This is a genomic window from Chryseobacterium soldanellicola, assembly GCF_900100115.1.
Taxonomy (GTDB): Bacteria; Bacteroidota; Bacteroidia; order Flavobacteriales; family Weeksellaceae; genus Chryseobacterium; species Chryseobacterium soldanellicola.
This window is the reverse complement of sequence record NZ_FNKL01000003.1, coordinates 346,029-807,401: the sequence shown is the minus strand read 5'-3', so window position 1 is coordinate 807,401 and position 461,373 is coordinate 346,029. Positions and strand designations below refer to the sequence as shown.

Genomic DNA, 461,373 nt, shown 5'->3' with positions numbered 1-461,373 from the left:
TTTTTTTGTCAACAAGAAGGGGAAAAAACTCTCCGAAAAATTTGTTTATGTGGTAGTTAATAAGTACCTTAGTCTTGTAACAACGAAAGAAAAAAGAAGTCCTCACATCCTTCGTCATAGCTTTGCTACGCACGTTTTGGATAATGGGGCGGAGATCTCCAAAGTAAAAAAAATATTAGGGCATTCAAGTCTTGCAAGTACTCAAGTGTATACGAATGCTAATATTGAACAATTGAAAAAAGTGTTTAATCAGGCTCATCCCAGAGCATCTAAAAAAGAAGAATTATGAAGATCACAGTACAGTCAATTGGTTTAACTCCTCATGAACCATTAGAATCACACATTGAAAAGAAAGTAAGCAAGCTTGATACTTTCTATGATAAAATCCATGAATGCAAAATATTCTTAAAAGTAGAGAATAACGCAGATAAAGCAAACAAAACGGCTGAGATTATTTTGGCGGTTCCGGGTGATGATATCGTGGTAAAAAAGACTTCAAACTCTTTTGAAGAAAGTTTAGATATGTGTGTTGATACTGCTAAAAAGCTATTAATCAAGAAAAAAGAAATGGCATAATAAAAAAACTTAAAAAAAGTCATTAAAAAATTTGAGAATTCAAAAAAACCGTTCTATATTTGCACTCGCAAAAAGGGAACAGCGTTCTTTTGAATTCTTTTTAAATATGCCTCCATAGCTCAGCTGGCCAGAGCACGTGATTTGTAATCTCGGGGTCGTGGGTTCGAATCCCTCTGGAGGCTCTATTACTATAAAACATGAGGGGAGATTCCAGAGTGGCTAAATGGGACTGACTGTAACTCAGTTGCTTCGGCTTCGTAGGTTCGAATCCTGCTCTCCCCACATTTTTAGTAATAAAAGTCTTGCAGGTTTCGGGAAGTTTTCTTAGATTTGCAGACCGTTACCAATAATTTTGGAAACAAAATTGCGGAAGTAGCTCAGTTGGTAGAGCGTCAGCCTTCCAAGCTGAATGTCGCGAGTTCGACCCTCGTCTTCCGCTCAGAGAATCACACTTTAAAAGGGTGATTTTTTTTTAAAACTACTGAAATGGTGTAGAGTAGAGTTTCTCCATAACCTTCAGTCCTAAGTATTAATATGCCTCCATAGCTCAGCTGGCCAGAGCACGTGATTTGTAATCTCGGGGTCGTGGGTTCGAATCCCTCTGGAGGCTCTATTTACTATAAAACATGAGGGGAGATTCCAGAGTGGCTAAATGGGACTGACTGTAACTCAGTTGCTTCGGCTTCGTAGGTTCGAATCCTGCTCTCCCCACATTTTATAGTATAAAAAAGACTTGCAAATATTAAAGGTTTTTCCTAAGTTTGCACAGCGTTACCAATAGTTTTGGAAACAAAATTGCGGAAGTAGCTCAGTTGGTAGAGCGTCAGCCTTCCAAGCTGAATGTCGCGAGTTCGACCCTCGTCTTCCGCTCAACAAAAATCACGCTATCCCAGTGTGATTTTTTGATTTAAGCCGACTTAGCTCAGCGGTAGAGTGCTTCCTTGGTAAGGAAGAGGTCACGGGTTCAAGTCCCGTAGTTGGCTCTCATTACATCCCGAATTTTCTTCGGGATATTTTTTTGGACACAACTTACAATTAATAATTAATATGCTTTTTCGAACCATTAAGGTTTAATTAAATGGTTAAGAATATTAAGTTTCACGTTTTTTAATTACAATATGCTGCTTTAAAAATCAGTTTTATTTTAATCTTAAATTATAGTAGAGTTATTAAACACCAGGCTCACGAAATTTTTATCTAAATAAAATTCTACCTTAAAATTTGATTAAAGATCTCTTCACTAATTTGAATTCATTCATAATCATAAAAATTTTCGTTAAATTCGTATAAAATAATCTTGATGAATATTCTTTTATTGGAAGACGACCTTATCCTTTCGGCAGAACTTTGTAAGTTTTTAGAATCCAATCATTTTACCTGTGATAAAATTTATGAAGGGGAAACTTTTCTTCGCCAGATTAAAAACAATTCTTACGACTTATACCTGCTCGATATTAATGTACCGAAGATCAATGGGCTGGATGTTTGTCAGACGATCCGTTCTTTTGATAAAAATACCCCGATTATCATCATTTCCGCCTATGGAGATTTGTCGGATAAAAAAGATGCTTTTACAAGGCTGGCAGACGATTATTTGGTGAAACCTTTTCAGTTTGAAGAATTATTATTAAGAATGAATTCTTTATTGAGAAGAAAAACACCTTCGGATACTGCAGATCAGGATATTATCAGAATTGATGATTTAATTATTAATAAAACCGAACAAAAAGTTTTCCGCGCCGGAAACGAAATAGCGCTTACCTTAAAAGAATTCCAGTTATTAGAATATCTGGCAGAAGCACAAGGAAGAACGGTTTCCAAGCAGCAGATTACAGAACATGTCTGGGAACATAATTTTAATACAAACACCAATACGGTAGAAGTTTATATCAATTTCTTAAGAAAAAAAATAGATAAAGACTTTAAAGTAAAACTCATTCATACGCGTTCCGGATTCGGATATTATTTAAGTCCATTATAGATGTCATTAAAACGGAAAATAGCCCTTAATCTCAGCATTGCCTTTTCATTGCTTTTTGGTATTGTGATGGCGGTAATTTATTTGTCTTTTAATGATTTCAGAAGAGATGAATTTAAAGAAAGATTCAGGCAAAGGCTGGAATTTACTTCCCATTTTATTTCCAAGTCCAAAGATTTTGAAGAAGAGGCTCCTGTTTTTTTTAATGAAAACTCTGATAATATTCTTTTAAACGAAACTATTTTAATTTTTAACGGGCAAAAAGAATTGATCTACAGTACGATCAAAGACAGGAATGTCACTTGGGACAGTTCTTTGCTGAAAGAACTCGATGAAAAAAAGATCGTTTATTCAGAAAAAACAGTTCCGGAAATTTATGCGGCTTTGCGAACCATAAATGGGGAAAACTACTACATTCTCACAAGCGCCCTCGATACCAACGGAAATTCAAAATTAGCCTATCTTAAATACCTTTTGATAACGGCGTATGTCATGAGCACGCTTCTTATCGGGTTTTTCAGTTACTATTTTATGGGGCAGTTCCTTCGTCCGCTGGAAGATTTAAATAAAGAAATTTCGGAGGTTACGGCTCACAAATTGACGACTCAAATTCCTGTTCAGGAATCAAATGATGAAATAAGCATTCTCGCAAAATCCTTTAATACGATGATCGGAAGATTGGATGACGTTTTCCAGTCGCAGAAAGACTTTACGGCAAGTGCTTCCCACGAAATCAGAACACCGATCACCAGAATGGCTTTTCAGCTTGAAAATTTAATTAAGCTTGAACAGCATACACCGGAAACATTAACTTCTTTAAAGCAAATGCAGAAAGATGTTTATCAATTGTCAGATTTAACGAATTCTTTACTGCTTTTAACCAAATTTGATAAAGAAAATATTCAGACTTTATATGAAGAAGTGAGAATTGATGAAGTGATTTTTGAATCTTACGAAACCGTTGAAAAAAGTTATCCGAATCTTAAAATGGATTTTCTTATTTCCGAAGACACCTCCGAAAATGGACTTTTAACAATAAAAGGAATTCAATCTTTGCTCGATATTGTTTTCATTAATTTATTTAAAAATGCTGCCGTATATTCCGATAATATGGAAGTCGATGTTTTGATTACAGAAACCAATTTAAATCTTACCGTTGATGTTGTTTCCCACGGAAATACAATTCCGGAAGAGGAACAGCCAAAATTGTTTGAAGCTTTTATGCGCGGGAATAATTCTCAAAATATTTCCGGTTCAGGGCTTGGCCTTAGAATCGTCAAAAGAATCCTTGAATACCACGGCGCCGAAATTATATATTCTTCTCCCGATGAAAAAGTGAATAAATTCAGCGTGGTTTTTGATAAATAATATGCAGGAGATTGTATCAATAGGAATGGGCTTTAGCCCATTTATTTAAATAGAAATTTCAAAATTGGTTTTAACCAAAACTTATTTCAAGGTTAATTAAATCTTAATGGTTCAAAGAACATTTCAAATCAGAATCTTCATCATTTATTTTACATTTATTAACCTAAATCCAAATTTAATTTTTTTTTAAGCCCCATTTAAGGTCGTTTTAATAGCAGAAAAGCAATTTTGTATCATAAAATTGAAAAAAATGAACAAAATTGCAGGGCTGTTCATCGTCGTTTCCTCGGTTACGGCGGCACAACAGCAAATGTCACTTTTGGATTGTGAAGAGGCTTTTCAAAAAAATAATCTCCAGCTGCTCGCCGAACAGTACAACATCAATATGGCCGATGCAGATATTTTACAGGCGAAAATCTGGGAGCTCCCACAATTGAGCGGACAAATCAATGCGTATAATCCCGAAGATAAAAAAGTTTTTGATATCGGTCACGCAAAAGGAGCGCAGGTAACTCAGCTGATTTACATGGGTGGCAAAAAGAAGAACGAAATTGCTTTTGCAAAATCAAATAAAGAGCTGGCCCAGCTTCAGTTTTCTCAATTATTGGTTGATCTGAAAACCCAGCTTCATACAACATATTATAATCTTTATTACGAAAATTTAAAACTTGAAAATACCAATAAGCAATTAGGATACATGAATGATCTTCTGGCTGCTTATCGTGTGCAATCTGCAAAAGGAAATGTTTCTCTTAAAGACGAAGTGAGACTGCAAAGTATTGTAATTCAGTTAAATAATGATAAGCTGGGAATTAATAAAAATATTCTTGAATTTGAGCAGAATTTAAAAATTTTAACGGGAATTACAGACGATATCCAACCACAGCTTTCCGATGCCGAAGCGAAAGATATTCTGGCTGCACAACCTTTTGGTGATGATGGTGAATTAAAAAAGAAAGCTTTGGAAAATAATGCAGATTATCAATATAATGTAAAATTAATCGAAAGCAGCAAATTGTACGCTCAGTGGCAAAAATCTCTGAATATTCCCGATTTAAATCTAGGAGTAGGATGGGACCAAAACGGAGGAACTTTTAAGAATGAAGCTAATCTGATGGTCGGAATTCCGCTGCCTTTATGGAAATCAAATCAGGGAAATGTTGAAAAAGCCAATTTTGCCATTCAACAAAATCAAAAAAATGCAGATTTTCAGAAATTAAATCTGGAAACAAAAGTTGAATCCGCCTACAAAACCTGGAAAACGCAATACGATCAATTAGCGGAAATTAAATCCACAGATCTTAATAATCTTGATTTAGTGTATAACGGAATGCTCAAAAATTTCAGAAACGGAAATGTAAGCCTTATCGAATTTACAGATTTCATGGAAAGCTACCGGCAGACTGCGCTTCAGATTTATGATATGAAAAACGAGATCATCCAGTCGGCGGAACAACTGAATCAATTAGTACAAACGAAAATCTTCTATTAATAATGAAAAAATATATAATCCCGGTAATGGTGGCTTTGTCAATCTTGTCATGCTCAAAAAAAGAGGAAGAGGCAAAACCACAGGCAAAAAAAGGTTTTGAGCTGAGCAATACCATGCTGCAGTCAATTTCTTTGGCGAAAGTCGAGAAAAAAAAGATAGAAGACGATTATAATTTTTACGGAAAAATATCGGCTGATAAGAACAGCTATATCGATGTTTATCCGCTGGTCGGAGGAAATGTTTTAAGTGTAAATGTGGAGTTGGGAGATCATGTGACGAAAGGTCAGGTTTTGGCAACGATCCGAAGTACGGAGTTGGCGGAAGTTCAGAAAGATGTAAGCGACGCAAAAACGGATTTGGTTGTTGCGCAAAACAATCTTCGTGTTGCAAAGGAAATGTATGAAGGAAAGCTGAATACTGAAAGAGATGTTTCGGAAGCCAAAAGCCAGCTGCAGAAAGCGCAGGACCAAATGCAGAGAGCAAATGCGGTGAGCACGGTTTATAATGTGAAAAAAGGGAATATTTACAGTGTTGTGGCTCCGATCAGCGGCTACATCGTTCAAAAGAATATCAACAAAGATATGCAGTTGAGAAGTGACAGAAGCGATAATATTTTTGATGTTGCGAATACAACAAATGTCTGGGCGATCATGAATGTCAACGAATCAGACATCGAAAAAATCAGCCTTGGAATGAAAGCGCAGGTTTCCACATTGTCTTATCCTGACAAAGTTTTTGATGGAAAAATTGATAAAATCTTTAAAATCATCGATCCGCAAACCAACGCAATGCAGGCAAGAGTGGTTTTGAACAATCAAAATGGTTTGTTAATTCCTGACAGTAAAGCGACAATAAAAGTTTCAAGCTCGGAAAATAACACGGCATTGACGGTTCCTTCCAAAGCGGTAATTTTTGATGATAACAGAAGTTTTGTAGTTATTTTTAAATCAAGAACGGATGTAAAGGTTAAAGAAATTAAGGTTTTAAAACAGGTCGGTGATATCACCTACATTTCCGGAGGTTTGTCTGAAGGTGAAGAAGTGATTACGAATAATCAACTCTTGATTTACCGCTCTTTGAATAGTTAAATTTTATTTTAGTTTTAATTTGAAACATTAAGAATTATTATTATGCAGAGTTAAGAGGTTAAGTTTTAATTAAGAAAACATCTTAGATATTTTTTAAGCTAAATACAATTCGCTTGCGAATTCTTAATATTTCAAAACTCCTTAATTAATCTTAATGGTTTAAAATATAGGATCACTTGCTGAGTGAAACGCCTTTGCGAACGTAAAATATGCAGAACAATTAAATAAAACCTTTGCGAACCTAGCGTTAAAAATAAAAAAAAGAGTAAAGAATTCTTTCAACGACCTTTTTAGGTCAAAAAAATCTATCATGAATAAATTCATTAAAAATATAATTGCTTTTTCGTTAAAAAATAAAGCATTTACCTTTATTTGGGTCGCTATTCTGGCGGTTTCAGGGTTTATAAGTTTCAAAAATATGCCTATTGAAGCCTTTCCTGATGTGACCAATACCCAGATTGTCATCATCACTCAATGGAATGGGCGTAGCGCGGAAGAAGTCGAGCGTTTTGTTACGACACCTATCGAATTGGCGATGAGTCCGGTTCAGAAAAAAACCAGTGTGAGAAGCACGACGATGTTTGGGCTTTCCATTGTTAAAATTCTTTTTGATGATGGGGTAGATGATACTTTCGCCAGAAATCAGGTCAATAACCAGTTACGCACAGTCAGCCTTCCTGATGAGGTAGATCCCGAAGTGCAGCCGCCATACGGGCCGACCGGTGAGATTTTCCGATATACATTGGAGAGCAAAACGAAAGATTCCCGGGAGTTATTAACCTTACAAAACTGGGTGGTTGACCGTGCGTTGAGAGGGGTGCCCGGAGTTGCGGATATCAATGTTTTCGGGGGTCAGGATAAAGTTTTTGAATTGAGTATTGATCCCAGAGCTTTAGATAAATACAATTTGACTCCATCTCAGGTGTATGATGCAGTGAAGAAAAGTAATTTAAATGTCGGAGGTGATGTGATCGAAAAAAACGGACAGGCTTACGTGGTAAGAGGAATAGGTTTGGTGAAATCTATTAATGATATTGGGAATATTACGATCGAAAACGATAACGGAAACCCTGTTCTGGTTAAAAATGTGGCAGACGTTCATGAAAGTTCGATGCCGAGAGTAGGACAGGCAGGCTTAAATAATCATGAAGATACGGTGGAGGGAATCGTCGTGATGAGAAAAGGCGAAAATCCGCGCGATGTTTTGGTTGGAGTTAAAGCTAAAATTAAAGAGCTGAACGAGAAAATCCTTCCGAAAGATGTAAAAATGGTCACTTTCTACGATCGGGATAATTTGATGGATTTCACAACGCATACCGTAATGCATAACCTTATCGAGGGAATTGTTTTAGTCACGGTAATCGTTTTAATTTTCATGGCGGACTGGAGAACAACGCTGATTGTTTCTATTATCATTCCGCTATCTTTATTGTTTGCTTTTTTATGTTTAAAACTGGCGGGAATGAGTGCCAATTTACTGTCACTCGGAGCAGTCGATTTTGGAATCATCATCGACGGAGCCGTCGTCATGGTGGAAGGACTCTTTGTCATGCTCGACCACAAAGCCCATCAATACGGTCCGGAAAAGTTCAATAAAATGGCAAAAGGTGGCTGGATCAAGCAAACAGGAACCGGTTTGGGAAAAGCGATTTTCTTTTCAAAATTAATTATCATTACCTCATTAATTCCGATTTTCTCGTTTCAGAAAGTAGAAGGCAAAATGTTTTCACCATTGGCTTTTACATTAGGTTTTGCATTAATTGGTGCTTTGATTTTTACCCTGACTTTAGTTCCGGTTCTTTCGCATATTCTTTTAAATAAGAATGTTAGAGAAAAAAACAATCCTTTCGTGAATTTCTGGGACAGAATTGTTTTGAAAGGCTTCAACTATACTTTTAGACATAAAAAAATGAGTCTAATTGTTGCCATTTCATTTTTGGCAGTGACCTTATTCTCAGGAAAGTTTTTGGGAACGGAATTTTTACCTCAATTAAACGAAGGCTCATTGTGGATCACCGCAGAAATGCCGATGAGCTCATCATTAAAAGAATCGCTGAAAACGGCAGATCTTTTAAAGAAAGACATCATGAGCTTTCCGGAAGTAACGGATGTTCTTGCACAAACGGGGAGAAGTAATGACGGAACAGATCCGAACGGATTTGGATTTGTACAATTTGCCGTTAATCTCAAACCTAAAGATGATTGGAAACGAAATATCAGTTATGATGAATTAATTGAAGAAATTGACAAAAAACTAAGAACCTATCAGGGAATTACCTTTAATTATTCTCAACCTATTTCAGACAATGTTGCCGAAGCGGTAGCCGGTTTTAAGGCTGAAAACGGGATTAAAATCTACGGAGATAATTTACAGACCTTAGACAAGCTAGCTGATGAGGTTTTAAAACAGATCAAAGATGTTGATGGTGTAAAAGATCCGGGAATTATTAAAAATATTGGTCAGCCCGAAGTCAGTGTGGTGTTGGATCGAGATAAAATGGCAGCGTACGGCGTAATGCCCGATGATGCACAATCTGTTCTTGAAATGGCTTTCGGAGGAAAAACAGCTTCGGAAATGTTTGACGGTGAAAGAAAATTCCCGATCAGATTACGATATTCTCAGGAATACAGAAAAGATGAAAATGATATTGCGGCACTGATGGTTCCCACACAGGACGGTTCAAAAATTCCGTTGAAAGAGATCAGTACGATCGTAAAAGATAACGGAGCTGCCTTTATATATAGAGATGATATCAAAAGGTATATCGGCGTAAAATTCTCGATTCGCGACCGTGATTTGGGAAGCACTATTGCTGATGCACAGAAAAAAGTGGCGAAAATCGACCTTCCTGATGGATATTCTATCGGCTGGACAGGGCAGTTTGAAAACCAGCAGCGGGCTTCTCACAGATTGGCGCAGGTTGTTCCGATCAGTATTTTAGGGATTTTCTTCTTGTTGTTTATCCTTTTTGGAAACATGAAAGATTCCTTATTGGTATTGGCAAATGTCCCTTTTGCACTGATCGGAGGAATTATCGCCCTTCATGTCACCCGAATGAATTTTGGAATTTCCGCCGGAGTCGGGATGATCGCTTTACTCGGGATCTGTATTCAGAACGGGGTAATTCTCATCACGGAATTCCATCAGAATGTCAAAAATGGATTGAGTCTGGATAATGCGATATTAAATGGAGTAAAATCCAGAACGCGACCTGTAATCATGACGGCATTAATGGCTTCCATCGGATTAATGCCTGCAGCCTTATCTACAGGTATTGGTTCGGAATCTCAAAAACCGTTGGCCATTGTAATTATAGGCGGATTAATAACGGCAACCGTTCTTACATTATTAATATTTCCGATCATCTTCTGGATCTTCAACAGAACGAAGAAATCTCAATCAATTTAATTATTCTTTTATATTATATTAAAATCGAAGCGCGGAAAACAAAGTTTTCCGCGCTTCACCATTATTGAAATAAAAATATTATGAGTTTAAAATCCTAATCCCACAGCAAATGCTTTTACCGTATTGGGATAATCTGCCACTGAAGTTGCAGCTCCTGTTGATGTATTGACAGTATAAATTTTTGTAGCTGAACCCACTGAAGCCATTAAATAAGCTTTCTGACTCATACTTCCGATATCAAAACCATTGGCAGAAGTAATATTGATTCCTAAAGAGCCTGTTTCTACTAAAGTTCCGTTATTAGGTGGGTTTTGCTGATATAATTTATCGGTATTATGATCGATGACAAATAAAGTTGTGCTGGTTGTTCCTGCAAAATTATTGGTATACGCTGCAGCACCTAACATGGCTCCGACAGGATTGATCGCCGAGTCTACTGCTGTAATTCCTCCTGTAACAGGGTCCAGGCGAAGATTTTGGCCCGTATTGCTTACTACGCGTATTTTATCAACCAATGGATTAAAATCAAATCCGAAATCGGTTCCTGATAATAAGGTTGCAAAAGGTGAGCTTCCAACGGCTGTTGCTGCTCCCGTTCCTAAATTGATCGTATAAATTCTGCTGGAGCTTCCCAAAGCATATAGTTGTCCGTTCAAAGGACGGAAATCTATTCCTAAAATATTTTCACCACTTTGCAATCCGGCTACTGTTTTAGAAACCGGCATCGGACTGTTCGGGTTAAAGATCTGGAGATTATTAGCATTATCAACAGCATACGCAACTGCTTCTGTAGGAATCGCCAAATCGATAATCGCCTGTTGAAGAGATCCGATGTTGGTTGCTTTTCCATTAATAAGATCCAGCAAATGAAGTTTATCGTTTAAAGCTAATAATGCTGTGCTGTTATCATGCTTAATATCAAAAGCCGCCTGTCCTGTAAAGGTGGTTCCAAGACTTCCTACTTCTACCAGAGTTCCGTTATTAGGAGGATCTTGTTTAAATAATTTTCCTGAAGCGGGATCAATATCATATAAAATAGTAGAAGAGGCACCGGCTTTACTGTTGGTGTAAGCGATTCCTGTGATGGACGGACTTCCCGGTCCTGTAATATTGGTGTCGTTACCCGCAGTAGCTCCGGTTTCCGGATGAAGACGGAGATTTTGTCCCGTATTGCTTACCAGACGAATTCTGTCAACAGTAGGGTTAAAGTCAATAGATGCAATCGTTCCTGAAACGGCGGGTACAAAGGCCGTAGAACTTACAATTCTTGCAGAAGCGTTGGTTGTATTAATAATGTATAATTTACTTGCGTTCGATAATGCATACAATTCTCCTGTAGCAGGTCTGAAATCAATGCTTAATAATTTTTCTCCTGAAACCACTCCCGTAACTGCCGTTTTAGAAGTAAAAGCCTTAGGATTATTGGAATTAAAATAGACCAGCTCATTCATGGAAGTTAATCCGTAAACCATAAGATCCGGTCCCTGAGCCATGTTTTCAGGCATAATGTAATCATCCGAATCATTGCACGAGAAAATCGTTGTAAAAGCAGCTAATGCCAGACAGAGGTGTAATAGTTTTTTCATAATATTTATTTAATAGTTGTTTTTATATGTACGAAAAAAGATTGTAGATGGTTTTATTGGCAAAAAATATGCTCTTAAAATCTTTTTTAGGCCCTATTATATTCATAATTAATAAGATAGTTTCGTTTTTTAATAAAAGGGTTTGCCGGATTTTTTAAATTGAGAAAATTGTGTAAATTTGCACTTCAATAACATTGAAATATAAGGTTTGTAATTCTTTGGATCTGAATATTGAAACTTTTTTTAATAAAAAGGTTTTGATATTTAAAAATTCATTATATTTGCACACCGAAAATTTGAATAAACAATAAATAAATAATTTAAATCATGGCAAAGGAAACGTTTAATCGTAACAAACCACACTTGAACATTGGTACTATTGGTCACGTTGACCATGGTAAAACAACTCTTACAGCTGCTATTTCTGCTGTATTAGCTAGCAAAGGTCTTGCTGAGAAAAAAGACTTCTCTGCGATTGACTCTGCTCCAGAAGAAAAAGAAAGAGGTATCACTATCAATACTGCTCACATCGAATACGAAACTGAAAATAGACACTATGCTCACGTTGACTGTCCAGGTCACGCCGACTATGTTAAAAACATGGTAACAGGTGCTGCTCAGATGGATGGAGCTATCGTAGTATGTGCTGCAACTGATGGGCCAATGCCTCAAACAAGAGAACATATCTTACTTTGCCGTCAGGTAAACGTACCTAGAATTGTTGTTTTCATGAACAAAGTTGACATGGTAGATGATGAGGAGTTATTAGAGCTTGTTGAAATGGAGCTTAGAGACTTGTTAACTACTTATGAATTTGACGGTGATAACTCTCCTGTAATTAAAGGTTCTGCATTAGGTGCACTTACTGCTGCTACTGCAACTCCTGCTAACACAGAAGATAAATGGTTCAAAAGCGTTGAAGAATTAATGGATGCTGTTGATACTTGGATCGAGCAACCAACAAGAGATATGGATAAGCCATTCTTGATGCCAATCGAAGATGTATTCTCTATTACTGGTAGAGGTACTGTAGCAACTGGTAGAATCGAGGCTGGTGTTATCAACACTGGTGATCCTGTTGATATCGTAGGTATGGGTGATGAAAAATTAACTTCTACTATTACAGGAGTTGAGATGTTCAGAAAAATCCTAGACAGAGGTGAAGCTGGAGATAACGTAGGTCTATTGTTGAGAGGTATTGAAAAAACTGACATCAAGAGAGGTATGGTTATCGCTAAGAAAGACTCTGTGAAGCCACACAAAAAATTCAAAGCATCAGTTTATATCCTTTCTAAAGAAGAAGGTGGACGTCACACTCCATTCCACAACAAATACCGTCCTCAGTTCTACGTAAGAACTACAGACGTTACAGGTGAGATCTTCTTACCAGAAGGTGTAGAAATGGTAATGCCTGGTGATAACTTAGAGATCACTGTAGAATTGTTACAGCCAATCGCTCTTAACGTAGGTCTTAGATTTGCGATCAGAGAAGGAGGTAGAACAGTTGGTTCAGGTCAGGTTACTGAAATCTTAGATTAATCATCTTAAAATAAATAAGGCTTCCGACAGGAAACTCTCGGAAGCTTTTTATCTACGGGCATCGTCCAATGGTAGGATACCGGTCTCCAAAACCGTTGATCAGGGTTCGAATCCTTGTGCCCGTGCAAACAGAAAATAATGAGCTTAGTAGAATTTTTAAAAGGTTCTTATAACGAATTCAGACATAAAGTTGAATGGCCAAAGTGGTCTGATCTGCAATCTTCTACAATTGTAGTAACTATTGCAACAGTGATCTTGGCATTATTTACATTCGGAGTTGATGAATTGTTTTCTAAAGCAATCAGCAACATAATAGGGATGCTTATCAACATGTTCAATTAATATAAAAAGTATTTTCCCATAATGAGCGAATTGAAATGGTATGTGCTGAAAGCGATCAGCGGACAGGAAAATAAAGTGAAAAACTATATTGAGACAGAAATCAAACGTTTAGGGTTTGAGCAGTACGTTACTCAGGTGGTTATTCCTATGGAAAAGGTTATTCAGGTTAGAAACGGTAAAAAAGTTCCTAAAGAAAAGCCATATTATCCTGGATACTTAATGATTGAAGCTGACTTGATGGGAGAAATTCCTCACGCTATTAAGAATATCCCGGGTGTTATTTCTTTCTTAAGTTTAACGAAAGGAGGAGATCCTGTTCCGATGAGAAAATCAGAGGTCAACAGAATGCTTGGAAGAATGGATGAGTTATCGGAATTTGCAAGCGATGTTGAAATCCCTTACATTGTGGGTGAAAACGTTAAAGTAATTGACGGGCCTTTCAACGGATTCAACGGAACTGTTGAGAAAATCCTTGAAGATAAAAAGAAAATTGAAGTTTCTGTTCTTATCTTCGGTAGAAAAACTCCAATGGAGTTAAGCTATATGCAAGTAGAAAAAGTATAATAATTACTTTATAGATAAAAATTTAAAGACTGCTGAAAAGCGGTCTTTTTTTATTTTAAACTGAAAAAAAAAATCAATTAATATGCTAAGATCATTCTAATTAGATGTAATTAAAATTGCTGTAAACCAATTGTTTAATGGATTTTTTAATGTGAATATTTACATAATTTATTATAATTTAAAAGTATCTTTGTAATCTTAAAACTTTAATAGATGAATCTGAAATTTTTACTTTTTGCTTTTATGATATTTTTCTCATCTGCAAAAGCACAAAACGAATTTATCACAATATGGAAACCAAGTAATCCTACAATTGGTAATCTAAATACAACTTCCACACAGATTAAATTTCCGGGAATAGGAACCAATTATACTATTTACTGGGAAGAAGTAGGGTATTTGTCACATAATGGAACATTAAGTAATATTACTTCAACAGCAGGGAATCCTGTATTGATTAATTTTGGAACTCCGCAAAATCCTACTGCTTCTAATGCAACATATAGAGTTAAAGTTAGCAATGGAAGTGGAATTTTTTCACAAATTAAATTTCTTCATAATAATATTGTAGTTGGTGATAGTGGCAAAATAATTGACCTCACACAGTGGGGAAATGTAGTTTGGACGAGTATGGCAAATGCATTTTATGGATGCGGTAAATTAGATATTACCGCTACAGATATTCCGAATTTGTCAGGAGTTTTGGATTTTTCACTAATGTTTGCTTCATGTGAAAGTCTTATAGGGAATTCCAGCTTTAACTTATGGAATATGAGTTCCGCAATTAATCTAGCTGGTATGTTTTCTTCTGCAAGAATTTTTAATGCTCCGATAGGAAATTGGAATATAGAGAATGTTACTAACATAAATAGCATGTTCAGCTTAACAATTAATTTTAACCAACCTATTGGAAATTGGAATACTAGTAAAATTATAACTATGCAAAATGTTTTTGATGGAGCGATAGCATTCAATCAATTTATTGGTAATTGGGATACCAGCAAAGTTACTAATATGTCTAGTATGTTTCAAGGTGCAAATTTTAATCAGCCTATTGGAAATTGGGATACCAGCAAAGTTACCAATATGTTCAGGATGTTTAATACAGCAATTAATTTTAATCAAGATATAGGTAATTGGAATACTGGAAATGTTTTAGACATGCAGCAAATGTTCCAATATGCTAGGGATTTCAACCAACCTATTGGGAATTGGGATACCAGCAAGGTTACAAATACACAATATATGTTTTACAATGCCAAAAATTTCAACCAGCCTATAGGCAATTGGAACGTAAGCAACGTTACAACTATGTATTATATGTTTAGTTATGCAATAAATTTTAATCAACCTATTGGCAACTGGAATACAAGTAATGTAACTAATATGGGAAATATGTTTGAACGTACAAATTTCAATCACCCCATTGGAAATTGGAATACAAGCAAGGTTACATGGATGGATTCTATGTTCAGTTATGCAACAAGCTTCAATCAACCGATAGGAAATTGGGATACAAGTAAGGTTATTTATATGAATAATATGTTTAATAATGCTACAAATTTCAATCAGGATATTGGTAATTGGAGTTTGATAAATCTATCTTTTTTATCTGGAATGTTTAAAAATTCGGGTGTTTCCTGTATTAATTATGATAAAATCTTAATAGGGTGGAAAAATAATACGAGTACCCCAAGTAATAAGAATCTAGGAGATGTAGCACCTTTAAAATATTCTGCTAATTCAGTGACAGCCAGAAATACCTTAGTTAATTCCAAAGGATGGACTATTACAGGTGATATTTATGATGCAACCTGTGCTCCTCCGTTAGCAACTTCCGAGACAACTGCTAAAGAAGACTTTATACTTTATCCGAATCCTGTGAAAAATGTACTTTACTTAAAGTCGGAAAAGAAAATGGATGATATCAAGATCTATACAATGGATGGCAAAATGGTAAAAGATATTAAACATGCAGATACATCCATTGATGTAAGTGATCTGGCTAAAGGAAATTATATCATTAAAATGATGATAGAAATAAGAACCGAAAAATTTATTAAAGAATAACAGATAAGCTATTTATTTTATTTTTTCCTATATATTTGATCTATTGATTATTCTATTATGAAAAAGACACTTTATTTTTTTTCTTTTTATACATTGTTGCTCTTTGGTACCCTGAAAGCTCAAACTATTGCAGTAAGTACAAGCTGCGGACCACAAAGTATTAATTTTAGTGGAATACAAAATTCAAGAAATTCATACATTGGAACTACCCCTGGAAACGGTTTCAACCTAAAGATTTTTTGGGATGCCACTACTTCAAGATGGGTTACGCAAGGTTGGCAAGGTGCTTACGACATAAATTATACCAGTTCGTTGAATACAAGCCCAAATCCTCCATCATTTTCAACTGGAAATTGGATTTCGTATGGATTTAGCGGTTTTTGTCCATTGACTGGATTAAGCGGTAATGGTACCACTTCAATAAATGTAGCAGTTGCGGTAACAGATGCTACATGCGGGACCTGTAATGATGGTACTGCATTGGCAACACCAAGTGGTAGTGTTTCTCCATATATATACTCATGGTCGCCAAATGGAGGTAATGCAGCAATAGCAACTAATCTTTCACCAGGTAATTATGTAGTTACCGTAACCGGAGCTGACAATAACTCCATTCAAAAAAATATTACTATTGGTAATGTACTTGCCACCAGTGAATCGCAACAGCAAAGTAATGTTAGTGTTTTTCCCACCAGAGCAAAGGATTTTATAACAATAAAGTCTGATATTAAGTCACCTACGAAAGCTGAGTTGTATGATTCTACAGGGAAAAAAGTAATGGATATCGTATTGAAAGACTCTGCTACCCAAGTGGATGTTTCAGGACTTTCCGCTGGCATGTATTTTTTTAAGTTACAAACAAAGGGAGGAATAAAGATTCAGAAAATAATTAAACAATAAGTGTAATTATGATTAATTTGTATTACTTCTGCCAGTGAAATTATTAAAGAAAACACAGAAACTGCTTGATGTATGCTTGTGAAAAAGAATAAAATAAGAATATATTTCTAATAATCAGTATTTTACGTTCATTGTTTCTATTTTATATTGTACCTTAGTTGTATACATATTTCTAATGGAAGCAAGATTTTTACTTTTTGCTTTTATGATATTTTTTTCATCATTAAAAGCTCAGAATGAATTTATCACTGTCTGGAAACCCGCTAATCCTACAATGGGTAGCCTGAATACAACTTCCACACAGATTAAGTTTTCAGGGAAAGGAACCGATTACAATATTTATTGGGAAGAAGTTGGCTATCCAGTACATTCAGGGAATTTGAACCATATTACTTCAACAATTGGAAATCCTGTACTGATCGATTTTGGAACACCTAATAATCCTGTTCCGGCTGATGCAACATATATTGTAAAAATAAGCAATGGTAACGGCAGCTTTTCTCAAATTAAATTTTTTGATAATGGCTATGTAGGTGATATCAAAAAAATCATTCAGGTATCTCAATGGGGCAATATCGTCTGGACAACTATGACCAGTGCATTTTTCTATTGTTCGGAATTAGATGTCACTGCCACTGATGTTCCCAATCTTACCAATGTCTCAGATTGTTCCCAAATGTTTCGGGATTGTAGTAGTCTTGTTGGTAATGCAAGTTTTAATGCATGGGATACGGGTTCAATAACAAATATGAGCCTTATGTTTTGCTTTGATCCTCTTTTTAATCAGTCTCTGTCAAACTGGGATACAAGCAATGTTACTACTATGAATAGTATGTTTACCGGAGCTGCAGCTTTTAATCAGCCCATAGGAAACTGGGATACAAGCAATGTTACCAATATGACCGGAATGTTTTATAATGCATCATCATTTAATCAGCCCATAGGAAATTGGGATGTAGGAAATGTTTTGTATATGAACGGATTATTTTTAAATGCAGTTTCTTTTAATCAACCCTTAGAAAATTGGGACTTGGGGAATGTTTATTTATTAAATGATATGTTTTCTAATGCCGCTGCATTTAATCAACCCATAGGAAACTGGAATACAAGTCATGTTACCATTATGAATCACATGTTTGCCAATGCTACATCTTTTAATCAGCCTATTGGAAACTGGAATACAGTAAATGTTACGGTTATGAGCAGCATGTTTAACAACGCCACTTCATTTAATCAACCTATAGGAAACTGGAATACAGCAAATGTTTCAAATATGAATAGTATGTTTAACAATGCTACTTCTTTTAATCAGTTTATAGGAAATTGGAATACAGGAAATGTCTTAAATATGGGGTATATGTTTTCTAATGCTACCGCTTTTAATCAATCTTTAGAAAATTGGAATTTATCAAAACTAAATTCATTTAATTCAGCTAATGACATGTTTTCTTTATCAGGGCTTTCCTGTGTCAATTATGACAATACATTAATAGGATGGGCAAATAATTCTAATACAGCTAATAATATTAATTTAGGAAATGCGGCCCCATTAAAGTATTCTTCTAATGCGGTTGCTGCCAGAAATATTTTACTAAGCAAAGGATGGACTATTACAGGTGATATTTATAATGCAACCTGTGCTCCTCCGTTAGCAACTTCCGAGACAACTGCTAAAGAAAACTTTATACTTTATCCGAATCCTGTGAAAAATGTACTTTACATAAAGTCGGAAAAGAAAATGTATGATATCAAGATCTATACAATGGATGGCAGAATGGTAAAAGATATAAAACATGCAGATACATCCATTGATGTAAGTGATCTGCTTAAAGGAAATTATATCATTAAAATGATGATAGAAAAAGAAATAAGAAGTGAAAAGTTTATTAAAGAATAGTATGGCAAAGTGTTTATTTTGCTTATAAAGTTATTTGAAGAATGGAAATTTCTGTTTATATATGGTTGAAAAACTCCAATGGATTTAAGCTATATGCAAGTAGAAAAAGTATAATAATTACTTTATAGATAAAATTTAAAGACTGCTGAAAAGCGGTATTTTTTATTTTACGCATCAGATAATTAATTTATTTTCAATTTAGAGTGAGTAATTTTTTAAGCATTTATTTTAAATTATAGAATTAATTTTTGATTTTAAAATTTCACATACAATGGAAAAATAATCTGTTTTTAAATTAAAATCTATTTCATATTTAAGTGAAAATCAGCAAATTGCTTTTTATATTTTCTGTTTTGGAATAATCATATAATTAATTTTAGGATGAATTAGATTTTCAAAATATTTTTTTGAAAAATACTTTATCATTATTTTGTTTGAATATTGCATATTTCTACATTTGTTGAAATTTAAAAAACAAAAATACATGGTGAAAAAATTATTGACGGTGACTATAGTTTGCTTTTATTGCTTATTAAACGCACAAGTAGGGATAAATACAACCAATCCACAAGGTATATTTCACATAGACGGAGGCAAAGACAATCCTAAAACCGGAGTTCCTTCTATAGTCCAGCAATCCAACGATTTTATAGTTAATGCAAGTACAGGAATAGGGCAGGGTACGATATCGGTAGGAGTTGGGACGACAAATCCTACGGAACGTCTCGATTTGGCAAACGGAAATTTAAGGATAAGAGATATAAACAGTACGATAGGCACAGGATCAGATAAATTATTAGTGGCAGATAACAACGGGGTGATAAAACTTGCAGGTGGAGAAGGATTTTCAGTTAATGACTCCGGAAACAGAATTCTGGATGCTAAAAGTGGGGCTACTCTTTCTGCAGACAATGACTGGAATGATAATGAATTTACAACCTTAAAGCTGAATGAGCAATATGATGCCATGAATTCTTATGATCCTTCAACAGGTGAATTTACAATACCTAAAGATGGTCTTTATTTTATGTATGGCGTCTGTGGCTTTATTACCCCTCAAAGTGGGTCCGGCGTTTTTGACGGGACTTCCGGAGATGCCTTTACAGCGATTGTTGTCGATGGCGGCAGGGTTTCAACCGCTCATAATGTAATATTCAGAGGTGCAAAAAATCCCGGGACAAATGCTAATTTATTCTTTTTAGTTGCCAATTCTACATTATGGCTGAAGGCCGGGCAGAAAATTACGTTGCAGTTTTTAACGTATGGTACAAGCAATATGGTCGGCTCTCTAAGCGATCTTAAGATTGATAAATCTTCTTCACGATTCGTAATAAACAAGATATTATAATATTTTTTTTTCTAAACATCTGTGTGATCCTTTCTTATCAGCTTTGATAAGAAAGGTTTTTATCTTTAATTAAAATAAAATTAATTAAATCTTCTAAAAATCAGCAGCATCCGTTTGCTAATTCAAAAATATTTCATAATTTTGCAGTCCGAAAAGTAGGTTTGCTGTATGTGAGTCGGTAAATCTGCTGAATAATAAATGCTTCCAAACTCATTAATTATTCAATTTTAAAAAACAAAAAATGGCTAAAAAAGTCTTTAAAATGGTAAAACTTCAGGTGAAAGGTGGCGCTGCCAACCCTTCTCCACCAGTAGGCCCGGCATTGGGTTCTGCAGGTGTGAACATCATGGAGTTTTGTAAACAATTTAACGGAAGAACTCAGGATAAGCCAGGGCAAGTTTTACCTGTAGTAATTACAGTGTACGAAGACAAATCTTTTGAATTCGTAATTAAAACTCCACCTGCAGCAATTCAATTAATGGATGCGGCTAAAATCAAAGGAGGATCCGGAGAACCAAACAGAAACAAAGTAGGTGCTGTATCTTGGGATCAGGTGAAAAAAATCGCTGAAGATAAAATGGCAGACCTTAACTGCTTTACAATGGATTCAGCTATTTCTATGGTTGCAGGTACTGCAAGATCTATGGGATTAAGAGTAACAGGAACTAAACCAACTAACGCTTAAAACTTATTGAAATGGCAAAATTAACTAAAAAGCAAAAAGAAGCTTTAAGCAAAGTAGAAAAAGGTAGAATTTACAACCTTGAAGAAGGTTCTGCTCTTGTAAAAGAAGTAAACACTGCAAAGTTTGACGCTTCTGTAGATATCGCTGTAAGATTAGGTGTAGATCCAAGAAAAGCAAACCAAATGGTAAGAGGTGTTGTATCTCTTCCACACGGTACTGGTAAAGATATTAAAGTTTTGGCTTTGGTAACTCCGGATAAAGAAGCTGAAGCTAAAGAAGCAGGTGCTGATTATGTAGGTCTTGACGAGTATTTACAAAAAATAAAAGACGGTTGGACAGATGTTGACGTTATCGTTACCATGCCGGCTGTTATGGGTAAACTAGGACCTTTAGGTAGAGTTTTAGGACCAAGAGGTTTAATGCCTAACCCTAAATCAGGTACTGTAACTATGGAAATTGGTAAAGCAGTAACTGAAGTGAAAGCAGGTAAAATTGATTTCAAAGTAGATAAATACGGTATTATCCACGCTGGTATTGGTAAAGTATCTTTCGATGCTGCTAAAATCAAGGAGAATGCTCAGGAATTAATTTCTACATTGATCAAAATGAAACCAACTGCTGCTAAAGGAACATATGTAAAAAGCATTTATTTGTCTTCTACAATGAGCCCGGGTATTGCAATTGATACTAAATCTGTTAACTAATATAAATCCTTAAGACAATGACAAAAGACCAAAAAGTTGTAGCAATACAAGAGATCAAAGACTTGCTTCAGGATGCAAAAGTAGTATACGTAGCAGATCTAGACGGATTGAACGCTGCTAAGTCTTCAGAATTCAGAAGACAGGCTTTCAAACAAAATATCAAAGTAAAAGTGGTAAAAAATACGCTTTTACAAAAAGCAATGGAACAAATGGAAGGAGTAGATTACTCTGAAATGTTCCAGACTTTTAAAGGAAACTCTGCATTAATGGTTTCTGAGACTGCAAACGGTCCGGCAAAATTAATCCAGGGATTCAGAAAAAAAGAAGAAAAGCCTGCTTTAAAATCAGCTTTTGTTCAGGAAACATTCTACGTTGGAGACGAAAACTTAGCTGCACTTGCGAACATCAAGTCTAGAGAAGAAATGATCGGAGAAATCATCGGATTACTTCAATCTCCAATCCAAAGAGTTGTTTCTGCTCTTCAAAACAAACCTGAAACAGTAGAAGCTAAAGCTGAAGAAGCTGCTGCGCCTGCTGTAGAAGAAACTCCTGCTGAGGCGGCTCCGGAAGCTCCTGCTGCAGAAAGCACGGAAGAAACTCCAAGTGCTGAATAATTACACTCAAAAAATTAAATAAATAATCAACAAAAACATTACAACAATGTCAGATTTAAAAAATTTAGCTGAAACGCTAGTAAACTTAACGGTAAAAGACGTAAACGAATTAGCTACTATCCTTAAGGATGAGTACGGAATTGAGCCAGCTGCTGCTGCTGTAGTAGTTGCTGCAGGTGGTGGAGAAGCTGCTGAAGAAAAGACTGAATTCGACGTAATTCTTAAGTCTGCAGGTGCTTCTAAATTAGCCATCGTTAAATTGGTAAAAGATTTAACTGGTGCTGGTCTTAAAGAAGCTAAAGATATCGTAGACGGTGCTCCTGCTCCAATCAAAACTGGTATCTCTAAAGACGAAGCTGAAGCTCTTAAGAAGCAATTAGAAGAAGCTGGTGCTGAAGTAGAATTGAAATAATTCAATTTACCTTTAAAATATGAAGCCTGAACAAATTGTTCAGGCTTTTTTATTGCATAATAGCAAGTGATTTTTTTATTCAACAATAAATGAATAGTACAACAATAGTGATTTATTTGTGAATGTGGATAAGTTTTTGTAAATTTGCAGTCTCTTTTGGCGCGAAAAATTGTTTGTAAATCTATAAAATACTAAAAGTCAACTCTTTCATGAAGATGAAAGGGCTTTCGTGTATATAGATATTGCGGCGAATTCTGCCTCAAAAGTAATAAAAATATTTTGCATTACGCTGTGAAAAGATATACCAGCGTTGCAGTTAGGAATAAGATTCTGAGAATCAAGAGAAAAAAATGAAGACATTTTCTAATAGCGCCAAACATTATTAAGTCTTTTTTCTTTTATCTGACCTCTTTTTCTTCTTTCTGATATTTTTTAATAAAATCAAAATATTTTTTAACCCTTTCTTTAAAAGTTTTATGAGTAAAACAACAGCAACAACTAGGGGAAATCAGAGAATTAATTTCTCTTCAGCGAAAGGAAAAATTATTACTCCGGACTTCTTGGATATCCAAATTGAGTCTTTTAGTGAGTTTTTCCAGCTTGATACACTTCCTGAAGACAGAAGAAGTGAAGGTTTGTATAAGACCTTCCAGGAAAATTTCCCGATTACCGACTCTAGAAACCAATTCGTTTTGGAATTCTTAGATTATTTGGTAGATTCTCCACGTTATTCAATCGATGAGTGTGTGGAAAGAGGATTGACGTATTCAGTACCTCTTAAAGCAAGACTTAAACTGTATTGTACAGACCCTGAGCACGAGGATTTCCAGACCGTGGTGCAGGATGTATATTTAGGGCCGGTTCCTTATATGACGCCTAGTGGATCTTTCATCATCAATGGTGCTGAGAGAGTTATTGTTACGCAGCTTCACCGTTCACCTGGTGTATTCTTCGGACAGACTTACCACGCAAACGGAACCAAACTTTATTATTCAAGAATTATCCCTTTCAAAGGATCTTGGATGGAATTTACTACGGATATCAACAGCGTAATGTATGCGTATATTGACCGTAAGAAAAAGTTACCATTAACTACTTTATTAAGAGCTATCGGATTTGAATCTGATAAAGACATTCTTCAGATCTTCGACCTTGCGGAAGAAGTGAAGGTTTCTAAAGCAGCCCTTAAAAAAGTGGAAGGAAGAACATTGGCTGCGAGAGTATTGAACACTTGGTTCGAGGATTTCGTAGACGAAGATACAGGAGAGGTTGTTTCTATCGAAAGAAACGAAATCATCCTAGACAGAGAAACGATTCTTGAAAAAGAACATTTAGATCTTATTCTTGATGCTGGTGTGAAGTCTATTTTGATTCACAAAGAAAACAGCAACGAGTTCTCTATCATTCAAAACACTTTACAAAAAGACCCTACCAACTCTGAAAAAGAAGCGGTAGAGTATATTTATCGTCAGTTAAGAAATGCAGATCCACCAGATGAGGAAACTGCAAGAGGAATTATTGAAAAATTATTCTTCTCTGAGCAAAGATATTCATTGGGTGAAGTTGGACGTTACAGACTAAACAAAAAGTTAGGTCTTAATATCCCTACTACAACTGAGGTTCTTACAAAAGAAGATATCATTGCGATCGTAAGACACTTGATCGAGCTTGTAAACTCTAAAGCTGAGGTTGATGATATTGACCACTTATCAAACAGAAGAATTAAAACTGTTGGTGAGCAATTGGCAGGACAGTTCGGTGTAGGTCTTTCAAGAATTGCAAGAACGATTAAGGAGAGAATGAACGTTAGAGATAACGAAATCTTTACTCCGCTAGATCTTGTTAATGCTAAAACTTTAACATCTGTAATCAACTCGTTCTTCGGTACCAACCAGCTTTCTCAGTTTATGGACCAAACCAACCCGCTATCAGAAATCACGCACAAGCGTAGACTTTCTGCACTAGGGCCTGGTGGTTTATCAAGAGAAAGAGCAGGTTTTGAGGTGCGTGACGTTCACCATACTCACTACGGAAGAATTTGCCCGATTGAAACTCCGGAAGGACCAAACATCGGTTTGATTTCATCTTTAGGTATTTATGCTAAAATCAACAGACTAGGTTTCATCGAAACTCCATATAGAAAAGTAGAAGATAGTAAAATTGATCTTACTGCTGATCCTATTTATCTGAATGCAGAAGACGAAGAAGACAAAGTAATTGCTCAGGCAAACGTTGAGTTGAATGATAACGGTGAATTCTTAACAGACAGAATTATTGCAAGACTAGATGGTGACTACCCGGTAGTTGAGCCATCTCAGGTTAACCTTATCGACGTTGCACCAAACCAGATTTCTGGTATTTCAGCTTCATTAATTCCATTCTTGGAGCATGATGATGCGAACCGTGCGTTGATGGGTTCAAACATGATGCGTCAGGCAGTTCCTCTATTGAAGCCACAAGCTCCAATCGTAGGTACAGGTCTGGAACAGCAAGTTGCGAAAGATTCTAGAATTTTGATCAATGCTGAAGGTACTGGTATCGTAGAATACGTAGATGCCGACAGAATTGTTATTAAATATGAAAGAAGCGAAGACGAAGATTTAGTACAATTCGAGTCTGCTACTAAAACATATAACTTAACTAAGTTTAGAAAAACCAACCAGAGTACAACCATTACACTTAGACCAAACGTAAGAGTAGGGGAAACAGTGCAGAAAGGACAGGTGCTTTGCGACGGTTATGCTACTGAAAACGGAGAATTGGCTCTTGGTAGAAACTTAGTGGTTGCCTTCATGCCTTGGAAAGGATACAACTTTGAGGATGCAATTGTAATCAATGAAAAAGTTGTACGTGAAGACTGGTTTACTTCAATCCACGTGGATGAGTATTCTCTGGAAGTTCGTGATACTAAATTAGGTATGGAAGAATTGACAGCAGATATTCCAAACGTTTCTGAAGAAGCTACAAAAGATCTTGACGAAAACGGGATGATCAGAATAGGTGCTGAAGTGAAGCCTGGAGATATTATGATCGGTAAGATCACTCCAAAAGGTGAATCTGACCCGACTCCTGAAGAAAAACTTTTGAGAGCGATCTTTGGTGACAAAGCCGGTGATGTAAAAGATGCTTCATTAAAAGCAGATTCTTCATTAAGAGGTGTTGTGATCAACAAAAAATTGTTCTCCAGAAATATTAAGGACAAAAAGAAAAGAACTGAAGAAAAACTTAAGCTTGAAGAGATTGAAAACACTTACAAGGCTAAGTTTGATGAATTGAGAAATACTTTAATCGAAAAATTAAACACTTTAGTTAGCGGTAAAACTTCTCAGGGAGTTACCAATGACTTAGATGAAGAAATTATCGGTAAAGGGGTAAAATTCACTCACAAATTATTGACTTCAGTTGAAGATTACGTAAATGTAAGCGGTGCAGACTGGACAGTTGATAACGATAAGAATGAATTAATCAAACAATTAATTCACAATTATAAAATCAAGTTCAATGATATTCAAGGGGTTAAAAACCGTGAGAAATTCGCAATTTCTATCGGTGATGAGCTTCCTGCAGGTATCATGAAGCTGGCTAAAGTTTATATTGCTAAAAAACGTAAGCTGAATGTAGGGGATAAAATGGCAGGACGTCACGGTAACAAAGGTATCGTTTCGAGAATCGTTCGTGAAGAAGATATGCCATTCCTTGAAGACGGAACACCGGTAGATATCGTTTTGAATCCACTTGGAGTACCTTCTCGTATGAACATCGGACAGATTTATGAAACAGTTCTTGGATGGGCTGGTCAGAAATTAGGAATGACGTTCGCTACACCAATCTTCGATGGAGCTACGCTTGATCAGATCACTGAGTACACAGAAAAAGCAGGTCTTCCTAAATTCGGTAACACTCACCTTTATGATGGTGGTACCGGGGAAAGATTTACTCAGCCGGCTACAGTAGGTGTGATCTACATGCTGAAATTAGGACACATGGTAGATGACAAAATGCACGCACGTTCTATCGGACCTTACTCATTGATTACTCAGCAGCCGTTAGGAGGTAAAGCTCAGTTCGGTGGTCAGAGATTCGGAGAGATGGAGGTTTGGGCTCTTGAAGCATTCGGAGCATCAAATATCCTGAGAGAAATTTTAACCGTGAAGTCAGATGACGTGATTGGTAGAGCAAAAACTTATGAAGCTATCGCGAAAGGTGAAGCAATGCCTGAACCAGGTATTCCGGAATCATTCAATGTATTACTTCACGAGTTACAAGGACTTGGACTTGATGTAAGACTAGAGGAATAATTTTAAATTTTGAATGTTGAATTTTGAATTAATTCAGAATTTAAATCCAAAATTTATAATCCAAAATCTAAAATCTAAAAAATGTCAAATAAAAATAAATCAAGTAGATTTAATAAAATAACCATCGGTTTAGCTTCACCGGAGTCTATTTTACAAGACTCAAGAGGGGAGGTTTTAAAGCCGGAAACTATTAACTACAGAACGCACAAGCCTGAGAGAGACGGGTTGTTCTGTGAAAAAATCTTCGGTCCTGTAAAGGATTACGAATGTGCTTGTGGTAAATACAAGAGAATTCGTTACAAGGGGATCGTTTGTGACCGTTGTGGAGTAGAAGTTACGGAGAAGAAAGTAAGAAGAGAGAGAATCGGGCACATCAATTTGGTAGTTCCTATCGCTCACATCTGGTATTTCCGTTCTTTACCAAACAAAATCGGTTACCTTTTAGGAATTCCTTCTAAGAAATTAGATATGATCATCTACTACGAAAGATATGTAGTGATCCAACAGGGTATTGCTAAAAAATTAGACGGTTCTGATTTTGAAAGCATGGAATTTTTAACTGAAGAAGAGTACCTTGATATCATGGAAACTCTTCCTGTTGAAAACCAGTATCTTGATGATTCTGATCCAAACAAATTCATCGCCAGAATGGGTGCTGAAGCTGTTGAAGATCTGTTAAAAAGAATCGATCTTGATGCCTTGTCTTTCGATTTGAGACACAAAGCTCACAACGAAGGTTCAAAACAAAGAAGAACTGAGGCTTTAAAAAGATTGAACGTTGTAGAAGCATTGAGAGGTGCTAATACAAGAATGATCAACAAGCCTGAGTGGATGATTATGCGTGTGCTTCCGGTTATACCACCAGAGCTGAGACCATTGGTTCCGTTGGATGGTGGGCGTTTCGCAACTTCCGATTTGAATGACCTTTATAGAAGAGTTATTATCAGAAACAACCGTTTGAAGAGATTATTGGAGATCAAAGCTCCTGAAGTAATCTTGAGAAACGAGAAGCGTATGCTTCAGGAATCAGTAGATTCATTATTCGATAATACAAGAAAATCTTCAGCCGTAAAATCTGAATCAAACAGACCATTGAAATCACTTTCTGATTCATTGAAAGGTAAGCAAGGTCGTTTCCGTCAGAACTTATTAGGTAAAAGGGTAGATTACTCTGCGCGTTCCGTAATTGTTGTAGGTCCAAACTTACAGCTTCACGAATGTGGTATTCCTAAAGATATGGCTGCGGAATTGTACAAACCATTTATCATTAGAAAACTAATTGAAAGAGGGATTGTAAAAACAGTAAAATCTGCAAAGAGAATTATTGATAGAAAAGAACCGGTAGTTTATGATATCCTTGAAAACGTGATGAAAGGTCACCCTGTTTTATTAAACAGAGCACCTACGCTTCACAGATTGGGTATTCAGGCTTTCCAACCTAAGATGATTGAGGGTAAAGCGATCCAACTACACCCGTTAGTAACAACAGCCTTCAACGCCGATTTCGATGGTGACCAGATGGCGGTACACTTACCGTTAGGCCCTGAAGCGATCCTTGAAGCTCAGTTATTGATGTTAGGTTCTCAAAATATTTTGAACCCTGCAAACGGTTCTCCAATTACGGTACCTTCTCAGGACATGGTTCTTGGTCTTTATTTCATGACTAAAGAATTGAGCTCTACAGAAGATATGAAAGTAAAAGGAGAAGGTCTTGCATTCTATTCTCCTGAGGAAGCGGAAATCGCTTATGCTGAAGGAAAAGTTTCTTTAAACGCTAAAGTAAGATGTAGATTACCTGTTAAAGAAAACGGAGAATTAGTAACAAGATTAATCGAAACTACAGTAGGTAGAATCTTATTCAACCAGATTGTACCTAAACAGTCAGGATATATTAATGAGCTTCTTACTAAGAAATCTTTAAGAAATATTATCGGTAGAGTACTTGATGATACAGATTTCCCTACAACAGTGAAGTTCCTGGATGCAATGAAAGATTTAGGATATTCTAATGCATTCAAGGGAGGTCTTTCATTCTCATTAGGTGACATCGTGGTTCCTGTTGAGAAAAAGAAAATGATTGCCAGCTCAATCGAAACTGTTGACGAAATTAGAGCCAACTATAACATGGGTCTAATCACAGATACAGAACGTTATAACCAGGTAATTGACGTTTGGACAAACACCAACGCAGGATTAACTGAAATGATCATGAGCAGAATGAAAGTCGACCAAGGTGGATTCAACTCTGTATATATGATGCTTGATTCCGGGGCGAGGGGTTCTAAGGAACAGATCCGTCAGTTATCAGGGATGAGAGGTTTGATGGCGAAACCGCAAAAAGCTGGTTCTACCGGTGCGGAGATCATCGAAAACCCGATTCTTGCCAACTTTAAGGAAGGTCTTTCGATCCTTGAGTATTTTATCTCTACTCACGGTGCGCGTAAAGGTCTTGCGGATACCGCCCTTAAAACTGCCGATGCCGGTTACTTAACCAGAAGATTGGTAGACGTTGCGCAGGATGTTATCGTTACAGAAGCAGACTGTGGAACTTTAAGAGGTACTGAAGTTACTGCACTGAAGAAAAATGACGAAATCGTTGAAAGAATTTCTGAAAGAATTTTAGGTAGAGTTTCATTACATAATATCTATGATCCTGAATCTGATGAGTTAATTGCTGAAGCAGATCAGATCATCAACGAAACGTTGGCTAAGAGAATTGAAGAAGCCGGATTAGAAGCCGTTGAAGTTCGTTCACCATTAACTTGTGAAGCTAAGAAAGGTATCTGTGCGAAATGCTACGGTAGAAACTTAGCAACAGGTAAAGTAATTCACATGGGTGAAGCGGTAGGTGTAATCGGTGCACAATCTATTGGTGAGCCGGGAACTCAGTTAACATTGAGAACCTTCCACCAAGGGGGTACTGCAGGTAACGTTTCTGAAAACCCTTCAATCGTGGCAAGAAGAGACGGTATCGTTGAAATGGATGAGGTAAGAACAATTACTTCTGAAGATGAAAGCGGTAACACTGCTGAGGTAGTGGTTTCCCGTTCTACGGAATTCAGATTGGTTGCTGATAACGAGTCCAGAACTCCATTAATGATCGCTAACGTACCTTACGGATCTATATTAGCTGTAAAACCAGGTGATAAAGTGAAAAAAGGAGATGTGATCTGTAAGTGGGATCCGTATAACGCGGTTATCATTGCAGAAACTGCCGGTAAGGTAGAATATGAAGATATCATCCAGGGTATTTCATTCCAATTGGAAATTGACGAACAGACAGGATTCGAAGAGAAAGTAATCTCTGAATCTAGAAATAAGAAAGCCGTACCTACCCTGAAGGTGGTAGATTCTAAAGGGGTTGAGCAGAAAGCATACAACTTACCGGTAGGAGCCCACTTAATGGTAAACGATGGTGAAAAAATTAAGGCTGGTAAAGTTTTAATTAAAATCCCGAGAAAATCTGCAAAAGCAGGGGATATCACCGGAGGTCTTCCGAGAGTTACCGAATTATTCGAAGCAAGAAACCCTTCAAACCCGGCGGTTGTTACAGAAATCGATGGGGTAGTTTCTTACGGAAAAATCAAGAGAGGTAACCGAGAATTGATCGTTGAGGCTAAAACCGGGGAAAGAAAAATTTATTTAGTTAAATTATCAAACCAGATCCTGGTTCAGGAGAATGACTTCGTAAGAGCTGGTTCTCCGCTTTCTGACGGTTCAATTACTCCGGAAGATATCTTAAGAATTAAAGGCCCAACTGCAGTTCAGGAATATTTAGTAAATGAAATTCAGGAAGTTTACCGTTTACAAGGGGTAAAAATCGACGACAAGCACTTCGAAATCATCGTAAGACAGATGATGACAAAAGTATCTATCGTTGACGGAGGTGATACTCAGTTCCTTGAAGGGGCTCTTGAACATAAATATGATTTCTTGGAGGAAAACAACAGAGTATTCGGTCTTAAAGTAGTTACAGATGCCGGTGATTCGAAAGAATTTAAGCCAGGTCAGATGATCACTGCGAGAGAATTAAGAGACGAAAATTCTAAGTTGAAGCGTGAAGATCAAGCTTTAGTAGAAGTAAGAGACGCTTTACCAGCTACAGCAACGCCTGTATTGCAAGGTATTACAAGAGCAGCTCTTCAAACTAAGTCATTCATGTCTGCAGCATCATTCCAGGAAACGACTAAGGTTCTTAACGAAGCAGCGGTTGCAGGTAAGGTAGACTACTTGAGTGGTCTTAAAGAAAATGTAATTGTAGGACACAGAATCCCTGCAGGTACAGGTCTTAAAGAATACCAAAATGTAATCGTAGGTTCTAAAAAAGAATTCGAAGACCTTAACTAAAATTAATGATTTGAAATTTGAGGTTTGAAATTATTTTTATACTTTCACAATCTCAAATTTCGAATTTTATAAAAAAATATAATTTAGACAATGGACAATCAAAATCAAAACCCACAAGACGGGAACATCAACATCGAATTAAACGAAATGGTAGCTGCAGGAGTTTACGCTAATTTAGCATTAGTAAACCACTCTCCATCTGAGTTTGTAGTAGATTTTATCCAATTAATGCCGGGGGTACAACAAGCTAAAGTAAGATCAAGAATCATTCTTGCTCCACTTCACGCTAAGAGAGTTTTATCTGCTCTTCAACAAAATATCACTAATTACGAGCAGCAATTTGGAGAAATCAAAGAAGTTGAGCCTTTCGTATTAGGTGGAAACAACGTTCAAGCATAAGATTTTTCTTATCATAAATAAAAGATGCCTCAATTTCGATTGGGGCATTTTTTTGTGAAATTCAGTAATAAAAGTTCCTTTTATGGTGAAATAATAGTGGAAATTTGATATCATTTTTTTAATATTCAGGTTAAATGTATTAAGCATTTAAGTAAGATTTAATGCTAATTTCCTCAATAATTATTAAATATTTTTAATAGTTTAAAAAAATACCACAGCAATTGTTCAATTTTATATATTTGTTTATAAATTTTGATACAATGGATGTGATAAACAATCAGTTTATTCTTAATAAATTTGGTTTCTTAGGCAGCGATTTTACGAATGAACTTCAAAAGCACGCTATCATTACCAATATAAAAGGTAAAACTGAAATTACCAGAGAAGGGCAAAAGAACAAATTTGTGCCTTTCCTAATAAGCGGTTCTATAAAAGTATATTCTCTGAACGACGGCAGGGAGTTGATCTACTATTATGTACGGCCTCATGACAGCTGCCTCATGACTTTTGCCTCAATTTTTAGTGATTATACAAGTAAGGTGTATGCAACAACTGAAGAAGATTCTGAAGTGATGTTGATCCCTGTTTCTGTGATGCATGACTGGCTCATTAAATTTCCTGAAATCAACAGAGTTTTTTATAACGAATACGACAAACGCTTTTCTGATGTAATGAATATGGTAAATGATGCCGTATTCCATAAGCTTGATAAAAGAGTTTTAAATTATATCAAACAGCAGATCTTGATTACAGGGAATAATCCCGTAAAGCTTACTCATAAAGAAATTGCCAATAATTTGGGAACTTCAAGGGAAGTTGTAAGCCGGGTTTTGAAAAAAATTGAAAATGAAGGAGAAATTTCCCAGACCAAAGAAGGAATAAAAATCCTTGAAAATGAAAATGTTAGACAGTTCTAATAAAAAATGTTTAGCTTTTTTAATAGTATGATTGATAAAAACTATATAGTAGGTGACTTTTATCACACGATTATGAATTGATAACTCTATAAGTTTGCTATACTAAATATTTTAATAAAAATGTGTATGACAAAAACTCTCTTATTTTTGTCAATGTTAGCTTCAGGTCTTGCTTTTTCTCAAGAAGACCTGCTGAAGGATATTGACACCATTAAAACAAACACCGAAAACACGCAGCCTGCATTTAAGGCACTGCAGATCGTCACGGGACAATCCACAAAGCTGGCAGCAAAAAAAGACTGGTACATTGTCGTAGCGCATCGTTTTGGGGATGTAAGCAAAGGCTTTAAGGATTTCTTCGGTCTGGATGATGCTTCAACCAAGTTGGGGGTTATTTATGGCGCGACTGACTGGCTTTCACTAAGTCTTTCCAGGGAAACCAATCTGAAAACTTTTGAAGGCGGTGCAAAATACAGGCTCGTAAAGCAAAGCGAGAATTTCCCGGTAGATATTGTCGGATATAATGTTTTGGCGCTGAATACAGATCTCAGCACAGACAATTATCCGCATCTTAAATTCGGAGATCGACTTTCTTATCTTACCCAGGCTCTGATTTCAAGAAGATTCAGTGATGATTTTTCTTTACAATTGACGCCTTCGTATGTTCATAAAAACCTTTATGATCCGAATATTGAAGATAAAAATCAATTTTTGACAGGACTTGGCGGACGCTACAAAATCTCTAAAAGAATCTCCATTAATGCAGAGTATTTTGTGAATTTTGATAATCACAGCTTTTACAAAAATCCTTTGTCTTTAGGAATGGATATAGAAACCGGAGGCCATGTTTTCCAGCTTTTATTTACCAATTCTCAGCTTAATTCCGATATCGGCTATCTCACAAATGCAACCGGAAAATGGGAAAAAGGACAGATTTTCTTTGGGTTTAACCTTTATAGAGTATTTTAAGATGAAAAAGTTTTTATGTATCATATCAGGTTTCGCTTTTCTTACTTCATGTGAAAGCAGAACCTACGAAGAGATTTCTGATAATACTCCCATTACTCAGCAGGTGAAATACAATACCGATATCAAACCTATTATTGATGCGAATTGTATCAGCTGCCATTCTCCGGGAGGGCCGGGTCCGCAGGCATGGACAAGCTATGATCAGGTAAAAAATAATATCGACAATATTATCGACAGGATCGGAAGACCAAATGGCGATCCCCTAAAAATGCCTCAGGGCGGAGCATTATCAACAACCCAGATCAATCTTTTCGTAAAATGGAAAGCCGATGGACTTATTGAAAATTAACTCAATCAGAAAAATAGAATATGAAAAATTTAGTATTAATAATGGCTTCTTTACTCTTCTGTAATTTGGCTACGGCTCAAAAATATTCGGCTAAAAACGGAAAAGTGACCTTTGAGGCGTCCGTTCCTTTATTTGAAGATGTATTTGCCCAGGATGACAACAATGTTGTTGTTTTGAATGCCGATACCGGAGATATGGCTTCTATTTCTGTCGTTAAAAATTTCCATTTTAAAACAAAATTAATGGAAGAGCATTTCAATGAAAGCTACGCAGAAACAGCAAAATACCCCAAAACGACTTTCAAAGGAAAGATTGCGAATTTTGATAAAACGAAATTAACAGCTTCCCCTCAGAAATACACCGTTCAAGGGACATTAAACTTTCATGGTGTAGATAAACCGGTGACTTCAGCAGCTACAATTTATTCCAAGGACGGAAAAATTTACATGCAGGGAAGCTTTGTGGCCAAAGCAGCAGATTATAAGGTAACGATTCCAAAAATGGTTATGAAAAAAGTTGCTGAAACCGTGAATGTAGAATATAATTATGTAATGGTAAAACAATGAAAAATTTTATCTTAATAGTAAGCTTTTTATTAAGCTTTACATCTTTTTCAGCTCAGGAAAAAGCAAAATCTGTTTTTGATATTGCAAGAGCCGGAACTGTGACAGAGCTTAAAGAATTAATGAAAAAAGATCCGAATATCATTAACCAAACCAACGAAAGTGGCTTTTCACCACTTATTCTGGCATGTTACAGAGGCAATGTGGAAGTGGCTAAGTTTTTGATTGATAATGTAAAAGACGTTAATTATAAAAGTCAGGAAGGTACGGCGCTGGCTGGTCTTTCTGTAAAATATAATAAGGACTTGGTGGAGCGTTTACTCAATAAAAACGCTGACCCAAATATTGCGGATGCAACAGGATCGACACCCTTATTCTGGGCTGTAAAATTCGGAAACAAAGAATTAATTGAACTATTGATCAAGCACAAAGCTGACAAATCTAAAAAAGACTCAATGGGAATGACGCCATTCGAGTACGCGTTACAAACAAACAATAAAGAAATAATCAACCTACTAAAAAATTAAAATATGAAAAAAGTTTTACTAACATTATGTTTAGCTCTTGCAAGCGCTGTAGGAGCACAGTTTAGCTCTGGTGTCGTGAATCTCAGCACTACTGGTATGACAATAAAGTTGGATACTACACCAACTTTAGTGACGATGACACTTACGGGAAGTGATAATTCTTTTATGGGAATCGGTTTTGGTAATAGTGGTATGGCGGCCGGAGCAGATGGGTTTATCTATAATTCTTCTGCTAATAGAGACTATACTTTTAATGGAATAGGAATTACACCTTCTGCCGATGCTTCTCAGGACTGGACTGTTACATCTAATACTACTTCTGGAGGTATAAGAACTGTTGTTGCTACAAGATCTTTAAATGGAGGCTCCGGAGATACTGCAATTCCTAATGCGGCAGGATCAATTGGTATTTTCTACGCAAAAGGAAATAATACCCTAACTTTGAGTAATCACACACCACCTAATAGAGATTATAGTACATTAACTATGACAGCTTCTTTAGGAACAAATGACTTAGCCCTAGAAAGCAAAAAAGTAATTCTTTACCCTAATCCTGCAAAAGAAACAGTTAATTTCAAAAATGCAGATAAAATAAAATCTATCGACGTTTACGAGTCAACAGGTAGAAAAGTAAAATCTGTAAAAGTAAATGGAGAAAATATCAGTGTTTCTGATCTGAAATCAGGAAGCTATTATTTTGAAATTACTTTAAAGGATGGAAGTGTATCTTATGAGAAATTGATTAAGGAATAAATTGAAATAAAAAGCTAGGTGAGATTATGTTATGACCTTTAATGTTTTAGGTAGATACTTACTATAAAGCTGCTATAATTCCGTTTCATTTATAAATGAAACGGAATCTAAATTAAAACCCATCGTATTACGATGGGTTTAACAGTTTATTTTTCTACACAAATTAAGAAAAGCCAAAAGATAAGTAATGGGATTAGAGATTGCCTACACGCCATTGACGATTATTTATCTTCATCAATTTCATAATACGATTAGTAAGCTCTTCATCATAAACATATTTTCCTACACCAACGTTGTAAACAACACCATTTTTAACTGTAAAAATCATATCTATTTTTTGATTATTGATAAAAATTGTAATATAACCATAATTATAGTTTACCATTACCTCCTCTCCTTCAGAAAATTGGTTTATTTTTTTACAGATAAATATTATATCATTTCTATTTTTAATGTTCAAATTCTTTATACCTCCATTGAATTCATACCATCGATTTTCTATCTGTAGCTCTGCAGTGTTACATTCCTTCGGTTTATTCTTACAGCAAATTATAAATGCAGAGATTAGTAATATATATATAAATTTATACATCGTTGTAATTATTTTGGTTTAATTAAATTAGTCAACTCCATTAAATACTTAGTATCTCCTGTGAATGTTGATGAGGATGCCGAAACATCTTCAGGACCAACTCCCAAGCCATAACTGTAGCCATGATAGAGCAATTGATCTTTAACAAATGTTCTTTTAGGAATATAATAATTTTCATAATTCCAAGTATATTTATATTCTCCACTATAACTTTCGAATTTTGATGCTCCAACAGGTCCTACACCAAGTTGCGCGCCTTCTCCGTAGCCTTCCAATGTTTTCAAGTTAAACTGGCTCAAAGAAATATCAGAATACATAAAACTTACCTGAATTCCAACTGATGCTTCAGCACCCTCTAGTGAATTTCCTGTAGCATATAATCCCGCTTTTCCTTGGTCTATTCCTTTCATCATCAACGCTACGCTAGCACCAGCACCAAAACCTTTTCCCAATGCGAGATTAGCTCCTAATCCCACTGAAATAGCATCTGGATTTCCATGAGCTGAAGCTAATTCATCAAATTGATATTGTCCTGAAATCCCTCTATAGTCTCCGTAAGTTTTTCTCTGAGAGTCATCTGGAGCTAAAGATATGCCTTGAACAGGATACGGAGCGGAAATATTAACATTCATATCATATTTTTCAGATTTAATTCTTGCATATTCTCTGTATTGCCCTGAAGAAACATCAAAGAAATTAAAAATAATATCATTAGGCTTTCTACCATCGGGGTCTATAAATCTCAAAGGATTATTAAATACGTAATTATATGGCGACCATCTTCTCGATTTTTCCGCCATTGGATCCACAACGCCCCATCTACCAAGATCCGGCATATAAAATCTCGCACCATAATCATACATCCCTGTTTCCTGTAACTCTTTACCATTATATTTGTAATTGTATTTAGAATTTCCGGATAGAGTGTTATATCCTTCATGTTTTAAACCAAAGGGATAATAATTGTTTTCTTCAATGATCTCTGTTCCTGAACCACTTTTTGTGTAACTCAATCGTACATTTCCTAAATGGTCAACATAATTGTAAATATACTTATTTTGTTGGAAATCATAATATCCTTCTGCAGTTGGTACAAATTGCAACTCTGTTCCTGCAAGTTGACCATCAGATATTGAATACTGAAACCCGTCTAAATACAATATCGTAGGAGCTTGTATTGAACTCGTTCTTCTTGATTTGGAAACTTTTACTCCATCAGCCCTGTAAATATATTGGTTAGTAATAGCTGTTTTTGTTCCTGGTCTTGTTTTTATAGTGGAAGGAAGGTTTAAAAAATTATAATCTATCTCATTGATTTCTTTATCCATATGACTCGTCATATTACCATTGTTATCATAAGATATAGTGTTTCCACCTAACGGATAGCTTGAGGGATTTTGTGATGTATCAGAAACAGAAGTCAATTTATTTCCTGTGTAAACATAGGTAAGATCATCAATAACTGAAGCCGTTGTTTGTGAATCGGCTTTTCCCATTCTGGTTAATTGAGTAATATTTCCATTTAAATCATAATGAGAGTATTCACTGTAATATCCTGCCCATATAATGGAGGAATTTGGTTCTAAATAAAATCCTCCAGTAAGACGATTAATAGAATCATACATATAAACATATCTTCTTTGTATTCCATCTTGAGAAGTTTTCCAGTCTATCTCAGAAATATTTCCATTATACTTTGGCATCCATAGATCTGTTAATGGATTTTGATATCTCATTTCATATCCAAACAGCTTTCCATTAGTCAGATTGGCAGGATCATTGATTTTAGTCATCCAACCTCTGATATTGTAGGCATAATCTATACTTTGAAGTGGAGTGGCGACATTTGTCCCTCCAACTTTTTTTGATTCTAGCTGAGATAGTTCATTATATTTATTTTGAGTTAAAATTTCTTCAGTATTATTATCTACCTGATGTTTATGAACTAACAATCTGTTTTGATTATCATACTCAAAGTTCTCAGTAATAACTTTTTCTGTGTCTGTATTTAACCTTTTGTGTCTTGTAATTGTTTTTTTAATTACTCCCGCAAAATCTAGTTCGGATTCATTTTTAGTGTAGCCTCCCAAATGATTGATAGAATGCGTTCCGATTACCCTTCCCTTAGTATCATAGTAAGAGTAATTCTTTGTCCAGTTGTCATCTTCAATATTCTTTACATAAGAAGCTGTGGGCAAACTCTTGGTGCTTATTGAAGAGTTTTGTGCATCCTGAGATAAAAGGGTCTGTCCTAAAATTGAAGACGGTATCGCTGGTGATCCAGCCGGGTATGTATCATAATAATTTACGGAAGTAATTTTATCTATAGAAACAGGATAGGTGGAATTACCATATTCAATGGTCATTCCGTTCATGGTTAAAGTACCACCTCTTACTTCATAATCTATAGACTGCCCGTCGACAGCACTTTGGATAGTCTGTCGTGGAGTTCCATCTCTGCAAATTCCGGTATAAACGGGTCTTCCAAATTTATCATACTTTGTAAAGGTCCAGGCTTCGTCTCCAACAAAACCATTTATTCCTATTTTAAGATTGGCATCGCGATAATACACTACCTGACCTCTCTTATTGTATATGATTTGTTCCCAGCCTTTTCCCGGAAGCTTTTTCTCGACTAAACGATTTTTCCCATCATATTTATATTGATAACATAAACCTGTTAAAATGGGATCGGTAGCAGAAATGGTAACTCCCGATCCTAAGTTTTTAAGAGCATCGGCTGCATTGGGAGGAATAACATAAGCCAGCTGATCATAATCATTGTAAATATAATAAGTATCGGCACTTTCTGTGGTATTTAGCATCTTTCTCACTAGAATCGTTTGTCCCTGCCCATTTTTGAACTCTATCGTTTGATTACCGTCTTCATCAGTAACGCTGTTTTTATAAAGCTGATTGTTACCATAAGGGGTACCAGTAACGAGATTTGATGTAAATGTTGCGTAATCGAATGTAGCTATATACTTTTTTACTTCACCATCAACATTCGTTGAATAATCAAAATTAACGGGATGTGTCTGCCATGCAGTTCCCGTCTGCGCTTGTGACAAAACTCTGTCCAGCGGCGAGTTTTCAATGTTCTGATGGGTGAAAGGTCTGTTATCGTTATGATATGTTTGGGCAGCTGCATCAACTGCCGATTGGATGCCCCCGTTTAATGTAGTCATTGGTGCCGGAAGCCAGGAGTCTACCTGTCTTCCAAATCCATCGTAAGGAATCGTGGTAACCAAGTCTTTTCCGGTAGGACTGGCTTTTACATTAACAATCTGTTTGGAATTTCCCAAGCCGTCGATGTACTGTATCGTTTCTAACTGCTTAGCCGTTGAACTTGAAATGGTTACCGGCTCTAAGTAAGTACGGCTTTGTATATAATTCTCTGTGTTGCTTGCCTGAGCATTTGCAATGCCAAAAACAAACAAGGAGTTGATTAAGATTAGTATTTTTTTCATTGTAGTAACTGAAATTTGATATTCGTATTTAGATAACAAATTTGCCATATGTTTTTCCAAAGACTGTTTAATAAAAAGGTATTTCCAGCACCCAAGTCTGTGAGCTATTGTTATCAGGAGCAGGAGTATTGTCAATATAGATGTCCCCGTTTGGTCGCACAGACCACCATACTGTTAAATTACCGCCTGCTTGATGAGTACCACCGAATATAGTGTCCGAAGGTCTGCAATTTCCATTAATAGTAGCGATTTTTACCCCAGGATCCCCATCCCAAGGTAGAGTCGTAGAATTTGGCCCTGTCGTAAATGAAAGAGTTAATACAAATTTCCCTTCAGAATTTATAGCGTAAACACTACTGGTACCTGATATATCTAAAGAAGAATTAAAAGTAACAGGACAGTTTAAGGAAACACAGGTACTGCTTGTATTTGCCAAATTTTGTCCGTTAATATTAAGATCAGTCTCTGCTTGGGAATCAGCATCAGCTTGACTTATAGTTGATGAATATTGATTAGCAGGTACTGTATATGTTATAGGTGTACCTACAGCATTGCTTCCACAATTTGTATTTCTAAATATTTTGCTTACTGCAGAATTGAAGTATAGAGAATTATTAGAAGAGCTATAATTATACTTGTACTCCTTTAGTATTTTGCCATTAATATCAATTATCTGTTTTAATCTATTGGCTGTATCGTACAAATAAGTTTCCCTGATTCCACTTGGTGGTGTGACGCTTCTTACTCCAATCAAGGGATCGTAAGTATAAGTTGTAATCTGATAATTGGATAAGCTTGATTCTTTTCTGAAATTATCTAATATTAAAAGAAAAGATGTCTCATCATTTGAAGGAGCTGCAGCATTATCTAGTGTTGAAGCATTGACAATGGCATCAATTAATGATTGCTGAATATCCGAAAGTTTTGCACCTGCTATTTTTGCAATCGGCTGCGTCTGATTGTAACCCCAGATGATTGTTGTTGATACACCATCTTTAGTTGTATACTGTTGCAGATTGCCTTTATTGTCATATTTATCATAAATCAAATCAGTATAGCCAGTACTTGGATTTTGTATGTCATAAGAAACTGTAGAGCTTGGGAAAAGTTCAGCCGGAGATGAATTTTCATATTTGGTTTCCACTTTAGAAACCGTTTTGCCATCCTTTTTAACTTCTGTTTGAAGCGGAATTCCTACCATGTTTGCAGTAATAAGCGGGCTGCCATCTGGAGCGTAGCTATAGTTAGTTTGGACTACAGAATTATTAGGTGAAATTACATTTGTTTTACTTAAATTAAGATGTCGTGGACTGTCATATATATTTTCAGAATTTGTTATAATTTGAGCATTGCCTAAGTATTCTGTTGTTGTTATTTTTTTTGTTGGTGATGAATTCATATATCTTCTATATGCCTGAGTCCAAACACCAGATGAATGATTAATTGAAACATAATTATTGTTATCCGCAGAATTATTGGGATTATATTCCATATTATCATAATATTCGTAGTCCACTTTTTTAATAGGGTTTACTAAATCTGTCTGAGAAAAATATTTTTGAGATAAGGGTCTTCCTCTTAAAATACTCTTATCTATTCCATACATATTTTTTAAATTTGCATAAAGATTTATTGGGACAATATTTGTAAATCCACCTGTGGATTGTGTATAATTGTAGGCATCTGGAGTAATCAAATCAGGATGTGTCTCATAAGTTGAAAATTCGTTTTGTATATAGCCTTTCCCATTTTCAATTTCAAAAACTTTTGAATATCCCACATTATAACTATCTAGACTACTCACTTGAACATTTGAACTTGCTCTTATAAGAAGGTCTCTAAAAACACCTCCATCCAACATTTGTATATAATAAAAGTATCTAGGCCAGGTCATTAGAATTCCAGAACTCAGAGAACCATTTAATGTGGTTGTATACTTATATTCTTTGTCTGAATAAAGTACACCGTTCTCAGTACGGCTAGATATTCTTTTTATTCTTGCACCACCAGCCAATCCTCCATTATTTGTAAGTGTCGGAAGAAAAGCAGTGGAAGCTATTCTTTCTATTCTTTTTGAATATACTTGTGGTTCATATTCAAAAGTGTTGATCCCTTTCGTTGGATAAGTAACTTTGCTTAATAATGCTACATTATATTTTTGAGCATTAGGATCTCTAAAAGTATTATTTAATGTGTAATCTCCGTAAGATGTATAAGTATCGAATGGAGATAGACTTACATTATTGTCGAGACCATTCCAATACCCCCAATGATCAATTCCTTTTGTATAATAGGCGGGTAGATTATCAGTATTATAATATTCAAATTTATAAGTTTGATTACTGTCAGCATTTTCTATCGATTTCAAAAATGGCCTCTTAAATGTCCCTCCTAAATGATCGTAGGTAAAATCCTGTTTAGAGATTCTTATATTTTTATGATACGTCTCTACACTACCTATTACCCATTCATTAAAGGACCTATTAAGGTAAAATGGACTTAATGTATAATGTATAATTGGATAACCGGTATCAAGGTAATTAATTCTAATTTCATCATCTTGGTATTTTATTGATTTCAATACCGACTTCTTTAACATTGAAAATGTGGCTTTTTTTGATGGAGAATTAGCGATTGAACCTATAACAGCGGGATTGTCGCAGCCACTAGGACATGCAGGTGGATCATTAGGTCTTTGAAGATCTTGAATGTAGCTATCCATTGAAAATAGCACACTATTGTCACGTAGATTTGTCCAGTTGTTTAGAAGGCAGAATGTATCGTGAAAAAATGTCCCTTCCTCATAGTTAAAAGTAATTTCTTTCTTATTGGCTAAAATAACTTTAGCCAAACTAAATGAGCTGATCATTGGGTGCCCAGTATAGCCATCGTTTGGATAGTCAGGTTCTATTGTATATGAATATGATATCTCATACTTGGAAAGATCTCCGCCAAATATATACTTATTACCTTTTCCATCAGTTACAGTAATTATAGACACAGGAGGCTCACAAAACCCCTGACTGCCATACAAAGCCATTTGAGAAAGATCAATCTTAATGTTAGGATCGCTTGATTCTACAACAACATTACCATCATTTCCAATCATAAATTTTCCTGAAAGCCCCATCGCATTGAAGTTAAACTCATCTGGCTCACCTTCGTAATAATTTGGTGTAGATCCCATAAGCCATTCGTGTCCATCTGTATGTCCTGTTCCCGTTCCGCTTACATTATATGCTGCCGTATTTGAAGAAGAGTTTGCTCTTACACCTGTTAAAAATCCGTGAAGATCTGTGGATTGGCCATAAGGATTCCCACTTCCAGTACCAGTGGGAGCTCCTACATATTCATCCGGAATTATATTCATTTTTCTAGTAATTCTTCCTCCTGCAATCAGCGACCAGTTAACACCTGCAGCGTCAGATTTCTTATGCGGAATAAATCCCGAAGAGTCATAGACTAAGGTAGTAGAAATGTCTGCTTCTCCACCACCAATATTAGCAACAGGGATTTTTAAATCGATCGCACCTGTGTATAAATTAACAGGAACATTACCATATTTCTCGAAGGCATATGATTGTGGTGATTTCATTTGAACAGGATCAGTAGGTCCTTGAGCTAATAGTTGCATATTTGCAATTATTGCACTTAGTAAAAATATATTTCTTAGTTTAGTAAGTTTCATTTCTTAATGAGTTTCGCGTTAGCAGTTTTGTTCGTATCAGTTTTTATGGTAATCAAATACGCTCCCTGAATCAAATTCTGGGTATTCACCTTGGTCACTTTATTCTTCGTTTTTAAACTTTGCAATTGTCTTCCTCCCATATCATACAAAATGATTTCAGCATCCTTAAAATCAAAACCGATTTCTACATACGCGTAATCTGAAACAGGATTCGGATAGATCTTAATATCCTGTTTTACGATCAGCTGATCAATTTGTTTATCGCCCAGCTTTACGATCTTCCAGTTCTCTTTTCCGAGCTCTTCTGCGCTCGTTCCCGCTAAAATGATCGAACCATCTCTGTTTAATTTAATATCAGATAATCTCTCTTCCTTCTTCCTTGATTCTCCTTTGACGTGCTTTCTCCACTGTTCATTTCCGTTTTCGTCCAAATACAACATCCAGAAAGTCTCATCGTCATTCTCTATTCTTCCTTCCGCTTGAGTGTAACCGCCTAACAAAATTCCTGTTGTAATATCTTTATTCTTATCTCTTTGTTCCTGGCTCTGATTGATAACGCTCATTCCCATCAACACATCACGATTTTTAAAATTGTAAGATTTCTGCCAGATTTCTTCGCCTCTTTCATTGAGTGAAATCAGCCATAAATCAGTTCCTTCTTCTATTCCAACGGTTTTATTTCCTGATCTTTCTGAGCGACTTTCGCCACCAATTAAAAATCCGGTTGATGTTAAAGCTAAAGTTCTTAAATGATCATCACCTTTTCCACCAAAATTCTTTTCCCATTCAACTTTTCCGTCTTTTGAAATCTTAATGATCCAGTAATCGCCTTCACCAAAGTTTTCCGTTTTCTTGGAACCATTAGCGCTGCTTCTTGAATAAACGCCGAGTAAAGCCCCGCCATCTTTTGTGGGAATCATTTTCTCAACTTCATCCAAACCTTTTCCTCCCAATACAATTTGAGAGGCTATGCCTCCGTTTTTATCTAATTTTACAATTAAAACATCCTTGGAACCATAACCTTTAGCAGAATTCTGAACATTTCCGGCTACAAAAAATCCTAGATCTGTGGTCTGAATGACAGATCTTGCTTCTTCATCTGAAGTTCCGCCGATTGTTTTCTGCCATAATTCATCTCCAAATTCATTGATTCTGATAAGCCAAATGTCTGAACCTCCTTTGGAATCCTCTTTTTTATCTAAAGATTTACACGAAAATGACGTTCCTGAGATCAAAAATCCTCCTTCCTGGGTATTTACCGTAGCAGAGAGAAAATCATGGTTTTGTCCTGAGAAATATTTCTCCCAGACTTCTTCACCCTGCTGATTGAGTTTTACCAAATGGAAATCGTAGCCATTATTCTGCTTACTGTCAGTTGATAGTTTTTTAGATTGGATTGAGCTTCCTGTGATTAAATATTGTCCGTCAATGGTGGTAGTTACCTGTGAAAGAAAATCCTGGGTACTGGATTTGATGTCTTTCTGCCAGACCACTTCCTGAGCTGATAGATTGAAGAAAGTGCATAAGAAAAATACACCTATATAGAGTTTTTGCATGGATTATTGTTTATTAATGTTTTACTTAAATTTTTGTTGCAAAAATACTTTTTTTACTTCACTAGAATAAATATTAAAAATATTTAATGTAAATTTTATCATTCTTTTAATTTTCTACAAAACTATTTAAGTAGTACGACAAAACTCGTCGTGTTAAATTAATTCTAGAAAATACATTTAAACTTTTTTTAATCCCGAAAACTTTCCTGTAAGATTTACAGGTTGTAACTTTAATAAAAATTTTATAATGAAGCAAGGATTGCAATTTGTACTGCTGATTTTTTCGTTAACGGTTTTTGCCCAAAAAGAAAATGCAGATACGGCTCAGGTTATTATTCCCAATAGATATAATAGTGTTGATGCGCAGACAAAGCCTTATGTGATCATGATTTCTACAGATGGTTTTCGTTATGATTATGCAAAAAAATATAATGCCGAAAATCTTTTGAAATTCTCAAATGAAGGCGTTCAGGCAAAGGCAATGATTCCAAGTTATCCGAGTATCACTTTTCCTAATCACTGGAGTTTGATTACAGGATTGTATCCTTCTCATCATGGTTTGATCGATAATTATTTTTACGATTATAAAAGAAAGGAAGCTTATGCGATGAGTGATAAAAAGAATGCAGAAGACGGAAGCTGGTATGGTGGAACTCCACTTTGGGATTTAGCTGAAAAACAGGGAATGATTTCGGCTTCTTTAATGTGGGTAGGCTCTGCAAGTGATGCGGGAGGAAAAAGGCCGACGTATTATTACCCTTATCATGAAAAATTTTCGCCGACTGAGAAAGTAGATAAAGCCATCAATTGGCTGAAATTACCGATGGATAAAAGACCGCATTTTATTTCATTATATTTCCCGGAAGTTGATGGAAGCGGTCACCATTTCGGGCCGGAAAGTAAAGAAACGGAAGATGCCGTTCATTTGATTGATAAAGCAATTGGAGATTTGGTTCAGAAAGTGAATAATTTAGGGTTGAAAAATGTAAATTTTGTCTTCGTTTCAGATCATGGAATGATAAAAGTTGATGGAGGAAATCCTTTGGAAATTCCTGCAATGCTTTTAGATAAGGATAAATTTGATATTTATAATTCTCAAACTTTGTTAAGAATTTATGTAAAAAATCCTACGGAAGTTAAAGCTGTTTACAAGGAATTAAAAGCCAATAAAACTGATGATTATGAAGTGTATTTGGATAAGAAGTTGCCTAAATATCTTCATTTTGCGACGAAAGATGATCAATATAACAGAATAGGACAGATTCTTTTGATTCCAAAAGCTCCAAAAGTATTTTTGCCAAAAGGAAAATCTACTTCAATCGGAAAACATGGTTACAATCCAAAATTAGTTCCTGAAATGAAAGCAACATTCTTCGCTTGGGGACCAGAATTCAAAAATAATTTAGTGATCGATGAATTTGCAAATGTGAATGTTTATCCTCTGGTTGCTGAAATTTTAGGCTTAAAAATTGATCAGCCGATTGACGGAAAATTAAAAGTATTGAAAAAAACATTGAAAAAAAAATAAACTTGGAGTCCCGAAGGGACGACTTATAAGAGGATAGGGTGAAACCCTATCTATCAATAAAATAATCAAAAGTTTCGGCGAGCCTTTGGCTCGCCGAAACTTTTGAATTGAAAAATCAAGAATTAAATTTATCCGAAAACTCCTTCGCAAAATCCTCTAATTTAACCTCACCATCAACTGGAGAACCATGTTCAATAAAATCCTTTTGAACAATGCCTTTTCTCAAACCTAATCCCATTTCGGTGTATAATTCAGCCATTTCCTGTGGAAGACCAGCCTGAAGCATTCCGTTTAGAGAATCTTCATCCTTAAATTCAATCCACGGTAATTCAGGTTTTCCAATTGCAGAACCGAAAACTTTTGCAAGATCTGAGGCCGGGCGGATATCACTTACAATATACCTTACATTTTTGGCTTCAGAATGTTTCACCAATTCTTCTGCAGCAGCTTTGGCAATATCAACGGGATGGACTAAAGGAATTTTTACATCTCCGGGATAATTTCCGCCAATAATTCCGGCATTTTTAATCATCGGAATGTCATTAAAGAAATTAATATAAAAATATCCTGCTCTAAGAAAAGTTACAGAAGTATTTTCCAGCGCATTGTAGAATTTCTCAATGAAATGAAGACCTTTGATCGGACCATTTTCAACGGGAGAATCAGCGCCGATACTGCTCAGCATGACAACTCTTTTCAATCCTGTTTGCTGGATAGCTTCTGCATAATTTTTTCCTGCATTAATGGTGTTTTCAACAACATTTTCAGGTCCCATATTCGGAGGTGTCATTAAAAATGCAACATCCGCTCCGTTAAAAGTATTAACTAAAAAATCTAAATCTGTAATCGAACCGATTGCTGCTTTTGCACCTAAAGTTTCAATTTCACTTTTTTTAGATTCGTTGCTGCTGATTACGGTAATATCATGTCCTTCGTTGATTAACTGTTGAGCTAATGGTTTTGCTACATTTCCTAATGAACCTGTGATTACAATTTTCATAATAAATATTTTTTTATTTCTGAGAACAAAGTTATATTTGTACTTACTTTTATACAAGTACTTACCCTAAAGTATGTATTATGACAGCAATTAAAGAAAGCTCTACGATTCAGCAGAATAAGAAATATGCACTGGATTCCTGTCCCGTAACTTACGTCATGGAAAAAATCGGCGGATTCTGGAAACCCATTATTTTATATCATCTTTCGAATGGTGATAAACGATACAGCGAATTGAAACGAGCTATTCCGGCGGTAACAGAAAAAATGTTAATTCAGCATTTAAAACAATTGGAAAACGACGGATTAGTCATAAGAACGGCAAAAGCGGTTGTTCCGCCACATGTAACTTATGAATTAAGCGAAGGCGGAAAAGGATTAATTCCCGTCATCCATTCAATGGCAGAATGGGCATTTAAAGATATGGAAGGAAAGTATAATTGCAAATAAAAAGCAGAAAATAAAAAAGACTCCCCAAAATGAAGAGCCTTTATTAAAAATAAACGAGAATTATAAAGATTGCATATCAATCACGAAACGGTATCTCACGTCGCTTTTCAGCATTCTTTCGTACGCTTCGTTGATATCCTGCATTTTAATTAATTCAATTTCTGAAACAATATTGTGCTCTCCACAGAAGTCCAGCATTTCCTGAGTTTCAGCGATACCACCGATTACAGAACCAGCCACAGATCTTCTTCCCATGATCATCGGAACTGTCTGTAAAATTGGTTCCAAACCTCCTAAATATCCTACGACAACTAAAGTTCCGTTGATATTTAATGTTGATACATAAGGATTTACATCATGTACATAAGGAACGGTGTCGATAATTAAATCATATTTTCCTTTTACGGATTCCATTTGAGCATCGTCTGTAGAAATAACTACGTGATCGGCACCTAACTGTTTTGCGTCTTCAGTTTTTCCCGGAGTTCTTGAGAATAAAGTTACTTCAGCCCCCAAACCTTTTGCTAATTTGATCGCCATATGTCCTAAACCTCCAAGACCTACAACCGCCACTTTAGAATTTGGACCAACGTTCCAGTGTCTCAACGGTGACCAGGTTGTAATACCTGCGCAAAGAAGTGGTGCAACTGCGGCTAAATCTAAGTTTTCAGGCACTTTTAAAACAAAACCTTCCGTTACAACTACTTTTTGAGAATAACCACCAAAAGTGTGACCTCCCAGATGCACGTCTTTTCCGTTGTAAGTTCCTGTAAATCCGTTTAAACAATATTGCTCTAAATCATGCTTACAGCTTTCACAATGTCCGCAAGAATCAACCATACAACCTACTGCCGCCAAATCACCGACTTTGAATTTTGTTACCTCGTCACCGATTTTTGTAATTCTCCCAACAATTTCGTGCCCAGGAACTGCAGGATACATTGCTCCGCCCCAGTCATTGCGTGCCGTGTGAAGATCAGAATGGCAAACTCCGCAATATAGAATTTCAATTTCTACGTCTTTGGGCGTTGTTTCTCTTCTCTCAATATTCATTTCTTTTAAGTCTGCCGTTGCCGACTCTGCTCCGAAAGCTTTTACTGTAAATGTGTTCATTTGCTTTTTAATTAAGTATTAGTTTAAATTGATAAGTTGTTATATTCTTCGTCAGTTACCGGTTCCAGCCATTCTACAATACCGTTTTGAGTATTGGGATTAATAGCAATATGGATAAACTCACTATCCGGACTTGCACCATGCCAGTGAATAATATCAGGAGGTATATTCACGACATCTCCCGCTTTCAAAATTTGAGCAGGCTTACCTTTTTCCTGATAAAATCCTGTTCCTGAAGTTACAATTAAAATCTGTCCGCCGCCATGAGAATGCCAGTTATTTCTGCAGCGTGGTTCAAAAATTACGTTCCCGATCTGGCAGTTCAGTTCATCTGCATTAGGCTTTAAAATCTGTATCCATGCAGTTCCGCCTGAAAAATATTCAGAGGGAGCTTTTTCTCCTTTTGGAAAAATGTTTGTATTAAATGTTTCCATAACAATGCAAAAGTCGATACTTTTAAATTAGCAGCACTTATATAAATTACGGAATGATTTACCAATTTTACCGACAGCATAAAAGGTACGGAAGAAAGTGGTAATTTTGAATAAGTTTAAAAAGGTATTTCATGCAAAATCAGGAGATTGAAGTTTATAATAGCGTTTCAGAATATAATAAAATGGCGAATCACGAGACATTACATCCATTGGTGAGTGTAATTGATTTTTCAAAATCTGATCCTATTTGTCAGTTTAGAAGAACTTTTGGTTTTTATACGGTTTTCCTGAAAGATGTCATGTGTGGAGATATGCAATATGGTAAAAACAGCTATGATTATCAGGAAGGTACATTGGTTTTTATTGCTCCCGGACAAACCTACGGGATTTATAATGAAGGAAAATTTATTCAGCCTGCAGGTTTTGCATTGATATTTCATCCTGATCTAATAAAAGGGACTAATCTTGGTAAAAATATAAAAGATTACAACTTTTTCTCTTATGAAGTGCATGAAGCTTTACACCTTTCAGAAAAGGAAAGAGAGATTATTTTAGAATGTTTTAAAAATATCAAACACGAACTTGGGCAAGCCATTGACAAGCACAGCAAGTCATTAATTGTTAACAATATCGAGTTGTTTTTAAATTACTGTATGCGTTTTTACGATCGACAGTTCATTACAAGAGATCATGTTAATCAGGGAGTTATCGGTAAGTTTGAAAATCTTTTGGATGAATATTTAAAATCTGAAAAGCCTAAGAATCTTGGTTTCCCGATGGTCAATTATTTTGCCGAACAACTCAATCTTTCGGCAAATTATTTTGGAGACATTATTAAAAAAGAATTGGGAATTTCAGCACAGGAATTCATTCATAATAAATTGATCGATGTCGCAAAAGAACAGATTTTTAATCCCGAAAAATCCATCAGTGAAATTTCTTATGATCTGGGCTTCAGGTATCCACAGCATTTTACGCGCCTGTTCAAAACTAAAGTCGGTGTTTCCCCAAGTGAGTATAAAGCTCTAAACTAAGTTTTTAGATTGTCTTTAAATATGAATAACACAAATATTTTCATAATATTGATATTTACTGTATTTGTGAATATTCGTGCTTAAAATTTTGAAATTTGTGTTTAATAAATTCAAAAATCACTAAATTTAATGTGAACATTTATTCTGTTTTGAATGACAACACGGCAAAATATAAGGACACATACTTTTCACACACCTTTTGGAAAAATTTTAGCATTAAAAGATAATGGCGTTATCAAAGCTAAAAGTATCCGGTATGCCAGATCTGAAAGGTTTAAAAAACCAATTCCATTAAAATCCGCAGAGTCTGAAGAAATTTTAGATAAAACACCCGTTTGTCCGCAAAATATCAGTCCGCTTTTAGAGAGATTAATCGGAAAAACTGATCTTGAAAAATTTGAGGCAGAAGAATCTACTCAATTTCTAACCGTAACACGCCCCGAAAATTATAACGAACATGAAAAATTACCCGTTGTAGTCTGGATTCACGGCGGTTCTTACGAAATTGGCTGTGGTGATCTTCCGACTTCCGATCCTTCAGTTTGGGTGAAGGAGCAAAATATTATTGTGGTCTCTGTTTCCTATCGGCTAGGGCTTTTCGGATTTCTGGGCGGAAATGAAAACAGGCCGGCCAATCTTGGTTTATTCGACATCATTGAAGCTTTACAATGGATTAAGAAAAACATAAATAGTTTTGGAGGAAACAATGAAAATATTACGCTTTTCGGACAATCTTCTGGTGGCGATGCTATCGCACATCTTATGATTTCTGAAGGAGCTGAGAATTTGTTTCACCGTGTGATTATTCAGAGTGCACCATTGGGTTTCCGACATAAAAGACAAAAAATGTCCGCTGAATTTTTTCAAAGAACGGAATTTTTAAAAGAGGAAAAAGAGGCTTTGAAAATGACAGAAAGTTATGTGAAATTTTTACCGTCATTCTTGAAATATGGTTTAAAAACTTCAATGCCTTTTTGCTTACAATATGGCCATGCTCCATTATGTAAAGAAGAAGAATCGCTTGAAAAATGGAGAGAAAATGCTTCAAAATATGATGTTTTGATTGGCTTAAATCATGATGAAACTGCTTTTTATGTAAAAACCGCAGAAACAGGTTTTTACACCTATTTAAATAATACAATTCTCGATAAGATTGTCCGAAAAACAACGGAATCCATCTATGAAAAGCCTGCCAATATTTTTGCTCAAAATTATGCAGAAGGTGGAGGCAATATTTATAGGTTTAAAATTCATTCAACCTTAAAAAATAATCCTATCGGAGCGTCTCACTGTATTGATTTACCTTTTATTTTTGAAAATAAATCAGCCTGGGAATCTTCTGAGCTGCTAAAAGATGTTCCATGGGAATATATTCAGGAAAATGGAAAAAAGCTCCGCTCAATCTGGGCAGAATTTGCGCGAACAGGAAATATTTCCGATACTTCAGAAAGACCGGAAATGCTGGAACTCCGAAAGATTTAGTTTTGATTTAAACACAAATATCACAATTTAAATTTCCACAAATAATAGTGTCATTTGTGAAAGCATTAGTGATATTTGTGTTTATATTTATTCAGCAACCCAAACACTTACATTTCCTGCAGGAACAGGGAAATTTCCCCATCCATTTTCATCGATCGTTACTTTTTCGTCAAATCTGCCAAGCAGGTCATAAAATACTTTCCCGATATATTTTTCACCTATTTCCATAGGTTTTTCGTAAGCATCTTTATTACTCAAAACGACTGCGCATCCCGAATGTTCATCATCTCCCTCACGTACCCAGCCGATACAATTTGCGTCTTCAAAATAATCTTTTTGCTCGCCGTATGCGTGATCTTTTCTGGCTTTTAGCAGTTCTTCAATACCATCAACTTTATCTAAAAATATTTCCTGGTCGTTGCCTTCTTTGTCTTTATCAACATAATGGGCACCATACAAATCGGGATAAAATACACAAGGATAGCCATCTTGCCTTAATAAAATTAATGCGTACGCTAAAGGTTTAAACCAAGTCTCAACAGGAGCTTCTAAATCCTGTAAAGGCTGGGTATCATGGTTATCTACGAGACTTACCGAATGAAGCGGATCTGCCTGCGTAAGTGTTCCGTCTAAAATTTTACTTAAGTCATAAGAACCGCCTTCTTTGGATGCATTGTGAAAATTATTTTGTAATGAACTGTCAAACAGGCTCATACAGCCTTCAGTGACTTCAATATATTTTTGAAGTAAATTTAAATATCCAGGAGCCCAATATTCGCCGACAGCAAAAATATTTTTCCCTGAATTTGAGCGAATCAGCGTAATCCATTCTTTATAGAAATCAAAGGAAATATGTTTCAAGGCATCAAGTCTTACGCCGTCAAAATCAGTCTGGTCAAAATACCATTTTGCCCAGTTATTCAGCTCTTCACGCACATGAGGATTACGGTGTTCAATATCATTATACATTAAATAATCGTAATTTCCTTTTTCGTCATCGATCATTTCTTCCCATTCGGTTCCGTATTCATTTTTGATTTTAAAAATATGAGAATCCATTCCTTCGGCGTAATCAACACCGCTGAAGCAGGTAAAATTCCATTCAAAATCAGAATATTTTTTCCCCCGGCCCGGAAATGTAAATTTGGTATAGGATTGAATTTCTATTTCGCCGGAAATTATTTTTTCACGGTTTTCTTCATCTACTTTTACGGCTTTAAAAGTTTCCAGCTCATCGCCCCCGGCTTTATGTCCTAAAACAATATCCACAATTACCTGAATATTTTCTTTTTTTAAAGCTTTAATGGCTTTTAAATAATCATCTTTAGTTCCGTATTTTGTGGGAATGCTTCCTTTTTGGTCAAACTCACCGAGATCGAACAGATCATACGCGTCATAGCCAATAGAATATCCGCCGGAAGTCCCTTTATAGGCTGGCGGAAACCAAACTGCCGTAATTCCTAATTGTGATAAATATTTTGCCTGTTTTTCTGCTTCTTGCCATAATTTTCCATCTCCTTGCGAATACCAGTGGAAAAATTGAATCATCGTTTGGTTCATAAATTTTTTAATTTGGTCTTTACAATTTAGTGAAAATTTTTCACTATTGATCATCAAATTCCTCAAACGGGATTTTTAGTTGAACGGAAATCTGTTTTTTCTCCTCCGTATTAAGTTGTGAAAGCGATAAACCCAGCAGGCGAACGGCTTTATCGAATGGTCGGAGTTCCCAGAGCTTTTTTCCGGTATTAAAGTACTGCTCGGGTGAAGAAAAATAGTCTTCTTTGGTAAGACTTCTTGTGAAAAGTGAAAAATCTTTGTATTTAATTTTTAAGGTTAAACTGCGGCCGAGAATATTATTTTTCTGAAGCCTTTGATGAAGCTCCTGGCTTAGGCTTTCTAATTTTTCGTTGATTTGCTGTTCGTCCGAAAGGTCTTCAAAAAATGTTCTTTCTACGGCAACGCTTTTTTGGATCCGGTGAGGTTTTACTTCTGAATTGTGAATTCCGCGGACGACATTATAATAATATCCCCCGGATTTTCCAAACAATCTGGTAAGATCTTCAATGGAGCGCTTTTTTAAATCTTTTCCTTTATAAATGCCTAAACTAAACATTTTGTTAGCCGTAACTTTTCCTACGCCGTAAAATTTTTCAACAGGCAATTCTTCTAAAAAACTTTCAATTTTATCGGGATGAATGGTTTTTTGTCCATTTGGTTTATTAATATCAGAAGCAACTTTTGCTAAAAATTTATTCACGGAAATTCCTGCAGAAGCCGTTAAACCTGTTTGCTCAAATATTTTTTGCCGGATTTCCTTTGCAATCTGATTGGCAGATTCTATATCTTTTTTATTTTCGGTAACATCGAGATAGGCTTCATCTAAAGACAAAGGCTCGACCAAATCTGTATATTCATAAAATATTTCCCGGATTTTTCTCGAAATTTCTTTATAACGGGCAAAATGCGGCGGAACAAATATAAGCTGCGGGCATTTTTCTTTTGCAATTTTGCTGGACATCGCAGAACGGACTCCAAATTTTCTCGCTTCATAGCTTGCCGCAGAAACAACACCTCTGTGCTCACCGCCCACTGCAATTGGCTTTCCCTTCAATGCCGGATTGTCATGCTGCTCCACGGAAGCATAAAATGCATCCATATCAACATGAATAATTTTGCGGATGGGAAAAGGAGAATCCATATCACAAAGATATGGATTCCTGTATTTTTTATTAGGGCTTAGAATTTAGATTTTAGGGATTAGTTTTAAAATCAAATTATTGCTGAATGAAAGACCATTTCTGAACGGAAAATATTCATAAAGAAAAACACCTTACAACCTTGCGTTTAAAATTTATTTCAAAAGCTTATCAATTGTAGCTTGAATTTCAGGATCTTCCGGAGTGATAGCGTAATATTTTGCAATTGCAGATTTTTGATCGATCACCATATATCTCGGGATCCAATTGAGATCGATGTAATTATTGAATTCGTTTTTCCAGCCGGAAGCGAACCAGTAATTTTCTTTATCCTTCATTTCAAATTTATCAAGACTTCTGTCAAATCCTTCCTTTGACCGGTCTAATGAAAGGAATACAAAATCAATATTTTTGTTATTTTCTTCTAATTCTTTAGCTTTTGGAAGAGCATTAAGACAATCTCTGCACCAGCCCGCCCAAAAATCAATCACTAAAACCTTGCCTTTATGCTGATCGAGAATTTGCTGTATGGTAATGCTTTTTCCTTCTTTATCTTCTAATTTTTGATCTAAAGCTTCTTTGGAAAAACTTGTTTTAACGACTTTCGGAGTTTGCTGGGAACAACCCAATCCGAATATTCCGATCATGAAGAGTAATAATAACTTTTTCATTCTTTTCAATTTCATTTTTGCAAATCTAAACAATGAAATGCAATTCAAGATTGGTTTCTTATGAATTAAGAAAAATTTAAGAGATTGAAGATTTCTATGAATGTTTAAGAATAATTCTTTACCAAACCTTTCACAAGCGTAATCACATTTGGCATTGCTTTATTCGCAGCATTCAAAACTTCTTCGTGAGAAACGGAAAAAGCAACATCAGGACCGCCAAGATCAGTAATCACTGAAATACAGAAAACATCCATTTGCATGTGCTTGGCAACAATTACCTCCGGAACGGTACTCATTCCGACCATGTCTCCGCCGATCGCTTTGATCATGCCGTATTCTGCGGGAGTTTCAAAAGTTGGACCTTGTAAGGCAACGTAAGTTCCCTGTTGGAATTTAATAGTATTTTCAGAACAGATTTTTTCAGCAAGCTCAATCATTTTTTTGCTGTAAGGCTCGCTCATATCAACGAAGCGAGGTCCCAATTCATCAATATTTTTGCCACGAAGCGGATGCTCAGGCATCATATTGATGTGATCTTTTACAACAACAATATCTGCAATTTTATAATTCATATTAATACCTCCGGAAGCGTTAGAAAGAATCAGGTTTTTAATTCCCAAGAGATGAAAAACTCTGATTGGAAAAACAACAGTTTCAATAGAATGACCTTCATAATAATGAAAACGCCCGCTCATCATCAAAACTTTTCTGCCTTCCAGAATTCCGTAAATTAATTTTCCGCCGTGACCGACAACAGTGGTCTGAGGAAAATTAGGAATATCTTTATATTCTAAAGTATAAATGGCTTCAACTTCATCCTGTAGCTTTCCTAGCCCGGAACCCAAAACAATGGCAAAATCCGGTTGATCCTGAATAATGTTTTTAATGAAATCGGCTGTTTCCTTAAGCTTTTCTAACATAATCTAAGATGATTTGGTTGAATTCTTCCTTTTTATCAATAATCACATTGATCGGCCAGTAGTAAACAATATCTCTAAGATAATCAAAAGTTTTAAGACGTACGTAATCTTTTTCTGTTGTTAAGATTAATTTATATTCGCCGAGTTTTTTATATTCAGCAATGATTTTTTTAATATCATCATCCGTGAAATTATGGTGATCCCTGAATTTTAAATGCTTGACACGCTGTGAAAATTTCGCTAGATGTGTCAATAACGGTTTTGGATTGGCAATTCCTGTAATTAAAAGAATATCATAATAATTCAGGTTGTTGTCGGGAAGCATTTTTTCTCTTCCGTACACATTTTCGTCATATCCGATGGATGAAAAGAAAACTTTCTGAGTGCGATCCGGTCTGATTCTCGAAATGTAATATTGTTTGGTTTCCTCTGTCAGTTCATCAGGGCATTTGCTGACCATGATAATGTCTGCCCGTTTTGATCCTGCTCTCGATTCTCTTAAATCTCCTGCAGGAAGAAGATGGTCTTTAAAATAAGGATCATTAAAATCTGTCATTAAAATATTGAATCCGGCTTTAATAGCTCTGTGCTGTAGCGCGTCATCCAACACCAAAACATCAAGATCCATATCGGCAATGACTTTTTTGGCGCCGGGAACTCTTTCCTCGGAAACTGCGATCACGAAACGGTTTTTGAAACGTTCAAACAGCTGCATCGCTTCATCACCCACCGTTTTGTAGTTGCTGTCGTAATTCGTTACGTTGTATCCTTTTGTCAGTCTCCCATAACCTCGGGAAAGCACTCCTGTTCTGTAATGTTTAGACAGATATTGAGCAAGATACATCACCATCGGCGATTTTCCGCTTCCGCCCACAGAAAGGTTTCCGACGTTGATTATCGGGGTCTTGAATTTCGTAGATTTAAAAATTCCCAGATCATACAATGTGTTTCGGATACCCGTTACCGTGTGATAACCTAGGGAAAAAGGATAAAGGTACCATCTTTTCATACGTTTGCAAAAATAGGAATTTTTAGAGGGATTTTATGCAAAATTAACAGTGACTTTTCAACATTTATTTTGAAAAATGAAGTCTTGATTATCATTAAATTAGATTATTTTTGTAGAGTTATTTTATTACATTGAGGTATTTTATTGAATTTTCCTACAACGGTAAGAATTATTTCGGTTATCAGATCCAGCCGAATGATATCTCCGTACAGGAAGAATTGGAAAAAGCGCTTTCCACGATTTTAAGAGAAGAAATTAAAACTACAGGAGCGGGAAGAACCGACACCGGAGTCCACGCCAAGAAAATTTTCGCCCATTTTGATACTGAAAAGGTATTGGATGAAGATTTTCCGCGCAGACTAAACAGCTTTCTTCCGCCTGACATTTCAATCAAAAGAATTTTTCAGGTGAAAGAAGATTTTCATGCAAGATTTGATGCTACTTTCAGAACGTATGAATATTATATTTCTTTGGAAAAAAATCCTTTCACAGAAGAATCTGCGTGGCAACATTGGAGAAGGTCTTTAGATGTTAATAAAATGAATGAAGCCTGTAAAATTTTATTTGAATATGAAGATTTTACAAGCTTTGCCAAACTGCATACCGACAACAAAACCAATCTCTGTAAAATCTACAGAGCGGAATGGGAGCAAAACGGGAGTGAACTGAAATTCACCGTTTCTGCAAATCGTTTTTTGCGAAATATGGTAAGAGCCATCGTCGGAACAATGGTGGAAATAGGCGCAGGAAAAATAAAACCTGAAGATTTACGAAAAGTGATTGAGAACAAAAACCGTAATTCTGCAGGAACTTCAGCACCGGCACATGGATTGTATCTTGTGGATGTCGGATATGAATTTGAGTAATTTGGCTTAAAATTAAAGCATTATTTTTGTCATTCCGTAGGAATCTAGACGAATTTATTAGATATTAAATTATAAAATCTTTGCTTAAATTCCTACGAATGACAAACGAGATGATTATTCTGAATTAATAATATAAAAAAAACATTATGATGTCAATTTTTATTTTGATAGGCGCTTATAGATATTATGCCGGACTTGCAGAAAGATTTGGAAAGATAAAATGGCATTACGGTCTTTTTGCCATCGGAGTTTATTTGGGAACTCAATTGTTTTTCGGGTTCGGATATGGTATGTATAAAGGAATTACTGATCCTGAATCCTTGGAAAATGCTGATTATATTGGTTTTTCCGGAATAAATCTTGTAAGCTGGCTTATTTCTATTGTTGCGGTTTGGGGAGTTTATAAATTTCTTGAAAATAAATTCGAGAAAGAAAGCCTGAAAAAACCGGCTTTAGAAATCGAAGAAATCGGAAATAAAGAATTATAATTAATGGTGGCTTGATGTTTCAAAGTCACCATTTTATTTAAATAAAAAACTAAAACCATGGATGAAATCGAAAAGCTAGCCTTTGCACTCAGTCATTTCGCAGGTCTTACGGAAGATGATTTTAAATTATCTGAAAACTGTTGGTTGCCCAAAAATTACAAAAAAGGAGATTTTTACAATCTTCGCGGAACGGTTTGTACCTATTTCGGATTTATTGTTGATGGTGTTTTCCGTTCTTATACGATTGATGAAAAAACAGGAGAAGAGAAAAATGTTTTCCTGTATTCTACCAATGGTTTTGTAGTTTCTTTCAAAAGTTTTATCAATCAGATTCCTTGTGATTACCATACGCAGGCTTTAACGGATGCTTCGATTATTTATATTCGTTATACAGATTTGCTGGCATTGTATCATCAGTCGCACCGTTGGGAAAAGTTCGGAAGACTTCTCGCGCAGGAAGCTTTCAACGTTACGATGAGCAGAATCGAAGGATTTATTTTAAAGTCTCCTGAAGAACGGTATTTAGATTTAATAAAACAGCATCCTGATATTTTTAATAATGTTCCGTTGTACCATATTTCCTCGTATCTGGGAATTCAGGGACCGTCTTTGAGCAGGATAAGAAAAAGAATTTCAGGGAAGTAGTACGATTTTAACCTTGGTTAAAATTATCCTCATTTTATCTTTGCAACTTTGTCTCATAATTTAAAACAATATAAAAACAAAAGGTTATGAAAACAAAAACTATCGTATTAATTCATGGATTATTTGTGAACAATACAAGCTGGAAAGAATGGAAAGCGTATTTTGAAGCTCAGGGCTACACCGTGCACACCCCCGCAAATCCGGGACATCATGGAGATCCGAAAGAGTTGAAAAAGAATATTCCATCTGATCTGAAAAATGTTGGGTTTGATGATGTGGTGAGTTATTTATCAAGATTTATAGATACCCTTCCTGAAAAACCAATTATTATAGGACATTCATTCGGTGGATTGATGGTTCAGAAATTAATTGACATGGGAAAAGCCGTTGCCGGAGTAAGCATCGATGGCGCACCTCCGAAAAACGTAATGGCTCCTTTTTCTACCGTGAAAATCGTTTGGCCTGTAGTGAATTTCTTCAAAGGAAATACCGTGTTTTTAGGCTCAAAAGAATGGTATCATAAAGCATTTTTTAACAATTATTCAAAAGAGGAAAGTGACAAGTTATATGAAATCGTTGCTGCGCCCGAAAGCAGAAAATTAGCAAAAGATCCGCTATTCAAATCTTCAGCAAAATTAGATTTACAAAAACCTCACGCACCGTTATTATTTATTGCAGGTTCTAATGACCATATTTTCCCTGCTGCATTCTCAAGAAAAATCGCAAACGCGTATAAAGATAAAAACAGCATAGTTGATTTTAAAGAATTTGAAGGCAGAAGCCATTTCATTGCCGGTGAAAAGGGTTGGGAAGAAGTAGCGGGATATGTTTTGAATTGGCTGCGTAACAGAGCTTGAATTGGCACAGTTTTAGCTGGCAATGTAAGCTAAAACAACACAAAAATGAAAAAACTGAATTACTTGATCGTAATTTTATTAGGCATGGGTATTCTTTGCCTTGGAGTGAAAATGGGTTCGGAAATGTTTGATGCGACAAAATCAACCATGACCAAAGACGGCTTTCTTCACGAGCCTCTGTTTTTCCTAATACCGATAGGGTATGTTTTTATCTTTGCAGGAATTCTGGCTGCAGGATTCAAGTTGATTATGAAAGCAAGACAACGCAACAATAGCTTGTAATTTTACCATTATTATTACCGGAAATATCTGCAGACATCATCTTAATCATATTTTTAAATGACAGTTATCTGAAATTTTCTATTACTATTTCATCAAGTTGTAAAGGCTGAGAAATTATAAAGTCTTATTTTTGCAGAGAATTTTAACTTAATTCTTTTCTTCAATTCGTACAATGAAAAAACAAGATACCTGGGGAATTATCAAGAGGCTGTTCTTTATCGGAATGAAATTCCGTTCCTGGTTCATCCTTACGCTGATAATCTCCATTATACTGGCAATAGTTTCTACCTACAGGCCTTATCTTACAATGGAAGTTGTGGATAACGATATCACAAAGCTGAAAGATAAGGCCTTGATGATGAAGCACATTTACATTTTGGTAGGTTTGGTGTTTGCAGAAACGGTTTTAAACTTTTTCCTGGTATATTTCTCCAATTATATTTCTCAAAATGTAATCAGAGATATACGGGAAAGGCTTTACAATAAGCTTATTTATTTTAAAACCTCGTTTTTTGATAAAACCCCGATCGGGCAGCTCGTAACGCGTGCTGTTGGTGATGTAGAAACCATTGCAACGGTTTATACAGACGGTTTTCTGATGGTTTTCGGGGATGTCCTGAGAATTTTATTTGTTCTCGTGATGATGTTTAATACCAATGTGCATCTGAGCTATATTACACTTGCTATTTTACCGTTAATGGTGATTATTACAAGGTTTTTCCAGAAAAGGCTGAAAACAGCTTTTGGAGATGAAAGAACCTGGACAGCAAATCAAAATTCATTTGTGCAGGAACGTTTGGCGGGAATGTCGATTATTCAGGTTTTTAACAGGCAGGAAGCTGAGTTTAAGAACTTTGACGATATTAATATTACATTGAAAGGCGCTTTATTAAGAACCGTTTTTATTTTCTCACTGTTTTTTCCGGTTGTTGAATTAATTTCTTCACTTTTCATCGGTTTTATCCTGTTTTACGGTGGATATATCACGATCAGTGCCGGAGTTGTTATTGCATTCATTCAATATATTTCGATGCTGATTCGTCCTTTGAGGCAGATTGCGGATAGATTTAACAATATTCAGCGCGGAATTGTAGGTGCAGAAAGGGTTCTTGGTGTAATGGATGAAGATTATGCGATGTCAAATACCGGAAAAGTGCAAAAAGATCACTTTGACGGAAAAATTGAGTTTAAAAATGTTCATTTTGCATACGATGAAAAGCAGGAAGTTTTAAAAGGAATTGATTTTAAGGTTAATCCTGGCGAGACGGTGGCAATCGTCGGCGCAACCGGAGCCGGCAAATCTACGATTATCAGCTTGATTACAAGGCTTTATGATATTAATTCCGGAAGTATTCTCATCGATGATGTTGATTTAAAAGATTATGAGCTATATAATTTAAGAAGCCATATCGGTGTCGTTTTGCAGGATGTTTTTCTGTTCCACGGCAGTATTTTTGAAAATCTCGCCTTTGGTGATGATGACATAACATTAGAAAAAATAAAAGCCGGCGCGCGCGAAATCGAAGTCGATGATTTTATTGAAAGCCTTCCCGGCGGTTATGAATATATTGTCAGTGAAAGAGGCTCATCAATTTCCCTGGGACAAAGACAATTATTATCATTTTTAAGAGCTTATTTATCTGATCCGAAGATCTTGATTTTAGATGAAGCAACGTCTTCTATCGATCATGAAAGTGAAAAATTAATCCAGAGAGCAACAGAAAAAATTACCAAAAACAGAACATCCATTATTATTGCACACAGGCTTTCAACCATTGAAAAAGCAGATAAAATTATCGTAATGGAGCATGGTAAAATCGTTGAAGAAGGCAAACATCTGGAGCTTTTAGACAAAAACGGATATTATTCAACACTGTATAAAGCCCAGCTGAGACATGAAGTAGAAATGGAAGAAGAGGAAAGCTCAAAATAATTGAGTATAAAATATAAAAGAGAGTGTAAAGCTCTCTTTTTTTATGACTTTTTCTTAAAACTGCAAAAAATAAAATTTTGTAATGTATTAAAAGGTGTTATATGATTTTCTGTGATACAATTTATTTGATGAAAACTTTTCTCAAACTCTTTTCTCATTAATTGCTCATCATATTGCCTGATTTCCAAGCCGCTGCATTTTGTGGGACCATTTTTAGAGAAAGTGCCTAAAATCATATATTTATGAATGCTTTTTTCTGCAATATCAACATATTTTTTAATTTGACCGGATGTTGTCAAAAAATGAAAAGAGGCTCTGTCATGCCATAAGTCATAAGATTCTTCAGGTTCAAATGCTGTAATATCTGAAACGATCCATTTTACTTTTTCAGCTTTTTTTCCTAATCTTTTTTGTGCCTTTTCCAATGCTTTTTTAGAAATATCGAGAACGGTAATATTTTCAAAACCTTCATCAAGTAAAAAATCCACGAGATTGCTGTCGCCACTACCAATGTCAATGATTTTAGCATCTTTGGGCAGTGCGAAAGAATAAATCAAATCCAGCGACGCCTGCGGTTTTTCCTGGGTCCAGCTTACCTGATCGGGATTTTTTGTTTCATACACCTTTTCCCAGTGATTTTTGATGTCCTGTGCGTTCATTATAAAAAACTTTATAGCCGTAAATTTAAGATTAAAAATAAAATTATTGATAGTTACTTATTTTACAAAATGAGAAATATGCGGATAATTTATCTATTTTAATAAATTATTTTAAAAATTTGAATAAAACAATGAAATATTAATTAAATATTATGTTTTATATGTGAAAATTCACTAACTTTAATTTGAATTTAAGCATTACCCCTTTATTTTGATAGGGTATTTGTTATAATTCAATATTTTTAACTTAATCCCAAAAAATATAAATGAACAACATTGAAGATGAATTCCAGGTCTTTAAAGACGAGTTGAGAAAATTAAATATCGAAGTGCAAAAAGTAGTAAAAGTAGGAAACGGAAGTATGGATTTTCATGAAGTTTTTTACAAATCTCCAAGATATGAAGAGGTGAAAACGGTCTATGTGCAACGCCATAATCTGGACAGTATGATTGAAAAATTCAAACAGGCTTATCATTAATAAAAACGCGCTACAAAACTTTTGTGGCGCGCGGCTTTTTTATCTAAAACAGCTATTCTTTATTCAGTGCTGAGGTTTCTTTGGTGTCTTTCATCCCGGAATAAACGACGAGTGAAAAAAAGATGCACGCCGTGATATACCAGTAAAAATAATTCTCCATTTCTATTTGTTTCAGCCAGAGCGCCAGATATTCTGCCGTTCCCCCAAAAATAGCAACCGTCAATGCATAAGGAAGTCCCACGCCGAGCGCTCTTACTTCAGCAGGGAAAAGTTCCGCTTTTACTACCGCGTTGATCGAGGTATAACCGCTGACGATTATTAATGCTGCCATAATCAGGAAAAACGCACCCCACATGGAAGTCGTCGTACTTAACGCATTCAAAAGCGGATAGGTGAAGATCGTTCCTAAAATTCCGAAGCTTAACAATAACGGGCGGCGGCCGACCTTATCCGACAATGCTCCAAAAGCAGGTTGCAGACACGCAAAAATAAATAACGAAACAAATGAGATCAGCGTAGACTGTTCTTTGGTAAGATGAACGGTATTTACTAAAAATTTCTGCATATATGTTGTGTAGGTGTAAAAAGCGAGCGTTCCTCCTAAAGTCAGTCCGACAACGGTAAGCAGGGCTTTTGGATGTTTTAAAAGCTCTTTAATTGTTCCTTTTTTCTTTTCGCTGACCTCTTTTTTATTCTCAAAAGCCTGCGTTTCATGAAGGTTTGATCTTAAATATAAGGCAATCACAGAAAGCAGAGCTCCGATTACAAAAGGAATTCTCCAACCCCAATCTTCCAGTTGTGCTTCTGTGAGTAATAATTTCTGTAAAATCAGTTGAATTCCCAATGCGATTAATTGTCCGCCAATGAGCGTCACATATTGAAAGCTTGAATAAAAACCTCTTCGTTCCGCAGTTGCCATTTCGCTGAGGTAAGTTGCTGAAACCCCATATTCTCCGCCTACGCTTAAACCTTGTAAAAGTCTTGCCATCAGCAGTAATAATGGTGCTAAAACGCCGATTGTTTTATAAGTCGGTGTCAATGCAATTAATAAAGAACCGAATGACATGAGTAAAACAGAAAGTGTCATTGCTTTTTTACGCCCGATTTTGTCGGCAATACTGCCAAAAAGCCAGCCTCCGATCGGCCGCATCAGAAAGCCTACAGCAAAAATTCCTGCTGTATTCATTAATTGTGCATTAAGATCCGATGCAGGAAAAAAAGAATTAGAAAAATAAATCGCAAAAGCTGCATAAGCATACCAGTCATACCATTCTACAAGGTTTCCTATAGATCCGCCGACAATGGCTTTTATTCTTTGGGCGGTGGTAATTTGTGATGAATTCATAAAGATAGTATGATTAAGAGTGAATTGAGAATTGCCAATAGTAGTTTAATGTGCCGAAAAAATTGCCAGTAAAATTAATTGACAATTCATCATTGATTATCCTTTTCCGAAAAGTTTTTTTATTTTTTCTAAAAAACCAGTAGATTTTTCCGGTCTTACTTCATTTTGCATTGAATTTACGACAGATTCAACTAAATTTTCAGCAACAGGATTTTCATTTACGCGGGTTCTTTTGGGCTCTTCAATTTCATGATCTGTCAGTCTTTCATAATTGATTTTTGCTTTGTTGAAAATATCAATTTCTGATTGCGGCCTGTCATCTACATAAGTCATTTCCGGAAATAATCCACTGCTTGATTTCACGGAATCACATTCAAAATCATTCATAATTCCCATATAAATTCTGATTGTCATCTCAATTTGTCCTGCTTTTTCATAACATTCGGCAAATTGAAGCATATCTTTTCCGATTTGATGTTTTTCAAGAATATTTCCGATTGAATTGCTGATCTGGGCTTTTGTTGCTGCAAGATTGGCTACGGCTTTTACTTCGTCGGGTTTATTTTTTAGAATATCAATAAATTCCTGAAGCTGAGTTCTGATTTCAGGATTTACCGGATAAATATCAGCAAGATCCGTTAAATAAACACCTTTATTCATCGCATTATCAGCCATTAATTGAATAAAGCCGCCCATTTTGAAAGTCAGTTCAACCAAAAGGTCTGAAAATTTTTTCAATTGAATTTCATCGATATCAGATTTTTCAAGAGCTTTATACATTTCAAAGCCTTCAAAAAATTCTTCCTGATATTTGTTGGCATCGAAAGTTTCTGAGTCGACTTCTATTGTATTTCCGTTTAAAATTTCTAAGAGATAATGGTAAATTTTAAAATTATTTGAATGTTGAAGAACTTCCTTTAATTCTTCAAATTTATTTTGTGTAATTAAGTCGATCATTTCTGTTAATCTAAGTCTCCGAATATACAAATTTCGAGGATATAAAAAAACCGTTCATAGAGCAGAACGGTTGGTTTTTTATCTGAATAAATTTTAAAATCTATATCCTAAAGACAATCCGCTCCGGAAGCCAATCCAGGGCCCGTCAATTTTTATGATTGCTCCATTTTCATTGGTTTCAACAGAATAATTTACATAGGGAATATCTAAATTTTCAATTTCCTGCTTAAGTTGTGCCTGCATATCCGGTGTTAGAATAATGTCACTTGTCATAGAAAAATCACCTTTTCCGCTGCCGTAATGTGCTCCTGCAATCCAAAGATCTAAGACTAAATTCTGTTTTTTGGTTAATAAAAACTGTACACCAACCATAACTCCTCCACTGTTTCCCTGGACATTTCCATATCCTTTGAGAGGAACTTGATACGTTACATTATTGGCAGCATTATAATCGTAATAAAAATCAAATTGATTAGATTCTATCCGGGAATATCTGTAGTAAGGCGCGATGTAAAATCCTTTTCCGTAGCCTTTACCCAAATAGAATCGGGGCTCGATGGTGAAATTCATGGCATTAACCTTTAAATTTTGAAACCTTTTTTCATCCTCATCACTTAAAAACGAATTGATGAACGGAACTTTTCCTTCAGGCATCACTCCAAAACCCATATTCACTGAAAACCATTGATTGATGGACCTTTCAAATGATAAATTAAGATTTCTGAATGCATAGGCAGTAACATTGGTTTTAACAATATTCATTTTTTCGGTTGAAATCTCGGGAGCTTCCTGCGCTTTTGCTTCCGAAAGAAGAAACGGAACGAGTATGATAAGAAACTTTTTCATGATATTGAATTTTGTAATTGTGTGTTATTGGAGATATATCAAAAAACGGGCAACAAATCAAATAATCATGAGTTTAATTTTAAATTATGATTAAAAATTATAATCAATTAAAGATTATGGAAGAAAAATATTTTATTTGCTGAAAAACTTATTTAAATTTTATTTAAGGAATTTAAACAGACTTGAAATAAAAAATCCGTCCAAAATAAATTGAACGGATTCTATTGAGTGTAAATTATTTGCGGTTATTTTTTGATAAACTTTGTCGCTTCCTTTTTAGAATCTTTTCCGGAAACCTCGATAAAATAAGCTGCTGCCGGAAGTTCAGAAACCTGTACTTTTCCAGCTTTCAGATCAGATGTTTTGATTAATTTTCCGTCTAAGCTGTAAATATTTACAGTAGAAAGATTGGCTGTATCACCTTTAAACTCGATAAAATCCTGAGCTGGATTTGGAAATACTTTTAAGCTCTGTTTTTTTATGTTATTATCTAAAGCTGATAAAAACAACTGGCTCAAAGCCTGCGCGCCGCTTGTCGTTTGGTTGATTCCTGCAATTGGAACGTTGATAACAGCTTGTGTCGTTGTCAATAACGGGAATTTGTGAGTGCTGTCATAGTAAGTATAAGCAGTATTGGTTACTGATCCTATCGGAACCAGGAAATTGGTATCGTTTGGCAAATGAAGGTTAAAATTCTGCACAGATTTAATCCTTACAACATTAGAAAAAGTTGATGCGCCCAGAATTAAAGTTCCTGATGCATCAGCCGTAATGTTGATTGTTCCTTTACATAATCCGCTGGCTGTTGGTGAGGTAAATGTTCCCTGCGCCTGGTCTGTCTCATTATATCCGAAAGCGGCAGGATAGCTGATAAAAGTACCGTTGTTTGCAGATAAATTTAAAGTGGCATCAGGGGTAATAAGTCCTGTAATCTCCAGTTTTGAAGCTGTTTGTTTGTAAAGAATTGTATTTCCGCTTCCAACCATTTTGATGGTAGAACCCGGGAAAGTTGTGAGTTCACCTGCAGCCGGAGCAGAATAGATGGTCGGTGACGCAGTTCCCTGTGTTAGAGCAGCGTTGTTGAATGTTGTATTAGCTCCCGTTGCGGAATTATCAACAGTTCCGGAGATCATAACATTGTTCACGGTTTCTCCAACAATAGGATCATTAAATGCTTTAGTAATAGTGGTTTGCGCTGAAAAAAGACCGGATGTCGCCAGCAAAAAAAGTAGAGTTTGTTTCATAATCAAAATTTTTTTAAAGATAAATAAAAAACAATCCTTATTTATATAATTTTAAGTATAATTAATATTTAAAAATGGGAATAATGAAAAAACCGCTCAAATTGAACGGTTATTCTGTGCATTAAATATGGAAAAAAATTTATAAATTTTTAAATACTGTATACATTATTTTTCTCTACAAGCACATTCATGATTTTCATTTATATAAGCGATTGTTGCTTTACAGAGTTTTTCTAAAATATCAACATTGATGTCAGATAGTTTTTTAATATAGATGCAGGATTTACCCATTTTAAATTTCCCGAGGTCTTCTAATAAAGGTTTACTTTCCTCGGTTGGCGAATAAACATACAGTGAAAACTCTGCTTTTCGAGGTGAAAAACCAATTAATGGCATATCGCCTTCATGTCCGCTTGTGTATTTATAATGATAGCTGCCGAATCCAATAATTGTCGGACCCCACATTTTAGGCTCAAATCCGGACCATTTGCTCATCAGCTCAATTAATTGAAAGCTGTCTGCTTTTTTTTCGTCTTTTTCTACGTATGAGTTGATGAAATCTGTGACGCTGAATGTTGTTTCGGTGGTTTTGTTTTTAGCCATGATTAATAAATTTATTCCTTAATTCTGTTTTTCAGATCCATATTTCCTCCGAGAATCCTAACAATTTCAATCTCATCATTTTGAATTGATTTGTAAAAAACGATATGTTTCTGTATCGGAAGACCTAAGAGATCAGAATTAATTTCGTGATAAACCTTTCCAATATTTGGATTTTCGCTTAACGTTTGACAGAATTCAATCAATTCAAGGTAATATTTTTCTGCTTGTATTTCAGACCAAAGCTTGTAAGTGTACTCATAAATTTCAGATAAATCCTGAATGGCTTTATTCGTAAGAAAATATTTAGCCATTATTTTTCATTTTGGCTTTTAATAATTCAAGATGTTTTGTTGGGTTAAAATCTTTATTAATTCCACTGTCAATTCCTTCTTGAATTGCAGTTTTCAAGAGCTGAATTTTACTTTCTTCTTCCTCCAGTAATCTTAATCCCGCACGAATCACTTCACTTGCATTTTTATATCTTCCTTCTGAAACCCTATTGTCAACAAAGCTTTCAAAATAATCTCCTAAAGAAACAGATGTATTACGCCCCATTTTTTTAATTTTAGATAAAGTTACCAAAAATTGGTAATTTGACACTAATTTATTTTATAAAATTACTTAGAAGCAACTTTTATACTATCCAGTTTTCGACTAATTTCAGTAGTATTTCCGCCGCCGCAGGAAGAATGAATAACTTTTCCATTAATATCAATAAGTATTTTGGCAGGACTGCAAAAAATATTGTAATTTAATTTTTCAGATTTATCATAAGATTTAGTGTTATCAATCTGTTCAAACAAAATATTGGATTGGTTGAGATGATCTTTCAGCTCTTTTTCATTTTCGATAAATCCTTCTACGATGCCTATGAAGCCTACATTATTTTTAAATTCTTTATAAAGGCTGTTAAACTCTTCCGGCATATCGTAAGTGTCACTTTTTTTAAGATAAGATTTATCATAAATAAAAATGACAAGATTTTTACCTTTATAATTTTGTGAATTGAAAGTAGTTCCGTTGATTGTTTTAGCCGAAAAATATTTTGGTTTTGCATCTAAAAACAGGTCAATTTGATTTTTTTTCATCTCTTTAGCCTGTTCCTGAATGTCTTTTAGAAACTTTTCTTTTTTTTGTTCTTTACTTTCGCAGGAAAGGATTGACAGGATAATGAAAAGGGATGAAATTTTTTTCATGGTGTAATTTTTATGAATATATTCAAATATACATTAATATTTTACACCTTAATCTGTTGAAAAATAGCTTTGAAATGTAGACTAAAACTTTTCAATATACTTCCTCAACGTATCAGAAACCGAACTGGAATTGGAAAGTCGCAAAGCTTTTTCAAAATTGTGCTTTGCCTTGGTATTATCAATATCCGTATAAAGATGCCCTAAAAGCGAGTAATAAAAAGGATTTCCAGTAAGATTTAATTTTTCGGCTTCTATAATTGCAGCAGGATTTCCTCTCACTTTCGCAAAGGCAAAAGTACGGTTGAGAGCGGCGATAGGAGAGTACTCAATCTGTAAAAGCTGGTTGTAGAGCTGCAGGATATTTTCCCATTTTTCATCGGAATCTTTTTTCTTAGTGTGCCAATAGGCAATGGCGGCTTCCAGATGAAATTTAGTTAAAAATTTTCCGGATGCGCTTTGATTTAAGTAATAAATTCCTTTTTCAATTAAATCATTATCCCATAAATTGTCATCCTGCTCTTCATACAAAATGCTTTCTCCTTTTTCATTGAATCTTGCATTAAATCTCGAAGAATGAAAATACATCAATGACAGCAAAGCATTAGCTGCCGGAGTGTTGGTTGTTTTATTTTCGATAAGAATTGAAGTAAGGCGTATTGCTTCCTGACAAAAATCCTGTCTGAGAATCGTATTTTGTGAGGTAGAAAAATAGCCTTCCGAAAATAATAAATATAAAGTGGTGAGAACGGTTTCTAAATTGGTGCTTATCTGTGAAACAGAAGGCTGTTCGATTTTAATACCCTCGGTTTTTAATTTTTCTTTGGCGCGTTTCAGTCTTTTGTAAACGACTTCTTTATTAACTAAAAAAGCATCGGCAATTTCCTGGGTTCCGAAACCGCAGAGTAAATTTAAGGCCAATGAAATCTGAGAATCTTTTGAAATAGACGGGTTACAGATCGTAAACATCATCGCCAACTGGCTGTCAGCAATGTTTTTCTGAGAAAGATCGATTTCAAATTCTTCATAACCGGATGAAGAATATTTTATTTCGGTTGAAATTTTTTGTTGAAATAAAGAATCCCGTTTAAAATAATTTTTAGACTTATTTTTTGCAACGGTGTACAGCCAGGCAGTCGGATTTTCCGGAATACCATTGATGCTCCATGTTTCGGTGGCGGTAAGAAAAGTGTCGCTTACGATATCTTCGGCGATTTCGATATGATCAATACCAAAGGTCGAACAGAGCACGGAAACAATTTTTCTGTACTCTGTCCGGAATAAATTGGGTATTAATGCCTGTCCGTGCATTTATTTAAATATAAAAATTATTCTGTTGCAGGGGGAATTGCCATTCTGACCTCTACACTTGCTCCCCATTGAAGAACAGGGCAGCCTTTTGCAATTTCTACGGCTTCGTCATAATCTTTGGCTCTGATGATGAACATTCCGCCGATAGATTCCTTGATTTCCGCATAAGGTCCGTTGGTTACCGTATCGTTTTTTACGACTCTTCCGCCAAGGTCCCATCTTTTTGGTGGAGCAACCAATTTATTTTGTGCAGCAATGCTTCCCAGCCAGTCCTGAAAAGGCTGAATAGAAGCCTGCATTTGCTCCGGTGAAGGCGATGCGTCTTTATTGATGATGTCTCTATGGATGGCGATTAAAAATTCATTCATGATATTGTTGATTTTTTAGATTAAAATAAATGTGTTTGGATATTTAAAATTAATAATAAAAACTAAGTTTTTATCTTTGATTGTCAGGATTGGAAATCCATTCGTCATAACGGATTGTTCCCAGTTTTGCTTCATCACCCGGAAGTAAAGTAGAATCATTTAAAGGGGCTCCGAAATAGGTTGCATCAGGATTTGATACCACTTCATCAGCATTTTTCATGATGGATGTGTATTTTTTGACAAGATCTGAGAGTTTAATTTTTTCCGGACCTCCGATTTCTACCGTTGTGTTTTTCGGCTCACCAATTGTTACGGCTGTCATTGCTTTTACGACATCATCTGAAGCAATAGGCTGGATCAATGCCGGAGAAACCAAAATTTTATCATCAACTGTACTTGACTTAACAATCCCGCCAACAAATTCAAAAAACTGAGTCGAATGTACGATGCTGTAAGGAATTCCCGCCGCTTTAATAATGTCTTCCTGAACCTGTTTTGCCCTGAAATAACCGCTTTCCTGCAAACGTTCTGTTCCGACAACCGATAAAGCGATGTGGTGATTGACACCTGCTTTTTTCTCTGCCTTCATTAAGTTTTCACCTGATGTTTTGAAAAAATTCATCACATCATTATCTGCAAAAGAAGGGGAGTTGGCTACATCTACCACAACGTCTGCATTTTCTAATGCCTGATCAAGACCTTCTCCTGTAAGGGTGTTCACTCCTGAGTTTGGAGAAGCTGCTACAACTTCATGTCCTAAATTTTTAAGGCTGTTAACAAGCTTACTTCCGATAAGTCCTGTTCCGCCGATTACCATGATTTTCACTATGTATAATTTTTATGGATTATACCTTAATGACAATTGGGTTTTCGGAATTGGACAAACTTTGCGAAAAATATTTAGGGATTAGGGATTTTTTAATTAAAGATCAAGTTCAATTTAATTGATAATCTCAGCATCCGGGTTTTCACGAAGGCTTGCGATTCTTTCTTTCCAGTTTTGAAGCTCTTCATCTGTCAGTTTTATCCATTCCGTTATTTCGCCAACAATTTTTACGGGTTCTGTGCTGCGGTAAGATCGGGTAGGATTTCCCGGGAATTTTTTATCTGTGACATTAGGATCATTTTCGAATTCTCCTGTTGGTTCCACGATGTAAATACGTTCATGACCATCTCCTTTTGCTAATGCAGCGGCCAATCCGGCACCATTTTTTAAGGCTGTGAAATAGATATGATTCATGATGATTTCGGGATAATAATTTGATTCAAATCCTGCAGTGAGCAGGTCTCCGATTTGCAAATCAGCTTTTGTTCCGTGATAGAATGGTCCGTTGTCCAGAATTTCTTGTTTTTTATTTTCCATTTTTGAGTGTTTATTTGGATTTTTCAGAACCTGTAAACTTAAGAATTTGTTTTTAAACAGAAAAATTGCTCAGGAAAATCTGAACAATTTTTGTTTTTTACATTACGCAAAGATTTCTGTGACAAAAGTAGTTGAAACAGAAGCGCAAATTTCATAGTTTATTTACTTAACAATCGTCTTTGTGAGATTCACGTTTATACATTATTTTACGATCTCGCTCTACATAGTCGCCTGTTATTATCGGATATGAATACTTGGGCGCCTGCATTATGCTATGGCTTTTTATTATTATTTTGTCGTTAACTTTCAGGTTGTGCAATTGCTCAAATTCATTATTAAAACTCAAAATATTTTTTTTAGGCTTTTCTGCCCCAAAAGCGAGAATATAATCTTCACCATCAATCCTGACCATCATTCCGAAACCTAATCTTGAGCCTGGCGGAAGAGAAAGAGAGGTTACAACTGCCTCCATGTTGGTGTAATTCTTAACGTTTTTGCTTATTTTCACAGCGCCGTCATATACTTTTTTACCTGCGGGAGACGCTTCCCATTTTTTGTACATTACGCCATCTGGAGTAGCCTCCCATTTTTTCAATGCGGCTTTTGTTTCAGCAGCAGAAAGGGGCTTTTGGATTGGCTTTTTAGACGCTTCATTTTTAATTTTAAGATTTGCAAATACCAGTCCGCTTCCCACAATCAGTGGTAAAATCAGCGTGTAAATTAGTTTTTTCATAATTTTGAGGATTTAATTAAAGTTTGTACAACAAAATTACTTTGATATTTTTCGGCTGGAGATATTAAAATTGTAAATAAAAATGTAAACTTTGTAAAATAAATCTTTACACGATGAATCTTAGTCGAAATCTTCTTTCAGGAAAACGCAAATACCTGTTCGGATTATTATTTCTCTCACTGATCTGTATAATCTGTGCAGCTTTTAGCAGTGAGAATAGTAAAGATTTTGACTTTGCCAGAAGGGAAGTTTTGCTCCGCAGAATCGGGCATGAAATACTTTTGCAGTCGGGCGACCGTACATCACGGGTACTTCCGATAAAAAAGATTTCTGAAAATGAATATCAGATCAGCTTTGAGAATAAGCTTAGTTTTCAGCCGGACTCGCTGGTGAATACTACGCAACGTTTGTTAGCCAAAGACCCGTTCACAAGCGATTATGTTGTTAGCGTACTTAACTGCAACAGCTCCGGTGTAGCCTATGGATACGCGATATCTAAAAATAAACAAGATGATGTTGTACCATGTAGAGGAAGAAAGCAACCCGTCGCCTGTTATATAATCAATATTAAATTCAAGCCGGCAGGAATAAATGTAGCAAAAAGTGGATATCTTCTGGGCGGGCTGTCAATTTTAGCATTCGTGGGTTTTATTTTTTTGAGATCTAAATCTATAAATCCACGGAAAGTTTTACCCGAAAATGAGCAGACTCATCAAACTCATCTGTTTGCTTTAGGCTCGGTATTATTTGATGCTAAAAATAGAAAGCTCAGCATTGATGAAAAAATGACAGACCTTACCGCAACGGAAAGCCGTGTATTGCTCATTTTCGCATTGTCTCCCAACGAAATCATTGAAAGAAGCCGGCTGCAAAAGGAAATCTGGGAAGATGACGGTGTGATTGTGGGTCGCAGCCTGGATATGTTTATCTCAAAACTCAGAAAAAAACTGGAAATCGATCCGGATATCAAAATTGTTGTTATACGCGGAAAAGGATATAGGCTTGAAATTATCGCTTAAGAAAAATAAGAATATTTATTGCTGTAAAAGCTTCCGTTAGATTTTTGTGAACAAAAAAACCGCTCAGAAAATCTGAATGGCTTTTTAAATTCATAAGCTTTATTTTAATTTTAAGCTGTTACACTTTCTTCTTTATAAATATTCCAGAAATTGTAATCTGTCATTGGAGCATCGGTGATTCCTACGTTTCGTCCCATCGTCACGATTTGCCCTCTGTGATAAATTCCATGCATGATAATATGTTGGATGTATTCATATTTTGAAAAATCACACTGAAACCATTGTGATTCTATTTTCACATTTTTTGCTAAATCTTCTTCAGACAGGCTTTCAACGTATGTCATGAGCTTTTCTGAGTTGTTTTTTATTCCGTCGAAAATTTCTTCTTTTGTTGTTTTTGATGAGATTTCTTCAAAATTAAACTCATTATTTTCTGCAATATAGCTCCACCAGTATTCCTGCGTCTGCCAAATGTGATGCAATGTTTTTAAGATCGTCGGAAAACTTGAAATAACTTCCTGATTAAGCTGTTCATCAGACTTGGTCGAAAGCCAGTCGATGTACTTGTTGACCACCCAGCTGTTGTACTGAACGGTGTGAGTGATTAAGGTTTTTAGATTCATTGTGATATATTTTTATAATTTGGTTTTATAAAATTAATGAAAAGTCTTTGATTTTGATTAAAGAAAAACCGCTCTATTAATTAAAGCGGTTTCCATATTATTTTGATGAATATCTATTTTTTAATTTGATTAGTCACGAGCCGGGAGTGCTACTTCGCTAATATCCGCAACCTGAATGCTTTTAATAGCTGATTTGGTTGAAGAAGTTGTACTTCCACCAATGATGTATAATTTATTGTTATAAATTTCCGCAGCAGCATGTCTTCGCGGGATCATATTGGAAGATAACTGATGCAGTTTATTGGTTTCTGTATCAAAATAAGCCAGAAAAGTTTGATTATTAGAACCACCTACAATAAAAATCTTATTACCGGATACCGCTAATGAATGACCGGATATTCCAACAGGCATCGTATATTGCTCAGTCCAAATATTTTTGTTGAGGTCGTAAACATTGACCAGACGTGAAGAAGTACCGTTAAAACCACCAATGACATACAACTTATCATTCACAATTTTGCCCTTTGCTTCTCTGGCTGTGGGCATATCGGGTAATGGATGCCAGGTATTGGAAGCAATATCATAGTATTGGAATCTATTAGAAAATTCAGTGGTTGCAGCATTGTTTAGTCCACTGCCGCCGAACACATATATTTTTCCGTTATGGATGGCAGAACCTGCATTTCCTGTGTAGGCACGATTAACGGCTCCCTTCGTTATTTTATGAGTTTTAAGATCCAGAATTTCAAGATGGCTGTTTCCCCAACCGTTAAAAATATAAATTTTATGATCGTAAGTCTCCGAATTGGCGAATTTTCTAGGAAGCAGAGTAGAGTTGATCATACTCCAGCGATTATCTTTAATATTGTATTTCTCAATAAAAGTGGCATTTCCATCAGTGTTTTTATACCCATTGCTCACATAGATATTGTCATCTACAATGACACTGCTTATAGCTCCTCTGCCCATAGACATATCCGCAAGATGTTTAAAATTTAGGGTTTGTGCATTGGTGAAGAATAAGCTGAAAATTGAAAGGAGGAATGATTTTTTCAATGGTGATGGGATTTGATTTTAAAGATAGGGAAAAGTGATGGATTGGAAATGTGAGATATCAAGTTTGTTTTTGAAACTGAAAAACCGCTCGGATGGAAGCGGTTTTATGTTTGTGGGTACGAGCGGGACGCTCGCACCAGCGTGGGAAGGTCAATATAGTATTATCTACAGTCTTTATTTAAACATTTTACTTATTGCAACTAATTTTGGCGCATCCATTTCAATCGTTTGAGAGTTTTCTCTAATGTATGATTTGGAACCAATAAAAGACAATGTGTTTTGCTTAGGGATTCTTAGTCTGATTATAGATAATCCTTTATAATCTATAATATCAATTTGTGATTTTATTTGACTTTTTAATGGTTCAGAAAGCTCGGATTTGTCAATTTGTGATATTATTTTATTAATATAATTATCTAAATTACATTTCATTATTTTCAATTCTCTGTCAATTCCAACTATGAAACGATTGTTAATTATTCTATAATTTACATTGTCTAAATTTTTTATTCTTTCTGCATCTTCGATTTTGTCTGCAACTCCAATAAATAAAAATCCATCTTCGTCAGGACCTATGTTTGCAATACCACAAAATGTTTCAATTATTTCTGAATATAGATTATTATTAATATTTCTATTTGCTGATAAGTCTACAAATCCTTGTTTACATTCGTATCTATTTGATTCAATTTTAGATCTTCTGATTGAGTTTTCGAAATCTAATGCTAAACCGGCTCCATGTTTTAAAACTGGAGGGTCCTTTTTTACAAAGAATTTCTGAATTAAACCATATGTTATTGCAATATTTTTTTCTCTATCTGAAGTAACAGAATAGTTTGCTGTCGAAATCATGCTTTTCTGTAAACTACTTAAGGCACTTACTATTTTATCGTTTTCTGCAGGCGATTTTTCTTCCTTCACTATCAAGTTAAACATTGCCATAAATATTGAAAAGAAAGATTCTTTAACTGGGTTTCTTGATTTTGGGTTTACAACGTTTATAATAGTTGTATTTTGTGAATCAAATACCTCTTCAATTATAGAAAAAACAACTTTGATTTCATGTATCAGTCTTTCGGCTCCATAAATCATGAGTTCTTTATTCAATTGTTGATTTTCAGCAGAATCTTCCTCATAAATTTTATTAAATAATTCTCTACTTTTTGCTAAAGGTTCATCATTCAAAATTGAAGAAACAATATCTACAACCATTTCTTCATCTTCACTATCTCTTAATTGTTTTTTCCAAATTATACCATTTTTACACCAAAAGATTTCCTCTGCAATTAGACCATACCCGATATTTTCACGATTGGAATCTATACTTATTTCGGGCATTTCAGAAAGTTCTAACAAATCATTTGAAGAATCACCTCTAATTTCACTTGCAATTTTTCGTACAATATCAGAAAAATTATCTAATGTGCCTGCTTGTCTTTTTTCTTGTGGACTTAATTGCTTTCCACCAGAATTTATTCTTCCAAATATATCTGTAATAACGGTTTCCTCCGAATTAGGATAAATTGTTACTGCTAATTGATAATCTAAAAAGTTTGCACAACTTTGTGGATCTAATAATTTATCTTCACCCGTTGCTACAAAAATACCGTTATTCGCATTTTGTTGTGCCCTAGATGATTGACTTATGTCGAAAAAAAGTCCATCTACGCTAAACCTATTTTCAATAAAAGATATTATTGCATTTAAACGTTGCAAACCATCAATGATTTCAAATTCATCACTTTCAGTTTTTGCTAAAAGAATTAAAGGTATTGGAAAGTCAGATAAGATACTGTCTATTAAAAATTCTTTCTCATCTACTGTCCATACGAGTTTTCTTTGATATTTTCTATTTACTAAAAATTTTTTTTCGGAGTATTGCCTGTATATTTCTTGAATACTCATACCTCTTGGTGTTAAACTCATGGCAATGTTTTTTTTATTGTAAATTGTTTGGTTTTTGGCTAGTTATTAGTGAAGTAATTAAATTAAATCTAAATATAGTATTTCCTTATGGATGTAAAACTATAATTTTTTAAAAAAACCGCCCTATAAAAATAGAGCGGTTTATATATTATATTGTCTCAGCGACACGCTGTTACATCATTCCCGGCATTCCACCACCCATTGGCATAGCTGGTTCTGCGCTCTTTACTTCAGTGATCACACATTCAGTTGTAAGAAGCATTCCAGAAACAGAAGCTGCGTTTTCAAGGGCAACTCTTGTTACTTTCGTAGGGTCGATGATTCCTGCTTCAAGCATGTTTACATACTCGTCAGTTTTTGCGTTGTAACCGAAATCTCCGCTACCTTCTGCAACTTTAGCAACGACTACAGAACCTTCGCCCCCTGCATTGGCAACGATTTGTCTTAATGGCTCTTCGATGGCTCTTCTTACGATTTTGATCCCTGTAGTTTCGTCGGAATTGATTCCTGTAAGATTTTCTAAAGCAGCGATGGCTCTTACAAAAGCAACACCACCACCTGCAACGATACCTTCTTCAACAGCCGCTCTTGTAGCGTGTAACGCATCGTCAACTCTGTCTTTTTTCTCCTTCATTTCAACTTCAGAAGCTGCCCCAACGTAAAGAACGGCAACACCTCCAGCTAATTTAGCCAATCTCTCCTGCAATTTTTCTTTGTCATAATCAGAAGTAGATGTTTCCATCTGAGCTTTGATCTGAGCTACTCTTCCTTTGATTTTGCTTTCTTCACCACCACCGTTCACTACAGTTGTGTTGTCTTTATCGATAGATACTTTTTCAGCAGTTCCCAACATATCCATCGTAATGTTTTCCATGGTGAAACCTTGCTCTTCAGAAATAACGGTACCTCCTGTAAGGATCGCGATATCTTCGAGCATTGCTTTTCTTCTGTCTCCGAATCCCGGAGCTTTTACAGCAGCAATTTTAAGAGAACCTCTCAATTTGTTTACCACTAAAGTTGCCAAAGCTTCACCTTCAACCTCTTCAGAGATAATTAATAAAGATTTTCCGCTTTGTGCAATTGGCTCAAGAACCGGAAGTAATTCTTTCATTGAAGAGATTTTTTTCTCAACTAAAAGGATGTATGGGTTTTCAAGCTCAACCAACATTTTTTCAGGGTTTGTCACAAAATATGGTGACTGATAACCTCTGTCAAACTGCATCCCTTCTACAACGTCAACAGTTGTGTCGATACCTTTAGCTTCTTCTACAGTAATAACTCCTTCTTTACCCACTTTTCCGAAAGCTTCAGCGATCAAAGCACCGATCGTTTCGTCATTGTTAGCAGAAACTGAAGCAACCTGCTTCACCATTTCTGTAGAATCTCCAACAGCTTTAGACTGAGATTTTAAGTTTTCAACAACTGCAGTTACTGCTTTGTCGATTCCTCTTTTCAAATCCATTGGGTTTGCACCTGCAGCTACATTTTTAAGACCTTCTCTTACGATAGCCTGTGCCAAAACAGTAGCGGTAGTCGTACCGTCTCCTGCAATATCATTAGTTTTGGAAGCCACTTCTTTTACCATCTGCGCTCCCATGTTTTCTACTCTGTCTTCAAGTTCGATCTCTTTTGCTACAGAAACACCGTCTTTAGTTACGTGAGGTGCACCAAAAGATTTTTCGATTACTACGTTTCTCCCTTTTGGTCCCAACGTTACTTTTACTGCATTAGCCAATGCATCAACCCCTCTTTTTAAAGCGTCTCTTGATTCAATATCGAATTTTATTTCTTTTGCCATTGTTTTAAGCTTTTGGCGATTTGCTTTTGGCTTCTAGCTTTAGCAATTCGCGAGTTTATTTTTAATTTTTTAATTTACTTTTAGCCTGTTCCATAATGTGACAAGCTTCTTTTTTAATATTGTTAATTCTCCTAAAAGATTGTGATAGTCCGTTTCATTAATATAACCTAAATCTTTAGAGAGAATTAATTGGTTTTCGGCTTCATTTGACGATCCTAGTGCAATATTGATAAAATTAGCGAATTCTTTATCTGAATTTCGACCACTTCCTTCTGAAATATTATATCCGATTGAAGCAAATGATCTTCTGATTTGAGAGGTCAATCCAAAAATTTCTTCTTTAGGAAAGTTTTTAGTTGAAGTATAAATTTTTAAAGTTAATTGATGACTTAGTTGCCAAACTTCAAATTTTTTAAAATCTCTCATGCTAATTTATATGCGATCGCGCCATTAGCCAAAAGCCAATAGCAAGAAGCATTTCTTACCCAATGATTCCCAATAAATCTCCTTCCTTAACGATTAAGAAATCTTTTCCTTCCAATTTTAATTCAGAACCTGAATATTTTCCATAAAGAACTTTGTCACCTACTTTCACAGTTGTAGGCTCATCTTTTTTTCCAGGGCCTACTGCTACTACTGTACCTTCTTGTGGTTTTTCTTTTGCGGTGTCCGGAATAATAATACCTGAAGCTGTTTTAGTTTCTGCAGCGATCGGCTCGATCAAAACTCTGTCTGCTAATGGTTTAAAGTTTACTGACATAATATATTTAAATTTTTAATTATTTCTGTGTTGTAAGTCTCTAAATACGTGCCAAGCCCCTGAAACGAAATTTTTGGCAGACTTTTGTTTTATGATGTGAAATTTTGGCAGAAAAAAAGTCACCCGTTTTGGATGACTGTATTTTTATTTATGACAAGAATCCTTATAATCGTCGATCAGTTTTTTATAGATATCAGTGTATATTGCTGATTTATATTTCATATTGATTTTCGATGCTTCAGCTCCTCTTTTACCTTTAAGCGCAGCCTTTCTTTCATCATCCGTTGCTTTTTTCTTTTCCTTAAAAGTTTTATTGGAAAAATAATCGTTCTGTCTTGCTTCATCTACTTTTTTCAGAAACTCCGGGCAATCTGCTCCAATCATTTCATAAGCTGTATAAAACTTTTTGTAAAGTGTTTTCAGATTAAATAAATCCAAAGGACTTAATGAAGGATAATCTACCGGTGCAATGGCAACAGTGTCGTCTGGTTTACTTAAATAAATCATGACGTAAGTTAATTGACAGTCATTTTCATTTCCGTTGGATGCCGCGGAAAAATTATTTCCAAAATCTGCTTTACACATCATGCTTCTGTATCCGTAAAGGTTGATCGGCCCTTTTTCCATTAAAGGAAGCATTAGTACTTTTCCTTCCGATTCCAGTTCCTGATCTTTGTTGATTTCCTTGACAAGGCGTTTATCCAGCTGGAATGTTTCTGATGTTTCTTCATTCGTATAAATCAGGCTTTTAATATCTGAAACAGGGATCAGATGTACTGCAGCATCGCTTTTTGATGATTTAAATTTTACCTCTTTTCGGTCTAAGTTGGCATATTTCGGTCCTTTTCCCATAATACTGAACGTGGCAACATCCGGAAGCATAAAATCCTGTGCAAATCCTTTTTTTGTACTGCCGTCTTCCATGAGTATTTCAATAGGGATAAAATCTCTTTTTCCCGTGTAAAATTGTAAAGACTGAGCAAAGAAGCTCTGGGCTGAGAGGATGAACAGCAACAAAAGGCTAAGTTTTTTCATGGATTTTAAAAGTTTTTTAATCAGGCACAAATCTAAAAAAAAAGTATCCAGATTCTGAATACTTTTTAAAATTATTTATAGAATTAATTTTTCTTTCCTGCAGCCTCCTGCATCGGATTTACTTTTCCATTAGCACCGCCTCTTACGGCACCCTGCTGTTTTTGTTTAAAGACCTGGAATTTTGAATTTTCAGAGGAAGATCCATCATTGCTCCAGAAATTATTTGAGGTGTCAATATCTGCAGTCTCTTTCATCGGATCCAGCTGAATTGATTTTAATTTTTTGTCAAAATAATAGGTTTTAGAAACTTTCTGTTCGTTCTGTCTCCAGATTTGAGCGGAGGATTTGTCGTACGATTTTGAACCGTCTTCAAATGTAAACTCAAGGATGACAGGCATTACCAATCCTCCTTTATTTTTAAAATCAATTTGATAAGCTGTAATATTTTTAAATTTATCTTTGTCTTTTTGCTCCAAAGGTTCGTTTCCATCATTTTTCAGGGTATATTCTTTGGTATTGTCAACCTTTTCCTGGCCTCTGTCATACCGGTAATAGAAATCCTGAAGCTCTTTATCTTTTTCTACAGTAAAAGTAATGTTTTTATCTGTTTTATTCCTGATTTTTGAGAGGTCTTCAAATTCATTCTGCAAAGGTTTGTCAACCGTATATTTTGTTTCACGAGACTTGGGAGAAGCCTCTAAATCAGGCGTCGCAATGGTCACTTTGTCGATTGCAATGTCTACAGGATCGGTTCCGTAAAACCATCCTCTCCAGAACCAGTCCAGATCTTCACCGCTTGCATCTTCCATTGTTCTGAAAAAATCGGCGGGCTCAGGATGTCTGAAAGCCCATCTTTTCGCATACGTTTTGAAAGCTTTATCAAAAAGTTCTCTTCCCATAATGGTTTCACGAAGAATATTAAGTCCTGTTGCCGGTTTTGAATAGGCATTCGGACCAAACTGAATGATATTTTCAGAATTGCTCATGATCGGCTCCAGCTGATCTTTAGGAAGCTTCATATAATCAACGATCGTCCATGCCGGGCCACGTTTTGAAGGGAATTTATTATCCCATTTTTCTTCGGTAAGGTATTCCGTAAAGGTATTTAACCCTTCATCCATCCAGCTCCATTGTCTTTCGTCTGAATTGATGATCATCGGGAAAAAATTATGCCCTACTTCGTGGATGACAACGCCGATCATTCCGTTTTTTGTGCCTTCAGAATAGGTTCCGTCTTTTTCTGTTCTTCCAAAATTGAAGCAGATCATCGGATATTCCATACCGTTTGCTGCCTCTACAGATTGCGCGACAGGATATGGATAAGGAATTGTGAATTCCGAATAGGTTTTAATCGTATGAGCGACTGCTTTTGTTGAATATTTTCTGTATAAGCCGTAAGCTTCTTTAGGATAAAAGCTCATTGCCATTACTTTATTGTTGTTTTCCGGAATGGTAACGCGCATTCCGTCCCAAACGAATTTTCTTGATGAGGTCCATGCAAAATCTCTTACATCGTGTGCTTCAAAATTCCAGGTTTTTCTTTGTTTTGAATGATTTTTTTCTGCTTTTTTAGCTTCATCCAAAGTCACGATTTCAATTGGCTCGCTGGCGTTTTCGGCTTGCTTATATCTTGCTAACTGATCCGATGTTAAAACCTGATCATAGTTTTTACATTCTCCGGTTCCGCCTACAATATGATCGGAAGGAACATTCATTGAAACTTTAAAATTCCCGAAAACCAAGGCAAATTCACCTCTTCCCGTAAACTGATGATTTTGCCAGCCGTGAAAATCGCTGTAAACGCACATTCGCGGGTACCATTGGGTCATCGTGTAAAGATCGTTTCCGTCTTCTGCGAAGTTTTCGTAGCCGCCGCGACCGCCCATTTTTATTCTGTTGGGAATATTGTAATTCCAGTCTATTTTAAAAACTAATTTTTCTCCTTTTTTAAGGATTTTAGGCAAATCAATACGCATCATGGTTTGATTTACTGTATATTTTAAAGGATTTCCGGTTGCATCAGTTACTTTTTCAAGATTAACTCCGTATCCGTTGTCTTTTACGGGAAGATCGGTTACTTTTAATTGCTGATCGGTTGTTGACTGAGGCAAAGAAGATGAAAATGCAAAGTCTGCTTTTTTCACCGTTGATTGTTGGTTTTCATCTAATTGCAGCCAGATATAATCTAAATCATCCGGAGAGTTATTATAATAGGTGATGGTTTCAGAGCCTTTCAGATTCCTCTTATCTTCATCAAGATACGCCGTGATATCGTAATCGGCTTTATTTTGCCAATATCCGTGGCCGGGCGCTCCGGAAGCGGTTCTGTAAGTGTTTGGGGTAGGAAGGATCATTCCTAATTGTTCGAATCTGTTTCCGTGATTGCTTCCCGGATTGTTCTGAATATTTTGAGCGAAGGCGCCTACATATAAAAATACTGAAACTGCAGCTATTTTTAATCTCATGAGCAAATGATTTTAAAGAATGATCAAATATAATAATAAGTAGTTGAAAAGTTGGAAATGTTTCAGCGCTAAAAAGGAATTCTTTCTAAAGCCATTTTTAACGATAATGCAAAAACACCCGACGAGACAAACAATATCCAATCTTTTTTATTGACCTTAAAGATTTTAAGCAAGATGAAAAGTAGAATTAAAATAGCAGAAACAATCACAATCTGCCCCAATTCCAGCCCAATATTAAAGCCTAAAAGCGGAATAAAGATGCTTTGGCTTTTCGCGATCATTACTCTTGCCGTATTCGCAAAACCCATCCCGTGGATCAATCCGAAGATTAAGGCCAAATAATAATTCACCTTCATTAATCCCTGCTTTTTATTTTTCATTACAATATTTCCTAATGATGTTAAAACGATGGTGACAGGAATTAAAAATTCTACCCATTTTGAAGAAATCCTTACAATATCCAGAATGCTTAACGCTAAAGTAACGGAATGCCCGATGGTAAAAGCGGTCACCAAAACCAGGATTTTTTTCCAGTTGGTGTAAGAATAAACGGCTATTAAAGCCAATACAAAAAGCTGATGATCAAGAGCATCCAAAGAAATAATATGTTCCCAGCCAAGTTTCAGATAAAATAAAAAGTCCTGCATGATCTAGTAATAAATAAAAAGGCTTACGAAAATAATGATTAATTTCGGAACAAATTTTAAACGATAAGGTTTATGAAGAATTTCTCGCTTTTTTTAGTTCCGGTCTTTTTTTTGTTCTCTTTTACAAAGGTGAAGCATCCTTACCATGTTGGTTCTATGGAAATTAGCTATAACTCGAAATCAAAAACATTCGAGATTACAGGCCGTTTTTTTCTTGATGATCTCGAAAGTGCTTTGAGTAAAAAATATGGGCAATCTTTTCATTTTAATGATCCGAAATATAAAAATCAGCTTAATGTAGCGCTGAAAAATTACTGTTCGGAATATATAAGATTAAAAACCAATAATAAATTCTTGAAGGTGGAATTTATAGGCTTTCAGGAAGATAATGAATCTGTGGATATTTTCCTGGAAACGGAAGCTGTTAATAATCCGCAAAAAGTAGAAGTAGCATTGAGTTTTTTGTATAATTTATTTGATGATCAGATCAATATTGTTCATATAATTGTCAATAATCAAAGGAAAAGTGAAAAATTAACGTATCCCAACCGGTATGTTTATCAGAATTTTTAACTTAAAATTTGATCTTGTTGTGTTAATTATTAAGCATTTATAGGAGATAAATGTTTTTTTTTGTTAAATTAATTTTCCAGCTGTAAAAGAGCATTCACACCTTTTGCATGATGTAAAAGATCAGAAAAAAAATCATCATAACATTGCTGAAGAATATCTTTGTTGTTTAAAAAAGCTTCATAAACCGGAATATTTGTTTGTAAATATTTTGCCTTATTGAGGACATTTCTCATACTGTGGCCAATATTCTCATCTTTACGGTAATTATAAAGCCAGTCGCCTTCTTCCATTTTTTTAAACATCATTTTAAAATTCTCAGGAAGCCATTGGCTGTTTTCATGAAGAACTTTATAGACGTGCAGAGAATGTGCTTTCCATTCGGATAATGAATTCAGGCTGAGGTCATTCGCTACAAAATAATCCATAGAAACATCTACAAAAGCTCCAGCATACAATCTCACTAAAGGCGCAAAAACCTTTTTGGCTTCGTGTATTGCGGGATGAGAATCTGTATAAGTGTCAATCGCTCTGTGCATTGTAATGCCATCCTGAATATTTTTAGGAAAAGAAAAACGATCTTTATTTCTAATAAAATCTTCCAAAAACTGTCCTACGATTTGCCCGTCTGTGAAACTAAGAAAGGAATGTGCCAGATAATTCATAGATTAAAGTTATGAATTATGAGCCATAAATTATGTGATGATCGCAGTAATTAATACAAACTATCACGAAAGACTTAAAATTCATAATTTATAACTCGTAATTCTTTAAAAAAGCCTTTCGTGAAAATCTTCAATTTTGCTCACTTCTTCAATCTTGATACCGAATTTTTTCTTTGGAAGCTTATTTAAATTGGAGATAAAAATCTTCTCATAGCCTAATTTTTCTGCCTCGGTAATTCGCTGTTCTGCCTGTGCAATCGGCCGGATTTCTCCGCTCAGACCAATTTCTCCTGCAAAACAATAGTGCTCGGAAATCGCAATATCTTCATTTGAGGAAAGAATAGAAGCAACGACCGCGAGATCCAAAGCAGGATCATCGGTTTTAATTCCTCCTGTTATATTCAGGAAAACGTCTTTTGCGCCCAGCTGAAAACCTGCTCTTTTTTCGAGAACGGCAAGAAGCATATTCAATCTTTTGGCATCAAAACCAGTCGAGCTTCTTTGGGGAGTTCCATAAACAGCGGTACTTACCAAGGCCTGAATTTCCAGAAGCATCGGGCGGTTTCCTTCTAAAGTCACGGCTACAGAATTTCCGGAAAGTTCCTCGAATTTTTTGGTGATTAAAATTTCTGAAGGATTTTTAATTTCCTTTAAACCTTGAGAAACCATTTCATAAATCCCAATCTCGGAAGTCGATCCGAAACGGTTTTTATTCGCTCTCAACAACCTGAACAGATGATTTCTGTCGCCGTCGAAATTTAAAACGACGTCCACCATGTGTTCCAAGACTTTGGGACCTGCAATTTGACCGTCTTTTGTAATATGGCCTACCAAAAAAACAGGAATGCTGTTTTCTTTAGCATATTTAATGATCTCGTTTGAGCATTCCCGTATCTGGGAAACCGTTCCGGGCGAGCTTTCAATTAATTGAGATTGTAGCGTCTGAATCGAATCAATAATCACAAAATCAGGCTCCAGTTTTTTCGCTTCGTGAAGGATTTTTTCTAATGAAGTTTCGGTATACAGAAAACAGTTCGGATTTTGAATATCAGTTAATCTATCGGCTCTCATTTTGATCTGAGACGCACTTTCTTCTCCTGAAACATAGAACACTTTTTTCTTCATTTTCAGGGCAAGCTGTAGAAGAAGAGTAGATTTTCCGATTCCTGGCTCACCACCGATTAAAGTAACAGATCCCAGCACAATTCCGCCGCCTAAAACGCGGTTGAGCTCTTCGGAAGGAGTTTTTATTCTGGGTTCTTCATTGGTTTCAACTTCTACAATATTGATAACATGTTGTTTCGATTTTGAAAAAGGCGGCGTTTTGTGTGAAGACGTCTTTTCCACGACTTCTTCCACCAAAGTATTCCATTCGCCGCAGTTTTTGCACTGCCCCATCCATTGGGAGTACTGTGTTCCGCAGTTTTGACAGAAATATGCTGTTCTTAATTTTGCCATGACGTAAAATTATGAAAAAACTTTAGACTCTGTTTAGATTGCAATTTGAGAATTATAGTTGTTTAAGATTTCTTTTAATATAAAAATTAATGTTGAGATCCTTCGACTGCTTCGCGCTCAGGATGACACCGCTAATACTAACTGTTAATAGCCTGAATAATTTGCCAGTGTCATCCTGAGCGCGAAGCAGTCGAAGGATTTTTTTAATTAGATAAAAATAATTTTCAACAAACCTGAAAAACTATCATAGATCAACGTCTCGCTATTTTTTGGGCTATACCTTTGCTGTAAGATTAATCTAAAAAATATGACAATGAAAAAGGTATTTTTAACTTTCGCATTTACACTTTTAAGTATTATAAGCTTTGCACAGAATGTCTGGACAGTAGATCCGATGCACTCTTCTGTGAATTTTAATATCAAACACATGGGAATCAGCTTTGTACAAGGGAGATTTGATAAGTTTGACGGTAAAGTAACAACCAAGGGAACTACTCTTGATAATGCAGAATTTTCTTTTGTGGTGCAGACAGGTTCCGTAAATACGGGTGTTGAAATGAGAGACAAGCATTTGCAAAGCGCAGATTTTTTCAATGTTGAAAAATTCCCGACAATGACGTTTGAAAGTATTTCTATCACGAAAGATAAAAACAACAATTATACGCTTAAAGGGAAATTGACAATTAAAGATGTTTTTAAAGAAATCAGTGTTCCGGTAACTTTCGGTGGAATAACAAAAAATCAACAGGGAAAAGAGGTTCTGGGTTTCCAGACAACATTTAAAGTAAACCGTTTAGATTATAATATTAAATATGATCCAACGGGAGCAGGCGTGGCTAAAGACGTTGACGTTAACTTATATTTTGAGTTAATTAAGCAATAGTTTTCATATATAATTTGGTTTAGGAAAGGTTTTCAATTTTTGGAGACCTTTTTTGTTGATTAAAGCAGTATAGAATTAACGTTATTATTAAAATTAAATGCAAAGCTTGTCACTCCGTAAAAATCTCAATAAGGATAAATCATTTAAAAAATCAGTCTGGATTTCTACGGAGTGACAAACTAGGTGATTTATTAATCTAAAATTCACTATCTAAAATTTAAAATTCAAAAATGAAATTGCTTTGTATTTGTTTTTCCCCTAACTTTGCACAAACCTAATCTAATGAGTAAAAAGAATACAAAGTACATCTTTGTGACAGGAGGTGTAACTTCATCTTTGGGGAAAGGAATCGTTTCTGCTTCTCTGGGACTTCTACTAAAATCACGCGGCTTTAATGTAACGATCCAAAAATTAGATCCTTATATCAATATCGACCCAGGAACACTGAATCCTTATGAACACGGAGAATGCTATGTAACCGAAGATGGTGCGGAGACGGATCTGGATTTAGGTCACTATGAGCGTTATTTAGATGCTCCAACTTCCCAAAACAACAACGTAACGACAGGAAAAATCTACCAGACTGTCATCGAAAAAGAAAGAAAAGGAGATTTCCTTGGAAAAACAGTGCAGGTAATTCCTCATATTACGAACGAAATCAAACGCAGAATTAAAATTTTATCAAAACAGAACTACGATATTATCATTACTGAGATCGGTGGGACTGTCGGAGATATTGAATCTTTGCCTTACATCGAAACTGTTCGTCAGTTAAAATGGGAATTGGGTGAGAAAAATTCTATGGTAATTCACCTAACTTTATTGCCGTATTTGGCTTCAAGTGGAGAATTAAAAACAAAACCCTCTCAGCACTCTGTTCGTCAGTTAATGGAAAGCGGAATTATGGCTGACGTTTTGGTGTGCAGAACAGAACATAAAATTCCAAAAGATCAGAGAGCGAAGCTGGCTCAATTCTGTAACGTGCCTTTAGATAACGTTATTGAATGTAAAGATCTGGAAACAATCTATGAAGTGCCGATGTATCTTCAAAAGCAAAATTTTGATGATGTAGTTTTAAAAGGATTAGATCTTAAAAGTGATAAAGAAGCTGATCTTAAAGACTGGAAAAGTTTCCTTAAAAAGTTCCAGAACCCTAAGAAAACGATCGAAATTGCTTTAGTCGGGAAATATATTTCTCTTCAGGATTCATATATTTCAATTGCTGAAGCTTTCAAGCATGCAGGTGCAGACGTTGAAACTGAAGTGAAGATCAGATGGGTTTATAGTGGAGAAATTACTGCCGAAAATATTAAAGATACGTTAAAAGGAGTAGACGGAATCCTTGTTGCTCCAGGTTTTGGCGACAGAGGAATTGAAGGAAAAGTGCTTACCGCTCAATATGCAAGAGAAAATAAAATTCCGATGTTGGGAATTTGTTTAGGAATGCAGATTATGACCATCGAATTTGCAAGAAACGTTCTTGGACATTCAAAAGCAAATTCAATGGAATTTGACACTTCAACACCGGATCCTGTAATTTCAATTATGGAAGAACAGAAAAATGTAGTGGATAAAGGAGGTACAATGCGTCTTGGAGCCTGGAAATGTTCCGTGAAAAACGGTTCTAAATTATCTGACATCTACGGAAGCAAAAATATTTCAGAAAGACACCGTCACAGATATGAGTTCAACAGTGATTATTTACATGAGTTCGAGAAAAACGGTTTCCTTGCTACAGGTACAAACCCGGAAACAGGATTGGTGGAAGCATTAGAAATGCCTGATCACCCGTTCTACGTTGGGGTACAGTATCATCCTGAGTATAAGAGTACAGTGGCGACACCGCATCCTTTGTTCAGAGCTTTTATCAAGGCTTGTGAGAAGAAATAAAGTAATTATTTAATTACAAACGTCATATAATAAACTCAGGTTGACTTTTATCAGCCTGAGTTTATTATATAGTAATATATTATAGCATAGAGTTTTGATAAAAAAACAGTATTTTTGTCGACTCGAAATACAGAATGATACTCTGTAAATTACAGAATATTGTTTTATATATAAATAGGTAAAAAATTTTAATTAAAATAAAATGCAACAGAACAACGGACTCGATAAAAGTCAAATGATTAGTTTTGCGGTTTTATGTTTGGTTCTTTTTGGTTTCATGTTTTATTTTCAAAACAAGCAATCGAAGGAAGAAGAGGTAAAAACTCAGCAACAAAAGACTGAACAGGTAAAAAATGCTGTAAAACAAACTCAGGCAAGCAATATCAATCCAAATGTAACTCCTAATGCAATTCAGACTGCAAATTTGGCAAACAAAGAATTGAAAATTGAGTTCTCAAGTTTAGGAGGGCAGGTTTCTAAAGTGGAGCTTGCAGAATACAAAGCATACGACCATAAATCGGATAAGGCAGATCTTCCGCTTTATCTGATCACTAAAAATAATTCAAACTACGGTTTCCAGTTTAAAGATAAGACCGGAAAGATTATCAATACTAAAGATTTGGTTTTCTCTCCGACTGTTAATGGAAACGCTGCAACAATGACGGCCAATTATAATGGTGCGGTTATTCAGTTTATTTATACTTTATTGGATAAATATACCTTAGATTTTAAGGTAAGAACTCAAGGTTTAGCAAAAGTTACTTCCGATAACAAAGCAGATTTCATCTGGAATTACAATGTAAGAAACTTAGAAAAGGGTAGAGCTCAGGAACAGTCTCACTCAGAATTTTCTTATGCTTTCGATAATTATAAGAAATATGATTATGACGGAAGAACAACAATGGAAGAAGAAAAAGAAACGCTTAACTGGATCGGTGTAAAACAGCAGTTTTTCTCTTCTGTGATTGAATCTAAGACAGGATTTACACAAAGCAAAGGAAATCAGGAAAACGTAGAAGAAGGTGAATATTTGAAAAAACTTAATTTTGAAGGTTTTGTTCAAATGCAGGGAAGCGAATTAAATCAGGATTTTACCTGGTATTTTATGCCTTTAGATCTGAAATTATTAAAATCTTACAATAAAAACTTTGACGAAATTCTGCCTTTAGGCTGGGCTTTCATCGGAGGAATGAACCGTTATTTCTTCATGCCGATGTACAATATCATTGCAGGATGGGGATTAACAGCCGGTTGGGTAATTTTCTTAATGACAATTATCGTTAAATTAATCTTATCACCGATTATGTATAAGCAACATAAATTGAGTGCGATGATGAGAGTGATCCGCCCGGAAATTGATGAAGCAAATGCTAAATTAAAGGATGCAGATCCAATGAAAAAGCAACAGGCCACCATGGAAATTTACCGAAAGGCGGGCGTAAATCAAATGGCGGGATGTCTTCCGGCATTGGTACAGATCCCGATTTTCTATGCGTTGTTCCGTTTCTTCCCGAACTTTATTGATTTGAGAGGTAAAGGTTTCTGGTTTGCAAAAGATTTAACGGCTTATGATGATTTGATTAAACTGCCATTTAAAGTTCCTTTCTTAGGAGATCATTTAAGTGTTTTTGCGCTTGCATGTACGATTGTAATCTTGATTTATACGATCATGACCTCAGGAAATATGCAGCAGCCACAACAGGAAGGAATGCCAAACATGAAAGTATTAATGTATATTTTCCCTGTGACATTCTTATTCTTTTTGAACACTTCAGCATCCGGTCTTTCATGGTATTATTTTGTATCGAACGCAATTAATATCTTAATTATTTTAGTCATAAAATATGTGATTTTGGATGAAAAGAAGATTCATGCGCAGATTCAGGCGAATAAAGAAAAGCCGAAAACGGAAGGTAAATTCCAGAAACGTATGAGAGAGATGATGGAAAAAGCTCAGGAACAACAGAAAACGGTTGAGCAGCAAAAGAAAAAAAAGTAATTAACTTACTATAACATAAAAGAGAAGCAAATATTGCTTCTCTTTTTTATTTAGATGAAATTTAAATTACACTTTAGCATTTTATTGATTTTATAATTCACTCATTGTGGATTTTAATCGTATTTTAATCTGAAAGACCGTCTGTGGTATTTCGTTGGACCATGCTTTATCAGGGCTTCCTGGTGCTTTTTGGTGGCATAGCCGAAATTGGTGTCCCAGCCATACTCCGGATGCTCATCATGCAGCTGAATCATCAGCTTATCCCTATAATTTTTCGCTAAAATAGATGCTGCAGCGATTGACAAAACTTTAGAATCCCCCTGAATGATACATTGGTGTGGGATGTAATTATAAGGATGGAATTTATTCCCGTCAACTAAAATAAGCTCGGGTCTTATTGTTAATTTATCCAACGCACGATGCATCGCATGAATGCTGGCATTCAATATGTTATGTTCGTCTATAAATTCTGCGGGAAGTTCTGCAATAGCATATTCCTTAACATTATTTTTTATATACTCATCAAGACTCATTCTGGTCTTAAAACTTAATTTTTTAGAGTCATTAACTAAATTTTGGTTAAAATTTTTATCCAAAATGACCGTTGCGGCTACAACTGGTCCGCTTAAACACCCTCTTCCCACCTCATCACATCCTGCTTCGATGTAAAATTTTGTCCATTTTTTTAATAATTCCATAAAATTTAACACTTTTGAGTCCGTAAAATTAATAAAATTCTAAGAACTATGGTAAAAATAACAATTTTTTAAGTTTTTGCTTTGTCTTCTTAAGAAAGTTTTACAAATTTGTACTAGCAAAATTAATTTGATATGAAGAAACTAACAACAGGTGTGCTTATCTTGGTACTATCTTCATCCATAGTTGTGGCAAATGCCCAGCAGACGAAGACTGATACAGTAAGAACACAAGACATTGAAGGCGTTGTAGTAACGGCTTTAGGTATCAAAAGAGAAAAAAAATCTCTTGGATACGCTACCCAGGAAGTAAAAGGTGAGGATGTGAATAAAAATCCCACTCCCAATTTCCTAAACAATCTATCCGGCCAGGTTGCCGGTATGGATATTAAACAAAGTACCAACTTCGGTGGATCTATTAACGTAGTTTTAAGAGGATTCAAATCTTTCTCAGGGACTAACCAGCCACTATTCGTTGTAGACGGGGTCCCAATTATCAATAATAATATCAACACATCCAGCCAGACTACAGGGCGTTATGGGGTCGACTACGGAAATGCAGCGTCGGATATCAATCCAAATGATGTAGAAACAATTAACGTACTAAAAGGAGCGGCAGCGGCAGCTTTGTATGGTTCCCGTGCAGCAAACGGAGCTATTATTATCACAACTAAAAAGGGTAAAAAGAACCAAAAAGGGATTGGCTTAGAATATTCCAGTTCAATCACGATTTCCTCAATTGATAAAGAGACTTTTCCAAAATACCAGACCGAATATGGGGAAGGATATGTAGGTGAAGATGAATGGGGAAGTTATAATGGTGGGCTTGCAGCCGGTTTCGGAAGTGATGCTTCTTACGGACCGAGATATGACCCCAACTTATTGGTGTATCAATATGATGCGTTTATACCGGGATCTCCTAATTTCGGAAAAGCTACTCCATGGACGATGGCTAAAAACGGGCCGTTATCATTTTTTAAAAACGGAACGAATTTCACAAATAGTCTTTCCCTTAGTGGAGGAAGTGATGTAGCAACCTACAGAATAAATTATACCAATCTGGATGCTACAGACATTATGCCAAACAGTTCATTGGTTAAAAATAACTTCGGAGGTAATGCTTCTTATAAAATCACAGATAAATTAACCGCTTCATTATATGCGAATTATATTACGCAAAAAACAAGAGGCCGTAACGATACAGGGTACAATGGAAACATAATGTCCGGTTTTAGACAATGGTGGCCGACAAATGTTGATATAAGACAGCAGGACGAGTTTTATAATATGTCCCATCAGAATTATACTTGGAATATTACCAGCCCTACTGAGCTTGCACCTCAGTATTGGGATAATATCTACTTCCAGCGTTACCAAAATTACCAAAATGACAAAAGAGACAGATTTAGTGGAAATGTATCTTTAAGCTATGATGTTTCAAAAGAATTAAATTTCTTGGTAAGATTAAGTAACGATAGCTATAGCATGACCACTGAAGAGCGAAAAGCCAATGGCTCTGTTCCTAATATTTTTGGTCTTAACATCAATACACCACAGCCTTCCGGATATAATTTAGGAAATTACAGGCTGTCTGAAAGAAACTATGATTTCATAGGGACTTATAAAAAAGATCTTACAGAAGATCTGAATCTGAACGGAGTTTTGGGAGCCAATATTCGTACTAATTCTGCTTATTCAGACATACATTCTACTGTAGGGGGATTAAGTGTACCAAACTATTTTGACATTTCAAATTCTAAAGAAAGACCTCTTAATCAAACGAGTGATACAAGTAAGAATGTTGTAGGAATTTTTGCTCAGGCCAGTTTGGGTTATAAAAGTACGTATTATTTAGAAGGAACTATCAGAAGAGATCAGACTACGGCATTATCACCAGGCCATGATGTGTATTGGTATCCTTCGGTTTCGGGGAGTGTTGTGTTTTCCAATTTAATTAAAGCGCCTTGGTTGAGCTTTGCTAAAGCTCGTGCCAATTATTCAATTGTAGGAAATGATACAGATCCTAATCAATTGATTGATACTTATTTGGCAGGTTCGCCATTTGGCAATTTACCAACTTACCAGTTTAATACTATTTTGAAAAATCCGGATTTAGTGGCTGAAAAGTTAAAAAGTATGGAATTCGGGTTAGAAACATCTTTCTTAAAAAACAGAATTGGTTTTGATGCCACATGGTACAAGAATGATTCGGAAAATTTAATTTCAAATGTACTTGTTTCTTATGCATCAGGTACGACCTTGCAGAAACAAAATATTGGTAATTTAAGAACTGAAGCATTTGAGCTTTCATTACGATTAACGCCAATCAAATCTCAAGACTTTTCCTGGAATTTAGTTGCTAACTGGTCCAATCCAAAAACAACTGTTACAGCACTGAAAGGCGGAGTGGATAACCTGGCTTTACAGACCAATACTTCACAAGGTGGGGTTACATTAAATGCTCCTTTGGGAGGATTATACGGAACGATTTACGGTTCTGATTTCATATATGCACCAGACGGACAAAAAGTTATTGATCCTGATACAGGGGCTTATATGAAAACAACCAGTACCAACAATAATTTAGGAAGCTATCAGGCTAAATGGTTCGGAGGATTACGAAACACTTTCAATTATAAAAACCTTTCTTTAAGCTTCTTAATTGATGTGAAACAAGGTGGTAAAGTATTCTCATTAGACCAGTCATATGGGTACGGAACAGGTATTTATGCTGATTCAGTAGGCTTAAATGACCTGGGAAATCCGATCAGAAATACTTTAGCTGACGGAGGAGGGATTATTCAGCAGGGAGTTATCCCAGATCCAAATAATCCGGGACATTTTATTACAAATAATGTAAGATTAGATAAATCATGGTCTAGTCAGGTACTGAATACAGATCCGCCTGCCGCTGCATTTGTTTATGATGCAAGTTATGTGAAATTAAGAGAAGCATCTATCACTTATACCTTGTCAAAAGAGACTTTAGGCTCTAAATTTATACAGGGAATGTCATTTAGTGTTATAGGTAGCAATCTTTGGATTATTCATAAAAATTTACCATATGCTGATCCGGAAGCCGGATTGTCTTCAGGTAACTTACAGGGATATCAGTCAGGAGTTATGCCTACAACGAGGAATTTCTCATTCAATGTAAAAGTTAATTTTTAAAAAAAGAAAAATGAAAAAAATTATAGCATCCATATTACTGGGAACACTATTTGTCGGCTGTACAACAGATGATATTAATTTGGACCCACATTCGGCATATACAACGATTCCATCGACCTTGGTAACAAATGCTCAGAAAGAATTAAGTGATTATGTTAACACACCAAGTGTTAATGAAAATAATTTCAGACTGACCATGCAGTATTGGCAGGAAACTACCTATGTTGAAGAAAGTAATTACAATTTTACCAACAGAAATGTTTCCAATCAGATCTATATTGATAATTATGTCAATGTATTGAATAGCTTGGTAAAAGCAAAAGAATTAATAAATGCATATCAGCCTGTGCCTTCTGAAGTCAATACATGGCCGGGAATTAAGAAAAACCAACTGGCTGTGATCGACATTATGCAGGTATATACTTATCAGATGTTGGTTGATACTTTCGGAAATATTCCATATTCACAATCCAACCAGCTTGGTGGGAATGTAGCTCCTGCATATGATGACGGAGCAACAGTGTATGCTAATTTGATCACAAGATTGCAGCAGGATATAACTAATATTGATGTAAGCAGTGAACTGAACTCGGCTTCTGATAATTTCTCTGATGCTGATTTATTTTATTCAGGAAACCTTGGAGCATGGAAAACATTTGGTAATTCTCTAATGCTTAAATTAGGGGTTACCATTGCAGATTCTAATCCATCACTGGCTCAGCAGACCGCTACTACAGCAATCAATAATGGAGTAATGTCTTCATCTGCAGATGACTGTAAAGTTCAATATTTATCTGGTTCACCAAACTGGAGCCCTATTTATGAAAATGTAAAAGCGAGTAACAGAAATGACTTTGTAGGAGGAAAAACATTAGTAGATTACATGAATACTAATAGTGATACAAGAATATCCAAATATTTCAAGCCGGTAGGAGGCGTGTATGTTGGGCAGGTAATTGGCCAGCCTGCTGCATTTGCTAATTTCTCTGCACCGGGGAATTTCGCCTATACTGCTACAACTCCGGGAATCCTGATGAATTATACTGAAGTAGCATTCTATCTTACGGAAGCTGGTGCTCGTTGGGGAATAGGAGGTGCTGCTGCTACCAACTATGCTAATGCGATTACTTCATCATTTACAGATTGGGGAGCAACAGCAGATGCGGCAGCTTATATTGCTGCTCATCCATATAATCCTGCAAACTGGAAGCAGTCAGTCGGAACCCAAGCATGGGTAGCCATGTATAACCAGCCTTTAACTTCATGGAATTTCTGGAGAAGACTAGATTATCCAGTTCTTCAACCGGCAAGTGCGGCAACAATTAATAGTGTTCCTGTACGTATGGCTTATCCTGCAAGTGAATATCAAACCAATGCAGCAAATGTAAATGCGGCTGCTTCAGCAATTGGAGGAGATTTATTAACTACAAAAATATTCTGGGATAAAAATTAACAGCAAAAATTTTTAATATATTTTAACCGCCTTAGGGCGGTTTTTTTATTTTTAAGACTTTTCTATGTTTAAAATTTTTTGTTAAAAATGCAATAATTAACATTATTTTTTAATGTAAAATGGTTTTAAAATGCCTTTTAGTTAATATTTGTTAATTTGTCTCCGTTATTTTTTGTGTTTTTTATGAGAGTTTTTCAATTTTGTCTATACACAAAAAAAGTATAGAATGAAAAAAATAACTTCAGGGGTTCTTGTTTTAGTATTGTCTTCGTCATTAGTTATTGCCAATGCACAACAGAAGAAAGATACGGTAAGAACACAAGATATTGAGGGGGTTGTAGTTACAGCGCTGGGGATTAAAAGGGAGAAAAAATCTTTGGGATATTCTTCTCAGGAAGTAAAAGGAGAAGATATTAATAAAGCTCCAACAGCGAATTTTCTAAATAACTTGTCTGGTAAAGTTGCAGGGCTAGATATTAAGCAAGGGACAAATTTTGGAGGATCTACGAATGTTGTACTCCGAGGATTTAAATCAATTGATGGAAATAATCAGGCTTTATTTGTCGTAGATGGTGTTCCTATTATAAATAGTAATATAAATTCTACTGATCAAAAAACTGCAAGAGGTGGGTATGATTATGGTAATACTGCTTCAGATATTAATCCTAATGACATTGAAAGTATTAACGTTTTAAAAGGAGCGGCTGCAACAGCCTTATATGGTTCAAGAGCTCAAAACGGTGCTATTATTATTACGACAAAAAAAGGTAGTAAAAGAAATAAAGGTATAGGTGTTGAGTATAGTTCATCTTTTACTATTTCTTCTGTAGATAAATCTACTTTTCCTAAATATCAAACAGAGTATGGACAAGGGTATTTAGGGCAGACATTTGGCACTTATTTAGGAGGGCCAAGAGCAATATTTGGGCATGATGCTTCTTATGGGCCTAGGTACGATGGAAGCCTTGTCTGGCAGTATGATGCTTTTATTCCAGGATCTTCTACTTTCGGACAAAAAACGCCATGGGAAATGGCTGAAAATGGACCAATTTCTTTTTTTGATGTTGGAACAAATGCCGTAAATAATATATCATTAAATGGAGGAAATGATGTTGCAACCTATAGATTTTCATATGGTAATACATATGCAACAGACATAATGCCTAATAGTAAGATAAATAAAAATAATTTTGCAGGTAATGCAAGTTATAAATTTACGGATAAGTTAACGGCTAATTTGTATGCTAATTTTGTAACTCAAAGAACGCAAGGTAGAAGTAGTACGGGTTATGGAGACAATGTTATGTCAAATTTTAGACAATGGTGGGCAACGAATGTTGATTTAAAAGAGCAAGAAGCTTTATATAATTTATCACATCAAAATTATACATGGAATATCAAAAGTGTTTCAGATATTAGACCTCAATATTGGGATAATCCATATTTCAAAGTGTATGAAAACTATCAAACTGATGCAAGGGATAGGTTGGCAATTAATGCAAGTTTAAATTATGATCTTACACCTGATATAAATTTATTAGGAAGAGTTGGCAGAGATGGATATACAATGAAAACAGAAGAAAGAAGAGCTAAAGGCTCTGTTGCGGCTCCATTTGGGTTAAATGATGTTGACCAGCCTTCTGGATATGCATTATCTAGTTATAATGTTTCTGAGACTAACTATGATTTCATTGCTACATATAAGAAAACACTTAATGATTTTAATATTAATGCATTATTAGGAACAAATTTAAATGTTCAAACATTTGAATCAAATCAACAATCTACTTCAGGAGGATTAGTAATTCCAGGATTATATACAATTAGTAATTCTGCATCATCACCTGCATTACCTGTTATTGGATCTACAGAGAAAAGAATATTTGGTGCATTTGCTCAAGCTTCATTCGGTTATAAAGGGACTTATTATTTAGAAGGGACGGTAAGAAGAGATCAGTCAACTGCTTTACCTAAAAATAATAATGTTTATTGGTATCCTTCCATATCAGGAAGTGTGGTGTTTTCAAACCTAATTAAACAGAATTGGCTATCTTTTGGTAAATTGAGAGCTGCTTATGCTCAGGTTGGATCAGATACTGGTGCAGATAATATTTTGAATAGATATTTGGCGCAATATCCTTTTTCATCACCAATGTATTCATATAGTACGCTTGCAAGAAATCCAGATATTAAACCACAAAGATTGAATAATGTTGAACTTGGAGTAAATATGGATTTTTTTAAAAATAGAATTGGATTTGATGTGGCCTGGTTTAAAAATAGTGCATTTGACCAAATTATAAACTTACCTGTTACTACAAGTAGTGGTTTTGTTAATAGAGTTACGAATGCAGGAACATTGGAGACCAAAGGCTTTGAAATTTCGGGACATATAATTCCTGTTAAAACGACTAATTTTACTTGGAATATTGATGTAAATTGGTCTAATCCAAATACTAAAGTAGTAAAATTAGCGCCAGGCATTGAAAACGTTCAATTAGGAAGTTTACAGGGTGGAGTATCTATCAATGCGCCTTTAAATCAGGACTATGGAACTATTTGGGGTGCAGATTTTGTTTACTCACCTGATGGACAAAAAGTTATAGGGAAGAATGGGGCATATTTATCTACAGCATCTTCTGATAATAACCTAGGGTCTTTTCAATCGAAATGGATGGGCGGATTAAGAAATAGCTTAACTTATAAAAACCTTTCTCTCAGCTTTTTAATTGATGTTAAACAAGGCGGGAAAGTATTTTCTTTAGATCAATATTATGGATATGGAACAGGTCTTTATCCTGATTCAGTAGGATTTAATGATTTAGGTAATCCTATTAGAAATACGATAGCGAATGGAGGGGGAATAATACTTCCAGGGGTAATGGTTGATCCAACTAGCCCTAATAATTATGTACCAAATACCATAAGATTAGATAAATCACAATCAAGCCAAGTGTTAGGTACAGATCCACCACCAGCTGCGTTTGTATATGATGCTAGTTTTGTGAAATTAAGAGAAGTTGCTATAAGCTATAAATTGCCTAATAGTTTATTAGCATCAACATTTTTGAGAGATTTAACTCTTGGATTAGTTGGAACCAATTTATGGATAATACATAAAAACTTGCCATACGCAGATCCGGAAGCAGGACTTTCTTCAGGTAATATTCAAGGATATCAATCTGGACCAATGCCTGCAACACGTAACATCGCATTTACCTTAAAAGCTAACTTCTAAAAAAAAATAATGAAAAAAATAATAATAGGGACACTATTTTCGGCATTACTATTTAATAGCTGTAATATAGATGACAGTATTAATACTGATCCGAATGTAGCGTATACAACGACTGCTGAATCTGTGATTTCATCAGCTCAAAAATCTTTATCAGACTATGTTAATACGCCGAGTGTAAACGAAAATAATTTTAGATTAACAATGCAGTATTGGCAGGAAACCACATATGTTAACGAAAGTAATTATGATTTTGTTAATAGAAATGTTTCTAATACCATTTGGTCAGATAATTATGTAGCGGTTCTTAATAATTTAAATCAAGCAAAAGGATTAGTAGAAAACTATATACCTTCTGCCTCTGAAATATCTACTTGGTCAGTAACTAAGAAAAATAAATTAGCTATTATTGATTTATTAATGGTGTATACTTATCAAAACCTAGTTGATACTTTTGGTAATATTCCTTATAGCCAGGCATTACAATTAGATGCTCACCCTCTTCCTGTATATGATGATGGTGCAACAATATATACTTCTTTAATACAAAAAGCTAAAGCTGATGTTCAGTCACTGACTACTGGGAGTTCTTTTGGCGTCGCAGATTATTACTATCAAGGAGATATCAGTAAATGGAAAAAATTCGGGAATTCTTTATTATTAAAATTAGGTGTTGCCATAGCGGATTCTAATCCTACGTTAGCACAAGCTACTGTAATAGATGCTATTGCAACGGGAGTTATGACTTCTACTGCAGATAATTGTCAATTACCATATCAGAAAACCTCTCCAAACTATAATCCTTTATATGATGCATTAGTTGCAAGTGGAAGGGATGATTATATTGCAGCAGCACCATTTGTTAACTTTTTGATAGTTAATTCAGATCCTAGAATATCATCATACTATCAATTGAATGAAGATGATGAATATGTAGGACAAACTGTAGGCGCTCCGGGTGAGGTTGATGTATATTCAAGAATTGGAGAATTTGCACATAAACCAGACTATCCAGGTACTATTATGAATTATACTGAAGTGGCATTCTACCTTGCTGAAGCTGCTGCTAGATGGAATACTTCGACTCCTGCAACTGCTTATGCAACCGCAGTTCAGGCATCAATGAATGAGTGGGGAGTTTCAAATGCAAATATTACGACATATTTAGCAGTACACCCTTATAATTCGGCTAACTGGAAGCAATCTATTGGATTGCAAGCTTGGGCGGCTTTTTTTAATCAAGGACAAACATCATGGAATTTCTATAGGAGATTAGATTATCCTGTTTTGCAAGCTCCAACCACCGCAGCCCAGGAAGCGGGGGGGAAGGTTCCTGTAAGAATGACTTACCCTGTTAGAGAGCAATCTGTTAATGGAACAAATTGGGCAGCCGCTTCATCTGCAATTGGAGGTGACAAATTAACTACAAAACTTTTCTGGGACAAGTTCTAGAACATATTTTTACATTCATATGAAACCGCCTTCGGGCGGTTTTTTTATTTCCGTATATTTGTAATTGAAATTTTTGAGACGAACCGAGGCTGTCCAATGTGGCCTTTGAAAAATGAATATAGACCCATGAATATTAAAAATATAATAGAAGAGAAACTTTCGGAGGTTATTTTAAATGTATATCAGTTAAAAGAAATCAATCTTGAAGTTCAGGAAAATAAAACCGAATTTGAAGGAGATTTTACAATCGTGACTTTCCCATTGGTGAAGCAATTGAAAAAAAATCCTGAAAGTATCGGTGTTGAATTAGGTGAAGCGCTGACAGAACAAACTGATCTTTTGGAAAGCTTTAATGTCGTTAAAGGTTTTCTTAATGTTAAAGTTAAAAATCAATTTTTTATAGATAATTTCAAGTCTGTTACGAATGATTTCGATACAATAGAAAAGAAAAATTCTACGGTTATGGTAGAATATTCTTCTCCGAATACCAATAAACCATTGCATTTGGGGCATGTCAGAAATAATTTATTAGGTTTTTCTGTCGCTCAGATTCTTAGAGAAGCAGGATATGATGTGATTAAATCTCAGATTATCAATGACAGAGGAATTCATATTTGTAAGTCAATGCTGGCTTGGGAGAAATTCGGAAAAGGAGAAACGCCTGAGACTACCAATACAAAAGGGGATAAATTTGTTGGAAATTATTATGTGAAATTCGATCAGGAATATAAAAAAGAAATTTCTGAGCTTATTGCACAAGGATCAACCGAAGAGCAGGCCAAAAAAGAAGCTCCGTTAATGAAAGAAGCACAACAGATGTTGCTGGATTGGGAAAATGGGGACGAAAAAGTAAGAAACCTTTGGAACGAAATGAATTCCTGGGTTTATAAAGGCTTTAACGAAACGTATAAAAGATTAGGCGTAAATTTTGACCAGGTTCAATACGAAAGCAATACTTACATTTTAGGAAAAGACCTTATTCAGGAAGGATTGGAGAAAGGCGTTTTATATCAAAAAGAAGACGGTTCTGTTTGGTGCGATTTAACGGATGAAGGCCTTGATCAGAAATTATTATTACGTTCAGACGGAACTTCGGTATATATGACACAGGATTTGGGAACGGCCGTAGAACGTTTTAAACAAAATGATATTAAAAAGTTAATATATACTGTTGGAAACGAACAGGATTATCACTTCCAGGTGTTATTTAAAATTTTAGGGAAGCTTGGATATTCGTGGGCAAATCAATTATACCATTTATCTTATGGAATGGTTGAGCTTCCTAACGGAAAAATGAAATCCCGGGAAGGGACAGTAGTGGATGCTGATGAATTGATGCAGGAAATGCACGATATTGCAAAATCCAAATCTGAGGAACTAGGGAAATTAGAAAGCTTTACGGAGGAAGAAAAAAATGAAAATTATGAGAGCATAGGACTTGGAGCCTTAAAATATTTCATGCTAAAGGTTGATCCAAAGAAAAAAATGCTTTTCAATCCTGAAGAAAGTATTGACTTTAATGGAAATACAGGGCCATTTATTCAATATACTTTTGCCCGTATTCAGTCTTTGCTCGCAAAAGCTGATTTTAAATACAAGGAAGTCGAAAATATTGAAGTCAGCCAGTCCGAAAAAGAATTAATTATGCAGTTGTCAAACTACAAAACAGTAGTTACAAAAGCTGCTGAAGCGCTAAGCCCGGCATTAGTAGCGAATTATCTTTATGATTTGGTTAAATCTTACAATTCATTTTATCAAAGCAATCCGATTTTGAAGCTTGAAGATAAAAATATAACGCAGTTCCGTTTAAATTTATCAGACATAACGGCAAAAACGATTAAAAAATCTTTAGAGTTGCTGGGAATAGGCACTGTAAACAGAATGTAAAAAATAAGCCTCTTGAATTTCAGGAGGCTTTTATTTTATTATTTAGATTGAAAAGGATTAAACCTCATACGGTTCATTTTGTTTCCTGAGACTTTCTTCATATAGCTTTGAATTGCTCCATTTTGCATGTTTTGAAGGACTTATTTTATATCCTTTTTTATAGGCGTAAACTTTTGTAAATTCTGCCCCGAAGAAAACCAGCATACACGAATAATTGATCCACATCATAATCAAAATTACCGTTCCTGCCGTTCCAAAAGCAGAGGTAGGTTTTGCCGTTCCGAAATAAAGACTTAACAAAAATTTTCCGAGCGTAAATAAAAGTGCAGTAAGAAATGCTCCTTTCCAAACGGGCTTCCAACTGATTTCCACATCAGGAAGTACTTTAAACATCATCGCAAAAAGCAACATGACAAATCCGAAACCGATTCCAAAATTCACCAATTCGACCAATAAATACGTTTCAAAACCGAAATATTGGGTAATTAGTTTATTAAAAACACTTATTAATGAAGATAAAATCATCGTAATCATTAATAAAAAGCCTAAAATAAGGATCATTCCTAATGAATTGGCCCTGTCCAGAAGAAATTTTGTAAATGCTTTTTTAGGGGCAGACTGTACATCCCAAAGGCTGTTTAATGAATGCTGAAGCTGGAAAAAAAGAGTGGTGGAACCAAAAACCAATGAACCGATCCCAACGGCTTTCATAAAAATATTCTGCTTGTCAATTAAGGCTCCGGCAATCATATTTTCAATGCTTTTGGAGACTTCAGAACCCATAATTCCGCTAATCTGTTTGCTGATTTCTCCGCGAATGGCTTCTTCACCAAAGAAATATCCTGCGATCCAAATGATAATGATCAACAGCCCGGGAATCGAAAATATGGCATAATACGCCAGACTCGCCGAATCTTTTGATGCAGAAGAGCTATTCCATTCAGAGAAAGTCTCTTTTAAAACTTCCCAGAAAAATTTCAAATTTTTTACCATAATTAAAAAGGATATCCGATTGCAATATTCAAAACAAGATTGTCTTTTCTCCAGTCCGGGTTTCCAAAATCAATCCGGTCAAACGCCCATCGATCTCCTTTTTCATAATAAGGAACTCTCAACGGCATGGCCAGATCTAATCTTAATATCAGAATAGAGAAATCAAGTCTTAGACCAACTCCGGCTCCGACAGCAATTTCGCTTACAAAATCTTTCGAAAATTTGGCGCCAGGTCTGTCAATATCATCATGAAGTAACCAGATATTTCCTGCATCAACAAAAGCAGCAACATTTAGGAATTTATAAAGATTGGCGCGGTATTCTGCATTTAATTCTAATTTAATGTCGCCTGACTGATCTAGTAAGGTTCCTTTTGGAATCGTTCGTGGATCAAAGCTTCCCGGTCCTAGAGTTCTCGCACGGAAAGCACGGATACTGTTGCTTCCTCCTGAGAAAAACTGTTTCGAGAAGGGTACAAACTCTGAATTTCCGTACGGATAGGCAATTCCTCCGATAAATCTCGTAGCAAATGAGCTTTTTTCCGTAAACTTATGGTAGAACCTGAAATCATTTTCAATTTTTGCATATTGACTGAAAGGGATCCCGAAAATTTCTTTCTGCTTATCTTTTTTTACATTGGCTCCTGTTACCAAACCTGTAATGTTTCCCGCTAAATCCAACGTACCTTTATAATAGATCGTATTGGTTTTTGGAAGCATTGTGTTTGTATATGTATAAGTGTATGTCGGTCCAAAAATAAGCTGTTTAGCAACTACTCTTTGCATTGCATTACTATTTCGGGATATCGAGTCATATAATTTTGTAACGTTTGCAGGAGAAACAAGGGTAATATCAATTACTTTTAAATCATGTTCTTTTCTCGCATTTTCTTTCCAGACATATCCGAATGATGCATTGAAATTATTCAGCTTATAAAATTCTGTACGGTTCAGTAATTCATAGCCTAATGTTATATTGGTCCGCGGAACAAAAGCACTCGAAGAATTGAAACGGAAAGGCGCCACAATTCTTGGAATAGAAAGCTGCACATTCGCTCCGGCACGGAAAATATTTTTTGCATTTTCCTGGCCTCCCATCTGTACATCAAAAGCTCCGTAAACAGCTGCTTTGAACTGCTCCGCTCCTCTGAAGAAGTTTCTGTGCGTCCAGTTTAAATTTAATTCGCTGCCGGCATAATTCGCTGAATTTGTTCTTCCTAATGCTTCTAATCGAAGTGACTGAATTTGTCTTGGCGTCAATAAATAATACGCATCAAATTTATGCTGTAAAGAATCTGAAACGATAAATTCATTTTTCACAAATTTAAAAACTCCCAGACTGATCAGGCGGTTCAGCGTAAGGTTGTGATTGGAACGGTTATACAGATCTCCTTTTTTAAAGTAAAGTGCTCTGTCGAAAATTTTTGGTTTAAATTTATGCTGAGGATCAATTACATAAATGTCACCATAGGCATATTTTGCAAGAGAATCCCGGTTCATCGGGACGGAATATTTCCCTCGCTTTACATCCTGAATATTATAGTTTGGAAAAACAATCACATTATCGATGCTGAACTGCTCGGTTGCCAGATCAGGAGTGTCTTCTTTTAATTTTACATTAAGCTCTACTTTATGCGTTTTGCTCACGGTACTGTCTGCCTGAACAAGGATATTATCCGGACTGAAATAATAAAATCCTCTTTCCTTTAAAGCGTTATCAATACGGCTTCTTTCACTTTTAATGACATCAAGGTCAAAAGGTTTTCCTGGTTTTAATAATGTCTTATCCGTTAAAGTCTGAATTTCTTTATTAACTAATGTAGAATCTTTCTGGAATTTAACATTACTGATTAAATATCTTGCTCCCGGCCTCAGTGTATAAATGACCCGCGCCTTCTTATTTTTAGAAACCGTGTCGTAAGTGGCTTTTGCATTGAAATATCCTTTATTTTCAGAATAATTCTCAATAATATCTTTATTAAATTCACGATCTACATCTCCCAGTAAAACGGGTTTTTCGCCTACTTTATATTTTAGCCAGTAATTAAAGCCTTTTTCTTTTTTCGGTTCTTTGGCGATATTGTAAAAATATAGTTTCGGTCGCAATCCTAATATCGTGGAATTAGGTTTCGGAACTAAATTTTCTTCCAAAGCCGCCTGAAGTTCATTTTTTTCTTTCTTCGAAATGGTATCATTTTCGATTTTTACTTCACCGCCGGTGTAAAGCATTTGTCCTTCTTTCAAATATTTGGTATTGCTGCATGAAAGCGTAACCGCAGCAAATCCCGAAGCGAACAAATATTTACAATATATATGGATTTTTTTCTTCATTTTAAATTTTAACAATGTGATCATGTAATCTAATATCTGGCATCTACTTAAATTCCACCACCTGATTCTTTTTGTTTTCTTTTTTGCGTCTGTCTCTTTTTGATTTCTGGAAAATCTCACGGAATTTATCGTAATCTAACGTAATGATAAATCCAACTCCCGTTTCAATGATCTGCCCTTGAAGAGCCACCTGATATTCATCTTTACGATAAGCCCGAAGCATATATCTTCCGTCTTTTGAAAGGCTGTAATCTACCGTTACATCTCCTGCAATATTGGTGGTGCTTTCATTCTGGCGGGCATCGCCTTCGAGGGCAAAATTACTTCCCACCGAAACTTTCAGGCGGTCATTCAGTAATTTTTTGCTGATGCCTACATTCAGATCGGTTCTTGTATTCTTCTGTCCGGTTGAATAGTCTTCCGAAGAGTCCAGACCGAGATCCAGATCAACACCTTTGATTAAGCCGGATGCAAGATTATTCAGCTGTTGGGAAAGGATTTTACTCACACTCTGTCTTGCCATCGCTTCCGCAGACATTCCCGCGCCGGATTCAAACGGATTTTCCCCAATGAAACGATTTAATAACAATAAAGCGAAAACCTGCTTATTCATTTCCGATTCCTCGGTTCTGAGCTGTGTAAGTTTTTGATCCACAACATCCGTTACGGTTGAAGAAACGGCATTGTTTTTTTCATCGGTTGTAATATCAAAGGTGATTTCAGGTTTTAGCAATTCGCCTTTCATTTTTAATAAAGTATTGAAAGGAATTCTTTGTTTAAACTGATTCATTACAGAAGCATCTTCGCCGCTTACCTGTTGCTCGACAAGGTCAATTGGTGCCGCCTCGGTTTTATAAACGGCGGTAATATCTAAAGTGGCGGCCGTCGGCTCGCCAGTCCAGGTAATTGTGCTGCCTTTTTGGATATCAAATTTACGTTTCAGAAGACTGACAGACATTTCGTAGGCTCCTTTTTCTACTTCATAAACACCGACAAGCGTGGTTTTTCCCGATGGATCGACTCCGCCTGTCAATTGCGCTTCACCCTGAAGCTTTACAAAATCTCCGTTGGCTTTGTCAATAACGATTGACATTTTTGCTTCTTTGCTTACTTCGATATTCACGTTCACGTCCATTCCCTTAATGCGGCTTTGCGCTTTTAAAGAATCGGCTTTAATGGTTTTGTTTAAAACGACCTGATCCTGATCGATAAACTCAACGATTCCATCTCTTTCCTGCAATGACGGACTGCTTTGAGGAAGCACAAAAGTGAAGTCCGTATTATCGGAAACAGCCAGTCTTCCGTCAACTTTTGGCAAGTCTAAATTTCCGCGAACCTGCAATGCGGCATCGATCGCCAGAATTCCGTACATGATGGCATCATCAGACTTTTCTGAGTTCACAACTTTGAAATCTTTTGCATTCACATCAAGGTTAAAGGCAAAATCCCGGTACGTTTGGGTTAAAACCTGTCCGTTGACCTTTAAAGAATTTCCGTCCTTATCATTGATTTTAAAATTATCAAACTCGATTCCGCGGTTTGTAAAATCTATTTCATCATTCAGTTTTCTGAAATCACTTCCTGTCTGTGTGATTTCCAGTCCAACGTCATTGAATTTTACTTTTCCTAAAATATTAGGTTTGTCAGTACTTCCTGTAATTTTCAAGTTTCCGGAAAGATAACCTTCCGTATTCGTGATCGCGTTCATAGAAAATCCTTGTACGGATTTCATCTGAAGTTGACTGATCGCCATATTCAGGTCAAATGTGTTGGAAGAAGTATTGTAATCGCCCAGAATTTTCACATCATTGTTATTTCCCGAAAGGGCAACATCAGCATTTATAACGTTGGCTGAAGTATTATTTACCTTCGCCTTAAGGTTTCCAACCGGACTTCCGTAAACAATTAAATCTGAAATATTTAAGTCAGAATTAAATGTCATATTTTTCGTCACATCGCGCAACTGTGCCGTTCCGTTGATGGTTCCTTTTGCTAAAACGGTGTCTTTTTTAATAAGTTCGGTGATCGTTTCAATTTTAAAATCTTTCAACGAAATATTTAAAGGAGAATTGGGAGACTGGTTTTCCGATTGTAATAAAATCTCACTTCCTGCATTTGAAAGCCTGAAATTATCAGCGAAAATTCCTTTACTGCTGATCTGGATTTTGTTGTTTTCGGCAACGGTCCAGTCATTATAATTTAATTTTAAGCCATTCGGATTTAACGAAATTTCCGTAATGTCATTCAGTGATTTTGCATTTCCTGCGATCAGGAATTGCGTGGCATCCTTTTCGTCCTTCGTTGTAATATTATAATTGATGATATTATTGGAAACATCACCGCCGATATTGATTTTATTTAAAGCTAAACTTGAACTTTTTAATGCGGCGACATTCAGATTATACTGTAAAGCCTGATTTTCGTTGGTAACTTTTAAAGTCGCATTCTCAATGGAATTCTCACCATAAAGAAGCTGCGGAATCTGTCCGTCAATTTCGATTTTCTGTGAATCTGCATCATAATTTCCAACTAAATTTATAGTTTCAAAACTTTTCAGATCCGGAACAAATTTTCTGATCAGATCATCATTTTTAATTCTTGCATTAAAGGTAAAAAACTGTCCGGCCTGAATTTTCTCAGCTTTTCCGGGTTTCTGGAACTGATAATATTGATTGATGGTTTGTGCTAAAGAACCGAAGATCTGTGTCAGCTTATATTTTCCTTTTAATTCTACATCCGCGATCTGCGAATTGAAAACAATATTGGTAGAATCATTGGTTGAAGATGCCTTCAAATTGATTTCCTGAACAGGATAAACTTCTTTAGTATCAGAAAAAGCAAAGTCTTTTAAATTCAGATAACCGTTTAGATTATCAGGGTCTAAGCTTGTGAAATTACCGTCGATTTTCCCGGCGACGATCATTGGTTTTTCGTAGAAGCCAAGCTTGTTGACATCTAATTTGATGACTTCACCATTGATTTTTACGCTAGGATTTTTTTCGTTATAAACTCCGGAAGCGGTTAAAAATAAATTAGCATTCGGATCTTTTGAGTTTAAAACAATATTGTAAGCTCCACGGTTAATTTTTCCCGTAAGATTCATGTTCTGATAACGGTATCGTTTGTAAACGGCCGATGCAACGTGACCTTTCAAGTCGGCTTTTGCATTTTTAAAATCAAAGCTTTCTCCTTTCGCGGAAATTTGTGCCGAGATTGGCCCGATATCTTTATTTTGAATGATTTTTCCAATTTGTAAGCCTTGAAGGTTGGCTTTTACATCATATAGCTCGTGATTTTTTTTCCTCATGTCCACTTGGGCAACCACCGCTGCATTTCCAAGGGTAGAGTAGAGGTTGATGTTGGTATTGACAACTTTTGTGGTTCCTTTTGCTGTTCCTTTGATGCTCATGTGCGAAGGCAGAGAAATAGTAGAAGGAATTGTATTTTTCGGAACTAAATTAAAAATCGTTTTTGCCGAAGAAGATAATTCTGTAATTCTCAGATCATAATACAACTGATCAGGATTCATGGCATTTTTGATTCTTCCTGATGCCGCCACTCTCAATTGGTCTAATCCTGAAACTTTAAGATTGTCGATCAGTACATCATTCACATATCCTTTTACATTGGCATTTACATTTAAAATTGCATTTGCATATTTATTAAACGGAGCGGTATTTCTTAAAGTGGGAACCAGATTCAAAATATCAGAGAAACCAATTCTGGAATCTTTAATATTAGCCGAAATTTTTACAGCACCCGGATTTGAGCTTAATTGCTGGATCGAATTATAATTTAAAACAACCTCATCACGCAGCAAAGTTTTCGGAGTCTGCAAATAAAGATCTTTTAAATAAGCTTCCTTTTCATTATATACAAAATCCGTATTGAATTTTTGGATATTTAAGCCCCTCGCTTCCTGAATTTCCGCCGAATTTACCGTTCCGGCGAACGTACTATTTTCCATTTTAAAATTGCGGACTTCCACATTCATTTTTGAGAAATTCAGGTGGTTGAAATCCATTCCCTGCTTTGTGGGGGCTATGGCGGTGTTGTTGTAGGCTACTTTTACATCATTTAAAACCAATTTTCCTAAAAGAAGCTTCATCGCTTTTTCTTTATCGGAATTTGTTGAAACCTCAGGTTCTTCTGTATTCTTCGGATTGGCATTCTGAGCCGGGAGATAAAGGTTTGCATTAATATCTGCTCCTGAAAGAACAACGTTTCCGACATCGTAGGCATTGTTTTCAAGATCGAGCTTGTTGACTTTGGTGCTTAATTCTTTAAATAAAACCTTTGCGAAAGTTTTGGTATTGTCATCACCGTAATCAATGTCGAAATTCGTTAGTTTAATGCCTCTTAAACCAATCTGCATTGGTTTTTTATTGTTCAAAGAATCAACTTTTTTCTCAACTTTCCTGGAAACTTCTTCGATGAGGTCCTGTTTGAGCTTTAATTTTAATCCGTCAAGATTAATATCATTAACGGCGTATTTATTATTATTTAAATCAAAAGTTTTTACCCTTGTATCAAACGATTTGAAATATAATTTGATGTCATTTCTGGATTGCTGATCATTAAAAGTAACCCCGATATCTTTTAAATTAATTTTATCAAGAGAAATAATAAACGGTTTTGACGGGCTCTCTTCTTTGTCCGAAGTCGCAAATGCATCAATAATATAATCAAAATTGAATTTTCCGTCCTTTTTTCTTACCACATTGGCGCGGGCTCCTTCCAGGTCTACCGATGTAATATCTGCCGTGGAATTCACGAGCTTAAGCATATTTAAGCCTACATCAAGCTTTTTTACAGCCAAAAGAGTATCAATATCCTGCCCTTTCAGATAAAGATTTTCCATGATAAGACTGTTGGGAAACCCTATATAAACCCTTTCGAGACTTACTTTTGTTTTGATTTTTTTTTCAAGATAGACGACGAGCTTGTCTTTTACATAATTCTGAACCGCGGGAAGTCTTAAACTGAGGATAAGCAGGATCAATAAAACCACTATTGAGATAATGGTTATTCCTGTCCATTTCAGAATTTTTTTAGGTTTAAATTTCAGTTTCAAATGTGATTGGGTTTAAAACAAAGATAATCATTTAATAGTTCTTTGTGATGATACCCTTTTGAATACAAAAATCCTGCCTTGACTGCCAATTTATGGAATTTAGTTTAGTCGAAGTTAAGTGAACAGCTGAAACAGCAGCCAAAGCGCGGATTTTGTTTGTTTTAAAAGCCTCCTTTTATATTGTTATTGAAGGATGAACATGAAAAACTCAAATGTTAGGTTGGTTTTTCCAAAAGGAGGCGTGGCATATGTTAGATCATAAATTTTAATTGTTTCCGTTTTCCCATTTTACTTCTTTTCCCTGTGGCGCTGCACCGCCCTGAGATTGAGTGATAGAAGGGGTTTCCTGATTGATGTGATAAATATAGGCTGCAATTTTTTCGGCATCTCTTCCCGTAATTGTTCCTTCTTTGATAAAAGGTCGCATCGCGGGATTGTTTGGGGAGCCGTTTTCGAGCATCCAGATTACATTTTTAAATAAACTTTTTTGTTTGATATTAATCCAGTGATTGTCTGTGAGATTAGGTCCGATTCCTCCTTTTCCTCCGTCTCCGTGGCAGGTTATGCAATTGGTTTTAAATAATTCCTGGCCTTCAGCAATATGATCTGCATTGTATTTTGCAGTTTCAAGATTAATTTGTGGTGCATTCTTTTCAAATTCTTCGATGGAAGCGAGCATTATTTTGGTTTCCTGATTTAATTCTGCTTCCGGATGAGCATAATCTGTGAACGCAAAGGCAGTCAAATACACGACACAGAAAATGCACCCGAAATAAAACAGACCGATCCACCATTTTGGTAAAGAATTATCGAGCTCGGTAATTCCGTCGAAACCGTGATCGATCAGAATGTCTTTTTCATCAGTTGCGGATTGTTTTTTGAATGCTGAATTCCAGAGTTTTTGAAAATAAGGGATACTTTTTTCAGTTAAATATTGCTTTTTCTCTTCTTCGGATAATCTGCTGAAATTTTCATTTTCCACTAAATCTCCAATAGAATTCATGATTAAAAGGAGAATAATTGCAATTAAAATCAATGCCCAGAAAAAAGGAGAGGAGAAATATCCTGATTCGCCGGCGAACATTTCAAATGCCATGATCGTTACACCAATCGTTCCGGCAATGATTATTGAAATTGGGGTTCTCGTTTTCATTTTTAATACATTTTAAAAATTATTCTGCACTTGCGGTCTGAATCTGATTGGTTTTTATGTCTGTTCCTAATCTTTGCAGATAAGCGATCATGGCTACGATTTCTCTTTTCTCAAGCGGAACAAATGATGCTCCTTTTGTGGCTCTTTCTTTTTCCATCTGATCTTTTATGTCGGTTGCTTCGGCGTAAATTCTTTTTACAATAGCTTTCGACTGATTGTCAGCCCATTGACCGGCGGAATCTATTTCTGGTTTTGTATAGGGCACTTCAAAATAACTTTTCATTAATTTTATTTTATCAACCATTTTAGAACGGTCCAGCTTGTTGGTAATCAGCCAGGGAAAGCGTGGCATAATCGATCCAGCTGATGTGATTCTCGGATTGTACATGTGTTTAAAATGCCATGAATCCGGGTTTCTGCCGCCTTCTCTGTGAAGATCCGGTCCGGTTCTTTTTGATCCCCAAAGAAATGGTCTGTCATAAATAAACTCTCCGGCTTTTGAATATTGCCCGTTTTTACCGTTAAATCTCACGATTTCATCTCTGAAAGGCCTTATCATTTGGGAATGGCACGCATTGCAACCTTCCCGGATGTATAAATCCCGTCCTTCTAATTCTAATGGAGAATAAGGTTTTACTGCCGTAATAGTTGGAACACTTTGCTTTAAAGCTAAGGTTGGAATTATTTCCACCAAGCCTCCGATAGCAATGGTAATGAAGGCTAAAATTGATAATAACTTCGGAGTTCTTTCCAGCCAGAGGTGCACGCCTTCGCCTTCTTTTCTTGTTGTTCCGATATTGGCTAAAGCGGGTGCTTCTGCGGGAACATCTTTTTGAAATGAGCCTTGCTTAATGGTTTTAACAGCATTTATTACCATTAAAACAGCTCCCGAAAGATAAAATAGACCACCTAAAAATCTCATTTTATAGTAAGGAATAATTGCAGTCACCGTATCCAGCCAGTTTTTCCATAATAAGGTTCCGTCCGGATTGAATTGTTTCCACATCAAACCTTGCGTGAAACCTGAAATGTACATTGGAACAGCGTAGAAGATAATTCCTAAGGTTCCCAGCCAGAAATGCCAATTGGCTAATTTTTTAGACCAAAGCTGCGTTCTCCACATAATCGGAATGAGATAGTAGATAATTCCGAATGCCATAAAACCATTCCATCCAAGCGCGCCGATATGTACGTGACCAATTACCCAGTCTGTGTAATGACCAATTTTATTTAAAGATTTTGTGGCTAATAAAGGTCCTTCAAAGGTTGCCATTCCGTAACAGGTTACTGCAACTACGAAGAATTTCAGGATAGGATTTTCCCTTACTTTATCCCAGGCTCCTCTTAACGTTAAAAGTCCGTTCAGCATTCCTCCCCAGGATGGTGCGATCAACATGATGGAGAAACCTGTTCCCACCGCCTGAGCCCATGCCGGAAGCGCAGTGTACTGTAAATGGTGTGGTCCCGCCCAAAGGTAAACGAAGATCAGTGACCAAAAGTGAATAATTGATAATTTATAGGAAAATACAGGCCTGTCAGCCGCTTTTGGTAAAAAATAATACATCAAACCTAAGACTGGAGTGGTCAGCACAAATGCCACTGCATTATGACCGTACCACCATTGTACCAGCGCATCTTTTGCTCCGGCGTAAATGGAATAGGATTTCCAGCCTGTAAATGATAAAGGAATTTCTAAATTATTAAAAATATGAAGCATTGCAACAGCGATCCATGTTCCGATAAAAAACCAAATGGCTACGTAAAGATGTCTCACTCTTCTTTTGGCGATCGTTCCGAACATATTAATCCCAAAAACGACCCAGGAAATTGTAATTAAAATATCAATAGGCCATTCGTGCTCAGCATATTCTTTTGAAGTATTGATTCCCAGTAAGAAAGTGATGACAACACTTATGATCATGATTTGCCAGGTCCAGAAATGGATCCATGAAAGCGTATCGCTGTACATTCTTGTTTTTAATAAGCGCTGCATGCTGTAATAAGCCCCGCAGAAGAAGGAATTACACACAAAAGCAAAAATCACGGCACTTGTATGCAGCATTCTGATTCTTCCGAATCCTAAAGCGCCCTGCGTATTGATCAGTCCTTGGATATTTCCGCTTCTTAAGCTCTGAATCGTTGTGTCATCTGTTCCGAATAAAAACTCAGGAAGCTCAGGATAGAAAAGCATCAAAGCAGCTGTAAGGCCTAAAAGAAAACCTACAAGACCGAATGTAATCGTAGCATAAAGGAATGCTCTGACAATATTATTGTCATAATTAAATTTTTGCGTCTCCATAATCCAAAAGTGTTGTATGAACTGATATTAATTCCTTTTTTTAGAGTAAATTTTTAATCAAATATGTATTTGAAATAAATATCATATACTGTTGTAATGTTTTGCCAAAGGTATTCACTAACTTTGTCTAAGTCTAATAGATATGCTTCTAAAGTATACCGAAAACTACTAAAACAGGCACAATGAAAATATGTGGACAAAATATCAGGAAAATCAGGAGAAGTAAAGATCTCACACAGGAATATATGGCTTTTGAGATGGGAATTTCACAGAAAGCTTATTCTGATATTGAAAATGCCAAAGTGAAGATTAATTTCGAAATATTAAACAAAATTTCGGATATTTTAGACATAAAACCTTCCGATATTTGCGGCATTTCTCATAAATGCGATACGCATGATTTTGAAGATAAGTACAATGATCTTTTGGAATATATGAAACAGCATGATATTTCAGTGCCAAAAGAGTTTCTGTAATTTTGAATTGGAAAAAAATAAAAAAAGGCTGTCTCACTCGGGACAGCCTTTAATTTTAATAAATTTAAAGTTATTTAGTTTTATTTAATAATCCGGGATAGAGAATTCCGTCTGTTTTTAGATTGATATTTAATAAATATGCAATTAATGGTGCAATATCTTCCTGTCCCATTAAAGGAAGTACAGTTCCCTGCTTAATATTCTTTCCAAAAGCTACAAATCCTGTTTGAATTTCTTTGAAATCTGTCGGCAGATAGCCGTGTGTTCCTCCGTCTGCGGCTTTTAGCAGGTCTCCGGTGGCGGTTGCTCCGAAGCTTATTCCCTGATAAGCCGCTAAAGCTAATGAAGCAGTCGGATCTCCCTGAGCTTCTGCAACCCGTTCTTTATTCAGAACATGGAACATTTTTTTGTATCCGGCCGGTAAATTAGTAAGAAGCTCATTTACTTTGCTTAAAGTTGCTTTGTCATTAGGATTTTTTAAATGTAAAAATGCAGAACCTCCGCTTGCCTGAAAATACGCTTTCCAGTCTTCTTTTTTGTCGTTATTGTATAACCCGGCTTTTGCAAGCATGACATTAGGATTAAACTGCGTATGAATGTCTACAAAACCATGATCTCCCGTGATAATGAAAGTTGTATTTTCATCAATTCCTGCTGCAGCTGCGGCGTCAATTAATGTTTTAATAGCCACATCAGCTCCTGCAACTGCGGAACGCACTTTATCGCCGTCTCTTCCTTGCTCGTGCTCAAAATGATCGACAGCCGCAATATGAAGCGCTAAAAATGCAGGCTTATATCTCTTCAAAATATAAGCAGCCATTCTTGCCTTATTCTGATCAGTCACGGTATGATCGAGGCTTGCCCCATATTCCCCGAATTTGCCCACGGCATAATCCTGAACTTCCTGGAAAAGCTCTTTTGGTGTTGATTCTAAGCTCATTGCCTTTACCTCATCTTTTTTCTCTCCTTTATTTTTCGGAAGATAAACATATTCCGGTAGGTTGTAAGTAATTGGTGCTCCAACTGTTACCGGCCAGCTTACACAGGCAGTCGTAAGGCCGGCTTCTTTTGCCGCGCTCCAGATTGTCGGGACTTTAATATCCTTATAAAACCAAAACCATTCACCGGTAATTCCCAGAGGCTGGACCGGCGTATTATAATAAATACCGTGCTTGGCAGGTAAAACGCCACTCACTATCGTGGTATGGGAAGGATACGTTACAGTGGGAAAAGAGCCGCGAACTCCGTTAGCGTACGCTCCTTTTTTCATCATTTGTCTGAGATTCACCATAGACCATTCCGGGTTTGTATAAAACTCGGGTCTTAGGCCGTCAATACTTATTAAAACTACATGGTCCGAATTATTCTGAGCCTTTGCCAATCCCATTGCAAGAGCAAAAAAAAGGAAGATTTTTTTCATTGTAAAAATTTTTGCAAGATTAGGATATTAGTATTAACCCTGCATGAATGGACTGTTAAGTTTAAATTTCATTTACTTAAAATAAAAATAACCACATCCAAAAGATGCGGTTATCAACCATACAAATATTTTATAATTAAAGAATTATAATTTTTGGAAAAATAAATTTTGTTCATGTTGCTTTCTGAAAAGACAGAATATTTTTGATTGCCTTAAATTTGTATTGAAAAATAATTCTATAAAAAAGACAGCTTTTCCTGTGTTGCATAAGAAAATGCTGCCTTTCTGATTTTAAATAAAATTTGTGTTCATAGTTATTACGCCTGACTGATCAATAAAGGGCTGGGAACAAATATTTTTATTATTGCTAAGATATTACAATGAAATTTTTATTAATAATTTATTATGTAGAAATAATTCTACATATTGTGGAAAAAAATTTACAAAAAATCTAATTTTCTATAATATATTTGTGTGTAAACTAATGCTGGGCTTTTTTGATGAAGTATTTTTACCTTATTATATTATTTATTTTTTCGGGTGCTCAAGGACAGAACTATACTTCAAAATCGTATAGTATGGATAATGGTTTGCCCCAAAACAGCATTAAAGATATTTTTAAAGATAAATACGGTTTTATCTGGCTTTCTACAGAAGGCGGAATATTGAGATATGACGGAACAAAATTCATTCAGTATCGAAATTTTAAATTTAAAAATCTAAGTTTTAGTGATTTCAACGGAAATAAAAAAAAAGACAGCGTCATCATCTGTAATGATCTGGAAAGAGATGCCGCGCTTATTTCAAAAAGAGTGCCTAAGGCGACTTCTGTCAATACTCCCTATAAAACGGAATGGTCTGTTGATAACAAAAGATATAAAAGATTTATTAAAAATAATATTATTGTAAGATTTGGGTCTTACATTCATTGTTATTTTATTGAATTACAGGATGGGATTTATTATTTTGAAAATAATTCGGTTACCTATTTAGATAAAAAAAGTAAAAAAAGAACCCTTTTACCGCTTGATTTTCCTCATTACAGGCTGAAAAAAGTATTTGTACATGATGACCATATTTTTATAAGTGATGGTAAAAACCGAAAGCTTCTCCAGATATACAAAGGAAATTTATCTTCCATAAACGCAGCATCGATTTACAACGATCCGGAGACGAAAATATACTGGCAACAGCTTACCAATCAGGTTTTCATGATCAATCACGGAAATATTTACAGAAGTTATTTTTCGAAGGGAAAACTCAGCCTTACATTTTTAGCAGAATATAAAAATATTGATAAAGATCTTGCCGGCGCTATGTTTTATGATGATGATTCGGGTAAATTATTCATCGGAAGCCCCATTAACGGGCTCAAAATAGTGAGCTCTTCTAAATTCTATGTTTCTACCAAAAACCTGCCCTATGAAGATGAAGTAAAGTACGGATCCATTCCGTTCGGTGATTCTTCCGTTATTACCTCAGAAGGGATACGGTATTATAAAAACAAAGCTGAAAAGGTATTTTATACCCGAGAATCTTATGATAGACGCTACATTTTTTCAGACGATTCCGGAAATTTGATTTACCGGGAAAACAATTCTATTCACAGAAGGTACAAAAAAGATCAGTTTAAAAAGCATGATTCTGTTTTCTTTGAAAATAAAAAAATTGATGCATTGCTCAAGGCCGGCAACATGTATTTGGCTTCCGTTTCTGATACTAAACTTTGGTATCTCTATATTTTTGACCATGATAATTTTAAGAAAATAAACACAATTATTCCGTTTAAAGAAAGTATAAATGCGGCCTTACAGTATGATAAAGACCAAATTTATCTCGGAAGCAGCAATGGGTTATACGTTTTTTCTGTTTCAAAGAATAAATTGATTAAAAAGATCGGAAAAGATATTCCGGTAAAGCATATTTTAAGGACAAAAGACGGAAATATCTGGTTTACAACATTCAACAGAGGTTTTTATTTGTTGAAAAACAACGAAATTATTAAAATGCCCGGCGATAAAAACGATTATATTTCGAGTGCGCATTATATTTTGGAAGACAAAAATTCTGATTTCTGGATTTCTTCCAACAACGGATTATTCAGGGTAAATAAAAAAAGCCTGCTCAATTATGCGCAAACCGGGAAGGGTTTGGTTACCTATTATCGCTACACAACCGAAAATGGTTTTTTAAATAATGAGTTTAACGGAACCGGAACATTTCCCTGCGCCAATAATTTAAATGACGGTGAATTTGTTTTTTCTTCCATGCAGGGTTTTGTGTTTTTTAAGCCTCATGAGATCAGAAAATATTATCCAAATCCTCGAAATATTTTTATTGAAAGAGTAAAGATCGATGGGAAAAAGATTCATTTTAAAGATAAGCTTTTCCTTGAAAAAGAATATAAAATAGCAGATGTTTATATTGACATTCCTTATTTCTCAAATCTTGAAAATATTTATTTACAGGCAAAGCTCGAAAACAGCGAATATAATCAATGGGTAGATATTAAAAATGACAAACAATTTCGTTTAACAAATCTCAAACCCGGCGAATATAAACTGACGGTAAGGTTTTTATCGGATGGCGGGAAATTTATCTATAAAAGCCTTCCCATTGAGATTGAAGCTTACTTTTATCAGACTGCCTTATTTAAAATCTTTATTTTCCTGTTGAGTATAACCGTTTTATTAGCCATAATCCTTGGAATAACGAAGCTTTTATGGATAAAAAACAAAGCCTTAAAAAATACCCTTCACACCAAAAATAAACAGCTTCGCGAAAGCAATACCAATCTCGAAATCACAAAAAATCAATTAAAAAACGAATCTGATTATCAGAAAAAGCTGATAGAAAGCATAAGCCATGATATTACGACTCCGGTGAGGTTTATTGCGCTTCTTTCACAGGAATTGCATGAGTCTGATGATGCCAAAACACAGAAAAAATATTTTGACAGCATTTACAAAACCTCCGAGCAGCTGTATAAATTCACGCTTGGCCTAAAGGAATATACAGAATTGTACAAGGAAGAAAATACCACAAAAGAGGTGTTTAAGCTTTATGATCTGATCGAAGAGAAAAAAATGCTTTTTGATGAAATTGCTAAACATAAAAACACTTTTTTATACAATTTTTGTGATCATGATGTGAGCATTAATATCAACAGAAATATTCTTTTGGTGATCTTTCATAATATTATTGATAATGCGGTAAAAAATACTTCTGATGGTAAAATTATCATTACAACTGCCATTAAAAATGCCCAGGTGGAAATTTGTATTCAGGATTCCGGAAGCGGAATGTCTCATGAGCAAATGGAATATTATTCGAATCTTTTTAAGCCTGCAAATTATAAAAGTCCGGTGTTTAAAAACTATGGCCTGGGTCTGCATATGGTGATTCAGCTGATTACGAAAATTAATGCTGAAATATCTTTTCAGAAAAATATACCCCAAGGAACAATTGTGAAAATTATTATGGATATGCAATAACACTTTTTATATATATATGACTAAGAAAATATTAATTGCTGACGATCATCATGTGGTGAGAGTCGGGACCGCCATGATTCTGGAAAAGAAACTTGGCGATATTTCCATTGATTTTGCAGAAACTTATGATGAAATAAAGCATAAGGTACAAACAGAAAGGTATGATCTTCTCATGCTTGATCTCGAGCTGCCCGGCAGCATATTTAAAGCTATGATTAAAGAAATAAAAGCATTAAGCAAAGAGATTTTGATACTGATTTTTTCTTCCCACAAAGAAAATATTGCTTTACCGTATTTTGAGGAAGGTGCAAACGGATTTCTAAATAAACTAAGCGATCCCGAAACACTCGTAAAGGCCGTAGAAACCGTCTTGGAAGAAGGATACTATTATTCACAGAATATGGTGAATATAGTTTCCGAAGAGCTTAAAAGAAAGAAACCCACAGAAATCTTATCAGAAAGAGAACTGCAGGTTTTTAATCTTTTGGCTAAAGGAAACGGAAACCTTGAAATTGCAAATGTGCTTGATATCCAAGAGTCTACCGTTGGTACCTATAAAAGGCGCGTATATAATAAATTAAAAATAACCAATCTTATTGAGCTGTTAGACATTTATAAAGGAATGTCTTAATGATATTAAAACTATTGGCCCAAATACACAAAATAATTGGCATTTAGGGCACTTGGCCTGATATCAACCGGATCAGAATTTCCTCCGGATGATGCTGTATAAGTGTGGGAATGAAATCCGGTGGTGCTCTGCGGATAATTTCCTCCACCTACAAAAGCTCCGGATAACCAATAGGCATGGATGTTATTTCCGCCTCCGTTGGCTGTATTGGTTCTGATTGTTTGGTAAGTAAATGTATGACTGTGCGCACCCGCCAAGTTTGTAGTATAGGTGAAATTAAATGCCGGAAGATTGCTTCGGGTAAGTGTTATCGTATTATTTCCTGTAATACCTCCCGGTGTTGCCGTTGTTCCTATGGAATATCTGCCGGAAGCATCAGGTAAGGATGTCGTTATCCCTAATATGTTGGCCGCATTGTTCTGAGCAGTTTGAGGTAGTGAAGTGATGGCTCTTCCGTTAAGAAGATACCAGCCGTCATGATCCGCTGTATTATATGAAGGTTTTATATCACCAATATCAAAAAATTCTGCAGTATCATGAAGTAAAACACCCTGTGCGTCGGCTACAACATTTCCTACACTGTTTAAAGTCTGAATTCTTACTTCTCCGTTTACATCTAATGCCTGGGTAGGAGCGTTTGTTAATAATCCGATTCGTGAAGTGGTACCGTCAATATAGAATAATCCCGGACCGATATCTAAAAAATTTCCATTTTGGGTAATGATACGGTTTGAATTGACAATGCCGTCTGTCGTATAGAAGCTATTCGTATTTGCAGTATTGTCTAATAGAGGATGCCATGCTCCTGACCGGAAAAACCAAAACCCTTTCTGATTAACTGTCACGCCATCACCCGTAAGCGAATACACCAGTTCAGCTTCCTGAGGATTTTGAATATTGGTGATCTGTGAAGCAGTCTGGCGGGGAATTAAAATTCCATTTTTATTGGAAACGACATCCAGTACTGTTTGAGGAGAGTTTGTTCCAACTCCGACTACGGCTCTCTGTGCTTTTAAAGGGGTAAATAATGCCGATAAAAACAGAGAAGTTATAATTATTTTTTTCATGATTTCCAATTTATTGTCCCAGATAAATAAAATAAGTATATGTAACGCTTTCCGGTGTAATATTAAGAGCGACTCCTGTTCCTCCGGATGCCGCATTTCCTGTATGCAAATGATCGGCAGCTGTAGTTAGTGCTACTGCAGTGTTGGTGCTCACGGTTCCTCGTCCTGCTCTTACAATAAATGCATTTCCTGCAGCTACTGAATTCATGTTTTGACCTCCGCTTAATACGGAATGAGTATGATCGGCAGCTGTAGTGGTTGTACCTGTCATATTATAATTAGGTAAGTTTGCTCTCAGAAGTGAAACATTTGAAGAGCCTCCGGTTGCTAAGGTAGCACCTTGCTTCATCAAAAGGTTATTAGCATTAATTAAAGTTCCGCTGATTCCCAATGTAGTTGCGTTGGTTTGTGCAGTGGCAGGTAAAGTGTTTAATGCGCGGCCATCCAGCTTATACCAACCGTTATGATCCGTAGAACGGAGGGATTCTTTTACGGTTCCATAAGGTACTTTAGGGCCAATAGCCAAGGTTCCATCTGCTAAGGCTACGACATTTCCGTTTGATAAATTTCTTACGCGGGCATTTCCGTTGATGTCTAAAGTGTGCCCTGGGGTATTATTTCCAAGCCCTACTTTTTGACCTGTGGAAAGTATTGCTAATTTATCTGAATCAAAAGAAAGGTTGTTTCCACCTGTGGTCACTGTTCTGTTGGCAGCTAAGGTTCCGTCACCATTATAAAGGTCTACATTTATTTGTAAAGCGGCTCCGAAAGGTTTCCATACAGAACCGTCATAATACCAGAATCCGGTTTTATTAATGGTAGTTCCTGTATTGGTTGTTGCATATACCAATTCGCCAAGCTTAGGATTGCTGATTGCTTCTGCTTCGGCTGCAGTTACCCTGGGAATTAATAATCCGTGGGTTGTAGACGTGATATCTAGCGCAGCCTTTGGATTCGGGGTTCCTATTCCCACTTGGGCTTTTGCATCAGTCAATAAGAAAAGATACAAAAAAGATATAATTTTTATTGTAGTTCTGGTTAGCATATAGTTTTTTTATTAATTAATTACCCAAATAAATAAAATAATTCAGCTGAATATAATTAGGATTTAACGTAATAGGTGTTGCCGTTCCTCCGGTTGGTATGGTTACAGTATGAGAGTGTGCTCCAGCTGCGGAGGATATATAAGTCTGGTTGGCTCCTATAGAACCAGGTGCTGCTCCACCGGCTAATTGCCACACATTGGAGTCACCGGCAGGATCCTGAAGGATATCCGTACCTCTTACCACTGTATTTCCGGGGCTTATCAGATTATGGCTGTGGCTTACAGTTGTTGTGTTACCACTCAGTGTAAAGTTAGGTACATTTCCTTGAGTAAGTGTTACGCTGGCTGCTCCGGTTGTTGTTCCTGGTGTACCTTGTTTCATATATTTCCCTGCAGCATTGGGAAGTGTTCCCGTAATACCTAAGCTTGCAGCTCGTGTCTGGGCGCTTGCCGGTAATGCTGATAATGCTCTTCCATCCAGTAAATACCAGCCTTCATGATCTGTGGTCACTGAAGAATATCTCATATCTCCATAATGATAAACTAAAGCTGCATCGGTTGTTAAAACACCAGTGGCAGTAGTCAATACATTTCCTTTAGGTAAGGTACGGATTCTCATTCCGCCATTGATATCTAATTTTTGTGAGGGTGTTGCAGTCATTACACCTACATTACCGGCTGTATTTCCTGATATGAATAATTTATCAGGGCCGATATTCAGGTCATGACTGTCCAGACTAACAATTCTATTGCTGTTAAGCGTTCCGTTTGAGCTGTAAATATTAATACCTGCAGAACTTGTTGCGACAAGAGGTTTCCAGCTTGTTCCGTCATGAAACCAGAAACCTATCAGATTAACCGTGGTTCCTGTATTTGTCGTGCTAAAAACCAATTCGCCATCAGTAGGAACGGTGATTTGCTCTATTTGAGCGGCTGTCATTCTGGGAATCAGAATTCCGCTTTGGCTGGAAACAACATCCAGTGCAGCTTTAGGATCTGATGTATTTATCCCAACCTGAGAGAATGCTTTAATACTCAATAGTAAGCATAAAAGAGGAATTTTTTTTCTCATTGTAAAGAGTGAAATTAAGTTGTATTTTATTTTGTTAAGCGTTTGTGAACGGTGCAGAATTATTTAATATATTTTCATATAAATAATTAATAAGTATCGTGATGTAAGTGTTTTCTTTTCGAACGTAAAATTATTATAATAAAATCTTTCCTGTCAAAATCGACTGTAATAATTTCTTTACATCCTTGTGGAAAAAAGCGTACAATTTATAGTATTGTGGTATGTCTGATTTAATGTATATTAAAGATTTTCAGAATAGAAAAGGCTTAAAACAAAAAAAACCATCCAATTTGGATGGTTTGTAGACCCACAGGGATTCGAACCCCGACTGACGGTACCAAAAACCGGAGTGCTACCGTTACACTATAGGTCTGTTTTATTTTGGTGATGCAAATTTACAGCTTTTTTCTTTATTTCCAAAAAAAATAAAAGTTTTTTTTACATTTACATAAGTTTTTAGAGACGGCAAATATGGTGATAGACTACAATAATCTCAAAATTAATAATTTACATTCAAAGACAGAATTTGAAAAAAAAGTGATCTTTTTTACAGAAGAATGGTTTTCAGATTCAGAAACGGTAAAAGTTCAGAGCTCGGGTTCTACGGGAGTTCCGAAAGTTTTTAAAATTGAAAAAAAGAAAATGGTCAATTCTGCGGTGATGACCTGTAATTTCTTAGGATTAAAACAGGGAAATTCAGCTTTGATCTGCCTTCCTATAGAATATATCTCCGGAAAAATGATGGTTGTACGCTCTGTTGAAAGAAAATTAAAATTAATTGTTGCTGATCCATCCTTAAAACCTCTTGAAAACATCAATGATGAGGTCGATTTTTGTGCAATGACGCCTTTGCAGGTTGAAAATTCACTTGATAAATTACATTTAATTAAAAATCTGATTATCGGCGGAGCAGCAGTTTCCGAATCTTTAAAATCAAAAATTACCCAAACTCTTAAATCCTCAAACCCTCAAACCAAAATCTACGAGACCTACGGAATGTCGGAAACCCTTTCTCACATTGCTTTAAAACAAATTTCGTCGCAATCCGAAGAATATTTTACAGTTTTTGAAAATGTTACAATTTCTACTGATGAAAGAGGGTGCCTGAAAATTTTTGCGCCGAACGTAAATTCCGAAATTTTGCAAACTAATGATTTAGTTGAAATTAAAAATAAAAAGCAATTTAAGTTTTTAGGAAGAATAGATAACGTAATTAATTCCGGAGGAGCGAAAATTTTTCCTGAACAGCTGGAAGCTTTAGTAAAAAAAGAAATTCCGAATGAAGTTGTTTTTTTAGGAATTAATGATGAAAGTTTGGGACAAAAATTGATGCTAATAATTGAAGGAGAAAAATCAGAAGATTTAATTAAGAAAATAAATGAAATTCCGTTTGAGAAAAATTTTCATAAGCCAAAAGATATTGTTTTTATGGATAAAATCCCAAGAACTCCAAATGGAAAGGTAAACCGCCTTGAATTAACTAAAATTATAGGTAAATAAAAGCGAATTAAAATGAAAGACTTTTCAAAAGAGCTCAGCTTCAAAACTTCCCGCAGCAGTGGCGCAGGCGGGCAAAACGTGAATAAAGTTGAAACCTCGGTTACCGTGCTTTGGAAAGTCGATGAGTCCGAATTTTTTAATGAAAGGCAGAAAACTTTAATTCAAGAAAAATTAAAAAACAGAATCAATGCAGAAGGTTTTTTATTCTTAACCGTTTCCGAAAGCCGAACACAATTAATGAATAAAAACAAATCGATTGAAAAAATTCTTGAAATCGTTGATAAAGCTTTAATTGTTCCAAAAACAAGGATCGCTACAAAGCCTTCCAGGGCAAAAAAAGAAAAAAGGCTCGATACCAAAAAGAAAATTTCTGAGAAAAAAGAAAACAGACGTTTCAAATTTTAAATAGCGGCTGCTACATTCCGTTTTTAAGTTTTATCTTTGCAAAAATTAAAAAAATGAACAAACCGATTACCGAATTCATAGAAAAATATTATCTGCACTTCAATGCAGCGGCGCTAGTAGACGCTTCTAAAGGCTATGTTGCACACCTTAAAGAGGGTGGAAAGATGATGATCACTTTGGCGGGAGCAATGTCTACTGCTGAGTTGGGGAAAATCCTTGCTGAGATGATCCGTCAGGATAAAGTAGATTTTATTTCTTGTACCGGGGCAAATCTTGAAGAAGATCTGATGAATCTTGTGGCGCATTCTCACTACGAAAGAGTGCCTCATTACAGAGATTTGACAGCCCAGGATGAGTGGGATCTTTTGGAAAGGGGACTTAACAGAGTGACAGATACTTGCATCCCTGAAGAAGAGGCTTTCAGAAGATTGCAAAAACACATTGTTGAGATCTGGAAGGATGCAGAGGCGAAGGGGGAGAGATATTTCCCGCACGAATTTATGTATAAAATGATCCTTTCGGGAGTTTTGGAGCAGTATTACGAGATTCCCAGAGAAAACTCTTGGATGATCGCTGCGGCAGAGAAAAACTTACCGATCGTGGTTCCGGGATGGGAAGATTCTACTATGGGGAACATCTTTGCTTCTTACTGTATTAAAGGTGAACTGAAGGCTACAACAATGAAATCAGGTATCGAATATATGACCTATCTGGCAGATTGGTACACGAAAAACTCAAGTGGAAAAGGCGTTGGATTCTTCCAGATCGGTGGAGGTATCGCAGGAGATTTCCCGATTTGTGTGGTTCCGATGTTGTATCAGGATATGGAAATGCATGACATTCCATTCTGGTCGTATTTCTGTCAGATTTCGGATTCTACGACTTCTTACGGTTCGTATTCAGGAGCGGTTCCGAACGAGAAAATCACTTGGGGAAAGCTTGATATCACTACACCGAAATTTATCGTTGAAAGTGATGCTACGATCTGTGCGCCATTGATGTTCTCATACATTTTAGAGAATTAATAAAGTGGAAAGACAAAAGTCTGAAGCTTAAAGTTATATAAACGTCCAATTTTGTTGGGCGTTTTTTATTGCCCACAGATCATAGATTTGCACAGATGATTGTGTTTATTTATGTAAATATGAGTGCTATAAGCGATTAAAAATAATATCAAATAAAAATTTTCCCACCAGAAAATGTAACGCGGACATCTGTGCAAATCTGTGCGATCTGTGGGAAATATGGGCGTGCCCCTCTCCAAAGCAATCCCAAAGCTCGGGTCGGGCTTCTCCGGGCTCCACTTCGTTCCGGTACTTTGTACCACTCGCTTCGCTCGCGCCCTCCATATCCCTCACGCAAAACGGTCAGTCCAGAGAATTTACCAGCACGAAATATCGGTATGCCAGAATTCCTTTTTGAAATTTTGTCAGTTTCATAGGATCTTTATCACTTAATTTCGGTAAAATCGCTTTATTGATTTTATTGATGAATCTAAAAAATGATTTTTTCATAACTTTATATTTTTAGTGATTGGATTTAGAAAAGAGATTCAAAAATAATGCAAAACAAAAAATGGACGAAATATTTAAACAACAAGTCTGGGAAATTACAAAACTCGTTCCCAAAGGAAGAGTAACCAGCTACGGAGCCATCGCAAAAGCTGTGGGCTATCCCAATCATTCACGCCATGTCGGAAAAGCGATGGGAGGCTGCCCGAAAGATGTTCCTGCACATCGTGTAATTTCCAGTTCGGGAACTTTGTCTGTTCCGGAATTTCAAAAAAAACTGGAAGCAGAAGGAATTGAAGTTGAGAATTTTAGAATTAAAAATTTTAAAAAACTGTTTTGGGATCCAATGACTGAGTTGTAAGTTATTAGTTATGAGTTGTAAGTTATTAGTGATGAGTTACAAGTTAAGGCTTCGACTTCGCTCAGCCTGATATTTCTGAGACTAATTTTTTGCGTAATGATATTAACGTGTCAGGCTGATCGGCCACAAAGTGACGACTTATCCAGCGTTGGGTGAAGCCCAACGAAAAACATCAACGAAATAAAAAGTTTCGGGGCGGCTTTGCCGCCCCGAAACCTAAATGAAATTCCGGCGGAGCAAAGCTCCGCCGGAATTCAATATAAAATAGTTAAATTACTTATTAAGATTCTGATAACTTCTCTGAATAAAATCCGTCAGGTCTTTTCCTTTCAATAAATTCTGGGAAAGTTTAGCCAGATCCAAAGCATATTTTATTAATCCTTCTTTTTCCTCTGCATTTTCTGTTTTCAAAATCTGATTGGCAAATTCACTGTTAGAATTTACAACCAAATTATACATTTCAGGGAAACCGCCCATTCCAAACATTCCGCCACCGCCGGTTGCCTGCATATCTTTCATTCTTCTCATAAATTCGGGCTGCGTGATTGTAAACGGGGCATCAGTGCTGTCTAAATCTTCAAGCTGAACCGTAAATTTCTTATCATTGATCGTTTCTTCAACGTTTTTCTTTAAAGATTCCTTTTCAGCTTCATTTAATTTAGAAATAATAGGCTCGTCTTTTTTGATCAGATTATTCACGTGATCGGCATCCACTCTTACAAATGATACTTTATCTTTTGAAGTTTCCAGCTTTTGAATTACGTGGGCAATAACAGGAGAATCCAAAACAAGAACTTCATACCCTTTATCCTTTGCAGATTGAATATAGCTGTGTTGTTCATCAGCGTTTGAAGTGTAAAGAACAACTAGATTTCCGTCTTTGTCGGTTTGGTTCGGCTTAATTTTCTCTTCTAATTCATTCCATAGGAAATATTTTCCGTCTGTTGTTGGATATAACGTGAATTTGTCTGATTTTTCGGCGAATTTATCTTCCGTTACAATTCCGTATTCGATGACCACTTTAATGTCGTTCCATTTTTGTTCGTAATCTTCACGGTTTTCATTGATCAAGGAAGCCATTTTATCGGCAACTTTTTTAGTAATGTAAGAAGAAATTTTCTTCACCGCACCATCAGCCTGCAAATAAGAACGGGAAACGTTCAGCGGAATGTCCGGAGAATCAATAACGCCACGAAGAAGCATAAGGAAATCAGGAACAATACCTTTCACTTCATCCGTTACAAAAACCTGGTTCTGATAGAGTTGGATTTTATCTTTTTCAATATTTAAATTGTTGCTTAACTTCGGGAAGAATAAAATTCCTGTCAGATTAAAAGGATAATCAACATTCAAATGAATATTAAACAAAGGCTCCTCAAACTGCATTGGATACAATTCATGATAAAATTTCATGTAATCCTCATTCGTCAATTCACTTGGAGCAATCGTCCATGCCGGAGTAGGGTTGTTGATGATATTGTCAACTTCTTCCGTTTCTGCAACGGTACCTTCGGGAGCGTCCTCCGGTAAAGGTAAGGTGTGGGTTTTAGTTCCAAATTTAATCGGAACGGGCATGAATTTGTTATATTTCAACAATAATTCACGGATTTTCCCTTCTTCCAGAAATTCTGTCGAATCTTCTGCAATATGAAGAATAATTTCCGTTCCTCTGTCAGTTTTGTCAGTTGTTTCTTCTAAAGTAAATTCCGGGCTTCCATCGCAGATCCAACGAACTGCAGCTTCATCTTTATAAGATTTAGTTATAATTTCAACTTTTTCAGCAACCATAAATGCAGAATAAAATCCAAGCCCGAAATGACCGATAATTCCTGAATCTTTCGCAGAATCTTTATATTTTTCCAGGAACTCTTCAGCACCGGAAAACGCCACCTGATTGATGTATTTTTCAACTTCTTCAGCGGTCATCCCGATTCCCTGATCGATGATTCGAAGTGTTTTTTGTTCTTTATCAATTTTCACTTCAAGCTTCGGATTTCCGTACTCAACTTTTGCTTCACCGATACTCGTTAAGTGTTTCAGCTTTAAAGTTGCATCCGTTGCGTTTGAGATCAGTTCTCTCAGGAATATTTCGTGATCACTGTAAAGAAATTTTTTAATAAGCGGAAAAATATTTTCCACAGATACATTAATATTTCCTTTAGTCATAATAATTTAGTTTTGATTTGTTTTATTGTTCGCAAAAAAAATACCATGCATCAGAAAGTGACATATTGACATTTTTTTTTAATTATGAATTATGAATTATGAATTATGAATTATGAATTATGAATTATGAATTATGAATTATGAATTATGAATTATGAATTAAATTTTTAATAAGGCGCTTCGTAATTCCCATCCCTTGGAGGGGTGGCGAAAATTCAGAGAATTTTTGACGGGGTGGTTTAAAAAAGACATTTATTAAACACAAATTTCACAAATGATTTTCACGAATAAACACAAATATTTATGAAAAGTGTAATTAGTAGTCATTAATAAAAACAAAAAGACAGCCCGAAAGCTGCCTTAATATTGTAAATTGATAAAACTTAGTTAGCCTTGTTTTTCAGTTCTTCTTTAATTTTATTTTCCAATTCCTCAGAAAGCTCAGGATTGTCTTTTAATAAATCTCTTACCGCATCACGGCCCTGTCCTAATTTAGTTTCACCGTAGCTGAACCAAGAACCGCTTTTCTTCACAATTCCCATATCGACTGCAGCATCAAGAATTTCTCCTGTTTTAGAAACACCTTCACCATACATAATATCGAATTCTGCCATTTTGAAAGGTGGGGCTACTTTGTTTTTCACAATTTTCACTTTTACACGGCTTCCGACCGCTTCATCTCCGTTTTTGATCGGCGCACTTGCTTTTCTGATGTCAACTCTTACAGAAGCATAGAATTTTAAGGCATTACCACCGGTTGTCGTTTCAGGATTTCCGAACATAACACCGATTTTCTCTCTCAACTGGTTGATAAAGATTACCGTACATTTTGTTCTTGAAATCGTAGCGGTCAATTTTCTCAAAGCCTGAGACATCAATCTTGCATGAAGACCCATTTTAGAATCTCCCATTTCACCCTCAATCTCCGCTTTTGGAGTTAAAGCTGCTACAGAGTCAATAACTACGATATCAATTGCTCCTGAACGAATCAGGTTATCAGCAATTTCCAAAGCCTGTTCGCCGTTGTCCGGCTGAGAAATGATTAGGTTTTCAAGATCAATTCCCAGTTTTCCTGCATAACCTCTGTCAAAAGCGTGCTCTGCATCAATAAATGCAGCAATTCCGCCTGCTTTTTGAGCTTCTGCAATAGCGTGAAGTGTTAAAGTTGTTTTACCTGAAGATTCAGGTCCGTAGATTTCGATAATTCTTCCTCTCGGATAGCCACCTACGCCAAGAGCAATGTCTAATCCCAAAGATCCGGAAGGGATAACTTCGATTGTAGTGTCGATTGCACTATCTCCCAAAGTCATTACAGTTCCTTTTCCGTATGTTTTATCTAGTTTGTCAAGCACCAATGCAAGTGCTTTTTTCTTATCATCAATGTTACTCATCTGTTGTTAAAATAATTTCTCAAAAATACGGAAATTTACTGTCAAAAACTAATATTATTTGTTCCTGAAGCCTGTTTTTATAGTTAAAAAAAATATAAAATTTGATAGGTTATATTGTTAAAAACGAATTCAATGCAGGATTGAATAAATTACTTTAAATACTGTAAAAAAATATCCATAAAGTTTGTCATTCCGTAGTGAGCTCAACTGTTAAAAGCTAAAAAAATTGTTTCGGTTTCTGTCAAATATCTTTAAAGGATTAATGAAAATTGGAATTTTTAGTTACTCCCAAATAATCTTCCAGGACTTTCATCTGGCTTTTATTTCCTTTTTTAATTCTGGCTTCGCGGCTTACAAAAGTGTCGTAAATTTTATTAATTAATATTTTAGTTTTAGGAAATAATTTTCTGTTTGCGACCTCGGGAATTTGTAATCTTTTACAAACTTCATCATCCAGTAAAAACCAAGTACAGCAAATGTGCAAATAGCGTAAATTTTTTCTTTGAAAATTAAATTTTAAAATAGGATTTTCCAGAGATTCATTCAATAAAGAATGAGCCAGCAAAACAGAATCTTTATCCGAAGGTGGTTGCACGGAAGTCCATAAATGAAAATATTCGGTGGCTTGTTTTTTATCATTTGGAAGAAGGTTTTCAGGAATTCCCAGCAAATATCCAACGTATTTCCAGAGATGGAAAAGCCCTTGTTCTTCTTCGATAGAGAACGTGTTTCCTAATTTTTGAAGACTGTGAAGAAAGACAAGGCTAAAACCTATATAAGTCGCCATCATATCCCAGGAATTGATGGGTTCACCCCAATTTTCCGTGTCCCAGTCTTTATAATGCTTTTTAATGGAAAGCCTTGCGTATGAATGAATTAATCTTGTTTTTATGGCAAATTCATATCCTTTTGCATGAATTTTCAATGCATCATATCTTGTAACGTTTACCCAGAAATCCAATGTCTCGGAAAGACGCTTTACGGCTCCTTTTTTTAAGGCTTCTGTTGCAATCAGAGGTTTGTTGAGATAAGCGTAATCGTAACCGCCGATCAGGCAATAATCTCTTAACGAAATCAAGGAATCGAGGTTGCTTCTCATGCAAAGTTCGGCGCCGCTTCTGATCAGATTGTAATCCAGCCAGTCAGGAATTTTCTGAGTTTGGGTGAAAAGTTTTTTTACACTTTCCGGAACAATATCATTTTCTGAAACCCCATTCCGAATATAATTTTCTATTTCTCTTGACGCTTCATGAAATTTTTTCTTAAAGTAAACATCTTTTACAACTTCATCGCCAATTTCGTCTACATGATAAAAATAAGACGCAAATTTTTCAAAATCATTAAAACTGACCTCCGCACCGGAAAAATCTATCAGCTGTTTTCCGTTGCCTTTTTGCCAGAAATCTTTAAAATGCTTTGCGTTTTTGAAATGTGGTTGTACGCTTATTCTTTCCATTGAAGATAAAAGTACAAGTTTTACGCCGAATTCATGGTGAGATTTATCAGCTTATATTAAATTAAACCTGATTCAAAGGCTTTTTTCAACAGTTCTTTGCTGTTTCGTGAATTTGTTTTCCGTAAAATATTTTTCCGGTGAGTGCGCACCGTATGCTCGGACAGGATCAACATGCGGGCAATTTCAGGGCCGGAATAGCCTTTTGCAATTAAGGATAAAATTTCGGTTTCTCTTTTAGTAAGATTTTCTAAAAATTCGTTATAAGTAGAAAAATTTTTAAGTTTTATCTGCTGGAAATCATTTCTTGGAGAAATCCCTGAAATTAAAACGGTGTAAGGATTTTCCTGCGTAATATGATTGATATTGGTATGTATATTTATAGCTTGTACAAGCTGTCCGTTTTCATCTTCCAGCGTCGGAATTGCCTGGTGATGGAACAATTCATAATTCCCGGCAGCCGTTTTCATTCTGAAACAATAGCTGAATTTAAGGAAAAGCTGTTGACTGATGCCGATCTCTAATATTTTTTCAACAATAGTCTGCTCAGCTTTAATAACAAAGGGAATATCATCAGGATGGGTAAGATCGATGATTTCCTTTAAATTTTTCGGAAAATCCGGTAACCCATGAATTATTGAAATATTTTCATGATGATGAGAAAGAGTGCTGTTGGTAAGATTCAAAACATAATAATAGAATTGCCCGATAGCAAACATTTCGCCGATAATCCGTCTGATTGGAGGTTTGGATAATGCTTTTTTACTGTCTTTTCGTACACCCGGATACGTGTTCCAGACTTCGATTAACGGATGTTTTTTCTCTGAATTTTCCATATGAATTAGCTTCGAATTAAAAATAGGTAAAGTTTTCTTTAAAATACCACAAAAGGGGGATTTTTTTACAGGAATAAAATTCCAAAATTTGTCCTAACTAATAACCCTGGAGACTCACATTCTAAAACTGTTTTATTTTGCAGTACGTTTTCATATTATATTGTATTTTTAATTCATAAAATCCGTAACAATTTGACCCTTATTAATTTTAGATAATCTAAAAAAGTTTGTAGTTTTCTTATTAGCTGTTTGAAAATGATAAACTAGCCCCTTGCATTACGTGAGGGGTTTTAATTTTTCTCTTACAATTAAAAATCACACAAACGGGTACTTTTTCCGTGCTGTTAAATTTCCAACATTTGTTTTAAAATTAATAGCCATGAAAACAAAAATTTTATTAATGCTTGTATTTTGTACAGAAATAATGTTTGCACAAAATACTGATACGCAGTTCAAAAAAGTAACTGATGTTACTATGTCTAATGATACTTTATTCGTTAAAGGCTTTAAAACAGATGGGACTTTCGGAAAGTATATTAAGAAAATGGCGTTGAGTGATGTTTATACCAATCGGATCATAACATACCGTCCACAAGTTTCACTTCTTACCTTACCAATCAAAATAAGACCGAAAACGGATGATTATTCCTCGAGTGCATATTCCGGCTTAGATAATATTGGTATTAATGTAGATTTTATTTCTTTTCAATGGAACAGGTATTTTTCTACCGGAAGAAATTCTTCTCACAGAATAGGTGCTGGTCTTCTTATTGCGCCTGCCGTTGAAGAAATGACCGCTGAAAATACTAAAAATCAGGTAGCTAATAACAAACAGTTTTTTGTTACCACGGGATTAGCCTTTAATTATTCGTATAATAAATTAACATTTACGGTTGTTCCTGTCGGTTTTGACATTGCAACAAATAGTGCGGGAAAAGAATGGATTTATAATAAAAAATACTGGTGGGGATTTGGAATTGGTGTAGACCTGAAGATTTTGGAAACATTATTTGAGAAATCTTAGTTTGTATGAAAGATCTTATTTTCCTCAAAAACCTTAGCAGCTTTTGTTTGTTTGTTTTAATTGATAAAGAACGTTTTTAATAATTAATTTATATTGCAAAAAACAAAAAAACCTTCTCACCGAGAAGGTTTTTATATTACTTATTGCTAATTATTTATTACCAATTACAAAGAAGCAGCATGAATTAACATATCAACTAATTTGTTTGAATACCCCATTTCGTTGTCATACCAAGAAACAAGTTTTACAAAATTAGGAGAAAGCATGATACCAGCGTCTTTATCGAAGATTGAAGTTCTCTTATCTCCTACGAAATCCTGAGAAACAACAGCATCTTCAGTGTATCCTAAAATACCTTTCAATTCACCTTCAGAAGCAGCTTTGATTGCAGCACAGATCTCATCGTAAGAAGTAGCTTTTTCTAATCTTACCGTTAAATCTACTACAGAAACGTCAACAGTCGGTACTCTGAAAGACATTCCTGTTAATTTTCCGTTTAATGAAGGGATTACTTTTCCTACTGCTTTTGCGGCACCTGTAGAAGAAGGAATAATATTGTTTAAAGCAGCTCTTCCTCCTCTCCAGTCTTTCATTGAAGGACCGTCAACAGTTTTCTGAGTTGCCGTTGTAGCGTGTACCGTTGTCATCAAACCTTCTACGATTCCGAAGTTATCGTGAATTACTTTAGCTAAAGGTGCTAAACAGTTTGTCGTACAAGATGCGTTTGATAAGATTTTGATATCGTCAGTAAGCTCTTTGTGGTTTACACCCATTACGAACATCGGCGTATCATCTTTAGAAGGCGCCGAAAGGATTACTTTCTTTGCACCGGCGTTGATATGTTTGGCAGCGCTTTCTTTATCTAAAAATAAACCTGTAGATTCTACGATATAATCAGCTCCGATTTCGTTCCACTTTAGGTTGTTCGGGTCTCTTTCTGCTGTTACTCTGATTCTTTTTCCGTTCACCACAAGATCATTTCCTTCTACAGAAACCTCACCCGGGAAAATACCGTGTACAGAATCATATTTAAGCATATAAGCCATGTATGTAGCATCGATAAGGTCATTGATTCCTACTACTTCGATGTTATCTCTTTCAGTCATTGCTCTGAAAACAAGACGTCCAATTCTACCAAACCCGTTGATACCTACTTTGATTGTTGACATAATAGTTTGTTTTAAATTATATAAAAATATTAGATTGCTAAAATTTCTGAAATCAGTAAAAGGTCTTTGTTGATTTCGTTATGTTTTTTAATGGCTTCTTCGATCGGTGTATAAACCATATCATTGGAACGCATTCCGGCCATTACGTTTGTTTGTCCTTCCATTAATCCTACCACGGCTCCGTAACCCAGTCTGCTCGCCAAAACCCTGTCGGCACAGCTTGGTGATCCTCCTCTTTGCATATGTCCCAAAATTGCCACACGAATGTCATAATCAGGGAATGCCTGCTTTGTTTTTTCTGCCAGCTCATACACATTGGCTAATTTCTCACCTTCTGCAACAACTACAATACTTGAAGTTTTTCCTGTTTTTTCAGCATTTCTGAAGGTGGCAAAAAGCTCATCAATACTGTCTTTTTTCTCAGGGATCAAAATATCCAGAGCACCGGTTGCCAATCCGCTGTTTAAAGCAATAAAACCTGCATCACGACCCATTACTTCAATAAAGAAAATTCTGTTGTGAGAAGTTGCCGTATCACGGATCTTATCGATCGCTTCCATTGCGGTATTTAAAGCCGTATCATAACCGATCGTATTGTCAGTCCCGAAAATATCATTATCAATAGTTCCCGGCACACCGATTACTTTGATTCCGAATTCTTCGTTAAATATTTTTGCTCCCGTAAAAGTTCCGTCCCCACCAATACAAACCAACGCGTCAACACCATGTTTTACGCAGTTTTCATAGGCTTTTTGACGTCCTTCTTTGGTTCTAAATTCCTGTGATCTGGCAGATTTCAGAATAGTTCCGCCCTGGTTGATTATATTTTTTACGGAACGAGGCCCCATTTTCAGGAATTCATCGTTGATAAGGCCGTTGTAGCCTTCTCTTACTCCGTAACATTCTATATTATAATAATTTGCGGTCCTTACTACCGCTCTTAATGCTGCATTCATACCCGGAGAATCGCCTCCTGAAGTAAGAACTGCAATTTTTTTTACAGCACTTTCTTTCATCTAGTAAAAAATTTCGAACACAAATTTACAAAAACAAGTTCAGATAACGGCAGTAACTTTATAAGAGTTTTGAATATAAATTATTAGAAATGTCTAAAATTTGCAGGTTTAAAATATATCTCGCACTTTTGGTTTCGGAAGCATTTGAATCTAAGAAGAAGTATTTTTCACTAAAAGGATTGGATAACAGGTGAATCGATTGAGCAGGAAGTAGAATCTTAATTGCTTAAAAAAAATATTTTCAAACATCTGTGTAAATTCGTGTGATCTGTGGTCGAAAGAAAAAAATATTCTAATTTTTCTCCGTTAAATACTTCCAATACCTTCTCGGAACATGCTGAATATGCAATTTTAAATTTTTCCTTTCCACAATATTGGTTTTCGTAAAATACCGCTGCCAAAGCGTCTGATATTGGGTTTCTTCATCATGAAACTTCTGCTGATACTGATGTAAGTCTAATTTTTCATCAGGATAAAAAAAATCACAGTTTTCCAGGTCGTAAAGAATTCCGTAGTTTCTTTTTAGGTCATAAATCATCCACTTTTGGTCTTGATAACGGTCCTTAAAATGTTTTAAAATTAATGGCGTTACATTGAAATCAGGATCAATTTTAGCAAAAAAAACATCATCTTTCATTTTTTCAAAGCGTACAAAAGCAGTCATTCTGTGTCTTTCTCTGTCAACGGATTTGCAGATTTTTGAAATCTTTAAAATGTCATTATCGGCATAATTTTGCAGGATATTTTCTTCAGGATGCTTTATGGATTGCTTTATGGCAGACAAAATGAGCTGTTCCAGTTCAGGATCTTCCGACAAGAAAACTTTTAATAGCTGATGAATGCCGGACCTGCCAATATTTTGCTCTAATTTGTTTAAAACCCTTTCCGATTTATCATTTTGAGTAATCACCTCATGAATTTCCGCGAAGATATTTTCCTGATGAAACCTCTCTTTGCTGACGATTTCCACATCCTGATAACGATATTCAAAAACTTCAAATACCGCTGTAAAAAGTCCGTCGAAACTTCCGTCGTAGAGTAGGGTGGTCATGTTGAGTTGGAGAGTTATAAGGTTTTAGAGTTGAAAAGTATATTGGTTTTTAAGTAAGAATTATTAATGAAATTGTGAAAAATATTCGTGCAATTTGTATTTAAAATTAAAAAAGTGTCAACTGCTGCGAAAATTGATTTTGAAACTTTGAAGAGCTCCCGCCAATCAACAGCTTTCTTAGATTAATATCCGTTAAATACTTTAAATAAGCATTTCCGGCATTAAAATCGATAAAATAGCGGGCACGATTTACAGCGGCACCCAATTTTTTTAAGTGATCAATATTTAACACCTGAAAGCGTCTTGCACTCACAATTTTCTTTGCCGTTTTTACACCAATTCCGGGAATTCTTAAGATCATCTGATAATCCGCAGTTTGAAGATTAACAGGGAATTGATGCAGATTTCTCAATGCCCAGCTTAATTTCGGATCAACTTCCAGGTCCAAGAAAGGCATATTCGGATCAAGGATTTCATCAGCTTTAAAACCATAAAAACGCATCAGCCAATCCGATTGATACAGGCGGTTTTCACGAAGCATCGGAACTTCAGTGGTCAAAGAAGGCAGTCTTTTATCCTCCAAAACAGGCACATAGCCGGAATAATATACTCTTTTAAGGTTAAAATTCTTATAAAAATGATCGGCAACTTTAATAATCTGTAAATCATTTTCATTCGTAGCGCCCACGATCATTTGAGTCGATTGTCCTGCAGGCGCAAACTTCGGAACTTTCCTGAAGGTCTTTTTATCATCTTTATTTTGAGCGATCCCATTTTGAATATATTTCATCGGATTAAGCATATCCTGTCGATTTTTTTCAGGCGCCAGTAATTTTAATCCGCTTTCTGTAGGAATTTCAAGATTGATTGATAATCTGTCTGCATATAAAGCTGCTTCTTCCATTAAAATGTCACTTGCCCCGGGAATGGATTTTAAATGAATATATCCGTTAAAATTCTCTTCCAGGCGTAATTTTTTCGCAACCCGCACCAAACGTTCCATCGTTGTATCTGCGTTTTTGAAAATTCCCGAACTTAAAAATAAGCCTTCAATATAATTTCTCCGGTAAAAATTTATGGTCAGATCAACAACTTCTTCAACCGTAAAAGCGGCCCTTTTAATGTCATTAGAACTTCTGGAAACGCAATAAGCACAGTCATAAATGCAGTGATTGGTCAAAAGAATTTTGAGAAGCGAAACACACCGCCCGTCTTCGGTATAGGTATGACAAATCCCGCTCGCGGAACTGTCTCCCAAAGCGCCTTTTTTGTTCTTTCTCGTTCCTCCGCTTGATGAGCATGAAACATCATATTTCGCTGCGTCAGCAAGGATCTCGAGCTTTTCTTTCAGGCGGTCAAAATTCATTTTTATTTTATTTTTTATCACAAAAGCTACAAAAGTTTTTAGCTTAAATAATTAAAGATGAAAAGTTACATGAAGAGAAATTTAAAATTTTCAAAAAGACTTAAGTGTACAGTTTTAAGATAACTTTTATAATAACTCAATGATAATAACTTTTGTGACTTTTGTGGTTTTAATTTAATTTTTTCTATTCAAATGTAGTTCCAAAATTGATAAATGTCAACCTTTTTTAATAGAAGTTACTAACAAATGAAAGAGACAAAATTACTATATTTACGGTCATTAATTTATGCGTGAAATCGCAAACTGGCGATTACATAATAAAAAATAAACCTATGAATCATAAACCGGTAGAAGGTTTTTCCAAAATCACAAAACAAGGGAAAATCGATTGGCTCGTAAGCGAATACCTTGACGGAAACGAAGAATATCAGGCTATATTAAAACAATATTGGAACGAAAATGGCGATCTTCAGAAGCTTCATGAAGAGTTTTCTGAAAACACGATCTCCAATTTTTATATGCCTTATGGAATTGCACCGAATTTCTTAATAGACGGAAAATTATTCGCTCTTCCGATGGCTGTAGAAGAAAGCTCTGTGGTTGCGGCGGCCTCTAAAGCTGCCAAATTCTGGATCGATAAAGGTGGGTTTAAAACCACCATTATCAATAATGAAAAATTAGGGCATACACACTTTATATTTAACGTTGAATCTCATAAGCTGCAGCATTTTTTTAATTTTAACTTAAAGAAAAAATTATTTGAAGCTACGGAAGATATCACCGCCAATATGAGAAAACGAGGCGGCGGGATTTTAGATATTAAACTGATCGATAAAACTTCCGAAATGCCGGATTATTATCAGCTTAAAGCAAGCTTTGATACGGTAGATTCAATGGGGGCCAATTTTATTAATTCTTGCCTTGAACAGTTCGGGAAAACATTGAAGCAGGAAGTTGCCATCAGCGAAGATTTTACAGAAGATGAAAGAAATTCTTTACAGATTGTAATGAATATCCTTTCCAATTTCACGCCGGATTGTCTTGTAAGAGCCGAAGTTTCCTGTAAAATTGATGATCTTAAAGATGACAGCGGAATTTCAAACGAAGAGTTTGCAAGAAAATTCAAGCAGGCGGTAACTATTGCAGAAATCGAACCTTTTCGTGCAACAACGCATAATAAAGGAATTATGAACGGAGTAGATGCCGTAGTAATCGCAACCGGAAACGACTTTCGTGCGACCGAAGCCTGTGCTCATGCATACGCCGCAAGGGATGGTAAATACCGTTCTTTAACCCATTGTACAACCGATAACGGGATTTTCAGATTCTGGATCGATCTTCCGATTTCTGTAGGGGTTGTAGGCGGACTGACAAATCTGCATCCTTTGGTGAAATTCTCTTTAGCATTGCTTGGGAAGCCTTCTGCGCAGGAATTAATGAGTATTTTGGCGGTTTCTGGGCTGGCTCAGAATTTTGGAGCTTTGCGTTCTCTGGTGACAACAGGGATTCAAAAAGGACACATGAAAATGCACCTGCTGAATATTTTAAACCAAATGGGCGCTACAGAAGAAGAAAAGCAACATTTTGTAACCTATTTCAAAGATAAAACGGTAACTCATCATGAGGTTATCAATGAGTTTAACAGATTAAGAGGTCAGTAATGTTTGGAATTATTGTCGCAGCTTTTATGCTGGCTTTCGGAATTTTCCTGAAACTGACTAAAAACCCGGGCTTTGCCCAAAGTAAAAAAATGGCCTGGATTTTTATAGCAATCGGAGCCGTATCATTAATATTTAAGATCGTAAATTATAAATGAAAACAATAACTTTAGTTTTTGGAGCCGTTTACGGAATGTTATCCGTGATTTTAGGGGCATTCGGGGCACATGCCTTAAAGAAAATTTTATCTGTGGAAAGGCTCGAAAGCTTCGAAACAGGCGTAAGATATCAAATGTATGCTGCATTCTTTTTATTGATTATCGGCTACATTTTAAAATTCGATACTTCATCACAAAAGTGGATTTCAATATTGATGATTGCAGGGACAATGCTGTTTTCTTTCAGTATCTACGGTCTAAGCCTGCAGGATTATTTGGGTGCAAACCTGAAATTTCTCGGCCCAATTACTCCGCTCGGAGGATTGCTGATGATCTTAAGCTGGGGAATGCTGATCCTTTATTTTGCTAAAAATAAAATATAGGAATAATGGCGCGAGCGAAGCGAGCGTCAAAACAGTTCGTATAATCAGAACTACAATAAGTATGATCATTTTTAGGGACTTTAACAGGCTTTACCTATTTCGTTCCGATACTTTTTGCGAGTCTCACAGGATATTTTCTTGCTCCGAGAATTCCCTTTATCGGTTCGTAATCTGAAAAATTAGCAGAACATTAGTTTTTTTTGCTGATTTAATATTATTTTGTATGATTTGTTGTAAATAAAATAGTATTTAATGACAAATACTATTGTTGGAAATAAAAACATTTTGTATTTGATTACAAACACTGTTGTTTTAGACAAAAGTAATTTGTATTTGATGACAAACAATAGTGTTTTAAACCTTTGTTAATTGTATTTAAGTTACAAACAGGTCTGCACAGGCGTCATATGATTTATTCTTTCCGCGCAGTTTTCTCTATTTTAAATCTTTGCTTAATTTGTAGACAGCGGAAAAAATACGAGGACATCCTTAAATTTTAAGTCAATAAACTTGAACTTCCATGTCTTTTTAGTAAATTTGTCAACCTTTAAATTTTAAAATAAAATAATAAAAATAATATGAATCTTCACGAGTATCAATCAAAAGAGATTTTATCAAAGTACGGAGTAGCAATCCAACGTGGTTTTGTGGCTAATAATGTAGACGAAGCTGTAGCTGCTGCAGAAAAACTGACTGCCGAGACCGGAGCGCAGGCTTGGGTTGTAAAGGCACAAATTCACGCAGGAGGTCGTGGTAAAGGTGGCGGTGTAAAGTTTTCTCCAAACATGGATAAGCTTAAAGAAAACGCTCAGAACATTATCGGAATGCAGTTGGTAACTCCTCAAACTTCTGCTGAAGGTAAAAAAGTAAACTCTGTTTTGGTTGCAGAAGATGTTTATTATCCGGGAGAATCTGAAACTAAAGAATTTTATGTTTCTATTCTTTTAGACAGAGCTGAAGGTAAAAATACAATCGTATATTCTACTGAAGGGGGTATGGATATTGAGCACGTTGCAGAAGTAACTCCTCATTTGATTCACAACGAATTGATCGATCCTGCTTTGGGTCTTCAGGGATTCCAGGCTAGAAAAATTGCTTTCAACCTAGGTCTTGAAGGGAATGCTTTTAAAGAATTTACAAAATTCATCACGTCTTTATATAATGCGTATGTGGGAATTGATGCTTCTCTTTTTGAGATCAACCCTGTGTTAAAAACTTCTGATAACAAAATTATCGCTGTAGATGCTAAAGTAACTTTGGATGGTAACTCATTGTTCCGTCACAAAGATCTTGAAGCATTGAGAGATACAAGAGAAGAAGATCCTATCGATGTTGAAGCTGGTGAAGCTGGTCTTAACTTTGTGAAACTAGACGGTAACGTTGCTTGTATGGTAAACGGAGCAGGTCTTGCAATGGCAACGATGGATATCATTAAATTATCCGGTGGTAATCCTGCCAACTTCCTTGACGTTGGTGGAACTGCTGATGCTCAGAGAGTGCAGACTGCTTTCGGAATCATCTTGAGAGATCCAAACGTAAAAGCTATTTTGATTAACATTTTCGGAGGTATCGTAAGATGCGACAGAGTTGCTCAGGGTGTTGTTGATGCTTACAAAGCAATGGGCAGCCTTCCGGTTCCATTGATCGTAAGATTACAAGGAACTAACGCTGTTGAAGCTAAAAAATTAATTGATGAGTCAGGTCTTCCTGTACATTCTGCAATTACTTTAGAAGAAGCTGCAAATAAAGTAAAAGAAGTTTTAGCGTAATACTAAAATTTTTATATAAATTAAAAAACCGTTTCATTATTGGAACGGTTTTTTTTTTTATTATTTGGAAAAATTTAAACTGATATCTAAAGTCTAATTTCTAATATCTGGTTTATTTTAATCGTGATTTTCGTTAATTAAACTCTCACCATTGGTAATATTAATGCTAGTCGGTGTTACCAATTGAATATTGTCTGAATCTAAACGCTGTTTGATTTTCATTAATGCTTCACTTTTTACGACCACCATATTGGCGCCGACTTTCATCCAGAATTTTGCCTGCAGATTAAATACACCCTGTTTTAAATCGGTAAAAATAACTTCAGCAGCATCTAATTTATCTACACTTTCTAAATCTTTTATCACCTGTAAAATCCCCAACTGGGCTTTATTGATATCTTCATCTGCAGGAATTTCAAAATTTAAAATAATTCTTCGCTGAGGTGAAGCCGTAATATTATAAAACGGAGCATTAAAGACAACCTGGTTCGGAATGTAGGCCTTTTTTCCGTCGTCTGTGATGAGTTTTGTAGTGAGGAAACCAATTTCCTGTACGGTCCCGGAATGTGTTCCGATCGTGATATAATCTCCCACTTTAAAGGCTTTATCAATCCCGATCAGCATTCCTGAAAATATGCTTGAAACCAAATCTTTCAACGCTACTCCGGCAATTACCCCGGCAACTCCCAGACTTCCGATGAATTTCCAAAGAAAACCACTGAAACCCATGATTTCTAAAGCAATGAATGTTCCCATCAGCATGATTAAAAATCTGAAAATACTGATTAACGTAACAAGCGAGCTTTCTTTTTTGCTTTTAGGAAAGAGCTTATGAAAGATTTTAACTGAAAATTGACTTAAATATTTACTTGTTATAAGAAAAAAGGAGAAAATTAGAACGCCGACAATTAATTTCGGGGTAAGTTCTGCAAATTTTAAATACCAGTTTTCTAACACATTGTATACAACATCAATATAACTTAACCCATTTTTCTGCATGAACTGAAATTTTTTTAATAAATATATAAAATTTTTAAACAAATATTTTGCCAGTCTCAAAAAGTCTACTAAATTTGTGGACTAATAAAACAGAATATTATGTCAATTAAACTAGGAGATACCGCGCCCAACTTTCAGGCTGAATCATCTTTAGGGGATATCGATTTTTATAATTATTTAGGAGATTCGTGGGGAATTTTATTTTCACACCCGGCAGATTATACCCCGGTTTGTACTACAGAATTGGGATATACTTCAAAGCTGAAGGATGAGTTTGAAAAAAGAGGGACAAAAGTAATTGCACTGAGTGTAGATGCTGTAGAAGATCATCAAAACTGGATTAAAGATATTAATGAAACTCAAAATACAGATGTACAATTTCCTATCATTGCTGATAAAGATAGAAAAGTTTCAGAACTGTATGATTTTATTCATCCGAATGCTTCTGTAACAGCAACGGTGCGTTCTCTTTTGATTATTGACCCCGAGAAAAAAGTAAGATTAATTATCACTTATCCCGCTTCAACAGGAAGAAATTTCAATGAGATATTGAGAGTTCTGGATTCTCTTCAATTGGTAGATTCTCATAAAGTTGCCACTCCCGTAAACTGGGAAAATGGGCAGGATGTCATTGTTCCGCCGTCAGTTTCTACGGAAGATGCCAGAAAAATATTTCCGAAAGGGGTAACTGAAATAAAACCTTATTTAAGATATACGCCTCAACCGAATACATGATTTATTTGATTTTTTATAGTTTAGTTTTAATTTGTACGAGAATCGCCCCGAAATAAATTCCGGGGCGATTTCATTTTATGAATATATATGTAAATGTGATTATTTAACCTCGTTTACCATTTGCTTAGCCTTTGAAGTAGGAATATAAATACTGAATCCTACATTAAATGTAAGGCTTGAGTTTAGGCCTTCACTACCGAATCCTGCTTGTCCTTGGTATTTTAATAATCCTTCAATACCAATATTTGGAGTAATGAAATAAGAATAACCAGGGCCAACACCGAAATCTAAACCAGTTGTAGAATCCCCGTTTTCAACAGATCTTCCTCCGATTCCAACATTACCTTCAAAAAACCATCTTCCGTGATTTAATAAATTATCAACTCCTTTTTCTCCCGGAGACAGATAATAACGTCCTAAACCACCTACACCGTAATCAAATTCTGTCGGGCTTCCGTTTGTCACTTTGCTGATCCCTAAGTTTACATAACCACCAACTGCCACGTTATCTTTGATAAAGTAAGCACCTTTTGGCTGTAGTGCGATATCATATCCACCACCGGTATTTAAACCAAAATTACTTGATAAAAGGCTGCTTCCTACCATCCAGTTACCTTGTTGAATTTGGGCGTTTGCAGTTGTTGTTAATCCGGCTACTGCAAATATTCCTGTTAAAATTAATTTTTTCATAATTTATTATTTTAATAGTTAATGCTTTATCATTTGTTAAAACTATTGGAAAACAAGAAATGTGCCACAATGCTTTACACAAGCCGATTTTTCTTTTTTGACTTAGCTGTAATATTGATTTTTATTCGTTAATTTTAACATTTTAACAAAAATTTTAAAGCATTACATTAATAATAAAATAACAGAAACTATAATACCCACCGCGGTGAATATCAATCCTCTTTTGAAAACTTTTGATTTGGGATTAAACATCCAAAAGCTGGAGATGACAAAAAAGAATAAAGCCACACCAAAAAACGTATTGAGCGGTGATAGGGCGTCTTTTGACTGGGCTTTATGAAGCTTTGTCATTTTATCTAAAACAAATGGAAGCTCTTTTTTTGTATATTTTGCCTCGCCTGTAGCAGAATTATAGGTTCCTTGCTTAAATTTCAAAATAGTACCTTCCGTTTTTTCAATTTCAAGGTTTTTAATTTTTAATTCTTTTCCTAATTCCTTTTCTGAAAGATTTTTAGAGAAGGTTTTTTCATATTTTTTTTCATTTTTCAGGAAATCGGTATCTCTGTAAATCAGCAAAATCCCGCTAATTGAATAAACACCCATAATTCCTGCCAGAAAATAGCCCAAATAACGGTGCATAATTCTCATAAAACTTCTCGTATCCTTAATCTTATCCATAAAATTATTGTTTTTGTATTAAATTTTAAAAGTGGAAACTGCAAAAATGCAATTTCCACTTTGTATGAAGAAATGATTACTATTATTAAATTTTTAAAGTTTATATGTCAACGTGAAATAATAATTTCTAGGTGTAATAGGGTTTACAGAATAATTTTCGTGAACATTGTAATTGACAACATCAAATAAATTTCCGACTTTCCCTTGAATCATGAATTTTTTCCATTCGTAGCCAACACTGAAATCTACGGTTGTATAGCCTTCCACATCGATCATTCTTGTAACCTGCGTTTGGCCTTTTGTATCATTCCAGCCCGCTTTTCTGTCTCCTGTGTAGAATGCTGTAGCTCCGATTCTAAGGCCTTTAGCAAAAGTTGTAAAGGTGTAAAAAGCGGAGGCATTTGCCGTTACGGCTGGCGTTCTTACCAGTCTTTGATCCTCTACAAAACCGTTATCCGGAGTTTTTGTATAAACTGCATTATTGTAAGAAACTCCACCAATTAAAGATAAATTAGTTAACGGATTTCCTGTAATATCCAATTCTACACCGCGGCTTCGTACCGCACCGGCATAAACCTTCAAAGTTGTATCGCTTGTACCTATTGGAGTTGTGTAAGTATTATTATTGTTGATTTGATAAACCGTTAAATTAACAGCAATTGCATTATTCCAAAGATTCTTTTTTACACCTACTTCATATTGATCTACCGTAGAAGGTTTTAGAGCAGCTCGGGTATCAAACTCGAAACCTGCATTTGGGATAAAAGAGTTCGTATAAGTTGCGAAAACTGATAAATTTTCATTTGGATTATAAATTAAACCAACTTTTGGAGACAACGCATTATCTTCTGTTTTTGCACTTGCTGCAGGAGCCTTGAAATCCGGTATAAATAGCTTATCCGAAGACTGCCCGTTTGTTAAATAAGAATAACGAAGACCTGCCAGTAATTTTACTGATTTTGTCAATTCTACGAGATCCTGAACATATACTCCTAATCTTCTTGTTGATATTCTTCTTCTATAGGTTGCATCAGCGGTAGGCATTTGTACATCATTTGTCCATGTTGACGGATCATTTAATTGTAAAATACCTGTGGCTGCAGGAGTTACTTTATAAGAAATTGCATCTGCCTGTCCGTAATCCCCGTCTGTTCCGATTAAAATTTTATGGTTGATATTGCCGGTCTTAAATTCACCATTTAAATTCACTTGTAAAGAAGTGTAATTTTGCTCGTTATAAGTTCTTCCTACAGGTCTGTTCCAGGTTGGATTAAAGTTATTTTTTGACGAATCATAAGTCCACTGAACTCTCTCTGTAGAAAAATAGTCTTTCGTATAGTTTTGATAAGATGCTACGGCATTCAAAGACCAGTTACTGTTAATTTTATGATTTAAAATAACATCTGTTGTCGCTTGCTGATTGGTTTGATATTGCCATTTGGCTCCTAAGAATTGATTTCTGCCGATTTCTGTAGCTAATCTTGAAATTCCTGTTGCGTTGTCTGTCACACTTCCGATCCCGAAATCAGGCGTAAAAGTATGGTGCAAATAATCACCTTCTACGATCAGCTGAGTATTTTCACTAAGATTGAAAAGAAAAGAAGGGTTAAAATAATTCTTTTTTGATTCCACCAAATCTCTGAAGCTTTCTGCATATTCATAAGCTCCATTTACTCTGAAAGCAATATTTTTACTTAAAGGGCCGTAAATATCAACGGTCGGTTTGTAAGAATTCCAGCTTCCAGCACTGAAGCCTACAGCTCCTCCAAAGTCAAACTTCGGTTTTTTTGTAATTAAATTTACAATTCCCCCGGGGCCAACGTTACCGTACAGCATTGCATTTGAACCTTTTAAAACTTCAACTCTTTCCAAACCAGTTACTTCCGGGAAAACTCCACTGTTGACCTTTGCCCCGTTTTTGAAAATGTTATCATTTCCGAAGGTAAAACCACGCCCTCCGAAACTATCCTGTGAGCCGCCTCTTGCAGAAGTAAGATAGATACCATTTACATTTTTAATAACATCACTCAACTGTTTTGCCTGTTGCTGCTCGATGATTTCGTGAGTAACGATCGCGATAGGCTGAGGAATTTCCATTACAGAAAGATTAGACTTTGCAGATAATGGTTTTGCCTTGTTTGGATTTCCTGTTTTGTGAAGATTCACGTCCTCAATGGTCTGAATTCTGATCGTATCAGCTTCAGAATTTTTCATCTGTGCAGAGAAAGATATTGCAGTGAACAATAATCCTAAAGTAACTAGTTGCTTTTTCATTTTTATTTGATATTATTTAGAGTGGTTTTAAATAATGCGGCAAAAGTAAGTATTTGTTTGCTTTTATTTAGAATTATTAAAAATAAATATTGTGATTTTTATCATTTTTTAGATTAAATTTTAATTTTATATAAAGTCTGGAGATTATTGATGAAACATTTTATGGATATATTTGCTAAAAAAATAATATGCAATTGGTAAAAGTTGGGCTTTGTGCCTTCGGAATGAGCGGGAAAATTTTCCATGCTCCGTTTTTAAAAGAACATCCGGGATTTTTCCTTTCTGCGATCGTGGAAAGAAGTAAGGAAGAGTCAAAAGAAAAATATTCTGATGCAACAATTTACCGGTCGGTAGAGGAGATGCTTCAAAACGCGGATATTGAATTGGTTGTGGTCAATACACCGGTTCAGACTCATTTTGAGTATGTAAAAATGGCTCTGGAAGCAGGGAAAAATGTTATCGTAGAAAAACCTTTTACCGTGAATGTTTCTCAGGCTGAAGAACTTGTAAAGCTGGCCGAGCAAAAAGGATTATTTTTAAGCGTTTATCAGAACAGAAGATTCGACAGAGATTACCTGCAGGTTCAGAAAATTATTAATGAAGGTAAATTAGGCAATATAAAAGAAGCGGAAATCCGATTTGACCGTTTTCGGACCACAGCAAGCGGAAAAGCTCACAAAGAAGATCCACAGGCTGTCGGCTCCGGTTCTCTACATGATTTAGGTTCGCATTTGGTGGATCAGGCGGTACAGTATTTTGGTTTTCCCGACAAGCTTTTTGCTGATGTATTTTCAATGAAAGGTGCAGAATTTGCCAACGATTATTTCGAAATTCTTCTCTATTATAAAAATGACTTAAGGGTAAGGTTAAAATCATCAGTTTTTACTAAAGAAGCACATTTTGCGTATAGTATTCACGGTGAAAAAGGAAGCTTTTTACAGGAAAGAACAGATAATCAGGAAAATGAATTAGCTGCCGGTGCGATTCCAACATACAGACAAGACTGGACACAGCCTTTAAAAGAAGCCGACGGAATTCTGAATTATTTAAACGAAAATTCCGAAACAGAAAGAATTCTTACATCAAGCGAACCCGGAAATTATATGAATTATTATCAGAATATTTACGAGCACATCGTTTTCGGATATTATTTGCCATCTCCCGCGGAAGAAGTGATTCAGAATATGAAGATCATTGATGCGGCCTGGGAAAGCTCTAATAACGGGAATGTTGTTAGTTTATGAGTTTTAGAGTTTTAGGGTCTTAGAGTAAGAGAGTTTGAGGGTCTTAGAGTAAGAGGGTTTAGTGTGAAAATGTTTGATAATTTCTGTCATCAGCATTAAGCTTTTTAAACCTAAATGCAACACATTAACACTCCAACCCTCAAACTCTCTTACTCTAAAACTCTAAAACTCTCTTACGCTCAAACACTCAAACTCATTATTCCTCCTGAAGCTCCAGCCATCTCATTTCGTGATTTTCCAGTTTCCCGGAAATCGCTTCCAGATCGGCAGAAAGCTTTGATATTTTTTCGTAATCTGCTTCATTATTAAGCTGATCTAAAATTTTTGCGCGCTGTATTTCAAGTTCGGGCATTTCTTTTTCAATCGTTTCCAGTTCGCGCTGCTCTTTGAAAGAAAGTTTTCTTTTTGAAGTCTGCGGTTTTGAAACCGGAGCAGGAGTGGGTGTTTCAACTTTTTGTTCAATAACAGCAGCTTTTGGATTTTTTTCTTCAAGCTTTTGATTTTCTCTGTATTCTGAGAAATTTCCGATAAAATCCCTTATTTTTCCTTCGCCTTCAAAAGCTAAAATATGGTCAACAATTCTGTCCATAAAATACCTGTCGTGAGAAACGATGATTAATGAACCCTGGAACATCTGTAAAAAAATTTCAAGAACGGTTAAAGTCGGTAGGTCAAGGTCATTTGTAGGCTCATCAAAAATTAAGAAATTCGGATTCTGATATAAAATATACATCAAATGCAGTCTTCTTTTTTCACCTCCCGAAAGTTTTGAGATCGGAGAATACTGCGTCTGATCGTCAAATAAAAACAATCTTAAAAACTGAGAAGCAGAAAGACTTTTTCCGTTGGCTAAAGGATAATATTCAGCAATTTCTTTAATAAAATCAATAACTCTTTCGTCTTCTTTATAGGTTAGCCCTTTTTGGGAAAAATAACCGAAAGAGATAGTTTCTCCTGTTTCAATCTCGCCATTATCAGCTTTTTCTAAACCTTGAATGATATTTAAAAGAGTAGATTTTCCGGCTCCGTTTTTTCCTACGATTCCTACTTTTTCACCACGTTGAAACTGATAGCTGAAATCTTTCAGTAAAAGCTTATTTCCAAAACTCTTATCAATATGTTTAAGCTCAAGAATTTTATTTCCTAACCTTTTCATTTCAAAATCCAGCTCAAGACCTTGCTTTCGGGTGTCGGTTTTGGCTACTTTTTCGGTTTCGTAGAAAGAATCGATTCTTGATTTGGATTTTGTAGTTCGCGCTTTCGGCTGTCTTCTCATCCATTCCAATTCCTTTCTGTAAAGGTTATTGGCCTTGTCGATGGTTGAGTTCATATTATCCTCACGGATCATTTTATTTTCAAGATAGGTCGCGTAGCTTCCATTATGAAAATAAAGATTCTGATCTTCCATTTCCCATATAATATCGCAAACGGCATCCAGGAAATAACGGTCGTGAGTCACCAGTAATAAGGTGATTTTTGCTTTGCTTAAATAGTTTTCAAGCCATTCCACCATTTCCACATCAAGATGGTTGGTCGGCTCATCCATAATTAATAATGTATGGCGATGCTCGGCTCTGGTTTCAGTCAGTAATTTTGCTAAGGCTACCCGTTTGATCTGCCCACCGGAAAGAGTCCCCATTTTGGCTTCCAGATCTGTTATTTTCAGCTGTGACAGGATTTGTTTCATGTCATTTTCCAGATCCCAAGCTTTATGAATTTCCATTTCTGCCAACGCTTTTTCAATGAAATCATAATCTGTGGAAAGGAGTGATTTATGATAGTTTTTCAAGGCCTGAATCGGTGCAGAATCCAAAGTCATCATAAACTCGTCAATCGTAAGATCAGAATCAAAATCAATCTCCTGGTCAAATAAAACCACCTGGATATCTTTATTAATCACTACAGTTCCGCTGTCTGCAATTTCTTTACCCATCAGAATTTTCAGAAGAGTAGATTTTCCACTGCCATTTTTGGCAACGATGGCAATTTTGTCGCCTTCATTTACATGAAAGGAGATATTTTTAAACAAAACTTTGATGCCGTAGGATTTGGTGAGATTTTCGACTGAAACGTAATTCATTGGAATATAGTAGTTTGAATTTTATTTTTGAATTGAACCACAAAAATACGAAAATGAAACTACAAAGCTTTTAAAATAAACTTACATCGATATTTAGCGGGGGTTATATTTTTAGTTTATAATAAACTTTAAAATTTAATTAATATTGAATTTTTATAATTGAAATAAGTATTTTTATTAATGTTTGTTAATTGAATTGGGCGAATTTTTATATTAAATGTATTTTATATTGTTTTTTAATGTAGATTTGATATACTTATTTTAAAAATTAAAACTATGGTGCAAATCAATTTTTGGGCTATTCTTGTAGCCGCTTTAGTTCCTTTAATTATGGGATTTATATGGTATAATCCGAAAGTTTTTGGAATTGTCTGGATGAAAGAAGCCGGATTGACAGAAGAGAAAATGCAGGGCGGAAATATGGGTTTTGTATTCGTTTTTGCCTTTATTTTGTCTCTTTTTGTTGCTTTTTTTCTTCAAATGGTTACGATACATCAGTACGGGGCCATGGGAATGATGGGAGGTGATGAGATGAACGCAAAACCATCCTATTTTGCTTTTATGAAAGATTACGGAATGGCCTACCGATCTTTTGGTCATGGGGCTTTGCACTCTTTTATCATGGGAATTTTCTTTGTGTTTCCACTGACGGCAATCAATGCTATGTTTGAAAGGAAATCCTGGAAATATACGTTTATTAATACAGCTTACTGGACGCTTACCATTACGATTATGGGCGGAATTGTTTGTGGTTGGTATGCAATTGACGGCTTTAATCTGGTGACCCCGAAATAATTAATTAAAAATCAAATGTAAAGGCTACATTTGTGGCCTTTTTATGTCTCATACATTTAAAATATATAAAACTTCCGACGGGCTTCCCGCAGGCTGGAATGAGGTGATCGGAAAACATAATATTATGTTGTCCAAAGAGTATTTTTGCGTTCTGGAGAAATCCAAACCAAACAATATGGAATGTTATTTTGCGGGATTTTTTCAGCACGATCAGTTAATTGGCGGTGCTTTATTTCAATATTTAAATTTCAAGCATCATTCTACTTTTCAAAAAGGCCGGGTTTGGTGCGGTATTCGTAATTTTTTGGCCAGAACATTCAGTAAAGACGTGATGATTCTCGGTAATAATATGCTGACCGGGCAAAACGGATTTTATTTTGATCCTTCAAAGGTCAATCCAGAGCAGGTCGTCCTCATTTTGCATGAAGCTGTAAAAGAAATTCAGAAAAAGCTGCGAAAAACATCATTAATTATTTATAAAGATTATCAAATCGGTTTTATAAAATTTTTTCAGCAAAAAAATCATCAGTCTTATTATCAGTTTTCCGTTCAACCGAATATGATGTTGGGAATAAGAGAAAATTGGAAAAGTTTTGAAGATTATTTACAGGATTTTTCAACAAAATACAGAACAAGAGCGCTTTCGGCAAGGAAAAAATTCACAGGAATCGAAAAAAGGGAATTAGATTTAAATTCCGTGAAAAAATATCAGGACGAAATGAATCTTCTCTATCAGAATGTAGCTGAAAATGCACCTTTCAATACTTTTTTTCTTACTGAAAATCATTTTGAAAGTTTAAAGGAAAATTTAAATCAAAACTTTAAGGTCTTTGGATATTTTTTAGATGAAAAATTAATTGGTTTTTATACGTTGATTGTCAATAATGAAGATATTGATACGTATTTTCTGGGGTATGATAAAAGCCTTCAGAAAGAAAAGCAATTATACTTAAATATGCTTTTGGATATGGTAGAATTTGGGATTAATCATCAGTTCAGAAGAATCATTTTCGGACGGACAGCCCTTGAAATAAAATCTACAATTGGCGCTGAGCCTGTTGAAATTTTTGGACTGATAAAGCACAATAATACATTGTTGAATCAATTTATAAATCAAATTTTTTTATCCTTAACTCCAAAAACAGAGTGGGTGCAAAGAAGGCCTTTTAAATGATTTCAAAAACGAATAACATAAATTTAATTCACAAATAATCACAAATGAAATCCACAAAAAAACCATACGCAAACATCTGTGCAAATCTTGCAATCTGTGATTAAAAACAAAAATCAATCTATCGTTAATCTTCTTAATGACCATGAACTTCCATTGTAAATATCCAGATCAACTTTGGTATTAATTCCGTAAACGATTCCTTTCTCTGTAAACTGCCAGAAATTCCAATCCGCATCAGGAGATGGAGTAGGAACATCGTTGTAATTCGCCAGCCAAAGCGGATAATCATCAAATTCACCTTTCAGAAAGTCTTTATAATAATGATAATAGGTATAAATAATTGGCTTTTCACCATAAGTTTCTTCCACGATTTTGCACCAGACTTTTAAATCTTCGATCAGTTTTTTGTTGGTTTTACGCTTCGGAATTTTTTCAATATCTAAAATTGGCGGAAGATCGCCGCTTTCTAATTTTACATTTTCCAGGAAGTTATTTGCCTGAATAACAGGATCTTCATCAGCTCTGTAAAAATGATAAGCACCGCGGATCAGGTTATGCTTTTTTGACTGTTCCCAAAATTCATCAAAATGTTTGTCGGCATTGCGGTTTCCCATTGTTGCACGCATTACGACAAATTCCAACGGAATAGTTTTATTCCCGATGCTTAAGCTGTCCCATTTTATATCTTCCCGGTTTTGATAATGAGAAATATCAAATCCGTAGGTTTTATCAAGATTATTAGACAGGATTTTTTGAATTCTCAATGTCTCCGTTTCGGAATTATGAAGTTTTTTATGAATAAATTTATTGAAGTACAAAGCATAATAATAGCTGATGGATTGTTTTAAATACAAACCTGTACCTATCAGTGCAATAACCAAAATTGCCAGCACGATTTTACGGCGGAAAAAGTAATTTTTACGTCTGTTGCTGTGGACCTTTCTGGCAGTTTTTTTGGTGTACTTCTTTTGTGGCATAAAGTTTTGCAAAACTAACTTTTTAAGGACTAAAATGCTAAATAAAATCAGTAAATTTGTATATTATGGAAACACGCGAAAAGATCATCATTATTGGAGGAGGATTTGCGGGGCTGCAGCTTGCAAAATCGTTGAATAATAAAAATAAAAAGGTAATTGTTCTCGATAGAGTAAATCACCATATGTTTCAGCCTCTTTTTTATCAGGTAGCGTGCGGGAGGATCGAGCCTTCCAATATTTCTTTTCCATTCAGGAAAATTTTTCAGCAATCGAGAAATACGCAATTCCGTTTGACGGAGGTAAAAGAAATTGATGCAGCCAATAATAAAGTCATTACCGATGAAGCGGAATTTACTTATGATAAATTGGTAATCGCGACTGGATGTAAAACTAATTTTTTCGGTAATAAAGATTTGGCAGGCAGAGCTTTCGGAATGAAAAATACCCAGGAAGCGATCGGTATCAGAAATCATGTTTTGATGACTTTTGAGAAATTAATTCTTGAAAAAAGCCGCAGCGACGACGGAAACTGGAATATCGTCATTGTAGGAAGCGGCCCCACAGGGGTAGAATTGGCAGGTGCTTTTGCAGAAATGAAAAAAGAAATTCTTCCGAGAGATTATCCTTACATGAATTTTGATCATCTTAAAATTATTCTGATAAGTTCTACAGAAAAGCCTCTTGCCGTGATGAGTCCGGAAGCTCAGCAAAAGTCTGAGCAGTATCTTAAAGATCTTGGAGTTACATTCATGAGCCAGGAATATGTGACGGAGTACGACGGTGATAAAGTTTATATGAAAAGCGGAAAAAGCATTCCTTCCAACAACGTAATCTGGGCAGCTGGAGTTACAGGAAATGTGGTTGAAGGTTTCCCCGCTGAAAAACTGAACAAAAACAGGTATATAGTAGACCGGTTTAATAAAATAAAAGGGTATGACAACATTTATGCGATCGGAGATATCGCCTATATGGAAACCCCAAAATATCCGCAGGGGCATCCTCAGGTGGCCAATGTAGCGATTAACCAGGCAAAAAATTTAGGAAAGAATTTAATTAAGAAGAATATCAACGAATGGGTGGAATATGAATACGACGACAAAGGTTCGCTCGCAACAATCGGAAAGCACAGAGCGGTTGTAGATTTACCATTCATCAAATTCCAGGGATTTCTGGCTTGGTATTTCTGGATGTTTTTACATTTAATGCTTATCTTGAGCGTAAGAAATAAACTTGCCGTGTTCTTCAACTGGATGTGGAGCTATTTTAATAAAGATTCCTCTTTACGATTAATTATTTCCCCAACTAAGAAAAACGAAACAGTACAATGAGAATTGACATTATAAGCGTGCTTCCTGAATTAATGGAAAGTCCGTTCACAACTTCTATTTTGAAAAGAGCAATGGATAAAGGCCTTGTAGAAGTACATTTTCACCAATTGAGAGATTGGGCAATCAATAAGCACAGGCAGATAGACGATGAGCCTTACGGCGGCGGTGCTGGAATGGTTATGATGGTAGAACCGTTGGACAAATGCATTTCTGAGCTTAAATCTCAAAGGGAATATGATGAAGTTATTTATCTGACACCAGACGGGATTACTTTAAATCAAAAAATCGCCAATACACTTTCTATCAAAAATAATCTGATCTTTTTATGCGGTCATTATAAAGGTATCGATCAGCGTGTGAGAGACTTACATATTACAAAAGAGATATCGATCGGCGATTACGTTCTTACCGGAGGTGAATTGGCGGCTTGCGTTTTGGCCGATTCCATCATTCGGTTGCTTCCCGGAGTTTTAAATGATGAGCAAAGTGCGCTGACAGACAGTTTTCAGGACGATCTTTTATCGCCGCCAATTTATACAAGACCAGAAGTTTATAAAGGACTTGAAGTTCCGAAAATCCTGTTAAGTGGCAATTTTGCGAAAATTGAAGACTGGCGTCATGATGAGGCGGTAAGAATAACCAAAGAAAAACGTCCCGATTTATTATAGATTTAGCGATTAAATTAATTAAATAAGAAAATTTTTTTCACATTTTGATTTACTTATTCAAAAAATGGAATAATAATTGCTATTAAAATACTTTTAATTAAAAAAATAAAAGAACAATTCCCATAAATGGGTGTTTTATACAGGTTTATTGATAAATTATATGTTATTTTAATTTTCAATTAATGAATGATATATCGGAATAGTTGAAATATTTAATCATAAATTTGTATTTTATTATTAATTTTTCTAATACTTATTGATTTTAAGAATAAAATTATATTTAATAAATCGTAAAAAAATTAATGGTATTTAAAAAAAAATAATAAATTTACACTGTGAAAGGAAAGTGTAAAATACTACAAATTGAAATGCGTGTAGATGGAGCTGTTCAGTTTTTATAATGTAGAAAATTTATTTTTGCCGGATCCTAAGCCAATTCATCAACTTGATCCTACAAAATCAGGACTGAGAAATTGGGACGAAAAGAAATATAAAAATAAGCTTTTTAAAATTTCGCACGTATTTGAGCTGATGAAGGAGCAAAATGGAGTATTACCATTTATGATAGGGCTCTCGGAAGTTTCCGGAAGGAAAGTTTTGGAAGAGTTGGTGCAGATGGAGCCTTTTAATTCGGAATACGGAATTGTACATTACAATTCTATGGATGAAAGAAAGGTAGATGTAGCAATGTTATATGATAAAAGCAAAGTAGAGGTGATAGATTCAGAAACTATTACATTTTTCTTTGAGATTATAGATAAAAACACAGAAAATTATGACACAACTAGGGATGTACTGTATTCAAAAGTAAAATATAAAGAGGAAATTATTAATGTCTTTATCGCTCACCTTCCCTCCAAGCGAGAAAAAGATGTTAATAAGCCAAAAAGAGACTTTATATTAAACGAAATTCGGGGCAGAATTTTGAAGCTTGTGAATGATAGTAAGGAACATGTGATTTTGTGTGGTGATTTTAACGAAAACCCAGATGATGAAAATTTGATTAAAATTCTCTACGACAACGACCAAATAAAGGTTTTGGAAAACCCTTTTCTGGACTTGTTTTCTGCAAGAAAATATTCTACTTTTCATTATAAGTCTGGCCTGCTTTTCGATCAGATCATATTGTCAAAATCATTATTTGACAATGATGCCAAAGCCCTGTCATTTCAGGATGCAAAGGTATTCAGCTCTGAAAAAATCAGCAGCCGGAACAGGAATTTTGAAGGCCGTCCCTTCCGAACTTATGCAGGTACACGGTATTTGGGAGGATACAGCGATCATTTTCCGGTTTTTGTGAAATTCAAAAGTGTTAATAAAAACAAAACATAAATAATAAAAAAAAGTAGAAAATGAAAAATTCAAGCAGCACAAGCTACCACTTAGACTCTATCGACAAAGAAATCATCTACATGTTGATGGATAACGCTAAAACTTCTTTAGCTCATATTTCGAAAAATGTTGGAATTTCAACAACAGCCGTTCACCAAAGAATTAAAAAACTGGAACATGCAGGCGTAATTGAGAATTCAATCTCTTTCTTAAACCCTAAAAAAATCGGTTATAAGGTAGTTTCCTACATCGGTGTATTTTTAGATCAGCCTAGTCATTATCCTGATATGGTAAAAGCATTGAAAGATATTAATGAAGTGGTTGAAGCCCATTATACAACAGGAAATTATACGATTTTCCTTAAGGTTCTTTGTAAAGATAACGACCATTTAATGCAGATTCTCAGCAAACTTCAAAAGCTAAAAGGGGTTACAAGAACGGAAACTTTCATATCTTTGGAACAAGGTATTTACAGACAACTGAAAGTATAATGATATGAACATTGCTCAATATTTGGATTCGACTTATTTGAAAACACCGCAACAAGCAGGTATTTCGGAAGAAGAAACTTTACAGAAAGATAAAGATCTTGCACAGGAAGCTATAGAGAATAATATTTTCGCGGTCATGATCCGGCCGGATTATGTGTCTGAGATCAAAAAATATCTTAAAGAAAAGAATTCAGATGTTGTTGTAGGAACTGTAATCGGTTTTCATGAAGGAACGTATTCCATTGATGAAAAGCTGGCAGAAGCCTCAAAAGCAATTCATGACGGAGCTGACGAATTAGATTTTGTTATTAATTATAATGCCTATCTGAAAGGAGAAATTAATCTGGTAAAAGAAGAATTTGTAAAGTGCACACAATTGTGTTTAGAACATCATAAAGTTGCAAAATGGATCATCGAGATCGCAGCTTTAACTGATACGCAAATTGCCGATCTTACCAAAAAAATTTCCAATTGGGCAGAAGAACATTTTTCAGAAACATATTTATCAAATATTTTTGTGAAATCTTCAACAGGCTTTTATGAAACTACCGGTGGAAAGCCTAACGGAGCAACATTTGAAGGCATAAAAATTATGCTTGATAATGCCGGAAAACTTCCTGTAAAAGCTGCAGGTGGTGTAAGAACTCCAGAAGATGCCAGGAAAATGATTAATTTAGGAGTAAAGAGAATAGGAACTTCTTCAGCATTACAATTAATAAAAGATCAATCCGTTTCGGAAGGATATTAATTATCAATAAAAATAAATAAAAAACCATCAAAGAAATTTGATGGTTTTTGCTTTATGCCTGTTGTGCTAAAAATTCTGTATAAAATTCTTGTGTTTCTTTAATTAAAGCATCCATTTCCTGTAAAGTAAATACCTCAAGGAATTTTTTTCTGAAATCTTTGAAATGAGGAACTCCACGGAAATAATTGCTGTAATGTTGTCTCATTTCGATTAACCCTAATTTTTCGCCTTTCCATTCTGCACTCCATTCTGCGTGTTGGCGAACAGCTAATAATCTGTCTTCAATGGTTGGTGCCGGAAGATGCTCTCCTGTTTTAAAGAAATGTTTGATTTCGTTAAAAATCCAGGGATAACCAATTGCTGCACGACCGATCATGATGCCGTCACAAGCGTATTTTTGCTTATAGGCTAAGGCTTTTTCGGGAGAATCAATATCACCGTTCCCGAAAATTGGAATCTCAATATTCGGATTCTGTTTAATTCTTGAAATATGTTCCCAATCCGCTTCCCCTTTGTACATCTGGCCACGGGTTCTCGCATGGATTGTTAATGCTTTAATTCCTGTTTCCTGCAGGCGTTCCGCCACTTCATCAATATTAATGGAATTGCTGTCCCAACCCAAACGGGTTTTCACGGTTACCGGCAAATGAGTGGATGTTACAACAGCTTTTGTAAGGCGAACCATCAAATCGATGTCTTTTAAAACGCCGGCGCCGGCTCCTTTACAAACCACTTTTTTTACGGGACAACCAAAATTGATATCCACCAAATCCGGCATTACGGTTTCTACAATTCTGGCAGACATGGCCATCGCTTCTTCGTCACCTCCGAAAATCTGGATTCCCACAGGTCTTTCGTAATCGAAAATATCCAGCTTTTTTCTGCTTTTTATTGCATCACGAATTAACCCTTCGGAAGAGATAAACTCCGAATACATGAGATCTGCACCATGCATTTTGCATAACCTTCTGAATGGCGGATCACTTACATCCTCCATCGGTGCAAGTAAAAGCGGGAATTCCGGCAGTTCTATGTTGCCTATTTTTATCATGGCGCAAATTTACAAAATTCTAAATTATGTATTGATAGAGATTATAATTAGTTGTTATTAGAATTTATCAATTTATATGAAAAGCTTTATTTTATTAATGTTTTGATAATTTTTAAAAGTTTAATTTGTTAATTTTTTAAGTTTTTTATGAATTGTTTAAATATTATGTATATATTTATAATTGAAAAATTAATAATATGAGAAAACTTCTATTTTGTTTTGTAATAGGATTAGCAGCTGCGAATCTTAATGCACAAGTAAACATTGCTGCTACTTCAGGCACAACTACAGGAACTTATACGACATTGAAAGGCGCTTTTGATGCAATCAATGCGGGAACTCACCAGGGAGCTATTAATATCAGCATTACGGCGAGCACGACAGAAACTGCGACGGCAGTCCTGAATGCAAGCGGAGGAACAGCAAGCTATACGTCTGTTGCTATAAAACCTGCAACCGGAGCAACCCCGACTATTTCAGGAAGCTTGGCAAGTTCAACGCTTGTGAGAATTCTTGGAAGTAATATTACCTTAGACGGAAGCAATGCACCATCAGGGACAACTCGCGACCTTACCTTCACAAATACTTCTACAACAGCACCACAGGTGATTAACTTTGTGGCTACAACTCCTGCAGCTGCAAATACGAATATTGTTGTTAAGAATTTAAATATCATAAATGGGATCAATACTTCCACAGCTTTTATTATGTTTGATGGGAATGCAACGCCTACAGGAGGATATTTTAATAATGTAACTATTCAAAATAACGCTATAAAAAAATCATATATAGGGATTTACTTGTTTACAGCAATAGCTGCCGGTAACGGAGCCAATACATTGGTTACAGGTAATGACTTTACTGCAACCGGAACTGATGCTAACCGGCTGGTAGGGGTATATTTACAAGGGCTGGACGGAGCAACTGTCAGTAACAATACAATAGGAAATTTTGAAACCGCCAATGCCGAAATCAAAAGAGGCATCTGGTTTGCAACAGGAACGGTAAACTCATCAATAACATCAAATACCATTACTAATCTTAACTATACAGGGACTGGTGGCGGAGGAGCAACGGGAATTACAGTTACATCGGGAAATACAGGAGCTTCAGCAGCTGCGAATGTTATCATAAGAAGTAATAATATTAATAATTTTACGTCAAGCGGAACAGGTACTATTTTTAGCGGGATTTATGTAGCAGGTACAGGAACAAATGGTGTCATTATCGATAAAAATAAAGTAAGTGCAATTAAGAATACAAATGTAAACGGCTACGGCGCACAGGGAATTTATGTAGCTTCTACAAGCGCAGCTGCCAATACTTTAGTATCGAATAATATCGTCAACGGTGTTTCCGGATACGGATATGCTTCAGGTGGCGGAGTAAACGATAACGGAAGCGGAATCGTAGTCGGTGCAGGCGGAGGATATAAAATCTATTACAATACTGTTGTGATGGATGTGAATCAGATGGTGTCGGGAAGACCGGCCGCGTTCAATGCTTTGTCAACTGTTACTGCTGCCGGAGCAATAGATTTAAGAAATAACATCTTTGTAAACAGCCAGACGCAGGTAGGTGAAAAATATGTGCTTTATTCAGGTTCAGCAAATACAATTTTCTCTAATATTAATTATAATGATTATTATTCTTCAGGAACAAATCTTGGATTTATAGGTTTTGCAAGAGCAGGTTTAGCAGATATACAAGCAGGTTTTGGAGGAAATGTAAATTCTATAAATGTACTTCCGGCATTCGTTTCTGCCACAGATTTCCATTTGGCGACAATGGGCAACACTGCTCTTGATAACAAAGGGACTCCGGTAGCTGAAGTTACCGTGGATGCAGATGGTAATGCAAGAAGTGCTACAACTCCGGATTTAGGTGGTTTCGAATTTACAGCAACAGTATTGGCTGTTCAGGATGCTGCTAAAAAGAATATCAGCTATTATCCAAACCCTGTAACAGACTATATTTACATTAATTACGACAGTAAAATCAAAAATGTAGAAGTCTACAATATGGCAGGACAGAAAATTATCAATGGAAATATAAACGCCGAAAAAGGCGCTGTAGATATGAGAAATGCAGCTCCCGGAGCTTATATTTTAAAAGTGAATTCAGATAAAAACACACAATCAATTAAAATTATTAAAAGGTAAAAACTAGGTGATTGAATAATTATTAAACCCGATTGAAAGATCGGGTTTTTTGTTTTATGTAGTAAACATTATAACGCAAAGTTTGCCTTTAATCAAACCAATTTTGTAGAGATGAGATGTTTATTATCAACTTTAACCAAACCAGTAACCAAAAACCAGCAGCTAAAATTAGAAACTCGCCTTCACCTGCATGCTTCCGATATGGATTGTTCTTTCCCCGGAATTTCTTCCTTCATAATTTAAATTTAATTGTAAAAAAGAATTAATCGCCTGTTGGATAAAAACGCTCCAAACCTGATTTTTTCCAGGCTTTAAGCCATCTAGCATCTGGTTTCCGACGATGCTGAAATTATTTCCCGTAAAATTATTATTAATAAAAGAGAAATTTCCTCTGATAGAAGTTTTCTTACGTTCCCACTGGATCGTTCCGGTGATATCAAAAGCTTTCAAAAGCTCTTCGCCGTCTATTCTTTGCTTTTGGCGGTAAGCGGAAGACAATTCTGCCTGAATGGCATCCGTAAATTTATAAGTTGCCTTTGGTTTTGTTTCAAAATTATTAAGACGATAATCTCTTGTCGCAAACAATTGAGAAGAGTTTTTAATATCATGAACGGAGTTTTCCCAGTCAACCCTGAATTCTTTATTAAACCAGTATCCAATGTTCAGGAAATGAGAGGTTTGCTCCCGTTCTTCATTACTGAAATTGGCATTGACCAGATTATCATTAGAAATAAAACGGTAATTCCCGTTCCAGCCCGATTTTTCTGTCGGACTAAACTGAACTGAGCCTAGAATATTTTGATTTTTAAGAATCTGATCGTCGCTTTTCTCAAATGGATTTAATACCAAAACTTTATCCTTTTTATAAAATGAGTTTTGAGAATTTAAGGAAATATTAAAATTCCAGCGTTTTAAAAATTTATTTTCAGAATTAAAAACCACGGATGGATTGACGAATAAAGCCAGCTGAAGCTTATTTTTATTGGAAGGAAGATACCTTACAGAATTTGTGTAAACCCTGATGTATTGTGCTAAATCAGAATATTCAGCAATTTCAAATTCATCCAGTTGTTGGACGCCGTCGCCGTTGTAATCGGTCCATTTATAAATACCCTGTCCGTCCGTAACTTTAATATATTGGAATTCCCGTTGTGCTTCCTGGCCGTTTCCAAGTTCATAAAAAGCCTGCAAACGCATACCATTTCGGAAAAGCTGTTGATTATAAAGGATATTTCCGACCACGAAATCATTATTTCTGGTCATATCGGCATTTTCCTGATTTTGGTAAAAGAATTTTCTATAGTGAATTAACGCATTTAACGTAGTTTTTTCAGTTTTAATAAGCTGGCTTTCGACCATAATTCCTAAAATATTGTTCATATTCTGAAGCCTGTTGTCGCGTACAGAGTCATTATCCCTCATGTAAAGCTTGGTTAAAAGCTTTGTTCTTGTACTGTCGCCGATTTTTTTCTGAACGAAAATTTCTTTCCAGCTAAAGCTCGTAACATCCATTAGCTGAGTGTCGTTGTATTTTTTCTCGTTGTGTTCCATGCTTCCACCCATTGCCCAGCTTCCTTTCTTTCCGGTGTATTCGGTAGAAACTCCACCACGAATAAATTTGGTATCCTGAAGGGTAGCATTTGTACTTAAATAAGATAAATTTCCTTTAGTGAAAAATTTACCTTTAATCCATCCAAAATCAAGATCATTTTTAATCCCTTTGTAAGAATCCTGCTCATCGAGATAATTGACACGGTAATTTAAGGTGGATTTGTTATTCCATTTGTTTAAAAAGCTGAAAATGAATCTGTTTTGAGTTCTTCCGCTGAATTCCTGAGCTAAGTTAAAGTCTCTTGAGAATTCCACATCATTGATACGGTCCAGAATATGGAATTGTTTGTCAATGTATTGATATTCAAAGCTTGGTGTACCTTTCCATGTATTTTTTGTGAAAGATTTGTTCCCAAAAACTCGGTATGCGTATCCAAAATTCTGTTTTGCATCTTTTGAGGAAAATAAATTGACATCATAATTGCTTAAAGAAATATCTGCGCCTATTTTTCCGTCTTTTAATACATATTCAGAATTAAAAGAGTAAACCTGAGATTTTTCCGGTGAAGGGAGCTTTCTCACGGCTCTGTAATCTCCCAAATTAGGGCCTACATATTCAAAAACACGCCCGTTATTGGTGGTCTGTGTGATTTTATAATCCCCGAGATTGGCTCCGAAAAAAGTATAGGAAACTGTATAAAGCGTTTCGTTTGGATCTGTTGAAAACTGGTAAAAATTACCGTTCGGATTTTGAACCAACCGATATAAAATCTTATTCACATCATATTCCGTAACCACTCCGGAAGGCGCATACATCAGGTTTGGATCGTTTCCGGCATTGGCTAAAATCTGTTCATCTTCCTGAGAAAGATTTAATGAAAGAGGAGCATTTTTGTTGTCATTTTCCATGAACCAATTGAGGCCCAGCTTTAATTTTTCTCTTTTATGTTCAACTTTTCCTGTGAATAAATATCTCGAATAATTTCTGTTGGCATAATTATATGAAATCGTGATAAAGTTTTGCTGGAAAATAGGACGGAAACTGGTAAAAGTAACCTCTCCTGTATTATAATTAATGATATAATCTTGGTTTTCACCACGTTTCATTAAAATACCATCAATGAAAACCTGTTCCGAACCGGAAATCAAGGTAATAAACTGCTCACCGTTTTTCCCGGTCAGACGATAAGGTCCCTGATTGCCTTCAACTCCCTGAAAACGAACTCTATAAAACTCACTTCGCGCAACTCCCATGGAAACATCGACAAGCGTTTTATTTTCTTTTCCAAATTCAGTCTGGAATTCAAGTCCCATGCTTCTCCTCTGGTATTTTGCAAAATAATTTTTTGTTTCGACCAAATCCAAATGTCCCGCTCTAAGAATTGATTTATCCTTAATATTAAGCTGCATATAAATTTTATCAAACTCTTCCAACGTCTGGGTATATCCATCTGCCTGAATCGGTAAATTATGATCTGAAATACTGGCTAAAATCGTGACATCCTTAGAAAGTCTCCCGGAAATCTGCAAATCCATCGAGCTTTGTACAGACTGCCCCTGATTATTCCCAAAAGTGATCCCGCGAATGATGGAACCTTTAGAATTTAATTCTCCTAAAAATCTTTTTTTATCATTCTTTGCCAATACGGCTTCATCGACGATAATTTTATTGTTTGTCCTTACAAAATCTAAAGTATCCTTTGCAAAAATATCCTGCTCAAGCCTTGCGGCCAAAATACTGTCTTTCTTTATGGTATCTTCGGGAAGGTTGGGATTTTTCCATGAAAAAATCTGAGCATTACCAGAGAATATGCCCATCAAAAACAACACGAATACTAAAATGTAATTCCGCAAAGCTTTGAAAATAATTGGTAAAAATAACTAAAAAATGTTAATGGAAAGGGTTTTAGTATTATTAACAATAAATTAACCCAAATATTGTCTTGTTTTGAAAAAAACCTGTAATTTTGCCATGTAAATTATTAATAATTAAAATTTCAGTCATGAAAAAACTTTATTCTTTATTAGCGATAGTTGTATTATCAACAACTGCTTTCGCTCAAACAGTCTTATTAAATGAAACCTTTTCTGCCTACGCACTTGGAGGTAATACTACAAGTACGGGTGCTACAGCTCCTGATGGGACAGATGTTTATACTGCCGGTACCAATGTGGCAAATTTCCCTACAGGAACAAAAGTTTACCAAGCAGGTGGAATGGCTAAATTGGGAACAGGTTCTTTAACAGGTTCAATGACATCTATTCCTTTAAATCTTTCAACAGGTGGAGGATCATTTACTGTAGCTTTTGATGTTAAAGGATGGACAACTGTTGAAGGTGATGTTACAGTTGCAGTTACTAATTTAGCTACACAGACTGTAACTTACACAGCTGTAATGTCAGGTACTACTGAACATAAAACAATCACATTCACTGGAGGTGCTGCTAACTCTACGATCACATTTACAACTACTGCAAAAAGAGCATATATTGATAATGTCGTAGTAACTACAACAGCAACATTAGGAACTAGTGATGTAGTGAGATTACAAAACTCCTTTGTAAAAAACACTTTCGTGAAAAATGAAGGGATCACTTTCGGAGCCCAGGCTAAAGATGTGAAAATTTATAACATGTTTGGACAAGTTGTGAAAACTGCTTCTGTTAAAGAAAACGAAACTTTAAACGTTTCTGATCTTGCAAAAGGAAATTATATCGTTACAGGTAGCGTAAATAACCAACAGGTTTCTCAAAAAATCTTAAAAGACTAATTTTTTAGTTTAGATAAATTTGAAAGAGCCGCTTCACTGAAGCGGCTCTTTTATTATATATAGATAGTTACGTTTGACCGAAATCATCGATAAAAACCTTTCACGGTTTTTCGTCTGTGTCAATTTACTGGATAATATTGTGTGAAGAGGGTCGAAGAATTTAGCTAAAGACCTGAGCTCAATTAATTATGACTTCAAAAGCTCTGTTAGCGAAAATGATGGGACTAATAGCATGAAGGGTTTGAAGTATTTGTAATTTATAAAAATATCATTTCAATGTGAAATAAATTTTTGGTTAAAAATTGTTTTTTTTATGTACTATTTACATACTACTTAACATTAATTTAAGAAAATTTGTTGGCTAAATAAGTTGTAAAATATAATTGATGTCTATGTTATATTATTGTAATTCAAGTATTTATATTATAGTGGTATATCAATGGTAAACCACTTTTTGTGTATTTTATCATTTTCATCATCATATTTGCAAACTAATTTAAACAAGCATTTAAGGATGAAAAAAATTATGATAGCATTTTTATTAATGCTACTTTCGAATGTGATATATTCACAAGTGGGTATAGGAACTCCCACACCAAGAGGAGCACTGGACATTAACAAACCAACAACAAATAATATGGGATTGGTTTTACCTACAAACTCAAGCCCAAATAACATTATCAATCCCTTAGGAGGAAAAGTAATTCCTGGAACTATGATTTATGACAGTACATTAGACTGTGTAAGGATTTATAAAGGGAATAACACATGGAGCAACTGTTTTTGTGAATGCCCTGCCGGAGGAACCGTAACGACTTTAAGCTGTGGAAGTGCCACCAATACAGGCACTCTTGCTAGCGGAACAGCTGCCAGTGGCGTTACCTCTTCAATCCCTTATACAGGGGGTAATGGCGGTCCTTATGCAGCACAAAGTGTTTCTTCTACAGGAGTAACAGGATTAACAGCTACTTTAAGTGCAGGAAACTTTGCCACAGGAAATGGAAATCTTACCTATACAATTACCGGAACACCAACGGGTTCAGGAACAGCCAGTTTTGCCATTGTTATTGGCGGACAATCTTGTACATTCACAAGAACGGTAGCAGGCGATGGAACCATAACAACTTTAAAATGTGGATATGAAACCAATAGCGGTACTCTTGTTAGCGGAACACCTGCCAGTGGTGTTACCTCTTCAGTTCCTTATACAGGGGGTAATGGTGGTCCTTATGCAGCACAAAGTGTCTCTTCTACGGGATTAACAGGACTAACAGCTACTTTAAGTGCAGGAAACTTTGCTAATGGAAATGGTAATCTTATCTATACGATTACCGGAACACCAACCAGGTCAGGAGCAGCCAATTTTACCATTGTTATTGGCGGCAAATCTTGTACAATTACAGTATTTGTAGGTGGTAGTGCTTGTATGACAGATGTATCTGGTCAGTCTTTTAGCAGTACAAACGGAACTCCGATTACATTCAACCAACCCGGCACGGATGGTGGTTTTACACTTGATCTTTACACATTAGATGATTCTTTTGATATGAGTATTAATGGAACATGGATATCTAATAAACAAATTTATACTTATTCTTATAATAGTAATCAACCAGCAACTGTGCGTTTTGCAGATGGTACAAATTACGCCGGACCACTTGATGCAAATCCAAATGGTGTGAGAGTTTATTCTATGACTGGGACTGCATCAAATCCTGTGATGAGAATAATTATTAGTGCTACAGGAAGTATTACAATGTTTGGGAGTAAGACTTCAGGAGGTCCGTTATTTCCTTTAGAATTAATAAATGGTAATTATTTTGATACTGTTGTTTGGAATACTTCAACCGCTAATACTGTAACGGTAACACAATCGACAGTGAACCCACCAACATATATTTCAGGATATGGTTCAGGTAAAAAATCTGTGCCTTGTCCGTAATAGTATCATACTTTTCAGGATCAATAGTCGAAAGTTTTGATGCCAAAAACGGATTGCTTATGGATGGCAATGAGTAATAAGAATAATTTTAGTGCTAAAATTTTAAATTTTAACCTACTGTTTGTAAGTTTAATATTCGGAATCTAAATTCTAATATTTACTACATCAACTTTAATAGTCAAAGGACTTTATCCTTTTTAATTAGTGTTTAGTAAGTCTCTGCTCATTGAGCCGGGGCTTACGTTTTTATATATTGGGCATAAGAGTAGAAGCAGGAAAAGAAATCTTAGAACAGATAACTTAAGCTTTTACCGAAAGTTTTAGGTTTAGATAAGTCTAAATGGCCGCTTCAACAAAGCGGCCGTTTTTTTATGATCCATATAAAAATGTTGCTGCTGACATTTGATTATATTAAAAATATACACGTTATTTTAAGATTAATATAATTTTGTGGTATCATTTTTGCATTTTTCATGATAACACCACACAAAATTATATTTATCATGAAAAAAATATTTACTGTTATCGGAGTAATTTCAGCAGTTGCATTTTTGGATGCACAGATTGTTATTAGTGAGATTTATGGAGGTGGAGGAAATTCAGGAGCCACATTAAAAAATGACTTTATTGAATTAAAAAACATTGGCCCGGCCACAGCCTCCCTTACAGGTGCAACAATACAATATGCTCCCGCTTCAGGGGCTTTCACACAGTATCATACTTTACCGGATATCAGTTTAAATCCCGGACAGACGTATTTAATACAGGAAGCGACCGGCGGTGGCGGAACAGTTAATTTACCAAGTCCGAATTTTATTGCAACAACCGTTATTAATTTTAATGGAACCCCAAATCCATCTATAGGAATCGGAATTGCGGTGACTTCGGGAAAAGTGGTTTTAGCAAGTAATGCAGCGCAGGTTACAGGCCCCACAGCAACCAATGTCCTGGATTTTGTTGGTTACGGAGCCGCAGATCAATATGAAGGCCCGGGACCGGCACCATCACCAGCCACAACAACTTCTATTACAAGAATTTCCGGAGATACGAATAATAATACCGTCGATTTTACGATCGCAACAGCATCGCCAGGAACAGCAACATTGGCTGTTTCAGATATCAATGATATTGGAGCTAAATTTAATTTCATTCAAAATGCTTTTGTAAAAGAAAATGAATTGCTTTTCGGAACTGAGGTGAAAAATATTAAGATTTATAATACAGCAGGCGGAATCATAAAAAGAACATCAACAAAAAATATTTTAAGTTTAGATGTGTCAGATTTGCCAAAAGGAAATTATATCGTTATAGGAACGATTAATAACGAACCCGTCTCGCAGAAAATTTTAAAAGATTAGTTTAAGATAATTTTATCCAGTAAACAGTTACATTTTTTTGTAGCTGTTTTCTTTATTTAGTACCAGCCTCTTCTTGCAGCATTGATGATAGAACCAAGATTTAAAACCAAAGTATATCTGATTCTTTTTGCATAATCTTTAAAAGAAGGCTCAAAACCTAAAGAAGACTGAATCGGGAAATACACTTCCAGAAAATCAGGAATTACACGCACTTTGATCCCGGTATCCCAAATAAACTGCGTTGGCTGGTTTTTGTTTTTATAAACTCCCGCGTCAGCATACACATGAAAAATTTTCCAGACACTCGAATCTACGTTGAAAGAGGTAATCCATTGATTGACACTTCCCGGAAGAAAAGATTTGAAACCTCCGTCAGCCAAGATATACTGCTGTGACAAAAGCCCGCTATTGGCACTTTGACCTAAAAGATTATAGGAAAAAGAATAGTCAGAGACTCTTGAAATACCGTAATTGAAAGTATTATTTCGGGTATCATTTCTCATGAAATATCCGGTAAATAGTCTTAAACTTAATTTTTGTTTTGGCGCAAATTCCCATCTGTAAAAAGCTTCTGCATTGATTTTGTTAAAATCTTCCATCCCTTGAGTGCTTATGCTTATACTTTTTTCATGAATCATCTGATTATCGGTATATCCATAACCTAAACTCCAAAGATTGTATTTCCCGTAATCCTGTTTGGCAATCATTGCAGGGCTCAAATCTCTTTCAAAATAATTGTAAGAAAAGGCAATTCCGCGGCTTACCGTGCTCCTTGGGTTTTTTCTGAAGTTTAAACTAGAGAAAAACGATGCTTTTCTGTATGCCAAATCATAATCATAATGAAAATACGAACCTGAAACTCCAAAAGTCAAGCTTCGCACAATGCTTTCAGCGGGTAAAAAAGAATAGGAAACGGCTCCTGAACCCACAAGTTTGTTGGTTCCCGTACTGTAAGTTGGCGTTACGGAATACAGGAATTTCTGCTCAAATAACGATTGATTTTTAAAATTGATTCCCAAAGTAAATTTATCATACGTATTATTAAAACGTACTTTCGGACTTATATAAATTTCACTGAATTCAGGATTTGGAATGTCTTTTATTAGCTTAAATTTAATTTTTCGCGTATTTGAAAACAATCCTTTTGTATAGAGAAAATTATCCTTATAATTTGATTCCGGGAAAATATAATCGTTATTGAGCGTTATTTTGTAAATATCAAGGGAGGGAATCGAAACAACTTTTGTTTTTTCATTTTCCTCAGTTTCAACCCAATACGTTTTTTTATCGCCGTCTTTCGTTTGCGTTTCCAGTTTTACAGGAATTGCCGCATCGGTATTTTTTGTCAGTTTAATATGCAAAGAATCACCTTCTCTTCTGAAATTTTTTAGTTTAAAATTAACTCTGTTTTTTTGCTCTAAAAAATTAGATAAATACTGAGTTCTTTTGTCTTTTTCAGCCAGCTCTTTCAGAAAATCTTTTGGGTCAGCTTCTTTGTCGGTATTTTTTGCAATATAATCTTTTAACAGGTTATTGAAGTTTTCATAACCCATTTTCTCAGCAGAATAGCTGAACAGGCTTCCTGTTTCAAAGCTGCTGATTGCCATGTCATTAAAATTACTTAAAACAGAAAATTTTTCGTCGATTTTCTGATCGAGATTTTGCGACATAATATATTGATAAGCCAGCCCATAACGATCGATAAGCTTTACATTTGATGCATGAAATAATTTTAATGGCTTTACTCCTAATATTTTAGTTTCAGGAAGATTTCCCAATAATTTTGTTTCGCTGTAAAACTTTTTGATATATTGAATTTCCAGATAAGATTTTAAACCATTTTTAAACCAATGATTATCCTGTTTATCTGTAATAATACTTTCGTCTAATATTTTTTTTGCGATGATTCCGAAATAGTCGAGATCTGTTTTTTCTGCATCTGTAAATAACTGGAATTTAAAAGTCAAAAATTTAATGTCATTATTCCCGAAAAAATCTTCTTTACCCCTGAATTTATCAGAAATAAACAATCTTTCAGGAACAAAACCAATTCTTTCTTTCAGGAATTTTAAGTGCAAAGGAAGGTAAAATTCCAAACTTTGTTTTTCCTGTGGTTTTATATTATACCCGAATTTTATTTCGGTATTAATATCTTCTGTGTTAATTTTTATCGAAGGATATTCGTTTTGGGAAATTAAAAACTCAGGATCCGTATCCAGATAACCTTTAAAAGAATTCATCTGAATTTGTGAAAGATTACTTTCAATAAAATAATTGACAGGAAGGTCAAAATTGACCGTCCAGTACGTGTTGAAGCTTACGGATTCTTCAATATCGTGATAATTTCTCGTAGAAATATTGTCCGGATCAAAACGATCCGGAACAATAAAGAAATATTTTAAAGCTATATTTTGATCAGATGTTCCGTAGCCTGTAAATTTCTTATCAGGAAGCTGCATCTGATATTGCAGTTGTAATTTGACGCTTTCTCCGGGCTCTAAACTTTCATTTAAGGGAAGAAAAATATTTTCGTCAGAAACAGAACTTACAGGAATTGATTGATCTCCGTTTTTAATATTTAGGTTTAAAATTTTACCTAATTCTTCATTTTTAGCAAAATGAAGATCGTTATTTCTGTCTTCCAGCTTTCTGTATACCAAAGAAGTACCTCTTTTATTGTAAGCAGAAACCCAGTTGAGAAGTTTTATTCTACTTAAATCTTTCCCGGAATTGTTATAATAAACCACTTCCTGATTGATTTCCAGCACTTTTTTATCCGAAGACAATTTTGCTTCAACATAAATGCTGTCCTTTTGTGCAGAAACCTCCACAACACCCAACAAAATAAGACAAATACTAATAACTTTTCTCAACACTTTTCGATAAAGTATCAAATATAACTTATTTTGAATATAAGTAAGGAAAGAAAAATTAATTCTGAGTTACTTTTTTCTCTAAAGAATTCAAATAGGCGTTCCAGCCTTCATTTTTATAAGTTATAGCTGCCTGTTCAGGGTTTTCAGACTTATAAATTCCTCTTCCAACGATAATGAAATCTGTGTGAAGTGTTTTAAAAACATGATCAGGTGTATTGTACTGCTGACCTTTTCCGTCTCCTGAATCCGCAAGATTTACTCCCGGAGTGAACAGTAAAAGGTCTTCCGGAATTTCGTTTTGAGAAACTCCACCAATTACGTTTGGATGAGATAAAGCTACTTTTAAGGCTTCTTCTCTGTAAGAATTTGTCGTTAAAGTACCTTTTGAAGACATTCCGATAATCGCCACAACACCTACATTTTTGAAGCAGTCTAGCGATTCAAAACCGCCAATCACCTGAGAAGTAACGAAATCTGCCCAATCAGTAATTTTAAAAACTCCACTTGTAAACTGAAGTTCCTGAGTGTTTCCGATATCGGCAAATTTTCTGTCTTCCATTAATAAAAACTGGTATTTTGTAGCCAATTGTTTCAACGGGATGATTGTTTTTTCGTAATCAAAATCAGAAATGATATCGATGTGAGTCTTTAATGCAATAATATGTGGGCCTACTTTTTCCGCCAATTCCAACAGCTCCTGAGTTGTCGTAACGTCAGCAGAAGCAATAAGGTTGGATTGCTTTGCTAGAGCTGTTTCTAATAATTTTTTTGAAACCGAATGTTGCGAGCATTCTAATTTTTTCTCGTAAGAAGATCTTGTTTTTTCTTCAAACTGAATATGGTTTCCCTGTAAGAAATCGTGAATTCTTTTTACTTCTTCATCTGTCAGTTCTCCATTTTCCTGAAGAATATTGCAGACTTCCGAAATATTGAAAAGTGTGTGAACTCTGTATCCTTTGCTTTCCAAAAGCTGTTTTCCGCCCTGCTCTCTGTCTAAAACAACAACGATATCAGCAACTTTCAGATCTTCCTGCTCAACTTCGGCGATGGTTTCTATCAAAGATTTTCCGGAAGTAATTACGTCTTCTACCAAAAGACAGTTTTGCCCTTTTTGATAAATTCCTTCAATTAATTTTTTTGTGCCGTAATTTTTAGCTTCTTTTCTCTTGATAATCAACGGAATGTAGCTTTCCAAAGACATTGCTGTTGCCATCGGAAGTGCAGCGTAAGGAACCCCGCAGATCAGATCGAAATTATCCAAAGGGAGCATTTCCAGTAAATAATTCGCAAGATTTTTTAAAATTTTAGGATCTGAAGCCAAAGGTCTTAAGTCTACATAAAACGGACTTTCAATACCACTTTTTAAAGTGAATCTTCCGAATTTTATGATACCTAGCTTGTAGCACTCCAAAAAGAATTCTTTTTTACTTTCCATTATTTTTTATTAGATGTTGCAAATTTAAGGAAATGATGTTAAAAGTCAATTGTGAATTTTGCTTCGCAAGTGAAAAAGTGAATTGTGAGTTTTACTTCGTAAGTTAATGGTCAATTTTTTAATTAAAATTTTTTCAGTGCGATTTTAAAATTCACTGAGAAGCAGATTAACAATTGACAATTCACTTTAAAATAATAAAAAACCATCTTTAAAGATGATTTTTTATTATTTTATAATTTCGGCATCGATTACTTTTGCATCGCTGTCTTTATATTTTTGTTCGGCTTCCCAAAGCAAGAATTTGTCGACTTCCCGGATCAGCTTCGGAATTGTTAATGACAACACTGCCAGATCATCCATAACGCCTATTACCGGAAGTGCAAAATCAGGAAGCAGATCAATTGGGGAGATCACATATAATAATCCTAATAGCGGCAGAATAATATCCAGTGATTTTGTAGGATACGATCCTTTTCTCCACATTTTTACCATTCTGAAAATATCAGGTATTTTTTTAACGAAGCCTTTATGGCTGATTGCTTCTTTTGCTAAATTTAATTTAGAATACTTCATTTTGTGTTTAGTTTTTAAATAATTTCTTAACAATACAGATTTCGCAAATTTTGTACCAACTAATTATAAAATTTAGTTAAAAATTATTTAATAATATTGTCAATGAATTGATGTACAGATTCTGTGTTCCAATCTCTGTACGCATCTTCTTTAATTAAAATCCTTCCATTTTTGTCTAAAAGAAAAGTTGTAGGGAATACTTTTGGTAACAATTTTTCAGAAATCGGGCTTTGAGCGATATAAACGGGAACGTTGTATTTATTTTCTGCTAAAAATTTTCTTACGGCAGGTTCCTGATCATTCATCGCGATTAATACAAAATCTACATTTCCTTTTCTAGTGTCATATAATTTTTGAATGGTAGGCCATTCTTTTCTGCACGGTGGGCACCAGGTCCCCCAAAAATTCAGAAAAACAGGTTTTTTGCCTTTAAAATTTTTCAGATTCGTGCTCGGAACATTTATTCCCTGTAAATCGATATCGTAATCTTCATCACTGATGTGAACGGCATTTTCAATGGTTGCGATCGGGAAAAACAGCTCTTTCAATTTGTCTTTCACCCCCGGAACAAAAGCGATGACTCCGATAATGGCTATTAATATGATATAAATTAAATTTTTCTTCATTTTTACTTTTTTAATAAAAATTATTTTAAATCTGTAAATTTTGAATTGCAAAAAGTTGATTCTGTTGAGATCCTTCGACTGCTTTGCGCTCAGGATGACGTCGCTAATACTAATTGTCTTTTATAAGCGGTATAATTTACCGGTGTCATCCTGAGCGCAAAGCAGTCGAAGGATCTTTTAAATGTTAATTTAATTACAACAATTCCAATATTTCCTGCACGGCATCTTTGCCTCTGTTTTTTGCATAATACATTTGAAGATCATTATAAAAATGATCTTTTGTATAATTTTCGGGATCTGCTTTGTATTTCATCAACAATTCTTTTCCGTATTTTGGACGTGGTCCCCAGGAATTTTTTACGTTAAAATCTTTATCCAGAATAATAACTTTCGGAATAGACTCTGTTCCGTTTGTCAAAAATTGGTTGATTAAGCTTTTATCATTATCTCTAAGGAAAATTCTTACGTCGTTTTTACCTTCAAAAAATTTAACTAAAACAGGCACTGTTGCGCTTGCATCGCCACACCAAACCTCGGAAATGATTAAAATTTTCCCGTCAAAGTTTTTTGAGGTTAATTCTTTTAATTGTTCTTCATCCGGGATGTACTTTTTTAAGGTCCTGTCCATTCTCTGAAGTCCCAATTCGTAATAGTGTTTGTAATCAATTTCTTGTTGATTAGATGGATTTTCAAGCCTTTCTCTTCCTATGTGTACATATTCTTCGAAAGAAATCCCTTTTTCCCAGTAATTTTCCATTACTAAAAATTTATATTTAAAAATTATTGATATTTCTGGTTTTGTTGATCAAAAATAGGTCAGCCAGCACAAAAGCGGCTAAGCTTTCTACAACGGGAACAGCTCTCGGAACTACGCAGGGATCATGTCTTCCTTTTCCTTCTACGATGGCTGGATTTCCGTATTTGTCGACACTTTCCTGAGGTCTTAAAATCGTAGCTACAGGTTTGAAAGCCACCCGGAAATAAATATCCATTCCATTAGAAATTCCACCCTGGATTCCTCCTGAAAGATTGGATTTTGTTGTAAAATCTTCATTGAAAAGATCGTTGTGTTCTTTTCCTGTCATTTTTGCACCGCAGAATCCGCTTCCGTATTCAAAACCTTTTGCGGCATTGATATTTAACATGGCCTTTCCTAATTCTGCCTGAAGCTTTGAAAAAACCGGTTCACCAATTCCTACAGGAACATTTTTAATGACACAGGTAATTGTTCCGCCGATCGTGTTGCCTTCTTTTTTGATCTCTTTAATTTTTGAAATCATTTTTTCTGCAGTTTCCGCATCAGGGCAACGGACTTCATTGCTTTCGGTTTTTGAAAAATCTAAAGCCTGATAGGGTTTTTCACAGAAAATTTCTCCGACTGATGAAACATAAGCGTTAATCTCAATATTTGATAACAATTGTTTTGCTAAAGCTCCGGCAACCACCCAATTGATGGTTTCCCTGGCAGAAGATTTTCCTCCGCCACGATAATCTCTTACTCCAAATTTCTGATCGTACGTAAAATCTGCATGACTCGGACGATACGAATCGGCGATGTGATCGTAGTCGTTTGATCTTTGATTTTCGTTTTCGATGATAAAACCAATGGGAGTTCCGGTTGTTTTTCCGTCAAAGATTCCTGACATGAATTTTACGGTGTCGCTTTCTTTTCGCTGAGTAACAATAGCCGACTGGCCGGGCTTTCTGCGATCCAATTCGTATTGAATTTTATCGAAATCAACCGTTAAACCTGCCGGAAAATTATTGATTATCCCACCATAAGCCAGACCGTGGCTTTCCCCAAATGTTGTAAGACTGAGAAGATTACCTAGAGTATTTAACATGACACAAATTTACGGCTTTTTCTTCACATAAAATTACCCGGAAATTTGTTCTATTTATACGAATTGTTGATAGAATTGATAATGTTTTGAGCTTCTTTTTTGTCTTCAGGATTTAATTTTTTCCACATAAATCCTTTTTTGATATTGTTTTTATCAATTAATTGAGGGGAAATTCCTGCTTTTTCATAATCAAAAATATAACTTGATGAAATTGCCGGAGTTGGAGTTTCATAATTATAAGGATATTTTCTTGAAACATTGAATTTCAGATTTCCGACCTTAAAAGTATCAAACGGTGTAGGTTCGTACACTGAAGGTTTGTAAAGTTGCTCAACTTTGAATTTCCCTATGAAATTTCCTAATCTGAAGCTCGGTAAATAAGTTTGTAGAATATTTGGTAAAATAAGCAATCCAACGGAAATAATACTTAAAAAAGAAAATGCAGCAATTGATTTTTTTTTGTCAAAATAAGTAAAGAAAATAACGAAAAAGATCACGAAAAATACATCAATAAAAAATCTGTATTGCGCTGAAAATAACAAAACCAAAATGCTTTTTATAATTAATGAAATACAGATCAATAAAATGATTTTTTTCTTTTTAACGAAAGCAAAAACTGAGAATATTATTAAGCTTATGATAAAAAGAATATTAATTTTTGATTTAATTCCGTTTAAAAAAAGCCAGTTTTTAATATAATTAAATGAAGAGAATTTTTGAATTTCCTCATAAGAATATTGCATATCGTAGGTTTTCTGAATAGCATATTGTGAAGAAATCTTTAAAACTTCAGGATTTGGTTTCCAGTAAACTCCAATATCTATAATTGAAACAGGGAAAATCGGATGTCCGAACGTCCATATATTTTTAATGAAAAACAGGAAAATGATTAAAATTCCCGGAAGCAGATTTTTAAAATCAGATTTAACAATTAATATAGTGTAGAAAAAGCTCAAAATCGGCAGCCAGATCATCGTTGGTTTTATGGCAAAAACAAAAACGGAAAAAGCAAATAGGAGGGAAGTATTTTTATTTTTAAGTAAAATTTCATTTAAAATAATTAATGAAAAAATAATGACTGGCAAATCCGGGCTTGGCGACTGTGAAAATAAAAGCAGAACCGGAATGAAACACAGCTGGATCCAGCTTTTCTTTTCAATACTATAAATTACGTAAATAATCAATAGAACAGCATTCATTCTCAAAAATGGATCCGAAAAATTTGAAAATCCTGCCTGAAAAATATGCCATACCGACATTTGTCCCAAAGTAAGATCAAGATTTGAAATTCCTTTGACTAAACCATATTCTGTGAGCCATTTTATCGTCGGAACATAATATCCGAAATGATCCAATATATAAGGATAGTAAGAACTGCAGAATAAAATAATTAATGAAATACTTAATAATAAAAAATAATCTTTCTTTAAAAACTGAAATTCCTGATATAATTTATCTTTAAAAAAGAAAAAAATACCGATCAGAACTGTAAAAATTTCTACATATATATTTAAAGGAAGAAAAAATGCAAGAATCGTCCAAAAAATGCTGACTCCAAAAATTCCCAATAAAATTTTTCCTGAAATTCCTGAAAAAGACGTTCTGATAATACTTTCAACGGCCTTTCCTAGACCTAAAAGAGCCGGAATAATGAGAATTGTTGAAAAAAGAATTAAAAGCATAAAAAAAAGATTGCCTAAAAATAAGCAATCTTTCTATGTTATCGTGAAAATAATTAATTACGTGGCTGTACTCTTCCGTCTTTTCTGTCACCCGCTCTACCGATCGTATAACCAGTTGCACCCCCTACAACACCGCCGATTACGGCACCAAGTCCTCTGTTTTTCTTAGCAATAATTGCACCTGCAGCAGCACCACCTACAGTACCGATAATTGTACCTTTTGCGGCTTTACTCATCCCTTTTTTCTGGGTTGCAGTTGTCCCCTGTGATGCATTGCTGCCGTTATTGGCATAATTTCCGTTGCTGGAAGAGCTCGGATTGTCTCTATATATGGTGTGTGTTTCTCTGATTACCTGTGGTTTTGAGTTGGCAGCCGCTGTTTTTGCTTTTTGAGCTTCTACGGTGCTGTCGGCTTTTTTCTGCGCTTCGTAAGCCATTTTTTCTTTCTCAATGGCTAATTTTTGCTTTTCTATCTCAAGTTGTCTCATCTGGAATTCCATTTTTTGCTGATCCAGTGATTTCTCTGCTACCTGATCGTCTTTTTTACAGGCTGTCAATAAAAAAACTGACAATAAACCTGTTATTACTATATTTTTCATAATCCAAATTTTAAACTCATTTAAGTCAAATCGACTTTGATGTTATATTTCCAATTATGAAGCCAAGTTTAAGTTAAGTAATGTTAAAAATTCAGAAAATATCTTAAAATACTGAATGTCAGTTGGTTTTTTATTTTAATGTTGATTCATTATTGTCTTGCTTTTTTAATTCCCTAATATGATTACGCTCATATTTTTTTTATTGATTTGTTTATATATTTGAATTAATTCTTTCTTAAGCATACTTTTTTAGACCTATATTTTTCAGGCTCCTTTTACTAGGGGTCTTTTTTTTGAATTAAGTAATATGATTGTAATCATAAATTAAACCAACATTATAAATTAAATTTGTTATAATTTATATTCCGATATAAAAAATTTTTTTTCATCATTTGTGTTTTTTGCCTCCTTTTTAGGGGGCTTTTTTTATTTGGAAACCAAAAATCCTTTCAATTTGAAAGGATTTGATATAAAGTTGTTTTTTTAAAGCAACCTTAATTTTGAAATATAGATTTTGCTTTGGCCTGTATTCTGTACAATATTTTGGTCTGATATTCCAAAAGCTTGTAAATTTCCTCAGAATTTGTGTACTCTTTTGGGACAGGTCTGTTATTTATGGTCTCGATTCCTCTTCTTTTCATGGATTCGTGAATCACTTTTGCAAAAGAATCTTTTGCTCCCTGCTTAGAGCTTTGCTGGGAAATTCCACTTGAGTGCAGCCTGTATTTATACAATACTTCTTGGATAAATTTTGGATTTCCGTGCTCCAATAATTTTAAATAAAGATCCTGATCTACTGCACTTCTTAAATTCGGGTTTATTCCGGAAGTTTTTAAATAAATATCTCTTTTAAAAACAAAAAATGCAGATATTTGAATAGGACAGTTAAAAAAATACTTATCGTTTTGTACCTGCTTGATCTTATCAAAGGTCTTTTGCGGACTCATATTTTCATCACAAAACTGGAGTTGTGAATAGGTTGCGATTATTTCGTTATTTAACTCAAATTCTTCCAAAGAGCGTTCTACAGCATAAGGAAATAAGGCGTCATCCGGATCCAGATATGCACAAAAATGTCCTGTTGCCAACTCAGCACACCTTCTTTTTGTATAACCGCAACCTTTGTTGGTTTCGTTGGATATTAAAATAAAACGGTTATCATTTTTAATAATTTCCCTGATGATTTCCAAAGAATTGTCTGTGGAACAGTCATCCACGATAATAGCTTCCCAATTTTCATGGGTTTGGTTCACTAAAGAGTGATAGCAGTCTTCAAAATACTTTCCGTTATTATAATTTGCGATTAAGATTGAAACTTTTTTCACTTTTTAATGAATTAAAATTATTTACCAAAAATAAAGAATAAAATAAATTAAAAACATGACTGTAATCAGCTTATTTTTAAAATATTTTCCTTATTTTATATTATTTTGAAGTAAAAAATTCTAATAAACAATTATTTATGTAGATTATGTAATGTGCTGTAGGTTAATTGTTTAAGTTGATGATTAAATTTAATTTGAGACATCAAGCAATCCAGTCCTAAAGAACATATTAATGAATATTTAATGAAAAGTTTAAATGTAATACATAAATCAGACTCAATTTTATTAAGCTAAAATAAGTTTTTGTAAATTAATTTTTGAGCTTAATTGAATAATATTTTAATGTGAAAATTAATAATTATTTATCTCTTTCGCTGATCTTGTAATTATGTGTAAAAATATGATTGATTTTATTAGAAATAATGTGTTAAATTATTCATAAACACTAAGTTATTGCTAAATCATTGTTTAAATAAAATTTGCGCAAAAAAAAGAAAATATATACTAAATATGTTCAAAAAACGATTTAGATTTGTACGATTAATATAAAATAATGATAACTGATTGACTTATGAAGAAATTTTCTACTTTTTTAGTACTTCTTCTGTGTTTGATAAACGTAGGTTTCATTTCGAATCTCTACGGTCAGGCACCAGCAACATTACCGTATTTTCAGGACTTCAATACAGCGAATGATCTTACGATTGTAAACGGTACACAGGTCAACAAATGGGCTTATGGCCCTGTAGTTGGTAACAGTGGCAGTTCTATTTACATTTCGAATGATAATGGAGCGACAAACGGGTATGATGTGAATACAACAAGTACGGTACAGGCTTACAGAGATCTTACGATTCCTGCAGGATCTACAACGGCTTATCTTTCATTTGACTGGAAAGCCGGGGGAGAAAGTACATTCGATTTTTTAAGAGTATGGATGGTACCTGCAACTTATACGCCCACTGCCGGGACTCAGATTACGGCAGGAGCGGGAAGAATTCAAATCGGGGGTAACTTTAACCAGCAGACCTCTTGGCAGAATTACCTTAATACAACGGTAAACGTAAGTACTTTTGCAGGCTCAACAATGCGTTTGGTTTTTGAATGGAAAAATGATAACAGCGCCGGAACACAACCACCGGTTTCTGTGGATAATATTTCGTTTTTAGTTCCGACATGTATGGTTCCTACTGCGCCGGCTACTTCTGCAATAACATCCAACAGTGCTACATTGGGATGGACGGCAGCTTCTCCTGCGCCAGGAAACGGATACCAGTATTATTACAATACGACAAACACACCTCCGACTTCTGCAACTGTGGGAACTGCAGTGGCAGGAACAAGTGTAGGCTTAACGCTTCTTACGCCAAATACAACGTATTACTGGTGGGTGCGTTCAATCTGTAGCCCGACAGATAATAGTATCTGGACAGCCGGTCCGAGCTTTACAACAACACAGATCCCAGCAACGCTTCCTTATACACAGGATTTTACAACAGCAAATGATTTAGGATTCACAAGCGGTACTCAGGTTAATAAATGGGCCTATGGTACTGCAGCAGGAAATCCTTCAAAATCTATTTATATTTCAAATGATAATGGAGTAACCAACGGTTATAACCTTTCATCAACAAGTACAGTTCATGCGTACAGAGATATAGCGATTCCTGCGGGAACGACTACTACAATGCTTACTTTTGACTGGAGAGCAGACGGAGAAAGTTCTTTTGATTACTTAAGAGTTTGGTTGGTTCCGGCTTCATTTCAGCCCGTTGCAGGAACTCAGATTACTGCGGGAGCGGGAAGAGTGCAGGTTGGAGGTAACTTCAATCAACAGGGAACCTGGCAGACCTACCTGAATACAGGTTTAAACCTAAGTGCTTTCGCAGGTACAACAATGCGTTTGGTTTTCGAATGGAGAAACGACGGCAGTGGCGGTACTCCTCCTCCGGGAGCGATTGATAATATTAATTTATCTATTCCTACTTGTTTTGTGCCTACAGCGATGGCGACATCTGCCATTACAGCTACAACGGCTACATTAGGTTGGACGGCTCCGACGCAAACGCCAGGAAACGGATATCAGTATTATGTAAGTACTACGAATACGCCTCCGACTCCTGCTACAACGGGAACAGCAGTGGCGGGGACGACTGCCAACTTAACGCTTCTTACTGCGAATACAACGTATTTCTGGTGGGTACGCTCAGTTTGTAGCCCGACAGACAAAAGTATTTGGGTAGCAGGTCCTAATTTTACGACAACGCAGATCCCGGCGACAATTCCTTATGTTCAGAATTTTTCTACGACGAATGATTTAGGATTTACAAGCGGTTCTCAGGTTAACAAATGGGCCTATGGTAATGCAACAGGAAATCCTGCCAATTCTATCTATATTTCAAATGATGGAGGAACGACCAACGGATATAATCTTTCTTCAACAAGCACAGTACATGCCTACAGAGATATTGCCGTGCCTGCGGGAACTACCATTGCTACTTTAGGATTTGACTGGAAAGCGGATGGTGAAAGTTCTTTTGACTACTTAAGAGTTTGGTTGGTTCCGGCATCTTTTACACCGGTTGCAGGAACTCAGATTACTGCGGGAGCAGGAAGAATTCAGATCGGAGCAAATTATAACCAGCAAACAACCTGGCAGTCTTATTTGAATGCAGCTCAAAACTTAAGCACTTTCGCAGGTTCAACAATGCGTTTGGTGTTTGAATGGAGAAATGACGGTAGTGGTGGTACGCCTCCTCCTGCTGCTGTTGATAATATAAAAGTATTAATTTGCAGTAATGTAACTCCTACGGTAACAGTAAGTGCTGTTACTCATAATGCAGCAACTTTAACCTGGAATCAGGATAGTGGAGGGGCAACTTATTCTATCAGATACAGACCTGTAGGCACTACAACATGGTCTACAACCACTGTAGCTGCTTCACCTTATCCGGCAACAACGAATACCTATAACTTAACAGGCTTGCTTTCTGCAACATTATATGAAGTAGAAGTAGCGGCAGTTTGTAATACAAATATCGGAACGTATGCCCATAAAGAGTTTACAACAAGATGTGATCCTACACCTCCGAATGTAACGGTTAGTAACATTACTACGAATTCGGCATTGATCACTTGGGCTCCGCTTGCAGCCAGCTCAACCTATTATATGAGATACAGAGTGGTAGGTGCCCCTACATGGAGTGCAAATATTGCTTTACCGGCAGCGCCTACAAATACGTATTCTCTTACTGGTTTAACAGTTTATACTACTTATGAGGTTCAGATCGCGAACATGTGTAATAACGAAAACACACTGAATCCTTGGTCTAATCCTAAAGTATTTACAACAGAAAGAACTTGTGATATTCCGCCTCCAGGATTAACAATTACGAATTTAACTCCGACAAGTGCAGTTGTAATCTGGGATGCATTCCCGGGAGCGACTTATATTTTAAGATATAGAAAAGTAGGTATTCCGAGCTGGACAAACCTTCCGGTATCGACAAATACGGTAACGCTTACAGGATTAATTGAATTAACGAAATATGAAATGCAGGTGGTAAACGTATGTAGCGGAACTCCGGGTACTTATACGCAGCCTTACCTGTTTACTACCCCAACAGTTGTTTACTGCCCAATGGCCTCAAATAGCGCAGCCGGGGAGCATATTTCAAAAGTAACTGTGAAGCCAAACGGTAAACCTGTTATGGAAAATCCTTCAGGACCGTCAACTTATACAGATTATACAGGTAATTCAGCTACATTTATTGAATTGGTGCAAGGTACTTCAGGAAACGAAATTTCTATCGAGAAATCAAGCGGCAGTAATAGTGAAGGAGTAGCTGTGTGGATTGATTTCGACAGAAACGGAACTTTTGATATCAATGAAAGAATCTATGCTTCAGGCCCGAATACGACTACTCCTGTTTCAGGAACATTCAGTGTGCCAGCAGATGCATTTGTAAGCTCTTCAAGCTTTAAATATGTTGTAATGAGAGTGGCAATGCAGAGAGATGGTATTCCTGTGAATTGTACAGGCTTTGCAAATGGTGAAGTTGAGGATTATACCGTGAAGATTTCTAAAAAACCACTTCCTAATCTTGTAGATGAGGACGCAATTGTTATCTATCCGAATCCGGTAGCCACGATATTAAACGTTAAAAATATTGGCAAAAGAGCTCAGTATAAAATGTATAATGCGGCAGGACAATTGGTGTCAAACGGCATTATCTTAAACAATAAGATCGACGTAAGCAAGCTGATAAGTGGAGTGTATGTAATAGACATAGACGATAACGGGACAACTGTTCAGAAGAAATTTATCAAGCAATAACAAATACTTTAATAACTAAAATAAGCTCTCAGAAATGAGAGCTTATTTTTTTACAATTAAGGATAGAAGATTTTGAAGTTATGAAGCTGATTTACATTTTAAGATTCTGCCTGATCAAAGAAACAGCACAAATATTTGTACAGGCTCGAATGCTTTTATTTTCTCCTATTTACCATGTTCCACAATTGCAATTAAAGTCGCCACTTATTTTTTAATCAGTTCTTGACAGATTTAAGAATAAAATCTCTTTTGTTTTAAACAAAGAAAAAGAGATAAAGCCTAATTCGCAAAATAGAACTAGCAAGTGGGTATTTTTAGTTAATAAGTGTTATAATTAAGGCTAATTGATGTAATTAATGTTAACGATAGATATTGATACGGGAAACATTTCTTACATTTGCGGTCACTCATGTTTAATTTGAGTTTTCATGGTTATTAGTTTTTAGTCCTCGTAGCAATACGGGGACTTTTTGTTTGGTGTGAAAGTATGATAAGGTTGGAGAAATTTGCCAAAAAGCTATAAAAACTTAGGGATGCTAAATAATAGAATTTGAAATTTTAATGCAAAAACTTAAATTAAGATCAGAGATATCGTAATGATAGTTTTTGGGGTATTTGATCGATCAAGGATATCCTTGTTTTTTGAGGATGCTTTTTTATTATATTTGAGAAAACTAATAGATTATGGAATATAAACAAAAGCTTAAAGATTTAGATTATAGTAATGTAAATAATTTTTTAAGCGAAAAAGCACTTAATTTTGGCAATAGAACAGTCGTAACTTCTGCTGCAATCATCTTAATATCACTTAATTTTTTATCAATAGAGATTTTAGAGTTTGAAGGAATAAGTGGCAAAGTTAATACAACAATAATTATACTTGTATCGTTAATCGTTAACTTCTATTACTATCAACAATTTATCATTGCGTTAAGGATAGACGAAAATAAATACAAGGCACCGGATGAGTATACGCAATTTGGAGAAGATATTAAAACTATTTCAGAACCCTTTAAGTCTATATTGCCTGAATATGTAAAGAAAGCAAAGGAAATACAAGAAAAGGTTTCTGATCCAAATATAACTGCAGAAGAAGCGATGGAATTAAATATTGAAGCTAAAATTAATTATGAAGAGCTAATAAAAATACAACAATCTATTGAAAAAACTGAAAAAGCTTTGATTGCAGATAATATCAAAGCAAGAGAATTTGACAATCTCACAAATAAATACAACAATCTAAATGCAAATATGCCTAGGTGGATATATTTTTTAGGATTAATTTCAGTGATTATAAGATTTATAATATTCACATATCAAGTATATGATACACAAGATCATCCATTTGATTACATGATTAAAAACGAGATGAATTATTATAAAGTGATTTTTGAAAATAAAGACATTGATAGGTTAAACAATAAAACATCTCCTTAATTGCAACTTTATTTATTTTCCTTGAAAAAGATATTTACTGTTCTTAATCAGTTTCAAAAACAAAAAAACCTCCAATCATAGATCAGAGGTTTTTGAGGTACCTAGCGGATTCGAACCGCTGTAGATGGTGTTGCAGACCACTGCCTAGCCGCTCGGCCAAAGTACCATGGTTTACCATTTTTGAGGTGTGCAAATATAATAAAATATATTACTTTACAAAAGCTTTTTAAAAATTTTCTTTAGTTCCCAGGCTGTTTATCTCGTCTTTTGCCTGGCTTTCAGCCTTATAATTTTTTATATTGATCACTCTTGTATTGCTCCAGTTGTCGTGCCATCCGTTTTCACCGAAAAAAGAAAAAGCATCAAAAGGGACAAACCTTGAAATATTTCTGATAAAATAATCCTGGAAAGTAGGTTCTAGGCCATCTGTGCTAATAACTTTAGTGCCTGTAATATATTTCCCTACAGTTCTGCCTTTTGTAAAATATTCCATTAAAAGGAGATATAGAAAATAAACAAAAGAAGTGAGCACAATATCCTGAAGTTTGCTCATGCCAGCCAATTCATCAGTAAGATTCGAAAAGAATTCTATGTTTAATAATTCATAAGTAAGCGCAGAAAATATTCCAAAAAAGAAAAACAAAGCATACACTACAATTCTGTCAATGATCAAATGTGCAAATCTAATTCCCAGTGAAGCCTTGTTGCTTTCTACGATTTTTAATAGTTTTTTCATGTTTATTTATAATCCGTTTATTATTAGTTTTAAAGTTGCGTTTGTGTCAATAACAGCTGTAATTCCAGTAGAACTTAAAAGAATCTTTGTGGGTTTTAAATTAAAGACTTTCCCGTTCATTTTTAGACCTTTATAATATTCTTTGTTAAAGGCTTCTTCGATGCTTTTTTTAGAGTTGTCTTCCAGTTCTTGAGTAGGAATTCCGTATTCTTCTTCGATCATCTTTACAATTTTTCCCTGGAATAGGAGAGAAGCAGTTTTTTGAAGAATATTTAATGTTTTTAACTTAAACTTGGTGTTTGACAGCACAATTTTCTTTTTTACCTCATCATACACCGGAATCCCGGAAATAATAGAAGTTCCTTTCACATAACCTTCTGTTTGAGCTTCAATTACAATTCTGTCATCAATGCCGAATACCCTGATATCGGAGACTTTAACCTTTGAACCTTTTACATCAAATTCTTTTCCTAAAAAAGTTTTTCTGGCAATGGCACTGGCTTCTGTAAAAGGAATATTAGCTGTCGTTTGCAATGAAAATTGATCCGCTAAAACAGGAATTGAGTTAAAATTTGTTGCTGATTTTACAGGCTGCGAAGCTGCCGGTTTACTCCCCGTAAAAGTTTCGGAATACACATCAATCCCAATATTGGTATCGATTTGGTTACCGTAAAATTTCAGCGGGGTGATATTGATGGTAATAGGCGTTACTTTCAACCATGTATTATATTCTTCCGAAATATTAAAAGGCTGGTTAAAAATATTCCATGCCATGACCGTATATTGCTGGAAATTTAACTGAGCTGCCATTTGCTGATCGATGGTTTTGCAAAATTTTTCCTGTTGTTCTTTCAAACTCTTTTCAACTAAAGAAGTAATTGGAATTTTGATTTTTCCATAATCCAAAACAGGCTTTGTTACCCATTTGAATCCATTTGGTTGAGTATTTGTTGAGATTGTCCAGTTATTTTTAAAGCTTAAGGTCGTGTTAAAAGACATCACCGTTTCAAAAGTTGTGTTCTGATACGTGTAAACGCCCAATGTCCCGATGCCCTTTTCTGCCCAGATTTTTAAAGGAACTTCGATCAAAATATTTTGACTTGTTCCTCCAACTAATCGAATGGGACGGGTTTTCCAGACTTTTACCTTAAACTGATCATCGTTGTTATCGGTGTAAGAATCGTCCTGATAAACCAAATCTTTCACGGAAGCATTGATCATATTGCTAATCTCCGAAAGAGGAATCGTTACAGGCATCGTAATGCTCGATTTTATCTTTGGAAAGTCGTAGGTGGCTAATTGATTATCATTGTTCTTTTGTCCGAAAGTATTGATAAACAGTAGTATAAATAATATTTTAATGAATTTCAATTGTGTATATTTTTAAGAAGCGAAAATAAGAATAATTAATTTTCCGGTTTGAAACTTTTTTCAAGCTCAATGCTTGCGCCGGTCATTTCGCCCTGCATGGGTGGAGCTGTTTTGGTGATTTTTAATTTAATATAAGAAATTTCGGAAAATTTTTCATGAATTTTAGAAATGATTCTTCCTGCAACGTGTTCTAATAATTTAGACTTAATTTTCATTTCATTTTGCAGGATCTCATTAATGTCGGCATAACTTATCGTGTCTTGAAGATCGTCTGTTTCTGCAGCTTTCCAAAGATCGGTATGAAGTTCTGCGTTGATTATATAATACGTACCAATGATATTCTCCTCAGGAAGAACACCATGATAGGCGTAAATTTTCACGTTTTCGAGAAATATTTTACTCATATGTTTTATTTTGAATAACAAAAGTAATATATTTAGAAAGTCAAACAAAAATTAATATTACCATGAAAAATTTAAAAAAATTAAACAGAGAAAATTTAAAATCAATTAATGGAGGAAAATTTACTGATGAGTGCCAAGTCGATTTGGATTGTGGACCAGTTGGTTGTGCATGGTGCACGGATTTAAGAGGGCGTAAGGTTTGCTTTTATTCTATAAACTATCCGTTATGTCCGGATATTAATCCATAATTAAGCAAATTTAATTAGACCATGAAAAATCTTAAAAAACTAAACAGAAAAAGTTTAGAACAGATCAGTGGAGCAGGAGTTCCTCCGATTTCACACTGTAACGGCTGTCCGACAGGTGCTTTTGGGCCCAATGATATACATTCTTGTGAAGCATATTGGAATCTTCCGGAAACCTGCCGAAAATGTGTACTAGTAAGCATGGAATGTTTTACAATTATTTCTGAACTTTAAAAGAAAAAAGCACTGTAAAAACAGTGCTTTTCATTTATTTTATACTTTTTGAAAGATCAAGCATGGCTTCAATCGGTTTTAAAGCTCTCAAACGAAGTTCTTCATCAATGAGAATCTCAGGAAGCTCATATTTCATACATAAATACAGTTTTTGCATTGTATTACGTTTCATATAAAAGCATTCTGAGCAGTTGCAGCTTTCATCAAAAACCAAAGCAGGAATTAATTCTTTATGAGGAGCACGTTTTCTCATCTCGTGAAGAATTCCTTCTTCTGTTGCGATGATAAATTTCTGAGAGTCATCTTGTTCCACAAAATTTAATAAAGCAGAAGTGGATCCGATGAAATGAGCCAGCTTTAAAACTGCTTCTTCACTTTCCGGATGTGCGATCAGTTTTGCATCAGGATTATCCGCTAATTGCTGGGCAATTCTCTCCATAGAAAATGCTTCATGAACGATACAGCTTCCATCCCATAAAATCATGTCACGACCCGTTTTTTGAGATAAATATCTTCCTAAATTTTTATCCGGAGCGAAGATGATCGGTCGGTCTTTCGGCAAAGCTTCGATTACGGTTTCAGCGTTTGAGCTTGTTACAATAATATCACTTTCTGCCTTTGTTTCCGCGTTACAGTTGATGTATGTTGCGATCAAAGCATTAGGATGCTGTTCACGCATTTTTCTCAAACCTTCTCCCGAACAGCCGTCTGCCAAAGAACATCCTGCCATGGTATCTGGAAGGACAACTTTTTTGGTCGGGTTCAGAATTTTTGCCGCTTCCGCCATAAAATGTACTCCGCAAAATACAATCATATCAGCGTCGGTATCTTTTGCCTGTCTCGCCAACTGCAGGGAATCTCCCAGGAAATCAGCAATATCCTGAATTTCTCCGGGCTGGTAATAATGCGCTAAAATCACCGCATTTTTTTCCTCTTTAAGCTTTAAAATAGCTTTTACCAATTCCTCACCTTCAGGAATGATAAGGTCTTTTATATCTAAATAGCCCTTAACCGGAATCGCAGATTTAGCTCTTTCTAATGTTTCGGTACTCATGTTAATCTCAGTGTTTTTTGATTATAGAAGTTAGAGGTTAGAAATTAGATGTTAGATTTAATCCGGAATTTTCCGGCGTTTTTACTAACTTCTAACTTCCAGTTTCTTCTATAAAATTTTTTATTAAACTTTCTATTTCTTTTTTTGCAATATCCAAATCGGAATTAATCACGATTTTATCAAATTCTTTCGCATAAGACATTTCTTCTTCTGCCTTTTCTACACGGGTTTTAATGGTTTCTGCATCATCTGTATCTCTTGAAATCAATCTTCGTTCCAGCTCTTCGATGGAAGGCGGCTCAATGAAAATTGAAAGCGCTTTTCCCCCAAAATATTTTTTTAAGGAAATTCCGCCTTTTACATCAACATCAAAAATTACCACTTTTCCCTGATTCCAGATCTTTTCAACTTCAGATTTTAAAGTACCGTAGTATTTATCAGTATATACTTCTTCAAATTCTACAAAAGCATCTTCCGCGATTTTCTGTCTGAATTCTTCCGGGCTTAAAAAATGATAATCCACCGCATGCACTTCACTTCCCCTTGGCTGCCTCGTCGTGCAGGAAATTGAAAACTGCAGCTCATCAAATACCTCCAGAGAATGCTTTACCAATGTAGTTTTTCCGCTTCCCGACGGCGCTGAAAATATGATAACTTTATCCATTGTTTAGTTTCGGGTTTCGAGTTCAGGGTTTCGAGTTTTCAGATTCTGTATATTTAATCTCGAAATCTAAAAAACTCGTATCACGAATCTCGTAACTTATAATACGTTTAACGTCTGTTCTTTAATTTTCTCTAAATCATCCTTCATCATGACCACCAGTTTCTGGATTTCGGCATGATTGGCTTTTGAGCCTAATGTATTGATCTCTCTTCCGATTTCCTGAGAAATAAAACCAAGTTTTTTTCCGTTGAAATCTTCATTATCCATTACTTCTTTATAATATTTCAAATGCTGGGCAAGTCTTACTTTTTCTTCCGAAATATCTAATTTCTCTGTAAAATAAGCCATTTCCTGATAAAAACGGGTTTCATCAACATTTTCAAACTCTTTTAATGATTTTTGATAACGTTCTTTTACGCTGATAATTCTTTCCTCTTCAAATGGAATAACCTCAGTAAGATTTCTGTCAATGCTTTGGATATTTCTTTCCAGTTCTTCGTGCAGCGTTTTTCCTTCCGTTCTTCTGAAATCTTCAAACTTATCAATAGCGGCATGAACGATTTTCGCCAAAACCTCCCATTCACCTTCAAGAAGTTCGTCAGGTCTTGAAGTAATTGCGTCTGGAAGTCTGACCGCCATTTTAAGGTATTCAAAATCCGGCCCGTCTGCGGCAATATTACGAAGCTCATTCATGTAAGAATCAATTAAATTTCTGTTGATTTTTACATCATTCGTTTCTTCAAGATTTTCAAGAGAAACGTAGCAGTCTACTTTTCCGCGGATAATTCTGTCATTAAGAATTTTTCTTATTTCGAATTCTTTTTCTTTATATCGTAAAGGGATTTTGATATTTAAATCAAAGCTTTTGCTGTTCAGAGATTTGATATCTATGCAAATCTTTTTACCTTCAAAAACATCTTCGGCTCTGCCGAATCCGGTCATTGATAAAATCATAGTTTTTTATTGTCATACAAAGATAAACATTTCAGTGTATGTGTTCTAAATATATTCAATTTTAACCATAAAAGTAACAAAGAAATAGGTGAAAACATTTAGTTTTAAAAGGGCAAAAAAGTTTACGTTCTATTTTTTCCGAACTTTTAAATATCTAAAAAAGCAAAGAATTTCTTTTATGATTATCTGCTATTTGACATAATTCAAGAATCTTCATAAACTTTGCTGAGTAGAACGCCTTTGCGAACTTAAAAACAGTTAGTAGTTAAAAAAAGTCTTAGCGGACTTTTCGTTAAAAAAACATTACAAGCGGATATTCAGAATTCTTTTGTGCTTTTATGTTGAAAAAAATAAAAATTCAAATTAGCTCAATTTCGTAAATTAGCGCCGTGAAAAAGAAAAATTTGATTTCTGTTGTAGGACCCACCGGAATTGGGAAAACAAGATTGGCGATTGATTTGGCTAAACATTTCGATACGGAAATTGTTTCCTGTGATTCGCGCCAGTTTTTCAGAGAAATGAAAATCGGAACCGCTTCGCCGTCGGAAGAAGAATTGGCGGCGGTACCTCATCATTTTATTGGAAATCTTTCGGTTGAAGACTATTATTCTATCGGGCAATATGAAGAAGATGCTTTAAAAAAGCTCAACGAACTTTTTGAAAATCACGAAACCATTATCCTTGTCGGCGGAAGCATGATGTACGAAAAAGCGGTAATTGAAGGTTTAAATGATTTACCCGAAGCTGATGAAGAAAATCAGAAAAAATTACATGAAATTTTCGAAAACGAAGGAATAGATAAACTTCAGGAAATATTGAAAAACCTTGATCCTGAATATTTTGCTATAGTTGATTTTCATAATCACAGAAGACTTTTACGGGCAATTGATGTGATCTGGCAGACGAATAAAAAATATTCTGAGTTGATTGCAGTTTCACAAGATTCAAGAGATTTTAATGTTATCCGAATCGGAATTGAAGCTCCAAGAGAAGAATTATACGACCGAATCAACAGGAGAGTAGATATGATGATGGAGAAAGGTTTGCTGGATGAAGCGAAAAGTTTGGAAAAATTTAAAGGTTTGACGGCTTTAAATACAGTTGGTTATTCAGAATTATTCAAATATTTTGACGGTGAATGGGATCTGGATTTTGCCGTTTCGGAAATTAAAAAAAACAGCCGGAGATATGCAAAACGTCAACTGACCTGGTATCGGAAAGCGGATGATATTCATTATTTGCAGCTGGGATATTCTCAACAGGATTTTGATGATTTGATTGAATATATTAATGAAGAGTTTCAAAAATAATACAACGTACACTTTGTCATTCCGTAGGAATTTAGGCAACGGTATTTGCAAATAAATCTCTACAAATATAGCTTAGATTCCATTCTCCACTTCTGAACTACGTTCGTAAACCTTCAGTTTATGCTCTGAATGACAAACTTTGTGGATCCTTTTTTTAACAGCATTTTTGTCATTCTGACGAATGAAGAATCTCAGCAAATATTTTATAGATTCTTCACTCCACTTTGTTCCATTCAGAATGACAGAGTGGATAATATTAACGTTAAAAAATTTAATTTTAAACAAAAAATGCGATCCCGAGAGACCGCATTTATTAACAATATAATTTAATTTACTACTTCCAACCGCCACCTAAAGCTCGGTACAAATCAACAATACTGCTTAGTCTCTGTCTTTTTACGGACGCAAGATTCAGTTCAGCCTGTAAAGAATTTCCCTGAGCTGTAATCACTTCTAAGTAATTGGCCAAACCGCCTTTGTAAAGCATTTCGGCACTTTTAATTCCATCTTTTAAAGTTGCAACCTGTTCTGTTGCTTTTTGTTCCTGAACTTTTAAGCTTTCATTTGAAACCAAAGCATCAGAAACTTCACCCACTGCATTTAAAACGGACTGACGGAACGCCAAAACGTTTTTCTCTCTCTGGATTTTAGCAACATTTAAATCCGTTTTTAATTGTCTTTTCTGGAAAATAGGCTGAGTCAATCCTCCTAAAACAGAACCGAACAAAGATGCCGGAATCTGAAACCAGTTATCAATTTTAAATGAATTTACACCTCCGTTTGCCGTAATTTTCAATGAAGGGTACATATTTGCCTGAGCAATTCCTACCATCGCATTGGATTCCAATAAAACCAATTCCTGCTGACGTACATCCGGACGACGGCTTACCATCGCTGCAGGAAGTCCCGCAGAAATTTCCTGTGGTAAAGAAGTGTCGGACATTTCAATCGTTCTGTTGACTTTATTTGGATTTTCACCCACCAAAATACTCAAAGCATTTTCCTGAATGGCAATATTTTGCTCCAATTGAGTGATCAAAAGTTCTGTAGATTGCTTTTGAGCAGTTGCCTGCTGAACTCCCAAAGAAGTTGTATCACCGCTTTGCCACAATTTTTCTGTAAGAGAAAGGGTATTGGTGCTAAGTTCTAAATTTGATTTTGCAATCTGTAACTGTTTATCAAGCATCAATAAATTATAATAACCCTGAGCAATCGCTGCAACAACCTGTGTCTGAATAGCCTTTGTAGCTTCATAAGTCTGCAGATACTGCATTCTTGAAACCTCCTGCTGGTTTTTAATTTTACCCCAAATATCAGCTTCCCAAGACAAATTGAAGGCTGCATTATAATCTTCAACATAGCTTTTTCCTAAAAATAAGTTTAAGCTTTGCCCGTTCATGCTGTTTTTTGACGGTTTTGAAATCTGCGCTGAAACTCCGAAACCTACATCAGGATATTGAAGGTATTTTGCCTGTTTTAGTTTTTCCTGTGAAGAAGCAACTTGTTTTAAAGCAATTTGCAGATCGTAATTGTTTTTAATTCCTTTTTCAATTAAACCTTGTAAAATAGGATCAGTGAAAAATTGTTTCCATTCCAGGTTGGCTACACTCGCTGTATCAGCAGTTGCCGTGTACTGGAATTTTTCCGGGAGCTCGAGGTCCGGCTCCGCATATGCCATTTTTGACACACACGAAACCGCGCCTAAAGCAAATATAAGTGTTAGAAGAAAATTCTTAATTATTTTCATAGTTTTTTAATAACTTTTAATTGAATACAAAACTTTGAGAGGTTTTTGTTTTATGCAAAGAAGTCTTTAGTAGGAGAAAATACTTTGCTTTTTATAATATTAGTTTGAATAGTTGCTTCTCTATTTTTTTTATCTCAAAGTTCTGCATATCATTTTTTTATTAATGAGCAGTTGCTAAAAGCTCGTCTTGCTGTTTTTGCTTAAGCAATCTTTTGTTTTTTCTGCTAGGCATTTTTTCGTGTAAATACTGGAAGATCACATACATTACCGGAATAATGAAAATTCCTAATACAACTCCTGTAAACATTCCTCCAACGGTACTTATGCCGATCGAGTGGTTACCTTTTGCTGCTGCACCTTGTGACCAAACTAGCGGAAGCATACCAATGATGAAGGCAAATGATGTCATCAAAATTGGTCTTAAACGTAATCTTGAAGCCTGAAGTGCAGATTCAATTAATGTTTTTCCTGCTTTTCTTCTTTGTACGGCAAATTCTACAATCAAGATGGCGTTCTTCGCTAATAATCCGACGAGCATGATTAATCCAACCTGAACGTAAATATTATTATCAATTCCAGCCAGTCCTGTGAATGCAAATACCCCGAAAACTCCTGTAGGAATCGTTAAAATAACGGCAAACGGAAGAATATAACTTTCATACTGAGCTGCCAGTAAGAAATACACGAATAAGATACTCAACATGAAAACAAAAGCTGTCTGTCCGCTTGTTTTGATCTCTTCACGGGTAATACCTGTCCATTCATAACCGTAACCTCTCGGAAGTGATTTTTGAGCAACTTCTTCTACCGCTTTAATGGCGTCTCCTGTACTGTAACCAGGTTTCGGAGTTCCGTTAATGGTCACGGCGTTGAATAAGTTATTTCTTGTTACAGTTTCAGGTCCGAAAGTTCTTTTTAAAGTCACTAAAGTCTTTACAGGAACCATTTCACCTGATTTATTTTTAACATAAATCCCTTCCAGAGAATTGGCATCCGTACGATAAGGAACATCTGCCTGAGCCATTACTCTGTAATATTTCCCAAATCTGTTGAAATCTGAAACGAAGCTACTTCCGTAATAAATTTGCATCGTCTGCATTAATTCTGTCACAGAAACTCCCAGCTGATTTGCTTTATCTGAATCTACATCGATCGTATATTGCGGGTTTCCTGCGGCATAAGTTGTAAAGGCAAATGCAATTTCAGGACGTTTCATCAATTCTCCGATAAATGCCTGAGTTGTTGTTCCCAATTGCTCAAACGAACCGCTGGTTTTATCCTGAAGCATAAATTCAAAACCGGAAACGTTACCAAAACCTTGTACCGTAGGGAAGTTGAAGAAGAATGCGCTGGCATCTTTCACTTGTGCTACTTTTCCTGTTAAGGTGGCTGCAATTTGATCTGGATCTTTCATTTCGCCACGTTTGTCATAATCTTTAAGCTTAATGAAACCTGCAGAATATGGAGACGCGTTGGCATTACTGATGAAATTCAGACCATCGGCTACCCAAAGGTGGTTGGTTGCTTTTTCACCATTTACAATCTTATCGATTTGTTCTGTCGCTCTGTGAGTTCTGTCTAATGAACTTCCCGGAGGTGTATTTACCGCATATAAAACGAAACCTTGATCCTCTGTAGGAATAAATCCTGACGGAGCTTTTTTAATTAAGAAAACACTTGCTCCGGTGATTAAAGCTAAACCTGCGATAGCTACCCATTTGTTTTTAATTAAAAATTTAAGGCTGTAAATATATTTTTTAGTCATATTATTAAAGGCTACGTTGAACGCGTTGAAAAACTTCGCTCCAAAACCTTTTTTATGACCGTGATCTCCATGTTCTCCCTGAGGATCATTTAATAATAATGCACAGAGAGCAGGACTTAATGTTAAAGCGTTTACCGCTGAAATCATGATCGCAATTACTAATGTAAAGGCAAACTGTCTGTAGAAAACTCCCGCAGGACCCTGCATGAAGCCAACCGGAATAAACACGGCACACATCACCAATGTAATGGAAATGATCGCACCGGAAATTTCACTCATTGAGCTTGTTGTAGCTTGTTCTACAGGCATTCCCGTATGTTCCATCTTGGAATGGACGGCTTCGACGACGACAATCGCGTCATCCACCACAATACCAATTGCAAGAACCAATGCAAACAAGGTCAACATATTGATGCTGAAACCAAATAACTGAAGGAAGAAAAACGTACCGATAATCGCTACCGGAACCGCAATCGCTGGAATTAAGGTAGATCTGAAATCCTGAAGGAAAATAAATACTACAATAAATACCAGAACAAATGCAATCACTAAAGTTTCTACCACCTGATGAATTGAGGCATCAAGGAAGTCTTTAGAGTTATACATGATGATCGGTTTTACTCCTTTTGGAAGCGTTGTCGAAAACTGATCTACCTGTTTTTCAATTTCTGTCAAGATCTCGTTCGCATTGGAACCTGCAGTTTGAAGGATCGCAAAACCTGCTACAGGCTTACCATCAACTCTATTAGCTGCTGTATATGTATATGAACCGAATTCTACTCTTGCTACATCTTTTAATCTTAAAAATGAACCGTCATTATTGGCTTTAATAGCAATATTTTCGTAGTCTTCGTTTTTATTTAATTTACCTTTATATTTAAGGATGTATTCGTAAGTTTCCTTACTTCCCTGCCCAAGACGTCCCGGAGCAGCTTCAAGGTTGTGATCTTTAATAGCTGTCATCACTTCCTGTGGAGAAAGATTGTTGGCTGCTAATCTGTCTGGCTTTAACCAGATTCTCATTGAATAATCTCTCGTTCCGAACACTTGAGCCTGAGCAACACCCGGAATACGCTGTATCTGCGGAATGATGTTGATCTTAAGGTAGTTTTGGAGGAAAAGCTCATCGTATTGTTTAGGATCATCACTCGAAAGTCCCATAAACATAATCATACTGTTCTGAACTTTCTGTGTCGAGATTCCCGCCTGTACAACTTCCTGAGGAAGCTGGCTCATCGCTTTTGATACACGGTTTTGAACGTTTACGGCTGCATTATCTGCATCTGAACCTTGTTTAAAGAATACGCTCAGAGTCATTGTACCGTCATTACTTGAGTTTGACGTCATGTAAGTCATATTCTCAACACCATTCACCGCCTCTTCAATTGGAACGGCAACCGAACGAGCCACAACTTCCGCATTCGCACCCGGATAAAATGCCGTCACCTGTACGCTTGGTGGCGCAATATCCGGAAACAGGGTAATCGGAAGATTGAAAACCGACAGTGCTCCCAAGAGTAAGAGTATGATGGAGATGACCGTTGAAAGTACCGGTCTTTCTATAAATTGTTTTAACATAAGAAGTTTATTTTTTAATGTTGCTTAAACTTTTTAACCTGAATTTTAAACACTTAAGTTGCTTTAGTTTAATAAAAAGCTTATGTGTTCTTATTATCTCAATGATTAAAATCTTTTGTGGTTAAAAAAGTTTAAACTGTTCTTATAAATTGTCCTGAAAGGATCGTTTACAAAGGTTTTGCTTTAAGCAAGCTATCAGAAGAAATAACTTTTGGCTGAATGGCAACACCGTCTTTCAATGTTCCGATTCCTGTAAATACGATTTTATCTCCCACAGAAAGACCTTCTGAAATGAAGTAATAGCTGTCTGTTTTTCCTGAGATCGTTACAGGTTTTCCGGTTACTTTTTTATCCTTTCCGACTACATAAACGTAAGTTTTGTCTTGTATTTCAAAGGTTGATTCCTGAGGAATAACAAGCGTATTGGTAAATAGCTGAGGCATACGGACTCTACCCGTATTTCCTGTTCTCAGCGTTCCGTTTGCATTCGGGAACACGGCGCGAACGCTTATTGCTCCTGTGCTTTTGTCAAACTGGCCATCAACAATGCTCATCTTTCCTTTTTGAGGATAGGTGCTGTTGTCTGCGATAACCAAATCTACCATTGGCATATTTTTCAGTTTCTCATTTAAAGTTGCTCCGGGATATTTATTCTGAAAAGCAATAAAATCCAGTTCGCTTAAAGAGAAATACGCATAAATTTCACTGATATCAGACAATAAAGTCAATGGACTAGGGTCTGTTCTTGAAATTAAGCTACCTTTTTTATAAGGTATTCTTCCGATATAACCACTTACCGGTGCAGTGATTGTCGTAAATCCTACGTTAATCTTTGCGCCGCCTACTGAAGCTTTAGCCTGTGATGCTGCTGCAACGGCTGCTGCGTAATTGGCTTTTGCAGTTCTCAGTTGTACATCAGAAACTACTTTTGCGGCTACCAAAGGCTGAAGTCTGTCAACTTCTACTTTAGCTTTTTGAATATTGGCATTGGCAACTTGTAAATTAGCCTGAGCCATATTCATTTGTTCGCCGTAAGCTCTTGAGTCAATTTTAAATAAAGGTTGTCCGGCTCTTACGTAAGCGCCTTCTTCTACATAAATTTTATCTAAATATCCATCAACCTGAGATCTGATTTCTACATTGTTTTTTCCTTCCAAAGCAGTCGGGAATTCCTGATAAACAGTAGCAGGAGAGGTGATAACGGTATAAACGGGCAACTCTGGTGCAGGTGGCGCTTGATTTGAATTTTCAGCGGCTTTACTGCAACTTTGTAAAAGGATAATACTAGCAATAAGTACGATGATCCTCGTTTTTCCAGGTATTTTCATTTTAAGTTTAAATTTTTTAATGAAGTGTTGAATTAAATGTGATTGTTTTTCTTTATTATTCTGTTAATTTTTCTAACGGTGTTAATGTTAAGTTCAAAAAAATCCAGAATTATTAATGATTAGTTAAATCGTCATTTTCATAATTGCTATTGTTTTAATGTTGATTTTAAATATAAATGAGGTGTGTGGTGTTATTTTTCCTAACGCTGTTAATGGTAAGGAAAAAAAATGGCAAGAATTATTGTTATAAGATCAGTTTTCATTTTAAGTTTATTTTAAGTTTAAAAAAATTGAATAGTGTTAATTATTCCATGTTACTTTTCCTAACGGTGTTAATTTTTAGTTCAAAAAAAATTTACAAAGACTTAACAAAAGCAGAAACCGTTTCGTCCAAAGTCGTTTTGTTCATCGTAGAAGGAATATCGTCGTTACGCATCATCATAATTGAGATCAACCCATGTACCGCCGAGAACAGGGCGTGAGACATATGACAGGCGTTAGCCGGATTTGATCCGTTTTTCTTAATAATTTCGTATGTACAATCGTACAACATATCTTGAAATGAAGAAAATTCTTCTTTCATCATTCCTTTTCCGCTGCACTGCATTCCGAGCCCGAACATTAGCTGATAATATTCTTTATTTTTAAAAGCAAATTTCCAGTAGGCTTCAACAATTGCAGTCAGCTGCTCTTCCGGAGTTTCAAATTTTCTTTGTGCTTTTAGTAATTCTATATGCAGGCAATGGAAACCGTTCAAAGAAATTTCATACAAAATAGCTTCCTTATTTTCAAAATAGTCGTAAACAACCGGTGCACTATACTCAATAGCATCTGCTATTTTACGAATAGAAAGCGAAGCCCAACCTTCCGTTTTAGCCAAGGAGAAAGCGGCATCCAAAATATTGGCGCGTATTGATTCTTTTTCTCTTTGACGACGTTCATGTAAGCCCATGATTTTTATTTACTAACAGTGTTAGCAAAACTACAAACTTTTACGTATAACTTCCAAACAAATTATAAACTTTAACTGTTATCTAAAGACGTTAGCGAACTGTTATAGGCAAGCTGAATGCCGTAAGAATGGGAGTTTAGAGTGATTATTTTTTAATTATTGTAAAAATTTATGTGTCCAATAGTCTATTTCAATTATGAGATATTTATTTTTTTAAATATATAACCTTCCCTTTCTGCTAAAGGTTCCTTATCATATTACCAAAAGAAATTTTTATCTTTGTGTACAAATAAAAAGATATGAATACTCCCTCAAATATGTTAGCATTGGGTACAAAAGCACCGTTTTTTGAGCTCCCCAACCCATCAAAAAGTAACGAAATTCAGTCATTGGACGATCTGAAAGGAGAAAAAGGCACCTTGGTGATCTTTATGTGCAATCATTGTCCGTTCGTTCTTCATGTAATAGATAAATTACAAGAATTATATGAAGATTATAATGAAAGAGGGATAGAATTTATTGCGATAAACTCGAATGACGTAGAAAAATATCCTGCTGATTCGCCGGAAAAAATGATTGAATTCCAAATTGAAAGGAAATTTGATTTTCCTTATTTATATGATGAAAGCCAGGCCATCGCAAAAGCTTATGACGCAGCTTGTACACCTGATTTTTTCTTCTTTGATGAAAAATTAGACCTTATTTACAGAGGGCAGATGGATGATTCAAGACCCGGAAATCATAAGGATGTTACAGGTGAAGATTTAATTATCGCTTTTGAAAACCTTTTGCTGGGCGAGCCGCAGGAAGAAATTCAAAGACCGAGCATGGGTTGTAATATTAAATGGAAATAATTTTAGGGTGATGGTTGCGGGTTGCCGATTGATAGCTTTGCAATTTGATAATATATAAGCTGTTCTTTGGGACGGCTTTTTTGTTTTCTAATATTTAATCTTGATGTGTATAATTTTTAAACGCAAAGAATTAAAGCTGTATGTTTATTTTGAGAAGGCAAAGGCAATAAATTTGCTTCGCGAAGCGTATGTCTAGCTTCATCAAATCAACTTGTTGATTCAATCTTTGCTCATTTAGAGTAAAAGGGTGTAAAAAATAAAACTTTGCGTTAAAAAAATCTGTGCTATCTACGAGCGATTTAATTTTAAAACTGAGCCTTAACCTTAGCTTCAACCTTCAAATCCACATTCACTTTATTATGCGAAAAGTTTTTAATAAATTCCGAAGGCGTTTTCTCCGTATATTTTTTAAACATCCTATTAAAATAAGTTACATTGTTAAAACCGCAGCTATAGCTGCATTCTGAGATGCTTTTATCCTGTGCCATCAACAGGCAGGCTTTATTGATGCGATACCTGTTCACAAATTCTGTAAACGTAATCTGTGTCGCTTTTTTGAAAAAATTACAGAAAGCAGGCAATGTAAGATTGGCCAGTTGGGCAACATCTTCAATATTAATTTCCTTGTCGTAATGATGCTCAACGTAGGTGAAAATATTTTCCAGACGGGTTTTATTTTTTGAAATAATCGTGTACGGCATGATTTCTTTGTTTAAAAGCTCATAATCGGTACATTTTGAAAGTTCAAACAAAATTTCCAATAAGATCAGATATCTTTTGTATCCTTCCGATTCCAGCAGTAATTTCAGTCTTGGAAGCATCGCTTTTTTAATTTTAGGATGAAATTGAAGTCCATATTTTGAAAGTTCCAGCAGATTTTTAATCGATCTCGCTTCAACTTCCTGTTGCGGAAACTGCAGGATTTCTTCTTTAAACTGCAGCACAATTTCCTCGTGTGGATCAATAGAATTCAATCCAAACCCGGAATGCGGAATATTAGATCCTATCAATACCAGATCACCATTCGTGTAATTGCTTTTATGGTAGCCGACATGGCGTGTTCCGCTCCCGGAAATGACGCACACAAGCTCAATTTCGGGATGATAATGATATTCCCATTTGAATTCTGAAATGGGAGAATTGTTGTGAATCGTGCGAAAAGAGCTCTTTTCATCGGGGATTACCCGTTCAAAGGTAACTTTCATTCAGTTAATCGTATTTTGTTGACTAAAATAATAATTATATTAATATAGTTCAAATATTCATTTACTGTGTTAAATTATTGTTAACTCAAATGCTTCTATCTTAGCCAACAAGAAATTATTTAATGAAAAATTTCAACATAAAGGCAGTTTTATTTTTAAATTATTTCGTTTTTGCAATTCTTTTGAATTCTGTAGGAACGGTAATTTTACAAATGCAGCAGAATTTCGGCATTTCGAAATCTTCTGCAAGCGTCCTGGAAGGTTTTAAAGATCTTCCGATTGCCATTTGCTCATTTATTCTGGCATCATTTTTACCGAAAATCGGCATCAAAAAATCAATGTTGATTGCTTTGTTTCTGGTGAGCTGTATGTGTTTTGTAATGCCTTTTGCGAATGAATTTTGGTTTTTCAAACTGTTATTTACAATTGTCGGGATTTCTTTTGCTTTAATTAAAATTTCAGTTTTCACCTCCATCGGATTGGTGACGAATACGGATAAAGAGCATTCAAGTTTTATGGGTTATCTGGAAGGATTTTTCATGATCGGCGTATTAATGGGAAATGTTTTATTCAGCTTATTTATTGATGACCACAATCCCAGATCGACCCATTGGCTGAATGTATATTGGGTGTTGGGAATCCTTTCAGCACTGTCATTTTTGTTCTTATTCTTTTCAAAATTAGATGAGCACGAAGCGAAAACTGAGAAAACAGATTTGCTTGGAGATTTAAGAAACAGTGCAAGCTTATTCAGCTATAAAAAAGTGCTTTTCTTTTTATTATGCGCTTTTCTTTTTGTGTTGGTCGAGCAGAGTTTCCAGACCTGGACACCAACTTTTTATAAAGAGATTTTAAAAGTTCCGACCTCGATGAGTATTCAGGCGGGAGCGGTTTTAGCGGGAGCATTTGCATTAGGACGATTTTTATCAGGATTTTTTTCGAAAAAATTCAGCTGGATTTACGTGGTTTCCTTTTGTGTGGTTGGCTTCGCGGTCAGTATTCTGCTGGTTTTGCCTTTAACGCATGATATTCAGATTAATACAGGCACAAATTGGTTCAACGCGCCGCTCGTGGTGTATTTATTTCCGTTAATGGGCGGTTTGCTGGCTCCGATTTATCCAAGTATCAACTCTGTAATTTTAGCTTCAATCCCGAAATATCTGCACAGTGCAATGTCCGGTTTAATTGTGGTTTTCTCAGCAATCGGAGGGACGATCGGATCAATAATCACCGGTTTTGTGTTCCAGGAATTCAGTGGTCAGCAGGCGTTTTACCTTTCATTAATTCCACTTTCATTGTTGATCGTTTCGGCCATTATCATGAATAAATTAAAAATAAATCCTAAAAAATAAAGATGAACAGACAGCTATATATCAGCGAAATTCAGGTGCTATTCGACAATGTTCAGAGATCGCAGATTTTTGAAGACCAAAAAACGATGACGGATGCGGTTCCTTTGTTTCCTGTTGATGAAATTAATGCAAAATATGAAAATGAAAAAAATGCAGAAGGTTTTGATTTGAAAGCTTTTGTATTGTCAAATTTCGACTTTTTAGGCGCGAAAATTTCGATTCAAAGAGAAGATCATTTACCCATCGAAGAGCATATCGAAAGACTTTGGGATGAGCTGACAAGAACAGCTTACGAAGAAAAAGGGACTCTGTTGAAGCTTCCAAAGCCTTATGTTGTTCCTGGAGGTCGTTTTAACGAGTTTTTCTATTGGGACAGCTATTTTATCATGTTGGGCTTGCAGGTTTCAGGAAGGGTGGAAATGATGGAAAATATCATTGAAAACTGTTCTTATTTAATTCAAACGGTCGGATTTGTGCCGAATGCGAGCCGGACTCATTTTTTAAGCCGTTCACAGCCGCCCTATTTTTCGTTGATGCTTGATTTGCTTTTTGAAACCACAAAAGATGAAAATATTTACATCAAATATCACGATACACTTGAAAAAGAATATGCTTTCTGGATGAATGGTGAAAAAGATCTGGAAAATGGCTCAAGCATGAAAAGAGTGGTGAAAACCATCAATGGAGATATTCTAAACCGCTATTATGACGCGAAAAACGAGCCCCGTCCTGAAAGTTATTTAATTGATATTGAAGACAGCGAAAATGCAAGCGGAGAATTTTACAGAAATATAAGAAGCGGCTGCGAATCGGGTTGGGATTTTTCCAGCAGATGGTTTGCAGACAGCGAAAATATACACACGATTGAAACGCTGAATTTGGCTGAGGTTGATCTGAATTGTCTTTTATGGCATTTGGAAAAAACACTTGCGAAATCTTCATCGCTTCAAAATTTATCTGAAAAAGAAAAATATTATTCAGAAAGGGATGTAAACAGAAGACAGATGATCGACAAATATTTCTGGGATGAAAATTCAGGGATGTTTAAAGATTATCACACGGAAAAAAGCACACAAACAGCGTCTGAGCATATTGCTGCTCTTTATCCGTTATTCCTCGGACTGGCAAGTGCTGAGCAGGCAAAAGCTGTTTCGAAAAACATTGAAGAAAAGTTTTTGTATCAGGGTGGATTGATCACGACAACCAAAAAGACAGGTCAGCAGTGGGATCTTCCGAACGCCTGGGCGCCTTATCAGTGGATTGGCTTTCAGTCGATGAAAAATTATGGTTTCAATGATTTAGCTGAAAAAATTAAAAATAACTGGTGCGCCAATGTAGAAAGAGTCTACAGGAATACCGGAAAACTGATGGAAAAATACAACGCTTTAGACACAGAAACCATTGCCGGAGGTGGAGAATATCCTAATCAGGACGGCTTCGGATGGACGAACGGCGTGTATCTTAAATTAAAACAAAATTAAAACTAACGATAAAAATTAAGAAGGCTATGAAAAAAAAATCAATCTTTTTGCTTGCCGGAATTGCAACACTTTACTTTAATAATGCATACGCTCAGGAAACAACTCCACAGGATTCCACGAGGTCGGCATCCATCGAGCAGGTAGTTATTACGGGTAATTCAAACCCGAAAAAGAAAATAGAATCCAGTACGGCGATTTCTACGTTCAGTGCCAAAGAAATTCAGAAGCAAAACCCGATCAGTGCGGCGGCTTTATTGCAGAGAGTTCCCGGTTTTGCGGTTGAAACTTCCGGTGGTGAAGTAGGAAATAACCTTTTCGCAAGAGGTATTCCTTCTGCGGGAGCGTACGAATTTGTACAGGTTCAGGAAGACGGGCTTCCGGTTTTTGAAGACGGGGCTTTACAGTTTGCGAATGCAGATAATTTCTTCCGTGTAGATAATTCGGTGAACAGATTGGAAGCTTTGAGAGGAGGTTCGGGATCTATTTATGCCAATAATTCTCCGGGTGGTCTGATCAACTTTATTACAAGAGAAGGAAGTAATGATTTCAGGGGAACGGCGAAATTGGAAACGAGTACCTATGGCTTAATGCGTACTGATGTCAACTTGGGTGGCGCTTTGGTTCAGGATAAATTGTTCTTCAACGTTGGTGGTTTTTACAGAAGTGATGACGGAATCAGAAAAACAGGTTTTAAAGCCAATAATGGCGGACAGATCAGGATGAATCTGAAATACGTTTTCGATAAAGGCTACGCTAAGGTATATTATAAAAAGCTGGATGACAGAAATACATTCTATCTTCCGATTCCTTTGGTGCAAAATGGAAATGATCTGAAAGAATTTTCCGGTTTTGATGCCAATTATGGAACGTACAGCTACAGAGCGATCAGCCAGTTGAACATTCCACAAGCGGGCGGGGGATTTTTCAGCAGAAATTTAGAAGACGGAATTCATCCTAAAGTTGATGTTTTGGGGGCAGAATTTAAATATGATTTGGGAAATAACTTCTCTGTTTTAAACAAAACAAGATATACCAATATCAATATGAATTATACGGGCATTTTCCCGGCTGGCGGACCGCAATTGGCGGCTGATTTTGCTAAAAGTGCAGGAATTGCAGGGAACAGCTTCCAATATTCTTCTGTCAGTACAGGTGCGATTATGGCTCCTCAATACGTTCAAAAATTAGGATTCTGGGCGATCGACAAACAGATGAATAATTTTGTGAATGATTTGCAGTTCAATTATAAATTTGACAAAGGAAATGTAACGGCAGGTTTCTACAAATCCAACTGGAAATCCCACCAATACTGGAACTGGAGCAATGTTTTAACAACAGCTTCGGACAGACCGGAATTATTAAATTTAGTTGATACTTCATTGACACCAGCAAGTACAGGGTATTCTAAAACCTACAATGGTGTTACAGATATGTCTTTCCTGATCAGGGATTCGCAAATTCAGGGGAGTTTAAATGATCTTTACTTAAATTTAGATTATAATATTACAGATAATTTAAGCTTTAATGGAGGAATTCGTTACAGCCGTGATTTCTACAAAGGGTACGGAGTAAATACAACAACTTCAAACTTAAATAATTCAGGGCTGACGACGGATGGAACGCATTCTTTCTTGACTACCACGGCTGATGACAATATGTCGGTTTTGGGTAATAAATATACCTACTGGAATTATGATGTGAACAGAGTTTCTTTTACAACCGCTTTGAATTATAAAATTAATACAGAAAATGCGGTCTATGCACGTTTTTCTAATGGTTTCAGATCTCCAAATGAAGAAGCGTATTATAATAATATGACGAATTTATCAGCGATAAAGCCGGTAACAACCAATCAGTTGGAAGTTGGTTATAAATATTATTCAAGAACTTTTGATATTGCTGTGATTCCGTTTTATTCCACATTGAAAAACCTTTCATTTACGGATGTTTTCTCTGACGGAACTTCGGAAAATAAATTCGCCAATACGACAAACTTCGGAGTAGAATTGGAAGGATATGCAAGATTATTCAATAATTTATTGGAAATCACGTTCAACGGAACGATTCAGAATCCGAAATACAAAGATTTTACAGGAAACAATGCAGACGGGTCAACATTTAATTATGATGATAATACCGTGAGAAGAATGCCTAAGTTTTACTTTAATATTTCACCTGCAGTCAATATTACAAAACAATGGAGAGTGTATGCGAGCGCCAATTATTACGGAAAACGTTTTCAGGATGAAAAAAATGCACAGACATTGCCTTCATTCACGGAATTCGGCGCAGGAACTTCTTATCAGTTAGGAAAAATCAGATTTGCAGTTGACGGAACGAATATCTTTAATACGATCGGTATTACAGAAGGTGATCCAAGAGCGGGATCTCCAACCGGAGACGGAATTATTATGGCAAGACCAATTATGGGGGCCGCTGTAAGAGCTTCTATTACGTTAGATTTCTAAAAATTAGTTTTTTCATGTTAAATATAAACCGTCAGATTTTTTCTGACGGTTTTTGTTTTTAAGAGATGCTTCGACAAGCTCAGCATGACAACCTAATACTAACTGTTTATTTTAACAGCTTATTTGTAGTGATGTCATGCTGAGCATAAACTGAAAGTTTACGAACGAATGTTCACGAAGCATTCCAATATTCTCAATAACTCTAAAACTCTCCCACACTCAAACTCTCTCACTTAAAAAACGGATTATACTCCTTCTCAAAACCAATTTTTGTAGGATTTCCGTGACCTGAGAAAACCTGCGTTTTATCATCAAGAATAAAAAGTTTGTTTTTAATTCCGTTGATTAATTGTTCGTGATTTCCTTTATAAAGGTCTGTCCTACCGATGCTTCCTTCAAACAGAACATCGCCGGAGATCATGAATTTCTGATTGTCATTATGATAAACCACACTTCCCGGCGAATGTCCCGGAACATGATAAACCTTAAATTTTTCTCCGTCAAAATCAAGTTCGTCGCCTTCATTGATGTACTGAATTTCTACATTCACAGGATCGATTTTAAATCCGAATCTCATTCCGCTTGCCTGAAGCATATCCAATACTTCTTTATCATCCTGATGCATTGTCACAGGAACTTTGTATGTGTCAAAAGCCCATTGCAAGCCCAAAACATGATCAATATGAGCATGGGTCAAAAGGATTTTTTCGACTTTTAATCCGTTTTCTGTAATGAAATTTTCGATGGCTTTGGTTTCCTGCTCAAGCATATTTCCCGGATCAATTATCCATGCGTTTTTATTTTCGTTATAAAGAATATAGGTGTTTTCACTCGCAAAATTGAATACGAAACCTTGAATCTGAAGCATATGCTGAATGTTTTTAATTAAGGCAAATTTAACTACAAAAGTTATTGTTTGAAACATTGAAGTTATTTTTAGTTTAAATATTTAATGCTTCGACTGCTTCGCGCTCAGCATGACATTGTTATAAATGCGTTATTAAAAACAGTTAGTATTAGAAGTGTCATGCTGAGCGCGAAGCAGTCGAAGCATCTGTTTATTTGACTTTTCCGTATGTTAACCGATGAAATTCTGTGATTAGAAAATAGATTTATTGTTATGAATCCCGATTTTTCGTTATCTTCGTCATAATGAAAACATTGCAAATATTTTTATTTAGTCTATGTAGTTTTGCTTTTGGACAAAAGATCCAGAGCATACAATTATTTAATCCCCAGACTAATGATGAAACGCCGGTTATTAACTTTAATCAGACGTTGGTTTTGAGTTTTGATGATCTCTCCAATTCCAGTGAAATCTACCGATACACGATCAAGCATTACAACAGAAACTGGGAAGACGACAATCTTTTCTTTACGGAATTTGCCAATGGAAGCCTGAACGGTTTATTGGATAAATTTCAATATTCTTTCAATACATTACAGGCTTATACACATTATAAATTAACGTTTCCAAACGAAAAAATGCAGCCTAAAATCTCGGGAAATTTTGAATTGATCGTTTATAAAGATTCTGCCGAAAAGCCACTTTTTAAAAGAAGATTTTTTGTTGTGGAAGATCAGGCGGTAGTTGCATTAAATATTTCAAGAATTGCCGATGCAAGAAATCCGAATGTCAATCAAAGGGTAGAAGTACAGGCGGTTTCCAAAGGTGGAGATTTGTCTTCCAACGTTAATTCAATGACGCTGAATGTGGTTCAGAATAACAATTGGAATGTAAGTGTTTTAAATCAAAAACCAAGTTCAACATTAGGAAATAAACTTCTTTTTCAGCAAATGAACCTTACTTTTCCGGGAAATAACGAATTTTATTATTTTGATGATAAAAACATGAATCTGGCGGCAGATATGGTTCGCGCAACGGAATTAAAAGATGGCGTGAATCAGACATACCTGCATCCGGTTTGGGCATATCCTCTGAATTATCAATATCAGCCGGACGTCAACGGAGCCTGGTATTACAGAAGAAATGACATCGGCCTGGAAAGAGATGCGGAAAGAGAAGCCGATTATTCCTGGGTATATTTTTCGTTGGATTCTGAGCCTTTGAATAAAGAAATTTATGTTTTGGGAGGTTTTAATGATTTTAAACCCAGCTCAGAAAATCAAATGCAATATGACGACACAGCCAAAAAATATGTCGCAAAAATATATCTGAAACAAGGTTTCTACAACTATGTTCTGGCAACAAAAGGAGGTGACGGAAGGCTTGATTTCGGTGAAATCAACGGGAATTTCTGGCAGACGGAAAACCTTTATCAGGGATTTCTGTATTATGCGCCTTTTGGCAGAAACTATGATGGATTAATGGGGTACGGAGAATTCAGAACGCCAATAAAATAACTGTAAAATAATTTTAAAAAGATAAAAAATAAACCTTATAGATGTAAAAGTCTATAAGGTTTTGAATATAAAATAGTCCTGAAAATGTTCTTACTATCTTTATTTAATCATTTAATTAAGCTGTTTAAAAATCGCAGTAATGAATAAATTTTCGTCATTTTCAAAAATATAATGAATATGTACCGGAAAATTTTTCATTTTATTAATTGCAATTTCTGTCGATTTTTCTATTTCCGAATCTTGTACAATCTGGTTAATTGATTCTTTTAAATCTTCCAGAAAAACAATTCCTCTGTTTTCTTTTTCGGCGTTAAACACCCTTACCAGAAGTCTTATATCATTTTTTGCGATCGATGACAAAAATACTTTCATCATGCAAAACTCTTTTCCAGCTCAGAAACATTTTCGTAAAAATCAAGTTTTGTCTTTGGGTTTTCTCTGTGAAACTCAATCCTGTACAAAACTTCATCAATCTGAAACTGAGGAACAGAATATTTATTTTGCATTTCTAAATTCTCGACCATTTTTGCCAAAGTTTCAAGCAGGTCGGGAGAAAAACTTTCAATCTTATGTTGTAGAATTTCGGCAGTTGCATTCATCATTTTAATTTTTAAGGTTAATGATGTTCTTTTGATAGGGTAAAGTTAGGAAAAATATTTATATTTTGTTATTTTATTTTAAAATAATAGGGGGTCTTGGCTAAAATTTAATATTATTTGAATAATAAATGTAAAATATAGGGGGTGTAAGTCTAAATTTTATTTTATTTGGAGCTTTTGACTTCGTCGAATTGTTATTTTTATTTATTTTAAGGAGCAATTTCCAGCTTTCCGCTATATCTTTTTGGTTACGGGCTCCTGAACCATGTTCGTAAACTTTCAGTTTATGCTCCGCCCGTAACCAAAAAGGATGCCGCTGCAATCTGGGCTAGGGTTGTAGTCGTTATTTCAACATTTGTAAAAACACAAAGTTTGTCATCCTGAAAAGATCTAAGCGTAGTATTAGAAAAAGTAGTCTGAAAAATTCGTGTTTAGATCCTTTAGGATGACAAACTTTGCGAAAAACCATTCCAAAATATAAGTTGAAGCCGTCGAAGTTCCCGACAACGCCAATCAATATTGATGTAAACTATCGGAAACTCCGACGGAAAGAATGTAATGTAGTTTACCTTTTCGGAAGCTCCGATGATGAGAAATGAAAAAGGTTTACATTGTCGTAAAATACGACCACGCAAACCTGTATTTTCTCAAAAAAATAACCTCCGTTTCCGAAGGTTAGTATATTTAAACCAGATAAAATTCATTAAGTTTTTCCTCACAAAGCGTTTTCACGACTTCGATCCAGCGGTCTTCATCATTCAAACAGGGAATGTAATGGAAATTTTCCCCGCCTCCGTGCAAGAACTGCTCCTTACCTTCAACCGAAATTTCCTCCAGTGTTTCCAGACAATCTGAAACGAAAGCCGGACAAACAATCGCTAAGTTTTTTATTCCTTTTTTACCGATACTTTCTAAGGTTTCGTCTGTGTAAGGCTCCATCCATTTGTCTTTTCCTAACCTTGACTGAAACGTAACCATCACTTTTTCTTTAGGTAATCCCAGTTTTTTAATGACAGAATTGGTCACATCAAAACACTGGTGACGGTAGCAAAACTGGTGACTGGGATTGTTTTCACGCGAACAGCAATCGTTTAAATTACAGGTTTTTGTAGGATCGGTTTTATAAATATGCCTTTCCGGAACTCCGTGATATGAAAACTGCAGAGCGTCGAAGTTTTCAGGAAGTTTTTCCTTGATACTTTCTGCCAGACAGTCGATATAGATCTCTCTGTTGTAAAAAGGCTGAATGTAATTGATCTTCACATTCGGGAAAGATTTTTTTCTTACTTCTTCTGCTTTTTCGATCACCGTTTCCGTTGTACTCATCGCATATTGCGGGTACAATGGGAAAAGAACGATCTCAGAAACGCCTTTATCGACCAGTTTCTGAATTCCTGCTTCAATGCTTGGCTGGGCATATCTCATTCCGATTTCTACCGGAACGTCAACTAATTTCTGAAGCTTTTTCTGAATTTTTTCAGTAATAACGATTAAGGGCGAACCTTGTTCTGTCCAAACCGTTTTATACGCTTCTGCGGATTTTGCAGGTCTTGTATTTAAAATAATTCCACGAACCAACAAAGCGCGGAAAATCCATCGGTAATCGATGACCTTTTCATCCATCAGGAATTCGTCAAGATATTCCTTTACATCGCTTACGGCCGTAGATCTTGGTGATCCCAGGTTTACTAATAGAATTCCTTTCATTATTTGTCTAAACTTTGCAGTCGTCCATCAATAGTCGGACCATATTTCTGTTTTAAATGTAAAATATAAACTTCCAGCGCCAGATGTTCTTCCTCTTCGGTCATACCTAAAGATTTCAGATACTGATCACCTTTTTGAATCGCTAATTTTGTGAATAATTGAGAATACGCATCGTTTTCATTTTGATAAATAAAATCTTCTCCTTTTGATTTTCTTATTTCATCATTGATTTCTTTTTCAAGCTCATAATAATTGTGGAAGTAGTAATCAAGAAACGTTGTGTTTTTCTTGTTTAATTTATCTAAAATCACGTCCATTTTCTGAAGGCTGTCTTTTGATAATTTGGTTTCTACCAGATCATCATGAATGCCGTCATTTAACTGAGCTTCTTTTTTACAAGAAATTATAGTTACACTGAAACAAATTAAAAAAAGGAATATTCTCATATGTAATTGATTATCCGTTTACAGCTTCCACTCTTTCCACTAAATCGGGTACGAATTGTTTCAAGATATTTTCGATGCCGTTCTTTAATGTAGCAGTAGAGCTCGGGCATCCCGAACAAGCACCTTGTAGCAACATTCTTGCTGTTTTGCTTTCCTGAACGTATTCCATTAAAGAGATTTTTCCACCGTCATTTTCTACGGCAGGAGCAACGTATTCATTTAATATATCAGAAATTTTCTGTTCGTCATCCGTATAATCTCTATTGATGATTTTTTCTACAGGATTTTCATGGGTTTGAGCTTGAATATTTGAAATTTCACCTCCGTTTTGAAGATATTCGGCGATCAATCCGCGAACTGCCATCATCACCTGATGCCATTCTACAGAATTATCTCTTGTTACCGCCACGAAATTATCAGAAATAAAAACTTCCTTCGCAAAATCAAATTCCTTGAAAATAGCCTGAGCCAAAGGAACGCCTTCTGCTTCGTCTCTTGATTTTACTTCTACGAATCCATCCATCAGCATTTTACTGGAAACGAACTTCATCACAGCCGGATTCGGAGTCATCTCTGCATAAATCTGGTACATTTCCTTTTTCTTTTGAAGATAAACTCTTGGATTGGCCAATAATTCGTCTTCTATTACATTTTTCAGGCTTTCCGCTACATGTTCCCATTCCATGGTATCTTGTTTTGCAACCGCCACAAAATTAGCCGTGATGAAAATTCTTTCAATAAAAGGATAATTGAAAAGTTCCTGTGCCAAAGGAATTTCTGAAATATCAGAATCTCTGTCCAGTTCCAAAGACCCGGGAATCAAGTTGTAATCTGCTACAAATTTCATCACTTTTGGGTTTTCGGTTGGTTCTATAAGTATAGTATGCATTTTTTCGTTAAATTTGAGATACAAAAATACGCAATTAGAAGTTAGAAGTCAGAAGTTAGAAGTTAGATTTTTGCTATCGGCATCATTTAAAAATCGTGAAGTGGAAATTTAATTTTTAAATCGGCTCATTTTTCAAATTTTCAAATTAACAATATGGCACTTATAAAAGAACTTTTAGGCAAAACACCACAAATCGGGGAAAATACTTTTTTGGCTGAAACAGCTACCATTATCGGAGATGTTGTAATGGGAAGAGACTGCAGCATTTGGTATAATGCAGTGATCAGGGGAGATGTAAATTACATTAAAATGGGCGATAAAGTAAATGTTCAGGATAATGTGATGCTGCACTGTACTTATGAAAAATATCCATTGATTATAGGAAATAATGTTTCCATTGGCCACAATGCGATTGTTCACGGATGCAGGATTCAGGATAATGTTTTGATCGGGATGGGTTCTATTGTAATGGATGATTGCCTGGTTGAGGAAAACTCTATTGTCGGCGCCGGTTCGGTGGTTACGCAGGGAACGCATATCAAATCCGGTGAAGTTTGGGGCGGGGTTCCGGCAAGAAAAATTAAAGATATCAATTCTCAGTTACTGGAAGGTGAAGTTAACAGAATTGCTGATAATTACGTAAAATATTCTTCCTGGTATAAAGAAGATGTGAAACATTAAATTTGAACGTCAATTGTGAATGGTCAATTTGCTTCGCAAGTGAATTTTTTCCAGTGCTAAATTGACAACGAAGTTAATTGACTTCAAAGAAAATTCACAATTCACATTTTTAATAATTCACAAAAAAGCATTGTCAACTTGCTTCGCAAGTGAATTTTTTCCAGTGCTAAATTGACAACGAAGTGAATTGACTTCAAAGAAAATTCACAATTCACATTTTTAATAATTCACAAAAAAGCATTGTCAATTTGCTTCGCAAGTGAATTTTTTCCAGTGCTAAAATTGACAACGAAGTTAATTGACTTCAAAGAAAATTCACAATTCACATTAATAATTCACAAAAAAGCATTGTCAATTTTGACAATGCTTTTTTTAATCCTTAGCGAAAAACTCCTGAGTTGGGGTTTGTGTATTATTCAACAGGATAAACAACTTCCGCTTTTCCGTTTATACATCTGATTCCTACAGGCTCACCAATGACTGAACAGTCAGATGTAATGCTGTATTTTTTGTTAAATTCTGCTTCTTTCGCATTGTAACTTTCAATTTTCGGCAGAATGGCAGCTTCCAGTTTTGCAGGATAGGCTACATAATATTTTGGTCCGCCACAAGATTTAGAACCCATTGGAGCGGGTTTCCATTCGTTTGTGGTAGCATCGGTGCATTTTTCTTTAGAGATTTCGGCATCAATTTCAGCTTTTAATTTATCCAATTGAGCCTGATCGTATTTTTGGCTGTTTTCATCAGCGGGTCTTTCAGCAATATCTTTAGGTAAATTAGCATTATCAATTTTCGCCTTACATGACATTACGGCAAAAAATGGAAATATCGCTAAAACCAAAACATATTTGATTAATTTTTTCATAAATAAATTTTTCTTCACTCCTAATTTCTCAAAAGTTGTGCCAAGATAAAAAAATCAAAATCATTTTCCGTAATTTTGACAACGATGAACAATCATTTTTTTGACTTAATAGAGCATACGAACAGAAGTGTTTTCCTCACAGGAAAAGCAGGGACGGGAAAAACAACTTTCCTTAATGAATTTGTAAAAAAAACCAGAAAAAAACACATTGTAGTTGCGCCCACGGGAATTGCGGCGATCAATGCGGGAGGAGTTACCATTCACTCAATGTTTGGGTTGCCTTTAAGGACTTTTTTACCGACTACAGAACGTATAGACACCAGTTTGGCGAATAATATTGCCGACCTGATGCCCCATTTTAAATATCGTAAAGACAAGCTTAAGCTTCTTCGCGAAGTGGAAGTTATTATCATTGATGAGGTTTCCATGCTGAGGGCCGATGTTTTGGATATGATGGATTTTTCTTTGCGGTTTATCAGAAGAAATAATCAGCGTTTTGGGGGTGTTCAGATGTTATTTATCGGCGATTTGTATCAGTTGCCGCCGGTGGTGAGAGATGAGCACATTTTAAAAATGTATTATAATTCACCGTTTTTTTTTGACAGCCATGCGATCAAAGATATTCCATTAATTACGATTGAATTAACGAAGGTTTACCGACAGTCTGACCCCGAATTTTTAGAAATTTTAAATGCCATCCGCGACGGAGATATTGCCAATATTGATTTTGAACACCTGAATGAAAGATATGATCCGGACTTTAATGCAGGCGAGGATTCTTACGTTTATCTCTGCTCTCACAACAAGATGGCAGACGATATCAATCAGGAAAAGTTGGCTGAAATAAAGGTAAGTCCGTCAATCTATGAAGCCAAGCTTTTTGGTGAATTTAAAGAAAACCAGTTTCCGAATGAGCAGTTTTTAGAACTGAAGCTCGGAGCTCAGGTCATGTTTATCCGAAATGATATTTCCGGCGAAAAAAAATATTTTAATGGAAAATTAGGACAGATTTCTGCTTTAGATGAAAACGAAATTAAAGTAATCCTCGACGGCAGCGAAAGGGAAATTACAGTAAAACGTGAGGTTTGGGAGCAAAAAAAATATTTCCTTGACACCGAAAAAAATATCAAAGAAGAGGTATTGGGAAGCTTTGAGCAGTTTCCGATAAAACTGGCCTGGGCGGTTACGATTCATAAAAGTCAGGGCTTAACATTTGATAATGTGATTATTGACGCCGGGAAAAGCTTTACGGCTGGTCAGGTTTATGTGGCACTGTCGCGTTGCCGAACATTGGAAGGAATTGTTTTAAAGTCTAAAATTACGCCTGAAGTTATTTTTAAAGATAACAGAATTTTGCAGTTTCAGGGGGCAACTTTCGCAAATGATCATGTCGAATCGATTTTAAATCAGGAAAAATACGATTACAGCATCAAGAAAGTTCTTCGTACTGTTGATTGTCAGTGGCTTTTAAAAGAAATTGAAGACTGGAATAATCTTTCCATTGTTACAAAAAGCATTGATCATTTAAAAACGAAACAACTATATAATCAATTGAAGCCCGAGATCGTAAATCTTGGTACAATTTTCGGAAAATTAGAAAGAGTTATCTTTCAAAAGGTTAATAATTTCATTGATCAGAAAGAAGAATGGTCTGAGATTGAAAACAAAACAAAAGGTGCGGTTAATTTCTTTTTTACTGAGATTAGAGATAAGGTTTTCAGTCCGTTGAAAGATTTTTATGCTGAAATAAAAGGCACAAAAGGCTTAAAACAATACAACGAAGATTTTAGAGTCTGGCTGGAAGATATTGAAGAATATCTGAATAGTTTAAAGGAAATTCATTTGCTTGAAACCAAGCTTCTGGATGAGAAAAATGATAAGGAAATCAGCATGAAAATTGCAAAAGTTCCTTCTCAGGTTCTTACTTTTCAATTATTTGAGCAAGGAAAAACAATCTCCGAAATTGCTATGGAAAGAGGTTTGGTAAAAGAAACTGTGATCGGTCATTTGGCAAAATTTGCAGAACAGGGCTTATTGGATATTTCAAGAGTGATTACTTCGGACAAGATCAAAGCTTTTGAAGATATTTTCCACAAAACGCCGCATGAAACGCTTACAGACTGGAAAAATGCGTTGCCGAGCAATTTCGAGTTTAATGAAATCAGGATTTTAATTAATCATTTTAATTTTAAGAAGGAAAAGACAAAATAAAATAAAAGGCTTTAATAACTAAAGCCTTTTTTCTATTTATTCAACATATCCTGATTAACGTGGTATCCGACAATTTTTATAAAGCCGCTTTTATCTTTTTCCATAGTAAATGTTTCCTGTGTCTTTGCGGTACCTCTTTTTACATCATAAGTGAAGAGGTATTCACTTTTCGGATTGGTTCCTTTTACAACCAATGTTTCCCATTTTGAAAGAGTATATTCCTGAACCGGGCCGATTTTATTAGTGACATCTAAAAGTTCTCCAAGCTTTTCTTTACTGGTAACTGTGAAAAATTTTTCACCAAACAATTTGTAAATATCATCCTGATTGGTTCCATATTGAAGTTCCCAGTAAAATTTCTGAGGAATTTTTTCACCGTCTACTTTATCGGTTTCGCGATCTTTGTAAAACTGATTGAAGTTGCAGCTTATCAAAAGGAATGCAATAATTAGCAGATAAAATTTTTTCAATTGAATTATTGATTTCATGGTATAAAATTATTCTGCAGTATTAATAAAATCCAACTACAAAAAATAGTAATAAAGCCTGAAATTTCCCATAGCTTTTTACTGAACTACATAATAAATCCTATCAATTACAAAAAGTAACTAATGCAATTTATAAACTTTAAATTTGTACGGTTTTTAAACCTAAAATTTAAAATATGAAATCGACAAAGGAGATTCCATATCACCTTTAAAAAAGTAAATATCTCGATATGAAAAATTTTGAAATATCTGTTTTGGATCTTGCTCCGGTAAAGCAGGGGAAAAGCATTCATGATAGTTATCAGGACAGTCTGTCTTTAGCAAATCACACTGAAAATCTTGATTATAAAAGATTCTGGCTCGCCGAACATCACAATATGGAAAGCATTGCCAGCTCTGCAACCTCAGTTCTGATCGGTTTTATCGCCAATGGAACAAAGAAAATAAGAGTAGGATCGGGAGGAATTATGCTTCCAAATCACAGTTCGCTTGTTATTGCCGAACAGTTCGGTACATTAGAATCACTTTTTCCCGGAAGAATTGATCTTGGGTTGGGAAGAGCTCCCGGAACAGATGGTTTGACGGCTCAGGCTTTGGGAAGAAACCCTGCGATCATCAACGAACAATTTCCCAGACAAATCTTAGAATTGCAAAAATATTTCTCCAAAGAAAACTCAAATGCATTGGTTCGCGCTATTCCCGGAGAAGGATTGGATATTCCGCTGTATATTTTGGGCTCGAGTACCGACAGCGCGTGGTTAGCGGCAGAACTTGGTCTTCCGTATGCTTTCGCAGGGCATTTTGCGCCTGAACAAATGGAAATGGCTTTCAATATTTACAGAGAACATTTTGAACCTTCTAAATATTTGGCTCAACCTTATATTATGGCTTGCGTTAATGGAGTTGCTGCGGAGACTACTGAAGAAGCGCACAAGCTTTCAACAACTTTATTTCAGGCATTTATCAATATTGTAAGAAACGACAGAAAACCTTTTTCTCCACCGGTTGATGATATGGACGATATTTGGTCTCCCATGGAAAAATCAATGGTTTTACAGAAATTACGCTATACTTTTATCGGAGATCAATCAGAAATTGAAGAAAAGCTTAAAAATTTTCAGGAAAAATTCAATGTTGATGAATTAATTATTAATTCGCATATTTACGATCATCAGAAAAGACTGCAATCATACGAGATCATCCGAAAAGCAAAAGACTCGTTATTTAAAGCTTAACAAACCGTTTATATTAATTGGCAGATGCTTATTTTTATGAGTATCTTTGCAAAAATTTAAAAAGTAAAAATGTCTGATATTAAATTAAATACTATTCCAGAGGCTATTGAAGACCTTAAAAATGGTAAAATAATCATAGTAGTAGATGATGAAGACAGAGAAAATGAAGGTGATTTTCTTTGTGCTGCAGAGCTGACAACACCGGAAATCATCAATTTTATGGCTTTCCACGGAAGAGGTTTGATCTGTATGCCACTTCCTGAAAAAAGATGTGACGAATTGGGGCTTGATGTGATGGTAAGCCGTAGCAGCGATCCTAAGGAAACAGCTTTTACCGTGTCTGTTGACCTTTTGGGAAACGGTACATCAACAGGTATTTCTGCGGGTGACAGAGCGAAAACTATTTTGGCTTTGATGGATGAAAATTCTAAACCGACAGATTTCATGAGACCGGGCCATATTTTTCCGCTTCGTGCAAAAAAAGGGGGTGTTTTAAAAAGAGCAGGACACACAGAAGCGGCAATTGATCTGACGCATCTGGCAGGCTTGAAAGAAGGTGGAGTTATCTGCGAAATCATGAATGAAGACGGTTCAATGTCCCGTTTGCCGGATCTTCAGGTTTTTGCTCAGAAACACGATATGAAAATTGTTTCTATCGAAGATTTGATTCATTATCAGCTTAAAAAAGGAAATTTGATCGAAAGATTGGAAGAAAGAAAAGTAAAAACGGCTTACGGTGAGTTTGACTTTTTTGCATTCAGAGAAACTTCTAACGATCAGATCCACTTTGCTTTAACAAAAGGAACTTGGACGGTTGATGAGCCTGTTTTAGTGAGAGTTCAGTCTTCTGATTCTTATTTCGATGTTTTAACAAGATTAAATAACGGTGAAAAACCTTTATTGGAGAAAGTGACAAACATGGTGAATGAAGCAGGAAAAGGAGCTATTATTTTCATCAATAATGTTTCCAATTCTGAAAATACATTGAGAAAATTGCAACAATTCCTGAATTATCAGGATGGCCAGCAAAAACATCCTACAGCCGCCTTCAATTACAGAGATTACGGAATAGGAACCCAGATTTTGAAGAATCTCGGAATTAATAAATTTAAAGTAATCACTCAAAATCCGGATATCAAACCTCAGGTTGGAGGGTATGATGTTGAGGTGACCGAGATGGTGCAATTATAAAATGTGAATTGTGAATGGTCAATTTTTGCTTTGCAAATGATTTTTCACAATATTAAAATTGACTACGAAGTTAATTGACTATTGACAATTCACAAAAAAATGGCTTGATTTATCAAGCCATTTTTATTTCTTCAAAATTTCTAAAACCGTTTAGAAAATCTTTGATATTCATTCTTTTCTTTCCTTCTAATTGCAGTTCTAAAGGAAAATATTCGCCGTCTTGGGTATAAATTTTAAATTCATTTTTTGATATTTCTAAACTTCCGACAGTTTTTCCATGATCTGAAATTTCAAATTTTCCTTCGAATATTTTTAATCCTTTTTCTTCTTCTCCGATTTCTAATGTGGTAAAAGCGGCAGGATAAGGTGACATTCCCAGGATAAACTGATGAACTTCTTTTGATTTTTTCGTCCAGTCGATTCTGGTATCTTCTTTAAAAATTTTAAAAGCATTTTTAGGATGTTCAACGTGTGGTTGAGGCTTTTCTATGATTGAATTTTCTGCCAGTCCGTCAAGCGTTTTTACAACCAGTTTTGAACCCATTTCCATTAATCTGTCGTGAAGACTTCCTGCGTTTTCGCCAGGTAAAATAGGCAATTCTTCCTGCAGTAAAATATTTCCTTCATCAATTTTTTCGTTGATAAAAAATGTCGTCGCTCCGGATTTTTCTTCTCCGTTAATAACAGCATAATTGATCGGTGCAGCACCTCTGTAATCAGGAAGTAACGAAGCGTGGAGGTTGAAAGTGCCCATTTTAGGCATTTCAAAAAGAACTTTAGGCATCATTCTGAAAGCGACTACTACAAAAACATCAGCATCCAGTTTTCTCAGTTCTGCTAAAAATTCTGGATTTCTTAATTTTTCAGGCTGAAAAACCGGAATATTATTTTCTACAGCAAAAATTTTTACAGGAGATTGGTTAATTTTTTGTCCGCGTCCGCTTGCTTTATCGGCAGCTGTTACAACGCCTACAACTTCATGATGGGATTGATGAATGGCTTGCAGTGAGGTTTTTGCAAACTCAGGAGTCCCTAAAAAAACGACTTTCAATGATTTCATTTTACAAAGATAAGGGTCTTTAAATTATTTAAAAATTAAAAGATTTAAAAAATTAAAGATTGTGCATGTCTATTAATCATCAAACATTTCGCATTACCAATTACTCATTACTTATGCTAAAGCGTAGGTCATGAAATTCAGCATTTTGATTTTCCCGGAATCTAAAAGATAAATTAAATTTTCCAGAATATTGTCTTTCGGGTGATAAGTCAATTGAACGGATAGCTCTTCAATAGTTGCAGGCTTTTTAGTTAAAATTCTTACAATTTCCGATGAAATATTTTGTCCGAAAACGGATTGTTTATTTTTTTCACAAACAGAACAGTTTCCGCAGTTTTTGGTATTTTTTTCTCCAAAATAAGACAAAATGAGCTTCATTTTACAATATTGACTGTCTTCAACGTAAAATTTCATTTCTTCCCATTTCTGGATTTTATTTCTTTGAATATGTTCAAAAACCTTCCAGTAAGAGCTGTTAATAACCCTTTCGTCTCTTGGTTTTAGAAATTTAATGCTGGACAACGCTCCATCAATATATTCAATATAATTTTTTTGCTGAAGTTCTTTAAGCCTTTCTTTGATTAAATGAACACTTACTCCAATTTTATTACTCACTTGCTGTTCGCTAAACATGACTTTATGACTTGTAATTCCTGAAATCGAACGCAATAGAAGCTCTATAAAATAGGAATCTTTCTGAGGAATCTGGTCAATTTCATCCGCTTTCATCAATAACTCAATTGACGAAAGACTTTTATTATCATTAAAATAAATAATTTCCTGATTGTGAAGAAAGGTGAGAACATTATTAATTTTAGCCTTTGATAGTTTTGTAAAATTCTGAATTCCAGTCATATTTAACTGGAAAACCTTTTCAGGTAATTCAAATTCGGCAACCTGAAAAATAGAGTAGAGGTAACTGATGATCTTTAGAAATTCCTCTTTATTTGGAATTTGATTTTTTAAAATCTGATCAAAATTGACCAGTTCCTGCTTATTCCAAAGAAGAAAAGCGAAACTTTTTTTGCCGTCCCGTCCCGCACGTCCAATTTCCTGATAATAATTTTCAATAGAAGGGGAGGGTGAAAAGTGAATTACAAAACGTACATTGTCTTTATCGATTCCCATTCCAAAGGCATTTGTGGAAATTAACACATTCTGGGCACTGTTATTCCAGAAATTTTGGCGGGTGTTTTTTTCTTTCGTGGTTAAGCCGGCATGAAAAAAATCTACATTCTGTAAATTATTTTTATGCAGAAATTCAGTAAGCTGTTCTGCCTCTTTTCTTGTTCTTACATACACTATTCCTGATTTTGTTGCGTATTTTAGAATATTTAAGATACGCTGATATTTATCAGAAACTTCTTCGGTAAAGATTTTTATATTTTCTCTTTTAAAGCTTTTTTGAAAAATCGTGGGATTTTTAAGCTCCAGTTTAGTTTTAATTTCTTCCAAAACTTTTGGAGTGGCTGTTGCCGTCAAAGCCAGACATGCGATTTCGGGATTATTTCGTCTAAATTCCTTGATATTCTGATAGCTTGGTCTGAAATCCTGCCCCCATTCTGAAATACAATGTGCTTCATCTACCGCAATAAATGACAGTTGAATTTCTTCAATATTCTGTAAAAACTGTTTATTGGTCAATCTTTCGGGTGAGACATACAGCAATTTTGTAAGGCCATCTTTGCATCTGTTATAAATTACTTCGGAATCAAATTCATCTAATTCTGAAGATAAATATTCTGCTTCAATCTGATTAAATTTAAGCTGATTAACCTGATCCTTCATCAAAGCCAATAAGGGTGAAATGACGAGACATACGCCTTCCTTTAACAATGCAGGGAGTTGATAGCAGAGTGATTTTCCGGCTCCAGTCGGTAAAAGAGCCAATGTATCTTTTTCATATAATACAGCATCAATAATCCCTTCCTGGGAATCTCTGAAACTGTCGTAACCCCAAAAATGTTTAAGGGTTTCATATTTTAATTGTTGAAAATCCTGTGAAGAAATCATAAGGTAAAAATAGGAAAAGTTTGGAACAAAAAAAGCCACGCAATGCGTGACTTTATTATAATTTAAATAATATTTATTATTTAGCTTCGAAGTAAACTCTTCTGTTTGCTCTGTTTTTCCATTCAGGACATTTAGTAGCAGGCTCACACTCAGGATATTTAAGGTCTTTTTCACCTCTACCTACAGCGTTTAATTTAGAAGAATCAACACCATTTTTGATTAAATAATTCTTAACGCTATTTGCTCTTCTTTCTGATAATTTTTGGTTATAAGCATCAGAAGCTCTGGTATCAGTTGCTCCGATCACAGTATAAGCACCGTTTGAAGAGTTGATATAACTAACAGCATTATTAAGAATAGGCGTAGTAGAAGGTAAGATTCTATCTGAATTTAAATCGAATTCAATTCCTTCTAAAGTTCTAGTTGTATCATCAACCTTCGTAGGTGTTACAGGAGGAGTTGTAGGACAACCGTTGTTTTCAACAGGTCCAGGAACAGTTACACACTTATCGTAAAGATCAATTACTCCGTCTAAGTCTGTATCCAAAGCTACACCGGCACCATCAACTCTTGCACCTGCAGGAGTATCAAGTTGTCTGTCCCAATCGTCGCAAACGCCATCATTATCAGCATCTCCTTTTTTACAAACTTCAATATCTTGGTTTTTGTTAGCTAAAACATCTAATTTGTAATAGATTTCCTGTAATGGGTCATGCCACATTAAATGAGATTCGTGTTTTCCTAATTTTAAAGAAACACCTAAAGTAGCGTTGAAGAAGTTATCAGAAGTTTGCTCTTCACGTTGGTTGATTGCACTGTACTGTGCACCTCCACCATCGAATTCATCATCACCTGTAACTACATACATTAATCTACCTTCGATATCTAATCTTCTGTTAACTTTGAACTTAAGACCAGCACCAGCCTGAGCAAACATAGATCCTAATTTGAAAGGTTTCAATTCAGTTACCATTCTTTGGCCAGATTCATCCTTTTGATAAGCTCTATAAGCTATAGTACCAATACCTGCATAACCGTGTAGAGCCCATCTGTAAGGAGAATGATTGTCAACTCTTCTTAATAAGTTTGAGAAGTTGATATCTCCTAATATTGAGATTGCATCATATTGAGTTCTTGCACCCACCTGCTGATATGCTGAAGCATTTGAAGGGGCTGCATCTTTAGTATTGAACCATCCTTGTCTTGTTTCCCCTCTATCATATTGTAAGTTAATACCAAAAGCATGAGTAATGGCCTTATCAATACTAACGTAAGCAGAATAACCAAAAAGGTTTTTACCGTTACCGTTTTTAATAGAAGTTAAATCGGCAGATTGAACAAGTGGTACACCAGCACCAAAAGAGATTGCCCAATCATTGAATCTTTTAGATTTTTGGGTAAAGGGAGAAACATTAGCAGAACCAGAAGAAAACGTATTTGGATATTCTCCGTTTGAAACTGCCGTTGAGTCTTGTGCAAAGCCTGCTGTAGGAACAGCTAATGCTAGTGCAACAATTGCTAAACTTAATTTCATAGTGTATTTTTTATTTAGTTAATTAAATGATTTTATTTTTTTTAAAGTAAGCTATTTACTTTACTTTAGATTTTGATTATTTGCCTGTAGGACATCCATTGTTATCAGGTGATCCAGGAACAGTAACGCACTTGTCATATAAATCGATAACTCCGTCAAGATCCATGTCTAAAGCAACACCGGCACCGTCAACTCTTGCTCCTGCAGGAGTATTCAGTTCTCTGTCCCAGTCGTCACATACTCCATCGTTGTCATTATCTCCTTTTTCACAAACTACTAAATCTGTAGAAGCGTTTTCAAGAACATTTGCTCTGTAATAAGCTTCCTGCAAAGGATCATGCCACGTTAAATGAGACATATGTTTTCCAAGCTTAAATGATAAACCTAAACTTACCGTCCACATATTATCTGAACGGGAATCGTTGATCATGTTATACTTAGAGACTTTAGAATTGACATCATAGTCAGCAGGGCCAGCCCAACCGCCACCATCAAATTCATCATCACCACTGATGATATACATTGTTCTCGCTTCGATATCAATACGGTTGGAAATGTTATATTTCAAACCAAGACCGAATTGAGAGTAGAACGATGCAATATTAAGCTCCTGATCAATAAAAAGAGGAACTCTCGCAGGTGATGTACTCCATCTGAATTCGTTGTTGTCATGCAAAGATGTATTAAAGTTTTGGAAACCGATACCAGCATAACCGTGTAAAGCCCATCTGTATGGAGAATGATTATCAACTCTTCTTAATAAGTTTGAGAAGTTGATGTCTCCAATTAAAGCAATTTGATTATACTTAGTATTAGCGTGACCAATACCTGCTGCGATTCCTGCAGCACCGTCTAACTGAGCTTGTTGCTTAGTTTCACCTCTTTGATAAGCAAGGCTTAATCCAAATGTGTGGGAAATTTGCTTGTCCAAGCTTACATACGCATTATATCCCCAATTCGTCTTATCCTTAGTTATAGATCTAAGATCCGAATGAACCATAAATGCTGCACCACCCCCTACCGAGACCGACCAGTCGTTAAATCTTCTAGCCTTGTTGTCGAAAGGTTGGACATTGGCTGAGCCTGAGGAGAAAGTATTTGGGTACTCGTTAGATGAACTAACTTTAATACTGTCCTGAGCATAAGTAGCAATAGGCAAAGCGGCCAATAATAATAAACCTAATTTCATACAATATGTTTTATGTTTTATTTTATAAATTTTTTAATAATATCTTAGAAAATTCCCTTTCAAAAAGATGTTTTTTATGAGGGATTTCTAACCTTTCTGATGTGAACCTAATTTCATTATACTTAATGATATCTATATCTATTATTCTATCAGTATAGCCTCCGGATATTTTTGAATCATTAAATCTTCCCATCTCAATTTCAATACTTTTAACAAAATCAAGCAGTTGAATTGGTGAAAGATCTGTAAATATTATTGTTGCAATATTACAAAAAATATTGGAACTGACAAACTCTACCGGTTCGGATATTAAAAATTCACTAATTTTTAATATTTCTATTCCCTTTTCTCTGATCTTTTCAAGGGCTGTCTCCAAATTTTTTTTTTGATCTCCCAGATTACTTCCGAGTAACAAAACCACTTTATGTTGCGACATATTAGAAAATGATTGATTTATGAAAAGTTTTTTTAAAAACGTCCTGGCAAATATAGTTGCTATTGTCATATTATGTGCCGTATTTTTCTTCTTTTTTATCATGTTGCTCGTGTTTAGCTCGATGAGCAGCGATAAAACGGTCACTGTAAAAAAGAATTCTGTATTAACTATAAATTTAAAGACAAACATTATAGACAGCCCTACTGAGGAGCAAACCGGATTATTTAATGTAAGTAATCAAAAGAAAAATATTCTTATATATGATGCTATTGAAGCAATATATAAAGCAAAAGATGATGATAACATAAAAGGGATAAGTATCGAAGCTGATGTCCTGAATGCGGGAATTACACAAATTGACGATTTGCGAAACGCAATCCAGGATTTCAAAAAAAGCGGAAAATTTGTTTATGCGTATGGAAATGGAGTTTCCCAATCCGCTTATTATTTGGGATCTGTCGCGGATCAGTATTACTTAAATCCATCAGGAATGATCGAGTTGAAGGGGCTTGCTACTGAAGTTACTTTCTTTAAAGATTTTGCTGAAAAATATGGTATCGGGATCGAGGTTATCCGTCACGGAAAATTTAAATCTGCAGTCGAGCCTTTTATCAGAAACGATATTTCACCTGAAAATAAAGAGCAATTGGGTACTTTATTAAATGATATCTGGAAAAATACTTCAACGAAAATTGCTGCATCAAGAAAAATAGATACGGCACAGTTCAGAACCGTTGTAGATAGTCTATACGGGATGATTCCTGAGTTGGGATTAAAATATAAACTGGCGGATAAATTAATCCAGAAAACCGAATATGATGAAATTATTAAATCTAAATTAAGCTTAAAAGAAAAAGATAAATTAAACAAAATATCATTAAGCAGCTACATCAGCTCTTATGCTGAAGGCGAAAAATCCGGAGATAGAGTAGCGGTATTATATGCTTCGGGCTCTATTAATAATGGTGATAATTACAATGATATCAATTCTGAAACTTATATTAAATATATCAAAGATCTCCAAAAAGATGATAAGGTAAAAGCGGTCGTTTTCAGGATTAATTCACCAGGAGGAAGTGCCAATGCGTCTGATGAAATTTTATTTGAACTTCAGCAACTGAAAAAAACAAAACCACTTGTTGTTTCTTTCGGGGATTATGCGGCTTCAGGAGGGTATTATATTGCGATGGCAGCAGATAAAATTTATTCTGAACCGAATACATTAACCGGCTCGATCGGAGTTTTTGGAGTGATTCCTTATTATAAAGATATTGCAAATAAAAACGGGATTCGTTCAGATATTGTTTCTACAAATGCCAATTCTCAATATTATTCTGCTCTGAATGGTGTTACTCCTTATGGGGTAAATTTAATTACAAAAAGCGTAGAAGGAACATACAAAAGATTTGTACATTTTGTGACACAAAACAGGAAAAAAACTTTTGAGCAGATCGATAATATCGGTGGCGGAAGAGTCTGGAGCGGGGTAAGAGCCAAGCAAATCGGTTTGGTGGATGAGCTGGGAACGTTGAATGACGCTGTAAAATATGCTGCTCAAAAAGCCAGCTTAAAATCTTATCATGTCGCTTCTTATCCAAAAAGCATGTCTCCGTTTGAGCAGATTTTCAAAGATTTTAATGAAGATGATATTTCTGCAAGAGTGATTAAAAATAAAATTGGAAATGCAAATTATGAGATATTACAGCAGGTGATAGAAAAAAGAAAGCTGCAATCTGAGGTTAAAATGGAAATGCCTTATCAAATTAAGATAAACTAAACTAAATTATATTGTACACAGAAACGGCGGATTTGAATTTCAAATCCGCCGTTTTATTTTTTTTATGTAAATATTTTAGCTGCTTCTTTTCGTTGCCATTCCATAAATCCAGAGTACGATTAAAGCCCCTCCAATTGCCAGAATCCAGCTTCTAGGATTCCAGAAAGACGTTACATCACCCCAATGAAGAACGTAAACTCCAATTGCACCACCTATAAAAGCTCCCACAATTCCTAAGATAATTGTGATAAGCCAGCCTCCTCCCTGAGTTCCCGGCATGATCAGTTTTGCAATTGCACCCGCAATAAGACCGAATAAAATCCATGTTATAAATCCCATAGTTCAAATTTTTAATTGTTAATATTTTAATGAATTTGTTTTTATTAATATAGGGAAAACATGATAAAAATCATCTTTTCTTGAAGAATGAGTCAACAAATTCCGTACCATTAAACAATTGCAGGTCCTGCATCTTTTCACCGACACCAATATATTTTACGGGAATTTGGAACTGATCGGAAATGCCTATTACAACGCCTCCTTTTGCTGTTCCGTCAAGTTTTGTTACTGCTAATGCATTTACTTCTGTTGCGGCTGTAAACTGTTTTGCCTGCTCAAAAGCGTTTTGTCCTGTAGAACCGTCAAGCACCAATAAAATCTCGTGAGGCGCATCAGGAATTACCTTTTGCATTACTCTTTTAATTTTTGAAAGCTCGTTCATCAGGTTAATTTTATTATGAAGCCTTCCGGCTGTATCAATGATGACAACATCCGCTCCCTGCGCTTTTGCACTTTGAACAGTATCAAAGGCAACGGACGCCGGATCAGAGCCCATATCCTGCTTTACAATAGGAACGCCGACTCTTTCACTCCAGATCGTTAATTGATCGACAGCAGCAGCTCTAAAGGTGTCTGCAGCTCCCAAAACAACTTTTTTACCTTCTGATTTAAACTGATGGGCAAGTTTTCCGATTGTTGTAGTTTTTCCTACACCGTTTACGCCCACAACCATGATGACGTAAGGTTTTTTGGATTCATCTATATTTCCGGTTCCTGCATGAGGGTTTTCAAGCAATAAACCTGAAATCTCGTCACGAAGAATTTGATCTAATTCGCCTACACTTACATATTTATCTCTTGCAACACGCTCTTCAATTCTTTCTATAATTTTGATGGTTGTAGATGCGCCGACATCGGATGCGATCAGTATTTCTTCCAGATTATCCAGTACTTCATCATCTACTTTGCTTTTGCCGACTACGGCTTTAGTCATTTTTTCAAAAAAACCTTGACTGGATTTTTCTAGTCCTTTATCTAAAGTTTCTTTTTCTTCTTTTTTGAAAATGTTTTTAAACCAACTCATATTAGAATTTAGATTTGATATAAGATGTTGTGTGTCTCTCTTTATAACAAAGATAACAAAAAAACTACCCAAAAGATGAGTAGTTTTTTATATTGTAAATAAAGTGGAGATTATTTTTTCAAATAACCGTCAACTTCGTCTGCATTCATTACTTTTTCTTCGAAAACGTAAGCTCCTGATTTAGAAGACTTCACCATTTTCACAACTTTAGTCATTTTTTTTGACTGTCCGCTTTGTAGGGTTGCTACTACTTTCTTTGCCATGGTAAATTATATTTATAAATTACTTGATTTCTTTGTGAAGGGTAGATCTTTTAAGAACCGGATTGTATTTTTTCAATTCCAATCTTTCTGTAGTGTTCTTTTTATTTTTTGTAGAAATGTATCTTGACATTCCTGGCATACCGCTTTCTTTGTGCTCTGTACATTCAAGGATTACTTGAACTCTGTTTCCTTTTTTTGCCATGATTTATTAATTCTTTTTAATCAATCCGTTTCTAGTCGCTCTTTCAATAGCTTCCTCGATTCCAATCTTGTTAATCACTCTCAATCCATGAGCTGATACTTTCAGTGTTACGTGCTTATCTTGCTCCGGAAGGTAAAACTTCTTCTCCAATAAGTTAATTTCAAAACGACGCTTCGTTTTGTTATTAGCGTGAGAAACGTTGTTACCAACCATTGCACGCTTTCCTGTTATTTGGCAAATTCTTGACATATCTCGATGTTCTTATTTGTATAATATTTGAGAGTGCAAAATAACGAAGAATTTTTTAGATAGACAAATCTTTTAGAAAATATTTATAAATAACTTGCTGATTAATACGATTGATTTAAGTTGAAAATTCAATGACTTATAAATAGCTATGTTTTCAAATCTCAACAAAAAGATTTAGAATTATAAATTTTAAAATTGAAAAAAAATACAGTGCTTAATATCAATAGGAGCGGGCTTTAGCCCGTTTAAATAATTTAAAATGTTCAATAGGCTTTAGCCAAAACTTAAATAAATTAACTGCAAAAGCTTTATGTTTATTTATGGGGAATATTTTAAAATCCTAAGCTTTTTTCTTTTGAATCCTATTCTGAAATCTTTTAATTAAAAAATAAAACAATAAAAATCCCAATGCAAAAATCGAAAATCTTGATAATAAATCGCCCGCTCTTGTATAAAAAGTCTGCTGGTCATAAAGATTCACTTTTGCGAATAAAGTGGTTTTATCTTCATAAAAAGTATCGGCTGTAACTTCTCCTTTTGCATCAATATGTGCGGAAATCCCGCTGTTTGCGGCGCGTACGATTTCTCTTCTTGTTTCGATCGCTCTTAATTTTGCATAAGAAAGAAGCTGCTTGTGCCCTTCTGTAACGCCCCACCACGAGTCATTCGTCATAATTCCTAAGAAATTGGCTCCTTTTTTTACATAATCACCCACAAATTCGCCATAAATGCTTTCATAGCAAATAATTGGAGCAATTTTGCCTTTATTATAAGGATTGGAAAAGGCAACTCTTTCTTTGTCAGTTCCTAAGGAAGCAACTGTTCCACCTAAATTTAACATCGCATTGCCTAAAAGTGGCTTTAAAACATTCATATAAGGGAAAATTTCAACTCCAGGAACCAATTTTCCTTTATGGTAAACTTCTACTTTTTTGTTCGGAACAATTTGAATCGCAGAGTTAAAACTTTCAACCCAAAGTCCCTGATTCAGTTGATATGCTTCTACAGGTAAATTTTTATTGGTTGTAAAAAAACGGTGTGAGGAAATTCCGGTATTAAAAACAGAACCCGGATGTTTTGATAAAAATCCTTTAATATTGTTTAAAAGATAGCTTTTCTCGAAAGCCGTCTCGGAAATAGAGCCTCTTCCGGGAAGCGCTGTTTCGGGGGCAATGTAATAATCTATTTTTCCTTTTGAATTTTTTTCAGCTAAATCTAAAAGATCAGTTAAAATCGTTAAGCTGTCTTTTGAATATTTTTCACCATAAGGATCAAGATCCGGCTGTAGCATTAAAACATTCACCTGTCCGATCGGTTTTTCATTAAAATTATTATATTTAACGAACGAAATAATCATCGGAAGAATAATCAAAGCAGTAACAATTGAAGTGTTTTTAATTAAATCTTTTCTTTTTCTGCCTGCTTCCCAGGTTCTTACCGTATAAAATATCAGTACATTAATCACTAAGATCCAGAAGCTTCCGCCTGTTGCGCCCAAGGTATCGTACCACTGAACGAATTTCGGATATTCTGAAAAAACATTTCCTAAATTCAGCCAGGGCCATGTCAGCTCCCAAGACATATGGAATTTTTCAAAGCTCATCCAGATGGCAATCAAAAATCCCAGTCCCCAATACGTTCCCTGTGCATTTTTGTACCAATGATAGCATTGAAAAACCAGAGAATATAAAAAAGAATTTACCAAAACCGGAAATACAACCGCCATCATAGAATGGCTTCCGTCGGGATTTTTGGAGCCATAAAGCCAGCCTGTCGTTACAATATTCCAGATTACAAAACATAAGTAGGATAGTCCGAAAACCACCCAGCTTTTCCTGTTATAACCGGAAAATTTTGAGACTCCGTGCTCCATCATTAAAAGCGGAACAAGGGCAAAAAATATAAAAAACGGGACACCATAAGTCGGCCACGATATGGATAAAAGCATCGCTGAAATGAGCGTAAGTAAAACGTACTTCATTAAATTTATTTAACACACAAATTTAATGTTTTTGAAATGAATAAATTTGCAATCGATGTTAAAGAAATTTTATAAAATTATTATCATTCCCTATACTCTGTTTTTGCTTTACCTGATGTTTTTGGGAATGGGCAGGTTCCAGTACGAAGATAATTTGTTGAGAATAAAGCCGATTATTTCAACCATAGACTTTATTAAGGATACGATCTCGTTAAAAGTTATTCTCATTATTGTGTTAGGTAATATTGTAATGTTTATACCTTTTGGGTTTCTTGGTTGGATTTTTCCGAGGTTTAAAGACTTAAAAACATTAATTTTTGCTTTTATTCCGGCAATCACGATTGTTGAGACGCTTCAGTATTTTACGAGAATGGGAATTTTTGAAGTGGATGATATTCTGATGAATACTTTTGGGGTGTTTTTAGGTTTTTTGATTAAAGGAATTATTGAAAAACGATTTGTAAGCTGGATTGTTTAAATGGTTTATCTCTAATTTTATCCATTCAATTCCTTAGCGCGTTTCTCTGCATTCAGAATTCCGGCTTTTAAAATATCTTTAAGGTTATTTTCCTCAAAACTCCTTAAAGCGGCTTCTGTAGTTCCGCCTTTTGAAGCTACATCCTGAATTAATTCCTCCAGATTTTTATCGGAATTATTAATTAAATGATAAGCGCCAAGCATGGTCTGCTCTACAAAAAGTTTTGACAGGTTTTCGTCAATTCCCATTTCTGTTCCTGCTTTTATCATGGCGTCAACGATGTAATAAAAATAAGCCGGTCCGCTTCCGGAAAGGGCTGTGACGCCGTCCAGTAATTCTTCGTTTTCCAGATAAACCGATCTTCCCGTTGAGTTTAATAATCTTTCAATATTAATTAACTGGCTGAAAGAAATTCCTTGCGCAGAAGTATAACCTGTAATACCCATTCCGAGAAGAGTTGGAGAGTTTGGCATTGCTCTTACGACAAGCGGATGGTTTAGTAGATTTTGAATTTTTTTGATTTTAATTCCCGCCATAATTGACAAAATCATTTGATTTTCTTTAAGCTTAAACTGAAAATTTTCAGCAACATTTTTAAAATCCTGTGGTTTTACGGAAATGATAATTAAATCCGCATCCAATTCTTTAACATCATTAAAGATCGAGATCTTAGATTTCGGAAATTCTTCTGATATTTTAAAAATTTTAGATTCGTTTCTTGTGATTAAATGGAGGTTTTCAGGTTTTATCAGTTCATATTTCAAAAATGATTTTGAAAAGGATAAGCCCATATTTCCTGCTCCGAGAATAGCGATTTTCATATTTGTGTGTTATTTTATTTTGCTTTTTTATGATGTTATCTGTAATGTGACGATTATAGTAACCTTGTCAAAGTTTTAAACTTTGACAAGGTTGATTGCTTAAATAATATTAACCTCTCTTTCCAGTTCAATTCCAAATTTTTCCTTCACCGAATTAATAATTTCCGTCGAAAAATCAAAAATTTCCTTTCCCGTGGCTTCTCCGGTTGCATTTATAATAACTAAAGATTGTAATTGGTGTGAAGCTACGTTTCCAATTTGTTTTCCTTTCCAGCCGCATTGTTCAATCAGCCAGCCCGCCGGGACTTTTACAAAATCTCCATTCGGATAGCCTTGAATATTTTCAAATTTTTGTTTTAAATTTTCAAACTGGCTTAAAGGAATTGTCGGATTTTTAAAGAAGCTTCCTGCATTTCCGATTTGCTTCGGATCGGGTAATTTGCTTTGTCTGATATTGATGACAGCTTTGGAAACATCCTGAATAGTAGGATTTTTAATGCTTAAATTTTCCAATTCTGTCCGAATAGCTCCGTATTCAGTTTTAATTCTGTGATTCTTTTTTGACAGTTTAAATGAAACTTCCAAAATCACATATTTACCTTTTCCTTCCTGCTTAAAAATAGAATCTCTATATCCGAATTTACACTGCTCAAGATTGAAAGTTTCAACTTCCAGCGTTTTAAGATTCAACACTTTACATTCAACAAAAACGTCTTTGATTTCGGTTCCGTAGGCACCGATATTCTGCATTGGTGATGTTCCTACGTTTCCGGGAATTAATGAAAGATTTTCGAGTCCGCCAAAGTTTTTATTTAAACAATACATCACAAGCTCATGCCAGTTTTCTCCGGCTTTTGCAGTGACCAAAACTTCATTTTCGGAAATATTTTCTTCTGAAATCCCTTTTAAATTAAGTTTAATAACCAATCCTTCGAAATCCTGAGTAAACAATACATTGCTTCCGCCTCCAAGAAAAAGGAGTTTAAGATTTTGAGACCTTGAAAATTTGAGGGCTTCTTTTAATTCTTCAACATTATTTATTTCTGCGAAATATTTTGCTTTTGCGCTTACACCGAAAGTGTTGTAGTGTTTTAGGGAAAAATTTTCTTGCATCGTGATTATTTTCCTTTGGGAAGGATAATTTCTAGTTGATTTTTAAGTTCCTGAAATTGTTTATAATGAATAGTATCAATATAAGAATTTACATAAACGTGAGATTTTTTCGGAGTTCTGATCTGGAAGGTTTCATCAATTCCGTCTACGGATTGTTTGCTGGGCGAGCTTTTGATCTTGTCTAAAGTTCGGACATCAATGGTTGAAGAGATGTTTTTCCAGATTTGAGGAGTGATTGCGGAATGCCATTCTTTGTGAATTTTATTGTTTGCAACGCCTTGCTCCAGATGAATGGAATCTTTTGTGACTTTAACAATTTTATAATCTCCTAAAGTTCCGCCAACATCTGAGTAGCCGATAAAAGTAATCTCATTTGGGTTTTTGGGAGAATTTTTTTCGTCCTGTTTATTATTACAGGAAAAAAAAATCAGCAATAAAAGTATTGGGGAGAAAATTTTCAAACCAAGATTTTTTATTGCTGACATTATAGTAAAGTTTTAATTAAAGGCTGAATTCCAATTTATATTTTTCAAGGGCATCTTTTAAAATGGCTGCACTTTTCCTTAAGTCTTCTTCTTTTAAAACGTATGCGATTCTTACTTGTTTTTTTCCTAATTCAGGATCGCTGTAGAATCCGCCTGCAGGGGCAACCATAATCGTTTCGTTGTGGAAAGAATATTTCTCCAGCAGCCATTGGGCGAATTTTTCTGTATCGTCAACCGGAAGTTCGGCAACACAGTAGAAAGCTCCTTTTGGTTTTGGGCAAATTACCCCCGGAATAGCGTTCAGTAAATCAACCAAAACGTTTCTTCTGTGCGTATATTCTTCTCTTACAGCTCTTATATATGCGCCGTCATTTTGATGAGCGGCAGTTGCAGCAATTTGTCCTAAAAGAACCGGGCTCAATCTTGCCTGTGCAAAAAGCATCGCTGCATCATGGATTTTTTTAGAACGGGTGATCAAACAGCCGATTCTTACACCACACATTGAGTAACGTTTTGATTCTGAATCGATAATGATGCAGTTTTCACTTAATTCAGGGAAAGCAAGCATAGAAACCTGCTGTTTTCCGTCGTACACATATTCTCTGTAAACTTCATCTGAAATGATTACGATATCATACTTAACAGCAATTTCAGCTAATTTTTGAAGTTCATCACGAGTGTAAAGATAACCTGTCGGATTTCCCGGATTACAAATGATAATTGCTCTCGTTTTATCTGTGATTTTTTTCTCAAATTCTTCAATCGGAGGAAGTGCAAAACCGGTATCAATCGTTGACGGAATTGCCACCACATTTACATTAAATGTACTTGTAAAACCATTGTAATTGGCGTAATAAGGCTCAGGAATGATAACTTCATCACCATCATCGCACAAAGTAGAGATGGCGAAGTTCAACGCTTCAGAACCTCCGTTAGTCACAATGAAATTATCCGGCGTTAGATCTGTGAAATCCAGCGAGTGATAATATTCTGTAAGTGCTTTTCTGTATTCGATGTTACCTTCAGAAAGAGCGTATTCCAATACTTTTAAATCAATATTTTTTAAAGCATTAAGAGCCGTTTCCGGGGTTTCAATATCTGGTTGCCCGATATTGAGGTGATATACTTTTATTCCTTTTTGTTTTGCTTTAAGGGCAAAAGGAACCAGTTTTCTTACCGGCGAAGGCGGCATATGTTGTGCTCTGTTTGAAATTTTCGGCATTGTTCAAAAAAATTTGTATGGCAAAAATAAGATTTAATTTCTCAATAATAAAATTGTTTCAAAATATAACTTAAATGATGATTTTGTGTAAATATTTGATTTTTAACATCAATTTTAATGTATTTTATCTCCATGATTGTTGTTTTTGTTATCGTGATTTGATTTTTGTTTTGAATTATTATTGATATTTAATTAAAATAGCATGGTAAATTTTTAAAATAACTTTTTTTATATTGTTTTTTTTATAAATTTACAGCGATAATACTAAGTAATATGAAAATAAATCGATTTTTTGGAGTCTTAAATTTGATGGCTCTTTTTTCTGCTTCTGCAGTAATGGCACAAAACTTTCAAACGATGCCAATTTCTAGTGGTTATTCAGCGGATGTTATTGCAAACGGGGTTGGCTCTTCTACCGTTTCCACTACTATTGATGTAGATGGGGTTAATTTTGCTTTTGTAGCGAGAGATTTTCAGCTGACACCAACAAGCCCGGTGATAACTTATGGTATTCCTGTAGATGGAATTATTAATTCTGTGGTTGCAGGTACTCCGGGACTGAGCTATCAGATGGGAAATTTGTCGGGTAATAATTCTTTAAGGCTTGCCAATGCAGGTGAAACCGGAACGCTTACTTTTGCAACCCCTAAAGCTGCTTTTAAGCTGTATATGCTGTCAACGAGCGGCAGTGGAACGTCCAATGTTGATGTTGTGGTAAATTTTACGGACAATACCACTCAGACTTTTTCTAATATTGGCCTTACCGACTGGTATAATGGTTCAAACTACGCTATTCAGGGTATCGGAAGAATCAGCAGACTGACGGACGTTTTAGAGTCAAGTACAACGAATCCCAGACTTTACCAGGCTTTATTGACGATTGATGCCGCAAATCAGACAAAACCTATCCAAAGTGTAACGGTAACGAAAGTGGGAACAACAACCGGAGTTTCTAATATTTTTGCTTTTTCTGCGGATGCTTATACAGATTGTTCGGCTCCGACTTTACAGCCTGTAGGAACACTTTCTGCAAATTCTGCTCAGGTATCATGGACGGTTCCCGCAACAACGCAAGCTGCGAGCTATGATATTTATTACAGCACGACAAATACAGCACCAAATAGCGCAACAACGCCAAGCATTCCGAACGTAAGCGGAACTTCTTATACGATTGGAGGTTTAAATCCGACAACAACTTACTATTATTGGGTAAGAACAAATTGTAGCGGATCTACAAGCCAAAGCGTTTGGTCATTCTCAGGGACATTTACTACTTTATGTGGAGCTGTAGTTCCTGCTTATACCAATACATTTAGCCCTTTCCCTGGCGGATGCTGGAATTTGAGTCTTTCAGGTGGTACACCTTCAACAGGGCCAACCGGGACAAGCGCATATTGGATACAGGATGGGTTCTTAAATAATACAACTACAGGTGCTGCAAGATTTAATCTTTATTCAACAAACAGAACCGGATGGATGAAAACCACGCCGTTTAACCTTTCTGCGGGAGGCTACAGAGTGAAATTCGATTATGGAGTAACTGCATATACAGGAACAGCTGCTTCGGCAATGGGTTCTGATGATATTGTACAGTTTCTGGTTTCCAATGACGGTGGAAGTACATGGAATGTTCTTCAGACATGGACTGCAGCTGAGGCGCCTTCAAACACTTCAACAACTTATACTTACGATTTAGTAGGGTATAACAGCGCAAATACTGTTTTTGCGATGTACGCAAGTGATGGCCCGGTAGATGATCCTCAGGATTATAACTTCTATGTCGATAATTTTACTGTAGAATCTACTCCGCTGGCTACTTCTGAAGTGAATGCCAAGAAAAAAGTAGCGGTTCATCCGAATCCTTTCAAAGATGTTTTATACATTTCTGATGATAAAGATCTGAAATCTGTAACGGTAACTGATGTATCCGGAAGAGTGGTAACTACCATTGATAAACCTAGTAAAGAGCTTAACTTAAGCACACTTAAAACAGGATTATATTTAGTAACAGTTACTTTTAAAGACGGTTCACAATCGGTTGTGAAAGCGATCAAGCAATAACACGTATATATAATTATAATTAATCCGGCAGCTATACTTTTTGTATAGCTGCTTTTTTATAATAATCAAAAAAATATATGGAGGATCAACATAATTTTTGTTATTTTGAAATTTCCAAAATTAAAGTACAATGCAAATTCCCGCAGTTTCCATAGAAGATTATATTTCTAAGATTCCTGAAGAAAGACAGGAGATCTTCAAAAAGATATTTGATACCATTAATGATAATTTGCCAAAAGGATTTACCAATAATATCAGCTACGGAATGGTTGGCTGGGCGGTGCCTTTAGAAACTTATCCTGCAGGTTATCATTGCACGCCGGGAAGTCCGCTTCCGTTTATGTCATTGGCTTCACAGAAGAATTTTATTGCATTTTATCACATGGGAATGTATGCCAAGCCGGAACTTTTAAACTGGTTCACAGAAGAATTTCCAAAGCATTCAAAAAGAAAGCTGGATATGGGAAAATCCTGCGTCCGTTTCAAAAAAATGGATGATATTCCGTTAGAATTAATAGCAGAATTAAGCAAAAAAATGACTGTTGAAGATTGGATTAATACCTATGAATCAAATTTTAAAAAATAATTTTTTCCTGAAAATAATTGCGCTTATTTTCCTTTTAAGTTTAATTTTACATTGTAAAAATGCGCAAACTTCAGGATTAAAAAACGGTGATTTACTTTTTGTCACCGCAAAACCAACCGGACTTTCAGGAGCGATCAATAATGTAACGCAAAAGCAAAAAAACGCTTCCTTTGATCATATCGGAATTTTAGAAAAAGATGGAAATCAGTTTTTTGTTCTTCATGCTGCTCCAAAAGGAGGTTCTCAGAAGCAAAATGTAAAAGATTTTCTTAAAGATCAGACTAATGACGGACAAACTGTTATTGTCTATCGATTAAAACCTCAATTTCAGAGCACAATTCCTTCCGCGATTGAAAAAGCCCATTCAATGTTGGGAAAACCATACAATTTCAATTATATTTTGGATGAAAATTCGTATTACTGCTCAGATTTTATTGAAAGAGCATTCAGGAAAAATCATATTTTCAAGTTGGAGCCGATGACTTTCATCGATCCGAAAACCGGAAAAACCAATGAATTCTGGCAGGAATTTTATCAAAAGAAAAATCTCAAGGTTCCGGAAGGTGAATTAGGCTGTAATCCCAACGGATTGGCTGCTTCGGATAAACTGGAAAGAATTAAAATAATTAGGAATTAGGAATTAGGAATTAGTTTGAAAATAAACGTCAATATATTCATGACAATACATATCAATAGGAACGGGCTAAAGCCCGTTTTTTCTTTTTTATAACAAAAGGCTTTAGCCGAAACTTAAAAAATAAATAAAGAAAAGTGTTAAAATTAAAAATTATTAGTCTACTAATTTGGTAGAGTAATAATTTTTTATATTTTTGTCAAAGATTTAAACAAATGAGATGAATTAAATCAAGAAAAGTCTAACCAAAAAATACTTCGTTATGATTACACCAAGTCCAAGTTTGCAGGTTTTACAGAACACGGTCGGCCTGCCCAAAAAAGAATTGTTGCTGGAAATAGAATTGAATGGGAAAATGAAATTTGAACATTTGATGAATACCATTTACAATCAATTCGGGATCTGTCACAGGGTGTTATCGGCTAACGTAGAGTATGTTAACGGACGTAGTTTTGGTTCGGTACAATTGCATATTACAGTTACTTCAGAAGATTACCAGGAGCTTGAGTTTTATCTGAATAGAAATAAACTTTTAAATACCACCGTGGAATATGTCTGCAGGAAGTATTTTTAAGGGGAGGTTCATATAGTTTTAATTACGAAAGTGTTCAGTTTACTGAGCGCTTTTTTTTATTGTAAATTATCAATAAAAAGGTTTATTTTTAAGCTAAATTAAAATCAAAACCTATGATCGCTCTAATTATTGTAATTGCTTTAGCTGTCCTGTTTCTTCTGTACGGAGTTTCCATTTACAACCGTCTCGTAAAATTGAAAAATCTCGTTCAGGAAGCGTGGAGCAGTATTGATGTCATGCTTAAAAAACGTCACGACCTTATCCCGAATCTGGTAGAAACGGTAAAAGGCTATGCAACTCACGAAAGAGAAACGCTGGACAGTGTCACAAGAGCCAGGAATCAGGCTGTAGGAGCCAATTCTGTAGAATCAAAAGAAGCTGCAGAGAAAAACCTTAATCAGGCAATGATGAATTTATTTGCTGTGGCTGAACAGTATCCTGATTTGAAAGCTAATGCCAATTTTCAGCAATTACAGTCTGAGCTGACTTCCATAGAAAACGATATCGAAAAATCAAGAAGATATTATAACGGAACCGTTCGTGAAAATAATACATTGGTAGAATCTTTTCCTAGTAATATAATCGCTAATATGTACAAATTTGAGAAATCTCCGTTTTTTGAATTGGATAATATTGCCGAGAGAGAAGTTCCAACCGTAAAATTTTAAAGAATGAAAAGGTTTTTATTGCTTTTTTATCTGCTGTTTTTTACGCTGGCTTTTTCGCAGGAAAATGACAGCATAGAAGATCGTAAATCGGGAATTGAACGAATTACCTCTTTTCATTCTGATATCAATGTTGATAAAAAATCTGCGTTGACGATTACGGAAAATATCAATGTTCATAGTCTTGGAATCAACATCAAAAGAGGAATTTATCGTGCTCTACCTTTATCCAGAAACTTAAATAACAAAACTCAGAAAGTAAAATATGACATTATCTCCGTAAAAAGAGACGGAGCAGAGGAAGATTATCATGAAGAAACTGAAGACGGTTATCTCAAAATCTATGTTGGAAATAAAGATGTAATCTTAAGTCCAGGCGATTATCAATATGAAATAAAATATAAAACAGAAAACCAAATCGGATTCTTCAATACATATGACGAAATCTATTGGAACGTCAACGGAACGGTTTGGGATTTTGCAATCGACACCATTTCTGCAAAAGTCACACTTCCAGAAGGAGCAAAAATTCTTCAAAATTCATGTTATACAGGTTCTTACGGGAATAATTCCCAAAATTGCAGCGCTACAGTTTTATCAGATAATTCAATGGAATGGTCTGCGGCAAACTTAGGACCGAATGAAGGATTAACCATTGCGGCAGGCTTTCAGAAAGGGATTATGATTCCGCCACCGCCGCCCAGTTTTCTTGAAAAATTTGGACTTTTAATAGCAGCAATTCTTATATTTTTAGGATTAATTCTTTATTATTATTCAACATGGAGCAAATATGGCGTTGATCCTGAAAAACCGACGGTTTATCCTCAATTCAATGTTCCGGAAAATCTTTCACCGTCTTCATTGGGATATTTGCAGGATGAAAGTTTTAAAAATAAATTTTTAACGGCGGCGATCGTGAATCTTGCTGTAAAAGGATATTTAAAAATAATTGAAGGGGAGGATTCCGGGATTTTAGGTTTTTTCAGTACAAAAACATTTACGTTAAATAAATTGAAAGAGCCGGACGAGTCCTTGCCAAAGGAAGAAATTAATTTAATGAATACACTTTTCACAGGGAATGATAGTATAAAATTCGACGGAAAATATAACTCAAAAATTGAAACGGTAGTCAATAATTTCAAAGCAACCTTACAATTCCAGCATGATAAATTTTTAAATGAAGGAAATAATTTTTCAAAAGTTGTTGTGCCGATTTTAATAATGACGTTTGTTTATGCTTTAGGTTTATTTATAAGTTATAAAATAGATCCTGAACCGGAAAAAATGGCTGGCGGAATTGCTATTTACGTAATCTCTTTAATATTATTTTTTGTCATATCATTTTTGTCAAACAGAGTTTCATGGAAAATTTTAATTCCTGTTCCGGTTTTTGTTCTTATTGGATTGATAGGATTCATTAAGGTCGGAAATAGTGGAGGTGAGCTTATTAATTTTAGTGTTTGTTACTTCTTTATCGTTTTAGGATTTACTTCTTTGATGATTTATCAATATTTAATTAAAAGGCCGTCAGAAGAAAAATTAAGGAAAAAATCTTTAATTGAAGGTTTTAAAATGTACATGGGCGCCGCCGAAAACGAGCAGTTGAAATTTCACAATCCTCCTCAGATGACGCCACAGGTTTTCGAAACTTTGTTGCCTTTTGCAATGGTTTTGGGGGTAGATGATATTTGGGGGCAGAAATTTGAAACGATGATAAAAAATATGGCGAACGGAACGCAATATGTCCACTCGTGGTACATCGGAAGCTCTATTAATCATTTAAGCTTTGGAAATACCCTGAATTCAAGTCTTACCAATTCCATAAGATCTGCATCTACGCAACCGTCAAGCTCAAGCAGCGGCTCCGGTGGTGGTGGATTCTCCGGCGGAGGTGGCGGAGGCGGTGGAGGCGGAGGCTGGTAATCCGGACTTCTCAAAATAAAAAGCGTTCAAAATCTGAACGCTTTTACTTTATAATACAGGCTAAAACTAATATCTGAATTCTAACCTCTAATTTCTTATCTTAAATTCTTTCAATATCAGCTCCGATTGCTTTTAATCTTCCGTCAATATTTTCATACCCTCTGTCGATTTGCTCAATATTGTGGATAATTGATTTTCCTTCTGCAGAAAGTGCCGCAATAAGAAGTGCGTTTCCGGCTCTGATGTCAGGAGAAACCATTGTTGTTCCTCTCAACGGAGCTTCTTGATTTAAACCAATCACAGTCGCTCTGTGCGGATCACACAAAATAATCTGAGCGCCCATATCGATCAGTTTATCAACGAAGAATAATCTTGATTCAAACATTTTCTGATGAACCAGAAGACTTCCTTTTGCCTGAGTGGCCACCACTAAAATAATAGACAGCAAATCCGGAGTAAATCCCGGCCAGGGCGCATCGGAAATCGTTAAAATCGAACCGTCAATGAATTTCTGAATTCTATAATTTTCCTGAGCAGGAATATAAATATCATCATTGCTTTGCTCAAGCTCGATTCCTAATTTTCTGAATGTATTTGGGATAACGCCAAGTTGATTCCAGTTTACATTTTTGATGGTGATCTCAGATTTTGTCATGGCTGCAAGACCGATCCACGACCCGATTTCTACCATGTCAGGAAGCATCGTATGTTCAGTTCCGTGAAGGTGGCTTACCCCTTCAATAGTTACTAAATTGGAGCCGATTCCTGAAATGTTGGCACCCATTCTGTTCAGCATCTTACAAAGTTGCTGTAAGTAAGGTTCGCAAGCGGCGTTGTAAATTCTTGTTTTTCCTTTTGCTAAAGTTGCCGCCATGATGATGTTGGCTGTTCCTGTAACGGAAGCTTCTTCCAGTAAAATAAATTTACCGTTAAGTTCTTTAGCTTTTAATGAATAAAAGAATTCGTCTTCATCATAATGAAACTCAGCGCCAAGTTCTACAAGCCCTTGAAAGTGAGTGTCTAATCTTCTTCTTCCGATCTTGTCGCCACCCGGAGTCGGCATATACGCTTCACCGTATCTTGCCAACATCGGACCCATCAACATGATAGACCCACGAAGCTTTGCTCCGTCTTTTTTGAATTCGTTTGATTTTATATAATCAAAATTGACTTTATCAGCCTTGAAAGTATAATCACCATGACCATTTTTGGTAACCTTTACACCAAAATCACCTAAGATTTCGATCAGTCTGTTAACATCATGGATATCGGGGATATTTTTAATTCTAACTTCTTCGTCTGTCAACAACACAGCACATAAAATCTGTAGAGCTTCATTTTTTGCTCCTTGTGGAGTGATTTCACCTTGCAGTCTTTTTCCTCCTCTTATTTGAAATGTTCCACTCATTTTTACTTTCTGTTTTTATGATTATTGTTGTTGTTATTGTGTCTCCTTTTATTAGACGGGTTATTATTTCTGTTACTGTTGTTGTTATTCCTACCGTTATTGTTGTTATTTCTGTTGCTGTTGGTAGAATAATAGATCTTGCTTTTTTCGAGAGATTCTATTCCTGTAAGATCCAGTCTGTTTTCGGATAGCTCTTTCAAATGGCGGAAGATCACATCATCCGTTACGTGCTCTTTATTATAAACATTATAAGATTTCTTCATATTATTGGCAATTACCTCGATCAGGGCTTCTTTTTCGTCGCCGGGCTCAAGTTCTATTGCTTTTTCTATTAATTGAAGAATACTTTTTCCGTAAAATTTAAAATCACCCTGAAGTTTAGGGTATTCCATTGTTTTAGGTTTTTCTGCCAGCTGTTCTCTGGTAGGAAAAGGGTATGGTGAATCTACATCGAGATCATAATTAGCCAAAATAAAAAGATGATCCCAAAGTTTATGCTTATAATTTTCTTCATCACGAAGCTGCGGGTTTCTCTGACCCATAAAATCGATAATTGCCATTGCCATTTCGCTTCTTTCATTTCTGTCAGAAGTCTCTTTGCAACGCTCAACCAACTGTTGAATTATTCTGCCGTATTCCGGCATATGAAGCTGAGGTTTTTGGGTATTGTATTCCATAGTATGCAAATATATGGATTAATGGAAAAATTGTACCGAAAATGTGAAAAGTTTATGATTTTTTAATGAAAAATGAAAATAAAGTTTCCAATGCTTTTTTTTTTAAAAGTTAAATTATTTCACTGCGGTTAGAATTTATTTCAAGAAAATTGTATTTTAGTTAATAGTTTAATAATTAAAACTTTCGATATGAAAAAAACACATTTCTTACTTTCACTTCTGGCATTGGGCTTAGTCAGCTCTTGTCAGAACAATGATGAAATTGTTAACGAAACCTCAAAACAGCTGGAGGTACATAACAAAACGGTTAATGTTACTCATCATGATGGCAGACCTTTCAGCACAGGAAGCGGATCTGCAAATTCAAAATTTGTTTCAGGACCGGGTGGCGGAGTTCTGATGCAGGGATTTTACTGGGACGTTCCCGATGGCGGAAACTGGTGGAATACCGTTAAAGGAAAAGTAACCGACTGGTCCAATGCGGGAATTGGAGCAATTTGGCTGCCGCCTGCTTCAAAAGCGCAAAATGGTGCGTATTCAATGGGGTATGATCCTACAGACTATTATGATTTTGGAAATTATAATCAAAATGGAAGCGTAGAAACCCGTTTTGGTTCAAGAACAGAACTGGAAGGATTAATCACAAAAGCCCATGCAGAAAATATGCAGGTATATGCGGATATTGTCATTAATCACAACAGTGGCGGGCAATCGGAAGCAAATCCTTACACGGGAACCAATACCTGGACGAATTTTTCAGGGGTAGCTTCAGGAAAATTCACCAGAAATTACAATGATTTTTATAAAAATTCTTACGGGAATAATGATGAAGGTGCTTTCGGAGGTTTCCCTGATCTTTGTCATGCTAATCCTCACGTGCAGGACTGGCTTTGGGTAAGAGACGATTCTGTCGGGAAATATTATAAAAATGTTATGAAATTTGACGGCTGGAGATTTGATTATGTGAAAGGTTTCGGACCGTGGGTTGTTAATAACTGGAATTCAAACGTTGGCGGATTTTCTGTCGGAGAATTGTGGGATTCAAACGTAAATACGCTGGAATGGTGGGCTAATAATGCGAACAGCTCTGTATTTGATTTTGCAGCTTATTATAAGATGGATGAAGCTTTTGATAACGGAAATTTAAATGCTTTAAACGACGATATGATGTGGAAAAGAAATCCTTTCAAAGCTGTAACTTTCGTTGCCAACCACGATACGGATATTATCAATAATAAAATGTTGGCGTATGCTTATATTTTGACACATGAAGGGTATCCTACAATTTTCTACAGAGATTATGAAGAGTGGCTGAACAAAGAGAGATTAAACAATCTGATCTGGATTCACAACAACAAAGCAACGGGAACGACCTCGATTCTTTACACCGATAATGATGAATATGTCGCCAGAAGAAACGGCTACAACGGGAATCCCGGACTTGTCGTGTACATTAATAATTCGTCAAGCTGGCAGGAAAGATGGGTAGAAACTAATTGGAGCAGTCAGCAGATTAAAGATTTTACCGGAAGCTCAGGTTGGTATCCAACGACACAGGGTGATAAGTGGGTGAAAATTCAATGTGCACCGAATTCTTATTCTGTTTGGTCTTTAAATCAATAAATTTAAGTAAAGGCTGTTTCAATTTTGAAGCAGTCTTTTTTTACTATAAATTGTAAGATGCTTCGACTTCGCTCAGCATGACATCTCTAATACTAACTGTGTTTATTCAGCAGCATATTTGTAGCGATGTCGTGCTGAGCGAAGTCGAAGCATTTATCATTTATTTAGATTTTAAACCTCAATAAATTTAGCTCTTTGATGAGGCGTCGGCAGATAACATTTCTGATTCGCCAGCTTCATTCTATTTCTGGAAATTACATCATAAATTTTATCACTTAAAGAAGCCGGGAAAATTTTTCCGATTGCTGAAAACTTATAAATTCCGCCCAATAAATCGGCAATTTTTAAAATAGACTTTGATTTTATCAGATAATATTGATTCGGCTTCCAAAGATACATGGTGTTGAATTCCTTTTTATTAAGTCCTCTTTCAGATAGAAAATTCTGCCCAAAATTCGATTGCAGCGAGGCAAACATGAATTGATCTTTTGTATCCCTTTCCAAAATCCATTGCACCCAGAAATTGCAGACACCGCAATCTCCGTCAAAAAATACAATATGTTTATTTTGCCAATTTTCCTGCATGATTTTTATATTAAAACACCATTGACCGTTCGGTGTCTTCTTTTATTTTTTTGAAATATTTAACTAATACCTGTCTTTGCTCATCCGTTAATTTTGCGTTCTGATGACCTATGAAATATGATTCTAAAGGCATTTCTTTCTTTTCAATCATTTCTATACATTCCTGCAATTTGTGTGCCTGTCTTTTAGGTTCGTACACCGCAAAAGTGGAAAAATTTAAATGTTTTCTCCCTTCATTGATATGATTTTTTAACAACCATGAAGCAGGGGCAAAATTAGAATACCACGGATATTTTGTTTCATGTGAATGACAATCATAACATGATGTATTAATGATCTTTGCGATCTCGGGAGGGGTGTTTTTAATCTTTAAAAAATCCATTCCGGGTTCTAAAGGAGGATTCTTTTTATCAATCGGAAAAAACTGGATCATGATAAAAGCGACAAGAACTACAACGAGTATTTTTTTCATAATTGCGAAATTTTATAATTAATTATGTATAAAAGTAAGATTGTTTTTGAAAATAAAATATATTTGTTCCTGAAAAAACAAACATATGACAAAAAGATTATTTCCTGTTTTATTAGTAACAGGTTCATTTGCTTTTGCCCAGGTTGGGTTTAATACTACACTTCCAAATGCAACGCTTGACGTTGTCGGAAATCCTGCAGACCAAACAAAATTTGACGGTATCATTGCGCCGAGAATCTCCGGAGATCAGCTTAAAACAAAGATGTATACGGCTTTTCAGACCGGAGCTCTGGTATATGTTACAACCCCTGATCTTTCACCGGGCGGGCAGACTTCAGACGTTACCTCTACGGGATATTTTTATTTTGACGGCAATCCTTCGGTGAATAAATGGGTAAAAATATCCTCCGGAAATACTGCAAAGATCCGAAATCTGGCTTCAGGAACGATCGGGACGGATGATTATACCGTTCTTGTTACGGGAAATATTTCACTTCCGGTTGCAAATACAGCGAATCTTGGGAAAATTTACAATCTGATAAATGATACGGCATCAATTGTAAATATTGCCGGAAATTTTAGAATGAATGGCGGCAATTTTTCAGGTTATGATTTAAATAACAGTAATTTTGGAAGAGGAATTATTGTACAAAGTACGGGATCAGCCTGGGCGGTAATTTCAAGGTATTAATTTAAAAAAAGGAAGGCCATCCAAATTCGGATGGCTTTTAATCCCACAGAGAATAGGTTTTTATCATAACTGAATTTTTATTATCAACTTGATTTTACAGTTTTAGAAATTATTTTAAGTTTTAGAATAATTTTATCGTATATTATTCATATTTCTTTTAATTATTGTTAAAATCATTTTGAAACGTTCATTTGATTACATGAGAATGCTATTCTAATTACGGGCACCAATCAGTCAATAAAATTTAAAATTATCAGTTATGAAAACTATTCGTTTATATAAATTTAAAGATATTATCAGTAAAAAAATCCCTCTTTTCAGCAAAGAATCAAGCTTAAATACATTAAATGAGCTCATTTATACCGAGCTTATGGATGTTGAAATTGTGACAGAATATATCATCAATACTTCTAACGACTTTATTTTTGAAGAGGTATCGAAATCAGAATTACTGCAATTATGCAGCATAGCAAAAGAAACAATTGAGCATTATTTTGTAACGACAAATAATGATTATGATTTAATATAAATCCAAAAAACTGCTTAAATAAAAAACCACCTGATGTACAAGTGGTTTTTTAAGTAGACCCACAGGGATTCGAACCCCGAATGACGGTACCAAAAACCGGAGTGTTACCGTTACACTATAGGTCTGTTTTTTTTGGTGGTGCGAATTTATAAAATTTTCCGTATTAAAAAAATCAATTTACAGAAAAAATCAGGAATTTTGATTAAAAAATGTCTATTCAATTGATAAACAAAGTATTATTTTAAGTAAAATATTTTTAAAAAGGCCATATTTTTTAAAGCTTAAAATTTAAAACCTTATCTTTGCAAAAAATTGAGCTCCAAAAGTTGGAGTAACTCATTAATAATTATTTTATTAAACATTTTTTATGTCAAATATTGTTGCTATCGTTGGGCGTCCCAATGTAGGAAAATCCACGTTATTTAATCGTTTATTGGAGAGGAGAGAGGCTATCGTAGACTCTACAGCAGGGGTTACCAGAGACCGTCACTACGGGAAATCAGACTGGAACGGGGTAGATTTCACCGTTATCGATACCGGAGGTTATGATGTGAATAACGATGATATTTTCCAGGAAGAAATTTCAAAACAGGTTCAGCTGGCTATTGATGAAGCGACTTCTATTATTTTTATGTTGAATGTAGAAGAAGGTCTTACCGATACGGATTACGAAATTCACGAGCTTCTCAGAAGATCAAACAAGCCCGTTTATATTGTTATTAATAAAGTCGATTCTGCAAAAGAAGAAATAGCTGCTACCGAGTTTTACCAATTAGGAATTGAAAAATACTACACTTTATCTTCTGCAACAGGCTCCGGAACAGGAGAAATCTTAGATGATATTGTTAAAGATTTCCCGACGACAGATTATAAAGATCCGTTTGAAGGATTGCCTAAAATTACAATTGCTGGTCGTCCAAACGTAGGAAAATCTACTTTAACCAATGCTTTGCTGGACGCTGACAGAAATATTGTAACAGATGTGGCAGGAACAACAAGAGACAGTATTCAGACGCTTTACAATAAATTCGGATACGAATTTGTGCTGGTAGATACAGCCGGAATGAGAAGAAAATCTAAAGTAAATGAAGATCTTGAATTCTATTCCGTAATGAGATCCATTCGTTCTATTGAATATTCTGATGTCGTAATCATCATGGTTGACGCTACTTTAGGTTGGGAATCTCAGGATATGAATATTTTCGGTCTGGCACAGAAAAATAGAAAAGGGATTGTAATTGTGGTCAACAAATGGGACCTTGTTGAGGATAAGACAACCAATACCGTAAGAGATTTTGAAAAATCAATCAGAGATAAAATCGGCCAGTTCAGCGATATTCCAATTCTTTTCGTTTCCGCTTTGACGAAGCAAAGGATCTTAAAAGCAGTAGAAATGGCAATGGTAGTTTATGAAGATCGTAAGAAGAAAATTAAAACTTCAAAATTAAACGAAGTAATGCTTCCGATTTTTGAGCAGACTCCGCCGCCGGCCAATAAAGGAAAGTATATTAAAATTAAATATTGTGTACAGCTTCCGACACCGTCGCCGCAGTTTGTATTCTTTTGCAACTTACCGCAATACGTAAAAGAAGCCTACAAAAGATTTACTGAAAACCAGCTGAGAAAAGAATTCGGGTTTACCGGAGTTCCGATCGAGGTTTACTTCAGACAAAAATAAAAAATGATCCCTTTTAGAATTTCTAAGAGGGATTTTTTTTGGACAGCTGTTTCCGCCTTCCGTTCCCGCAATTTTGTAGTTTTTGCCAATGCTTTTCCCATTCCAAAAACTACAAAATGTGCTCCACTCAAGTCGGGCTGCACCTTTCAACACGTTTAGCCGCTTCGGAAAACTTTGTCAAAGTTGAAAATCTTTGACAAAGTTGATTTTTCAGAAAGATAAGCTTAACAGATTTTAAAGAATTGATGAATCTTTGATTTGAACAGTTAGTAGTAAAGAAATCTTTGTGCTTTGCGTTAAAAATAACATGATGATTAAAAGTGTATATTCAGATTAAAATTTATAAATTAGATTAAATTTTTTTAAAACAATGAGCAGAGTTGTATTATCGGAACAGTTTTCTTTAGTTAATTCCTGGATCAACGAGCTTCGGAATATCGAAATTCAGAAAGACAGAATGCGGTTCCGCAGAAATATGGAGCGCATCGGGGAAATTGCAGCTTTTGAAATCAGTAAAGATTTAGAAACGAAAGAAATTGAAATTAATACTCCTTTAGACACAATCAAAGCCCGGGAAATTGCGGTTCAGCCCGTTATTACAACTATTTTGAGAGCCGGAGTTCCTTTATTTGAAGGAATTTTAAATTATTTCGACAAAGCCGATTGTGGTTTCGTCGCTGCCTACAGAAAGCATGATGCAAATGATTATTTCTCAATAAAACAGGATTATTTAACGTGCCCGAATATTGAGGGAAGACCCTTAATCGTTGCGGATCCGATGTTGGCGACCGGAGCTTCTTTAATCGAAGCACTTAAAGATTTATTGACAAACGGAACACCGACTCAATTGCATATCGTAGCAGCCATCGCCTCAAGACAAGGGGTTGAAACCATTGAAAAAGCATATCCAAATGCTAAAATCTGGATTGGCGCAATGGATGAAAATTTAACAACAAAAGGCTACATCACACCCGGATTGGGCGATGCAGGCGATTTAAGCTACGGCGAAAAACTCCAGAGATAAATTTAATTTTAAAAATAAATCTTAAGTAAGATTCCAGAAATCTTTCATGAGATCAGATAACAAATTCGGGCGTACTTTTTCCATGGGATGCTTTGTGTCAGGAAGCACAGCCAGTTTTGCATTCGGAAGATTTTTGTAAACTTCAATACTTTCTTCCAAACTGACCATATTGTCTTTATCACCAACCATAATCTGAACAGGAATTTCAACAGTGGCCAATACTTCACTTTTCAACGGTGGATTTTTACCTAAAGAAACCATCATTTCAGCCATCGCGGGAAGCAATTGTTTCCATTGCGGACCATGTTGATGCTCCAGTTGTTCGGCATATTTCGGGACTTTTTCTGCAATCACATCGGGATTCAAAATTTTACTTTCTTTCAAAGCTTGTTCCTCCGTCCAGTCGAATTTTGTTCCCAAAGTTATGATTGAATTCACTTTTTCAGGATTTTCTAAGGCGTAGCAAAGCGCAACATAACCACCCATACTGTGCCCGAAAATATAAACATCATCTAAATTTTCTTTTTCAATAAATTCTGCCAATTCCTCAGTATATTTTTCAATTGTAATTCCATTTTTGGATAACTCAACATTGCCATGTCCGGAAAATAGAGGTGTGTGAATGATGAAATATGTTGAAAGCGCTTCTAGGTAAGGTTTAAATATATCACTGTGGCCCAAAGCACCGTGCAATAAAATCAGATTTTTCATACTTATAAGTTTGCTGAAAATTAACAAAAACATCTGAAATAAAGAATTAAAATTTCACAAGTAACATAACTTATAATTTATAATTCAAAACTCAAATTTTACTCGTCTATCGCCATCACCAGAACACTTACTTTATTATTTCCTGAATTTAAAATTTCCCAGGCAATCGACGAAAGCGTATTTCCAGTGGTAAAAACATCATCAACCAAAAGAATGTGTTTTCCTGAAATATTTTTAGTCATTGAAAAAGTATTCTCCGTTTCCAGACGGTGTTTTTTGTCTTTTAAAGCCTGAGCTTTGGAATAATAATTCCTCTTTATCAACTCATGGTCAAACGGAATATTATAAAATTTTGAAAGGGTTTCCGTGAATAAATGCAATTGATTATATCCTCTTTCTCTAGTTTTTTTCGCATGAAGCGGAACGGAAACCAGCAAATCAGGTTTTTCATTTTTGAAATCTAATTGTTCCGTCGTCCATTCAGCAAGAACTTTTCCAGCCTTTTCCCTGCTTTTATATTTTAATTCATGAATGATTTTCCGGCTTAGATTTTCTTTTTCAAATTGCATCAAAGCAAACGTATTTTCAACAGGAAACAGCAGTTTACATTTTTCTTTTATCCCATTTTCCTCAAAATAGTTAAAATGTGTAAAATGAATATGCTCAAAACAGAGGCTGCAAACCAGTAAGTCTGCATCAATAATCCGGTTGCAGTGAATGCAACGATTCGGGAAAAATAAATCTAAAATCATTTGTGCGTTTGAAGCTGCTAATATAATAAATTGGCTGAAGATGGAAGTACAATGCTGGAAGTTTGAAATATTTTACCCATTAAGATTTCTGTTAAGATGTTAAGGATATTAAGTTTAGCAATACTTAAGCTTTAAAATATATTTGATTTTCTTAATTGGCATTAATTTCTTAATGAAAATATTATTGATTCAATTTAAAATATTTTTTCTCATTTTTTCAACAGCATTTTTCATGCTTAAATTAAAATATTCCTTTTCCAGACGAATCGGCGGAGCTTGTCTCACTTCACAATCCGCGATGCTACAGGACTCACAAGTCACACCAACATTAATTGTTTTTAAACTTGAAGATTTAATAAAGTTTATCTTTTTAATCGTCTGCGAATTCAGCAAAATTCCCAAACAATAGCTTCGGTTACTTCCATCGGAAAACGGATTTTTCTGTGAGGTTGAGATTACTAAATAGCTTATTCCCTGATCTTTATAATGTGAAATTTGGGCATCCGTCAATGTTTCATTTTCCTTTAAATAATGAAGGTTTTTCACAGCGATCCATCTTCTGCAATAATGTTCATTGGTTGCATTCGCGTGTGGAGCCTGTTGATGGTTGAGGTGTAACTCTTTTAAAATCTGTATTTTATCGGAATTTTCCTTTTTCACTAAACATAAATAAAACAGGTCTTTAATTCCCAGTTCGGAAGAAAGTACGTTGGTCAGCCGATAATAAAAAGTTTCTGGCGAATGGGTGAAATTTTCAATAAGTTTTTCAAAGCTTGTTGGTTCCCAGTTGTTTTGTAAGAAAAAATTGGATGTATTTTCAATGATCTGCTTTTTTGAAATCAGTAAAGCGCCGGCGAAATAAGAAGCGTAGAAATTGTTCAGGATTTCTTCAAAACTTCCAAAATCAAGCCAGGAATAAGTATTTGGACGATTTTTTAATTCTAAAACATTGAATCCGATTTCTTTAGCCAAAATAAAAGTTTTCTGATCTTTTTCAAGCTTGTAATTAAGAAGCAGTAATTTTTTCTCAGGAATAAATAATGAACGAAGATTATCCAAAGCGCCATACACATCAAAATCTTCTGATTGAATGGTATAATTAAACTTTTCAACCAAAATATTTTCTAAAGTCTCAGATTTTAAATTTTTATTGATTTCCAATTGATTTTCTTCGGCAAACTGACCGACTTTTTCCTCGATTTCCGGGAAATAATTATCATACAATTCCTGAAAAGACCGTAAAACAGCGAAGTAAAATCTTTCTTTCCCTAAGTTGTAATTCTGTGAAATTTCAATCAATGCATTGATAAAAGCGGTCACTTTTTTAGGTGCATCGCTGATAATGCTGATCAGATTGTTTTTATTGATTCCAAAGAGCTCTAATGGAATTTCTTTAAAGAAATCAGACTGCAAGATTTCATTAAAGGGTGCTAAATTTTTATCAAGCTTAGTTGAAACCAGATCATCAAAAGTACAGCTCAGAGTTTCTGAAAGTTGAATGATTTTGTCGTGTTTAGGATATTTTTTGCCGTTTTCGATCTCGTTCAGATAAGATTTTGACAACCCCGTTTTTATAGCAAGATCCTGCAGAGACCAGTTTTTCTTCTGCCTTTGCTGTTTCAGTTTTAAACCAAAAACGGTCTTAATAAAATCACTGTCTGAATTCATGAATCAAATATAAATAAATAGATGCGATTATTAGCATAATTGTTTTTGAAAAAAAATAGCGAACGTTCGCTAAATATCAAAAGTTTTTATTTATGTTTGTAATATCAAATCACAAAATCAATAGGTTATGGAAACTAAGACAAAATTAAAAATAAAAGCTGAAAGCCGTTTTGAAGAAATTTTTTCTTCTGGGTTAATGGACTTTTTAGTGGAACTTCATCAAAATTTTAATCCAAAAAGGCTGGAACTTTTGAAAGAAAGAAAAAAAGCTCAACTGGAATTTGATAAAGGAAGTCTTCCGGAATTTTTACCTGAAACGGAGGAAATCAGAAACGGAAACTGGGGGTGTTCGCCACTTCCAAAAGATTTATTGGATCGCAGAGTTGAAATTACGGGACCGGTTGACCGGAAAATGATCATTAATGCTTTGAATTCCGGTGCGTCAACGTTTATGGCAGATTTTGAAGACAGCAATTCGCCAACCTGGAATAACTGCATTCAAGGACAAATCAATCTTTCTGATGCAATTAATCGCAAAATTGATTTTACAAATGAAGACGGAAAAGCTTATCAGTTAAATGAAAAAACGGCTGTTCTTCTGGTTCGTCCGAGAGGTTTACACTTAAATGAAAAACATCTTGAAATTGATGGCGAAGAAGTTTCGGCTTCATTGATTGATTTTGGAATTTATTTTTTCAGAAATATAAAACGGCTGTTGGAAAACGGAAGCGCGACATATTTTTATCTTCCGAAACTGGAACATTACAAAGAAGCCCGTTGGTGGAATGACGTTTTTGTTTTTTCTCAAAATTACCTGGAAATCCCTCAAGGAACAATCAAAGCGACGGTTTTGGTTGAAACAATTACGGCATCTTTCCAAATTGATGAAATTTTATTTGAATTAAAAGAACACAGTTCAGGCCTGAACTGCGGAAGGTGGGATTATATTTTTTCCTTCATTAAAAAATTCAGAAATCTTCCTGAATTCATCGTTCCGGACAGGGATCAGGTGACCATGACCTCACCTTTTATGAGCGCTTATTCGAAAAGGGTGATTGAAATTTGTCATAAAAGAAACGTCCATGCGATCGGCGGAATGGCTGCGCAGATTCCTGTTAAAAATAACTATGAAGCGAACAGTTTGGCGTTTGAAAAAGTCCGAAACGATAAAGAACGAGAGGTGAAAAACGGTCACGACGGAACTTGGGTGGCGCATCCTGCTTTGGTTTCAGTTGCCAAAAAGATTTTTGATCAATATATGCCTTCAGAAAATCAGATTGATAAAAAGTTTGATTATCAGATCAAAGAAAGTGATTTACTGGAAATTCCAAAAGGAGAAATTACGGAAAACGGAGTCAGAAAGAATATCAATGTCGGAATTCTTTACATCGAAAGCTGGCTCATGGGAATCGGAGCTGCCGCAATTTATAATTTAATGGAAGACGCTGCAACGGCAGAGATTTCAAGAACACAGATCTGGCAATGGCTTAAAAATGAAGCAGTTTTAATTGATGACAGAACACTGACCCGCGAAATGATTCTTCAATGGGAGTTTGAAGAAATGGAGAAAATTGAAAAATATGTCGGTGAAGAACGCTTCAGAAACGGAAAATTCAATCTCGCAAAAGAACTTTTCAATGAATTGATATTTTGTGAAAACTTCGAAGAATTTTTAACCTTAAAGGCTTATCCCTTTATTTAAGTTTGAGGTGTGAGAGTGGAGTGTTTGAGAGTTTTACTCTAAATTTTATCAACTCACAACTTTATGCTAAACCCTAATCCCTATTAACTAAACCCTAAAAAAAATATGAAAACAAGACAAGAACAAATCCTGGTTATAGAGCAGGATTGGCTGACAAATCCTCGTTGGAACGGAATAAAAAGACCGTATTCAGCAGAAAAAGTACTTAAATTAAGAGGTTCGTATAAGTTGGACTATACAATTGCGACGGAAATGTCAAAAAAGTTTTGGGATAAATTAAATTCCCAGGATTACGTGGCCGGACTTGGTGCATTGACGGGAAATCAGGCCGTACAGGAGGTTGACGCAGGTCTGGAAGCGATTTATCTTTCAGGATGGCAGGTGGCAGCTGATGCCAATTTATCGGGTGAAATGTATCCCGACCAATCTTTGTATCCCGCGAATTCAGTGCCTTCTGTGGTGAAAAAAATAAATAATGCGTTATTGAGAGCAGATCAGATCCAATCGGTGAATGGTGGTGGCGAGAAAGAATATCTGGTTCCCATCATTGCTGATGCCGAAGCAGGTTTTGGCGGAAATCTCAATGCATATGAATTGATGAAGCAAATGATCGAAGCCGGAGCAGCGGCAGTTCATTTTGAAGATCAGTTGTCTTCTGCGAAAAAATGTGGTCATTTGGGCGGAAAAGTGTTGGTTCCGACTCAGGAAGCGATTAATAAATTGATTGCAGCGCGTTTGGCAGCTGATGTTTTAGGTGTTCCAAGTTTAATTATTGCAAGAACAGACGCCGATGCGGCAGATTTGCTTACTTCGGATATTGACGACAGAGACAAAAAATTTGTAACGGGAGAAAGAACTTCTGAAGGTTTTTATGTTGTAAAAAATGGAGTAGAACAAGGGATTGATCGCGGTTTATCTTATGCTCCTTATGCAGATTTAATATGGATGGAAACTTCAAACCCGGATTTGGAACAGGCAAAAAAATTCGCAGAAGGGATTCATGCCAAATTTCCCGGAAAAATGCTGGCTTATAATTGTTCGCCCTCTTTCAACTGGGCAGCGAGACTTTCTGTTGATGAAATGCTGAATTTCAGGGAAGAATTGGCAAAATTGGGTTATAAATTCCAGTTTATAACCTTGGCAGGTTTCCATGCATTGAATACGGCGATGTTTGAATTGGCACTGGCTTATAAAGAAAAAGGAATGGCCGGATATTCAGAACTTCAGGAACGCGAATTTGCATTGCAGAAAAAAGGTTTCAGAGCCGTAAAACACCAGTCTTTTGTAGGAACGGGCTATTTTGACGAGGTTCAGAATGTGGTGACAAGCGGTTCTTCAGCGACCGTTGCCATGAAAGATTCTACAGAAACGGCACAATTCCATTAATTATTCCTTTAAATAAATTTTTGATGTCAGCCTTCTCATTTTATGGGAAGGTTTTTCGCTTGAAATTAAAATTAAAAGTATAAAGTTCATATATTTGAATAGTAATGAAGCCGAAATAAGTAATGAGTTTAATTTATCAAAAGCAAATAAAGGTAACGGAAGAGTATATTGATCAGAATAATCATGTCAATAATGTGCAATATGTAAGTTGGATGGAAGAAATTGCCGGTGAGCATTGGGATTTTGTAAAAGAAAGAACTCCATATCCTGAAGACATCTGGATGCTTCTGGATCATCATATTCAATACAAAAAGCAGGTATATTTAGGAGAGATTATTACTATTAAAACATATCCAAAACCGCCTGAAGGAATCAAACAGCCGAGAAAAGTTGAATTTTACTGTAATGACAAGCTTGTTGTAGATTCAGATACTCTTTGGGTTTTGATCGATATAAAAACACAGAGAATTAAAAGGCTGGAAAGTGACTGGCTGGATAAATTGAATTTTTAATATGCTATTTATTAAATTAATCAATCAGTTATTTAGTTTTTCCTTACATTTTACAAAACCAAAACTCAAACCAAATTCCTTATCTTTGCACTATGATACGTATTACAAAAATTTTTACATTCGAGACGGCGCATGTGCTGTATAACTACGATGGAAAATGTAAAAATATGCACGGGCATTCGTATAAACTGTTTGTAACAGTGAAAGGGAAGCCTGTAAATGATTTGGAAAACCCGAAAAACGGGATGGTGGTGGATTTTGGTGATATCAAAAGTATCGTAAAATCTGAAATTGTAGATGTCTGGGATCATGCCGTGCTCATCAACGGAATTTCTCCACATAAAGAATTGGGAGAAAGTCTTGAAAATCAAGGTCATAAAGTGATTTACTGCACATTTCAGCCGACTTGTGAAAATATGCTGTATGCAATTGCTGCAAAAATAAAATCAAAGCTTCCGGCTGGGGTCTCTCTGGCTTATCTTAAACTTCATGAAACCGAAAACTCGTACGGAGAATGGTTTGCGGAAGACAATCAATAATTTATTCATAAAAAACTCAAACGGTGTTAAAGACAACCATCAATTTAGAGCCTGGAAAAAAAGTGTATTTCGCTTCAGATCAGCATTTTGGTGCACCAAACCCGAAAGAAAGCAAGCTTCGTGAAGAGAAATTCATTCGTTGGATGGATGAGATTAAGGAAGATGCTCAGGTTTTGTTTTTAATGGGAGATCTCTTTGATTTCTGGCACGAATGGAAGCATGTAATTCCTAAAGGATATGTGCGTGTTTTGGGTAAAATTGCAGAATTAAAAGATCGTGGAATTCACATTTATTTTTTTGTCGGAAATCATGATTTATGGATGAAAGATTATCTTGAAGAAGAGATCGGATGTACGGTTTTCTATAAAAAGCAATATTTTGAGATGGGCGGAAAGCAGTTTCTGCTCGCTCACGGAGACGGTTTGGGACCTGGTGATAAAGGATATAAAAGAATGAAAAAAGTCTTTACAAATCCTGTTGCACAATGGTTTTTCAAATGGCTTCATCCCGATATCGCAATGAAAATCGCATTGTATATGTCTCAGAAAAATAAAATGATCTCGGGAGATGAAGACAAGGCTTTTTTGGGAGAAGATAAAGAGTTTTTGATCATTTATTCAAAAGAAAAACTGAAAACCCAGAAAATTGACTATTTTATTTATGGCCACCGCCATCTTCCGATGATATTGGATTTGGAGCAAAATGCAAAATATATCAATCTCGGAGACTGGATTTCTTATTTTACATACGGAGTTTTTGAAAAAGATTTTGAGCTTAAATCTTTCGCAGACGGCACAAAAAAAAATTACCCCTAAAAGAGGTAATTCCCGGATGATTTTACGATCATCCTGTTTTAATCCATATTCCGGAGATGTAATAGCAAGAATTCGACCAAATTTTTAAATTTAGATTAAAAAAATATTAAAAAAGTGTTTTCAGATTTAATAGTTAATTAATTGGGAAAATAACAGCATAAAATAATTATAATAAAATTGAAAAACATATTCAGCATACGATCAGAACAGGATTTTGTGGATGTTTGTCTAGAAACATTCCGCTATCAATATGAAAATGTTGAGGTATATAAAAAGTTTGTGGATTATTTACGTATTGATCCAAACAATATTAATGAAGTGACAAAAATTCCTTTTTTGCCTATCGAGATGTTTAAAAATCATCAGATTTTAGATAAAAATGTGACAACGGAGCTGTTTTTTCAGAGCTCGGGAACCACGCAGATGAATTTATCCAAACATTTCATTGCGGATGAAAATATTTATCAGGAAAGTATTTACAGAAGTTTTGAGCAATTTATCGGAAAACCTGAAGATTTTATTTTTCTGGGTTTATTGCCAAGTTATCTGGAAAAGCAAAATTCATCTTTAATCTATATGGTCGATTATTTAATGAAAAAATCTGCCAAACCTGAAAACGGATATTTTCTTTATAATCATTCAGATTTGTTTAAATTTTTAACTCAATTAAAAGATAAAAAGATTATTCTTTTCGGGGTTTCTTTCGCGCTTTTGGATTTTTTGGATTTCTGTAAATCCAACACTGTAACATTGCAACACTCTGACAATATTACTATTATAGAAACCGGCGGCATGAAAGGACGTAAAGAAGAAATGACAAAAGATGAATTGTTGAAAATTTTACAGGAAGGTTTCAAAACAGATAAAATTTATTCAGAATATTCTATGACGGAGCTTCTTTCACAAGCTTATTCTTTAGGTGAAAATGTATATGAATGCCCAAATTGGATGAGAATTCTGATTCGGAATGCCGAAGATCCTTTTAATTATGAACAGGAAGGAAGAACAGGGGCTGTCAATATCATTGACCTTGCCAATATTCATTCGTGCTCATTTATTGCAACTCAGGATTTGGGAAAAGCACTTCCGGGAGGTAAATTCCAGGTATTGGGAAGGATCGATCATTCCGATATCCGTGGATGCAGTCTCTTGGTGAGTTAAGGTATTTGAGAGTGTGAGGATGAATGCGTATAGAGTTTTAAAGTAGTATTACATTAAATCTAATAGGTATCATTTGCTTACAAATTGAAGAATTGTATTAACTTTCACCCTAAAACCCTAAAACCCTAAAACCCTAAAACCCTAAAACCCTAAAACCCTCAGACTCTCAACATGTTAAAGATAGAAGAACTTGTTCATGCCTACATCCATTCTCACTGTGATTTTGAGAAGCAAATTGTGTTGACCAATCATTTTCATTCTGATTGGGAGGCTGATATTTTGATTATTGATTCTGAAGGCTTTAGCCATGAAATTGAAATCAAGTTTTCAAAAAGTGATTTTAAAAACGACTTTAAAAAATCTTATTTAAATACAAAAACTGGCGAAAAATTTTTAAAACACGATAAAATTTCTTGTGGAGATTATGTCTGCAATTCGTTCAGTTTTTTGCTGCCAATGGGAATGATCGATCACTCTTTAATTCCAGAACATTGTGGAATTATTGAATTTTATCATAATGTTGACAATTGGGAAACAGAATTTTACATTATCCGCCAGCCTCAAAAAGTACATGAAGATTCTTATTGGAATTTAAATGACAAAGATCTTTTTATCCGAAAAATGGCTCTGAATTTAATTCAGCGGAAAATGGAAATTAAAGGAAAACATGAAGAACTTATATTTAAAAATCCTTTTGAAATAAAGAAATTACAATAGAAAATCCTGGCCTGTTGCCGGGATTTTTTTCATGCGTTGTTTTTTGTACATTCGCCGTGCATAAATATAATCTTTGAGAACCCATATATAGTAAAAAATACAGGTGATTAGACAGATTAGATTTAATTTTTATTAAAAATTTACCATAAAAATGAAAAATATTTTTTTAAGTCTTTTGATCCTGCTATCTTGTTTTTGTAATGCGCAAAACTCAGGGAAAACAGAAATTTATATTCTTGGAACAGTTCATGAGCCATCAGCAATTCTGAATCCGCAGAGTCTTTTCGAGATATTAGACAGAATAAAACCGGATATCATTCTGCAGGAGCTTGATACAGAGCAAATGAAAGATTTCAAAAAAGAAAGTATGTCGAAAAACTCGAATGAAGTAAGTGCGGCAATATTATATTTAAATAAATACCCGAAAACCCTTAATTTACCGTTTGAGTTTGAAGGAAGAAATCAATACCGTAAAGACAACGGAATGGTTCCCACTGATAATCTGACCATACAATTAATGGACAGTCTCTATCAAAAAAAGGCTTTAAATCCTACAAATACAGTCATTTTTGAAAAATATATGGAAGCAAATAATGCGCTGAAAGATTTTTCTAAAACAGATATTAAAACGTTGAATTCATTAAGCTTCGAAACAGTCAACAGATACCGTCAATTTGTTCAGCATCATGAAATTCCTAAAATTTCAAACTCTGAAGATATTTTTGCCCATAAGTTTGTAAAGAAACCCAACGGAGAAAAAATTTCGTATCGTGATGGATATCAGCTGTGGTGTAATTTTTGGGATTTAAGAAACAACACGATGGCATTGAATATTATCAGACAGGCCAATCAGTATAAAGGAAAAAAAATCGTGATTCTTACGGGAGTACAGCATAAATACTATGTAAAAGAATTGTTGGATAAATACCAGGACGGAAATTATAAGGTCATTGAATATTTTAAATAAAAATAGCATCTTTTATTCAAATTAATCTTTATTGAAAATAGATCAAAAAAAATCCTGCCATTGCGACAGGATTTTTACGTTTTATTTTTTAATCTCCTAATGGAACTTTGTCTGCAGGCTGCAGCAAAAACTTATAAATTAATCCTCCGGCTACACCTCCTAAAATTGGCGCTACCCAGAACAGCCAAAGTTGGGAAATTGCATTTCCGCCAACAAAAACAGCCTGTGAAAGCGATCTTGCAGGATTCACGGAAGTATTCGTGATCGGAATTGAGATCAGGTGAATTAATGTTAAGGCTAAACCAATGGCAATTCCTGCAAATTTTCCGTCGGCAGCTTTGTCGGTGGCACCCATGATGATGATCAGGAAAAATGCGGTCAATAAAAATTCTGTTAAAAATGCAGCTCCCATTGAATATCCTTTGCCAAAATAGACGGCATCACCGTAAAAATTGGTGGCAAAAGCGCCCGGTCCGGAAAAATCGGGGGCTCCGGAGCCACTCAAAATAATGTATAAGCATCCGGCAGCTACAATAGCGCCCAAACACTGGGCGACAATGTACGGAATAAGGTCTTTAGCGGGAAATCTGCCTCCAGCCAGCAAACCAAATGAAACGGCAGGGTTGAAATGCCCTCCTGAGATATGCCCGACAGCGTATGCCATCGTAAGTACAGTAAGCCCGAAAGCCAAAGCAACTCCTATTAAAAGGATTCCCATTTGGCCATTGGAAGCCGGAGCGATCTGCGAGGCGAAAATTGCACTTCCGCAACCTCCGAAAACAAGCCAAAATGTGCCGAAAAATTCAGCGAAAAGTTTTTTTATCATATTGTTTATTTTAAAATGCAAACCAAATGTAAAATTTAAATCTTGAATTAAAAAGTAAAAACTTAAAAATATTTCAAATGAATGTGAAAGATAATTGTGAATTTAATATTTTGATTTTTAAATTATTGCGAATTATTTTTACCTATAATTACTATCAAAGTTGAATTATATAACATAAATGTTTATTTTTAGTTTATAAAATTTAAAAGCTCCTGAATGAAAAAGTATCTGTGCGTGATTTTTGTGCCTTTAATTTTTGGTTTGTATCGATCCCAATCTACGAAAAAAGCTTTACCATGCTACGATCTCACCGAAGTGTTAAAAGTGGAGCCGACCGCTCTGTATAAGCCACATTTGGATGCCTCGAAAAGTTTTGGAGTAAAAATTCTCAAAGATTCAAAGACGGTTTTAAAATACATCAATTCCGGAAAATTTCATAAAATCAAAAAAAGCGGGAAAGGATACCGCGTTCAAAGGCTTGATTACAGCAGGGCCTGGATGGTTTCAAAAGCCAAATTAACCCTGGAAAGAATGGGCGCCAGATTCAGTAAAGAAACTAAAGGCCACACGTTTACGGTTTCATCAATCACCAGAACGCTCGAAGACCAGTGCAGGTTAAGAAAAGTTAACAGTAACGCGTCTTTAGGAATAAGCTCACACAATTACGGAAATTCTTTTGACATCTCTTACATAAGATTTAACGACGTTTTGAAGTACAATCCGAAGATGGAAGCGGCTTTGGAGAAAATTTTACAATATTATGCCACCAATGGGAGAATTTATTTCATCAAAGAAAAGCAACAGAGCTGCTATCATGTTACGGTACGGAATTATTAATGAATTTCATTTTCACGTGAGATATTTGCACACGTAGTTAACTTTACATAATTTTATGGGACTAAATTTAACCATGCTAAATTATGACAATTTTTAACAGAGATGAGTATGCTGTAGCCACAGCAAATTGGGACAATTGTATCGGAAATTTCTTAGAAATAGAAAGACTGATCCCTACCAACTATATTTTTACACTTTCTAAAGAACAAATCGACTGGCTTAAAGACAAAAATGATTACAAAGAATTCTGTACAGAAATCGGTATTTACAACAGTCAGCTTGTTCTGATTTTATCGCCACTTGACAAAAAGGGGCAAAAAGCTGCCGTTACAGAATATCCTTACAGCGTGCTTTCAGAATTGCAGGGAGACCTTCCGTTGGTGGAAACAAAGGAATATACAGTGATCAAAAATGCCGTTCTTTCTAACGATCTTCGCAAAATAGACGATAATGCAGATATGTATTTCCCGGTAGCCAATATGCCGATGATGGATCAGGATAAGGCAGTAAGCGCCATCGAATCATGGAGAAATGAAGGGATGAACTGGTTCTATTACGAGTGTGGTGACTTTAAAGGAGCAAGGGTTTTCAAAAAATTCTATGTGCCTTCTGAAAACCTGACGCCGCCAAAAGAGGGCTTAACAAGCTTCGTATGTTCATTTGGTTTAAAATATTCTGATATTTATCAGAGAATGTTGGTAACATTGATTTTCATTTCTTTTTACGAAGATTTACAGAATAACGGAAGTGTGGAAACGATCTCAAATACTTACGACTGGTCACAGCCATGTCCGCCGATTTGCAGAATTTAATCAAATAGTAAAAAATAAATAAATGGAGGAGGCATTTAAAGTAATACTCTATGTAAATAATGGGTTACTTTTAATAAGTGCGCTGGTTGGGCTTTTGAAATATAAGCTATTAAAAAATACGGAAAAATGGTATGTTTATTATATCATTTTTCTTTTTTTGATAGAGGTGACGATAAAGATTTCCATTTATCTTTTAGAGCTCGAGAATACAGATTTTTTATATCCGTTTTATGTATCGGGGGAGCTTTTGCTGCTGGGAAGCTTATTTATCAGTAAATCAAATATGTCCAAATACTGGTACATCCCGATTGCTATTCTCGTAGGATATTTCTTTTTTGTAAACGATGCAGAAACTAATGAATTTAAAAAAGTAATTTCCAATATTGTAGTGATTTGCTTTATAGGATATTCTCTTTTGACGGAGATCCGCAAACCTAAGGCAGAAGACCATTTTATACTCGTTGATGCATTTATGTTTCTTTATTATGCCGTTTCCGTATTTATATTTTTTATGCTTAAACAGCTGAAGACACTTTCCAATGATGATGTTTACATGATTTGGGGAATGAATAATATTTTGAGCAGCTTGGTCTATTTATCAATCATTTATACCTTTTTAAAATTAAAGAAATAACCCTGAATATCGGCTTTTTTATTGCTTTGATCATCGTTTTGGCGATCATCGTGGTTTTCGTTTTGCTGGCATACAAATTTTTCATTGACAGGATTATCAGAGAAAAAAACGCACAGCACGAGGCGGAAGTTTTACATCAGAAAAAGCTTGTTTTAGAGAATATTAAAGCTCAGGAAGGAGAGCGGAAAAGAATTGCGGTTATGATTCACGATGATATCGGAAACCGCCTGAATATTCTTTCATTATGGCTGAATAATCTGGACACAAAAGGGGATGAATTAATCAAAAACAACATCTCCAGCCAGATGTCTGCGCTGATCGATTCTGCACGCACGATTTCACACTCGTTATATCCTGTAAACCTGGAATCTGTCGGGCTTGTTTTGTATATTGAAGAATTAATTGTCAACCTTTCACAGAGAATAAATATTTCGCTCAGTGTAAGCCCGAAATATCAGAAAAAAGATGTTTTTACAGAAGTTCAGCTCTACAGGATTATACAGGAATTCAGCACCAATGTTCTGAAACATTCTGACGCCACAAAAGTTTGGATTTATATAAAAGATTATCCCCGTGATATGGCCCTCATCATATCAGATAACGGACAAGGTTTTGATTATGATCTTGTGAAAAAAGGGATGGGAATTAAAAATATTGAATCCAGAATAAAATCCGTGAACGCGCTTCACAAATGGAAAACATCCTTACAGAAAGGTACCGGAACCCGTTTAATCATTAAAATCCCACACAACAATGAATCAACAAATCAAAATATCCTTAATTGATGACGAGCAGCTCATCCTTGAGGGTGTGAAAATGTTACTTTCAAACGAAAAAGACATTGCAGTCTGTTCGACATCAAACAACGGCCCCGATTTTCTTAAAAGCCTGGAAACTCTTGACGAAAAAGATTTTCCGGATATCGCATTGGTTGATGTACAGATGAAGCCGATGAACGGTTTTGAATTAGTTGAAATTCTTAAAGAAAAATATCCCGATTTAAAGATCATTATTCTTTCTTCGCATTACAAAAGTTCGATTTTAGGATATATGGTAAAATTGGGGGTCGCCGCTTTTCTTCCAAAAAATTCAGACCGGAAAACTTTTATTGAAGCCATTACGATGGTTCACAAAAACGGCGTTTTCTTTACTGCCGAAGACCATCAGATGCTTTTTTCGTACATGAACAGCTCTTCCAAGAAAAAATCACTTTTCGAAATGGAAGACGAGCTTTCCGAACGTGAAAAAGACGTTGTAAAGCTTATCTGCCAGGAATTTACCAACAATGAGATCGCCGAAAAGCTCTTTATCAGTCCGCGCACAGTCGAAAGCCACAGACAGCGGGTTTTGGAGAAAATCGGTGCCAAAAATACAGTCGGCATTGTAATCTACGCGATTATTAATAATATTTATTCCGTTTCCTTAAAAATATGATTCCGTAGTTATACGGAATTTTTTATTTGGTGTTTTCTACTATAGTTTCTCTTTTTATTCTGTCATTACTTTGATGAAATGTTCTTCCGGAAAGCCGGAGGTTCAAAGATTCTAAAAACACAAAAGAAAAATGATAAAATCGAGACACTAACAATGGAAAATAGTACAATAGTATCCGTCGGGATTTTTTTCGACGGTACGGGTAATAATGGCATTAATGCAAATTCCCCGCAAAAACCTCCTTATAATAATGAAAGCTATTACGGTAGCCAGACCAATATTTATAAACTTTTCAAATTATTCAATGGTGATGAAAAGGCTTACATAGAAGGCGTAGGAACGATTACAGGAGCCGAAGACAGCAGTTTTGCGATGGCTACCTGCAAAAATCCTGTAGGATATGTAGGGTATTCTTCCGATGATAAACTGGCGAAAGCATTTGCTTTTATTGATGCTAAAATGCAGGATAAAACCAAGGAATATCACTTTTATATCTATGGTTTTAGCAGAGGGGCGATGTTGGCGCGAACTTTTTCTTACGAATTATTAAACGGATCAAGAATTGCAAAAAATATCAGGGTAAAATTCCTTGGTGTCTTCGATACGGTGGAATCTACGCCCTTCAATCATTATAATGTCACAGTGGTTCATGGCGTGAAAAACGCGCTTCATTTGTGCGCTGTCAACGAATGCCGGTATTTTTTTCCTCTTACCGGAGTTTTTGAAGATTCACAAAATATGAAGGATACAAAATCCGACACCGGAAAATCGGTCTGGAAAGAAATTTTCGTTCCCGGAGCTCACGCCGATGTTGGAGGAGGCTATCTTGAAGGCTCTCAATCGGTTTACATTTCCCCGAATTATGTTGTTGCCCAAGATCTTGAAGCTTATGTTTTAAAGGTAAGAAATACCAAAAAAGACGCGCAAGGAAATAAAATCTGGGATCATCTGTTAAAAGACTCAAAGATTGACGTAGGAAGTTATTTTTCTCAGGCTTATGTTGCGAGAAGCTTGGTTTATAATGATCTGTCGAAGATTTACGGTAAATTAATGATAACGGAAACCAATGCTCAGACTCCGGTTTTCAATACCAATTTTGATGAATCTAATTTTGAGTTTGATGCTCAGAAACATCCTTATTTAGTTCAGCTTTCAAACGAATTAGAAGTTTACAGCAAAGATCTTTTTCCAAACTTGAAACCAGTTTACAATTACGGAAAACTGGCGGATTATACTCATATTTCAGCCAATTTCGGATTGTACACAAAATCGATGCTTCAAAAAATAAATGGAGAAATTAATGTAGAAGAAATCAACAACGGACTGAATGTCCCGAGTCACTCATCCGTCAACACCATCAATCCGGCTCTTACATCAGATATTCATCTTTTAGAAGATGGCTCGGTGACGGATTATGCTTACGGAAGCAATATTCCGAACAATGATATCTGGAGCCGCTCGATATTAATAAAATAAGTTTTAAATAAAAGTTAGTACTTTTTCAGTTTTAAATTTAGGTTGGGCTGCTCGTCTGGGGCAGCCTTTTTTCGTTCGATATTGATAGTAATTGTCATTTAAAATTTAGATGTTTTGCTGTCCTTTTGGGCAACCTTTTTTATTTCTGGGCTATTCATTTCTTTTTCCGTATTTTTGCACCCGAAAAAGATTCAGTAGTAGTATTCATTATTAATTATTCATTAAGAGATGCTTTCGATTCAAGGTTTAGGATTACATCATTCGGGAAATTATTTGTTTCAAAACGTGAATTTCACGATCAAAAAAGATGATAAAGTAGGTTTGGTTGGTAAAAATGGAGCGGGGAAATCCACTTTATTAAAAATGCTTTCGAAGGAAATCAATTTCTACGAAGGAAGCGTTGTACCCGAAGGAAATATCACAATCGGATTCCTGAAGCAGGATCTTGATTTCGTAAAAGGAAGAACCGTATGGAACGAAACCATGCAGGCTTTCGAGCAGATCAATGCCTGGAAAAACGAACTGGAAGAGGTCAATCATCAATTGGCAACAAGAACCGATTACGAAAGCGATGCCTACACTGATCTGATCAATAAAATGACTGAATTAAACGATCTTTTAATGAACCACGACGCCTACAATCTGGAAGGTGATATGGAAAAGATATTATTCGGTTTAGGTTTTAAAGCGGATGATTTTCATAAAATCACCGACGAATTTTCCGGAGGCTGGAGAATGAGAATCGAGCTGGCAAAACTGCTTCTTCAAAAGAACGACATCATGCTTCTCGATGAGCCTACCAATCACCTGGATATGGAATCCATCATCTGGTTGGAGAATTTCCTGAAAGATTATCCCGGAGCGATCGTTTTGGTAAGTCACGATAAACAGTTTATGACCGCGGTTTGTAACCGGACTTTTGATATTAATAATAAAAAAGTTGATGATTATAAAGCCAATTATTCTAAATATTTGGTGATGCGTGAAGAGCGCCGTGAAAAACTGATTCAGGCTAAAAAGAATCAGGATGCGGAGATCAAGCAAATGGAAGACAATATTAATAAGTTCCGTGCAAGTGCTACCAAAGCGTCTTTTGCACAGTCGCTTATTAAAAAATTAGATAAAATTGAGCGTATTGAAGTTGATAATGAAGATGTTTCAAAATTCAACATTCGTTTCGTTCAGTCAATGGTTCCCGGAAAAGTTATTTTTGAAGCTCAAAATCTTGGAAAAGCATACGGTAAAAAACAAATTTTTAGTGATGTCGATTTCATCGTTCAGCGTGGAGACAGAATTGCGCTTTTAGGACAAAACGGACAGGGAAAAACGACTTTAGCTAAAATTCTTGCCGGAGATATTAAAGACTACTCAGGTTCCTGGAATTTAGGACATAACGTAAATATCGGATATTTCGCTCAAAATCAGGAAGAAGTTTTAACACCGAATAAAACGGTTTTAGAAGAAGCGGAAGACGCTGCAACGGAAGAAACCAGGCCAAGAGTTAGGGATTTATTAGGATCTTTCTTATTTCAGGGTGATGCTGTAACAAAAAAAACAAAAGTACTTTCCGGAGGAGAAAGAAACCGTCTCGCACTTTGTAAATTATTGCTTCGTCCGTTCAACACGTTGATTATGGATGAGCCTACCAACCACCTGGATATTCAGTCTAAAGAAATTATCAAGTTGGCTTTACAGAATTTTGAAGGTACATTAATTGTAATTTCTCACGACAGAGAATTCCTGGATGGGCTTTGTGATAAAATCTACGAATTCCGTGAAGGAAAAATGAAAGAATTCCTGGGAAGCGTTGGTGAATATCTGGAATACAGACAAAAAGAAACACTGAGAGAAATTTCTGCCGAAAAAGCAAAGCTTCACAGCGAAGACGTAAAAGTTGAGGTAAAGCCGGTTCCAAAAGAAGTGAAGGTTGAGGATAAATCATCAATCATTGTCAGCAAAGAACAAAAAAATATTCAGAATAAAATCAAAAAAGTAGAAGAAAAAATTTCCGAGCTTGAAACCAAAATCGAGGAAATGGAAGCTACTTTTACCAATGAAAATCCTTCCGACGAAACACTGGAAAAATACAACAAAACGAAAGAAGAGCTTGATGTAGCCCTTCAGGAATGGGAGTATTTGGGTTCTCAATTAGCTTAATTTTAAAATAAAAGATGCTTCGACAGGCTCAGCATGACATTGTGGATAATTCACGTTTTATTTTAATGTTGGTATTAGCGATGTCATGCTGAGCCTGTCGAAGCATCTAAATAAATTTAATTATTGTAAAAGTCTTTGTAACAAATAACCATTCATAAAGACTTATTCATATAATTCACAAAATCTTTTAATGAAACTTTAATGTAGGTTTTATTAATTTATTCTTATTTTTGAATGATGATTTTTAAAGAAAGCAGAAATCTAAAGAACTTTATCTCCAAGCTTTTGTTTGGGATCTACTTTATTGCGCTGTTTTCTCAAAATTTTCACAATCACAGTTCTGAGGAAGTTTTTAAAAGTTTCAATTTCAAAAAGACAGAAAATACCATCAGCAAAAATGTGGCAAAAGAAAAAGCCGCAGACTGTTTGGCTTGTCATTTTATGGCTACAGGACATACTTTAGTTCCTGAAGACTTCAGTTTTTCTTTCGAAAGCTATACGCATGAAGTAAAGCAAATTATTGCTGTTCAGGAAAGAATCTGGTCTCAGACTAAATTCACTTTTCAGCTTCGGGGACCTCCCACAATTTCATAATTTATAGATTTTATTGGCTTTAATTAGGTTTAAAGTTCAATGTTTATGGTTTAAATTTTTAATTAAATAGAGCAAAAATTCTAATTTCTAATTAAAAGCCATCTGCAATTTTTTCGATTTTTTTAAATGTACTTTAAATAGTACGCAATCAATCTATTACAATGAAATTGATATATAGTTTATTGTTGATCCTTTGCGGGTTTGCAATTACAAACGCACAAAAAACTTACTCGGTAGAAGGTATTGTTCAGGATTTTCATGATAAAACTACGTTGGAAAACGCTGTAGTGAAAATCGGTGATTTTACTACAAAAACAGACCAGAAAGGTAAGTTTTCATTTAATAAAATTCCTTCGGGAAATTATATAATCATTGCTAAACATCCTGATTGTAATGATTATACTGAAAATATAAAAGTTACGAAAGATCTGCATCTGACGATTACGCTGGAACACCATATTCAGGATATTGAAACGGTGACCATCCATGGGAGTCATAAAAGCAATGGTTCTTTAATCGTTAAAACGCTCGATAAATCTGAAATTGAGCGAAATTCTACGGATAATCTGGGAAATTTACTGTCAAAAATTTCAGGTGTTGCTACTTTGAAAACGGGAAATAATATTTCAAAACCTATTATTCATGGGCTTTACGGAAGCAGGATTTCCATTTTAAATAACGGAGTACGACTTGCCGAGCAGGAATGGGGAGTAGAACACGCTCCAAATGTTGATATCAATAATTTTCAGCATATCGATGTAATAAAAGGAGCTTCTGCGTTAAAATACGGAAGTGATGCGATCGGAGGAGTTGTCGTAATGGAGCCCGAAATTTTCCCTAAAAAAGACACCATAAAAGGTTCTGTAAATCTTTCAGGAATCTCGAATGGTAAAGGTTTAGGCTTAGATGTCGATGTTGCCAAAGTCTGGAAAGACGGCTGGGCAATAAAATCAGGCGGAAGCATCAAAAAATTGGGAGATCAGCACGCTCCTGACTACAATTTGATGAATACGGGAATGGATTTTTCATCCTTTAATTTCACTGTTCAGAAAAATGAATACAATCAGGGAATCTCCTTTGATTATTATCTGACGAACCAAAATATCGGGATTTACAGAGGTTCGCATGTCGGAAATAATGACGATTTTTACAATGCGATGAGCTTAAAAACTCCGATTTATACGGGGAATTTCAGCTATGATATTGATAATCCTAGACAGGTTATTGAGCATCATATTGCAAAAATTTCGGCATTCAAAAGATTTGAAAATATCGGAAAAGTTTCTGCAACGTACAGTTTTCAGTACAATCACAGACAGGAATATGACATCAGAAGAGGTGAATTAAATGAAATTCCTTCTTTGGATCTGGAATTAATGACGCATCAGTTTAACCTAAACGATTCATTGGAACGAGAAAAATGGTCTTTGGAAACAGGTATTGATGCAAGTTTTCAAAACAATTATTCTGATCCGGCAACGAAAGCAAGACGTCTGATTCCGAATTATGACAAATATTCTGCTGGAGTTTATTCGATTTTTAAATATAAAATTTCACATGATTTTAATCTGGAAGCAGGTGCGAGATATGACTTCAACCGTTATGACGTTACGAAATGGTACGACAAAAGCGATTGGGAAAAACGTTATGCAGATTCTTATCCGCAATTTTATGTGAGAACCAATCAAAACAGAGTTTTGACGCGTCCTCAATTGAACTTTGAAAATATTTCTTTCAATGCAGGACTGGAATACCACCCGAGTACCTATTTTAATCTGAAATTTAATTATGCAAAAGTCGGTAGAACTCCGAATGCGGCAGAATTATTCTCAGACGGATTGCACCATTCGGCAGCGGTTATCGAAATTGGAGATATGGGCTTGAAAAATGAGCAGGGACATCAGTTTAACTTAACGGCAGATGCAAAATTCAATGTGTTGGGAGGATTGAATGTTTCCGTGAACCCTTATTTTTTCATTACTAAAAATTTCATCAATGAAGTTCCGACAGGGATTCAAAATACGATCAGAGGTGTGTTTCCGGTATGGGAATATCAACAGATTGATGCCAAAATGTACGGTATTGATTTAGATATAAACTTTAAATTGAATGACAGTTTTACGTATGTCGGAAAAGGAAGTTATGTTCATGGGCAGGACGATACGCACAACGAACCATTAATTTTGATGATGCCTCCGAATTTTTCCAATGCACTGCAATTCAATAAAGAAAACTGGAATCATTTTTATTTTACCCTTGAAAATCAGACATTTTTAACGCAAAAAAGATTCCCGATTCATAATGCGACCATTCCTATTTATGAAAATGGGGAAGAAGTGGAAAAAACGGTTGATTTCAGTACTCCTCCAAGTGGTTATTCACTTTGGAATATTCAAACGGGCCTCAATATCAGTAAAAATCTTTCTGCGGGACTTATTGTGAACAATGTTTTCAATGTTTCGTACAGAGATTATCTTAACCGCCTGAGATTTTTTGCGGATGAAGCAGGAAGAAACTTCATCCTGAATGTTAGATATCGTTTCTAAAATTCAACAATTACAAACAAATTTTTTACAATTTAAATTCAAAAAAATGAACACACTATTCAATACTAAAAATATAATCAAATTATTAGCTGTTTTATTCATCGCAATTACTGTTGTTTCTTGTCAGAGAGACGGTTCGGCAGAAGAAGATGATATTCCTCAGGAAGATCTTACCAATATTCTTTTACAGGTAAAAGATGTTGCAGCAGGTACAACGGCGACCTACAATTACAGCGTTGGAGCGGGAGGAACGCAGACTATTATTTTACAGGACGGAAAAACGTATGAAGTCGAAGCTCAGTTTAAAAACGGAGATGAAGATGCCACTCAGGAAATTAAAGATGCAAAAGACGAGCATTTTTTAGTCTATAATTTCCCGAATTCTGACATTGCCTTGACGCGTACAGATGATGCTTCTTCTACAAGAGCAGACGGCAAGCATGTAGGGTTAAAAACACAATGGGTCGTTACCAAAGCGGTAAAAAACGCATCTTCAACAAGTCAGCTGATTCTTACTTTGTACCATGAGCCGGCAATGGTTTCTGAAAGCTCTCAGGTGAGCGGCAACGGAATTGTTTACGGAACACAGTCTGGTGGAGAAACCGATGCTCAGGCTAATTATACTATCTCAAACTAAATAAAAAGACGATCATATCTACCTTAAAACCACTGAAATTTTCGGTGGTTTTTTAATTATAAATATTTGATGCCGAAGAATTTATCTTTAATAGGGTATTTTGATAAAATTTTCATATTTTTGCAACCTAAAATTTTAATCAATAATGAAGGTTACCGCAAAAAACCATGATGATGTAAGTGCATTGCTTACAGTGACATTGGAAAAATCTGACTACAAAGAAAAAGTAGAAAAGCAATTGATTAATTATGCTAAAAATGCGCAAGTTCCTGGTTTCAGAAAAGGGAAAGTGCCTTTGAGTATGGTTAGAAAACAATATGAAGCAGGGATTGCATTCGAAGAAATCAACAAACAGGTTTCTGATGCTTTAAACGGCTATGTTAATGATAACAAATTAAGATTAGTTGGTCAGCCTGTTCCTCAGCCAGTAAACGAATTCGATTACAATGCTGATCAGTTGGAAGTTGCTTTTGAAGTTGGGTATGAGCCTGAATTCACGATAGATTTAGCTAAATATGAGGCTCCTCACTACAAAGTAGAAGCTTCTGATAAAGAGATCGGCAAAAGTATTGAAAACATGCAGAAGCGTTTTGCTGAGCAGGTTCCTCAAGATAAAATCACAAAAGATTCTTATATTGCTTTAGAAATTTCTCAGGTTGTAGAAGAAGACGCTGAAGGAGAGCACCACCACCATCCGAAAAATGCTACTGTTACTGCTGAAAACAAAGAAGCTTTCAAGTTGGTAAAAGGGTTAAAAACGGACGGATCTGTAAAAGTTTCTAAGGAAACTCTTGCCGGTAACGAAGAATTAGCTAAAGAATTAGGATTCAGCAAAGAAGAAATTGAGCATTTACACCACAACGAAGTTGAGGTTAAAGTAAAAGATTTCTATTCTTTAAACTTAGCTGAGCTTAACCAGGATCTTTTTGATAAAGTGTATGGCGAAGGAAACATTAAGTCTGAAGAAGAGCTTAAAGAAAAAGTAAAATCTGAATTAGATGAATATTTCCAGCAAAATGCTGATGTTCACTTTGTAAATAAAGTATTGGAGCAGGTTTCTGAAAAAGAAGAAGTTACTCTTCCTGAAACTTTCCTTGTAAAATGGTTGCAATTCTCTAACCAGAATATCCAGTCTGAAGCTCAGGCCAGAGAAATCCTTGAAGCTGAAAAAACTCAATTGAAATATCAGATCATCGAAGGAAAATTGATGACCGATAACAACATTCAGTTAGATTACGCTGATGTTTTGGCACAAGCTGAGCAATTGGTGAGAAATCAGTTAGCGATCTACGGAATCCACCATTTAGGGGATGAGGAAATCCAGAAATATGCTGTTGAAATGTTGAAAGACCAAGAGCAGGTAAGACAGATCTCTTCTGAAGTTGCTATGACTAAGTTAAAAGATGTTATCTTAGAAAAAGCGACTAAAAAAGAAACTGCAATCTCTCATGACGAGTTTTTGGAAGAGCTTAAAAAGTAATTAAGACTTTTATAAATACTAAAAACCACCAAGAAATTGGTGGTTTTTTTGTGGAATAGAAATGAATTTAAATAATTAACAATGTGTTAATTTTAATTCTAATATTGAACGTCTGATTTCTAATATTTATTTATATCAGTCAATATTCATATATTTACGGCTTAAACTTTATATATGAAAAAGATCATCATTCCATTTTTCTGTGCAGTGCTTTTTTCCACATCAGTAGCAGCACAACAGAAAACGACTACCACGGCGGCAAAAACGGAAGCGAAACAATCAAAGTTAACACCTAAAGATGTTATTGATAAATATGTCAGTGCTTTGGGAGGAAAAGATAAATTAGAGGCGATCAAAACGAGTGTTACAGAAAACACAATTTCTGTTCAGGGAATGGAATTTAATATGACCACAAAAAAAATGGGCAATAAATTCAGATCCGAACAGAGTGTAATGGGGCAAAAAATGACGCAGCTTTTTGACGGTGAAAAAGGTTATTTTGAACAGATGGGTAAGAAAAATGAAATTCCTGCTGATAAAATAGTTGAATTGAAAAAAGGAAAAACCATCGATGCTTTAGGATATGATCCTGCAAATTTTCAGACCGTTACGGTAGAAAAGATTGACGGAAAAGATTACAATGTATTAGCTTCTGAAAAAGGAAAATATTATTTCGATGCTTCTACAGGATTGTTGTCAAAATCAGAATCTAAAGAAGGAACAGCCGTTATCTCAAATTATATGACTGTTGACGGAATAAAATTCCCTGCAGAAGTAAATGCAGAAGGAAACGGACAGAAAGTTGTCATTAAGACCACAAAAATTGTTTTAAATTCTGGCGTTACAGATGCTGATTTTAAATAATAAATTACTTATTTAACATAATAAAGCCGGAATTTTCCGGCTTTTTTTATTATAAGGTAAATTTAACGCTATTTAACTCAATTTTAACTACTAATATACGAAAACACATTTCCTCACGTTGTGAATAATATATAATTTTAGCACCAGAAAAAAATTAATAACCCATATTTATATGAAAAAAATCATTTCAACATTTGCTGTTATTCTAATGTCAGCCAATGCTTTTGCACAGAATATCCCGATGGATGCTTCTGTAAGAACAGGTACTCTTCCAAACGGGATGAAGTACTATATCAAGAAAAATACGCTTCCTGAAAAGAAAGTAGATTTCAGATTGGCAATTAACGCGGGATCTATTCTTGAAGATGAAAACCAAAGAGGCCTTGCCCACTTCATGGAACACATGAATTTTAACGGAACCAAAAATTTCCCGGACAATAAGCTGGTGGATTTTTTACAGTCAATTGGCGTGAAATTCGGACAGCATCTTAATGCTTACACCAGTTTTGACGAGACCGTTTACATGCTTCCCGTACCTTTAGACAAACCGGGAAATCTTGATGCCGGACTTAAAGTGATGGAAGACTGGGCTTTTAACGCAACACTTTCTGACGAGCAGATCAACAAGGAAAGAGGCGTTGTTTTAGAAGAATTAAGATTAGGCTTAGGCCCAGATAAAAGAATGTCTGACAAGTATTTACCTAAATTACTATACAATTCCCAATATGCAAACAGGCTCCCGATCGGAAAAAAAGAAGTGCTGGAGAATTTTAAGCCGGATGTGATCAGACAATTTCATAAAGACTGGTACAGACCGGATTTAATGGCAATTGTTGTCGTAGGAGATATCAATGTTGATGAGATTGAAAAGAAAATCAAAGATAATTTCAGCAAATATAAAAATCCTGAAAAGCCAAGGGAAAGAAAGGTTTTTGACCTTCCAAACCATAAAGAGACTTTGGTGGCTGTAGAAACTGATCCTGATGCGACAAGCTCAATGGTGCAGTTTATCATGAAAGATGCTGATGCCTATAAGCCAGATGTAACGGTTGAACAGTATAATCAGAGCGCTGTTGAAAACCTTGCTACGACTATGCTTAATAACAGATTCAGAGAATTAATCAATTCAACAAATCCGCCTTTTACATTTGGTTCGGTTTATCATGGCGGAACATATGCGAGAACAAAAGAAGCTTTCCAGGGATTTGCGATGACTAAAGAAGGCGATCAGCTTAATGCTTTGAGAGTTCTTTTAACAGAGGTTGAAAGAGCAAAAAAATTCGGTTTTACACAATCTGAATTAGACAGAGCAAAATCTCAGGTTATTTCTAATATAGAAAGGTCTTATAACAACCGCGACAAAACAGAAAGTGACGAGCTGGTAGAAGAATATGTAAGAAATTTCCTGGAGCAGGAACCGATGCCGGGAATCGCCTGGGAATATGAAGATACAAAGAAATTTCTGCCTTCCGTAACTTTGACTCAGACGAATGATATCATCAAAAAAATGGTAAAAGACGACAGTCGGGTTATTGTGATCACAGGTCCTAAAAAGGATAATGTTACAATGCCGACGGAAGCAATGGTTCTGAATACTTTTGAAAGCGTAAAAATGGCTGACATTAAGCCTTACGAAGAAAAGGCAACGATTAAAAATTTAGTAAAACCTTTCAAATCTGAAGGTAAAATCACAAAAACCGAAACCGATGCCAAATTAGGAACCACAACCTGGACCTTAAGCAACGGCGCAAAAGTTACTTTCAAAAAAACCGATTTCAAAGATGATGAAATTGTCTTTGCAGCAAGAAGTTTAGGCGGAAATTCTCTTATTCCGGATGCAGATTTTAATAAAACGCAGTTTGCTTTCCAGGCTTTATCGGAAGCGGGAGTGAATGGCTTTTCTAAAGCAGATCTTACCAATTATCTTGCAGGAAAGCAGGTAACTGTAAACCCGTCAATCGGGACTTTAACGGAAGGGATTTCAGGGCGAACCAATCAAAAGGATCTAGGAACTGCAATGGAGCTGATGTATGCCTATTTTACAGGCTTAAATTACAATCCCGATTCTTTTAATGCTTTTAAAACCAAGCAGTCGGCAATGCTGAACAATATGCTTTCAAATCCGCAGTTTTATTTTTCAAGCGAGCACGCCAAATTTATGAACCAGAAAAACCCGAGATTCATAGGAATTATCCCAATGGAAAAAGACTGGGCGAATACGGATTATAAAAAAGCGTATGATATTTACAAAGAGAAATTTGCCAACGCAGGGAATTTCCAGTTCTATTTCGTAGGGAATATTGATGAGGCGAAATTTAAAGATCAGGTTTTACAATATATCGCAAGCCTGCCGTCAACTGGAAAAACAGGTACATTTAAAGATACCGGCTACAGACAAATGACGGGAGATTATACCAAAATATACAAAAAAGGGAAAGATCCTAAAAGTATGGTCTCAATCGCCTACAGCGGTGAAGCTCCTTATAATGAGAAAGAAGCGCTGGCATTAGAAGCGCTTGGCCAGGTAGCAACCATTAAAGTGATCGAAAAATTAAGAGAAGATGAAAGCGGGATTTATGGCGGCGGAGCAAGAGGCGGAATGAATAAAGTACCTTATGGAACGTATAATTTCAGCATCAGTTTCCCTTGCGGACCGGAAAATGCCGATAAATTAACCAAAAGTGCCATCACTGAAGTTCAGAAGTTAATCGACAAAGGCCCAGAGCAAAAAGATCTCGACAAATATAAAGAAGGTGAGTACAACGACGACAAAACCAATCTGAGAGACAATGGGTATTGGATGAATGCTCTTACCAAAAACCAATTGGATGGCAGCGATAAATACGAAATCCTGAATTATCAGGAAAAAGTAAAAGCACTGACCGTAAAAGATCTTCAGGATGTTGCCAAAAAATACCTTACAAAAGGAAGAATTGTAGCAACCTTAATGCCAGAAGATGGCTGGGAAAATGCCAAAAAAGAAGAAACGAAAGTAGAAGCGGCTGTGATAAAAGCAGGTGTAGCAAACTAAAATAATCAATTTTTCAATCAAAATAAAAACCGCAGATGTATCTGCGGTTTTTTTATGTAATATTATTTGACTTAATAATTATGTGTAATTTGATGTTAAATCCTTGAGAATTAAAAATGTAAAGAATTTTCTAAACTCTAAAACTCTAAGACCCTTAAGCCCTCAAACTCTCCAACCCATAAGCCCAAACTAAGATCCATACTCTCTTTTCCATTCATCCGCGGTTTCGCAGAGAACGGTGTAAAAATCTTCACCATATTTTCTGGTAAGCGGAGTTTTCAAGAATTTGTAAACAGGAACCTGCAATTCTTTTCCTAAAGCACAGGCGTCACTGCAGATTTTCCATTCATCGTAATTTAGGGCTGTAAATGTAGAATATTCCGTGATTCTGATCGGGTAGAGGTGGCATGAGATTGGTTTTTGCCAGTCTACAGCGCCGTCTTCGTAGGCTTTTTCGATTCCACATTTTGTAATGCCTTTTTCATCGAAAGTTACATAAGCACATTCGCGGTTTTCTACCATCGGCGTTACATACATCCCATCGGAAGGATCGGTTGTCCAAGTTCCCTGTTCTTCCAGGGCTTTAATGCCTTCTGGAGTAAGATAAGGTTTTACTTTATCAAAAATACTATCTAAAACCTCCAGCTCATTTTTATCCAAAGGAGCTCCCACATCACCTTCCACGCAGCATGCGCCTTTACATTTCGTAAGGTTACATACAAACTCTTCGGAAAAAATATCCTCAGAAATTAATTTATCGTCTATCTGAATCATAATCTTTAAAATAATTGAAAATAAGTACCTGCTTTAAAGGTAATTAAACTAAAAATAATCAGCCATAAACTGACTTCCTGCATCCAGTATTTAGGCAAAAACTTCATCATTCTGCTTAAAATTATACTTGAAGGAAATGCTAAAAGCAGTAAATATTCATAACTTTTATTCATATAAAGAATAATAGTAACCAGCTGAGCCACCGAAAATACAAGGAGAAATGTGTATTTATACCTGCTGATCGGGCTCTTTTTATTGTAATTCTGAAAATGGTCGTAGACAGCATAAATCAACAGTAAAGCGACCGGAACCAATGGTAGCATGCTGTTGTAATCTGTCACAAATTTCATTTTTCCAAAAGGAAAGTAATCAAAATTCCAGGATGTAAAATTAAGGAAAAACATGACAGAAAAATAACTTAATGCAATCATAACAATTCCCAAAAGAAATCTGAAAAGATTTAAAGCAATTTTTTCGGAAGTTGCAACCACATGAATGATCACGAAAACCGCCATCGGCCATGTCGTCGGAAGAAAAATAAAATTCAGAGCGACAATCGATCCTACCAGAACATAAGATTTTTTTCTGATATCTTCATTCGTACTTGTCAAAAGGAGAAGAAGGAAGGAATTGGTGAGCAGTGAAACGGCAATTCCGATGTCTAGATTTCCCGGATAAAGCCCAAAAATGAAGAAAGTATAAAGGAATAACGGCAAATGCGTCTGATAATTAAGCGCAATACTATGAAAACAGAAATAAGCCAGTGCAATTCCTAAGAACATTATACCGGCAATAATGGCTTCATAAGTGTTGAAATTCAGTATGTTAAATATTATTACTATTAAAAGAAGAAAACCAATATAAACAGGAATTGAAAAAATATTGCTTTCTTTTGAAAGTAATTTAAACATTTTTTTTAAATTTGTACAAAGTTAATTTAAAAAAGGAAAATAATGACGTCTTTCTTTCTATTCTTAAGTAAAGTTTTCAAATGGTCTTTCGGTTTTTACGATACATTTGGAAACGTTTTAAACTGGATTTTATTTGTTGTTTGCTGTGTACTGTTTACATACTGGTGCTATGTGTTAGTAGTAACGTTAGGTAACAACAAAGACAAAGACTACTATTCTCCAACAGAGGGGAAACACCCTTACTACGATCCTACGATCTATAAAAAAGAAGGTTAATTAATTGGTTATATAGTAAAAAACCGATCAAAACGTATGTTGTTTGATCGGTTTTTTTATGAGTAACGATTAAAATTAACTTCTTAGTCGTGAATCGGAAGTACAAGAACGGGAATATGAGAATCTTTCGTAAGCCCTTTTGTAAGACTTCCTACAAAAACATCATAAATTCCGCTTCTGCCGTGAGAGCCCATTACAATGTAATTGGCATTTTTTACTTTACAATATTCCAGAATTGTGTCTTTGGCAAGGCCCTGTTTCAGAAGATGTTCACATTCTATATCATGAGCGAGAATTCTCTGCTCAATTTTATTAAGCTGAATAAGCTCTTCTCTGATCTCATTTTGCTCAACCTCAGGAAAATACTGAAATCCCATATCGCCGATTGCAAAACCTATATCTGTTGGTGCAACATGAATCAAAAAGATTTTTCCATTGATTTCTTTAGCAAATTTTACGGCACCATCCACAAGCTGCTCTGTTTTATCCCCAAAATCTACGGGTAGCACAATATTTATCATAACCTTTAATTTTGTTATTTAAAGATAGGAAAATTATGCCAAAGCCTATATTAAATTACTTATAATATTCGGATATCAATGATTTTTTTATCTTCAAGGTAGCCTTCAAGAATATCATTTTCTTCTACTTTTCCAACACCTTTCGGAGTTCCCGTGAAAATAAGGTCACCCACTCGTAAAGTGAAGTATTGTGAAACAAAAGCAATAATATCATCAAACGAAAACATCATATCTTTGGTGTTGCCATCCTGCACTTTTTCCTTATTTTTTAACAATGAAAAATTCAGAGATTCCAGGTTAAAATCTTCTTTTTTGAAGAAATTTCCTACCACCGCTGAACCGTCAAAACCTTTTGCAAGTTCCCACGGCAGTCCTTTTGACTTCAATTCGCTCTGAAGATCTCTAGCCGTAAAATCAATCCCTAAACTGATTTCCTCATAATGCTTGCTGGCAACCTCTTTCTGGATGTATTTTCCACCTTTTGAGATCTTTAAAACAACTTCCAGCTCATAATGTACATCATTTGAAAATTCAGGAATATAAAAATCATTTCCTTTCAAAACCGCGGTATCAGGCTTCATAAAGATTACCGGCTTTTCCGGGATATCATTTCCTAATTCTTTTGCATGTTCGCTGTAATTTCTTCCTATGCAGATTATTTTCATACTATTTTATTTATGTCATTGTGAGAAGCGAATGCGCCGAAGCAATCTCACAATTATTTTATATTTATTTTAAGGAGCAATTTGATTACATCGAAAAGCTGTTTTTATTTTTATTTGAAGCTTTTTCCCGCTTTCCGCTATATCTTTTGTTGCGCTTCGCTACACAAAAGGATGCCGCTCAATCGGGGCTAGGTATTAGCCTTTTATTTCAATCTATCAACATCAAATTATCATTCAGTTTGTCATCCTGAAAGGATCTAAACTGTTAAAAGGAAGAATTTATCTAATAAATTTGTTGAGATTCTTCCGGAATGACAATAGTAACGTTTAGTATTAGAAGTGTCATGCTGAGCTTGTCGAAGCATCTTTAAATTCAAGATTAATTTTTCTAGTGCATAAACTCATTTCCACAATAATAACAGACAAATTTATGGCTCGTTAATATGGAAACTCCAAAAAAGCTTGTGGCGCTGTCATCCCTGTAAATATGATTCGAGCCACATTTCGGGCATACAAAATCAAACTCGGGATTTTCAATCGTATGTTCCACTTCTAATGAAAATTGTTCGTTTTCTTTGTAATCTTCTAAAACTTGATTCGCTTTTTCAAGATCTTCTTCAAAAACCTGCAGCTGGATTCCTCCGACCGCTTGAGAAAGCAGCCAATCGGACTGAATAAGCAATTCATTGGCAATGAAGCTATTGATTCCGTTTTCAGCCAAAATTTGTTTGTCTCTATTGGCTTCAATAGAATTTTCATAAAACTTAAATTTGACTAAATCATTCATTTTTTAAAATTTGCTTGTTAATTGGATTTTGGTAAAAACCTTCTTTGTATAAAGCGGGAAATCAGCATTTTGCAGCCATCCGTAATAGCCGAGATCTTTCTGGAAAACAGCTTTTACACCTTGACCTTTATATTTTCCGAAATTGAAAACAGGCTCCATTTTGTCATTAAGCCCGATAAATCCTGCTAAATCTGCATTTTTATTGTGGAATGTAAATTCGCTCAACGCAGCAATTTCATTCGGAATATCTTCATATCTTCCTATCTGAGCGTCTAAAACCTCAAAAGTTGCCATCACATCAGCTTCAGCGGAATGGGCATTTTCCAGCATTTTCCCACAATAAAATTGATACGCTGCCCCCAGATTTCTGGGCTCTTTTTTATGGAAAATTGTTTGAGCGTCTACTAATTTAAACTTATTTAAATCAAAATCTAAGTCTGCTCTCAAAAGTTCTTCCGCCAGCAAAGGAACATCAAATCTGTTTGAATTAAAACCTCCCAAATCTGCTCCGGAAATCATTTCCATCACTTTTGACGCAATCTGTTTGAAGGTTGGCGCTTCTTTTACATCCTGATCATAAATTCCATGAATTAAGCTTGATTCCAACGGGATTGGCATTTCAGGATTTACTTTCCAGGTTTTGCTTTCTCTCGACGCATCAGGATTTACTTTTAAAATACAGATTTCAACAATTCTGTCTTTACCGATATTCGTGCCTGTAGTTTCTAAGTCAAAGATACAAAGAGGTTTATATAGTTTTAAATTCATTTTATTAGTTATAAGTTATTAGTTATAAATTATGAGCTGATTAAAGGTTACGATTAGTTATCACTCAAAACTCAACACTAATTAAGTTGTTTTTGAAATATAATTGAGATTAAGATATAATAAATGATCACCATCGGAATTCCGACTGTTTTAAAGATCAGCAAAATAATGACAGAGCCGATCAATAAAGCGATTTTTGGATAATTGTCCTGCAGTTTCATTGATTTGAATTTCATTGCAATCATTTTAACCGGACTAATCAGGAGCCACGAACAAATTACCGTTAAAGCAAGCAGATACATATTGTTGTTGAATAAAAACCCAAAGCTTTGATTTTCTTTAAAAGCATAAAACAAACCGAAAATTAAAATAGTATTTGAAGGGGTATTCAATCCTTTAAAATAATATTTCTGATCTTCATCCAAATTGAAAATCGCCAGTCTTAAACATGAAAAAACCGTCACCAGAAACCCTAAATAATAATACCAGGGAATTTCTGTAAATGAACCTTTTGTCAACGCCACAAACAAAGTCAATCCCGGAACAAAACCGAAGCTCACCATATCTGCAAGGGAATCCAATTGAACACCCAAGTTAGAATTTGCTTTTAATGCTCTCGCTACAAATCCGTCAAAAAAATCTAAAACCAATGAAAGAATAATGCAGATCGCAGTTGTTTTATAATCTCCCAAAAGAAGATGAACCGCACCGACACATCCCGAAAATAAGTTTCCCAGAGTGATCGCATTTGCCAGATTATTTTTTATAAAATTCATGTTATTTTTCTGTAAGTTTTAAATTTAACTTTCTTAATTGAAATATAATTCCAAAAAAGGAAAAAAATGCAGTAATTACCGTAAAAAGTAACGATGCCGAAACTGAAACTGAAGGATCAAAATTAAAATATTTTGAAGCCTGAAGAAAAAGCATTTCCCGCACCCCAATTCCCGCGAAAGATACTAAACTTAAAACAGAGCTTCCAAGAAAAGTGACCGTATAAATCGTAAAATTATCATTTAATCCTAAGCTTTTCATGATTAAAATAAAGCAAATAACCTGTAAAAGCTGTATTAATATTGACATTGAAAAAGTTTTAAAGAAAATGTCTTTATAAGTCGAAAAAAACTTCTTTGTAATAAAAAACGTAAAAGCGATTCCGATTATAATTAAAGCAATGATTAAAATAATCCACTGATTTTCAAATAAAAATGCTGAAAAAGTGAGAATTAGAACGCAAATCGCCAAAAGCCCGCTCAATCGGTCATTGAAAAGGGAAGAAGTGATTTTTTTTGCGCTCCAGCCGAATTTTTTATTTAAAATATACACTTTGTAAGCATCACCGCCGATTCCTCCGGGAATGAAAAAGTTATAGAACATTCCCAAAAAATAAAGTTCTACATTACTTCTGAAATCCAGATTAAAATCATTTGAATGTAAATAGATTTCAAGCCTTTTTGTCGATAAAACCTGCGATCCCAAAAAGAAAACAGCGGCAAGAATGACATAAAAAACATTAATGGTGGACCAAAGTTTCGCAACATCACGAAACGGTATTTTTTTGAACACAAAATACAGCAATGCAATGCTGATAAGGATTTTTACCGCATTGAGAAGAAGTTTTTTAAGCTTTGTTTTCTCCAAAATTTGTAATTTTTCTGATATTGAAAGGTCGTTTGCTTTGTGATTCGTAATAGGTTTTCATCAACATATCGATGATAATTCCTGTCGTGAAAAACTGTATTCCGATAAAAGCCAAAAGTACGCCTAAAATCAATAAAGGTCTTCCGCCAATGTCATGTCCCATCAATTTTACGACCAAAAGATAAACATTGATCAGCATTCCGAGCACAAAAGCCGCCAAACCGATATTTCCGAAAAGATAAATCGGTTTTGAAAGATATTTTTGGTTGAATAAAACCAAAAGTAAGTCATTAATTACTTTAAAAGTTCTGTTCATCCCATATTTTGAAACACCAAACTGTCTTGCGTGGTGTTTTACGGGCATTTCTGTGATTCTTGCACCGTTCAGATGCGCCATTAAGCTGATAAAACGGTGATTTTCACCATATAAGTTCAGGTCTTTTGCGGTGTCCTGAGTAAAAACTTTTAGGGCACAACCCTGATCTGAAATATTAAGCTTTGTGGTTCTTTTAATAATAAAATTCGCAATTCTGGAAGGAATTGTCCTTACGGAAGAATCTTTTCTTTTCTGGCGTTTTCCTACAACTAGGTCATAATCACCACTTTCCAGAAGATTAACCATCGCAGGAATATCACTCGGATCGTTTTGCAAATCGCCATCCAGTGTAATAATGTAATCTCCCGTTGCATAATCGAAACCCGCCATCATCGCGGAGCTTTGCCCGTAATTTTTCTTCAGTTGAATCAAAACTACGCTTGGATCATTTTTTTCATTAATTTCTTTTACTGTTCCATCTTTTGAATTGTCATCGATTAAGATGAGCTCGTATTTATAGCCATTCATGGCGTCTTTGATACGATCTATAAGAATTCCGGCATTGCCTTCTTCATTATACATTGGGATGACCAAAGAGTAAAATTTATTATGATCCATTAAGTTTGTATTGATTTATTAAATTTGCATTGAAAATGCTATTGCAAAAATACTAAAAAAACTATCTTCTTATGAATGAAAATCAACTGCTGTCACCAAGCCAGATATTATGGTTATATATCGGTTTTTCAATAGTTTATATTTCAGGCTTGTTTATTCCGCTTATGGAAAATGATTCGGCACAGCACGCATCGATGGCGATGAGGATGGCTCTGAACAATGATTTTCTGAATATTTTTAAAGGTGAAAACCCGTATCTGGACAAACCGCATATGCATTTTTGGCTGGCTGCTTTATCCATGAAAGCCTTCGGGATCAATCATATTGCTTATAGAATTCCGGCGTTGCTGTGCCTGGCTTTAGGTGCTTTTTCAACAAAAAAACTAACGGATTTACTGTATAATAATTCAAATACAAGCTACGTTGCTTCGCTGATCTTTCTTTCGGCGCAAACGATTATTCTTTCGGCGCATGATGTGAGAACGGATGCGGTTCTGACGGGATTTATCATTTTTGCAGTATGGCAGTTTGTAAAATTTATCAAAACTCAAAATATTTCGAGCGTTATTTTTGCCGGATTGGGAACTGCTTTGGCTTTTTCTTCAAAAGGTTTGATGGCGATTGTGATTATCGGGTTTTGTATTTTCGCCTATTTGCTGTATTCAAGGGAATGGAAGAGGTTTTTTAACTTTAAAATAAGTATCGCAGCGATAAGTTTTGCCATCGGGATTTTACCGATTCTATATGCTTATTATCATCAGTTTGGGCAAGAAGGAATTCAATTTATTTTATTTAATCAAAGTGTCAACAGATTGACTGCGAGTGGCTTTGAAGAAACAAGTCCGGATTATTTTTTCTTTTTTCATACGTTGTTGTGGGCATTTTTACCTTTTTCTCTCGCTTTTTATTTTGGAGTTTTTGAGAAAACTGCATTTTTCATTAAAAACAGATTCCGGAAAATTGATGGCGTTGAATTTTTAACATTGGGAGGCTTTTGGCTGGTAATGATCGTTTTTTCAGCTTCGAAATTTAAGCTTCCACATTATTTGAACGGCCTAATTGCGGTTTTAGCGGTTTTGACATCGGGATATTTATTTGAATTGTTTAGAAAGAATTCAGTTAAAAAAATAAAGGTTTTATATATAATTCAAATGGTCGTGGTTTTTGGAACAATGTTGGGGGTTAGTTTGCTGACTTACTTTTTTTCCGGAGCTCCGAATATTGTCATGTATATTCTGACAATTTTGATTTTTATTTATTTAATTATTAAAATTTTTACAAAAGAAAATATCTTTAAAAAGTATGTTTTTGTTTCGCTTGTTTTTGCAATTGGTGTAAATATTTTCCTTAATACCCAATTTTATCCCGTCCTTACCCAATATCAGGGCAGTTTGAGACTAGCGGAATATGTGAATGAAAATAAGATTGAAAAAGATAAAATTTTTATGTTAAAAGGTTACGAACCCTGGGCTTTTGATTTTTATACGAAAAGAAACACACCGCGAGTGGAAGGAAATACATTGAGAAAAGGTGATTATCTCGTGATTTATAACGAGCAGCTGAAAGATTTGGGAAGAAATTATAAGATTATAGATCAGGAAAATCATTTTGGTATAACAAGATTGTCTTTAAAATTCCTGAATCCTAAAACGCGTTCTGAGCAATATGAGAAGATGTCTCTGATCCAGATTGTAGAATAAATTTAATGAATGTTTAGTTTTAAAACTTGGTACATCTATTGTTATATATGCCTTGGATAATAAAAGTTTTTGTTTGTTTAAAATTAATTTATATTTTTAGCAATAAATAGAGAACAAAAATCTTTTATCGGAATTAAAACTATAAGAAATATGAAAAAATTATTATTAACATTCGTTCTTTCCTTATTTGGCGTATTGTCATTTGCACAAATCGAAGGAAAGTGGAAAACCATAGATGATGAGACAAAACAGGCAAAATCTATTGTTGAAATCTATAAAAAAACAGACGGAAAATATTACGGGAAAGTATCTCAATTATTGATAAAACCTGCAAATCCTAACTGTGTTGACTGTAAAGATGACAGAAAAAACAAACCGATTTTAGGTATGGAAATCATCAGAGGGTTAAAAAAAGACGGCGATGAATTTACCGGAGGTACAATTACAGATCCTAAAACAGGGAAAACTTACAAATGTACCATCACAAGAAGCGGTGATCAGCTGAACGTAAGAGGATACATCGGTCTATCTTTAATCGGAAGAACGCAAACTTGGCAGAAAGCAAATTAAGCAAAGTTTACATAAAATTAATAAACGGCATTTCATTTAAAATGAGATGTCGTTTTTTTATTTAAAAAATGTGTAACGAAAATAAAAATTACACACTTATAGATTATGAGCACAAATTTGGAAAAATCATTTATTAGTCTTTTTAAAGATAATCAGCGAATTATTCATAAGGTATGTAGGATCTATACAGATAATGCTGAAGATCATGAAGACCTTTTTCAGGAAATTACAATTCAGCTTTGGAAATCATTTCCCGGCTTCAAAGGTGAAGCAAAATTTTCTACATGGATGTATCGCGTTGCCTTAAATACAGCTATTTCGTTATTTCAGAAATCGAAAAAAAGAGAGATTGAAAAATCACCAATTGATATTTCAATCATAAAAACAGAGTATGAAAGTTACGAAGATGACGGACATAAGCTGAAAAAGATGTATCAGGCAATTCACAGTTTATCGGATATCGAAAAAGCATTGATTATGATGTATCTGGAAGATAAACCCTATAAAGAAATAGGAGAGATTCTAGGTATCACGGAAGGAAATGCAAGAGTAAAAATGAACAGAGCGAAAAATAATTTAAAACAAAAGATAGACACAAAATAATATGGAAGAATTAGAACTTTTAAAAAAAGACTGGAATAAGAAATCTGATGATTTTAAAGATTATTCTGAAAAAGAGATTCACAAAATGATAAAGCAAAAATCTGTTTCTGTCACGAAAACTTTATTTGTTACTGGTTCAATTGAGATTGTTCTTTGGGCTGTTTACGGATATATTGACGGGTATTTTCCTTATACAAGAATGAGTTTATTTGGTGTTTTTTTCGGACTGGTTATTTATTTCTTCAATAAAATAAGTACTGGGGAAACTTCAATTTCATTAATGAAAAATATTTTAAACTTAAGAAAAATAATTTTCGGATATGCAGGAATTTCTTTTCTTTTAATTGTTTTAGTGAATGTTATTGATTTTAAAAATAATACTAAAGATTTCATGGCTGGACTTAGTGATGGATATAATCATAATAATCTTCATACTACGAATGCTGAACAGATGACTCCTGAACTTGGAAATTATATAGTCTTTGGCGCTGCTTTAATAATTGTGGTATATTTGTTATATGTGATTTATAAAAAAACATATGGCAAAATACTTTTTGATCTTAAAAAAAATTATAAAGAATTAAGTGAAATTGAAGAAAACTTAGTTTAAATAAAATTAATAGAGGATAATCATTCAATGAGATGTCGTTTTTGTTATGTGTATAATAAAAAAACACTATTTTTGTACTCTAAATTTTTCAAATAAATATGGCAGAATATACTTTTCGTGAGGTAATTGCACAGGCAATGAGCGAGGAAATGCGTAAAGACGAATCCATCTTTTTAATGGGGGAGGAAGTTGCAGAATACAATGGTGCATATAAGGCTTCAAAAGGAATGCTGGATGAATTTGGTCCTAAAAGAGTAATCGATACACCAATCGCTGAGCTTGGTTTTACAGGTATTGCTGTAGGTGCTGCAATGAACGGTAACAGACCAATTGTAGAATATATGACATTCAATTTTTCTTTGGTAGGAATTGATCAGATTATTAATAACGCTGCAAAAATCCGTCAGATGAGCGGTGGCCAGTGGAACTGTCCGATCGTTTTCAGAGGTCCTACTGCTTCGGCAGGTCAGTTGGGTGCAACACACTCTCAGGCTTTTGAAAACTGGTTTGCCAACGTTCCGGGACTTAAAGTTGTAGTTCCTTCAAATCCATACGATGCGAAAGGATTATTAAAAACAGCGATTCAGGATAATGATCCTGTAATCTTCATGGAATCTGAGCAGATGTACGGTGATAAAATGGAAATTCCTGAGGAAGAGTACTATTTACCGATCGGTAAAGCAGATATCAAGAGAGAAGGTACGGATGTAACGCTGGTTTCTTTCGGAAAAATTATGAAATTGGCTATTCAGGCTGCTGAAGATATGGCTAAAGAAGGTATTTCTGTGGAAGTAATTGACCTTAGAACGGTTCGTCCTTTGGATTTTGATACGGTTTTAGCGTCTGTAAAGAAAACAAACAGATTGGTTATTTTGGAAGAAGCCTGGCCATTTGCTTCAGTTTCTTCAGAGATTACTTATATGGTACAGCAAAAAGCATTTGATTATCTGGATGCTCCGATCAAGAGAATTACTACTCCTGATGCGCCTGCGCCTTACTCTGCTGCGTTATTTGCAGAATGGTTCCCTAAACTTGAAAAAGTGAAAGAGGAAATCAAAAAAGCGATGTATGTTAAATAATTAAATGATTATAGAGAAAAACTTCCGAAAGGAAGTTTTTTCATTTATTATATTCATGAAGAATAATTCTTGGCGTCGTAAATTTAGTATAAATTTGCGCGTTTAAAATAAATAAGCTGATATGGCAGACGTTACAGAAGGTGGTCATCATTTTGACATAAAAAAACTTTCTTTTATTGGAGTTTTGGTCTCTCTAGGAATTGTTTTCGGAGATATCGGAACATCGCCGCTTTACGTAATGAAAGCGATTGTAAATGCAAGAGACGGTGGGAGCAATATGCCTTTCAATGAATACATAGAAGGGGCTCTTTCATGTATTATCTGGACCCTTACGCTCCAGACCACCATTAAATATGTAATTATTGCCTTACGGGCGGATAATAAAGGGGAAGGAGGTATTTTAGCTTTATTTTCTTTGGTTAAAAACCTTAAAAAAGGCTGGTTATACCTTATTGCTATTGTAGGGGCAGCAGCCCTGATTGCAGATGGAGTTATAACACCATCGCTTACGGTAATGTCAGCAATCGAAGGTCTTGAAATTTACAATCCTCACACACCGGTTGTTCCAATTACGATCGGAATTCTGATTTTGATATTTGTTGTACAGCAATTTGGGACCAGCTTTATCGGGAAGTTTTTCGGTCCGGTAATGGTTGTCTGGTTCTTGGTATTAGGTGGTTTGGGAATCATGCATTTAAGCGAAAATTTTGAGATTTTAAGATCTTTTAATCCATATTATGCTTACAAGCTTATAGCTAATTCTCCAAGTGCGATTGTCATACTAGGAGCGGTTTTCCTTTGTACGACGGGAGCAGAAGCTCTTTATTCGGATTTAGGACATTGCGGTGCCAAAAATATCAGAGTAAGCTGGGTTTTTGTAAAAATCATGCTGATCTTAAACTATCTTGGTCAAGGTTCATGGCTATTAAGTAACTATGGAAAAGCAGGATTTTCAACAGTCAATCCGTTTTTCGGAATTATGGAAGAATGGATGATTTTACCAGGGGTAATTTTGGCAACAGGTGCAGCAATTATTGCAAGTCAGGCCTTAATTACGGGTTCTTTTACAATCTTTTCAGAAGCAATGTCCCTTAATTTATGGCCGAATCAAAAAATTGATTATCCATCGGGGGTTAAAGGCCAAATGTATATTCCAAGGATCAATTGGGGGCTTTTAATTTTATGTATCATCGTAGTTTTACACTTCAGGGAATCTGGGAAAATGGAAGCCGCATACGGGCTTTCAATTACCGTAACCATGTTGATGACCACTATTTTATTAATGTTCTGGCTTCTGAAACACAGGGTTAATAAAGGGCTTATCCTTGTTTTTGCTTTAGTGTATATGGCGATAGAATTAGGATTTTTCAGTGCTAATATTATTAAATTCTTCGAAGGCGGCTGGATTACGGTTATCTTGGGAGGATTCATCGGAGTCTGCATGTATGCATGGTACAACGGAAGACTGATTAAAACCAAATTCATCAATTTTGTAAAGATTGAAAGTTATGTTTCTATAATTAAGGATATGAAACTGGATGAAACAATTCCTAAATATGCTACCAATCTTGCTTATCTGAGCCGCGCAAAAAGAAATGATGAGGTAGAATCAAAAATTATCTATTCCATCATCAAAAAACAACCGAAAAGAGCAGATCATTATTTTATATTAAGCATTGTTAATCAGGAAGATCCGTTTACATTTAAATATACGGTAGACGAAATTTTACCGGGAACGGTTTATAAGATCAATTTCCTTTTAGGATTTAAAGTTGACCGTAGAATTAATGATTATTTTCATATGGTTTTAAAAGATTTAATGGCTGACGGTACGATTCCTTCAAAAAGCAGCCACCCGTCTTTAAGAGCTCACAATATACCGCCGGATCTGAAATATGTAGTTATAGATAACACCTATATCAACGATATACTTTTAACGGTTAAACAAAAAATTACACTGAATATTTACAATTTTGTGAAGTATATCGGAAGTGATGATTTCAAGTCTTGGGGAGTCACTTCACACAATGTAGTTGTGGAATCTGCGCCGATCACAGAGCTTACGGTTTACGATCATAAAATCGAGCAGGCAGAATTTTTACGCCACAATAGTTAATATCCTTTAACATTATAGTCTGCCATTTATTTAAATAAAAATCGATAAATTTGTAGATAATTTTTTTAATGGATACTTTACAAAAAGAAAAAAATATTGCTTTAATCAAAGATGTTTTAAGGAACTACTTATTAGAAAAAGGTTTCAGAAACACGCCTGAAAGATATACTATATTGGAAGAAATCTATAATATGGATCACCACTTCAATGTAGACGACCTTTATCTGCTGATGCTTCAGAAAAAATATCATGTATCTAAAGCTACAATTTACAATACGATTGAGATTTTCCTTGATGCTGGGCTGATCCGTAAACATCAGTTTGGGGAGAAAACTTTGACCTCTTCATCTTATGAAAAGTCTTACTTTGATAAGCAGCATGACCATTTGGTGATCTATAAAAAAGACTCGGATAAAGAGATTGAAGAGATCATTGAATTTTGTGACCCAAGAATTCAAGGGATAAAAGAAGCTATTGAAGATGCTTTTGGTGTAAAAATTGATTCTCATTCGCTGTATTTTTATGGCACTAAGAATGATTAATCAATGAGACTGATACTTTTTTTATTAGTTTTTATTTCTACGATTACTTTTGCGCAGGACAAACAGAAGCCAGTGCAGAGGGATCCCTATTTGCAGTCTCCTGCAAAATCTCAGGCGCTAACGGTAAATCCCGGAGACAGAGTAAAAATCCTCAATGCAGACGAAATTAAAAAAGATCCCGATAAGTACGACGGTAACAGGTTTCTTGTCGGTAATGTGAGAATCGAGCACCAGGGCTCTATCCTTACAGCGGATGAGGTTATTTTATATGAAGAGGAAAATTTCGTAAAAGCTATCGGGAACACAAGGCTTCAGAATGTTGACGGCTCTGTAATTACTGCCGGAGAAATGGAATACGATGCCAATACTCAAAAAGGGGTAGCACGGAAAAATGTTGTTCTTACCGATCCGAAACAGACGATCCGGACCGATATTTTGTATTACGACAGGCTTTCAAATCAGGCCTATTTCAATACGGGCGGAACAATTACTGACGGCCAAAGTACCATGTACACAAAGTCTGCCACCTATTTTCTGGATACAAAAATGATTGATTTCCTTGGGAATGTAAAAATTGATAATCCCGATTATATCGTAGAAGGAATTAATATTAAACAAAATCAAAATACAAAAGTTGCGGAATTCTTCGGTCCGACTACAATTACAAGGCGGGATAATCCCAAAAATCGCGTTTATACAGAAAGAGGGACCTATAAAATGAATTCTAAAGAAGTTTATCTGAATAAAAATTCTAAAATTTTTTACAATGATAAAATTCTGACGGGCGATGATATGTATTACAATCAGATCACCGGTTTTGGTACGGCTACAGGCAATGTAACGCTGGACGACCCGAATGAAAAAAGATGGATAAAAGGTGGCTACGGAGAGATTTTCGAAAAGAAAGATTCTGCGATGATGACCAAAAATCCGTACGCTGTGAAAGCTTTTGAAAAAGATTCTATGTATTTTGCGGCCGAGAAAATTATTTCTTACCAAAAACCTGATTCTTTAGATATAAAAGTTAAAAAAAGCTTTCTGCGCGCTTTTAAAAAAGGCAGATTTTACAAGTCAAATGCGCAGGGAAGAGCGGATTCTATTGCTTTTAATGAAACAGACGGTGTAATGCATATGTACACCAAACCTATTCTCTGGAGCGGCGAAAAGCAGGTTACAGGTGATAAAGTAGAGGCATATTTTAATACTGAAAATGAAAATATTGATTCTCTGAAGGTAATCGGAAATGCTTTTGCCATCAGTAAGGTTGATTCTTTAACGTTAAAAGATGAATTTAACCAGGTAAAAGGAAAGCTGATGACCGTTTATTATGAGAAAAACGATATTAAGGAAGCCAAAGTAATCGGAAACGCCCAAGCGATAAGTTATGCGGACGATTTTAATGAAAAGACGAAAAAAAATGAAAGAATTGGTATTTCTCTGACATCTTGCGGAATTATTGATGCTGTTTTTGAAGAAAAAGCTTTACAAATTGTTTCCTGTAATATCGGTGCCAATTCAGATACGTACCCGATGAGTAAAATTGAACCTTCTAAAAGGAAATTTCCTGATTTTAACTGGAATACAACAGATCGGATAAGAAAATGGCAAGACATTCTCGTAGATACTCCAAATTATGAGGAAATAAAATATGAAACAGACGATTCCCTTTATAATAAAGCACAGGACGCTGTAGAAAAGGAAAAGGCAAAAGAAGAAGCCAAAAAGCCAAAACGAACAAGAAAATAATTAGAAAAAGTAGAGTTATTTTCTCAATATATTCATAAGCCATTAGTTTTTAATAGAAAATGATGGCTTATTTTTTAGGAATAATGAAGGAAAAGTTGTCTACAATATATACTTTAAGACTTTTTTATGTTAATTTTTTTTAACATTTTATTCATTACTGTGTGAATGCTGAATCTTTATCAGTAAGCAGTTCTTATTATGTAATTTTTATCTCACTTTATTTTGATTTATATTATTTTCATTTAATTGTTAAATATTTTATGAAATAGTTATTTTAATTAACAATATTTTATATATTTATCATATCAATCGGTTTAAATATTGATTCAAACTTTAAATAAAAATTATTATCATTATTAACCAACAGCAGAAAGTCCTATAAGCACGGTGAAAAAAATTTATATATTTTGTGATTTGGTGTATTGCCCTTGATTTTTAATTGAGGGTAATTTTTTTCTATTAAGATAATTTCGGCGTTTGATGAATGTTCTTTAGTTTTGCTGAAAGTTTTCAAGATTATGGAAATGCAAAAAGATTTTTTTATATATCAGGCTCAAACCACAAAGTTTGCAGCAGGTTTTGAAGTTGAAAAAGCGCAAGGAAGCTATATTTACGGAAAAGACGGGAGAAGATATCTTGATTTCGTGGCAGGAGTTTCTGCCAATACATTGGGGCATTCTCATCCAAAAATTGTTGAGGCCATAAAAGAACAGGCGGAAAAATATCTTCATGTAATGGTTTATGGCGAATATGCCCAGGAAAAACCGATAGCTTTATGTAAATTATTAGCCCAATCAACACCTGAGCCTTTAGAAATTACTTATTTGGTGAACAGTGGGGCGGAAGCCATTGACGGAAGCTTAAAATTAGCCAAAAGATACACGGGAAGAGAAGAAATTGTCTCTTTCAAAAACTCTTACCACGGAAATACACATGGCGCTTTGAGTGTTTCAGGAAATGAAGCCCATAAGCGAGAATTTCGTCCCTTATTGCCAATGGTTTCTTTTATTGAATTTAATAATGAAAAAGATTTTGATAAAATCACGGAAAAAACAGCTTGCGTTATCCTGGAAACAATTCAGGGAGCAGCTGGTTTTCTAATTCCCAATGATAATTATCTCATTAATTTAAAAAAGAGATGTGAGGAAGTAGGAGCGCTTTTGATTTTAGATGAAATTCAACCGGGATTCGGAAGAACCGGAAAATTATTCTCTTTTGAGCATTACGGGATTGTACCCGATATTTTGGTGATGGGCAAAGGAATGGGCGGCGGTGTGCCTGTAGGAGCTTTTATGAGCTCAAAAGAAATTATGGAATCATTAAGCCATTCTCCAAAGCTTGGCCATATCACAACTTTTGGTGGGAATCCTTTGATCGCAGCATCAAGCTATGCGACGCTGAAAGAAGTTCTGGAAAGTGGTTTGATGAACGAAGTTGACAAAAAAGAAAAGCTGTTCAGGGAGTTGCTTGTTCATCCTAAAATCCGGAATATCAACGGAAAAGGCTTAATGTTGGCCGTTAATCTCGGCTCACCGGAATATACCTTATCTGTGGCAAAAAAATGCATGGAAAAAGGACTGATCGTTTTCTGGCAATTATATAGAAATGAATACCTTAGGATCTCTCCGCCTTTGACACTTTCTGAAGACGAAATAAGGGAAGGCTGTCAAATTATTATCGATGTTTTAAATGAAAATTAAAAAAATCTCTTCTCAAATAGGAGAGATTTTTCCGGGATTTCAAACGAAAGTTTTGTTTAAAAACTATGCTAAACATTTAATTAAAAATCTCTGATAAATATCATACATATTGTATAAAAAAGTAAACACATTTTTGTGTAATAAAAAAATTAATTTATATATTGCGGGACGATAAAAACAAAGATTATATGGCGAAACATAAAGTCCATTACGAATTTCCAATGCACTGTCTGTCAGAGATTTTATATGAATATCTGGCAACTGCGGAAGGATTATCTGAATGGTTTGCGGATGATGTGACAGAGAAAGGTGATGACTTTTTTTTCAGCTGGGGAGGAGGTCCTGCTGAGAAGGCAACTCTGATTAGGTATAAGCCTGAAGGTTTCGTGCGTTTTAGATGGGAAGAAGATGAAGGGACTAAACATTTCTTTGAAATGACCATTACTATTGACGATATTACTGAAGATTTAGCTTTAAATATTACAGACTTCTGCGAAGAGGGAGATGAAGAGGAAAACGCGATGTATTGGGAAAACCTTATAGAAAACCTTAGAATAAAATTAGGTGCCGCTTAATGGTAAGCTGTACTCAATGATAAAACTGATGAACGATTTATCGTTCATTATTTTTTTATAATCAAATCAAAAAAAGTTGGAAAATCAATATTTTACATCAGACGAATTACATGTGAAAAACAGAGCGTTTCTTTTTGGCGACGCGGTAAAGGTTTCTTTTTTTGTAAGAAACTCCAGGCTTATTATGGATGAAGAATGCTATTTTTTCCTGATGGCTTCCATGAGAAAAATGAGGATGAATATTCCTTTAAGCTATACATTAGAATTTTTCCAGTCACTTTTTCAGAAAGATATTATTGACGGAAAAGGGGTAGAAAACGGAATTATCAATTTCCAGGTTTTTAGAAATTCTGACGGCATTACATTGTCAAAATCATCGATTTCTTATTTTTATGATGTTGAAAAGATGGATGATGTTTTAGCAATTCATGAAAGACCATTGGAATTGGATTTAATTAAAGAAATTAATGTTAATAACAACCTTTTAAGCAATATCCGTGTTCACTGTCCAGAAAATATTTATGGTGGGATTTACGCACAGGAAAACGACTTGGACGATGTTATTTTATTAAACCCAAATAAAAGAATTGCCCGTTCAACTTCCGGAAACCTTTTATTTTTAGAAGGAAACGTAATTAAAGTTCCGAAAGTGTCCGAAGGCGCCTATATTTCTCCTTTAATGGAAAATTTTGTTACTTTTTTGCATAAAAATAACCTTGCAGATATTCAGGAACACGAGATTATTGCTTTTGAATCTCAGAAATCAGAAGAAATTTTAATGATCTCTGATGAAAAGGGCATATTTTCTGTAGGAAAGATTAGGAATAAAACTTTTACAGACACACGCTTTTTAGAATGGATAGAAAGCTGGAAAAAAAATTTTTAAAAAATTGACAAACCCGGTAAACAACAAAGTTCCAAAAGTCCTTTACCGGGTTTTATTCTGAATAGATCAGAATTTGTATTGTTAATAAATCATAGAATATTTCCACAATTTATTGAGCAATTTTTTTGCTAATTATTTAAATTTTCGCTTTTGTTTTACGGGAATTAGAGTTACAGCAACTCGTGGAAAGAAAAATAATATAAGTTCTTTAAGTACTTTCATTTTCTTGATTTTAATTTATCAAAGAACGTGAATTCTTTCCTAAAAATTGGTTAATGGAATCTTAAAATTTGTTAATGTTTTGCTTAGCCTTTATTTTGAATATAATTGTCTCTAATTCAATGAGATATCTTCCGGGGAATTTGCCCAGAGCAGATACTCACCGCCCAGATTTTGCATTATTGATTTCCAGAGTGTATGATCATTCGGAAGTGTATAATCCAGGTTATAAACATCTACGACAGTCCACATTTTACTAAGGATTTCGTTGTCAAGCTGACTGGCAGTCCAACCCGAATATCCCGAAAATATTTTAACATCATGAATGTCTATTTCTTTATTAAGAACAGCACTGATAATATTTTCAATATCTTCTGTCAAATAATATTCATCATTGATTTCAGAAAACACTTCAGTGACTTTTTTCTTGCCTTTAACAATAAAGAAAACCTTGTCATTTTCCACGGGGCCGCCGTCATAAACCTCGATTTTAAAATCGAAGAAATCTTTAAACTTACTACTCATTTGGCTGTTTTTTTTGTTTAATATCAAACCAAATGCACCGCTCTCATTATGTTCGATAATGAGCACCACAGATCTGGAAAAAATATCACCGGATATGTCTGGTGTGGAAATTAATATTTTACCTTTGTATGAGTAATTCATACTCAAATTTAATAAAAATATTTATGGAAAACCTGCACGACAAAAGAAAAGTGTATGATAAATCCCAACTTGTTGAAAGTGAGATAAAACAAAATCCTCTCGAGCAGTTCAGAGACTGGTTTTTGGAAGCCAGTGAAAATCCAGATATTTATGAAGCAAATGCGATGGCGATTTCTACCGTAGAAGGCGATGGTTGCCCGCGTACAAGGATGGTTTTGTTGAAAGCTTATACCTATGAAGGATTTATTTTTTACACAAATTATGACAGCAAAAAAGGAAAAGCGATAGAGAAAAATCATAAAGCGTGCCTCCATTTTTTCTGGCCGAATTTAGAACGGCAGATTATCATTAAGGCCAATCTTGAGAAAATTGCAGAAAATCTCAGCGACGGATATTTTCATTCCAGGCCGAAGGGAAGCCAGCTTGGAGCTTTTGTTTCGCCGCAAAGTCAGATCATTCCCAACAGAGAATATCTCGAAGAAAAATTAAAAGAATTAGAAAAAGAATTTGAGAACAGAGAAGTTCCAAGGCCTGAAAACTGGGGTGGCTATATCGCAAAACCTTACGAAATTGAATTTTGGCAGGGCAGGCCAAACAGGCTCCACGACAGGATTGTTTATACTTTAAATGATTTGGATTGGGAGATTTCCCGCTTGGCTCCTTAATTTTTTCGACTTCGTTCATATGAAATCGATAAAAAATGATTGTTAAAATAAAGCTATTAGTATTAGTGTTGTCACGCGGAGTCGAACGAAGCATCTCTAAATAAACAAATATTAAAAATATATCATAAAAAAACCTCATCAATCGATGAGGTTTGAATTTTTTGTAATCTGAAATGATTATTTTTTCTTAGCACCCGAAACTGCAGTAGCCAAATCAGCACCAGCTTTGAACTTAGCAACTTTTTTAGCAGCAATTTTAATCGGTTTTTTAGTTGCAGGGTTGATACCTTGTCTTGCAGCTCTCTCAGCAACTGAGAAAGTTCCGAATCCTACTAAAGAAACTTTACCGTCTTTTTTCTTCAAAGTAGTTGATACATTAGAAATGAATGATTCTAAAGCAGCTTTAGCTGCAACTTTAGTGATACCTGCATCTTTTGCAATTGCGTCGATTAATTCAGACTTGTTCATAATTTTTAATATTAAAGTTAGTTCGTAATAATAGCAAATATAATACAATTTTCTAATTGTGCAATTTTTTTATTAAAAGTTGTACAATTATTTTGATTTTTAATGAAAACGATCAAAATATGATAATTTAGCCTTTCACGAAAAATCTACGTTACACGTTACTAAAATCATGCCAAATGCTTATGTGTATTGACTTTAGCAATTTTTAAATATTATTTTTTACATTTATTAAATCCTGAATGTTGTATGAACTATTAATGGTTTTTACGATATGATTGTAAATTCTGTAAGTAAAATCGGGAAAAATTATTTTTAATAAAATTAAAAGCCTGTGTATCTGTTAGTTTGAAATTCATCTTAAAACGCTATTTTATTAATTTTTATTAATAAATTTGCAGCATGTTAATAGAAGTATTCAAGTCTAAGATTCACAGGGTAAGGGTTACGGCTTCAGACCTTAATTATATCGGGAGTATAACGATTGACGAAGACCTTATTGATGCTGCCGGGCTGGTAGTCGGAGAAAGGGTTTATATCGTGAATGTTAATAATGGTGAGCGTTTTGATACGTACATCATCAAAGGAAAAAGAAAATCAGGAGAAGTTTGTCTGAATGGTCCTGCTGCCAGAAAAGTGCAGAGAGATGATATTATCATTATTATCGCTTACGCTCAGATGACGCCGGAGGAAGCTAAAGATTTCCAGCCTAAAATCGTTTTCCCGGACGAAAAAACAAATCTTCTTACCTAATCTGATGGAAAAAAAATCAACGAGTCCCATAAAATCAGTGTTAACAATAGTAATATCGCTTGCTTTTGCAGGCTTTTTTTTATGGTTTGCCCTGAAAGGTTTGGATTTTAAAGTTATACAGAAATCATTAGCAAAAGCCAATTATTGGTGGGTGTTATTTGCTGCCTGCTTCGGAATTTCTGCCTATTGGTTCAGGGCAATTCGCTGGAATCTGATGCTGGAACCCATGGGACATGCCATTTCAAATTCAAACTCACTTTGGTCGATATCTTTTGGATATTTAATGAATTTAACGATTCCCAGAAGTGGGGAAGTGGCCAGAGCAACAGCTTTATACGGTGTTGAAAAAGTACCTGTAGATAAATCATTCGGAACAATTATTTTAGAAAGAGTCGTGGATCTGGTTTGTATGATCGGGTTTTTAGGATTGACTTTACTATTTAAATCTGAAGCTATTTTAGCATTTTATAAAGATTCCGGAATCAATATTAATCCTACAAAAATTTTAATTGCCATTTTAATATTGGTTGTGGGAACGGTTTTGTTTTTTGTGTTTAAAAAGAAACTGGCAAGCATTTCGATATTTGAAAAGATCATTAATTTTATTGATGGTATTTTCCAGGGCTTAACTTCAATATTTAAATTAAAGCAAAAAGGAAAATTCATCCTTTATACATTAGGAATCTGGATTTCGTATTATTTTGCAGCTTATCTGGTATGTTTTGCGTTACCAGAAACGTCAAATTTTACCATTGCCGACGGATTTTTGATCATCGTCGTAGGAACTTTAGGCATGATGATTCCTGCAAGTGGCGGGATCGGAGCTTTCAACCTTGCCATGAAATACGGCTTTATGGCTTTATTTATTTCAATGGGAAAAAGCGGCGAATTGGGTGGTGAAACAGGATTAACCTATTCATTTATTTCTCTGCCGTTACAGATTGTCATTATGTTGGTGATGGGATTAATTTCAATTCCAATGTTGGCAAAAGGCAGGACGAAGGCTGTTGCGGATAAATAATCAGAATTAAATGTTAACTTTAAAATATAAAGCTCAATCACTTTGGTTGGGCTTTTTTGTTGCCTGTTTTTATTAAAGGTTAATTTCTATAATCTGCAATTTACATAAATTTTTCTCACAAAATATGTTGGAAATTTCCTAAATCAGCCATAACTTCGATCAAAAGATCTAGAATAATTATGGCAATTAATTTACAGAAAGGACAAAGAATTGAAATCGGACTTACAAAAATGACCATCGGTCTCGGATGGGATCCGAATGAAGGAAAAGGATATGATTTTGACCTTGATGCTTCGGCAATTATGATTGATTCTGACAGAAAGTTGGTAAGTGAAGAGTATTTTGTTTTTTATAATAATTTAATTTCTCCCGATGGCGCATTGACACATACAGGCGATGATCCCAGCGGTAAAAACAGCGATGGAGACGACGATGAATCAATTATTATCGATCTTGAGAAAATTGATCAAAAAGTAGAAGAAATCCTTTTTGTAGTAACCATCGAAGATTTTGAACGGAGAAAACAAAATTTCGGCCAGGTCAGAAATTCATATATAAGGATTATTGACGATTCTAATAATCAGGAAATTGCAAAATACGAACTTGATGAAGATTTTTCCATCGAAACGGGCGTAGAATTCGGAAGGCTTTACAAACGCAACGGAAGCTGGAAATTTGAGGCTTCGGGAATAGGTTATAGGGCTGATCTCGGCTTTTTCTTAGAAAAATATTACAAAGGGCAAATTATAAAGTAAAAATACGAGCATACTCATTTGTAGAAATCATGCAAATTGATAATGACATTTATTGGGCGTACAATTTAATGATCGAACCTTTATAATGTTTCGTAAAATCATATAAATCAATAAAATAGTTGTATAGATTATCAGAATCAACTTTATCAACACCATTCAGATTAAACTGATTTTCGGCGAGAATATAAAGTTTTTTATAATCAGACTTCAGAAAATGCGGTAAAATATCTTCGTTTTCTTTTTTGATCATTTGAGTATAAAATATTCCGTAAATTAAGAAATGATTAAAATTTTCACAATCAGAAATAAAATTTAATCTGGATTGAGAATGTTTTTCATAATCAGAAAGTATTTTTTGAAAATTATTCACATGTGCTTCTGACGGGATTTCATAAAAAAGATCAATGCCGTTAATAAAAAGCTGGGTTTTCATTTCCTCTTTATCCAAACGGTATTCATTTTTAAACCAGTTGAAAATCTGTAATAATTCTTCCGGACTGAGCTCTTCAACAGAATCTTTTACTTTGTTTTTGATGATCTCAAGGCTTGTTTTTTTATCATCATTTAAAAAACTAAGTACATTATTTTCTTCACGGCAAAGTTTATTATACAAATTGATTTTTGCAATAACAGGATTGGTTTTTATGAAATAAAGTTCTTTCGCCATAATCTTATGTAATGCCTAGTTTTGTTGTGATTTTCTGAACTAAGGTAGCGAAAAATTTGCATTATTCAGGAATTATAAATTCAATTGTGGTATTTAATTTTACTTGTGGTTATCTTAAATTTATTTGAAAATTAATATCTGTAAGCAATGAGATCACATTGATCTTTTCCGAATTTAATGAGACTGAGGATCAAAGTAAGCTTTAAAAGTCAGCGGATGCTCAGTTTTATCTTCGGCTTCTTCAAGATATTCTAAATATTCTTCCTGATGTTTTTCCATATAAATCATTACGATGGCAAGATTGATAAAAAGGTTTTTATCTTCCGAACCTAAATCCAGCGCAGTTTTTAAATATTCAACTGCTTTTTCATTTTCGCCCATATCAGAATATACTGCTCCGATGTTGATTAAAGCAGAAGTATTTTCTGGTTCTATCAATAAAATCTCATCCAATTCTTTGATTAAAAGATCATTTAATTCATCCCAATGATCTTCATTTTCCCATCTTTTGGCCTGGAGTTTTTTTACGTTTTCTAGTCTTTGGGTGATGTTGCTCATGGTGTAAAATTACGGATTGTCAATACTTATTTTTATTTTACCTGTACTTTCCAAATAATCATTTTGGAATTTCATTTGTTACCAAAAATGGAATCAAAATATCATTATGATGAAGATTTGTGAAAGCTATAAAAACCAAATTTTTATTGGAAGAAAGCCTAATATGTAATTCAACACTGCCAATGTATTGATTTCATTATCTTTTAACTGTGATTAGCCAGATATTTTTTGGAATTTAATAAACTTATTATTCCCACAAAATATTGTTTTGAGTAAATAATTCTCTAAATGCATCGGACCAATTTCCCCAATCCCATTTTTCTTTATTCTTCTTGAGAACTAAAACAGCCTTGTTAGTTTTATCAATATTTTTAAAGCTAAACAATGTTTCCGCTAAATGGAAATAATCATAAGCAGAATTAGCTTTTTCCAGCTTGCTGAAAATTTCCTCAGAAGTATTTGTTAATTGGTTTTCTTTTGCAATATTTAAGAAAAAACTTAAACGAGTAAAGTCATTTACTACGATCTGATGTTTACATATTTTTAGCATTTTATCACTTTCATGTTTTTTTATGACATCAAGCATTAATGGGAAAATTTTTTCGCTACTGCCATAATCATTATTAAATTCTGAAAGATATATTTTATCTGAATTTAATAAGACTTTTACAAAAGATGCCGCTGCCTTCTCTGGATTGCTATTTATTAAAATCTTTGTTCCATTGTGATCTATAATATGATGATTTTCCCAAATTGACATCACTATATTTTCATAAAGAGGATCGTAATTATCTATTACGGCTTTACTTAAATTTCTTATTGAATCTTTAGGAATTGTATTCACAATATTTTTCAGCAATTCTTCCGCTTCTTTGTTTTTGAAACTTACTACTGCATCCATATAATCCTCGGAAGAAATTTTTCCCGAATACGGTGTAAGAAAACTCCAGAAGCTGGAATCAGGAAATTTTGCTATTGCAGGAAAAGCGTCTTCTTTTAGGTTTTTGATTGTTTCAATATCTTCATTTTTCTGATATTCTCCTAAAGCTTCAATAGCAGATCTATTTTTATATTTTAAAGCAAGATTTTTTATTTTTAGATAAGTTTTAGGGTTTTTATGATTACAGGTTAGGGCTTTTTCCAATAAATATCCAGATTGTACTTTATTAATAACAATTTCATTTAGCTCATCCAATTGTGACAAAAAAAAGATGTTGTCATTTTCGGATAATTCATTATAATATTTTTGGTTAAAAACCCTAAAATAAAAGATAGTTGCTAAATCATCAATTGACGATATACATCCATTTTGATTTTCTACAGAATCTTTATCAACTATAAATTGACTTAAGATTTTTTTTAGATATGGATATTTTGTATCCACTAAAGCCCAGCTAGCATAACCTTTTGAAGTGTTATTTTTTCTTTTAAGTATTAATAAAAGCTCTTCAGTAGTAGCAAATTTCTTTAGACTTTCAAAATTTTCATACTGTTTTGTTTTTTCTCCGGCAATGCCTACAGCTTCGTAATCTAAAGTATTTTCTACTTCGATATTATTAATTATTTTTTGTACCTCTGGTCTTATTTCTTGGCCAAAAACAATTAATGAATAGCAAAAAACAAATAAAATTACTAAGAGTTTATTGGATTTCATGGTTAAATCGCTATTGAAATTATAAACGGTGAAAATACATCAAATTTTATTCACCAAAAAGAAATAATAAAGCAAAAAAAGCTTCTGAAATCTCAAAAGCTCTATTTTTTTTCTACCCAAACGCCCTTTTCAACAAACTCTCCACTTTCGGCTCGCTTCCTCTGAAATTCTTATACAATTCCATCGGATCTTTTGTGCCGCCGGAAGAAAGAAGAACTTTATATTTTGCAGCAATTTCAGGATTAAAAATTCCGTTTTCCTTGAAATATTGGAAGGCGTCGGCATCCAGAACTTCCGCCCATTTGTAAGAATAATATCCCGCAGAATATCCACCCTGGAAAATATGTGAAAAGCTCGGGCTCATCGCTGTTTTAGGATTTACAGGATAAAGCTGTGTTGCTTTTGTATAATCATCCTCAAACTCCTTCACACTCTTACTCTCCAACTCTTCAACTTTAGTATGGTAATTCATATCCAGCAATCCGAAACCTAGTTGTCTTAAGGTTTGATAACCTTCCATGAAGTTTTTCGACTGTTCGATTTTCTTAATTTTTTCATCAGGAAGAATTTCACCTGTTTTATAATGTTTGGCGAAAGTTTTTAAGAATTCCGGTTCGTAGCAGAAATTTTCTAAAAACTGAGAAGGTAATTCCACAAAATCCCATTTCACAGAAGTTCCTGAAAGGGTAGGATATTGCGTGTTTGCCAACATTCCGTGAAGGGCATGACCAAATTCATGGAACAAAGTCGTTACCTCCTGAAACGTCAATAAACTCGGCGTATCTTTCGTCGGTTTGCTGAAATTACAAACGATAGAAATATGCGGACGAGAATTTTCGCCGGCTTTTTTATACTGATTTTTGTAGCTCGTCATCCACGCGCCGGCTCTTTTGCCTTTTCTTGGGAAATAATCAACGTAAAGTAAAGATTTGAACGTTTTTTCAGGATTATCACTTCCATCTTCCGACTTCCCGCTTCCTGTCTCAAAAACTTCATACACTTTCACATCTTCATGGTATTTCGGAATGTCATTTCTTTCCTCAAAAGTCAACCCGAATAATGTATTAGCTAGCCCAAAAACAGCATCTTGAACCTGATTTAAAGGAAAATAAGGTTTTAATTCTTCATCATTTAAATCATATTTAGCCTTACGAAGTTTTTCAGCATAAAAAGCGTGGTCATAACTTTGCATTTCATCGATTCCATCGGCTTTTGCTAAAGCTTTTAACTCTTCAATTTCTTTGGCTGCATAAGGTTTTGCTTTGGTCAGCAATTCATTTAAAAAATCAAGAACTTTTGTTGGAGATTTTGCCATTCTTTCTTCCAAAACATAGTCTGCATAGTTTGCATAGCCTAATAATTCTGCTTTCTGCTGTTTTAATGAAAGAAGTTCTTTAATTAAATTTTGATTATCAAATTCGCCGCCATCAAAGGATTTTTTACCGTTTGCCAGGGCAATTTCTTTTCTCAGTTCACGGTTTTCAGCATAGGTCATAAAAGGAATATAGCTCGGATATTGTAAGGTCACCACCCAGCCTTCCAGATTTCTTTCTTTTGCTTCTTCGGCGTATTGCTCGATGATCGCTTCCGGAATTCCTGCCAAATCTTCTTTATTGGTGATATGTTTGAAATAATTATTGGTTGAAGCCAGCACATTTTGCCCGAACTGAAGCGATTTTAAAGATAAATCCATGCTGATTTTCTTTAATTTTTCTTTGTCTTCTTCATTTAATAAAGCACCGCTTCTTACAAAACCTTTGTAGGTTTCATTCAAAAGCATTTGTTGTTCTTCATTGAGATTATATTTCTCTTTTTGGTCATAAACTTTTTTAATTTTATTGAAAAGAGCTTCGTTTTGAGAAATTTTTGAAGAATATTCCGTTAAAATAGGTGAAACGTCCTGTGCTATTTGTTGAAGTTCATCGCTTGTTTCTGCAGAATTTAAGTTGAAAAAAATATTAGAAACCAGATCAAGCTGTTCGCCCGAATACGCCAAAGCTTCGATTACGTTTTCAAAAGTCGGTTCCTCAGGATTGTTGACGATTTGGTTGATTTCTTCCTCTGATTTTTGAATTAATTCCTTAAAAGCGGGAAGATAATCTTCATTTTTAATGTCTGTAAATGGCGCTGAATGATATGGTGTGTTAAATTTTTCTGTTAAAATACTCATCTTCTATTTTTTAATTAATGTAAATTTAATGAATCGTAGTGATTTGATAGCTGAAACGCGCAAAAATAATGCCTTAATGAAAAGATATGACAAAATGCTTTATCTTTAATATCTTGTCATATGCAAAGGTGAAATGTTGAGGGAATGACTAATTTTGAAACCGATTTACTGCTTATTGCTGTTAAAAATTTAACCCTAAATATTTTATAGACGATGAAAACAATTTTAAAAATTCTTGGTGTAATTATTCTGCTGGCTGTGCTGTACGTTGTATTCGCAATGATCGCTTTCAGTAAAGATTATCATTTTGAAAGATCAGTCGTAATCAATGCTCCAAAAGAAAAAGTATGGCAACACGTAGGTTCTACAAAGGCATTTAATGAATGGAATCCTTTTGCAAAAGCAGATAAAAATATTGTTATTACTTACTCAGGAACACCCGGAACTGTCGGAGATTCTTACCACTGGAAAGGAAATGACCAGGTGGGAGAAGGTGAGCAGAGTGTAACTGAAGTTATTCCCAATCAAAAGCTATCAAGCACACTTCATTTTATCAAGCCCTGGGACGGTGTTGCAAACGGAAGCTTTGTTTTAACTCCCGAAGGAAGCGGAACAAAAGTAACCTGGACAATGGATAATGAATTAACCACGATGATGAAAGTGATGAAACCAATGATGGACAGCCAAATGGGAAAAATGTTTGACCAGGGGCTGGGTGATTTAAAGAAAATCTCAGAACAATAAAAAAATATAGCCTTGTAAATTTTGCAGGGCTTTTTTATTTAAAAAAATATTATCTTTATGTAAAGAATAGATTCATGGAGAAGATAGTATTTGAGAAAAACGATATAAGAAACTATGTTAAAAACGTGATTGCAGAAAAAATTGATAAGCTGACAAAGTTTATTGATTTTACCTTAGAAGCAAGCCGCGACATAAAAAAGACACCGAAATATGACAGTATGCGTGAAGAAATGCAGGAAGAAATCTACCAGATGCAACGCCAGCTCGGAGCTTTAAATGATCTGAAAAAAAATATGGCTAAAGTCTTAAACAAAACCACAGAAAGAGTACAGCTCGGTTCTTTGGTGATTACGAATAAGGCCCGGTTTTATATTTCTGTTTCGCTGGGCGAATTCTTTTTCGAAGGCGACCGTTTTTACGCCATTTCTCCCGAAAGCCCGATGGCAAAAAAGATGATGGGCATGAAAGCCGGTGATGATTTTACCTTAAAGAAGATTCATCAGGAAATTGTGGAAGTGTTGTAATATTAGGAATTAAGAATTAAGAATTAAGAATTATTTTTCTTAAGCACATTGTCATTCTGACGAAGGAAGAATTTGATTTTTGTTCTCATTAATTTGTAATATAAAAACCTGGAACCCGAAACTGTCAACCATCAACTTTTTCGTAATTTTGTCTCCATGAATAAAGCAGAAGTTTTAAAAGAAATCATAGAACAAAGAAGAAGCATCTTCCCAAAAGACTATACAGAAGCGCAAATTTCTCAGGAGATCATTGATGAGATTTTACATTCAGCGACATTGGCTCCCAATCACAAACGCACAAAACCCTGGCGTTTTAAGATATTCAAAGGGGAGGAAAAAGCAAAATTGGCTTCCGAAATGCAGGCGATCTACAAAGCCTCTCAACCCGAACAACTTTTCCTGGAAAAAAAATATACTGACATTGGTTTTAAAATTAATAAAGCTGATGCGGTAGTTTCTATCGTTGTCAATTTCAGCGGAATGGTTCCTCAATGGGAAGAAATTGCCGCCGTTTCAATGGCTGTACAAAATATGTATTTGACCTGTACGGCAAACAATATCGGCTGTTACTGGAGCTCTCCAAAAATCGTAGAGCAGTTAAAAGATTCTTTAACCATTGAAGAAAATCAGCAATGTCTAGGATTGTTCTACATGGGTAATTTGGAATAAATAGCCCTGATCGAGCGGCATGTCTGAGCTCTTTTTCTTTGCAAAAGAAAAAAGCGAGTAGCGAGAGCAGGTTCCCGGCTCCTGAAAAATATTGAATTTTACAAAACTTTTTACTTGGAGCTTTTTACTTAAAACTTTTTTACTATCTTTGCACTCTTAAATATTTAACTGGGACGAGTTCCCATAAAATTCAAACATTATGTCAGTAAAAATCAGATTACAAAGACACGGTAAAAAAGGAAAGCCTTTTTTCCACATCGTGGTTGCAGATGCTAGAGCTAGAAGAGATGGTAGATTCATCGAGAAACTAGGAACTTACAACCCAATTACTAACCCTGCGACTATCGATTTGAACGTTGATTCTGCTGTGAAGTGGTTAAACAACGGTGCTCAGCCAACTGATACTGCAAGAGCTATCCTTTCTTATAAAGGTGTACTTTACAAAAAACACTTACAAGGTGGTGTTGCTAAAGGTGCTTTTGATGAGGCTGAAGCTGAAAAAAGATTCAATGCTTGGGTAGAGTCTAAAGAACAAAAAGTACAAGGTAAAGTTGAAGGTTTATCTAAAGCTCAGGCTGACGCTAAGAAAGCTGCTTTAGAAGCTGAAGCTAAAGTAAACGAAGCTAGAATCGCTGCTGCTGCACAAGTTGAAGCTGATGCTAAAGCTGCTGAAGAAGCTGCTAACGCACCTGCTGAAGAAATTGTTGCTGATGCTACAGAAGGTGAAGCTCCTGCTGCTGAAACTGAAGAAAACACTGAAGCTTAATAACAAAAACCTGTATGCGTAAAGAAGATTGCTATTTATTAGGAAAAATCACACGCAGACACGGCCTTGCGGGAAATGTGATCCTTAAACTGGACACAGACCAACCCGAGCTTTACAATAAACTGGAATCAATATTCGTTGAAATCAACGGATTATTGGTTCCTTTTTTTATTGAAAAAACATCCAGAAGTAAATCTGATGCGGTGAATATCGCTTTTAAAAACTCTTCTGAGGCATTAGTAGATCAATCTTTAGGAAAAGATGTTTATCTGCCGCTCTCTACCTTACCAAAACTTTCCGGCAAACAATTTTATTATCACGAAGTAATAGGATATAATATTCTTGATGAAAATGATAATGACTGTGGGGTTATCAGATCGGTAAATGATCAGACTGCCCAGAATTATTTTATTACCAATTTAGACGGAAAAGAAGTGGTTATTCCCATGATCAAAGACTGGATTATTGAGGTAAACAGAGAAGAAAGATTCATCAAAATGCAATTGCCTGAAGGTCTTATTGATGTTTTTCTGGTTCCTTCTAAGAAAGACGAATAATTTTTTCTTTTACAAAAGTTCAATTAACTTTTGACAATTCACGTATTCACAATATATTCATTACTTATTACTCATAATCGCGGGCAATAAATATTCCTGTACTATTTTGTCGGCTTGCGGATGCGCATAAGATTTATTATATGCTTTTGCCGTAATCACAATTACCAACGGGATTTCTGTAAACATAATAATTTTATTTCCGCCATTTCCGCTGGATTGATACGCTTCAAAAGTTTTATCTCCAACTTTATACACTTTTCTCCAGAACAGATATCCGTAGCCTTCAAAGTCTTTATTACCAGAAAAATAATTGGTGAATGATTTTTTGATCCAGTTTTTATCTAAAATTGTTTTGCCGTTCCAGATACCATTATTCTTATATAATTGTCCGAATTTTGCCAAATCTAACGCTCTCATTTGCAATCCACCCGCCATTGAAACTTTGTGCTGAGGAGTGTATTGCCATTTATAATTGCTGATTTCCAAAGGGTTGAAAAGCTTTTGAGCAGCATAATTTTCAAGTCCGTTTGGAACCGATTTATCTAAAATATCTCCGGTTAAAACAGCTCCGGTTGTGAAATAAGACCATTTTTCGCCGGGCTTATTTTCTGTCATGGGTAAGTCTAAAGCAAATTTTATCCAGTTATCGGTCGGGTACATATTTTCTTCATTTCCGGGAGATTCATAATCTTCGTCATTACCATCGAATCCGGAACTCATTGTCAGTAAGCTTTTAATAGTAACATTGCCCTTTGTAGAAGAATAATTACTAAATTGTTTTAAATCGTAAAATTCTTTCAGATTTTGATTTTCATTTTTGATGTAGCCGTCTTTTATAGCAATTCCCATCAATGCAGATGAAAAGGATTTTCCAACGGAACGTGTGTCATTTAAACTGTCTCTTTTATATCCGTTAAAATACTCTTCCAGAAGAAGTTTTTCATTTTTAATGACAATGATGCTGGTAATATCTCTGAATCTGTTTTCTGCTATTTTTTGATTTAAAGCTCTGATTTTATCGTTGTTAAATTGATTATCAGAAAGTTTCCAGCCGCTGTTCGGTTTAATTTTTTGAATGACAACCTGTTGTTTTGAAATTTCCTTTTTGGGAATAGTTACATTGATCTCACCTTTCGCTATCAAATTCCCGGCTTTTAATGTTGAAGCCTTTATATAAGGTCTTATTTCAATTTTTAGAACATGGTTTCCGGTTTCCAGGGCGTCAATTCCATTATTGGCTAAATAAAATCGTGCCCACAAATATCTTCCCCACGAATCTTCATTATTAGCACTTAACAAAGGGATTCTGAAGGTTGTTTTTGATTTTTTATTTTCTGCTTTTCCCGCTCCTGTATTCAGATTTTCGGTATAAATTAATTTCCCGTCCACATAAAAAGAGAATTGATAATTTCCTTTCTTCAATAATTCATCAACAGTTAAAGAAGGCTCAAGCTGATGTAAATAATTAACCAAAGAATTATCCTGAAAAACACGAATATCGAGATCTTTATCCTCTTGTAAAGTAACACTTTCAAGAAAGTCATTCTCTTTAAGATTTTCTATCGGAACTACTTTATCCAGAAAAACAATAGTATTTAAATGGGCTTTCTGAACAGAGTTTTCAATTTTCTCGGGAATAACGATATTTTGAGTCTGCCCAAAAGATAAACTAAATATCAGCGACAGTATAAATAAAAAGGTTGGTTTCATTTCAAATTTTAATCTAAACAAAAATATGAAGGTTAATTTAGAAAAAATAGAATAAAATTAACGTTTGTGATTTCCTCATCCGCAGGGAAAATTATTCCAAAATTTTTCGATATTTCAAAGGAGTTATTCCCATATTTTCTTTAAAGCATCGAATAAAATGGCTTTGATCTGCAAAACCACATTCAAAAGCAACTTCGGTTAAAGTTTTTTCATTTACAGGAAGAATTGACAACGATTTACTGATCTTCAATTTTCGGATATATTCTCCCAGGTTACATTGGAAATACTTGTGAAAATCCCTGCTGAGATGCATTGGATGGATATTTAAAGAATTTGAAATTTCTGTAAGATTCAGTTTTTCAGTATAGCTTTCACGCAGTAATTCGTCAATCTGTTTAACCCAAGCCGGTTTCTTTTCTGAATGAGATTTTTGATCTGACAATTGATGGAAAATATTCAATAAAAGTTGATGGGTAGCGGTTTCAGAAGCATTGTCATTGGTTTTACTTTCTTTGAAAATCTTGTACATCAATAATTTTAATGCAGGATTTTTAATATTAAAGCTTCCTTCAAGATTATCTTTTGAAATATGTAAAGCTTCAAACCATTTTCTCGGAATTTCAATATGAAAACCTCTTGTAAAACCGTCCGGCTTAATATTGTAATGCGGATCTTCCCAATGATGGTAAAGCAATGTTCCCGCTGAGCATTCGTAGATTTCTTTTTTGTTTCCTTCAATTACATTTCCCTGAAGAAGAAAGGTGAAATAGGCGTTCTCGTGATAATGCCAGTCGACATAAGGATGAGTGTATTCCGTATCAGTGATTATCAACCCGTCAAAATCGAGGGTTTCATTGGTTTGTCCGAAAAATTCACCGTTACGAAGGGTATTCATTGTTTTATTTTAAATTCCTGTTCACTTCATATTAATTATCTTTTTTTTCTTATTTTTCTTATTTTTCTTATTTTTCTTATTTTTCAGATATGATAATTGAACAAAAATTATTGGTGACTATTTAAAATTAAGAACTAATATAGTATGATAAAATTAAATTTTTCTAAGCCAATCAACAAATTATTTCTTAAATTATTATTCCAGATTAATTTTATCAACGGACTTTGATTTAATTAATTTTAAACTTCCCAAATTGGAATTAAAAAGATAACTTTCTTCTTAATAATATTTTCTTCATCTAAATTTCGTTTTTATTTATCTGATATGCAGTATTTTATATTAAAGTAGTATGTAAATGGTATACTTGTTTTTTGGGGTTTATTTTAAAATTATGCACCTTGCCATGAATAAAATTATACACACATTTTAATTAATTCTTATTTTTCTAATGTTGTATAATTATAACTTAAACATTAAGATAAAGATGAAAAAAACATTGTATGCAGTTATTTTAACTGTATTCTCTCTTGTATTTCATGCCCAAGTTGGGATAAATACAGCCGATCCGCAAGCAACTTTTGATGTAACAGGACAAGCAAAAGACACTAAAAAAGTAGATGGAATCATTGCTCCACGATTAGCCGGAAATCAACTGAAAGCTAAAGACGCGCTATATGGAACCAATCAAATTGGTGCGATCGTCTATGCAACTTCAGCAGCAAGCCCTAATTCTACAAAAACAATCAATGTAACTGGTCCGGGATATTATTATTTCGATGGTTTAGTTTGGGTATCTTTTAAAGGTAATACGGCAGGTGATGCTACAAGATATTTGGGAGGAACTGTTTATTCAAGGTTTCAGCAACAAAGTGGAGGCAGCTTAATTAATTCAAAAGTAATCGGTGGTAACCAAAATATAGGGTATAACGTAGGAACTGTGAGTGAGACTTCTTCAAAAGGAGGAATAGATTCTTTAATTGGAAACGGATATACAATATCCAATCCTTCTAAAGGAATATTTGACATAAAGTTTGATATACCATTAAAGCAGATTTATGGAATATCCGTAAATATTGTAGATTCTTATGGCTATAATAATGGGAATCAAACCAGTACAGGAACACCGGTAGGAACTACATCCAGAACAACTGAACCGGGAATGAGATTGTTAACAAATGATAATTCCCAGGTATCATATATTTCCAATTCAATTATTCGGATAAAAACAGGAGATAGTAATGGAAATCTTAATAACAGATCATTTACTTTTATGGTAACAGGACAATAAATCTTTAGGTTTAAGGTTAATAACTTTTCCTTTTTGATTTATTTTAAGACAGCGTAATCATCAAATTGCGCTGTTTTTTTGTACCTTTGCACTCATTAATTTTTATACGAAAATTTATAATCAACAAATGAAAAAGCAGACAATTAAGGAAATCCTACAGGATTACAAAAAGGTATTACATCATGATATTACGGTTTACGGTTGGGTAAGAGCTTTCCGTTCAAATCGCTTTATAGCGCTTAATGATGGTTCTACAATTAATAATTTGCAGATCGTTGTTGATTTCGAAAATTTTGACGAAGAAATTATCAGTAAGATCAGTACGGCCGCATCTTTAAAAATTGTCGGTGAAGTTGTAGAAAGCCAGGGAGCAGGGCAGACCGTGGAAATTGTAGCTAAAAAGATCATCATTTTAGGCGACAATTTTACAGAAGAAAGAGACAAAACAATTCTTCAGCCTAAAAAACACTCATTGGAAACATTGAGAGATCAGGCGCATTTAAGATTCAGAACTAATTTATTTGGAGCTGTTTTCAGAGTACGCCACGCAGTGAGTTTTGCGGTGCATTCTTTCTTTAACCAAAATCAATTCTTTTATATCAACACCCCTGTAATTACGGGAGCTGATGCAGAAGGAGCGGGTGAAATGTTTGGGGTGACCAACTTTGATCTTAACAATATTCCAAGGGATGAGCAGGGTGATATTGATTTTGCACAGGATTTCTTCGGTAAAAAGACAAACTTAACGGTTTCAGGGCAGCTTGAAGGTGAAACAGCAGCAATGGGATTGGGAAGAATTTATACTTTCGGACCGACTTTCCGTGCTGAAAATTCAAATACAACGCGTCACCTGGCAGAATTCTGGATGATCGAGCCTGAAGTTGCCTTCAACAACCTTGAAGACAACATCGATTTGGCAGAAGATTTCTTAAAATATGTAATTCAATACGTCTTGGATAACTGTAAAGATGATCTTGATTTCTTAGACAAGCGTTTTGCAGAAGATCAGAAAACAAAAGCTGAAAAAGACAGAGCAAAAGAAGGTCTGATCGAAAAACTTCAAAATGTTATTGCTAAGCGTTTTAAGCGTGTAAGTTATACAGAAGCGATTGAGATTCTGATGAACTCAAAGGAAAATAAAAAAGGAAAATTCCAGTATCCGGTTGAAAATTGGGGAACCGATCTTCAGTCTGAGCACGAAAGATATTTGGTTGAAAAACATTTCGAAAGCCCGGTAGTTTTATTTGATTATCCGAAAGAGATCAAAGCATTCTACATGAAGCTGAACGATGATAACAAAACCGTTGCCGCAATGGACGTGCTTTTCCCGGGAATCGGAGAAATTATCGGAGGTTCTGAAAGAGAAGCGAGATTAGATGTTTTAAAGCAGAAAATGGCAGAAATGCATGTTGATGAGCACGAACTTTGGTGGTATCTGGATACCAGAAAATTCGGTTCTGTTCCCCATGCAGGTTTCGGTTTAGGACTGGAAAGACTGGTTCTTTTCGTAACAGGAATGACCAACATCAGAGACGTAATTCCTTTCCCGAGAACACCGAAAAACGCTGAATTTTAAAAGCTTCGGTTATAAATAATACAAATCCTTCTCATAAAATGGGAAGGATTTTTTATTGGTCAAATTAGGCTGATTCTGATTATATTGATATTCTGAAGTATTGGATTGCACACAATAAGTCAAATAGAGATTCTTTAAAATTAATAGCAGAAGTGGAGAAAATGGAAAATCTCATTTCTCAAAATTTAATATTGGTTCTCAATCAGAAATAAAAGAGGTGAAATATTTAATTGATAAAAAACTTGTCACTGTATTATAAATAAAAATATTGTCGAGGTTCTTGCCTTTTAGGACAATAGAAAAATCCGGAAAAATCTTAGTTTATAAGCATAAAAAAAAGCCTTAAAAAATCAATTTAAGGCTTTTTTTATTTTTTAATAGCTTATTAGTACCACAAGTAATGCAAAAATCATGCTAAAAGCTATTTTGTATCAAAAAAAATTATTAAATTCGTACAATATGTTATGTTAAAACACAAAGAGTACTATGCTTAAACAACACTTACAGCTCAAATTAGGACAAAAGTTGGCGCCTCAGCAGATCCAGTTGATGAAGTTGATTCAGCTTCACACATTGGAATTTGAAGAGGAATTGGAGAGAGAATTAGAGGAAAATCCTGCTTTGGAAATCGCAAAAGAGGAGTCTAAGGAAGATGATTATGCAGCGTTGGAGGATTCTTACGAAAACGAAGGTACGGAAAGCATTGAAACTGATTTTGATGTTAATGAATATATCTACGACGACGAACCTAACTATAAAACTGCGTCGAGCAATTATTCCGCAGATGATGAAGAGTTTGATAACGAAAGTCTTTTAACGGAAGGCCAGTCTTTGTATGACTATCTTCTGGAGCAGATTCACCTTGCCAATATTAATGAAGAAGATATAAAAATCGCAGAATATATCATCGGAAACCTTGATACAGACGGATATTTAAGAAGGGAAATCAAATCTCTTGTTGATGATCTTGCCTTTTCTCAAGGGCTTTATACGACAAAAGAAAGAGTGGAAGATGTTCTTGAAAATTATGTCCAAAAGCTGGATCCGCCGGGAGTGGGTGCGAGGGGACTTCAGGAGTGCCTTTTATTACAGATCGAAAAGAAAGTAAGCGCCGATAAAGCCGTTTCTCTGGCTGCCAATATTCTCAGACATCAGTTTGATGCTTTAACCAACAAGCATTATAACAAGATCATTCAGAAGTATGATATTGAAGAAGAAGATCTTAAGGATGCTTTAGAAGAAATTTCAAAATTATCTCCAAAAGTAGGAGGAAACTTTGATACTCAGACTATTACAATTAACCAGGAGATTATTCCGGATTTTGTGATTCAGGTGAAAGATGGAATTGTAATTCCGATGTTAAACAGTAAAAATGCCCCTACTTTAAGAGTTTCTGAAGAATATAAAGATATTTTAACAACCTATTCTCACGATAAAAACTCTTCCGAGCACAAGCAGGCCGCTTTATTTATTAAGCAAAAGCTGGATGCCGCAAAATGGTATATTGATGCGATCAATCAACGTCAGAATACTTTGCTGCAAACCATTAATGCTATTGTTAAATTCCAGAAAGAGTATTTCATCACGGGAGACGAAAAATCTTTAAAGCCAATGATTTTAAAGGATGTTGCAGATATTACAGGATTTGATATTTCTACAATTTCAAGGGTGGTAAAAAGTAAATATGCTGACACTCCGAACGGGATCATTTATCTTAAAGACCTGTTCTCAGACAGCCTTACCAATGATGATGGCGAAGAAGTTTCAACAAAAGAAATTAAAACTCATCTGCAGGAAGTCATCAGCAAGGAAAATAAGAGAAAACCTTTAACGGATGATGCATTGGTGGTCATTTTAAAAGAACAGGGCTATAATATTGCCCGACGAACGATTGCAAAATACAGAGAACAGCTTAATATTCCTGTTGCAAGATTACGAAAAGAACTTTAAAATAAATAAAAAAGCATTTCAATCTGAAATGCTTTTTTTATGTGCTCTATTTCTTTAAGATTGAGATTCAATTTCTTTAAGCTGTTTCAGGTTTCTGTCAAGCTTTCTCATAATAATGCCGTACACAAGCTTATAATAAAGCCAGATTAAAGTTATACTTAAAATCATGCTTACCACAATGCCGATAATCACAATCATAAGATCGGAATTGGTAGGCTCAATATTCTGGGAATTTAAAGCGTAAAATATAAATGCCGTAAAAACGGATGTAAACACGACAAGCAAAAGAATGCTTATTAAAATAAAGGCATTTACTGTTTTTTTGAATTTAATAATTCGCGTAATAAGTCCTTTTAAATTTTCCTCGATCTTTATTTTGCGGTAATTCTGATAAAATTTATAAACAAAATAAGCGGTAACCAATAGGCTTAAAATTTTTATCGCTAAATATGTCGTATCAAAATTATGTTCCACTTCAGGTGTTTTCTGGGCTCCCAAACGTTCTAAAACTTTGATAAAGCTGTTTGATTCTTCCCCTTTAAAGAAATAAAATACCCCTAAAACGGAAAAAAATAAAAACTCTGCAACGCTGATCCAGAATATATATTTCACGTAATTCCGTGATTTTTTATTCAACATCTGAAGGATTTCTGTGTTGTCATATTTCTGCTGAACAGGCTGTTCCTGCCACGTTTTCTTAAAGCTGTCTAAATCAAATTCAGGCATATTTTTCCATCTGTTCTTTAAGGGTTTTCTTTAATCTGTTCATTTTCACACGCGCATTGACTTCGGTAATTCCAAGGTTTTCTGCAATATCCTTGTAAGGCAAATCATCCAGATACATCGTTACGATCGCTCTTTCCACATTCGGAAGCGTCTTTATTACAGTATACAAAAGTGATACCTGCTGTTGTTTATCGTCATCATCTTCGATAAAATCCCGGTGATTAATATCCAACTCGTTGGTAGGCAGGCTTTTGCTTTTTTTTCTGAAAAGGGTAATGGCTGTATTCAGGGCTACACGATACATCCATGTAGAAATTTTTGAGTTTCCTTTAAAAGAATCATAGCTTCTCCATAATTGAAGAACGATTTCCTGAAAAAGATCTTCTTCATCCTCAAGAGAATTGGTATAAAGACGCGAAACCTTGATAATCAGTCCCTGATTATCTTTGATAAGCTGCGCAAATTCTTTTTCTCTTGTAGAGCTCAAAACAGATGTATTATAGTGGCACGAAGATAAAAACAAAATCTCAATCTAACAATGTAATAATTTAACAATGTAACAATTCTTAAAGCAATACAATTTTATTGTTATATCGGTACATTGGTAAATTGTTACATTAAATTGTATCTTTGCAGCCACGAGAAAATCGGCCTGTTGATTCTTGCTTCGGCGAGGGTAGGAAAGTCCGGACACCATAGAGCAGCAAAGCGGATAACATCCGTCACCCGCGAGGGTAGGACAAGTGCAACAGAAAGTATGTACAGTTCGGCTGTAGTGAAACCAGGTAAACTCTTTGCGGTGCAATGATAAGTATATCGGTTCTTTTCAGCAATGAAAATAGGAGTTGCTCGCTCTGAAAGCCGAGGGGTAATCAGCTCAAGTTTTGCAGCAATGTAAGACGCAGATAAATAACAGGCACTTTTTTAAAGTACAAAATCCGGCTTACAGATTTTCTCGTGGTTTTCTTAGTTTAAAATTTTTAAGCGTAAAGCTTTTGGTTTTGAATTTAATAAACTGAGATCTTGAGAACTAATTTCTAGCTTCTAAATACTAATTTCTAATTAAAACTATTCACTTTCCAATTGTTTTTTTGCTTCCTGTAATTCTGTTTTATCCTTATCGGAAAGCTGAGGATATTTAAGATCCATTTTTTCTAAAGTATCGATAATGATCTGAATAGCGGCTACTCTTGCAAACCATTTGTTATCTGCAGGAAGTACGTACCAGGGTGCATGATCTTTTGATGTTTCATTAATAGCTGTTTCGTAGCATTCCATATATTTATCAAATAAAGCCCTTTCCGGAAGGTCGGCAGCAGAAAATTTCCAGTTTTTTTCCTGTTCGTCGATTCTGTCGAGAAGTCTTTTCTTCTGTTCGTCTTTAGAAACGTTCAGGAATATTTTTACGATGGTTGTTCCGTTTTGAGCAAGATGTTTTTCAAAATTCCGGATGCTTTCGTAGCGGTTTTCCCAAAATGTATCATCGAAATCTTTTACAGAACCCCATGTTTTTTCGCTTAAATTATATTCAGGATGCACTTTGCAAACCAAAACACTCTCGTAATGCGAACGATTAAAAATGCCGATCATTCCCTTTTGAGGTAAGGCTACATAATGTCTCCACAAAAAATCATGCGCATATTCTTTGGAACTCGGCGTTTTAAAGCTCGTTACATTACAGCCCTGCGGATTCACCCCTCCGAAAACATGCTCAATTAAGCTGTCTTTTCCTGCTGCATCCATCGCCTGAAGCACTACCAAAAGAGATTTGCTTCCATCAGCGTATAATTTTTCCTGAAGCTCACGAAGCTTTTCTTTTTCTGTGATTAATAATTGTATTCCTTCTTCTTTGGTAAGTTTTCCTTTATATTGTGTTGACGATTTTTTTATTGAAAATTTTCCTTTTACCAGAAAGTCATCTGAGAAATTGGTGTCCATAAATAATTTGATTAAAAGATTAAAGATTAAAGATTAAAGATTAAAGATTAAAGATTAAAATTAGCTGTAAAACTAGTATATAGTAACTAATATCCAGCACCTAGCCTGACATAAATATAATAAAAAAACCGCCTCCATGGAGACGGTTTTCTTATTTTTTTAGTAGAGATTACTTTTTCGCAGCTATTTTCGCAGCCTTCTTAGCAGCTTTGTCTGCAGCTTTTTGAGCTTTTGCAGCAGCTTTTTGCTCTTCAGGAGTTAATGGCTTCGGATCAGGAGCGTTTGCGTCTACAGTACCTTTGATGTAGATTACAGTTCTGCTGTTTGCCGGGTCGTTAGAGAAAACTTCAATCATTTTGTTGAATCCTCCGTTGATCGCTGTGTTGTATCCAACTTTGATCTGAGCAGTTTTTCCTGGCATGATAGGATCTTGCTTAAATTCCGGAGTTGTACATCCGCAAGAAGCTTTTACGTTAGATAAAATTAGAGGCTTATCACCTGTATTTTTAACTGTGAAAAATCTTGTACCGTCAGAATTTGGCTTAATTGTACCATAATCGAAAGTAGTTTTATCAAAAGTGATAGTCTGTGCAGATGCTAAAGCAAATGTCCCTAATAGTGCAATTCCTGCAAATAATGTTTTCATATTCTTGAATGTTAATATGTTTGTTAGATAAATTTTAGGAAACAAAGTTAAAAATTATTTTAATTCATACTTAAAATTTTTTTAGATTAAACTATTTTTGCAAATTGTAAGCTAAAGAAACAGAATTTATGCAGATTTCAGAAAAGTATAATCCACAGGAAACAGAACAAAAATGGTACAGCTATTGGTTGGAAAACAAATATTTCCATTCAGAGCCTAATGACAAGCCGCCATACACAATCGTAATTCCTCCGCCAAACGTTACGGGGATCTTACACATGGGGCATATGTTGAATAATACCATTCAGGATGTTCTGGTCCGTCGTGCAAGAATGCAGGGCTTTAATGCCTGTTGGGTTCCGGGAACAGACCACGCTTCGATTGCTACAGAAGCAAAGGTTGTTGCCAAGCTGAAGTCTGAAGGAATCAGTAAATCAGATATTACCCGTGAAGAATTTTTAAAGCATGCCTGGGAATGGACCGACAAATATGGTGGGACGATCCTTGAGCAGCTGAAAAAACTGGGTTGCTCTTGTGATTGGGAAAGAACCCGTTTCACCATGGAAGAGTCACTTTCTCAGCAGGTTATCAAAAGTTTTGTTGACCTGTATAATAAAGGTTTGATCTACAGAGGATACAGAATGGTAAACTGGGATCCTGAAGCGAAGACCAATATTTCTGACGAAGAAGTTATTTTTAAAGAGCAAAACGGAAAATTATATTTCCTTAAATATAAAATCGAAGGCACAGAAGAATTCCTTTCGGTGGCTACAACGCGTCCTGAAACGATTTTCGGTGATACAGCCGTTTGTATCAATCCTAATGATGAGAGATATGCTCATTTGAAAGGTAAAAATGTAATTGTACCGATCGTCAACAGAATAATTCCGATTATTGAAGACGAATATGTTGACATTGAATTCGGAACCGGAGCATTGAAAATTACGCCCGCTCACGACGTAAATGACTATGAAATCGGACAAAAACATCAGTTACAAATGATTGATGCGCTGGACGATGATGGTAACTTAAACGATTATGGCTTACATTACGCCGGAAAAAATAGATTTGATGTAAGAAAGCAGATCGCAAAAGAATTGGAAGAAAAAGATCTTTTGTTAAAAGCAGAAGATTACGTAAATAAAGTTGGAACTTCAGAAAGAACAGGTGCAGTGATTGAGCCTAAAGTTTCTGTTCAATGGTTCTTGAAAATGTCTGAAATTGCAAAACCGGCTTTGGATGTTGTAATGGATGATGAGGTGAAATTTTATCCTGAAAAGTTTAAAAATACCTACAAACACTGGATGGAAAACATCCGCGACTGGAATATTTCCCGCCAGCTTTGGTGGGGACAACAAATTCCTGCGTTCTATTATGGAGATGGAGAAAATGATTTCGTAGTCGCTGAAAATATCGAAGAAGCTTTAGAACTAGCGAAGCAAAAAACAGGAAACCCGAATCTCGAAACATCAAATTTAAAGCAAGACGAAGACGCTCTTGACACATGGTTCTCATCATGGTTGTGGCCAATGTCTGTTTTTGATGGTTTGAATGATCCTGAAAATAAAGATATCAATTATTACTATCCGACCTCGGGTTTGGTAACAGGTCCGGATATTATTTTCTTCTGGGTGGCGAGAATGATCATGGCCGGACTGGAATACAGAAAAGAAGTTCCGTTCAAAAATGTTTATTTTACAGGGATTGTAAGAGATAAACAGAGAAGAAAGATGTCAAAATCTTTAGGAAATTCACCGGATCCATTAGAATTGATGGATAAATATGGTGCAGATGGCGTTCGTGTAGGAATTTTATTAAGTTCTGCGGCTGGAAATGATCTTCTTTTTGATGAAGATTTAATGCTTCAGGGAAGAAATTTCATGACAAAAATCTGGAGCGCCTTCCGTTTGATCAATATGTGGAATCATGAGGACAAGCCGGCAAATATTGCAGACAATCAGGCAATTGAATGGTTTGAGAATAAATTGAATAAAACCATTGTAGAAATCGATCAGCAATTCGGGAAATTCAGGATTTCTGATGCTTTACATTTGATTTATAAATTAATCTGGGACGATTTCTGCGGATGGTATCTGGAAGCGATCAAACCAAATTATGGTGAAGGTATTTCTAAAGAAGTTTACGATAAAACAGTTGTCTTTTTTGAAGAGCTGATGAAGCTGCTTCATCCTTTTATGCCTTTCCAGTCGGAAGAAATCTGGCAGCTGATCTCGGAAAGAAAGATCGAAGAAGCTTTGGTAATTGCTCAGCAAAAGAAAGCAGAAGCATTTAATGAAACTATTGTTAAAAACTTTGAAACTGCCGGAGAAATTATTTCAGGAGTAAGGAATTACCGCCAGACAAAAGGTATTTCTCCAAAAGAAGCTGTTGAAATTTATACCAACGCAAACGGATTTGAAAATGAGGAAGTAATTAAAAAATTAGCCAACGTATCTGTAATTCATTTTAATGAAAAAACAGATAAACCGAGCTTTACATTCCTGGTTGGATCAACGGAAGTTTCAATTCCTTTGAGTGAAAACTTAGATTTGGAAGAAGAGAAATTAAAGACAGAAGAAGAAGTAAAATATTTAAAAGGCTTCTTAATTTCTGTTGATAAAAAATTGTCTAATGAAAAGTTTGTGGCCAATGCAAAACCGGAAGTGGTAGAAGTTGAGCGTAAAAAGCAAAAAGATGCACAGGACAAAATTGCAATTTTAGAAGAGAAATTGAAAAGTTTGTAATTAATATAAAATAAAGTATAAAATTTGTCAGGCTGAGTTATATCTAAGTCTGACAATTTTTAAATATATTTCAAGATTGAAATGACACATATAGAAAACATAAAAAAACTGTTCTCAAAAAACTTCGTGGAAAGCCCGTTGCTGGAAAGCTTTGAGGTTGGTAAGATCTATCTTTCAAGTGGAAAGCTTGTTGCCTGTGATCCTTTGATTACTAATGATATGCAGCCTTTTTCAATAGATTTTCCGAAAGGTGATTTCTCTGTTTTATTACATAAAGAAAGAGAGAGTAATTGTGTAGCATATGCCGAAATTATCTTCAGCGATTCAGAAATAACAGAATGGAAACTGGCCACAACAGCAGGTCAAAATGTAAAAGATCTTGCTGAAGGTGAGGTTTTTGGGTATCCTGTAGAAAGCGGAATGGGTTGCTTTATGGATGTTGACACACAGGAAAATTTAAATCATCTGGAAAAAAAGCTGTATCACAGCAAAGGCGTAGATTTTATGGGAATTTATGAAGAGTTTTTCCATGAATATTTTTTTGACGAAAATGGTGCCATTGATCAATATGCATTTTTGAAGCCGTCGGAAGAACATCCCGGAACTATTTTTGCTTTTGAAACAGGATATGGCGAAGGTTTCTATGCAAGCTATATAGCGTACGGTAAAAACAATGACCCGGTTAAAATTATTACAGAATTTATAGAAATTAGTTAATAATAGTTAATTGTTTTGGTAGCAATTTCTCTTATTATAAATTTGTTAAAGACCAATAACACAAAATTAAACAGACAAAACACAATGAATTTCTCATCAGAACAACCAAAAATCATCGTTGTAGGTAGTTCCTCAATAGATTTGGTTTTAGAAACCGAAAAAATTCCTTCTGCTAATGAAACCGTTCTGGCGACAAGCTCAGACAGTTATTTTGGCGGAAAAGGAGCTAATCAGGCTGTAGGAACAGCGAGATTAGGGGCCAGCGTATATTTTATAGGTTGTGTAGGGATGGATCCTCTGGGGCAACAGATCATGCGAAATCTGGTAAGTGAAAACGTAAATGTAGGATTTGTATATGAAACCGATCTGGAAGCCACAGGAACAGCTTATGTTACCACTTCCGACGGAGATACGGTGATTGTTGTGGTTCCGGCCGCTAATAAATGTCTTGATATCGATCATATAGAAGCCGCAGATAAATATTTTCATACAACAGATTTGGTGCTTATTCAATTGGAAATTCCTATGAAAGCAGTGGAATATACCGTGAGAAAAGCCAAAAAATATGGTAAAAAAGTAGGATTGTATGCAGCTCCGGCAGTACATTTAAGTCAGGAAATCATTGATAATGTTGATTTTATCATCGTGAAAAGCAGTGAATTACATATTGTTTTCGGAGATGACGAAAGAGAAGATATTCTTAAAAAATATTTTAACAAAGTCTTTTTAAGAGACGATACCAATTCTACCATTTATTTTGACGGAACTGAGATGAAATATTTCAGAAACGATAAAGATAAAACTTCTTACAAAATGGGAATGGGAGACGCTTTTACGTCAGGTTTTGCCATTGCTTTATGCCATAATAACGCTATTGATGAATGTGTGAAATTTGGAAATGAGGTTTCTGCAAGGATCTCCGAGAAAAAAGGCTCACAAACCGGGCTTCCAAGGGTATCGGATTTCTTTTCATAAGCTATTTGCTACATATCGAAAGTTTAAAACTTAACATAAAATATAAAGTAAAATTTCCACTTTTATAGTGGATTTTTTCTTTTAACATATGGAAAAGTTAATTCTAAAAACAAACGGCCATGTCGAGATTACTGCTCATCTTTTTACACCCGAAAAGAGTAATGGTAAATTTTTATTAATTAATTCAGCAACAGGCGTAAAACAGCAGATTTATTTCTCTTTTGCCCAGTATTTTTCAGAACAGGGATTTACGGTCATCACTTACGATTATCGCGGGATCGGGCTTTCAAAACCGAAAAATATGAAGGGTTTTAAAGCTTCAATGAGAATTTGGGGGTCCGAAGATTTTAAAGCACTAACAAAATACATCAAAAATCATTTTCCGAAGTATAAAAAATATTGTCTCGGGCATTCTGTTGGCGCATTGATTTTAGGAATGAATAAGGATTCTGAAATGTTTGAGGAATTTATTTTTGTAGGAACCCAAAATGCTTTTGTCGGAAATTTAAAAATTAAAACAAAAATCGAAGCATATCTCGGTTTTGGAATTGTGCAGCCTTTAACTACCGGATTATTAGGTTATTTCCCTGCAAATTGGTTTGGTTTGGGAGAAAGTCTTCCGAAAAATTGCGCTTATGACTGGAGAACCTTAATTTTGAATAAGAAATCGACCAACAGCTTATTAGAGAAAATTGATGATTATTCTGGAAATTTAACCCAGAAAGTGTTCGTAATTCGGGCTGAGGATGATGCCTGGCTCACTAAAAAAGGCGTGGAAAGTCTGCTTAATGATACGTATCCCAATCTTAAGCCGACCTACAGATTGATAAAAACTTCGGAATCGGAAAAAGGAGAAATCGGGCATATTAATTTTTTCAGAAGCTATAATAAAAAGCTTTGGAACATTATTTTAAATGAATTGATCGATACATGAAAAATATAATTGACAACACAATAGCGTTTGTAAAAGAAAAACTGGAAGGTGCAGAAGCCGGACACGACTGGTTTCACATCGAAAGAGTCTGGAAGCTTTCAAAAAAAATTGCTCAGCATGAAGAATGTAACCATGAAGTGGTCGAGCTTTCGGCATTGCTTCATGATATTGCAGATCCGAAATTTCATAATGGAGATGAAACTTTAGCGTTAAAGATTTCAAGAGAATATCTGGAAGGTCAAAATACTCCGGAAGATATTATTGAGCAGGTTTTATTTATAATTAAAAATATTTCATTTAAAAATAGAGGAGAGGCTCCGAAAGATTTGCCTATTGAGCTTAAAATCGTTCAGGATGCAGATCGTATTGATGCAATTGGAGCGATTGGAATCGGGCGGACTTTCAATTTCGGAGGCTTTAAAAATAACCCCATGTATGATCCTGATAATAAGCCAAATCCAGGAATGTCAAAAGAGGAATATAAAAAATCAAACGGAACGACAATTAATCATTTTTACGAAAAGCTTTTATTGCTAAAAGATCTGATGAATACAGATGAGGGCAAAAAAATAGCCGAGGAAAGGCATGATTTTATGCTGCGTTTCCTCGACCAGTTTTATAAAGAATGGAATGTAGATTAGAAGATATTGTATCCTAAAATAATTGATGTATAGCTCATTTTCGCAGTTGAACCTGCATCTTTATCCAGGATATGATTACTTGTAGTATATTTTAATTCAACGGTGTATTTGTTATTGTATGTATAACCGGCACCAAAAGTAAAATTGTCTAAAGCCTGGCTTGATGCCAGATCAGCTTTGTCGAAAAAGTATCCTTCGTAGTCAAAATTAATAGCTTTTGCTTTACCTGATCTTAATGTCAGGATATTTGCTTGTGCATCAATAAATAATTTAGATTTTGGACTTAAAAACATATAATGTCTGATTCCCAATGGAAGGTTAATGAAAGAATAACTATCCATAGTTATATTATAAAGCTGATCTCCCGAACGAGTTGTCAGTTTTTCATTTGTATAGGCTGAATAATTTGGCTCAAATATAATAGACCACTTATTTTTATTGAAAGGTAATACCAATTCCGCTTCGATACCGATTCTGAAATTGGTTTTAGAAGGAAAGCCGTTACTACCAAGCAGTTTATCTGTTTCTAACTCAGAATAAAAATTTATCCCTGGTCTTACGCTTAAATTAAATTTGCTGGTTTTTTTCTCAGCCTGAAAGTCATTGTTTAAATCACCGGTTTTCTGGTTATGTGCCGTGAAAATTTTCGTTAGGCTGTTTTTATTGTATTTAGTCATAGAAACTAATGACTGCGCATTTGGGTCATCCTTAAAAATTGTTTTCAATTGGCTAAGGTAGGTATCATTGGTTGCTACCTGCGAAGTATTTCCTTCAGGATTGTACTTTTTGTAAATTAAAGGATGAATACCTGCAGAATCTGAGTAAAGATAATTAACCGTGCTTTTTACGCTATAAGAATACAAGTTTTTATCTCCGGACACAATTTCCTTTAAAAAAACGGTATTTTGTTTAAATTCAGGCGCGTATTGTGCTGAAAGGTTGGAAATATCATCAGTAGAATAATCGATATCTCCTTTATAAGTTACATATTTAGAATATCCGTAAATTCCGAATTCTTTCAAATTGGCTGGTGTACCCATCATTTCAGGTGATGTTTCTCCTGATTTGTATGTAATTTCTGTAGGATTAACCACCCAGTCGATATTTTTGATTAATACTTCTTTTTTTTCACCATCATTTGTGATGATATACCCCTTCTCAAATTTAATTTGAGCATTTAGTCCGATAAAGAAAAATAATAAAAGAACTAAAACAGTTTTTTTCATAGTTTATTTGTTTTAAAAACGAGCCCAAATATAGATAAAAAAGTATCTTTGTATCAATATGATGTTTATTATTTTTATCATTTTTCTTACTTTGCTTATTTCCTTACTTTTGTCGAAAGTAAAAAAAGGAAAAAATGCAAAATGGGCAAAACTGTTTCGTATTTCCGTTGTTGTTTTCTCGATTTCTATTTTTACCTATTGGTTTATTCAGAAAAGTGTAATCGGGGTTATTAATAATTCTGTAGCCTTACAAATTATTAATAAATTGCCGCAGACACTGGATTTTTATGTGATCAATCAGAATGATCCAGAAAAAGATGGAATTTTAGATGCTAAACATGTCGGCAAGATCCGTCCTGAATATTACAGAATTGAATACTTGAAAATGGATAGATCCGATGAATATTGGGTGGTAGGATATTTAGGCAAGAAAAATTTAGTGTATTTTTCACAGCATTCTGTGCCCAATAAAAATATTGACCAGATTATTGAAGTTCAAAACTATATCAATCAAAGTTTAAAACTTTCAGAAAAAGCAAAAAAACAAATAGACGCTTATAATCACGAGAATAGTAAGCTCGGGATTTGGATCGTGCTCGATTTTCTTTTGCTTTTTCTTAATTTAGTTTTATTGCTGAGGAACAAAAATTAGATTTTATTTGAAAAAATTAAGGGTAATCTAAGATCTGCATTACTTTTTCCTTGCATTCTTCAGGACAGCCGCGAATTAATTTATCTTTAGTCTGTTTGTTTATTTGATTGGCTTCCAGCCATTCCGTAACATTCGAGCTGAGGCTGTTGTTATCGTATGTTCTTTCTATTTTATTATCTTCATAAAAAGTGTACTCATCACCAAGCCAATTGGTGGCTATACTTATCGTGCAAATTTTTTCCATTACCGTGTTTTTAAAACGTTCAACATTTTGTTACAGGTAATTTACGGAAAAATAGCAATGCAAAAGGACTTTTACCGGATGTTTTTATTTTAAAATCAAATGGTTAAAATGTTTTACACAAATTTGAGATATAAAGTAAATTATAAATATTTTTTTTAAAGAGAGATAATAAATTATTTACTCTAAAATAACGTTGGAGTATTTTCGATTCCCATTTTAGGGACTTGAAGGTCAGTTTTCCACTGTTCGTTCATTTTTTTTATAAAATAAGCAGATAAAAGAGGAGACGCTTTCTCTATATTCTGATGAACAAAGAAATATACATTTTGTAAACCTTCTTTTTTCCATTGGGTTAAATGTTTTAACCAATCATCTAATCTTTCGTAATCACTTTCTGCATTTGCGCCAACATAACGAATAAATGCGTGAGGCGTTGTAAGCCGCATATGAAGCATATCTCGTCGTCCTGCTGTATCTACAATAATGTTGGTGATATTGTCGGCTTCAAAGAGCTCGCAGGTGGCATTAAAGACGCCCTCGTCCGTAAACCATTCCGTATTTCTCAGTTCTATAGCCAGCGGAACCTCTTTTGGCCAGTCTTTAACGAATTTTTCTAACCTGTCGTAATCTTTAGGTTTAAAATTATCATGAAGCTGCAGGAAAACCATTCCTAATTTTTCGTCAAAATTTAAAACTGCACTGGCAAATTGGGTCACCACATCGTCTACATTAATAAGCCTTCTGAAGTGGGAAACCGTATTGGTAATTTTAGGAAAAAACTTGAAATTTGGAGGTGTTTTTTCTTTCCAGGTCTGTACCTGTTCGGCAGTCGGCATTCCGTAGAAAGTAGCGTTTAATTCGATGGAATTAAATTGGGTTCCGTAATATGTCAACTCGTCTTTCGTTCCTTTCGGATAAAATCCTTTAAGATCTGTTTTATTCCATTTTGCACATCCAATAGAAATATTTTCTAAGCCTTTTTTGTTTTGGCTTAAAATTTCCTTGGTTCTTGGATGATCTTTGGGTAATGTAAAATCTATTTTTGAAGGGTCTTCTACTTGTCCGAATTTCATAGGTAAGAGTTTTTGAATTAAACTTTAAAACAAATATAAAACAAAAAAACCATAGAAGATTCCTATGGTTTAGCTAAAATTTTTTATTAAAATTATTCCTTTATAATCCTTAAATCATAATTTTATTATAGTAAATAATACTACAAACACGCCTTAAGAGCGTGTTTGAATATGTAGATTGTTTATTATTTATCGAATTTATGCTTCGCAAGCTGAACAGGTAACAAAATTTACCATCATTTCTTTAGAAACAGAAGAACTTCTTTGATAATAAAGGGTTTTTACACCTTTTTTCCAAGCCTCGATATAAAGATAATTTACGTCTTTTACCGGCATCGTTGAAGGAATTTGTAAGTTCAGCGACTGAGCCTGGTCGATATATTGTTGTCTCTGAGCAGCCTGAGAAATAATTTCCATTGGGGAAATTTCTTTAAATGTTTTGAATACTGCTTTTTCTTCTTCAGTCAATTCTTTTAAATGTTGAACAGAACCGTGATTCAACATAATTGTTCTCCACGTTTCTTCATTATCAATCCCTTTTTCTTCTAATAATTTGGCTAAATACTTGTTCTTACGCATAAAGTTTCCTTTTGCTAAACCAGCCTTATAATAATTAGAGGCGAAAGGCTCAATTCCGGGAGAAGTTTGCCCTAAAATTGCAGAACTTGAAGTCGTCGGAGCAATTGCCATTGTGGTGGTATTTCTCAATCCGTAACCTTTCAATAATTCCGGTTCTCCGTAGATATTTGCCAGTTCTCTTGACGCCTGATCTGCCTGTTCTTTAATATGTCTGAAAGCTCTTGCATTGAATTGAGTCGCCTCGAAACTTTCAAACGGAATCATATTTTTCTGTAAATACGAGTGATATCCTAAAACGCCCAATCCAAGCGCTCTGTGACGCATGGCGAAGTTTCTTGCTCCTTGTAAATAATAGTTTCCTTCTGTTTTTTCGATGAATTCTGATAAAACCGCGTCTAAGAAATAGATCGCTAATTTTACAGCATCTGTATCTTTCCATTCGTCATACAATTCTAGGTTCATTGATGATAAACAGCAGATAAAAGATTCTTCTCTTGTAGAAGGAAGCATGATTTCTGAACAAAGGTTACTTGCATTTACGGTAAGTCCTAAATCTTTGTAAACCTGTGGTTTATTTCTGTTGACGTTATCTGTAAAGAAAATGTATGGAAGACCTTTTTGCTGACGGCTTTCCAATACTCTTGCCCAGATTTTACGTTTATCCATATCGCCATCAATCATATCCTGCATCCAGTAATCAGGAACACAAATTCCTGTAAATAAGTTCTGGATCGGGCTTCCGATGTCTTTAATTGATAAAAATTCTTCAATATCTCCATGATCGATATCCAGGTAAGCTGCAAAAGCACCTCTTCTTACACCGCCTTGAGAAACTACGTCCATCGCAGTATCAAACAGTTTCATGAAAGAAACGGCTCCTGAAGATTTTCCGTTATCTGTTACGGCAGTTCCTCTGTTACGAAGTTCCCCGAAATATCCTGAAGTTCCGCCCCCGATTTTGGTCTGCATAATGACTTCACCCATTTTATGGGTAATTCCTTCGATGCTGTCCGGAATGTGGACGTTAAAACAAGAAATCGGAAGACCTCTCTGCGTTCCCATGTTGGCCCAAACAGGTGATGAGAAACTGATCCATCCTTTTGTGATCATTTCCTTGAAAGCAGGTTGAAGTTCCGGTTTGTATAATTTTTTGGCAGCAGCAGTGGTGATTCTGTCGATCGCTCCGTCTACAGTTTCGCCTTTTAACAGATAACCTCTGTTAAGCATTTGCTCAGATTCCTCATTGAGCCACCATATATTTGTATTTTGTTCTTCCATAGATGTTATATTTTCGAATTCCTGAGTGGATTTGTACCCGGAATTTTGTTAGCCTATATTGATTGTAAAATTTCTACTTTGTGAGAGCCGTTCAGTCCGCTTTCATCTCTTAATTTTTGAAATTCTTTAAAAGATGGAACATTCAAAACCTCATGCTGAACCTCTTCATTGATATAATTTGAATAATGTAAAAACGTAACGCCGTCTTCCTTTACATAAACCTTATATTCAAATGTTTCCAGATCTAAATTTTTAAAATCATTTAAAAACCTTTGAATATTGGCTTTATTTTCTGAAACGAATTCAGGTTTTACGGTGTAGCTTACGATTACATTGATCATATTTATGGTTGAATTTTTTTAATATTTGACATTTTGAGAAACGAAGAATCGCTTCTATTCTTAATTATTAAATTTTTAACCATTAAGATTTTAATTAAGCATTTAAGAATATTAACATTGTTTTTAAGGTGCTTTGACAGGCTCAGCATGACAAAATGCTAATACTATCTGCTTTGACGCTCGCTTCGCTCGCGCTTTTTTAATTCAAAATTTAGCACTTAAAATCTAAAATTTAGAAAAGATCATTCGCTGTAATGCTCTTATCGTGTTTTGTGTAATCTACTGGTCTTTTTGCAAAGAAATCATCCATAGAATTGGCGAAAACTTCTTCCTCGAACCAAACCATTGGTCTGTATTGTTCAGGAGTGATGTTGTATTTTGTCTTCATGTCGATTTTCTTTAAACTGTCGTCTACACGGTATTTCATGAAGTTTAACAGATCTTCTTTTGAGAAAACGCTTAACTCACCGATTTCAAAGATCCAGTCAAGAATCTCACCTTCTAATTCGATGGATTGATCGACCAAAGTATAGATATCTTCAATATCAGACTCAGTTAATAAATCGGGTTGCTCTTCACGGATTTTGTTGATTAAATAAATTCCGGCATTGGCGTGAATTTGTTCATCAACTGAAGTCCAAGCGATGATATTTGAAACGTTTTTCATGTATCCTTTAAATCTTGTGAAAGAAAGGATGATCGCAAATTGTGAGAAAAGCGAAACATTCTCGATCAGAATACTGAATAACAGAAGAGAAGAAACATATTCTTTCGGTGTAGCGGAATTTGCGTGCTTAAGAACGTTTGACAGGAAGTCAATTCTCTTTTTTACGGCAGGAATTTCGATTACGTTGGTAAATTCTTCGTTATATCCCAACACTTCCACCAAACGCGAATAAGCTTCAGAATGGCGGAATTCACATTCTGCAAAAGTGGCTCCAAGACCGTTGAATTCAGGCTTTGGAAAGTGGTTATAGAGATTTCCCCAGAATGTCTTTACAGACACCTCAATCTGTGCAATGGCCAGAAGTGCATTTTTCACAGCGTGTTTTTCGTGCGGCTCCAGCTGCGAATGAAAATCCTGAACATCTGCAGTAAAATCTACTTCCGAATGCACCCAAAACGATTTGTTGATCGCTTCTACAAATTGAAGAACCTCAGGGTATTCAAATGGTTTGTAACTTACTCTTTTATCAAAAATTCCCATATTAAAAATGTCTTTAAATTAAATATAATTAGATCACTGTGGATAAAGTTCAAAAAACAGTCAATATCTTGATTTGCTGAAACTTAAGTTTAAAAGTTTTTCACAGAAGACGTATTTTGTTTTTTGTTACGTGCGAAGCACAAAGGTCGAAAAAAAGAACTGTATTTAAAAGAGCTAAACACTAATTGGTTGAGTTTTAACCTTAAAAGTTTTCCACATTTACATGAAACTTGCTCTGATATTGGTTTATACAGACCTACAGTGCAAAAATAAATAAAATAAGTGAGTTACAGTTAAACACATTATCGTAATTATCTATGAATAAAGGCGAAAATAGTTAAACAATAATTTAATTAAAGAATTTTTTAATCTTCGTAACAAATTGAAAATAACATCTACTTATTAGGTATAAAAACATACATCACTTAATGTTAGTAATTCAGGATCTACATAAATCATACGATACGGGGAAGAGTAAATTACACGTTCTCAAGGGGATCAATCTAAATATTGCCGAAGGTGAGTTTGTATCTATTATGGGAAGCTCCGGTTCGGGAAAATCCACGCTCCTTAATATTATAGGGATTCTTGATGAGAAAGATACCGGGACTTACGAGCTAGACGGCGTTCCTATCGAGCATTTATCTGAAATAAAAGCAGCAGAATACAGAAGTAAGTTTCTCGGGTTTATTTTCCAGTCTTTTAATTTAATAGGATATAAAACGGCTTTGGATAACGTTGCTCTTCCTTTATATTATCAGAATGTTCCGAGAAAAGAACGTGATAAAAGGGCTATGGAGTATCTTGAGAAAGTAGGTCTTGCTCAATGGGCGACTCACCTTCCCAACGAACTTTCCGGTGGACAAAAGCAAAGAGTTGCCATTGCCAGGGCTTTGATTACAAATCCTAAAGTTGTTTTGGCGGATGAACCTACAGGAGCACTAGACTCAAAAACGACACACGATATTATGAAGCTTCTTCAGGATATTAATAATGAAGGAAAAACCATCATCGTCGTTACGCATGAGCCAGATGTTGCCGCACAGACAAAGCGCAATGTAATTCTGAAAGACGGAATCATCGAAAGTGATGAATTTATCAAGCAATTGGTGCTATAGTGAATTGTGAATGGTCAATTTTGCTTCGAAAGTGAATTTTATAAAAAGATAAAATTAACGATTGACAATTGACTTCAAAGAAATTAACATAAATAACACACAAATGAAAAGAGAAAAAAATGTTTTTAAACCTGAACCATTATAAACTTGATGTTTATAAATCTGCGAAGGAATTGAGAATTGAATGTTATAAAACTTTGTCAAAACTTCCGGATAGTGAAAGATTTAATTTAATAGATCAAATAAGAAGAGCTTCAACCTCAGTGGTATTGAACATTACAGAAGGCTGTTCCAGAAAATCTGAAGTTGAAAGAAAGATATTTTGAAATTGCAAGAGGCTCAGTTATAGAATTAGATTCATGTTTAGATATAGTTATTGAATGTGATTATATCAAAAAAGAGAATTTAGAGAAAGTAGGAAATTTAATCAAAACCACATTTATTTTATTAAGTGGAATGTTAAAAAAGTAAAAAAGTAAATGGTGAATAGTCAATTTTGTTTCGCAGGTGAATCTTATGGTGAGTCTGGAAAATTGACAACGAAGTTAATTGACTTCAAAGAAAATTCACAATATAATTAATTGACTTTTTTACAATGTAAAAAATAAAAACTATGTTCGACCTAGATCGTTGGCAGGAAATATTCAGTTCGATTCGCAGTAATGTATTGCGGACGGTACTTTCCGGTTTTACAGTGGCTTTGGGATTATTTATTTTCATTGTGCTTTTCGGAATCGGAACGGGATTGCAGAATGCCTTTACGGAAGGTTTTGCGAGAGATGCCCAAAATCTGATTTCTATTGTTACAGGAAAAACCACAGTTGCTTATAACGGACTTCAATCTGACAGATTGGTGACGATGAACAATGATGACTATGATTTTTTAGTCAATATGGATAAAGAAAAAGTGGGAAGTGCCTCACCGAGATATACCGCCAATTTATTGGTAAAATATGGCAAAGAAAGCGGAAATTATCAGATAAACGGAGCCGTTCCGGAGGAACAAGTTATTGAAAACCGGAAAATGATCGAAGGGCGTTATCTTTCCCCGGGAGATTTGAATAGAAAGCAAAATGTTGCCGTGATCGGGAGAATGGTTCAAAGGGATTTAATTAAAAACGGAAGCCCTGTCGGCAAAGAGCTGGATATAAACGGAACCATGTTTAAGGTTGTAGGAGTTTTCTCCGATGATGGTGGTGACCGTGATGAAAGGCATATCACTGTTCCTATCACAACTTTACAGCAGATGAAAAAGGGTTCGGATACGGTAAGCATAAGTTATATCGCTTATAATGATAAACTGACTCCTCAACAGGCCATTAAATATGGTGATGAATTAAAAGACAGGTTAAAATCAAGAAAAAACGTTTCTCCCGATGATGAAAACGGAGTGCATGTCTGGAATAACGCCCAAAATATGAACGATACATTCACTTTTATGGCGGTTCTTACGGCAATTGTAGGATTTATCGGAATGGGAACTCTGCTGGCCGGAATTATTGGAATCAGTAACATCATGGTTTACATCGTAAAAGAAAGAACCAAAGAAATCGGCGTAAGAAAAGCGATCGGTGCAAAACCAAGAAGTATTGTTGCTTTGATCGTTCAGGAAAGTGTTGTTATTACGGTGGTTTCGGGATTTGTAGGGGTAGGATTGGGTGTTCTGGCATTGCATTTAATAGGGGATAATTTAGAAGAATATTTTATAAAAAGCCCGAGTGTAGGCTGGGGAACAATTTTTATGGCATTCATTGCTTTGGTTTTCTCAGGGCTGATTGCAGGATTTGTTCCGGCATACAGAGCCTCAAGAATTAAACCGATTGAAGCATTAAGAACGGAATAGTTAATTGTAAATAGTCAGTAGTGAATTTTATATTGAGCCACAATTGACAAACAAAGTGAATTATCTGTAAGGCAAATTCACTTTTACAAAGTAAAAAATTGACTTTAGAAAAATGAACATTTTATTTAAAAAAGATACTTGGCAGGAAATTTATTATTCATTGAGGAATAATAAGCTCCGGACGTTCCTTACCATGATTGGTGTGGGTTGGGGTATGTTTTTATATGTGAGTCTTTTGGGTGCTGCAAAAGGGATGGAAAATGGTTTTGATAAATTGTTTTCAGGTTTTGCAACCAATTCTATTTTCCTTTGGGCTCAGAATACATCGATTCCGTATGAAGGTTTTCCTAAGGGAAGAAAGATGGATCTTCATCTGGGAGACATTGAGATGTTAAAAAGAAAAATTACCGAGATCGATTATATTTCGCCCACCAATTCAAGAGGGAACTTTGGAAGTACGGGCGAACAGATGTCAAGAAACGGGAAATCAGCAGTATATAGTTTAAACGGAGATTATCCGATCGGAAATAAAATTTCAGAGAAAAAACTGATCTATGGAAGATATTTAAATGACGCCGATGTTTCACAAAATAAAAGTGTTGCCGTCATTGGTGAAGAAGTGTATAAAAACTTTTTCGACTCTAAAAAGAATGAGAATCCGTTGGGAAAATCCATTAATGTTAAAGGAATATTTTTCAATGTAATCGGCGTTTTCAGAGTTAAAAAAGGAGGCGGATTTGAGAATGATCAAACCGTATATATTCCGCTTTCCACATTTACGAAAATGTACAATGATGGCGATAAAATCAACGTTTTTGCCATTGTGAGCAAGCCTACTGCCGATCTGAAAATTGTTGAAGATAAAGTAAAGGCAGAGCTTAAAAAGAAGAATAAAGTATCTCCCGAAGATACCAATGCGTTTGGAAGCTTTAACCTCGGAAAAGAATTCAGCAAATTAACCGGTTTTTTAAGCGGAATGCAGCTTTTAACGATTATTGTGGGAACATTAACGATTCTTGCAGGGGTAATTGCTATTTCGAATATCCTTTTAATTACCGTAAAAGAAAGAACAAAAGAAATCGGAATCAGAAGAGCTTTGGGAGCAAAACCTTCAGAAGTTAGAAACCAGATTTTACTGGAAAGTGTCGTGATCACGCTCTCGTCGGGACTGCTCGGTTTTATGTCGGGGATTTTTGTCTTAATGATTTTAGATATGCTGACACAAAATCAGGACGCATTTCCATTTTATAATCCGACGGTAGATTACGGAAACGTTTTCAGCGCCATGGCGGTAATGGTGGTTTTAGGATTGATCATTGGAATGATCCCGGCACAAAGAGCAGTAAAAATCAGACCAATTGAAGCATTAAGAACAGAATAGAATAATTGAATTGTGAATCGTCAATAATGAATAATTCTCAATCCTTTTAATTTTTAAATCATACTATTTAATAAAAAATAAACTATACATATGAAAAAGAAATTCACTTGGAAAAAAGCCATTTATATTGTCCTGGGGCTTTTATTTGCAGTGGCATTATTCTCGGGGATCGGATATCTTATAAAATCTAATTCTAAAGAGAGTGAGGCTTTCCTTACGCGTAAACCTACCATTCAGAATATGGATGATAAAGTGATGGCAACAGGAAAAATTATCCCGAAAGAAGAAATTGAAATCAAACCAAATATTGCCGGAATTATCGATAAAATTTTAGTTGATGAAGGAGATAAAGTGACTGCAGGCCAATTAATTGCAACGGTAAGAATCGTCCCGAATCTTGCAGACGTAAACGGAGCTTCGCAGGAAGTTGCCAATTCTCAGCTTCAGATCAGCAATGCTAAAATGAATGTTGAAAATATGCGTAAGCAATTCGAAATGCAGGAAAGACTGTTTAAGCAGGGGGTAATTTCTAAACAGGAATATTTAAATTCTCAGCAGCAATTGTTTACAACCCAGCAAGCGCTTAGAAATGCAAATCAGCAATTGGTAACGGCTCAAAAAAGATTATTGATCGCAAAAACGGGTGCAACCCCGGAATTACAGGGCTTGGCAACGACTCAGATTCGTTCGAAAGCTTCAGGAACCGTTCTTGAAGTGCCGGTGAAAGTGGGAAGCCAGGTAATTGAAGCCAACTCTTTCAACGCAGGAACAACAATTTGTTCTATCGCAGACCTTAATTCTTTGATTTTCCAGGGTGAAATTGATGAAGCCCAGGCCGGAAAATTAAAGCAGGGAATGGAGATGAAAATCGTGATCGGTGCTTTACAGAACAAAACTTTCCCCGGAAAATTGACAATGATCGCTCCAAAAGGAAAAGACAATAACGGGACAATAAAATTCCCTGTTGAAGGTGATGTTAATAATCCGAACAACGAATATATCAGAGCCGGTTTCTCGGCAAACGGAGAAATTGTTTTAAATTCTCAGAAAAACGCTTTGTTATTGGATGAATCATTGATTCAGTATGAAAAGAAAAACGGTAAAGACGTTCCTTTTGTTGAAGTAAAACAGGCAGACGGAAAATTCAAAAAAGTATACGCAAAACTGGGAGCGAGCGACGGAATCAACGTACAGATTCTTCCGGGATCAGGAATTGATAAAAATTCTGAAATTAAAGTATGGAATCCATCCGACAAAGACAAAGAAGAACTGAAAGAAAAAAGCAAAAAGTAGTAAACTAACACTATAGATTCTTTAAACTGTAATCCCGGAGAAATTTTTCCCGGGATTTTTTATGTCATTGCGAGGAGCGAAGCGACGAAGCAATCTCTTAAAAATCCCCATAAAGTTTGTCATTCCGTAGGAATCTAAACAACGCCATAAACTTTAAATTTAGATTCCACGCCTCGTGGAACGCCTTTGCGAACAAAAAATATTTTCAAAATTTAAATTTCCTTGCGCTCTTTACATTAAAAATAATCAGCCCTTAATCAAGAACAATTCGCACAATACCCCGAAATAAATCCATTAAAATTAACAGATTTATAACCTAATGGCAATTTCACATCCATTTCATTCGGCAGACATTCGATCTTTCCGCATTCCAAACATCTGAAATGGAAATGATTATGCTTGTGTTGTTTTCCTGAACAATTAATGCAGAAAGCAAAATAATATTTTCCGTCATCGCTTAAAATTTTATGTACAATTCCATCGTCGCAGAAGCTGTTTAAAACTCTGTAAATCGTGGCTCTGTCTACCTCTTCACCCAGTTCTTTCTGTAAAATCTCCTGACTAACCGCTGATTTTGTGTTCTTTAAAGAATCGAGAATCAATTGTTTGGCCTTTGTATTTCTCTTTGTCATACCACAAATATAGAAAATTTATTGCGAATAAGTCGCATTAATGAAAATTTGTTTTACATTTGCACAAGCAACAAGCAACAAGCAACAAGCAACAAGCAACAAGCAACAAGCAACAAGCAACAAGCAACAAGCAACAAGCAACAAGCAACAAACTCACTATGGAAAACAAAAAATTTGAAGTTATTATCATTGGAGGAAGCTACGCCGGGCTTTCGGCGGGATTGGCTTTGGGAAGATCTTTAAGAAATATTTTAATTATTGATAGCGGAAAACCTTGTAACAGGCAAACGCCGCATTCACATAATTTTTTGACGCATGATGGGACAGCTCCGAAAGAAATCAACAGAATAGGGAGAGAACAGGTTGAGAAATATGAGACTGTAAAATTTAATGACGGGATTGTAACTCATATTGTTAAAAATCCGGAAGGATTTGAAGTTGAAACGGCGAACGGAGAGAATTTTAAAGCTAAAAAACTCATTCTTGCCACAGGAATTAAAGATGTAAAGCCCAATATTAAAGGATTTGATGAATGTTGGGGAATTTCTGTGCTGCACTGCCCATATTGCCATGGTTTTGAAGTTAAAAATGAAGTAACCGGAGTTCTTGCGAATGGTGAAGTGGCCTACGAATTTTCAAAATTACTGACTAACTGGACGAAAGATTTAACCCTATTTACAAACGGTAAATCAGAGTTAACGGAAGAGCAGACTCAGAAATTTAATGAGAAAAATATTCAGATTAATGAAGATGAAGTTGCTGAAATCAAGCATGAAAATGGATATATCCAAAAAATTATTTTTAAAAACGGAAAAGAATTTTCATTAAAAGCTTTGTATTCGAAAATTCATTTAGAGCAAAATTTAGATGTCGAAAAAATGTTGGGCTGTGAACTGACAACGGAGCATGGTCTGATCAAAATAGATGAAATGCACAAAACAAATATTCCCGGAGTTTTTGCCTGTGGAGATAACGTAACGATGATGAGATCTGTTGCAAATGCCGTGGCACAGGGGAATTTCACGGGAGCGATTATAAATAAAGAATTGGTAGAAGAAGAATTTTAATTAAATCAGCTTAATTGGTTAAATTCCTTTCAGAGAAATCTGTGAGGAATTTTTTATTTAAATTAAAAAAAATATTTGTCAGATGAATTATATATCGTAATATTGCGATAGAGGATTTAATAAATAATGGGAGCGACAAAAACAGATTTTTTCACAGAAGACCAAAACAGAATGGCAAATATTGCAAAAGCGTTGGGACATCCTGCAAGAGTAGCTATTATAGAATATCTGCTTAAAGTCAACGAATGCATCTGTGGAGATATTGTTAATGAATTACCTCTCGCACAGCCCACCGTTTCTCAACATTTGAAAGAACTGAAAAATGCAGGATTGATCAAAGGAAATATTGAAGGAAATTCGATCTGCTATTGTATTGATGAAAAAGCATTCGAACTTTTAAATGTTTTCTTTTCAACGATTATTTCAACCGTGAAAAAGCAAAACTGCTGTTAACATTTTTTTGCTTTCATATATCGTAATATTGCAATATAACAATTAAAATAATTAAATTATGACTCTTGAACAAATTAAAAATATTCTACCAACATTAGAAAATGTAGAATTTCAATTAGAAGACGGAAAGTTTGTTCCGGAACATTTCCATGTGACAGAAATAGGGATGGTAACTAAAAATTTCATTGATTGCGGCGGAGTTGTAAGAAAAGAAGAAAGAGTGAATTTTCAGCTTTGGGATGCCAATGATTTTGAGCATCGTTTGAAGCCAAACAAGCTTTTGCACATCATCAATCTTTCAGAAGAAAAATTAAGAATTGGTGATTTCGAAATTGAAATTGAATATCAAAATACGACCATCGGAAAGTATGATCTTGATTTTAATGGTAAAAATTTCGTTTTAAAAAATAAATTAACTGCCTGTTTAGCTCAGGATGCCTGTGGAATCCCTCCTCAAAAACAAAAACTGAATTTGAGTGAATTAGCAACCAATCAACAGTCGAAATGTACATCAAACTCCGGCTGCTGTTAAATCATGAAGGAAAAATTTATTAAATATAAAAAACCAATTATAATTACCAGTTCGGTTATTGTTTTGCAGCTTATTTTCGGTTTTGATCCTAAGTTTTGTATCATTAATATCGTTTGGTTATTTGTTTAATATGAAAAAGAAAATATTGGTACTTTGTACAGGGAATAGCTGCAGAAGCCAGATTGCAGAAGGTTATTTAAAATATTTTACTGAAAATAAAGCGGAAATTTTCAGTGCCGGAATCGAAACTCACGGCGTCAATCCAAAAGCGATTGAAACGATGAAGCAAGACGGAATCGATATTTCCGGACATACTTCAAATCATATTGATGAATATCGGGTTATAGAATTTGATTTTGTCATCACGGTTTGTGATCACGCACAGGAAAACTGTCCGTACTTTCCTACAAACGCGAAAAGATTTCATTATAATTTTCCTGATCCTGCGAAAGCAAAAGGAACGGAAGAAGAAATTAATGAAGAATTTAGAAATGTTCGCGATCAAATAAAGGATTATTGTGAAAAATTTATCAAGGAAAACATCAAATAAATAAGGTTTTCCAGCTTTTTTTACAATTTTAAATCTAAAAATCATATTTCGCAATACTAAAATCTCAGTGGAAATTCCGTACATTTGGGGTGGAAAATTTCAAAAACTAAAAGTAAAATGGATATTATTTTCGACCTGATTGAAAAAGAAAGACAAAGACAAACGCATGGAATTGAGATGATTGCATCAGAAAATTTCGTTTCTGAAAATGTAATGAAAGCAATGGGAAGCGTATTGACTAACAAATATGCAGAAGGATACCCTGGTAAAAGATATTACGGAGGGTGTGAAGTAGTAGATGAGGTTGAAACTTTAGCTATTGAGAGAGCAAAGCAGCTTTTCGGGGTTGATTATGTGAATGTGCAGCCACATTCTGGTTCTCAGGCAAATGCAGCGATTTACTTGGCCGTTTTAAAACCGGGTGATAAGATTATGGGGATGGATCTTTCGATGGGAGGTCACCTTACTCACGGTTCGGCTGTGAATTTCTCCGGAATTCAGTACGATGTTGTTTCTTACGGAGTTCAGCAGGAAACAGGTTTGATCGATTATGATCAGATGAGAGAAGTAGCGTTGAGAGAAAGACCGAAAATGCTTATCGCAGGTTTCTCGGCGTATTCAAGAGATTTGGATTATGCAAAATTCAGAGAGGTTGCTGATGAGATCGGCGCGACTCTTTGGGCAGATATTGCGCACCCTGCAGGTTTGGTGGCAAAAGGTTTGTTAAACAATCCGTTTGAGCATTGCCACGTTGTGACGACGACGACTCACAAGACGTTAAGAGGTCCTAGAGGTGGTATGATCATGATGGGTAAAGATTTTGAAAATACTTACGGTCACAAAACACCGAAAGGAGAAATCAAAATGATGAGCCAGGTTCTTGACGGAGCTGTTTTCCCGGGAATTCAGGGAGGCCCGCTGGAGCATGTTATCGCCGGTAAAGCAGTAGCTTTCGGTGAAGCTTTAGACGATCAATTCTTAACGTATGCAAAACAGGTTCAGTCAAATGCCCAGGCTTTGGCAAAATCAATGGTCAGCAGAGGTTTTGACATCGTAAGCGGTGGAACAGACAATCACCTGATGTTGGTAGACCTTAGAAATAAAGGCGTAAACGGAAAAGAAACTGAAAAAGCCCTTGTAAAAGCAGATATTACTTGTAATAAAAATATGGTTCCGTTTGATGATAAATCGCCGTTCACGACTTCCGGTATCAGATTGGGAACTGCTGCGATCACCACAAGAGGATTAAAGGAAAATGATATGGACACTATCGCAGAATTAATTTCTGAGGTGGTTGACAATATCAAAAACGAAGAGGTTCTTACTTCTGTAAAAAAGAAAGTTAATGAACTGATGGCAGGTAAAGCGTTATTCAACTATTAATATTTATCAACTTTAAAATATAAAGAATGGGCTTTTTGCTCATTCTTTTTTGTACATGGAAAAGAAGTCTTTCACTTTTAATGAAATTAAGCAGAAACTGGTTAACTATTGTGTTTATCAGGATCGTTGTCATGCGGAAGTAGAACAGAAAATGAGAGAATTTCTATTAATTGATGAAGCAAAAGAAGAGATTATGCTTTATCTTTTAAAGGAAAATTATTTAAATGAAGAAAGGTTTACAAGAAGCTATATCCGCGGAAAATTTTACATAAAGCATTGGGGGAAAAATAAGATTAAAATCAATTTAAAGCAAAAACAGATTTCTGAAAAATTAATAAATAAATGTTTTGACGAAATAGATGATGCTGATTACGAAAAAACCATCAAAAAAGCCTTTGAAGACTACTATTCTAAACAAAAAGGGCTCAAAGAATATCAAAAAAAATCAAAGACCATAAAATATTTAATGAGTAAAGGTTTTGAATATGAAAAAATAAATGATATTTTTGACTGAACAAATGAAAAAAAATTAATAAAAACACAACAAGATTGGAAAAGCAAAAAATCTGGCTTTCCCCGCCACATATGGGCGGAAGCGAGTTGAAATATATACAGAATGCTTTCGAAACCAACTGGATTTCCCAATACGGATCCAATATAGACGAGTTTGAAAAAAGTTTGGAGAATTACCTGGGCAGAAATTCCTTTGTCACAGCACTCTCTTCCGGTACGGCAGCAATACATTTAGCATTAAAATTATTAAACGTGGAAGAGGGCGATTTTGTCATCTGCCAGTCATTTACTTTCGTAGCTTCCGCCAATCCTATTTTATATCTGAAAGCCGTTCCTGTCTTCGTAGACAGCGAAAGCTCAACTTGGAATATATGCCCGAACGCTTTAGAAGATGCCATTAAATATTGCCTGCAGAAAGGCAAAAAACCAAAAGCGATTATCACCGTTTCATTATACGGAATGCCTTTTATGGTTGATGAAATTCTTGAAATCTCCAGAAAATACGAAATTCCTGTTATTGAAGACAGCGCCGAAGCCTTAGGAAGCAAATATAAAAATGAGTTTTGCGGAACTTTCGGTGATTTATCGATCATCAGCTTCAACGGGAATAAAATTATCACCACTTCCGGCGGCGGAATTTTAATTTCAAGAAATTTATCAGATAAAAAAAGAACGCTTTTTCTTGCAACGCAGGCGAAAGATAATAAAGAATATTACAGCCATTCAGAGCTTGGATATAATTATAGAATGAATAATATATCTGCCGGAATCGGAAGAGGGCAGATGGAAGTTCTGGAAAACAGAATTACCAAAAGAAGGGAAAATCATGTTTTTTATCAACAGGTAATTGATAAAATTGAGAATATTGACCTATTTTCAGAGCCTACCAATGATTTTTATTCCAACTATTGGTTGAATGTAATTATGATTAAAAAAGACTCCGCAGTTACAAAAGAAAAGATAAAAGAAACTTTCAGCCAACAAAATATTGAAACCAGATATTTATGGAAGCCAATGCATTTGCAACCGTTATATAATGATTGTCAGTTTTTTGGAAATAATTTTTGTGGTATGGTTTTTGACAATGGATTATGCCTGCCATCAGGATCAGACCTGACGGACCTGTGTAAAGAAAAAATTGCTGAAATTTTAATAAATTGTGAAGATTAAATTTATTTTTTAAATTTAAAGTATAGATGAAATTTTATTTTAATTTTGCATGAATGTTACCAATTTGTTTTCAAAAAATAATTGGGTTTTCAACTTATTAATTATGAATATAAATAAAGACAATGTACAATTCTCTTAGGAAAAAAATATTCGGCGGAGATAATGTTGTCAATCTCTCAGACGTCAGATATCTTCCCAGATGGATAATTCTTGTAATAGACATTATTATTCTGGTAATATCACTATTTCTTTCTACATATATTATTGAAAAAATCACTCAGCGGGAATTTATTTATCATGATGATAAAAGTGCTGTTTTTGGCTCGATCATCCTGGTGAATGTTATTTTCATGTATATATTTAAAACCTATGCCGGTATTATCAGGCATTCTACATTTATAGATCTTTTTAAGCTGCTGGTTTCATGTTTCTGTACCTTGTTTGTTATCAGTGCTATAAATATTATTTATTTCTGGGTTACCGGCGGAAAATTTATACTGACGCCTTATCTTATTCTGTATTTTATCATTTCTTTTATGGGATTGTTCCTTTTCAGGTTATATGTAAAAGAGTTTTTCCATATTGTAAGAGAATACAGGAGAAGTGCCTTAAAGAAAAGAATCCTTGTTTTAGGCATTGATGAGCAGTCAATTGCTATTGCCAGAGCTATTTTGGACAATCCGAGCCTTCCTTATCAGGTTGTAGGATTTTTAACACAAAGAACAGACTCAAAAAGAGCTTCACTGCTCGGAAAGCCGATTTTCGGAAAAGAAAAAATCGAAAATAATACAAAAGAAGACCTTATTGTTGACGGTGTATTGATTGTAAAGGAAATGATGTCTAAGGATGAAATGAATTCCTGGGTAAATCTGTTCCTTGAAAAAGATTTAAATATTTTTAAAGCACCATCAGTACAAAAATTAAGAGACAGCGACTTGGGAGGTTCTATCAGAAATCTTCAAATTGATGATTTATTGAATAGAAAGCCGATTAAAATAGAAAATGAGGAATTAAAAAGCCGGCATTTTAACAAAACGATCCTGGTAACAGGAGGAGCCGGATCTATCGGCAGCGAAATCGTGCGGCAGGTTGCTCAGTTTAATCCTTCTCTCGTGGTGGTGCTGGATCAGGCAGAAACGCCTTTGTATGATATCGAGCTTGAAATGAAGGAGAAATTTCCTCATATCAGATTTAAATTCGTGCTTGCGGATGTTTCAAATAAACATAGAATTGAGCCGTTGTTTCAGGCTTACAATTTCTCAATGGTTTATCACGCTGCCGCCTATAAGCATGTGCCTTTGGTGGAAGAAAATCCGCATGAAGCTATTTTAGTGAATGTTTTGGGATCAAAAATCATTTCATCATTATCAAGCAAATACAACGTTAACCGATTTGTAATGGTTTCTACAGACAAAGCTGTAAACCCAACAAATGTTATGGGAGCTTCTAAAAGGGCTGCCGAGCTTTTTGTGCAGTCATTGCAGAATGTAGAAGGCAATACCACGAAATTTATTACAACCAGATTCGGAAATGTGTTGGGATCAAATGGGTCTGTTATTCCGCATTTTAAAAGACAGATTGAGGCGGGCGGGCCGGTTACCATTACGCATCCCAATATTGTAAGGTATTTTATGACGATTCCTGAAGCCTGCGAACTGGTTTTACAGGCCGGAACCATGGGACACGGCGGAGAAATATTTGTTTTCGATATGGGGGAGCCCGTAAAAATATTAGACCTTGCAAAAAGAATGATCAAGCTTTCAGGGTTTGAACCCAATATTGACATTAAAATAATTTATACAGGTTTAAGACCCGGTGAAAAGTTGTTTGAGGAGCTGTTAAGCGATGATGCTAAAACGCTTCCGACACATAATGATAAAATAATGATCTCTAAAGATCCTACGATAGAATTTGAAAACATTGATACGTTAATAAAACACGTCACTAAAGCATCTTTAAAAAGAGATAAAGTAGAGGTTGTTCGTATTTTAAAAATCATTGTTCCTGAGTTCAGAAGTAATAATTCGATCTACGAGGTATTAGATAAATAGCAAAATATTAAATGTATATTTGTACAATTTTAAAAATATGAAGGGTAAAATATTGGCATTATTTGTTGTGCTTTTATTAATTGGATGTAAGACTAATCCGAACAGGCACAATGATTTGAACTATATGCAAAATATAGAGCAGGTTGCAACAGAAGCATCTGCAAAAAATTCTAACTCTACAATACAGGTAGGGGATCAATTAATTATCCTGATTACAGCGAAGGATATGGATGTTGTAAAGCCATTCAACCAGAATTATTCTTCCTCTGAAATGATTCAAACTAATGCAACGGCTGGTGGAAATACACCAAGTCAGGGCTCTACTACCATTTCAGGACCTACATATATTGTTGATACTGAAGGTAATATTGATTTTCCTATTTTAGGTAAAATTAATACAACCAATAAATCTTTAGTAGAGTTTAAAAATGAGCTTCATGATAAAATGACAAAATATGTCATCAATCCTACGATAAGCGTAAGACTTGCTAATTTCAAAATTACTGTTCTCGGAGAAGTAAACAGACAGGGAGATTATACTATAGCAAACGGGCAGGCAACAATTTTAAATGCGTTAGGTCTTGCAGGTGATCTTACAATGTATGGAAAAAGAGAGGATATTCTTGTAATAAGAACAGAAAATGGAAATATTACCCACGGAAAAATTAATTTACAGGATGCTAATCTTATCAATTCACCTTACTATAATTTGAAACAGGGAGATGCAGTTATCGTTTCATCTAGTAATACAAGAGACCTTTCAGCAAAGCAGAACCCGAATACCGGACTTTATTTAACAGCAGCATCTATAGCCATTACTGCAGTAGCAGTAGTAGTAAGTTTATTCAAGAAATAAAAAATTAATGGACAACGAATCTTCACAATTTTCAGAAGTAGAAAATAAAAGTATTGATATTAATGAAATTATTAAACCCTATTTAAGAAAATGGCCGTGGTTTATTCTAAGTGCCTTTATTGCTTTAATACTAGGTTACATTTCATTGAAATTTATGGTGCCTGTGTATGAGGTTCAGTCATCAGTACTTATAAAAGATGCTAAAAATTCAACCTCGCCTGTAGGCAGCGACTTGGGGGTATTGCCTGATCTGTCTGGTTTTGGAGGGTTGAAAACCAATAGTATCGGTAATGAAATAGAGATTCTGAAATCGAAAAAAATGATGAGAGATGTTATCATCAGCCAGAATCTTCAGACCAATATTATCGCAAAAGGAAGAATTGCCACTATAGAGCTGTACAAGGAAACTTCTCCTATAGAAGTAAAAATAATTTCAGAAAAGCCTAATAACGGAACAAATAATACTGTTAACCTTACTATTGAGGGTGATAAACTTATTTTAAAATCAGAAAAGCTTACTAAAGAAATCGTTACAACGTATAACAAAACGATAGGATTACCGTTTGCAAACATTATTATTACTAAAAATAATAAATTTAATCCTGCTTCGGCAAAAGGGTTAGATATTAAAAACTTAGAATTGCAGATTTCCTCACTTGAATCTAAAGTGAGCAGCCTTCAGGGTGATCTTAATGTAAGTTTAGTAACAAAAGATGCAACCGTTGTTAAGCTTACTATGAAATACCCTCAGGTCTCAAAGGCTGAGGATATTCTCAATTCTTTGGTTATTGCTTATAATAATGATGCTATTTTAGATAAAAACTCGGAATCTGAGAAAACTTTAGATTTTATTGAAGACCGAATTAAAAAACTATCAGGAGAATTAGGCGATGTTGAAAACCAAAAAGAAAGTTTTAAAGCAAAAAATAACCTTACAGATCTTGAGACTGAAGCTAAAATTAATTTAGAAAGCTCTGCAGCGGCGAGAGCAAAGCAGCTGGATGTAGATGCTCAGTTGGAATTGACAAATGCATTGATAACTTTTGTTAATAATCAGGCTCAGTATCAGGTATTTCCATCAAATGTAGGATTAAATAATCCGGATGCAATGACCGGGGTTTCCGCATACAATCAGCTGGTTTTACAAAGAAACAGATTGCTTGAGTCTGCTACTCCGGAAAACCCAACAGTAGTTGATGTTACCAAGCAGATTAATTCTATGCGTACCTCTATTATACAGAGTTTACAGAGAAATAGAACGGGTCTTGAGCTTGCTAAAAATGAATATGTTGGAGAACAGAATAAAGTTTCAGATAAAATATCCAAGCTTCCATCCATCGAGAAAATGTTCAGAAGCATTGAAAGGCAGCAGCAGATAAAAGAAAATTTATACCTTTTATTGCTTCAGAAAAGGGAAGAAACAGCTATTTCATTATCTATTACTGCTCCAAAAGCCAGGGTAATTGACAAAGCGTATGCTTCAGGAATTCCGGTTTCTCCCAAAAGAAATGTTATTCTTCTTATCGCTTTATTTATAGGATTGCTGATACCATTTATTTTTATTTATCTGTCACAATTACTAAATAATAAGATCCTTACTAAGCACGATTTAGAAAAATTGGTTAAAGCACCGATTATTGCAGAATTACCAAGCCTTGAGAGAGGAGATTCTGAAATCGTTCAGATGAATGATATTACTCCGATGGCGGAGGCATTCAGAATTCTTATTACCAATATGAATTTTATGCTTCCGAAGAATAAAAAAGGAGGAAAAGTTGTTTTTGTAACTTCAACGGTAAAAGGAGAAGGTAAAACATTTACATCAGTGAATCTTGCTTTAACATTGGCAAATCCTAAAAAGAAAGTAATTATTATCGGATCTGATATCAGAAATCCTCAGCTACAGAGATATAATCCTGCAAGAAAGGGATTAATGGGACTTACAGAATATCTTTATTCCGATCAAACTAAACTTGAAGAGGTGATTCATGTTTCGTCATTCAATCCCCATCTGGATGTGATTTATTCCGGAATGATTCCCCCAAATCCTACAGAATTATTGTCGAATGGGAGATATGAAGTATTGTTAGATGAATTAAGATCAAGATATGATTATATTATTTTGGACACGGCTCCGTTGCTTTTGGTAACAGATACTTTCCTGATAGCAGAATGGGCAGATGTTACTATTTATGTTTCAAGATCAAAATACACAGAAAAAGTTTTAACAGAATTTGCAAATAAGAACATTAGCCAGAATAAAATCAAAAATGTTGGATTTGTTCTCAATGATGTCAGCAGAGAAAATTTAGGCTATAGCAACAAATACGGTTACGGATATAATAATCATAAAGAACAGACATGGTTCGAAAAAATTAAAAATAAATTTAGCTAAAATGATGAAAACATATAAAATAGCTGTTATTGGACAGGGTTATGTAGGTTTGCCCCTGTCTTTAGAATTTGCTGGTCATTATCCTGTTTTAGGATTTGATATCAACACAGAAAGGGTTGATCAGCTTAATAATGGTTTGGATATAACACTGGAAGCTGATATAGAAAAACTTAATAATGGCTTAAAAGTATATAATGAATCTAATGGTGACAAAGGATACAAAGCGACAAGCGAATTGTCTGATATCGCAGAAGCCAATATTTTTATTGTAACTGTTCCCACCCCAATTGACAGATATAATGCTCCGGATCTCAATCCTCTGATTTCTGCCTCAAAAATGTTAGGAGGAATTATCAAAAAAGGAGATATTGTGATCTATGAATCTACAGTTTTCCCTGGCTGTACCGAAGAAGAATGTGTACCTGTCTTAGAAAAGCATTCAGGCTTAAAATTCAATGAAGACTTTTTTGTAGGCTATTCTCCGGAAAGAATTAATCCTGGAGATAAAATAAATACTTTAACAAGCGTTAAAAAAGTAACTTCAGGATCTACAGAAGAAATTGCAGAAGAAGTAGACAATCTTTATAAAAGAATTATCACCGCAGGAACACACAAAGCACCAAGCATTAAAGTTGCGGAAGCTTCTAAAGCCATAGAAAATGCTCAGCGTGATGTAAACATATCTTTTGTTAATGAATTAGCATTGATTTTCGATAGAGTTGGTATTGATACCAATGACGTTCTGGAAGCAGCAGGAACAAAATATAATTTTCTTAAATATAAACCAGGTTTAGTAGGTGGCCACTGTATTTCTGTCGATCCTTATTATTTGGCTCACAAAGCAGAACAGCTGGGCTATCACCCGGATGTCATCTTATCAGGACGTAGAGTCAATGACTCTATTGCCAAGTTTGTCGCCTCTAAAGTAGTAAAACTTCTTATTGCTAAAGGTGGAGTTATTAAAGATTCTCAAGCCTTAATTTTAGGGGTTACTTTTAAAGAAAACTGTCCTGACGTAAGAAATACAAAAGTTGTAGATATTTATAAAGAGCTTACAGATTATGGCGTAAATGTAGATATTTATGATCCCTGGGCTAATAAGGAAGAAGTAAAGCATGAATACGGAATTGATATTCTTGAAGCTTTAATAGAAGGAAAAAAATACGAATCTCTTATCATTGCAGTTTCTCATAACGAATTTCTTGAGATGGATCTCAATCTGCTTAAGAAAGAAAACGCAGTGGTTTTTGATACCAAAGCTTGTTTAGACAGAAATTTGGTAGACGCAAGACTATAATATTTGATAATGAACTATGACATCGTAATTATCGGTGCAGGCCTGGTCGGACTGGCGACTGCCTATCACACAAAGCTTAAAAACCCGAATTCTAAAGTTTTAATTTTAGAAAAAGAAAATGATGTAGCTCTGCATCAATCCGGGCACAATAGCGGTGTGATTCATAGTGGAATATATTATAAACCAGGAAGTTTAAAATCCAAAAACTGTATTGAAGGCTATCATTCTGTAATAAACTTTGCTAAAGAGTATGGAATTAAGTATGACTTGTGCGGTAAAATAATAGTGGCAACCTCCCAGGAAGAACTTCCGCTTTTGGACAATATCTATAAAAGAGGGATAGACAACGGCCTTAATGATCTGAAATATCTCTCAAGAGAAGAATTCCGTGAAATAGAACCTCATTGTGAAGGTGTCAGAGCAATTAAGGTTCCGCAGACCGGCATTATAGATTATCCGGGAATTGCCAAAAAAATAAAAGAACTTTTTGAAGAGCTTGGCGGAGAAATAAAATTTAATAATGAAGTAAAAAACATTATTAATAAAGATTCGGAAATTATTATTAAAACCGATAATGCTGAGTTTAAAACAAAGAAGCTTGTCTCTTGTGCCGGATTATATTCGGATAAAATCACAAAAATGACCAATGAAAAGAATGATGTGATCATTATTCCTTTCAGAGGAGAATATTATAAAATAAAGGACGAAAAAAAATATCTCGTAAAGCATCTTATTTATCCTGTTCCGGATCCTAATTTTCCGTTTTTGGGTGTTCACTTTACCCGTATGATAGATGGAAATATTGAAGCAGGCCCGAATGCAGTATTAGCTTTTAGAAAAGAAGGATATCAGTTTTTTGACTTCAGTTTCAGTGAAACCATGCAGACCCTTACATGGCCGGGTTTTAGAAAAATTGTTGCTAAATACGGAAAAACAGGGATGGGAGAAGTGCATCGTTCTCTTTCAAAATCCGCTTTTACAAAAGCATTACAAAAGCTTATGCCGGAAATACAGGAGAATGATCTTGTTACAGGCGGTTCTGGAGTGAGAGCACAGGCTTGTGACAGAAATGGGGCACTGATTGATGATTTTGATATCGTGAAAAACGGAAACATCATCCATGTCAGAAACGCACCTTCACCGGCTGCTACTTCATGTCTTTCTATAGGAAACAAGATTAGTGAACTTATAGAGAAGTAATTGATCTCTAAAATTCAAAGTAAAAAACATAAATTAGTATGAAAATTCAGATGGTTGACCTAAAAGGTCAATACGAAAAAATAAAAAAAGAAGTTGATGCCGGAATTCAGGATTGTATTGATAACACGGCATTTATTAATGGTCCTGCAGTAAAGGAATTTCAACAGGATTTTGAAAAATATTTAAATGTAAAGCATGTTATTCCTTGTGCCAACGGTACGGATGCTTTGCAGATTGCAATGATGGCTCTTGATCTGAAACCGGGAGATGAAGTGATCTGCCCTGCTTTTACCTATGTGGCGACAGCGGAAGTTATAGGACTTTTAGGCTTAAAGCCTATCATGGTAGATGTAGATGAAAATACATTTGATATTGAACTTAACGGCTTAGAAAAATATATAACTCCAAATACAAAAGCAATTGTTCCGGTGCATTTATACGGACAAAGCGCCGATATGGAGAAGATTCTTGAATTTGCAGAAAAACATAATTTATTTGTAATCGAAGATAATGCTCAGGCAATGGGCTCTGATTATACATTCTCAGACGGAAAAGTAGTGAAGGCCGGAACTATGGGCCATATTGGATGTACTTCTTTCTTTCCTTCAAAAAATTTAGGATGCTATGGAGATGGCGGGGCTCTAATGACTAATGATGATGATCTTGCTTTGAAAATAAGGATGATTGCAAACCATGGTCAGCAAAAGAAATATTATCACAAAGTTTTAGGATGCAACTCAAGATTAGATACGATTCAGGCTGCTGTTCTTAAAGTAAAGCTGAAGCATCTTGATGAATATTCAGAAGCGAGAAATAAAATGGCAGATTATTATGATGAAAATCTTACCGGTATTTCTGAAATTCAGGTTCCCAAAAGAGCACATAATTCTACCCACGTTTTCCATCAATATACCTTAAGGGTTAAAAATGGAAAAAGAGATGAATTACAAAAATATCTCGGTGAAAAAAATATCCCGAGCATGATCTATTATCCGCTTCCGTTATACAGACAAGAAGCTTTTCAGCAGTATGTAGAAGAAGGTTTCAGCCTTCCTGTTACCGAGCAGTTATGTACAGAGGTTATTTCGCTTCCCGTACATACGGAATTTGATAAAGAAATATCAGATTTTATTATATCGGAAATAAAAAACTTTTTTAACTAATAATCAATTATAAAGAAAAAAACATGTCGGATTTTTTTGCACACGAAACAGCTGTTATAGATGAAGGCTGCGAAATAGGAGCCGGAACTAAGATTTGGCACTTTTCACATATCATGACCAATTGTATCTTGGGAGAAAAATGTAATATTGGGCAAAATGTAGTGGTTTCACCTAAAGTTGTTTTAGGAAAGAATGTGAAGGTTCAGAATAATGTTTCCATATATGAAGGAGTAACTTGTGATGATGATGTTTTTTTGGGTCCTTCAATGGTTTTTACAAATGTTATCAACCCAAGAAGTGCTGTAAACAGAAAGAATGAATATTTAAAGACACATGTTGGAACAGGGGCTTCGATTGGCGCCAATGCGACCATCGTTTGTGGGCATAATATTGGTAAATATGCTTTTATCGGTGCCGGTGCTGTTGTGACAAAAGAGGTTCCCGATTATGCTTTGGTAGTCGGAAATCCTGCAAGGCAAATGGGATGGATGAGCGAGTTTGGCCAGCGTCTTCATTTTAATGAGGAAGGTATTGCAGTGTGTGATGAAAGCGGCGAAAAATATAAGCTTGAAAATAATAAAGTTTCAAAAATTTAAAAAATACAAATGTCTGATAAAATTAAATTTGCAGTTATCGGTTGTGGGCATATCGGGAAAAGACATGCCGAGATGGTGTCTAGAAATTCCGAATGTGAGCTGGTGGCTTTAGTCGATGTAAAAGATAAATCTGTTTTAGGAATCGAAAGCTATGATGTTCCTTTTTTTGCCTCCCTGGATGATTTCCTGGAATCTGGTATTGAGGTAGATGTCATTAATATTGCTTCACCAAACGGATTTCATTTCGAGCAGGCCTATAAAGCTATTGATGCAGGAAAGCATGTTGTGGTTGAAAAACCAATGGCTCTCAATAAACAGGATGCTGAAAAACTTATTTTTCAGGCACTTCATAAGCATAAGCAGGTTTTTGCCGTAATGCAAAACCGCTACTCTCCACCTTCTGCATGGATAAAAGAAATGGTAGAAAGCGGAAGACTGGGAGATATATATATGGTTCAGCTTAATTGCTACTGGAATCGTGATGACAGATATTACAAGCCTGAATCCTGGCACGGGAAAAAAGATCTCGATGGTGGAACATTGTTTACACAATTCTCTCACTTTATAGATATCATGTATTGGTTATTTGGTGATCTTACCAATATTCAGGCGAAATTTGCAGATTTTAATCATAAAAATCTTACTGATTTTGAAGATTCCGGATTTGTAAGTTTTGATTTTGTAAATGGAGGAATGGGTTCTTTAAATTACTCAACATCTGTTTGGAATCAAAACCTTGAAAGCTCTATGACGATTATCGCAGAAAATGGAGCGGTAAAAATCGGTGGACAATATATGGATAAAGTGGAAGCATGTAATGTAAAAGATTATGTAATGCCTGAACTGGCCCCTACAAATCCGGGCAATGATTACGGCGCCTATAAAGGTTCTGCAGCTAATCATCACTATATTATTGAAAACGTAGTAGACGTATTAAAAGGAAGAAATACCATTACTACCAATGCATTGGAAGGTTTGAAGGTAGTGGATATTATTGAACGGATTTATGCATTGAAGAGTTCTTCAAAAAACTAAGGATTGAAAAAGAAACTCAAAGAAATATCTAGAAATAAGTTTCTAAGAAATGTTTCTACCCTGGCCTTCGGTACAATATTAAGCCAGGGTATTGTTGTAATATCTTCTCCATTTTTATCAAGGTTGTTTTCTGTTGAAGATTTCGGGGTTTTATCCGTATTTACTAGTTTTAGTATTTTTTTTGCAGTTTTATCCACAGGAAGATACGAACTAGCAGTAGGGCTACCGAGCAGCAATAGCAGGGCTTTAAAAATAATTAAACTGATAATTTGCATAGGAGCATTCGTTTCTATAGTATATCTGATACTAATATTTTTATTAAAATCTGTTTTTCATGTTTACGATAAGACGGGCTTTTTAGTTCATAGAGAAGCTTATCTTGCTCCTATTTATATTTTTTTTATTGCCGTATATTCTGCATTGGGATATTGGTGTCAGAGAAAAAAGAATTATAAAAAAATTACCATTGCAAATGCAGTTCAGGTGATCTTAACAACCATTTGCAGTATTTTTTTTGGTGTAATCCATCTTGAAAGCGGAATGATTTGGGCTTTGATAATAGGGGTAATTATCTCCAGTTTCTATTTACTTGTTTCAGAAAAGGATCTGTTAAAAGATATAATTAAGCAAAGAAATATAAAAATAGTTGCGAAGAAATATTATTCTTTTCCAAGGTACATGATTTTTTCTGATCTTTCTCTTACAGCAAGTCAGCAATTTATACCGATTTTATTCTCAGTACTTTACAGTACAACTGTCGTCGGTTTTTTTTCTATGGCAAATAGAATGTTAAGACTTCCAAATATTGTTATTACAAGTTCTATTGCGAATGTTTTCAGGAATGATGCAATTGATGAAATAAGAGAAAAAGGAAATTGTGAAGAGCTTTATAAATCAACATTTAAAAAACTGTTATTTATGTCATTGCCGTGTTATTTGGCATTGTTTATAATTTCTCCATATTTATTTGAAATTATATTTGGTGAAAAATGGCATGACGCAGGAATTTTTGCAAGAATAATTTCTATTTTTTTATTGGTAGAGTTTATAGCAACACCCCTTAATACTATATTTTACATAAGAGAAAAACAGAAATTGTTGATGAGGTTGCAATTTCTGAATGCACTTTTTGGAGGAGTAATGATATATTTAGGATTCCATTTTTTTTCAAGCCCTGCGGTATCTTTGATATTATTTAGCTTAAATTCATTAATATTTAATATTTTATTTTTATTCCTATCTTTCAAAATATCAAAACATGTTTAAGAGAATTTACAATAAAAAGATAGCAAAAATTATAATAGCCATCATATACTCTTTCTTATTCGCTTATGGATATAGAGAATTTCTGTATGGTGCTTATCTCTATGCAGGATTTGATATTATAGATACTAGACTTACCCATCCTGAGCTTGAGCTTTATACTTTTATACTGGCAGTTTTACCGGTGACACTTCATAGTGGAATTAAGCAAATATCGAGTTTTATATCAATTTTTATTTATTATATTTTATATGTTCCAATAATTATTACATTTTTCTATAATAAAGAGGGAAGTATATCTTATGTAATGTTTCTTCAATTTTTATTTATGCTGAGCATGTCTTTGCTGTTTGTAGCTGATAGAGTTAAAATTTCTGGAAGTTTTGTTCTACCTTCTAATATTAAGCCTTTCAAAGTTATTTTAGTACTGACATGGTTATGTACAGCATATATTGCTTTCGTTTACAGAGGAAGCCTTAATTTTGCGTCTTATGAAGATGTTTATATTCAGAGATCAGCAACCCAACAACTTGGGCAGGATGTATTTACTGCTTATTGCGGGGCATGGCTAGCCAATGTTTTTATCCCTATATGTGCTACTTATGGACTTTTTGCGAAAAAAAGAATTTATTTTTTTTCGGCGATTCTTGGGAGTACTATTATCTACATGTCAACTGCAGACAAGCAAATCCTTTTATTTCCATTTATTATTTTTGGAATTTATAAGCTGCTGATAAAGTCATCATTAAAAAATTCCTTTTCTACAATAGGGCTGGGGCTGATAAGTTTAATGACGATTACATTAATTACAGGTTTATCAATTTTTTCTGCCCTGTTCTGGATGAGAATTTTAGGAAATGGAGGATTGCTTACCAATTATTATCATAAATTTTTTACTGACCATCCCAACACCCATTATTCTCATATAAATGTAATTAACGCTATTACACATGGGTATCCATACGGAGAGAGTTCAATAGGACAGGTAGTCGGTAAAGAATACTGGTCTGATGAAATGAATGCAAATGCCAATTTTTGGGCGACTGATGGTATTGCAGCCATTGGAGATGGCGGAATACTGCTTTCAGCGTTTATTTTATTTTGTATTTTCATTATTTTCAATAAAATCAGCCTTTATTATAACAAGATATTTCTGATATGTATTTTGATACCTTTTTTAGGCACATTAATGAATACATCTTTATTTACTTCTCTAGTGACAGGGGGAGGATTTCTTGTTTTTCTCTTCTTATCATTAGAAAATACAGTTAAAAATACATACATAAATGAAAATAGTAACAATCATAGGGGCTAGACCTCAATTTATTAAGGCTGCAGTTTTGAGCCGGATAATTCAGAGCGATCCAGAAGTTAAAGAAATTTTAATTCATACAGGTCAGCATTACGATGAGAACATGTCTGATGTTTTTTTTGATGAAATGAGTATTCCAAAACCGGAATACAATCTCCATATTCAGAGTAAGCTTCACGGTGAAATGACCGGTAAAATGATGATCGAAATCGAGAAAGTGGTTTTAGCAGAAAATCCGGATTGGATTTTAGTATATGGAGATACCAATTCAACTCTGGCCGGAGCTTTAGTAGCCTCCAAGCTTCATATAAAATTAGCACATGTAGAAGCAGGCCTTCGATCTTTTAATAATAATATGCCTGAAGAGGTTAATAGAATTGTAACAGACAGATTAAGTAACATCCTTTTTTGCCCTACAGATTACGCAATAGACAATCTTAAAAATGAAGGCTTTGAAAATTTTAAGGATAAAAAAGTTTTTAAAACAGGTGATATCATGTTGGACGCTTCTCTTTTTTATTCTAAAAATGAAATTAAGTTTGATAAGCAGGTCCCGGATAGCTTTGTGCTTTGTACCGTTCACAGAGCCGAAAATACAGATGATAATGAAAAACTTCTGACCATTTTTGATGCCCTCAATGTCATTGGGAACGAACATAAAATTGTTTTACCATTGCATCCGAGAACAAAATCAAAATTAGAGGTTTTAAAACCTGATTATAAAGATTTTTATACCAATATTATGTTTCTTGAGCCTTTAGGATATCTTGAAATGATCTGGTGCTTAAATAATTGCAAATTTGTGATAACGGATAGCGGAGGACTGCAGAAGGAAGCATATTTCTTTAAAAAAATGTGCTTAACCCTTAGAGATGAAACAGAATGGAGAGAGTTAGTAGATAATGGTTACAATATTCTTACCAAAATTTTTAAGGAGGAAATTACTGAAAAAGCACATAGAATACTAAATATCAAACAGGATTTTGGTAAAGAATTATATGGGAATGGAAAATCAGGAGAATTGATTCTTGAACAACTTAAAAATTATTAAAATGAAATTTGTACATGTTGAAGATTTTGTACATCCTAATGCTGGATATCAGGTGAATCTACTCACAAGACTTCAGGCAGCGCAAGGCCACGAAGTTGTTATTGTAACAGGAGAGCTTGATAAAATTCCAACTTTTCTTACCTCTTTTTTTGGAAAAGATAATATTGAAGAAAAAGATAGAATGTTTGAAAAAGCTACAGGGGTAAAAATTATAAGACATCCATTATATGCCTATTATAGTGGTCGCGCAATTTTTAAACCGGGAGTACATCAAATTATTAAATCCCTTAATCCGGATGTCCTTTTTATTCATAATGAAGATACGGTTACGGGAATGAAACTTCTTTGGGATTATAAAAACATGAATATTCCCTATGTGTTAGACTGTCATATGCTAGAAATGGCATCCGAAAACAAATTCAGAGAATATTTTAGGGCATTTTACAGAAAATTTGTCACTCCGGTGATTTTAAAGAATAATATCCCTCTTATCAGAGTAGTAGATACAGATTTTGTTCAAAAACATTACAATATCCCTCTTGAAAAAACAAAACTTTTATCTTTCGGTACAGATACAGAATTTTATAAGCCTGATTCAAGAGTAAAGAAAGAATTTAGAAGAGAATTGGGAATAGACGATAATGACTTTGTTGTCATTTATGCAGGAAAAATGGATCCCGCCAAAGGAGGAAAATTCTTGGCAGAATCTCTTCAAAAGAAAATAAATATTAAGGATAAAAATGTTAAATTTATTATCATAGGAAATCCTCCAAAAGATGAATACGGCGATGATGTAAATAAAATCTTTTCTGAATCTGAAAATTTTATTATCAAATTTCCTACCCAAACCTATTTTGATCTGGCAAAATTCTATCAGACTGCAGATGTGGCTATTTTTCCGAGACAATGCAGCATGAGCTATTACGAAGTACAGGCATGTGAACTGCCTGTTATACTTGAAAAAAATGAAATTAACATTTCGAGAGCAGAAAATATGAAGGGATTGATATTTTCAGAAAACTCTATGGAAGAGTTTAGGAACGCTATTGAAAAATTTGGAAATATGGATGCTGAAGAATTTAAAATTTATAAGCACAATGCCAGAAAAAATATAGTGGATAATTATAATTTTGTCCCTATTGCCCAACAGTTTACAGATATAATGATTGAAGAGTATAATAAATTTCATTCAAAATAATAATTTAAGCTTTAAGCAAATCAAACCAAATAAATAATGAAAATCTTATTCATAGCTCCTGTCCCTCCGCCTGTTAACGGACAAAGTAAAGCTTCCAAAGTCTTACTGGATGCATTATTGCCAGATAATGAAGTTGAAATTGTAAATCTTAGCAAATCCAGTCTGAAAAACGGAGCCAACTCCTTTGGGAGATTTATGGAAATTGTGGGAATCATGAAAGAGGTTAAAAGAAAAAGAGATCATAACGATATTATCTATCTTTCTTTAGCCGAGTCTTTTGCAGGCAATATGCGGGATCTTACTATTTATAAATTGTGCCAAAAAGATTTAGGCAAAACCTTTATTCATATGCTTGGAGGAGCAGGAATGAAAGAAATTCTTTCCAAAGAAGGTTGGCAAAAAAAGCTTAATGCAAAATTCATGAGTGAAATTGCCGGAGTAATTGTGGAAGGACCAATAAATTACGAGGTTTTCAAACAAGTAATGCCTGAAGAAAAGATACATATTGTGCCTAATTTTGCTGAAGATTTTTTATTTGTAACTGATGAAGAAATAAATAAAAAGTTTGGAAATTTAGATCCCATACAACTGCTATATTTAAGCAATTTAATTCCGGGTAAAGGATATGAAGAATTGGTAGATGCTTATCTATCCTTATCAGAAGAAGAACAGGCGAAAATTAAAATAAAATTTGTTGGAGGATTTGAGAGCATAGAGGCCGAAAAGAATTTTTTAGAGAAAATAAATGGAAATTCCGGAATTAAATATTTAGGGAAATTTATTGATGGAGAAGAAAAAAGAACTCTATATTGTGAGAGTCACGTTTTTTGCCTGCCCACTTATTATCCTTTCGAAGGTCAGCCTATAAGTATTTTAGAAGGATATGCCACTGGCTGTGTTGTCATTACAAGTAACCATAGCGGAATACCTTTTATTTTTAAAAATAATGAAAATGGCTTTATGGTTGAAAAAAAATCAGTTTCATCATTATCAGATGCATTGAAACAATTAATACTAGAGAAAGAAAATTTGAAAGAAATTGCATTTCACAACAGAAATGAAGCACTGGAAAAATATAGGATAGAAATTTATCAAAAATCTATTTTATCAATTTTTTCTTCTAAATAATTTTTTAGTAGCAACATGTAGATAAAAAACTTAATTTTTTCCGGATTATACCTCTTAAAATGTTAAAGGTTTTTATCATTAAAAGTGACCTTCCGGGTTTTTTTGAGAAAATAAAATATAAGTAAGAAGTTAATATATAAATAAATGTAGGCTTTTTGCAAAAAAAAATAATAAAACCAAAAGATTCAAAGACTGTATTATTTATATTCAAAATTATTAAAAGATTAAAAATATTTCACTTTTTTCTGATAAATTTGAAATTTATGTATATTGTAAGTGAAAATTTGATATAATTTAACAATATTTATGATGAAGATTAGTTTTCTGTTTATATTGATTTCAGGTATTGCTTTTGCTCAGCTCCAGGATACGGTTACGGTAATAGTAACTAAAAAAACGGCAAACAATGATACTAAGATATTTCAGGATGCACTCAACAGAAAAGAAGGTAAAGCATTAAAAATTCTCGTAAAAAAAGGTTTGTATAATGTAGATTCTAATTTATCTACTTCAAGAGCTCATACTTCGATAGTATTTGAAAAAGGGGCGGTGATCTATTTTTCCAGCAATACAAATTCCGGTTTTGCAGTTTTGCATGATAATTTTTCATTATATCAGGCATACATAAAAGGAAATGGCATTTCGGCGAAAGACTTTTATACAGGCTATGGCGTTTTATTAAATGGCGTTACCGGGTGTGTTATTAAGAAATCAACGTTTGAAAATATTAGTGGCAATAATATTTTATTTTACCCTAAATCTACTGTTATAGGCTGCAGCAATAATAAAATCATAGAAAATACTTTTATAAAGCCGGTTTTTGATTTAGGCAATAACGGAGATGAATCTGCAATTATGCTAGGCTATTCCGGTGAAGGGTATAAGCATAATAATAACATTATAAAGGACAACGTCATTGATTGCAATTATACACTAAAAATAGGTCTGGGGATGATCTCGCACGGTAAAAATAATTTATTTGAAAATAATAAAATCAGTAACTGTAGAAATTATGGGATTATTCTCTACGAATCAAAAGATAAAGATTCTACACTTTCAGATAATATATTAAGATTGAATACTATTCATAATATTGGTGAAGTAAGTCCCAAAAAAACAGTAAAGGGAATGGGAATTTATTTAATGAAATCTTCAAAATCAAAAGTTATTGAAAACAAGATATACAATACATTAATAAATTCGGATAAATCTGAAACTTTAGGAGCGGGGGCTATATCAGTCAGTGTAAGTCCAAATACCCTTGTAGATGGTAATTTAATAGATGGTTCCTATATGTATGGTATTGTAAGCGATTATAGTTTTGGCTCCGATTTTACAAATAATACGGTTAAAAATGTAAGAAGGTCAGGAGCTTATTTTATTAATATGAGTGATGTTACCATTTCAAACAACAGATTTGAAAATATTGGTGAAGTCGTTTTAAAAGGTTATTTTGAAAATACCTCTCTAGAATATATAAAAAACCAGATGAAAACAGATACGTATAAAAACAGAGATACGGGAAACGGCTTTAAAATAAATAATAACCGGTTTTATACCGATAAAGATATATTGTATTTTGTCGGAACAGATCCTGATAGCCAATCAAGATATTCAGGAAATAAAGTCAAAAATAATATCGTTGAAAATAATTTTATTTATGGAAATCCTAAAACTCAGGAAAATTTAATTTTTTTCAGAAAAGAGGCTCAGGGAACCAATATTATTAAAAATAATCAAAGCAGATAATTAAAAAAATAAAGTAAAATTCAAAAAAACTAAGCATAAATCTCAGGTACTTATTATTATAAGTTGTTTGCAGATTGTATGTATATTTGTAAATTAAAATTCAAAGATGGATAATTCTAAAAAAGCTTTTCAAATCTGTACAAAAACCATTATGGATACTACAGATCCAAACATCATTTTTAATGAAAAGGGGGAAAGTGATTATTACACAAATTTCAAAGAAAATATCGAACCAAACTGGCATGCTGACGAAAGAGGATATGATGAGCTGATGAAAATTGCCGACAAGATTAAAAAAACTTCAAAAAATAAAGATTTTGACTGTATCATAGGATTAAGTGGAGGGCTTGACAGTTCATATGCTGCGTATGTTGCGAAAGAAATTATGGGTATTCGCCCTCTTATTTTCCATGTAGATGCAGGTTGGAATACAGACAAAGCAGTTGGAAATATCGAGAAATTAATCAATGGACTTAATTTAGATCTGTTTACAGAAGTTATTAACTGGGAAGAAATGAAAGATCTGCAGGTTGCTTTTCTAAAATCTCAGATTGCTGATCAGGATCTACCTCAGGATTACGCTTTTTTTTCAGGGCTTTATAAATTCGCCAAAAAACATAAGATTAATTATGTTCTGACAGGCGGAAACTTTTCTACAGAATGCTGTAGAGAACCTGAAGAATGGGGTGGATTTCCGGGAATTGACACAACCTTGGTAAAAGATATACATTCAAAATTTGGTAAAAGACCGCTTAAAACATTTCCATTAGTAGATATTCTTTCATATAAAATTTATTATAAATATGTATACGGGATGGAAGTTTTCAAGCCTCTGAATCTTGTTCCTTACATCAAAAAAGATGCGGAAAATCTTCTCACGGAAAAGTTCGGATGGGAGCCTTTTCAGCACAAACATCATGAATCAAGATTCACCCGTTTTTATGAAGATTACTGGTTGCCGAGAAAATTTGGATATCAAAAGAGAAAAGCACATTTTTCATCACTTATCTTAACTGGCCAAATGACTCGCGAAGAAGCTTTAGACAGAGTTTCCAGACCGGAATTATCGGAAGAGTTTCTTCAAAAAGAATTTGAATACGTAGCCAATAAATTAGATTTAACAAAAGAAGAATTACAGCATATCTTTGAAGGTGAGAACAAAACCTACAAAAATTATAAAAACAAAATGGGAATTATCAAGCTAGGTGCACAGGCGATGCAAAAACTTGGTCTTGAAAAAAGATTATTCAGATGATAACAATTATAGATTATGGAGTAGGAAATATAAATGCCTTTGTTAATGTTTACAAAAGGGTAAATGTTCCTGTAAAAATAGCTAAAAGCAAAGATGATTTGATAGATGCTAAAAAATTAATTCTTCCTGGTGTCGGGCATTTCGATCATGCTATGACTCAGCTCAATAATTCCGGGATGAGGGATACGCTTGATGAGCTGGTTCTTAATCAAAAAATTCCTGTAATCGGAATCTGCGTGGGAATGCAGATGATGGCCAACAATAGTGATGAAGGAAATATGGAAGGGCTGAAATGGATCGATGCAACTGTGAAAAAATTTGATGAAACAAAGATCAATCAGGTTACAAGGCTTCCGCACATGGGCTGGAATGATGTAAAACCAGTCAAAGATATGGAGTTATTTAAAGGTTTAGAAGATAATGCAATCTTTTACTTTCTTCATACGTATTATTTCCAATGCAATAATAAAGAAGATATAATGGCTGTGACGGAGTATGGCGGGGAGTTTGCTTCTGCAGCGTACCATGAAAATAAATACGGAATACAGTTCCATCCGGAAAAAAGCCACCATTATGGTGAGATCTTACTACATAATTTTGCAAAACTTTAAACATAAATGTTAAGACCGAGAGTTATACCCAGTCTTTTAATACAAGATAATGGGCTTGTAAAGACTGTAAACTTTAAAAACCCTAAATATGTTGGAGATCCAATCAATGCCGTAAGAATATTTAATGAAAAAGAAGTTGACGAATTGGCAATATTTGATATTGATGCTACAGCAAAAGGATTAGAACCCAATTACAGCTTGATAGAAAGGATTGCTAATCAATCTAGAATGCCTCTGTGCTATGGTGGTGGAGTAAAAACTGTTGAACAGGCTCAAAGAATTTTTGGACTTGGAATCGAAAAAATAGCACTTTCATCAGCAGTTCTTGAAAATCCGCAATTAATTAGTCAAATTGCAGAGAGGGTAGGCTCACAAAGCGTAATCGTTGTTTTGGATGTAAAGAAAAAGCTATTTGGAGGATATGAAGTATATACCCACAACGGAAAAAAAGGAACTGGAATTAATCCTATAAAGTTTGTTGAAGAAGCTCAAAAATTAGGTGCCGGAGAAATTATTATTAATTCCATAGACCAAGACGGTGTCATGAAAGGGTATGATTTGGGATTGATAGATAAAGTTAGAGAAAAGATTTCCTTGCCACTTACAGTTTTAGGGGGTGCAGGTTCTTTATCTGATATAAAACAAGTTATAGATAAACATGGGATTATAGGAGTTGCAGCAGGTAGTTTGTTTGTATTTAAGGGGGTATATAAAGCCGTATTAATAAACTATCCTTCTTTTGAAGAAAAAGAGGTGCTAAGACAAAAATAATATATGTGTGGAATCGCAGGGATAATTTATAAAGACGGAACTTTTGCTACAAAAGAGACTCTCAAAAAGATGACAGATAAAATGTCTCACAGAGGACCGGACGCTGAAGGCTTTTTCGTTAAAGAAAATATAGGATTAGGACATAGAAGATTATCTATTATTGATGTCAGCGAATCTGCTAATCAACCATTTTTTTATGGTGAAAGCAATGTTTTAGTTTTTAATGGAGCTATTTACAATTATTTAGAATTAAAAAAAGAATTAGAAGATAATAATTATTCTTTTAGAACATCTTCTGATACAGAAGTTTTAATCGCAGCTTATGATTTTTGGGGGGAGCAGTGTGTCGGGAAATTTAATGGAATGTGGTCGTTTGTTATTTTTGACGCAAAAAAAAATAAATTATTTTGCTCCCGGGATCGTTTCGGTGTAAAACCATTTTATTATTATTTTAATGATAACAAATTTGTTTTTGCATCAGAAATAAAACCGATTCTGGAAATTGAAAAAGTAGAAGAAGTAAACATAAACATATTACTGGAATATCTGGTCGTTAATATGTCTGAACAATCAGAAGATACATTTTTTAAAGGCATAAAAAAGTTATTGGGTTCTCATAATCTTACGTATAATCTTGATGATCATAAAATTGAAATTTATAAGTATTATGAAATTCCGTATAAAAAGGAAATAAATGATCTTAGTTTAGATGAATCTATTAAACTCTTTGAGAAAGAATTTGAAAACTCAGTTAAATTAAGACTACGTTCAGATGTAAAAATCGGTTCTGCTTTAAGCGGAGGCCTAGACAGCTCATATATCGCTTCGGTGGCAACAGATCTTCTTAGTAAGAATTCTAAAGGGATAGATAATTTCACTGCAATCACGGTAGGATCTGTAGATAAATCTAATGATGAAAGTGAACTGTCAAAAATCACCACAAAAAAACTAAATATAAATCATGATATTATAATTCCAAAGTCCGATGAGTTTAAAGATTCCTTTGAAGAAGTGATCTTTAAACATGAAGAGCCTTTTGGGGGAGTTTCGATTTATATGCAGAAGTTTTTAATGAAAGAGGCCAATAAGCTCGGAATTAAAGTGCTTCTTGACGGCCAGGGCGCCGACGAAATATTACTGGGTTACAGCAGATACACAGCAGCATTTTTAAAAAGCCACGGCATTATTAAAAACATTAAATTTCTCTCGCAGGTTAAAACGCATTACAGTATTTCAATTGTAGAAGCGGTAAAAATATATCTGTATTTTTCAACTTTTTCGGTGCGGAAATTCTGGCTTAAAAGAAGAGGCAAAATTTTAAAGGATAAATACTTTAAAATAATTGATTTTTCAAATGTTAAAAACCTTACAAACTCTTATAACACAATATTTGAGCTTCAGAAAAATGAAATTCTCAGAAATCAGCTTCCCGAACTTTTAAAATGGGAAGATAAGAATTCAATGGGCTACTCAATTGAATCAAGGCTGCCGTTTTTAGATTATAATTTTGTGGAAACCTGTCTGTCCATAAATATTAATTATAAAATCAGAGACGGCTGGTCAAAATATTTACTGAGAAGAAATCTTGAGAAATTTTTACCGAACGAAATTACCTACAACAGAAAAAAAATAGGCTTTGACGCGCCGGTAGAAGACTGGTGGCCAAAATCGGAAGATATAATTGAAACTATTAATAATTCGAAGATTATACAGAAGATTTCAAAAAAGAAATTTAATTTTATTGAAGATAGAGATTTAGAATGGAGACTTTATAATATAGCGGTCTGGGAAAAACTCTATAATATGAAATTAGAAAGCTGAAAAATATAAAAACGCTCATGCATATTACAAATAAAACACTATTAATAACCGGCGGAACCGGATCATTCGGAACCGCAGTTTTGAGAAAATTTATTAATACAGATCATTTTAAAGAGATCCGTATTTTTTCCCGTGATGAAAAAAAACAAGACGATATGAGAAATCAGTTTAAAAACGATAAGCTGAAATTTTATATCGGTGATGTAAGAGATTATAAAAGCATAGAACCCGCCATGCGAGGCGTTGATTATGTTTTTCATGCTGCCGCGTTAAAACAGGTTCCGTCTTGCGAATTTTTCCCTATGCAGGCGGTAAAAACCAATGTCGAAGGCACTCAGAATGTCATCGACGCAGCAGCAGCAAATCATGTTAAAAAAGTAATCTGTCTAAGTACCGATAAAGCCGCATATCCCATCAATGCTATGGGAATTTCTAAAGCAATGATGGAAAAAGTTGCCGTGGCAGCGTCCAGAAATCTTGAAGATACTGTCGTTTGTCTTACAAGATATGGCAATGTTATGGCGTCCAGAGGTTCTGTTATTCCATTGTTTATCAAGCAGATAAAGAGCGGAGAATCAATTACGATTACAGACCCCAATATGACAAGATTTCTTATGTCGCTGGAAGAAGCTGTAGATTTGGTTTTATTTGCATTTGAACACGGAAATCCGGGAGATTTATTCGTGAATAAAGCACCCGCAGGTACAATAGGAGATCTGGCCCAGGCATTGAAAGAGCTTTTTAAATCAGAAGCTCCTGTTAAAATTATCGGGACCAGGCACGGCGAAAAGCTATATGAAACGCTTTGCACCCGCGAAGAAATGTTAAAGGCCCAGGATATGGGAGATTTCTACAGAATTCCCGCAGACAACAGGGACCTGAATTATGCCCAATATTTTTCCGAAGGTGTGGAAGATATTTCAAAAATTGAAGATTACCATTCTCATAATACGTATCAACAAGATGTTGAAGGAATGAAAAGCCTGCTTTTAAAGCTTCCTTTGATAAGAAAAGAAGTGTTGGGAGAAGATATTATGCAATATCCAGATTAAAATTTTATGGAATTACCAGGAATTATTGAAGGCGGAAAACATTCTGACGACAGAGGGAATTTGTTTTTCAATAGAAATTTTGATGCTTCCGAGATCAAAAGAATTTATTTTATTGAAAATAAGGATATACATTTTGTAAGAGGCTGGACAGGCCATAAAATCGAACAACGCTGGTTTACTGCTTCTCATGGAAGTTTTATCATTAAATTGGTTACTCTTGAAGACTTCGAAAAATCAAAAAAAGAACCCCAAATTTTTGAGTTTGAATTAAACAGCAAAAAACTTGATATTATTCACATTCCGAAAGGATATGCAACAGCCATTCAGTCTAAGGAAACAGACTCAAAATTACTGGTAATGGCAGATTATCGTTTAGGTGAAATTAATGATGATTACCGCTATCCTTTGGATTATTTTGAAAATTTATAATGATGAAGAAAATTGGTATAACCGGGCAAAACGGTTTTGTAGGCTCACATTTATACAATACTTTAGGTTTACAGCCTGAAAAATTTGAAAGAATTGACTTCAAAAGAGATTTTTTTGAAGATCCTGAAAAATTAGACGCATTTGTAAAGCAATGTGATGTAATTGTACATCTTGCAGCAATGAACCGCCATCCTGATGCAGAAATTATTTTCAGTAATAATATTGATTTAGTTAAAAAATTAACGGAATCTTTAGAAAGAACGGAATCCAAAGCGCACGTTCTGTTTTCATCTTCATCTCAGGAAGAAAAAGATAATTTATACGGAAAATCAAAAAAAGAAGGAAGAGAGATTTTAGCAGATTGGGCAAAAAAATCCGGCGGAAAATTTACAGGAATGGTGATTCCTAATGTTTTCGGCCCGTTTGGAAAGCCAAATTACAATTCTTTTGTCGCTACATTTTGCTATAAGCTTACTCATGGTGAAAATCCTGTGATAGACAATGATGGCGAAGTTAAGCTGATTTATGTCGCAGAATTGGTTCAGGAAATTATCGCCCAGATTGAAGTAAGCGAAACGAAGGAGATGTACGAAATTCCACATACTTCTATTAATAAAGTTTCTGAAGTTTTAGCCAAACTTGAGAATTATAAAAAATTATACTTTGATAACGGTGAAATCCCGGAATTAAATTCAGGTTTTGATTTAAATTTATTCAATACTTTCCGTTGTTATTTTGATGTCAAAAATCATTACCCTGTAAAATTTACTCAGCATACAGATCCAAGAGGAGCTTTTGTGGAAGTAATCCGGCTGGGAATCGGAGGTCAATGCTCATTTTCAACGACCGTTCCCGGAATCACAAGAGGAAATCATTTTCATACCAGAAAAATAGAGCGTTTTGCAGTAATTAAAGGAAAAGCATTAATTCAGTTAAGAAAAATCGATTCCGATGAGGTTCTTAATTTTGAGCTTGACGGTAATGAGCCTGCTTATGTTGATATGCCGATCTGGTATACTCACAATATCAAAAATATTGGGGAAGAAGAGTTATACACCATTTTTTGGATCAATGAGCCTTTTAATCCTGAGGATTCGGATACCTATTTTGTAGAGGTCTAGTTTTTATGGACAGAATAAATAACCTAAAATCGCTAATCTTTGATAAAAAAGAAACTTATTTTCTTTTTATTACCTTATTTGGGTATATTCTTGCCTATATAGATCCTTTTGAAGTAAAAAATATCCCCCATTTTATTAATCTTTCATTAAGAGGCGGAATAATGATCTCATCAGTATTTTTTATTATTAATAATTTTAAGATTGTAAAGGAAAGAAAATTTGTAATTATATCTTTTCTCTTATTCTATGGTTTTTATTTAATAAAAACATGGTATACTTTTCAAAATTTTTACTTCATCCCGAGTACATTTGAGGAATTTAAAGAATCCTTTTATTACTTTGGCTTAATCGTAATTCCTTTGCCGGTAATAGCACTTTTGAGCTTAGATTATCAAAAGGTTGATTTTAAGCAATTCTGTAAAATTGTTCTTTGGTTTTTTTTAATTATTCTTACTATTAATGTTCTTTTTATAAAAAAACTGGGAGGTAACAGAAGCGGCATATTCAGGTCGTATTATATTTTGACAGGGCACTACGGGCTAAGCTCAGTGCTTGTGGGCTTGTTCAGTTATTTATTTCTTAAAAAGAAACAAAAAATATATTTATTAGCTATCATTTTGGGGGCCATTCCCATGTTTTTTTCGGCGGCAAGAAGTCCTGTATTGGCTCTTTTTGTAGTTTTTTTGGTATTTTTAATTTTAAAGAACGAAAAGAAATACTGGGCTTATTCACTTATTACAGTAATTTTATCAATAATTTTACTTTTTGTAATTTACAAAAGCGGTTTAGGAGATAATATTGTTTTTTTTAAAAGAATAAACGAAGCGATTTTTGAGAGAGATGCTTCGGGAAGATCATATTATCTGAATAAAGGCATTGATATATTTATCAATAATCCGTGGTTGGGTGGCCGGGTACTTTTTGAAGACGGAATGTATCCTCATAACTTATTTGTTGATGTGCTTATGTCAACAGGTTTAGTAGGGATGATTCTATTTATAATTTATTTTAAATTTGTAGCACAGAGTTTTATAAAAGTTTTAAAAAATAATAAAAAATATAAAGAAGGCGGAATTTTAGCTTTTTTCTTTCTGCAGTATTTTATTCTGGCTCAAACATCAGGAAATATCTATTCATCCTTCGAATTCTGGTATTTTGGTGCAGCCGTAATTGGCTTAGGATATATAAATTTAACAAATGAAGAAATTAAAAGTAGTGACAGTCGTGGGTACACGGCCGGAGATCATTAGATTATCAAGAGTATTATCAGCTTTAGATGCTTCTGAGGCTATAGAACATATCATCGTCCATACCGGGCAAAATTACGATTACGAGCTTAATCAGATCTTTTTTGAAGATTTAGGTCTCCGTAAGCCGGATTATTTTCTCGAGGCAGCCGGAAAAACAGCTACAGAAACAGTTGGAAATATTTTAATTAAAATTGATCCTCTTCTGGAAGAATTAAATCCTGATGCTTTCTTAGTTTTAGGTGATACCAATTCTTGCCTGTGTGCAATTCCTGCAAAGAAAAGACAAATTCCGATTTTCCATATGGAAGCCGGAAACAGATGTTTTGACCAAAGAGTTCCGGAGGAAACCAACCGTAAAATTGTAGACCACACATCAGATATTAATTTAACGTATTCAGACATCGCCCGCGAATATTTATTGAGAGAAGGCCTTCCTGCAGACCGGATAATTAAAACCGGCTCTCCGATGTTTGAGGTTTTAACCCACTATTTACCTCAGATTGAAAGCTCTGATGTTCTGGCAAGGTTACAGCTTGAAGAAGGAAAATATTTCGTAGTTTCTTCTCACAGAGAGGAAAATATTAATTCTGAGAAAAACTTTCATGGATTGATAGACGGCCTTAATGCCATTGCAGAGAAATTTGGTTATCCAATTATTGTTTCCACGCATCCCAGAACCAGGAATATGATCGATAAAAAGCAGGTGGAAGTAAGACCGGAAATCCAGTTTCTGAAACCTCTCGGTTTTCATGATTATAATGCATTACAAATGAGAAGCTATGCTGTATTATCTGATTCTGGAACGATCTCGGAAGAATCTTCTATCCTGAATTTCAGAGCCTTAAATATCAGAGACGCCCACGAAAGGCCGGAAGCCATGGAAGAAGCTTCTGTCATGATGGTTGGGATGTCTCCCGAAAGAATTTTACAGGGATTAACGCAGCTTCAGCAACAAAAAACAGGCAAAGAAAGAAATTACAGACCTGTAGCAGATTATTCTATACCCAACGTTTCTGAAAAGATGGTAAGAATTATCCTGAGCTATACCGATTATGTTAACAGAGTAGTTTGGAGCAAGAAATAATGAAAATATTAATCGTAACCCAGTATTTTTATCCCGAAAACTTCAAAAGTAATGATATGGCTTTTGAGCTGCAGAAAAGAGGTCATGATGTTACTGTTTTAACCGGAATTCCAAATTATCCGGAAGGGAAAATATATGAAGGCTACAGCTTTTCTAAAAATAGGAAACAGGTCATAAACGGGGTAGAAGTAATCAGGGCGTTATTATTGCCAAGAGGAAAAGGAGGCGGAATAAGGCTTTTTCTGAATTATTTCAGCTGGGCATTTTTTGCATCTTTAAAAGCAAGAAGATTATCCCCGCATAAAAAGTTTGATGCGGTCATTGTTCATGAGCCATCGCCGATTACTCAGTTTTATCCTGCTTTAGCGATAAAAAAAACTCAGAAAACACCCATTTATTTCTGGGTCATGGATCTTTGGCCTGAAAGCCTTGAAATTGCAGGCGGAATAAAAAATAAATTCGTTTTGAGCTTTTTCACGAAAATGATTCAGCGTTTTTATAAACAGTCTGAAAAAATTCTTATTACTTCAAAAGGTTTCAGAAAATCTATTTTAGAAAAAGGAGATTTTGATCATAAAATAGAATATTTTCCCAATTGGGCGGAAGATACTATTTCTTCAGGCGATCTTAATTATCCGATTCCCGTGCTTCCGGAAGGATTTAAAATAATGTTTGCAGGAAATATTGGTGAAGCCCAGGATTTAGAAAGTATAATGGATGCCGCTCTAAAACTTAAGGAAAATAAAGAAATTAAATTTATTCTGGTAGGTGACGGCAGAAAAATGCCTTTTGTACAGGAATTTATAAAGCATAATAATCTTGAAGAAACGGTGTATACAGTCGGAAGATTTCCTGTAGAAGCAATGGCTTCGTTTTTTAACGCAGCAGATATTTTATTGGTAAGTCTTAAGGACGACTCGATTTTTAATCTCACGGTTCCGGCAAAGGTTCAGGCTTATATGAGCTCCGGAAAACCTATTATGGCAATGCTCAACGGCGAAGGATCGGAAAATATTAAGGAAGCGGAATGCGGATTTGCAGTTCCTGCAGGAGATAGCGAAAAGCTGGCTCAAACTATAGAAATAGCATCAAAAAAACATAAAGAAGAACTCAAAAAAATGGGAATGAATGGAAAAAAATTTTATGAAAAACATTTTAGAATGGAAGAATGCATCTCAAATCTTGAAAGAATAATTTCTGAAAAATGAAAATTATAATTACAGGAATATCAGGATTTGTAGGGCAGAATCTTTCAGGATATTTAAAAGAAAAAGGAAATGACATTCAGGGGCTTTCCTTAAGAGGAACATGGGTTCTTGATAAAACCTCAGATGTGCTTATACATCTTGCGGGCAAGGCTCATGATACGGCAAATACGTCTTCGGAAGAAGAATATTTTAGAATTAATACCGATCTTACCAAAACTTTATTTGATGAATTTTTAAATTCGGCGATCAAAGATTTCATATATTTCAGCAGCGTAAAAGCTACGGCAGATACCATTGATGGTATTTTAGAGGAAAACCATTTATCAGATCCTCAAACTCCTTACGGGAAGTCAAAGCTTTTGGCTGAGAAATACCTGCTGTCAAAAAATCTTCCGGAGGGTAAAAGACTCTTTATTATTCGCCCGTGCATGATTCATGGTCCTGGAAATAAAGGGAATTTAAATTTGCTGTATAAAGTCGTTGAAAAAGGGATTCCGTGGCCATTGGCGGCTTTTGAAAATAAAAGGTCATTTTTAAGTATCGACAATCTTAATTATTTATTATTGGCGATGATTAAAAATACCGATATTGATTCCGGAATTTATAATTTTGCCGACGATAATTTTATTTCCACCAATGAGCTTATACAAATAATTGGCGAAGCATCGGGAAAAAGAAGCAGTTTATGGAAAATACCTTCGGGTCTTATTATTTCATTAGCGAAAATAGGAGATAAAATAAAATTGCCATTAAATTCAGAAAGATTAAAAAAATTAACTGAAAGCTATACGGTTTCTAATAATAAAATTAAAAGTAAATTACATATAGAAAAACTTCCCGTATCAGCTAAAGAAGGATTAATAAAAACAATTAAAAGCTTTCAACCTAAATGATGGAGTATATATTTGTTATAATCATTCTGTTTGTATGCATGCTGGTTTATTTTAAAATAGCCGACAAATACAATATTATTGATAAACCCAATCATAGAAGTGCTCACACGCAGATCACTTTACGTGGTGGCGGGATTATTTTTCCTGTAGCTTTTATTCTGTTTGCTCTTTTTAACACGAATCTTTTTTTTAATGATTATTGGGCTTTCGGGCTTGGCTTAATGGCTATCTGTACGGTTAGCTTTATTGATGATATTATTGATTTATCCAATAAAATAAGGCTTTCAGCGCATTTCATTTCAGTAATTTTGCTGTTGTATTGCTTTGGGGTTTTTAATGCTGAAAACTTAATTCCATTCTGGATTTGGCCTGTCATGTTTATTTTAATTATCGGAACCCTTAATGCCTATAATTTTATGGACGGCATTAATGGCATGACCGGAATTTACAGCTTGGTGACATTGGCATCACTGGTATATATCAATCAGGAAATTTATCAGTTTGTAGATAAAGACCTTATATATTATCCTATTTTGGCGTGTTTGGTGTTTTTATTCTATAACTTCAGAAAAAAAGCAAAATGTTTTGCAGGCGATGTTGGAAGCATGGGAATCGGATTCTGGATAATTGGTTTAATTACATTGTTGATTATTAAAACCCAGGATATTAAATACCTGTTCCTTTTATCAATTTATGGGATAGAAGTTGTGCTGACGATTATTGAAAGATTACAATTGAAAGAAAATATATTCGAAGCCCACAGAAGACACCTTTATCAGCTGTTTGCAAATGAAAAAAAAGTTTCACATTTGATGATAAGTGGTGCTTATGCATTGTTGCAATTAATTATAAATGCATTTTTAATTCATTCAAACCTTTCAGTCTGGCTTATTATGTTGATTATATTTATTCCTGCCGGCGGAATGTATTTAGGGCTCAAGTGGTCATTAAAAAAAGAATATAATCTTTAAAGTATTAAAAATATTCACAATGAAAATTAAAGAAACTCCTTTAAAAGACTGTTACATCATAGAACCTACTGTTTTTGAAGATGACAGAGGGTATTTTTTTGAAAAATTTAACGAACAAAAATTTGAAGAATTAACCGGAATGAATGGTCATTTTGTTCAGGATAATATTTCAAAATCTTCTTATGGAGTTTTGCGGGGTCTTCATTTGCAGAAGGGGGAACATGCGCAGGCCAAGCTGGTTTCCTGTCTGGAAGGCAAAGTTTGGGATGTTGCCGTTGATTTAAGAGAAGATTCTCTTACTTTCGGGCAGTGGTTCGGGATTGAGCTTACAGAAGAAAATAAGCTTCAGCTATATATTCCGAGAGGTTTTGGACATGGTTTTTCTGTATTAAGTGAAAATGCGGTTTTTGCATACAAATGCGACAATTTTTATAATAAAGAATCGGAAGGAAGCATAAAATTCAATGATCCGGATTTACAAATAGACTGGAAAATTGATGAGAAAGAGGCCGTTCTTTCTGATAAGGATCAAAACGCACCGTCTTTTAAAGAGAAAAATTTCTAAATTATAACTTGAAAACCACTTTATTAAAGTGGTTTTTATTTTTTGATACAGGCTTTTTAATATTTTGTATCTTTGCAAACTCAAAATCAAAAAGATGCGCACAAAATCTGTAGGTAAAAAGAAAATCAACATCGTTACATTGGGCTGTTCCAAGAATGTTTATGACTCAGAAGTTTTAATGAGCCAGCTGAAAGCCAATGGTAAAGAGGTTGTACATGAAGATAAAGGAGATATTGTGGTCATCAATACCTGCGGATTTATTGACAACGCCAAAGAAGAATCCATCAATACCATTTTAGATTATGTTGATGCCAAAAATAGGGGCGAGGTTGAGCAGGTTTTTGTAACCGGATGTCTTTCTGAAAGATACAAGCCGGATTTGATCAGAGAAATCCCCGATGTCGATCAATATTTCGGGACAAGAGATTTGCCCCTATTATTAAAGCATCTTGGTGCAGATTATAAGCATGAATTGGTTGGTGAAAGATTAACAACCACGCCAAGACATTATGCGTATTTAAAAATTTCTGAAGGCTGCGACAGACCCTGTTCTTTCTGTGCCATTCCTTTAATGAGAGGAGGCCACGTTTCGACTCCGATCGAAAAATTGGTTTCTGAAGCTCAGAAATTAGCAAAAAAAGGCACTAAAGAATTAATTTTAATTGCTCAGGATTTAACCTATTACGGTTTAGATTTATATAAAAAACGTGCGCTTGGAGACCTTTTAAAAGAGCTGGTAAAAGTAGAAGGAGTAGAATGGATCCGCCTTCATTATGCTTTCCCAAGCGGTTTCCCGGAAGATGTGCTTGATATTATCCGTGAAGAGCCGAAGATTTGTAATTATATAGATATCCCGCTTCAGCACATTAATTCAGAGTTATTAAAATCGATGAAAAGAGGAACAACTCATGAAAAAACAGATGCGCTTCTGTCAAAATTCAGAGAAAAAGTTCCCGATATGGCCATCAGAACAACTTTGATTGTGGGTTATCCCGGTGAAACTGAAGAAAGATTCCAGGAATTAAAAGACTGGGTCAGAGAGCAGAAATTTGACAGATTAGGATGCTTTACTTATTCTCATGAAGAAAATACTTCTGCCCATGTTCTGGAAGATGATGTTCCGCAGGAAGTTAAGGAAGCCAGAGTGGAAGAAATTATGGAGATTCAGTCTCAGATTTCGTGGGAAAAAAATCAGGAAAGAATTGGAAAAATTTATAAATGTGTATTTGACAGAAAAGAAGGAAACTATTTTATCGGAAGAACAGAATATGATTCTCCTGATGTAGATAATACCGTTCTTGTTGCTGCTGACAACACCTATATATCAATCGGAGAGTTTGCTAATGTAAAAATTACGGCAGCCGAAGAGTTCGATCTATATGGTGAATTAATTTAGGATATTTCAACATTTGTTGAATTTTATTCATCAATAAATTGATTAAAATGTCGTTTTTTAAAAGATTAATTAAATTTAACATAAATTTTATAATTATGTTAAACTTTTAATCATTTGAATATCAGTATTTTGTGTTTTTACATACACAAAAATTTAAAACTTTTTTATCCGATTACATGGAAATTAAATAATAAAGTATTAACTTTGCCACAAGAATAGATTTTTATAATTCTCTTTGTTGAAAATTAGATAGTTAAAAAAATAATCAAGAAGAATGATTTTTGAGAGTTTTTTGTCTATAATATTTGTAACTGCTCTTTAAAGGCAGGCACAAGTTGGGATGAACTTTCTCAATTTTAAATAAAGGAAATTATTTGGTGAAAAATGTAATTTAAAATCTTTAAAAACTTATGAAAAAAATTTTATTAACAGCGACTATTTTAGTCGGCTTTGCAACAGTTGCTCAGGCTCAGCAAGGACGTGTTGGGATTAATACAACTACTCCCGCAGCTACTCTAGATGTTGTAGCTAACACGGCAGATGCTACCAGACCTGACGCACTATTGGTCCCTCGCTTGACAAGAGCTCAATTAGCAGCCAAAGATGCTGCTTACACAGCTACTCAGAACGGTGCTCTTACGTTTGTAAACACTTTAGATGGTACTGCAGCTGGTAAAACAGTGAATGTAACAGCAACAGGTTTCTACTACTACGATGCTCCAAACACAGTTTGGGTTGCGGTAGGTGGAGGTGGAGCCTCAACTCCTCAAAGGTATGAAGGTATTAGAGGTACTGCTACTGTAGTTACTGCTACTTCTCATACTGTTGGTGCTAATGATTACTTTATAGAAACAACTGCACCTGCTGCAGTTACAGTTTCTTTACCTGCTGCAGGTGGAGCAAATACAGGTAGAGTAGTAGTCGTTTCCAATATGAATACTGCTAACTCAACAGTTACTGTTATCGATGCCAGTGGAACTGCTATTGCAGGTACTGCAACAGTTCTTCAATTTAGAGGTAAGCATTTTATATCAGATGGTACAAGATGGGTTTCAATTTCTTATAACTAATATTAAAAATCAAATACAATGAAAAAAATAGTTTTATTAAGCATATTATGTTTCCTATCTTCTAATGTATATTACTCTCAAATAGCAACGAATCAAGCGACTGTTGCAACAATTACTGACGAAAATCCATTTTTAGATGCAAGTTCAAATTTTGATCAAAGTGCTAACTCTTCTAATACAGTTGGAAAAGGATTAGTATATCCTAGAACTGATCTTACGACTTGGGTTTTTAAAACGGATATTATTGACGGGATTAACTTTCCTACCGGTTTTGACGGTATGATTGTTTATAATACTGGGACTGGAAATACTTTAACAGGTACTGATAACCCTACTGTTGTTTCTTCTGTTGCTCCTGGCTTTTATTATTTCTCTAATCCTATAGCTGCTGGTTCAGTTACAGGTAGTGCTGCTGTATCAACAGGTAGATGGTTGCCATTAGGTGGAGGTGGAAAAGTTGACGTTACAACTGCAGAAACTACTACAAACAATTTAGTTGGAGGAAGACAGATCTATGCTAGAAAAGGAACATTTACAGTAAATGGAACTTCTACAGCACCTACTTCTTATGCTCCGGCTGCTATTACAGTGCCTGCAAGTGCAACTGCTAGCATCTACAGAGTAACAGTTTACAAAGCTGGTACGGGAAGTATATTTGCTAATGGAGTATATTCTTATGATATTACTAACGGTAACCTTATTACAGGTTCTCCAAGTATGTCAGTAGTTTATCCTACCGGAACTTATGACTATGTTGTAGAGTACACAAAATAATTGTTACTCTCTCAAAATACAGAAAACCAATGAAATATTTCATTGGTTTTTTTATGTTTAATTTTCAATTTTTATAATTCTGACAATTAATTGATTTTCAGTTTGTTTTAAAATTGGGTATTTAAAATTATGCTTTGATTAGTTAATTATGTTAACTTTTGTACTCTTTTTTTAACACTTTTTAACAATGTGCTGTAAAATGCCTGTTAATAGGGAGTTACAGGCTCTGTTAACATATAATTGGTTTTTTATTAACAGTTTTTAACAATTGGAGTGTTGACTTTACGATAAACCTGATACTTTTGCTGAGTCAAACCAATAAAAGTTCAAAGTGATGAAAAGATTTATTCTCGTAATCATAATGATGATTTCAACCTTTGGTGTTTATTCTTTCAAGAGTAATGCCATAGATGCGAAAAAAACAAGTTATGCATCGTACTACCACGATAAGTTTAATGGTAGAAAAACAGCCAGCGGAGAGATCTTTGATAATGCAAAGTTTACCGCAGCAAACAGAACGCTTCCATTTGGAACAAACATTAAGGTAACCAACCTGAACAATGGTAAAGAGGTGATAGTGAAAGTAAATGATAGAGGGCCTTACCATTCATCAAGATCTTTAGACATGTCTAAAGCTGCGTTCGATGAAATCGGAGATACCGATCACGGTACCATTCCGGTGGAATATGAAATTGTCGATTAAATTTATGATTTAAACTTAAAAAAAAGCCAACTTAACTTAGTTGGCTTTTTCTTTTGATATATACATTATTATAAATCTAATTCTACTAAAGCAGGGCAATGATCAGAATGCGCTGCCTCTTTTAAAATAACAGCCCTGGAAAGCTTTTCTTTTAATGCATAAGAAGCAAAATTATAATCCAATCTCCAGCCTTTATTTTTAGCCCTGGAATTTTGCCTGTAACTCCACCATGTATAATTTTCAGGTTCGTTGTTAAAGAAGCGAAAACTATCTATCAATTCGCATTCATTGATGAAATTTGTCATCCATTCTCTTTCCATAGGTAAAAACCCTGAAGTGTTCTTTAAACGGATAGGATCATAAATATCGATCGCTTCATGACAAATATTAAAATCTCCCGAAATAATAAGATTCGGAATTTCTTTTTTTAAGTTTTTGATGTAATTTAAAAAATCGTGGCAGAACTGCATTTTAAATTCAAGCCTTTCAATATTGGAAGCCGACGGAACATATACTGAAATTGCTGAAAAGCCGTCAAAATCCGCACGGATGATTCTTCCTTCGTTATCGTAGCTTTCAATGCCGCAACCATATTCTACATGATTGGGTTTTATTTTAGAGGCAATTCCAACGCCGCTGTAGCCTTTTCTCACTGCTGAATGCCAATAACTATGATAACCCAGTTTTTCGAGGCTTTCGATGTCTATTTGGTCGTTTCCGGCTTTGCTTTCCTGAATACAGATAATATCCGGATCGGAAGTTTGCAGCCATCCCAGAAAATCTTTGGTGAAAGCAGCCCTGATTCCGTTTACGTTATAAGTAATTAATCTCATAATTCAAAAATAATAAAAAAGAAGCGGAAAAAATCAATTGATTTTTTCCGCCTTAAACCCAAATTAAATAAACTATGAAAAAGAACTACTTGGGTTCTAAAATACTGATCGGGATGATACATTCCTCAAGGGAAATCCCGCCGTGCTGGTACGTTTCTTTATAATAGTTTACGAAGTGATTGTAATTTTTTGGATAAGCTAAGAAAATATTATTCTTGGCAAAAATATATTTTGAGCTCAAATTACCTTTCGGTAAGAAAAGCTTTTCAGGATTAGTCACCGCCCAGACATCGCTTGAATCGTAGGTTAAACTTTTTCCTGTTTTATAACGAATGTTAGTAGATGTTTCTCTATCACCGACTACTTTGCTTGGTTTTTTAACGTAAACCGTTCCATGGTCTGTGGTGATAACTAATTTATAGCCACTTTCAGCCGCAAGCTTAATTATTTTAACTAATGATGAATTTTCAAACCAGTTTGATGTCAAAGAACGGAAGGTTTTATCATCACGAATCAACTGGTCGACAATATGATTATCCGTTTTTGCGTGCGAAAGAATATCGATAAAGTTGTAAACAATTACCAACAGATCATTGTTTTTGTGCTGATTAAAATCTTCATAAATCTTTCTTTCAAAATCAGCGTTTAAAACTTTTAGATATTTCATTGATTTAGAGCCTAAACCAATTCTTTTCATTTGATCTTCAAGGAAATCCCTTTCAAATTCGTTTTTATTTCCGTCTTCATTATCGTTAAACCATTTGTCAGGGAAACGTTTTTCAATCTCAGAAGGCATTAATCCTGCAAAGAAAGAGTTTCTCGCATACTGAGTTGCAGTCGGAAGAATACTGTAATAATAATCTTCGGACACTTTATTGTAATGTTTCGTAAATAACGGCTCAATCACTTTCCACTGATCATAGCGAAGGTTATCGACCATCAGTAAAAGAACTTTTTCTTTTTCAACCTCGGGCTTGATTTTTTCCTTAAAAAGCGTATGGCTCATTAATGGTTTTTCATTTCCGTTTAACCAGTCTTCATAATTGTTTTCGATAAATTTTGCAAACTGAATGTTGGCTTCTTCTTTCTGGGATTGCAAAAGATCTGCAAATTCGTTATCTGCCACTTTGTCAAACTTGATTTCCCAGTTGACAATTTTCTTATAATATTCCGCCCATTCCTGGTATGTTCTCAAATAAGAAAGTTCCATAGAAAGATTTCTGAATTCCTGTTGATATTGCAGAATAGTTTTCTGCTCAACAAGATTATCTTCCTGAAGGTTTTTCTTTAACGATAATAAAATCTGGTTGGGATTTACGGGCTTTAAGATATAATCTGCGATCTGAGATCCGATCGCTTCTTCCATAATGTGTTCCTCTTCACTTTTCGTCACCATTACAATTTTTAGAGAATTATCTTTCTCTTTAATCATAGGAATTGCTTCCAGTCCGGAAATTCCGGGCATATTTTCATCAATAAGCGTTAATGCGAATTTCTCTGAATCCATTAGTTCAAGCGCCTCATTGACGTTGTTAACAGGCGTTACCTGATAGCCTTTTTTTTCTAAAAATACGATGTGAGGTTTAAGTAAATCTATTTCATCATCTATCCATAATATCTTTTCCGACATAATTAATTTTTTACATGGTTATAGTATCAAATTGTTGACCAATTCTTTTCAAAAACTGCCAAAATAAGCAGGTTTTAAGTTAAATATAAGTTAAATGAAAGCATAACGGAATATTTGCATTATTGTTTCATCTAATGACCGTCTTTTATATATTCCAAAGCTCTTTCCAGAACTTCATCTTTTCCTTCTTTTATCCCTTTTACGGTAGGTTTCACGATAATATCAGGAATAATTCCGATTCTCTGCGTTTCCTTACCGTCGGGATAATAGGCTCCGAGACCGGTAAAGCTCGTTTCCAGATCAGCAATGTTTAAATAAATCACATCTCCATTGGCTCCGGAAGTATTGCTGCCAATCACTTTTGCTTTTGGATGCTGCTTAAACATCATAGTGGTTGTCTCGGCCTGGCTCTGCGTATTTTCGTCTACCAAAACTACTACATTTCCTTTGTAATAATCAGAATTTTTTACACCGATCTGATTTTTTCGGCTATAAAATTTACTCAAATAATTTGTATCTGGAAAATTAAATTGATAATAAATAAAACTTTCAGGAAGTAACAGCTTTGCCAAAGGGAAAATTGTTTGTTTGGGATAATTTCTTAAATCAAAAATAATGGATTCTGCAGATTTTAAATTGCTGTACATTTCATCTAAATCTTCCCGTTCAATAACCCCCATATTCACATATCCGATCTTCTTTTCTTCATCATAAAATTTCCATTTTTCCGGTTGGGCGGGCTTTTCTGAAATGATATCTTTTAAGAGATAGGTTTTTATTTGTAAGGCTAAATTTTGTCCATTTCTTTCTATTTTAAGATTAATTGAATCTTTATTGGTAAAAAGAAAAAGATTTTTCACTTTTTTGATCTTTCCCCAGGAATTGGATGCCGGAATATATTTTCCGAAAGCATTTACTTTTTGAGGAATCGTCAGACCATTAATATCATAAATAACATCTCCGGTTTGTAAAGGTGTTTCTTCATTAAATTTGTTTGAATTAGTTTTCGTTACAACCAATTTTCCTTCCGCGTACAGATATTCCACGGGAACTTTTCTCCTTCCGTATTGGTTTAAGCTAATGAATGGTGAAAATAAAAAAGCATGCGAATCATCAACCTTTGTCACTAATTCTGCCAATGTCAAATGATAATTTTCAGTAGTATTAATAGTGAGAAACTTCGGAATCATTTCCGTTAAAACATCATTCCAATTTTGATCTGTTTTATACTTGTAAGGAAAAAAATATTCAATATAATTCCAATATCTGAATAATTCTAAAAGGTTTATTTCTTTTGAAGTGAATTTTGAGCCATAAGAATTTTCATTTCTAAAATAAACTTTTCTTCCACCTTTTCCGAAATAATGATTTTCGCTAATATTTCTATTATTCTGAATATATTTCAACTTTTGAGTGACATTTTCAGAAAAAATATTTTGATTATTGATCCAGTTTAAATCGAAATTCTTTAAAAAATAGACTTTATTTTCTTTTTTTGAACATTCTTTACATTCATCAACTTTTCCAAGACTGTCAATCCATTTTGAATATAATTCGTTTAATTGATTTTTATTATTAATATTTTTAAGTTCATTTATTTTCTGAAATAATTGTTGATCCCAATTAAAAGTTCCTTTTGCAACATTCGGATGGTAATATTTTAAAAATCCCCAAACTTTACAAAGCGATTCCAGTTTTTGAGTCTCGGATAGAGCTTGCGCGGAAAAGTTTAAACTTAAAAATAAGATGATAAAAAGTGAGAATTTTCTCATTTACTGGTTTATTCAACCAAAGATAATTTTTAAACACATTTGGCACAAATATTTTCATTAATAACCATTTGAAGTATGTTTTGGCTAAAGCCAATTGATTTGGTTTGATTAAACGGGCTAAAGCCCGTTCTATTGATGGAACCGAACGAATTATGAGAATTTACAACCAATCTTTGCTGAGTGAAATGCCTTTGCGAACGAAAATATGCATAACAACTGTAAAGAAAATCTTTGTGAACTTTGCGTTAAACACAAATTCCAAATTGATATTATTTGTGAAAATATTGTGTCATCTATGTTTAAATCAAACCTTTTTTAATAGAAAATTAATCAATCCTAAAATATAAAATCCCTAAATTTGTGTATAAATACTGACGTTTCAATGCAGAATAAGCTTAAAATCATCAACGATCCCGTTCACGGATTCATCAAAATTCCACATGAAATTTTATTCGACATTATCGAGCATCCATACTTCCAGCGATTAAGAAGAATTGGGCAAACCGGACTTTTGAATCTGATTTTTCCGGGCGCGACACATACGAGGTTTCATCATGCTTTGGGCGCGATGCATCTGATGTTTACTGCTTTGGAAACGTTGAAGCAGAAAGGGGTTAAAATCTCTGATGAAGAAGAAAAAGGCGCAATGCTGGCGATTTTAATGCATGATATTGGTCATGGTCCGTTTTCTCACGCCTTGGAAAGTATGCTGATGGATGATTGGCATCACGAAAATCTTTCGTTATTATTAATGAATAGGTTAAATAATGAGTTTAGTGGCCAGTTATCAATGGCGATAGAAATGTTTCAGGGGAAATATCATAGAAAATTTTTCAATCAGCTGATTTCGTCTCAATTAGATGTTGACAGGCTTGATTATTTAAAGCGAGACAGCTTTTTCACGGGAGTTTCTGAAGGAAATATTAATACACAGCGAATAATTTCCATGATGAATGTTTGTGAAGAAGGTGAATTGGTAATCGATGCCAAAGGAATTTATTCCATTGAAAACTTTCTGACAGCCAGAATGTTCATGTATTGGCAGGTATATTATCACAAAACATCGGCGTTGGCGGAATTTCTTTTGGTTAAAATCTTAGAAAGAGCAAAATATCTGGTTTCACAGGGAACTGATCTGCCGGCAACAGAAAATTTAAAATATTTTTTATACCGAGGAAAAAGCTCGGCAACCGATGAAGATGTTGAAAGATTCACACAGCTTGATGATAATGACGTTATTCAGGCCATGAAATCATGGCAAAATTCGGATGATGTGATCTTATCTTACTGGTGTAAATGTGTGATACAGAGAAATTTGCCGAAAACAATCATTTCATCCCACCAGTTTAATAGGGAATTCATTGAAGAAAAAATAAAAAAAACGAACGAATTTTTCGGAATTGATAATGGAGATCAGCTCGTACACGAAATCAAAAGAAAACTTCTTCCTTATAATACAAAAAAGCAGCCGATTTATTTATTGCGGAAAAATGGCGGAAAAATAAGGCTCGATGAATCCGAAGATCAGCTTTTATCAGGGCTTATCGTGAATAAGACGACAAGATATATACTGACGTTTCCGAGAGATATTTCGTAAATAAATTCTTAAAGTATATTAAAATTTACGATCCCAAAATTAAAAAATGTTTGCGAATTATAGAATTTCTTATCTTTGCAGAATATGGAATTTACAGCTTCGCAAATTGCAAGTTTTATTGACGGAAAAATTATAGGTGACGAGCATGCACTTATTACAGGAGTTTCACCAATAGAAAATGGAGAATCAGGGCATCTTTCTTTTATAGCACAAGATCGGTTTTCCCATTTTATAGATACTTCAAAATGTTCCGTTCTTATTGTTTCTGAGAATCTTTTAGTAAAAGATACTTACAATCCTACTATTATTGCGGTAAAAGATGCCTACCTTTCGTTTCAGGTTTTGATGAATCTGTATCAGGAGATGCAGGGCAGAAAAGAAGGGATCGAAAATGGTTCTTCTATTCATGAAACTGCCATAATCGGCGATAAGGTATATGTAGGAGCCTTTACTTATATTTCTGAAAAAGCTAAAATCGGTGAAGGATCACAGATTTATCCTCAGGTTTATATCGGAAAAGGGGTAAAAATAGGAAAGAACTGTAAAATTGACAGCGGAGCAAGAATCTACGATTACTGTATTATCGGTGATAATTGTGTGATTCATTCCAATACGGTGATTGGTGGCGACGGTTTTGGTTTCCAGCCTACAACGGAAGGTTTCAAAAAAATTCCTCAACTGGGAAATGTAATTATTGAAAATGATGTTGAAATTGGCTCAAACTGCAGCATCGACAGGGCAACCATCGGCTCAACGATTATAGGAAAAGGAACTAAAATCGATAATTTGATCCAGATTGCACATAATGTGAAAATCGGTCAGAACAATGTCATTGCAGCGCAAGCCGGAATTGCGGGTTCTACAACAATCGGCGACTGGAACCAGATTGGCGGACAGGTCGGAGTTGTGGGACATATTAAAATTGGAAATCAGGTTAAAATTCAGGCCCAGAGTGGTGTGAATTCTAGCGTAAATGATAAAGAAACATTATACGGATCACCTGCGATAAGTTATAATGAGTATCTTAGAAACTATGTGCATTTCAGAAATTTTACTGAAATTGTAAAAAGAATAAATAATCTTGAGAATACCTCAAAAGATAATACTAATGAGTGATATGCAAAAAACGCTTCAGGAAGAGGTAACACTTTCCGGAATCGGCCTTCATACGGGTAGAGAAGTAAAACTTACCATTAAACCAGCCAAAGAAAATACAGGTTTTGTCTTTGTAAGAACAGATTTAGAGGGACATCCTCAGGTAGAAGCTGATGTAAATTATGTTGTGGCAACTGAAAGAGGAACAACATTAGAGAAATTAGGGGTAAAAATCAATACTTGCGAGCACCTTTTGGCAGCTTTAGTAGGCTGTGATATTGATAACGCAATGTTGGAAATGGACGCTTCAGAACCTCCCATTTTAGACGGATCTTCAAAGTTTTTTGTAGAAGCGATCGAAAGTGTCGGCGTTGTAGAGCAGAACATTGCCAGAGAATATCTGGTGGTAAAAGAGGTTCTTACGTACAGTGATCCTGCGACAGGTTCTGAAATCACGATCATCCCATCAGAAAATTACGAAATTACAACAATGGTAGATTTTGGGACTAAAGTGTTAGGAACTCAAAATGCTACATTAAAAAATATTTCAGAGTTTAAAGAAGAAATCTCATCTGCGAGAACATTCAGCTTTTTGCATGAATTGGAAATGCTCTTAGATCACGGCTTGATCAAAGGTGGAGATATTTCCAACGCAATCGTTTATGTAGATAAAGATCTTACGCCTGAAACAACAGAAAAATTAAAGAAAGCCTTTGGTAAAGACAATGTGTCGATCAGACCAAACGGAATTCTTGATAATCTTAATTTAAATTATCCTAACGAAGCTGCAAGACACAAATTATTGGATGTAATCGGTGATTTGGCTTTGGCCGGAGTGAAAATTAAAGGAAAAGTTATTGCTAATAAGCCAGGACATTTCGTAAATACTCAATTTGCAAAAAAACTCAACCGCCAGTGGAAGCTGCAAAAGAAGAAAAACGTTCCTGATTTTGATTTAACAAAAGAACCTGTTTTCGATATCAACGGAATTATGAAGCTAATGCCTCACAGACCTCCGTTTTTGTTGATCGATAAAATTCTGGAACTGTCAGATTCTCACGTTGTAGGTTTGAAAAATGTTACAATGAACGAACCCTTCTTCGTTGGGCATTTTCCGAAAGAGCCTGTAATGCCGGGCGTTTTACAAGTTGAAGCGTTGGCGCAGACAGGAGGTATTCTGGTATTGGCAAGCGTTCCGGATCCTGAAAATTATTCTACCTATTTCATTAAAATTGATAAAGTAAAATTCAAGAGAAAAGTAGTTCCCGGGGATACCATGATTTTCAAAATTGAATTAATAGAGCCTATCAGAAGAGGAATTGTTCATATGCAGGGATTCGGATATGTAGGTGATACTGTAGCAGTAGAAGCAGAGTTAATGGCTCAAGTTGCAAAAAATAAAGTTGATTAAATGATTCATCAATTAGCAGCCGTAGATAAACGTGCGAAAATCAGCAAAAATGTTATTGTAGAACCTTTTACTACAATTGCAGGGGACGTAGAAATCGGAGAAGGTACTTGGATTGGCCCTAATGTTACCATCATGGATGGAGCAAGAATCGGTAAAAACTGCAGGATTTTTCCCGGAACGGTAATCTCGGCGATTCCCCAGGATTTAAAATTTGACGGGGAAGATACCCAGGTAATTATTGGTGATGAAACAACAATCAGAGAGTGTGTAACGGTAAACAGAGGGACAAAAGCTCTCGGATTTACCAAAATCGGTAAAAATTGCCTGATTATGGCAACTTCCCACATTGCACACGACTGCGTGATCGGTGATCATGTAATCATTGTAAATGGTTGTGGTATTGCGGGGCATGTTGAGATCGGCGATTACACGGTGATGGGAGGCCTCAGTGCTGTTCATCAGTTTGGAAAAATCGGAAAACACGTAATGATTTCGGGAGGAACTCTGGTAAGAAAAGATATTCCACCTTATGTAAAAGTAGCGAGAGAGCCAATGTCTTACGCAGGAATCAACTCTGTTGGTCTGAGAAGAAGAGGATTTACCAATGAGAAGATTTTCGAAATTCAAAAAATTTACAGAACGATTTTCCAAATGAAAATGAACGTTTCCCAGGCCGTAACTTACATCGAAAAAGAAATGCTTCCAACCGCTGAAAGAGATGAAATTCTTCAGTTTATCCAAAATTCTCCAAGAGGTATCGTAAAAGGATACGGAACAGGAAAAGATAGTTAATAGTAAAAATAAAGATAATATAAAATTAATGGCAACAAGTAACGATATAAGAAAAGGACTTTGCATCGAATTTAGCAATGATATTTTCAAAGTAATCGAATTTCTTCACGTAAAACCAGGAAAAGGACCAGCTTTCGTAAGAACAAAACTAAAATCAGTAACCAACGGAAAAGTATTGGATAATACCTTCTCTGCAGGACATAAAATTGATGAGGTTAAAGTAATTACAAGAAAATTCCAATATCTTTATGATGACGAAAATGGTTTCCACTTTATGAATAATGACGATTTTTCGCAGCTTTATCTTGATAAAGAAATGATCGAGAACTCTCAGTTTATGAAAGCTGGTGAAGAGGTTACGATCATCCTGAAAGAAGCTGATGAAACTCCACTTTCTGCGGAACTTCCTCAATCGGTTTTCCTTGACGTGATCGAAGCTGATCCGGGAGTAAAAGGAAATACAGCGACCAATGCTCTTAAAAACGCTATCGTTGAAACAGGAGCTCGAGTAATGGTTCCTCTGTTTATCGAGCCGGGAGACAGAATCAAAGTAAGCACAGAAGACGGTTCTTACCTGGAAAGAGTAAAATAATAATACAATTTACATAAATTCGGTTTGCACTAGCAGTCCGAATTTTGTTTTATAAACTTTGGAAGTCCCGAAGGGACGACTTAACAAAGAATTGGATGTAATCCAACGGAATAATATAGCAGGTCAAATGCATTAAAATTTTGTAAAATTTGTTTTGAATATTAAGATGTTAAGTTGTTCTTAATGAATTTAATATAAAATTGGTTTGTCAATTCTTAAATTAAAAGAGTCTGAATTATCTTAAATTCTTAATGTATAGGAAAATAAAAGGCTAATTTCAAATTAAGACAATTAAGGAAAAAGTTGATATTCAATAAATATTTTGGATAATTTTTTTTTTAAGGCATCTGATCTGATAGCATCGGGATACAACCGAATTTACAAAACCGTTTTAAGGCTTAAATCTTGAAACAATTGATAAAAATTTAAACATCATTTAAAAATATGACGTTTCATCAACCACAAAAACTGAAAACTATTGCTGATCTTATCGGTGCAAAATTTATTGGTTCTGAAGACTTTGAAGTACTGGGAACTAATGAAATCCATAGGGTAAAACATGGCGAGATTGTTTTTGTTAATCATCCGAAATATTACGATAAAGCTTTACATTCAGCGGCAACTATTATTTTAATTGATAAAGAAGTTGACTGTCCGGAAGGAAAAGCCCTGTTGGTTTCTGATGATCCTTTCAGGGATTTTAATAAAATTAATACGCATTTCACGAGAATTTACAATTTCACGGAAGAGCTTCACGATGTTGAAATAGGGGAAGGAACCCATATTCACCGCTCAGCAGTGATCGGAAATAATGTGAAAATCGGAAAAAATACACTGATTTTTCCAAATGTTGTCATTGGTGACAGATCGGTGATCGGCGATAATGTAGTGATTCAGTCCAATACGGTTTTAGGAGGTGATGCCTTTTATTACAGAAAAGTAAACGGAAATTTTGACCGTCTGATTTCTGTCGGAAACGTCGTTATCGAAAACAATGTAGAAATCGGAAACGGCTGTACAATCGACCGCGGTGTTACGGATTCTACAATCATTGGGGAAGGCTCCGTTCTGGATAATCAAATTCAGATCGGCCATGATACGGTTATCGGTAAAAAATGTTTAATCGCTTCGCAAGTGGGCATCGCAGGATGCTGTATAATCGGTGATGAAGTGACATTGTGGGGGCAGGTAGGCATCGCTTCCGGTAATAAAATTGATAGCGGATCTGTTCTTTTAGGCAAAACCGGAGTCAACAGAGATCTTGAAAAAGGAACCTATATCGGGATGTTTGCAGAAGATTTTAAAACATATCTGAAAAAAGAAGTAAAGCTGAGAAATCTCAAATAAACAAATTGAAAGTTTTATCTTAAATCAAAGAAAAATAAGTAAATTTGTGAGCATTAATAAAACAAAAAAATAAATTAAAACATAATAAAATGTCAATTTTAGTAAACAAAGATTCTAAAGTAATTGTACAAGGATTTACAGGGAACGAAGGGACTTTCCATGCAAGCCAGATGATTGAATACGGAACAAACGTAGTAGGTGGTGTTACTCCTGGAAAAGGAGGAAGCGAGCACTTAGGAAAGCCTGTATTCAATACTGTTGCTGATGCTGTTGCAAAAGCCGGAGCTAACGTAAGTATCATTTTCGTACCGCCTGCATTTGCTGCAGATGCTATTATGGAAGCTGCTGAAGCAGGTATTAAAGTTATTGTATGTATTACTGAAGGTATTCCTGTAGCGGATATGGTGAAAGTAAAATCTTACATCGCTGACAGAGACTGCAGATTAATCGGTCCAAACTGTCCGGGAATCATTACTTCTGATGAAGCTAAAATTGGTATTATGCCTGGTTTCGTTTTCAAAAAAGGAAAAGTAGGGATCGTTTCTAAATCAGGAACTCTTACTTATGAAGCTGCTGACCAGGTTGTAAGAGCTGGTTTCGGGATCTCAACGGCAATCGGAATCGGTGGAGACCCAATCATCGGAACAACCACAAGAGAAGCATTGGAGTTATTCATCAATGATCCTGAAACAGAAGCTGTTGTAATGATCGGAGAAATCGGTGGTGGCCTTGAGGCTGAAGCTGCAAGATGGTACAAAGCAAGCGGGTCTACTAAGCCTGTTGTAGGTTTTATCGCTGGTCAAACGGCTCCTAAAGGAAGAACTATGGGACATGCTGGTGCAATTGTAGGAGGTGATGAAGATACAGCTCAGGCAAAAATGGAAATCATGAGAGAAAATGGTATCAATGTTGTAGATTCCCCGGCTGATATTGGTGCAACTGTAGCAAAAGTTTTAGCTTAACATAAAAACAAACATATGAAAAAAATTTTATTAGCCTCGGCTGTGGTATTCTCTACTCTATCTTTCGCACAGATTGATTTTAGTAGCACAAGATTTGGTATCACTGCAGGAGGTAACTATTCAGGGGTGAAAAATGCCCACAATCCCTCAGGAAAAAGATTTACCGTTCAGGCAGGTGTTTTAGCTTTAATCCCTGTCGGAAATGAAAATCAGTTTTTCCTTCAGCCCGAAATCGTTTATTTTGGTGCAGGAGAAACCGGAAAAAATAAAGATTCTAAAGGAGTGGATGGTTATGACGCTGTGTATGCCAATAACTATTTAAGTGTTCCTATTAATTTCAAAGGATATTTTTCTGAAGATGAATCAGAATTCTTTGGTATAGTAGGACCTAGATTTAATTTCTTATTAAGTCAGAAAGTGAAAAATGCTCCTTTATCAAGACCTTATTACAATCCGGATGTTGTTGATCCTGCTTTGTCTAATGTAAACGGAAAAGCAAGCAGCTTTAATTTCGGAGTAGGAGTTGGGGTAGGATATAGTTATAAAAGACAATTGGAATTAACAGCAAAATATGATTTTGGTATTTCCGATACATATCCGGGGCTTAAGAACGAACCAAAAGGATCTAATAAGAATAAATCTGAACAGGTTCTTAGTTTAACTTTGAGCTACATCTTTGAATAATAAATAAGATTTATTTCGTTCAAAACATAAAAAATCCCGGGAGCAATTCTCGGGATTTTTATTTTATAATTTAAACTTGGACTTAAATTTAATTTGACAAACTGGAATTAATTGCGTGGTCTAACCGACCTAGGAAGCTTTAGCGTTAATAAAATAAGTTCTGAGAACGTTAAAAAAATTCTAGTGTTTGAAGCGCGACCTAAATGTTGAATCGGAGAACAAATAGTAAATTTCGCGCAAGTTTTAGAATTTTTAGTGAACAGAAATTATTTTTAGCGAAAGATTCCAGTCTTGAACTTTTGGTCCTTTTGCTTCAAGGCAAAAGGACATACTAATTTATCCTTTAATCCATTTCCAAAGCTCCTTCAAAGTAGCCTTATTTCCATACATTAAAATCCCTACTCTGTAAATTTTCCCCGCAAGGAATATCATAAAAATAGTTGTTCCTAAAAGCAATCCGATCGATAAAGCAATCTGCCATGCCGGAACTCCAAAAGGTATTCTCGCAATCATCGCAACAGGCGATGTAAACGGGATAATTGACAACCAAAAGCCAAGCGGCCCGTCGGGATTATTCATTAAAGTAAAACTTCCGTACATCCCTAAAGTCAATGGTAAAATAGCAAATAAAGTGAATTGCTGGGTTTCCGTTTCATTGTCAACGGCAGAACCGATGGCTGCATAAATCGAGCTGTAAAAAATGTATCCCAATAAGAAAAACACAATGAATACGAAGATAATTAAAGGAAAATTCAACTCCAATAAACTGTGAGAAACCTGAGTTCCCATTTTTAGAATGTCAAATTTACCCATCATTCCTTCACTTCCGGGGATATTTTTATGAATGGATGAAAAACCTGTATTTAAAATTAAAGCTCCAATAACAGACATCGTAATCCAAACAATAAACTGTGTCAGAGCAACGAGCGTTACCCCCAGAATTTTCCCCATCATCAGCTCAAAAGGCTTTACAGAAGAGATAATAATCTCAACAACACGGTTGTTTTTTTCCTCCAGAACACTTCGCATGACTCTCACACCATAAATGATGATAAACATGAAGGTAACATACATTAAAAGCATGCTCAACACTGTTTTTACCCCAAAATTAAGGTCAGAATCTTCTTTGTTGTTTTCCGAAACATTGATGGTTTTTAACGTAAAACTTTTATCAAGATTATTCAATTGAGCTTCAGCGATTCCCAGCTGTTTTATCTTTTCTTTTTTGATAACATTATTAATATCAGAAACGATTTTCTGCTTGGTATCAAAACCGATTTTACTGTTGATGACCAATCTTGTATTTTGTTCTAAATCATCGAAATTTTTGGTTTTTAATTCTGGTAAAATCAAAATTCCGTCTAAAGATTCATTTCCTTTTAAATTGTTGATCTTCGATTTTTCATCAGCCGCAGAAACAAAAACATAATTGATCTGATCGTCAGATTTCAACTGATTTTTGAATAGACCGCTTTTATCAACGACTTCAATAATGCTGTGCGATTCATTAGCTTTAAACATTAAGCCAATGACAGACCCAAAAGCGATCAATAAAATTGGTGCCAATAAAGTTAATATAATGAAGGATTTTTTCTTAACCTGCGTAAGAAATTCCCTTTTTGTAATTAAAAAAATATTATTCATAATTAAGAGTTGTTGCTTACCGCATTAATAAACACTTCATTCATACTCGGAATTCTCTCGTCGAATGATCTCACTTTTCCAACATTCACAAGATCTAAAATGATATGATTCTGATCGCTTTCATTTTTTAAATCAAAAGAAACCAGGTTGTTTTCGTTGGATAAATTAAAGATCTCATATTTATTTTTGAAAGTATCAAATTGAGAATCGTTTACTTCAGAAAGGGTAATTCCGAAAATATTTTTCTTGAATTTTTCTCTTACATCGAAAACTCTTCCGTCAATGATTTTTTTAGAATTATCAATTAAAGCAACATAATCACACATTTCTTCCACACTTTCCATTCTGTGGGTTGAAAGAATAATGGTCGTTCCGTTATTTTTAAGGTCAATGATCTGATCTTTAATTAAATTGGCATTTACAGGGTCAAAGCCTGAAAACGGCTCATCGAGAATCAATAAATGTGGTCTGTGAAGAACCGTCACCACAAACTGGATCTTTTGGGCCATCCCTTTTGACAGTTCAGACAGTTTTTTCTTCCACCATTGATCGATGTGAAGTTTGTCGAACCATTTTTTTGCTTCATTCTGAGCATCGTTTTTGCTCATGCCTTTCAGTTCTCCGAAATAAACGATCTGATCTCCCACGCTCATATTTTTGTAAAGACCTCTTTCTTCAGGCATATAACCGATGTCTTTGATATGGGTAGGGTTAAGTTTTTCCCCGTTAATGAAAACATCTCCGGAATCAGCCTGAGTAATTTGATTGATGATACGGATAAAAGAAGTTTTTCCGGCTCCGTTCGGACCTAAAAGACCATAAATACTTGCCTTCGGAACATGAATGCTGAAATCATCCAACGCTACCTTTTTTCCTGCATTATAGGTCTTTGTAATATGTTCTGCTTTTAGCATTAAATTGTTTTTTACAATTAGTATAGAATAGTCCCGAAAGTTACGGAATTATTAAAACAGAATTAATGTAAAAGAAAAAATCCTGATGATTATCAGGATTTAATTTTATTGTTTTACGATTTGAGTAACCTTTTGCGTGTTGTCGCTCAAAATATATCGGATTAGATATTTTCCGGGTTTCAATTTTTCAATATTGATCTCTCCCGTATTCATATTCACCGAATAATTGGCAACCTGTGTACCCAAAATTGAATAGAAAGTCACGCTTTTGATCTTCAAAGAAGTATCTTTTGCCTTCACAATTAAAAAGTCCTTCGCAGGATTGGGATAGGCAACTAACACACCATCATCCGCTTTTTGTGAGATGGAACCTGGCTCTTTTATCTGAGCTTTCAAATTGCTGGAAAACCCAACAAAAGTGCCTAAAAAGATAAATAAAAGTAAAAGTTTTTTCATCAAATTATAATTTCTCAAGTATTTAGTAACAAAAATAAATAATTCTACAATCTCTCGCAATAGTTTTTTATATAAGTTGTAGTAAATTTGTAGAAACTTATTCAAAAAGTATTCCAAAAGATGATACATTCAAGAAATAGAAGACTTAGGGTTAATGAATCTATAAGAGGTCTGGTAAGAGAAAATAATCTTACAACGAATGATTTTGTAATGCCGATCTTCGTAATGGAGGGCGAAAACAAGGAAGAACCCATCGCATCGATGCCGGGAATTTTCAGGAGGAGCATAGATTTAACGGTGAAAGAATGTAAAGAGTTATTTTCTTTAGGAGTAAAAGCGGTCAATCTGTATATGAAGGTGTCGGAACATTTAAAGGACAACACCGGAAAAGAAGCCTGGAATAAAGACGGATTGATGCAAAACACCATCAGAGCTATCAAAGATGCCGTTCCTGAGATGATTATTATGCCGGATGTTGCTTTAGATCCTTATTCAATTTACGGTCACGACGGAATTATCGAAAACGGTAAAATCATGAATGATGCAACCAATGACGCGTTGGCAAGAATGTCCGTTTCACATGCAGAAGCAGGAGCTGACATTGTGGCACCAAGTGACATGATGGACGGAAGAGTTCAGACCATTCGTGAGGCTTTGGAAGATAGCGGATTTACGGATGTCGGGATTTTGAGTTATGCCGCAAAATATGCAAGTTCGTTCTACGGACCCTTCAGAAGTGCTTTAGACAGCGCCCCAAAAGATAATATGGAAATTCCGAAAGACAAAAAAACATATCAGATGGATTTTCATAATTCAAGAGAAGCGTTAAATGAAGTTTTCAAAGATATTGATGAAGGTGCTGATATTATTATGATCAAACCGGGATTGCCATATTTAGATATTGTGTCTAAAGTTCGTGAAGCGATCGACCTGCCGATTGCAGTTTACAACGTCAGCGGAGAATATGCGATGGTAAAAGCAGCTGCCCAAAACGGCTGGCTTGATAATGATAAAACGATTATTGAAAGCTTAACTTGCTTCAAAAGAGCCGGAGCAGATATGATTTTTACCTATTTTGCGAAAGAAGCAGCGATTCTTTTAAACAGGTAAAAAATTATCAATAGCAACGGGCTTTAGCCCGTTTAATAAAAGTAAAAACTCATAGGGCTTTAGCCAAAATTTAAAATAAGTTTGGCTAAAGCCTTTTAAAGAAAGATGTAATTGACAAAACGGGCTAAAGCCCGTTCCTATTGATATGATTTTGTAAAAATTTTAAGAAATATCAAAATCCTTTCCTTTGGTAAATTTTGCTGCAAAAGGAGCCTGATTTCCGGTATATTTCAAAACGAAATTTTTCTTTGTATCGGTATCAACTTTAGCCTGAACTTCAACATCCTGTGTCTGAAAGCTTACCTCTAAATTTACCCCCGCATCTTTTTCAAGATTAATTTCTACACTTTCAGCAAAGAAAAGAGAAGTGCTTAAATAATTAAACTTAATGTTTTTCCGATAAGTCTTAGACTGCTCCTGAGTAAATTCAGAATAGCTTCTTAAAATTTCAATTCCGGGAGAATCAATGTTGGTAATTCTTGATTTGGTCACTCCATTTACTTTTACTGAAAAGTCTTTGGCATTTTTAATATCTCCGTTTACTCCGATGTTGAATAAAGAAGGTAATGAAAGACCAAACTCGATCATGCTGTCTTTATTGAATTCAAAATCCGGAATCAGAGCAGGATATTTCTGAACGTTCATTAATTTGGTTTTAATGGTATTCAGCTCTTCCCCTGAAAACAAAAATCCGATCAGGTTATTTCCTGTTGTTCTCCAGTTTCTTCCGTTCCATTCAAAAATTTCACACAATAATGTATCCGTTGAGGAATGCGGCAGCAAATCCATATCCTGCCACTTGAAAACCTCCTTCGCGTAAGGTCTGCGATTGACAATATTGACCCCAAGATCTAAGGCTAAAAGATCTGTCAGCTGTTGATTATTTTCCATAATTCAATGAGTTGTTATTTGGTCATATAAAATTATGGAAATTAAATAAAAACAGAAGAAATTTATATTAAATCTTACAACCAGCCTTTTTTGCCATATACATACGTATCATCAAACTGTTTATCACTCATAAATAAATATAAAATCCCCTCAATAAAAGGAATAATGGAAGCTACTCCCAAAGTAACTATGTTAAGAATTATTTGAATAATTCCTTCTTTTGTATAGCCAAGATAAAATTTATTTAAAGCCAGCCAGCCGACAAGAATTCCCAATAAAGCTGCAGGGATTTTCTTTTCCGAACGATAAGGAACATTGTTTTGCTGATTCTGATTATCCGTTTTTGTATAGCCGTAATTTTCCATTTTAATATTTTTTGAGATTATGTGAATTGTTTTTAATAAGTAGTTTTAAATTGTAAATCGTTACATCTATTAAAAAATCATAAAACTTTAACAACCGTTTCTTAATCTAAAATTTTTAATTCAAAAAAACTTTATCTTTGCGACTATGATTTTACGAGGAGAAAATTTAATCAAAGAATACGGTCCTAAAAAAGTTGTAAAAGGCGTTTCTGTACAGGTTGAACAGGGAGAAATTGTTGGGCTGCTTGGTCCGAACGGGGCAGGAAAAACCACTTCATTCTATATGATCGTAGGATTGGTTAAGCCCACCTCCGGTAGGATTTTCCTTGATAAGCAGGAGATTACAACCGATGCGATGTACCGCAGAGCTCAAAAAGGAATCGGTTATCTGGCTCAGGAAGCCTCGGTTTTCAGGAAGCTTTCGGTGGAAGAAAACATCATGGGAGTTTTGCAGTTAACGAAGCTTTCAAAGCGCGAGCAACAAATAAAGTGCGACGAACTGGTTGAGGAATTTTCTCTGCAGCACGTCCGTAAAAACAGAGGTGATCTTCTTTCCGGAGGGGAAAGACGCAGAACAGAAATTGCGCGCTGTCTGGCAACAGACCCTAGTTTTATCCTGTTGGATGAGCCTTTTGCGGGAGTTGACCCGATCGCTGTTGAAGATATTCAGAAAATTGTACGAAGCTTGGTTGATAAAAATATTGGAATTTTAATCACCGATCACAACGTTCAGCAGACTTTAGCAATTACCAATAAAACATACATCATGTTTGAAGGCAGGATTTTGAAAGAAGGCCTTCCGGAAGAGCTGGCAAACGATCCGCTGGTAAGAGAAGCGTATCTTGGTGAAAACTTCGTATATCAGAGTATTTTAGACAAACCGAAAAAGAAAAAATACGCGTATAATATCTGGGCAGGAAATTTTGATTCAAAAGCTCAGCTGCAAGGTTTTACTGATGAAAATTTCTCGCAGTTTGATGATTTGAGATTGATGTATGGCTTTGAAGATATCAGTTTTTCATCATTGGGAAATTCAGAAATCCAGCATATTTTCAATGAGGTGATTGATAAAAATGCCAATAATTCTTTTGTATTCCAGAAAAAAGAAATCACTTCACAATATTCTATGGAACAGGCAGAAGCAGAATCTAAGGCAGCAAGCAAACCTGAATTACATTATCTTACAACTTATCTTTACGAAGGATAATAAAATAACGCAATTTAATTTGCTGAAAAATATAATAAAACGTACCTTTTTCTCAGAAACGGTACGTTTTTTAGTTAAAATAATTCCTATGGCAAAACCTTTTAACAGAACAGTCACTTTATTCGGGATTTATAAGCAGCTCATTCCATTTATAAGGCCTTACCGTTTAATGATTTATGGAACTTTATTCCTTACTTTTTTAGGTGCGCTTGCGGCTCAGGTCAATCCACTTGTTTTGAAATATACGGTAGATGAGGTTACCAAACTGACACATCTTCCACATCCGATGTCCGAAGGGATCCATGTTTTGGTGGTGATTTCCATTATTTTACTGGGAAAAGAACTGTTGAATATTTTTATCAATTTCGGGCAGAAATTTTATGGTGAAAAAATTAGAATTAATGTAAGTTCGGTGTTGGCACAGTCGGCGATTGACAAGATTTTAGGTTACAGAGTTGCTTATTTTAACGATGAAAATCACGAATCCGGAAAACTTCAGATAAGAATTGATCGAGGGATTGAAAGTCTGACAAGATTGGTTCAAAACTTCTTCATTGATATGCTTCCGTTATTTTCAAATGCGATTATTGCATTGATTATCATGTATATGCAAAATGTATATGTTGGAATGGTTTCTACGATTATTGTGCCTATTTATTTTTATATCAGTTCTTTACAGGCAAAAAAATTGGGTGGAGTTCGTCGACAATTGAGAAATCAACGCGAACAAAAAACTTCCGGACTGTTAAACTTAATTAATTCCATTATGGTGATTAAAAGTTTTGTCCGTGAAAAATTTGAAGGAAAAAAACAATACGATCTGCAAATGCAGTTGATGGAAAGTCAAATGTTTACCCGAAAAACGAATTTTATTTATGATGGTTTAAAGACTTTCATTGAGCAGTTTGGAGTGGTTTTAATTATACTTTTAACAGTTTATCTGGTCTTGGATCAGCAAATGACAATCGGTGCAATCATGCTTCACATCATGCTTTTCAATAATGTTTCGGCGCCAATTCGCCAGCTGCACAGGATTTATGATGATATGAATGACGCAATGATTTATGCGGAAGGATATTTTGATATTCTAAATGCCGACAACGAAAAAGAACCAAACGGAAATTTTGTAGAAAAAGAGATCAAAGGTAATTTTGAATTAAAAAATGTCAACTTCTCCTATCCCAACGGAACACAGGCGCTCCACGATGTTTCCATGAAAATTGAGAACGGAAAAACGACGGCTTTGGTCGGCTTAAGCGGTGCCGGAAAATCCACGATTATCAATCTTTTATGTAAATTTTATCTTCCCGATTCAGGGAAAATTTTGTTAGATCATGTTAATTTAAATGATTTTGAAAACACATTTTTAAGAAATGATCTTGGGCTGGTTCTTCAGAAAAACCATATTTTTCAGGGAAGTATCGAAGACAACATCCGCTACGGAAATATGAATGCAACTTTTGAAGAAATTGAAGATGCTGCCAAAAAAGCATATCTGCACGAGCAGATTTTAGATTTACCTGAAAAATATAACCACGACGCTACCCAGCTTTCCGGAGGTCAGCAGCAAAGAATTGCAATTGCAAGATTATTTTTAAAAAATCCGCCAATTATTTTCCTTGACGAGCCGACTGCAAGTCTTGATGCCATCGCGACCGAACAGATTAAAAACTCTCTGGATGCCATAAAAGAAGGCAGAACGGTGATTATTATTTCACATTCCTTATCCCAAATTTTAGATTCGGATACGATTTATGTAATGAAAAAAGGCAGAGTTGTGGAAAGCGGAACCCACGATGAATTGGTTCAAATGAATGGAACTTATCGCGAGATTTTTGATGCATCTGCAAGAAGCTTAAATTTGGATAAATTAGTGAATACTTTTAAAGATAATTAATTAGAAATTAGAAATTAGAAATTAGATATTAGATATTAGATATTAGATATTAGATATTAGATATTAGATATTAGATATTAGATATTAGATATTAGATATTAGATATTAGATATTAGATATTAGATATTAGATATTAGATATTAGATATTATTTTTGCTAAACACTAAAACACTAAAACACTAAAACACTAAAACACTAAAACACTCGAACTCTCATTCTCAATGAACGACCATTACTTAAAAAAACTCGACAGAGTCACGGCTATTCTCACACAATTACAGTCAAAACCGATCGTAAGGGCTCAGGATTTAGCACAAAAATTCGAGGTAAGTGTAAGGACAATTTACCGCGATGTCAAAACGTTGGAAAATGCCGGAATTCCCATTGTTGGTGAAGCTGGAAGTGGTTATTCTTTGATGGATGGCTACAAGCTTCCCCCCGTAATGTTTACGAAAGAAGAGGTTTTGAGCTTCATTACTGCTGAAAAATTAATGCAGAAATTTTTACATCAAAGTTTAGGTAATCATTATCAGACTGCGATGGAAAAAGTACGCTCGGTTTTGAAATATTCCGACAGAAATTTAATCCAGAATATTGAAAATCAGATTGATATTTTTAACTATCAGCCAAAGACTGAAGACACCATTAAAAATATCATTCCCACCATTCTCGAAAGCATTGCCGAAAAACGACAATTAATCATGGAATATAAAACTGTAGATTCTAAAATTTCTACCAGAACAATTGAAGTGGTCGGCGTTTTCTTTGAATTTAATTATTGGTATATTATGGCGTACTGTATTTTAAGAAATGATTTCAGGCAGTTTCGGGTAGACAGGATTTTACAGATTTCAAAAACTCAAAATCCTTTCTTACAGGAATATGGCCAGATCAATGATTACAGAAAAAATTCAAATGGAAATAAAACTAAAGTAAGGCTTTTAGTGGATAAAAAAATTATAAATCATCTGGTAAATTCAAAAAAATATTACGGATTAACCGAAGAAATTGAAACAGAAAACGGAATAGAAATGACCTTTGAAACAGAATGGATTGATGAAGGTTTTCCCCGCTGGCTGATTACTTTTGCAGATTTTGCAAAGGTTCTGGAGCCGGAAAGCCTTACTGTAAAACTGAAAGATCTGTTAATAAAAATTTCAGGAAAGCATCAATAAAAACCTCAACAAATTTTCTGTTGAGGTTAAGCAATATTAGTTTAATTTGAAATGTTTCTTAAGATAAAGGCGAATTTGTATATCGCAAAATCGTTGTCAAAATTTAATTTATTGAATGCGTTTTCGCCTTTTTCAGATTATGATTGATTTTTCATATTGAGTTTGATTAAAGATTTTAGTCTCCACAAAGGCATTAATGGGGCTAAAATCTCTCCCAAAAAAAAGGCGGCTTAATTCCTAAAGCTCTCAGATAAACATATCCTTGTCCACGGTGATGAATCTCATTATCAACGAAATATAAAATATTCTGATAGACAGGAAATTCATATTGACCGAATAAATTAAAAGTCTCCTGAAATCTTTCTTCAGAAATCTGACCAAAATAATGGTTGATTACTTCAGTTTCTTCGTCCCACTTTTTCAGGATTTCTTCTTTGGTTGTCGGGTTGAAGCCTTCTTCGCTGTAGCCTTCCATATTTTTATTGACGATTCCTTTTAAAGCAGGACCGCCGATGCTGATTAACTCTAATGCTAATTTTGCGAAAGGTCTCATTCCTGCCACTGAAAATTCAAATAATTCTTTCTCAGGGAACGCTTCAATTACTCTTCTTGTCAGATTTCTGTGCCCTTGCCAGTGCTCTAATAATTGCTCGGATGTTACAAATTGTTTTGTGATGGATGTAGTAGTTGTCATAATTTTAATGTTGTTTGTTATTGTTGATACAAAGATAATACAGCATTATGACAACAGTTTGTCAGTAGGTTTTTTCAATAATTGAAAAAAATAAATATCTATAATTAATAATTAATTAAGATAAATTTTACTTATAATTTCAATACAAAAGATAATTTTCGGAATCGAATAAAGAAAATAATAAATAATGAGTGTTTTGAGTCGAATTGTGGAAAATATTAACTGAATACGGTAAAATCCGGAATTAAAACTCAATTCAATTAGAATTAAAAAATCTTTGAAAAATTGAACATTATGCAGGAAATTATTAATTCAGATAAGGTTTTCAGGGAAAAGCTTGAAAATCTTCCGGACTTTGAGTTTAATACCAAAGTGGCAGGTGTTTTTGACGATATGGTAAGCCGTTCCGTTCCGTTTTATGATGAGCTTCAACGAATGACGAGTGAGCTGGCCGGAAATTATGCCCAATTCGGGACCAATGTATATGATTTAGGATGTTCCACAGGAACCACAATGCTTTTGATGGATAAAACGATTCAGGATGGTATTAAATTCATTGGAATAGATGATTCTGAGGAAATGATTATCAAATGTAAAGAAAAGCTGGATAATTTTAAACTCAATCGTGATATTGAACTTCAGATGGCTGATTTTACCAAAAAAGTTCCTGTAGAAAATGCTTCGGTTGTTGCAATGGTGCTGGTTCTGCAGTTTATCAGGCCAATTCATCGTTTAGACATCGTGAGAAAAATTTACAACGGAATGGTGAAAAACGGTGTATTTATTTTTATTGAAAAAATCTTAGCAGAACAGAAGTCTTTTAACAGAGAATATATAGATTATTACTACGATTTTAAGCGCAGAAATAATTATAGCGAGCTTGAAATTTCACAAAAAAGAGAAGCCTTGGAAAATGTTCTGATTCCGTATAAAACCAGTGAAAATATTACTATGTTGCAGGATGCAGGTTTTAAGGAGGTTGAAGTGTTTTTCAGGTGGTATAATTTCACAGGTATTATTGCAAAAAAGTTATGATACAGATAGGTAATTTTTTTTTCAAGTACAGAAATTTTTTATTTATTGTTTTGTATTTGCTGTTATTTATTCCGTCACCTTTGCTATTTGGTGAAAAATTTGGTCTAAATTATTATTGGATCGCCATTATTTTAGGTTTGACAATTACAGTATTAGGACAGCTTATCCGTGGCGGAACAATTGGTCTTGCATACATTGTGAGAGGCGGAAAAGACAAAAAAGTATATGCGGACGGTCTGGTTACAGAAGGAATTTTTAATCATGTCAGAAACCCTTTATATGTGGGGAATATCTTAATGCTTTTAGGCGTTGGATTTTTAGCTAATTCTTTGATTTATATATTGATTATTATGCCGGTTTTTTTATTTATTTATCACTGTATTGTTTTGGCGGAAGAAAATTTTCTAAAAAGTAAATTCGGAGCAGATTTTGAAAATTATACGAAAAAAGTTCACCGGTGGATTCCCAATGTTTCAGGATTAAACAAAACTTTCTCTTCCATGGAATTTAAATGGAAAAGATGGTTAATTAAAGAATATAATACACAATTTGTGTGGCTTTGTGGGATAGTTTTAATTCTTCTGTTCAAATATCCACAGCTTACCAATAGCAATGATAATGTTAGAAATTTGTTGGCTTTTATTTTTGTTCTGACCTTTGCAGGATATTATTTTTTTATCCGATATATGAAAAAATCCGGAAAATGGATTGCATAATTGTATAGTTAAAAACTCTAAAAAACTTTGTCGGCTTGGGCTAAAAAAGTATTTTAGTAGTATGAAAATTTATACGAAAACAGGCGATAAAGGTCAGACTGCTTTGTATGGCGGGACAAGAGTTTCAAAAGCCAGCGCGCGGGTTGACAGTTACGGAAATATAGACGAGCTCAATTCATTCATCGGGATTGCAAAAAGCCATATCGAAGATCAGGAAGTTTTAAAGCAATTAAAAAAAATACAGTTCGATTTATTCACAGTAGGTTCGGAGGCAGCAACACCGGTCGATAAATTGATGCTGGCTAACGGAAAATCGCGTCTTCCGGTAATTATTTCTGATACTGAAATTGAAGAATTAGAAAACTGGATGGATGCTTTTGAAGAAAAACTAGAGCCACTTCAATATTTTATCCTTCCCGGTGGTGGAAAATCGGCAACATTTTTACATGCAGCAAGAACGATTTGCAGAAGGGCAGAACGTTCTTTGGTTTTCTTAAATGAATCGGAAGAGGTTCGTCCTGAGCTTATTAAGTATTTAAACAGGCTTTCCGATTATCTTTTTGTTTTGGCGAGATACATTTCAAAACTCAACAACGAACCGGAAGAATACTGGAATCCGAATGAAAGATAAAGCACTACTTTTCATTAACGGTGATGCCCCGGAATCTTTCCCCGATTTAGAAAATTATGGGCTAATTGCCTGTACAGACGGGGCTTTTCATTATTTGAAAAGACTTAATTTTCCTTTAGATAAGCTTGATTTTATTTCCGGCGATTTTGATTCGCATTCCGGTGCAGATGAAAATGTCTATGATGAAAAATTCATTTATACTCCGGATCAGGATAAAACGGATTTTCATAAGGCGTTAGAAATTATTGCAGAAAAAAAATTCAAAAATGTTGATGTTTTAGGAGGAAGTGGAGGTGAACAGGACCATTTTTTAGGAAATCTTACCGTTGCATTTGGTTTTAAAAATCAATTAAATATTAAGTTTTACGACGCATTTTCAGAATATTATTTTGTTCCGAAAAATTTTACGGTAAAAGGTGTAAAAGATAAAATGGTTTCATTGTATCCGTTTCCTACAGTTGAAAATATTACGACAAAAGGCTTAAATTGGTGTTTAACGAATGGAAATTTAAGCATAACTTCAAGAATCGGAACCAGAAATTTTGCCGTTGAAGATGAGATTTGTATTGAATATGAAAAAGGCGATTTGCTGATTTTTATTGGGAGAAATTATCTGTAGTTTTTTGGGTTAAATACTAATTGCACAAATGTTTTTCACAAATAAACACAATAATTTTCATCAATAGGAACGGGCTTTAGCCCGTTTAAACAATAAATAAATGCCATTGGCTTTAGCCAAACTTAAATTTAATATTTTAAAATAAACATAATCATCTGTGCAAATTCGTGCAATCTGTGGGAAATAAAAAATGAAAAACTTAATTAAAATATCATTCCTTTTCATCTCATTATCCTGTATTTTTTCCTGTAAAGTACAGCAATTTTCCACACCTGAATATGGGAAAAGTGAAACAGAAAATTCTATTAAAATTAAAAAAGTAAATAACTTCCGGACTTTAGGAAATATTAAAAATTCTGAAGGAAAAATATTAAAAGAAGGGAAATTTTACCGAAGCGGAAATCTTTATAAGCTTAAAAATAATTCGTTTAAAAAGCTTGATAAATTAGGAATTAAGGAAGTTATCGATCTCAGAAATGCAAAAGAAATTGGCGATAAGCCGGACAATCTTCCCGGAAATATAAGTTATAAAAAATATTCCGCTTTTGAAGATCAGGGTGATCAGCTTTCACAAGCGAAAAAATTAGTCTTAAAAGGAAAAGTAAATGCTTCAGATGCAGACAAAAGAATGCTTGATTTTTATCGGGAATATGTCACAGAAAATCCTGAAGCGATCAAAAAAATCATTACAGAAATTTTAGGATCCGATCAGCCTGTTTTGTATCACTGCACTGCCGGAAAAGACCGCACGGGCATTATTACAGCGGTGATTTTAACAATTTTAAAATTTGATAAAGACACCATTTACAACGATTATCTTTTATCAAATAATTTCAGAAAAGATTTGGTTGAAAAAAGACTGAACCTTGCGAATAATTTACATTTCATTTATCCAAAAATGGATCTGAAAGTTTTAGAAAAATTAAGCTGGATTGAAAGCGATTATTTGGATGCTGCTTTTGATGAGATTAATAAGAAATATGGCTCAACAGATGTTTATATTCAACAGGTGTTAGGTATTTCTAATGATAAACGGGAAGAATATATCCGCAAGTTTACATATTGATAATTGGGCCGAATTTTTTACTGTAACGATCATAGAAATTTATAATAATTTTAACACCCGAAAATCAAACTTTTTTAGCAATTTTGCATTCTTAATTCACTTGTCAAAAAATGAAAATAAAATACTCGGAACTTATTGATCAGACATTATATTTTCCTACCGAAGAATTTAATGTTTCTGAGAACAATTTGTTGTTTCACGATATTCCTTTGATGGAAGTTGTTGAAAAGTTTGGAACTCCCTTAAAGGTAAGTTACCTCCCGAAGATTTCTCAAAATATTCAGAAAGCGAAAAGCTGGTTTAAAGAAGCCTTTGAGAAAACCGAATATAAAAAAAACTACAGATATTGCTACTGTACAAAATCCAGTCATTTTAAATTTGTCATTGAAGAAGCGCTAAAGAATGATATTTCTATAGAAACTTCTTCTGCATATGACATGGATATCGTAAAATCTCTTTACAAAGAAGGGAAAGTAACAAAAGATATCGAAGTGATTTGTAACGGTTTCAAAACGGATGATTATCTGGCGAAAATTTCGGATATGATCAACAATGGTTTTGAAAATATTACGCCGATTTTAGATAATTACCGTGAGCTGGATAAGCTTACAGAAAGCATCGACAGCACTTTCGACATCGGAATCAGAATCGCTTCTGAGGAAGAGCCGAAATTCGAATTTTATACCTCAAGATTAGGAATCGGGTATAAAGATATTATTCCTTATTACAGCCAAAAAATTGCCGAACACCCGAATGCAAGATTGAAAATGCTCCATTTCTTCATTAATACTGGGATTAAAGACACAGCATATTATTGGAACGAATTGTATAAATGTCTTCGTGTTTACGCACGTTTGAAGAAAATTGCTCCGGAAGTGAATTCTCTGAATATTGGTGGAGGTTTCCCTATCAAAACTTCGTTGCAGTTTGATTACGATTATCAATATATGGTTGAAGAAATCGTTTCTCAGATCAAGAAATTCTGTGAGGAAGAAGGAGTAGAAGAGCCAAATATTTATACTGAATTCGGAAGCTTTACCGTTGGAGAAAGTGGTGCGAACATCTATAAAATTATTTCTCAAAAACGCCAGAACGACAGAGAAAAATGGAATATGATCGATTCATCTTTTATGACAACGCTTCCTGACACCTGGGCGATTTCAAGACACTTTATCATGCTTCCGCTGAACCGTTGGGAAGATACCTACGAAAGAGTTTTCTTAGGTGGATTAACTTGTGATTCAGACGATTATTATAATTCTGAACAGCATACAAACGCAATTTACTTGCCTGTTTTCAGTGATACAAAGCCTTTGTATATTGGTTTTTTCCATACAGGAGCTTATCAAGAAACCATTGGTGGTTATGGTGGTGTTCATCACTGTTTGATGCCTCAGCCGAGACATATTTTGATTCAGAAAGATGAAAATGGAGAGCTTCAATACGAAATTTTCCGTGAGAAGCAGGAACCGGAAGATGTTTTGAAACTTTTAGGATATTAATAAAATCCGCCATTGCGAGGAACAGTCTCATCAATAGGAACGGGCTTTAGCCCGTTTATAAATAAAAAACAATCAATTGGCTTTAGCCAAAACTTATAAAAGCTCTCGAATTTGAGAGCTTTTTTATTTAAAAATACTTTGAAACCTTGTCTAATTCAAGTTCTATATAGTCTGAAACTACAGTATCAGCCAACGTATAATCCTGATCTTTGGAGTTTGGACTTCTATAGGCCGCACAGAAAATATTCGCTCTGTGGGCTGCTAAAATCCCGTTTGTAGAATCTTCAATAACCATGCAGTTTTCGACAGGCTGTTTGGCCATTTCAGCTGCCAGAAGAAAAACTTCAGGGTGAGGTTTTGACTCTTTAAGATCGGCACCGCTAATTTTTCCGCTGAAATATTTCTCCAAACCGAACTTTTCAAAAACCATATTAATGGTCGTCATCGTTGCAGAAGAGGCAAGGATTAATGTGATTCCGTTTTCATGATAATGCTCAATCAATTCTTTTACTCCCGGAATTAAATCAAATTCATCATCATTGTAAAAATAATCCTTAAAATGAGCTCTTTTGATGGTTGCAATATCTTCGTGAGTTTGATTTAAATTAAATGTATTAATTAAAGTCTCGCAAACCCTTTTGGTAGAAGCTCCCGTGAAAGAAGTATATAGACCTTCGGAAACCTCAATTTCCAGTTCGTTGAATGTTTTGAAATAAGCTTTTCTGTGCAATGGTTCTGTATCTACGATCACTCCATCCATATCGAAAAGAACGGCTTTTAAAGGCATATTTTGAAATTTTTTACAAAAATAACTTTTAAAATTTAAACAGTAAAAGATTTAAAAAAACTTATAACTCAAAACTCATCATTTATAAACTCAAGTACTATTTTGTATCTTTGTAAAATCTTTTAATTTTTCAGTCATTTAATTTTTTAATTAATCATTATATATGAAAACATACGCAGGAATTCCTGAAGAAAATGCATCGTTAGAAAACTCAAAAGTAGTATTGGTAACCGTTCCTTACGACGGAACTTCCACCTGGGGAAAAGGAGCTGATAAAGGTCCTGAATTGTTTCTTGATGCTTCTGAAAATATGGAGCTTTACGACATCGAAACAGGAACTGAGCCTTATCTGGAAGGTGTTTATTTAGCTGGAGAAATTACAGAAAAATCTTCACCTGAAGCAATGACGGAAGCTGTTTATCAAAAAACGAAAGAGCTTTTGAATAACGACGGGAAATTATTCACCCTTTTCGGGGGAGAACACTCTGTTTCTATCGGTTCGATTCGTGCGGTGGGTGAGAAATATGAGAATTTGACGGTTCTTCAACTAGATGCTCACACAGATTTGCGTCCCGAATTCCACGGTTCTACTTCTAATCACGCTTGTGCGGTTTTTGAAGCAAATCAGAAGCATAATTTAGTACAAGTGGGAATCCGTTCCATGGACATTGAAGAAGCCGAATATTTACCGGAAGGAAGAGTGTTTTTCGCTCACGAAATTGCCAATAATGAAAACTGGGTAAATGATGTGTTGGAAAAAGTTTCAGGAAACGTTTATATTACCATCGATTTGGATGCTTTTGACCCTTCCATCGCTCCGTCAACAGGAACTCCCGAGCCAGGCGGTTTACAATGGTACCCTACATTAGAGTTATTAAGAAAAGTATTTGAAAAATGTAACGTTGTAGCGTTTGATATTGTAGAATTAATGGATTCTCCGATGGCAAAACCAAGTGCATTCTTGGCAGCTAAGCTATATTACAAAATGCTTGCTTATTATCATATTAATCAAGACTAAAACTTCGCAAGAATCAGATTTTTTCTACCGAAAATTCTTTGGAAATTTGTGAGGTAAAACAAAATGATATGTCCACACAAAATCAAATAGATTATAACCGGATTGCGAAAGCGATAGCGTATATTCAAAGTAATTTTAAGCTTCAGCCGAGTTTGGATGAAGTGGCAGAAAAGATTAACCTGAGTCCGGCTCATTTCCAGAAAATATTTACGGATTGGGCAGGGACAAGTCCTAAAAAGTTTTTACAGTTCATCAGTCTGGAACATGCTAAAAATTTATTAAAGGAAGAAAAAGCGAGCTTATTTGATACAGCCTATGAAACAGGTCTTTCCAGCACAAGCAGATTGCACGATTTGTTTGTAAATATTGAAGGAATGACGCCTGCCGAATATAAAAACGGCGGAAAAAGCCTCAACATCAATTACAGTTTTTCCGAAAGTCCTTTTGGAAACGTAATTACAGCTTCCACAGAAAAAGGAATCTGTTATATGGCTTTTGAAAATGATACAGATAAAGCATTGGGAGATTTAATTTTTAAATTTCCCAATGCTTCTTTTTTTGAAAAACAGGACGAATTTCAGAAAAATGCCTTATCTATTTTCAATAAAGACTGGACGAAACTTAACACCATTAAGTTACATTTAAAAGGCACAGATTTTCAGTTAAAAGTCTGGGAAAGTCTTCTCACCATTCCGATGGGAAAATTGTCAACATATGGTAATTTAGCCGGAAAAATTGGCAATCCAAATGCTTCAAGAGCGGTCGGAACAGCAATTGGAAGCAATCCTGTTGCATTTTTAATTCCCTGTCACCGTGTGATTCAGTCTTCCGGAAATCTTGGTGGTTACCGATGGGGAAGTGAAAGAAAGCAGTTGATTGTTGGCTGGGAAAGCTCGAGAGTTTATTCTGATTCTTTAAACACGAATTGACACAAATATTTTCACGAATTAACACGAATCTTTTATCAATAGGAACGGACTTTAGTCCGTTTTACAAAAATCGTCTAATCAATTGGCTTTAGCCAAAACTTATTTTAACTGAAAACTTTAAACACTAAACATAAATTTTAACTGAAAGAAATGATGAGCCTATTCGAAGATATATCAGATTTTCCTTTAAATTTACTTCCCAACGACGGAACCGTTCATTACTACGGAAAAGTTTTTTCCAAAGAAAAATCCGATTTTTATTATGATTATTTATTCAATCAAATTCCTTGGGAAAATGATGAAGCCGTGATTTTTGGAAAATTGATTTTAACGAAAAGAAAAGTTGCCTGGTTTGGAGAAAAAGCATTTGAATACACCTATTCAAACCGAACAAAATATGCAAAAATATGGACTCCCGAACTATTAGAATTAAAACAAAAATGTGAAGAAGTTACGGGAGAAACGTACAATTCCTGTTTATTGAATTTATACCATGACGGAAGCGAAGGAATGGCCTATCACAGTGATGCAGAAAAAGATCTGAAAAAACACGGCGCCATTGCTTCACTGACTTTCGGAGCGGAAAGAAAATTTTTATTTAAGCATAAAACAACCAAAGAAAAAGTAGAAATATTCTTAGAAAACGGAAGTTTACTGGTGATGAAAGGTACAACGCAAGACCATTGGATGCACCGGCTTCCGCCAACGACAAAAGTGAAAACTCCGAGAGTAAATCTGACTTTCAGAACGATTGAGGAGTAATATTGTAATTAAATGCAAAGATTTAACCACTCAGTTTGTCATCCTGAAAGGATCTCGATGATGCAATGAAAAGACTCTTGTATAGATCCTTTCAGGATGACAAACTGTATGTTTTATTCTTTTAAAAAATAAAAAGCTGCTCAAATCCGAACAGCTTTTTAATTTATTTTAAAACTTCAACTTCAATCGCACTGTCATCAAAAATCTTGATAAATGCTTTTGTGTAATCTTCCTTCGTTGCAAAATTCGGATTATCCATAAATTTCTGTGGATTGATTGCGAACAACGGGAACCAAGTTGAACTGATTTGTATCTGTATTTTATGTCCTTTCTTAAAAGTATGAACAACATCCTGCAATCTGAAATTTACCGCCGTTTTCTGATTCGGAACCAAAGCTTCCGCTTTTTCTCTCGAATTTCTGAATCTTGCAGGCATAATTTCACTTCTTACCATTTGATGATAGTTCCCATAAATCACACCGTCTTTTTTCTCAACAGGTTTAAAATCTTCGGGATAAACATCAATCAGTTTCACGGCAAAATCTGCGTCCGTTGAAGTGGAAGCGATATTTAATTTAGCCATAATTTCTCCTGCAAAAGTCATGTCATCTGTTAAAACATCTGTTGTGAAAGTCAACACATCAGGTCTTCCTTCTGCAAATCTTTGATCTTCGGACATATAATTTCTTGGGGTGAAACCATTAAAATCTTTCAGATTATCTGAACTCAAAACCGGATTATTCGGATCACTGTAATACTCGGAAGAGCCTTGTCCTGCAGTTTTACTCAATGTTCCTTTTGATAAATAAAAATTTACTTTTTGCCCTTTTTTCGGAGGATAAGTCGTAAATTCTTTCCATTGTTTTGCACCGGTGTCATACATTAAAGCTTCCGGAAGTCCGGCATCCAGTTTTGTATTTCCTTTTAAATAATGATTAAAAAATTTCGTTTCAATATTTTTCTGATAATACGTTGCGATGCTGTCTCCAAAGTAAATTTGGTTGTGGAAATGCTTCCCTTCTTCGCGTCCCCAGCCTCCATGAGAAAATGGTCCCATTACGATGGTGTTTTTGGCTTTCGGGCTTGTTTTTTCGATCGTTTTATAGATATTTAAAGGTCCTGAAAGGTCTTCTGCATCGAACCAGCCTCCAACGGTCATCACCGCATGATTTACGTTTTTAAGATGAGGCAGAAGGCTTCTTTTTTGCCAGAAATCATCGTAATTGGTGTGGTTCATAATTTCCGTCATAAAGAAGTTATCCTTATAATATTTTTCATATCCATCTTTCAAAGTTCCCATGTCTCTGTAAAATTTCAAGCCGTCTTCCGAGGTGGTTTTTATCATTGAATCAGAATACCACGCGCTGTTTTCGGCCTTTGTTTTCTGAACTCCGAAAACCGGGAAAGTTCTGAAATATGCCAACATAAATCTTCCGTTGTGAAGGAAATCGTCATTCCAGAAATCTGAAATCGGAGCCTGTGGAGAAGATGCCACCAAAGCCGGATGATCTGCCAAAATCCCTACAGCAGTATAAAATCCGGGGTACGAAGTTCCGAACTGGCCGACTTTTCCGTTGTTATCTTTAATATTTTTAATCAACCAATCGATGGTGTCGTAAGTATCTGTACTTTCGTCGACATCTTTTTTCGTTTTATGGTTAACCTGAGGGGTCATATTGGTGAAAGTTCCTTCGCTCATATATCTTCCGCGAACGTCCTGATAGACAAAAATGTATTTGTCTTTCATTAAATAAGAGTTCGGCCCAATCTTCGTTTTATATTCATTTTCACCGTAAGGCGCAATGCTGTAGCAGGTTCTCTGCATTAAAAAAGGATATTTGTTTTTATTTGAAATATCGTTCGGAATGTAAACTGCCGTAAAAAGCTTTGTACCGTCGCGCATCGGAATGTAAACTTCTTTCTTTGTGAAATTATCTTTTACAAAAGTATCCGTCGGCTGAATAATCTGTGAATTTCCAAAAATGAAAAAGAGAATAAATAGAACTGAAATATGGATTTTCATGCATAAAATTTGTCGCTAATTTAAACATAAAAATGCGTATTAATAATATTGTTCTCTATTCTATATAAAAAAATCCCCAAAATTTCTTTCAGGGATGTATTATTTATTTGGTCTTGTAATTAAGCTTTCAAATATCTTGAATAAGCGTAACCTTCCTGTCCGTCGTCAGTTTTTACTTTCCACCAATCATCAGAAGTCTGCTCGATCAATGTTACAGAAGATCCTTTTGAAGCCTTACCCACAACAGCTGCTTCCGTAGAAGGCTCTTGTCTGATGTTAAGGTTAGATTCTTCTGTTGCAACGGTAAGAGCCGCACCTGCAGCAAGGCCCGCAACCTGTACATCGATATTGATGTCAGAAGAAGAATATGTAGAATCGATTGCTCCCAAAGCATTCCAGACAGCATCTTTGGCAGCTGTGTTTGAGGCATTTCCGGAAACATAAAGAATTCCATCCTGCTCCTGAACCTGAAGATTAGAGATTCCTGCATTTTGTGCAGCAGAAACCACACTTGAATATTTATCTTGTAATGTGCTCATTATTTAGTTTTTTACCGTGTAGTTATAATTTACTTTTCCAACTTTCAAAGCATCTACAGATTCTTTGATTTTTCTGGCCTGTACAGAAGATACGCTTCCCGTAAGAGTTAATTCTCCGTTTACAACTTCCACTTTTACAGAAGGGAAATCCTTCACTGCATCTTTCACTTTTTGTTGAACAGCAGGATCTACAGCCGTAGTAGTTTCAACTGGTGCAACAGCCGGCGCAGCAGGTGCAACAGTAGACATATCCATCACTTCTTTTACACCGTTTACAGCTTTTAATTTTGTGATCATAGCGTCTTTATCAGCTTGAGTCGCGAAAGTTCCGCTTAGGTGGGCAACTCCGTCTTTTACCTCTACAGAAGCGTTCGGGTTAGAAGTTACGATAGTAGTAGCCTGTGTTTGAAGATCGGCATCAGAAACTTTCTTTTTACAAGAAATCGCCCCGAAAGAGACAGCTACAGCCAATGCAGCCATTGCGATAGTTTTTTTCATAGTTGTATATTTTTTAATATTGTTAATACAATCAAATGTAATAATAAAATTTATACCAAATGAATAAAAATTAGATAAATGTTTCTTAAAATTTTTACAATATTTTATAAATCAGGCTATTAATTTTAATGTATTATTAATTTAACGCAAATTTAATACCTCACGAATAAAAATCCTACGCCAAGAGAAAAACTATTATATTTGCGAAACTTGAAACATTTATATGAAAGGACAAAATAAACTATTTGTAGCCATTGTCATTGCGCTTATTGTGGGTGTAGGAATTGGAGGAATTGTGCACACACAGTACCCGGAAAGTGCAGAACCTTTTTCTAAAAATATAAAGCTTTTAGGAACTGTTTTTATCAGATTGGTACAAATGATCATTGCACCGTTGGTTTTTACCACTCTGGTGGTCGGGATTGCGAAAATGAGCGATATTAAGATGATCGGAAGAGTGGGTACAAAAGCGATGCTGTGGTTTATTTCTGCTTCTTTAATCTCACTTTTCATAGGATTAATGCTTGTAAATTGGCTGGAGCCCGGTCATGTTACAAAATTACCGATTCAGGATGCGGCTTCTGCTGAAGAGCTGTTAAAAAGCAGCAAAGGTTTTTCGATGGAAGATTTCGTGAAACATATTATTCCTAAAAGTATTTTTGAAGCTTTTGCAACGAATGAAGTGCTGCAGATTGTTGTTTTTTCCATCATGTTCGGAATTGCTTTGGCAAATTTGGGTGAAGAATATGCTCAGCCTGTCATCAAATTATTTGATATTATAGCTCATGCCATCCTAAAAATGGTGGGTTACATCATGTGGTTTGCACCGCTTGGGGTTTTGGGTGCGATTGCCGCTGTCGTTGCAACCAACGGATTTGAAATTTTTAAAGTCTACGCAATATATCTCCGGGATTTCTTTTTTGCATTGGGAGTTCTTTGGCTGGTGCTTTTACTGGCTGGCTATCTGATTTTAGGAAACCGTCTTTTCGAATTATTAAGAAGAATAAAAGAGCCCTTACTGATCGCATTTTCAACGACAAGTTCGGAAGCTGTTTTTCCGAAACTGGTTGAGGAATTGGAAAGATTCGGGTGTAATAATAGAGTCGTTTCTTTCATTTTACCTTTAGGATATTCTTTCAATCTGGATGGAAGTATGATGTACATGACATTTGCGTCAATTTTCATTGCTCAGATTTACGGTATTGAAATGACAGTCGGTCAACAAATTACCATGCTTTTGGTGCTAATGTTGACATCAAAAGGCATTGCCGGCGTTCCGAGAGCTTCTTTGGTGATTATTGTGGCAACTTGTTCGATGTTCGGGATTCCGCCGGAAGGGATTGCCCTGATTTTACCGATCGACCATTTTTGCGATATGGGAAGGAGTATGACGAATGTTTTAGGAAATGCACTGGCAACTTCTGCAGTTTCCAAATGGGAAGGTCAGCTGGAAGATCATGGAGGGAAGATGTAAAATGTGAATTTTGCTTACGCTAATCAATGGTCAATAGTGAATTTTTTATTTTCATTATTGACCATTGATTTTTTATTTGAAGCTATTCCCGCTTTCCGCACTCGCTATTTTTTTAGTTTTAGGCTGCGGCGGCGAAGCCGCCGCAGCCTAAAACTAAAAAAAAGAGCTCAAACAAAGCTGCAATCGGGGCTAGGGTACTTGTCCTTCTTTCAAGATTTGTCATTGCGAACCGAAGGTGAAGCAATCTCAAAAAATTTAGTAATAAAAAAGATTGCTTCGTCGCTTTTGCTCCGCAATGACACCATAATTGATTTTTAAAGAAAATCTTCGATCTTTGCGTTTTAAATAGATTCAATAAAAATCAAATTATTAAATGAATTTGCAAAATCATAAAGATTCAATTACAGAAAATGGCTTTACGGTAATCAACAATATTTTTTCTGATGAAGAAATTAATAAGATAATTCACATCCTCGAAAATATAGATACCTCAAAAGAAACTTTCAGAAAGTCAGAAGATCTTTTCGCGATAAGACAATTTTTAAAAGAAATTCCTCATATTAAAGATTTGATTTTTAATAATCATATTAAAACAATCATCAAAGAAATTTTCGGTGACAATTATTTTGTGGTAAAAAGCATTTATTTTGATAAACCTGAAAAATCAAATTGGTATGTTGCTTACCATCAGGATTTAACGATTTCCGTTAATAAAAAGATTGAATTACCAAACTTTGGACCTTGGACGACAAAACAAAATCAGTTTGCGGTTCAGCCACCTTTGCATATTCTAGAAAATATTTTTACAATAAGAATTCACTTAGATGATACGGATGAAAATAACGGAGCTTTAAAAGTGGTTCCAACATCCCATTCAAAAGGAATTTACCGCCCCGAAAACATCGACTGGAATGTAGAAACAGAAAAGATCTGCAATGTAGATAAAGGTGGAATTATGATCATGAAACCTCTGATCCTTCACGGTTCCAACAGAACAACAAACGGTAAAAAAAGAAGAGTTATCCATATCGAATTTTCCGATAAAGAGCTTCCGGAAGAACTGAATTGGTCGGAGAAGATGAATTAAAATTTTATAGATGCTTTGACTCCGCTCTGCATCGTAATAAAAATAAAAAACAAACCCCTACGAAAATTTCGAAGGGGTTTTATACTTAATTAAAAATTTAAAAAATTATTTCACAGAGATCTCATCAATAAAGATATAAGCGTCGCCACCGGCTCCCAGATGCCATTCCGGAAGTTTGCCGAAATGATAAGCTTTTACTTTAATATAACGGGCTTCGGTCGGTAAAATTTCAGTTGAAAAATCCTTTGTCTGAATGGTTTCATCCTTAGGGTCAACGGTGTTGTCAACTGTTTTTAAAAGAACGAAATCTTTCCCGTTCATTGAAGCGAAATATTCTACCTTTTTAGGCATTAAAATCCATGCTTTGCTGTCCTGCAAATAGGTAGAAGACAGTTTTGTGAACTGCTGAGGTGATTTCATATCGATAATCGCTTCAAAAGTCTGTCCCTGATAACCCAGCCATTCGCCTTTTCTCCAGTTTACATCACCGGTGATTCCATCGATTAATGATAATTTTCCGCTTGCTGTATATTGAGGATTTGCTGTCGCATTAACCGTAATATCCCAATTATTCGGTCTTCTGTTGAAGTTGGCAACAGTCACTGAACTTTTATCGCCATTTCTTTCCGCATAAGCAGAAACCTGAGTCGTTTTTGTAATCGTAAACGGCCCTTTGTAAGGAATGAAAGTCTTTCTCACATTGGCATCGTCTTCATCCATTGTCATATAATAGATTTTATCGGCAGGATCTAAGCCTGTGATCTCAACTTTTGTATTTAAATCAAAAATCCTTGCTGCTGCAATGACCGGAGAAGCTGTTAATTCGTCATATTTAAAGTCTTTGAATGTTTTTGCATTTTCAAAACCTAATTTTTTAAGTTCATCTTTGCTTGTGCTTTTCGTGATTGTTCTTGTCGTTCCGTCTTCCAGGTGAATTTTAACCTCATCAAAATAAGGTTTCGTTGTCTGCCATTCCGGTAATCCCGGAGTTACAGCATAAATTCCCATGGTACTCAAAATATACCACGCGCTCATTTGCCCGCAATCTTCATTTCCGATCAGACCGTCGGGAGCATTTTTGTAGTAATTATCAAGGATATATTTAATTTTTGCGTCTGTTTTTTCCGGTTTTCCTACATAATTGTAAAGATAAGCAATGTGATGGCTCGGTTCGTTTCCCTGAGCGTATTGTCCCATCAAACCTGTGATATCCACCTGTTCTCTGCCTGTCGTTTTGTCGGGTGCAGCGAAAATAGCATCGATAAATTGTTCGAATTTTTCCTTCCCTCCATGTGCTGCGATCAATCCGGGAATATCCTGCTGAACAGAGTAGGAGTAATGCCAAGAATTTCCTTCTGTATAATTATTGTTAACTTCTCTTGGCTCAAACGGTTCGTACCAGTTTCCGTTTTTTCTGGGCTGCATGAAGCCGTTCTTTGGATTGTAAAGATTTTTCCAATTCTGAGAACGTTTCATGAAATATTGATAATTTTCTTTTTTACCTAAAATTTTAGCCATCTGAGCAATACACCAGTCATCGTAAGCATATTCTACGGTTTTAGAAACGCTTTCATGCTCATCATCAATAGCGATATAATTGTTTTGTTTATAAGCATTTAAACCAAAAATATCAAGCATTGCAGAATGTTTGGAAGCTTCAAAAGCTTTTTCATAATCAAAACCTGTAATTCCTTTTGCCATCGCGTCTGCAATCACAGAAACTGCGTGATAACCGATCATACATTCCGTCTCGTTGGAAGCCAGTTCCCAAACCGGAAGTTTTCCGCCCTGTTCGTACTGTTTGATGAAGGTATTAATGAAATCTGCCGTTCTTTTTCTTTCAATTAAAGACATCAGAGGATGCGCTCCCCGGAAAGTGTCCCAAAGCGAAAAAACCGAGTAATAATCGAATCCTTTTGCCATGTAGAACTTGTTGTCGCGACCTCTGTATTTCCCGTCAACATCCATATTAATGTTCGGTTGTGTGAAAACGTGATACATTGCGGTGTAGAAAACTGTCAGTTTATCTTTATCGGAAGATTTAACTTCAATTTTTGATAATTCTTTGTCCCAGTCGGCAACAGCCTGCTTTTTGATTGCTTCAAAATCATTGGATTTGCCTTCAGCCAACATATTTTTTGCTGCACCTTCGTAACCTGTCGGAGAAATCGAAACTTTCACAAGAATTTTTTCTCCTTTTTTAACTTGGGTTGAAAAAGCTAAAGCTAATTTTGTCCCATAAAATGAAACTTTCTTTTTACCTTCACTAATTCCTTCAATTTTTTCACCGCTTAAAAATTCTTTTGAAATTTTCATCGGTTTTGAAAACTCAATCCTTGCGTAAATGTACTGGTTGGTTGCCCACGCTTCACTTCTTCGAAAGACTTCGATTGTTTTATTGTCAATTATTTTAACCTCGCCTTCAAGCAATTTATCTCTGTGATTTAAGTCTAAAATAATATTTGCATTTCCTGCTTTGTTGAACGTATATTCGTGATAACCGACTCTTTTGGTCGTTGTCAATCGAACATCAATATTGTTTTTATCTAATGTAACAGCATAAAATCCTGCCGAAGCTTTTTCGTTTTTATGTGAAAATTTTGAAGAATACTGTTTGCTGTCCAAACTAGGATTTCCTATGGTGGGCATCAGCATAATGTCTCCGTAATCGGAAACTCCCGTTCCGTTGAGATGCGTGTGCGAAAAACCATAGATTACAGAATCAGAGTAGTGATACCCGCTGCAACCGTCCCAGCTTCCGTCGACTCTTGTATCGGGTGAGAGCTGTACCATTCCGAAAGGAACGATGGCACCCGGAAATGTGTGTCCGTGACCGCCAGTCCCAATAAAAGGATTTACATATTGCGAATAATTTTGTGAAAACAAATTATGGGCAACGATTCCTAAAAGAACGACTAATATTTTTTTCATCATGTAAAAATTAAAACCGCCCTAAATTACTATAAAATTTGGTTACACAAAAGAAAATATCTATCATTGCGTTTACTTATTCTAAATAGGTAAAATTTACGTAAATTTGTAGACAATTTATTTAGTTTATGTTGACGAAAGAAAAGGTACAGAATTTCCTTAAAGAGATAGAAGTTGATGACTTGGTAAGTAATTTCCAGGTTATGGGCAACGATGTATATATTGATATGACGGCACATTCACCTGCAATGCACGAAAAGAAAAAGCTGGAAGCAGCCATGAAGCAGGCTTTTGCAAGTGAATTTGGAGAAGAAATTAATTTAAAATTAAAGATCGTTTCTCCGGAGCCAAGCGAAATTCAGCAAAGTCAGATCAAAGGAAAACAAATCCCTGGAATTCAAAATATTATCGCCATCGCATCCGGAAAAGGAGGGGTTGGCAAGTCTACGGTTGCTGCAAATATGGCAGTTACTTTAGCAAAAATGGGTTTTAAAGTAGGTTTATTGGATGCCGATATTTACGGTCCGTCTGTTCCTACCATGTTTGATACAGAAGGACAAAAGCCGATTTCTGTAGAAGTTAATGGTAAAAGTCTGATGAAACCTATTGAAAATTACGGTGTGAAAATGCTTTCAATAGGATATTTCTCAGGTTCCAATCAGGCAGTAGTATGGAGAGGTCCGATGGCTTCAAAAGCCTTAAACCAAATGATCAGAGATGCCGCTTGGGGAGAATTAGACTTTTTATTGATCGATCTTCCTCCGGGAACGGGTGACATTCACTTGTCGATCATTCAGGAAGTTCCTGTGACAGGTGCTGTGATCGTAAGTACGCCTCAACACGTAGCTTTGGCAGACGTAAGAAAAGGTATTGCGATGTTCCAGATGGAAAGTATTAACATTCCTGTTCTTGGATTAGTCGAAAATATGGCGTATTTTACACCGGAAGAATTACCGGACAATAAATATTATATCTTTGGAAACCAGGGAGCACAATATTTGGCTGATGATCTTGGAATTCCTGTATTGGGAGAGATTCCGTTGATCCAAAGCATCAGAGAAGCAGGCGATGTCGGAAGACCTGCAGCTTTACAGGAAGGTTCTAAAATCGCAGAGATTTATACAGAAACTGCCCGCAAAATGGTAGAAAGTCTCGTGGAAAGAAACAAACATCTTCCTCCGACTGAAGCTGTAAAAATTACAACAATGGCGGGATGCTCGCCGAAGAAAGCAAAATAATTCAAGATTTTGAAAAGACCGAATTGAACTGAAAAAATATGGAAACAAATATAAAACACGAAGAAACCGTAACGAAAGTAATGGAAGCTTTGGAAAGCATTCGCCCGTTTCTTAATAAAGACGGTGGAGACATTGAGCTTATTGACGTGAAAGACAATTTAGTCTATGTAAAATTGTTAGGAAACTGTTCTGGTTGTTCATTAAATTATTCAACCCTGAAATTAGGGGTAGAAAATACAATCAAGCAACACGCTCCCGAAATTCAGAAAGTAATAAGCGTAGAATAAAAAAATTAAAATATATATTTTTTAAGACAGGTTTTTTGAACCTGTCTTTTTTTGTTATTTGTTTTGATTTTAGGTTTCGGCAAGCGGAGCTTGCGGAAACCTAAAACTCTATCTAAAATAGATTGTCCAGTATTAATTATTTAATAGATCTTCATGATTTAACCTAAAACTTGATTAATTTTCTGTAAACAGATCATATAATACTGTAAAGGATAGATATAACCGGCGTGGCCACTTAATCAACGGTCTGAGGGGACTTATATAAGTGTCAAGAGGCCTCAATAAAGGGGCCGCGGGTACTTAGACAAGGGAATATACCCCCTTGGGTAAGGGGGGTAGGGGGCTTACATAAGGGGGTGTCGAGACTTGTTTCCTACCCGTGGGGGCTTGCTCAAGGGGGCGAGGGCGTTTGTAAAAGGGGCTTCGGATACTTCCTAGATTGTCTAAAGCGGTTTTAGAACAAAAAAGCCCCGAAAAAATCGGGGCTCATTTTCAATCAACTAAATAATATATTCTATTTTACAATTACTCTTTTCACTTCTCCTTCGGAAGTTTTTACAAGATAAACACCTGTAGAAAGCTTAGAAGTATCAATTGTAAGAGCATTTTTCTCTTTTCCGATTAATTTTCCGGACATGTCGTACAATTCGTAACCCTGAGCTCTGTTGAAATATAGCGTATTTCCTTTGGCAACCGGATTCGGGAAGATGTTGAATGTTGTCTTTTCAGTCTTCACTTCACCCGTGGCTAATGTTGGAGAAGGAGCAACTTCATACATGGATAATGTCCCGCTGATCTCGTTGGCGATAACTACATATCCTTTTCCTGTTGTTGTGTTTTCAGGAGCGATGTAGATGATCCCTTCCGGGCCGTTGTCGCCACCGTAAGCCGATGTAGAACGTGAATTTTTATAATCCGTGAAAGTAGGGTTATTAGGATCGGTCACATTGTAAGCCATGACCCCACCTGTTCTTTCCAGGGTAATGAATGCAAAAGTCTGTCCGTTGATATTGGCTAAAGCAACACCTTCCGGTTCAGGACCTTTTGCACGGCTTCTGTTTTTAGCGCCGTTTGCTTCATTATCAGCATTAAAAATCAATGGATGATTCGCCGCGATATATCTTTCAAACTTGTCTCCACTGTCATAAACAATCTGTTTTGTATCAGCATTGAAAATAGAGAATGAACGCGCTCCCAATGCAGCAATTTCTTCAAAATCAGAATCTCCGTCAGTATTTCCCGTGGTATTTGAAACTCTGAATCTTCCCAAGTTGTAAGAAGCTTTCAAAATAGCAGATTGTGGGAAAAGTGTTGGATCTAAAGTGTAAGTATTTGCTCCAACTGTCGTTCTTTCACTGAAGCCTGATAGGTCTTTTTCGTCTCCTTCGTTGGCTGTTACGATGTAATTGGTACCTCCGACTTTATAATTCTGAATACCATCTGGAAGGTAATAGGCTTTTACAGGCCAGTTGGCAATTAAGATTTCGCCATTGTTATCAGAAGCATCAAATCCGTTTCCTGGAAGGCTCATGTCTTTTTTACCTAAGCCCCAGATTCCTGTAATGGTTTTTGTCGCTAAATTAATTTCCGCAATGGCATTGTTTTCCTGAAGCGTAACCCACGCTTTCTGGCTGTCAGAGCTGATAGTTACATATTCCGGTTCTAGGTCCTGTGAAAGGGTATTGTTGGTTCTTACTTTTCTTAGACCTGTCGCTGTTAGTGAAGCTAATTGAGAATCAAAAGCATTAAAATTAAGCGTCGTTACATTACTCTGAGTTAAGTTTCCGACTCCTCCCGAAATATCAATGATACTCACCGTTCCTTCCGGATCTACGGTATAAGCATCGTTGGGTTCGCCCTCATTCGCGGTCATTACTTTTGTTCCGTCCGGAGAAAAAGTGATCATATCCGGTAGAGCTCCAACAGTCACTTGCTTAAGGAAGTTTCCGTTAATATCAAAGAAAACGACTGACCCGTTTTGTTGCGGATTGGCATTTGGAGACGCCGCAGCTACGATTCCGTTTTTCACGGCAATGCTTGTAATTCCGCCGTATGGAGCCATATTGATCGTGTTAACAACCGCCGGACTTGTCGGGTTACTGAAATTAATAATATCAAAAACATCAGTAATCGAACTGATCGTAAATAATCTTTGTGTTGCAGGATCATGAACGACAATTTCCGTAGAACTGTTGTTGTTTCCCGAAGGATCAAAGCTTCCGATATAGTTTAATGAAATCTGATTTGAAGGAACCGGAGCCGGCTTATCGTTATCAACAATGTAAACTGTCGCATTATTATCTCCTGAAATTGTTGCCCCAACAGGGTTTTCAAGACTTACAACAAAGTATTCTGCGCTTTGTTCCTGTAAAGTATCGTCAGTAATAGGAATATTTACCGTATAACTTGTCGTAGACGGAGTAATAGTAATCGTTTGATTCGTTAATGTGAAATCGTTGCTGTCTGCCGTGCTGAACGGAGCCGGTTTTACAACTAAATTCACAGTAGAAGCTGAAGGATTGGCAACATTGATTTTAAATGCTAAAGTTCCTCCGTTTTCGTTTACTTTAATGAAATTTTTATCTAAAGAAATGGAAGTTCCTGCCGTTGTAAAAGTTGTCGAAGTAACAGCCGTAACTGCATTATCACTCGTATCTTCAACCATATTAGGTTTTAAAGCCAGATAATATGTCTGATTCGGAACCAGACCTGCATTCGGAACTACAGTGATTTTATTGTTACTGAAAGTCGTTGTAAAGGGAATCTGTGTACCTGAAGCGTTTCCAAGACGGAAATCAACAAGTGTTTGTGCATTAGAATCGTTGATCGCGGAATTGTCTGCCAATCTTACATTTTCATTAAAAGTAATGGTAGGATTTGCAGTCGTGGAAGCATTATTTGTGTTGTTGGCAGGAAGGTAAGCTACCGATGGAGGAGTCGTATCAGCTCCTGTGGCTGCCGTTGCATCAACTGTAAAATTGTCAAAACGGTTGTTTCCTACCGTACCGCCTGTTCCTGCTGAAAACTCAACTTTTAATTTAAAATTAGGATTATTGGCGACTCCGGAAACCGCAGAAAAATCAAAAGTAATCAGCTGTGGATTTGCGTCCTGTGGAGAAACCGTCTGATAAGGCTGGAAAGTTGTTCCGTCTGTTGAATAAGACCAGGTTTGAGTTCCTGCTCCTGAACCTGACCTTCTTGTTGTGAATTTTACTACAACATTGTTATATCCTGTTGTCGGTAAATTAAACTGTAAATTACCGTTAATTGGGAAATTATATCTTAAATGCGTTCCTGAAGCGTCTCCATTTCTTGCATTTAAATTTTCAATATTGAAATTTTGCCCGGTTCCTCCTGCGAAATCAACTTCCGTTGTTCCATTGATTACCGCATTGATAGAGCCGCCGACCAGCGTAGAAGTCGGAGCTGTAATTGTAGCAGCAGAAGCATTGTTGTTAAAATTCCAGTAATGGATAAGCGTCTGCCCGAAAATTCCGCCCGAAAGAAAGAATGCGGCAATTACAGACCCTTTTAATAGGTAATTGTTGACCATTTTTTACTTAAATTAGATTTATGCAAAAGTGATCTTTCTAGTTTGTAATTATTTTAATTGAATCTTAATAAATGATTAATAATTTGTAATGATGTTGTGAAAGACCAAAAATGAATTAACCGATTAAAAATCAGTCACCAATAAGCGTAGGAAATTTCATTTTATCAGTTTTCTGCAATTCTATTTATTTTAAAACGGATGTTTCTGCATGTAAAAAAATCCTGAAATTGCAGTCAGAACCAATAAGATAAAAATAACAATGATGATTCTTTTTAACATATCTCTCATATTGCCAGATTTTTGATGTCATTAATTTCTAAAACCGATGTCGGATATCCTTTCTGTACAGCGTTGATCATTGCTTTCCCGACTTGATGTAAAGTTAATGATTTTGATGGTAATAAAATAGGGAAAAGCCAAATAAAAGGCTTAAAAAACCATTTTACATTCTTCTGGCCTTCAACAGGTTTCATGAATCCCGGTCTGAAGTTGTATGCCGCTCTGAAACCCAGTTTCTTCAAAGCATTTTCGGTTCTTCCTTTTACTCTTGCCCACATCAGTTTTCCGCTTTCTGTTTTGTCGGTGTGAGCGCCTGAAACATAGTTGAAGACCATATCAGGATTTTGGTTTAAAAGAGCTTTGGCGAAATGTAATGTGGTATCGTAAGTGATCTTGGTGTAATCTTCTTCGTTCATTCCCACGCTGCTGATTCCGGCACAAAAAAAACAGGCATCGTAACCTTTAAAATTTTCATCATTTAAATCGATTGTAAGAAAATCTGAAATGATGTATTCCTTTAATTTGGCGTGTTTTTTCCCGGAAGGTTTTCTGCTTACGCTTAGAATTTCTGAGATGCCAGGATTTTCAAGACATTCCATTAAAACGCCTTCACCAACCATTCCTGTTGCACCTGTGAGAATTATTTTGATTGAGTTCATTTTTTTTATGTTATATTCTAATGACGTTTATTAATTTATTTTTACTTTAAGTTAAATGCAAAAATTATACAGTTTTTTTGTCATTGCGAGGAGCGAAGCGACGAAGCAATCTCTTTAAAGCATTAAAACAGGAAGATAACCCTATACTTTGTCATCCTGAAAGGATCTAAGCTGTTGAAAGGAAAGATATCTAATAACGGTGTTGAGATCCTTTCAGGATGACAAACTTTGTGGACAAACTTCTGTAAATAAGTAAATAAGACAAAAAATTCAATGGCGAGAATTCCCCTCCTCTGGAGGGGTGGCGAAAATTCTTTAGAATTTTTGATGGGGTGGTTTTCAACATCATCCTTTTCCTAGCCCGGATAGCAACGGTTACCCCGCAGCAGGCGCAGGAAAAAGCATTGGCGCGAGGAGTATGAGTGGATAGCCGGAAAGAGCTCCAAAAAAATATAAATAATAAGTAATAATTCTTATACATATTTCAAAATAAAAAACCAGCCAAAAGCTGACCGGTTTTTCAAATTTATATTAGTTAAAACTATTACTTTTTATCATGCAACTGACTGAAAATATTATGAATAAGCCCGTCAGCAACCGAAATTTTAGGAACAAAAATACTTTTGATATCCGACCAGGCCATCACATTGTTGAAAATTTTCAGAGCGTGCACCAAAACATCGGCTCTGTCTTCCCGCATATTGTGTTTTGTCATTCTTTCTTCAACGGTCATGTCATTAAATTCCTTGTATACTTTTTTAAGGTGGGCCAATGACATGGGTTTTCCGTCTTTGGTTTTGCTCATTGAGAAAACTTTGTTGATATTTCCGCCCGAACCGATGGCTACGATTGGCTTTTTGCTGACCACATTCTTTTTGATCTCTTCTTTCATCTCTTCCCAATTATCCGGCATTACGAGATTATTCAACAAACGGATGGTTCCGATATTGAAAGATTTTTCATAGATCATTTGTCCGTTTTCATAAAAAGTAAGCTCGGTAGAACCACCTCCAACATCGATGTATAAATAAGCAAACTCTTTGTCAAGCCCTTCTGCAACGTGATTTTCAAAAACCAAAGTAGCTTCTTCATCCCCGGAAATAATTTCTATATTGATTCCTGAAGTTTCTTTAACCTGTCTGATGATGTCATTTCCGTTTTCGGCATCACGCATGGCGCTTGTGGCGCAGGCTCTGTAATGCTCAACCTTATAAATTCTCATCAGGTCACTGAAAATCTTCATCGAGTCGATCACCATTCTCTCTCTTTCTTCACCGATTTTTCCCAGTGTGAAAACATCCATTCCTAACCGTAAAGGGATTCTCAGAAGATTAAGCTTGATGAATTCCGGTTGGTTGTTGTTGATTTTTACTTCATTAATTAAGAGTCTGGCTGCATTACTTCCTATATCTATGGCTGCAATCTTCATTTTGTGTTCGTTTTAGCTTTTAAATATCTGTATGTTTCAAGTTGAGAACGGCATTCTTCTTTATCGTTGCTGATGTATTCGTTGCTCAATTTTTTGTCTAAAATACGGGCTTTTACATTATCTTTCAACTGTATATCGAGAATATCTTTCAATTCTTTCTTTAAATTTTTATCTGTTATTTTAGCAGCGGCTTCGATTCTGTAGTCTAAATTTCTCGTCATCCAGTCTGCGGAGGAAATATACATATCTTCAGCGCCTTTATTGTAGAAATACATCACTCTTGCATGTTCCAGATATTCGTCTACGATACTGATTGCCTTGATTTTTTCTTTAAAATCTTTCTGATTAACAGCGCAGTAAATACCTCTTACAATCATTCTGATGACAACTCCGGCCTGTGCGGCGGCGTATAATTTTTCAATTAAGGCCCTGTCGCTTACCGAGTTGGCCTTAATGATCATTTCTGCTTTTCTTCCTGCTTTTGCCTCTTCAATTTCTTTGTCAATGTGATGAAAAATCTTTTCACGCATGAACTGCGGGCAGACCAATAAGTTTTTACAGGTTTTTAAGACTGTTAAATAATCCTCATCTTTTGGTTTTTTCAGTACATTGAAAATCTTATTGATATCTGCCATAATATGACGGTCTGCGGTCATTAATAAATGATCTCCGTAGATTCTGGCTGTTTTTTCGTTAAAATTTCCTGTGCTTACAAAACCATATTGAAGGGTTTTATTATGTGATCTTTTCTTAATAACACATAATTTTGCATGTACTTTTTTATCGGGAAGGCCCACGAGTACAGTAATTCCTTCCGGTTCCAGCATTTCCTTCCATTTAAGATTGGATTCTTCATCAAATCTTGCCTGAAGCTCCAGCATTACCGTCACTTCTTTACCATTTCTGGCAGCATAAATCAGGGCATTAATGATTTTTGAGCTGCTTGCCAAACGATATGCCGTAATCTGGATTGATTTTACATCAGGATCCATTGCGGCTTCACGAAGAAGGTCAATAACGGGATTATATTTATGATAAGGAAACGTTAAAAGTACATCATGTTTTAAAATAACGTCCGTCACTCTTTCTCCGTGCTCAAAGGCGGGATGGGTGAAAGAAGTTCTTTCCACGGGCCTTTCATATTTTTCAAAAACATCAGGGAAATCCATAAAATGTTTAAAATTATGAATCTTACCACCAGGAATAATGCTGTCTTTTTTTGTTAAATTTAATTTTCGGATAAGCATTTCAAGCAAGGCTTTGTCCATATCTTTATCAAAAACAAAACGGGTTGGCTTTCCTTTTCGTCTGTTTTTGAGCCCTTTTTCTATTTTTTCGGCAAAATTGGTCCGGATATCATTATCAAGATCCAGCTCGGCATCTTTTGTTACTTTAAAAGCATGCGCGGAAAATTCGTCATAGCCAAAATACGAGAAAATATGGGGTAAATTGAAGGTAATAACATCTTCCAGCAACATTACATTTTTTTCTTCCGGATCTTCTGTCGGAAGTAAGACAAATCTACCCACAAAACGCGACGGAATTTCAATAATCGCATAATTACTGGAATACTGCCAGTCTTTTTTTCTCATCGCAACGCCTAAATAAAGACTTTTATCCCTGTAATAGGGCATCGGCGTATTTTCATGCAACAAAATGGGAATGACATTTGATTCTACGACTTCATCAAAATAGCTTCTGACAAATTCTTTTTGTTTGGCTGTTAAATTCTTTGATGTTTTAATAGAAACTTTATGATCTGCCATTTCGCCCTGAATTTTTTTCCAGGTTTTGTCGAAATTCTGCTGTTGCTTTATCACAATTTCGTTAATTCTTTGAAGAATTTTTGAAGGTGGCTGATAAAAAGATTCAGCAATTACTTTTTCCTTAAAATCCATGGCACGTTTTAATCCGGCAACACGCACTCTGAAAAATTCATCTAAATTGTTTGAAAAAATTCCTAAAAAACGGATTCTCAGATGCAAAGGCACATTTTCATCCATCGCTTCCTGTAAAACTCTTTCGTTAAAGGCAAGCCATGTAATATCTCTCGGATTAAAGTGTAATGACATTCTCTAGTTTATAATTTATCAAAAATAATGATTAATCAGTTTTTCATCTACTTTTTTAGGTTAAACTTTGATTAATTTTTAAATAAAAGGAGAGTTATCTATTTATGAACAGTGAAATATTCAAGTAAGTAATGAAAATATTTCTTGTATTGAGACTTAAAATGTCGGTTTTATCGAGGTTTTAATTTTAATGTGTCAATTTGTCACAAAATCCCAAATGGTACAAATATTGAGAAATTGACAGTGTAAATTAAACTTAAAAATTAGAAAAAATATAAATATTATGAGTAAAATAATTGGAATTGACTTAGGGACAACCAACTCGTGTGTTGCTGTAATGGAGGGTAAAGACCCTGTTGTAATTCCTAATGCAGAAGGAAAAAGAACAACTCCTTCTATTGTAGCCTTTACAGAAGATGGTGAAAGAAAAGTAGGAGATCCTGCAAAAAGACAGGCTGTAACGAATCCAAAGAAAACCGTATATTCTATCAAAAGATTTATAGGAACTCATTTTAAAGAAGATGCTAAAGAAATTTCTAGAGTACCTTACGAAGTTGTAGCAGGACCAAATGATACGGTAAAAGTAAAAATCGACGATAGAGAATATACTCCACAGGAAATCTCTGCAATGACGCTTCAGAAAATGAAGAAAACTGCTGAAGATTATCTTGGCCAGGAAGTGACAAGAGCGGTAATCACTGTTCCTGCTTACTTCAACGATGCTCAGAGACAAGCTACTAAAGAAGCAGGAGAAATCGCTGGTCTTACAGTAGAAAGAATTATCAACGAACCAACCGCTGCAGCATTAGCTTACGGGTTGGATAAAAGCCATAAAGACCAAAAAATTGCGGTGTATGACCTTGGTGGTGGTACTTTCGATATCTCTATCCTTGATTTAGGTGATGGTGTATTCGAAGTATTGTCTACAAACGGAGATACGCACTTAGGAGGTGATGACTTTGATGATGTGATCATCAACTGGATGGCAGACGAATTCAAAGCTGAAGAAGGAGTAGAATTAAAATCTGACGCAATTGCATTACAGAGATTGAAAGAAGCTGCTGAAAAAGCAAAAATCGAATTGTCTTCTTCTGCACAAACTGAAATCAACCTTCCATATATCACAGCTACAGCTACAGGTCCTAAACACTTGGTGAAAACTTTAACGAAAGCTAAATTCGAGCAGTTATCTGCAGATTTGGTAAAAAGATCTATGGATCCTGTTGCAAAAGCTTTGAAAGATGCAGGTTTGTCAACTTCTGACATTGATGAAGTAATCTTGGTAGGAGGTTCTACAAGAATCCCGATCATTCAGGAGGAAGTAGAAAAATTCTTCGGTAAAAAACCTTCAAAAGGAGTGAATCCGGATGAGGTTGTAGCAATCGGTGCAGCGATCCAGGGAGGTGTTTTAACAGGTGATGTAAAAGACGTTCTTTTATTAGATGTTACGCCACTTTCTTTAGGTATTGAAACAATGGGTTCTGTTTTCACTAAATTAATTGAAGCAAACACTACAATCCCAACTAAAAAATCTGAAGTATTCTCTACAGCTTCTGATAACCAGCCGGCTGTAAGCATCAGAGTAGGACAGGGTGAAAGACCAATGTTCAACGATAATAAAGAAATCGGTAGATTCGATCTTACGGATATTCCGCCGGCGCCAAGAGGAGTTCCTCAAATTGAAGTTACTTTCGACATTGACGCAAACGGTATCTTAAGCGTTTCTGCTAAAGATAAAGGAACCGGTAAAGAGCAGACGATCAAAATTCAGGCATCTTCAGGTCTTTCTGACGAAGAAATCGAAAGAATGAAAAAAGAAGCTCAGGAAAACTCTGCAGCGGACGCTAAGAAAAAAGAAGAAGTTGAAATCTTCAATAAAGCAGACGGATTGATCTTCCAGACTGAAAAGCAGTTGAAAGAGTTTGGTGATAAGTTATCTGCTGACAAAAAAGCAGCAATTGAAGCCGCTCACGCAGAATTGAAAACAGCTTTTGAAGCCAAAAACGGAGATGATGTAAAAGCTAAAACAGAAGCTTTAGATGCAGCATGGATGGCAGCTTCAGAAGAATTATATGCAGCAGGGCAAGGTGCTCAAGGTGCAGATGCAGGTCAAAATGCTGGTGGTAATGCAGGTGGGTCAGAAGATGTGCAGGATGCAGATTTTGAAGAAGTAAAATAAGCAGTCAATGACTGATACAATAGAAATCCCCAAGCGTAAGCGAGGGGATTTTTTTGTTCAATTAAGTGAAATGTTTATTTCTCAGAATCTATTTTTTCAATTTCTGCCAAATAAAATTCTATATTTTTCATAGATATTTTTTTACAATCCTTTTCAATTTGTTTCAACGCTTTTTTCATCTTGATTGAAAGTGTATTGTTTTTTAATTCGGTTCTGAATTCATTTCTTATTGTAAATAGATATTTTTTAGAATTGATATGACTTTTAAGCAACTGTGTGATTTTGCTTCTTGAAATTACGCAACCGGATTGATATTTAATAGTAAAAGGATTTTCAGAATGATATTTAAATAAATTTATTTTTCTACATCAAAAAAATCTTTACATTAGTATAACTTTTCATCTTTAAAATTAATTTAATGAAATTCTCTAAAATAATAATCGTATTAGGATTATTCCTATTTCAATTCAACTTTGCCCAGGAAAAAGCTGATCTTATACTAAACAAAGCACTTACCGAAGCAAAATCAACAAATAAAAACGTACTTCTTGTATTTCATGCTTCATGGTGTAAATGGTGCCACGTGATGGAAAAAAATATGACGTTACCGGAAACAAAGCCAAGTTTTGATAAAAATTTCGTTACAGCTTATATTGATGTTCAGGAAATGGGAGAGAAGAAAAAACTTGAAAATCCCGGAGGTGGAGAGTTGATGAATAAGTACAAAGGAAAAGATGCCGGACTTCCGTTTTGGTTGGTTATAAATCCAAAAGGTGATGTTCTTACAGATTCATTTAATGAGAAAAATGAAAATCTTGGCTGCCCTTCAACGGCAGAAGAAGTAGATATTTTTGTTGCAAAATTAAAGAAATCTTCTAAAATGAATGAAAACGAACTTCAGGCGATACAAAAAGCTTTTATAAAAAAGAATTAGTAATTACGGCGAAACCAAAGGTTTCGCCGTAATTACTTTTAAAGTTAATTATTTACCAAAAAATATCTGATCCTGTTTCTGCTGCTCATTATAAATTACCTGAAAACTTACGGGCATATATTGATAAAGAAACTTCCAGTGCTGGATTTTGGTATGTTTTTTAAAGCTTTCAAATGATCTTACAAAAAGATTTTCAATCATATCTTTCACATAAGAATCCCCATCTGCATAGATAATTTCCATCATTTTAATATGATGGGCAATGATATTGATTTTTGATTCCTGTAAAAGGTTTTTCAGATAATTGATCGTTGCCTGAATCACTCCCGGAAAGTTGTCCTGTGCGGAAAGCTGTGAAATTTCGTTTCGAAGTGGCGGATAGAAAAATTTTAAATACTCTATGGCTATTGTTTGGTTAATAGATCTCATTTGTACATTCATCATAATAATTAATATTTTTCAAACACTTCTACTGTGGCGAAAACTGTACCAGAATTATAAAAAGGCGGCAACAACAAATACGCCGATGATTACGGCAATATGAGTTGCTAAAATTTCTATATTATGTTTATTGGTCGTGGTTTTGAAGGTTTTCCAGTCGGATATTCTTCTGATTTTTGTTTTCATAAGCTGTTGATTTTGAATGGGGTTTTATTTTATTGTTTTTTATGCTTTTGTAACGAAATAGCCGAAAAATGTAACAAACTAAGTTCCGTGACTGTAAATTTGTCTTGAATAGCTCTTCTGCAAATCCTTCGAAATGTGACTGAATATCATTTTTCGGTATTCTTCGGTACAAAAAGCGGTATAATTGTCCAGTGAATAAATAAAAATATTTTCAATGGCATTTTTTAACATGATATCGCCATTTTTATAGATCTCATCCATCTTTTTGAGACTTTTAAATAAAATATTTTTCTCATTCTGACGGATCATATTTTTTATTTGATCTGTAAAAGTCTGAATAACGCTGTACGAATTTTGAGTTCGGTTCTCTTTTAATTCGTTTTGAATGTTGGGAATTACTTCCGTGATTTCCTGAACGGCCTGTAAATAATTCATATTTATTTTTGATTTATAGATTAAAATTTTTGAAAAAAAACCAAATCAGAACCACCAAAAAAGCTAATATCAACATACCGTAAGATTTCAGCCATTTCGGAGTTTCCGGTCCTCTGCTTTTTAATCTTCTTAGTTTGTCGATTCTGTTTAATGTCTTTAAATCCATTTTCTTCTGTTTTGAAGATCATGATGCCAATTGCATTCCTTTGCGAATGGTTTTAATTTAATTATATGTAAATCAGTGCATTGTTAAATGTGTATTGAAGTTTTAAAGGAAAAAATCCTGTCAAAATGATAAGGTTTTTATCAGAATGAAAAGCTGTTGAATGTTTAAGATAATTAATATCTTTGCAATCCATAAAAATCAAAAATGTTTTCAAAAATCGTAGTACACAGAGTCGGAAATAAAATCAACGGAGAATCTTTAACGCTTTCCCAGGAAGAATTGCAGCTGGAAGAAGGAATGGCGGAAATGCTTGAGGATTATTTTTTAGGTTCATTCAAATCTGAAGAAACTTTTCATTTTTACAGTGATTCTTATTTGGTGAATAACCCGGTTTACAGCTCTGTATCTGAGATTTTTGACGACAAAGCCAAATTTCTCTGGGAGGCTGAAAATATCGCAAAACATCTTTTCGAAGCTGCTGAAAATCCACGGGTTCAGGGCGGGGAATTGTTTATCGTATATTTTGAAGATGAAAGAGAAGGAACCGAAAAAGTAGATAAAATAGGTTTTTTTAAAACTGAAAAAAGAGAATCTTTCTTGAAGATATCTCCTCAAAACGAATCTTTTGATATAGAAAAAGATCAGGGAATCGGCTTGTCTAAAATTGATAAAGCAGCACTGATTTATAATAACGACAAAGAAACAGGATACGTGCTTTCTGTGGTTGACAACAACAAAAACGGCGATATGTATTACTGGTTTGAGGATTTTTTAAAGGTAAAGCAACGTGATGACGAATATTTTCATACACAGGAATCTTTAATGGTGTATAAAGATTATATCACGAAACAATTGCCTCAGGAATTTGAAGTTTCTAAAGCAGATCAGGCAGATTTCTTAAATAAATCAATTAATTTTTTCAAAGAAAAGGAAGAATTTAAGCTAGACGAATTTGCCAGTGAAGTATTGGGTGATGAGCATGTAATTGAGAGCTTCAATAATTTCAAAACAGATTACGAGCAGGATATGCAGATCAATATCGCGGAAGAATTTCCTATCAGTGAAGCGGCGGTGAAGAAAACCCAGAGACATTTCAAAAGTATCATTAAATTAGATAAGAACTTTCATATTTACATTCACGGTGACAGAAAAATGTTGGAGCAGGGCCAGGATGAAAAAGGAAAATATTATAGGCTGTATTTCGACAAAGAAGTTTAATCTACGAATTTTTTAAAGATAAAATGCAATCAACACTATAAAATCGCTTTTATTTTCTTTATGAATCTTATTATTTTTCAATTTTATATTAGCATATTCAAAATAAATGCGGCTTTAATTGTTAAATATTGAAAATTATTTTAGGTCATTTCAAGGCATTTTCACTATTCAAACGCCCGAAGCGACGATATTTTAACACTTTTAAGATTCGATACCACAAAGTAATATTACTTAAAATAATTCGTTATATTTGATAGATCAAAGAATTATATGAATTTTGTAGAGTGTCATGAAGAGCCCATCCATATTCCGGGCTACATACAAAGTTTCGGCTATCTGATTGGTATTGACGCAGAATCTCATTCCATCACATTTTTCGGTAAAAATATTACGGATATTTTTCCTGTTGAAAATACCGAACAACTTTTCGGTAAAAAAATCAGTGATTTTCCTGAGCTTTTCCAACCTGTTTTAAATTCAGATATTTACATTTTTGTTGACAAGCATACAAGAAGGGAAAATGAGACGTATTTCGATAAAATCTTAATTGGAGAAAAGCAATATCATTTCTCGGTTTTCAGGACACAAAATAATATATTTCTTGAATTTGAGGCTGTAATTGCCAATCCTCACAAGCATATTACCAACAAATATGATAATTTTTATATCATTGATAATGCCCAGGAAATTTGGGAACAGCTTTTAAGCAGTCTTGAAAGAATCGTGAATTATGACCGTATGATGATCTACAAATTCATGATGGACGGCTCAGGGAAGGTAATCGCGGAAAGAACGAATGAAAATCTCGAAAGCTATCTGGGGCTTCATTACCCCGAATCCGATATTCCGAGACAGGCAAGGGAAATGTATAAAAAGAAAAGAAAAAGAATTTTCAGCGACGTATATTCTGAGCCCGTGCCTTTGTTGAGCAGGGTAGAAGGCGATATTGACCTTACTTTTGCCTCTTCACGCGCGATGTCGCCTATTCACGGGCAATATATTAAAAATTCAGGAGCAGCCTCCAGCTTCAGTATTTCGATTCTTATTGATGATGTGCTTTGGGGGCTTGTGACCTGCCAAAACTCTGTAGCAAAGCACATTGACCTTGAAGATAGGGTGCAGGCAGGAATTTTTACGGCCTTGGCTTCCAATGCTTATTCTTCATTTAAATCTAAAAAAGAGCTTGAATATCGTTTAAATTTAAATGAAAGAGCCGCACATCTGAAATATGAGCTGCTAAAGCACAATATGCTGTTTGAATCTTTGATCGAAAATAAATCAGAGCTGAGAGATCTTCCCGAAGCTGACGGTCTTGTCATTGTTTCAGACGGAAATCTCATCACAGACGGTGTTGTTCCTGAAAAAGCAGTGATCGAAAAAATAATTAAATGGGCCCACGAAAATACAGAAGACAACCTTTATATTAATCGCAGTTTCCTTAAAAAGCATGGAAATTATTTAGGCTTAAACGAAAATTCTGCGGGTATCATTATCTATTTTGTCGAACGAAGTAAAAACGAAATGCTCATCTGGTTCAGAAAAGAATTTGACGAGCACATTCAATGGGCCGGAAATCCTGAAAAGAAAATAGGCGTATTTTTGCAAAATGGCGAGGAAAAAAATATTATTTCGCCACGAACTTCCTTTGAAGTTTTTACCCAGAATATTAAAGGAAATTCCAAAAGATGGAGCTCAAGAAATATAATTGCAGTACAGGCTATCCGTGATATTATCCTTGAAACGTCTCACAAACAGTATAATGCGATCAAAGAGCTCAACGATCAGCTTAAAAAAGTAAATGAAGAGCTTGACAGTTTTTCGTACACGATTTCGCATGACTTGGGAACGCCGCTTACCGTGATGAAGCTCAATGCGCAAATGCTTCTTAGCAATTTTGAAAAAACGGAAAAGAATAAAAATAAGCTGAATTCCATTATTGAGGAAATCGACAATATGGCCGATATGATGCGCGATGTTTTACAGCTGAGCCGGGCAAAACATAGTGAATTACAGCTTGATACAATCCAGACCAGAAATATGATCCATAGAATTTCTGAAAATGCAAAAGTTACTTTTGACAGCCCTGCCACTGAAATTATTATTGGAGACTGCCCGGATGTTCTGGGCGATAAAACAATGTTGCATCAGGTTTTCTTAAATATTATCAACAATGCTGTAAAATATTCTTCCCAAAACGATTTTCCGAAAATTGAAATTGAAGGAAAAGAAAACGGCGAAACCATAATTTATACAATTAAAGACAACGGAATCGGAATTCCCGACGAAGAAAAGCACAAAATGTTTAAAATTTTCAACAGAATGGATAATGCGAAGAAATTTAAAGGAAATGGGATCGGTTTATCCATTGTTCATCGTATTATGAAAAGAATCGGCGGAAATGTGGAATATGAAAGTCATAAAGACGGGACAACTTTCATTTTAACGTTTAAAAAGCCTTAAATTTGAAAACATTTTAAAACCTTATTATGGTATCCGAATATCTAAAACAAAATACAGCAGAGTTTCATGATGCAGCTGAAAGATTATTTAATTCTGAAAAAATATTCAACAAAACGTTTACTTTAGAAGACTATAAAAAAATCATCCATACCAATTATCTGATGCTTCTTCACTCGGAAGAACAGATTTTCAACAGCCTTTCCGACAAATTTTCTGACAGATTACAATTAAGCAACAGAAAAAAGCTTTCTTTAATTGAAAAAGACCTTGAAAGCCTTTCTCTGGAAAACCAAACCGCTTCTCATAATCTTGAATTTAACAGCGAAAATGAAGCCTTGGGAGCAATGTACGTGATCGAAGGTTCTACTTTAGGAGGAAATGTGATCGCAAAACAGCTTTCTAAAACAGAAGGTTTTGACCATGTAACGTTTAACTTTTTTGGTTGCTATCAGGAAAATACAGGCCCCATGTGGAAGAATTTCAAAGAAGTGCTGGATACCGAGGTGAAAGAAGAAAATTACACAGAAGTATTATTAGGAGCGAAAAAATTATACACATTCTTGTTAAACGTCAACTAATTTTTTTAAAAATATAATTTAATTCCTGAAAGATTGCTCAATTTTTCAGGAATTGTTAAATTTGGGCAGAATTTTGACCGGTTACAGGCAAATTTAAACTCAACAATAAATAATTTAATAAATAAATCAAATGAAAGTAACTGTAGTAGGTGCAGGCGCTGTAGGAGCGAGTTGTGCAGAATACATCGCAATGAAAAACTTCTGTTCAGAAGTAGTTTTAGTAGACATTAAAGAAGGATTTGCTGAAGGTAAGGCAATGGATTTGATGCAGACAGCATCTCTTAACGGATTTGATACAAAAATTACCGGTACAACAGGAGATTACAGCAAAACTGCAGGTTCTCATGTAGCAGTAATCACTTCAGGGATTCCTAGAAAACCTGGGATGACAAGAGAAGAGCTGATCGGTATCAACGCCGGTATCGTAAAAGATGTTACTGAAAACTTAGTAAAACACTCTCCGGAAGTGATCATCATCGTGGTTTCTAACCCAATGGATACAATGGCTTATCTGGTACACAAAACTTCGGGTCTTCCTAAGCACAAGATCATCGGAATGGGTGGTGCTCTGGATTCTGCAAGATTCAAATACAGATTGGCTGAGGCATTGGAAGCGCCGATTTCTGATGTTGACGGAATGGTAATCGCTGCCCACAGTGATACAGGAATGCTTCCTCTATTGAGCAAAGCGACAAGAAACGGGGTTCCTGTAACTGAATTCCTTGACGACGAAAAACAAAAATATGTAATCGAAGAAACTAAAGTAGGAGGGGCTACTCTTACAAAATTATTAGGAACTTCTGCCTGGTACGCGCCAGGTGCAGCAGTTTCTGTAATGGTTCAGGCGATTGCTTGCGACCAAAAGAAAATGATCCCTTGTTCTTTAATGCTTGAAGGTGAATACGGTCAAAACGACATCTGCCTTGGTGTTCCTGCTATCATCGGGAAAAACGGTGTAGAAAAAATCGTTAATATCACACTGACTGCTGAAGAGCAATTGAAATTCGCTGAAGCAGCTCAGGCTGTAAGAGAAGTGAATGGTGATCTGAAGTTTTAATTACTGAACTTTATATAAATAAAAAGCCTGAAATTTATTTCAGGCTTTTTTGCTTTGTATGGTCTTCTATATTTTTTTTGTAAATCAATAATTTCTGGCTTTTTAATCTTTAAAACAATGTTTTCAAAACACCGCCGTCTGCTCTCAGACTGGCTCCATTAGTAGCAATGGATAACGGACTGGAAAGGTATGTGACCAGATTAGCTATTTCCTTTGGCTCAATAAATCTCTGCAATAAAGAATCAGGATTGGTTTGCTGCACAATAGTGGCTTTCATTTGGTCAATACTGATGTTCTGAAGCTTTGCAAAATGTTCTACAGTTCCGGCAACACCATCGGAATACGTTGGTCCGCCTAAAATCGTATTGACCGTAACTTCAGTCCCTTTTGTGAGTTTTGAAAGTCCGTTGCTTACAGCTCCCATCGCCGCTTTTGTCATCCCGTAATGAATCATATTTCCGGGAATATTTACGCCTGATTCACTGCTGATGAAAATAATTCTTCCCCAGTTTTTAGCCATCATTTTTGGAAAAATTTGTCTTGATAATTTTACAGAACTCATCACATTCACTTCGAAAATATGAGACCAGTCTTCATCGGAAATTGTTTCGAAATCTTTCAGTTCAAAAATCCCGACATTATTTATCAGAATATCAATATCATTTAATTTTTCAAGCAGATTATTCACTTCTTCTTTATTCGAAAAGTCAGCGGCAATACCTGAAACTTTTGTATTAGGAAACTGTTGCTGTAATTGTAAAACAGCATTTTCAGTTTTATCTTTCTGTCTTCCGTTGATGATTACTTCTGCGCCTTCTTCTAATAATTGCTGGGCAATTGCAAAACCAATTCCTTGTGTTGAACCACTGATAAAAGCTTTTTTTGAGACTAATTCTAAATTCATTTTGATAAAATTTTATTTTTGTAATGATCGATCCAAAAATGAAGAAAAAATTAGCTGAGAATAGCCAATTGCATTTCTATCTGTTGAGAGAGGATTTTTTTGTCGGGATACATTCGTCTTAATGTATTTAAACCGCACCAAAATGTGATCAAATATTTTCCTAAATTCGGAGCTTCGATTTGATTTTTTAGATCCCCTTTTTTCTGAGCTTTTTGGATTGCTTTTGTATACATTTCTTCAACTTCTTTGAGGATTTGTATTGCTTCATTTTCAAGTTCATTATCAATATAAGCCATTTCTACAACGGTATTTGCGATGATGCATCCTTTCTGATGTGAAGTTTCACTTTCAAGAGCGATGCTGCGAAAAAAATCTTTAATTAAATCAATCGGAGAGTCACTTTTTTCCAATTCTTGTTTAAATTCAGCAAAAGCAAGTCTTCTTTGGTTGATTGCTTCTTTGAAAACCTGTTTTTTTCCGCCTTTAAAAGTATTGTAAAAACTTCCGCTTCCCGCCCCTGTAATGGTTAGAAGGTCGTTTAAAGAAGTCGCCGTATAGCCTTTTTTCCAGAAAATATCCTGAGCTTTCTGAATCAGTTCCGAGTTGTCATAAATATTAGGTCTACCTCTCATTTTATTTTTGTAATGATCGATACAAAAATATGAAAAATATTTAATTTGAATTAAAATTTAGCTTAAAAATTGAGTTAACTAAAAGACTGCCTAAACTCCAGCGGAGAAACATTGGTTTTATTTTTAAATAATTTACTGAAAGACTGGGGATGCTCAAAACCCAGTTCATAAGCAATTTCACTGACGGATAATTGGGTGGTAGAAAGCTTTTCCTTTGCTTTTTCGATTAGCTTTTCATGAATATGCTGCTGAGTGCTTTGCCCGGTCAGAACTTTCAACAGGCCGGTCAAATAACTGGGTGAAACATTCAGCTGGTCGGCAACAAAATGTACACTCGGCAATCCTTTGGTAATTAAATTTTCATTATTAAAATAATCGGAAAGCAATTTTTCAAGTGAATCAAGGATTTTATGATTGGAAATCTTTCGGGTAATGAATTGTCTCTGATAAAAACGTTCAGCATAATTCAGCAATGTTTCAATCTGCGAAATAATGATGTTCTGGCTGAATTTATCAATGTTAGAGTGATATTCCTGTTGAATATTTTCTATAATGCCATAAATTGTGTTTTCCTCTTTTTCGGAAAGAAATAAAGTCTCATTCACAGAATAATTAAAATATTCATAGTGTTTTATGTTTTTGGCTAAAGAAGTATTCCAGAAAAAATCGGGATGAATGAGTAAAATCCATCCCGTATGTTTTGCCCGTACATTGGGATCGGGATCAACGGTAACGCTGAAAACCTGTCCGGGAGCCATAAAAAACATCACACCTTCATCAAAATCATATTCCTGCTGGCCGTAAGTTATTTTGGCATTGGAGGTCCTTTTAGCCGAAATTGAATAAAAATCAAGAACCCAGCTCAGCTCCTTTACATCCACATCATGATTGATCGTGCTGTAATCTACGACACTTATCAACGGATGCTCAGGCTTTGATAATCCACGGAACTGATGGAATTCACTGATTGTTTTTATCCTTACGGGCTGTTTCATTATGACTAAGTTAATTGTTTCTGATGATTTTTAATAAAATATATTTGCAGTTTTATAAAGTCTTCGTGAATATCCATTCGTAATTTTTAGTTTATGCTCAGACTGACATGCAATTAAACTCTAGAAAAAAAGTTAGTATTAGCAATGTCATCCTGAGCGGAGTCGAAGGATTTCTATGATTTCAAGACAAAAGAAAAATTAACTATTATGATAAACTTTAGCAAAATCCTTAGCAAAATCTTTAACTTTAGTTTTACCTAAAACAGGTCTGTTTTTGTAATAATCTTCATACAAAGCACTTTCTCGTCTCGCCGTATTCATTTCCACAAAACCTTTTGCTGTTTTGGGATTCATTCCTGCATTGATAAGGTTATTTAAAAGATCCTCATCTGAAATTTCCAGCCATTTTAAATCCGGATTTCCGATAGCTTCCCCTAAAGTTTCTGCAATTTCGTTGGGCGAAATTTCTTCGCTTGCAATGTAACGGACTTCTCTTCCGTTGAAGGGTTTTTCGATCTCTTCCGCAATAACAGATGCGATATCAAGAGGTGAAACCCATGGTTCTTTTTCATCTCCGCCATAATTCTGGATAATCATATTTTGAGATTTAATAGTGGGAATAAAAGAATACATATTGTAATAAAACCCAACCGGACGCATGAATTTAATGGAAACATCTTCCGGAAGCTCATTCAAAATCTTTTCTATATTATAATGAGAAACCAAAATTCCGTTTCCGCTTGAAAGATGGGCACCAATACTGCTTAAATGAATAATATTTTTCACCCCCGATCTTTCAAAAGCTTCTTTATAATTTTCTCCGATTTTGGTATTGGCATCTACAAAATCAATGGTATGATCAAAAAAGATACCTGCATTTAATGCTTCCATGGCATATACGATATCTGCACCCGTAAAAGTTTCTGCTAAAAAATCTACATTTTCCATTGATCCGATGGCTGCTTTTGCGCCCAGAGCTTCAATTTCTGGCTGTCTTTCCGGGTTTGTGCTGATAACGGTAACGTCATGCCCTTTGCTTATTAATTCTTTTGTCAGAGGCTTGCTGATATTTCCTAATGAGCCTGTTACGATAATTTTCATATTGCTTGATTTTTATTGAAGCAAAGTTCATGATTGTTGGAAAATAGGGTGTAGCCGGATCTACTTTTTATGTAGCCAAAAGATGGTGTAAAACAAAAAAGAGCGGAAAAACCGCCCTCAAATATCTAACAAAATTTTATCTAATAAACACATCCACATCCTGTTTCCCATTCCTGACATAGTCTCATCGGTTCATGACAACCTGGACCAGGACCGCCACCACCGGGATTTGTTCTATAGCAAATACCATTACTACAGTACGTTGAAGAATTACTTGGAAATGTCGGTGGACAGTATCCGCTTTCATCACAAAAAGCATAGGCGGTATCACCACCGCTGATTAGAGACAACTCTTTTCTTGCTAATCTTTTTAAGTTTTTCATAGTGTTATAGTTTTGATTTAGAGATACTAATATACAAAAATATTTAATACACATTAATGTGACTTAAAATGTTTTGAATAGTGAATATTAAAAATAAAAACTCAACTTTAAACCCTAAATCCAAATCTCAAACTTTTGACCTGCTTAGCTCCGAAGGCGCAATTCCAAACTCTTTTTTAAAAACAAAAGAAAAATGAGAGAGGTCTTCAAAACCCAGATCAACATAAATATCGGTCGGTTTTTTGTGCTCTTTATCCAAAAGGAAATAGGCTTCCTGAAGACGTTTATTCATCAGCCATTTTCCGGGAGTTGTGTTGAAAATTGCTTTAAATTCTCTTTTAAAAGTCGATAAGCTTCGTCCTGTCATAAAAGCAAAACGTTCCAGGCTGATGTTGAATTTATAATTATGATTCATAAACAACTCCAAATCAATTTTGTGCGGAACATTGAAATTGAAGAGAATATCTTTGAGATCAGGACTGTTTTTTAGTAAAATCATCAACAATTCTTCACGTTTTATATCAACAAAAATATCGTCCAGCTTCTGGTTTCCGTTGTAATAAGGTTCCAGAGATTGTATGAAATTCTTAATTAATTTATCTTCATTAATGAACAAAAAAGAATCATCATTGTCCGTTGGTTCAGCCTGATAAGGATGTCGCTCCAGAAATTTCTTTAAAAATTTTTCATCAAAAGCAATGATCACTTTCTCAAAATCTCCGTCTTCTTTATATTTTGTATAACGAACCAAATGATTTTTCCGTGCAATACAGTAATCACCGGGTTTCATTGTGTAATGCCTGTAACCATCATACGAAACCATTGAACCTTTAAGCAAAAACAAAAAGAAATGCTCAGGAATAAACTGTTCCGGAGAAATTTCGGGACCTAAATGACAGGAATGTAGATTATTGAATTTCAATTTTTTTCTTTTTTGTTATGTCCTTTTGTCTTGAAACAAAAGAACGAAAAATTCAAGACTTGGAAACTTCCACTAAAAATTTAAAATTAATCCTAAAATCCCCAAAACTTGCGCGAATTCAAAATTTGTTCTTTAGTTCAAAATTTTTGTCGCGTTTCGAACAGTGGGAATTTTTTAACGGATTAAGTTTAAATTTTTTTAACGCTTCAGTTTCCTATGTCGTTTATATTTGTCAAAGTTTAACTGTTGGTTTTACAATGACTTGTCTTACAAATTTACGGATTTATCATTAAACTGTCTGCACTTGCCAATAGGGCTTCTTCACGACTTCTTGGAGTCCAGCTGAGGATGGTTTTTGCTTTTTTGTTTGACATTTGTTTGTAGAATTCTTTGCCGATGGGTTCTAAATTCTGAATATTAGAAGAATATTGCGGTCTTTCTTTTTTGAACAGTTCGGCAACGTCATAAAAGCTCATCACATCGTCTGAAGTGGCAATAAAGCGTTCTCCCGCAGCATCCGGATGAAGCATCGCTTTGATATGAATGTCCGCAACATCTCTCACATCCACAACACCCATCGTGAAAGGTGGAGTCTGGTTCATCGTTCCGTTTAAAATTCCTGAAACTGCAATATCCAATGAAGCAGAAGTGATTCCGCCGATGACAGGACCGAAAATCCCGACAGGATTAATCACGGATAATTCCAAGCCGTTGCCTTCTTTTTCGATAAATTCCCAGGCAGATTTTTCAGCGACGGTTTTTGATTTGATATAAGCCGGAAGCTCTGCATTGATGTCCGTCCAGTCTTCCTCCGTGAAAATGTGGTCTGCAATATTCTTACTGTAACCGACCGCCGCAAAAGATGAGGTCAAAACCACTCTTTTCACACCCGCATCACGCGACGCTTTCAAAACGCGCAACGCTCCGTCTCTTGCAGGAATGATGAGTTCGTTTTCATCTTTCGGATCCTGAGCAGGGAAGGGTGACGCCACGTGAAGGACATAATCACAACCTTTTACGGCTTCATCCCAATTATTGCCGCTTGTAAGGTCGGCTTCAATAAATGAAAGGTTTGAAAAATCTGTAATTCCGCCTTCTTCCAACGCCTTTAGAATGGTGTCTTTTTTTGCTAATGAACGAAGAGTTGTTTTCACATCATAGCCTTGTTGTAACAATTGAAGGACAGTATGACCTCCCAAAAATCCTGTGCCTCCTGTTACCAAAACTGTTTTCTTTGTCTGTACGTTTTCCATTTTGTTTAAATTTTACAGTACAAAGTTGGGGTTTATTTGGGGTTAAAGTTTTGTTGTGGAGTTCAATTTTTGTTTGTTGTGGGGGTCAATTATTTTAACCAATTCAAATTTTTTATGTTTTTAGGTACCAATCCTTTTTTTATTAATTTATTTATAGAATGCTCAATTGTTAATAACCCTAAACTTGTATTTCCTGTTTGTCTGATTTTTTCAAGACTTGTTGAGGAATGATAATGTCTAATAATATTAAAAATATTTTCTGTTTTATTTTCTAGTGTATTTTGAATATTTTGTAAATCAGCTACATTAAATATGGTTAAAGGATATATTTTATGCTGATCATTTTCAATCTCAATTCCTTCTTCTTTCATCAATCTTTCAAATTTTCTTTTAAATGCCATTGAAGAATAACCCGAACTAAATATATAATCGTTTACTATAAGAGTAGGATATATTTCTACTTTTCTATTAAAGTTAAAACCAAAATCGTTCAGCTTCCATTTATAGTTATGAAACTCTTTAATGTTTTTTTTAGCTAGTTGAATAAGACCATAATCTTTATAAAATTTTTCAATATCAATTTTTTCAAAATCTTCTTTAGTTTTAACTGTTTTATACCCATTAATTACAGGCAGATAATTACTTTTTGCTTCCGCTAAAATTATTTTATTTTTGTATCTAATATAATAATCAGCATATTCTATCTCTGATTTACCCTTTAGTTTAATTTTTAATTGATAAGTGTGTTTAAACACAATATTTTTATTATTCTTAAAAGAAATATTGAAAATATTTTCAATAAAAGGTTCAAAAAATTTATTGCCTACAAAATTTCCCCAATCAGTTCTATTACAAATATTGTTAGGTTTTAAATAATCAAACCAAAAGTCATTTATAAAAAGCGAATAATTTTTCTCTAAAAATAATTTATTATCCAAGACTAAGTATGCTATTGTATCTTCTCTTAAATTATCATTTTGTTTATATAGTGGACTTTTTTTTAGATCTAAAAAGTCGAAAATTTTAGGATCGTCAAATTCTGGTTTATCAAAGGTGTTTCTAATACTAAAAACATCTAGAATCTTAATCGTATCTTGTTCTGATTTATAAATATTTAAGTAATTAAACTTTAGCTTTTTATCATAGCTTATGAAATAAGTATACATTTGATTTTTAAAGAAATCAATAAAAGATCTTACTCCAAAAGTTTGTTGTAAATAATCTTTGAAATGATTGCCAAAAATTTCATCATTTTCTAATATTTTTAAAAAAATAAATGATTTATAAAAAAAATTAGGAGTATTACAATTGTGAAGGTATTGATTATGAATTAATTCTTTAAACATAAAAAAGTCAAAGAAATTTTCTCCTAATTCTTGTGAATTGCCTTCTTTGTAATGTTTATCAAATTCTAGTATTTTCGAATTTATAATTAATAGAAACTTAAATATGTTTTCTCGTATGTCAACGGTATATAATGGCGATTTTTCAGCAAAGTTATTCTCATTCAAAATTTCTTGCAAAGCGTACAGACATGTAATTCTGCTTACCAAAAAATGATTATGAGGCGTTGCTAAATAGCCTTTTATAAATTTTAAGCAAACTGATTGTTCAATTGGATTTTGATCATCTAAAAAAATTACCCTTAGACACTCTATTTGGGTTTCGCGAGAATCGTCTATATATTGGCTGTAGATAGGATTGAGTCTTGAATTAATTGCAACAATAGTAGCAATTAATTCAGCTTTAGGAATTTCTTTAATTAGATCTATTGGATTTTGTGGTTCTTCACCAGTATATGCTTCTGAATATTTAATTAAATGTCCAAACATGATTATAGTTTATTCAAATTTAACAAATTACAAATTTAAAATAAGACGAATCACGATTATACTTTGAATTTTATTTTAAAAATCCTCCACAGAAAAAACACTAGAGATAAATTTTGGAATCAATTTCAAATCAGTAACTATAGAAATTTGAATTACCTACAAAAAAGCCAGCGCAAAAAATTGCGCCAGCCCCGTCTATGAAATTTATATATTGAAACTTGCCGAGTTAATCGACAGTATTTTTCTGTATCATCTTATTAATTATTAAAAGTAGCAAAAGCCCCTTCTGTAGCTGCAAAGAAATTGTCGTAAATTAAACTGGTATTTCCTACACGAATTTCATAAATGTTTTCCTGAAGCGCTTTTACCAAATCGCTGGCAACCTCAGAAGCGGGAATTCCGTTTTCTCTGCCTCCGATTTCTACGGAAAAATCTGTATTCACCAAAGGTGGCATTAATTCAAAAACTTTTACGTTGGTCTCTTTTGCAAGCTCATATCTCAATAGTCTCGTGTGAGAATGAAGAGCCGCTTTAGAATCCGAATACGTCGGAATGTGGGAGCCGGGAACAAATCCTACGATCGAAGAAACATTCACGATTGCAGCTACATTTTGTTCTTTTAATAGGGGTAAAAATTTGTCTGTCAACCGAATAGGCGCGAAATAATTGGTGGTAAATTCTGCCACAGCTTTGCTGTAAATATCACCATCGGTTGCAAGATTGTACACATAAGCATTTCCTGCATTATTGATTAGAATGTTGATTCCTCCGAAAGTGGTTTTTACTTCTTCGTATAATCTATTGATGTCACTTTCATTCGTAATATCAGCCTGAATGGTGAATACATTTTCTAAATCTTTCGCTGCGGCTTCTAATTTTTCTTTGTTTCTTCCTACGATGATGATTTTATTCGCAGGACTTAATGCTTTTGCAATTTCTAAACCGATTCCTGAACCTCCGCCAGTGATCAAAATGGTGTTGTCTGTAATGTTCATAATAATTTGTTTTTTATTTATTGTAAATTAAATTTAAATATTGTACTATTTGGTACAAAATATGAGAAAAAAATTTATTCCAGTAATTTTAAATTCAGCTCAATCATTGAATGAAGGGTCTCCGGAGAATTTTCCATGCGTCTTGTAACGTGAATTCCGTTCCATAAATTGGTTAAATGCCAAGCCAGAATCTCTGGATCTTCCTGTGTTTTCAACTGTTTATTTTCCTGAGCTTTTTTGATTGTTTTTGCGAAAATCTGTTGAAGCCCTTTCAATAATTTTATGGTTACCTGCTTGATGTCGTCATCTTTTTCAGAAAGTTGAACCAGTGCATTTCCGAGATAACAGCCTCTTTCTCTGCTGCAATCGTCGGTTTTTGCTAAACTTAAGAAAAACCGTCTGATAAACTCAATTTTATTGTCTGCATTTTCAATGGCCTGCTCGATTTTATGGTTAAAACCTTCGGCGAATTGTTTAATAGATCGCAAATATAATTCCTGTTTTCCACCTTTGAAAGCCAAATAAAAGCTTCCTTTTCCGATTCCCATGGCATTCAGTAATTCGTCTGCAGAAGCCGTATCATAGCCTTTGTTTCTGAAAACTTCAGTCGCTTTTTCAATTGCCTGATTTTCGTCAAATATTTTTGGTCTGCCTGCCATTTCTTTATTTTGATAAGACAAAGGTATATAATTGTACCGATTGGTACAAAATTAAATTTAAAATATCTTTTATAGTTTTTGTCGATAAAGTTTGAGCATTAGAATTGATCTAAAGATAATGCAATTTGTCATCCTGAAAGGATCTAAACACAGTATTAGAAATGCAATCGGAAAGATTCGTGCTTAGTTCCTTTCAGGATGACAAACTGTGTGTAAAAAAATTATTAAATTTTTAAGAGTTATATATCCAATAATTATTTAACAGAATTCAAAACGCGTTCAAATTCAAGATCGCGGTTTTCCAAAATGTCCTGATCTTTGTATTTGATCAATTCATTAATTCTGATTCCGACTTGCTGGGTCTGAGAATTATCAGGATAAAAAATTCCGTTTCCGGTAAATTCTAAAATATAATCACCTGGTAGATTAACCTTCACCAAATCTCCGTCTGCACCAGAAGTTTGCTGACCGATTGTCAAAGATTGCGGAAATATTTTCTGTAAACTCATAGAATACCATTCACTTGCGCTTCTGGTTTCGGGATTCACAAGGATAAAAACTTTTCCTTTGTAAAAATGAGTTGTTTTACTGGGAATAACAGGAAAATAATCATAATCCTTATAAGAAAATGTACCAATATTTTTAAGATTTGGCTTGTAGTATTTTCCGAAATAATTTTCTTTTGGCGAAAAATATTTATAAACATAATGATATGCAAAACCGCCCCAGTCCGGATAAGCTCTCATATCGAAAACGATGGCTTTTTTCTGTGAAGCATTGCTTAAAATACTGTCCATCACCGCATCTATTCTGTCATCCTTTACATCATTAATGAATTTTAATGTTTCATTGATTTTAAAGTAAGCAATATCTTTATGAACCAAACGGCGGCTTTCGATTTTACGGTTTTTGTTGTTTACATAGTCAGCAAGTTGGGCAACCTGTGATTTATCGGTTGTATTAATTAAAGCAATTTCAGTGGAAAATTTCTGAGAACCGGATCGTACTTTTACGGTTTTCTCTGAAAGATTGTCTGGCCAGATCAAATTATTTTCATATTTTGAGAGAACAAATAACAGTTTCTGACGATTGGAAACTGAAATTAATTTGCTTTTTTCATTAATGATTTGCGAAATGCTTTTTCCATTAATTTCTGTGATTTTATCGCCAACTTTAATCTTTGCTTTGGCACAGATTTCCGGGAAAATAAGATTCGTTACCAGCAAATGATCATTGACGATCTGAAAATCAAACGGCGAATAATATGAAATGTTGAATAAAATTTGGTCTTTGTAGTTCAGTTGACGGTAAAAGCTAATGGCATGACTGTCTCGAAACTGAGAAACAGCTTTTGCAAGAACAATTTCGAAATCCTTTCTGGATGGCGATTTCACCGCTTCATTCAATAAATTATTAAAGAAAGAATCAAAGTTTTTATCCATCAGATATTTGTGTGGAAAAAGATAATCTACAGTTCCCTGAATTTTCGCCAATGCCAGTAAACGATATTGTAAAGGCAGATTTTCTTGTTTAGAAAACGGATATTTTTTCTCATCACTGACAGAGGTACCTTCTTTTAAAAGTCCGTAATCGAATCTATTTTTGTAAATATTATTAAGTAAAGTCTTGTTTTCAGCGGTAATTTTTTTATTTTTCTGATACCAGTCAAAATTTTGGTTAACAGAAAGTATATCTTTTTGATCATCTGCAATGGGTGTGGCAGAAAATGTAGTATTTAAGTTTTGAGTCAGTTTTTTAATTAATTTCATTAAAATCCTGTTTTGAATTAATTTTTTCAACATTAGCTAAAAATAGGCTGTCCGCATCAATTTTTCTGCCCGCCAGGTCAGGATGATAATATTTGATAAAATTCCATGTTTTTATGAAATCAGAATATTGATTTTTTTGTCCGAAAATAAATTGTTGAAATATAAAAATGAGTGTAAAAATTAAGGTTTTTTTCATGATAATAAGTAGTTTTTAAAGATAATAATTCTATATCAATAAAAATATTTATTACCGTAGATAAGCAAGTATCTCTAAATCATTACATCAAAGCTCATAAAAACAGCTGTTTCCGAAGAATTATTGTACAATTTGGTGTTAATTCCAGTGAAATGAAAACCTGCTTTCTGGTAAAATTTAATGGCGGGATAATTGGTGTTCTGGGTTTCCAGCTCTACGATTCGGCATTGCAGTTCTCTTGCCTTACGGTTGACATTTTTAATCAATAGTTTTCCGATATTTTGTCCCCGGAATTCTTCGCTTACTAACATATTTTCGATAAAAAGGCTGTTGTTCCATTCCCGGAAATCGCAGATGATCCAGCCAATCAGTTCATCATTTTCAAAGGCTCCGAAAGAATGTCCTTGCTCAATAATTGTATTAAGTTCGTCAATATCACTGGAATTTATTTCCCAGATTTTCTTATAATGTTGATTTTTTTCTCTTAAACTAAATTCAAATGTATTCCCGATTTCGATGCTTGAAATGGAGAAAATTTTATCAGTTTCATAACCGTTTAGTCCCCAGTTGATTGTTGGATTGGAGGTGAGTTTTTTTAGTTTTTTGATTTCCATTTAAAAAAAATAGCTTTTAAGACGAAATAATTTTAAAATATCAAACTTTGGTTTTATGTAGTCTTTTTCATAGTTAAAGATTTTAATTTCAACTTTCTCCCTGTCTTTTATAATAATTCCCGAATGATGTTCTAAATTTGAATTAATGCGCTCAAATAAACCTAAATTAACCATAACTTCAAGAATTCTATAACCATCTGCAAAATCTTCGTAAATATCTACGGGTAATGGTTGGTATTCAGGTGTAGATTTTATAAAAAGTGAGAAAAAATAAGGATCTAAGCATCCGAATTCCATTCCGAACATTATTGGAACCTCAATTTCCTGATTAGTCTTTATATTTTTAAAATGACAATGAAATCCATGAAAATAATATTTCCAATCATTAATTTTTCCGTTAGATTTTTTACTTCCTTTAACTTGATTGAAAGCTAGAAAAGGAAAATTTTCGTCTATTTTCACTTTTTTCTTTTTAATGAATTCCAGAATAAGTTGTTTTGCTAATATTCTATAATCTTTTGCGCAATTTTCAAAGAATTTTTGATGAGCTACAACCTCTTCATCCGTGATCAATTTACTTATATTAATTTCTGGTTCAAGTGTATGAATGCCGATTTGGAATTTTGGAAGCTCTGATTTTAATTTTTCACCTACTTTTTCTTTTAAATGATTAATTGATTTTGCAAAAACTATTTTCAATTTTTTGCCACGATGTATGCTTTCGATATAATCAAGGGAAGGAAATTTATCGATGGATCGGATTTCAATTATTTCTGTTGTTCTTTCCAAGAGTATTAGATGTACTTTCAAAATTAATCAAAATTTCACATTCCAAAACTTTCAAAACCCTTAAATTTGTTTCCAATAAAAATTTACCAGATGCTTAGGAAAATTTCGATTGCGGCGGCTACTTTCCTGTCCGTGATTACAATTAATGCTCAGAAGAACAAAAATTCTCAATTAGAAAGGCCGAAATTAGTGGTGGGTTTGGTAGTAGACCAGATGAGATGGGATTATTTGTACCGTTTTTATAATAAATACGGCAACGACGGTTTTAAAAGATTATTAAATACAGGATATTCTCTAAATAATGTACATATTCCTTATGTTCCGACGGTTACGGCTTTGGGGCATACCTGCATTTATACAGGCTCGGTTCCTGCGATTCACGGAATTGCTGGAAATGACTGGAATGATAAGGAAACAGGAAAAAATGTTTATTGTACAACCGACGAAAATGTGCAGCCTGTCGGGACAACCAATGCAAAAGTGGGAAGTCATTCTCCAAAAAATCTTTGGTCGACAACCGTTACAGACGAATTGAGGTTAGCAACCAATTTCCAGGGAAAAGTAATCGGAGTTTCTTTAAAAGACCGTGCTTCGATTCTTCCGGCTGGTCATACGCCGAACGGAGCGTATTGGTTTGATGATTCTTCGGGAGATTTTGTAACAAGTACCTGGTATATGAATGATTTGCCAAAATGGATGAAAGATTTCAATGCGCAGAATTTACCGGATAAATTAGTCGCAAATGGCTGGAATACACTGCTTCCGATCAATCAATATACAGAAAGCGCACCGGATAATTCTTCTTGGGAAGGGCTTTTGGGAAGTGCAAAAACACCGACTTTCCCTTATACAAACCTGCAAAAAGATTATCAGGAGAGAAAAGATAATATTCGTTATACGCCTTTCGGAAATACTTTGACCTTAAAATTAGCCGAAGCTTCTGTGGAAGGAGAAAAGCTGGGAGCCGACAATATTACGGATATGCTGGCGATCAATTTGGCTTCAACAGATTATGCAGGCCATAAATTCGGACCGAATTCTATCGAGGTTGAAGATGTTTATTTAAGATTAGATCAGGATTTAGCGGAATTTTTCAAGTATCTGGATTCAAAAGTCGGAAAAGGAGAATACACGGTTTTCCTTTCTGCGGACCACGGTGGAGCGCATTCTGTAGGATTTTTACAGGAACATAAAATCACGACAGGTTTCTTCGGCGAAGGAATGGAAAAAGATATTAATGATAAATTAAAAGCAAAATTCGGGGTTGATAAGCTGATTAATGCGGTTGATAATTACCAGATCTATTTTGACAGAAAATTATTGAAAGACAATAAGCTTGAATTAAATGAGGTAAGAGATTTCACCATAAAAGAAATTGAGAAAGATCCAACCGTTTTGTATGCTGTTTCTGTAGAAAAAGTTCAGGAATCTACCATTCCCGAGCCAATTAAACAGAGAATTATCAACGGGATCAACAGGCAGAGAAGTGGTGATATTCAATTGATTTCCCACGATTCTATGCTTCCGCCATATTCAAAAACAGGAACCACGCACAGTGTCTGGAATTCTTATGATTCACATATTCCGTTGATTTTTATGGGATGGGGAATTCAGCATGGGGAAAGCAGTAAGCCGTATTTCATGACAGATATTGCGCCAACCGTTTCTTCATTATTAAAGATTCAGTTCCCAAGCGGAAACGTCGGAAATCCTATTACTGAAGCTATCGGAAAGTAATTTTAAATCTATATAAAATTTAAAACCTGCAATATTTTTGCAGGTTTTTTTATGGGATTAATTTAAGTTTTTTATTATGATCGTATGAGTTTTTGTATTTCTTTCTGATATAGCAGGTTTTGCTTTCTTATTTTCAGAATAAAATAAAGAAGTAAGACAATAATAATTAAGCCGATTACTCCAATAATAATTCTGAGATATTGATAATGAGCACCCATTTCCCGGATTTTCTTTAAAGTTTCCTTATTATGATTATCAATCGAATGATTAATAGAGCTTAATTCATTTTGTTCTCTCTTAAAAAGCGATTCAAAATATTTTTTATGATAATACTGGTACAGATTCTGTTTTCCGAGAGCCAGATAATTATCTGCCATTTCTTTATAAATTCCTTCATTCAGAACAAGATCTCCCGTTTTTTTTGAAAGGTTTTCAGCCTTACTTAAAAGATGTAAAGCGGTCACATTTTCACCGTTTTGCTTATACATTTCCGCCATGCCTTTTAACGCAAATGCTTCCAGGCTTTTTGCGGTAGCTTTTTGTGCATAACTTATTGATTTAATGAAGGCTTCGTTTGCATTTTGCATCAGGTTAAGGTTAATGTAACAATATCCTATATTGTAATAAACTACGCTCATATTGGCATAAACAGGCTTTGACCGGGCTGCTTTTTCAAAATTTTTGATAGATACTAAAAACTTTTCAAGTGCAATTTCAGAATTCGACTGGCTCTTATAAATCATCCCGCGAATGGCATAGCTCCGCGCTGTTTCTATATATTTTTCATCCGCATTTTGGGGAAGCTTTTCAATGTAAACATCAGCTTCATTCAATGTTTCAAAGCTTTTACTGAAAAGTTCCATTTGCTGATACTGTATCGCAACGGAAACCAAAACATTGGCCCGGATTTTTAAATCGTTCGTTTTTTGTGCAAGTTCTTTCGCTTTTAAGATATATTTTAAAGATTCATCGAAGTTTCTTTTAGCAATATTTGCCGTCGAAAGAAGCATATATATTGAAATCGATTTGTTAATATCTTTCTCTTTTTTAAGGAGTTGATTAGCAATACGAATTGAAATGTCAGGATTTCCGTAAATTTCAAGCCGGGCTTTTTTAAGCAAAGAATCATCTGAAATTTTTTGCCCGTACAAGGAAGCTTGACAGATAAAAAACGCTGTTATAATAAATTTTAAAACTAATTTCATGATGTTCTGCTTTTACTTATTTCCTGAATGTAAGCGTTTGGGGACATTCCTGTTACAGATTTAAAAACAGTTGTAAAAGCGCTGTGCGAAGAAAATCCCGAAAATTCTGCAAGGTAGCTTACCTTATAATTAAGATAAACAGGGTCGGTTTTTAATAAATGAGCAATATGGTTGATTCTCAATTCGTTAATATATCCATTGAAGTTTTTTCCTTTGCTGTTATTAATCACTTCCGAAAGATATTTTGTATTGACGCCCATTTGTGCAGAAAGCATCGAAAGTGACATACTTTTACTCAAATATTGATCAGAAAGTTCCCATTCCCGAAGTTTTTGGAGGATTTCCTCTTCCTTTTCCTTAGAAATTTTACTGCAGTCCTTTTCTGGCGATTTTTCTGCGGAAACAGGACTCAACAGTGTTCTTTTATTCTGTTTTTCAAAAAATTCAAACTGCTTTTTTACCTCTTTATTCCTGGCATTTTGAGCTAAAAAATAAATAATCAAAACAACAATAATTAGCAATAAAATTG

General features: G+C 35.1%; 406 protein-coding genes, 11 tRNA genes, 1 other RNA gene and 3 pseudogenes (2 of these 421 running past the window's edge). 236 read left to right on the top strand and 185 right to left on the bottom strand.

Features of this window, described 5'->3' with window-relative positions:
• The 14 genes from BLT04_RS13175 to BLT04_RS13110 form a co-directional block, all read left to right on the top strand.
• Positions 1-289, top strand: the end of a protein-coding gene (locus BLT04_RS13175; RefSeq protein ID WP_089756247.1) for a tyrosine-type recombinase/integrase. The gene continues 599 nt to the left of window position 1, outside the view; 289 of the gene's 888 nt are visible here — the last part of the coding sequence; its start codon lies beyond the left edge, outside the window; it ends in the stop codon at positions 287-289.
• Positions 286-576 carry an HPF/RaiA family ribosome-associated protein gene (locus BLT04_RS13170; protein WP_089756246.1) on the top strand — a complete coding sequence of 97 codons (291 nt, stop codon included), beginning with the start codon at positions 286-288 and terminating at the stop codon, positions 574-576. Before BLT04_RS13175 ends, BLT04_RS13170 begins: the two co-directional genes overlap by 4 nt.
• Positions 577-684: 108 nt before the next feature.
• Positions 685-758 (top strand) — tRNA-Thr (locus tag BLT04_RS13165).
• Positions 759-777: 19 nt separating this feature from the next.
• Positions 778-858, top strand: a tRNA-Tyr gene (locus BLT04_RS13160).
• 84 nt (positions 859-942) lie between these two features.
• Positions 943-1,015, top strand: a tRNA-Gly gene (locus tag BLT04_RS13155).
• Positions 1,016-1,112: 97 nt separating this feature from the next.
• A tRNA-Thr gene (locus BLT04_RS13150) sits at positions 1,113-1,186 on the top strand.
• A 20-nt stretch (positions 1,187-1,206) separates the two neighbouring features.
• Positions 1,207-1,287 (top strand) — tRNA-Tyr (locus tag BLT04_RS13145).
• Between the two features lie 86 nt (positions 1,288-1,373).
• Positions 1,374-1,446: transfer RNA gene (locus BLT04_RS13140), tRNA-Gly, on the top strand.
• A gap of 41 nt (positions 1,447-1,487) precedes the next feature.
• Positions 1,488-1,559, top strand: a tRNA-Thr gene (locus BLT04_RS13135).
• Positions 1,560-1,876: 317 nt separating this feature from the next.
• Complete coding sequence (locus BLT04_RS13130) at positions 1,877-2,557, top strand: response regulator transcription factor (protein WP_089756245.1); 681 nt, start codon at positions 1,877-1,879, stop codon at positions 2,555-2,557.
• Positions 2,558-3,922: an ATP-binding protein gene (locus BLT04_RS13125; protein WP_089756244.1), complete on the top strand. Its 1,365-nt coding sequence runs from the start codon at positions 2,558-2,560 to the stop codon at positions 3,920-3,922.
• Positions 3,923-4,172: 250 nt separating this feature from the next.
• Positions 4,173-5,414, top strand: coding sequence for a TolC family protein (locus tag BLT04_RS13120; RefSeq protein WP_089756243.1), 1,242 nt, complete (start codon positions 4,173-4,175; stop codon positions 5,412-5,414).
• A gap of 2 nt (positions 5,415-5,416) precedes the next feature.
• On the top strand, positions 5,417-6,502 hold the full coding sequence (locus BLT04_RS13115; protein WP_089756242.1) for an efflux RND transporter periplasmic adaptor subunit: 1,086 nt from the start codon (positions 5,417-5,419) through the stop codon (positions 6,500-6,502).
• A gap of 310 nt (positions 6,503-6,812) precedes the next feature.
• Entirely contained in the window at positions 6,813-9,911 is a 3,099-nt protein-coding gene (locus BLT04_RS13110) for an efflux RND transporter permease subunit (RefSeq protein WP_089756241.1), read from the top strand.
• 86 nt (positions 9,912-9,997) lie between these two features.
• Here BLT04_RS13110 and BLT04_RS13105 read toward each other — a convergent pair whose 3' ends face one another.
• Positions 9,998-11,497 (bottom strand): DUF4394 domain-containing protein, encoded by a 1,500-nt coding sequence (locus tag BLT04_RS13105; RefSeq protein ID WP_089756240.1) that lies wholly within the window; start codon positions 11,495-11,497, stop codon positions 9,998-10,000.
• A 327-nt stretch (positions 11,498-11,824) separates the two neighbouring features.
• On the opposite strand from BLT04_RS13105, the gene tuf reads away from it, so the two are divergent.
• The 21 genes from tuf (at position 11,825) to BLT04_RS13000 (ending at position 35,694) form a co-directional block, all read left to right on the top strand.
• Positions 11,825-13,036 (top strand): elongation factor Tu, encoded by a 1,212-nt coding sequence (gene tuf / locus BLT04_RS13100; RefSeq protein ID WP_089756239.1) that lies wholly within the window; start codon positions 11,825-11,827, stop codon positions 13,034-13,036.
• Positions 13,037-13,090: 54 nt separating this feature from the next.
• Positions 13,091-13,161, top strand: a tRNA-Trp gene (locus BLT04_RS13095).
• 13 nt (positions 13,162-13,174) lie between these two features.
• Positions 13,175-13,378, top strand: a complete 204-nt coding sequence (gene secE, locus BLT04_RS13090; protein ID WP_089756238.1) for a preprotein translocase subunit SecE — start codon at positions 13,175-13,177, stop codon at positions 13,376-13,378.
• A 21-nt stretch (positions 13,379-13,399) separates the two neighbouring features.
• Complete coding sequence (gene nusG, locus BLT04_RS13085; RefSeq protein ID WP_089756237.1) at positions 13,400-13,942, top strand: transcription termination/antitermination protein NusG; 543 nt, start codon at positions 13,400-13,402, stop codon at positions 13,940-13,942.
• A gap of 213 nt (positions 13,943-14,155) precedes the next feature.
• Positions 14,156-16,012, top strand: coding sequence for a BspA family leucine-rich repeat surface protein (locus tag BLT04_RS13080; RefSeq protein WP_089756236.1), 1,857 nt, complete (start codon positions 14,156-14,158; stop codon positions 16,010-16,012).
• A gap of 57 nt (positions 16,013-16,069) precedes the next feature.
• Positions 16,070-16,912: a T9SS type A sorting domain-containing protein gene (locus BLT04_RS13075; RefSeq protein ID WP_089756235.1), complete on the top strand. Its 843-nt coding sequence runs from the start codon at positions 16,070-16,072 to the stop codon at positions 16,910-16,912.
• Between the two features lie 175 nt (positions 16,913-17,087).
• Positions 17,088-18,809, top strand: coding sequence for a BspA family leucine-rich repeat surface protein (locus BLT04_RS13070; RefSeq protein ID WP_089756234.1), 1,722 nt, complete (start codon positions 17,088-17,090; stop codon positions 18,807-18,809).
• Between the two features lie 484 nt (positions 18,810-19,293).
• The gene (locus tag BLT04_RS13065) at positions 19,294-20,157 is read left to right on the top strand and encodes a hypothetical protein (RefSeq protein WP_139166246.1); all 864 of its coding nucleotides are present in this window, start codon (positions 19,294-19,296) and stop codon (positions 20,155-20,157) included.
• 241 nt (positions 20,158-20,398) lie between these two features.
• The gene (gene rplK / locus BLT04_RS13060; RefSeq protein ID WP_089756232.1) at positions 20,399-20,842 is read left to right on the top strand and encodes a 50S ribosomal protein L11; all 444 of its coding nucleotides are present in this window, start codon (positions 20,399-20,401) and stop codon (positions 20,840-20,842) included.
• 11 nt (positions 20,843-20,853) lie between these two features.
• On the top strand, positions 20,854-21,546 hold the full coding sequence (rplA, locus tag BLT04_RS13055; RefSeq protein WP_089756231.1) for a 50S ribosomal protein L1: 693 nt from the start codon (positions 20,854-20,856) through the stop codon (positions 21,544-21,546).
• Between the two features lie 17 nt (positions 21,547-21,563).
• Positions 21,564-22,160, top strand: coding sequence for a 50S ribosomal protein L10 (gene rplJ, locus BLT04_RS13050; RefSeq protein ID WP_089756230.1), 597 nt, complete (start codon positions 21,564-21,566; stop codon positions 22,158-22,160).
• Positions 22,161-22,206: 46 nt separating this feature from the next.
• Complete coding sequence (gene rplL, locus BLT04_RS13045) at positions 22,207-22,572, top strand: 50S ribosomal protein L7/L12 (RefSeq protein ID WP_007845452.1); 366 nt, start codon at positions 22,207-22,209, stop codon at positions 22,570-22,572.
• Positions 22,573-23,048: 476 nt separating this feature from the next.
• Positions 23,049-26,870 (top strand): DNA-directed RNA polymerase subunit beta, encoded by a 3,822-nt coding sequence (gene rpoB, locus BLT04_RS13040; protein WP_089756229.1) that lies wholly within the window; start codon positions 23,049-23,051, stop codon positions 26,868-26,870.
• 81 nt (positions 26,871-26,951) lie between these two features.
• Positions 26,952-31,217 (top strand): DNA-directed RNA polymerase subunit beta', encoded by a 4,266-nt coding sequence (gene rpoC / locus BLT04_RS13035; protein WP_089756228.1) that lies wholly within the window; start codon positions 26,952-26,954, stop codon positions 31,215-31,217.
• 90 nt (positions 31,218-31,307) lie between these two features.
• Positions 31,308-31,616, top strand: a complete 309-nt coding sequence (locus tag BLT04_RS13030; protein WP_089756227.1) for a DUF3467 domain-containing protein — start codon at positions 31,308-31,310, stop codon at positions 31,614-31,616.
• 260 nt (positions 31,617-31,876) lie between these two features.
• Positions 31,877-32,533: a Crp/Fnr family transcriptional regulator gene (locus BLT04_RS13025; RefSeq protein WP_089756226.1), complete on the top strand. Its 657-nt coding sequence runs from the start codon at positions 31,877-31,879 to the stop codon at positions 32,531-32,533.
• A gap of 126 nt (positions 32,534-32,659) precedes the next feature.
• Positions 32,660-33,502: a DUF5777 family beta-barrel protein gene (locus BLT04_RS13020; protein WP_089756225.1), complete on the top strand. Its 843-nt coding sequence runs from the start codon at positions 32,660-32,662 to the stop codon at positions 33,500-33,502.
• A 1-nt stretch (position 33,503) separates the two neighbouring features.
• Positions 33,504-33,851 (top strand): c-type cytochrome, encoded by a 348-nt coding sequence (locus BLT04_RS13015; protein ID WP_089756224.1) that lies wholly within the window; start codon positions 33,504-33,506, stop codon positions 33,849-33,851.
• Positions 33,852-33,871: 20 nt separating this feature from the next.
• Positions 33,872-34,417, top strand: coding sequence for a YceI family protein (locus tag BLT04_RS13010; RefSeq protein ID WP_089756223.1), 546 nt, complete (start codon positions 33,872-33,874; stop codon positions 34,415-34,417).
• On the top strand, positions 34,414-34,941 hold the full coding sequence (locus BLT04_RS13005) for an ankyrin repeat domain-containing protein (protein ID WP_089756222.1): 528 nt from the start codon (positions 34,414-34,416) through the stop codon (positions 34,939-34,941). The genes BLT04_RS13010 and BLT04_RS13005 overlap by 4 nt, the downstream gene beginning before the upstream one ends.
• A 96-nt stretch (positions 34,942-35,037) precedes the next feature.
• A complete protein-coding gene (locus BLT04_RS13000) occupies positions 35,038-35,694 on the top strand; it encodes a T9SS type A sorting domain-containing protein (protein ID WP_228421946.1) in 657 nt (218 codons plus the stop codon).
• Between the two features lie 193 nt (positions 35,695-35,887).
• Here BLT04_RS13000 and BLT04_RS12995 read toward each other — a convergent pair whose 3' ends face one another.
• From BLT04_RS12995 to BLT04_RS12980, 4 genes are all read right to left on the bottom strand, one after another.
• Positions 35,888-36,286 (bottom strand): hypothetical protein, encoded by a 399-nt coding sequence (locus BLT04_RS12995; protein ID WP_089756220.1) that lies wholly within the window; start codon positions 36,284-36,286, stop codon positions 35,888-35,890.
• A gap of 8 nt (positions 36,287-36,294) precedes the next feature.
• Complete coding sequence (locus BLT04_RS12990) at positions 36,295-39,756, bottom strand: DUF6443 domain-containing protein (RefSeq protein ID WP_089756440.1); 3,462 nt, start codon at positions 39,754-39,756, stop codon at positions 36,295-36,297.
• Between the two features lie 67 nt (positions 39,757-39,823).
• Complete coding sequence (locus BLT04_RS12985) at positions 39,824-43,444, bottom strand: DUF5977 domain-containing protein (RefSeq protein WP_089756219.1); 3,621 nt, start codon at positions 43,442-43,444, stop codon at positions 39,824-39,826.
• Complete coding sequence (locus BLT04_RS12980; RefSeq protein WP_089756218.1) at positions 43,441-45,000, bottom strand: T9SS type A sorting domain-containing protein; 1,560 nt, start codon at positions 44,998-45,000, stop codon at positions 43,441-43,443. The genes BLT04_RS12985 and BLT04_RS12980 overlap by 4 nt, the downstream gene beginning before the upstream one ends.
• 247 nt (positions 45,001-45,247) lie before the next feature.
• On the opposite strand from BLT04_RS12980, the gene BLT04_RS12975 reads away from it, so the two are divergent.
• Positions 45,248-46,528, top strand: a complete 1,281-nt coding sequence (locus tag BLT04_RS12975) for an alkaline phosphatase family protein (protein WP_089756217.1) — start codon at positions 45,248-45,250, stop codon at positions 46,526-46,528.
• Between the two features lie 115 nt (positions 46,529-46,643).
• On the opposite strand, the gene BLT04_RS12970 is transcribed toward BLT04_RS12975, so the two are convergent.
• Positions 46,644-47,528: an NmrA family NAD(P)-binding protein gene (locus BLT04_RS12970; protein ID WP_089756216.1), complete on the bottom strand. Its 885-nt coding sequence runs from the start codon at positions 47,526-47,528 to the stop codon at positions 46,644-46,646.
• An 80-nt stretch (positions 47,529-47,608) separates the two neighbouring features.
• Here BLT04_RS12970 and BLT04_RS12965 point away from each other — a divergent pair, with 80 nt between their 5' ends.
• Positions 47,609-47,977 carry a winged helix-turn-helix transcriptional regulator gene (locus tag BLT04_RS12965; protein ID WP_089756215.1) on the top strand — a complete coding sequence of 123 codons (369 nt, stop codon included), beginning with the start codon at positions 47,609-47,611 and terminating at the stop codon, positions 47,975-47,977.
• 60 nt (positions 47,978-48,037) lie between these two features.
• Here BLT04_RS12965 and BLT04_RS12960 read toward each other — a convergent pair whose 3' ends face one another.
• Together BLT04_RS12960 and BLT04_RS12955 are read right to left on the bottom strand one after the other, a co-directional pair.
• Positions 48,038-49,090 (bottom strand): NAD(P)-dependent alcohol dehydrogenase, encoded by a 1,053-nt coding sequence (locus BLT04_RS12960; protein ID WP_089756214.1) that lies wholly within the window; start codon positions 49,088-49,090, stop codon positions 48,038-48,040.
• 23 nt (positions 49,091-49,113) lie between these two features.
• A complete protein-coding gene (locus BLT04_RS12955; RefSeq protein WP_089756213.1) occupies positions 49,114-49,524 on the bottom strand; it encodes a cupin domain-containing protein in 411 nt (136 codons plus the stop codon).
• Positions 49,525-49,655: 131 nt separating this feature from the next.
• On the opposite strand from BLT04_RS12955, the gene BLT04_RS12950 reads away from it, so the two are divergent.
• Complete coding sequence (locus BLT04_RS12950) at positions 49,656-50,558, top strand: helix-turn-helix domain-containing protein (protein WP_089756212.1); 903 nt, start codon at positions 49,656-49,658, stop codon at positions 50,556-50,558.
• Positions 50,559-50,711: 153 nt separating this feature from the next.
• Complete coding sequence (locus BLT04_RS12945; RefSeq protein ID WP_089756211.1) at positions 50,712-52,040, top strand: carboxylesterase family protein; 1,329 nt, start codon at positions 50,712-50,714, stop codon at positions 52,038-52,040.
• A gap of 87 nt (positions 52,041-52,127) precedes the next feature.
• Here the strand turns inward: BLT04_RS12945 and BLT04_RS12940 are convergent, their stop codons facing one another.
• The 5 genes from BLT04_RS12940 to lpxK form a co-directional block, all read right to left on the bottom strand.
• Complete coding sequence (locus BLT04_RS12940; RefSeq protein WP_089756439.1) at positions 52,128-53,600, bottom strand: alpha-amylase; 1,473 nt, start codon at positions 53,598-53,600, stop codon at positions 52,128-52,130.
• 43 nt (positions 53,601-53,643) lie between these two features.
• Positions 53,644-54,741: a DNA polymerase IV gene (dinB, locus tag BLT04_RS12935; RefSeq protein ID WP_089756210.1), complete on the bottom strand. Its 1,098-nt coding sequence runs from the start codon at positions 54,739-54,741 to the stop codon at positions 53,644-53,646.
• Between the two features lie 153 nt (positions 54,742-54,894).
• Positions 54,895-55,410 carry a TlpA family protein disulfide reductase gene (locus BLT04_RS12930; protein ID WP_089756438.1) on the bottom strand — a complete coding sequence of 172 codons (516 nt, stop codon included), beginning with the start codon at positions 55,408-55,410 and terminating at the stop codon, positions 54,895-54,897.
• A gap of 104 nt (positions 55,411-55,514) precedes the next feature.
• Positions 55,515-56,330, bottom strand: coding sequence for a purine-nucleoside phosphorylase (locus BLT04_RS12925; RefSeq protein WP_089756209.1), 816 nt, complete (start codon positions 56,328-56,330; stop codon positions 55,515-55,517).
• Complete coding sequence (gene lpxK, locus BLT04_RS12920) at positions 56,314-57,339, bottom strand: tetraacyldisaccharide 4'-kinase (protein WP_089756208.1); 1,026 nt, start codon at positions 57,337-57,339, stop codon at positions 56,314-56,316. Before lpxK ends, BLT04_RS12925 begins: the two co-directional genes overlap by 17 nt.
• A 131-nt stretch (positions 57,340-57,470) precedes the next feature.
• Between lpxK and truA the strand changes: the two genes are divergently transcribed.
• The 6 genes from truA to BLT04_RS12890 all read left to right on the top strand — a co-directional run bounded on the left by truA (position 57,471) and on the right by BLT04_RS12890 (position 62,410).
• Positions 57,471-58,205, top strand: a complete 735-nt coding sequence (gene truA, locus BLT04_RS12915) for a tRNA pseudouridine(38-40) synthase TruA (RefSeq protein ID WP_089756207.1) — start codon at positions 57,471-57,473, stop codon at positions 58,203-58,205.
• Between the two features lie 146 nt (positions 58,206-58,351).
• Positions 58,352-58,693: a hypothetical protein gene (locus BLT04_RS12910; RefSeq protein ID WP_089756206.1), complete on the top strand. Its 342-nt coding sequence runs from the start codon at positions 58,352-58,354 to the stop codon at positions 58,691-58,693.
• A gap of 57 nt (positions 58,694-58,750) precedes the next feature.
• Entirely contained in the window at positions 58,751-59,338 is a 588-nt protein-coding gene (locus BLT04_RS12905) for a Crp/Fnr family transcriptional regulator (RefSeq protein WP_089756205.1), read from the top strand.
• A gap of 86 nt (positions 59,339-59,424) precedes the next feature.
• The gene (locus tag BLT04_RS12900) at positions 59,425-60,195 is read left to right on the top strand and encodes an alpha/beta hydrolase (RefSeq protein ID WP_089756204.1); all 771 of its coding nucleotides are present in this window, start codon (positions 59,425-59,427) and stop codon (positions 60,193-60,195) included.
• Between the two features lie 45 nt (positions 60,196-60,240).
• Positions 60,241-60,477 (top strand): DUF3955 domain-containing protein, encoded by a 237-nt coding sequence (locus tag BLT04_RS12895; protein WP_089756203.1) that lies wholly within the window; start codon positions 60,241-60,243, stop codon positions 60,475-60,477.
• A 172-nt stretch (positions 60,478-60,649) separates the two neighbouring features.
• Positions 60,650-62,410, top strand: a complete 1,761-nt coding sequence (locus tag BLT04_RS12890; RefSeq protein WP_089756202.1) for an ABC transporter ATP-binding protein — start codon at positions 60,650-60,652, stop codon at positions 62,408-62,410.
• Between the two features lie 41 nt (positions 62,411-62,451).
• Here BLT04_RS12890 and BLT04_RS12885 read toward each other — a convergent pair whose 3' ends face one another.
• A complete protein-coding gene (locus tag BLT04_RS12885; protein WP_089756201.1) occupies positions 62,452-63,069 on the bottom strand; it encodes a class I SAM-dependent methyltransferase in 618 nt (205 codons plus the stop codon).
• A gap of 266 nt (positions 63,070-63,335) precedes the next feature.
• On the opposite strand from BLT04_RS12885, the gene BLT04_RS12880 reads away from it, so the two are divergent.
• Positions 63,336-63,548, top strand: coding sequence for a hypothetical protein (locus BLT04_RS12880; RefSeq protein ID WP_089756200.1), 213 nt, complete (start codon positions 63,336-63,338; stop codon positions 63,546-63,548).
• Positions 63,549-63,600: 52 nt separating this feature from the next.
• On the opposite strand, the gene BLT04_RS12875 is transcribed toward BLT04_RS12880, so the two are convergent.
• The 13 genes from BLT04_RS12875 to BLT04_RS12810 form a co-directional block, all read right to left on the bottom strand.
• Entirely contained in the window at positions 63,601-64,893 is a 1,293-nt protein-coding gene (locus tag BLT04_RS12875) for an MFS transporter (protein ID WP_089756199.1), read from the bottom strand.
• Between the two features lie 96 nt (positions 64,894-64,989).
• Positions 64,990-65,850 carry a hypothetical protein gene (locus BLT04_RS12870; RefSeq protein WP_089756198.1) on the bottom strand — a complete coding sequence of 287 codons (861 nt, stop codon included), beginning with the start codon at positions 65,848-65,850 and terminating at the stop codon, positions 64,990-64,992.
• Positions 65,851-65,943: 93 nt separating this feature from the next.
• Positions 65,944-66,696: a DUF3575 domain-containing protein gene (locus BLT04_RS12865; protein WP_089756197.1), complete on the bottom strand. Its 753-nt coding sequence runs from the start codon at positions 66,694-66,696 to the stop codon at positions 65,944-65,946.
• Between the two features lie 245 nt (positions 66,697-66,941).
• Positions 66,942-67,940 carry a T9SS type A sorting domain-containing protein gene (locus tag BLT04_RS12860; RefSeq protein ID WP_089756196.1) on the bottom strand — a complete coding sequence of 333 codons (999 nt, stop codon included), beginning with the start codon at positions 67,938-67,940 and terminating at the stop codon, positions 66,942-66,944.
• 165 nt (positions 67,941-68,105) lie between these two features.
• Positions 68,106-68,543: a DUF1801 domain-containing protein gene (locus BLT04_RS12855; protein ID WP_089756195.1), complete on the bottom strand. Its 438-nt coding sequence runs from the start codon at positions 68,541-68,543 to the stop codon at positions 68,106-68,108.
• An 11-nt stretch (positions 68,544-68,554) separates the two neighbouring features.
• On the bottom strand, positions 68,555-68,854 hold the full coding sequence (locus tag BLT04_RS12850; protein WP_089756194.1) for a type II toxin-antitoxin system RelE/ParE family toxin: 300 nt from the start codon (positions 68,852-68,854) through the stop codon (positions 68,555-68,557).
• Positions 68,847-69,098 carry a type II toxin-antitoxin system ParD family antitoxin gene (locus BLT04_RS12845; protein ID WP_089756193.1) on the bottom strand — a complete coding sequence of 84 codons (252 nt, stop codon included), beginning with the start codon at positions 69,096-69,098 and terminating at the stop codon, positions 68,847-68,849. The genes BLT04_RS12850 and BLT04_RS12845 overlap by 8 nt, the downstream gene beginning before the upstream one ends.
• A 62-nt stretch (positions 69,099-69,160) precedes the next feature.
• Positions 69,161-69,739 carry a peroxiredoxin family protein gene (locus tag BLT04_RS12840; RefSeq protein WP_089756192.1) on the bottom strand — a complete coding sequence of 193 codons (579 nt, stop codon included), beginning with the start codon at positions 69,737-69,739 and terminating at the stop codon, positions 69,161-69,163.
• A gap of 81 nt (positions 69,740-69,820) precedes the next feature.
• Positions 69,821-71,047, bottom strand: coding sequence for an RNA polymerase sigma factor (locus BLT04_RS12835; RefSeq protein WP_089756191.1), 1,227 nt, complete (start codon positions 71,045-71,047; stop codon positions 69,821-69,823).
• A 17-nt stretch (positions 71,048-71,064) separates the two neighbouring features.
• Entirely contained in the window at positions 71,065-71,415 is a 351-nt protein-coding gene (locus BLT04_RS12830; RefSeq protein WP_089756190.1) for a YciI family protein, read from the bottom strand.
• A 70-nt stretch (positions 71,416-71,485) separates the two neighbouring features.
• On the bottom strand, positions 71,486-72,232 hold the full coding sequence (locus BLT04_RS12825) for an SDR family oxidoreductase (protein ID WP_228421959.1): 747 nt from the start codon (positions 72,230-72,232) through the stop codon (positions 71,486-71,488).
• 123 nt (positions 72,233-72,355) lie between these two features.
• Complete coding sequence (gene arr, locus BLT04_RS12820; protein ID WP_089756188.1) at positions 72,356-72,778, bottom strand: NAD(+)--rifampin ADP-ribosyltransferase; 423 nt, start codon at positions 72,776-72,778, stop codon at positions 72,356-72,358.
• Between the two features lie 166 nt (positions 72,779-72,944).
• The gene (locus BLT04_RS12810) at positions 72,945-73,511 is read right to left on the bottom strand and encodes a hypothetical protein (RefSeq protein WP_089756186.1); all 567 of its coding nucleotides are present in this window, start codon (positions 73,509-73,511) and stop codon (positions 72,945-72,947) included.
• A gap of 113 nt (positions 73,512-73,624) precedes the next feature.
• Here BLT04_RS12810 and BLT04_RS12805 point away from each other — a divergent pair, with 113 nt between their 5' ends.
• Positions 73,625-74,530, top strand: a complete 906-nt coding sequence (locus BLT04_RS12805; protein WP_089756185.1) for a winged helix-turn-helix domain-containing protein — start codon at positions 73,625-73,627, stop codon at positions 74,528-74,530.
• Between the two features lie 110 nt (positions 74,531-74,640).
• Here the strand turns inward: BLT04_RS12805 and BLT04_RS12800 are convergent, their stop codons facing one another.
• The 9 genes from BLT04_RS12800 to BLT04_RS12760 all read right to left on the bottom strand — a co-directional run bounded on the left by BLT04_RS12800 (position 74,641) and on the right by BLT04_RS12760 (position 84,840).
• Positions 74,641-75,153: a DinB family protein gene (locus BLT04_RS12800; protein WP_089756184.1), complete on the bottom strand. Its 513-nt coding sequence runs from the start codon at positions 75,151-75,153 to the stop codon at positions 74,641-74,643.
• 129 nt (positions 75,154-75,282) lie between these two features.
• The gene (locus BLT04_RS12795; protein WP_089756183.1) at positions 75,283-76,209 is read right to left on the bottom strand and encodes a Kelch repeat-containing protein; all 927 of its coding nucleotides are present in this window, start codon (positions 76,207-76,209) and stop codon (positions 75,283-75,285) included.
• Between the two features lie 174 nt (positions 76,210-76,383).
• Positions 76,384-78,135 carry a GmrSD restriction endonuclease domain-containing protein gene (locus BLT04_RS12790; protein ID WP_089756182.1) on the bottom strand — a complete coding sequence of 584 codons (1,752 nt, stop codon included), beginning with the start codon at positions 78,133-78,135 and terminating at the stop codon, positions 76,384-76,386.
• Between the two features lie 172 nt (positions 78,136-78,307).
• Positions 78,308-79,933, bottom strand: coding sequence for a chaperonin GroEL (gene groL / locus BLT04_RS12785; RefSeq protein WP_089756181.1), 1,626 nt, complete (start codon positions 79,931-79,933; stop codon positions 78,308-78,310).
• 69 nt (positions 79,934-80,002) lie between these two features.
• Positions 80,003-80,359 carry a four helix bundle protein gene (locus BLT04_RS12780; RefSeq protein ID WP_089756180.1) on the bottom strand — a complete coding sequence of 119 codons (357 nt, stop codon included), beginning with the start codon at positions 80,357-80,359 and terminating at the stop codon, positions 80,003-80,005.
• Positions 80,360-80,414: 55 nt separating this feature from the next.
• A complete protein-coding gene (locus tag BLT04_RS12775; RefSeq protein WP_047399416.1) occupies positions 80,415-80,693 on the bottom strand; it encodes a co-chaperone GroES in 279 nt (92 codons plus the stop codon).
• A gap of 144 nt (positions 80,694-80,837) precedes the next feature.
• Entirely contained in the window at positions 80,838-81,728 is an 891-nt protein-coding gene (locus BLT04_RS12770) for a hypothetical protein (RefSeq protein ID WP_089756179.1), read from the bottom strand.
• Between the two features lie 83 nt (positions 81,729-81,811).
• Entirely contained in the window at positions 81,812-84,193 is a 2,382-nt protein-coding gene (locus BLT04_RS12765; protein ID WP_089756178.1) for a M1 family metallopeptidase, read from the bottom strand.
• A 68-nt stretch (positions 84,194-84,261) separates the two neighbouring features.
• Positions 84,262-84,840 carry a HupE/UreJ family protein gene (locus BLT04_RS12760; RefSeq protein WP_089756177.1) on the bottom strand — a complete coding sequence of 193 codons (579 nt, stop codon included), beginning with the start codon at positions 84,838-84,840 and terminating at the stop codon, positions 84,262-84,264.
• 72 nt (positions 84,841-84,912) lie between these two features.
• Here BLT04_RS12760 and BLT04_RS12755 point away from each other — a divergent pair, with 72 nt between their 5' ends.
• The gene (locus BLT04_RS12755; protein WP_089756176.1) at positions 84,913-85,413 is read left to right on the top strand and encodes a DUF6702 family protein; all 501 of its coding nucleotides are present in this window, start codon (positions 84,913-84,915) and stop codon (positions 85,411-85,413) included.
• Positions 85,414-85,481: 68 nt separating this feature from the next.
• Here BLT04_RS12755 and BLT04_RS12750 read toward each other — a convergent pair whose 3' ends face one another.
• Both BLT04_RS12750 and radA read right to left on the bottom strand, forming a co-directional pair.
• Positions 85,482-86,075, bottom strand: a complete 594-nt coding sequence (locus BLT04_RS12750) for an acyl carrier protein phosphodiesterase (RefSeq protein ID WP_089756175.1) — start codon at positions 86,073-86,075, stop codon at positions 85,482-85,484.
• 105 nt (positions 86,076-86,180) lie between these two features.
• On the bottom strand, positions 86,181-87,533 hold the full coding sequence (gene radA / locus BLT04_RS12745) for a DNA repair protein RadA (RefSeq protein WP_089756174.1): 1,353 nt from the start codon (positions 87,531-87,533) through the stop codon (positions 86,181-86,183).
• Positions 87,534-87,846: 313 nt separating this feature from the next.
• On the opposite strand from radA, the gene BLT04_RS12740 reads away from it, so the two are divergent.
• The 3 genes from BLT04_RS12740 to yidC all read left to right on the top strand — a co-directional run bounded on the left by BLT04_RS12740 (position 87,847) and on the right by yidC (position 92,305).
• The gene (locus BLT04_RS12740; RefSeq protein WP_089756437.1) at positions 87,847-88,416 is read left to right on the top strand and encodes a YceI family protein; all 570 of its coding nucleotides are present in this window, start codon (positions 87,847-87,849) and stop codon (positions 88,414-88,416) included.
• 282 nt (positions 88,417-88,698) lie between these two features.
• Entirely contained in the window at positions 88,699-90,306 is a 1,608-nt protein-coding gene (locus BLT04_RS12735) for a CTP synthase (protein WP_089756173.1), read from the top strand.
• Between the two features lie 202 nt (positions 90,307-90,508).
• On the top strand, positions 90,509-92,305 hold the full coding sequence (gene yidC / locus BLT04_RS12730; protein ID WP_089756172.1) for a membrane protein insertase YidC: 1,797 nt from the start codon (positions 90,509-90,511) through the stop codon (positions 92,303-92,305).
• 113 nt (positions 92,306-92,418) lie between these two features.
• Here yidC and BLT04_RS12725 read toward each other — a convergent pair whose 3' ends face one another.
• The gene (locus BLT04_RS12725) at positions 92,419-93,003 is read right to left on the bottom strand and encodes a ribonuclease HII (protein WP_089756171.1); all 585 of its coding nucleotides are present in this window, start codon (positions 93,001-93,003) and stop codon (positions 92,419-92,421) included.
• 132 nt (positions 93,004-93,135) lie between these two features.
• Between BLT04_RS12725 and BLT04_RS12720 the strand changes: the two genes are divergently transcribed.
• The 5 genes from BLT04_RS12720 (at position 93,136) to argS (ending at position 104,198) form a co-directional block, all read left to right on the top strand.
• Entirely contained in the window at positions 93,136-96,171 is a 3,036-nt protein-coding gene (locus BLT04_RS12720) for a SusC/RagA family TonB-linked outer membrane protein (RefSeq protein WP_089756170.1), read from the top strand.
• A 10-nt stretch (positions 96,172-96,181) separates the two neighbouring features.
• Entirely contained in the window at positions 96,182-97,624 is a 1,443-nt protein-coding gene (locus BLT04_RS12715) for a SusD/RagB family nutrient-binding outer membrane lipoprotein (protein WP_089756169.1), read from the top strand.
• A gap of 226 nt (positions 97,625-97,850) precedes the next feature.
• On the top strand, positions 97,851-100,862 hold the full coding sequence (locus BLT04_RS12710; protein ID WP_089756168.1) for a SusC/RagA family TonB-linked outer membrane protein: 3,012 nt from the start codon (positions 97,851-97,853) through the stop codon (positions 100,860-100,862).
• Positions 100,863-100,871: 9 nt separating this feature from the next.
• Positions 100,872-102,311, top strand: a complete 1,440-nt coding sequence (locus BLT04_RS12705) for a SusD/RagB family nutrient-binding outer membrane lipoprotein (RefSeq protein WP_089756167.1) — start codon at positions 100,872-100,874, stop codon at positions 102,309-102,311.
• Between the two features lie 126 nt (positions 102,312-102,437).
• Positions 102,438-104,198, top strand: a complete 1,761-nt coding sequence (gene argS / locus BLT04_RS12700; protein ID WP_089756436.1) for an arginine--tRNA ligase — start codon at positions 102,438-102,440, stop codon at positions 104,196-104,198.
• Between the two features lie 57 nt (positions 104,199-104,255).
• Here the strand turns inward: argS and BLT04_RS12695 are convergent, their stop codons facing one another.
• The 5 genes from BLT04_RS12695 to ccoN all read right to left on the bottom strand — a co-directional run bounded on the left by BLT04_RS12695 (position 104,256) and on the right by ccoN (position 116,047).
• Positions 104,256-105,191, bottom strand: coding sequence for a YihY/virulence factor BrkB family protein (locus BLT04_RS12695; RefSeq protein WP_089756166.1), 936 nt, complete (start codon positions 105,189-105,191; stop codon positions 104,256-104,258).
• 2 nt (positions 105,192-105,193) lie between these two features.
• On the bottom strand, positions 105,194-107,521 hold the full coding sequence (gene tamL, locus BLT04_RS12690; RefSeq protein ID WP_089756435.1) for a translocation and assembly module lipoprotein TamL: 2,328 nt from the start codon (positions 107,519-107,521) through the stop codon (positions 105,194-105,196).
• Positions 107,522-107,564: 43 nt separating this feature from the next.
• Positions 107,565-112,595, bottom strand: coding sequence for a translocation/assembly module TamB domain-containing protein (locus tag BLT04_RS12685; protein WP_089756165.1), 5,031 nt, complete (start codon positions 112,593-112,595; stop codon positions 107,565-107,567).
• A 265-nt stretch (positions 112,596-112,860) separates the two neighbouring features.
• A complete protein-coding gene (locus BLT04_RS12680; RefSeq protein WP_089756164.1) occupies positions 112,861-113,748 on the bottom strand; it encodes a cbb3-type cytochrome c oxidase N-terminal domain-containing protein in 888 nt (295 codons plus the stop codon).
• Positions 113,749-113,767: 19 nt separating this feature from the next.
• Positions 113,768-116,047, bottom strand: coding sequence for a cytochrome-c oxidase, cbb3-type subunit I (gene ccoN / locus BLT04_RS12675; protein WP_089756163.1), 2,280 nt, complete (start codon positions 116,045-116,047; stop codon positions 113,768-113,770).
• Positions 116,048-116,229: 182 nt separating this feature from the next.
• Between ccoN and BLT04_RS12670 the strand changes: the two genes are divergently transcribed.
• A complete protein-coding gene (locus BLT04_RS12670) occupies positions 116,230-116,523 on the top strand; it encodes a helix-turn-helix domain-containing protein (protein ID WP_089756162.1) in 294 nt (97 codons plus the stop codon).
• Positions 116,524-116,593: 70 nt separating this feature from the next.
• On the opposite strand, the gene BLT04_RS12665 is transcribed toward BLT04_RS12670, so the two are convergent.
• The gene (locus tag BLT04_RS12665; protein WP_089756161.1) at positions 116,594-117,943 is read right to left on the bottom strand and encodes an alkaline phosphatase family protein; all 1,350 of its coding nucleotides are present in this window, start codon (positions 117,941-117,943) and stop codon (positions 116,594-116,596) included.
• A 578-nt stretch (positions 117,944-118,521) separates the two neighbouring features.
• Here BLT04_RS12665 and BLT04_RS12660 point away from each other — a divergent pair.
• Both BLT04_RS12660 and BLT04_RS12655 read left to right on the top strand, forming a co-directional pair.
• The gene (locus BLT04_RS12660) at positions 118,522-121,437 is read left to right on the top strand and encodes a sensor histidine kinase (RefSeq protein WP_228421945.1); all 2,916 of its coding nucleotides are present in this window, start codon (positions 118,522-118,524) and stop codon (positions 121,435-121,437) included.
• A 16-nt stretch (positions 121,438-121,453) separates the two neighbouring features.
• The gene (locus BLT04_RS12655; RefSeq protein ID WP_089756159.1) at positions 121,454-122,068 is read left to right on the top strand and encodes a response regulator transcription factor; all 615 of its coding nucleotides are present in this window, start codon (positions 121,454-121,456) and stop codon (positions 122,066-122,068) included.
• A gap of 11 nt (positions 122,069-122,079) precedes the next feature.
• Here the strand turns inward: BLT04_RS12655 and BLT04_RS12650 are convergent, their stop codons facing one another.
• The 4 genes from BLT04_RS12650 to BLT04_RS12635 form a co-directional block, all read right to left on the bottom strand.
• Entirely contained in the window at positions 122,080-123,135 is a 1,056-nt protein-coding gene (locus BLT04_RS12650) for a hypothetical protein (RefSeq protein WP_089756158.1), read from the bottom strand.
• Positions 123,136-123,145: 10 nt separating this feature from the next.
• Positions 123,146-124,180, bottom strand: coding sequence for a hypothetical protein (locus BLT04_RS12645; protein ID WP_089756157.1), 1,035 nt, complete (start codon positions 124,178-124,180; stop codon positions 123,146-123,148).
• Positions 124,181-124,196: 16 nt separating this feature from the next.
• Positions 124,197-125,252: a hypothetical protein gene (locus BLT04_RS12640; RefSeq protein WP_089756156.1), complete on the bottom strand. Its 1,056-nt coding sequence runs from the start codon at positions 125,250-125,252 to the stop codon at positions 124,197-124,199.
• Between the two features lie 302 nt (positions 125,253-125,554).
• A tRNA-Gln gene (locus tag BLT04_RS12635) sits at positions 125,555-125,625 on the bottom strand.
• A 98-nt stretch (positions 125,626-125,723) separates the two neighbouring features.
• On the opposite strand from BLT04_RS12635, the gene BLT04_RS12630 reads away from it, so the two are divergent.
• Genes BLT04_RS12630 through BLT04_RS12620 form a run of 3 tightly spaced genes read left to right on the top strand, consistent with a single transcriptional unit; the run spans position 125,724 to position 128,182 of the window.
• Positions 125,724-126,752 carry an AMP-binding protein gene (locus tag BLT04_RS12630; RefSeq protein ID WP_089756155.1) on the top strand — a complete coding sequence of 343 codons (1,029 nt, stop codon included), beginning with the start codon at positions 125,724-125,726 and terminating at the stop codon, positions 126,750-126,752.
• Between the two features lie 12 nt (positions 126,753-126,764).
• The gene (gene arfB / locus BLT04_RS12625; RefSeq protein WP_089756154.1) at positions 126,765-127,157 is read left to right on the top strand and encodes an alternative ribosome rescue aminoacyl-tRNA hydrolase ArfB; all 393 of its coding nucleotides are present in this window, start codon (positions 126,765-126,767) and stop codon (positions 127,155-127,157) included.
• A 53-nt stretch (positions 127,158-127,210) separates the two neighbouring features.
• Complete coding sequence (locus BLT04_RS12620; protein WP_089756153.1) at positions 127,211-128,182, top strand: deoxyhypusine synthase family protein; 972 nt, start codon at positions 127,211-127,213, stop codon at positions 128,180-128,182.
• Positions 128,183-128,524: 342 nt separating this feature from the next.
• Here BLT04_RS12620 and BLT04_RS18925 read toward each other — a convergent pair whose 3' ends face one another.
• Positions 128,525-128,671, bottom strand: a complete 147-nt coding sequence (locus tag BLT04_RS18925; protein WP_170828476.1) for a hypothetical protein — start codon at positions 128,669-128,671, stop codon at positions 128,525-128,527.
• A 61-nt stretch (positions 128,672-128,732) separates the two neighbouring features.
• On the opposite strand from BLT04_RS18925, the gene BLT04_RS12610 reads away from it, so the two are divergent.
• Positions 128,733-129,029, top strand: a complete 297-nt coding sequence (locus tag BLT04_RS12610; RefSeq protein ID WP_089756434.1) for an MGMT family protein — start codon at positions 128,733-128,735, stop codon at positions 129,027-129,029.
• A 273-nt stretch (positions 129,030-129,302) separates the two neighbouring features.
• Here BLT04_RS12610 and htpG read toward each other — a convergent pair whose 3' ends face one another.
• The 4 genes from htpG to BLT04_RS12590 form a co-directional block, all read right to left on the bottom strand.
• Positions 129,303-131,195, bottom strand: a complete 1,893-nt coding sequence (gene htpG / locus BLT04_RS12605; protein ID WP_089756151.1) for a molecular chaperone HtpG — start codon at positions 131,193-131,195, stop codon at positions 129,303-129,305.
• Positions 131,196-131,578: 383 nt separating this feature from the next.
• Positions 131,579-132,586 carry a recombinase RecA gene (gene recA / locus BLT04_RS12600; RefSeq protein WP_089756150.1) on the bottom strand — a complete coding sequence of 336 codons (1,008 nt, stop codon included), beginning with the start codon at positions 132,584-132,586 and terminating at the stop codon, positions 131,579-131,581.
• A gap of 259 nt (positions 132,587-132,845) precedes the next feature.
• The gene (locus tag BLT04_RS12595; protein WP_228421944.1) at positions 132,846-134,042 is read right to left on the bottom strand and encodes an oxygenase MpaB family protein; all 1,197 of its coding nucleotides are present in this window, start codon (positions 134,040-134,042) and stop codon (positions 132,846-132,848) included.
• A gap of 56 nt (positions 134,043-134,098) precedes the next feature.
• Positions 134,099-134,875: a LuxR C-terminal-related transcriptional regulator gene (locus tag BLT04_RS12590; protein ID WP_089756149.1), complete on the bottom strand. Its 777-nt coding sequence runs from the start codon at positions 134,873-134,875 to the stop codon at positions 134,099-134,101.
• 379 nt (positions 134,876-135,254) lie between these two features.
• Between BLT04_RS12590 and BLT04_RS12585 the strand changes: the two genes are divergently transcribed.
• The gene (locus BLT04_RS12585) at positions 135,255-135,899 is read left to right on the top strand and encodes a hypothetical protein (RefSeq protein ID WP_139166245.1); all 645 of its coding nucleotides are present in this window, start codon (positions 135,255-135,257) and stop codon (positions 135,897-135,899) included.
• Positions 135,900-136,063: 164 nt separating this feature from the next.
• Here BLT04_RS12585 and gap read toward each other — a convergent pair whose 3' ends face one another.
• The 4 genes from gap to BLT04_RS12565 form a co-directional block, all read right to left on the bottom strand.
• Positions 136,064-137,068 (bottom strand): type I glyceraldehyde-3-phosphate dehydrogenase, encoded by a 1,005-nt coding sequence (gene gap, locus BLT04_RS12580; protein WP_047399464.1) that lies wholly within the window; start codon positions 137,066-137,068, stop codon positions 136,064-136,066.
• 29 nt (positions 137,069-137,097) lie between these two features.
• Positions 137,098-138,084, bottom strand: coding sequence for a 6-phosphofructokinase (gene pfkA / locus BLT04_RS12575; protein WP_089756147.1), 987 nt, complete (start codon positions 138,082-138,084; stop codon positions 137,098-137,100).
• Between the two features lie 292 nt (positions 138,085-138,376).
• Positions 138,377-139,135, bottom strand: coding sequence for a TIGR03915 family putative DNA repair protein (locus tag BLT04_RS12570; RefSeq protein WP_089756146.1), 759 nt, complete (start codon positions 139,133-139,135; stop codon positions 138,377-138,379).
• Between the two features lie 106 nt (positions 139,136-139,241).
• Positions 139,242-140,501: a putative DNA modification/repair radical SAM protein gene (locus BLT04_RS12565; protein WP_089756145.1), complete on the bottom strand. Its 1,260-nt coding sequence runs from the start codon at positions 140,499-140,501 to the stop codon at positions 139,242-139,244.
• A gap of 332 nt (positions 140,502-140,833) precedes the next feature.
• On the opposite strand from BLT04_RS12565, the gene BLT04_RS12560 reads away from it, so the two are divergent.
• From BLT04_RS12560 to sucC, 4 genes are all read left to right on the top strand, one after another.
• On the top strand, positions 140,834-142,162 hold the full coding sequence (locus tag BLT04_RS12560) for a hydroxymethylglutaryl-CoA reductase, degradative (RefSeq protein ID WP_089756144.1): 1,329 nt from the start codon (positions 140,834-140,836) through the stop codon (positions 142,160-142,162).
• Positions 142,162-142,317 (top strand): hypothetical protein, encoded by a 156-nt coding sequence (locus BLT04_RS18920; RefSeq protein WP_170828475.1) that lies wholly within the window; start codon positions 142,162-142,164, stop codon positions 142,315-142,317. The genes BLT04_RS12560 and BLT04_RS18920 overlap by 1 nt, the downstream gene beginning before the upstream one ends.
• Positions 142,314-142,700 carry a DUF423 domain-containing protein gene (locus BLT04_RS12555; protein ID WP_089756143.1) on the top strand — a complete coding sequence of 129 codons (387 nt, stop codon included), beginning with the start codon at positions 142,314-142,316 and terminating at the stop codon, positions 142,698-142,700. The genes BLT04_RS18920 and BLT04_RS12555 overlap by 4 nt, the downstream gene beginning before the upstream one ends.
• A 578-nt stretch (positions 142,701-143,278) precedes the next feature.
• A complete protein-coding gene (sucC, locus tag BLT04_RS12550) occupies positions 143,279-144,469 on the top strand; it encodes an ADP-forming succinate--CoA ligase subunit beta (RefSeq protein ID WP_034683725.1) in 1,191 nt (396 codons plus the stop codon).
• Between the two features lie 117 nt (positions 144,470-144,586).
• Here sucC and BLT04_RS12545 read toward each other — a convergent pair whose 3' ends face one another.
• Positions 144,587-145,468 carry a mechanosensitive ion channel family protein gene (locus BLT04_RS12545; protein WP_089756142.1) on the bottom strand — a complete coding sequence of 294 codons (882 nt, stop codon included), beginning with the start codon at positions 145,466-145,468 and terminating at the stop codon, positions 144,587-144,589.
• 99 nt (positions 145,469-145,567) lie between these two features.
• Between BLT04_RS12545 and BLT04_RS12540 the strand changes: the two genes are divergently transcribed.
• The gene (locus BLT04_RS12540; protein WP_089756141.1) at positions 145,568-146,203 is read left to right on the top strand and encodes a peroxiredoxin; all 636 of its coding nucleotides are present in this window, start codon (positions 145,568-145,570) and stop codon (positions 146,201-146,203) included.
• A gap of 99 nt (positions 146,204-146,302) precedes the next feature.
• Here the strand turns inward: BLT04_RS12540 and BLT04_RS12535 are convergent, their stop codons facing one another.
• The 3 genes from BLT04_RS12535 to BLT04_RS12525 all read right to left on the bottom strand — a co-directional run bounded on the left by BLT04_RS12535 (position 146,303) and on the right by BLT04_RS12525 (position 149,845).
• On the bottom strand, positions 146,303-146,893 hold the full coding sequence (locus tag BLT04_RS12535) for a hypothetical protein (RefSeq protein ID WP_089756140.1): 591 nt from the start codon (positions 146,891-146,893) through the stop codon (positions 146,303-146,305).
• 162 nt (positions 146,894-147,055) lie between these two features.
• Positions 147,056-147,571, bottom strand: coding sequence for a hypothetical protein (locus tag BLT04_RS12530; RefSeq protein WP_089756139.1), 516 nt, complete (start codon positions 147,569-147,571; stop codon positions 147,056-147,058).
• A gap of 93 nt (positions 147,572-147,664) precedes the next feature.
• Complete coding sequence (locus BLT04_RS12525; protein WP_089756138.1) at positions 147,665-149,845, bottom strand: TonB-dependent siderophore receptor; 2,181 nt, start codon at positions 149,843-149,845, stop codon at positions 147,665-147,667.
• A gap of 188 nt (positions 149,846-150,033) precedes the next feature.
• Here BLT04_RS12525 and BLT04_RS12520 point away from each other — a divergent pair, with 188 nt between their 5' ends.
• Positions 150,034-151,089 carry a Gfo/Idh/MocA family oxidoreductase gene (locus BLT04_RS12520; protein ID WP_089756137.1) on the top strand — a complete coding sequence of 352 codons (1,056 nt, stop codon included), beginning with the start codon at positions 150,034-150,036 and terminating at the stop codon, positions 151,087-151,089.
• 196 nt (positions 151,090-151,285) lie between these two features.
• Here BLT04_RS12520 and BLT04_RS12515 read toward each other — a convergent pair whose 3' ends face one another.
• Positions 151,286-153,169: an ABC-F family ATP-binding cassette domain-containing protein gene (locus tag BLT04_RS12515; RefSeq protein WP_089756136.1), complete on the bottom strand. Its 1,884-nt coding sequence runs from the start codon at positions 153,167-153,169 to the stop codon at positions 151,286-151,288.
• Positions 153,170-153,445: 276 nt separating this feature from the next.
• Between BLT04_RS12515 and BLT04_RS12510 the strand changes: the two genes are divergently transcribed.
• The gene (locus tag BLT04_RS12510) at positions 153,446-153,964 is read left to right on the top strand and encodes a DUF1761 domain-containing protein (protein ID WP_317040694.1); all 519 of its coding nucleotides are present in this window, start codon (positions 153,446-153,448) and stop codon (positions 153,962-153,964) included.
• Between the two features lie 43 nt (positions 153,965-154,007).
• Positions 154,008-155,138 (top strand): peptidogalycan biosysnthesis protein, encoded by a 1,131-nt coding sequence (locus BLT04_RS12505; protein WP_089756135.1) that lies wholly within the window; start codon positions 154,008-154,010, stop codon positions 155,136-155,138.
• A 113-nt stretch (positions 155,139-155,251) separates the two neighbouring features.
• Here the strand turns inward: BLT04_RS12505 and BLT04_RS12500 are convergent, their stop codons facing one another.
• On the bottom strand, positions 155,252-156,115 hold the full coding sequence (locus BLT04_RS12500) for a glycoside hydrolase family 25 protein (RefSeq protein WP_089756134.1): 864 nt from the start codon (positions 156,113-156,115) through the stop codon (positions 155,252-155,254).
• Between the two features lie 65 nt (positions 156,116-156,180).
• On the opposite strand from BLT04_RS12500, the gene BLT04_RS12495 reads away from it, so the two are divergent.
• The 5 genes from BLT04_RS12495 (at position 156,181) to deoC (ending at position 160,682) form a co-directional block, all read left to right on the top strand.
• Positions 156,181-157,443 (top strand): NAD(P)/FAD-dependent oxidoreductase, encoded by a 1,263-nt coding sequence (locus BLT04_RS12495; RefSeq protein ID WP_089756133.1) that lies wholly within the window; start codon positions 156,181-156,183, stop codon positions 157,441-157,443.
• On the top strand, positions 157,440-158,111 hold the full coding sequence (gene trmD, locus BLT04_RS12490) for a tRNA (guanosine(37)-N1)-methyltransferase TrmD (protein WP_089756132.1): 672 nt from the start codon (positions 157,440-157,442) through the stop codon (positions 158,109-158,111). Before BLT04_RS12495 ends, trmD begins: the two co-directional genes overlap by 4 nt.
• Positions 158,112-158,489: 378 nt before the next feature.
• Positions 158,490-159,443: an endonuclease/exonuclease/phosphatase family protein gene (locus BLT04_RS12485; RefSeq protein ID WP_089756131.1), complete on the top strand. Its 954-nt coding sequence runs from the start codon at positions 158,490-158,492 to the stop codon at positions 159,441-159,443.
• Between the two features lie 20 nt (positions 159,444-159,463).
• A complete protein-coding gene (locus BLT04_RS12480; protein ID WP_089756130.1) occupies positions 159,464-159,934 on the top strand; it encodes an Lrp/AsnC ligand binding domain-containing protein in 471 nt (156 codons plus the stop codon).
• Positions 159,935-159,938: 4 nt separating this feature from the next.
• The gene (gene deoC / locus BLT04_RS12475; protein ID WP_089756129.1) at positions 159,939-160,682 is read left to right on the top strand and encodes a deoxyribose-phosphate aldolase; all 744 of its coding nucleotides are present in this window, start codon (positions 159,939-159,941) and stop codon (positions 160,680-160,682) included.
• Between the two features lie 52 nt (positions 160,683-160,734).
• On the opposite strand, the gene dusB is transcribed toward deoC, so the two are convergent.
• Positions 160,735-161,733, bottom strand: a complete 999-nt coding sequence (dusB, locus tag BLT04_RS12470; RefSeq protein WP_089756128.1) for a tRNA dihydrouridine synthase DusB — start codon at positions 161,731-161,733, stop codon at positions 160,735-160,737.
• Between the two features lie 197 nt (positions 161,734-161,930).
• Between dusB and BLT04_RS12465 the strand changes: the two genes are divergently transcribed.
• Positions 161,931-163,895: a T9SS type A sorting domain-containing protein gene (locus tag BLT04_RS12465; protein ID WP_089756127.1), complete on the top strand. Its 1,965-nt coding sequence runs from the start codon at positions 161,931-161,933 to the stop codon at positions 163,893-163,895.
• Positions 163,896-164,063: 168 nt separating this feature from the next.
• Here BLT04_RS12465 and BLT04_RS12460 read toward each other — a convergent pair whose 3' ends face one another.
• Positions 164,064-167,264: a hypothetical protein gene (locus BLT04_RS12460; RefSeq protein ID WP_089756126.1), complete on the bottom strand. Its 3,201-nt coding sequence runs from the start codon at positions 167,262-167,264 to the stop codon at positions 164,064-164,066.
• 185 nt (positions 167,265-167,449) lie between these two features.
• Between BLT04_RS12460 and BLT04_RS12455 the strand changes: the two genes are divergently transcribed.
• The 3 genes from BLT04_RS12455 (at position 167,450) to BLT04_RS12445 (ending at position 171,517) form a co-directional block, all read left to right on the top strand.
• A complete protein-coding gene (locus BLT04_RS12455) occupies positions 167,450-168,217 on the top strand; it encodes a T9SS type A sorting domain-containing protein (RefSeq protein ID WP_089756125.1) in 768 nt (255 codons plus the stop codon).
• Positions 168,218-168,743: 526 nt separating this feature from the next.
• Positions 168,744-170,159: a hypothetical protein gene (locus BLT04_RS12450; protein ID WP_170828474.1), complete on the top strand. Its 1,416-nt coding sequence runs from the start codon at positions 168,744-168,746 to the stop codon at positions 170,157-170,159.
• 503 nt (positions 170,160-170,662) lie between these two features.
• Positions 170,663-171,517 (top strand): lamin tail domain-containing protein, encoded by an 855-nt coding sequence (locus BLT04_RS12445; protein WP_089756123.1) that lies wholly within the window; start codon positions 170,663-170,665, stop codon positions 171,515-171,517.
• Positions 171,518-171,573: 56 nt separating this feature from the next.
• On the opposite strand, the gene BLT04_RS12440 is transcribed toward BLT04_RS12445, so the two are convergent.
• From BLT04_RS12440 to BLT04_RS12400, 9 genes are all read right to left on the bottom strand, one after another.
• Positions 171,574-174,411 (bottom strand): gluzincin family metallopeptidase, encoded by a 2,838-nt coding sequence (locus tag BLT04_RS12440; protein WP_089756122.1) that lies wholly within the window; start codon positions 174,409-174,411, stop codon positions 171,574-171,576.
• 37 nt (positions 174,412-174,448) lie between these two features.
• Positions 174,449-175,828 (bottom strand): orotidine-5'-phosphate decarboxylase, encoded by a 1,380-nt coding sequence (pyrF, locus tag BLT04_RS12435; protein ID WP_089756121.1) that lies wholly within the window; start codon positions 175,826-175,828, stop codon positions 174,449-174,451.
• 225 nt (positions 175,829-176,053) lie between these two features.
• Entirely contained in the window at positions 176,054-176,401 is a 348-nt protein-coding gene (locus BLT04_RS12430) for a YkvA family protein (RefSeq protein WP_089756431.1), read from the bottom strand.
• 83 nt (positions 176,402-176,484) lie between these two features.
• Positions 176,485-177,027: a TlpA family protein disulfide reductase gene (locus BLT04_RS12425; RefSeq protein ID WP_089756120.1), complete on the bottom strand. Its 543-nt coding sequence runs from the start codon at positions 177,025-177,027 to the stop codon at positions 176,485-176,487.
• A gap of 193 nt (positions 177,028-177,220) precedes the next feature.
• A complete protein-coding gene (locus tag BLT04_RS12420; RefSeq protein ID WP_089756119.1) occupies positions 177,221-177,784 on the bottom strand; it encodes a thioredoxin family protein in 564 nt (187 codons plus the stop codon).
• A 16-nt stretch (positions 177,785-177,800) separates the two neighbouring features.
• The gene (gene aroC / locus BLT04_RS12415) at positions 177,801-178,871 is read right to left on the bottom strand and encodes a chorismate synthase (protein ID WP_089756118.1); all 1,071 of its coding nucleotides are present in this window, start codon (positions 178,869-178,871) and stop codon (positions 177,801-177,803) included.
• 50 nt (positions 178,872-178,921) lie between these two features.
• On the bottom strand, positions 178,922-180,553 hold the full coding sequence (locus BLT04_RS12410; RefSeq protein WP_089756117.1) for an LIC_10190 family membrane protein: 1,632 nt from the start codon (positions 180,551-180,553) through the stop codon (positions 178,922-178,924).
• A 53-nt stretch (positions 180,554-180,606) separates the two neighbouring features.
• Positions 180,607-181,152, bottom strand: a complete 546-nt coding sequence (locus tag BLT04_RS12405) for a YMGG-like glycine zipper-containing protein (protein ID WP_089756116.1) — start codon at positions 181,150-181,152, stop codon at positions 180,607-180,609.
• 494 nt (positions 181,153-181,646) lie between these two features.
• Positions 181,647-182,477 carry a glycosyltransferase family 2 protein gene (locus BLT04_RS12400; protein ID WP_089756115.1) on the bottom strand — a complete coding sequence of 277 codons (831 nt, stop codon included), beginning with the start codon at positions 182,475-182,477 and terminating at the stop codon, positions 181,647-181,649.
• Positions 182,478-183,048: 571 nt separating this feature from the next.
• Here BLT04_RS12400 and BLT04_RS12395 point away from each other — a divergent pair.
• The gene (locus BLT04_RS12395; protein ID WP_089756114.1) at positions 183,049-186,813 is read left to right on the top strand and encodes a fibronectin type III domain-containing protein; all 3,765 of its coding nucleotides are present in this window, start codon (positions 183,049-183,051) and stop codon (positions 186,811-186,813) included.
• A gap of 684 nt (positions 186,814-187,497) precedes the next feature.
• Complete coding sequence (locus BLT04_RS12390) at positions 187,498-188,250, top strand: hypothetical protein (RefSeq protein ID WP_089756113.1); 753 nt, start codon at positions 187,498-187,500, stop codon at positions 188,248-188,250.
• A gap of 95 nt (positions 188,251-188,345) precedes the next feature.
• Here the strand turns inward: BLT04_RS12390 and BLT04_RS12385 are convergent.
• From BLT04_RS12385 to folB, 4 genes are all read right to left on the bottom strand, one after another.
• Positions 188,346-188,416 (bottom strand) — tRNA-Cys (locus tag BLT04_RS12385).
• Between the two features lie 60 nt (positions 188,417-188,476).
• Positions 188,477-188,986, bottom strand: coding sequence for an RDD family protein (locus tag BLT04_RS12380; RefSeq protein ID WP_089756112.1), 510 nt, complete (start codon positions 188,984-188,986; stop codon positions 188,477-188,479).
• A 6-nt stretch (positions 188,987-188,992) separates the two neighbouring features.
• On the bottom strand, positions 188,993-190,357 hold the full coding sequence (locus BLT04_RS12375) for a DUF4403 family protein (RefSeq protein ID WP_089756111.1): 1,365 nt from the start codon (positions 190,355-190,357) through the stop codon (positions 188,993-188,995).
• 35 nt (positions 190,358-190,392) lie between these two features.
• On the bottom strand, positions 190,393-190,761 hold the full coding sequence (folB, locus tag BLT04_RS12370) for a dihydroneopterin aldolase (RefSeq protein WP_089756110.1): 369 nt from the start codon (positions 190,759-190,761) through the stop codon (positions 190,393-190,395).
• A 62-nt stretch (positions 190,762-190,823) separates the two neighbouring features.
• On the opposite strand from folB, the gene BLT04_RS18760 reads away from it, so the two are divergent.
• Complete coding sequence (locus BLT04_RS18760; RefSeq protein ID WP_139166244.1) at positions 190,824-191,009, top strand: bacteriocin-like protein; 186 nt, start codon at positions 190,824-190,826, stop codon at positions 191,007-191,009.
• A 21-nt stretch (positions 191,010-191,030) separates the two neighbouring features.
• A complete protein-coding gene (locus BLT04_RS12365) occupies positions 191,031-191,240 on the top strand; it encodes a bacteriocin-like protein (protein ID WP_089756109.1) in 210 nt (69 codons plus the stop codon).
• 34 nt (positions 191,241-191,274) lie between these two features.
• Here the strand turns inward: BLT04_RS12365 and nadA are convergent, their stop codons facing one another.
• The 3 genes from nadA to BLT04_RS12350 all read right to left on the bottom strand — a co-directional run bounded on the left by nadA (position 191,275) and on the right by BLT04_RS12350 (position 193,912).
• Positions 191,275-192,294, bottom strand: coding sequence for a quinolinate synthase NadA (gene nadA / locus BLT04_RS12360; protein ID WP_089756108.1), 1,020 nt, complete (start codon positions 192,292-192,294; stop codon positions 191,275-191,277).
• Positions 192,295-192,385: 91 nt separating this feature from the next.
• Positions 192,386-192,958 carry a guanylate kinase gene (gene gmk, locus BLT04_RS12355; protein ID WP_089756107.1) on the bottom strand — a complete coding sequence of 191 codons (573 nt, stop codon included), beginning with the start codon at positions 192,956-192,958 and terminating at the stop codon, positions 192,386-192,388.
• 96 nt (positions 192,959-193,054) lie between these two features.
• Complete coding sequence (locus tag BLT04_RS12350) at positions 193,055-193,912, bottom strand: YicC family protein (RefSeq protein ID WP_089756106.1); 858 nt, start codon at positions 193,910-193,912, stop codon at positions 193,055-193,057.
• A gap of 389 nt (positions 193,913-194,301) precedes the next feature.
• On the opposite strand from BLT04_RS12350, the gene miaA reads away from it, so the two are divergent.
• On the top strand, positions 194,302-195,222 hold the full coding sequence (miaA, locus tag BLT04_RS12345) for a tRNA (adenosine(37)-N6)-dimethylallyltransferase MiaA (RefSeq protein ID WP_089756105.1): 921 nt from the start codon (positions 194,302-194,304) through the stop codon (positions 195,220-195,222).
• Between the two features lie 334 nt (positions 195,223-195,556).
• Here the strand turns inward: miaA and BLT04_RS12340 are convergent, their stop codons facing one another.
• The 4 genes from BLT04_RS12340 to BLT04_RS12325 form a co-directional block, all read right to left on the bottom strand.
• On the bottom strand, positions 195,557-196,969 hold the full coding sequence (locus tag BLT04_RS12340) for an efflux transporter outer membrane subunit (RefSeq protein WP_089756104.1): 1,413 nt from the start codon (positions 196,967-196,969) through the stop codon (positions 195,557-195,559).
• A 160-nt stretch (positions 196,970-197,129) separates the two neighbouring features.
• A complete protein-coding gene (locus BLT04_RS12335; protein WP_089756103.1) occupies positions 197,130-200,312 on the bottom strand; it encodes an efflux RND transporter permease subunit in 3,183 nt (1,060 codons plus the stop codon).
• Between the two features lie 167 nt (positions 200,313-200,479).
• Positions 200,480-201,640, bottom strand: a complete 1,161-nt coding sequence (locus BLT04_RS12330) for an efflux RND transporter periplasmic adaptor subunit (protein WP_089756102.1) — start codon at positions 201,638-201,640, stop codon at positions 200,480-200,482.
• A gap of 355 nt (positions 201,641-201,995) precedes the next feature.
• Positions 201,996-202,592 (bottom strand): TetR/AcrR family transcriptional regulator, encoded by a 597-nt coding sequence (locus BLT04_RS12325; protein ID WP_089756101.1) that lies wholly within the window; start codon positions 202,590-202,592, stop codon positions 201,996-201,998.
• 299 nt (positions 202,593-202,891) lie between these two features.
• Between BLT04_RS12325 and BLT04_RS12320 the strand changes: the two genes are divergently transcribed.
• Positions 202,892-203,446 carry a thioredoxin family protein gene (locus BLT04_RS12320; protein WP_089756100.1) on the top strand — a complete coding sequence of 185 codons (555 nt, stop codon included), beginning with the start codon at positions 202,892-202,894 and terminating at the stop codon, positions 203,444-203,446.
• Positions 203,447-203,751: 305 nt separating this feature from the next.
• On the opposite strand, the gene BLT04_RS12315 is transcribed toward BLT04_RS12320, so the two are convergent.
• Positions 203,752-204,651: an AraC family transcriptional regulator gene (locus tag BLT04_RS12315; RefSeq protein ID WP_089756099.1), complete on the bottom strand. Its 900-nt coding sequence runs from the start codon at positions 204,649-204,651 to the stop codon at positions 203,752-203,754.
• A 122-nt stretch (positions 204,652-204,773) separates the two neighbouring features.
• Between BLT04_RS12315 and BLT04_RS12310 the strand changes: the two genes are divergently transcribed.
• From BLT04_RS12310 to BLT04_RS12300, 3 genes are read left to right on the top strand one after another with little or no spacing between them, the layout of a single operon-like run.
• The gene (locus BLT04_RS12310) at positions 204,774-206,003 is read left to right on the top strand and encodes an MFS transporter (RefSeq protein WP_089756098.1); all 1,230 of its coding nucleotides are present in this window, start codon (positions 204,774-204,776) and stop codon (positions 206,001-206,003) included.
• A gap of 2 nt (positions 206,004-206,005) precedes the next feature.
• Complete coding sequence (locus tag BLT04_RS12305; protein WP_089756097.1) at positions 206,006-207,484, top strand: trehalase family glycosidase; 1,479 nt, start codon at positions 206,006-206,008, stop codon at positions 207,482-207,484.
• 26 nt (positions 207,485-207,510) lie between these two features.
• Positions 207,511-209,952, top strand: coding sequence for a TonB-dependent receptor (locus tag BLT04_RS12300; RefSeq protein WP_089756096.1), 2,442 nt, complete (start codon positions 207,511-207,513; stop codon positions 209,950-209,952).
• Positions 209,953-210,181: 229 nt separating this feature from the next.
• On the opposite strand, the gene BLT04_RS12295 is transcribed toward BLT04_RS12300, so the two are convergent.
• On the bottom strand, positions 210,182-210,820 hold the full coding sequence (locus BLT04_RS12295) for an MBL fold metallo-hydrolase (protein ID WP_089756430.1): 639 nt from the start codon (positions 210,818-210,820) through the stop codon (positions 210,182-210,184).
• Between the two features lie 284 nt (positions 210,821-211,104).
• Here BLT04_RS12295 and BLT04_RS12290 point away from each other — a divergent pair, with 284 nt between their 5' ends.
• Entirely contained in the window at positions 211,105-212,316 is a 1,212-nt protein-coding gene (locus BLT04_RS12290) for a type IX secretion system plug protein (protein ID WP_089756095.1), read from the top strand.
• Positions 212,317-212,427: 111 nt separating this feature from the next.
• Here BLT04_RS12290 and BLT04_RS12285 read toward each other — a convergent pair whose 3' ends face one another.
• From BLT04_RS12285 to BLT04_RS12260, 5 genes are all read right to left on the bottom strand, one after another.
• Entirely contained in the window at positions 212,428-212,691 is a 264-nt protein-coding gene (locus tag BLT04_RS12285; RefSeq protein ID WP_139166243.1) for a hypothetical protein, read from the bottom strand.
• The gene (locus tag BLT04_RS12280; protein ID WP_139166242.1) at positions 212,688-212,918 is read right to left on the bottom strand and encodes a hypothetical protein; all 231 of its coding nucleotides are present in this window, start codon (positions 212,916-212,918) and stop codon (positions 212,688-212,690) included. Before BLT04_RS12280 ends, BLT04_RS12285 begins: the two co-directional genes overlap by 4 nt.
• A gap of 681 nt (positions 212,919-213,599) precedes the next feature.
• Positions 213,600-214,622: a ferrochelatase gene (gene hemH, locus BLT04_RS12270; protein WP_089756091.1), complete on the bottom strand. Its 1,023-nt coding sequence runs from the start codon at positions 214,620-214,622 to the stop codon at positions 213,600-213,602.
• A complete protein-coding gene (locus BLT04_RS12265) occupies positions 214,622-215,068 on the bottom strand; it encodes a hypothetical protein (protein WP_089756090.1) in 447 nt (148 codons plus the stop codon). Before BLT04_RS12265 ends, hemH begins: the two co-directional genes overlap by 1 nt.
• A gap of 10 nt (positions 215,069-215,078) precedes the next feature.
• Complete coding sequence (locus BLT04_RS12260) at positions 215,079-215,957, bottom strand: NifU family protein (protein ID WP_089756089.1); 879 nt, start codon at positions 215,955-215,957, stop codon at positions 215,079-215,081.
• Positions 215,958-216,110: 153 nt separating this feature from the next.
• On the opposite strand from BLT04_RS12260, the gene BLT04_RS12255 reads away from it, so the two are divergent.
• Positions 216,111-216,638: a gamma carbonic anhydrase family protein gene (locus tag BLT04_RS12255; protein ID WP_089756088.1), complete on the top strand. Its 528-nt coding sequence runs from the start codon at positions 216,111-216,113 to the stop codon at positions 216,636-216,638.
• A 412-nt stretch (positions 216,639-217,050) separates the two neighbouring features.
• On the opposite strand, the gene BLT04_RS12250 is transcribed toward BLT04_RS12255, so the two are convergent.
• Positions 217,051-217,503 (bottom strand): hypothetical protein, encoded by a 453-nt coding sequence (locus tag BLT04_RS12250; protein ID WP_089756087.1) that lies wholly within the window; start codon positions 217,501-217,503, stop codon positions 217,051-217,053.
• 84 nt (positions 217,504-217,587) lie between these two features.
• Here BLT04_RS12250 and BLT04_RS12245 point away from each other — a divergent pair, with 84 nt between their 5' ends.
• The gene (locus tag BLT04_RS12245) at positions 217,588-219,714 is read left to right on the top strand and encodes a helix-turn-helix domain-containing protein (RefSeq protein ID WP_089756086.1); all 2,127 of its coding nucleotides are present in this window, start codon (positions 217,588-217,590) and stop codon (positions 219,712-219,714) included.
• A 32-nt stretch (positions 219,715-219,746) separates the two neighbouring features.
• On the opposite strand, the gene BLT04_RS12240 is transcribed toward BLT04_RS12245, so the two are convergent.
• On the bottom strand, positions 219,747-220,202 hold the full coding sequence (locus tag BLT04_RS12240) for a hypothetical protein (protein ID WP_089756085.1): 456 nt from the start codon (positions 220,200-220,202) through the stop codon (positions 219,747-219,749).
• A gap of 230 nt (positions 220,203-220,432) precedes the next feature.
• Here BLT04_RS12240 and BLT04_RS12235 point away from each other — a divergent pair, with 230 nt between their 5' ends.
• Positions 220,433-221,437 carry an LLM class flavin-dependent oxidoreductase gene (locus tag BLT04_RS12235; RefSeq protein ID WP_089756084.1) on the top strand — a complete coding sequence of 335 codons (1,005 nt, stop codon included), beginning with the start codon at positions 220,433-220,435 and terminating at the stop codon, positions 221,435-221,437.
• Positions 221,438-221,506: 69 nt separating this feature from the next.
• Entirely contained in the window at positions 221,507-222,628 is a 1,122-nt protein-coding gene (gene ribB / locus BLT04_RS12230) for a 3,4-dihydroxy-2-butanone-4-phosphate synthase (RefSeq protein ID WP_089756083.1), read from the top strand.
• Between the two features lie 112 nt (positions 222,629-222,740).
• Here ribB and fmt read toward each other — a convergent pair whose 3' ends face one another.
• The 5 genes from fmt to folK all read right to left on the bottom strand — a co-directional run bounded on the left by fmt (position 222,741) and on the right by folK (position 228,860).
• Positions 222,741-223,688, bottom strand: a complete 948-nt coding sequence (gene fmt / locus BLT04_RS12225) for a methionyl-tRNA formyltransferase (protein WP_089756082.1) — start codon at positions 223,686-223,688, stop codon at positions 222,741-222,743.
• 111 nt (positions 223,689-223,799) lie between these two features.
• On the bottom strand, positions 223,800-225,701 hold the full coding sequence (locus BLT04_RS12220; protein WP_089756081.1) for a RecQ family ATP-dependent DNA helicase: 1,902 nt from the start codon (positions 225,699-225,701) through the stop codon (positions 223,800-223,802).
• Between the two features lie 76 nt (positions 225,702-225,777).
• On the bottom strand, positions 225,778-227,235 hold the full coding sequence (locus BLT04_RS12215; RefSeq protein ID WP_089756080.1) for an OmpA family protein: 1,458 nt from the start codon (positions 227,233-227,235) through the stop codon (positions 225,778-225,780).
• A gap of 76 nt (positions 227,236-227,311) precedes the next feature.
• Positions 227,312-228,424, bottom strand: a complete 1,113-nt coding sequence (locus BLT04_RS12210) for an outer membrane beta-barrel protein (protein WP_089756079.1) — start codon at positions 228,422-228,424, stop codon at positions 227,312-227,314.
• 22 nt (positions 228,425-228,446) lie between these two features.
• Positions 228,447-228,860, bottom strand: a complete 414-nt coding sequence (gene folK, locus BLT04_RS12205) for a 2-amino-4-hydroxy-6-hydroxymethyldihydropteridine diphosphokinase (RefSeq protein ID WP_089756429.1) — start codon at positions 228,858-228,860, stop codon at positions 228,447-228,449.
• Between the two features lie 19 nt (positions 228,861-228,879).
• Between folK and sppA the strand changes: the two genes are divergently transcribed.
• On the top strand, positions 228,880-230,637 hold the full coding sequence (gene sppA / locus BLT04_RS12200; RefSeq protein WP_089756078.1) for a signal peptide peptidase SppA: 1,758 nt from the start codon (positions 228,880-228,882) through the stop codon (positions 230,635-230,637).
• Between the two features lie 75 nt (positions 230,638-230,712).
• On the opposite strand, the gene BLT04_RS12195 is transcribed toward sppA, so the two are convergent.
• From BLT04_RS12195 to lnt, 6 genes are all read right to left on the bottom strand, one after another.
• Positions 230,713-230,976 carry a GlsB/YeaQ/YmgE family stress response membrane protein gene (locus tag BLT04_RS12195; protein WP_089756077.1) on the bottom strand — a complete coding sequence of 88 codons (264 nt, stop codon included), beginning with the start codon at positions 230,974-230,976 and terminating at the stop codon, positions 230,713-230,715.
• A 70-nt stretch (positions 230,977-231,046) separates the two neighbouring features.
• On the bottom strand, positions 231,047-232,000 hold the full coding sequence (ftsY, locus tag BLT04_RS12190; RefSeq protein ID WP_089756076.1) for a signal recognition particle-docking protein FtsY: 954 nt from the start codon (positions 231,998-232,000) through the stop codon (positions 231,047-231,049).
• A gap of 110 nt (positions 232,001-232,110) precedes the next feature.
• Positions 232,111-232,263, bottom strand: a complete 153-nt coding sequence (locus BLT04_RS12185) for a DUF4295 domain-containing protein (RefSeq protein ID WP_002976755.1) — start codon at positions 232,261-232,263, stop codon at positions 232,111-232,113.
• A gap of 19 nt (positions 232,264-232,282) precedes the next feature.
• A complete protein-coding gene (rpmG, locus tag BLT04_RS12180) occupies positions 232,283-232,465 on the bottom strand; it encodes a 50S ribosomal protein L33 (protein ID WP_027373683.1) in 183 nt (60 codons plus the stop codon).
• Between the two features lie 6 nt (positions 232,466-232,471).
• Positions 232,472-232,714: a 50S ribosomal protein L28 gene (gene rpmB, locus BLT04_RS12175; protein WP_002976757.1), complete on the bottom strand. Its 243-nt coding sequence runs from the start codon at positions 232,712-232,714 to the stop codon at positions 232,472-232,474.
• A gap of 340 nt (positions 232,715-233,054) precedes the next feature.
• Positions 233,055-234,695, bottom strand: a complete 1,641-nt coding sequence (lnt, locus tag BLT04_RS12170; RefSeq protein ID WP_089756075.1) for an apolipoprotein N-acyltransferase — start codon at positions 234,693-234,695, stop codon at positions 233,055-233,057.
• Positions 234,696-234,750: 55 nt separating this feature from the next.
• Here lnt and BLT04_RS12165 point away from each other — a divergent pair, with 55 nt between their 5' ends.
• Complete coding sequence (locus BLT04_RS12165) at positions 234,751-235,173, top strand: VanZ family protein (RefSeq protein ID WP_089756074.1); 423 nt, start codon at positions 234,751-234,753, stop codon at positions 235,171-235,173.
• A 17-nt stretch (positions 235,174-235,190) separates the two neighbouring features.
• Here the strand turns inward: BLT04_RS12165 and proC are convergent, their stop codons facing one another.
• From proC to BLT04_RS12145, 4 genes are all read right to left on the bottom strand, one after another.
• Positions 235,191-235,994 carry a pyrroline-5-carboxylate reductase gene (gene proC / locus BLT04_RS12160; RefSeq protein WP_089756073.1) on the bottom strand — a complete coding sequence of 268 codons (804 nt, stop codon included), beginning with the start codon at positions 235,992-235,994 and terminating at the stop codon, positions 235,191-235,193.
• A gap of 99 nt (positions 235,995-236,093) precedes the next feature.
• A complete protein-coding gene (gene murB / locus BLT04_RS12155) occupies positions 236,094-237,113 on the bottom strand; it encodes a UDP-N-acetylmuramate dehydrogenase (RefSeq protein WP_089756072.1) in 1,020 nt (339 codons plus the stop codon).
• On the bottom strand, positions 237,113-237,592 hold the full coding sequence (locus tag BLT04_RS12150; RefSeq protein WP_089756071.1) for a hypothetical protein: 480 nt from the start codon (positions 237,590-237,592) through the stop codon (positions 237,113-237,115). Before BLT04_RS12150 ends, murB begins: the two co-directional genes overlap by 1 nt.
• A 16-nt stretch (positions 237,593-237,608) precedes the next feature.
• Entirely contained in the window at positions 237,609-238,814 is a 1,206-nt protein-coding gene (locus BLT04_RS12145) for a pyridoxal phosphate-dependent aminotransferase (protein ID WP_089756070.1), read from the bottom strand.
• A 273-nt stretch (positions 238,815-239,087) separates the two neighbouring features.
• Between BLT04_RS12145 and BLT04_RS12140 the strand changes: the two genes are divergently transcribed.
• From BLT04_RS12140 to BLT04_RS12115, 6 genes are all read left to right on the top strand, one after another.
• Complete coding sequence (locus tag BLT04_RS12140) at positions 239,088-240,875, top strand: T9SS type A sorting domain-containing protein (protein ID WP_089756069.1); 1,788 nt, start codon at positions 239,088-239,090, stop codon at positions 240,873-240,875.
• Positions 240,876-241,005: 130 nt separating this feature from the next.
• On the top strand, positions 241,006-241,461 hold the full coding sequence (locus tag BLT04_RS12135) for a DUF1801 domain-containing protein (protein ID WP_089756068.1): 456 nt from the start codon (positions 241,006-241,008) through the stop codon (positions 241,459-241,461).
• Positions 241,439-242,098 carry a YiiX/YebB-like N1pC/P60 family cysteine hydrolase gene (locus BLT04_RS12130; RefSeq protein WP_089756067.1) on the top strand — a complete coding sequence of 220 codons (660 nt, stop codon included), beginning with the start codon at positions 241,439-241,441 and terminating at the stop codon, positions 242,096-242,098. Before BLT04_RS12135 ends, BLT04_RS12130 begins: the two co-directional genes overlap by 23 nt.
• Positions 242,099-242,357: 259 nt before the next feature.
• Positions 242,358-242,669, top strand: a complete 312-nt coding sequence (locus tag BLT04_RS12125) for an NIL domain-containing protein (protein WP_089756066.1) — start codon at positions 242,358-242,360, stop codon at positions 242,667-242,669.
• A gap of 113 nt (positions 242,670-242,782) precedes the next feature.
• Positions 242,783-243,337: a LemA family protein gene (locus BLT04_RS12120; protein WP_089756065.1), complete on the top strand. Its 555-nt coding sequence runs from the start codon at positions 242,783-242,785 to the stop codon at positions 243,335-243,337.
• A gap of 3 nt (positions 243,338-243,340) precedes the next feature.
• Positions 243,341-245,257, top strand: a complete 1,917-nt coding sequence (locus BLT04_RS12115) for a DUF2207 domain-containing protein (protein WP_089756064.1) — start codon at positions 243,341-243,343, stop codon at positions 245,255-245,257.
• Between the two features lie 100 nt (positions 245,258-245,357).
• Here the strand turns inward: BLT04_RS12115 and murA are convergent, their stop codons facing one another.
• Both murA and BLT04_RS12105 read right to left on the bottom strand, forming a co-directional pair.
• Entirely contained in the window at positions 245,358-246,665 is a 1,308-nt protein-coding gene (gene murA / locus BLT04_RS12110; RefSeq protein WP_089756063.1) for a UDP-N-acetylglucosamine 1-carboxyvinyltransferase, read from the bottom strand.
• Positions 246,666-246,667: 2 nt separating this feature from the next.
• Positions 246,668-247,342 (bottom strand): DUF4290 domain-containing protein, encoded by a 675-nt coding sequence (locus tag BLT04_RS12105; RefSeq protein WP_089756062.1) that lies wholly within the window; start codon positions 247,340-247,342, stop codon positions 246,668-246,670.
• A 189-nt stretch (positions 247,343-247,531) separates the two neighbouring features.
• Here BLT04_RS12105 and BLT04_RS12100 point away from each other — a divergent pair, with 189 nt between their 5' ends.
• Complete coding sequence (locus tag BLT04_RS12100; protein ID WP_089756061.1) at positions 247,532-248,965, top strand: alpha-amylase; 1,434 nt, start codon at positions 247,532-247,534, stop codon at positions 248,963-248,965.
• A 171-nt stretch (positions 248,966-249,136) separates the two neighbouring features.
• Here BLT04_RS12100 and BLT04_RS12095 read toward each other — a convergent pair whose 3' ends face one another.
• Entirely contained in the window at positions 249,137-249,550 is a 414-nt protein-coding gene (locus BLT04_RS12095; RefSeq protein ID WP_089756060.1) for a thiol-disulfide oxidoreductase DCC family protein, read from the bottom strand.
• Between the two features lie 10 nt (positions 249,551-249,560).
• Entirely contained in the window at positions 249,561-250,022 is a 462-nt protein-coding gene (locus BLT04_RS12090; RefSeq protein WP_089756059.1) for a heme-binding domain-containing protein, read from the bottom strand.
• A gap of 85 nt (positions 250,023-250,107) precedes the next feature.
• Between BLT04_RS12090 and BLT04_RS12085 the strand changes: the two genes are divergently transcribed.
• Positions 250,108-250,713: a hypothetical protein gene (locus BLT04_RS12085; protein WP_089756058.1), complete on the top strand. Its 606-nt coding sequence runs from the start codon at positions 250,108-250,110 to the stop codon at positions 250,711-250,713.
• A 259-nt stretch (positions 250,714-250,972) separates the two neighbouring features.
• Positions 250,973-251,242, top strand: coding sequence for a hypothetical protein (locus BLT04_RS12080; RefSeq protein ID WP_089756057.1), 270 nt, complete (start codon positions 250,973-250,975; stop codon positions 251,240-251,242).
• A gap of 54 nt (positions 251,243-251,296) precedes the next feature.
• Here BLT04_RS12080 and BLT04_RS12075 read toward each other — a convergent pair.
• Positions 251,297-251,367 (bottom strand) — tRNA-Gln (locus BLT04_RS12075).
• A gap of 242 nt (positions 251,368-251,609) precedes the next feature.
• Between BLT04_RS12075 and der the strand changes: the two genes are divergently transcribed.
• Both der and upp read left to right on the top strand, forming a co-directional pair.
• Positions 251,610-252,920: a ribosome biogenesis GTPase Der gene (gene der / locus BLT04_RS12070; RefSeq protein ID WP_089756056.1), complete on the top strand. Its 1,311-nt coding sequence runs from the start codon at positions 251,610-251,612 to the stop codon at positions 252,918-252,920.
• A 370-nt stretch (positions 252,921-253,290) separates the two neighbouring features.
• Positions 253,291-253,944, top strand: coding sequence for a uracil phosphoribosyltransferase (gene upp / locus BLT04_RS12065; RefSeq protein ID WP_089756055.1), 654 nt, complete (start codon positions 253,291-253,293; stop codon positions 253,942-253,944).
• 21 nt (positions 253,945-253,965) lie between these two features.
• On the opposite strand, the gene BLT04_RS12060 is transcribed toward upp, so the two are convergent.
• The 3 genes from BLT04_RS12060 to BLT04_RS12050 form a co-directional block, all read right to left on the bottom strand.
• The gene (locus BLT04_RS12060; protein ID WP_089756054.1) at positions 253,966-254,655 is read right to left on the bottom strand and encodes an alpha/beta fold hydrolase; all 690 of its coding nucleotides are present in this window, start codon (positions 254,653-254,655) and stop codon (positions 253,966-253,968) included.
• A 98-nt stretch (positions 254,656-254,753) separates the two neighbouring features.
• On the bottom strand, positions 254,754-255,407 hold the full coding sequence (locus BLT04_RS12055; protein WP_089756053.1) for a ComF family protein: 654 nt from the start codon (positions 255,405-255,407) through the stop codon (positions 254,754-254,756).
• Between the two features lie 189 nt (positions 255,408-255,596).
• Positions 255,597-257,075 (bottom strand): helix-turn-helix domain-containing protein, encoded by a 1,479-nt coding sequence (locus tag BLT04_RS12050; RefSeq protein ID WP_089756052.1) that lies wholly within the window; start codon positions 257,073-257,075, stop codon positions 255,597-255,599.
• 127 nt (positions 257,076-257,202) lie between these two features.
• On the opposite strand from BLT04_RS12050, the gene aceB reads away from it, so the two are divergent.
• From aceB to BLT04_RS12010, 8 genes are all read left to right on the top strand, one after another.
• A complete protein-coding gene (gene aceB, locus BLT04_RS12045) occupies positions 257,203-258,777 on the top strand; it encodes a malate synthase A (RefSeq protein ID WP_089756051.1) in 1,575 nt (524 codons plus the stop codon).
• 105 nt (positions 258,778-258,882) lie between these two features.
• Complete coding sequence (gene aceA / locus BLT04_RS12040; RefSeq protein ID WP_089756050.1) at positions 258,883-260,163, top strand: isocitrate lyase; 1,281 nt, start codon at positions 258,883-258,885, stop codon at positions 260,161-260,163.
• 122 nt (positions 260,164-260,285) lie between these two features.
• On the top strand, positions 260,286-260,675 hold the full coding sequence (locus BLT04_RS12035) for an acyl-CoA thioesterase (protein WP_089756049.1): 390 nt from the start codon (positions 260,286-260,288) through the stop codon (positions 260,673-260,675).
• Between the two features lie 92 nt (positions 260,676-260,767).
• On the top strand, positions 260,768-261,214 hold the full coding sequence (locus BLT04_RS12030; protein WP_089756048.1) for a 6-pyruvoyl trahydropterin synthase family protein: 447 nt from the start codon (positions 260,768-260,770) through the stop codon (positions 261,212-261,214).
• A gap of 23 nt (positions 261,215-261,237) precedes the next feature.
• A complete protein-coding gene (locus BLT04_RS12025) occupies positions 261,238-262,029 on the top strand; it encodes a UDP-2,3-diacylglucosamine diphosphatase (RefSeq protein WP_089756047.1) in 792 nt (263 codons plus the stop codon).
• A 177-nt stretch (positions 262,030-262,206) separates the two neighbouring features.
• The gene (locus BLT04_RS12020; protein WP_089756046.1) at positions 262,207-263,190 is read left to right on the top strand and encodes a LuxE/PaaK family acyltransferase; all 984 of its coding nucleotides are present in this window, start codon (positions 262,207-262,209) and stop codon (positions 263,188-263,190) included.
• 171 nt (positions 263,191-263,361) lie between these two features.
• Positions 263,362-263,907 carry a hypothetical protein gene (locus BLT04_RS12015; RefSeq protein WP_089756045.1) on the top strand — a complete coding sequence of 182 codons (546 nt, stop codon included), beginning with the start codon at positions 263,362-263,364 and terminating at the stop codon, positions 263,905-263,907.
• A gap of 151 nt (positions 263,908-264,058) precedes the next feature.
• Positions 264,059-264,874, top strand: coding sequence for a hypothetical protein (locus BLT04_RS12010; RefSeq protein WP_089756044.1), 816 nt, complete (start codon positions 264,059-264,061; stop codon positions 264,872-264,874).
• An 88-nt stretch (positions 264,875-264,962) separates the two neighbouring features.
• On the opposite strand, the gene aqpZ is transcribed toward BLT04_RS12010, so the two are convergent.
• Positions 264,963-265,697 carry an aquaporin Z gene (aqpZ, locus tag BLT04_RS12005; protein WP_089756428.1) on the bottom strand — a complete coding sequence of 245 codons (735 nt, stop codon included), beginning with the start codon at positions 265,695-265,697 and terminating at the stop codon, positions 264,963-264,965.
• A 219-nt stretch (positions 265,698-265,916) separates the two neighbouring features.
• Between aqpZ and BLT04_RS12000 the strand changes: the two genes are divergently transcribed.
• The 13 genes from BLT04_RS12000 to BLT04_RS11940 all read left to right on the top strand — a co-directional run bounded on the left by BLT04_RS12000 (position 265,917) and on the right by BLT04_RS11940 (position 282,202).
• On the top strand, positions 265,917-266,537 hold the full coding sequence (locus BLT04_RS12000) for a DUF5715 family protein (RefSeq protein ID WP_089756043.1): 621 nt from the start codon (positions 265,917-265,919) through the stop codon (positions 266,535-266,537).
• Between the two features lie 83 nt (positions 266,538-266,620).
• Positions 266,621-267,349: a hypothetical protein gene (locus BLT04_RS11995; protein WP_089756042.1), complete on the top strand. Its 729-nt coding sequence runs from the start codon at positions 266,621-266,623 to the stop codon at positions 267,347-267,349.
• A 22-nt stretch (positions 267,350-267,371) separates the two neighbouring features.
• Positions 267,372-267,983: a hypothetical protein gene (locus BLT04_RS11990; protein WP_089756041.1), complete on the top strand. Its 612-nt coding sequence runs from the start codon at positions 267,372-267,374 to the stop codon at positions 267,981-267,983.
• 26 nt (positions 267,984-268,009) lie between these two features.
• Entirely contained in the window at positions 268,010-268,768 is a 759-nt protein-coding gene (locus tag BLT04_RS11985; RefSeq protein WP_228421943.1) for a sensor histidine kinase, read from the top strand.
• Positions 268,737-269,417 carry a response regulator transcription factor gene (locus BLT04_RS11980; protein ID WP_089756040.1) on the top strand — a complete coding sequence of 227 codons (681 nt, stop codon included), beginning with the start codon at positions 268,737-268,739 and terminating at the stop codon, positions 269,415-269,417. The genes BLT04_RS11985 and BLT04_RS11980 overlap by 32 nt, the downstream gene beginning before the upstream one ends.
• Before the next feature lie 153 nt (positions 269,418-269,570).
• Positions 269,571-270,893, top strand: a complete 1,323-nt coding sequence (locus BLT04_RS11975) for a T6SS phospholipase effector Tle1-like catalytic domain-containing protein (RefSeq protein WP_089756426.1) — start codon at positions 269,571-269,573, stop codon at positions 270,891-270,893.
• A 228-nt stretch (positions 270,894-271,121) separates the two neighbouring features.
• A complete protein-coding gene (locus tag BLT04_RS11970) occupies positions 271,122-273,050 on the top strand; it encodes an ABC-F family ATP-binding cassette domain-containing protein (RefSeq protein ID WP_089756039.1) in 1,929 nt (642 codons plus the stop codon).
• 234 nt (positions 273,051-273,284) lie between these two features.
• Positions 273,285-273,644 carry a hypothetical protein gene (locus BLT04_RS11965; RefSeq protein WP_228421942.1) on the top strand — a complete coding sequence of 120 codons (360 nt, stop codon included), beginning with the start codon at positions 273,285-273,287 and terminating at the stop codon, positions 273,642-273,644.
• A 161-nt stretch (positions 273,645-273,805) separates the two neighbouring features.
• Positions 273,806-276,190 carry a TonB-dependent receptor gene (locus BLT04_RS11960; protein WP_089756037.1) on the top strand — a complete coding sequence of 795 codons (2,385 nt, stop codon included), beginning with the start codon at positions 273,806-273,808 and terminating at the stop codon, positions 276,188-276,190.
• Positions 276,191-276,236: 46 nt separating this feature from the next.
• Positions 276,237-276,827, top strand: coding sequence for a hypothetical protein (locus BLT04_RS11955; RefSeq protein ID WP_089756425.1), 591 nt, complete (start codon positions 276,237-276,239; stop codon positions 276,825-276,827).
• 145 nt (positions 276,828-276,972) lie between these two features.
• On the top strand, positions 276,973-278,307 hold the full coding sequence (locus BLT04_RS11950) for a trigger factor (RefSeq protein ID WP_089756036.1): 1,335 nt from the start codon (positions 276,973-276,975) through the stop codon (positions 278,305-278,307).
• 174 nt (positions 278,308-278,481) lie between these two features.
• Positions 278,482-279,171, top strand: a complete 690-nt coding sequence (locus BLT04_RS11945; protein WP_089756035.1) for a hypothetical protein — start codon at positions 278,482-278,484, stop codon at positions 279,169-279,171.
• Positions 279,172-279,343: 172 nt separating this feature from the next.
• Positions 279,344-282,202, top strand: a complete 2,859-nt coding sequence (locus BLT04_RS11940; RefSeq protein WP_089756034.1) for a M16 family metallopeptidase — start codon at positions 279,344-279,346, stop codon at positions 282,200-282,202.
• Positions 282,203-282,391: 189 nt separating this feature from the next.
• Here BLT04_RS11940 and BLT04_RS11935 read toward each other — a convergent pair whose 3' ends face one another.
• Together BLT04_RS11935 and BLT04_RS11930 are read right to left on the bottom strand one after the other, a co-directional pair.
• On the bottom strand, positions 282,392-282,976 hold the full coding sequence (locus BLT04_RS11935; RefSeq protein ID WP_089756033.1) for a DUF3109 family protein: 585 nt from the start codon (positions 282,974-282,976) through the stop codon (positions 282,392-282,394).
• A 5-nt stretch (positions 282,977-282,981) separates the two neighbouring features.
• Positions 282,982-283,887, bottom strand: a complete 906-nt coding sequence (locus BLT04_RS11930; protein ID WP_089756032.1) for a DUF6427 family protein — start codon at positions 283,885-283,887, stop codon at positions 282,982-282,984.
• A 42-nt stretch (positions 283,888-283,929) separates the two neighbouring features.
• Between BLT04_RS11930 and BLT04_RS11925 the strand changes: the two genes are divergently transcribed.
• The gene (locus tag BLT04_RS11925) at positions 283,930-284,163 is read left to right on the top strand and encodes a DUF6341 family protein (protein ID WP_089756031.1); all 234 of its coding nucleotides are present in this window, start codon (positions 283,930-283,932) and stop codon (positions 284,161-284,163) included.
• A gap of 83 nt (positions 284,164-284,246) precedes the next feature.
• Here the strand turns inward: BLT04_RS11925 and BLT04_RS11920 are convergent, their stop codons facing one another.
• From BLT04_RS11920 to BLT04_RS11890, 7 genes are all read right to left on the bottom strand, one after another.
• Entirely contained in the window at positions 284,247-284,684 is a 438-nt protein-coding gene (locus tag BLT04_RS11920; protein WP_089756030.1) for a universal stress protein, read from the bottom strand.
• 59 nt (positions 284,685-284,743) lie between these two features.
• On the bottom strand, positions 284,744-285,349 hold the full coding sequence (locus BLT04_RS11915; protein WP_089756029.1) for a fumarylacetoacetate hydrolase family protein: 606 nt from the start codon (positions 285,347-285,349) through the stop codon (positions 284,744-284,746).
• A gap of 388 nt (positions 285,350-285,737) precedes the next feature.
• Positions 285,738-286,136, bottom strand: coding sequence for a putative signal transducing protein (locus tag BLT04_RS11910; protein WP_089756028.1), 399 nt, complete (start codon positions 286,134-286,136; stop codon positions 285,738-285,740).
• 3 nt (positions 286,137-286,139) lie between these two features.
• A complete protein-coding gene (locus BLT04_RS11905) occupies positions 286,140-286,904 on the bottom strand; it encodes a 3'-5' exonuclease (protein WP_089756027.1) in 765 nt (254 codons plus the stop codon).
• A 77-nt stretch (positions 286,905-286,981) separates the two neighbouring features.
• A complete protein-coding gene (locus BLT04_RS11900; protein WP_089756026.1) occupies positions 286,982-287,680 on the bottom strand; it encodes a CDP-alcohol phosphatidyltransferase family protein in 699 nt (232 codons plus the stop codon).
• 1 nt (position 287,681) lies between these two features.
• Complete coding sequence (locus tag BLT04_RS11895; protein WP_170828473.1) at positions 287,682-288,545, bottom strand: lysylphosphatidylglycerol synthase transmembrane domain-containing protein; 864 nt, start codon at positions 288,543-288,545, stop codon at positions 287,682-287,684.
• Entirely contained in the window at positions 288,526-289,479 is a 954-nt protein-coding gene (locus BLT04_RS11890) for a glycosyltransferase family 2 protein (protein WP_089756024.1), read from the bottom strand. Before BLT04_RS11890 ends, BLT04_RS11895 begins: the two co-directional genes overlap by 20 nt.
• A gap of 71 nt (positions 289,480-289,550) precedes the next feature.
• On the opposite strand from BLT04_RS11890, the gene BLT04_RS11885 reads away from it, so the two are divergent.
• The 11 genes from BLT04_RS11885 to BLT04_RS11835 all read left to right on the top strand — a co-directional run bounded on the left by BLT04_RS11885 (position 289,551) and on the right by BLT04_RS11835 (position 301,606).
• Positions 289,551-291,179, top strand: coding sequence for an ArnT family glycosyltransferase (locus tag BLT04_RS11885; protein WP_089756023.1), 1,629 nt, complete (start codon positions 289,551-289,553; stop codon positions 291,177-291,179).
• A gap of 150 nt (positions 291,180-291,329) precedes the next feature.
• Positions 291,330-291,749, top strand: a complete 420-nt coding sequence (locus tag BLT04_RS11880; RefSeq protein WP_089756022.1) for a DUF2147 domain-containing protein — start codon at positions 291,330-291,332, stop codon at positions 291,747-291,749.
• A gap of 105 nt (positions 291,750-291,854) precedes the next feature.
• Positions 291,855-292,352, top strand: a complete 498-nt coding sequence (locus BLT04_RS11875; RefSeq protein WP_089756021.1) for an RNA polymerase sigma factor — start codon at positions 291,855-291,857, stop codon at positions 292,350-292,352.
• A 1-nt stretch (position 292,353) separates the two neighbouring features.
• Complete coding sequence (locus BLT04_RS11870) at positions 292,354-292,962, top strand: hypothetical protein (RefSeq protein WP_089756020.1); 609 nt, start codon at positions 292,354-292,356, stop codon at positions 292,960-292,962.
• A gap of 98 nt (positions 292,963-293,060) precedes the next feature.
• Positions 293,061-294,041: a pyruvate dehydrogenase complex E1 component subunit beta gene (locus BLT04_RS11865; protein ID WP_089756019.1), complete on the top strand. Its 981-nt coding sequence runs from the start codon at positions 293,061-293,063 to the stop codon at positions 294,039-294,041.
• Positions 294,042-294,162: 121 nt separating this feature from the next.
• Positions 294,163-296,157: a KUP/HAK/KT family potassium transporter gene (locus tag BLT04_RS11860; protein ID WP_089756018.1), complete on the top strand. Its 1,995-nt coding sequence runs from the start codon at positions 294,163-294,165 to the stop codon at positions 296,155-296,157.
• A gap of 68 nt (positions 296,158-296,225) precedes the next feature.
• Positions 296,226-296,699, top strand: a complete 474-nt coding sequence (locus tag BLT04_RS11855; RefSeq protein WP_089756017.1) for a Fur family transcriptional regulator — start codon at positions 296,226-296,228, stop codon at positions 296,697-296,699.
• Between the two features lie 3 nt (positions 296,700-296,702).
• Positions 296,703-298,445 carry an OstA-like protein gene (locus tag BLT04_RS11850; protein ID WP_089756016.1) on the top strand — a complete coding sequence of 581 codons (1,743 nt, stop codon included), beginning with the start codon at positions 296,703-296,705 and terminating at the stop codon, positions 298,443-298,445.
• Positions 298,446-298,969: 524 nt separating this feature from the next.
• Complete coding sequence (locus BLT04_RS11845) at positions 298,970-300,145, top strand: aspartate aminotransferase family protein (RefSeq protein WP_089756424.1); 1,176 nt, start codon at positions 298,970-298,972, stop codon at positions 300,143-300,145.
• A 188-nt stretch (positions 300,146-300,333) separates the two neighbouring features.
• Positions 300,334-300,720 (top strand): START-like domain-containing protein, encoded by a 387-nt coding sequence (locus BLT04_RS11840; protein ID WP_029294636.1) that lies wholly within the window; start codon positions 300,334-300,336, stop codon positions 300,718-300,720.
• Between the two features lie 76 nt (positions 300,721-300,796).
• Positions 300,797-301,606 (top strand): aminotransferase class IV, encoded by an 810-nt coding sequence (locus tag BLT04_RS11835; RefSeq protein WP_089756015.1) that lies wholly within the window; start codon positions 300,797-300,799, stop codon positions 301,604-301,606.
• 333 nt (positions 301,607-301,939) lie between these two features.
• On the opposite strand, the gene BLT04_RS11830 is transcribed toward BLT04_RS11835, so the two are convergent.
• Positions 301,940-302,491, bottom strand: a complete 552-nt coding sequence (locus tag BLT04_RS11830) for a YqgE/AlgH family protein (RefSeq protein ID WP_089756014.1) — start codon at positions 302,489-302,491, stop codon at positions 301,940-301,942.
• 23 nt (positions 302,492-302,514) lie between these two features.
• On the opposite strand from BLT04_RS11830, the gene pdxH reads away from it, so the two are divergent.
• Complete coding sequence (gene pdxH, locus BLT04_RS11825; RefSeq protein WP_089756423.1) at positions 302,515-303,156, top strand: pyridoxamine 5'-phosphate oxidase; 642 nt, start codon at positions 302,515-302,517, stop codon at positions 303,154-303,156.
• Positions 303,157-303,333: 177 nt separating this feature from the next.
• On the opposite strand, the gene BLT04_RS11820 is transcribed toward pdxH, so the two are convergent.
• Positions 303,334-303,624, bottom strand: coding sequence for an HU family DNA-binding protein (locus BLT04_RS11820; protein WP_089756013.1), 291 nt, complete (start codon positions 303,622-303,624; stop codon positions 303,334-303,336).
• A gap of 399 nt (positions 303,625-304,023) precedes the next feature.
• On the opposite strand from BLT04_RS11820, the gene panD reads away from it, so the two are divergent.
• From panD to BLT04_RS11805, 3 genes are all read left to right on the top strand, one after another.
• A complete protein-coding gene (gene panD, locus BLT04_RS11815; RefSeq protein WP_089756012.1) occupies positions 304,024-304,374 on the top strand; it encodes an aspartate 1-decarboxylase in 351 nt (116 codons plus the stop codon).
• A gap of 4 nt (positions 304,375-304,378) precedes the next feature.
• Entirely contained in the window at positions 304,379-305,395 is a 1,017-nt protein-coding gene (locus tag BLT04_RS11810) for a lysylphosphatidylglycerol synthase transmembrane domain-containing protein (RefSeq protein ID WP_170828472.1), read from the top strand.
• Between the two features lie 179 nt (positions 305,396-305,574).
• On the top strand, positions 305,575-306,150 hold the full coding sequence (locus BLT04_RS11805) for a TerD family protein (protein ID WP_089756010.1): 576 nt from the start codon (positions 305,575-305,577) through the stop codon (positions 306,148-306,150).
• Positions 306,151-306,199: 49 nt separating this feature from the next.
• Here BLT04_RS11805 and BLT04_RS11800 read toward each other — a convergent pair whose 3' ends face one another.
• The 4 genes from BLT04_RS11800 to BLT04_RS11785 all read right to left on the bottom strand — a co-directional run bounded on the left by BLT04_RS11800 (position 306,200) and on the right by BLT04_RS11785 (position 311,199).
• Entirely contained in the window at positions 306,200-306,817 is a 618-nt protein-coding gene (locus tag BLT04_RS11800) for a hypothetical protein (RefSeq protein ID WP_089756009.1), read from the bottom strand.
• 174 nt (positions 306,818-306,991) lie between these two features.
• Positions 306,992-307,375 carry a tetratricopeptide repeat protein gene (locus tag BLT04_RS11795; RefSeq protein WP_089756008.1) on the bottom strand — a complete coding sequence of 128 codons (384 nt, stop codon included), beginning with the start codon at positions 307,373-307,375 and terminating at the stop codon, positions 306,992-306,994.
• Between the two features lie 247 nt (positions 307,376-307,622).
• Complete coding sequence (locus tag BLT04_RS11790; RefSeq protein WP_089756007.1) at positions 307,623-309,029, bottom strand: hypothetical protein; 1,407 nt, start codon at positions 309,027-309,029, stop codon at positions 307,623-307,625.
• A 112-nt stretch (positions 309,030-309,141) separates the two neighbouring features.
• A complete protein-coding gene (locus BLT04_RS11785) occupies positions 309,142-311,199 on the bottom strand; it encodes a M3 family metallopeptidase (protein ID WP_089756006.1) in 2,058 nt (685 codons plus the stop codon).
• 213 nt (positions 311,200-311,412) lie between these two features.
• On the opposite strand from BLT04_RS11785, the gene BLT04_RS11780 reads away from it, so the two are divergent.
• From BLT04_RS11780 to rimM, 5 genes are all read left to right on the top strand, one after another.
• Positions 311,413-311,943, top strand: coding sequence for an SRPBCC family protein (locus tag BLT04_RS11780; protein WP_089756005.1), 531 nt, complete (start codon positions 311,413-311,415; stop codon positions 311,941-311,943).
• Between the two features lie 74 nt (positions 311,944-312,017).
• Positions 312,018-312,467 (top strand): GreA/GreB family elongation factor, encoded by a 450-nt coding sequence (locus BLT04_RS11775; protein ID WP_089756004.1) that lies wholly within the window; start codon positions 312,018-312,020, stop codon positions 312,465-312,467.
• Between the two features lie 156 nt (positions 312,468-312,623).
• Positions 312,624-313,136 carry a nitroreductase family protein gene (locus tag BLT04_RS11770; RefSeq protein ID WP_089756003.1) on the top strand — a complete coding sequence of 171 codons (513 nt, stop codon included), beginning with the start codon at positions 312,624-312,626 and terminating at the stop codon, positions 313,134-313,136.
• 199 nt (positions 313,137-313,335) lie between these two features.
• On the top strand, positions 313,336-313,902 hold the full coding sequence (locus tag BLT04_RS11765; RefSeq protein WP_089756002.1) for a 30S ribosomal protein S16: 567 nt from the start codon (positions 313,336-313,338) through the stop codon (positions 313,900-313,902).
• Positions 313,903-313,916: 14 nt separating this feature from the next.
• Positions 313,917-314,459 (top strand): ribosome maturation factor RimM, encoded by a 543-nt coding sequence (gene rimM / locus BLT04_RS11760; protein ID WP_089756001.1) that lies wholly within the window; start codon positions 313,917-313,919, stop codon positions 314,457-314,459.
• 60 nt (positions 314,460-314,519) lie between these two features.
• Here rimM and BLT04_RS11755 read toward each other — a convergent pair whose 3' ends face one another.
• Positions 314,520-316,169 (bottom strand): serine hydrolase domain-containing protein, encoded by a 1,650-nt coding sequence (locus tag BLT04_RS11755; protein ID WP_089756000.1) that lies wholly within the window; start codon positions 316,167-316,169, stop codon positions 314,520-314,522.
• 91 nt (positions 316,170-316,260) lie between these two features.
• Complete coding sequence (locus BLT04_RS11750) at positions 316,261-317,064, bottom strand: helix-turn-helix domain-containing protein (RefSeq protein ID WP_089755999.1); 804 nt, start codon at positions 317,062-317,064, stop codon at positions 316,261-316,263.
• Between the two features lie 484 nt (positions 317,065-317,548).
• Between BLT04_RS11750 and BLT04_RS11745 the strand changes: the two genes are divergently transcribed.
• The 3 genes from BLT04_RS11745 (at position 317,549) to rpoN (ending at position 321,878) form a co-directional block, all read left to right on the top strand.
• Complete coding sequence (locus tag BLT04_RS11745; RefSeq protein WP_089755998.1) at positions 317,549-318,352, top strand: hypothetical protein; 804 nt, start codon at positions 317,549-317,551, stop codon at positions 318,350-318,352.
• Positions 318,353-318,479: 127 nt separating this feature from the next.
• Complete coding sequence (gene asnS / locus BLT04_RS11740) at positions 318,480-319,928, top strand: asparagine--tRNA ligase (RefSeq protein WP_089755997.1); 1,449 nt, start codon at positions 318,480-318,482, stop codon at positions 319,926-319,928.
• Between the two features lie 486 nt (positions 319,929-320,414).
• The gene (gene rpoN, locus BLT04_RS11735; RefSeq protein ID WP_089755996.1) at positions 320,415-321,878 is read left to right on the top strand and encodes an RNA polymerase factor sigma-54; all 1,464 of its coding nucleotides are present in this window, start codon (positions 320,415-320,417) and stop codon (positions 321,876-321,878) included.
• 54 nt (positions 321,879-321,932) lie between these two features.
• Here the strand turns inward: rpoN and BLT04_RS11730 are convergent, their stop codons facing one another.
• Together BLT04_RS11730 and BLT04_RS11725 are read right to left on the bottom strand one after the other, a co-directional pair.
• The gene (locus BLT04_RS11730; RefSeq protein ID WP_089755995.1) at positions 321,933-322,604 is read right to left on the bottom strand and encodes a beta-carotene 15,15'-monooxygenase; all 672 of its coding nucleotides are present in this window, start codon (positions 322,602-322,604) and stop codon (positions 321,933-321,935) included.
• On the bottom strand, positions 322,597-323,091 hold the full coding sequence (locus tag BLT04_RS11725) for an RNA polymerase sigma factor (protein WP_089755994.1): 495 nt from the start codon (positions 323,089-323,091) through the stop codon (positions 322,597-322,599). The genes BLT04_RS11730 and BLT04_RS11725 overlap by 8 nt, the downstream gene beginning before the upstream one ends.
• A 152-nt stretch (positions 323,092-323,243) precedes the next feature.
• On the opposite strand from BLT04_RS11725, the gene rnpB reads away from it, so the two are divergent.
• Positions 323,244-323,566: RNase P RNA component class A (rnpB, locus tag BLT04_RS11720), an RNA gene on the top strand.
• Between the two features lie 106 nt (positions 323,567-323,672).
• Here rnpB and BLT04_RS11715 read toward each other — a convergent pair.
• A complete protein-coding gene (locus BLT04_RS11715; RefSeq protein WP_089755993.1) occupies positions 323,673-324,542 on the bottom strand; it encodes a polyphosphate kinase 2 family protein in 870 nt (289 codons plus the stop codon).
• 169 nt (positions 324,543-324,711) lie between these two features.
• Positions 324,712-325,188 (bottom strand): DUF1573 domain-containing protein, encoded by a 477-nt coding sequence (locus BLT04_RS11710; RefSeq protein ID WP_089755992.1) that lies wholly within the window; start codon positions 325,186-325,188, stop codon positions 324,712-324,714.
• Positions 325,189-325,316: 128 nt separating this feature from the next.
• Here BLT04_RS11710 and BLT04_RS11705 point away from each other — a divergent pair, with 128 nt between their 5' ends.
• From BLT04_RS11705 to BLT04_RS11685, 5 genes are all read left to right on the top strand, one after another.
• The gene (locus BLT04_RS11705) at positions 325,317-327,932 is read left to right on the top strand and encodes a valine--tRNA ligase (protein ID WP_089755991.1); all 2,616 of its coding nucleotides are present in this window, start codon (positions 325,317-325,319) and stop codon (positions 327,930-327,932) included.
• Between the two features lie 81 nt (positions 327,933-328,013).
• Complete coding sequence (locus BLT04_RS11700; protein WP_089755990.1) at positions 328,014-328,649, top strand: DUF4241 domain-containing protein; 636 nt, start codon at positions 328,014-328,016, stop codon at positions 328,647-328,649.
• An 84-nt stretch (positions 328,650-328,733) separates the two neighbouring features.
• Positions 328,734-329,624: a ribokinase gene (locus BLT04_RS11695; protein WP_089756422.1), complete on the top strand. Its 891-nt coding sequence runs from the start codon at positions 328,734-328,736 to the stop codon at positions 329,622-329,624.
• A gap of 88 nt (positions 329,625-329,712) precedes the next feature.
• On the top strand, positions 329,713-330,558 hold the full coding sequence (locus BLT04_RS11690) for an alpha/beta hydrolase family protein (protein WP_089755989.1): 846 nt from the start codon (positions 329,713-329,715) through the stop codon (positions 330,556-330,558).
• Entirely contained in the window at positions 330,555-331,199 is a 645-nt protein-coding gene (locus tag BLT04_RS11685) for an HD domain-containing protein (RefSeq protein ID WP_089755988.1), read from the top strand. The genes BLT04_RS11690 and BLT04_RS11685 overlap by 4 nt, the downstream gene beginning before the upstream one ends.
• Here the strand turns inward: BLT04_RS11685 and BLT04_RS11680 are convergent.
• On the bottom strand, positions 331,196-332,425 hold the full coding sequence (locus BLT04_RS11680; RefSeq protein WP_089755987.1) for a porin family protein: 1,230 nt from the start codon (positions 332,423-332,425) through the stop codon (positions 331,196-331,198). The two genes, BLT04_RS11685 and BLT04_RS11680, sit on opposite strands and share 4 nt — an antisense overlap.
• Before the next feature lie 58 nt (positions 332,426-332,483).
• On the opposite strand from BLT04_RS11680, the gene BLT04_RS11675 reads away from it, so the two are divergent.
• Entirely contained in the window at positions 332,484-333,077 is a 594-nt protein-coding gene (locus BLT04_RS11675; RefSeq protein ID WP_089755986.1) for a hypothetical protein, read from the top strand.
• Between the two features lie 16 nt (positions 333,078-333,093).
• Here the strand turns inward: BLT04_RS11675 and BLT04_RS11670 are convergent, their stop codons facing one another.
• The 5 genes and pseudogenes from BLT04_RS11670 to BLT04_RS11650 form a co-directional block, all read right to left on the bottom strand.
• On the bottom strand, positions 333,094-333,321 hold the full coding sequence (locus BLT04_RS11670; RefSeq protein ID WP_089755985.1) for a hypothetical protein: 228 nt from the start codon (positions 333,319-333,321) through the stop codon (positions 333,094-333,096).
• A gap of 182 nt (positions 333,322-333,503) precedes the next feature.
• Entirely contained in the window at positions 333,504-334,394 is an 891-nt protein-coding gene (locus BLT04_RS11665) for a DUF72 domain-containing protein (protein ID WP_089755984.1), read from the bottom strand.
• A 198-nt stretch (positions 334,395-334,592) separates the two neighbouring features.
• A pseudogene (locus BLT04_RS11660) lies at positions 334,593-336,263 on the bottom strand (ribonucleoside-diphosphate reductase subunit alpha); the annotation flags it as partial.
• A 41-nt stretch (positions 336,264-336,304) separates the two neighbouring features.
• Positions 336,305-336,592: a hypothetical protein gene (locus BLT04_RS11655; protein WP_089755982.1), complete on the bottom strand. Its 288-nt coding sequence runs from the start codon at positions 336,590-336,592 to the stop codon at positions 336,305-336,307.
• Between the two features lie 232 nt (positions 336,593-336,824).
• Positions 336,825-337,799 (bottom strand): ribonucleotide-diphosphate reductase subunit beta, encoded by a 975-nt coding sequence (locus tag BLT04_RS11650; RefSeq protein WP_089755981.1) that lies wholly within the window; start codon positions 337,797-337,799, stop codon positions 336,825-336,827.
• A gap of 428 nt (positions 337,800-338,227) precedes the next feature.
• Between BLT04_RS11650 and BLT04_RS11645 the strand changes: the two genes are divergently transcribed.
• From BLT04_RS11645 to BLT04_RS11625, 5 genes and pseudogenes are all read left to right on the top strand, one after another.
• Positions 338,228-338,917, top strand: a complete 690-nt coding sequence (locus BLT04_RS11645) for an ABC transporter ATP-binding protein (protein WP_089755980.1) — start codon at positions 338,228-338,230, stop codon at positions 338,915-338,917.
• A gap of 119 nt (positions 338,918-339,036) precedes the next feature.
• Positions 339,037-339,388: pseudogene (locus BLT04_RS11640) on the top strand (four helix bundle protein).
• A gap of 142 nt (positions 339,389-339,530) precedes the next feature.
• Positions 339,531-340,760: an ABC transporter permease gene (locus BLT04_RS11635; RefSeq protein ID WP_089755979.1), complete on the top strand. Its 1,230-nt coding sequence runs from the start codon at positions 339,531-339,533 to the stop codon at positions 340,758-340,760.
• A 112-nt stretch (positions 340,761-340,872) separates the two neighbouring features.
• Positions 340,873-342,141, top strand: coding sequence for an ABC transporter permease (locus BLT04_RS11630; RefSeq protein WP_089755978.1), 1,269 nt, complete (start codon positions 340,873-340,875; stop codon positions 342,139-342,141).
• Between the two features lie 90 nt (positions 342,142-342,231).
• Positions 342,232-343,434: an efflux RND transporter periplasmic adaptor subunit gene (locus BLT04_RS11625; RefSeq protein ID WP_170828471.1), complete on the top strand. Its 1,203-nt coding sequence runs from the start codon at positions 342,232-342,234 to the stop codon at positions 343,432-343,434.
• Positions 343,435-343,691: 257 nt separating this feature from the next.
• Here BLT04_RS11625 and BLT04_RS11620 read toward each other — a convergent pair whose 3' ends face one another.
• Complete coding sequence (locus BLT04_RS11620) at positions 343,692-344,066, bottom strand: Fur family transcriptional regulator (RefSeq protein ID WP_089755976.1); 375 nt, start codon at positions 344,064-344,066, stop codon at positions 343,692-343,694.
• Positions 344,067-344,224: 158 nt separating this feature from the next.
• Between BLT04_RS11620 and BLT04_RS11615 the strand changes: the two genes are divergently transcribed.
• From BLT04_RS11615 to BLT04_RS11430, 38 genes are all read left to right on the top strand, one after another.
• Positions 344,225-345,133 (top strand): NAD(P)/FAD-dependent oxidoreductase, encoded by a 909-nt coding sequence (locus BLT04_RS11615; protein ID WP_089756421.1) that lies wholly within the window; start codon positions 344,225-344,227, stop codon positions 345,131-345,133.
• 126 nt (positions 345,134-345,259) lie between these two features.
• The gene (locus BLT04_RS11610) at positions 345,260-345,586 is read left to right on the top strand and encodes an ArsR/SmtB family transcription factor (RefSeq protein ID WP_089755975.1); all 327 of its coding nucleotides are present in this window, start codon (positions 345,260-345,262) and stop codon (positions 345,584-345,586) included.
• Between the two features lie 58 nt (positions 345,587-345,644).
• A complete protein-coding gene (locus tag BLT04_RS11605) occupies positions 345,645-346,118 on the top strand; it encodes a DUF6428 family protein (protein ID WP_089755974.1) in 474 nt (157 codons plus the stop codon).
• Positions 346,119-346,248: 130 nt separating this feature from the next.
• Complete coding sequence (locus BLT04_RS11600) at positions 346,249-346,668, top strand: arsenate reductase ArsC (protein WP_089755973.1); 420 nt, start codon at positions 346,249-346,251, stop codon at positions 346,666-346,668.
• 117 nt (positions 346,669-346,785) lie between these two features.
• Positions 346,786-348,051 (top strand): serine hydroxymethyltransferase, encoded by a 1,266-nt coding sequence (gene glyA, locus BLT04_RS11595; protein WP_089755972.1) that lies wholly within the window; start codon positions 346,786-346,788, stop codon positions 348,049-348,051.
• 55 nt (positions 348,052-348,106) lie between these two features.
• Positions 348,107-348,565: a regulatory protein RecX gene (locus BLT04_RS11590; protein ID WP_089755971.1), complete on the top strand. Its 459-nt coding sequence runs from the start codon at positions 348,107-348,109 to the stop codon at positions 348,563-348,565.
• 35 nt (positions 348,566-348,600) lie between these two features.
• Positions 348,601-349,734 (top strand): aminotransferase class I/II-fold pyridoxal phosphate-dependent enzyme, encoded by a 1,134-nt coding sequence (locus tag BLT04_RS11585; RefSeq protein ID WP_228421941.1) that lies wholly within the window; start codon positions 348,601-348,603, stop codon positions 349,732-349,734.
• Positions 349,735-349,856: 122 nt separating this feature from the next.
• Entirely contained in the window at positions 349,857-351,785 is a 1,929-nt protein-coding gene (locus BLT04_RS11580) for a polysaccharide biosynthesis protein (protein ID WP_089755969.1), read from the top strand.
• Between the two features lie 37 nt (positions 351,786-351,822).
• Positions 351,823-352,641 (top strand): polysaccharide biosynthesis/export family protein, encoded by an 819-nt coding sequence (locus tag BLT04_RS11575; RefSeq protein ID WP_089755968.1) that lies wholly within the window; start codon positions 351,823-351,825, stop codon positions 352,639-352,641.
• A gap of 7 nt (positions 352,642-352,648) precedes the next feature.
• Positions 352,649-355,036: a GumC family protein gene (locus tag BLT04_RS11570; RefSeq protein WP_089755967.1), complete on the top strand. Its 2,388-nt coding sequence runs from the start codon at positions 352,649-352,651 to the stop codon at positions 355,034-355,036.
• 1 nt (position 355,037) lies between these two features.
• A complete protein-coding gene (locus BLT04_RS11565; RefSeq protein WP_089755966.1) occupies positions 355,038-356,333 on the top strand; it encodes a nucleotide sugar dehydrogenase in 1,296 nt (431 codons plus the stop codon).
• Positions 356,334-356,342: 9 nt separating this feature from the next.
• Positions 356,343-357,533, top strand: a complete 1,191-nt coding sequence (gene lhgO / locus BLT04_RS11560; RefSeq protein WP_089755965.1) for an L-2-hydroxyglutarate oxidase — start codon at positions 356,343-356,345, stop codon at positions 357,531-357,533.
• A gap of 38 nt (positions 357,534-357,571) precedes the next feature.
• Positions 357,572-358,696, top strand: a complete 1,125-nt coding sequence (locus tag BLT04_RS11555) for a DegT/DnrJ/EryC1/StrS family aminotransferase (protein ID WP_089755964.1) — start codon at positions 357,572-357,574, stop codon at positions 358,694-358,696.
• Positions 358,697-358,719: 23 nt separating this feature from the next.
• Positions 358,720-359,292, top strand: coding sequence for an acyltransferase (locus BLT04_RS11550; RefSeq protein WP_089755963.1), 573 nt, complete (start codon positions 358,720-358,722; stop codon positions 359,290-359,292).
• 9 nt (positions 359,293-359,301) lie between these two features.
• Positions 359,302-360,327 carry a Gfo/Idh/MocA family protein gene (locus tag BLT04_RS11545; RefSeq protein ID WP_089755962.1) on the top strand — a complete coding sequence of 342 codons (1,026 nt, stop codon included), beginning with the start codon at positions 359,302-359,304 and terminating at the stop codon, positions 360,325-360,327.
• A gap of 3 nt (positions 360,328-360,330) precedes the next feature.
• Positions 360,331-361,593 (top strand): lipopolysaccharide biosynthesis protein, encoded by a 1,263-nt coding sequence (locus BLT04_RS11540; protein ID WP_089755961.1) that lies wholly within the window; start codon positions 360,331-360,333, stop codon positions 361,591-361,593.
• Positions 361,586-362,905, top strand: coding sequence for a hypothetical protein (locus tag BLT04_RS11535; protein ID WP_089755960.1), 1,320 nt, complete (start codon positions 361,586-361,588; stop codon positions 362,903-362,905). Before BLT04_RS11540 ends, BLT04_RS11535 begins: the two co-directional genes overlap by 8 nt.
• Complete coding sequence (wecB, locus tag BLT04_RS11530; RefSeq protein ID WP_089755959.1) at positions 362,877-363,953, top strand: non-hydrolyzing UDP-N-acetylglucosamine 2-epimerase; 1,077 nt, start codon at positions 362,877-362,879, stop codon at positions 363,951-363,953. Before BLT04_RS11535 ends, wecB (BLT04_RS11530) begins: the two co-directional genes overlap by 29 nt.
• 1 nt (position 363,954) lies before the next feature.
• Positions 363,955-365,151: a glycosyltransferase family 4 protein gene (locus BLT04_RS11525; RefSeq protein ID WP_139166241.1), complete on the top strand. Its 1,197-nt coding sequence runs from the start codon at positions 363,955-363,957 to the stop codon at positions 365,149-365,151.
• Between the two features lie 36 nt (positions 365,152-365,187).
• A complete protein-coding gene (locus tag BLT04_RS11520; protein ID WP_089755957.1) occupies positions 365,188-366,279 on the top strand; it encodes a glycosyltransferase family 4 protein in 1,092 nt (363 codons plus the stop codon).
• 306 nt (positions 366,280-366,585) lie between these two features.
• Positions 366,586-368,028: a right-handed parallel beta-helix repeat-containing protein gene (locus tag BLT04_RS11515; protein WP_089755956.1), complete on the top strand. Its 1,443-nt coding sequence runs from the start codon at positions 366,586-366,588 to the stop codon at positions 368,026-368,028.
• A 106-nt stretch (positions 368,029-368,134) separates the two neighbouring features.
• Positions 368,135-369,283: an N-acetyl sugar amidotransferase gene (locus BLT04_RS11510; RefSeq protein WP_089755955.1), complete on the top strand. Its 1,149-nt coding sequence runs from the start codon at positions 368,135-368,137 to the stop codon at positions 369,281-369,283.
• A complete protein-coding gene (gene hisH / locus BLT04_RS11505; RefSeq protein ID WP_089755954.1) occupies positions 369,280-369,894 on the top strand; it encodes an imidazole glycerol phosphate synthase subunit HisH in 615 nt (204 codons plus the stop codon). Before BLT04_RS11510 ends, hisH begins: the two co-directional genes overlap by 4 nt.
• A 6-nt stretch (positions 369,895-369,900) precedes the next feature.
• Positions 369,901-370,665, top strand: a complete 765-nt coding sequence (locus BLT04_RS11500) for an AglZ/HisF2 family acetamidino modification protein (protein WP_089755953.1) — start codon at positions 369,901-369,903, stop codon at positions 370,663-370,665.
• Positions 370,666-370,668: 3 nt separating this feature from the next.
• On the top strand, positions 370,669-372,486 hold the full coding sequence (gene asnB, locus BLT04_RS11495) for an asparagine synthase (glutamine-hydrolyzing) (RefSeq protein ID WP_089755952.1): 1,818 nt from the start codon (positions 370,669-370,671) through the stop codon (positions 372,484-372,486).
• Between the two features lie 17 nt (positions 372,487-372,503).
• Positions 372,504-373,538 carry a polysaccharide biosynthesis protein gene (locus BLT04_RS11490; protein ID WP_089755951.1) on the top strand — a complete coding sequence of 345 codons (1,035 nt, stop codon included), beginning with the start codon at positions 372,504-372,506 and terminating at the stop codon, positions 373,536-373,538.
• 6 nt (positions 373,539-373,544) lie between these two features.
• Positions 373,545-373,967 carry a WxcM-like domain-containing protein gene (locus BLT04_RS11485; RefSeq protein WP_089755950.1) on the top strand — a complete coding sequence of 141 codons (423 nt, stop codon included), beginning with the start codon at positions 373,545-373,547 and terminating at the stop codon, positions 373,965-373,967.
• A gap of 2 nt (positions 373,968-373,969) precedes the next feature.
• Positions 373,970-375,088, top strand: a complete 1,119-nt coding sequence (locus BLT04_RS11480) for a polysaccharide biosynthesis C-terminal domain-containing protein (RefSeq protein ID WP_089756420.1) — start codon at positions 373,970-373,972, stop codon at positions 375,086-375,088.
• Between the two features lie 359 nt (positions 375,089-375,447).
• The gene (locus tag BLT04_RS11475; RefSeq protein WP_170828470.1) at positions 375,448-376,338 is read left to right on the top strand and encodes an O-antigen ligase family protein; all 891 of its coding nucleotides are present in this window, start codon (positions 375,448-375,450) and stop codon (positions 376,336-376,338) included.
• Positions 376,286-377,422 carry a non-hydrolyzing UDP-N-acetylglucosamine 2-epimerase gene (wecB, locus tag BLT04_RS11470; protein ID WP_089755948.1) on the top strand — a complete coding sequence of 379 codons (1,137 nt, stop codon included), beginning with the start codon at positions 376,286-376,288 and terminating at the stop codon, positions 377,420-377,422. Before BLT04_RS11475 ends, wecB (BLT04_RS11470) begins: the two co-directional genes overlap by 53 nt.
• Positions 377,422-378,630, top strand: coding sequence for a glycosyltransferase family 4 protein (locus tag BLT04_RS11465; protein ID WP_089755947.1), 1,209 nt, complete (start codon positions 377,422-377,424; stop codon positions 378,628-378,630). The genes wecB (BLT04_RS11470) and BLT04_RS11465 overlap by 1 nt, the downstream gene beginning before the upstream one ends.
• Positions 378,627-379,523 (top strand): NAD-dependent epimerase/dehydratase family protein, encoded by an 897-nt coding sequence (locus BLT04_RS11460; protein ID WP_089755946.1) that lies wholly within the window; start codon positions 378,627-378,629, stop codon positions 379,521-379,523. Before BLT04_RS11465 ends, BLT04_RS11460 begins: the two co-directional genes overlap by 4 nt.
• Entirely contained in the window at positions 379,520-380,494 is a 975-nt protein-coding gene (locus BLT04_RS11455; RefSeq protein ID WP_089755945.1) for an MraY family glycosyltransferase, read from the top strand. The genes BLT04_RS11460 and BLT04_RS11455 overlap by 4 nt, the downstream gene beginning before the upstream one ends.
• Before the next feature lie 19 nt (positions 380,495-380,513).
• Positions 380,514-381,059, top strand: a complete 546-nt coding sequence (gene rfbC / locus BLT04_RS11450) for a dTDP-4-dehydrorhamnose 3,5-epimerase (RefSeq protein ID WP_089755944.1) — start codon at positions 380,514-380,516, stop codon at positions 381,057-381,059.
• A 94-nt stretch (positions 381,060-381,153) separates the two neighbouring features.
• A complete protein-coding gene (gene rimO, locus BLT04_RS11445) occupies positions 381,154-382,455 on the top strand; it encodes a 30S ribosomal protein S12 methylthiotransferase RimO (protein ID WP_089755943.1) in 1,302 nt (433 codons plus the stop codon).
• A gap of 575 nt (positions 382,456-383,030) precedes the next feature.
• Positions 383,031-383,525 (top strand): hypothetical protein, encoded by a 495-nt coding sequence (locus BLT04_RS11440; protein WP_139166240.1) that lies wholly within the window; start codon positions 383,031-383,033, stop codon positions 383,523-383,525.
• 18 nt (positions 383,526-383,543) lie between these two features.
• Positions 383,544-384,299, top strand: a complete 756-nt coding sequence (locus BLT04_RS11435; protein WP_089755941.1) for a hypothetical protein — start codon at positions 383,544-383,546, stop codon at positions 384,297-384,299.
• Positions 384,300-384,630: 331 nt separating this feature from the next.
• Entirely contained in the window at positions 384,631-385,002 is a 372-nt protein-coding gene (locus BLT04_RS11430; protein ID WP_089755940.1) for a septal ring lytic transglycosylase RlpA family protein, read from the top strand.
• 68 nt (positions 385,003-385,070) lie between these two features.
• Here BLT04_RS11430 and BLT04_RS11425 read toward each other — a convergent pair whose 3' ends face one another.
• The 3 genes from BLT04_RS11425 to BLT04_RS11415 form a co-directional block, all read right to left on the bottom strand.
• On the bottom strand, positions 385,071-385,835 hold the full coding sequence (locus BLT04_RS11425) for an exodeoxyribonuclease III (protein WP_089755939.1): 765 nt from the start codon (positions 385,833-385,835) through the stop codon (positions 385,071-385,073).
• Between the two features lie 85 nt (positions 385,836-385,920).
• Positions 385,921-387,465: a T9SS response regulator signal transducer PorX gene (gene porX / locus BLT04_RS11420; RefSeq protein WP_089755938.1), complete on the bottom strand. Its 1,545-nt coding sequence runs from the start codon at positions 387,463-387,465 to the stop codon at positions 385,921-385,923.
• Between the two features lie 131 nt (positions 387,466-387,596).
• A complete protein-coding gene (locus tag BLT04_RS11415; RefSeq protein ID WP_089755937.1) occupies positions 387,597-389,237 on the bottom strand; it encodes a S41 family peptidase in 1,641 nt (546 codons plus the stop codon).
• A gap of 382 nt (positions 389,238-389,619) precedes the next feature.
• Here BLT04_RS11415 and BLT04_RS11410 point away from each other — a divergent pair, with 382 nt between their 5' ends.
• The 8 genes from BLT04_RS11410 to BLT04_RS11375 all read left to right on the top strand — a co-directional run bounded on the left by BLT04_RS11410 (position 389,620) and on the right by BLT04_RS11375 (position 397,717).
• Positions 389,620-390,834 (top strand): HD domain-containing protein, encoded by a 1,215-nt coding sequence (locus tag BLT04_RS11410; protein WP_089755936.1) that lies wholly within the window; start codon positions 389,620-389,622, stop codon positions 390,832-390,834.
• A gap of 84 nt (positions 390,835-390,918) precedes the next feature.
• Positions 390,919-391,950 carry a UDP-3-O-(3-hydroxymyristoyl)glucosamine N-acyltransferase gene (gene lpxD, locus BLT04_RS11405; RefSeq protein ID WP_089755935.1) on the top strand — a complete coding sequence of 344 codons (1,032 nt, stop codon included), beginning with the start codon at positions 390,919-390,921 and terminating at the stop codon, positions 391,948-391,950.
• Positions 391,943-393,340, top strand: coding sequence for a bifunctional UDP-3-O-[3-hydroxymyristoyl] N-acetylglucosamine deacetylase/3-hydroxyacyl-ACP dehydratase (locus BLT04_RS11400; protein ID WP_089755934.1), 1,398 nt, complete (start codon positions 391,943-391,945; stop codon positions 393,338-393,340). Before lpxD ends, BLT04_RS11400 begins: the two co-directional genes overlap by 8 nt.
• A complete protein-coding gene (lpxA, locus tag BLT04_RS11395) occupies positions 393,341-394,132 on the top strand; it encodes an acyl-ACP--UDP-N-acetylglucosamine O-acyltransferase (protein ID WP_089755933.1) in 792 nt (263 codons plus the stop codon). It abuts the gene before it with no gap.
• Positions 394,133-394,160: 28 nt separating this feature from the next.
• The gene (efp, locus tag BLT04_RS11390) at positions 394,161-394,724 is read left to right on the top strand and encodes an elongation factor P (protein WP_089755932.1); all 564 of its coding nucleotides are present in this window, start codon (positions 394,161-394,163) and stop codon (positions 394,722-394,724) included.
• A 444-nt stretch (positions 394,725-395,168) separates the two neighbouring features.
• The gene (locus BLT04_RS11385) at positions 395,169-396,071 is read left to right on the top strand and encodes a UDP-3-O-(3-hydroxymyristoyl)glucosamine N-acyltransferase (protein WP_089755931.1); all 903 of its coding nucleotides are present in this window, start codon (positions 395,169-395,171) and stop codon (positions 396,069-396,071) included.
• An 89-nt stretch (positions 396,072-396,160) separates the two neighbouring features.
• Positions 396,161-397,033: a succinate--CoA ligase subunit alpha gene (gene sucD, locus BLT04_RS11380; protein ID WP_089755930.1), complete on the top strand. Its 873-nt coding sequence runs from the start codon at positions 396,161-396,163 to the stop codon at positions 397,031-397,033.
• A gap of 15 nt (positions 397,034-397,048) precedes the next feature.
• Complete coding sequence (locus BLT04_RS11375) at positions 397,049-397,717, top strand: porin family protein (RefSeq protein ID WP_089755929.1); 669 nt, start codon at positions 397,049-397,051, stop codon at positions 397,715-397,717.
• A gap of 336 nt (positions 397,718-398,053) precedes the next feature.
• Here BLT04_RS11375 and BLT04_RS11370 read toward each other — a convergent pair whose 3' ends face one another.
• The 3 genes from BLT04_RS11370 to BLT04_RS11360 all read right to left on the bottom strand — a co-directional run bounded on the left by BLT04_RS11370 (position 398,054) and on the right by BLT04_RS11360 (position 400,731).
• A complete protein-coding gene (locus BLT04_RS11370) occupies positions 398,054-399,361 on the bottom strand; it encodes an ABC transporter permease (RefSeq protein WP_089755928.1) in 1,308 nt (435 codons plus the stop codon).
• A gap of 2 nt (positions 399,362-399,363) precedes the next feature.
• Positions 399,364-400,275: an ABC transporter ATP-binding protein gene (locus tag BLT04_RS11365; RefSeq protein WP_089755927.1), complete on the bottom strand. Its 912-nt coding sequence runs from the start codon at positions 400,273-400,275 to the stop codon at positions 399,364-399,366.
• Positions 400,276-400,380: 105 nt separating this feature from the next.
• Entirely contained in the window at positions 400,381-400,731 is a 351-nt protein-coding gene (locus BLT04_RS11360; RefSeq protein ID WP_089755926.1) for a T9SS type A sorting domain-containing protein, read from the bottom strand.
• A 120-nt stretch (positions 400,732-400,851) separates the two neighbouring features.
• On the opposite strand from BLT04_RS11360, the gene hemB reads away from it, so the two are divergent.
• Positions 400,852-401,841, top strand: coding sequence for a porphobilinogen synthase (gene hemB, locus BLT04_RS11355; RefSeq protein WP_089755925.1), 990 nt, complete (start codon positions 400,852-400,854; stop codon positions 401,839-401,841).
• Between the two features lie 162 nt (positions 401,842-402,003).
• On the opposite strand, the gene BLT04_RS11350 is transcribed toward hemB, so the two are convergent.
• Positions 402,004-402,732 carry a hypothetical protein gene (locus BLT04_RS11350; protein ID WP_089755924.1) on the bottom strand — a complete coding sequence of 243 codons (729 nt, stop codon included), beginning with the start codon at positions 402,730-402,732 and terminating at the stop codon, positions 402,004-402,006.
• Positions 402,733-402,806: 74 nt separating this feature from the next.
• The gene (locus BLT04_RS11345; protein ID WP_089755923.1) at positions 402,807-403,097 is read right to left on the bottom strand and encodes a TM2 domain-containing protein; all 291 of its coding nucleotides are present in this window, start codon (positions 403,095-403,097) and stop codon (positions 402,807-402,809) included.
• A 145-nt stretch (positions 403,098-403,242) separates the two neighbouring features.
• On the opposite strand from BLT04_RS11345, the pseudogene lptB reads away from it, so the two are divergent.
• From lptB to BLT04_RS11330, 3 genes and pseudogenes are all read left to right on the top strand, one after another.
• Positions 403,243-403,968, top strand: a pseudogene (gene lptB, locus BLT04_RS11340) (LPS export ABC transporter ATP-binding protein); the annotation flags it as partial.
• 505 nt (positions 403,969-404,473) lie between these two features.
• On the top strand, positions 404,474-406,201 hold the full coding sequence (locus BLT04_RS11335; RefSeq protein ID WP_089756419.1) for an ABC transporter ATP-binding protein: 1,728 nt from the start codon (positions 404,474-404,476) through the stop codon (positions 406,199-406,201).
• Between the two features lie 221 nt (positions 406,202-406,422).
• Complete coding sequence (locus BLT04_RS11330; RefSeq protein ID WP_089755921.1) at positions 406,423-407,376, top strand: helix-turn-helix transcriptional regulator; 954 nt, start codon at positions 406,423-406,425, stop codon at positions 407,374-407,376.
• A 202-nt stretch (positions 407,377-407,578) separates the two neighbouring features.
• Here the strand turns inward: BLT04_RS11330 and BLT04_RS11325 are convergent, their stop codons facing one another.
• A complete protein-coding gene (locus BLT04_RS11325) occupies positions 407,579-408,070 on the bottom strand; it encodes a DinB family protein (RefSeq protein WP_089755920.1) in 492 nt (163 codons plus the stop codon).
• A 294-nt stretch (positions 408,071-408,364) separates the two neighbouring features.
• On the opposite strand from BLT04_RS11325, the gene cmoA reads away from it, so the two are divergent.
• From cmoA to BLT04_RS11295, 6 genes are all read left to right on the top strand, one after another.
• Complete coding sequence (gene cmoA / locus BLT04_RS11320) at positions 408,365-409,105, top strand: carboxy-S-adenosyl-L-methionine synthase CmoA (RefSeq protein ID WP_089755919.1); 741 nt, start codon at positions 408,365-408,367, stop codon at positions 409,103-409,105.
• Positions 409,102-409,821 (top strand): methyltransferase family protein, encoded by a 720-nt coding sequence (locus BLT04_RS11315; RefSeq protein WP_089755918.1) that lies wholly within the window; start codon positions 409,102-409,104, stop codon positions 409,819-409,821. The genes cmoA and BLT04_RS11315 overlap by 4 nt, the downstream gene beginning before the upstream one ends.
• 61 nt (positions 409,822-409,882) lie before the next feature.
• A complete protein-coding gene (locus BLT04_RS11310) occupies positions 409,883-410,452 on the top strand; it encodes a cob(I)yrinic acid a,c-diamide adenosyltransferase (RefSeq protein WP_089755917.1) in 570 nt (189 codons plus the stop codon).
• Positions 410,442-411,071, top strand: coding sequence for a thiamine diphosphokinase (locus BLT04_RS11305; RefSeq protein WP_089755916.1), 630 nt, complete (start codon positions 410,442-410,444; stop codon positions 411,069-411,071). The genes BLT04_RS11310 and BLT04_RS11305 overlap by 11 nt, the downstream gene beginning before the upstream one ends.
• A gap of 190 nt (positions 411,072-411,261) precedes the next feature.
• Positions 411,262-412,137: a tyrosine-protein phosphatase gene (locus tag BLT04_RS11300; protein WP_089755915.1), complete on the top strand. Its 876-nt coding sequence runs from the start codon at positions 411,262-411,264 to the stop codon at positions 412,135-412,137.
• 110 nt (positions 412,138-412,247) lie between these two features.
• Positions 412,248-413,639 carry a type III PLP-dependent enzyme domain-containing protein gene (locus BLT04_RS11295; RefSeq protein WP_089755914.1) on the top strand — a complete coding sequence of 464 codons (1,392 nt, stop codon included), beginning with the start codon at positions 412,248-412,250 and terminating at the stop codon, positions 413,637-413,639.
• 127 nt (positions 413,640-413,766) lie between these two features.
• On the opposite strand, the gene BLT04_RS11290 is transcribed toward BLT04_RS11295, so the two are convergent.
• The gene (locus BLT04_RS11290) at positions 413,767-414,426 is read right to left on the bottom strand and encodes an HAD family hydrolase (protein WP_089755913.1); all 660 of its coding nucleotides are present in this window, start codon (positions 414,424-414,426) and stop codon (positions 413,767-413,769) included.
• Positions 414,427-414,589: 163 nt separating this feature from the next.
• On the opposite strand from BLT04_RS11290, the gene speB reads away from it, so the two are divergent.
• From speB to BLT04_RS11275, 3 genes are all read left to right on the top strand, one after another.
• Positions 414,590-415,444, top strand: coding sequence for an agmatinase (speB, locus tag BLT04_RS11285; RefSeq protein ID WP_089755912.1), 855 nt, complete (start codon positions 414,590-414,592; stop codon positions 415,442-415,444).
• A gap of 68 nt (positions 415,445-415,512) precedes the next feature.
• Positions 415,513-416,373, top strand: coding sequence for a bifunctional helix-turn-helix domain-containing protein/methylated-DNA--[protein]-cysteine S-methyltransferase (locus BLT04_RS11280; RefSeq protein WP_089755911.1), 861 nt, complete (start codon positions 415,513-415,515; stop codon positions 416,371-416,373).
• Positions 416,374-416,526: 153 nt separating this feature from the next.
• Positions 416,527-417,135, top strand: coding sequence for an alpha-ketoglutarate-dependent dioxygenase AlkB family protein (locus tag BLT04_RS11275; protein ID WP_089755910.1), 609 nt, complete (start codon positions 416,527-416,529; stop codon positions 417,133-417,135).
• Positions 417,136-417,298: 163 nt separating this feature from the next.
• Here BLT04_RS11275 and BLT04_RS11270 read toward each other — a convergent pair whose 3' ends face one another.
• The 3 genes from BLT04_RS11270 to BLT04_RS11260 form a co-directional block, all read right to left on the bottom strand.
• On the bottom strand, positions 417,299-419,158 hold the full coding sequence (locus tag BLT04_RS11270) for a CocE/NonD family hydrolase (protein ID WP_089755909.1): 1,860 nt from the start codon (positions 419,156-419,158) through the stop codon (positions 417,299-417,301).
• 119 nt (positions 419,159-419,277) lie between these two features.
• The gene (locus BLT04_RS11265; protein ID WP_089755908.1) at positions 419,278-419,697 is read right to left on the bottom strand and encodes an SH3 domain-containing protein; all 420 of its coding nucleotides are present in this window, start codon (positions 419,695-419,697) and stop codon (positions 419,278-419,280) included.
• Positions 419,698-419,700: 3 nt separating this feature from the next.
• Positions 419,701-420,195: a BON domain-containing protein gene (locus BLT04_RS11260; RefSeq protein WP_089755907.1), complete on the bottom strand. Its 495-nt coding sequence runs from the start codon at positions 420,193-420,195 to the stop codon at positions 419,701-419,703.
• Between the two features lie 223 nt (positions 420,196-420,418).
• On the opposite strand from BLT04_RS11260, the gene BLT04_RS11255 reads away from it, so the two are divergent.
• The 3 genes from BLT04_RS11255 to BLT04_RS11250 are packed head-to-tail and all read left to right on the top strand — an operon-like array spanning position 420,419 to position 422,756.
• Positions 420,419-421,669, top strand: coding sequence for a dicarboxylate/amino acid:cation symporter (locus BLT04_RS11255; RefSeq protein ID WP_089755906.1), 1,251 nt, complete (start codon positions 420,419-420,421; stop codon positions 421,667-421,669).
• A gap of 3 nt (positions 421,670-421,672) precedes the next feature.
• Positions 421,673-421,987, top strand: coding sequence for a hypothetical protein (locus BLT04_RS18755; protein WP_139166239.1), 315 nt, complete (start codon positions 421,673-421,675; stop codon positions 421,985-421,987).
• A gap of 55 nt (positions 421,988-422,042) precedes the next feature.
• Complete coding sequence (locus tag BLT04_RS11250; protein ID WP_089755905.1) at positions 422,043-422,756, top strand: phytanoyl-CoA dioxygenase family protein; 714 nt, start codon at positions 422,043-422,045, stop codon at positions 422,754-422,756.
• A gap of 105 nt (positions 422,757-422,861) precedes the next feature.
• On the opposite strand, the gene BLT04_RS11245 is transcribed toward BLT04_RS11250, so the two are convergent.
• Entirely contained in the window at positions 422,862-425,687 is a 2,826-nt protein-coding gene (locus BLT04_RS11245; protein WP_089755904.1) for a GH92 family glycosyl hydrolase, read from the bottom strand.
• Between the two features lie 128 nt (positions 425,688-425,815).
• Here BLT04_RS11245 and BLT04_RS11240 point away from each other — a divergent pair, with 128 nt between their 5' ends.
• Together BLT04_RS11240 and BLT04_RS11235 are read left to right on the top strand one after the other, a co-directional pair.
• Positions 425,816-426,925, top strand: coding sequence for an Mrp/NBP35 family ATP-binding protein (locus tag BLT04_RS11240; RefSeq protein WP_089755903.1), 1,110 nt, complete (start codon positions 425,816-425,818; stop codon positions 426,923-426,925).
• 38 nt (positions 426,926-426,963) lie between these two features.
• Positions 426,964-427,212 (top strand): NifU family protein, encoded by a 249-nt coding sequence (locus BLT04_RS11235; protein WP_089755902.1) that lies wholly within the window; start codon positions 426,964-426,966, stop codon positions 427,210-427,212.
• Positions 427,213-427,726: 514 nt separating this feature from the next.
• On the opposite strand, the gene BLT04_RS11230 is transcribed toward BLT04_RS11235, so the two are convergent.
• The 4 genes from BLT04_RS11230 to ppk1 form a co-directional block, all read right to left on the bottom strand.
• Positions 427,727-430,765, bottom strand: a complete 3,039-nt coding sequence (locus tag BLT04_RS11230) for a choice-of-anchor I family protein (RefSeq protein ID WP_089755901.1) — start codon at positions 430,763-430,765, stop codon at positions 427,727-427,729.
• 284 nt (positions 430,766-431,049) lie between these two features.
• Entirely contained in the window at positions 431,050-431,703 is a 654-nt protein-coding gene (locus tag BLT04_RS11225) for an NAD-dependent epimerase/dehydratase family protein (protein WP_089755900.1), read from the bottom strand.
• A 544-nt stretch (positions 431,704-432,247) separates the two neighbouring features.
• A complete protein-coding gene (locus BLT04_RS11220; protein ID WP_089755899.1) occupies positions 432,248-433,132 on the bottom strand; it encodes a Ppx/GppA phosphatase family protein in 885 nt (294 codons plus the stop codon).
• A complete protein-coding gene (gene ppk1, locus BLT04_RS11215) occupies positions 433,129-435,204 on the bottom strand; it encodes a polyphosphate kinase 1 (protein WP_089755898.1) in 2,076 nt (691 codons plus the stop codon). Before ppk1 ends, BLT04_RS11220 begins: the two co-directional genes overlap by 4 nt.
• Positions 435,205-435,487: 283 nt before the next feature.
• On the opposite strand from ppk1, the gene dnaK reads away from it, so the two are divergent.
• Together dnaK and BLT04_RS11200 are read left to right on the top strand one after the other, a co-directional pair.
• Positions 435,488-437,383, top strand: a complete 1,896-nt coding sequence (gene dnaK, locus BLT04_RS11210; RefSeq protein WP_089755897.1) for a molecular chaperone DnaK — start codon at positions 435,488-435,490, stop codon at positions 437,381-437,383.
• Between the two features lie 418 nt (positions 437,384-437,801).
• Complete coding sequence (locus tag BLT04_RS11200) at positions 437,802-438,317, top strand: thioredoxin family protein (protein WP_089755895.1); 516 nt, start codon at positions 437,802-437,804, stop codon at positions 438,315-438,317.
• A 48-nt stretch (positions 438,318-438,365) separates the two neighbouring features.
• Here the strand turns inward: BLT04_RS11200 and BLT04_RS11195 are convergent, their stop codons facing one another.
• The 4 genes from BLT04_RS11195 to BLT04_RS18915 all read right to left on the bottom strand — a co-directional run bounded on the left by BLT04_RS11195 (position 438,366) and on the right by BLT04_RS18915 (position 439,545).
• Entirely contained in the window at positions 438,366-438,761 is a 396-nt protein-coding gene (locus BLT04_RS11195) for a DUF7674 family protein (protein WP_089755894.1), read from the bottom strand.
• A 51-nt stretch (positions 438,762-438,812) separates the two neighbouring features.
• Entirely contained in the window at positions 438,813-438,944 is a 132-nt protein-coding gene (locus BLT04_RS19075; RefSeq protein ID WP_262484151.1) for a hypothetical protein, read from the bottom strand.
• 78 nt (positions 438,945-439,022) lie between these two features.
• Positions 439,023-439,379, bottom strand: a complete 357-nt coding sequence (locus tag BLT04_RS11190) for a DUF7674 family protein (protein WP_089755893.1) — start codon at positions 439,377-439,379, stop codon at positions 439,023-439,025.
• Positions 439,380-439,392: 13 nt separating this feature from the next.
• Positions 439,393-439,545, bottom strand: coding sequence for a hypothetical protein (locus tag BLT04_RS18915; protein ID WP_170828469.1), 153 nt, complete (start codon positions 439,543-439,545; stop codon positions 439,393-439,395).
• Positions 439,546-439,749: 204 nt separating this feature from the next.
• On the opposite strand from BLT04_RS18915, the gene BLT04_RS11185 reads away from it, so the two are divergent.
• From BLT04_RS11185 to BLT04_RS11170, 4 genes are all read left to right on the top strand, one after another.
• Positions 439,750-440,763, top strand: a complete 1,014-nt coding sequence (locus BLT04_RS11185) for a nucleoid-associated protein (protein ID WP_089755892.1) — start codon at positions 439,750-439,752, stop codon at positions 440,761-440,763.
• A 270-nt stretch (positions 440,764-441,033) separates the two neighbouring features.
• A complete protein-coding gene (locus BLT04_RS11180; RefSeq protein ID WP_089755891.1) occupies positions 441,034-443,223 on the top strand; it encodes an ATP-binding protein in 2,190 nt (729 codons plus the stop codon).
• 26 nt (positions 443,224-443,249) lie between these two features.
• Entirely contained in the window at positions 443,250-443,801 is a 552-nt protein-coding gene (locus tag BLT04_RS11175; RefSeq protein WP_089755890.1) for a biliverdin-producing heme oxygenase, read from the top strand.
• Between the two features lie 130 nt (positions 443,802-443,931).
• Entirely contained in the window at positions 443,932-444,858 is a 927-nt protein-coding gene (locus tag BLT04_RS11170) for a malate dehydrogenase (protein WP_089755889.1), read from the top strand.
• Between the two features lie 109 nt (positions 444,859-444,967).
• On the opposite strand, the gene BLT04_RS11165 is transcribed toward BLT04_RS11170, so the two are convergent.
• The 14 genes from BLT04_RS11165 to BLT04_RS11100 form a co-directional block, all read right to left on the bottom strand.
• A complete protein-coding gene (locus BLT04_RS11165) occupies positions 444,968-445,762 on the bottom strand; it encodes an SDR family NAD(P)-dependent oxidoreductase (protein ID WP_089755888.1) in 795 nt (264 codons plus the stop codon).
• A 50-nt stretch (positions 445,763-445,812) separates the two neighbouring features.
• Positions 445,813-446,394, bottom strand: a complete 582-nt coding sequence (locus BLT04_RS11160; protein WP_089755887.1) for a TetR/AcrR family transcriptional regulator — start codon at positions 446,392-446,394, stop codon at positions 445,813-445,815.
• Between the two features lie 74 nt (positions 446,395-446,468).
• Complete coding sequence (locus BLT04_RS11155) at positions 446,469-447,389, bottom strand: helix-turn-helix domain-containing protein (protein WP_089755886.1); 921 nt, start codon at positions 447,387-447,389, stop codon at positions 446,469-446,471.
• Positions 447,390-447,587: 198 nt separating this feature from the next.
• The gene (locus BLT04_RS11150; protein ID WP_089755885.1) at positions 447,588-448,490 is read right to left on the bottom strand and encodes an NmrA family NAD(P)-binding protein; all 903 of its coding nucleotides are present in this window, start codon (positions 448,488-448,490) and stop codon (positions 447,588-447,590) included.
• A gap of 140 nt (positions 448,491-448,630) precedes the next feature.
• Entirely contained in the window at positions 448,631-448,840 is a 210-nt protein-coding gene (locus BLT04_RS11145; protein WP_228421940.1) for a hypothetical protein, read from the bottom strand.
• 160 nt (positions 448,841-449,000) lie between these two features.
• Positions 449,001-449,795 (bottom strand): helix-turn-helix transcriptional regulator, encoded by a 795-nt coding sequence (locus tag BLT04_RS11140; protein WP_089755883.1) that lies wholly within the window; start codon positions 449,793-449,795, stop codon positions 449,001-449,003.
• A 275-nt stretch (positions 449,796-450,070) separates the two neighbouring features.
• Positions 450,071-451,048: an SDR family oxidoreductase gene (locus tag BLT04_RS11135; protein ID WP_089755882.1), complete on the bottom strand. Its 978-nt coding sequence runs from the start codon at positions 451,046-451,048 to the stop codon at positions 450,071-450,073.
• 89 nt (positions 451,049-451,137) lie between these two features.
• On the bottom strand, positions 451,138-452,880 hold the full coding sequence (locus BLT04_RS11130; RefSeq protein ID WP_089755881.1) for a hypothetical protein: 1,743 nt from the start codon (positions 452,878-452,880) through the stop codon (positions 451,138-451,140).
• 257 nt (positions 452,881-453,137) lie between these two features.
• Complete coding sequence (locus BLT04_RS11125; protein WP_089755880.1) at positions 453,138-453,875, bottom strand: SDR family oxidoreductase; 738 nt, start codon at positions 453,873-453,875, stop codon at positions 453,138-453,140.
• A 74-nt stretch (positions 453,876-453,949) separates the two neighbouring features.
• Positions 453,950-454,534, bottom strand: a complete 585-nt coding sequence (locus BLT04_RS11120) for a TetR/AcrR family transcriptional regulator (protein ID WP_089756418.1) — start codon at positions 454,532-454,534, stop codon at positions 453,950-453,952.
• Between the two features lie 254 nt (positions 454,535-454,788).
• A complete protein-coding gene (locus tag BLT04_RS11115) occupies positions 454,789-456,303 on the bottom strand; it encodes a S41 family peptidase (RefSeq protein ID WP_170828468.1) in 1,515 nt (504 codons plus the stop codon).
• Positions 456,290-456,499, bottom strand: a complete 210-nt coding sequence (locus BLT04_RS11110) for a hypothetical protein (RefSeq protein WP_089755878.1) — start codon at positions 456,497-456,499, stop codon at positions 456,290-456,292. The genes BLT04_RS11115 and BLT04_RS11110 overlap by 14 nt, the downstream gene beginning before the upstream one ends.
• Before the next feature lie 74 nt (positions 456,500-456,573).
• Positions 456,574-457,113 (bottom strand): GNAT family N-acetyltransferase, encoded by a 540-nt coding sequence (locus BLT04_RS11105; RefSeq protein WP_089755877.1) that lies wholly within the window; start codon positions 457,111-457,113, stop codon positions 456,574-456,576.
• Positions 457,114-457,902, bottom strand: a complete 789-nt coding sequence (locus BLT04_RS11100) for a DUF6896 domain-containing protein (protein ID WP_185114303.1) — start codon at positions 457,900-457,902, stop codon at positions 457,114-457,116.
• 90 nt (positions 457,903-457,992) lie between these two features.
• On the opposite strand from BLT04_RS11100, the gene pafA reads away from it, so the two are divergent.
• Positions 457,993-459,639, top strand: coding sequence for an alkaline phosphatase PafA (pafA, locus tag BLT04_RS11095; protein WP_089755876.1), 1,647 nt, complete (start codon positions 457,993-457,995; stop codon positions 459,637-459,639).
• 74 nt (positions 459,640-459,713) lie between these two features.
• On the opposite strand, the gene BLT04_RS11090 is transcribed toward pafA, so the two are convergent.
• Positions 459,714-460,844: a hypothetical protein gene (locus BLT04_RS11090; protein WP_089755875.1), complete on the bottom strand. Its 1,131-nt coding sequence runs from the start codon at positions 460,842-460,844 to the stop codon at positions 459,714-459,716.
• Positions 460,841-461,373 carry the final stretch of a helix-turn-helix domain-containing protein gene (locus BLT04_RS11085; protein ID WP_228421939.1) on the bottom strand. 1,087 nt of this gene lie beyond the right edge of the window, so only the last 533 of its 1,620 coding nucleotides appear in the window; the start codon falls outside the window, past its right edge — the gene reads right to left on this strand; its stop codon occupies positions 460,841-460,843. The genes BLT04_RS11090 and BLT04_RS11085 overlap by 4 nt, the downstream gene beginning before the upstream one ends.

What these genes read in the sequence shown, in the direction of transcription:
- BLT04_RS11550 (WP_089755963.1), top strand. Translation starts at nt 358,720, where the DNA reads ATGTCGGATTTTTTTGCACACGAAACAGCTGTTATAGATGAAGGCTGC.
- BLT04_RS11670 (WP_089755985.1), bottom strand. Translation starts at nt 333,321, where the DNA reads ATGGAAAAAATTTGCACGATAAGTATAGCCACCAATTGGCTTGGTGAT.
- BLT04_RS12560 (WP_089756144.1), top strand. Translation starts at nt 140,834, where the DNA reads ATGAATCATAAACCGGTAGAAGGTTTTTCCAAAATCACAAAACAAGGG.
- BLT04_RS12970 (WP_089756216.1), bottom strand. Translation starts at nt 47,528, where the DNA reads ATGAAAATTGTAATCACAGGTTCATTAGGAAATGTAGCAAAACCATTA.
- BLT04_RS12100 (WP_089756061.1), top strand. Translation starts at nt 247,532, where the DNA reads ATGAAAAAAACACATTTCTTACTTTCACTTCTGGCATTGGGCTTAGTC.
- BLT04_RS11300 (WP_089755915.1), top strand. Translation starts at nt 411,262, where the DNA reads ATGAAAAACTTAATTAAAATATCATTCCTTTTCATCTCATTATCCTGT.
- BLT04_RS12860 (WP_089756196.1), bottom strand. Translation starts at nt 67,940, where the DNA reads ATGAAACAAACTCTACTTTTTTTGCTGGCGACATCCGGTCTTTTTTCA.
- BLT04_RS12585 (WP_139166245.1), top strand. Translation starts at nt 135,255, where the DNA reads ATGAAAACAAAAATTTTATTAATGCTTGTATTTTGTACAGAAATAATG.
- BLT04_RS12740 (WP_089756437.1), top strand. Translation starts at nt 87,847, where the DNA reads ATGAAAAAGGTATTTTTAACTTTCGCATTTACACTTTTAAGTATTATA.
- argS (WP_089756436.1), top strand. Translation starts at nt 102,438, where the DNA reads ATGAATATTAAAAATATAATAGAAGAGAAACTTTCGGAGGTTATTTTA.
- BLT04_RS11385 (WP_089755931.1), top strand. Translation starts at nt 395,169, where the DNA reads ATGACGTTTCATCAACCACAAAAACTGAAAACTATTGCTGATCTTATC.
- BLT04_RS12800 (WP_089756184.1), bottom strand. Translation starts at nt 75,153, where the DNA reads ATGAATCTAAAAACCTTAATCACTCACACCGTTCAGTACAACAGCTGG.
- BLT04_RS12990 (WP_089756440.1), bottom strand. Translation starts at nt 39,756, where the DNA reads ATGAAAAAAATACTAATCTTAATCAACTCCTTGTTTGTTTTTGGCATT.
- BLT04_RS11200 (WP_089755895.1), top strand. Translation starts at nt 437,802, where the DNA reads ATGAAATTCTCTAAAATAATAATCGTATTAGGATTATTCCTATTTCAA.
- BLT04_RS11690 (WP_089755989.1), top strand. Translation starts at nt 329,713, where the DNA reads ATGGAAAAGTTAATTCTAAAAACAAACGGCCATGTCGAGATTACTGCT.
- BLT04_RS12115 (WP_089756064.1), top strand. Translation starts at nt 243,341, where the DNA reads ATGAAAAGGTTTTTATTGCTTTTTTATCTGCTGTTTTTTACGCTGGCT.
- lpxD (WP_089755935.1), top strand. Translation starts at nt 390,919, where the DNA reads ATGGAATTTACAGCTTCGCAAATTGCAAGTTTTATTGACGGAAAAATT.
- BLT04_RS11175 (WP_089755890.1), top strand. Translation starts at nt 443,250, where the DNA reads ATGGTATCCGAATATCTAAAACAAAATACAGCAGAGTTTCATGATGCA.
- BLT04_RS11800 (WP_089756009.1), bottom strand. Translation starts at nt 306,817, where the DNA reads ATGGCGAAAGAACTTTATTTCATAAAAACCAATCCTGTTATTGCAAAA.
- BLT04_RS11665 (WP_089755984.1), bottom strand. Translation starts at nt 334,394, where the DNA reads ATGAAATTCGGACAAGTAGAAGACCCTTCAAAAATAGATTTTACATTA.
- BLT04_RS11255 (WP_089755906.1), top strand. Translation starts at nt 420,419, where the DNA reads ATGAAAGGACAAAATAAACTATTTGTAGCCATTGTCATTGCGCTTATT.
- glyA (WP_089755972.1), top strand. Translation starts at nt 346,786, where the DNA reads ATGGATATTATTTTCGACCTGATTGAAAAAGAAAGACAAAGACAAACG.
- BLT04_RS12280 (WP_139166242.1), bottom strand. Translation starts at nt 212,918, where the DNA reads ATGATGAATGCAACTGCCGAAATTCTACAACATAAGATTGAAAGTTTT.
- BLT04_RS11090 (WP_089755875.1), bottom strand. Translation starts at nt 460,844, where the DNA reads ATGAAATTAGTTTTAAAATTTATTATAACAGCGTTTTTTATCTGTCAA.
- BLT04_RS12995 (WP_089756220.1), bottom strand. Translation starts at nt 36,286, where the DNA reads ATGTATAAATTTATATATATATTACTAATCTCTGCATTTATAATTTGC.
- gmk (WP_089756107.1), bottom strand. Translation starts at nt 192,958, where the DNA reads ATGGATAAAGTTATCATATTTTCAGCGCCGTCGGGAAGCGGAAAAACT.
- BLT04_RS12555 (WP_089756143.1), top strand. Translation starts at nt 142,314, where the DNA reads ATGAAAACAATAACTTTAGTTTTTGGAGCCGTTTACGGAATGTTATCC.
- BLT04_RS11965 (WP_228421942.1), top strand. Translation starts at nt 273,285, where the DNA reads ATGATGATTTTTAAAGAAAGCAGAAATCTAAAGAACTTTATCTCCAAG.
- BLT04_RS11795 (WP_089756008.1), bottom strand. Translation starts at nt 307,375, where the DNA reads ATGAGCAACATCACCCAAAGACTAGAAAACGTAAAAAAACTCCAGGCC.
- htpG (WP_089756151.1), bottom strand. Translation starts at nt 131,195, where the DNA reads ATGACTAAAGGAAATATTAATGTATCTGTGGAAAATATTTTTCCGCTT.
- asnS (WP_089755997.1), top strand. Translation starts at nt 318,480, where the DNA reads ATGAAAAAGCAGACAATTAAGGAAATCCTACAGGATTACAAAAAGGTA.
- BLT04_RS12810 (WP_089756186.1), bottom strand. Translation starts at nt 73,511, where the DNA reads ATGAAAAAACTAATTTACACGCTGATTTTACCACTGATTGTGGGAAGC.
- BLT04_RS12850 (WP_089756194.1), bottom strand. Translation starts at nt 68,854, where the DNA reads ATGGCTAAATATTTTCTTACGAATAAAGCCATTCAGGATTTATCTGAA.
- BLT04_RS12945 (WP_089756211.1), top strand. Translation starts at nt 50,712, where the DNA reads ATGACAACACGGCAAAATATAAGGACACATACTTTTCACACACCTTTT.
- BLT04_RS12010 (WP_089756044.1), top strand. Translation starts at nt 264,059, where the DNA reads ATGAAAAATATTTTTTTAAGTCTTTTGATCCTGCTATCTTGTTTTTGT.
- BLT04_RS11120 (WP_089756418.1), bottom strand. Translation starts at nt 454,534, where the DNA reads ATGGCAGGCAGACCAAAAATATTTGACGAAAATCAGGCAATTGAAAAA.
- BLT04_RS12105 (WP_089756062.1), bottom strand. Translation starts at nt 247,342, where the DNA reads ATGGAATACAATACCCAAAAACCTCAGCTTCATATGCCGGAATACGGC.
- BLT04_RS18925 (WP_170828476.1), bottom strand. Translation starts at nt 128,671, where the DNA reads ATGAAAAAATCATTTTTTAGATTCATCAATAAAATCAATAAAGCGATT.
- rfbC (WP_089755944.1), top strand. Translation starts at nt 380,514, where the DNA reads ATGAAAATTAAAGAAACTCCTTTAAAAGACTGTTACATCATAGAACCT.
- BLT04_RS11315 (WP_089755918.1), top strand. Translation starts at nt 409,102, where the DNA reads ATGATACAGATAGGTAATTTTTTTTTCAAGTACAGAAATTTTTTATTT.
- BLT04_RS11510 (WP_089755955.1), top strand. Translation starts at nt 368,135, where the DNA reads ATGGATAATTCTAAAAAAGCTTTTCAAATCTGTACAAAAACCATTATG.
- BLT04_RS12320 (WP_089756100.1), top strand. Translation starts at nt 202,892, where the DNA reads ATGAATACTCCCTCAAATATGTTAGCATTGGGTACAAAAGCACCGTTT.
- BLT04_RS12145 (WP_089756070.1), bottom strand. Translation starts at nt 238,814, where the DNA reads ATGCCGAAAATTTCAAACAGAGCACAACATATGCCGCCTTCGCCGGTA.
- BLT04_RS11685 (WP_089755988.1), top strand. Translation starts at nt 330,555, where the DNA reads ATGAAAAATATAATTGACAACACAATAGCGTTTGTAAAAGAAAAACTG.
- BLT04_RS12390 (WP_089756113.1), top strand. Translation starts at nt 187,498, where the DNA reads ATGGAATATAAACAAAAGCTTAAAGATTTAGATTATAGTAATGTAAAT.
- BLT04_RS11415 (WP_089755937.1), bottom strand. Translation starts at nt 389,237, where the DNA reads ATGAGAAAATTCTCACTTTTTATCATCTTATTTTTAAGTTTAAACTTT.
- BLT04_RS12940 (WP_089756439.1), bottom strand. Translation starts at nt 53,600, where the DNA reads ATGAACCAAACGATGATTCAATTTTTCCACTGGTATTCGCAAGGAGAT.
- BLT04_RS12645 (WP_089756157.1), bottom strand. Translation starts at nt 124,180, where the DNA reads ATGCTAACCAGAACTACAATAAAAATTATATCTTTTTTGTATCTTTTC.
- tuf (WP_089756239.1), top strand. Translation starts at nt 11,825, where the DNA reads ATGGCAAAGGAAACGTTTAATCGTAACAAACCACACTTGAACATTGGT.
- BLT04_RS12300 (WP_089756096.1), top strand. Translation starts at nt 207,511, where the DNA reads ATGAAAAAAAAATCAATCTTTTTGCTTGCCGGAATTGCAACACTTTAC.
- BLT04_RS11620 (WP_089755976.1), bottom strand. Translation starts at nt 344,066, where the DNA reads ATGACAAAGAGAAATACAAAGGCCAAACAATTGATTCTCGATTCTTTA.
- BLT04_RS12670 (WP_089756162.1), top strand. Translation starts at nt 116,230, where the DNA reads ATGAAAATATGTGGACAAAATATCAGGAAAATCAGGAGAAGTAAAGAT.
- BLT04_RS11160 (WP_089755887.1), bottom strand. Translation starts at nt 446,394, where the DNA reads ATGAGAGGTAGACCTAATATTTATGACAACTCGGAACTGATTCAGAAA.
- BLT04_RS12305 (WP_089756097.1), top strand. Translation starts at nt 206,006, where the DNA reads ATGAACAGACAGCTATATATCAGCGAAATTCAGGTGCTATTCGACAAT.
- BLT04_RS12980 (WP_089756218.1), bottom strand. Translation starts at nt 45,000, where the DNA reads ATGCAAAAACTCTATATAGGTGTATTTTTCTTATGCACTTTCTTCAAT.
- BLT04_RS12525 (WP_089756138.1), bottom strand. Translation starts at nt 149,845, where the DNA reads ATGAAAAAGCAACTAGTTACTTTAGGATTATTGTTCACTGCAATATCT.
- BLT04_RS12130 (WP_089756067.1), top strand. Translation starts at nt 241,439, where the DNA reads ATGAATCAAATTTTAAAAAATAATTTTTTCCTGAAAATAATTGCGCTT.
- BLT04_RS12330 (WP_089756102.1), bottom strand. Translation starts at nt 201,640, where the DNA reads ATGAAAATACCTGGAAAAACGAGGATCATCGTACTTATTGCTAGTATT.
- BLT04_RS11995 (WP_089756042.1), top strand. Translation starts at nt 266,621, where the DNA reads ATGACAATTTTTAACAGAGATGAGTATGCTGTAGCCACAGCAAATTGG.
- aceB (WP_089756051.1), top strand. Translation starts at nt 257,203, where the DNA reads ATGGAAACTAAGACAAAATTAAAAATAAAAGCTGAAAGCCGTTTTGAA.
- BLT04_RS11600 (WP_089755973.1), top strand. Translation starts at nt 346,249, where the DNA reads ATGAAAAAGAAAATATTGGTACTTTGTACAGGGAATAGCTGCAGAAGC.
- BLT04_RS13110 (WP_089756241.1), top strand. Translation starts at nt 6,813, where the DNA reads ATGAATAAATTCATTAAAAATATAATTGCTTTTTCGTTAAAAAATAAA.
- BLT04_RS11185 (WP_089755892.1), top strand. Translation starts at nt 439,750, where the DNA reads ATGTTTTCAAAAATCGTAGTACACAGAGTCGGAAATAAAATCAACGGA.
- BLT04_RS12640 (WP_089756156.1), bottom strand. Translation starts at nt 125,252, where the DNA reads ATGAGAAAAAAAATTCCTCTTTTATGCTTACTATTGAGTATTAAAGCA.
- BLT04_RS11830 (WP_089756014.1), bottom strand. Translation starts at nt 302,491, where the DNA reads ATGAATTACTCATACAAAGGTAAAATATTAATTTCCACACCAGACATA.
- BLT04_RS12050 (WP_089756052.1), bottom strand. Translation starts at nt 257,075, where the DNA reads ATGAATTCAGACAGTGATTTTATTAAGACCGTTTTTGGTTTAAAACTG.
- BLT04_RS12260 (WP_089756089.1), bottom strand. Translation starts at nt 215,957, where the DNA reads ATGCATACTATACTTATAGAACCAACCGAAAACCCAAAAGTGATGAAA.
- recA (WP_089756150.1), bottom strand. Translation starts at nt 132,586, where the DNA reads ATGAGTAACATTGATGATAAGAAAAAAGCACTTGCATTGGTGCTTGAC.
- BLT04_RS12890 (WP_089756202.1), top strand. Translation starts at nt 60,650, where the DNA reads ATGAAAAAACAAGATACCTGGGGAATTATCAAGAGGCTGTTCTTTATC.
- BLT04_RS11845 (WP_089756424.1), top strand. Translation starts at nt 298,970, where the DNA reads ATGCAAAAAGATTTTTTTATATATCAGGCTCAAACCACAAAGTTTGCA.
- BLT04_RS12090 (WP_089756059.1), bottom strand. Translation starts at nt 250,022, where the DNA reads ATGAAAAAAATACTCGTTGTAGTTCTTGTCGCTTTTATCATGATCCAG.
- BLT04_RS12865 (WP_089756197.1), bottom strand. Translation starts at nt 66,696, where the DNA reads ATGAAAAAGTTTCTTATCATACTCGTTCCGTTTCTTCTTTCGGAAGCA.
- BLT04_RS11855 (WP_089756017.1), top strand. Translation starts at nt 296,226, where the DNA reads ATGGATACTTTACAAAAAGAAAAAAATATTGCTTTAATCAAAGATGTT.
- BLT04_RS11745 (WP_089755998.1), top strand. Translation starts at nt 317,549, where the DNA reads ATGAAAAAAACATTGTATGCAGTTATTTTAACTGTATTCTCTCTTGTA.
- BLT04_RS11715 (WP_089755993.1), bottom strand. Translation starts at nt 324,542, where the DNA reads ATGGACACCAATTTCTCAGATGACTTTCTGGTAAAAGGAAAATTTTCA.
- BLT04_RS12750 (WP_089756175.1), bottom strand. Translation starts at nt 86,075, where the DNA reads ATGAATTATCTGGCACATTCCTTTCTTAGTTTCACAGACGGGCAAATC.
- BLT04_RS11345 (WP_089755923.1), bottom strand. Translation starts at nt 403,097, where the DNA reads ATGGAAAATTACGGCTATACAAAAACGGATAATCAGAATCAGCAAAAC.
- rplL (WP_007845452.1), top strand. Translation starts at nt 22,207, where the DNA reads ATGTCAGATTTAAAAAATTTAGCTGAAACGCTAGTAAACTTAACGGTA.
- BLT04_RS11650 (WP_089755981.1), bottom strand. Translation starts at nt 337,799, where the DNA reads ATGGGAATTTTTGATAAAAGAGTAAGTTACAAACCATTTGAATACCCT.
- BLT04_RS11195 (WP_089755894.1), bottom strand. Translation starts at nt 438,761, where the DNA reads ATGATGAATGTACAAATGAGATCTATTAACCAAACAATAGCCATAGAG.
- BLT04_RS18915 (WP_170828469.1), bottom strand. Translation starts at nt 439,545, where the DNA reads ATGGATTTAAAGACATTAAACAGAATCGACAAACTAAGAAGATTAAAA.
- BLT04_RS12780 (WP_089756180.1), bottom strand. Translation starts at nt 80,359, where the DNA reads ATGAGAGATTTTAAAAAATTTGAAGTTTGGCAACTAAGTCATCAATTA.
- BLT04_RS12250 (WP_089756087.1), bottom strand. Translation starts at nt 217,503, where the DNA reads ATGAAAAAATTAATCAAATATGTTTTGGTTTTAGCGATATTTCCATTT.
- BLT04_RS11945 (WP_089756035.1), top strand. Translation starts at nt 278,482, where the DNA reads ATGAAAAAGATCATCATTCCATTTTTCTGTGCAGTGCTTTTTTCCACA.
- ribB (WP_089756083.1), top strand. Translation starts at nt 221,507, where the DNA reads ATGTCTGATATTAAATTAAATACTATTCCAGAGGCTATTGAAGACCTT.
- BLT04_RS13080 (WP_089756236.1), top strand. Translation starts at nt 14,156, where the DNA reads ATGAATCTGAAATTTTTACTTTTTGCTTTTATGATATTTTTCTCATCT.
- BLT04_RS11135 (WP_089755882.1), bottom strand. Translation starts at nt 451,048, where the DNA reads ATGGAAAACGTACAGACAAAGAAAACAGTTTTGGTAACAGGAGGCACA.
- BLT04_RS11280 (WP_089755911.1), top strand. Translation starts at nt 415,513, where the DNA reads ATGTCCACACAAAATCAAATAGATTATAACCGGATTGCGAAAGCGATA.
- BLT04_RS12265 (WP_089756090.1), bottom strand. Translation starts at nt 215,068, where the DNA reads ATGAGAATATTCCTTTTTTTAATTTGTTTCAGTGTAACTATAATTTCT.
- nusG (WP_089756237.1), top strand. Translation starts at nt 13,400, where the DNA reads ATGAGCGAATTGAAATGGTATGTGCTGAAAGCGATCAGCGGACAGGAA.
- BLT04_RS11870 (WP_089756020.1), top strand. Translation starts at nt 292,354, where the DNA reads ATGGAAGAATTAGAACTTTTAAAAAAAGACTGGAATAAGAAATCTGAT.
- hemB (WP_089755925.1), top strand. Translation starts at nt 400,852, where the DNA reads ATGATACATTCAAGAAATAGAAGACTTAGGGTTAATGAATCTATAAGA.
- BLT04_RS12520 (WP_089756137.1), top strand. Translation starts at nt 150,034, where the DNA reads ATGCAATTGGTAAAAGTTGGGCTTTGTGCCTTCGGAATGAGCGGGAAA.
- BLT04_RS11890 (WP_089756024.1), bottom strand. Translation starts at nt 289,479, where the DNA reads ATGGATCATAATAAATTTTACTCTTTGGTCATCCCAATGTATAATGAA.
- BLT04_RS11915 (WP_089756029.1), bottom strand. Translation starts at nt 285,349, where the DNA reads ATGAAAATAATCTGCATAGGAAGAAATTACAGCGAACATGCAAAAGAA.
- BLT04_RS12565 (WP_089756145.1), bottom strand. Translation starts at nt 140,501, where the DNA reads ATGAATTTTGACCGCCTGAAAGAAAAGCTCGAGATCCTTGCTGACGCA.
- BLT04_RS12290 (WP_089756095.1), top strand. Translation starts at nt 211,105, where the DNA reads ATGAAAACATTGCAAATATTTTTATTTAGTCTATGTAGTTTTGCTTTT.
- BLT04_RS12135 (WP_089756068.1), top strand. Translation starts at nt 241,006, where the DNA reads ATGCAAATTCCCGCAGTTTCCATAGAAGATTATATTTCTAAGATTCCT.
- sppA (WP_089756078.1), top strand. Translation starts at nt 228,880, where the DNA reads ATGAAAAGTTTTTTTAAAAACGTCCTGGCAAATATAGTTGCTATTGTC.
- BLT04_RS11170 (WP_089755889.1), top strand. Translation starts at nt 443,932, where the DNA reads ATGAAAGTAACTGTAGTAGGTGCAGGCGCTGTAGGAGCGAGTTGTGCA.
- panD (WP_089756012.1), top strand. Translation starts at nt 304,024, where the DNA reads ATGTTAATAGAAGTATTCAAGTCTAAGATTCACAGGGTAAGGGTTACG.
- proC (WP_089756073.1), bottom strand. Translation starts at nt 235,994, where the DNA reads ATGAAAATCGCTATTCTCGGAGCAGGAAATATGGGCTTATCCTTTTCA.
- rplA (WP_089756231.1), top strand. Translation starts at nt 20,854, where the DNA reads ATGGCAAAATTAACTAAAAAGCAAAAAGAAGCTTTAAGCAAAGTAGAA.
- BLT04_RS12725 (WP_089756171.1), bottom strand. Translation starts at nt 93,003, where the DNA reads ATGGAATTATTAAAAAAATGGACAAAATTTTACATCGAAGCAGGATGT.
- folB (WP_089756110.1), bottom strand. Translation starts at nt 190,761, where the DNA reads ATGAGTAAAATATTTCTCGAAAACGTGAAAATTTACGCCTATCATGGT.
- BLT04_RS11840 (WP_029294636.1), top strand. Translation starts at nt 300,334, where the DNA reads ATGGCGAAACATAAAGTCCATTACGAATTTCCAATGCACTGTCTGTCA.
- BLT04_RS12510 (WP_317040694.1), top strand. Translation starts at nt 153,446, where the DNA reads ATGGTGCAAATCAATTTTTGGGCTATTCTTGTAGCCGCTTTAGTTCCT.
- BLT04_RS11350 (WP_089755924.1), bottom strand. Translation starts at nt 402,732, where the DNA reads ATGGAAAATAATCAACAGCTGACAGATCTTTTAGCCTTAGATCTTGGG.
- dinB (WP_089756210.1), bottom strand. Translation starts at nt 54,741, where the DNA reads ATGGATTCTCCTTTTCCCATCCGCAAAATTATTCATGTTGATATGGAT.
- BLT04_RS12660 (WP_228421945.1), top strand. Translation starts at nt 118,522, where the DNA reads ATGGATAATGGTTTGCCCCAAAACAGCATTAAAGATATTTTTAAAGAT.
- BLT04_RS12365 (WP_089756109.1), top strand. Translation starts at nt 191,031, where the DNA reads ATGAAAAATCTTAAAAAACTAAACAGAAAAAGTTTAGAACAGATCAGT.
- BLT04_RS12120 (WP_089756065.1), top strand. Translation starts at nt 242,783, where the DNA reads ATGATCGCTCTAATTATTGTAATTGCTTTAGCTGTCCTGTTTCTTCTG.
- BLT04_RS12610 (WP_089756434.1), top strand. Translation starts at nt 128,733, where the DNA reads ATGGACGAAATATTTAAACAACAAGTCTGGGAAATTACAAAACTCGTT.
- BLT04_RS12830 (WP_089756190.1), bottom strand. Translation starts at nt 71,415, where the DNA reads ATGAATGAATTTTTAATCGCCATCCATAGAGACATCATCAATAAAGAC.
- rimM (WP_089756001.1), top strand. Translation starts at nt 313,917, where the DNA reads ATGCGTAAAGAAGATTGCTATTTATTAGGAAAAATCACACGCAGACAC.
- secE (WP_089756238.1), top strand. Translation starts at nt 13,175, where the DNA reads ATGAGCTTAGTAGAATTTTTAAAAGGTTCTTATAACGAATTCAGACAT.
- upp (WP_089756055.1), top strand. Translation starts at nt 253,291, where the DNA reads ATGAGCAGAGTTGTATTATCGGAACAGTTTTCTTTAGTTAATTCCTGG.
- BLT04_RS12210 (WP_089756079.1), bottom strand. Translation starts at nt 228,424, where the DNA reads ATGAAATTAGGTTTATTATTATTGGCCGCTTTGCCTATTGCTACTTAT.
- rimO (WP_089755943.1), top strand. Translation starts at nt 381,154, where the DNA reads ATGCGCACAAAATCTGTAGGTAAAAAGAAAATCAACATCGTTACATTG.
- BLT04_RS12960 (WP_089756214.1), bottom strand. Translation starts at nt 49,090, where the DNA reads ATGAACACATTTACAGTAAAAGCTTTCGGAGCAGAGTCGGCAACGGCA.
- BLT04_RS12825 (WP_228421959.1), bottom strand. Translation starts at nt 72,232, where the DNA reads ATGGTAATCGGCGGAACAGGACTTATCGGAAGTAAGCTTGTTAACAGC.
- BLT04_RS12420 (WP_089756119.1), bottom strand. Translation starts at nt 177,784, where the DNA reads ATGGAAAATTACTGGGAAAAAGGGATTTCTTTCGAAGAATATGTACAC.
- BLT04_RS12655 (WP_089756159.1), top strand. Translation starts at nt 121,454, where the DNA reads ATGACTAAGAAAATATTAATTGCTGACGATCATCATGTGGTGAGAGTC.
- BLT04_RS11820 (WP_089756013.1), bottom strand. Translation starts at nt 303,624, where the DNA reads ATGAACAAGTCTGAATTAATCGACGCAATTGCAAAAGATGCAGGTATC.
- hemH (WP_089756091.1), bottom strand. Translation starts at nt 214,622, where the DNA reads ATGAAAGGAATTCTATTAGTAAACCTGGGATCACCAAGATCTACGGCC.
- BLT04_RS12350 (WP_089756106.1), bottom strand. Translation starts at nt 193,912, where the DNA reads ATGATTTTATCAATGACCGGATTCGGCAGAGCCGAAGATGTTTTTGAA.
- BLT04_RS12840 (WP_089756192.1), bottom strand. Translation starts at nt 69,739, where the DNA reads ATGAAAAAAATTTCATCCCTTTTCATTATCCTGTCAATCCTTTCCTGC.
- BLT04_RS11625 (WP_170828471.1), top strand. Translation starts at nt 342,232, where the DNA reads ATGAAAAAGAAATTCACTTGGAAAAAAGCCATTTATATTGTCCTGGGG.
- BLT04_RS11930 (WP_089756032.1), bottom strand. Translation starts at nt 283,887, where the DNA reads ATGTTTAAATTACTTTCAAAAGAAAGCAATATTTTTTCAATTCCTGTT.
- dusB (WP_089756128.1), bottom strand. Translation starts at nt 161,733, where the DNA reads ATGATAAAAATAGGCAACATAGAACTGCCGGAATTCCCGCTTTTACTT.
- BLT04_RS12505 (WP_089756135.1), top strand. Translation starts at nt 154,008, where the DNA reads ATGTCTCATACATTTAAAATATATAAAACTTCCGACGGGCTTCCCGCA.
- BLT04_RS11780 (WP_089756005.1), top strand. Translation starts at nt 311,413, where the DNA reads ATGAAAACAATTTTAAAAATTCTTGGTGTAATTATTCTGCTGGCTGTG.
- BLT04_RS11880 (WP_089756022.1), top strand. Translation starts at nt 291,330, where the DNA reads ATGAAAAAATTATTATTAACATTCGTTCTTTCCTTATTTGGCGTATTG.
- BLT04_RS12185 (WP_002976755.1), bottom strand. Translation starts at nt 232,263, where the DNA reads ATGGCAAAGAAAGTAGTAGCAACCCTACAAAGCGGACAGTCAAAAAAA.
- BLT04_RS12705 (WP_089756167.1), top strand. Translation starts at nt 100,872, where the DNA reads ATGAAAAAAATAATAATAGGGACACTATTTTCGGCATTACTATTTAAT.
- BLT04_RS12455 (WP_089756125.1), top strand. Translation starts at nt 167,450, where the DNA reads ATGAAAAAACTTTATTCTTTATTAGCGATAGTTGTATTATCAACAACT.
- BLT04_RS11730 (WP_089755995.1), bottom strand. Translation starts at nt 322,604, where the DNA reads ATGCCTGAATTTGATTTAGACAGCTTTAAGAAAACGTGGCAGGAACAG.
- BLT04_RS12595 (WP_228421944.1), bottom strand. Translation starts at nt 134,042, where the DNA reads ATGGAAAGAATAAGCGTACAACCACATTTCAAAAACGCAAAGCATTTT.
- arr (WP_089756188.1), bottom strand. Translation starts at nt 72,778, where the DNA reads ATGGAAAATAAAAAACAAGAAATTCTGGACAACGGACCATTCTATCAC.
- BLT04_RS11700 (WP_089755990.1), top strand. Translation starts at nt 328,014, where the DNA reads ATGACACATATAGAAAACATAAAAAAACTGTTCTCAAAAAACTTCGTG.
- BLT04_RS12460 (WP_089756126.1), bottom strand. Translation starts at nt 167,264, where the DNA reads ATGGGCATATTCTCTGGTAATGCTCAGATTTTTTCATGGAAAAATCCC.
- rplJ (WP_089756230.1), top strand. Translation starts at nt 21,564, where the DNA reads ATGACAAAAGACCAAAAAGTTGTAGCAATACAAGAGATCAAAGACTTG.
- rpoB (WP_089756229.1), top strand. Translation starts at nt 23,049, where the DNA reads ATGAGTAAAACAACAGCAACAACTAGGGGAAATCAGAGAATTAATTTC.
- BLT04_RS11590 (WP_089755971.1), top strand. Translation starts at nt 348,107, where the DNA reads ATGGAAAAGAAGTCTTTCACTTTTAATGAAATTAAGCAGAAACTGGTT.
- radA (WP_089756174.1), bottom strand. Translation starts at nt 87,533, where the DNA reads ATGGCAAAATTAAGAACAGCATATTTCTGTCAAAACTGCGGAACACAG.
- BLT04_RS11180 (WP_089755891.1), top strand. Translation starts at nt 441,034, where the DNA reads ATGAATTTTGTAGAGTGTCATGAAGAGCCCATCCATATTCCGGGCTAC.
- BLT04_RS11265 (WP_089755908.1), bottom strand. Translation starts at nt 419,697, where the DNA reads ATGAGCACATTACAAGATAAATATTCAAGTGTGGTTTCTGCTGCACAA.
- BLT04_RS12235 (WP_089756084.1), top strand. Translation starts at nt 220,433, where the DNA reads ATGAAAAATTTTGAAATATCTGTTTTGGATCTTGCTCCGGTAAAGCAG.
- lpxK (WP_089756208.1), bottom strand. Translation starts at nt 57,339, where the DNA reads ATGAAAAGATGGTACCTTTATCCTTTTTCCCTAGGTTATCACACGGTA.
- BLT04_RS13020 (WP_089756225.1), top strand. Translation starts at nt 32,660, where the DNA reads ATGACAAAAACTCTCTTATTTTTGTCAATGTTAGCTTCAGGTCTTGCT.
- BLT04_RS11775 (WP_089756004.1), top strand. Translation starts at nt 312,018, where the DNA reads ATGGAGAAGATAGTATTTGAGAAAAACGATATAAGAAACTATGTTAAA.
- gap (WP_047399464.1), bottom strand. Translation starts at nt 137,068, where the DNA reads ATGTCAACAATCAAAGTAGGTATCAACGGGTTTGGTAGAATTGGACGT.
- wecB (WP_089755959.1), top strand. Translation starts at nt 362,877, where the DNA reads ATGAAAATAGTAACAATCATAGGGGCTAGACCTCAATTTATTAAGGCT.
- BLT04_RS11250 (WP_089755905.1), top strand. Translation starts at nt 422,043, where the DNA reads ATGAATTTGCAAAATCATAAAGATTCAATTACAGAAAATGGCTTTACG.
- BLT04_RS11235 (WP_089755902.1), top strand. Translation starts at nt 426,964, where the DNA reads ATGGAAACAAATATAAAACACGAAGAAACCGTAACGAAAGTAATGGAA.
- BLT04_RS12905 (WP_089756205.1), top strand. Translation starts at nt 58,751, where the DNA reads ATGGATGAAATCGAAAAGCTAGCCTTTGCACTCAGTCATTTCGCAGGT.
- BLT04_RS11545 (WP_089755962.1), top strand. Translation starts at nt 359,302, where the DNA reads ATGTCTGATAAAATTAAATTTGCAGTTATCGGTTGTGGGCATATCGGG.
- BLT04_RS11310 (WP_089755917.1), top strand. Translation starts at nt 409,883, where the DNA reads ATGAAAATTTATACGAAAACAGGCGATAAAGGTCAGACTGCTTTGTAT.
- tamL (WP_089756435.1), bottom strand. Translation starts at nt 107,521, where the DNA reads ATGAAGAAAAAAATCCATATATATTGTAAATATTTGTTCGCTTCGGGA.
- BLT04_RS12790 (WP_089756182.1), bottom strand. Translation starts at nt 78,135, where the DNA reads ATGAGTTTAACACCAAGAGGTATGAGTATTCAAGAAATATACAGGCAA.
- BLT04_RS12985 (WP_089756219.1), bottom strand. Translation starts at nt 43,444, where the DNA reads ATGAAACTTACTAAACTAAGAAATATATTTTTACTAAGTGCAATAATT.
- BLT04_RS12900 (WP_089756204.1), top strand. Translation starts at nt 59,425, where the DNA reads ATGAAAACAAAAACTATCGTATTAATTCATGGATTATTTGTGAACAAT.
- wecB (WP_089755948.1), top strand. Translation starts at nt 376,286, where the DNA reads ATGAAGAAATTAAAAGTAGTGACAGTCGTGGGTACACGGCCGGAGATC.
- BLT04_RS13115 (WP_089756242.1), top strand. Translation starts at nt 5,417, where the DNA reads ATGAAAAAATATATAATCCCGGTAATGGTGGCTTTGTCAATCTTGTCA.
- BLT04_RS12255 (WP_089756088.1), top strand. Translation starts at nt 216,111, where the DNA reads ATGGCACTTATAAAAGAACTTTTAGGCAAAACACCACAAATCGGGGAA.
- BLT04_RS11955 (WP_089756425.1), top strand. Translation starts at nt 276,237, where the DNA reads ATGAACACACTATTCAATACTAAAAATATAATCAAATTATTAGCTGTT.
- BLT04_RS11770 (WP_089756003.1), top strand. Translation starts at nt 312,624, where the DNA reads ATGAATAAAGCAGAAGTTTTAAAAGAAATCATAGAACAAAGAAGAAGC.
- BLT04_RS11105 (WP_089755877.1), bottom strand. Translation starts at nt 457,113, where the DNA reads ATGGAAATCAAAAAACTAAAAAAACTCACCTCCAATCCAACAATCAAC.
- BLT04_RS11860 (WP_089756018.1), top strand. Translation starts at nt 294,163, where the DNA reads ATGGCAGACGTTACAGAAGGTGGTCATCATTTTGACATAAAAAAACTT.
- pdxH (WP_089756423.1), top strand. Translation starts at nt 302,515, where the DNA reads ATGGAAAACCTGCACGACAAAAGAAAAGTGTATGATAAATCCCAACTT.
- BLT04_RS11750 (WP_089755999.1), bottom strand. Translation starts at nt 317,064, where the DNA reads ATGAATACCCTTCGTAACGGTGAATTTTTCGGACAAACCAATGAAACC.
- BLT04_RS11360 (WP_089755926.1), bottom strand. Translation starts at nt 400,731, where the DNA reads ATGAAAAAACTTTTACTTTTATTTATCTTTTTAGGCACTTTTGTTGGG.
- BLT04_RS11765 (WP_089756002.1), top strand. Translation starts at nt 313,336, where the DNA reads ATGTCAGTAAAAATCAGATTACAAAGACACGGTAAAAAAGGAAAGCCT.
- BLT04_RS11695 (WP_089756422.1), top strand. Translation starts at nt 328,734, where the DNA reads ATGAATTTCTCATCAGAACAACCAAAAATCATCGTTGTAGGTAGTTCC.
- BLT04_RS12715 (WP_089756169.1), top strand. Translation starts at nt 96,182, where the DNA reads ATGAAAAAAATTATAGCATCCATATTACTGGGAACACTATTTGTCGGC.
- yidC (WP_089756172.1), top strand. Translation starts at nt 90,509, where the DNA reads ATGCAACAGAACAACGGACTCGATAAAAGTCAAATGATTAGTTTTGCG.
- BLT04_RS11365 (WP_089755927.1), bottom strand. Translation starts at nt 400,275, where the DNA reads ATGCTAAAAGCAGAACATATTACAAAGACCTATAATGCAGGAAAAAAG.
- BLT04_RS13005 (WP_089756222.1), top strand. Translation starts at nt 34,414, where the DNA reads ATGAAAAATTTTATCTTAATAGTAAGCTTTTTATTAAGCTTTACATCT.
- BLT04_RS11490 (WP_089755951.1), top strand. Translation starts at nt 372,504, where the DNA reads ATGCATATTACAAATAAAACACTATTAATAACCGGCGGAACCGGATCA.
- BLT04_RS12875 (WP_089756199.1), bottom strand. Translation starts at nt 64,893, where the DNA reads ATGAATTCATCACAAATTACCACCGCCCAAAGAATAAAAGCCATTGTC.
- murA (WP_089756063.1), bottom strand. Translation starts at nt 246,665, where the DNA reads ATGAGTGGAACATTTCAAATAAGAGGAGGAAAAAGACTGCAAGGTGAA.
- BLT04_RS12095 (WP_089756060.1), bottom strand. Translation starts at nt 249,550, where the DNA reads ATGCAGGAAAATTGGCAAAATAAACATATTGTATTTTTTGACGGAGAT.
- BLT04_RS11635 (WP_089755979.1), top strand. Translation starts at nt 339,531, where the DNA reads ATGTTCGACCTAGATCGTTGGCAGGAAATATTCAGTTCGATTCGCAGT.
- BLT04_RS12485 (WP_089756131.1), top strand. Translation starts at nt 158,490, where the DNA reads ATGGAGCTGTTCAGTTTTTATAATGTAGAAAATTTATTTTTGCCGGAT.
- BLT04_RS11130 (WP_089755881.1), bottom strand. Translation starts at nt 452,880, where the DNA reads ATGTTTGGACATTTAATTAAATATTCAGAAGCATATACTGGTGAAGAA.
- BLT04_RS12140 (WP_089756069.1), top strand. Translation starts at nt 239,088, where the DNA reads ATGAAAATAAATCGATTTTTTGGAGTCTTAAATTTGATGGCTCTTTTT.
- BLT04_RS11155 (WP_089755886.1), bottom strand. Translation starts at nt 447,389, where the DNA reads ATGAAACAGCCCGTAAGGATAAAAACAATCAGTGAATTCCATCAGTTC.
- lnt (WP_089756075.1), bottom strand. Translation starts at nt 234,695, where the DNA reads ATGAAGTACGTTTTACTTACGCTCATTTCAGCGATGCTTTTATCCATA.
- BLT04_RS11785 (WP_089756006.1), bottom strand. Translation starts at nt 311,199, where the DNA reads ATGAGTATTTTAACAGAAAAATTTAACACACCATATCATTCAGCGCCA.
- BLT04_RS12770 (WP_089756179.1), bottom strand. Translation starts at nt 81,728, where the DNA reads ATGAAAAAACTTAGCCTTTTGTTGCTGTTCATCCTCTCAGCCCAGAGC.
- BLT04_RS11410 (WP_089755936.1), top strand. Translation starts at nt 389,620, where the DNA reads ATGCAGAATAAGCTTAAAATCATCAACGATCCCGTTCACGGATTCATC.
- BLT04_RS11165 (WP_089755888.1), bottom strand. Translation starts at nt 445,762, where the DNA reads ATGAATTTAGAATTAGTCTCAAAAAAAGCTTTTATCAGTGGTTCAACA.
- BLT04_RS11115 (WP_170828468.1), bottom strand. Translation starts at nt 456,303, where the DNA reads ATGAAATTAATTAAAAAACTGACTCAAAACTTAAATACTACATTTTCT.
- BLT04_RS11225 (WP_089755900.1), bottom strand. Translation starts at nt 431,703, where the DNA reads ATGAACTCAATCAAAATAATTCTCACAGGTGCAACAGGAATGGTTGGT.
- BLT04_RS12720 (WP_089756170.1), top strand. Translation starts at nt 93,136, where the DNA reads ATGAAGAAACTAACAACAGGTGTGCTTATCTTGGTACTATCTTCATCC.
- BLT04_RS11520 (WP_089755957.1), top strand. Translation starts at nt 365,188, where the DNA reads ATGAAAATCTTATTCATAGCTCCTGTCCCTCCGCCTGTTAACGGACAA.
- BLT04_RS11400 (WP_089755934.1), top strand. Translation starts at nt 391,943, where the DNA reads ATGAGTGATATGCAAAAAACGCTTCAGGAAGAGGTAACACTTTCCGGA.
- ppk1 (WP_089755898.1), bottom strand. Translation starts at nt 435,204, where the DNA reads ATGTCATTACACTTTAATCCGAGAGATATTACATGGCTTGCCTTTAAC.
- lpxA (WP_089755933.1), top strand. Translation starts at nt 393,341, where the DNA reads ATGATTCATCAATTAGCAGCCGTAGATAAACGTGCGAAAATCAGCAAA.
- BLT04_RS12755 (WP_089756176.1), top strand. Translation starts at nt 84,913, where the DNA reads ATGAAGAATTTCTCGCTTTTTTTAGTTCCGGTCTTTTTTTTGTTCTCT.
- der (WP_089756056.1), top strand. Translation starts at nt 251,610, where the DNA reads ATGTCAAATATTGTTGCTATCGTTGGGCGTCCCAATGTAGGAAAATCC.
- BLT04_RS12695 (WP_089756166.1), bottom strand. Translation starts at nt 105,191, where the DNA reads ATGGTAAAAAATTTGAAATTTTTCTGGGAAGTTTTAAAAGAGACTTTC.
- BLT04_RS12570 (WP_089756146.1), bottom strand. Translation starts at nt 139,135, where the DNA reads ATGACCACCCTACTCTACGACGGAAGTTTCGACGGACTTTTTACAGCG.
- pyrF (WP_089756121.1), bottom strand. Translation starts at nt 175,828, where the DNA reads ATGGAAAGTAAAAAAGAATTCTTTTTGGAGTGCTACAAGCTAGGTATC.
- BLT04_RS11455 (WP_089755945.1), top strand. Translation starts at nt 379,520, where the DNA reads ATGATGGAGTATATATTTGTTATAATCATTCTGTTTGTATGCATGCTG.
- BLT04_RS13125 (WP_089756244.1), top strand. Translation starts at nt 2,558, where the DNA reads ATGTCATTAAAACGGAAAATAGCCCTTAATCTCAGCATTGCCTTTTCA.
- BLT04_RS11850 (WP_089756016.1), top strand. Translation starts at nt 296,703, where the DNA reads ATGAGACTGATACTTTTTTTATTAGTTTTTATTTCTACGATTACTTTT.
- BLT04_RS11370 (WP_089755928.1), bottom strand. Translation starts at nt 399,361, where the DNA reads ATGAATAATATTTTTTTAATTACAAAAAGGGAATTTCTTACGCAGGTT.
- BLT04_RS12895 (WP_089756203.1), top strand. Translation starts at nt 60,241, where the DNA reads ATGAAAAAACTGAATTACTTGATCGTAATTTTATTAGGCATGGGTATT.
- BLT04_RS11925 (WP_089756031.1), top strand. Translation starts at nt 283,930, where the DNA reads ATGACGTCTTTCTTTCTATTCTTAAGTAAAGTTTTCAAATGGTCTTTC.
- sucC (WP_034683725.1), top strand. Translation starts at nt 143,279, where the DNA reads ATGAATCTTCACGAGTATCAATCAAAAGAGATTTTATCAAAGTACGGA.
- BLT04_RS11305 (WP_089755916.1), top strand. Translation starts at nt 410,442, where the DNA reads ATGAAAGATAAAGCACTACTTTTCATTAACGGTGATGCCCCGGAATCT.
- BLT04_RS12620 (WP_089756153.1), top strand. Translation starts at nt 127,211, where the DNA reads ATGAACAAACCGATTACCGAATTCATAGAAAAATATTATCTGCACTTC.
- BLT04_RS12085 (WP_089756058.1), top strand. Translation starts at nt 250,108, where the DNA reads ATGACAAAAAGATTATTTCCTGTTTTATTAGTAACAGGTTCATTTGCT.
- rpmG (WP_027373683.1), bottom strand. Translation starts at nt 232,465, where the DNA reads ATGGCAAAAAAAGGAAACAGAGTTCAAGTAATCCTTGAATGTACAGAG.
- BLT04_RS11425 (WP_089755939.1), bottom strand. Translation starts at nt 385,835, where the DNA reads ATGAGATTAATTACTTATAACGTAAACGGAATCAGGGCTGCTTTCACC.
- BLT04_RS11240 (WP_089755903.1), top strand. Translation starts at nt 425,816, where the DNA reads ATGTTGACGAAAGAAAAGGTACAGAATTTCCTTAAAGAGATAGAAGTT.
- BLT04_RS12495 (WP_089756133.1), top strand. Translation starts at nt 156,181, where the DNA reads ATGGAAACACGCGAAAAGATCATCATTATTGGAGGAGGATTTGCGGGG.
- BLT04_RS11575 (WP_089755968.1), top strand. Translation starts at nt 351,823, where the DNA reads ATGAAGGGTAAAATATTGGCATTATTTGTTGTGCTTTTATTAATTGGA.
- nadA (WP_089756108.1), bottom strand. Translation starts at nt 192,294, where the DNA reads ATGAGTACCGAAACATTAGAAAGAGCTAAATCTGCGATTCCGGTTAAG.
- BLT04_RS12215 (WP_089756080.1), bottom strand. Translation starts at nt 227,235, where the DNA reads ATGAAATTAAGTTTAGCAATTGTTGCACTAGCATTAGCTGTTCCTACA.
- BLT04_RS11260 (WP_089755907.1), bottom strand. Translation starts at nt 420,195, where the DNA reads ATGAAAAAAACTATCGCAATGGCTGCATTGGCTGTAGCTGTCTCTTTC.
- BLT04_RS12325 (WP_089756101.1), bottom strand. Translation starts at nt 202,592, where the DNA reads ATGGGCTTACATGAACGTCGTCAAAGAGAAAAAGAATCAATACGCGCC.
- BLT04_RS11980 (WP_089756040.1), top strand. Translation starts at nt 268,737, where the DNA reads ATGAATCAACAAATCAAAATATCCTTAATTGATGACGAGCAGCTCATC.
- BLT04_RS13075 (WP_089756235.1), top strand. Translation starts at nt 16,070, where the DNA reads ATGAAAAAGACACTTTATTTTTTTTCTTTTTATACATTGTTGCTCTTT.
- BLT04_RS11905 (WP_089756027.1), bottom strand. Translation starts at nt 286,904, where the DNA reads ATGAATTTAAAACTATATAAACCTCTTTGTATCTTTGACTTAGAAACT.
- BLT04_RS11535 (WP_089755960.1), top strand. Translation starts at nt 361,586, where the DNA reads ATGTTTAAGAGAATTTACAATAAAAAGATAGCAAAAATTATAATAGCC.
- BLT04_RS11435 (WP_089755941.1), top strand. Translation starts at nt 383,544, where the DNA reads ATGAAAAAAATAGTTTTATTAAGCATATTATGTTTCCTATCTTCTAAT.
- porX (WP_089755938.1), bottom strand. Translation starts at nt 387,465, where the DNA reads ATGTCGGAAAAGATATTATGGATAGATGATGAAATAGATTTACTTAAA.
- BLT04_RS13120 (WP_089756243.1), top strand. Translation starts at nt 4,173, where the DNA reads ATGAACAAAATTGCAGGGCTGTTCATCGTCGTTTCCTCGGTTACGGCG.
- BLT04_RS12465 (WP_089756127.1), top strand. Translation starts at nt 161,931, where the DNA reads ATGAGAAAACTTCTATTTTGTTTTGTAATAGGATTAGCAGCTGCGAAT.
- BLT04_RS11790 (WP_089756007.1), bottom strand. Translation starts at nt 309,029, where the DNA reads ATGAAATCCAATAAACTCTTAGTAATTTTATTTGTTTTTTGCTATTCA.
- BLT04_RS12630 (WP_089756155.1), top strand. Translation starts at nt 125,724, where the DNA reads ATGGTGATAGACTACAATAATCTCAAAATTAATAATTTACATTCAAAG.
- BLT04_RS11515 (WP_089755956.1), top strand. Translation starts at nt 366,586, where the DNA reads ATGATGAAGATTAGTTTTCTGTTTATATTGATTTCAGGTATTGCTTTT.
- BLT04_RS11565 (WP_089755966.1), top strand. Translation starts at nt 355,038, where the DNA reads ATGATGAAAACATATAAAATAGCTGTTATTGGACAGGGTTATGTAGGT.
- BLT04_RS12405 (WP_089756116.1), bottom strand. Translation starts at nt 181,152, where the DNA reads ATGAAAAATATAGTAATAACAGGTTTATTGTCAGTTTTTTTATTGACA.
- BLT04_RS12480 (WP_089756130.1), top strand. Translation starts at nt 159,464, where the DNA reads ATGAAAAATTCAAGCAGCACAAGCTACCACTTAGACTCTATCGACAAA.
- efp (WP_089755932.1), top strand. Translation starts at nt 394,161, where the DNA reads ATGGCAACAAGTAACGATATAAGAAAAGGACTTTGCATCGAATTTAGC.
- BLT04_RS12015 (WP_089756045.1), top strand. Translation starts at nt 263,362, where the DNA reads ATGTTAAAGATAGAAGAACTTGTTCATGCCTACATCCATTCTCACTGT.
- fmt (WP_089756082.1), bottom strand. Translation starts at nt 223,688, where the DNA reads ATGAAATCATTGAAAGTCGTTTTTTTAGGGACTCCTGAGTTTGCAAAA.
- BLT04_RS12030 (WP_089756048.1), top strand. Translation starts at nt 260,768, where the DNA reads ATGATACGTATTACAAAAATTTTTACATTCGAGACGGCGCATGTGCTG.
- BLT04_RS11460 (WP_089755946.1), top strand. Translation starts at nt 378,627, where the DNA reads ATGAAAATTATAATTACAGGAATATCAGGATTTGTAGGGCAGAATCTT.
- BLT04_RS11485 (WP_089755950.1), top strand. Translation starts at nt 373,545, where the DNA reads ATGGAATTACCAGGAATTATTGAAGGCGGAAAACATTCTGACGACAGA.
- BLT04_RS12650 (WP_089756158.1), bottom strand. Translation starts at nt 123,135, where the DNA reads ATGAAAAAAATAATTATAACTTCTCTGTTTTTATCGGCATTATTTACC.
- ftsY (WP_089756076.1), bottom strand. Translation starts at nt 232,000, where the DNA reads ATGAGTTGGTTTAAAAACATTTTCAAAAAAGAAGAAAAAGAAACTTTA.
- BLT04_RS12340 (WP_089756104.1), bottom strand. Translation starts at nt 196,969, where the DNA reads ATGAAAATAATTAAGAATTTTCTTCTAACACTTATATTTGCTTTAGGC.
- BLT04_RS12165 (WP_089756074.1), top strand. Translation starts at nt 234,751, where the DNA reads ATGTTAAAGAAATTTTATAAAATTATTATCATTCCCTATACTCTGTTT.
- BLT04_RS11975 (WP_089756426.1), top strand. Translation starts at nt 269,571, where the DNA reads ATGGAAAATAGTACAATAGTATCCGTCGGGATTTTTTTCGACGGTACG.
- BLT04_RS11920 (WP_089756030.1), bottom strand. Translation starts at nt 284,684, where the DNA reads ATGATAAATATTGTGCTACCCGTAGATTTTGGGGATAAAACAGAGCAG.
- BLT04_RS12530 (WP_089756139.1), bottom strand. Translation starts at nt 147,571, where the DNA reads ATGGATAAGATTAAGGATACGAGAAGTTTTATGAGAATTATGCACCGT.
- BLT04_RS12080 (WP_089756057.1), top strand. Translation starts at nt 250,973, where the DNA reads ATGAAAACTATTCGTTTATATAAATTTAAAGATATTATCAGTAAAAAA.
- BLT04_RS12975 (WP_089756217.1), top strand. Translation starts at nt 45,248, where the DNA reads ATGAAGCAAGGATTGCAATTTGTACTGCTGATTTTTTCGTTAACGGTT.
- BLT04_RS12885 (WP_089756201.1), bottom strand. Translation starts at nt 63,069, where the DNA reads ATGAACGCACAGGACATCAAAAATCACTGGGAAAAGGTGTATGAAACA.
- BLT04_RS11960 (WP_089756037.1), top strand. Translation starts at nt 273,806, where the DNA reads ATGAAATTGATATATAGTTTATTGTTGATCCTTTGCGGGTTTGCAATT.
- BLT04_RS12950 (WP_089756212.1), top strand. Translation starts at nt 49,656, where the DNA reads ATGCAAAATCAGGAGATTGAAGTTTATAATAGCGTTTCAGAATATAAT.
- BLT04_RS12710 (WP_089756168.1), top strand. Translation starts at nt 97,851, where the DNA reads ATGAAAAAAATAACTTCAGGGGTTCTTGTTTTAGTATTGTCTTCGTCA.
- BLT04_RS11940 (WP_089756034.1), top strand. Translation starts at nt 279,344, where the DNA reads ATGAAAAAAATCATTTCAACATTTGCTGTTATTCTAATGTCAGCCAAT.
- BLT04_RS13025 (WP_089756226.1), top strand. Translation starts at nt 31,877, where the DNA reads ATGGATGTGATAAACAATCAGTTTATTCTTAATAAATTTGGTTTCTTA.
- BLT04_RS12965 (WP_089756215.1), top strand. Translation starts at nt 47,609, where the DNA reads ATGACAGCAATTAAAGAAAGCTCTACGATTCAGCAGAATAAGAAATAT.
- groL (WP_089756181.1), bottom strand. Translation starts at nt 79,933, where the DNA reads ATGGCAAAAGAAATAAAATTCGATATTGAATCAAGAGACGCTTTAAAA.
- BLT04_RS12055 (WP_089756053.1), bottom strand. Translation starts at nt 255,407, where the DNA reads ATGATTTTAGATTTATTTTTCCCGAATCGTTGCATTCACTGCAACCGG.
- rpoC (WP_089756228.1), top strand. Translation starts at nt 26,952, where the DNA reads ATGTCAAATAAAAATAAATCAAGTAGATTTAATAAAATAACCATCGGT.
- BLT04_RS11610 (WP_089755975.1), top strand. Translation starts at nt 345,260, where the DNA reads ATGGGAGCGACAAAAACAGATTTTTTCACAGAAGACCAAAACAGAATG.
- rpoN (WP_089755996.1), top strand. Translation starts at nt 320,415, where the DNA reads ATGCTTAAACAACACTTACAGCTCAAATTAGGACAAAAGTTGGCGCCT.
- BLT04_RS12000 (WP_089756043.1), top strand. Translation starts at nt 265,917, where the DNA reads ATGAAAAAGTATCTGTGCGTGATTTTTGTGCCTTTAATTTTTGGTTTG.
- BLT04_RS12410 (WP_089756117.1), bottom strand. Translation starts at nt 180,553, where the DNA reads ATGCTTTTAATTCTTTTTTCAACAATTCTCATTATTCCGGCTCTTTTA.
- BLT04_RS12870 (WP_089756198.1), bottom strand. Translation starts at nt 65,850, where the DNA reads ATGATCGACTTAATTACACAAAATAAATTTGAAGAATTAAAGGAAGTT.
- BLT04_RS11555 (WP_089755964.1), top strand. Translation starts at nt 357,572, where the DNA reads ATGAAAATTCAGATGGTTGACCTAAAAGGTCAATACGAAAAAATAAAA.
- BLT04_RS12955 (WP_089756213.1), bottom strand. Translation starts at nt 49,524, where the DNA reads ATGGAAACATTTAATACAAACATTTTTCCAAAAGGAGAAAAAGCTCCC.
- BLT04_RS11755 (WP_089756000.1), bottom strand. Translation starts at nt 316,169, where the DNA reads ATGAAACCAACCTTTTTATTTATACTGTCGCTGATATTTAGTTTATCT.
- BLT04_RS11270 (WP_089755909.1), bottom strand. Translation starts at nt 419,158, where the DNA reads ATGAAAATCCATATTTCAGTTCTATTTATTCTCTTTTTCATTTTTGGA.
- BLT04_RS12285 (WP_139166243.1), bottom strand. Translation starts at nt 212,691, where the DNA reads ATGATGAAAGTATTTTTGTCATCGATCGCAAAAAATGATATAAGACTT.
- BLT04_RS12665 (WP_089756161.1), bottom strand. Translation starts at nt 117,943, where the DNA reads ATGAAAAAAATCTTCCTTTTTTTTGCTCTTGCAATGGGATTGGCAAAG.
- pafA (WP_089755876.1), top strand. Translation starts at nt 457,993, where the DNA reads ATGCTTAGGAAAATTTCGATTGCGGCGGCTACTTTCCTGTCCGTGATT.
- dnaK (WP_089755897.1), top strand. Translation starts at nt 435,488, where the DNA reads ATGAGTAAAATAATTGGAATTGACTTAGGGACAACCAACTCGTGTGTT.
- BLT04_RS19075 (WP_262484151.1), bottom strand. Translation starts at nt 438,944, where the DNA reads ATGAAAACAAAAATCAGAAGAATATCCGACTGGAAAACCTTCAAAACC.
- BLT04_RS11150 (WP_089755885.1), bottom strand. Translation starts at nt 448,490, where the DNA reads ATGAAAATTATCGTAACAGGCTCATTAGGAAATATCAGCAAGCCTCTG.
- asnB (WP_089755952.1), top strand. Translation starts at nt 370,669, where the DNA reads ATGTGTGGAATCGCAGGGATAATTTATAAAGACGGAACTTTTGCTACA.
- BLT04_RS12450 (WP_170828474.1), top strand. Translation starts at nt 168,744, where the DNA reads ATGATAGCATTTTTATTAATGCTACTTTCGAATGTGATATATTCACAA.
- folK (WP_089756429.1), bottom strand. Translation starts at nt 228,860, where the DNA reads ATGTCGCAACATAAAGTGGTTTTGTTACTCGGAAGTAATCTGGGAGAT.
- lhgO (WP_089755965.1), top strand. Translation starts at nt 356,343, where the DNA reads ATGAACTATGACATCGTAATTATCGGTGCAGGCCTGGTCGGACTGGCG.
- BLT04_RS11190 (WP_089755893.1), bottom strand. Translation starts at nt 439,379, where the DNA reads ATGAATTATTTACAGGCCGTTCAGGAAATCACGGAAGTAATTCCCAAC.
- sucD (WP_089755930.1), top strand. Translation starts at nt 396,161, where the DNA reads ATGTCAATTTTAGTAAACAAAGATTCTAAAGTAATTGTACAAGGATTT.
- BLT04_RS12150 (WP_089756071.1), bottom strand. Translation starts at nt 237,592, where the DNA reads ATGTCAGCAATAAAAAATCTTGGTTTGAAAATTTTCTCCCCAATACTT.
- BLT04_RS12545 (WP_089756142.1), bottom strand. Translation starts at nt 145,468, where the DNA reads ATGCAGAAAAATGGGTTAAGTTATATTGATGTTGTATACAATGTGTTA.
- BLT04_RS11990 (WP_089756041.1), top strand. Translation starts at nt 267,372, where the DNA reads ATGGAGGAGGCATTTAAAGTAATACTCTATGTAAATAATGGGTTACTT.
- BLT04_RS12925 (WP_089756209.1), bottom strand. Translation starts at nt 56,330, where the DNA reads ATGTTAGAAAAGCTTAAGGAAACAGCCGATTTCATTAAAAACATTATT.
- BLT04_RS12315 (WP_089756099.1), bottom strand. Translation starts at nt 204,651, where the DNA reads ATGAAAGTTACCTTTGAACGGGTAATCCCCGATGAAAAGAGCTCTTTT.
- rplK (WP_089756232.1), top strand. Translation starts at nt 20,399, where the DNA reads ATGGCTAAAAAAGTCTTTAAAATGGTAAAACTTCAGGTGAAAGGTGGC.
- BLT04_RS11970 (WP_089756039.1), top strand. Translation starts at nt 271,122, where the DNA reads ATGCTTTCGATTCAAGGTTTAGGATTACATCATTCGGGAAATTATTTG.
- BLT04_RS11230 (WP_089755901.1), bottom strand. Translation starts at nt 430,765, where the DNA reads ATGGTCAACAATTACCTATTAAAAGGGTCTGTAATTGCCGCATTCTTT.
- BLT04_RS11885 (WP_089756023.1), top strand. Translation starts at nt 289,551, where the DNA reads ATGAATGAAAATCAACTGCTGTCACCAAGCCAGATATTATGGTTATAT.
- BLT04_RS11375 (WP_089755929.1), top strand. Translation starts at nt 397,049, where the DNA reads ATGAAAAAAATTTTATTAGCCTCGGCTGTGGTATTCTCTACTCTATCT.
- BLT04_RS11935 (WP_089756033.1), bottom strand. Translation starts at nt 282,976, where the DNA reads ATGATTCAGATAGACGATAAATTAATTTCTGAGGATATTTTTTCCGAA.
- cmoA (WP_089755919.1), top strand. Translation starts at nt 408,365, where the DNA reads ATGCAGGAAATTATTAATTCAGATAAGGTTTTCAGGGAAAAGCTTGAA.
- BLT04_RS13000 (WP_228421946.1), top strand. Translation starts at nt 35,038, where the DNA reads ATGACAATAAAGTTGGATACTACACCAACTTTAGTGACGATGACACTT.
- BLT04_RS18760 (WP_139166244.1), top strand. Translation starts at nt 190,824, where the DNA reads ATGAAAAATTTAAAAAAATTAAACAGAGAAAATTTAAAATCAATTAAT.
- BLT04_RS12535 (WP_089756140.1), bottom strand. Translation starts at nt 146,893, where the DNA reads ATGAAAAAATTAATTTTAACAGGAATATTTGCAGTAGCCGGATTAACA.
- BLT04_RS12680 (WP_089756164.1), bottom strand. Translation starts at nt 113,748, where the DNA reads ATGAAAACGAGAACCCCAATTTCAATAATCATTGCCGGAACGATTGGT.
- BLT04_RS11580 (WP_089755969.1), top strand. Translation starts at nt 349,857, where the DNA reads ATGTACAATTCTCTTAGGAAAAAAATATTCGGCGGAGATAATGTTGTC.
- BLT04_RS11125 (WP_089755880.1), bottom strand. Translation starts at nt 453,875, where the DNA reads ATGAACATTACAGACAACACCATTTTGATCACTGGCGGAGGTTCAGGA.
- BLT04_RS11630 (WP_089755978.1), top strand. Translation starts at nt 340,873, where the DNA reads ATGAACATTTTATTTAAAAAAGATACTTGGCAGGAAATTTATTATTCA.
- BLT04_RS12125 (WP_089756066.1), top strand. Translation starts at nt 242,358, where the DNA reads ATGATTACACCAAGTCCAAGTTTGCAGGTTTTACAGAACACGGTCGGC.
- BLT04_RS11680 (WP_089755987.1), bottom strand. Translation starts at nt 332,425, where the DNA reads ATGAAAAAAACTGTTTTAGTTCTTTTATTATTTTTCTTTATCGGACTA.
- BLT04_RS12430 (WP_089756431.1), bottom strand. Translation starts at nt 176,401, where the DNA reads ATGAAGTATTCTAAATTAAATTTAGCAAAAGAAGCAATCAGCCATAAA.
- arfB (WP_089756154.1), top strand. Translation starts at nt 126,765, where the DNA reads ATGAAAGACTTTTCAAAAGAGCTCAGCTTCAAAACTTCCCGCAGCAGT.
- BLT04_RS12310 (WP_089756098.1), top strand. Translation starts at nt 204,774, where the DNA reads ATGAAAAATTTCAACATAAAGGCAGTTTTATTTTTAAATTATTTCGTT.
- ccoN (WP_089756163.1), bottom strand. Translation starts at nt 116,047, where the DNA reads ATGGAGACGCAAAAATTTAATTATGACAATAATATTGTCAGAGCATTC.
- BLT04_RS11710 (WP_089755992.1), bottom strand. Translation starts at nt 325,188, where the DNA reads ATGAAAACATTATTTGCAGGAATTGCACTATTAGGGACATTTGCTTTA.
- BLT04_RS12540 (WP_089756141.1), top strand. Translation starts at nt 145,568, where the DNA reads ATGTCAATTAAACTAGGAGATACCGCGCCCAACTTTCAGGCTGAATCA.
- BLT04_RS12515 (WP_089756136.1), bottom strand. Translation starts at nt 153,169, where the DNA reads ATGAATTACGTTTCAGTCGAAAATCTCACCAAATCCTACGGCATCAAA.
- BLT04_RS12195 (WP_089756077.1), bottom strand. Translation starts at nt 230,976, where the DNA reads ATGGGATTTATAACATGGATTTTATTCGGTCTTATTGCGGGTGCAATT.
- BLT04_RS12805 (WP_089756185.1), top strand. Translation starts at nt 73,625, where the DNA reads ATGAATCTTAGTCGAAATCTTCTTTCAGGAAAACGCAAATACCTGTTC.
- BLT04_RS11245 (WP_089755904.1), bottom strand. Translation starts at nt 425,687, where the DNA reads ATGAAAAAAATATTAGTCGTTCTTTTAGGAATCGTTGCCCATAATTTG.
- BLT04_RS11705 (WP_089755991.1), top strand. Translation starts at nt 325,317, where the DNA reads ATGCAGATTTCAGAAAAGTATAATCCACAGGAAACAGAACAAAAATGG.
- BLT04_RS12035 (WP_089756049.1), top strand. Translation starts at nt 260,286, where the DNA reads ATGAGTTTAATTTATCAAAAGCAAATAAAGGTAACGGAAGAGTATATT.
- BLT04_RS11605 (WP_089755974.1), top strand. Translation starts at nt 345,645, where the DNA reads ATGACTCTTGAACAAATTAAAAATATTCTACCAACATTAGAAAATGTA.
- BLT04_RS12295 (WP_089756430.1), bottom strand. Translation starts at nt 210,820, where the DNA reads ATGCTTCAGATTCAAGGTTTCGTATTCAATTTTGCGAGTGAAAACACC.
- rpmB (WP_002976757.1), bottom strand. Translation starts at nt 232,714, where the DNA reads ATGTCAAGAATTTGCCAAATAACAGGAAAGCGTGCAATGGTTGGTAAC.
- BLT04_RS12590 (WP_089756149.1), bottom strand. Translation starts at nt 134,875, where the DNA reads ATGGAAAATTCAGAGAAAAAACATCCGTTAATCGAAGTCTGGAACACG.
- BLT04_RS11330 (WP_089755921.1), top strand. Translation starts at nt 406,423, where the DNA reads ATGAACGACCATTACTTAAAAAAACTCGACAGAGTCACGGCTATTCTC.
- BLT04_RS12060 (WP_089756054.1), bottom strand. Translation starts at nt 254,655, where the DNA reads ATGAAAAATCTGATTTTATTGCACGGTGCTTTGGGCCACAGTGATATA.
- BLT04_RS12775 (WP_047399416.1), bottom strand. Translation starts at nt 80,693, where the DNA reads ATGTCAGTAAACTTTAAACCATTAGCAGACAGAGTTTTGATCGAGCCG.
- BLT04_RS11810 (WP_170828472.1), top strand. Translation starts at nt 304,379, where the DNA reads ATGGAAAAAAAATCAACGAGTCCCATAAAATCAGTGTTAACAATAGTA.
- BLT04_RS12240 (WP_089756085.1), bottom strand. Translation starts at nt 220,202, where the DNA reads ATGAAATCAATAATTCAATTGAAAAAATTTTATCTGCTAATTATTGCA.
- speB (WP_089755912.1), top strand. Translation starts at nt 414,590, where the DNA reads ATGAAAACATACGCAGGAATTCCTGAAGAAAATGCATCGTTAGAAAAC.
- BLT04_RS12930 (WP_089756438.1), bottom strand. Translation starts at nt 55,410, where the DNA reads ATGAAAAAGTTATTATTACTCTTCATGATCGGAATATTCGGATTGGGT.
- BLT04_RS12425 (WP_089756120.1), bottom strand. Translation starts at nt 177,027, where the DNA reads ATGAAGAAAAATTTAATTTATATCATATTAATAGCCATTATCGGAGTC.
- aroC (WP_089756118.1), bottom strand. Translation starts at nt 178,871, where the DNA reads ATGTTAAATACTCTAGGTAATCTTCTCAGTCTTACAACATTTGGGGAA.
- BLT04_RS11480 (WP_089756420.1), top strand. Translation starts at nt 373,970, where the DNA reads ATGAAGAAAATTGGTATAACCGGGCAAAACGGTTTTGTAGGCTCACAT.
- BLT04_RS11875 (WP_089756021.1), top strand. Translation starts at nt 291,855, where the DNA reads ATGAGCACAAATTTGGAAAAATCATTTATTAGTCTTTTTAAAGATAAT.
- BLT04_RS12335 (WP_089756103.1), bottom strand. Translation starts at nt 200,312, where the DNA reads ATGTTAAAACAATTTATAGAAAGACCGGTACTTTCAACGGTCATCTCC.
- BLT04_RS12500 (WP_089756134.1), bottom strand. Translation starts at nt 156,115, where the DNA reads ATGCCACAAAAGAAGTACACCAAAAAAACTGCCAGAAAGGTCCACAGC.
- BLT04_RS13010 (WP_089756223.1), top strand. Translation starts at nt 33,872, where the DNA reads ATGAAAAATTTAGTATTAATAATGGCTTCTTTACTCTTCTGTAATTTG.
- BLT04_RS12735 (WP_089756173.1), top strand. Translation starts at nt 88,699, where the DNA reads ATGAGTAAAAAGAATACAAAGTACATCTTTGTGACAGGAGGTGTAACT.
- BLT04_RS13030 (WP_089756227.1), top strand. Translation starts at nt 31,308, where the DNA reads ATGGACAATCAAAATCAAAACCCACAAGACGGGAACATCAACATCGAA.
- BLT04_RS13070 (WP_089756234.1), top strand. Translation starts at nt 17,088, where the DNA reads ATGGAAGCAAGATTTTTACTTTTTGCTTTTATGATATTTTTTTCATCA.
- BLT04_RS11290 (WP_089755913.1), bottom strand. Translation starts at nt 414,426, where the DNA reads ATGCCTTTAAAAGCCGTTCTTTTCGATATGGATGGAGTGATCGTAGAT.
- BLT04_RS13130 (WP_089756245.1), top strand. Translation starts at nt 1,877, where the DNA reads ATGAATATTCTTTTATTGGAAGACGACCTTATCCTTTCGGCAGAACTT.
- BLT04_RS12395 (WP_089756114.1), top strand. Translation starts at nt 183,049, where the DNA reads ATGAAGAAATTTTCTACTTTTTTAGTACTTCTTCTGTGTTTGATAAAC.
- BLT04_RS12760 (WP_089756177.1), bottom strand. Translation starts at nt 84,840, where the DNA reads ATGCAGGACTTTTTATTTTATCTGAAACTTGGCTGGGAACATATTATT.
- BLT04_RS11110 (WP_089755878.1), bottom strand. Translation starts at nt 456,499, where the DNA reads ATGAAAAAAACCTTAATTTTTACACTCATTTTTATATTTCAACAATTT.
- BLT04_RS12880 (WP_089756200.1), top strand. Translation starts at nt 63,336, where the DNA reads ATGAACAACATTGAAGATGAATTCCAGGTCTTTAAAGACGAGTTGAGA.
- BLT04_RS11675 (WP_089755986.1), top strand. Translation starts at nt 332,484, where the DNA reads ATGATGTTTATTATTTTTATCATTTTTCTTACTTTGCTTATTTCCTTA.
- BLT04_RS12245 (WP_089756086.1), top strand. Translation starts at nt 217,588, where the DNA reads ATGAACAATCATTTTTTTGACTTAATAGAGCATACGAACAGAAGTGTT.
- trmD (WP_089756132.1), top strand. Translation starts at nt 157,440, where the DNA reads ATGAGAATTGACATTATAAGCGTGCTTCCTGAATTAATGGAAAGTCCG.
- BLT04_RS11950 (WP_089756036.1), top strand. Translation starts at nt 276,973, where the DNA reads ATGAAGGTTACCGCAAAAAACCATGATGATGTAAGTGCATTGCTTACA.
- BLT04_RS11500 (WP_089755953.1), top strand. Translation starts at nt 369,901, where the DNA reads ATGTTAAGACCGAGAGTTATACCCAGTCTTTTAATACAAGATAATGGG.
- BLT04_RS11900 (WP_089756026.1), bottom strand. Translation starts at nt 287,680, where the DNA reads ATGAATTTTATAAAAAATAATCTGGCAAATGCGATCACTCTGGGAAAC.
- BLT04_RS12835 (WP_089756191.1), bottom strand. Translation starts at nt 71,047, where the DNA reads ATGCACGGACAGGCATTAATACCCAATTTATTCCGGACAGAGTACAGA.
- BLT04_RS11570 (WP_089755967.1), top strand. Translation starts at nt 352,649, where the DNA reads ATGGACAACGAATCTTCACAATTTTCAGAAGTAGAAAATAAAAGTATT.
- BLT04_RS11220 (WP_089755899.1), bottom strand. Translation starts at nt 433,132, where the DNA reads ATGAAGATTGCAGCCATAGATATAGGAAGTAATGCAGCCAGACTCTTA.
- BLT04_RS13170 (WP_089756246.1), top strand. Translation starts at nt 286, where the DNA reads ATGAAGATCACAGTACAGTCAATTGGTTTAACTCCTCATGAACCATTA.
- deoC (WP_089756129.1), top strand. Translation starts at nt 159,939, where the DNA reads ATGAACATTGCTCAATATTTGGATTCGACTTATTTGAAAACACCGCAA.
- BLT04_RS11275 (WP_089755910.1), top strand. Translation starts at nt 416,527, where the DNA reads ATGAGCCTATTCGAAGATATATCAGATTTTCCTTTAAATTTACTTCCC.
- BLT04_RS12910 (WP_089756206.1), top strand. Translation starts at nt 58,352, where the DNA reads ATGATGTCAATTTTTATTTTGATAGGCGCTTATAGATATTATGCCGGA.
- BLT04_RS12855 (WP_089756195.1), bottom strand. Translation starts at nt 68,543, where the DNA reads ATGGCTAAAAACAAAACCACCGAAACAACATTCAGCGTCACAGATTTC.
- BLT04_RS11295 (WP_089755914.1), top strand. Translation starts at nt 412,248, where the DNA reads ATGAAAATAAAATACTCGGAACTTATTGATCAGACATTATATTTTCCT.
- BLT04_RS11865 (WP_089756019.1), top strand. Translation starts at nt 293,061, where the DNA reads ATGGCAGAATATACTTTTCGTGAGGTAATTGCACAGGCAATGAGCGAG.
- hisH (WP_089755954.1), top strand. Translation starts at nt 369,280, where the DNA reads ATGATAACAATTATAGATTATGGAGTAGGAAATATAAATGCCTTTGTT.
- BLT04_RS12765 (WP_089756178.1), bottom strand. Translation starts at nt 84,193, where the DNA reads ATGAGATTAAAAATAGCTGCAGTTTCAGTATTTTTATATGTAGGCGCC.
- BLT04_RS11645 (WP_089755980.1), top strand. Translation starts at nt 338,228, where the DNA reads ATGTTAGTAATTCAGGATCTACATAAATCATACGATACGGGGAAGAGT.
- aceA (WP_089756050.1), top strand. Translation starts at nt 258,883, where the DNA reads ATGAAAACAAGACAAGAACAAATCCTGGTTATAGAGCAGGATTGGCTG.
- BLT04_RS11655 (WP_089755982.1), bottom strand. Translation starts at nt 336,592, where the DNA reads ATGATCAATGTAATCGTAAGCTACACCGTAAAACCTGAATTCGTTTCA.
- BLT04_RS13065 (WP_139166246.1), top strand. Translation starts at nt 19,294, where the DNA reads ATGGTGAAAAAATTATTGACGGTGACTATAGTTTGCTTTTATTGCTTA.
- BLT04_RS11325 (WP_089755920.1), bottom strand. Translation starts at nt 408,070, where the DNA reads ATGACAACTACTACATCCATCACAAAACAATTTGTAACATCCGAGCAA.
- BLT04_RS11910 (WP_089756028.1), bottom strand. Translation starts at nt 286,136, where the DNA reads ATGAATGATTTAGTCAAATTTAAGTTTTATGAAAATTCTATTGAAGCC.
- BLT04_RS13105 (WP_089756240.1), bottom strand. Translation starts at nt 11,497, where the DNA reads ATGAAAAAACTATTACACCTCTGTCTGGCATTAGCTGCTTTTACAACG.
- BLT04_RS11465 (WP_089755947.1), top strand. Translation starts at nt 377,422, where the DNA reads ATGAAAATATTAATCGTAACCCAGTATTTTTATCCCGAAAACTTCAAA.
- BLT04_RS12445 (WP_089756123.1), top strand. Translation starts at nt 170,663, where the DNA reads ATGAAAAAAATATTTACTGTTATCGGAGTAATTTCAGCAGTTGCATTT.
- BLT04_RS13015 (WP_089756224.1), top strand. Translation starts at nt 33,504, where the DNA reads ATGAAAAAGTTTTTATGTATCATATCAGGTTTCGCTTTTCTTACTTCA.
- pfkA (WP_089756147.1), bottom strand. Translation starts at nt 138,084, where the DNA reads ATGAAAGAAAGTGCTGTAAAAAAAATTGCAGTTCTTACTTCAGGAGGC.
- BLT04_RS11335 (WP_089756419.1), top strand. Translation starts at nt 404,474, where the DNA reads ATGATTTATGGAACTTTATTCCTTACTTTTTTAGGTGCGCTTGCGGCT.
- BLT04_RS11615 (WP_089756421.1), top strand. Translation starts at nt 344,225, where the DNA reads ATGGAAAACAAAAAATTTGAAGTTATTATCATTGGAGGAAGCTACGCC.
- BLT04_RS12380 (WP_089756112.1), bottom strand. Translation starts at nt 188,986, where the DNA reads ATGAAAAAACTATTAAAAATCGTAGAAAGCAACAAGGCTTCACTGGGA.
- BLT04_RS12220 (WP_089756081.1), bottom strand. Translation starts at nt 225,701, where the DNA reads ATGATTTCTTCACAGGATTTTCAACAATTAAAATATGAAACCCTTAAA.
- BLT04_RS12845 (WP_089756193.1), bottom strand. Translation starts at nt 69,098, where the DNA reads ATGGGGCGTAATACATCTGTTTCTTTAGGAGATTATTTTGAAAGCTTT.
- BLT04_RS18920 (WP_170828475.1), top strand. Translation starts at nt 142,162, where the DNA reads ATGTTTGGAATTATTGTCGCAGCTTTTATGCTGGCTTTCGGAATTTTC.
- BLT04_RS11805 (WP_089756010.1), top strand. Translation starts at nt 305,575, where the DNA reads ATGGCAATTAATTTACAGAAAGGACAAAGAATTGAAATCGGACTTACA.
- BLT04_RS11525 (WP_139166241.1), top strand. Translation starts at nt 363,955, where the DNA reads ATGAAATTTGTACATGTTGAAGATTTTGTACATCCTAATGCTGGATAT.